Annotated in this window: 363 protein-coding genes, 2 tRNA genes and 2 pseudogenes (1 of these 367 cut by a window edge); 195 read left to right on the top strand and 172 right to left on the bottom strand. The window is 59.8% G+C overall.

The window, feature by feature from the left end:
• From SH292x_RS05255 to SH292x_RS05205, 11 genes are all read left to right on the top strand, one after another.
• A protein-coding gene (locus SH292x_RS05255; protein WP_442484536.1) for a PSD1 and planctomycete cytochrome C domain-containing protein crosses the window boundary here: on the top strand, nucleotides 1–1518 show its end. Its footprint begins 1521 nt before the window's first position; 1518 of the gene's 3039 nt are visible here — the last part of the coding sequence; the start codon falls outside the window, past its left edge; its stop codon occupies nucleotides 1516–1518.
• A 66-nt stretch (nucleotides 1519–1584) separates the two neighbouring features.
• Complete coding sequence (locus SH292x_RS05250; protein ID WP_442484535.1) at nucleotides 1585–2961, top strand: DUF1501 domain-containing protein; 1377 nt, start codon at nucleotides 1585–1587, stop codon at nucleotides 2959–2961.
• A gap of 696 nt (nucleotides 2962–3657) precedes the next feature.
• Nucleotides 3658–7542 (top strand): beta strand repeat-containing protein, encoded by a 3885-nt coding sequence (locus SH292x_RS05245; RefSeq protein WP_442484534.1) that lies wholly within the window; start codon nucleotides 3658–3660, stop codon nucleotides 7540–7542.
• 196 nt (nucleotides 7543–7738) lie between these two features.
• Nucleotides 7739–8773 (top strand): DUF1559 family PulG-like putative transporter, encoded by a 1035-nt coding sequence (locus SH292x_RS05240; protein WP_442484533.1) that lies wholly within the window; start codon nucleotides 7739–7741, stop codon nucleotides 8771–8773.
• Nucleotides 8757–9206: a carboxypeptidase-like regulatory domain-containing protein gene (locus SH292x_RS05235; protein WP_442484532.1), complete on the top strand. Its 450-nt coding sequence runs from the start codon at nucleotides 8757–8759 to the stop codon at nucleotides 9204–9206. The genes SH292x_RS05240 and SH292x_RS05235 overlap by 17 nt, the downstream gene beginning before the upstream one ends.
• Before the next feature lie 115 nt (nucleotides 9207–9321).
• Nucleotides 9322–10602 (top strand): Gfo/Idh/MocA family protein, encoded by a 1281-nt coding sequence (locus SH292x_RS05230; protein WP_442484531.1) that lies wholly within the window; start codon nucleotides 9322–9324, stop codon nucleotides 10600–10602.
• Nucleotides 10603–10702: 100 nt separating this feature from the next.
• Nucleotides 10703–11683, top strand: coding sequence for a dihydrodipicolinate synthase family protein (locus SH292x_RS05225; RefSeq protein ID WP_442484530.1), 981 nt, complete (start codon nucleotides 10703–10705; stop codon nucleotides 11681–11683).
• A 71-nt stretch (nucleotides 11684–11754) separates the two neighbouring features.
• Nucleotides 11755–12771: an amidohydrolase family protein gene (locus tag SH292x_RS05220; protein WP_442484529.1), complete on the top strand. Its 1017-nt coding sequence runs from the start codon at nucleotides 11755–11757 to the stop codon at nucleotides 12769–12771.
• Nucleotides 12771–13949, top strand: a complete 1179-nt coding sequence (locus SH292x_RS05215; protein ID WP_442484528.1) for an oligogalacturonate lyase family protein — start codon at nucleotides 12771–12773, stop codon at nucleotides 13947–13949. The genes SH292x_RS05220 and SH292x_RS05215 overlap by 1 nt, the downstream gene beginning before the upstream one ends.
• Complete coding sequence (locus SH292x_RS05210) at nucleotides 13937–15670, top strand: sodium:solute symporter family protein (protein ID WP_442484527.1); 1734 nt, start codon at nucleotides 13937–13939, stop codon at nucleotides 15668–15670. The genes SH292x_RS05215 and SH292x_RS05210 overlap by 13 nt, the downstream gene beginning before the upstream one ends.
• Before the next feature lie 191 nt (nucleotides 15671–15861).
• Nucleotides 15862–16854 carry a DUF6807 family protein gene (locus tag SH292x_RS05205; RefSeq protein WP_442484526.1) on the top strand — a complete coding sequence of 331 codons (993 nt, stop codon included), beginning with the start codon at nucleotides 15862–15864 and terminating at the stop codon, nucleotides 16852–16854.
• Between the two features lie 310 nt (nucleotides 16855–17164).
• Here SH292x_RS05205 and SH292x_RS05200 read toward each other — a convergent pair.
• The 6 genes from SH292x_RS05200 to SH292x_RS05175 all read right to left on the bottom strand — a co-directional run bounded on the left by SH292x_RS05200 (nucleotide 17165) and on the right by SH292x_RS05175 (nucleotide 23973).
• Nucleotides 17165–17238: transfer RNA gene (locus SH292x_RS05200), tRNA-His, on the bottom strand.
• 360 nt (nucleotides 17239–17598) lie between these two features.
• Complete coding sequence (locus SH292x_RS05195) at nucleotides 17599–18954, bottom strand: DUF1570 domain-containing protein (RefSeq protein WP_442484525.1); 1356 nt, start codon at nucleotides 18952–18954, stop codon at nucleotides 17599–17601.
• A gap of 81 nt (nucleotides 18955–19035) precedes the next feature.
• The gene (locus tag SH292x_RS05190; RefSeq protein WP_442484524.1) at nucleotides 19036–20034 is read right to left on the bottom strand and encodes a sugar phosphate isomerase/epimerase family protein; all 999 of its coding nucleotides are present in this window, start codon (nucleotides 20032–20034) and stop codon (nucleotides 19036–19038) included.
• Nucleotides 20035–20558: 524 nt separating this feature from the next.
• Entirely contained in the window at nucleotides 20559–22523 is a 1965-nt protein-coding gene (locus tag SH292x_RS05185; protein ID WP_442484523.1) for a hypothetical protein, read from the bottom strand.
• Nucleotides 22504–23292, bottom strand: coding sequence for a PP2C family serine/threonine-protein phosphatase (locus SH292x_RS05180; protein WP_442484522.1), 789 nt, complete (start codon nucleotides 23290–23292; stop codon nucleotides 22504–22506). Before SH292x_RS05180 ends, SH292x_RS05185 begins: the two co-directional genes overlap by 20 nt.
• Before the next feature lie 9 nt (nucleotides 23293–23301).
• Nucleotides 23302–23973, bottom strand: coding sequence for a vWA domain-containing protein (locus SH292x_RS05175; RefSeq protein WP_442484521.1), 672 nt, complete (start codon nucleotides 23971–23973; stop codon nucleotides 23302–23304).
• Nucleotides 23974–24257: 284 nt separating this feature from the next.
• Between SH292x_RS05175 and SH292x_RS05170 the strand changes: the two genes are divergently transcribed.
• The 4 genes from SH292x_RS05170 (at nucleotide 24258) to SH292x_RS05155 (ending at nucleotide 28572) form a co-directional block, all read left to right on the top strand.
• On the top strand, nucleotides 24258–25289 hold the full coding sequence (locus SH292x_RS05170) for a hypothetical protein (RefSeq protein WP_442484520.1): 1032 nt from the start codon (nucleotides 24258–24260) through the stop codon (nucleotides 25287–25289).
• A gap of 1400 nt (nucleotides 25290–26689) precedes the next feature.
• Nucleotides 26690–27115, top strand: a complete 426-nt coding sequence (locus SH292x_RS05165) for a hypothetical protein (RefSeq protein WP_442484519.1) — start codon at nucleotides 26690–26692, stop codon at nucleotides 27113–27115.
• Nucleotides 27116–27260: 145 nt separating this feature from the next.
• Nucleotides 27261–27668 (top strand): hypothetical protein, encoded by a 408-nt coding sequence (locus SH292x_RS05160; RefSeq protein WP_442484518.1) that lies wholly within the window; start codon nucleotides 27261–27263, stop codon nucleotides 27666–27668.
• Between the two features lie 106 nt (nucleotides 27669–27774).
• Nucleotides 27775–28572, top strand: a complete 798-nt coding sequence (locus SH292x_RS05155) for a CorA family divalent cation transporter (RefSeq protein WP_442484517.1) — start codon at nucleotides 27775–27777, stop codon at nucleotides 28570–28572.
• A 314-nt stretch (nucleotides 28573–28886) separates the two neighbouring features.
• Here SH292x_RS05155 and pepF read toward each other — a convergent pair whose 3' ends face one another.
• Entirely contained in the window at nucleotides 28887–30689 is a 1803-nt protein-coding gene (pepF, locus tag SH292x_RS05150; RefSeq protein ID WP_442484516.1) for an oligoendopeptidase F, read from the bottom strand.
• 194 nt (nucleotides 30690–30883) lie between these two features.
• Between pepF and SH292x_RS05145 the strand changes: the two genes are divergently transcribed.
• Complete coding sequence (locus SH292x_RS05145) at nucleotides 30884–31456, top strand: tetratricopeptide repeat protein (protein ID WP_442484515.1); 573 nt, start codon at nucleotides 30884–30886, stop codon at nucleotides 31454–31456.
• A 48-nt stretch (nucleotides 31457–31504) separates the two neighbouring features.
• Here SH292x_RS05145 and SH292x_RS05140 read toward each other — a convergent pair whose 3' ends face one another.
• The 4 genes from SH292x_RS05140 to SH292x_RS05125 form a co-directional block, all read right to left on the bottom strand.
• Nucleotides 31505–32479: a beta-ketoacyl-ACP synthase III gene (locus SH292x_RS05140; protein WP_442484514.1), complete on the bottom strand. Its 975-nt coding sequence runs from the start codon at nucleotides 32477–32479 to the stop codon at nucleotides 31505–31507.
• Nucleotides 32480–32629: 150 nt separating this feature from the next.
• Entirely contained in the window at nucleotides 32630–33313 is a 684-nt protein-coding gene (locus tag SH292x_RS05135; protein ID WP_442484513.1) for a hypothetical protein, read from the bottom strand.
• A gap of 176 nt (nucleotides 33314–33489) precedes the next feature.
• Nucleotides 33490–34041 carry an orotate phosphoribosyltransferase gene (pyrE, locus tag SH292x_RS05130; protein ID WP_442484512.1) on the bottom strand — a complete coding sequence of 184 codons (552 nt, stop codon included), beginning with the start codon at nucleotides 34039–34041 and terminating at the stop codon, nucleotides 33490–33492.
• A 117-nt stretch (nucleotides 34042–34158) separates the two neighbouring features.
• The gene (locus tag SH292x_RS05125; protein WP_442484511.1) at nucleotides 34159–35457 is read right to left on the bottom strand and encodes a LysM peptidoglycan-binding domain-containing protein; all 1299 of its coding nucleotides are present in this window, start codon (nucleotides 35455–35457) and stop codon (nucleotides 34159–34161) included.
• A gap of 161 nt (nucleotides 35458–35618) precedes the next feature.
• Here SH292x_RS05125 and SH292x_RS05120 point away from each other — a divergent pair, with 161 nt between their 5' ends.
• Complete coding sequence (locus SH292x_RS05120) at nucleotides 35619–35897, top strand: hypothetical protein (RefSeq protein WP_442484510.1); 279 nt, start codon at nucleotides 35619–35621, stop codon at nucleotides 35895–35897.
• Between the two features lie 402 nt (nucleotides 35898–36299).
• Entirely contained in the window at nucleotides 36300–36515 is a 216-nt protein-coding gene (locus SH292x_RS05115) for an antitoxin AF2212-like protein (RefSeq protein WP_442484509.1), read from the top strand.
• 68 nt (nucleotides 36516–36583) lie between these two features.
• Here the strand turns inward: SH292x_RS05115 and SH292x_RS05110 are convergent, their stop codons facing one another.
• Together SH292x_RS05110 and SH292x_RS05105 are read right to left on the bottom strand one after the other, a co-directional pair.
• Nucleotides 36584–37921, bottom strand: coding sequence for a replication-associated recombination protein A (locus tag SH292x_RS05110; RefSeq protein WP_442484508.1), 1338 nt, complete (start codon nucleotides 37919–37921; stop codon nucleotides 36584–36586).
• 17 nt (nucleotides 37922–37938) lie between these two features.
• Complete coding sequence (locus SH292x_RS05105) at nucleotides 37939–38568, bottom strand: endonuclease III domain-containing protein (RefSeq protein ID WP_442484507.1); 630 nt, start codon at nucleotides 38566–38568, stop codon at nucleotides 37939–37941.
• Between the two features lie 260 nt (nucleotides 38569–38828).
• Here SH292x_RS05105 and SH292x_RS05100 point away from each other — a divergent pair, with 260 nt between their 5' ends.
• On the top strand, nucleotides 38829–39380 hold the full coding sequence (locus tag SH292x_RS05100; RefSeq protein WP_442484506.1) for a DUF2617 family protein: 552 nt from the start codon (nucleotides 38829–38831) through the stop codon (nucleotides 39378–39380).
• Nucleotides 39381–39420: 40 nt separating this feature from the next.
• Here SH292x_RS05100 and SH292x_RS05095 read toward each other — a convergent pair whose 3' ends face one another.
• The 5 genes from SH292x_RS05095 to SH292x_RS05075 all read right to left on the bottom strand — a co-directional run bounded on the left by SH292x_RS05095 (nucleotide 39421) and on the right by SH292x_RS05075 (nucleotide 46105).
• Nucleotides 39421–40215 (bottom strand): alpha/beta fold hydrolase, encoded by a 795-nt coding sequence (locus SH292x_RS05095; RefSeq protein WP_442484505.1) that lies wholly within the window; start codon nucleotides 40213–40215, stop codon nucleotides 39421–39423.
• A 60-nt stretch (nucleotides 40216–40275) separates the two neighbouring features.
• Nucleotides 40276–42195 (bottom strand): hypothetical protein, encoded by a 1920-nt coding sequence (locus tag SH292x_RS05090; RefSeq protein WP_442484504.1) that lies wholly within the window; start codon nucleotides 42193–42195, stop codon nucleotides 40276–40278.
• Nucleotides 42196–42244: 49 nt separating this feature from the next.
• A complete protein-coding gene (locus tag SH292x_RS05085) occupies nucleotides 42245–42691 on the bottom strand; it encodes a response regulator (protein WP_442484503.1) in 447 nt (148 codons plus the stop codon).
• Nucleotides 42692–42748: 57 nt separating this feature from the next.
• Nucleotides 42749–44005 (bottom strand): serine hydroxymethyltransferase, encoded by a 1257-nt coding sequence (glyA, locus tag SH292x_RS05080; RefSeq protein ID WP_442484502.1) that lies wholly within the window; start codon nucleotides 44003–44005, stop codon nucleotides 42749–42751.
• Nucleotides 44006–44926: 921 nt separating this feature from the next.
• Nucleotides 44927–46105: a DUF6268 family outer membrane beta-barrel protein gene (locus SH292x_RS05075; protein ID WP_442484501.1), complete on the bottom strand. Its 1179-nt coding sequence runs from the start codon at nucleotides 46103–46105 to the stop codon at nucleotides 44927–44929.
• A 173-nt stretch (nucleotides 46106–46278) separates the two neighbouring features.
• Here SH292x_RS05075 and SH292x_RS05070 point away from each other — a divergent pair, with 173 nt between their 5' ends.
• Nucleotides 46279–46803: a hypothetical protein gene (locus SH292x_RS05070; RefSeq protein WP_442484500.1), complete on the top strand. Its 525-nt coding sequence runs from the start codon at nucleotides 46279–46281 to the stop codon at nucleotides 46801–46803.
• 121 nt (nucleotides 46804–46924) lie between these two features.
• Here the strand turns inward: SH292x_RS05070 and SH292x_RS05065 are convergent, their stop codons facing one another.
• The 5 genes from SH292x_RS05065 to SH292x_RS05045 form a co-directional block, all read right to left on the bottom strand.
• Nucleotides 46925–48352, bottom strand: a complete 1428-nt coding sequence (locus SH292x_RS05065; RefSeq protein ID WP_442484499.1) for a hypothetical protein — start codon at nucleotides 48350–48352, stop codon at nucleotides 46925–46927.
• Nucleotides 48312–51917 carry a hypothetical protein gene (locus tag SH292x_RS05060; protein ID WP_442484498.1) on the bottom strand — a complete coding sequence of 1202 codons (3606 nt, stop codon included), beginning with the start codon at nucleotides 51915–51917 and terminating at the stop codon, nucleotides 48312–48314. The genes SH292x_RS05065 and SH292x_RS05060 overlap by 41 nt, the downstream gene beginning before the upstream one ends.
• Before the next feature lie 271 nt (nucleotides 51918–52188).
• Nucleotides 52189–54453, bottom strand: coding sequence for a hemolysin D (locus SH292x_RS05055; RefSeq protein ID WP_442484497.1), 2265 nt, complete (start codon nucleotides 54451–54453; stop codon nucleotides 52189–52191).
• A gap of 100 nt (nucleotides 54454–54553) precedes the next feature.
• Nucleotides 54554–55495, bottom strand: coding sequence for an efflux RND transporter periplasmic adaptor subunit (locus SH292x_RS05050; RefSeq protein ID WP_442484496.1), 942 nt, complete (start codon nucleotides 55493–55495; stop codon nucleotides 54554–54556).
• Nucleotides 55496–55560: 65 nt separating this feature from the next.
• Entirely contained in the window at nucleotides 55561–57627 is a 2067-nt protein-coding gene (locus SH292x_RS05045) for a GAF domain-containing protein (protein ID WP_442484495.1), read from the bottom strand.
• A 329-nt stretch (nucleotides 57628–57956) separates the two neighbouring features.
• Between SH292x_RS05045 and infA the strand changes: the two genes are divergently transcribed.
• The 6 genes from infA to SH292x_RS05015 all read left to right on the top strand — a co-directional run bounded on the left by infA (nucleotide 57957) and on the right by SH292x_RS05015 (nucleotide 64911).
• Nucleotides 57957–58181: a translation initiation factor IF-1 gene (infA, locus tag SH292x_RS05040; protein ID WP_442484494.1), complete on the top strand. Its 225-nt coding sequence runs from the start codon at nucleotides 57957–57959 to the stop codon at nucleotides 58179–58181.
• A 418-nt stretch (nucleotides 58182–58599) separates the two neighbouring features.
• Nucleotides 58600–60318, top strand: a complete 1719-nt coding sequence (locus tag SH292x_RS05035; protein ID WP_442484493.1) for a hypothetical protein — start codon at nucleotides 58600–58602, stop codon at nucleotides 60316–60318.
• Between the two features lie 178 nt (nucleotides 60319–60496).
• A complete protein-coding gene (gene lysA, locus SH292x_RS05030; protein WP_442484492.1) occupies nucleotides 60497–61747 on the top strand; it encodes a diaminopimelate decarboxylase in 1251 nt (416 codons plus the stop codon).
• A gap of 16 nt (nucleotides 61748–61763) precedes the next feature.
• Nucleotides 61764–61934, top strand: coding sequence for a hypothetical protein (locus tag SH292x_RS05025; RefSeq protein WP_442484491.1), 171 nt, complete (start codon nucleotides 61764–61766; stop codon nucleotides 61932–61934).
• Nucleotides 61935–62095: 161 nt separating this feature from the next.
• Nucleotides 62096–63952 (top strand): DNA-methyltransferase, encoded by a 1857-nt coding sequence (locus SH292x_RS05020; RefSeq protein WP_442484490.1) that lies wholly within the window; start codon nucleotides 62096–62098, stop codon nucleotides 63950–63952.
• Nucleotides 63953–64065: 113 nt separating this feature from the next.
• On the top strand, nucleotides 64066–64911 hold the full coding sequence (locus SH292x_RS05015; RefSeq protein ID WP_442484489.1) for a leucine-rich repeat domain-containing protein: 846 nt from the start codon (nucleotides 64066–64068) through the stop codon (nucleotides 64909–64911).
• Between the two features lie 181 nt (nucleotides 64912–65092).
• Here SH292x_RS05015 and rlmN read toward each other — a convergent pair whose 3' ends face one another.
• Both rlmN and epmB read right to left on the bottom strand, forming a co-directional pair.
• Nucleotides 65093–66169: a 23S rRNA (adenine(2503)-C(2))-methyltransferase RlmN gene (rlmN, locus tag SH292x_RS05010; protein ID WP_442484488.1), complete on the bottom strand. Its 1077-nt coding sequence runs from the start codon at nucleotides 66167–66169 to the stop codon at nucleotides 65093–65095.
• Entirely contained in the window at nucleotides 66166–67173 is a 1008-nt protein-coding gene (gene epmB / locus SH292x_RS05005; RefSeq protein ID WP_442484487.1) for an EF-P beta-lysylation protein EpmB, read from the bottom strand. Before epmB ends, rlmN begins: the two co-directional genes overlap by 4 nt.
• Nucleotides 67174–67321: 148 nt before the next feature.
• Between epmB and efp the strand changes: the two genes are divergently transcribed.
• From efp to epmA, 4 genes are all read left to right on the top strand, one after another.
• Complete coding sequence (gene efp / locus SH292x_RS05000) at nucleotides 67322–67900, top strand: elongation factor P (RefSeq protein WP_442484486.1); 579 nt, start codon at nucleotides 67322–67324, stop codon at nucleotides 67898–67900.
• 104 nt (nucleotides 67901–68004) lie between these two features.
• Entirely contained in the window at nucleotides 68005–68610 is a 606-nt protein-coding gene (locus tag SH292x_RS04995) for a LemA family protein (RefSeq protein ID WP_442484485.1), read from the top strand.
• Between the two features lie 41 nt (nucleotides 68611–68651).
• Entirely contained in the window at nucleotides 68652–70661 is a 2010-nt protein-coding gene (locus SH292x_RS04990) for a M48 family metallopeptidase (protein WP_442484484.1), read from the top strand.
• A complete protein-coding gene (gene epmA / locus SH292x_RS04985) occupies nucleotides 70658–71539 on the top strand; it encodes an EF-P lysine aminoacylase EpmA (RefSeq protein ID WP_442484483.1) in 882 nt (293 codons plus the stop codon). Before SH292x_RS04990 ends, epmA begins: the two co-directional genes overlap by 4 nt.
• A gap of 53 nt (nucleotides 71540–71592) precedes the next feature.
• Here the strand turns inward: epmA and SH292x_RS04980 are convergent, their stop codons facing one another.
• On the bottom strand, nucleotides 71593–72876 hold the full coding sequence (locus SH292x_RS04980) for a phenylacetate--CoA ligase family protein (RefSeq protein WP_442484482.1): 1284 nt from the start codon (nucleotides 72874–72876) through the stop codon (nucleotides 71593–71595).
• On the bottom strand, nucleotides 72873–74714 hold the full coding sequence (locus tag SH292x_RS04975) for a sigma 54-interacting transcriptional regulator (RefSeq protein ID WP_442484481.1): 1842 nt from the start codon (nucleotides 74712–74714) through the stop codon (nucleotides 72873–72875). The genes SH292x_RS04980 and SH292x_RS04975 overlap by 4 nt, the downstream gene beginning before the upstream one ends.
• A 252-nt stretch (nucleotides 74715–74966) precedes the next feature.
• On the opposite strand from SH292x_RS04975, the gene SH292x_RS04970 reads away from it, so the two are divergent.
• Nucleotides 74967–76478, top strand: coding sequence for a S10 family peptidase (locus SH292x_RS04970; protein WP_442484480.1), 1512 nt, complete (start codon nucleotides 74967–74969; stop codon nucleotides 76476–76478).
• 12 nt (nucleotides 76479–76490) lie between these two features.
• Here SH292x_RS04970 and SH292x_RS04965 read toward each other — a convergent pair whose 3' ends face one another.
• From SH292x_RS04965 to SH292x_RS04940, 6 genes are all read right to left on the bottom strand, one after another.
• Entirely contained in the window at nucleotides 76491–77456 is a 966-nt protein-coding gene (locus tag SH292x_RS04965; RefSeq protein WP_442484479.1) for an outer membrane protein assembly factor BamB family protein, read from the bottom strand.
• 41 nt (nucleotides 77457–77497) lie between these two features.
• Nucleotides 77498–78286 (bottom strand): hypothetical protein, encoded by a 789-nt coding sequence (locus SH292x_RS04960; protein WP_442484478.1) that lies wholly within the window; start codon nucleotides 78284–78286, stop codon nucleotides 77498–77500.
• A gap of 245 nt (nucleotides 78287–78531) precedes the next feature.
• Complete coding sequence (locus tag SH292x_RS04955; RefSeq protein ID WP_442484477.1) at nucleotides 78532–78936, bottom strand: hypothetical protein; 405 nt, start codon at nucleotides 78934–78936, stop codon at nucleotides 78532–78534.
• Between the two features lie 35 nt (nucleotides 78937–78971).
• Nucleotides 78972–80102, bottom strand: a complete 1131-nt coding sequence (locus tag SH292x_RS04950) for a DUF1559 domain-containing protein (protein ID WP_442484476.1) — start codon at nucleotides 80100–80102, stop codon at nucleotides 78972–78974.
• 36 nt (nucleotides 80103–80138) lie between these two features.
• Nucleotides 80139–81860 (bottom strand): PQQ-dependent sugar dehydrogenase, encoded by a 1722-nt coding sequence (locus tag SH292x_RS04945; protein WP_442484475.1) that lies wholly within the window; start codon nucleotides 81858–81860, stop codon nucleotides 80139–80141.
• Nucleotides 81861–81928: 68 nt separating this feature from the next.
• Entirely contained in the window at nucleotides 81929–84811 is a 2883-nt protein-coding gene (locus SH292x_RS04940; protein ID WP_442484474.1) for a LamG-like jellyroll fold domain-containing protein, read from the bottom strand.
• A gap of 648 nt (nucleotides 84812–85459) precedes the next feature.
• On the opposite strand from SH292x_RS04940, the gene SH292x_RS04935 reads away from it, so the two are divergent.
• From SH292x_RS04935 to SH292x_RS04910, 6 genes are all read left to right on the top strand, one after another.
• Nucleotides 85460–86011: a sigma-70 family RNA polymerase sigma factor gene (locus SH292x_RS04935; RefSeq protein ID WP_442484473.1), complete on the top strand. Its 552-nt coding sequence runs from the start codon at nucleotides 85460–85462 to the stop codon at nucleotides 86009–86011.
• Nucleotides 86008–87777 (top strand): LamG-like jellyroll fold domain-containing protein, encoded by a 1770-nt coding sequence (locus SH292x_RS04930; protein ID WP_442484472.1) that lies wholly within the window; start codon nucleotides 86008–86010, stop codon nucleotides 87775–87777. Before SH292x_RS04935 ends, SH292x_RS04930 begins: the two co-directional genes overlap by 4 nt.
• 91 nt (nucleotides 87778–87868) lie before the next feature.
• Nucleotides 87869–91051 (top strand): DUF1553 domain-containing protein, encoded by a 3183-nt coding sequence (locus tag SH292x_RS04925; RefSeq protein ID WP_442484471.1) that lies wholly within the window; start codon nucleotides 87869–87871, stop codon nucleotides 91049–91051.
• Nucleotides 91052–91171: 120 nt separating this feature from the next.
• Nucleotides 91172–92545, top strand: a complete 1374-nt coding sequence (locus tag SH292x_RS04920; protein ID WP_442484470.1) for a DUF1501 domain-containing protein — start codon at nucleotides 91172–91174, stop codon at nucleotides 92543–92545.
• A 64-nt stretch (nucleotides 92546–92609) separates the two neighbouring features.
• Nucleotides 92610–95762, top strand: a complete 3153-nt coding sequence (locus SH292x_RS04915; RefSeq protein ID WP_442484469.1) for a DUF1553 domain-containing protein — start codon at nucleotides 92610–92612, stop codon at nucleotides 95760–95762.
• 20 nt (nucleotides 95763–95782) lie between these two features.
• Entirely contained in the window at nucleotides 95783–97318 is a 1536-nt protein-coding gene (locus SH292x_RS04910; protein ID WP_442484468.1) for a DUF1501 domain-containing protein, read from the top strand.
• Nucleotides 97319–97333: 15 nt separating this feature from the next.
• Here the strand turns inward: SH292x_RS04910 and SH292x_RS04905 are convergent, their stop codons facing one another.
• The 11 genes from SH292x_RS04905 to SH292x_RS04855 form a co-directional block, all read right to left on the bottom strand.
• A complete protein-coding gene (locus SH292x_RS04905; RefSeq protein ID WP_442484467.1) occupies nucleotides 97334–98767 on the bottom strand; it encodes a DUF1501 domain-containing protein in 1434 nt (477 codons plus the stop codon).
• 6 nt (nucleotides 98768–98773) lie between these two features.
• Nucleotides 98774–101899: a DUF1553 domain-containing protein gene (locus SH292x_RS04900; protein WP_442484466.1), complete on the bottom strand. Its 3126-nt coding sequence runs from the start codon at nucleotides 101897–101899 to the stop codon at nucleotides 98774–98776.
• 492 nt (nucleotides 101900–102391) lie between these two features.
• Nucleotides 102392–104995 (bottom strand): polynucleotide kinase-phosphatase, encoded by a 2604-nt coding sequence (locus SH292x_RS04895; RefSeq protein WP_442484465.1) that lies wholly within the window; start codon nucleotides 104993–104995, stop codon nucleotides 102392–102394.
• A gap of 6 nt (nucleotides 104996–105001) precedes the next feature.
• A complete protein-coding gene (locus tag SH292x_RS04890; protein WP_442484464.1) occupies nucleotides 105002–105757 on the bottom strand; it encodes a tRNA(His) guanylyltransferase Thg1 family protein in 756 nt (251 codons plus the stop codon).
• A complete protein-coding gene (locus SH292x_RS04885) occupies nucleotides 105747–106196 on the bottom strand; it encodes an AAA family ATPase (protein ID WP_442484463.1) in 450 nt (149 codons plus the stop codon). Before SH292x_RS04885 ends, SH292x_RS04890 begins: the two co-directional genes overlap by 11 nt.
• Before the next feature lie 9 nt (nucleotides 106197–106205).
• On the bottom strand, nucleotides 106206–106973 hold the full coding sequence (locus tag SH292x_RS04880; RefSeq protein WP_442484462.1) for a nucleotidyltransferase domain-containing protein: 768 nt from the start codon (nucleotides 106971–106973) through the stop codon (nucleotides 106206–106208).
• On the bottom strand, nucleotides 106970–107932 hold the full coding sequence (locus SH292x_RS04875; protein WP_442484461.1) for a nucleotidyltransferase domain-containing protein: 963 nt from the start codon (nucleotides 107930–107932) through the stop codon (nucleotides 106970–106972). Before SH292x_RS04875 ends, SH292x_RS04880 begins: the two co-directional genes overlap by 4 nt.
• Before the next feature lie 7 nt (nucleotides 107933–107939).
• Nucleotides 107940–108590, bottom strand: coding sequence for a hypothetical protein (locus tag SH292x_RS04870; protein ID WP_442484460.1), 651 nt, complete (start codon nucleotides 108588–108590; stop codon nucleotides 107940–107942).
• The gene (locus SH292x_RS04865; RefSeq protein WP_442484459.1) at nucleotides 108583–109995 is read right to left on the bottom strand and encodes a 3' terminal RNA ribose 2'-O-methyltransferase Hen1; all 1413 of its coding nucleotides are present in this window, start codon (nucleotides 109993–109995) and stop codon (nucleotides 108583–108585) included. The genes SH292x_RS04870 and SH292x_RS04865 overlap by 8 nt, the downstream gene beginning before the upstream one ends.
• Before the next feature lie 106 nt (nucleotides 109996–110101).
• Nucleotides 110102–110269 carry an SEC-C metal-binding domain-containing protein gene (locus SH292x_RS04860; RefSeq protein WP_442484458.1) on the bottom strand — a complete coding sequence of 56 codons (168 nt, stop codon included), beginning with the start codon at nucleotides 110267–110269 and terminating at the stop codon, nucleotides 110102–110104.
• Between the two features lie 251 nt (nucleotides 110270–110520).
• Entirely contained in the window at nucleotides 110521–111126 is a 606-nt protein-coding gene (locus tag SH292x_RS04855) for a hypothetical protein (protein ID WP_442484457.1), read from the bottom strand.
• Between the two features lie 401 nt (nucleotides 111127–111527).
• On the opposite strand from SH292x_RS04855, the gene SH292x_RS04850 reads away from it, so the two are divergent.
• The 3 genes from SH292x_RS04850 (at nucleotide 111528) to SH292x_RS04840 (ending at nucleotide 114005) form a co-directional block, all read left to right on the top strand.
• Complete coding sequence (locus SH292x_RS04850; protein WP_442484456.1) at nucleotides 111528–112385, top strand: DnaJ domain-containing protein; 858 nt, start codon at nucleotides 111528–111530, stop codon at nucleotides 112383–112385.
• A 237-nt stretch (nucleotides 112386–112622) separates the two neighbouring features.
• On the top strand, nucleotides 112623–113192 hold the full coding sequence (locus tag SH292x_RS04845; RefSeq protein ID WP_442484455.1) for a DUF1643 domain-containing protein: 570 nt from the start codon (nucleotides 112623–112625) through the stop codon (nucleotides 113190–113192).
• A gap of 147 nt (nucleotides 113193–113339) precedes the next feature.
• Nucleotides 113340–114005, top strand: a complete 666-nt coding sequence (locus SH292x_RS04840; protein WP_442484454.1) for a hypothetical protein — start codon at nucleotides 113340–113342, stop codon at nucleotides 114003–114005.
• A 276-nt stretch (nucleotides 114006–114281) separates the two neighbouring features.
• Here the strand turns inward: SH292x_RS04840 and SH292x_RS04835 are convergent, their stop codons facing one another.
• The 7 genes from SH292x_RS04835 to SH292x_RS04805 all read right to left on the bottom strand — a co-directional run bounded on the left by SH292x_RS04835 (nucleotide 114282) and on the right by SH292x_RS04805 (nucleotide 118114).
• Nucleotides 114282–114629 (bottom strand): helix-turn-helix domain-containing protein, encoded by a 348-nt coding sequence (locus tag SH292x_RS04835; protein WP_442484453.1) that lies wholly within the window; start codon nucleotides 114627–114629, stop codon nucleotides 114282–114284.
• Nucleotides 114630–114676: 47 nt separating this feature from the next.
• Entirely contained in the window at nucleotides 114677–115240 is a 564-nt protein-coding gene (locus SH292x_RS04830; protein WP_442484452.1) for a hypothetical protein, read from the bottom strand.
• A gap of 131 nt (nucleotides 115241–115371) precedes the next feature.
• Nucleotides 115372–115737 carry a hypothetical protein gene (locus SH292x_RS04825; RefSeq protein ID WP_442484451.1) on the bottom strand — a complete coding sequence of 122 codons (366 nt, stop codon included), beginning with the start codon at nucleotides 115735–115737 and terminating at the stop codon, nucleotides 115372–115374.
• A gap of 10 nt (nucleotides 115738–115747) precedes the next feature.
• Complete coding sequence (locus SH292x_RS04820) at nucleotides 115748–116191, bottom strand: hypothetical protein (protein WP_442484450.1); 444 nt, start codon at nucleotides 116189–116191, stop codon at nucleotides 115748–115750.
• A 31-nt stretch (nucleotides 116192–116222) separates the two neighbouring features.
• On the bottom strand, nucleotides 116223–116924 hold the full coding sequence (locus tag SH292x_RS04815) for an HNH endonuclease (protein WP_442484449.1): 702 nt from the start codon (nucleotides 116922–116924) through the stop codon (nucleotides 116223–116225).
• 67 nt (nucleotides 116925–116991) lie between these two features.
• Nucleotides 116992–117582, bottom strand: coding sequence for a hypothetical protein (locus SH292x_RS04810; protein ID WP_442484448.1), 591 nt, complete (start codon nucleotides 117580–117582; stop codon nucleotides 116992–116994).
• Nucleotides 117583–117586: 4 nt separating this feature from the next.
• Nucleotides 117587–118114 carry a hypothetical protein gene (locus SH292x_RS04805; protein WP_442484447.1) on the bottom strand — a complete coding sequence of 176 codons (528 nt, stop codon included), beginning with the start codon at nucleotides 118112–118114 and terminating at the stop codon, nucleotides 117587–117589.
• A gap of 584 nt (nucleotides 118115–118698) precedes the next feature.
• Between SH292x_RS04805 and SH292x_RS04800 the strand changes: the two genes are divergently transcribed.
• Together SH292x_RS04800 and SH292x_RS04795 are read left to right on the top strand one after the other, a co-directional pair.
• Nucleotides 118699–118998, top strand: a complete 300-nt coding sequence (locus tag SH292x_RS04800) for a hypothetical protein (RefSeq protein WP_442484446.1) — start codon at nucleotides 118699–118701, stop codon at nucleotides 118996–118998.
• Nucleotides 118998–119933 carry an exonuclease domain-containing protein gene (locus SH292x_RS04795; protein ID WP_442484445.1) on the top strand — a complete coding sequence of 312 codons (936 nt, stop codon included), beginning with the start codon at nucleotides 118998–119000 and terminating at the stop codon, nucleotides 119931–119933. The genes SH292x_RS04800 and SH292x_RS04795 overlap by 1 nt, the downstream gene beginning before the upstream one ends.
• Nucleotides 119934–120198: 265 nt before the next feature.
• On the opposite strand, the gene SH292x_RS04790 is transcribed toward SH292x_RS04795, so the two are convergent.
• From SH292x_RS04790 to SH292x_RS04780, 3 genes are all read right to left on the bottom strand, one after another.
• Entirely contained in the window at nucleotides 120199–122538 is a 2340-nt protein-coding gene (locus SH292x_RS04790; RefSeq protein ID WP_442484444.1) for a tetratricopeptide repeat protein, read from the bottom strand.
• A 503-nt stretch (nucleotides 122539–123041) separates the two neighbouring features.
• A complete protein-coding gene (locus SH292x_RS04785) occupies nucleotides 123042–124904 on the bottom strand; it encodes a S8 family serine peptidase (protein WP_442484443.1) in 1863 nt (620 codons plus the stop codon).
• A 62-nt stretch (nucleotides 124905–124966) separates the two neighbouring features.
• Nucleotides 124967–125608 (bottom strand): hypothetical protein, encoded by a 642-nt coding sequence (locus SH292x_RS04780; protein WP_442484442.1) that lies wholly within the window; start codon nucleotides 125606–125608, stop codon nucleotides 124967–124969.
• Between the two features lie 264 nt (nucleotides 125609–125872).
• Between SH292x_RS04780 and SH292x_RS04775 the strand changes: the two genes are divergently transcribed.
• The gene (locus SH292x_RS04775; protein ID WP_442484441.1) at nucleotides 125873–126391 is read left to right on the top strand and encodes a hypothetical protein; all 519 of its coding nucleotides are present in this window, start codon (nucleotides 125873–125875) and stop codon (nucleotides 126389–126391) included.
• A gap of 520 nt (nucleotides 126392–126911) precedes the next feature.
• Nucleotides 126912–127706 (top strand): zinc ribbon domain-containing protein, encoded by a 795-nt coding sequence (locus SH292x_RS04770; protein WP_442484440.1) that lies wholly within the window; start codon nucleotides 126912–126914, stop codon nucleotides 127704–127706.
• Here SH292x_RS04770 and SH292x_RS04765 read toward each other — a convergent pair.
• From SH292x_RS04765 to SH292x_RS04755, 3 genes are all read right to left on the bottom strand, one after another.
• A tRNA-Pro gene (locus SH292x_RS04765) sits at nucleotides 127688–127762 on the bottom strand. The two genes, SH292x_RS04770 and SH292x_RS04765, sit on opposite strands and share 19 nt — an antisense overlap.
• Nucleotides 127763–127940: 178 nt before the next feature.
• Nucleotides 127941–129422: a hypothetical protein gene (locus SH292x_RS04760; RefSeq protein ID WP_442484439.1), complete on the bottom strand. Its 1482-nt coding sequence runs from the start codon at nucleotides 129420–129422 to the stop codon at nucleotides 127941–127943.
• A 61-nt stretch (nucleotides 129423–129483) separates the two neighbouring features.
• Nucleotides 129484–130074 (bottom strand): sigma-70 family RNA polymerase sigma factor, encoded by a 591-nt coding sequence (locus SH292x_RS04755; protein ID WP_442484438.1) that lies wholly within the window; start codon nucleotides 130072–130074, stop codon nucleotides 129484–129486.
• Between the two features lie 629 nt (nucleotides 130075–130703).
• On the opposite strand from SH292x_RS04755, the gene SH292x_RS04750 reads away from it, so the two are divergent.
• The 4 genes from SH292x_RS04750 (at nucleotide 130704) to SH292x_RS04735 (ending at nucleotide 140317) form a co-directional block, all read left to right on the top strand.
• Nucleotides 130704–131837: a DUF1559 family PulG-like putative transporter gene (locus tag SH292x_RS04750; RefSeq protein ID WP_442484437.1), complete on the top strand. Its 1134-nt coding sequence runs from the start codon at nucleotides 130704–130706 to the stop codon at nucleotides 131835–131837.
• Between the two features lie 126 nt (nucleotides 131838–131963).
• Nucleotides 131964–134633 carry a PEP-CTERM sorting domain-containing protein gene (locus SH292x_RS04745; RefSeq protein WP_442484436.1) on the top strand — a complete coding sequence of 890 codons (2670 nt, stop codon included), beginning with the start codon at nucleotides 131964–131966 and terminating at the stop codon, nucleotides 134631–134633.
• A 217-nt stretch (nucleotides 134634–134850) separates the two neighbouring features.
• On the top strand, nucleotides 134851–135588 hold the full coding sequence (locus tag SH292x_RS04740) for a PEP-CTERM sorting domain-containing protein (RefSeq protein ID WP_442484435.1): 738 nt from the start codon (nucleotides 134851–134853) through the stop codon (nucleotides 135586–135588).
• Between the two features lie 322 nt (nucleotides 135589–135910).
• Nucleotides 135911–140317, top strand: coding sequence for a CotH kinase family protein (locus tag SH292x_RS04735; protein ID WP_442484434.1), 4407 nt, complete (start codon nucleotides 135911–135913; stop codon nucleotides 140315–140317).
• A 12-nt stretch (nucleotides 140318–140329) separates the two neighbouring features.
• On the opposite strand, the gene SH292x_RS04730 is transcribed toward SH292x_RS04735, so the two are convergent.
• From SH292x_RS04730 to SH292x_RS04720, 3 genes are all read right to left on the bottom strand, one after another.
• Nucleotides 140330–141454, bottom strand: a complete 1125-nt coding sequence (locus tag SH292x_RS04730) for a sialidase family protein (RefSeq protein ID WP_442484433.1) — start codon at nucleotides 141452–141454, stop codon at nucleotides 140330–140332.
• A 65-nt stretch (nucleotides 141455–141519) separates the two neighbouring features.
• On the bottom strand, nucleotides 141520–142845 hold the full coding sequence (locus SH292x_RS04725) for a hypothetical protein (RefSeq protein ID WP_442484432.1): 1326 nt from the start codon (nucleotides 142843–142845) through the stop codon (nucleotides 141520–141522).
• A gap of 41 nt (nucleotides 142846–142886) precedes the next feature.
• The gene (locus SH292x_RS04720; protein WP_442484431.1) at nucleotides 142887–143900 is read right to left on the bottom strand and encodes a dihydrodipicolinate synthase family protein; all 1014 of its coding nucleotides are present in this window, start codon (nucleotides 143898–143900) and stop codon (nucleotides 142887–142889) included.
• Between the two features lie 349 nt (nucleotides 143901–144249).
• Here SH292x_RS04720 and SH292x_RS04715 point away from each other — a divergent pair, with 349 nt between their 5' ends.
• The 3 genes from SH292x_RS04715 to SH292x_RS04705 all read left to right on the top strand — a co-directional run bounded on the left by SH292x_RS04715 (nucleotide 144250) and on the right by SH292x_RS04705 (nucleotide 148715).
• Entirely contained in the window at nucleotides 144250–145422 is a 1173-nt protein-coding gene (locus tag SH292x_RS04715; RefSeq protein WP_442484430.1) for a sialidase family protein, read from the top strand.
• 156 nt (nucleotides 145423–145578) lie between these two features.
• Complete coding sequence (locus SH292x_RS04710) at nucleotides 145579–146316, top strand: 3-keto-disaccharide hydrolase (RefSeq protein WP_442484429.1); 738 nt, start codon at nucleotides 145579–145581, stop codon at nucleotides 146314–146316.
• Nucleotides 146317–147659: 1343 nt separating this feature from the next.
• Nucleotides 147660–148715 (top strand): BBP7 family outer membrane beta-barrel protein, encoded by a 1056-nt coding sequence (locus SH292x_RS04705; RefSeq protein ID WP_442484428.1) that lies wholly within the window; start codon nucleotides 147660–147662, stop codon nucleotides 148713–148715.
• A 28-nt stretch (nucleotides 148716–148743) separates the two neighbouring features.
• Here the strand turns inward: SH292x_RS04705 and SH292x_RS04700 are convergent, their stop codons facing one another.
• The 11 genes from SH292x_RS04700 to SH292x_RS04650 form a co-directional block, all read right to left on the bottom strand.
• Nucleotides 148744–149919, bottom strand: a complete 1176-nt coding sequence (locus tag SH292x_RS04700) for an HD domain-containing phosphohydrolase (protein WP_442484427.1) — start codon at nucleotides 149917–149919, stop codon at nucleotides 148744–148746.
• Nucleotides 149920–149973: 54 nt separating this feature from the next.
• Nucleotides 149974–152127 carry a response regulator gene (locus SH292x_RS04695; RefSeq protein ID WP_442484426.1) on the bottom strand — a complete coding sequence of 718 codons (2154 nt, stop codon included), beginning with the start codon at nucleotides 152125–152127 and terminating at the stop codon, nucleotides 149974–149976.
• Nucleotides 152124–152807 (bottom strand): hypothetical protein, encoded by a 684-nt coding sequence (locus tag SH292x_RS04690; RefSeq protein WP_442484425.1) that lies wholly within the window; start codon nucleotides 152805–152807, stop codon nucleotides 152124–152126. The genes SH292x_RS04695 and SH292x_RS04690 overlap by 4 nt, the downstream gene beginning before the upstream one ends.
• A gap of 211 nt (nucleotides 152808–153018) precedes the next feature.
• A complete protein-coding gene (locus tag SH292x_RS04685) occupies nucleotides 153019–154194 on the bottom strand; it encodes an FG-GAP repeat domain-containing protein (protein WP_442484424.1) in 1176 nt (391 codons plus the stop codon).
• A 3-nt stretch (nucleotides 154195–154197) separates the two neighbouring features.
• On the bottom strand, nucleotides 154198–156135 hold the full coding sequence (locus SH292x_RS04680; protein WP_442484423.1) for a HEAT repeat domain-containing protein: 1938 nt from the start codon (nucleotides 156133–156135) through the stop codon (nucleotides 154198–154200).
• A gap of 63 nt (nucleotides 156136–156198) precedes the next feature.
• On the bottom strand, nucleotides 156199–157482 hold the full coding sequence (locus SH292x_RS04675) for a Gfo/Idh/MocA family protein (RefSeq protein WP_442484422.1): 1284 nt from the start codon (nucleotides 157480–157482) through the stop codon (nucleotides 156199–156201).
• A gap of 52 nt (nucleotides 157483–157534) precedes the next feature.
• A complete protein-coding gene (locus SH292x_RS04670; protein WP_442484421.1) occupies nucleotides 157535–158818 on the bottom strand; it encodes a Gfo/Idh/MocA family protein in 1284 nt (427 codons plus the stop codon).
• A 44-nt stretch (nucleotides 158819–158862) separates the two neighbouring features.
• A complete protein-coding gene (locus tag SH292x_RS04665) occupies nucleotides 158863–159636 on the bottom strand; it encodes a 3-keto-disaccharide hydrolase (protein ID WP_442484420.1) in 774 nt (257 codons plus the stop codon).
• A 26-nt stretch (nucleotides 159637–159662) separates the two neighbouring features.
• The gene (locus SH292x_RS04660; RefSeq protein ID WP_442484419.1) at nucleotides 159663–160826 is read right to left on the bottom strand and encodes a Gfo/Idh/MocA family protein; all 1164 of its coding nucleotides are present in this window, start codon (nucleotides 160824–160826) and stop codon (nucleotides 159663–159665) included.
• Nucleotides 160813–161844 (bottom strand): sugar phosphate isomerase/epimerase family protein, encoded by a 1032-nt coding sequence (locus tag SH292x_RS04655; RefSeq protein ID WP_442484418.1) that lies wholly within the window; start codon nucleotides 161842–161844, stop codon nucleotides 160813–160815. The genes SH292x_RS04660 and SH292x_RS04655 overlap by 14 nt, the downstream gene beginning before the upstream one ends.
• Before the next feature lie 116 nt (nucleotides 161845–161960).
• Entirely contained in the window at nucleotides 161961–163193 is a 1233-nt protein-coding gene (locus SH292x_RS04650) for a hypothetical protein (protein WP_442484417.1), read from the bottom strand.
• 147 nt (nucleotides 163194–163340) lie between these two features.
• Between SH292x_RS04650 and SH292x_RS04645 the strand changes: the two genes are divergently transcribed.
• The 5 genes from SH292x_RS04645 to SH292x_RS04625 all read left to right on the top strand — a co-directional run bounded on the left by SH292x_RS04645 (nucleotide 163341) and on the right by SH292x_RS04625 (nucleotide 168719).
• Complete coding sequence (locus tag SH292x_RS04645) at nucleotides 163341–164189, top strand: helix-turn-helix domain-containing protein (RefSeq protein WP_442484416.1); 849 nt, start codon at nucleotides 163341–163343, stop codon at nucleotides 164187–164189.
• A 136-nt stretch (nucleotides 164190–164325) separates the two neighbouring features.
• Nucleotides 164326–164982 carry a helix-turn-helix domain-containing protein gene (locus tag SH292x_RS04640; RefSeq protein WP_442484415.1) on the top strand — a complete coding sequence of 219 codons (657 nt, stop codon included), beginning with the start codon at nucleotides 164326–164328 and terminating at the stop codon, nucleotides 164980–164982.
• 430 nt (nucleotides 164983–165412) lie between these two features.
• Nucleotides 165413–166483, top strand: a complete 1071-nt coding sequence (locus SH292x_RS04635; protein ID WP_442484414.1) for a DUF1611 domain-containing protein — start codon at nucleotides 165413–165415, stop codon at nucleotides 166481–166483.
• Between the two features lie 26 nt (nucleotides 166484–166509).
• Nucleotides 166510–167544, top strand: coding sequence for a dipeptide epimerase (locus SH292x_RS04630; protein ID WP_442484413.1), 1035 nt, complete (start codon nucleotides 166510–166512; stop codon nucleotides 167542–167544).
• Nucleotides 167545–167633: 89 nt separating this feature from the next.
• On the top strand, nucleotides 167634–168719 hold the full coding sequence (locus tag SH292x_RS04625; RefSeq protein ID WP_442484412.1) for a DUF2817 domain-containing protein: 1086 nt from the start codon (nucleotides 167634–167636) through the stop codon (nucleotides 168717–168719).
• 123 nt (nucleotides 168720–168842) lie between these two features.
• On the opposite strand, the gene SH292x_RS04620 is transcribed toward SH292x_RS04625, so the two are convergent.
• Together SH292x_RS04620 and SH292x_RS04615 are read right to left on the bottom strand one after the other, a co-directional pair.
• On the bottom strand, nucleotides 168843–170240 hold the full coding sequence (locus tag SH292x_RS04620) for a phenylacetate--CoA ligase family protein (RefSeq protein WP_442484411.1): 1398 nt from the start codon (nucleotides 170238–170240) through the stop codon (nucleotides 168843–168845).
• 329 nt (nucleotides 170241–170569) lie between these two features.
• The gene (locus SH292x_RS04615; RefSeq protein ID WP_442484410.1) at nucleotides 170570–171436 is read right to left on the bottom strand and encodes a helix-turn-helix domain-containing protein; all 867 of its coding nucleotides are present in this window, start codon (nucleotides 171434–171436) and stop codon (nucleotides 170570–170572) included.
• A gap of 170 nt (nucleotides 171437–171606) precedes the next feature.
• Here SH292x_RS04615 and SH292x_RS04610 point away from each other — a divergent pair, with 170 nt between their 5' ends.
• The 9 genes from SH292x_RS04610 (at nucleotide 171607) to SH292x_RS04570 (ending at nucleotide 182534) form a co-directional block, all read left to right on the top strand.
• A complete protein-coding gene (locus SH292x_RS04610) occupies nucleotides 171607–172866 on the top strand; it encodes an L-rhamnose isomerase (protein WP_442484409.1) in 1260 nt (419 codons plus the stop codon).
• Between the two features lie 37 nt (nucleotides 172867–172903).
• Entirely contained in the window at nucleotides 172904–174322 is a 1419-nt protein-coding gene (locus tag SH292x_RS04605) for a hypothetical protein (RefSeq protein WP_442484408.1), read from the top strand.
• A gap of 15 nt (nucleotides 174323–174337) precedes the next feature.
• Nucleotides 174338–174529: a hypothetical protein gene (locus SH292x_RS04600; protein WP_442484407.1), complete on the top strand. Its 192-nt coding sequence runs from the start codon at nucleotides 174338–174340 to the stop codon at nucleotides 174527–174529.
• A 12-nt stretch (nucleotides 174530–174541) separates the two neighbouring features.
• Complete coding sequence (locus SH292x_RS04595) at nucleotides 174542–176023, top strand: rhamnulokinase (RefSeq protein ID WP_442484406.1); 1482 nt, start codon at nucleotides 174542–174544, stop codon at nucleotides 176021–176023.
• Nucleotides 176020–178218 (top strand): bifunctional rhamnulose-1-phosphate aldolase/short-chain dehydrogenase, encoded by a 2199-nt coding sequence (locus tag SH292x_RS04590; protein ID WP_442484405.1) that lies wholly within the window; start codon nucleotides 176020–176022, stop codon nucleotides 178216–178218. Before SH292x_RS04595 ends, SH292x_RS04590 begins: the two co-directional genes overlap by 4 nt.
• Before the next feature lie 36 nt (nucleotides 178219–178254).
• Nucleotides 178255–179037, top strand: coding sequence for a biotin--[acetyl-CoA-carboxylase] ligase (locus SH292x_RS04585; protein WP_442484404.1), 783 nt, complete (start codon nucleotides 178255–178257; stop codon nucleotides 179035–179037).
• Between the two features lie 113 nt (nucleotides 179038–179150).
• Entirely contained in the window at nucleotides 179151–179468 is a 318-nt protein-coding gene (locus tag SH292x_RS04580; protein WP_442484403.1) for an OadG family protein, read from the top strand.
• A gap of 54 nt (nucleotides 179469–179522) precedes the next feature.
• Nucleotides 179523–180653, top strand: coding sequence for a sodium ion-translocating decarboxylase subunit beta (locus SH292x_RS04575; protein WP_442484402.1), 1131 nt, complete (start codon nucleotides 179523–179525; stop codon nucleotides 180651–180653).
• Between the two features lie 51 nt (nucleotides 180654–180704).
• Entirely contained in the window at nucleotides 180705–182534 is a 1830-nt protein-coding gene (locus SH292x_RS04570) for a biotin/lipoyl-containing protein (protein WP_442484401.1), read from the top strand.
• Between the two features lie 15 nt (nucleotides 182535–182549).
• Here the strand turns inward: SH292x_RS04570 and SH292x_RS04565 are convergent, their stop codons facing one another.
• The 7 genes from SH292x_RS04565 to SH292x_RS04535 form a co-directional block, all read right to left on the bottom strand.
• Nucleotides 182550–182747 (bottom strand): ParE family toxin-like protein, encoded by a 198-nt coding sequence (locus SH292x_RS04565; protein WP_442485847.1) that lies wholly within the window; start codon nucleotides 182745–182747, stop codon nucleotides 182550–182552.
• 54 nt (nucleotides 182748–182801) lie between these two features.
• Nucleotides 182802–183002 (bottom strand): hypothetical protein, encoded by a 201-nt coding sequence (locus tag SH292x_RS04560; RefSeq protein ID WP_442484400.1) that lies wholly within the window; start codon nucleotides 183000–183002, stop codon nucleotides 182802–182804.
• 92 nt (nucleotides 183003–183094) lie between these two features.
• Nucleotides 183095–183586, bottom strand: coding sequence for a DinB family protein (locus tag SH292x_RS04555; RefSeq protein WP_442484399.1), 492 nt, complete (start codon nucleotides 183584–183586; stop codon nucleotides 183095–183097).
• A 33-nt stretch (nucleotides 183587–183619) separates the two neighbouring features.
• Entirely contained in the window at nucleotides 183620–184720 is a 1101-nt protein-coding gene (locus tag SH292x_RS04550; RefSeq protein ID WP_442484398.1) for a PfkB family carbohydrate kinase, read from the bottom strand.
• 67 nt (nucleotides 184721–184787) lie between these two features.
• Nucleotides 184788–185414, bottom strand: coding sequence for a bifunctional 4-hydroxy-2-oxoglutarate aldolase/2-dehydro-3-deoxy-phosphogluconate aldolase (gene eda / locus SH292x_RS04545; protein WP_442484397.1), 627 nt, complete (start codon nucleotides 185412–185414; stop codon nucleotides 184788–184790).
• 15 nt (nucleotides 185415–185429) lie between these two features.
• Nucleotides 185430–186215 (bottom strand): 3-ketoacyl-ACP reductase, encoded by a 786-nt coding sequence (locus SH292x_RS04540; protein ID WP_442484396.1) that lies wholly within the window; start codon nucleotides 186213–186215, stop codon nucleotides 185430–185432.
• Between the two features lie 18 nt (nucleotides 186216–186233).
• Nucleotides 186234–187622, bottom strand: coding sequence for a glycosyl hydrolase (locus SH292x_RS04535; protein WP_442484395.1), 1389 nt, complete (start codon nucleotides 187620–187622; stop codon nucleotides 186234–186236).
• A 293-nt stretch (nucleotides 187623–187915) separates the two neighbouring features.
• On the opposite strand from SH292x_RS04535, the gene SH292x_RS04530 reads away from it, so the two are divergent.
• Nucleotides 187916–189220 (top strand): hypothetical protein, encoded by a 1305-nt coding sequence (locus SH292x_RS04530; protein WP_442484394.1) that lies wholly within the window; start codon nucleotides 187916–187918, stop codon nucleotides 189218–189220.
• 36 nt (nucleotides 189221–189256) lie between these two features.
• Nucleotides 189257–190258: a PmoA family protein gene (locus SH292x_RS04525; RefSeq protein ID WP_442484393.1), complete on the top strand. Its 1002-nt coding sequence runs from the start codon at nucleotides 189257–189259 to the stop codon at nucleotides 190256–190258.
• Between the two features lies 1 nt (nucleotide 190259).
• Here SH292x_RS04525 and SH292x_RS04520 read toward each other — a convergent pair whose 3' ends face one another.
• Nucleotides 190260–192233, bottom strand: a complete 1974-nt coding sequence (locus SH292x_RS04520) for a RecQ family ATP-dependent DNA helicase (protein WP_442484392.1) — start codon at nucleotides 192231–192233, stop codon at nucleotides 190260–190262.
• Nucleotides 192234–192398: 165 nt separating this feature from the next.
• Here SH292x_RS04520 and SH292x_RS04515 point away from each other — a divergent pair, with 165 nt between their 5' ends.
• The 4 genes from SH292x_RS04515 to SH292x_RS04500 all read left to right on the top strand — a co-directional run bounded on the left by SH292x_RS04515 (nucleotide 192399) and on the right by SH292x_RS04500 (nucleotide 197260).
• Nucleotides 192399–193268, top strand: coding sequence for a UbiA family prenyltransferase (locus tag SH292x_RS04515; RefSeq protein ID WP_442484391.1), 870 nt, complete (start codon nucleotides 192399–192401; stop codon nucleotides 193266–193268).
• A 109-nt stretch (nucleotides 193269–193377) separates the two neighbouring features.
• Nucleotides 193378–193638, top strand: a complete 261-nt coding sequence (locus SH292x_RS04510; protein WP_442484390.1) for a hypothetical protein — start codon at nucleotides 193378–193380, stop codon at nucleotides 193636–193638.
• Between the two features lie 509 nt (nucleotides 193639–194147).
• The gene (locus SH292x_RS04505) at nucleotides 194148–196373 is read left to right on the top strand and encodes an HAD-IIB family hydrolase (protein WP_442484389.1); all 2226 of its coding nucleotides are present in this window, start codon (nucleotides 194148–194150) and stop codon (nucleotides 196371–196373) included.
• Complete coding sequence (locus SH292x_RS04500; protein WP_442484388.1) at nucleotides 196370–197260, top strand: ROK family protein; 891 nt, start codon at nucleotides 196370–196372, stop codon at nucleotides 197258–197260. The genes SH292x_RS04505 and SH292x_RS04500 overlap by 4 nt, the downstream gene beginning before the upstream one ends.
• Nucleotides 197261–197269: 9 nt before the next feature.
• On the opposite strand, the gene SH292x_RS04495 is transcribed toward SH292x_RS04500, so the two are convergent.
• Together SH292x_RS04495 and SH292x_RS04490 are read right to left on the bottom strand one after the other, a co-directional pair.
• Nucleotides 197270–198538: an NAD(P)/FAD-dependent oxidoreductase gene (locus SH292x_RS04495; RefSeq protein ID WP_442484387.1), complete on the bottom strand. Its 1269-nt coding sequence runs from the start codon at nucleotides 198536–198538 to the stop codon at nucleotides 197270–197272.
• Nucleotides 198539–198881: 343 nt separating this feature from the next.
• On the bottom strand, nucleotides 198882–200414 hold the full coding sequence (locus SH292x_RS04490; protein WP_442484386.1) for a sigma 54-interacting transcriptional regulator: 1533 nt from the start codon (nucleotides 200412–200414) through the stop codon (nucleotides 198882–198884).
• Between the two features lie 238 nt (nucleotides 200415–200652).
• On the opposite strand from SH292x_RS04490, the gene SH292x_RS04485 reads away from it, so the two are divergent.
• Together SH292x_RS04485 and SH292x_RS04480 are read left to right on the top strand one after the other, a co-directional pair.
• Nucleotides 200653–203472 carry a hypothetical protein gene (locus SH292x_RS04485; RefSeq protein ID WP_442484385.1) on the top strand — a complete coding sequence of 940 codons (2820 nt, stop codon included), beginning with the start codon at nucleotides 200653–200655 and terminating at the stop codon, nucleotides 203470–203472.
• Nucleotides 203473–203686: 214 nt separating this feature from the next.
• Nucleotides 203687–204784, top strand: coding sequence for an endonuclease/exonuclease/phosphatase family protein (locus tag SH292x_RS04480; RefSeq protein ID WP_442484384.1), 1098 nt, complete (start codon nucleotides 203687–203689; stop codon nucleotides 204782–204784).
• A 104-nt stretch (nucleotides 204785–204888) separates the two neighbouring features.
• Here the strand turns inward: SH292x_RS04480 and SH292x_RS04475 are convergent, their stop codons facing one another.
• The 3 genes from SH292x_RS04475 to SH292x_RS04465 form a co-directional block, all read right to left on the bottom strand.
• The gene (locus SH292x_RS04475) at nucleotides 204889–205710 is read right to left on the bottom strand and encodes a PilZ domain-containing protein (RefSeq protein WP_442484383.1); all 822 of its coding nucleotides are present in this window, start codon (nucleotides 205708–205710) and stop codon (nucleotides 204889–204891) included.
• A 453-nt stretch (nucleotides 205711–206163) separates the two neighbouring features.
• Nucleotides 206164–206667: a hypothetical protein gene (locus SH292x_RS04470; RefSeq protein ID WP_442484382.1), complete on the bottom strand. Its 504-nt coding sequence runs from the start codon at nucleotides 206665–206667 to the stop codon at nucleotides 206164–206166.
• 97 nt (nucleotides 206668–206764) lie between these two features.
• Complete coding sequence (locus tag SH292x_RS04465) at nucleotides 206765–207100, bottom strand: hypothetical protein (RefSeq protein WP_442484381.1); 336 nt, start codon at nucleotides 207098–207100, stop codon at nucleotides 206765–206767.
• A gap of 457 nt (nucleotides 207101–207557) precedes the next feature.
• On the opposite strand from SH292x_RS04465, the gene pgsB reads away from it, so the two are divergent.
• From pgsB to SH292x_RS04430, 7 genes are all read left to right on the top strand, one after another.
• Nucleotides 207558–208754: a poly-gamma-glutamate synthase PgsB gene (gene pgsB / locus SH292x_RS04460; RefSeq protein WP_442484380.1), complete on the top strand. Its 1197-nt coding sequence runs from the start codon at nucleotides 207558–207560 to the stop codon at nucleotides 208752–208754.
• Between the two features lie 36 nt (nucleotides 208755–208790).
• Nucleotides 208791–209270: a poly-gamma-glutamate biosynthesis protein PgsC gene (gene pgsC, locus SH292x_RS04455; RefSeq protein WP_442484379.1), complete on the top strand. Its 480-nt coding sequence runs from the start codon at nucleotides 208791–208793 to the stop codon at nucleotides 209268–209270.
• Nucleotides 209271–209358: 88 nt separating this feature from the next.
• A complete protein-coding gene (gene pgsW / locus SH292x_RS04450) occupies nucleotides 209359–210531 on the top strand; it encodes a poly-gamma-glutamate system protein (RefSeq protein WP_442484378.1) in 1173 nt (390 codons plus the stop codon).
• A gap of 103 nt (nucleotides 210532–210634) precedes the next feature.
• Nucleotides 210635–211939 (top strand): serine/threonine protein kinase, encoded by a 1305-nt coding sequence (locus tag SH292x_RS04445; protein ID WP_442484377.1) that lies wholly within the window; start codon nucleotides 210635–210637, stop codon nucleotides 211937–211939.
• Nucleotides 211906–212763 carry a PP2C family protein-serine/threonine phosphatase gene (locus SH292x_RS04440; protein WP_442484376.1) on the top strand — a complete coding sequence of 286 codons (858 nt, stop codon included), beginning with the start codon at nucleotides 211906–211908 and terminating at the stop codon, nucleotides 212761–212763. The genes SH292x_RS04445 and SH292x_RS04440 overlap by 34 nt, the downstream gene beginning before the upstream one ends.
• Nucleotides 212764–212986: 223 nt before the next feature.
• Nucleotides 212987–213295 carry a hypothetical protein gene (locus tag SH292x_RS04435; protein WP_442484375.1) on the top strand — a complete coding sequence of 103 codons (309 nt, stop codon included), beginning with the start codon at nucleotides 212987–212989 and terminating at the stop codon, nucleotides 213293–213295.
• A gap of 75 nt (nucleotides 213296–213370) precedes the next feature.
• Nucleotides 213371–213802: a helix-turn-helix domain-containing protein gene (locus SH292x_RS04430; protein WP_442484374.1), complete on the top strand. Its 432-nt coding sequence runs from the start codon at nucleotides 213371–213373 to the stop codon at nucleotides 213800–213802.
• A gap of 1010 nt (nucleotides 213803–214812) precedes the next feature.
• Here the strand turns inward: SH292x_RS04430 and SH292x_RS04425 are convergent.
• Nucleotides 214813–215358: a hypothetical protein gene (locus tag SH292x_RS04425; protein ID WP_442484373.1), complete on the bottom strand. Its 546-nt coding sequence runs from the start codon at nucleotides 215356–215358 to the stop codon at nucleotides 214813–214815.
• A 132-nt stretch (nucleotides 215359–215490) separates the two neighbouring features.
• Nucleotides 215491–216219, bottom strand: coding sequence for a DUF899 domain-containing protein (locus tag SH292x_RS04420; RefSeq protein WP_442484372.1), 729 nt, complete (start codon nucleotides 216217–216219; stop codon nucleotides 215491–215493).
• Nucleotides 216220–217150: 931 nt separating this feature from the next.
• Here SH292x_RS04420 and SH292x_RS04415 point away from each other — a divergent pair.
• The 5 genes from SH292x_RS04415 (at nucleotide 217151) to SH292x_RS04395 (ending at nucleotide 225560) form a co-directional block, all read left to right on the top strand.
• Nucleotides 217151–219511, top strand: coding sequence for a DUF1553 domain-containing protein (locus SH292x_RS04415; RefSeq protein WP_442484371.1), 2361 nt, complete (start codon nucleotides 217151–217153; stop codon nucleotides 219509–219511).
• Nucleotides 219512–219982: 471 nt separating this feature from the next.
• The gene (locus SH292x_RS04410) at nucleotides 219983–221311 is read left to right on the top strand and encodes a PEP-CTERM sorting domain-containing protein (RefSeq protein WP_442484370.1); all 1329 of its coding nucleotides are present in this window, start codon (nucleotides 219983–219985) and stop codon (nucleotides 221309–221311) included.
• Nucleotides 221312–221397: 86 nt separating this feature from the next.
• Nucleotides 221398–223875 (top strand): PEP-CTERM sorting domain-containing protein, encoded by a 2478-nt coding sequence (locus SH292x_RS04405; protein WP_442484369.1) that lies wholly within the window; start codon nucleotides 221398–221400, stop codon nucleotides 223873–223875.
• A 164-nt stretch (nucleotides 223876–224039) separates the two neighbouring features.
• Nucleotides 224040–225056 (top strand): DUF1559 family PulG-like putative transporter, encoded by a 1017-nt coding sequence (locus SH292x_RS04400; protein WP_442484368.1) that lies wholly within the window; start codon nucleotides 224040–224042, stop codon nucleotides 225054–225056.
• Nucleotides 225057–225119: 63 nt separating this feature from the next.
• Complete coding sequence (locus tag SH292x_RS04395; RefSeq protein WP_442484367.1) at nucleotides 225120–225560, top strand: carboxypeptidase-like regulatory domain-containing protein; 441 nt, start codon at nucleotides 225120–225122, stop codon at nucleotides 225558–225560.
• On the opposite strand, the gene SH292x_RS04390 is transcribed toward SH292x_RS04395, so the two are convergent.
• Entirely contained in the window at nucleotides 225555–226970 is a 1416-nt protein-coding gene (locus SH292x_RS04390; protein ID WP_442484366.1) for a cytochrome P450, read from the bottom strand. The two genes, SH292x_RS04395 and SH292x_RS04390, sit on opposite strands and share 6 nt — an antisense overlap.
• Before the next feature lie 153 nt (nucleotides 226971–227123).
• Between SH292x_RS04390 and SH292x_RS04385 the strand changes: the two genes are divergently transcribed.
• On the top strand, nucleotides 227124–227714 hold the full coding sequence (locus tag SH292x_RS04385) for a hypothetical protein (RefSeq protein ID WP_442484365.1): 591 nt from the start codon (nucleotides 227124–227126) through the stop codon (nucleotides 227712–227714).
• A 79-nt stretch (nucleotides 227715–227793) separates the two neighbouring features.
• Here SH292x_RS04385 and sthA read toward each other — a convergent pair whose 3' ends face one another.
• A complete protein-coding gene (gene sthA, locus SH292x_RS04380; RefSeq protein WP_442484364.1) occupies nucleotides 227794–229212 on the bottom strand; it encodes a Si-specific NAD(P)(+) transhydrogenase in 1419 nt (472 codons plus the stop codon).
• Between the two features lie 299 nt (nucleotides 229213–229511).
• Here sthA and SH292x_RS04375 point away from each other — a divergent pair, with 299 nt between their 5' ends.
• Nucleotides 229512–230135, top strand: coding sequence for a hypothetical protein (locus SH292x_RS04375; protein ID WP_442484363.1), 624 nt, complete (start codon nucleotides 229512–229514; stop codon nucleotides 230133–230135).
• Here the strand turns inward: SH292x_RS04375 and SH292x_RS04370 are convergent.
• Together SH292x_RS04370 and SH292x_RS04365 are read right to left on the bottom strand one after the other, a co-directional pair.
• A complete protein-coding gene (locus SH292x_RS04370; protein WP_442484362.1) occupies nucleotides 230132–231604 on the bottom strand; it encodes a DUF1501 domain-containing protein in 1473 nt (490 codons plus the stop codon). The two genes, SH292x_RS04375 and SH292x_RS04370, sit on opposite strands and share 4 nt — an antisense overlap.
• Before the next feature lie 60 nt (nucleotides 231605–231664).
• Complete coding sequence (locus SH292x_RS04365) at nucleotides 231665–234631, bottom strand: PSD1 and planctomycete cytochrome C domain-containing protein (protein WP_442484361.1); 2967 nt, start codon at nucleotides 234629–234631, stop codon at nucleotides 231665–231667.
• 285 nt (nucleotides 234632–234916) lie between these two features.
• On the opposite strand from SH292x_RS04365, the gene SH292x_RS04360 reads away from it, so the two are divergent.
• Nucleotides 234917–239593 carry an Lhr family helicase gene (locus SH292x_RS04360; RefSeq protein WP_442484360.1) on the top strand — a complete coding sequence of 1559 codons (4677 nt, stop codon included), beginning with the start codon at nucleotides 234917–234919 and terminating at the stop codon, nucleotides 239591–239593.
• 159 nt (nucleotides 239594–239752) lie between these two features.
• Here the strand turns inward: SH292x_RS04360 and SH292x_RS04355 are convergent, their stop codons facing one another.
• Nucleotides 239753–240484, bottom strand: coding sequence for a nuclear transport factor 2 family protein (locus SH292x_RS04355; protein WP_442484359.1), 732 nt, complete (start codon nucleotides 240482–240484; stop codon nucleotides 239753–239755).
• 649 nt (nucleotides 240485–241133) lie between these two features.
• Here SH292x_RS04355 and SH292x_RS04350 point away from each other — a divergent pair.
• On the top strand, nucleotides 241134–241946 hold the full coding sequence (locus SH292x_RS04350; protein ID WP_442484358.1) for an Fpg/Nei family DNA glycosylase: 813 nt from the start codon (nucleotides 241134–241136) through the stop codon (nucleotides 241944–241946).
• Nucleotides 241947–242008: 62 nt separating this feature from the next.
• Here the strand turns inward: SH292x_RS04350 and SH292x_RS04345 are convergent, their stop codons facing one another.
• The 9 genes from SH292x_RS04345 to SH292x_RS04305 all read right to left on the bottom strand — a co-directional run bounded on the left by SH292x_RS04345 (nucleotide 242009) and on the right by SH292x_RS04305 (nucleotide 251736).
• Nucleotides 242009–242716, bottom strand: coding sequence for a response regulator (locus SH292x_RS04345; protein ID WP_442484357.1), 708 nt, complete (start codon nucleotides 242714–242716; stop codon nucleotides 242009–242011).
• A gap of 15 nt (nucleotides 242717–242731) precedes the next feature.
• Complete coding sequence (phoU, locus tag SH292x_RS04340) at nucleotides 242732–243415, bottom strand: phosphate signaling complex protein PhoU (protein ID WP_442484356.1); 684 nt, start codon at nucleotides 243413–243415, stop codon at nucleotides 242732–242734.
• A gap of 37 nt (nucleotides 243416–243452) precedes the next feature.
• Nucleotides 243453–244328 (bottom strand): phosphate ABC transporter ATP-binding protein PstB, encoded by an 876-nt coding sequence (gene pstB, locus SH292x_RS04335; RefSeq protein WP_442484355.1) that lies wholly within the window; start codon nucleotides 244326–244328, stop codon nucleotides 243453–243455.
• Nucleotides 244329–244377: 49 nt separating this feature from the next.
• Nucleotides 244378–245268, bottom strand: a complete 891-nt coding sequence (gene pstA, locus SH292x_RS04330) for a phosphate ABC transporter permease PstA (RefSeq protein ID WP_442484354.1) — start codon at nucleotides 245266–245268, stop codon at nucleotides 244378–244380.
• Nucleotides 245265–246206 carry a phosphate ABC transporter permease subunit PstC gene (gene pstC, locus SH292x_RS04325; RefSeq protein WP_442484353.1) on the bottom strand — a complete coding sequence of 314 codons (942 nt, stop codon included), beginning with the start codon at nucleotides 246204–246206 and terminating at the stop codon, nucleotides 245265–245267. Before pstC ends, pstA begins: the two co-directional genes overlap by 4 nt.
• A gap of 57 nt (nucleotides 246207–246263) precedes the next feature.
• On the bottom strand, nucleotides 246264–247205 hold the full coding sequence (locus tag SH292x_RS04320; protein WP_442484352.1) for a PstS family phosphate ABC transporter substrate-binding protein: 942 nt from the start codon (nucleotides 247203–247205) through the stop codon (nucleotides 246264–246266).
• A 267-nt stretch (nucleotides 247206–247472) separates the two neighbouring features.
• The gene (locus tag SH292x_RS04315) at nucleotides 247473–249329 is read right to left on the bottom strand and encodes a patatin-like phospholipase family protein (protein WP_442484351.1); all 1857 of its coding nucleotides are present in this window, start codon (nucleotides 249327–249329) and stop codon (nucleotides 247473–247475) included.
• Between the two features lie 762 nt (nucleotides 249330–250091).
• A complete protein-coding gene (locus SH292x_RS04310; protein WP_442484350.1) occupies nucleotides 250092–250526 on the bottom strand; it encodes a hypothetical protein in 435 nt (144 codons plus the stop codon).
• A gap of 169 nt (nucleotides 250527–250695) precedes the next feature.
• Nucleotides 250696–251736, bottom strand: a complete 1041-nt coding sequence (locus SH292x_RS04305) for an ankyrin repeat domain-containing protein (protein WP_442484349.1) — start codon at nucleotides 251734–251736, stop codon at nucleotides 250696–250698.
• A gap of 540 nt (nucleotides 251737–252276) precedes the next feature.
• Between SH292x_RS04305 and SH292x_RS04300 the strand changes: the two genes are divergently transcribed.
• A protein-coding gene (locus SH292x_RS04300) for an IS5 family transposase (protein WP_442483781.1) occupies nucleotides 252277–253010 on the top strand; the annotation gives its coding sequence in 2 pieces (ribosomal slippage) (nucleotides 252277–252595 and nucleotides 252595–253010; 735 coding nt in all).
• Nucleotides 253011–253369: 359 nt separating this feature from the next.
• Here SH292x_RS04300 and SH292x_RS04295 read toward each other — a convergent pair.
• Complete coding sequence (locus SH292x_RS04295) at nucleotides 253370–253828, bottom strand: gamma-glutamylcyclotransferase family protein (RefSeq protein WP_442484348.1); 459 nt, start codon at nucleotides 253826–253828, stop codon at nucleotides 253370–253372.
• 14 nt (nucleotides 253829–253842) lie between these two features.
• Nucleotides 253843–255747 (bottom strand): ABC transporter permease subunit, encoded by a 1905-nt coding sequence (locus SH292x_RS04290; protein ID WP_442484347.1) that lies wholly within the window; start codon nucleotides 255745–255747, stop codon nucleotides 253843–253845.
• A gap of 271 nt (nucleotides 255748–256018) precedes the next feature.
• Between SH292x_RS04290 and SH292x_RS04285 the strand changes: the two genes are divergently transcribed.
• Nucleotides 256019–257434 carry a DUF2225 domain-containing protein gene (locus SH292x_RS04285; protein ID WP_442484346.1) on the top strand — a complete coding sequence of 472 codons (1416 nt, stop codon included), beginning with the start codon at nucleotides 256019–256021 and terminating at the stop codon, nucleotides 257432–257434.
• A gap of 233 nt (nucleotides 257435–257667) precedes the next feature.
• Here the strand turns inward: SH292x_RS04285 and SH292x_RS04280 are convergent, their stop codons facing one another.
• Together SH292x_RS04280 and SH292x_RS04275 are read right to left on the bottom strand one after the other, a co-directional pair.
• Entirely contained in the window at nucleotides 257668–258168 is a 501-nt protein-coding gene (locus SH292x_RS04280; RefSeq protein WP_442484345.1) for a hypothetical protein, read from the bottom strand.
• 147 nt (nucleotides 258169–258315) lie between these two features.
• Nucleotides 258316–259587 carry an MDR family MFS transporter gene (locus tag SH292x_RS04275; RefSeq protein WP_442484344.1) on the bottom strand — a complete coding sequence of 424 codons (1272 nt, stop codon included), beginning with the start codon at nucleotides 259585–259587 and terminating at the stop codon, nucleotides 258316–258318.
• A gap of 262 nt (nucleotides 259588–259849) precedes the next feature.
• Between SH292x_RS04275 and SH292x_RS04270 the strand changes: the two genes are divergently transcribed.
• The 4 genes from SH292x_RS04270 to SH292x_RS04255 all read left to right on the top strand — a co-directional run bounded on the left by SH292x_RS04270 (nucleotide 259850) and on the right by SH292x_RS04255 (nucleotide 263397).
• Nucleotides 259850–260626: an SGNH/GDSL hydrolase family protein gene (locus SH292x_RS04270; RefSeq protein WP_442484343.1), complete on the top strand. Its 777-nt coding sequence runs from the start codon at nucleotides 259850–259852 to the stop codon at nucleotides 260624–260626.
• Between the two features lie 184 nt (nucleotides 260627–260810).
• On the top strand, nucleotides 260811–262103 hold the full coding sequence (locus SH292x_RS04265) for a CNNM domain-containing protein (protein WP_442484342.1): 1293 nt from the start codon (nucleotides 260811–260813) through the stop codon (nucleotides 262101–262103).
• A complete protein-coding gene (locus tag SH292x_RS04260) occupies nucleotides 262100–263059 on the top strand; it encodes a CNNM domain-containing protein (protein WP_442484341.1) in 960 nt (319 codons plus the stop codon). Before SH292x_RS04265 ends, SH292x_RS04260 begins: the two co-directional genes overlap by 4 nt.
• Before the next feature lie 80 nt (nucleotides 263060–263139).
• Nucleotides 263140–263397 carry a hypothetical protein gene (locus SH292x_RS04255; protein WP_442484340.1) on the top strand — a complete coding sequence of 86 codons (258 nt, stop codon included), beginning with the start codon at nucleotides 263140–263142 and terminating at the stop codon, nucleotides 263395–263397.
• A gap of 99 nt (nucleotides 263398–263496) precedes the next feature.
• Here the strand turns inward: SH292x_RS04255 and proB are convergent, their stop codons facing one another.
• The 4 genes from proB to SH292x_RS04235 all read right to left on the bottom strand — a co-directional run bounded on the left by proB (nucleotide 263497) and on the right by SH292x_RS04235 (nucleotide 267736).
• On the bottom strand, nucleotides 263497–264651 hold the full coding sequence (gene proB, locus SH292x_RS04250; protein WP_442484339.1) for a glutamate 5-kinase: 1155 nt from the start codon (nucleotides 264649–264651) through the stop codon (nucleotides 263497–263499).
• A 46-nt stretch (nucleotides 264652–264697) separates the two neighbouring features.
• The gene (locus SH292x_RS04245) at nucleotides 264698–265009 is read right to left on the bottom strand and encodes a putative quinol monooxygenase (protein WP_442484338.1); all 312 of its coding nucleotides are present in this window, start codon (nucleotides 265007–265009) and stop codon (nucleotides 264698–264700) included.
• Between the two features lie 166 nt (nucleotides 265010–265175).
• Nucleotides 265176–266330, bottom strand: coding sequence for a PDZ domain-containing protein (locus SH292x_RS04240; RefSeq protein ID WP_442484337.1), 1155 nt, complete (start codon nucleotides 266328–266330; stop codon nucleotides 265176–265178).
• Complete coding sequence (locus SH292x_RS04235) at nucleotides 266327–267736, bottom strand: trypsin-like peptidase domain-containing protein (protein WP_442484336.1); 1410 nt, start codon at nucleotides 267734–267736, stop codon at nucleotides 266327–266329. Before SH292x_RS04235 ends, SH292x_RS04240 begins: the two co-directional genes overlap by 4 nt.
• Nucleotides 267737–268032: 296 nt before the next feature.
• Here SH292x_RS04235 and lexA point away from each other — a divergent pair, with 296 nt between their 5' ends.
• On the top strand, nucleotides 268033–268632 hold the full coding sequence (gene lexA / locus SH292x_RS04230; RefSeq protein ID WP_442484335.1) for a transcriptional repressor LexA: 600 nt from the start codon (nucleotides 268033–268035) through the stop codon (nucleotides 268630–268632).
• 404 nt (nucleotides 268633–269036) lie between these two features.
• Here the strand turns inward: lexA and SH292x_RS04225 are convergent, their stop codons facing one another.
• The 4 genes from SH292x_RS04225 to SH292x_RS04210 all read right to left on the bottom strand — a co-directional run bounded on the left by SH292x_RS04225 (nucleotide 269037) and on the right by SH292x_RS04210 (nucleotide 274855).
• Nucleotides 269037–270392 carry a sigma-54-dependent transcriptional regulator gene (locus SH292x_RS04225; RefSeq protein ID WP_442485846.1) on the bottom strand — a complete coding sequence of 452 codons (1356 nt, stop codon included), beginning with the start codon at nucleotides 270390–270392 and terminating at the stop codon, nucleotides 269037–269039.
• 102 nt (nucleotides 270393–270494) lie between these two features.
• A complete protein-coding gene (locus SH292x_RS04220) occupies nucleotides 270495–272129 on the bottom strand; it encodes an ATP-binding protein (protein ID WP_442484334.1) in 1635 nt (544 codons plus the stop codon).
• A 233-nt stretch (nucleotides 272130–272362) separates the two neighbouring features.
• A complete protein-coding gene (locus SH292x_RS04215; RefSeq protein ID WP_442484333.1) occupies nucleotides 272363–273544 on the bottom strand; it encodes an LptF/LptG family permease in 1182 nt (393 codons plus the stop codon).
• 114 nt (nucleotides 273545–273658) lie between these two features.
• On the bottom strand, nucleotides 273659–274855 hold the full coding sequence (locus SH292x_RS04210) for a PP2C family protein-serine/threonine phosphatase (RefSeq protein ID WP_442484332.1): 1197 nt from the start codon (nucleotides 274853–274855) through the stop codon (nucleotides 273659–273661).
• Between the two features lie 235 nt (nucleotides 274856–275090).
• Between SH292x_RS04210 and SH292x_RS04205 the strand changes: the two genes are divergently transcribed.
• Nucleotides 275091–275699: a PEGA domain-containing protein gene (locus SH292x_RS04205; protein WP_442484331.1), complete on the top strand. Its 609-nt coding sequence runs from the start codon at nucleotides 275091–275093 to the stop codon at nucleotides 275697–275699.
• An 84-nt stretch (nucleotides 275700–275783) separates the two neighbouring features.
• Here the strand turns inward: SH292x_RS04205 and SH292x_RS04200 are convergent, their stop codons facing one another.
• The 9 genes from SH292x_RS04200 to SH292x_RS04160 all read right to left on the bottom strand — a co-directional run bounded on the left by SH292x_RS04200 (nucleotide 275784) and on the right by SH292x_RS04160 (nucleotide 286761).
• The gene (locus tag SH292x_RS04200; protein WP_442484330.1) at nucleotides 275784–276944 is read right to left on the bottom strand and encodes an MlaD family protein; all 1161 of its coding nucleotides are present in this window, start codon (nucleotides 276942–276944) and stop codon (nucleotides 275784–275786) included.
• A 134-nt stretch (nucleotides 276945–277078) separates the two neighbouring features.
• The gene (locus SH292x_RS04195; protein WP_442484329.1) at nucleotides 277079–277936 is read right to left on the bottom strand and encodes an ABC transporter ATP-binding protein; all 858 of its coding nucleotides are present in this window, start codon (nucleotides 277934–277936) and stop codon (nucleotides 277079–277081) included.
• On the bottom strand, nucleotides 277933–278793 hold the full coding sequence (locus SH292x_RS04190) for an MlaE family ABC transporter permease (protein WP_442484328.1): 861 nt from the start codon (nucleotides 278791–278793) through the stop codon (nucleotides 277933–277935). The genes SH292x_RS04195 and SH292x_RS04190 overlap by 4 nt, the downstream gene beginning before the upstream one ends.
• 904 nt (nucleotides 278794–279697) lie before the next feature.
• A complete protein-coding gene (locus SH292x_RS04185) occupies nucleotides 279698–280309 on the bottom strand; it encodes a DUF4394 domain-containing protein (RefSeq protein ID WP_442484327.1) in 612 nt (203 codons plus the stop codon).
• 847 nt (nucleotides 280310–281156) lie between these two features.
• Nucleotides 281157–282482 carry a class I SAM-dependent methyltransferase gene (locus SH292x_RS04180; protein ID WP_442484326.1) on the bottom strand — a complete coding sequence of 442 codons (1326 nt, stop codon included), beginning with the start codon at nucleotides 282480–282482 and terminating at the stop codon, nucleotides 281157–281159.
• Between the two features lie 316 nt (nucleotides 282483–282798).
• Entirely contained in the window at nucleotides 282799–283227 is a 429-nt protein-coding gene (locus SH292x_RS04175) for a type II toxin-antitoxin system VapC family toxin (RefSeq protein WP_442484325.1), read from the bottom strand.
• Complete coding sequence (locus tag SH292x_RS04170) at nucleotides 283214–283435, bottom strand: hypothetical protein (protein WP_442484324.1); 222 nt, start codon at nucleotides 283433–283435, stop codon at nucleotides 283214–283216. Before SH292x_RS04170 ends, SH292x_RS04175 begins: the two co-directional genes overlap by 14 nt.
• 25 nt (nucleotides 283436–283460) lie before the next feature.
• The gene (locus SH292x_RS04165; RefSeq protein ID WP_442484323.1) at nucleotides 283461–286055 is read right to left on the bottom strand and encodes an ATP-dependent Clp protease ATP-binding subunit; all 2595 of its coding nucleotides are present in this window, start codon (nucleotides 286053–286055) and stop codon (nucleotides 283461–283463) included.
• A 193-nt stretch (nucleotides 286056–286248) separates the two neighbouring features.
• Complete coding sequence (locus SH292x_RS04160; protein WP_442484322.1) at nucleotides 286249–286761, bottom strand: hypothetical protein; 513 nt, start codon at nucleotides 286759–286761, stop codon at nucleotides 286249–286251.
• An 805-nt stretch (nucleotides 286762–287566) separates the two neighbouring features.
• On the opposite strand from SH292x_RS04160, the gene SH292x_RS04155 reads away from it, so the two are divergent.
• From SH292x_RS04155 to SH292x_RS04110, 10 genes are all read left to right on the top strand, one after another.
• Nucleotides 287567–288646 carry a thiamine phosphate synthase gene (locus SH292x_RS04155; protein WP_442484321.1) on the top strand — a complete coding sequence of 360 codons (1080 nt, stop codon included), beginning with the start codon at nucleotides 287567–287569 and terminating at the stop codon, nucleotides 288644–288646.
• Between the two features lie 123 nt (nucleotides 288647–288769).
• The gene (locus SH292x_RS04150; RefSeq protein WP_442484320.1) at nucleotides 288770–289864 is read left to right on the top strand and encodes a mannose-1-phosphate guanylyltransferase; all 1095 of its coding nucleotides are present in this window, start codon (nucleotides 288770–288772) and stop codon (nucleotides 289862–289864) included.
• Nucleotides 289865–290027: 163 nt separating this feature from the next.
• On the top strand, nucleotides 290028–291032 hold the full coding sequence (locus tag SH292x_RS04145; protein WP_442484319.1) for an esterase/lipase family protein: 1005 nt from the start codon (nucleotides 290028–290030) through the stop codon (nucleotides 291030–291032).
• A 322-nt stretch (nucleotides 291033–291354) separates the two neighbouring features.
• Entirely contained in the window at nucleotides 291355–291801 is a 447-nt protein-coding gene (gene ruvX / locus SH292x_RS04140) for a Holliday junction resolvase RuvX (RefSeq protein ID WP_442484318.1), read from the top strand.
• A gap of 492 nt (nucleotides 291802–292293) precedes the next feature.
• Nucleotides 292294–293166 carry a DUF72 domain-containing protein gene (locus tag SH292x_RS04135; protein ID WP_442484317.1) on the top strand — a complete coding sequence of 291 codons (873 nt, stop codon included), beginning with the start codon at nucleotides 292294–292296 and terminating at the stop codon, nucleotides 293164–293166.
• Between the two features lie 148 nt (nucleotides 293167–293314).
• On the top strand, nucleotides 293315–293767 hold the full coding sequence (locus SH292x_RS04130; RefSeq protein WP_442484316.1) for a hypothetical protein: 453 nt from the start codon (nucleotides 293315–293317) through the stop codon (nucleotides 293765–293767).
• A 332-nt stretch (nucleotides 293768–294099) separates the two neighbouring features.
• Entirely contained in the window at nucleotides 294100–294957 is an 858-nt protein-coding gene (locus SH292x_RS04125; RefSeq protein WP_442484315.1) for an ImuA family protein, read from the top strand.
• A complete protein-coding gene (locus tag SH292x_RS04120) occupies nucleotides 294869–296494 on the top strand; it encodes a Y-family DNA polymerase (protein WP_442484314.1) in 1626 nt (541 codons plus the stop codon). Before SH292x_RS04125 ends, SH292x_RS04120 begins: the two co-directional genes overlap by 89 nt.
• A gap of 77 nt (nucleotides 296495–296571) precedes the next feature.
• Nucleotides 296572–296952 (top strand): GxxExxY protein, encoded by a 381-nt coding sequence (locus SH292x_RS04115; RefSeq protein WP_442484313.1) that lies wholly within the window; start codon nucleotides 296572–296574, stop codon nucleotides 296950–296952.
• An 82-nt stretch (nucleotides 296953–297034) separates the two neighbouring features.
• Nucleotides 297035–300283 (top strand): error-prone DNA polymerase, encoded by a 3249-nt coding sequence (locus tag SH292x_RS04110; RefSeq protein WP_442484312.1) that lies wholly within the window; start codon nucleotides 297035–297037, stop codon nucleotides 300281–300283.
• 9 nt (nucleotides 300284–300292) lie between these two features.
• On the opposite strand, the gene SH292x_RS04105 is transcribed toward SH292x_RS04110, so the two are convergent.
• On the bottom strand, nucleotides 300293–300631 hold the full coding sequence (locus SH292x_RS04105) for a DUF5615 family PIN-like protein (protein ID WP_442484311.1): 339 nt from the start codon (nucleotides 300629–300631) through the stop codon (nucleotides 300293–300295).
• Entirely contained in the window at nucleotides 300606–300935 is a 330-nt protein-coding gene (locus SH292x_RS04100) for a DUF433 domain-containing protein (RefSeq protein WP_442484310.1), read from the bottom strand. Before SH292x_RS04100 ends, SH292x_RS04105 begins: the two co-directional genes overlap by 26 nt.
• A gap of 114 nt (nucleotides 300936–301049) precedes the next feature.
• On the opposite strand from SH292x_RS04100, the gene SH292x_RS04095 reads away from it, so the two are divergent.
• The 8 genes from SH292x_RS04095 (at nucleotide 301050) to SH292x_RS04060 (ending at nucleotide 308807) form a co-directional block, all read left to right on the top strand.
• Nucleotides 301050–301934: an SDR family oxidoreductase gene (locus SH292x_RS04095; protein WP_442484309.1), complete on the top strand. Its 885-nt coding sequence runs from the start codon at nucleotides 301050–301052 to the stop codon at nucleotides 301932–301934.
• 128 nt (nucleotides 301935–302062) lie between these two features.
• On the top strand, nucleotides 302063–302848 hold the full coding sequence (locus SH292x_RS04090; RefSeq protein WP_442484308.1) for an MBL fold metallo-hydrolase: 786 nt from the start codon (nucleotides 302063–302065) through the stop codon (nucleotides 302846–302848).
• A gap of 119 nt (nucleotides 302849–302967) precedes the next feature.
• Nucleotides 302968–303984: a TlpA disulfide reductase family protein gene (locus tag SH292x_RS04085; RefSeq protein WP_442484307.1), complete on the top strand. Its 1017-nt coding sequence runs from the start codon at nucleotides 302968–302970 to the stop codon at nucleotides 303982–303984.
• A 165-nt stretch (nucleotides 303985–304149) separates the two neighbouring features.
• Nucleotides 304150–305217, top strand: a complete 1068-nt coding sequence (locus SH292x_RS04080; protein WP_442484306.1) for a TlpA family protein disulfide reductase — start codon at nucleotides 304150–304152, stop codon at nucleotides 305215–305217.
• 295 nt (nucleotides 305218–305512) lie between these two features.
• Complete coding sequence (locus SH292x_RS04075) at nucleotides 305513–305800, top strand: calmodulin-binding protein (protein WP_442485845.1); 288 nt, start codon at nucleotides 305513–305515, stop codon at nucleotides 305798–305800.
• Between the two features lie 241 nt (nucleotides 305801–306041).
• Nucleotides 306042–307106, top strand: a complete 1065-nt coding sequence (locus SH292x_RS04070; RefSeq protein ID WP_442484305.1) for a helix-turn-helix domain-containing protein — start codon at nucleotides 306042–306044, stop codon at nucleotides 307104–307106.
• Nucleotides 307103–307633, top strand: a complete 531-nt coding sequence (locus SH292x_RS04065) for a hypothetical protein (RefSeq protein ID WP_442484304.1) — start codon at nucleotides 307103–307105, stop codon at nucleotides 307631–307633. Before SH292x_RS04070 ends, SH292x_RS04065 begins: the two co-directional genes overlap by 4 nt.
• 91 nt (nucleotides 307634–307724) lie before the next feature.
• A complete protein-coding gene (locus SH292x_RS04060; protein ID WP_442484303.1) occupies nucleotides 307725–308807 on the top strand; it encodes an Mrp/NBP35 family ATP-binding protein in 1083 nt (360 codons plus the stop codon).
• A 255-nt stretch (nucleotides 308808–309062) separates the two neighbouring features.
• Here SH292x_RS04060 and SH292x_RS04055 read toward each other — a convergent pair whose 3' ends face one another.
• The 6 genes from SH292x_RS04055 to SH292x_RS04030 all read right to left on the bottom strand — a co-directional run bounded on the left by SH292x_RS04055 (nucleotide 309063) and on the right by SH292x_RS04030 (nucleotide 314670).
• On the bottom strand, nucleotides 309063–309299 hold the full coding sequence (locus SH292x_RS04055) for a hypothetical protein (RefSeq protein WP_442485893.1): 237 nt from the start codon (nucleotides 309297–309299) through the stop codon (nucleotides 309063–309065).
• A 379-nt stretch (nucleotides 309300–309678) separates the two neighbouring features.
• Nucleotides 309679–310374, bottom strand: a complete 696-nt coding sequence (locus tag SH292x_RS04050) for a hypothetical protein (protein ID WP_442484302.1) — start codon at nucleotides 310372–310374, stop codon at nucleotides 309679–309681.
• Nucleotides 310375–310475: 101 nt separating this feature from the next.
• The gene (locus tag SH292x_RS04045; protein WP_442484301.1) at nucleotides 310476–311282 is read right to left on the bottom strand and encodes a site-2 protease family protein; all 807 of its coding nucleotides are present in this window, start codon (nucleotides 311280–311282) and stop codon (nucleotides 310476–310478) included.
• A 46-nt stretch (nucleotides 311283–311328) separates the two neighbouring features.
• A complete protein-coding gene (lpxB, locus tag SH292x_RS04040) occupies nucleotides 311329–312534 on the bottom strand; it encodes a lipid-A-disaccharide synthase (protein WP_442484300.1) in 1206 nt (401 codons plus the stop codon).
• A 102-nt stretch (nucleotides 312535–312636) separates the two neighbouring features.
• Nucleotides 312637–313182, bottom strand: a complete 546-nt coding sequence (gene cyaB, locus SH292x_RS04035; RefSeq protein WP_442484299.1) for a class IV adenylate cyclase — start codon at nucleotides 313180–313182, stop codon at nucleotides 312637–312639.
• Between the two features lie 66 nt (nucleotides 313183–313248).
• Nucleotides 313249–314670 carry a UTP--glucose-1-phosphate uridylyltransferase gene (locus SH292x_RS04030; RefSeq protein WP_442484298.1) on the bottom strand — a complete coding sequence of 474 codons (1422 nt, stop codon included), beginning with the start codon at nucleotides 314668–314670 and terminating at the stop codon, nucleotides 313249–313251.
• A gap of 176 nt (nucleotides 314671–314846) precedes the next feature.
• Between SH292x_RS04030 and SH292x_RS04025 the strand changes: the two genes are divergently transcribed.
• Nucleotides 314847–315026, top strand: a complete 180-nt coding sequence (locus SH292x_RS04025; RefSeq protein WP_442484297.1) for a DUF1328 domain-containing protein — start codon at nucleotides 314847–314849, stop codon at nucleotides 315024–315026.
• Nucleotides 315027–315037: 11 nt separating this feature from the next.
• Here the strand turns inward: SH292x_RS04025 and SH292x_RS04020 are convergent, their stop codons facing one another.
• The 4 genes from SH292x_RS04020 to SH292x_RS04005 all read right to left on the bottom strand — a co-directional run bounded on the left by SH292x_RS04020 (nucleotide 315038) and on the right by SH292x_RS04005 (nucleotide 324491).
• Nucleotides 315038–316297: a dipeptidase gene (locus SH292x_RS04020; RefSeq protein WP_442484296.1), complete on the bottom strand. Its 1260-nt coding sequence runs from the start codon at nucleotides 316295–316297 to the stop codon at nucleotides 315038–315040.
• A gap of 140 nt (nucleotides 316298–316437) precedes the next feature.
• Nucleotides 316438–320283 (bottom strand): CotH kinase family protein, encoded by a 3846-nt coding sequence (locus SH292x_RS04015; protein ID WP_442484295.1) that lies wholly within the window; start codon nucleotides 320281–320283, stop codon nucleotides 316438–316440.
• A 354-nt stretch (nucleotides 320284–320637) separates the two neighbouring features.
• The gene (locus tag SH292x_RS04010) at nucleotides 320638–322620 is read right to left on the bottom strand and encodes a choice-of-anchor Q domain-containing protein (RefSeq protein ID WP_442484294.1); all 1983 of its coding nucleotides are present in this window, start codon (nucleotides 322618–322620) and stop codon (nucleotides 320638–320640) included.
• A 179-nt stretch (nucleotides 322621–322799) separates the two neighbouring features.
• The gene (locus tag SH292x_RS04005) at nucleotides 322800–324491 is read right to left on the bottom strand and encodes an alkaline phosphatase (protein ID WP_442484293.1); all 1692 of its coding nucleotides are present in this window, start codon (nucleotides 324489–324491) and stop codon (nucleotides 322800–322802) included.
• Between the two features lie 362 nt (nucleotides 324492–324853).
• Between SH292x_RS04005 and motA the strand changes: the two genes are divergently transcribed.
• From motA to SH292x_RS03985, 4 genes are all read left to right on the top strand, one after another.
• Nucleotides 324854–325714, top strand: a complete 861-nt coding sequence (gene motA / locus SH292x_RS04000) for a flagellar motor stator protein MotA (RefSeq protein WP_442484292.1) — start codon at nucleotides 324854–324856, stop codon at nucleotides 325712–325714.
• A gap of 69 nt (nucleotides 325715–325783) precedes the next feature.
• On the top strand, nucleotides 325784–326479 hold the full coding sequence (locus SH292x_RS03995) for an OmpA/MotB family protein (protein ID WP_442484291.1): 696 nt from the start codon (nucleotides 325784–325786) through the stop codon (nucleotides 326477–326479).
• A gap of 138 nt (nucleotides 326480–326617) precedes the next feature.
• Entirely contained in the window at nucleotides 326618–326806 is a 189-nt protein-coding gene (locus SH292x_RS03990) for a hypothetical protein (RefSeq protein ID WP_442484290.1), read from the top strand.
• Nucleotides 326807–327146: 340 nt separating this feature from the next.
• Complete coding sequence (locus SH292x_RS03985) at nucleotides 327147–328430, top strand: dicarboxylate/amino acid:cation symporter (RefSeq protein ID WP_442484289.1); 1284 nt, start codon at nucleotides 327147–327149, stop codon at nucleotides 328428–328430.
• 175 nt (nucleotides 328431–328605) lie between these two features.
• Here the strand turns inward: SH292x_RS03985 and SH292x_RS03980 are convergent, their stop codons facing one another.
• On the bottom strand, nucleotides 328606–330492 hold the full coding sequence (locus tag SH292x_RS03980; RefSeq protein WP_442484288.1) for a glycoside hydrolase family 127 protein: 1887 nt from the start codon (nucleotides 330490–330492) through the stop codon (nucleotides 328606–328608).
• 828 nt (nucleotides 330493–331320) lie between these two features.
• Here SH292x_RS03980 and SH292x_RS03975 point away from each other — a divergent pair.
• The 4 genes and pseudogenes from SH292x_RS03975 to SH292x_RS03960 all read left to right on the top strand — a co-directional run.
• A pseudogene (locus SH292x_RS03975) lies at nucleotides 331321–331896 on the top strand (hypothetical protein); the annotation flags it as partial.
• Between the two features lie 66 nt (nucleotides 331897–331962).
• A complete protein-coding gene (locus SH292x_RS03970) occupies nucleotides 331963–332613 on the top strand; it encodes an FG-GAP repeat protein (RefSeq protein ID WP_442485844.1) in 651 nt (216 codons plus the stop codon).
• Nucleotides 332614–332793: 180 nt separating this feature from the next.
• Nucleotides 332794–333711, top strand: a complete 918-nt coding sequence (locus tag SH292x_RS03965; RefSeq protein WP_442484287.1) for an endonuclease/exonuclease/phosphatase family protein — start codon at nucleotides 332794–332796, stop codon at nucleotides 333709–333711.
• A 561-nt stretch (nucleotides 333712–334272) separates the two neighbouring features.
• Nucleotides 334273–336732, top strand: coding sequence for a hypothetical protein (locus tag SH292x_RS03960; protein WP_442484286.1), 2460 nt, complete (start codon nucleotides 334273–334275; stop codon nucleotides 336730–336732).
• Nucleotides 336733–336737: 5 nt separating this feature from the next.
• Here the strand turns inward: SH292x_RS03960 and SH292x_RS03955 are convergent, their stop codons facing one another.
• Together SH292x_RS03955 and SH292x_RS03950 are read right to left on the bottom strand one after the other, a co-directional pair.
• The gene (locus SH292x_RS03955) at nucleotides 336738–336938 is read right to left on the bottom strand and encodes a carbon storage regulator (protein ID WP_442484285.1); all 201 of its coding nucleotides are present in this window, start codon (nucleotides 336936–336938) and stop codon (nucleotides 336738–336740) included.
• Between the two features lie 71 nt (nucleotides 336939–337009).
• Entirely contained in the window at nucleotides 337010–337273 is a 264-nt protein-coding gene (locus tag SH292x_RS03950; protein WP_442484284.1) for a hypothetical protein, read from the bottom strand.
• 1577 nt (nucleotides 337274–338850) lie between these two features.
• Here SH292x_RS03950 and metK point away from each other — a divergent pair.
• The 13 genes from metK to SH292x_RS03885 all read left to right on the top strand — a co-directional run bounded on the left by metK (nucleotide 338851) and on the right by SH292x_RS03885 (nucleotide 350061).
• Entirely contained in the window at nucleotides 338851–340011 is a 1161-nt protein-coding gene (gene metK, locus SH292x_RS03945) for a methionine adenosyltransferase (RefSeq protein ID WP_442485843.1), read from the top strand.
• 172 nt (nucleotides 340012–340183) lie between these two features.
• A complete protein-coding gene (locus tag SH292x_RS03940; RefSeq protein WP_442484283.1) occupies nucleotides 340184–340897 on the top strand; it encodes a hypothetical protein in 714 nt (237 codons plus the stop codon).
• Nucleotides 340898–340900: 3 nt separating this feature from the next.
• Nucleotides 340901–341389, top strand: coding sequence for a 2-C-methyl-D-erythritol 2,4-cyclodiphosphate synthase (gene ispF / locus SH292x_RS03935; protein ID WP_442485842.1), 489 nt, complete (start codon nucleotides 340901–340903; stop codon nucleotides 341387–341389).
• A 126-nt stretch (nucleotides 341390–341515) separates the two neighbouring features.
• Nucleotides 341516–343240 (top strand): cysteine--tRNA ligase, encoded by a 1725-nt coding sequence (gene cysS, locus SH292x_RS03930; protein WP_442484282.1) that lies wholly within the window; start codon nucleotides 341516–341518, stop codon nucleotides 343238–343240.
• A 79-nt stretch (nucleotides 343241–343319) separates the two neighbouring features.
• Entirely contained in the window at nucleotides 343320–343748 is a 429-nt protein-coding gene (locus tag SH292x_RS03925; protein WP_442484281.1) for a hypothetical protein, read from the top strand.
• A 6-nt stretch (nucleotides 343749–343754) separates the two neighbouring features.
• A complete protein-coding gene (locus SH292x_RS03920; RefSeq protein ID WP_442484280.1) occupies nucleotides 343755–344309 on the top strand; it encodes a hypothetical protein in 555 nt (184 codons plus the stop codon).
• 69 nt (nucleotides 344310–344378) lie between these two features.
• Nucleotides 344379–344876 (top strand): crossover junction endodeoxyribonuclease RuvC, encoded by a 498-nt coding sequence (gene ruvC / locus SH292x_RS03915; RefSeq protein WP_442484279.1) that lies wholly within the window; start codon nucleotides 344379–344381, stop codon nucleotides 344874–344876.
• Nucleotides 344877–345071: 195 nt separating this feature from the next.
• Complete coding sequence (locus SH292x_RS03910) at nucleotides 345072–345311, top strand: DUF433 domain-containing protein (RefSeq protein ID WP_442484278.1); 240 nt, start codon at nucleotides 345072–345074, stop codon at nucleotides 345309–345311.
• A 170-nt stretch (nucleotides 345312–345481) separates the two neighbouring features.
• Entirely contained in the window at nucleotides 345482–345775 is a 294-nt protein-coding gene (locus tag SH292x_RS03905) for a hypothetical protein (RefSeq protein ID WP_442484277.1), read from the top strand.
• A gap of 106 nt (nucleotides 345776–345881) precedes the next feature.
• The gene (gene ruvA / locus SH292x_RS03900) at nucleotides 345882–346499 is read left to right on the top strand and encodes a Holliday junction branch migration protein RuvA (RefSeq protein ID WP_442484276.1); all 618 of its coding nucleotides are present in this window, start codon (nucleotides 345882–345884) and stop codon (nucleotides 346497–346499) included.
• Between the two features lie 255 nt (nucleotides 346500–346754).
• Nucleotides 346755–348041, top strand: coding sequence for a hypothetical protein (locus SH292x_RS03895; RefSeq protein ID WP_442484275.1), 1287 nt, complete (start codon nucleotides 346755–346757; stop codon nucleotides 348039–348041).
• Nucleotides 348042–348174: 133 nt separating this feature from the next.
• On the top strand, nucleotides 348175–349065 hold the full coding sequence (locus SH292x_RS03890) for an alpha/beta hydrolase (protein ID WP_442484274.1): 891 nt from the start codon (nucleotides 348175–348177) through the stop codon (nucleotides 349063–349065).
• Nucleotides 349066–349188: 123 nt separating this feature from the next.
• Complete coding sequence (locus SH292x_RS03885) at nucleotides 349189–350061, top strand: alpha/beta hydrolase (protein WP_442484273.1); 873 nt, start codon at nucleotides 349189–349191, stop codon at nucleotides 350059–350061.
• Nucleotides 350062–350135: 74 nt separating this feature from the next.
• Here the strand turns inward: SH292x_RS03885 and SH292x_RS03880 are convergent, their stop codons facing one another.
• Nucleotides 350136–351254 carry a PrsW family glutamic-type intramembrane protease gene (locus tag SH292x_RS03880; protein ID WP_442484272.1) on the bottom strand — a complete coding sequence of 373 codons (1119 nt, stop codon included), beginning with the start codon at nucleotides 351252–351254 and terminating at the stop codon, nucleotides 350136–350138.
• A 150-nt stretch (nucleotides 351255–351404) separates the two neighbouring features.
• On the opposite strand from SH292x_RS03880, the gene ruvB reads away from it, so the two are divergent.
• From ruvB to SH292x_RS03860, 4 genes are all read left to right on the top strand, one after another.
• Nucleotides 351405–352472, top strand: coding sequence for a Holliday junction branch migration DNA helicase RuvB (ruvB, locus tag SH292x_RS03875; protein ID WP_442484271.1), 1068 nt, complete (start codon nucleotides 351405–351407; stop codon nucleotides 352470–352472).
• Between the two features lie 566 nt (nucleotides 352473–353038).
• A complete protein-coding gene (locus tag SH292x_RS03870; RefSeq protein WP_442484270.1) occupies nucleotides 353039–353422 on the top strand; it encodes a BlaI/MecI/CopY family transcriptional regulator in 384 nt (127 codons plus the stop codon).
• Nucleotides 353419–356235, top strand: a complete 2817-nt coding sequence (locus tag SH292x_RS03865; RefSeq protein ID WP_442484269.1) for a M56 family metallopeptidase — start codon at nucleotides 353419–353421, stop codon at nucleotides 356233–356235. Before SH292x_RS03870 ends, SH292x_RS03865 begins: the two co-directional genes overlap by 4 nt.
• Before the next feature lie 173 nt (nucleotides 356236–356408).
• Complete coding sequence (locus SH292x_RS03860; protein ID WP_442484268.1) at nucleotides 356409–357317, top strand: TerC family protein; 909 nt, start codon at nucleotides 356409–356411, stop codon at nucleotides 357315–357317.
• On the opposite strand, the gene SH292x_RS03855 is transcribed toward SH292x_RS03860, so the two are convergent.
• The 5 genes from SH292x_RS03855 to SH292x_RS03835 all read right to left on the bottom strand — a co-directional run bounded on the left by SH292x_RS03855 (nucleotide 357314) and on the right by SH292x_RS03835 (nucleotide 361850).
• Nucleotides 357314–358018: a prolipoprotein diacylglyceryl transferase gene (locus SH292x_RS03855; RefSeq protein WP_442484267.1), complete on the bottom strand. Its 705-nt coding sequence runs from the start codon at nucleotides 358016–358018 to the stop codon at nucleotides 357314–357316. The genes SH292x_RS03860 and SH292x_RS03855 overlap by 4 nt on opposite strands.
• A 534-nt stretch (nucleotides 358019–358552) precedes the next feature.
• Entirely contained in the window at nucleotides 358553–360109 is a 1557-nt protein-coding gene (locus tag SH292x_RS03850) for a radical SAM protein (RefSeq protein ID WP_442484266.1), read from the bottom strand.
• Between the two features lie 363 nt (nucleotides 360110–360472).
• Nucleotides 360473–360781 carry a hypothetical protein gene (locus SH292x_RS03845; RefSeq protein WP_442484265.1) on the bottom strand — a complete coding sequence of 103 codons (309 nt, stop codon included), beginning with the start codon at nucleotides 360779–360781 and terminating at the stop codon, nucleotides 360473–360475.
• Nucleotides 360782–360824: 43 nt separating this feature from the next.
• The gene (locus SH292x_RS03840) at nucleotides 360825–361151 is read right to left on the bottom strand and encodes a hypothetical protein (RefSeq protein ID WP_442484264.1); all 327 of its coding nucleotides are present in this window, start codon (nucleotides 361149–361151) and stop codon (nucleotides 360825–360827) included.
• A 210-nt stretch (nucleotides 361152–361361) separates the two neighbouring features.
• Nucleotides 361362–361850 carry a GNAT family N-acetyltransferase gene (locus tag SH292x_RS03835; RefSeq protein WP_442484263.1) on the bottom strand — a complete coding sequence of 163 codons (489 nt, stop codon included), beginning with the start codon at nucleotides 361848–361850 and terminating at the stop codon, nucleotides 361362–361364.
• Nucleotides 361851–362133: 283 nt separating this feature from the next.
• Between SH292x_RS03835 and SH292x_RS03830 the strand changes: the two genes are divergently transcribed.
• The 13 genes and pseudogenes from SH292x_RS03830 (at nucleotide 362134) to SH292x_RS03770 (ending at nucleotide 375128) form a co-directional block, all read left to right on the top strand.
• On the top strand, nucleotides 362134–362907 hold the full coding sequence (locus SH292x_RS03830; RefSeq protein WP_442484262.1) for a PEP-CTERM sorting domain-containing protein: 774 nt from the start codon (nucleotides 362134–362136) through the stop codon (nucleotides 362905–362907).
• 236 nt (nucleotides 362908–363143) lie between these two features.
• Nucleotides 363144–363329, top strand: coding sequence for a 50S ribosomal protein L32 (gene rpmF / locus SH292x_RS03825; RefSeq protein WP_442484261.1), 186 nt, complete (start codon nucleotides 363144–363146; stop codon nucleotides 363327–363329).
• 52 nt (nucleotides 363330–363381) lie between these two features.
• The gene (fabD, locus tag SH292x_RS03820; RefSeq protein WP_442484260.1) at nucleotides 363382–364296 is read left to right on the top strand and encodes an ACP S-malonyltransferase; all 915 of its coding nucleotides are present in this window, start codon (nucleotides 363382–363384) and stop codon (nucleotides 364294–364296) included.
• 226 nt (nucleotides 364297–364522) lie between these two features.
• Nucleotides 364523–365284 (top strand): 3-oxoacyl-[acyl-carrier-protein] reductase, encoded by a 762-nt coding sequence (fabG, locus tag SH292x_RS03815; RefSeq protein WP_442484259.1) that lies wholly within the window; start codon nucleotides 364523–364525, stop codon nucleotides 365282–365284.
• A gap of 241 nt (nucleotides 365285–365525) precedes the next feature.
• Entirely contained in the window at nucleotides 365526–365765 is a 240-nt protein-coding gene (acpP, locus tag SH292x_RS03810; protein ID WP_252854891.1) for an acyl carrier protein, read from the top strand.
• Between the two features lie 211 nt (nucleotides 365766–365976).
• Complete coding sequence (gene fabF / locus SH292x_RS03805) at nucleotides 365977–367212, top strand: beta-ketoacyl-ACP synthase II (RefSeq protein WP_442484258.1); 1236 nt, start codon at nucleotides 365977–365979, stop codon at nucleotides 367210–367212.
• A gap of 120 nt (nucleotides 367213–367332) precedes the next feature.
• The gene (locus SH292x_RS03800; RefSeq protein WP_442484257.1) at nucleotides 367333–368250 is read left to right on the top strand and encodes an SGNH/GDSL hydrolase family protein; all 918 of its coding nucleotides are present in this window, start codon (nucleotides 367333–367335) and stop codon (nucleotides 368248–368250) included.
• 111 nt (nucleotides 368251–368361) lie between these two features.
• Entirely contained in the window at nucleotides 368362–368898 is a 537-nt protein-coding gene (locus tag SH292x_RS03795) for a hypothetical protein (protein WP_442484256.1), read from the top strand.
• A gap of 142 nt (nucleotides 368899–369040) precedes the next feature.
• On the top strand, nucleotides 369041–369853 hold the full coding sequence (locus tag SH292x_RS03790) for a hypothetical protein (protein WP_442484255.1): 813 nt from the start codon (nucleotides 369041–369043) through the stop codon (nucleotides 369851–369853).
• Between the two features lie 3 nt (nucleotides 369854–369856).
• Nucleotides 369857–370093: pseudogene (locus SH292x_RS03785) on the top strand (type II secretion system protein); the annotation flags it as partial.
• 416 nt (nucleotides 370094–370509) lie between these two features.
• Nucleotides 370510–371598 (top strand): hypothetical protein, encoded by a 1089-nt coding sequence (locus SH292x_RS03780; protein ID WP_442484254.1) that lies wholly within the window; start codon nucleotides 370510–370512, stop codon nucleotides 371596–371598.
• Nucleotides 371522–372694 carry an alpha/beta hydrolase-fold protein gene (locus SH292x_RS03775; RefSeq protein ID WP_442484253.1) on the top strand — a complete coding sequence of 391 codons (1173 nt, stop codon included), beginning with the start codon at nucleotides 371522–371524 and terminating at the stop codon, nucleotides 372692–372694. The genes SH292x_RS03780 and SH292x_RS03775 overlap by 77 nt, the downstream gene beginning before the upstream one ends.
• Before the next feature lie 115 nt (nucleotides 372695–372809).
• Nucleotides 372810–375128 carry a glycosyl hydrolase family 18 protein gene (locus SH292x_RS03770; protein ID WP_442484252.1) on the top strand — a complete coding sequence of 773 codons (2319 nt, stop codon included), beginning with the start codon at nucleotides 372810–372812 and terminating at the stop codon, nucleotides 375126–375128.
• A gap of 12 nt (nucleotides 375129–375140) precedes the next feature.
• On the opposite strand, the gene SH292x_RS03765 is transcribed toward SH292x_RS03770, so the two are convergent.
• Nucleotides 375141–376151, bottom strand: coding sequence for an aldo/keto reductase (locus SH292x_RS03765; RefSeq protein WP_442484251.1), 1011 nt, complete (start codon nucleotides 376149–376151; stop codon nucleotides 375141–375143).
• Nucleotides 376152–376526: 375 nt separating this feature from the next.
• Between SH292x_RS03765 and SH292x_RS03760 the strand changes: the two genes are divergently transcribed.
• Nucleotides 376527–377375 (top strand): TIGR01457 family HAD-type hydrolase, encoded by an 849-nt coding sequence (locus SH292x_RS03760; protein ID WP_442484250.1) that lies wholly within the window; start codon nucleotides 376527–376529, stop codon nucleotides 377373–377375.
• An 87-nt stretch (nucleotides 377376–377462) separates the two neighbouring features.
• Here the strand turns inward: SH292x_RS03760 and SH292x_RS03755 are convergent, their stop codons facing one another.
• Entirely contained in the window at nucleotides 377463–378830 is a 1368-nt protein-coding gene (locus tag SH292x_RS03755; RefSeq protein WP_442484249.1) for an AAA family ATPase, read from the bottom strand.
• A 213-nt stretch (nucleotides 378831–379043) separates the two neighbouring features.
• On the opposite strand from SH292x_RS03755, the gene SH292x_RS03750 reads away from it, so the two are divergent.
• Together SH292x_RS03750 and SH292x_RS03745 are read left to right on the top strand one after the other, a co-directional pair.
• Nucleotides 379044–380306 (top strand): hypothetical protein, encoded by a 1263-nt coding sequence (locus SH292x_RS03750; protein WP_442484248.1) that lies wholly within the window; start codon nucleotides 379044–379046, stop codon nucleotides 380304–380306.
• Nucleotides 380307–380375: 69 nt separating this feature from the next.
• Nucleotides 380376–381698 (top strand): beta-ketoacyl-[acyl-carrier-protein] synthase family protein, encoded by a 1323-nt coding sequence (locus SH292x_RS03745; RefSeq protein WP_442484247.1) that lies wholly within the window; start codon nucleotides 380376–380378, stop codon nucleotides 381696–381698.
• A 209-nt stretch (nucleotides 381699–381907) separates the two neighbouring features.
• Here the strand turns inward: SH292x_RS03745 and SH292x_RS03740 are convergent, their stop codons facing one another.
• A complete protein-coding gene (locus tag SH292x_RS03740; RefSeq protein WP_442485892.1) occupies nucleotides 381908–382165 on the bottom strand; it encodes a hypothetical protein in 258 nt (85 codons plus the stop codon).
• Between SH292x_RS03740 and SH292x_RS03735 the strand changes: the two genes are divergently transcribed.
• Nucleotides 382051–382311, top strand: a complete 261-nt coding sequence (locus SH292x_RS03735) for a type II toxin-antitoxin system RelE family toxin (RefSeq protein ID WP_442484246.1) — start codon at nucleotides 382051–382053, stop codon at nucleotides 382309–382311. The genes SH292x_RS03740 and SH292x_RS03735 overlap by 115 nt on opposite strands.
• A 1307-nt stretch (nucleotides 382312–383618) precedes the next feature.
• Here the strand turns inward: SH292x_RS03735 and SH292x_RS03730 are convergent.
• Entirely contained in the window at nucleotides 383619–384908 is a 1290-nt protein-coding gene (locus tag SH292x_RS03730; protein WP_442484245.1) for an aminotransferase class V-fold PLP-dependent enzyme, read from the bottom strand.
• Nucleotides 384909–385213: 305 nt separating this feature from the next.
• Between SH292x_RS03730 and SH292x_RS03725 the strand changes: the two genes are divergently transcribed.
• Both SH292x_RS03725 and SH292x_RS03720 read left to right on the top strand, forming a co-directional pair.
• Nucleotides 385214–387157: a hypothetical protein gene (locus SH292x_RS03725; RefSeq protein WP_442484244.1), complete on the top strand. Its 1944-nt coding sequence runs from the start codon at nucleotides 385214–385216 to the stop codon at nucleotides 387155–387157.
• Between the two features lie 38 nt (nucleotides 387158–387195).
• Nucleotides 387196–388134: a sialate O-acetylesterase gene (locus tag SH292x_RS03720; protein WP_442484243.1), complete on the top strand. Its 939-nt coding sequence runs from the start codon at nucleotides 387196–387198 to the stop codon at nucleotides 388132–388134.
• Nucleotides 388135–388144: 10 nt separating this feature from the next.
• On the opposite strand, the gene SH292x_RS03715 is transcribed toward SH292x_RS03720, so the two are convergent.
• Nucleotides 388145–388525 (bottom strand): type II toxin-antitoxin system VapC family toxin, encoded by a 381-nt coding sequence (locus tag SH292x_RS03715; protein ID WP_442484242.1) that lies wholly within the window; start codon nucleotides 388523–388525, stop codon nucleotides 388145–388147.
• The gene (locus SH292x_RS03710; RefSeq protein WP_442484241.1) at nucleotides 388522–388755 is read right to left on the bottom strand and encodes a hypothetical protein; all 234 of its coding nucleotides are present in this window, start codon (nucleotides 388753–388755) and stop codon (nucleotides 388522–388524) included. The genes SH292x_RS03715 and SH292x_RS03710 overlap by 4 nt, the downstream gene beginning before the upstream one ends.
• Nucleotides 388756–389043: 288 nt before the next feature.
• Between SH292x_RS03710 and nusA the strand changes: the two genes are divergently transcribed.
• The 7 genes from nusA (at nucleotide 389044) to SH292x_RS03675 (ending at nucleotide 398252) form a co-directional block, all read left to right on the top strand.
• The gene (gene nusA / locus SH292x_RS03705; RefSeq protein ID WP_442484240.1) at nucleotides 389044–390402 is read left to right on the top strand and encodes a transcription termination factor NusA; all 1359 of its coding nucleotides are present in this window, start codon (nucleotides 389044–389046) and stop codon (nucleotides 390400–390402) included.
• A 272-nt stretch (nucleotides 390403–390674) separates the two neighbouring features.
• Nucleotides 390675–393518 (top strand): translation initiation factor IF-2, encoded by a 2844-nt coding sequence (infB, locus tag SH292x_RS03700; RefSeq protein WP_442484239.1) that lies wholly within the window; start codon nucleotides 390675–390677, stop codon nucleotides 393516–393518.
• Between the two features lie 70 nt (nucleotides 393519–393588).
• Nucleotides 393589–394035 (top strand): 30S ribosome-binding factor RbfA, encoded by a 447-nt coding sequence (gene rbfA / locus SH292x_RS03695; protein ID WP_442484238.1) that lies wholly within the window; start codon nucleotides 393589–393591, stop codon nucleotides 394033–394035.
• Nucleotides 394036–394108: 73 nt separating this feature from the next.
• Entirely contained in the window at nucleotides 394109–395131 is a 1023-nt protein-coding gene (locus tag SH292x_RS03690) for a hypothetical protein (protein WP_442484237.1), read from the top strand.
• An 85-nt stretch (nucleotides 395132–395216) separates the two neighbouring features.
• Complete coding sequence (locus tag SH292x_RS03685; RefSeq protein ID WP_442484236.1) at nucleotides 395217–395972, top strand: YebC/PmpR family DNA-binding transcriptional regulator; 756 nt, start codon at nucleotides 395217–395219, stop codon at nucleotides 395970–395972.
• Nucleotides 395973–396036: 64 nt separating this feature from the next.
• A complete protein-coding gene (locus SH292x_RS03680; RefSeq protein WP_442484235.1) occupies nucleotides 396037–397476 on the top strand; it encodes a sulfatase family protein in 1440 nt (479 codons plus the stop codon).
• Nucleotides 397477–397559: 83 nt separating this feature from the next.
• Complete coding sequence (locus SH292x_RS03675; RefSeq protein ID WP_442484234.1) at nucleotides 397560–398252, top strand: 3-keto-disaccharide hydrolase; 693 nt, start codon at nucleotides 397560–397562, stop codon at nucleotides 398250–398252.
• A gap of 71 nt (nucleotides 398253–398323) precedes the next feature.
• On the opposite strand, the gene SH292x_RS03670 is transcribed toward SH292x_RS03675, so the two are convergent.
• From SH292x_RS03670 to proS, 8 genes are all read right to left on the bottom strand, one after another.
• Nucleotides 398324–399697, bottom strand: a complete 1374-nt coding sequence (locus SH292x_RS03670) for an MFS transporter (RefSeq protein ID WP_442484233.1) — start codon at nucleotides 399695–399697, stop codon at nucleotides 398324–398326.
• Nucleotides 399698–399742: 45 nt separating this feature from the next.
• Complete coding sequence (locus SH292x_RS03665; protein WP_442484232.1) at nucleotides 399743–400552, bottom strand: MIP/aquaporin family protein; 810 nt, start codon at nucleotides 400550–400552, stop codon at nucleotides 399743–399745.
• Nucleotides 400553–400613: 61 nt separating this feature from the next.
• Entirely contained in the window at nucleotides 400614–401873 is a 1260-nt protein-coding gene (locus SH292x_RS03660) for a hypothetical protein (RefSeq protein WP_442484231.1), read from the bottom strand.
• Between the two features lie 182 nt (nucleotides 401874–402055).
• Nucleotides 402056–402574, bottom strand: a complete 519-nt coding sequence (locus SH292x_RS03655) for an RNA polymerase sigma factor (RefSeq protein WP_442484230.1) — start codon at nucleotides 402572–402574, stop codon at nucleotides 402056–402058.
• A 173-nt stretch (nucleotides 402575–402747) separates the two neighbouring features.
• Entirely contained in the window at nucleotides 402748–404409 is a 1662-nt protein-coding gene (locus SH292x_RS03650) for a multiheme c-type cytochrome (protein ID WP_442484229.1), read from the bottom strand.
• A 135-nt stretch (nucleotides 404410–404544) separates the two neighbouring features.
• Nucleotides 404545–405714 carry a DUF1573 domain-containing protein gene (locus SH292x_RS03645; protein WP_442484228.1) on the bottom strand — a complete coding sequence of 390 codons (1170 nt, stop codon included), beginning with the start codon at nucleotides 405712–405714 and terminating at the stop codon, nucleotides 404545–404547.
• A 75-nt stretch (nucleotides 405715–405789) separates the two neighbouring features.
• Nucleotides 405790–406332, bottom strand: coding sequence for a DUF4416 family protein (locus SH292x_RS03640; protein ID WP_442484227.1), 543 nt, complete (start codon nucleotides 406330–406332; stop codon nucleotides 405790–405792).
• A gap of 157 nt (nucleotides 406333–406489) precedes the next feature.
• Complete coding sequence (gene proS / locus SH292x_RS03635; RefSeq protein ID WP_442484226.1) at nucleotides 406490–407980, bottom strand: proline--tRNA ligase; 1491 nt, start codon at nucleotides 407978–407980, stop codon at nucleotides 406490–406492.
• Between the two features lie 215 nt (nucleotides 407981–408195).
• Between proS and SH292x_RS03630 the strand changes: the two genes are divergently transcribed.
• From SH292x_RS03630 to SH292x_RS03545, 18 genes are all read left to right on the top strand, one after another.
• Nucleotides 408196–409167 (top strand): 3'-5' exoribonuclease YhaM family protein, encoded by a 972-nt coding sequence (locus tag SH292x_RS03630; RefSeq protein WP_442484225.1) that lies wholly within the window; start codon nucleotides 408196–408198, stop codon nucleotides 409165–409167.
• Nucleotides 409168–409395: 228 nt separating this feature from the next.
• Nucleotides 409396–410334: a hypothetical protein gene (locus SH292x_RS03625; protein ID WP_442484224.1), complete on the top strand. Its 939-nt coding sequence runs from the start codon at nucleotides 409396–409398 to the stop codon at nucleotides 410332–410334.
• Nucleotides 410335–410627: 293 nt separating this feature from the next.
• Nucleotides 410628–412955, top strand: coding sequence for a ribonuclease R (gene rnr / locus SH292x_RS03620; RefSeq protein WP_442484223.1), 2328 nt, complete (start codon nucleotides 410628–410630; stop codon nucleotides 412953–412955).
• Between the two features lie 261 nt (nucleotides 412956–413216).
• Nucleotides 413217–414344, top strand: coding sequence for a glycine cleavage system aminomethyltransferase GcvT (gene gcvT / locus SH292x_RS03615; RefSeq protein ID WP_442484222.1), 1128 nt, complete (start codon nucleotides 413217–413219; stop codon nucleotides 414342–414344).
• A gap of 117 nt (nucleotides 414345–414461) precedes the next feature.
• Nucleotides 414462–414860 carry a glycine cleavage system protein GcvH gene (gcvH, locus tag SH292x_RS03610; RefSeq protein ID WP_442484221.1) on the top strand — a complete coding sequence of 133 codons (399 nt, stop codon included), beginning with the start codon at nucleotides 414462–414464 and terminating at the stop codon, nucleotides 414858–414860.
• Between the two features lie 116 nt (nucleotides 414861–414976).
• Nucleotides 414977–416362, top strand: a complete 1386-nt coding sequence (gcvPA, locus tag SH292x_RS03605) for an aminomethyl-transferring glycine dehydrogenase subunit GcvPA (RefSeq protein ID WP_442484220.1) — start codon at nucleotides 414977–414979, stop codon at nucleotides 416360–416362.
• A 729-nt stretch (nucleotides 416363–417091) separates the two neighbouring features.
• Entirely contained in the window at nucleotides 417092–418564 is a 1473-nt protein-coding gene (gcvPB, locus tag SH292x_RS03600) for an aminomethyl-transferring glycine dehydrogenase subunit GcvPB (RefSeq protein WP_442484219.1), read from the top strand.
• Between the two features lie 218 nt (nucleotides 418565–418782).
• Complete coding sequence (locus SH292x_RS03595; RefSeq protein WP_442484218.1) at nucleotides 418783–419262, top strand: hypothetical protein; 480 nt, start codon at nucleotides 418783–418785, stop codon at nucleotides 419260–419262.
• A 615-nt stretch (nucleotides 419263–419877) separates the two neighbouring features.
• The gene (locus tag SH292x_RS03590; protein WP_442484217.1) at nucleotides 419878–420669 is read left to right on the top strand and encodes a lipoate--protein ligase family protein; all 792 of its coding nucleotides are present in this window, start codon (nucleotides 419878–419880) and stop codon (nucleotides 420667–420669) included.
• Between the two features lie 402 nt (nucleotides 420670–421071).
• Nucleotides 421072–421749 carry an FHA domain-containing protein gene (locus SH292x_RS03585; protein WP_442484216.1) on the top strand — a complete coding sequence of 226 codons (678 nt, stop codon included), beginning with the start codon at nucleotides 421072–421074 and terminating at the stop codon, nucleotides 421747–421749.
• A 131-nt stretch (nucleotides 421750–421880) separates the two neighbouring features.
• Complete coding sequence (locus SH292x_RS03580) at nucleotides 421881–422147, top strand: hypothetical protein (protein ID WP_442484215.1); 267 nt, start codon at nucleotides 421881–421883, stop codon at nucleotides 422145–422147.
• 134 nt (nucleotides 422148–422281) lie between these two features.
• Entirely contained in the window at nucleotides 422282–423565 is a 1284-nt protein-coding gene (locus tag SH292x_RS03575; protein ID WP_442484214.1) for a hypothetical protein, read from the top strand.
• A 209-nt stretch (nucleotides 423566–423774) separates the two neighbouring features.
• Nucleotides 423775–424446 (top strand): SOS response-associated peptidase, encoded by a 672-nt coding sequence (locus SH292x_RS03570; RefSeq protein WP_442484213.1) that lies wholly within the window; start codon nucleotides 423775–423777, stop codon nucleotides 424444–424446.
• Nucleotides 424447–424576: 130 nt separating this feature from the next.
• Entirely contained in the window at nucleotides 424577–426136 is a 1560-nt protein-coding gene (locus SH292x_RS03565; protein ID WP_442484212.1) for an amino acid permease, read from the top strand.
• A 250-nt stretch (nucleotides 426137–426386) separates the two neighbouring features.
• A complete protein-coding gene (locus SH292x_RS03560; protein WP_442484211.1) occupies nucleotides 426387–428291 on the top strand; it encodes a heavy metal translocating P-type ATPase in 1905 nt (634 codons plus the stop codon).
• A gap of 154 nt (nucleotides 428292–428445) precedes the next feature.
• Nucleotides 428446–428946 carry a DUF1269 domain-containing protein gene (locus SH292x_RS03555; protein WP_442484210.1) on the top strand — a complete coding sequence of 167 codons (501 nt, stop codon included), beginning with the start codon at nucleotides 428446–428448 and terminating at the stop codon, nucleotides 428944–428946.
• Between the two features lie 758 nt (nucleotides 428947–429704).
• Nucleotides 429705–430778 carry a cobalamin B12-binding domain-containing protein gene (locus SH292x_RS03550; RefSeq protein ID WP_442484209.1) on the top strand — a complete coding sequence of 358 codons (1074 nt, stop codon included), beginning with the start codon at nucleotides 429705–429707 and terminating at the stop codon, nucleotides 430776–430778.
• Nucleotides 430775–431884 carry a GGDEF domain-containing protein gene (locus SH292x_RS03545; RefSeq protein ID WP_442484208.1) on the top strand — a complete coding sequence of 370 codons (1110 nt, stop codon included), beginning with the start codon at nucleotides 430775–430777 and terminating at the stop codon, nucleotides 431882–431884. Before SH292x_RS03550 ends, SH292x_RS03545 begins: the two co-directional genes overlap by 4 nt.
• Before the next feature lie 38 nt (nucleotides 431885–431922).
• Here the strand turns inward: SH292x_RS03545 and SH292x_RS03540 are convergent, their stop codons facing one another.
• Nucleotides 431923–432705, bottom strand: a complete 783-nt coding sequence (locus SH292x_RS03540; RefSeq protein ID WP_442484207.1) for an MBL fold metallo-hydrolase — start codon at nucleotides 432703–432705, stop codon at nucleotides 431923–431925.
• Nucleotides 432706–433311: 606 nt separating this feature from the next.
• Between SH292x_RS03540 and SH292x_RS03535 the strand changes: the two genes are divergently transcribed.
• Nucleotides 433312–434157: a hypothetical protein gene (locus SH292x_RS03535; protein WP_442484206.1), complete on the top strand. Its 846-nt coding sequence runs from the start codon at nucleotides 433312–433314 to the stop codon at nucleotides 434155–434157.
• 398 nt (nucleotides 434158–434555) lie between these two features.
• Here SH292x_RS03535 and SH292x_RS03530 read toward each other — a convergent pair whose 3' ends face one another.
• Complete coding sequence (locus SH292x_RS03530) at nucleotides 434556–435023, bottom strand: low molecular weight protein tyrosine phosphatase family protein (protein WP_442484205.1); 468 nt, start codon at nucleotides 435021–435023, stop codon at nucleotides 434556–434558.
• Nucleotides 435024–435846: 823 nt separating this feature from the next.
• On the opposite strand from SH292x_RS03530, the gene SH292x_RS03525 reads away from it, so the two are divergent.
• Nucleotides 435847–436500 (top strand): RNA polymerase sigma factor, encoded by a 654-nt coding sequence (locus SH292x_RS03525; protein ID WP_442484204.1) that lies wholly within the window; start codon nucleotides 435847–435849, stop codon nucleotides 436498–436500.
• Nucleotides 436454–437095: an anti-sigma factor family protein gene (locus SH292x_RS03520; RefSeq protein ID WP_442484203.1), complete on the top strand. Its 642-nt coding sequence runs from the start codon at nucleotides 436454–436456 to the stop codon at nucleotides 437093–437095. Before SH292x_RS03525 ends, SH292x_RS03520 begins: the two co-directional genes overlap by 47 nt.
• Before the next feature lie 112 nt (nucleotides 437096–437207).
• Here the strand turns inward: SH292x_RS03520 and SH292x_RS03515 are convergent, their stop codons facing one another.
• On the bottom strand, nucleotides 437208–437714 hold the full coding sequence (locus tag SH292x_RS03515) for a hypothetical protein (RefSeq protein ID WP_442484202.1): 507 nt from the start codon (nucleotides 437712–437714) through the stop codon (nucleotides 437208–437210).
• A gap of 297 nt (nucleotides 437715–438011) precedes the next feature.
• Between SH292x_RS03515 and SH292x_RS03510 the strand changes: the two genes are divergently transcribed.
• Nucleotides 438012–438818, top strand: coding sequence for a tetratricopeptide repeat protein (locus tag SH292x_RS03510; RefSeq protein ID WP_442484201.1), 807 nt, complete (start codon nucleotides 438012–438014; stop codon nucleotides 438816–438818).
• 9 nt (nucleotides 438819–438827) lie between these two features.
• Here the strand turns inward: SH292x_RS03510 and SH292x_RS03505 are convergent, their stop codons facing one another.
• Entirely contained in the window at nucleotides 438828–440072 is a 1245-nt protein-coding gene (locus SH292x_RS03505; protein ID WP_442484200.1) for a glycosyltransferase, read from the bottom strand.
• A 113-nt stretch (nucleotides 440073–440185) separates the two neighbouring features.
• Between SH292x_RS03505 and SH292x_RS03500 the strand changes: the two genes are divergently transcribed.
• Nucleotides 440186–440668 (top strand): hypothetical protein, encoded by a 483-nt coding sequence (locus SH292x_RS03500; protein ID WP_442484199.1) that lies wholly within the window; start codon nucleotides 440186–440188, stop codon nucleotides 440666–440668.
• 84 nt (nucleotides 440669–440752) lie between these two features.
• On the opposite strand, the gene SH292x_RS03495 is transcribed toward SH292x_RS03500, so the two are convergent.
• Together SH292x_RS03495 and SH292x_RS03490 are read right to left on the bottom strand one after the other, a co-directional pair.
• A complete protein-coding gene (locus SH292x_RS03495; RefSeq protein WP_442484198.1) occupies nucleotides 440753–441187 on the bottom strand; it encodes a type II toxin-antitoxin system VapC family toxin in 435 nt (144 codons plus the stop codon).
• Between the two features lie 3 nt (nucleotides 441188–441190).
• On the bottom strand, nucleotides 441191–441403 hold the full coding sequence (locus SH292x_RS03490) for a hypothetical protein (RefSeq protein WP_442484197.1): 213 nt from the start codon (nucleotides 441401–441403) through the stop codon (nucleotides 441191–441193).
• A gap of 176 nt (nucleotides 441404–441579) precedes the next feature.
• Between SH292x_RS03490 and SH292x_RS03485 the strand changes: the two genes are divergently transcribed.
• Together SH292x_RS03485 and SH292x_RS03480 are read left to right on the top strand one after the other, a co-directional pair.
• Nucleotides 441580–442320 (top strand): TSUP family transporter, encoded by a 741-nt coding sequence (locus tag SH292x_RS03485; protein WP_442484196.1) that lies wholly within the window; start codon nucleotides 441580–441582, stop codon nucleotides 442318–442320.
• Between the two features lie 310 nt (nucleotides 442321–442630).
• Complete coding sequence (locus SH292x_RS03480; RefSeq protein WP_442484195.1) at nucleotides 442631–443245, top strand: Uma2 family endonuclease; 615 nt, start codon at nucleotides 442631–442633, stop codon at nucleotides 443243–443245.
• A gap of 268 nt (nucleotides 443246–443513) precedes the next feature.
• Here SH292x_RS03480 and SH292x_RS03475 read toward each other — a convergent pair whose 3' ends face one another.
• Entirely contained in the window at nucleotides 443514–445304 is a 1791-nt protein-coding gene (locus tag SH292x_RS03475) for a DUF885 domain-containing protein (RefSeq protein ID WP_442484194.1), read from the bottom strand.
• 163 nt (nucleotides 445305–445467) lie between these two features.
• On the opposite strand from SH292x_RS03475, the gene SH292x_RS03470 reads away from it, so the two are divergent.
• From SH292x_RS03470 to SH292x_RS03460, 3 genes are all read left to right on the top strand, one after another.
• Nucleotides 445468–446607 carry a c-type cytochrome domain-containing protein gene (locus SH292x_RS03470; protein WP_442484193.1) on the top strand — a complete coding sequence of 380 codons (1140 nt, stop codon included), beginning with the start codon at nucleotides 445468–445470 and terminating at the stop codon, nucleotides 446605–446607.
• A gap of 10 nt (nucleotides 446608–446617) precedes the next feature.
• On the top strand, nucleotides 446618–447106 hold the full coding sequence (locus SH292x_RS03465) for a DUF1569 domain-containing protein (RefSeq protein WP_442484192.1): 489 nt from the start codon (nucleotides 446618–446620) through the stop codon (nucleotides 447104–447106).
• A 64-nt stretch (nucleotides 447107–447170) separates the two neighbouring features.
• Nucleotides 447171–448322, top strand: coding sequence for a glycosyltransferase (locus SH292x_RS03460; RefSeq protein ID WP_442484191.1), 1152 nt, complete (start codon nucleotides 447171–447173; stop codon nucleotides 448320–448322).
• Between the two features lie 83 nt (nucleotides 448323–448405).
• On the opposite strand, the gene SH292x_RS03455 is transcribed toward SH292x_RS03460, so the two are convergent.
• From SH292x_RS03455 to SH292x_RS03425, 7 genes are all read right to left on the bottom strand, one after another.
• Complete coding sequence (locus SH292x_RS03455; RefSeq protein WP_442484190.1) at nucleotides 448406–449992, bottom strand: TolC family protein; 1587 nt, start codon at nucleotides 449990–449992, stop codon at nucleotides 448406–448408.
• Nucleotides 449949–453398, bottom strand: a complete 3450-nt coding sequence (locus SH292x_RS03450; RefSeq protein ID WP_442484189.1) for an efflux RND transporter permease subunit — start codon at nucleotides 453396–453398, stop codon at nucleotides 449949–449951. Before SH292x_RS03450 ends, SH292x_RS03455 begins: the two co-directional genes overlap by 44 nt.
• Before the next feature lie 12 nt (nucleotides 453399–453410).
• Entirely contained in the window at nucleotides 453411–454526 is a 1116-nt protein-coding gene (locus tag SH292x_RS03445) for an efflux RND transporter periplasmic adaptor subunit (protein WP_442484188.1), read from the bottom strand.
• Nucleotides 454527–455014: 488 nt separating this feature from the next.
• Nucleotides 455015–456385, bottom strand: a complete 1371-nt coding sequence (locus SH292x_RS03440; protein WP_442484187.1) for a DUF1552 domain-containing protein — start codon at nucleotides 456383–456385, stop codon at nucleotides 455015–455017.
• Nucleotides 456386–456412: 27 nt separating this feature from the next.
• A complete protein-coding gene (locus SH292x_RS03435) occupies nucleotides 456413–457405 on the bottom strand; it encodes a family 43 glycosylhydrolase (protein WP_442484186.1) in 993 nt (330 codons plus the stop codon).
• A gap of 42 nt (nucleotides 457406–457447) precedes the next feature.
• Nucleotides 457448–459787, bottom strand: a complete 2340-nt coding sequence (locus tag SH292x_RS03430) for a DUF1592 domain-containing protein (protein WP_442484185.1) — start codon at nucleotides 459785–459787, stop codon at nucleotides 457448–457450.
• 274 nt (nucleotides 459788–460061) lie between these two features.
• Entirely contained in the window at nucleotides 460062–461078 is a 1017-nt protein-coding gene (locus SH292x_RS03425; RefSeq protein ID WP_442484184.1) for a GGDEF domain-containing protein, read from the bottom strand.
• Nucleotides 461079–461373 lie beyond the last annotated feature (295 nt).

The following is a 461373-nucleotide window of genomic DNA, read 5'->3' as shown; positions in this document are numbered from 1 at the left end:
GACCTTAGGATTGAGGTCAACCGCTCTGCGGTCACCGTTTCCAAGGCAACGGAAAGTTACGCAAAAAACAAGTACCAACATGAGGTGTCTGCTCAGTTAGCAGTGGACGACGACCCCCATACCGGCTGGTCCATCGAAGGGGGATCGGGCAAACGCCACACCGCAATATTCCACCTAGCCGAACCGATTCAAGGTCCCACTACGGTCGAAGTTACGCTTAGCTTCGGGCGGCATTTTGCCAGTACGTTGGGCCGCTTTCGTTTCTCTTACACTTCCGCGCCTAATCCCGGTAAGGCGCTCGCTCAACCACCCGAAGTCGAACAAGCTCTTGCAGTCTCGCCTGACAAAACAACTCCTGAGCAGATGCGCGCTCTTTGGGAATACTTCCTTCTGACAGCTCCCGAACTAAAGGACTCTGCGGCTGAAGTGCTCGAGCTACGCGAACCGCCAGAAAGGGCAACCTCCCTAGTGATGCAGGAACGTCCCGCAAATGCTCCGCGCACAACTTTTATCCATAATCGAGGAGAATTCCTACAGCCAACGGATCCTGTCACACCAGGAGTTCCCCGTGTTCTGCACAAGTTCAATCAACATTGGCCACGCACCCGTTTGGGGTTTGCGTATTGGCTGGTGTCTCCCGAGAACGCGATCACGCCTCGGGTGGTGGTAAATCGACAGTGGGCCGCGCTGTTTGGTGCCGGCGTGGTTCGAACTGTCGATGACTTCGGAGTCCTTGCGGATCCTCCATCGCATCCCGAGTTGCTTGACTGGCTCGCAGTGGAGTTTGTCGATAGCGGTTGGTCGCTCAAACATATGCACAAGCTTATGGTCATGAGTGCTACCTATCGTCAATCGAGCGCGGTCTCCGTTGAGCATCTGGAGCGCGATCCGGAGAATCGCTGGCTTGCGCGAGCCGCGCGGCCACGGCTAGCAGGCGAATTGGTTCGTGACGCGGCGCTGCATGCTTCAGGTATCCTATCGAGCAAAATGGGAGGACCGGGGGTACGACCACCGCAACCGTCAGGTGTGACCGAAGTGGTCTTCGGAAATCTTACGTGGGAGGCAAGCAGTGGCGAGGACAGGTATCGACGTAGCCTTTACACCTTCAAGAAGCGCGTTGCACCCTTTGCCATGTATGAGATATTTGACTCACCGAGTGGAGAGTTTTGTACTGCGCGCCGGCAGATTTCGAATACACCGATGCAAGCCCTGACTCTGCTCAATGACGCAATGATATTGGAAGCAGCTCAGCACTTAGGTCGGCGAGTAGCAAACCGAAGTGGCGACGATCCTGAACGAGCCAACTACGCGTTCCGCCGAGTCCTTGTTCGCCCCCCTAGTGATGCGGAATTGCGAGATATCTGCGAGTTTATCGAGGCCCAGAGGCGGCGCATCAGCGAAGAAACATTGAATACCGCGGCGATAGCGGGTGCACCTGCGAACGCATCTGAAGTCGCTGTGTGGACCACTCTTGCTCGTGCTCTGCTAAGCCTAGATGAGTTTCTAACGAGGAACTAAAGTATGCGTGATCCCCGAAACCCAGGCTTGCAGTTGTGCAGGCGGCAGTTTCTAACCAACGCCGGTTTGGGCTTTGGTAGCACAGCGCTCGCCGGTTTGCTTGCAGGCGGAAACCCGTCGAAAGCTACGGCCCATCCACAAACAACGGCAGTGCGACCCCTTCCGCACTTTTCAGGAAAAGCTAAACGCGTAATTCATCTCTTCATGGCCGGGGCACCGAGCCAATTCGAGTTATTCGACTACAAACCGGAACTAGCTCGCTTAGAAGGCACGTCGCTGCCGCCGTCGGTAATTGGCGACCAGCGCTATGCCTTCATTCGGCCGGATGCTGCGGTGCTAGGACCACGATTCAAGTTTGCGAAAAATGGGAAGTCAGGAGGCGAGCTTTCCTCTGCCCTCCCCCATCTGGCAGAAGTCGTCGATGACATCTGTATATTGCGAGCAGTACACACTGACCAATTCAATCACGCCCCCGCCCAGATCTTTCTCAGCACCGGATTCGCGCAGCCCGGTAGGCCATCGTTAGGATCGTGGGTGCTCTACGGCTTGGGTACCGAAACAAACCAGCTGCCCTCTTACGTCGTCATGAGCACGGCTGGAGGCGTTACTGGAGGAGCCTCCCTGTGGTCCAGCGGCTTTATGCCCACGAGCCTGTCGGGCGTCCAACTGAGAGCCAATGGCGATCCGATTCTCAATCTCTCGAATCCGGCGGGTGTGGACGAGCGTCTACAGGCGGATACGTACCATCTCATTGAGTCGCTGAATCGGCACCGTCTTCGAGAGACTGGCGATCCTGAAATTGCGACACGAATTGCCTCGTTCGAAATGGCGGCTCAACTCCAGGTATCCGCGCCGAACTTAACAAACTTGGCCAATGAGAGCGCTGCCACACTTGAGATGTATGGCTGCGATCCCAGTAAGCCCTCATTCGCCCGCGCCTGTCTACTAGCGAGGCGAATGGTAGAACGAGGCGTTCGCTTCGTTAGCATTTTCCATGAAGGATGGGATGCCCATTCGGATGTCGAAGGCAATGTGAGAGACAATGCAGAGCAAACCGACCGGGCGAGCGCGGCTCTGATCAAGGACTTAAAGGCACGCGGGCTACTCGACGAGACGCTTGTGATCTGGGGTGGCGAGTTCGGTCGGACACCAATGGTTGAAGCGAATCTCGCACTCGGAAGAAAACTTGGCCGCGACCATCACCCCCAGGCCTTCTCCATGTGGATGGCAGGCGGGGGAATTCGTCCCGGGATCACTTTTGGTGCTACCGATGAGTTTGGATTCCATCCCGTGGAGTCATCCGTGCACATTCACGACGTCTTGGCCACGGCGTTGCATTGCCTCGGTATTAACCACGAGCAACTGACCTTCTCCCGTCAGGGGCTCGATTTCCGTCTCACAGGCGTCGAACCGCGGCGGGTAATCCGCGAAATCCTCGCTTGAACTGTGCTCCTCATTCAGCGAGTGCGTCAAGAACGGCCACGCATTCCGCGATGGACTTCGATTCATCAGCGGGGCTACTCCAACCGCGTTGCCACATGCTCTTGGCTAACTAAGCGGCACGCGACGCTCACCCGCACAGCGGCTTGCCGCATTGAGTTCGGCATCGCGTTCCGAGTCGGAGGCAATAGCTAGTGGAAATGAAACACTATTGCTTCCAGGATCGGCCAACGTGCAGTGGCACTCCGCGGAACGGCCTGTGTACCAGTCGGTCTAAGCAAGAGTCTTAACTCAAGCAACGGCGGGCGATCACTTCGGCGATATTGAACCCTCAATTCCAGGGAAAAAGATCCAAAGCCGGGTCTAGAGCGTGTCTCAACACGTGGCATGCGGCCTCCATGAAGTTGCTTACTATACCCTATACGCACTTCTAGCGCCTCGAGCGAATGAAACGTGTTGTTCAATCGCTGATGCATTCTCGATGAGCCGTCTTAGCTAGCGAGCTTGGCAACCACGTGTCTCAACCCTGGGCATCTTAATCTTTGGAATTGCATTGCAACACAAGTAGAATGCGACTTACGGTTCATGACACTAGCGACCCAGTTCGCCAAGGCGGCGACTCCTCCTGTTTTCGATTCCGAACGCGGGATAGTGTGTCGATCTCTTCTTCTCTTTGATCTACTCATGAGGACTAAGCGGATGAATGATCTGCGTGGCACTAGGCGTGGTCTCGTCTTAATGGCATTTTGCTCCGTTGTTGTCGGATGCCTGCTAGGCAATCCCGCAAGGGCGTTGCTTATCTCATCCAACGAAATCTGGGATGGTGTCAATAACCCACATCCCGGAATCGTCACACTAGCTAACAACACCTACACGATCCCCGAAGAGTTAATCATCGGAAGTGGAGCAACTTTGTTTCTCCGCGATACGGCGATGGGTGCTGGGCCGAGCAACTCCATCACGTTCAACTTTACTGGAACCGGCGGCCTGACTTTCGCGGACAGCACAAGCATCATCGACACCGGCGTGGGCGGACGGAATCTGCCGACACGTGAATTTAGGCTCAACATGAATGCCAACCCCATTTCGGGGCCAGGCCAAGTGATGCATGGCGCAACGGTAAACGACGGTTTATCAGGTGACACCATGGCTCTCATCGTTAGAAGCCAAGGCGATGTGACCATCGGAAATGTCGATGTGCGTCGATCAGACGCACAGAGTTCCAAAATCGATATCGTGGCGGCCGGACACGTTAACATCGGTAGCATGAACACTACGGACTATTCAGCCGGCGGTGGTTCGGCAGGTGCGATCACCATAACCGCCGGTTCGATTGAGGTGGGCAACGTCGACGCCCGCTCGTTCCGCCCAGATGGCTCAGGAGATAGCGGCGAAATTCTCTTAACAGCTCTTGGTGCTCCTGCTTATTCGCCAGGCGAGTTCAATTCCAACTTTGTGGCAGTCAATTCGATAACGCTCAAGGGCGCGATCAACAACAATTCTCCGGCAGCATCGAATCCCGGTGGAAATTTGAGCCTCACCGCCGCAAAGGTGGTTCTTGCCAACACCTTTGACCTCGACCTCTCAGAGAATGGTGAGTTCACCGTCAATACGGGTCGCGAGCAGCCGGGCTTCACTCAAGCTGACACGTTCATGAACATGTCATCAGAGACGCCCGACCAAGTGCTGTTCAATGTGTTTCATGACGGCGTGGGCCCCCCCGTGCTCGAATGGGCGAATAATGCTTCGGGTAACTGGCGAGTCGATGGTAACTGGACGCCAGCCTCCACTCCTGGCTCATCGACACAAACGGCGGTCTTCGGATCGGCCATTACGGAATCCCAAACCATCTACATGAACTCAGCAACGACGGTGAAGAAGGTTCAGTTCAACACCTCCAGCACAGTAGCTATCGGTGGCGTCGATACTCTGACGCTCGAAGCAGCTACAGGCAATGCCGAGATTGAGGCTCTCCAAGGAAGCCATCAAATCCAACTTCCCCTCTCTGTCCAGTCCAATGCTGTGTTCACAGCTGCTAGCGGCGCCCAGCTCGATGTCAACAATGTTGTGGACCTAAACGGCAACACGCTCACCATCGCCGGCGATGGGACAGTGAATCTCAACAATGCCGTCATAAACGGAAACGTCCTTGTTACAGGATCGCTATCGACCTTGAGTGCCACAGACTTTGGCGGCGACTTGGTAAGCGTCGGCTCGTTGGTCGCTGAAATCTCTGGTAACGACCAAGCTCCAAGTTTTGCAATCGCGGGACTGGCCGATATCGGTGGCGGCTCGCTGATCGTGGACCTGGCGGATGGGTTCATGCCGGCAATTGGGCAAGAGTTCGTCTTGCTGACTGCGGACACACTGTCCGCTGAAGGTCTAACGCTCTCAGGCTCGGCGGCGAGCATGTTCCGGCTAGTTGCCAGCTCTACGCAGCTTACGCTCGTAACAGTGCCGGAACCCTCCTCGGTCGCCGTGCTGCTAGCCGGAATCCTGGGTTACTTCGGTTGGCGAAATCGTCGCTTCACACTCTGTCAGACTGGCCCGCGGCGGGCATCGGCCCTGGTCCTTTACGCGGTGGCTACGTGGTCGATCGCAGCCTCCACAAGCCACGCACAGATTGTTGTCAGCGGCCTGGAAGTGTGGGACGGCATCAACAATCCCCATGCGGCGCAGGGTGTCACCCTTTCGAACAATGTTTATACCATCCCGCAGGAGCTGATAATCGGTTCCAACTCGCAGCTGTTCTTGAGCGATCCGTTTGGCTCCTCTGTGAGCAATAACATCACCTTTAATTTTACTGGAAACGGCGGACTGACGTTTACAGACGAAACGAGCTTAATCGATACCTACGTCGGTAGTCGAAACCAATCTCGCAGGTTTTTCACCTTGGAGATGAATGATAACGATGTCAGCGTTTTGAATCCGAACGCCGGCCGAATCCTCAACGGTATCACCGTCTTAGGCGAGCAAAGCGGTGACAGCATGACGCTGGTTGTCAACTCGCAAGGCAATTTCACTGTGGGCGAGATCGATTTAACTCGCGACGACGCTCAGCAGGCAACCATCGATATCACCGCCTTCGGCCACGTCGACATCGGAAAGATTATTTCCAGCGATAAATCAGGTAGTGCCGGTGGCGGTCTCCCGATGTATATCACGGCCAAAAGTATGACTCTCGGTGACATCGATACACTTAACAACCGAGTGGATGGAGCGGGTGCCAATGGCGATATCAACCTCGTAGCCTTGGGCCCCCCTGACTTCTTGCCCGGTGATTTCTCTGCCAATACGGCCGCCCAAAACGTAATCACGCTTAACGGCTCGATTCTTACCAACGGGCAATCGGCCATTAATCAGGGTGGCAGCTTGAATGTAACTGCAGTCAAGGTGGTACTCGGAAGTGACTTCTCCATGGATCTCTCCGAGTCTGCCGACTTCAATGTCAATGCCGGCACCATTCAGTCTGGATTCACGGCTGGCGACTTGTTCATGAATATGTCAGGCGAATCGCCCGACACCTTGGAATACACGGTGTTCCATGATGGCAGTGGCCCATCGGAGCTGGTATGGGCAAACGGCAACTCCGGCAATTGGCATGTGGGCGCCAATTGGAATCTGAATGCCATCCCCAATGCCAACACTCAAACTGCCGTCTTTGGCAACAACCTGACGGCTAGTAACACCATCTTCACCAACCAAGCGACGACGGTAAAAGGCATCCGCTTTGACGCTTCCGGAGGACTTGCCCTCGCGGGTCCAGGGACCGTTACTTTGGACGCCGACACAGGAAGTGCATCTGTGGAGATTATGCAAGGAGTGGCGCAGGTCCAGGTCGCCGTACAGCTAGCCGACGACGCCGTGTTCTCGGCCGCCGCGGATTCGGAGTTGAGCTTTAACAACACGATCGCCCAGAACGGCAATGACATCACCGTCACCGGCGGAGGTCTGGTAAACATCAACCACAATACTTCGGGTGGCGGTATCATCAACAATGGGACCTTGGGTACTGCCGGATCCACGACCGTTGGAGGTAGTCTCACCAGCACGGGCACCCTCCACTTCGATATTGCCGGCACCGGAAATCTCGCTTTTGACTCCTGGCTGGTTACAGGTGCCGCAGATATCGACGGTACTGTCATTGATGTGCAACTGGCCGAAGGCTTTACGCTCACCGGCTCTGAATCCTTCACGCTGCTCACGGCGTCCTCGCTGAGTGCTGTCGGAATTACCCTGAGTGAAGCAACGGCAAGCATGTTCAGCCTGTCCATGTCGGCCACCCAACTGATTCTGCAAGCCACTAACTCCGGCTCCCTGGTTGGCGACTACAACAATGACGGGCTCGTAAACCTTGCAGACTATACCGTTTGGCGTGATTCCTTAGGTGGCAATACTGCACTCCCCAATCGCGACCCGTCGCTCACGGGCCCCATTGGTGCCGCCGACTACACAATCTGGAAGTCTAATTTTGGCAACACCGGCAGCTTGTCCGCTGTAGCGAACACCTCCGTTCCGGAGCCGAGCACGATGCTCATGTCCCTTCTAGCTTTCTCGCTCACAGCCATCTCGCTACGCCGGTGACAGTGAGTTGCTAGTCGCAACAAAATGGCGACTGCTGTTCTGTAGCAACCAGTGGCGCGACATAGTGTCACGATCGCTGGGCGCGCAGCAGCAATAGAACGGCAGTCGCCACCATTAACTCCTTCGCCTGTTTCGTACGCGTAGTCTAGTCCCCACACCTCTCATCTCTACTAACGCTTAATCTAGGAGGCGCACGGTGTCAAAACAGAAACGCATCGAGACTAGAAGTCTCACAGTTTCTGCAGGCTTCACACTTGTGGAATTGCTTGTAGTTATCGCCATCATCGGAATATTAGTAGCGTTACTACTTCCTGCGGTCCAAGCAGCACGCGAAGCTGCTAGACGTACTCAGTGCACTAACAACCTTAAGCAGATTGGACTCGCTGGCCAAAACTATCACGATACGTTTAAGGCCCTCCCACCTGGAAGATACTACGACAAGCATCCATCATGGTTTGCGCTGATCATGCCGTTCCTTGAACAGGGAAGCGCGCACGACCTCTGGAATTTCGGCGAGTGGTACACCCACGCTACCAACCGGCAGGCTCGGGCTGTCGCCGTGGGCGGATTTTACTGCCCCAGTCGCCGATCCGCAGAGGGCGAGGGAGGCATGGCACGTGTGGGAGTAGGCGTCTATGCCATCGAAGGCCGGACTGGTGACTACGCTGGCTGCACCGGCGGTATTAATCCTGATGGACCTGCAGTTAGCCTGGGTGCAGAAGACCCAGCACGTTATCCCGACTTTCGCGGCGCAATTGTAACTCCACACCTTAACAAGTGGCGGAGGGATGCGAATGGTAAAGCTGTGGTGGTTCACGAAGTCAGTTTCAAGCGGATCACCGATGGGCTCAGCAATACCTTTTTGGCGGGTGAGAAGCAGGTGCCGCGGTCTGAGTTTGGCTCCGAGGGGAGAGACGATTCGATCTATAACGGCGACTACCCTAGCTGTTTCATCCGCGCAGCTGGCACTGCCAACTTGAACTTGCTGACAAGCAATCCCAGCATGCCGAGCTATCCCCCTGCCCCCTCCGCCGAATACGGCGGAGCCGGTTCACCAGACGACGGCGTGAACCGATGGAACGACTTGTTCGGCAGCGAACACCCAGGCACCACACTTTTCGTGCTGTGTGATGGCAGTGTTCAGAGCATTCAGAGCGATATTAACCTAGTCGCGTACTATCGCTACGCAGCACGTGATGACGGAGAAATCATTAATGATCCTGCACGCTAGACACTTGGTCGTTGTGCTGGCCGTCGGAGCAGTCGCACTGGTCATGTGCGGCTGCAGCGATGGGCCTAAGACTTATCCCATCCAGGTCAAGGTGTTAGATGGGACCGGGAATCCCATTCCACATGCCGTTGTCACGCTGAAATCGGAGGACACCAACCTGATCGCTCGCGGAGAAGCGGGGGACGATGGTGTGGCTGAAGTTCGCACGGCCACCGAAGGACAGGCGGCCATTGACTCCAAGTCCCCCTTAGGTGCGGTCGCGGGGGTCCATAAGGTCGCGGTCGCCAGTCCGCCAAACCGCGGCGATCCCGACGAGCCCAGCAAGCTGCCCGTGGTTTTCCCAAAGTACTCAGCGTTTGACACTTCGGGACTGCAAATAACCGTTGAGACGGGCAGCAACCCACCTTTTGAAGTTAAGGTTGAAGCGCGTTGAGCACTCGCTAGATATTCCAACTCTCCTCCCAATCCTATCTGTTCCCATGCATGAGTCAAACACCCAATCCGGCCCGGTTGCTTTTACCCGACGCTCTTTCGTACAAGCAGTCGCGATGGGTGCCGCTGGTAGTTTGGTCGCCGTTCCTGCCTTCGCTAAGACTCCTAATGCCAACAATCGAGTTCGCATCGCGATTATCGGCTGCGGCAATCAAGGCAAGACTCATCTGAGCGAACTCAGCAAGCTAGACAACTGCGAACTGGTCTACCTATGCGATATCGATGAAAACCGCCTAAGCGAGACGGCGGCTCTTGCAGCCGAGCTTAAGCTCAAGCCAAAGACGGCGAGCGATCCTCGTACCGTGTTCGACGACGGTACGGTTGATGGGGTAATCATTGCCTTACCCGACCACTGGCACGTGCCGGCCGCGCTGCTGGCGCTTAAGGCCGGCAAGCACGTCTACGTCGAGAAGCCCTTCAGCCACAATATCCATGAAGGGGAATGGCTCCGTGAGGCCGCTGATCGCAGTGGCCTCGTCTTGGCCCATGGCACGCAGAGCCGTGCGTCGGCCGGGATCCAGCAAGCTATTGGCCTACTGAAGGATGGGCTAATTGGTGACGTACTAGTCGCCAAGTGCTGGAACTGGCAACTACGCAGCAATATCGGGCACGCCGAGCCAGGCCCCCTGCCATCCGGAATCGACTACGACACCTGGGTGGGTCCAGCCGAGTGGCTGCCGTACCAGGAAAATCGATTCCACTACTCATGGCATTGGTGGCGAAACTTTGGGTGCGGCGGGATGGGAAACGACGGTATTCACGAAATCGATTACGCCCTCTGGGGACTCGGTGTCGAGGGCCATCCGTCCAAAATCGCGGGGTTAGGCGGAAAGTACTTCTTCGACGATCAACAGCAATTCCCCGACACGCAGCAGGTAACGATGGAATTCGACAACCCCACCGATAGCCGCAAGAAGATGTTCATTTACGAACAAAGGCTCTGGTCGACCAACCATCCCTACAACGTCGACTCGGGAGCAGAGTTCTGGGGGCCTGGCGGGACCATCTTCCTCAGCAAGCGGGGGAAGATCGAAGTGCGAGATGAGAGCAAGCAGCGCGTGGACGTAAAAATTGATGCACCCTTAAAGGCCGTGGTCGGCGATAACCAACGCAATTGGGTCGACTGCATCAGGTCGGGCAACGAACCGGAGGCGAACGCGAAGGTTGCCCAACTGACGTCCGATGTGGTTCATCTCGGAAATATCTCCACCTTCCTTGGGCAGACGTTGCACTTCGATACAAAGACTAGGCAATTTGTGAACTGCAACGAAGGGAATCAGATGCTCGGTCGGAAGTACCGCGAAGGCGGGCATTGGAGTATCCCCGAACTGGCGTAACTAGCTTCGGCCCTTAGAAGGTGTCGGAAGCGACTCGGCACGATCCAACTCATTAAACAGGCGACTTACCCTACGTCTTCCGTATTGGAGAATTAGATACATGGCATGGAACGATCATCCCTGGGCCGGCGTATTCCCCGCTCTTCTTTGTCCCTTTAACGACGACGAATCCATAGACGAGCAAGGACTGCACGAATATGCGCTGGAGGTCGCTTCGTATGATGGCATCAAGGGAGTGACATGCAATGGTCACACCGGCGAGATCATGGGGCTTCGTCCCGATGAGCGCGCCGAAGTCACGCAGATCGTTGCCCGCGCCGTCGCTCAGTGCGATCGCGATGTCAAAGTGATTACCGGCGTTTCTGCCGAAGGAAGCCTCGAAGGCATCGATCACGCGCTCGCAGCGAAAGATGCGGGGGCCGATGCAATCCTGTTGATGCCCCCGCACCACTGGCTGCGATTCGGCCGGACCTTCCGTGAGGCGGTAGGTTATATCGCCGATGTGGCGAATGGCGCGGATATGCCCATCGTCATCCATCAGTACCCGGCTTGGACGAATGCGGGCTACAGCCTTGACGAAATGCTCGAGATGGTAAAAATTCCACAGGTCAAAATGATCAAAATGGGCACTCGGGATATGGCTCGCTGGCTGTATGACTACGAGCAACTCAAAGCGGCTGCACCTCACGTTCCCATTGTCACTTGCCACGATGAGTTCCTCCTACCAACACTGCTAGAAGCTGCCGACGGTGCCCTGATCGGTTTCGCAGGGTTTGCTCCCGAGTTGATGGTCGACCTCGTCACCGCGGCACTCGATGGTGACTTGCCACGCGCCAAGATGGCCCAGCAAACGGTGGCTCCGCTAGCGCGCATCATTTACGACTTTGGCGAGCCAGGATGTGGTGCACACCAACGCATGAAGGTGGCCCGATGGCTCATGGGTCGTTTTCCTAGCCCGCATTGCCGACGCCCGGTTCGGCCTCTGGATTACTCGGATATTGAGAACATTCGAACCCAGCTTGAGGGAATTGGCTACGTGTGTCCAACCCAGGTCACCGAGGCCGATATCAGCCGGGTTTAAGTATCCGTCCGCGCAGACACCACCGCTTCAGATTGACCGTCCGGATACGCTAAGCACGAGAAGCTTCGTCCATGCCCCTGGGCCCTATCGATATTTTCTGCCACTGCCTGCCCACCACTTTCTGCGAGGCAGTAGAACGTTTGAGCGAGAATGTGCCCTGGATGTTTAGCCGGGCACTGCGAAACCGCGCGCTGGTAGACATCGATGCTCGCTTGCGTGTATTGGACGAGTTTCCCGGATACCGTCAGGTTCTGAGCCTAGCATCCCCGTCGGTCGATCAACTGGCTAGCGGCGCACAGGCCGCGGAGCTCGCTCGCATTGGCAATACGGCGATGGCACACTGGGTTCATCGCCATCCCGAACGCTTTGTGGGCTTTGTGGCCGCGGTTCCACTGCTGGACCACGGCCGAGCGGTGATTGAGTCGGAGTATGCCCTGCAAGAGTTGGGTGCCGTGGGGTTTCAGATTTACAGTAACGTTAACGGCAGACCTCTCGACGATCCAATAGTCTATCCAATCGTCGAGCATCTGCTGTCTCTGGGTCGCCCCCTTTGGTTGCATCCCATCCGGACAATGAAGGACTCCGACTATCGCACCGAGCCCTACTCCAAATTCGACTTGTGGTGGGCGCTCGGATGGCCTTACGAAACTTCATTGGCAATGGCTCGGCTCGCATTCACCGACATGTTCGATCAACATCCGGACGCCATTATCATCGCACATCATGTCGGCGGCGTCCTGCCGATGATGCAAGGCAGACTGGATTCGGGCCTTCGAATGATGGGTACTCGCAATCCGCCCGAACTCTCTGAACTCGTGGGCGTGGATCGCGCAGTCCCCCCCATCGATAGGTTCAGTAGGTTTTACGCCGACTCGGCGTCTTTCGGATCACAAGGTGCCATTGAATGTGGCTTGTCCTTCTTTGGCGAGCAACGACTGCTTTTCGCTAGCGACATGCCTTTTGATCCCGAGGGTGGACCGGGCTACATTAGATCGACACTTGCGGCGATCGAGGCAATGACAATCGCTCCCGCCACCCGAGACGCCATCTTGTTCGGAAATGCGCAACGAATTCTTGGTCTCCAATAATGGCACTAGGCGAACTATTCCCGAGCGAAGCAACGACGTTTCGAGATTCGCACTCTGGTGCGACCGTACGTCGCGTGACCAGCCATCCGTCCATCCATCATCACCCTTTCTACTACTTACCAGCATATGACGACGCGATGCGAAGGCTGTACTTCGTTTCGCACCGCACCGGCACGCCGCAAGTATTCGCCGAGCTTCGCGAGAACGGCAAGTTGGTCCAAATGACCGACCGACCTGACCTGAATGAATGGTCGCTACACCCTTCGCACGACGGCCGCTACATCTACTACACAGCCGGTGCCGAGGCGTGTCGGACCGACACAGAATCATTACGCGAAGAAGTACTAGCGGACTGGGGAGCTACGACAATTCGCGAGCGCGGCATGGTCGGTGCCGCAATGGGGACTACAACCGTTAGCCGCGACGACGCATGGTGGGCCCTAGCAGTCAAACAACAAGACCGGGCGAGTTTGATCGTCATTAACACACTGAACGGCGATCAAAAGACGATTACCGAGCACGAAAGCATCGGACACCCGCAGTTCCACCCCGACGACAGCGGCTGGCTTCGATTCGCAGGTCCTCACACCGAGAGGATTTGGGTGATCCGTCGCGACGGGGCGCGTGAAAAGCTAGTGTATCAAAGAGACGTCGCGGCCAAGGAGTGGGTTGTCCACGAGACATGGCGGCCTCTTAGCCGCGAGATCCTCACCGTCATCTGGCCACACGGGGTGATGGGAGTCGACGCCGACACCGGTCACACGCGATGGATTTCGCGCTTCAACGCGTGGCATCCCATGATCAGCCGATGCGGTACGATGATGATTACAGACACCCGAAATCCCGATGCCGGAATAAGTCTTTTCGATCCGCGAGAGGTAGATGGTACACGCCAGCTTATTTGTTACCCCGGAGCAAGCAACAAGGGCGACCACTGGGACACCCCCCATTGCCCGTACGATGACGGAATTACGAATGTGTACGCGCCGCAACACACCCATCCACACCCACAGTTCTCTCCCGATGGTCGACAAATTGTTTACACGTCCGATAGCTCGGGCATCGCTCAAGTGCATGAAGTGGAATTGAGTCTCGAGTCGCGTGGCGGCGATCAGTTAGTCGGTGCCGAGGCCATCCTAGCCAAATCATTAAACGGAGAATCCGTATGTCAGGGTTGAGTGCAATTGATGCGATCGTGCTAGTGGTGTATCTGATCGGCATTACCGCGCTAGGGGCTTGGATGGGCCGCCGAATTCAAAGCACCAATGACTACTTCATGCCACGAAAGTTCGGCATCACCGCGATGGTACTCCATGCCTTCGGGACAGGCACTGCGTCCGACCAGGCGGTGAGTGTCGCTGCCGCGACCGTCAAATTCGGGCTCTCGGGCATCTGGTATCAATGGATGTTCCTCTTCGTGACACCGTTCTATTGGATCATCGCACCGATCATGCGCCGCTTCCGAGCCGTCACCACCGCCGATGTGTACGCTCTGCGCTACGATCGAAGTGTCGCCGCCTTGTTCGCAGTGGTAGGCGTAGCCGGTATGGCGGTGAAGATTGGGCTGATGCTGGTTGGGGCTGGTGCCCTGATCGAATCCGGAACCGGCGGCCTTGTTGACGCAGGCTGGGCGATACCAATTGTCACGGTGCTTTTCGTCTTCTACGGCATGGCCGGTGGCCTCGCCGGTGCCATCGTTACTGACGTCGTCCAAGGACTTATGACGATGTTCTTTTCGTTCATGCTGATACCCGTTGTGCTTAGCGAAGTCGGAGGTTGGGGCGGGGCTCTCGATACAATCCGTGGTGCCGATCTTGGCAGCAGCATGCTATCTCTGATCGCACCCGGAGAGATCGGCGTGTTCTACATCACCGCGTTATCGATAAACACGCTCTTCCTGATCGTCGCCCTGCCGAGCGTGATGGGAAACTGTGCCGCGGGTAAAACGGAGTGGGAGGGTCGAGTCGGATTCGTTGCCGGCAACTTCCTCAAACGAATCTGCACCGTAGCGTGGTCCGTGACGGCGCTGGCCGCAGTCGCATGGTATTTGCAAAGCGGAGTCGAACTTTCGCAAGTGGACCCAGACGCTGTCTACGGCGACATCGCCTATCGATTCCTTCCCGGTTTAATGCCAGGTATGCTCGGCGTGTTCATTGCTTGCCTGCTGGCCGGCATCATGAGTTCTTGTGACTCCTTCATGATCTCCTCATCGGCGTTGTTTACCGAGAACATCTACAAGCAGATAATCACCGATCGCTCGCAAGCGCACTATATCGGAGTCGGCCGCCTAGCAGCGATGGGAGTCGTCGCCGTTGGAGTCGCCTTTGCGTACTACGTCGAAGGTGTCGTACCCGCTCTCCAGATCTGGTACAAGGTGGTCCCGATGATGGGAATCGCGTTCTGGTTAGGCCTGCTATGGCGCCGAGCAACCGTAGCCGGTGCTTGGGCCAGCGTTATCGCCGGATTTGCTGGCTGGTGGGTTGGAACACGTCCGAGCTTCGTCGCTTGGGCGGCAGAACTGCCAATGGCCGAGTCCTTGAATTTCGTAACTGGCACCGGCGAGAGCGCTGCGCTCTACGAGCCCTGGCTCATCACTGGCTATCTCGGCGCTGGGCTCATTTCTGGCATCCTAGTGAGTCTCGTCACTCCACGTGTCAATTCAGAGCAGCTCGATCTGTATTACAACCTGACGAAGACGCCCATCCATCCCGGTGAGGTTATCGACTTGCCTTGCCAACTTCCTGATGGCGTCGCCCCGAATCAGCGCCCCATGCTTGTAACAGCATTTGACCTTGAAGTCCCCCAACCTTCGGTCACCACCGTCGTCGGCTTCGCCCTGTCCTGGGTGGGAGTCGTAGTACTAATCGGCGGCTGCGTACTCCTCGTAACTATCTGGTAAACGGAATCTCCGAGCCGATGCAGATCTAATTACCGTTTAGCCTTTCTCAAGGGGAGAAACCGGGCTGGGGCGAATTCCACTACGGTGCAATCATCCAGGCCGTCCAGATCGGTCCAAGCAATGAGGCAGAATCCCCCGCTTACTACTTGTTCTCACCAACCGATCCGTACACGATACCGAGAAAAGCTCCTATGTCCATCGCCTTCTCAACACCATGTCGTATCGAGATTCTTGTTATCGGCATACTCTTAGCCGGCAGCGGTATCGCTAGCGCCACCGAGCCGATCGTAGATTTCCCCGGAGCCACACCGGGGCGCATTCCGGTGTTTATCGCCGGCAAGCAAGTCGCGCTCTACGAGTACAACGGAAATAAAATTCCACGCCCTTTTTTGAGCAACGTGCGTGCTTTAAATGGCGTACAGGTCACCCGCAATCATCCTCCCGTCGCCGATCAAGATTTGGCAGACCATCCAGAGTATCATCCGGGCATTTGGATGTCGTTCGGCGATTTGAGTGGTGCGGATTACTGGCGCAACCAGGCTACCGTTCGTACTGAATTGCTTTGTACGCCGAAGGGTGGAGAGAAAGAAGGGTCATTTGCGGTTCGTAACCATTACCTTGATCCACATGACTTGCAGAAAGAATTAGCTGTCGAACTGTGCCAGATTCGATTCCTCTTAGTTGAATCAGGCTACATCATCTTGTGGGATTCAACTTTCTCCTCGGACCAGGATATGTGGTTCGGCGATCAGGAGGAAATGGGTATTGCTTTCCGCACGGCGACCGCATTGCGAGCCGATCCTTCGACCGACAAAGGGCTAGTCTCGGGCACTGGGCACATTCTCGACGCGACGAAGCGAAAGGGATCGCAAGAGATTTGGGGAACCACCGCACCTTGGTGTGATTACTCGGGCCAGGTGGATGGCGAGCCGGTGGGCATTGCCTTCCTATGCCACCCGGAGAACTTTCGCCCAAGTTGGTTTCACGCGCGCGATTATGGGCTATTGGCCGCAAATCCTTTCGGCCGAGCTGCGTTCGGCAAGGGAGAACCTAGCAAGGTGGTAGTCGCCGCGGGAGAGACCTTGCGATTAAGGTACGGCATTCTCATTCACAACGGCGCGGGAGACAACGGCGCCGACGTTGCAAGGGCCTGTAAGAGATACGTTTCACACGCGGGCGACTAGAGCCGGATCGCGCGAAGGCGTGGCGCGTCTGCAGTGTGAGCGAGTTCAAATGCGATTCGCCACCCAAGAAAGTTCTCGACAGGACCGGCAGATCCTCATCTGAGGGAAAAAGGATCGCAAAATAAATCGCCTCGATTGGTTTTCCGCCCCGAGCAAAGTAACCGGCTTCCAACCAGTCTTGACCTGCCCTGTTCAACTGGGTGCATCCTGCGATACGACGCCCCGCAAGCCCCTGAGGCGTATCAGATTAGGTGTCAATTACGCTGGGGAAAGTGGAGCCCAGATGACGTAAGTCTTCCCCAACAGAGAGGGTGGCTGAGGGGTCTCGAACCCCCGACCTTCGGAATCACAATCCGACGCTCTAACCAACTGAGCTACAGCCACCATGCGGGGGCGTTTTGCGCACCCTTTGCGGGACGCGTCGCGGGAGCGACGGCGTTCCCAAATCGTACCTCGAAATAGGCCGCTTGGGCAAGCGGCGGAAATCGCCTAGATTTCCCCGCACCCGGCGTCCTCCCGCTATCGCACCCACAGGCGGGAAGCGATCAACGTCCCTACGACGCCCAAGGCCAGTCCCAGCAGGAACATCGCGGTTAGCGTGGGGGTTTCGACTTGGGTAATGTGTGCCAGGAAGTTCATATTAGGACCCTCGCGGGTGGGTAAGGTTCAGGGAATTCGTACTCTACAGTCATACCCAATCTAGGCCCCGTTGGCTAGGCAACATGAGGCCCGACCGCCCCCGCGCTACTCAGGCAACTGCTCCATAAACTCGCGAAACTCGGCATCCAAGGCGGCATAAGCCTTGCCGGACAGAGCCGCTAGCGAGGCGGGCTCGGCGTCGCCGGCGTAGACCTTGGCAAGGTACTCGACGAACTCCTGCTGAGTCTCGGGAGTCTGCATCCACCAAGTGGCCAGCGCCGCCATCTGACCATAGAGCGGCGCGAGGTCGGGACGTGTTTGGAGGTCGGTTTTCCCCAGCGTCACGAGGTCGGCGAGCGGCACGCGGTAGCCCTCGTCCAGCAGTCGCCTGCGAGCGGCCGGCAGTCTACCAGCTTCGGGCGTGCCGATCGTGTAGTAAACATCTCCATCGTCACTCCGCTGCTCGGAGAGCGACTCGAACATGGTGGCCACGCCCTCAATCGCCCAAAAGTTGTCCCGCAAACCTGGATCGCGCCGTGCGGTGCCCGACTCCTGAAACAACTGATGGACCGACTCGTGGAACAACGTGGGGTCGGTTTCGAACTCTTCGCTGAAGAAGAAGTGCGCCTCGCGCTGGTGATCAAAGTAAATGCCAATCGTCTCGGCGATGCGTGGTTGACGGGAGACGAGGTGCTTGTTGTAGTCATCCTGATTCTGATGGTAAACCACCTGAAACGGCCGCGAGCGAACGCCCGGCACGCGGTGGCGTTCGAAGCGATCGCGGAGTTCTGCGTCGTCGATCGCGAAGTCCGCGAACAACGACAGCCACACTTGGTAAAGCTGCTCCAGCTTCCCTGCGAGCGCCACGCCCGCTTCCAGACTATGGTTCGTCGTCACGTTGAAGTGATCGGTGCGAACCGTCCAGCCCTTGGCAATGTCCGCGTGCTCCGCCGCGTCGATCCCCTGGGAAACCCAGCGGCGATTGCGGCGACGTTCTCCCGCGTCGTAGCGTGCAACGTCCGCGGGGTCGATCCACCCGTACTTCGAGTTCCACACTTGTCCACGTTTCGCCATCCGGATGCCGTACGCAGTGAGCCAGCGACCGTCGTGCTTCTCGTACCCTAGTGCGAGTCTTGCAGGTTCGCAGTTGGGATCCGCGGCGACTGCTTCGGTGGCGAGCCGAATCGCGAGGGCCGCTTCGCCCAGCTTCGCGGCTTCGTGCGCGAGAGCGGATAGCTTTGCGGCTCGTTCGGGTTCGGCGGGCTTGGTGGATTCGGTGCCCGAGTAGTCATCCGGAGCAACCAGCACGAATTGCCCGCAGGCGAGCGTGTCGTAGCTCCGCAGCGACTTCCACTCCGTGCGAATCTCTTCCACCGTTTTCGCGTGGGCAGCACTCGCGAACACTGCACCAAGTGCAGCGAAGAGCGAGAGCAGACACGAAATGTGGCGGGGGCGTTTCATCTCCTTCATTTTACTATGGGCACGATGGAAACGGCGCGCCCGACTAATCGGCATAATCGGACCCGCGACGTTCGCCTGTACTTACTCCTTCTCGAACGCCGCGTCGAACTGCACGTTCGACGGAGCAAAGTCCATGCGGCGAACGAACTCCGCCGCCTCGCGGGCACCGTGGTCCCGCTGCATGCCGCAGTCTTCCCACTCGACACTTAGCGGTCCCGCGTAGCCCGCCAGGTTCAGGGCACGCATGATTTCCTCGAAGTTCACACCGCCGCGGCCCGGCGAGCGGAAGTCCCAACCGCGGCGAGGATCGCCGAAGTTCAGGTGGCTCGCCAGGATGCCGCTCTTGCCGTTGAGCGTGACAATCGCGTCCTTGATGTGCACGTGGAAAATGCGATCGGGGAACGCCCGAATGAACTCCACGGGATCGACACCTTGCCAGTGCAGGTGACTGGGGTCGAAGTTAAAACCGAACTCGGGACGATGATCCACCGCTGCGAGCGCTCTCTCCGCCGTGTAGATGTCGAAGGCAATTTCCGTAGGATGAACTTCGAGCGCGAACTTCACACCGCACTCGGCGAACACGTCGAGGATCGGATTAAAGCGATCGGCGAACTGCTGAAAGCCCGCTTCGATCATCGATTCGGGCACGGGGGGGAACGAGTACAGCAGGTGCCAGATGCTCGATCCCGTGAAACCATTCACGACCGACACGCCGAACTTCTGTGCCGCGCGAGCCGTGTTCATCAGCTCTTCGGCAGCTCGCTTGTTGACGCCCTCGGGATTGCCATCGCCCCACACGTGCGGCGGCAGGATGCTCTTGTGGCGCTGGTCGACGATGTCGCACACCGCTTGACCAACCAAGTGAGCGCTGATCGCGTGGCACTCGACGTCGTACTTGTCGAGTAGCTCGCGCTTGGCAGGAATGTAGCCAGAATCGCTCAGCGCCTTGTCGACCTCAAAGTGATCGCCCCAGCACGCCAGCTCCAGCCCGCTGTAACCAAAGTCGCGAGCCTTCTGGCACATCGTCTCACAAGACAAATCGGCCCACTGGCCCGTGAAAAGCGTAACCGGTCGAGACATTCGTGATCCTTCGCCTTGGTAGTTGAGTTGGTGGTTAGTTCTTCAAGAAATCTGGCAAACCGAGCTCTTTCAAGAGGAGCGACACTCCCCGAACTAGTCTGCGATCGAGCATGCGCCCTTGTGGGCAGTTGTCTCGTTTTCGCGCCGAGTAAAGTCGCCCTTTTTGGAAATCTCAATGGGTGCGACTTTATTCTGTGGTTGCCTGGATCCCCTTTTGCGATAAGTGCTTATTAGTCCATTACTTACGAAACGTTCTCTTCTCTCATTCGCGTGGGTAATGTCGCAGGGGTTCACCGCAGGTGCGACTTTACTCTCGCCTCGCCTCTCCGAAGGCTTTAGAGAGGCGGGGATTCGAGCCCCCTGCCGACCCTAAAGCGGCCTTCAGAATCCGTAATTAGAACGACTCGGCGAGTACTTTCTACTCACATTTTCGGAAGTTTTCAAAATAGTTTGGGGGCGAAAAACCGCGGCAAAATGGGCAAGAGAACGTACCATGGCCGCCGCGGTCGTGGCCCCTGCTTGCCTCACTGTAGGTGGCGGAGTGCACGCTCATTCGCCTCTGCTTGAAGTAGCTCAACCATTGCATCGTGGGCTGCTGAGTAAGCTTGGTCCAGTGGCGCACGGGCTGACTGGACCACTCGCTGAAGCTCCTTAGGGCCACGCTGCAACTGCTGGTGAAGCCTCTGGCGCCGCCTCACGTATTTCGCCGCAATCGCTTGACGCGTTGCTCTTGGTATACCGCGTGCTGGATCATATCGAAACCCATTCTCCACTCGAATTCGCCACGCGCAGAGCCGCTTCGCCAACTTGCGGCCGAACCCAGGCACATTGCGCACTTTGGTTTCAGTCACGTCGAGCGCCGTTTCGATCCCATAGGATTCGAGGACCGCCAATCTACCGTCCCCCAAGCCATCAATCTGTGCATGCGCGACGAAGTGCTGGGACAAATAAGAATTCCTCTGCTGATGTTCAGTCTGTTTGGATATACTGTCAACCTCTTTCTGCTCTTCGCTGTCTAACTGATCCCATTCACATCGAATCGAGTCAAACCCTTGGCGGGCTTCCGTCAAAGCGTGAAGGTGCTGCTGGTAAAGTTCTTCGTATCTTGCCGCCGCGGTAGCAAATTCTCTGGTAACAATATCTAACTCATGACGTACAAGCGTCTCTGGACTGTGTGAACGGCGTTGTAGCAGCAGGACATACCACCAGACTGAAAACACTGCCACAAGCCCAAGGCCGGGATAAAGTAACGGTGCCGCCAGGGAAGATAGCGCCGACAATATTGCACCTCCTATGGCAGCTGCACCAGTCAAGCGCCTTAAGAGTCCAAAGGGATCTTCACAACTCAACAGCTGCGGCTGGGGACGCGGAAGCAGTGCCCGCAGATCGGCGATGGACGAATGTGAAATGGGAGAAATGGCGTTAATTTCTCTCCAAGCCTGTGAAATATCGAATTGTTTCGACTCATAGCCAGCACTAGAGACAGCCACTGTGTCGAAGAAGTCCGGTCCTCCTTTCTGAAATATCGCGCACCAAGGGCACACGCGCTGGCCCCTCACAAAGAGGTGCCCCCAATCGTCACTGCATGTTGCCAACAAACTTTCGAGTTGGCCTAGTGCACTGACCCACTCTTTCGCGGAAGGGCGATTCGATTGCGTAAATGCCTTAGTAAATAAATCTGCTACTGGACGAGGTAAATCGGCTAGCGTCAAAGCATGCGGTGGAGGCTGCATTAGTGACGTTGCGTGAGATATAGCGTAGGCAAATCGACCTTCCCGTATTGCTCGCTCAATAGGCATATCACCATGACCACGATATCGCCCTACAAACGGATGTCGTCCCATGAAGAGCAAATGAAATATGAGGATCGCAAGTCCGAAAGAATCATGGTTCGGACTACGTACGACTTTCGTGAAATCACATCCATGTAGTTCAGGAGGAGTGAAGTGCGGTACTCCAACTTCGCAATGATATACATCACCCGACGACAGGATCTGAAACGAATCACAGTCAATGAAGTAAACGAGGGCGTTGCTATCGACAAATAGATTTCCCTGGTTTACATCCCCGACTACAACTCCCGCTTCATGGAGCTTGGCAAAAGCGGCTGCACAGTTTCTGGCTGTCCGTACCAAGAAGCCCCACGTTGCCTGCGGAAAATGCTCCTTGCGACTCGCAGGGTTGTAAAGTTCATGAATAAGCTGCACGGATCCGCTTATCCGTGGCATCAATGTACCACTCACGGAATTGCTGTTCGCGTCGTACAATGGAGATTCGGGCCAAGCACTGAACTTGATAAGCTGACTGGAAGATAGTGAAGGTATGACCTCCAACTTCCTTGCTTTCCGCATACTTACAGGATCGTGGTAGATCTTGGCCAGATGCGAAGCAGAATTTTTCACGGTGTAGACATTCGCTTCTCCCCCTTTGCCGAGAAGTGCGTCGAGCCGTATCTGATTACCTCTTGCATCACGGTATAAACGGCTCATCTGGCATTACATATTTCTGACTAGCTAAAATCAGAGTCTTGTCGTCGGTAGTTCGCTCGTTGATGGCGACGGACTCCAAGTAGATCCGCATGGGATCAAATAGATCCTCATAATTTTCCGCGGACTCGAGCTGATCGAATACTTGATCAAAAAAAGGACGGTGTGGTGCTTGGCTTGCGAAATCGAGAAACAACCGTTCGAGTCCATCTGTGAGCAATGCAACACGGTTCAGCCGCGACTGACTGGTCACAAAGTCGATCCGCTCCTCAAAGTCGTCATCCGTGATGAAGTGCGTTTGATTGACATACTCTCCGGACTGAGGCCAAAACACCACTCCACATACACCTTCGCTGTAGGCAACGATTGCTCCATCGCCAATCTGGGCGAATACTGCATTGTTTTGGCTAACTACACTCAACAGCGCCGTGCATGCAAACTCGCGACAACCGACTCCCTTCAATTCCGCTGCGTGGAGAATTCGTTCACGTACTACGCGCAACCAACCAACCACAGTATCGCGAGTAACTTCTGCGAGGTCACCTATCTTGAACTCATGTGCCGCAACAAGCTCAACTAAGGAATTGCAACACAAATCCGCGCCTTCCTCCGCATAGGTGGCACTTCCAGCCCCATCAGCGCACACAGCAACTAGCATGGACTCGGACGCAGTTGTCAGCTCAAGGACCCGATGGCTGTCCTGGCATGGCAGTCCGAGCTCTTTGTGCAATTCTCCCACCACACTGTCGTGAAGGATTTTCCACTTCGACATCGACTTCCCCTAAACCTTGGCCCATCCGGTCGGTCCGGATGTAGGATCACTTAAGGGAACATCCTCGCCAACGGTAGACTGCGAGACGGATCGCAGGGAACTCGACAACCATAGAAACAAGTTGCGAAACTTGAGGCCGTCGAGGGTAAGAGGTTCTCGGCTGGTAAACTTAGCCAGTATGTCTTTGTTGGCTTCGGGGGTCCCAACGCAGAAGAAAGCGAATGAGCTAGTGCCATCTCCCGCTTTCGCCCGCGATGCGGCATCTTCCCACTCGTCAGTCGGTGCTCCGTCAGTAATCAGGAATATCCACGGTCGGTAGTAGCCAATCCCGTGCTGCTTGTAGGATTGCTTGCGGATTTCTAAGGTGTCAATTGCAAGGTGGACAGCTTCACCCATTGGGGTACTACCGTTAGCGGTAAGCAAAGGAGGAACGAAAGTGGAAGCAGTCTGAAAATCAGACAGTAACGTGACACTCTCGCCAAAAGTGATGATTGCGGGTTCGACACGTTTGCTCGCCAGGGCATCGGCGACCAACTCATCCTTGAATCCAACGATTCCATCATTAAGCGAATCAATCGGCTGGCCACTCATCGAATAGCTTGTATCGAGCAGAAGAACGCAAGGCACTCGCGGCTCTGGATTCTCACTGAAAGAATTTGCCCCGAAAGGAATCTGGTCCATACTTTGCCCCTAGTAGGAAGACTTGCAAGAGTACACATGACAGTGATGCCAGCCACAACATGATAGCGACACGTCTCCAACTTTGCCACACTTCGCTCCAAGCCGACCCAGCATTCTGCGATTGCCGACGAAAGTTGTCGACTTACCATCACTTCAGACCCACTCGATTTTCCCATCAACTGTATTAAAGCCACCCACCATATTTCCCTCCCCGGCCGTGTACCGTCCGACCCTCCCAAGGGAGGGTGCAAAGAACGACTTCTCCCATGTGCTATACTTTCACCATGAAACGCTCCCTACTCACTATCGTCGTTACGGCCGTTACGTTCGTGCTGCTGAAGGCTCCGCTGCTGGCGGCGGAGGCTTGGATTACGGTCGAAGTGGTGACCGAACCGGGGTCGCAGCCGACCGGGCAGCGGGAGTGGATTGAGATGCTCACCGCGGCGGGGGCGGATGATGTTCGCATTCGCGGCGCGCACGCGGGCGACAAGCCCGAGCTTCGCGATAGCGGCTCGCCCGAGCGGCCTCGTTACACGCTCGTTGGCATGCTCGACGGGCGCGGTCAGCTCGTGCTTCCCGGTGGTCGGTTCGATCGCGGGAGTCGCGACAAGCTGAAGGACTACCTCGATCGCTTGGGGTCCGATGGTGCCGAGGGAGTGACCGCTCCGCGCGGGGCGTTTGGGCTCACCGAGAAGCAGACCAAGTTGATGCACGACGACCTCGCGCTCGTGCTCGATACCGAAACCAAGGGCCAGTCGCTCGCCGACGTTCTTAAGGCCGCCGACGCGCGGACTAAGCTCGACCTGCGCATGGACGACACGGCTTGGCGGGTGGTCAGCAAAGCCGAGCCCGTTTCCGACGAAGTGGGTGAGCTGACCGTGGGAACGGCACTCGCTATTCTCCTGAAGCGCGACGGGCTGGTGCTGGTGCCGACCAAAGAGCGCGGCGAAGAAGTGGTGCACCGTGTCGCGCTCGCTTCGGACATTAAAAGCGAAGTGTGGCCAATCGGTTGGAAGCCGAACCAACCGCCGACCAAACTTGCGCCGAAGATGATGGAGAGGCTCAACGCCGAGGTCGAAGGTTTTTCATTGGCCGAGGCGATGGACTCGATCGCACCACGCGCCGAAGTGCCGATCCTATGGGACCACGCCACGCTCCGCGAACGAAAGATCGTGCCCGCGGAGATCCAAGTCAAACTCGCCCGGCAAAACACAAGCCTCATCCGCGTGATCGACCGCCTACTGTTCCAAGCCCGCCTGCGCGGCGAGCTGAAGATGGACGAAGCGGGGACGGTGTTCTACTGGATTTCGCGGTAGGTGCAACTCGCGAAATCAGGAGCGAGTTTTTGTCGAAGGGAAGGAAGAGGTGCGAGTATGGCTGCTTTCCAGAAAGCCCCGCCTTGGTTGCTCGCAATCTTGTTCGTAGCTGTCCTGATTCTCTCGAGTTGGAGTGGACTACTCGGTGTGGCTGCCGGATTAGGTGAGTCACCGTCCGAGCTCTCGCTCAGCAATCGATGGCTTGCCGTCATAGCGGGGAGCGTACTGGGTGTAGTTACTACAGTTGCCTGCAGCCTAGTGACTCATCATTGGTTGAAACAGTGGTATGCCGCCTTGTTCGGTGCTCCATTGATTGGATGCGTGTTGCCCGGAACGCTCTTATACCTCTTTACGCTCTATGTTGCTGGTGCGTAGGGGAGTTTCGTAGTCCCGTAGGGTACGGTGCTTGCACCTACCTTTAACTGGGTGCCCTTCCGAATCCCGGCTTAATCCTGGGTGCCACTGCTGGCTTGTCGGCATCGCCACTTCGTGAAGCCACGATGAGTGGCAATCACCATTCTTCAGCCGCCGGCTTGCACGAGACCAGCAGTGCTGGCCTCAGGGTAATGCAGGACCTTGGATGATTGGTGGATCGCGCGGCCCGACGCGGATATACTCCCAGAATGAGCCTAGTGCCGCGGACCGAGCTTGCAGCCTTAACCGATTAGTACTGCCGAAATGCACTGCTGGTGTAGCTCCAAGCCGGCGAACTTATTGATAGCTTGTCGTTTGATAAGGGTGCCGACGTGGCGATGCTCGACAAGCCAGCAGTGGCACCCGTGCGAACGTGTTAGGGAGTTGTCATAGAACAGATGTGGTGGCACGATCTAGAAGATCGACGAGGCGGCAAAATGCTCTCTCAGATGTTGAGAGAGGAGCAACATTGCCACGTCATCATTGCCGGATCGCCGAAGTTCAAGAAGTCGACGGCACGGGCACTGCAATTGGCTCGGGGTTGCACTTTTGGAAAACGGCTCTGTGAAGCAAAGGTCGTTCTGTGCGAAAGCTGGTTGTACGGCTGCCGATTTCTTTTTGGGTACCACGTCGAAGTGATTCCCAAGAGCACTTGGTTGCTAAGTGACATTGAATATGCCGGCATCCTCGCGAGAATCTTGACACTTCGGCTCTTGTACCAACTGAGAACCAGCTCTCGTTTTAATTCGTTAGTTGAATCGACGGCCGAGGCAGTTGAAGCTGTAACACTAAATGACCTTAAGGCCGACGATCGCTCGAAGAGAGCGTCGATCGGGCGATTTCGGAGCTTTATTGGCCCTCGTCTAGCCACTGCTGGAGAACAAGAACGGCGTAGGCGGTGGCTTCATCGTCTCCGCCGCAGACTTCCGGTTGCCTGTGCACGGCGGGATGCCCGAGTACTTGCGGGCATAAAGCGCCAGGCGACTATGTTCTCAGTGAACATCGAAGGCTCGCCCTATTTCGTGGCGAGAACCAAGCGTGCACTAGAGACACTTGCGCGCACGGCGTCCGTATTTATTACCGACGTGACAACAAGGGTTCGAACAATTTGGGAAGTATCATCCTATTGGGATACGCCCGGCTTTGCACTCACCGGCCGCAATAACGAAGTGCTGCTCGTGAATTGGAGCGAACTCCGAAATAGTTACCATCCAATTCAGTACGCGGCCCTGTTGGCATGGCACTCGCGAGATTCTGCTGAACATAGCCGTTTGGCCGGCGATGCTGAAGACGGCGCATCGATAGCAGAACTTCGCTTCATGCGCGAAGTGTGTGAGGAGGCTGGAGCCTCCGCGCACTTACTCGACCATATCGATTATCAACTGCGGCGCTATTACGATCAGGAACCGTAATGCAATTCCAGAGTCTACCATCGTGCGATGGGCAAGGATCTCCGAGCCGATGTTCCGGGAGATTAAAGATTTCTCCCAATCTCATTTAGCCAACAGCGAATATACTGTTTTACGCAAGAGCTTCTCTATCGACACAGGAACCGTCATGCATAAGATCGTCCCCCTCGTTCTGCTGGTGATCGCCGGGTGCACCAAAACTTCCGCGCCCGCACTTCCTCCCACCGCTGGTGACTTTGTAAAGAACAACGATGGTGTTGGGACCGCGCAGGTTTTTGGGATCGACTTTAGCGTCCGCGCCAACTCGAGCGGCGTGAGTACCGACGATACAATTAACGCCGATTTCACCGATCCTAAGCAGTCTCGCGCTAGCAAGCGATTCACTTTGGGGGACGATGTCGCGATTCAACTCGAAAGCGTGAATGCATCGGAGGTCCGATTCCAGTTCAATGACCAGGACTTCGGAATCCTCAAGGTCGGCGACAAGGTCGTGATCGATGACGAGCGAAACGTCGAGGTCAACGGAACGCCACGTTCGCCACAGCCCGCCGAATAAAGCTAGAGTCCGGTAGGGTACGGTGCCGTTCTACTGGATTTCTCGGCCAGGATGGGCTAAAAGTTTGTTGCCAAGACTCCACCCCGGGCAACGAATAGATTCGCAAATGGACATCAAAAATTCTGGAACGCACCCTGCCCTGCTCCCTGCCACGTGGCAGGTGCCGCAAGTCTTCCGCCACCGCCTTGGTCATAAGGCGGGTCGCCAGCGAATCATGCAGGCCGATGGGCATCTGCTGATCATCTTGCACGCCCCGCCCGACTCCGAGGATCAGGAGCGTGCGGGCCGTATCTTCTGGCGTGACCCCGAGGGGAATTGGATGCCGAAGGGGTTGCGGCATGGCGACAGCGCGCTGGCGGAGCTCATCGCCGAATACGACAAGGTGATCGACGACCTCGACGAGCGCGAGAACGACGCGACGTCGGCCGAGGAGTACTTTGAAATCCTGAAGGACCTCAACCCTCTCACGCGATCGGCGAACAACTTGCACGACACGCTGCAAAAGGCCCGCGAGGCGGTGCCCGACGATCGGCAACTGCTGGTGCTTCGCGACGCGGCGTACGCGATGGCTAGACGTGTGGAAATCCTGGCAGCCGACACGCGGCATGGTCTCGACTACCAAATCGCCTTGCGTGCCGAGCATCAAGCCGAGCACGCCGAACAGATGGCGATCGCATCGCATCGATTGAATTTGCTGGTGGCGTTCTTCTTCCCCATCGCAACGCTCGCGGGGATCTTCGGCATGAACCTCTACAACCCACTCGAAGAGTGGTCGGAAAAGAGCGGTGCCTTCTACCTGATCCTGGTGCTCGTGGTCGGCCTGGCGATGGGCTTCGTACTCACGGGCTTCGTAACCCGCCCGGTTCCCGAAGGTCAGAAGCGAAAGAACAGGAACAAGAAGTAGTTAGAGAGGTAACGTGTTGGGTGGCTGTGGACGAGTTCCACGAGCCCAAAGAAGTTGTCGAGCTAATCGCCGCTACTGGGAAAGAAGAATTAGTCGCGGATGAACGCGGATTTGGCAGGATTTGCGCGGATCGGAGGCAAGTTCACTTCAAGATCGAACGCAACTTCTCAGACCGATGTTGGCCTTCGAGCAACAAATCCGCGACCATCCTGCACGATCCGCGTTCATCCGCGACCTATTCTTCTTGACTTAGAGTCTGCAATCTCTGGGGGCTCGTGGAACTCGTCCCCAGCCACCCTTGTACTGCGAGAACGCTACAGCAGTTCGTCGAGTTGATCCACTAGCGACTCGAAGTGTTCGAGGGCGGTGCGGACGGGTTCGGGTTTCTCCATGTCGACGCCGGCGTCGCGCAAGAGATCGAGTGGGTACTTCGAGCAGCCACCTTTGAGGAACGAGAGGTAGGCGTCGAGTTCCGGCTTGCCCCCTTCGAGCACGCGCTTCGACAGGGCGATGGCGGCCGACATGCCGGTGGCGTACTTGTAGACGTAGAACGCCGAGTAGAAGTGCGGAATGCGCAGGCATTCGAGATCCAGCTCGGGGTCGAGCGTGAAGTCGGGGCCGAAGTACATCGCGAGCAGCTTGTGGTACTCGGTCTTGAGGCACTCAAGCGTCAGCGGCTCGCCCGACTCGGCGAGTTGGTGCGTGATCTTCTCGAACTCGGCGAACATCGTCTGGCGAATGATGGTGCCACGAATGTCGTCGATCGCGCGGTTAACGAGGTACGCCTTTTCCTTGTCGCTCTTCGCGCGGTCCAAGAGGTACTTGCCGAGCAGTTCTTCGTTGAACGTGCTCGCCACTTCGGCGACGAAAATGGTGTAGTTGTAGTACTCGTACGACTGGTGTTTCGACGAGTAGTAGCTGTGCATCGAGTGCCCCGCCTCGTGCGTGAGCGTGAACACATGGTTCAGCACGTCGGGCTGATAGTTCATCAGGATGTACGGCGCCCCGGCGAAACTGCCCGAGCTGAACGCGCCGCTTCGCTTCCCCTTGTTCGGGTAACGATCGCACCAACGAGCCTTAGACAAACCATCGGCCAGCACCCGGCAGTACTCGTCGCCGAGTGGTTCGAGCGACTCGACGACCTTCTTCACCGCTTGATCCCAAGTGTGGGTGACGTTCAGCTCGCTGAGAATCGGCACGTAGGTGTCGTAGTGATGAATGTCCTTGAGCTTCATCTTCCGCCGACGAACGTCGAGGTACTTGTGCACCGCCGGGAGCTTGCTGTGCACCGCGTCGATCAGGCTGTCGTACACGGCGACCGGTACGTTGTCGGCAAACAGCGACGCCTCGCGGGCACTCGGGAAGTTCCGCGCACGGGCATAATAGACATCACGCTGAATCGAACCCGAGAGCGTGGCAGCTAGGGTGTTCTGATGATCGACGAACTCGGAGTAGTACTGGTGGAATGCTTTTTTGCGGACCTCGCGCTTCGGCGAGTTGAGGAACGCCGAGAACGACGAGTGGCCGAGCTCGATGGTCTCGCCCTTCTCGTTCTCCAGGTCGCCGAACTTCATGTCGGCGTCGGTGAGTTGGCGGAAGGCCTGATTCGCAGCACCGGCCATCTCGGTCTGCATCGCCAGCAGCTTCTCTTCATTGTCGGTGAGCGTGTGCGGCTTGAACCGCACGAGCCGCTCGAGCATCAGCTTGTAGTGCGCGAGTTCCTTCGAGCCGAGGTACTGCTTGAGCTTCGCCGCCGACAGGGCGAGGATCTCGGGGCGAATGTAGCTGGCGGCCTGACCGGCTTGGCTCGCGGCGTTGGTGTAGCGACCGACCATCCGCTGGTAGGTGCTGTTCGAAGTGTCTTCGGCCGTCTTGAGGAACGCGTAGGTGCCGAGCCGTTCGCCCTCTTGATCGAACGTGCTATCGAACTTCAGCAGCTTGGCGAGCGCGTCGGGCCCATCGCCCAGCGTGCCGCGAAACGACTCGTACTTCTTGATCTGCTTCTGCCACTTGGTGAAGGCGGCTTCCCAATCGTCGTCCGAGGCAAACAAACTGCCAAGGTCCCAGGTGTCGGCGACTTTGACTTTCGAACGAGGCGGGAGCTTCTTAGTGGCCATATCTTCGGTATTGAGCGTGAGGCGTTAGGAACTGGATCGAGCCCCGCAGCGTAAGCTCGGGGAGATGCGCAGGATAGCACCAGCGGGAGCGTGGGGCTAGATCATGGTGTGGGCATTCTTGTTATGTGATGCGTTCAGGGAGGCCTTGTGCTAGAATCTCTCGCAGAGACGCGAAGACAGCAGAGACTATTTTGATGACGGCCGAAGAACACTTTGATGCTGCCCTTCCTTGTGAGCTGCACGGAGAGTATGCGGCAGCGATCGAACATCTTACCAAGGCAATCGAACTCGAGCCACATTTTCCCGAAGCCTTCTTCAACCGCGCCGGTGCGTGGGAACTCCAAGGTCAAATCGATGCGGCCATTCGTGACTACGAGATGGCAATTGAGCAGGATCCGACCACATCAGACTCGTACCTGTGTTTGGCTAGGCTCTACCTAAACGAAGAAGACGCGAAGCACTTCTGCGCACAAGAGGCCGCTTTCCTCGCCGAACATGCTTGCCACCTCACCAATCATCAGTCCTTTGAGGCTCTGGCGACCGCAGCCAAGGCCTATGCGGCCATGGGACGATATCGTGCCGCAGCCAACCGGCTTCGCTCGGCGATAGCCATTCTCAGCGGGAGCGTAAAGGTTGACTCCCCCTACCTGCCACCCGTCGATGGCGAAGTGTGGCTTGATGAGATGCGAGCAGACTTAAAGACCTACCGTGCTTTTGCCAACAACGCCTGGTGGCGTCGGCTAGTCGGCATGTTCAGGGATTGCTAGGCTTCCCTCTGCCGTCTCCGAGTCTCTGCGTGACATCTGTACGACACCCTACCACCGCACCAGCGCCGTTCCCCACGACAGTCCCGCGCCGAAGCCGCAGAACATCAATAGGTCGCCGCGGCTGATTTGGCCGGCGGTCATCGCTTCGTCGAGGGCGATTGGGATGCTGCCACCCGAGGTGTTGCCGTAGCGGTCGAGATGCACGGGGACCCGGGCGGGGTCGATGTTAAATCCACCGGTGGCGGCGTCGATGATTCGCTGGTTCGCTTGGTGCAGGATCCAGAGCTTCACCTCTTCGCGCTCGTGGCCCCCACCTTCGAGCACCTGGGCGAAGGTGTCTTCGAGTAGCCGCACCGCCCACTTGAACACGGGGCGGCCGTCCATTTCCAGCAGCCATGGGTTTCCCGTAGAGCACTTCGCCGGGTCGAACGGCGTTTTCGCGCCACCCATCCGCCGCAGCAGCACTTCGGTCCCCGCGCCGTCGGCACCGAGCGTGTAAGCGAGCATGCCTTGTTCGGGCGAGCCCTGGGTCAGGATCACCGCGCCGGCGCCATCGCCGAACAGCGGGTAGGTCTTCACGTCGCTAGGATTGAGCGCACGGCTGTTGCAGTCAGCACCAATCACGAGGGCACACTTGCTAGTGCCATTGGCGACGAACTGTGCGGCGGTGATGAACGAGTACATGAAGCCCGCGCACGCGGCGGCGAGGTCCATCGCCGGGCAGTTGAGGCCCAGGCGATGCTGCACGGTCGTCGCGGTTTGCGGCAACAAGTAGTCGGGCGTGAACGTGCCGAGAATCACGAGATCGACGTCGGCGGCCGTGACGCCAGCGGCTTTCATCGCTCGCTCGGCGGCGGCGATGGCCATGTCGCTGGTGGTCATCTCGGGGGGGGCGTGGCGGCGTTCACGGATACCCGTGCGCTGAATGATCCACTCGCTATCGCATCCTAGTGAGGCGAGATCGTCGTTGGTGACCACGTTGTCGGGCACGAAGCTGCCCGTACCCACGACCTGAACGCCCATAAGCCGATGGAGCGGCGGACGGCGTATTTCGATTTTTGTTTCGGTCGTGTCTCCCAATGAAATCGCCTTTCCAACGGTGCTAACCCCCAACGTCTCTAGTCCCCGCAAGGTACGGTGTTGCGCGAAAAGGGGCAACCCCGGCAGGCTAGTTCAAGCCGACTTCCGCCGGCGAACGGCCGCCTCATACAGGTGCGCGTTGCCCTGCTTACCCACTTGCCGAACCGCGCCGATCTCGCGAAAGCAGTACGCCATCCGCTGGGCCACCCAGCGGTCGACCCCCATCCGCTCGGCAAGATGACCAGTGTGGAAAGCTCGCGGTAAACCGGTGGGGACCAGCCCCCAGAGGTCGCCAGCGGTGCGGAACGTGTGCTTCGACCGCACGGCCACCAAGTGCTGATCCTCGCATTGGTGGTCGCCACGCCGCCAACGACGCCGCCGACCATGCCCGGGGAAGCGGTACTCCTCGATATCCACCAGCAGCACTTCGAGCGACAACCGGCGATGCGGGAAGACGTTCGAAAAGTGAACCAAGTCGTCGAAGATGTCGAGCAACTGCCCCCGCTTGGGACTCTGCCGCCGCGAGACGATCTTGCCACCCAAAGCATCCCGCTTGATGAGGACCTTCGAGGCGACGATCGGCTTCACGACGCGAACCGTGTGCCCCGCGAGCAGCGTGCGGATCTTATCGCGAATCGCCCCCAGTCCTGCGTGCTGGATCTCGATGAGTTCCTTCCCCACCACCGCGTCAATGCGATAGTCGCCAAGGCGAACCTCCACCTGCCCGGTGTCGCCCGCGTAGAGGGCCTTCAGTTGTTGGTGGAGAGAGGTTTCCATACGCGATGTTCCGAACTCCTGACATCCTGAAGGAGCCTAAGCGACTGAAGGATCTCCTTCGCCATTTGTTCAGACGTTAATCAACTGGGGGCTCGCAGGACTCGTCCCCAGGCACCCGGAGTTTCCTTCAGGGGCGAGATTCTTCGGGGAGCTCCACTCCCATCAGAATGACAATGTCATGCGCCCACTTTAATTCCAAAGTCTTCCACCGTGAACAACGTTTCCAGCTTGTAACCCTTCGCCTCGAACGCTTCGCGGCCACCTTCCAGGCGGTCGACGATCGCCAGTACGCGTTCGACCTTCAGGCCCACCGCTTCGCAATGTTCGATGGCGGCAAGGCTTGAACCGCCGGTGGTCACCACGTCCTCGACGATCACCACGCGCTCGCCCTCTTTGTACGGACCTTCGACGAACTTCTTCGTGCCGTGACCTTTGGCTTCTTTGCGAACCATGATGCCACGCAGCGGCTTTTGCTGGACACCGGCGAGCGTGAGGATCGAGGCCGTGATCGGATCGGCACCAATCGCCATGCCACCCACCAGCTCGGGCATGTCGTGCTCGATGAACTCGAGCATCCCCGCCGCGACCGATGGCAGCGCCTCGGCCAGCAGTGTCACTTGGCGGCAATCGAGGTAGTAGGTCGCCTTCTTCCCACTCGCGAGCGTGAAGTCACCGAACTTCAGGGCGTGCTGGCGGACGAGGCTCTTCAGGTGTTCGCGGTCGTACATGGTCGGGCTCCCAAGTGGATCGAAGTAGATTGCCTGCTAACTTCGTCCATCCAGCCACGTGTGGCAAGGGCCGCTTTGCCGGCGAAAGACTGGCGACGTCCGACTGCCTGGGACTGACTACCGGCGAATAATCACCCGCGAACCAATCGACAGGATGTCGAACAGGTCCTCTTGGTCGGTTGGGGCCACAAGAATCGCACCGGCGGTTACGGGGCTGCTGTCCGACGGAGGTCCGATGACGAGCTGCGGTCCACCGACCTGCCCGCCGACGGTTTCGAGCACCAGTTGCTTCGAAGTCGCACCAGGGGCAGAGGGCATTTGCTTCTGCGTGATCACCCATTCCCCTTCGGTCGTGGCTTGGCCTTCGGTCTTCACGCTAAACCGGCCGGCGTAGCGTTCGGCAACCATCAAAGCAAGCTGCTGACGTTCGACATCAACCACGGCGAAGAATGGACCGCGGAGCACCTTGAGTTCCTGCCCCGGCGTGACCGCCGACGGCTCGGCGACCCCATTGATCTTCGCGAGCAACTGCCAAGGTACATTGTACTTCTGCGCGATGGTCTCGAGCGTTTCGCCCGGTGCCACGCGATGCGGGGCTTCGAGGCGGTGTTCGTTGCTGTAAATCACCGAACCGGCGAGCTGTCCAAGCAGAGCATCGACTTCCTGCTGCTCCTGGCTCGTGAGCGAACGATCGCCATACCACTGAGTGAGCAGTCGATGCGCCTCTTCGATCTTGCCGGCGCCGAGTGCCGCATCAATCTCGGGAAGCGCCGCAGCAAACGCCGAACCTTGCGGCGAGAACTCACGGGCCGCACTCGCGGCCATTTCGGAATCGGTCGACTCGGGACTGACTGGCTCGGTGGCGGGCAATTCATCTATCGGTGGCAAAGCGTTGATCGATGCCGCTGGCGGTGCGCCCGCCAAAGCCGCGTCGGCGATTTCGCTCGACGGATCAGCAACGGGAGCGGGTGGAGGAATCACAGCCGGCACCGGAGGAACCTGCGTCCCGAGCGACGGCACATTGCCCGAAATGGTGCCGGTCGAAGGAGCATTGTTCATTGCATCTGCCGCCGGAACAGTCGTCGGCAGCGGAGGCAACTCGGGCATCGCGCTCGAACCATCCGCGCTAAGCGGCGCAGCGGGGATCGCGGCGACGGGATCGGTCTTGCCGTTCGCCTTCGCTTCACTCTTCTCCGTCGCGTTCGTTCCAGTCGGCGGCGTCGGCAGGAACGCCGGGGGCGCGCTCTCGCTCGCTACGGCATCGTCACCTAAATCGAGGTCGAGTGGAGGCACGCCTTCGAGCGCGAGTTCCGACTCGCTCGTTTGTTCCAGCGTCGGCGCGTTAATGCGGGTCCACAAGAAGTACCCCAGCACCATCAACATCGCAATGGTGGCGAGCGGACGAATGGCACTCATCGATTCGGTCCTCCATGACCTGTAGCAGCCATCCGATACGGCTGCCGAAATTTGATGATAGGTTCGTTGGCCTCTGCCGAGGCGTCAACTTGTTTTATGGGTTACGATAGGAGCTGACGCGTGAGTTCTTCGTTTCAGCTTTTGGTGGGCAACAATCTGCAATGTACGATTACGACTCGGACGACGACCTGCTGAACGAGAATCCCGACGACGACTGGCAAGCCGACGAGGCGTATGACGACGACGAACCGGACGAACTGCCCTGTCCGAACTGCGACGCATTGATCGCCGAGGACTCGGTGCGGTGCCCGATCTGCGGCGAGTACGTCACGTGGGACACCCGCGCGTGGACCGGCAAACCCTGGTGGTGGATCGTGCTGGGACTCGCGGGAATCATGGCCTTCATCGCATCCGTCATGGCAACTATAGGACTACTCTAAGCGCAGCGCTACCTGAGCTTTGGCGCGGGATGGTACGAGAAACCCAAACGAGACGCCATGCCAATCACGCGGCGGGGTGCCATCGGTGCTAGCAAGGAACTGATCGTGTGAGCCGGGGCGTCCCCGCCCCCGGAAAACGAACTGTTGCGATTCGGAACACATCCGGGGCCAGGGACGGCCCGGCTCGCTGGGCTGAAAGTAGAAGGAACGATGCCTCCCACCAATTCCCCGAAGGGGAAACACATCCTAGCCCAGGGCAAGCAAAGGCGAGGTACGAGCCAATGCGTCGCCCTGGGTAACGGTCCAATAGTCGGATGCGGTCGAGTAGAATGCACGACATCGGCCGGAGCGTTGACGAGACCGCTATGAAGCCCGCGACCGAATCCTTGTGGGAGCACACCGATGACCATCAATCTCGAAGCAATCTACGAAGATGGCATCTTCCGGCCATTGTACGCCCAGCGTATTCCACTTGCAGATGGCACGAAGGTGCGGATGACGGTTGCCACGGCGGTGGAGAATGCACTGCCAACCGAACTTCATCTAGCTGCGAAGGTGTACGAAGGTCTGAGTAAAGACGAGGTTCATCAGATCGAACAGATCGCGACTGGAGCCTAAGTTGTTTGCCGTATGGACTCGAAGAAGTGCGGAAATGAAGCGCCGGAGGACGGCCCGGCTCGCTCAACTCACTCCCCACTCCCCTTCGCCCCGCGCAACTTCTCGCGAATCACTTCTAGCCGTTCCGCTAGCTCCCGTTCAAATCCTCGGTCCGTCGGATGATAGTACTCGCGGTCGACTCCCAGGTAGTCTTGCGCCGCGACACCACCTTCCGCGTCGTGGCTGTACTCGTAGTCGACCGCGTTGCCTAGCTGTTTGGCACCGGCGTAATGACCATCTCGCAAATGCCGCGGCACCGGCACCGTGCGGCCTTGCTGGATGTCGGCTCGCGCGGCGGCAATGGCCGTGGTTGCGGCGTTCGACTTCGGCGCGCACGCCAGATAAGTCACCGCTTGCGACAAAGTGAGCTGGCACTCGGGGAGGCCGATGAACTCGGTGGCCTGCATCGCCGACACCGCCACGTGCAGTGCCCGCGGGTCGGCGTTGCCGATGTCCTCGCTCGCCAGAATCACGAGCCGCCGGCAGATGAACCGCACGTCCTCGCCCCCTTCGAGCATTCGCGCGAGCCAGTAAACGGCCGCGTCAGGATCGCTGCCGCGGATGCTCTTGATCAAGGCACTCGCGCAGTCGTAATGCTCGTCGCCACGCACGTCGTAGTTCACCGCCCGACGCTGCACGGCCGACGCAATTAAGTCCTTCGTCAGCTTAACTGGTCCCGCCTGGGGGTTGCTCGACATCACGGCAATCTCCAGCGTCGAAAGTGCCTGCCGAGCATCCCCATCGCAGATCTCGGCCAGGAACTCGATGGCAGCGGGATCGACATCGATCTTGTATCGGCCCAGTCCGCGATCGCGATCGGCAATCGCTGTGTGAAGCAGCTGCGAAATGTCGTCCGTCGTGAGCGGTTGAAATTCAAACACCCGGCTGCGACTAATGAGCGCCGAGTTCACCGCGAAGAACGGATTGGAAGTCGTCGCCCCCACCAGGATCACCACACCATCTTCCACGTCGGGTAAGAGTGCGTCTTGCTGCGAGCGATTGAAGCGATGGATCTCGTCGAGAAACAGCAGCGTCGGCTGCCCACCCGTCGCCACGTTGTCGCGGGCCTCGACCAGCACTTCGCGAACTTCCTTCACACCGCTGGTCACGGCACTCAGTTGCCTGTAGCGATACGAAAGATGCGATGCGAGCAGCTTGGCGAGCGTTGTCTTGCCGGTACCTGGTGGTCCGTAGAAAATCACCGAGCCGAGTTTCCGCGCCTGGAGCAATCGCCAGAGCAGTTGCCCTTCGCCGACCAAGTGCTGCTGACCCGCAAACTCCGCAAGCGTTCGTGGTCGCATCCGCGCAGCCAGGGGTGCCACGCGGTTAAGGTTACTGGCTTCGGCACTGGCGAATAGATCGGACATGGGACACTCGAGGCGAACTACAACTCAATCGGGCCGCCGCGTGGCAATCGATGGCGGAGCGGGCACTCCTCGCACTTGGGGCGGCTCCGGCAGAACTCGTTCCCTACGCGGACGATTAGGGCGTGGTATTCATTGTACAACTGCGAGTCGACTGGCAACCGGCGTTCGAACAACTGCTGCATCTCTGGGTACGCGGCCGGCGGCGCAAGCCAACCATGCCGCAGCAAAATCCGCCGGGTGTAAGCGTCGACAACGAACTTTGGCATCTCGCCTGCGTACAACAGGATCGAGTCGGCCGTTTCAGGTCCGACACCGTTCACTTCCAGCAGCTGCCGTCGGGCCTCCTCAAGCGGCAGCGCAAACAACCCGTCGAGTTCGCCATCGTGATTCGTGATCAAGTATTCCAGCACGTTGCGAAGTCGCTGTGTCTTGACGCGAAAGTAACCGGCCGGCTGCAACAACTGCTCGAGCTTGGGAACCTTCACCGCGTACAGTCGCTTGATGTCCATCAAGTCGTGCTGCTTGAGATTGGCAATCGCCCGCTCAACATTCCGCCACGCGGTGTTCTGGACAAGCACGGCGCCCACTACCACTTCGAACGGCGACTCGCCAGGCCACCAATTCTGGGGGCCCAATGCTGAGTACATGTCGTTATACAATTCGATGGGTGGTGGTAAACGGCGCGGCATGGGCAAGTAGTAGTTGCGAGACCAAATTCGTCAATAGCGAATCGAATAGATTTTCACCGATGTAGAAGCGACCTTTGTAGCCTTTTGCGCGGCAAGGTATAATTCACTCAGTGGCATCGCGAGGCAAACGAAAACATCGTTCGATCTCAAGGCGTTGCCATCCTTGCCAGCACTCCGTTATACCCCGCCCTACCCTTCCTTTTAACTGCTGCCGACCCGTGATATCCGCCCGCCCCAAAATCGCCGACTTGGTGTTTCAGTTTTACGGGCGGTCGCTCCATCCCGAGTTGTTCGAGGTGCAGCGCGAACGCAAGGTCGAGCGGACCGCCTACACGGCGACCATCAAAATCACCAGCACCGGTCACGCCATCTGCTGGCAACAGCCTGAAGGACTGCTGCTAACCGAAGTCGCCACTTCGGCACTCCACGACCTGCCGATCAAGCGTCGGCTGATGTCGCAGCGTGTCCGTGGCGAGCACGACGACCGCATCGAGTGTGCTGGTGGGCTCGTGTACCAGACCGAACTCTCGCTCGAACACGCCGATCACTCGACCATTCGCAGCTACCAGCAGGAACTCCAACTGGCCGGTGAGAAGCACAGCGTGCTCTACCAGTTCGAGTCGGGTGGCCGCGTCGGCCTGGGGGCCTTCAGCTACATCCACTTCGAATCCCGCGCCCGGACGCTTCGCATCCAAGCCCTGCACACGTTCCCCGAAGATGGCGTGATCCTCAAGAGCCAATCGCTCTTCACCCTGCCCGCCACCGTGTAATACCACAAATCTTTGTGGGAGGGCTCTCCGAGCCCGATGTTTAGGTGGGCAGCCCCTCGACGAACTCCTCAATCGCGCGATTCACCGCCGCTGGGTTCTCCATCGGACTCATGTGCCCGGCGTCTTGGATCTCGACGAACTTCGAATTCGGTGTCGCCGCGGCCATCGACTTCATCTCATCGCGCGTGCTAATCACGTCGTCCACGCCTACCACGTATAATATGGGAACGTCGATCGTCGGCAACAGCGGCGTGCTATCGTCGCGGTGAGCCATGCCACGCTGCGCCGCGGCGATCGCGACGGGATCGGTTCGACCGATGACGCTCACAATCTCCTCGACCAACTTCGACGAGCCCGCCATGGTCGCCGGACCGAAGAGTTTGCCTGTCATCAAATGCGCCACGTGCGCCGAGCCCCAGCCCTCCACGCTCTCGGCCATCTTAAATCGCGTTTCCTGCGTTTGCGGCGTGTCGGCCGCGGCCCGGGTGTCGCACATCACCATCGCCCGCACGCGATCACGATGCCGCCGGTAAAGCTGCCACAAAATGTAGCCCCCCATCGAAAACCCCACGAACGTCACCGGTCCCGCGATCTCCTTCTCGTCGAGCAGCGCGGCCACGTCGTCCGCGTAGTCGCCGAGTGGAACGCCTGTCTTCGCTGCGATGGGCTCAATCGAAGACTGCCCGAAACCACGCAGGTCGGGGGCAATCACGCGATAGTGCTGCGAAAGGGCCTCGGTTTGAAACCGCCACATCGTGTGATCGAGCGGAAACCCGTGAAGCAGAACTAGCGTCTCCCCTTTCCCTCGATCAATCGCGTGCAGCGGAACCGTCATGGCAAATGAATCCTAATGCGGAGATGAGGGAAAGAAGTCGGCCGCTCACTTGGCAGCGTGCTAACTCTTCTTGGCGGCGCGGGCGGCTAGAAACTCGTCGAGTTGCCGCTGCAAGACGCGGAGGTGAGGTTCGTACTTCACTGCCAGTTCCTGCGTCTTGATCGCCGCGTCGAGATCGCCCGCGGCAAAGTAGCAACGCCCCAAGGTGTCGAGCAGCCCCGCGGTGTCCTCTTCGGTGAAGCTCGGATTGCCCGCGATTTGCTCGCGGAACAGGTCGATCGACTTCTGCGAATACCGCACGGCCTTTTCGAAGTCCCCCTCGGTGTTCCCAACCAGCCACGCCCATTCGTTGTACCAATTGGTCACTTCGTCGTAACTTGGGTAGTCGCTGATCGACTGCTCGAGCGTGCGGCAGCGCTGGGCGATGATTTCCATCGCTTCCTTGCGTTTCGCCTCGTCTCCTTCGCTCGCGCGGTACATCCCGATGATGATGTCGGCGTTAGTGTTGTCCGCTTTCAGAGCCCGCTGCAGTGCCTTCCACTGCTTCTCCTTGTCGCCCGTGGTCTGCAAGTGGCACGCTTCGTAGTAGGCTTGGCTTGAGTCGATTTCGTCGAGCGGCGTGAGCTGACGGCGTATTCCATTGATGCGCACGCCGTTTTGGGCCTGGTTGTTGTAACGCTTCAGGAGCTCGCCATCCGCACGAATCGCCTTGGTCAAATCGCCTAGCACCTTGGCGGCTTCTTCGTCCTGCTGCCAATCGTGTAGCGATGTCGCAAGCAGCAGCGCGGCGGTCGAATGCAGCTCGCTTCCTACCGGAACCTCTTCAATGGTCGCTCGCAACTCGCGGCGGCCCCAATCGACTTGACCTTCAGAAATCAGCACCTGCCCCAGCGTTAGGCGATCCTCGGGCATTCCGTCACTACCGGGCGTGGCCTTGATCTCAAACGCCTGCTCGGCCAACTCTTCGGCAAGTTCCGTTTGTCCCTGCTCGGCACGTATCTGGGCAATCATGTAGAGCCCCGCCTTCGAGGCGTTGAGTTCTTCCCCGTGCCGAGCCAAGAGCAAATCGACGAGCTTGGCGTCCTTTGCAAGACGTTCCCACGCCAGGAGCCGCTGTAACTCGTCCACCACCACGATACCCGGTGTCGTGGACATGCGATCGACGACGGCGAGGAAGGCTTCCGAGTCGTCCGTTTGCAAGGCGAGCCTTGCTTGGTTGCGTAACAAATCCGCGAGTTGCAGCGTGGCGGTCGTTTCGTCGATGGCGACGGCGACTGCGGCTGCCGCTTGATCAATTACCGCCGGCCACTCGGCAGAGGCCGCCTGTGGATCTTCCATTTGCAACGCCAGCAGCCGTACCCATTCGGCCGCCGGACGAACGCTGGTGCCCATCTCTTCGCGGAGAATCGCTGGTGTCTCGGACCCGTAGCCAAGGTCGTATTTGGTGGTCCGCATTAACCCAATCGCCGCCTCGCGCGATACCTGAGGCGAAGCATCGTAGCGGCAGATTCGGCACAACGGCGAAATCGCCCACGGTTCGCTGCGGCTGGCGAGAGCTTGCACCACAGCAAGTCGCTTCTCGTCGTCACTGCTCGCGAAGTCTTCCAGTGCCAGCTTCACTTGCGGCGAGTCGTCCCGGCGAGTCCACCGCACCGTGAGTTCGCTCACTAAGTAGCGACAGGTTGCCGCGATTTCGGGATCGGGATCGTTCACCGCGGCGTCGATCTGATCGAACGCCTTCATGCCGATTTCCATCAGCCGCTGCTGCGCTTCGCGGCGCGTAACGTAGTGGCGGCTGCCAAGGTCTTCGATCCACTTCCCGACTTGCTCGCCATCGACGAACTCCGGCTTCGCGTCGATCTCCGAGGCGGAAGTTGCAACCGCGTCGCCGCTCGCCCCCGTGTCGGCAGTGGCGGGCGATGCGATGAGAAGTATCGCGAGAGATAACCACCTGGCGGCGGCGAGCATTTCGTTCGGCATCTCCGGCAACCCTCAGGCTCTCTCTTGGACGCAATTGATAGCAGCCGGCTTACACAGTGGCCGACCGCTGCTCCATCTGCTCGATGTATCGCCGCAGCCGCTCGACTTCGTCGCTCACCGAGTGGAGCTTTAGCATGTTCTCCACCCGTTTAGTCAACTCTACCTTATTGACGGGCTTCGAGAGGAAGTCGTCGGTCCCCGCATCGACCGCCCGCTCGATGTCGCCCAGCTCGTTGAGCGCGGTGACCATCAGCACCATGATACCACGGGTCGCAGGGTCGCTTTTCAGTTTCTTGCAGACCTCAAAACCGCTCATTTTCGGCATCATCACGTCGAGCAGGATGACGTGCGGCTTGAAACTCGCCACTTTGTCCAGCGTGTCCTGACCGTCCACCGCGATCTCGATCTCGGCGTCGACGTTCGCCAAGTAGGCTTCGAGCAACTCGACGTTCGGCTCGTTATCGTCGGCAATCAGGATGCGGCTTTTTTCGGACATCGTGTTCGTTGGGCAAAGCTTATGGAGGACTAAAGGAGCGGAATCAGTTCCACTCGACTAAACGCGGGCTTCCATCGCGGCGGCGGGAACGGGGAAGTCGATGCACATCTCGCGAATCTGACCGCGGATGCGCTGGTGCACCGCTTCGTCGTCGGCCGAGCGAAGGGCTTCGAGCATCCAGTGGCCGATGGTCTGCATCTCTTCGACACCCATGCCACGCGTGGTTAGCGCGGGCGTGCCAACGCGAATACCCGACGGATCGACCGGCTTGCGCTCGTCGTAGGGAATCATGTTCTTGTTCACCGTGATACCGCAGCGGTCGAGCACTTCCTCGGCGGTCTTGCCACCTATGCCCAGCGGCGTAACGTCGACCAACATCAAGTGATTGTCGGTGCCACCGCTCACTAGGTTTAGCTTGCCGTTAAGCAACACCTCGGCCAGGGCCTTGGCGTTGTCGATCACGCGCTGACCGTATTTCTTGAACTCGGGCTGCAAAGCTTCCTGGAAGCAGACCGCCTTGCCCGCGATCACGTGCATGAGCGGACCACCCTGGGTGCCAGGAAACACGCGGCTATTGATGATCTTGGCGTATTCTTGCTTCGCCAGGATCAAACCCGATCGCGGACCGCGGAGCGTCTTGTGAGTGGTCGTGGTGACGACGTCCGCGTACGGCACGGGGCTGTTGTGCAGTCCCGCGGCGACCAGGCCCGCGTAGTGGGCCATGTCGACCATCAGCTTCGCGCCGACTTCTTGTGCAATTTCCGCGAACTTGTCGTGCGGAATCTCACGCGGGTAGGCACTCGCACCGGCTACGATCAGCTTCGGCTTGTGCTCGCGGGCGAGCTTGGCGATTTGATCGAAATCGAGCCGGTGGTCTTCCTTCCGCACGCCGTAGCTGATGAAGTTGTAGAGCATGCCCGAAATGTTCAGGTGCATGCCGTGCGTCAGGTGACCACCATGGGCCAGGTCGAGCCCCAGCACCGTGTCGCCCGGTTCCAATAGCGCCAGGTACACCGCGGCGTTGGCCTGCGAGCCCGAGTGCGGCTGGACGTTAGCGAACTCCGCCCCGAACAGCTCCTTCGCCCGATCGCGAGCCAGGTCCTCTACGACGTCGACGTACTCGCAACCGCCGTAGTACCGGCGGCCGGGATAACCTTCGGCGTATTTGTTGGTCAGCACGCTACCGGCCGCCTGCATCACGGCGGGGCTGGTGTAGTTCTCGCTGGCGATCATTTCCAGGCCATCCTGCTGGCGTTCGATTTCGCCGGCAATAGCGGCCCACAACTGAGGATCTTGTTCTTCGATAAAATTCATGCTTAAAACGCCGCAAAGACGGGAAAAAACGGGAGGGCCTTTCATTGTCGAGCCCTAGGGTCAAAGTGTCAATTAGGTAGAAAAAGCAGCCCAAGTTACTACGAAATTCAATCGCCGGGCCTCGCGAGTTTTGTCGCACTTTCGCGACTATTTCGTTGACTGCGACATTACCCCTTTAGCGTTCGGTGCCACCCTCGCCCCAAGTCCCACGCTGGACACACTTTACAAAGCCGGTGGCCGGACTCGCCCAGGAATAAAGTCGCAGGGGGTCGCCGCAGGTGCGACTTTACTCTAGTTGGGGACGGTGCGATTGCCTGTCATCGTGAGGGAGCCTCAGCGACAGAAGGATCTCGACCCTTCGCTCGGCAATCGATTTGAGGCACGTGACCACGACATCGACCACGGCCCTAACGGGCCCCGCTCGCGATACGAGCGCAGGCTTAGAACCCCCACCAAGCTTTTGCTTGTAGATTCGCCCTCCCCGTATACGCTGCCCCACTACCATCGCCACTGCGGCGACAACATGTGATCATTAGAACATACCGGCGCGCGATTTCAAGCCCCATCGGCGAAGAAAGTGAAAAAAAGTTCAGTCCCCGTACGACGGTCGTCTCTGCCGTCGAGGGACAGCACCGCCCAGGATGCGCCTCGGCTCGTCCCTCACCTTGCCCACCCTTCGCTCGGATGTGGTTCCACTCCGTGGAGCGGATGGGAGTCTTCGCTCTGTTCCCTCCGTTTCCTCCTGTTCTTCTTCCTTCCATTCGCGACCATCGGCGTGATTGGCGGGCAACTCTCTGGGGGCTCGTGGAACTCGTCCCCAGCCACCCGGAGCCCAATCAGATTCTGCGAAGTCGAAGGCGATGTTGTGCCGAAGTGTTGAGCGTCATGCGCCGGGTCGGCGCGGAGCTTGATCGCGGCCTACTAGAACATCAGTTGGAATTTTGCACCGACGAACGGGCCGGGGTCGACGTTGACTTGGTCGAACAGCGTGTCCCATTGGCTGTCGCCTTGGCCGAATTTGCGGCCGAAGGAGTAGCCGCCGAGCAACTGCAATTGGCCACGCTTGCCAACGTCCCAGCGGAGGCCGGTGATGAGGCGCTGTTCGAGGACGAAGAAGCGGTCCTCATGGTCGATGCGGTCGGCGAGGAAGTACGACTCGTTGAGGTATTCGTAACCACCGAACACGGCGAACGTCGGTGTGAACGCGTACGTCGCGCGGGCATTGATGTTGTAGAGGGGGAAGTAAGAAAGATTGAAGGTAAGTTGCTCGGTGGGTTGCCACTCGACCGACAGTGGCAGGCCGATGTTCACGCGGAGCTCGTCGTTGGGGTTCCAACTGTACGAGATCATTGGGAGCGGGAAGTTCACGGGGCCACCGTACATATACATCAGCATGTACTGCCACGAGTCGCGGCCGTTGCTTGCCGGCACCTTGACGAAGCCGCCGAGGTTGGCGGTGAACTCGTCGATGGAGTGGAAGGGTTCGTCGCTCGCCGAGCCGAAGCCCGACATCAGGCCGCCCGACCAGCCGTTGTCGAACTGGTGCATGTAGTTGAGGCCGAAGTTGACGTTCCACAAGTTCTCGGGAAACGCCGTGAGGCTATCGGGCAAGATCGCGTCGGTGGAGAACAGTGTGTTGCGAACACCGACACTAGCGAGCACGACGCGTCCCGATTTGAAGTCGCCCCACACCGGCGCTGCGATATTCATCCCCTGGCGAACAAAACCCATGTCGGCATTCTGCCCCGAGACCGCTTGGGTGGGATACCAAGTGGCGTCGTAACCAGGCGGACCACCCATCGGCCCACCACCCCCGCCACGACGTTTCAATGGCCTGGGAGCTTCGGCTTCCTCGATTCCAATCGCCACGTCGGCGGGGAGCATCGCGTCAGGCAGAAGGGGTTCGTGAAACAGCGGCTCGCTGTCGAGTTCCAACTGATAAGACAAATCACCGGAGGTTTCTTCAGCCCCTGGTTCAATCGGCTCAGCTTCTCTCGGCTCCGCGGCGAACGGTTCGACGCCGATCGCTGGCAATGCTTGCGCTGGGGCCACGCCTGAGATCGCGCACAACAGAAAGATGGCAAGCAGGTAACGCAACATGCCAAGCTTCCGAGAGCAGTGAATATCAAAGGGTGTGGGCGGACGGAGGAGAAATGGGGTGGTGTAGCGGAGGTTCGAGGGGTGCGTCAACGGCAGTTGGGATGCGGATTTATTAAACATTGGCAGCCAAGCGTTCCGTTATAATGTCGATTCAACCGATAGAAGTGCGGGGTATGCAGATGGACACAAGAATCCGAAGATTCACAATTGCGCCATTCGCAATAGATGGTGAACTCATGGGCGTCGGCGCATGGGATGAAAACTTGAAATCGGACCTGATAGTGCACCTGTGTTCCGAATTGCTGGATGACGAAGGACCCGTGTTTCAGAAATCGCTGGACGGCGAGTTCGGCGGAATCGAGCTTCAGTTCGCGTCCTGCAATGGAGCAGCAATCGCGACTTTTTGCGTGGGAAGCACTGTGGCGTCATCAGCTATGTTTCTAAGTGGGCAATCGAATGAAGTAGATCGCCAAGTCACCACCCTTTTTACCAATTCAATTCGCTCGAGTAGCCAGAGAATAGTAGGTAGTCTACGTTCAGATGCGTTTGAGGCCATTTCCGAACTTTCAGAGTTCCCGCTATTGATTGTTGTTCCGTGGGGCAATGAATTGATAGATGATGCGCAATATGCACATATACAAGAACTTTGTCTGCATCTAGCAGCTGTGTACTTTTCACGCCAACTAGGCGTGTCGTAGGCCGGATCAAGCGGAGCGCCGATCCGGCGATTGACGGTTTAGGGGTTGCGACAAACATTGCCTCAATTGCAGCGAACTTCACACAGCCAAGCGCCGGATCGGCGCGGAGCTTGATCGCGGCCTACGGGAGTTTTCTGACGCTCAGCGTTACTTCGCCGCGGTTATCTTTTAGGCTCCCGGGGGAGTCGTTGAGGCGCAGGTAGAGCACGCCCGTTAGTTTCGGCGTGAGCTTGGCGTCGGTGCCGAGGGGGGTGGGCTCTAGGAACGCGCTGGTCGCGGGGGGTTGGGACTTGGTGCGAGTGAGGGGGCGCTCGTCGACGGCGGCGAGGAGTTGGCCGAGGGGTTGGCCGTTACGGTATTCCAGCGTGATGCCGTTGGGCTCGGAGACCCATGGGGTGCCATCGGGGTCAGTGCCTACGACGAAGCGGCCGCTGGCTTTGAGTTCGTAGGTGCTTCCTTTGTCGAGCACGAGTCCTGTGGATTGCCAACCGCGATTGGCGAGAACTTTGACGCGCGCGGGAGTGGTCACGCGGCGGACTTCGGACATCGACTGGGGGAAGTCGATTGCCTCGGCTTCGATGTCGTGATCGTAGTCGAGGTTTGCGGCGAACAGTCGCCACTCGGTTTCGAGGTTCGACCAATCGTCGGCGTAGAGTTTTCGCATCTGCTGTTCGAACGCGGGATCGAGCGTCATGCCCTGCAAGCTGCGAAACCGCTGCTGGTAGCGCGGGTGGGTGTCGAGCCACTTCGCAAACGCCCAGGTCCACGCGTAGGAGTCGACGTCGAGGATCTGGCGGTTGTCGATCTTCATCACCGCAGCGATGGGGAGCATTGCGTCCTTCGCGATCGCATCGCGAACGGCTTTGGTGCGTCCCCACATTTCGAAGCCATCGCGGCTCTCGGGCATGACGGCGAGTTCGAGCTTCGCCGTGCGCGGGTCCCAGGTGTGCGTGCCTAAGAGCTCGGCCATGCCTTCCATGTACCAACCAGGGCCGCAGCCGCCGAGCTGCGTGGCCATGAAGCTGTGCGTCAGCTCGTGGAGCAACAGATGCCGGCGGTAGTAATCGCTCGGCTGATTGGCAACCCAAAGCTCGTAGCCAATCGCCAAACCGTTGGGAAACTCTTCGTTCCGATCCGGCATCAGACCAGCGGCGGCAAACTTCTGGCGATCGTCAAGCACCATCGTCAGGACGCGCCAGTCGCGGACGGCACTGGGGTCGATGTTAAAGCGCTCGGCCAACAGTGGCACCGCGGCGTCGATCACTTTAGGGAGTTCGTCGACTTCGGGCGAGGGCGCGAGATCGGTGACGATCGTGGCGTGGCGACCTTCGAGCACGCGGAAACCTTGCCGGGCGAGCTTGGCCTTGTCGATGGATCGTGGCGGAGCCCATTGGGCTATCGCCTGCGCGCGAGCGGCGGGCGTTGCTTGCGCGGACGCGTGGGTCGCAACGAGCAGCAGAGCGCACGCAGCGACTAGCCATGCGAAGACGGGGCCACAAGTGGCAAAGTTAGCGGCCGCCGCCGAGTAGTTTGTTGATTGCGTTGCCAATGTTTTCGTCGTTCAGCAGGTTACCGCCGGCTTGTTGCAGCAGCCCTTGCAGGGCCGCCGAGGTGTCGATCTTCATACTACCAAGCGTACCGCTGACCGGCACCTCGATCTTGGTAATTCCGACGTTTCGCAGGCGTCCCTCGGCGGGGAGCTGGACTTCGAGCATCGCCGAAATGGTTTGGTCGAGCCCCACGGAACCCCGCGAGCGAAACACGAGGTTCCCTACCTGAAACTCTAGCCCTTGGTGGTACACGCGGCCGTCGACCACGCGGAAATCGATGCTTCGCTGCGACATCGAGAGCAGCGTAATCGGCTGGGCTGGAGCCCCGCCGAGCAGTGGCTTGCCTTTGACGATCCCCTCAATCTGGCTGGCGAGGCTAGCGAGTTCGCCCAGGGATGGCCCAGGAGCAACGCGAAGCGTGTGGACATCCAAGCGGCCTGCAACATCGCACTGCGTCGGGGCACCCAGTGGCACGCGGCCACCCGACAGGGTCATGGAGAAAGTGCCATCGGTCTGCGTGGAGCTCGCGACGTAGGGGACGATGTACTTGAGCATTCGCTCGCTGACGTCCGGCGTGACCGTGACGTTCGTCAGCAGCGGGCCGGCGGGGAGGGTGAGCTCGCCCGGCGCGGGAGTGAGACGTATCGCGGGGGCGGCGGTGAGTCGTCCGCCACCGACGGCGAAGTCGAGCGGCTCGATGAGCACGCGGCCTTGCGTGAGCTCGGCGGAGAGTCGTCCTTGGCCAATTGGCAAGCCATAGAACGACGCGCTCTGCCACGGCGCGAGCACCCTTCCGTACCACGAGGCGATACCACCGGCGGCATTCGAGGCGTTCGTGACGCTCGACACGCTGGTGATGTTGCCGCCAGCGCTCGGGCTAAAAGTATTCGACGCGAGCTGAGCCGGGGCGACGGTCGAAGCGAGGGCTTGGCCGCTGGCGAGAGCGGCGAGCGCGCCGCGGAACTCGAACCGAGCTTGCTCGCGGCCCACCATTTGCAGGCCTTCGCCAATATACTGGGCGATGATCGGCGAGAGGCTGGCCAAGTCGTAGTCGATCGTGCCGGCGAGGTTTGTCATCTGATTCGTACGGAGCCCTTCGATGCTGCCACTCGCGGCGAGCGCGAACGTCGACGATTGCGTTTGCAGTCCATCGAACCTCACGCTGTCGGTGTCCGGGGCGTAGCTCACTGTGCCGACAAGGCGAAGCGAGGGCTCACGCCAGATGGCTTTCATGGTTGGCGGTGCACCGGGGAGCGCGGGCTGCGGCTTCTGGATCTCGATGTTCTGGCCCGCGAGGTCCACGGCGGCGACGACTTGGCCACCCTGCGCGGCGAGCTTCACGGTGCCATTCATTTGGCCGACCGGCTGCATGCCTGGCGGCTGGCCGGTGGTTGGTCGCTGGGCGCGAGCCAGGCGTCCGAGGTCCATTCGCACCGCGGCGAGTCCACCCACGCGGCTGGTTTGTTTGGGGTCGGCGGTCCAGTACCAATCGCGGAAGCTAGCCGCCACGGTGCTGGATACAAGCTGCCCCGCGCGGCTCACCAGCGTGCTGGTGGTGCTGTCCCAGGCGATGTCGCCGGACCACTGCACACGCGGCTCTTCGATCTGGTACTTGGCAGAAACCGCGCGGAGTTGGTCGATGGTAAGCTGCGACTCGGCGATCGTCGCAACGAGCGGCGTCGCGCGCACGCGTCCACGGGCGTCGAGCTTGAGCTGCCCGGCGGTGTTCCACTGCGAAAGATCCACCCAAGGCCGGAGGCGGCGGGTCCAACCGGTGAGGTTGCCCGTCGTGGCGATGTGCACGGGCCAATCGGTGGCCGACCACGTCGCGCCGAGCACGGTGGGCTGCGTGAGCTGAAGCTCGAGGTTGTCCCCCGCCGCGTGCAGCGTCACTTCCGCGGACATCAAACGGTCGGGCCAGATGCTGGTGGCGGGTGATGCACCGATGGTTTCGATGCTCCAATTGAGCTGTGGCTCGGTGACCATCTGCGCGCCGTGGTGAGCAATGACGAAGTCGCTGAGCGTACCGGTCGCGCTGGCGACGAACTGTCCGGTGCCATCGCGGCGGCAGTTGCCATTGATCTCGCCACGTCCGGCGAGTTGCCAGTCGGTGAGGTCGACGAACTGATCGAGCCGGCTGGTGAGTTCATCGAGGTCGACGCGGCCGGCGAGTTGCATCTGCCTTGCGTCGCCCGAGCCGGTGACTTCGAGGAACTTCGAGCGGCAGGAGACGTTGTCGAACCGCCAATCGGTCGCCGTGTGGCGAGCAACGACGTCGATGTCGAGCGGGGCGTCCCAGCGAATGGCCTGCCCGCGCGTGGTGCCGGCGAGGGGCGTGGTGTTGAGCGACGCGGTGATTTGGTGGCCATCGGCCTGTGGCATGCTCCGCGCGGCGAACTTCACTTGGCCCGACGTGATGGAGGTCCCTTCGCGAATCTTGAATAGCTGGGGTAGCCGCTGCGCGAGGCGGGCGAGGTTCACTTTGCCCTCGGCTTCGAGGTCGCCACGCGTGGCGAGATCATGCCAGTGCGTGGTGCCAGCCATCACCGAGCGAACCACGCGTTCGTCGAGCACGCCGCGCAGGTCGAACATCGCCACATCGCTTGCGAGCGACAAGTTCTCGACCGACACGCGGCCGCCACTCGCGGTGCATTTCCACGCGAGGTTGGTTTCTTCGACGTTGAGTTGTTCGCCAGCCAGCGTGGTGCCGGTGACGGCGAACTTGGCGAGCGAGATGCGTCCCGCCGTGTCGCCAGACAGTGAATCGTACTGCGTGGTGGGATAGCTGGCAGAAAGCTCGCCACTGAGCACGCCCGCCATCGCGATCTGCGGATCGAACCGCCGAAACCACGGCACGCACGACGCCACGGGCAGGTCCTGGCAGATCATGCGGAAGCCATCCGTTTGCTTGGCGGGGTCTTCGCCCCACACGAGTTCGAATCGGCCGGCGCTCGTCGCCGGTTGACCGCCTGGCAGGCCACCGGCCTCGACCGGAGCGGGGCGAACGATGCCCGCGGCGTTGACGCGCAGGGGGCCGTTCGCTGGGTGATCGATCGTCGCGGCGAGTTGCTCGAACGACCAAGTCTGTCCCGTCACGGCGTCGCGCGACAGTAAGCGGCCATTCACGATTTGCAATTGATACTGGGGCCCACCGGTGTCGACGCCGAGGTCACCATTGTTCGGTTTGCTCGCCGCCGCTGCGCGGGCGAGGGCATCTTCGATGTTGCTGCCATCGGGTCGCGCGAGGGCGTAGACCGTGGCGTTCTCGAGGCGAATCACTCCGAGGTCCGACGCGCCGCCCAGGAAGCCAAGCACGGTGCGGTCGATCGATAGTTGCCCAATGTCCGCGAGGCGGTTGCCATCAACGTCGAAAAGCGTGACGTTCGTTGCGGTGAGCGGCGTGAGCCAGCCGATGCTCATTCGGCCGACCGTGATGGTCCCAACTTCCGGCGGCACGACTTTGGTGAGCAGGCTGTCGCGCAGCGGGCTGTAGAGCACGATCGACGGCGCAACGAGCAGAAGTGCCAGCACGACCACCAGCCCTACGATCAACTTACGCTTCACCGCGCCCACGCGCAAGCGCGCGCCACGCCACCTGTTAGCCATTGCTAACCACATTATTGGCCTCACCACTCAGAGAACTCATTCCGGAACCCGCGACCTACGCGGGGGTGGCGAGTTTAACGGCGGAGGGGCGCATTGGCCAGACGTAATGTATGCGACGTGCTAGCGGTGGTAGCGGAGACACGAACGTGCCAGCGCAAGTCACGTCCCCTCTCCCAGTCCCTCACCCGGGACGGGGAGAGGGGACTCTACACGTGACGAGACTTAGTTGCTACAGATCGAAGTTGAACGTCCGCGCGGCGTAGCGGTACAGCCGCTCGGCGATCGTGCGATCGGGAATCGAAATCTTCGCGGTGCCGATGAGGCCGACTCGCAGAGCGACTTGGTCTTGCGAGAGCGGGGCGTAGGCGTAGTAGTGTGGGGTCAGCGGGCGCGGGACGCCTTGCGAATCCATCTGCGTCGGAAGCGGACCGCCGTTGAGGCTCGACAAGCGACTGGGGGCGACGGGTACCTCCTTACCTTTCTCGATATCGTCGATGGCCGTCGAATAGGTGTATTGGGCCGATTGATTCAGCAGCAGCTTCACGGGCTGTCCGACGGCAACATCGCTCGAGTAGTCCTGTTCGATTAGTAGTCGCGCCTCGAGCTTCGAGGGATCGCCGATGCTGCAGAACTTGGTCCCCAGCTCCAGCGTTGCACCGACGTTCTTCGCTTCGAGCGGCGTGCCCCACCAGCCGGGGAGCTGGTCTTCCACGTCCTTGGGCTCGGGCACGATATCCGGCGGGATGACCACGCCTGCGCGCGGGGCACGCAGCGTCAGTCGCTCGATGTCTTGGCGCTGGACCGCGAGTTGCGAGTCGATCGACTCCATGCTCTTGCGCAGCGAGGCAATTTCTCCCCGCGCTGCCGCACGCTCGCGGTCGTCGCTCGTGCGACTCATGATCTCCAGCGACTTGAGCCGCTCGGCGTAGAGCAGCTTCTCGCCCTCGAGTTCGATGATGGCTGCTTCGAGTTCGTGGTTCGAGAGCGTCGCGAGAACTTGGCCTTTCTCCACCCAGGCGCCTGCTCGCACACCTTCGCCGAGAGATTCGAGCGTGCCGGTGACCTTGACCACCACGCCCTCCACATCACGAGGCTGGACCACCAGGTTCGAATAGACGTAGGTCGGCAGGGGAATGCTCACGAGGCCCGCGATTGCCGCGAGCACCATCGCCGTCGAGACTGCCAGTCGCCAGCGTTTCACCTTGCCTAACCTCCCAGGGACCTTGAAGTACTTATACAGTTTCCACAGCGGCTGCACCAACAAACCGTAGACGCTCGCCAGCGCTAGGGCTTGTCCAAGCACCTTGAGTCCGTAGGGTTCAAACACCTCGTTCAGAAAGAACAAGATCGAGAACACCACCACCCAGCGATAGAGCGCGGCGGCTACGCTGTAAAGCGCGAACAAACCTTGGTGCCTTTGCGGCAGGAAGGGATCCTCGGGGGGATCGATGCCCAGGCACCACTTGCCGAGCTTGCGGCTAAGGATGCTCGAAGCCTTCTGGCGAAGATTGGGAATCTCAAGCACGTCGCTCAGAATGTAGTAGCCGTCGTAACGCAGCAGCGGGTTGGCGTTGAACAACAGCGTGCTGACCGAGCTGACGAACATGATGTTCAGGCAAAGGTAGTTCAGCATGCCGGGCTCGCTGAACCACCAGATGAACGTGCAGATCGAGGCGAGCACGAGCTCGACGTACATGCCCGCCGCGCCAATCGCCGCGCGATGCCAGCGATTAGGCAGCATCCACGAGTCGGACACGTTGCAGTACAAACACGGCGTGAGCACCAGGAACATCACGCCCATCTCGTGGCACTCGCCACCGAAGTACTTACACGAAAGCCCGTGGCCAAACTCGTGCAGGATCTTGGTCACCGCGAGCACACTGCCGATCAATAGCCAGTTCTGGGCGGCGAAGAAGCTGTCGAACGACGGCAACTTCGACTGAAAAACGTCGAACTGCACCAGGATCAAGAGCGCGGCGGACGCCATCAACATCAGGTTCACGACCAGCATTTGCTTGGTCCAGAACCACCACACGTAACTGTTGATGAAGTCGAGGATTTTGTCGGGGTCGATTCCCTTGAACCGCACGGCGAGGATGTTGCTCATCGCAGCCAGGCGCTGCTTGTTTACTTTCTCGTCCCGAAGCTTCTTGAGCTGCTCGCCCTGCCCACCAGCGCCGGTGATCACCAGACCGCTACGGTGCAGCATGCCGATGAACTGCTGGAGTTCTTCGGTGCGGATGGTCTGCGGCGGAAACATCGCCTCGAACTGCTCGGCGATCTGGTCGAGGCTCGCCACTCCATCGAGCATCTGCAAGATGGCGAATTCTTCTTCCTCGAAGCGGAAGTACTGGAGGCCCACCGGATCCTTCACCACCCAGTAGACGCGACCCTGATACCGCTGCTTGCGCGCGGCGAGGTCGGGCCTTACCCGAATGGGGAGCGGCCGCGACGAGCTCGAAACCAGGCTATCGGCGAGAGTAGTTTGAGCCAACGGAGGTTAATGACCAAACAATGAATAAAGAAGAATTCCGACGAGGCGTAGCTCGTCGGCTAGGGTTGGACACTGCCGCCTGCTGCCCACTGCCCACCTTTTACCGTCCCTCGATGCGGCTACTCATGTTTTGGTTGGCGGTGCCGAGGTGGATGTTCATCTTCACCCGCAGGCCGGGGTAGAGGGCCCAGCGATCGCGATCCACGCGGTTGGGTACCTCGGCGACGACGCGGTAGGTGTAGTTGCCGTCGTACATCACCTGCTGCTCGACGTAGGTGATGCGTCCCTTGGCGACTTCCTTGCGACCGCCTCCGACGGTGGCCTCGATGGTGACTTCGCACCCTTCGATATCACGCGGGTCGTACTGCGCGAGATTCACGTTACCATCGCACTGCAGCACGTCGTAGCGAGCCATCTGCAAGATCGACTCCCCCGGATCGACCCATTCGCCTTGCTTCCGGAACAGCTTGACCACTTGTCCGGCGAGAGGCGACTTGACGACACGGCGATTGATCTCCAAGTTGGCGGCATCTTCTTCGACCTTGGCGACCAAATAATCGTACTTCGCCAGCTCGCGATCCTTCTGAGCCTTGAGAATTTGCAGTTGGGCGCGGACCCATTCGAGCTTCTTGGCTCGCAACTCTGTCTCGGGAACCACACGGTCGATGCCCGATTTGTTGGCCGCGTCGAGCGACTCGTAATCCGCCTGCGCCGCGTCCGACGCGGCTTGGGCATACTGCTCTTCGATTTTGTCGAGTGCCTTGGCCTTGGCCGCAAGTAGCTTCTGCGCTGCCACCTTGAGTTGCATCTGGGGTTCGGCGTCGTCGATCTGGCCGATCACATCTCCCTCGCGAACAATCGTGCCTTCGCGAACCGACAATTTCTGTAGGATGCCTTCTTTGTCCGCCGAGATTTCGATGTAGTTCTCAGGGAGCAGCGACAACTGGCAGTCTTCGAGCACCGGATTACCGCTCGGGGCCGTCTGAGCCCACACGGTCGAACTCGATAGCACCATCATGGCGAGCGTGAGGAAGAGTCGCATGAGTTTGGTCGCCTTCGCGAAAAGTTGGGGACGGCGAGCAGTTGCGCGCCGCAGTAAAGTCTCGTTTACCAGATGCGGAACCAACCCCGCACCAAGAAGTCCCACAGGTCGTGCAGGTACACGTAGCCGATCGGCTCTTCGCCGCAGTGGACCTTGGCAATCGCCTCGGTTCCCACCTTGGGGTCTTCGCCATGGATAACTCCGCGAAGCCGCTCGAGCTCGCCCGGTTCGAAAGCCACCCGCAGCAGCACGGTGTTGCCCTCTTCGCCGCGAGCTTCGGCGGTGGTCTCAATCATCTGTACGTAGCCCGTGAACAAAACGGCGGGCTGCGTTGCCAAGTAAAAAGTGACTTTGAGTTTCTCGCCGGCCTTTTGACTCGCTTCCCACGCCTCCGCCACGTGCCGCATCCGCGTTTCGGGCATCAGCACTTCGAGGTACCAGTCGCCCGATAGCTCGGCGATTTCGAGCATCTGCTGTCCGCGCGAGATGGGCCGATTGGGAAGCTGCTCGATCTGACTTTTGCCCGTAATCACCCGGCCCGAAATGGGACTGGTGACCTGTAGCATTTTGATTTGCTCCTCGCGTTTGGCGATCAGCGCCTCGGCGTTCGTGCGCTGAATGCGCAGTTCGCTCCGCTTGAGCGATAGTTCGTTCTGCTCGGCGGTGGTTAGCTGCTCACCCGCCTTGCGGAACGAGGCAGTGATCTGTTCGTCGATCTCCGACAGTTGGCCCCGCAGGCGAACGAGTTCCTGATCGAGGTCCAGGCTTTTCATCTCGACCAGCAGGTCGCCGGCGTTGACCGCCTGGTTGTAGCCAACGTGAATGTCGCTGATTTCGCCATCGATGCGGGCGTAAACGCCCTTGAGCGTCACCGGTTTGAGGCTGCCATCGCCTTCGAGATTGAATGGCACGCGGTAATACACCGCGGCGACGATCGCCGCCGCCACGGCCGAAGTGATCGCCAGCGTCTTCCATTTGGTCCGGCCGCGAAACAGCGAAGTCGCCTTGCCCAGCGTTTTCCACACGGGCATCAGGAACAGGCTGTTGTGCTCCAGGGCGTTGGCGATGGCCGTCGCGCTGTGCGTCCGAACCACTTCCACGCGCTGGGTGAAACCTTCGGACGGCGTGGTGTCGACCATCTGCTCGACAATCAGCGCGCCGATCACTTCGCGGCGCTTCCGCTCGTTCGGTACGCCCTCCTGAGCATCGCGGTCGGGCTTGAACAGGGGCAGGATCGCCATGCTCTTGGTGTGCGACTCGTCGACGTACGCGTCGAGCGTCTTCTCGACCTGGGGCGCCAGGTTCGAAGTGTCGCCCGTGTACCACACGTCCTCGGCGGTCTTGGTCACGGCGCGGGCAACGCGATTGAGCAGCGAGACGACGTTCGAGCGTTTGTCGAACGTATCCTGGCCACTCACCGCTTCGACCGTGCAGCGCGAACCACGCTGGATGGCCACGCTCACGCGGTCGCAACCGATGAGCCGGCGACCTTCGTTCGCAATGGTGTAGGCCGCTTCCCGAACGTCGAGCGTCTCGTGGGCGGTGCGGGTGAACGATTCGAGCTGTTCCCACAGGCCCTGCTTCTCCGCCAAGTGGCGAAGGCGACGACCACGGAGGAACTCGCCGGCGAGGTCGCAGGTCTGTTGCAAAAACCGCAGGTAGCCCCGCTGCGTGGCGGGACGCGAACCCGGGCGCTGGAACACCTCGACCACGCCCTGGGGGCCTTGGTCGTTGTGCACGGGCACCATCACTAATAAGTAGTCCGTGGCGTTGGCCGCGGCGTGCTCGTCGCCATCGCTGGTGCCAGCAGACGATCCCGAATGCGGCGCGACCAACAGGCCTTCGTCGGATGCTAGCGTCCGTTGCAGCAGCCGGCCGTGCTGTTCCTGGCCAATCGGGTTGTCGACCAGGCCGGTGCTGCGGAGATTGATTTGATAGGTGAGCTGCATGCCCCCCGAGGTCACGGTCCACACCGCCCCGCCGACGGCGGCCAGAGCGGCGACTACTTTATTGAGGAACTCCTCGTAGAACTGCTCGATCGTGGTGTCGGTCCGCGACAGCTCGGCGATCTGCTGGACGATGGTCTGGATTTCGCGCTTGGCGCGTTGAACATCTTCCGGATCGACCGACACGGACGACTCGCTGGAACGGGGCGCGTTGGAATATTCAGTGCTCACAGACTTCTTAATGTACTCGCCCGGTGCGGATTTAGGCGTGTTTAGGTAGCGCGGAGGAGGCGGATTTTTGCTGGCACCCGCTGGCAATCGTCAGGACCGGCAGCCTCGTTACGTCCGATTCGAACGAAAGCGTGGTAACTGACTGGACTCGCCGGGTCCATAGGTGATATTATTACGGATTGTATTTTTTCTGGCGGCAGCGGTAGAGGCCAATTGTGGGCCGACGCCAGCACGCCACCACTTTGCGGAGGTCCTCCCGACAGCGGAGGAAACCAAAGGCGTTTATGTCGAAGCAAAAAGAAGAGGCCCTGGAAGTCGAGGGCACCGTCACCCAAGCTCTCGCCAACACGCGTTTTCGCGTGGAAATCGAGGGTGGACACCTGGTGACCGCTCACGTGGCTGGTCGCATGCGGAAGCACTTTATTCGTATCGTGCCTGGCGACAAAGTCCGCGTCGAGCTTTCTCCCTATGACCTGACCAAGGGTCGCATTACCTACCGCGAACGCTAAGAGTCGTTCGCTCCGCGTCGGTTGCCCTGAAAAGTATAGGGCTAGGTTGCTCAGCGGTTCGCCGCCGGTTGCTCGATCGGAGTGCTGCGCCTTGGGGTACCCCGCTAGCCCCTTTTCCAAGCCTCCTTTTCTACTAAGCCGAGCGATATGCCTGCCCCCCTCTGCGGCGGGTGGCATTGGCCAGGCCCCCACTGGCAGATTGTGCTATCGCTAGAATTCGGCCAAATTGTCAAAACCCCAACCCGCCCGAGCGGGTAGTAAGGGTTAGTGGCAGCCGACCCGTTCGGCTTGCCGACCCGTAACCGCAACCGTGGCGTACACTTAGGGACGTCGTCAGGCGGGCCGTGGAATACCACGCGCCAGCTTCGACCCCGCTAGTTCGCCATCTTTCCATTTCTCAGCGATACAGGAGCACACCGTGCAAAAGTTTGTCCGCTTCCGGCCTTTCAGCGCGCTAGCCTGCGGCCTCGTGGCCTTGGCCGCCGGCGCCATGGGCAGCACCGCCTCGGCCCAAGAAGCCCCCTCGGGCGAAATGAAGCCCGTGGCCATCATTGCCGCCACGAACTACGACGAGATCCTGGCCGACGTCGACTACCTGGGCCAGTTTGGTGGCCAGGTGAAGGCCGGCCAGCAGCTCAACAACATGCTGATGCTGTTCACCCAGAACAAGGGCCTCGAAGGGCTCGACAAGAGCAAGCCTTGGGGTGCCATCATTCAGACCGACGGCTTCCAGTTCGTGCCGCTGGTTTGCCTGCCCGTCACCGACCTCGAGCCGCTGCTCGGCCTGATGGAAGTGTTCGGCATGAGCACCTCGGACGCCGGCGATGGCGTCACCGAAATCGAAATCCCCAACCAGAGCTTGTTCGTTAAGCAGTCGGGCAACTGGGCATACGTGGCTCAGGCCGCCGAGATGCTCGAGAACCTGCCTGCCGATCCAGGCGCAACGTTCGCCAAGATGACCACCGACCACGACGTGGCTGTGACCGTCATGGTGGAAAACGTCCCCGAGATGTACCGCTCGATCGCGATTGAGCAGCTCCGTGCCGGCGCCGAGCAGGAACTGCAGCAGAAAGAAGACGAGACGGACGAAGCGTTCGCCGCTCGCAAGGAAATGACCGAGGCGAGCATTGAGCAGATTGCCCAGTTCATCAACGAATTGGACGAAATGTTCATCGGCTTCAACACCGACACCGAGGGTGGCAACGTCCTGCTCGACCTCGCCTACAGCGCCCAGCCCGGCACCGAGTTGGCCAAGGGCATCGACGTTTACAAGAGCGCCAGCACTCAGTTCGCAGGGTTCCTGAAGGACGGGGCTGCCATGCAGTTCAACCTGTCGGTCACTTCGCCTCCCGAGTTGTTGGAGAAGTACCGTAAGCAGACCGAGGGCCAGCTCAAGTCGCTGCGTCAGCAGATGATGACCGCCATCGACCAAGAAGCCGACCTGCCCAATGAGGAAGCTCGCGAAACGGTGAAGGCCGCCGCGAACGACCTGATGGACGTGTTCGAAGCCACTGCCCTGGGCGGAAAGATGGACACCGCCGGTTACGCCAACTTTGCCGACGGCAAAGCGGTGGCCGTCGCTGGTGGCTACGCCAAGGACACCGCCAAGGTCGAGGCAGCCTTGAAGAAGCTGGCCGCTTTGGTCGAAGACGATCCCGAGTTCCCCGGTGTGAAGTGGAACGCCGATAAGCACGGCGGTGCCGCAATTCACACGATGGCGATCCCCGTTCCCGACCACGAAGAAGAAGCTCGCGAACTGTTCGGCGAGACGCTCGACGTGGCCGTTGGTCTGGCTGCCGACAAGCTTTACGTGGCGGCTGGTGCCGACTGCGTGAGCGCCATGAAGCAGGCCATCGACGCCTCGGGCAGCTCGCCCTCGGCCGTGAAGCCAATGCAGCTATCGTTCGCCCTGACCCCGATCCTGAAGATGGCCGTGGCGACCGATCCCAAGCCTGAAAGCGAAGCCATGCTGGAAGCCCTGACGACCAAGGGCGAAGGAATGGATTCAGCCCACATGACCATCGAGGCGGTGGACGGCCAGCTCCGCACCCGCATCGAAATCGAGAAGGGTGTGCTCGAGGCCATTGGTGCTGCAGCGATGGAAGCCCGTCGCCAAGGTGCCGCGGCCGGTTTCTAGCCCGCTAGAACCGACGCCACTGTGAACCTTCCGAGCGGTGCCGGGCTCTCCTCCAGGAGTCCGGCACCGCTTTTTTGTTGCGCGGGCCCTGGTTTCCCGCTCGCCGTTGGTTTACGGTTGGCGATTGCCGGGCCAGCTGGCTCGGCAGCTTCCTTCACCGATACGAATGCCAAGTTCGATGACTCCCCTGCTCCACCAAATCGCCGACCTGTCTATCCCCAAACTCGCCAGCCAGTTCGGCACGCCGCTTTACGTGTACGATGCGAAGGTGATCGTCGAACGGATCGGCCACCTGGCGTCGTTCGACGTGACGCGGTACGCCCAGAAGGCTTGCTCGAACATCGCCATCCTCGACCTCGCGCGACGTAACAATGTGGTTGTCGATGCGGTGAGTGCCGGCGAGATTCATCGCGCGCTGGCGGCAGGTTACAAGCCGGGCTTCGACGATCCCCCACAGATCGTTTACACGGCTGATATCTTCGACCGCGAGACGCTCGACATGGTGGTCGACCTCGACATCCCGGTGAACTGCGGTTCGCCCGACATGATTTCGCAATATGGCGAGCGGGCCCCGGGCAAAACCATCACGCTGCGAATCAATCCAGGCTTTGGTCATGGGCACAGCCAGAAGACCAACACAGGTGGCGAGCAATCGAAGCACGGCATCTGGCACCAGCAGATCGAAGAATGCATCGAGCGGACCGCGGAGCATAAGGTGACGATTGCTGGTTTGCACATGCACATCGGCTCGGGAACCGACATGGAACATCTGAGCCAAGTGAGCGCGGCGATGGAACGCGCGGCGCTTGCCGTTGGTTCGAGCATCACGAGCATCAGCGCCGGCGGTGGTTTGCCAACGCCTTATCGCGATGGCGACGACCTGGTGGACATCGCCGCGTACTTCGAACAATGGGACGCCACCCGCGGACGACTGGCCCAGCAGTTCGGTCACCACGTGTCGCTGGAGATCGAGCCTGGGCGTTACTTGGCGGCCGAGAGTGGTTATTTGATCGCCGAGGTGCGTGCGGTCAAGCAGATGGGTGGCAACGTTTATTACTTGCTCGACGCGGGCTTTAACAACCTCGCTCGACCGATCATGTACGGCTCGTACCACCCGATGTCCGTGTGCCCCGCGAATGGCGACACCGAGCGGCCCGACCGCCAAGTGGTGGTGGGTGGTCCGCTATGCGAGTCGGGCGACATCTTCACGCAGGAAGACGGCGGCTTCGTCAGCAGCCGCTCGCTGCCCGACGCCAAGATTGGCGACTTCGTCGTGATCGGCTGCGCCGGAGCGTACGGCTACACGATGTCGAGCAATTACAACTCGAAGCCGCTATGTGCCGAGGTGCTGATCCAAGACGGCCAAGCCCAACTGATTCGCGAACGGCAATCGCTGGAGGATTTGACGCGGCTGGAGCGGATACCCTAAGCGAAAGGCAAGTTGTATGCAGAGTGAGCCCGTCAACGAAAGCGAACGTGAGGCAATTCTCCGAGGCCTGGCAGAACTCGATGCCGGCTTGGCACGGCCGTTAGAAGAGTTCGATGCTGAGTTCGGCAAGCGTCACGGTATCTTGATCGACCAGGATGTCGATGGCCCTCAAAGCTCCGATTCCTGAGCAGACCCTCGCATATCTGGGCAAACTGTAAGCATCGTGCGGGTAAGGCATCACTCGCAGGGGATTTAGCGGGGGCGAAAGGCTTGAAGCGCGCTTAGGCCTCGGTTAGGTTGGATGAGTTAAGTTCACCCTACTTCTCCATTCCCCGTAGTACCCCTTTCATGCCCGCTCTCGATACCGCGATTCGTCAGGGTGATTGCATCGAGCTGATGCGCGAGATGCCGACTGGGTCGATTGATCTGGCGTTCGCCGATCCGCCGTTCAACATTGGGTACGAGTACGACACCTACCACGACGAGCACGCCGACGAGGACTACCTGGAATGGTCGCGGGGTTGGATGGAAGAGATTCATCGCATCCTCAAACCCAATGGCACCTTCTGGCTGGCGATTGGCGACGAGTACGCGGCGGACCTCAAGGTGATCGCCGATCGGCAGATTGGTTTCACGACGCGTAGCTGGGTGATCTGGTACTACACGTTCGGCGTGAACTGCAAACGCAAGTTCAGCCGGTCGCACGTCCATCTGTTCCACTTCGTCAAAGACCCCGACCAGTTCACGTTCAACGCCGACGACCCGGCCGTGCGCATTCCGTCGGCGCGGGCGCTCGTGTATGGCGATAAGCGGGCGAATCCCAAGGGACGCCTGCCGGACGACACTTGGATCTTGCGTCCGCAAGACTTCCAATCCGACCGTTATGGCTTCGACGCGATCGACGACACGTGGTACTTCGCACGCGTCGCCGGGACGTTCAAGGAACGCCAAGGCTTCCACGGCTGCCAGATGCCCGAACAACTGCTCGGCCGCATTCTGCGCGTGAGTTCGAATCCGGGTGACACGGTGTTCGATCCCTTCACGGGGAGTGGAACGACGCTCGCCGTTGCGAAGAAGCTGGGACGCAAGTTCCTGGGCACCGAACTGTCCGAAGAATACGTTCGCTACGCTAGCGAGCGACTCGACTCGGTGAAGGAGCATGACACGCTCGATGGCCCCGCCGACGCGATCGCCAGCGCACCAACGACCGCGAATGGTCGCCGGCTGAAAGACCAACCGCTGCTGCCGACGTTCGACATTGCCGATTTCGTCGCGCCCGAACCGGTCGACGAACCGCTGACGGAAGAGATCGTTGACGAAATCGTGGTCGATGAAGACGTGGTCGATCAGGACACGATCGACACCGAAATCGACGCCGCCGAGTCGGTCACACAAGCCCCTGCCGCCCCCGAGGCGAAGCCCCTGGGACCGGTGAAGATCAACCTTCGAAAGCTGCAGCGCGTCGCGGTTGGCAAGGCGTTTCTCGCGGCGTCGGGTGGCCAGTCGGTCGACCGATTGCTCGCCAACCCCGAGTTGCAAACCGCGTTTCACGCAGAGTGCGAAGCAGCGGGCCTGTTGGGCAATGGCGAGATTTGGAACCACGAGCTCGTACGGCTTCGCAAGTCGGGCAAACTCCCCAAGCAGCCCAAGACGAAGCTCGCAGCCGTAACCGCGGCTGAACTCGACCAGTATCAGTTCGCTGCTGAGATTGCGTGGCAGCTGACGAGTGAGAAGTTCGGCATCGAGTCGATCGACGAGCTGTTCATCTCGCCCGAAAAGGGAGCGTTCTTCGACCGCCTCGCCGAACGCTACGCACCCGGCTTCACCGCCGCCCAGTACCGCTGGGCCGCCATCGACTTTCGCAAGAGTCGCCACACGTTGGCAGAAGAAGCCAAGGCGTACGACTACGTGTTCCGCACCCGCAACTTCGGCAGTCCCAAGAAGCTGTCGGTTCGCGGTGCGGCAAAGCTTAATGGCGTAGCAGGCGTGTACTTGCTCACCGGCGCGGGGAAAGCACCGCTGTTCGTTGGCGAAGCGATGGACCTCGGCGCCCGCTTGGCAACGCACGCCACCGCACCGGCGACGAAGTCCAAAATCGTCGGCTACGCGGTGATTCTTGAAGAGGACTTGCCGAGCGCGGAGTACCGAGCCCCGCTGAAGGTCGATCTCACGCGGCGGCATTCGCCGGCGTGGAATTTGAAGTAGGTGCTAGACCTTCCGCACCGGCTTCAAGGGACATGCTACCAACAAGCAGAATGCCCCCTTATTCTTTCAATGAAACCGGTTTCACATCCACACTTCATACGTCGGAGTGAGCAATGGCGATAGCACTAAGTTGGAAAGCGGGATTCGCTGTAGTTGCAACGCTATTCGCCGGCTGGACAGTGACTCACTTGGCCGCGCGCAACGAAGCAATGCAACTTGCAAAGGAATATGGACATGTCCGAAAGGGGGCAATCAATGCTCCAGAGGTGCGGATAATGACTGCCGAAGGGGCCGAGTACCTAGTTCCGGCTCTCGCTCACGTTCCAGATTTGTACAAAGTCAGCATTTATTCGGTCCCGTTAACACCAGACCAGCTTGCCGAGATTAGCAAACTCCGTCACGTAGATACCCTAACCATCGGAGCCGAACTAACGGATGACGATGTCGCTCTGCTATCTAAGATGACGTGGGTCGAAGACCTTGATCTGAGCTACAATCCTCTCACCGACAAGTCCTTGGAGTACATCGGAAAAATGAAGGATTTGAAGGCGCTACGTTTGGCACAAACTAAAATTGATGGAAATGGGCTCGGGCAGTTGCAGGACCTACCACACCTTCGCAAGCTTCACCTTTCCGGCACCAAGATAGATGACAAAGCACTGGACGAGTTAGCCAAGATCACTTCCATCGAAGAAATCTCTTTAACGAATACTGCGGTCAGCGCTGAAGGGTTGATGAAACTAACCTCCCTGCATCGACTGAGACTGCTTGCTTTCCCCGAAGAACAAGTATTTGGCGACTCTTCTCATGATAATTTAACTCAGTTCAAGGAGGCTAAGTGGAAGTTCATTGCTGAATTCAATGAACTTAAGCGTCAACGATATGACGCAGCGGTTGCCGATGGTTTAGACGTACCAGATCAGTTTGTGAGCCCCTTTCCAGAAAAGCGATTGGAGTAGTTGGCTAATTGAGTTAGCTCAACACTTTCGGACAGTGCCGCCAGCATGAATGTTAGATAGACCAGTTGGCTGCCGGGCTTTAGGTGACCCATCTCGTTACGCCAGCGTCCGCTTCGCGCTGTCCACGCAGCTTGCCAGCCCGTCTAAGAATCGATCAACTGACGCCCTCTCGTTCTGATCCTCACGAGGTTCGGGATGAGGAAACTTGCTTGCGCTGCCGTTCCAGTTTCTGCACCAACTGCCCACATGCGGCTTCGATATCGGCGCCCATCGAGTAGCGGATGGTCGTGGTGAGGCCGGCGGACTTCAACGAGTTGGCGAACGCGTCGCGGACTTCGCGTGAGCTGCCGGTGAGGTGGGGGGCTCCCTCGATCGCGTTATACGGAATCAAGTTGACGTGAACGCGGAGGCCATCGAGGAACTCGGCCAGCTCGGCTGCGTCTTCGAGCGAGTCGTTCACGCTGGCGAGCATTAGGTACTCGACCATCACGGTCGATGGCTGGATGGAATTGAGCTCGACGATCGTTCGGCGGAGCTCGCCCAAAGGGTATTTGCGGGCGAGGGGGATGATCTGCTCGCGGACCTCTTGGCGTACCGAGTGCAAGCTGATGGCGATGTTCACGCTGGGGTACCGCCGGCCGCAGCGGAGCATGGCCTCGGGGATGCCAACGGTGGAGATGAGAATGCGACTCGCCGGATGGTTGAAACCGCGGCCCGAGATGAGCGTGTCGATCACCTCGTACACGGTCGCCTCGTTGTGGAACGGCTCGCCCATCCCCATGAGGACGATGTTGCGGACCGAGCGATCTTCGCCGCGAATCTGCTCGTTGGCCTGGACGACCTGATCGAGGATCTCACCGGTGGTGAGGTTAGCGTGAAAGCCCATTTTCCCGGTCGCGCAGAAGTCGCAGTTCGCCGCGCAGCCAACTTGGCTCGAAATGCAGAGTGCCGTGCGGCCGGTCCCTGCCCGGAGCAGCACCGATTCGATGCGCTGGTTGTTCTTGGTGACGAACACCAGCTTCGTGGCACCGTCTTCTTGCGAGTCGAGCCGCACGTCGAGCGTGAGGGGGTGAAACTCCACTCGGTCGGCAACTGTGGCCTGAGCCATCGCAGGTAGCTCAGCGATCGCGGCTTCGGCGCCGGCCGACTTCTTCCAGAACGCCGTCCGCAAGCGATGTAGTTGGTGTGGATCGAGAGCCAATTCGCGCCGCAATGAATCAATGCCGGCGGTGTCGTACAGGGAAATCTTCTCACTCATGCCAGCACCCTCTTGTTCGGCTCGCCGGCGATCTCCTGAACGTATCGCGGCACCATGTACCCTGGTAGCTGCGACCGCAGCTCGCGAATGATCTCCAGCCCCTCGGCCACGGAGACTTCGAAATGCTGCGCCCCCGCTACGCGATCGAGCTGGTGCAAATAATAAGGCAGCACGCCCAGCTCGATGAGTCGTTCGCATAGCGCACGCTGCGAGGCGGTGGAGTCGTTCACGCCACGCAGGAGCACGGCTTGGTTGAGAAGCAGCGTGCCTGATGCTTTGAGACGTAGGAGCGCGCCCGCCACTTCGTGGTTGAGTTCGTTCGCGTGGTTGGCATGAACGACCACCACGGTGTTAAGTCGCGTCGAAGCGAGAACCTCGGCGAACCGCGCGGTGACGCGTTCGGGGACGACGATCGGAAGTCGCGTGTGAATGCGAAGACGGCGGACGTGCGGTATCGACTCGATGCCCTGCGTAAGATCGGCGAGCAGCTCGTCGTCGAGCACCAAGGGGTCGCCACCGCTCAGCAGGACTTCTTCGATCGTGGTGTCGGCCGTGATGGCAGCCAGCGCCGACTGCCACTCGCGGGGGCTGGCTGAAGCGGTGCTATACGGATAGTGGCGGCGGAAGCAGTACCGGCAGTTCACGGCGCACGCCCCGGTGAGCACCAGCAGCACCCGGCCCTGGTACTTGTGCAGCACGCCCCGACCGGTCTCGGCGGCCAGGTCGCCGACGGGATCAGAAGTGAATCCGGCGGCCGGTTGATGCTCGTCGGCCACGGGTAGGACTTGCCGGAGCAGCGGGTCGGCGGGGTCGCCCGGGACCATCCGCGAGGCGTAGCTGCGAGGTACCAGCATCGGAAAATCGCCCGCTGCGGCCCCAAGCGACGTGGGAAGCCCCAAATAGTCGCACAGCTCGGCGGGCGACCGAAAGGCAGTGCGCAGTGCATTCCGCCAATCCCCGGTTGCCGAAATCTCGGTTACCAAGACTTCGGGGGGCGGGGTCATGGGAGTGGGGCGGACAGACTGGCGGGGGGAAGTTAGAATGTTGGGCTCTCTTGGGCTGACCGCGACTCGCGGACCGCGTGGCGGTCGGGCGGGACCGAAGCCTCCCAGAATACACCATTTGTTCCCCCACTGAAAACGGAACCCAGCAGTGCCCAGCACGTACAACACGAGCGATTTTCGCAAAGGATTGAAGGTTCAGATCGACGGCACCCCGTACCTGATGGTGGAAATGAACTTCCGCAAGCCGGGCAAAGGGACCGCGCTGTATGAGTGCAAGCTCAAGAACCTGATCCGCAACACCGTGGTAGACCGGACCTACCGAGCTGGCCAGACGCTCGAAGCGGCGGACGTGGTCGAGTTCACGGCCCAGTTCCTGTACAAGCAGATGGACGCCTACGTGTTCATGAACAATATCGACTACGAGCAATACGAGCTGACCGAAGAGCAGGTGGGCGATTACGCCAAGTTCATGAAGGAAGGGCTGGACTGCCAGCTGATCACGTTCAACAACCTGCCGATCGCGGTGACGCCCCCCAATCACGTGGTGCTGAAGGTCGAATACGCCGAGCCAGGTGCCAAGGGCAACACGGCCACCAACGTGCAGAAGCCGGTGAAGCTCGAGACCGGTGGCGAGATCCTAGCCCCCGCATTTATCAACGCGGGCGACTGGATTCGGGTCGACACTCGCACCAGCGAGTACATCGAACGGACGAGCGCCCCCGAGTAGGTTTCGACCCTTGGAGTAACCTTCTTGGAATTGGTGCCAAGATTCTGTTGCGGCTTGCGAATACTAACTCGTAATAACGACTGTCCTCCCCGAAAGGTCGACGCATGGAAACTTGGCTCATTCCGGTATTGGTGATTGGTGGTTTGGTTGCCGTGGTCCTGATTTGGGGCGTGGGCATCTACAACCGGCTGGTGTCGCTTGAGAACCGCTTCGAGAATGCGTTTTCGCAGATCGAGGTGCAGTTGCAGCGGCGGTACGACCTAATCCCCAATCTGGTTGAGATCGCCAAAGGGTACATGTCGCACGAGCGCGAAACGCTCGAGGCGGTGATCACCGCACGCAATCAGGCGGTTGGTAGCTTGAAGGCGGCCGCGGCTCATCCCGGTGCCGCGGGAGCGATGGCCGACTTGGCCGGTGCCGAGCAAGGCCTTTCAGGCGTGCTGGGGCGGCTGTTTGCCGTGGCCGAGGCCTATCCGGACCTCAAGGCCAACCAGAACATGATGCAACTGACCGAGGAGCTCACCGCGACCGAGAACAAGGTGAGCTTCGCAAGGCAGCATTACAACGACGCCGTGATGGAGTACAACACCTACCGCGAATCGTTCCCGCCGATCGTGTTCGCCGGTGTTTTTGGTCATTCGCAGAACGCGGAACTGCTGCGGTTCGATTCGGCAGCCATTGCCACCGCGCCCAAGGTTTCCTTCAACTAGCCACGTAGGACGGGCGCACCCTGCCCTTCCATCGGTGTCGCATGGCCACGAACTTCTTTGAGCGGCAGACCTCCGCGCGCCGCAACACGGTGTGGCTGATTGCCATGTTCGTGGTGGCGACGATCGGCATCGTGGCGACCACGTTTATCGTTGCCGCGATTGCCGTAACTCAGCTCGACAACGGCCACTCGTCCCTCAGCGGCGGAGGTGAGCCTTACCCGTGGGAAATCCCAGTCCTAGCGGCGGGGGGATCGCTCGCCCTGGTGGTAGGCGGCTCGCTGTTCAAGGTCACTGCCCTGCGAATGGGGGGCGGTGCGAGCGTAGCCGATCAGCTTGGTGGTAAACTCGTGCTGTCGAGCGCGACCGGACGCGACGAGCAAAGACTCTTGAACGTGGTCGAAGAAATGGCCATCGCTTCAGGGGTTCCCGTGCCTCCGGTGTACATGATGGAGGAGCCCGGCATCAATGCTTTCGCTGCAGGGTATTCCTCGGGTGACGCGGTGCTGGGTGTCACGCGCGGAGCGGTGCAGCAACTGTCTCGGGAAGAACTTCAAGGCGTTATCGCCCATGAATTCAGCCACGTGCTGAACGGCGACATGCGAATGAGCATTCGCATGATGGGGATCCTCTACGGCATTTTGCTCTTGGGGCTGATGGGGCAGATGCTGTTCCGGAGCATCGCGTTCAGCGGGCGGAGCAGCAACCGCGATCGCAATCAAGGGATATTGGTGATCCTTGCGATTGGCGTCGCGCTGATCGTCATCGGATACTTAGGTACCTTTATCGGCGGGCTGATCAAGGCGGCCATCTCGCGGCAGCGTGAGTACTTGGCCGATGCTTCGGCCGTGCAGTTCACGCGCAACCCTGGTGGCATTGGGGGGGCACTCAAGCGAATTGGCGGAACCGTCTCGGGATCGCGGCTCAAAGCTCCGGCGGCCGGCGAAGCGAGTCATATGTTCTTTGCCCAAGGGGTGTTCGAGGGCTTCAGCGGATTGATGGCAACCCATCCGCCGCTCGCCAAACGCATCCTGGCAATCGAACCGACCTGGGACGGCCAGTATCCGCAAGGCCCCGCCGAGACGACGGGGTACAAAGGTCGCGCGGGCATGTCGGGGCTCGTCGGAGCCACCGACCCCCTGCGTGCCGCGGCGTTGTCTCCAGCCGCAATGATGGTCGACCCCGCCGTCGTCGACGAAGCCATCGAGCAAGTCGGTGCACCGGAGAAAGCACATCGCGACTACGCGGCGCAGTTGCTAGCCGACTTGCCGCCGCAGATCCGCGACGCCGTACGCGAGCCATTCGGTGCCCGAGCGGTGATCTACTGCCTGCTGCTCGATCCTCGAAGCGAAATTCGCCAGAAGCAGATCGCCGCGCTGCGGCAGACAGCCGATCCCGCAGTGCTGAGCGTCGCCAGCCAACTGCAAGCGGCCATTGCCGAGCTCGACCCGCGTGTTCGCGTGCCGGTGGTCGAACTCGCCATGCCCGCGCTGCGGACGCTATCGCGGAGTCAATTCGACGTTTTCTCCAAGTGCCTGAACGCGCTGATCGCTGCGGATAATAGCCTGGGGCTCTTTGAATGGACGCTTGGCCGGATGGTCGATCGGCACCTAGCACCACAATACGAAGGCCACCGCCGTGTGGCGACGCGGTACTATGGGCTGCAGCGGCTTGGCGGTGAGTGTTCGATGCTACTGTCGACCATCGCTCATGTGGGACACAATCCCGAAGCCGCCGAGCTGGCCTTCGCGGCCGCCAAGCCACTGCTGCCCGAGGTGCAACTTCAGTTCCTGAGCCGCGAGGAGTGCGGGCTCCATCAACTGCGTGGGACGCTCGACACCATTGCAACGGCCACCGCGCCGCTGCGTGGTCGTGTGCTCGACGCGTGTGCCGAGGTGATCTGTGCGGACGGCACCGTAAAGCTCGCCGAAGCCGAGCTGCTGCGAGGCATCGCCGACCTGCTCGATTGTCCGATGCCACCGCTGCTCGCCGGCCAATCGGTGGCACCATCGGGAGCGTTTCGGAAGGACCCTTTTCCAGAGAGCCAGTCGTGAGGTTCCTCAAAGAGAGAGCCGAGTTGCTCGCGAAGCTCCGCGCGTTCTTTGTCGCCCGCGGATTCACGGAAGTCTCGACCCCGAGTGTCGACGCCGAGATTATCCCCGAAGCCCACATCGACCCCTACGACGTGCCCGGCTTGGGATTTCTGCAAGCTTCGCCCGAGATGCACCTGAAGCGACTGTTATGCGGTGGAAGCGGGCCGATTTTTGAGGTGGCCAAGTGCTTTCGACGCGGGGAGCGCGGTAGGCTTCACCGCCCCGAGTTCACGATGGTCGAATGGTACCGGCCGGGCGACGACATGCAGACGGGAATGACACTGCTGGATGAACTGCTGCAGCACCTACTTGGTAGCCTTCCGGCACGGCGAACGAGCTATCGCGAAGCGTTCGAGCGAGCATTAGGTATTGATCCTCATACGGCGAAGATTACAGAACTACAGAAGCTCGTCGGCGAAGCGATCGAGGACCGCGACGAACTTCTCAATTGGCTGATCGCGAAGCACGTGGAACCATCGCTAGGCGTTGACGTTCCGGAAATGCTCTACCACTATCCCGCCAGCCAGTCGGCCCTTGCCGCGATCACGACCGACGAACAAGGGACGCGCGTCGCCGAGCGGTTCGAGCTATACTATCAAGGTATGGAACTCGCGAACGGCTACCACGAGCTCACCGATCCGGTAGAGCTTCGCGAGCGGCTTGAAACGGCGAATGCGATTCGAACTGCCGATGGCCGCCCTGCCCTCCCTTTGCCTGAGCAACTGCTCGCTGCGATGACAAGTCCGGGGCTACCTCCGAGTGCGGGGGTCGCGCTGGGGTTTGATCGCGTGGTTATGCTGGCGGTGGGAGCGGAATCGATTGACGAGGTCGTGGTGTAGAGCTAACCACGGAGAGCACAGAGGGCACGGAGTCCGGCTACGAGACGCAACTCCTACCGCTCGTCTACGAAACGTCGACCTTTTCCCTCGAACCGCGGTAGCGTCATTGCCGGCACAAGGTGCACTTCGATGGACAGTCCCAATCGCTTCTGTAGTTCTGCGGCGATGCGATCGGTACGTTCGAGATGATCTTCCACCTCGATCACCACGGTATCCATCTGGCCGCGCTTACGAGCGGTGAGGCGGTACTCGACGACTTCAGGGAAGCTCCTCAAAATCTGTTCGATGCTCGTCGGATAGATATTCACGCCGCGAATCACCAGCATGTCGTCCGCGCGGCCGAGGACACCCCCTTCGAGCAGCACGAATCGGCACGGGCCATCCGTATTCCAGCGCGGTCTAACGAGGTCACCGGTGCGATAGCGCAATAGTGGCGCCCCCGCTCGGCCGAGAGTGGTGATCACGAGGTGCGCCAGCTCTCCCTCTTCGGCTGGTTCGCCCGTTTCGACACCGATGAATTCGGCGAGGAACTCACATTCCATCACGTGCAGCCCGCGAGCCGCCGAATCGCCGTATCCCCATGGTCCGATTTCGCTTGCACCCGAGTGATCGAATAGTTTCGCATTCCAGGTGCTTTCGATCCGTTCGCGAATCGCGGGCACTGAACCGCCCGGTTCGCCGGCGACGAAGATCTTCTTAACCGGCAAGTGATGCAGATCAATTTGGTTCTCGCGGGCGACCTCAGCCAGATGCAGTGCGTAGGTCGGCGTGCAGAAGAGCACCGTGGTGGCGAGCCGTTCCATCAGATCGAGCCGCGCGAGTGAGCTCATTCCGCCCCCGGGTGCGACAAGCACGCCACGCTCGACGAGGGCATCGAACGCGCTCCAGAACCCGATGAACGGTCCAAACGAAAATGCCAGCATCGCGCGATCGGCGGGCGTGATGCCAGCCGCGTCGAGCACGAACTGCCAGCAGTTCATCCACCACCGCCAGTCGTCGGCGGTATCGAACACCGGGAGAGGTCGACCCCGCGTGCCCGATGTTTGATGGAATCGGACATACTGTTCGAGCGGGTGCGTCAGATTCGCCGGAACGATGGGCGGCCCGCCGGTGGGGAGTAGTTCGTCCTTCGTTGTGAAAGGTAACTCCTTCAGCGACTCGAAAGACTCGAGCTGCTTGGGACTTCCGACGAGCTTCTCGGCGTAGAACTTATTGCTTGGAAGTATCTCGGCGAGCAGCGTGTTGAGCCGCCCCAACTGATACGCTTCGAGCGCACCGCGGTCGAGCGCTTCGAGCTGGCGCCGCTGTTCGTAAGTGGTTATGGGGCGTGCGCTCATCGTTCGATCTTGTACTGCTCGATTTTGCGATAGAGCGTCGCGCGGCCGATGCCAAGTAGTTTCGCCGCGTCAGGAACGCTTCCCGCGGTGCGGTGGAGTGCTTCGACGATGAGCTTCTGCTCCCACTTGTCGATGGCTAGGGTGTCGAGATTGTCGCTACCGGTATCGCGTAGCGCGAGGTCCGACGGTTCGATCTCGTCGCCATCGGCCATCACGACGGCGCTGTCCATCACATTGCGAAGCTGCCGGACATTGCCAGGCCATCGGTACGCGAGCAGCTTGTTGCGTGCGGCGCCGCTCAGCTCGAGACCAGGCCGACCATGCACCCGGCGGAAATGGGCCAGGAAGTGATCGACTAAAAGCTCGATATCCCCTTCGCGCTCGCGGAGCGGCGGCAGAAAGAGTTCAAAGACACTAAGCCGATAGAACAAGTCCTCGCGGAATTTACCCTCACCAACGTAGGTTTGCAGGTCGCGGTTCGTGGCCGCGATGACACGGACGTCGACGGTTATTTCTTTCGTGGCTCCGACCGGCAGGAACGGATGTCCTTCGAGAATGCGAAGCAGCTTGGCCTGGCCCTCGAGAGTGAGCTCACCGACTTCGTCGAGAAACAGCGTCCCTAGATCAGCTTGCTGGAAGAAACCTTGATGGTCGCGATCGGCACCCGTAAACGCGCCCGCTTTGTGGCCAAACAGCTGGCTCTCCATCAAGTCGGCCGGAATCGCGGCGCAGTTGACGCTGACCATTGGCTGGTCGGCCCGCCCACTGGCGCGGTGGATGGCGCGGGCGACGAGTTCTTTGCCAGCACCGCTTTCGCCACGGACCAATACGCAACCTGCCGCGCGGCTAACGCGTTGGATCTTGCTCTTGAGCGCCAGCATTGGTTTGCTGTCGCCCAATAGCTCGTCGGTGCCAGCCGTGCTTTCGAGCAATCGCTGGTAGTCCTTCTGCAAACTGGTAATCTCGCGAGCGCGCACCAGAGCAATGGCTACCAGGTTGGCAACCGTAATAATGAAGTCGAAATCGGATTGCCGGAACCGGCCATCTTCGAGATATACGTGGATTGCCCCTAAAGTGTTTCGCTCTTTTGCTTCGCCTCTCCGCACCAAGGGAGCACAGATAGCATCGGCGAAGTGGTCGACGTTCGACCCCTCTTCGGTCTGATTGGCGACCCATACGGCGTGGCCTCGCTGGCTGACCAGCTTCGTCAAGTTGGGACTTAACGTCACCCGCTGCGCAGCGTCGGCGGGTAGTACGGATTTGGGTTTGAGCGTCCCATCGTCCGTGACCCACAAGAACCCGACAATCGACGCCTTGGTTCGCGTTCTTAGAAGTTCGAGCGAAATGTCGACCACCTTGTTGGGGTCACTGCAACCCAAGAGCTTGATGCAGAGCTGATACAGCAGCATCAGCTCTTTCACCTGCTCGGCATCAGGTAGACCCGAAATCGAATCGCTGGTGGGTGCTTGGAGAGCGATCGACTGGTCTTTAACAATGGTCTGCTTCAGGAACGTGCCGGTTTCGGCACCGGCGGTCGGCGGTTGGTCGGTGACTTGGAATTCCATCTCCGAATCGCCCACGCGAACGATGTGGCCGGGAGAGAGGATTGCCTCGTCGATCTTCTGGCCGTTCACGTAGGTACCGTTACGGCTATGGGCATCGCGAAGCAGCCAACCGTCTTCGCACATGGCAAGCCGCGCGTGAACTCGCGAGCAGAGCGCGTCGGCGAGCGCAATCTGGCAATTAGTGCCACGGCCCATCAGCGTTTCGTTCGCGGGGTCGAGGGCAAAACTCGTGCCGGCCTTCTCGCCGGACAACAGCGTCAAATATGCGTACACCTTGATTCCAGTTCCACGCTCGATTGCGATCCGAATATCCCATTATCGCCCGAAACTCGCCGGAAAGCTACACCGCGAGGGGGGAGTGAGATGGCCACGCTTAAGTCTACTGCGCACCATCGTGAGGGCTGCCAGATAGCGGAAATAGTGGTTTCGTTTGTGCGGGGCGATTACAATCAAGGCCCACCTGCCTGGGCCGACTTGAGGCCCGTCCATCTTTCCTCTCGGCTCCTAACCCCAGTGATTCACACCATGAAGTTGCCGCTCGACTTGCGAACCTTGCTGGCGCTGGCCCTAGTTTGTATCGGTTCTCTAGCCCATGCCGAAGAGGAGAAGAAGGACGCGAAGGAGGAAAAGCCCACGCCTCCCGTGGTAACCGAACACGAGATCAACCTCGCCGGCGATACGTTTAAGTACACGGCGACCGCCGGCAAGCTGCCGATGAAGGACGACGCGGGTAAGACAAAGTCCGAGATTTTTTTCATTGCTTACACTCGCAACGACGCCGACCTTACAAAGCGGCCGGTCACGTTCTGCTTCAATGGTGGCCCTGGCTCGGCGAGCGTTTGGCTTCACATGGGCATGCTCGGGCCTCAGCGCGTTCGCGTGCCGGACGACGCGACGACCCCCGCCCCGCCCTACACCACCGAGCACAACCCTCACTCGCTGCTCGACGTCACCGACCTCGTGTTCATCGATCCGGTGAGCACGGGCTACAGCCGTCCGAGCGAGGGCGAGGACACAAAGCAGTTTCACGGCTACGAAGAGGATTTGGCGAGCGTCGGCCAGTTCATTCACGACTACACCACCAAGCACGAGCGCTGGACCTCGCCGAAGTTCGTACTTGGCGAGAGTTACGGTGGTGTTCGCTCGGCTGGTCTCAGCGGAGTGCTGCAAGATCGCTACCGAATGTATCTCAATGGTATTGTAATGATCTCGCCGGTAGTCGATTTCGCGACGATTCGCTTCGCTGAGAACAACGAGCTGCCTTATATCTGCTTTCTGCCAAGCTATACCGCGACGGCGTGGTACCACCGGAAGCTGGGCGGAAAGCTCCAAGAGAAATCGCTAGAGGAAGTGGTGGAGATGGCCGAGGAGTTCGCTTACGGCCCTTACGCTCACGCCTTGCTGCTAGGCACCTCGCTTCCCGAAAAGGAGATGGACAAGGTGGTATCGCGGTACGCGGACCTCACTGGCCTCGACGAAGAGTACGTCCGCCGGGCCAACCTGCGGGTCGACATGAGCCGCTTCGGCCGCGAGCTGTTACGTGAGGAGGGCTTCACGGTGGGCCGCTTTGATGGCCGGTTTAAGGGCATCGACCGCGACAACGCAAGCGATCGCTACGGCTACGACGCCAGCAACTCGGCAATCACCGGCGTGTTCGGTGCCGGCATGAACGACTACCTGCGCCGGGTGCTGAACTACGAAGACGACCGCGTGTACGAAATGGGTGGCGCGGTCCGCCGGTGGAACTATGGATCGTTCGAGAACAGCTACGTCGACGCGAGCGAAACATTGCGGGATGCGATGAGCAAGAATCCCCACCTCGAGCTCTTCGTCGCTTGCGGGTATTACGATCTCGCGACGCCCCAGTTTGCGTTCCGCTACACCAAAGACCATTTGATGCTGGTGCCCGAGTACCTCGATCGCGTGACGGTCGATCACTACGAGGGTGGCCACATGATGTACATCTACGAGCCATCGGCAAAGAAGCTTCGCGACGACTTGGTGGCATGGTACAAGAAAGCCATTCCGGGCAACTAGACATCGCGGCGACTAGCGACTGACACCCTCAGCATCCAGCAGCAGCGTGTTCGACACGTCGTTGCCGAGGAGCCCGTGCGCGTCGAGTTGCCAGACGACCTTCTTGGTAGCCGGATCGACTTCGATTAGCACCGGATTGTCGGGTCCGGCGTGGCAATTGCCGATGACGTAGTGGCCATTGGGCAGGACCTCGAGGGTCGTCACCCACGCTAACGTCATACCATCGAGATCGCGCTGCGCAAGTTTCCAAACGACCTCGCCGGTCGGCGTTACTTCGAGCACGCTGTGTCCATTGCCGGTGGCAACCAGAGTGTTGCCACTATCAAGACGCACGGCTCCGAACACCGCATTCCCAAAGGCGTGAGGTCCGTGGCCATCGCGCGGCTGGCGGCCAAACAGAGGAACCTTGTACTCCCAGACTACCTCACCGGTATTGTCGCTCTCGGGGCCGGCGTATTCACGAACGGCACCATCTCCTTCGTGGCACACCAAGTAGTTGCCCGAGTCGAGCTTGCGTACTAAGCGTGTATCGCGATGGGGGTGGGGATGATCCACCTTTAGCTTGGTCTCATGGACGATTTCGCCGTCGCGATTGACTTCAATGATTCGCCCCACGCCACTTTCGGCAATCATTACCCGTCCATCCTCCGCTGGCCAACCTGCAACGGGCTGGAAGGAATGGACCTCGACTGGCTTGCCATCGTTGCCATTTGCCGTCGCCGAGTTGTACTCCCAGATCACTTCCTTGGTCTCGGGGTCTAGCTCGACGACGGCGGCACCGCCGCGCTGCACCATCAGGTGGCCATTCTCGAGGGCATGGATATCGTGGATACCTCCCCACGGCATCTCCCACTCGATTTCGCCTTGATCGTCAAGCATGACGAGCTTGCCGGCGCCCTGAGTTGCCACTCGATGCTGAGCGAGCGTATAGGATGCAAGCGTCAGCAACGAGACGAGAACGAGTAGGCCGATGCGCATGGGGGAGCGGTCCTGATGGTGCAGCTTCGAGGATCTACGACTTACTTGCTTTGCCGACGAGCCTGATTTCGCCGGGTTTGAGCCGAAACATGGCCCCGCAATCGCGATGTGAGGCCGCTCTTATCGAGGCGATTCTGCGTGGCAGCCGCCTGGACTTCGAGTTGCGACGTATGGTCGACATGCAACGCAGCCGATCCTTTTGCCTTCCGCTTGCTAGTAACCGCAATGTTGGGGTTCTTGGAGGTTGTCTTTTTGGCCACCTTCTTCTTGGCCACTTTTTTCTTCTTGACGCCCTTTGTCGCTACTTTCTTCTTGGCCGCCTTTTTGCCCTTCGTCGTCTCCGGCGCCAGGGTGCTAACGTCCGCCGGAGCTGGTGCCTTTGCGGTCTTTTTCTTAGCAACCTTCTTCTTGGCGACCTTCTTCTTGTTGATTGTCCGTTTCTCTTCGGTCAACTCGCTGCGAACGGCTGCCCGATCGGCACGATGACCAACGGCACGCTTCGCCTTGGTGGCCCGCTTGGGTGCCTTCGACGAAGCTCCCGCCGCTTCGAGCTTCTCGGCCTGTGCTTCAAAGGCCGCTAGCGCGTCACGGAATATCTCTTCCTTCAGCTTGGTCCGATCGGGCGTGGCTCCCACGCTGATCTTGGCATTGGGACGAGCCTGGGTGCGACCCAGTTTTTGGGACTTCTCGAGCAAGTTGCGAGCCCGCTTCGCCTGTTGCCGCGCTTCGGCAAGCGTTAACTTCTTCAACTCTGCACCGCGGCTGGCCTTCACCAATTCCACTTCGGCGGCCGTGCAGACACTCTTCACCTTCGCATGGGGGACACTCATATCATTTCCTCGGATAGGGTGATCGCTGGCGGAGAGACAAGATAGAATTCGCATCCGTCTCTTCGAGTTTACCCCCATCGCGCGGTTTGCGGCTAGCCTTGCCCAGCGCAATTCCTAGAAACATCGTCCCTGCGGCGAGGGCGATGTGGTGAGTGGTAGAGGAGTATCGAAATGAAGAGTGGTGGAACCCCACTCCGCGTGGCGTTATGGGTGGTGATTCCACCGAATGCAGACAGGAGCGTAGTTTACTTCGATTTGAGGTCGAATTTCAATTCTTCGGTGGCAGAGCCGGTACCCACTTCTAAAGCCAAGTCACTGTCGTAGCCATACTTGTCGGGCAAGATGTTGTCGAATGGATTCTGAACGTCCGAGGGACCGAGTCGCGGGTTGGGTTTGCTCGGACGAAGCGCAAAGAATCGAACGATCTTTTTGCCGGTTTTCACTTCGCCGTTGAATTGGCCTTGAGTCACCAGGAGAGTGGTAGGAGGGGTGCCATCGCCGTGGTCGAACTCGACACGGGCGTCGTCCAGTGGTTTGCCATCGAGCGAAACCGCGCCGGCGACCATTGCCGTCTCGGGACCACGACTACAACCTACTGAAACTGCCAATGCCAGCAGAACGAGGAGAGGGGAAAGAAGGTTAGCGCGCATGATCGAATCCATCGAGCGATATTAGTCGAACTAGTTTAGAGGCCCTCTTTAATCACTTGCCCTTCGTCTCGGGTTGCCAGCGCTGCGAGGGTTGGCAGCGAAATGTCGTCTTTCAGGAACAAGACAGACCCGTCGGCTAGCAGTGCGTTGACCCCGCCGGGATGAGCCGAGTTGAGCGGAATGTTCGACCCGATGACGCCGACGCCGGTTAGGCGGCTGTCAGAACTGGGTTGCCCAAATTCCTCGCGATAGGTCCAGCCGGTCTTTTGGTTGATACCGTAGCGTACAGTGGTGCATTGATGGGCCCGCCAATCGCCACTGGCATCGGGGTGATCCAATCGCGGGGTAGTCTTTTTGTTAGCCCCCAGCAGCCAGCCGTAGGCCAGCCCCGAGCCAATCGGTAGCTCACGCCCATCGGTGGAGAAAAGCATGTCGTTCTGCTCGCTCGCCATTAGCGTGTTGGTGGTGCCATCTGTGATCTTGCTGATCTTGGTTTTGCCACCTGCGAACAGAACGCCACCGCCGCCAGACATACCGAATTGAGCTCGGGTTTTGCGAGTTTCGTTGAAGCCGATTAAGTTCACTTCGGCGGCCCCCGTTTGCGGCACCGCGAAGCCAGAGATTCCCACAAAATGATTCAGCATCACGTCGCGTGGCAGCCAGGGATCGCCGAAGCTGCCGCCGGTTGTGGTTCGCTGGGTGATGGTGGAAGACGGGCACTGGTAGATGGGAATCTGCGCGTTGCCCGCGACGTTGTAGTTATGAGGATCGGTCCAGCCGGAGCCATTGTTGTTAACCGCGCCGTTGGCCGTCTCGCCGAACAGCATCTTGTCGTAGATCGCGTCCTGTTCGGCGAACGGAAGCAACCACACCGTCCAGGCGCTGCCCCAGTTGTCAACGGTCGATTTGCCTACGGGTGGTTCGTCCGAATGACCTCCGTAGGGGAAGTGGTTGCGTGTGCTGTGAAAGTTGTGCATGCCGATGCCCACCTGTTTGAGAGCATTCAGGCATTGCGTACGGCGTGCGGCTTCGCGAGCTGCCTGGACGGCGGGCAGCAACAGCGCCACGAGAATACCAATAATGGCAATGACCACCAGCAGCTCGACCAGCGTAAAGGCCTCGCGGTACAAATGGCTGAGGCGAATGCGATTCTTTTTGGATGGCATAACCTGATGCTCCGTGTGAGAAGTAATTCTTCGAATCTATCCCCTGCCGAATGCACGCGGAGCAGTCCGGCATGCAAGGCGAATCGATTGCAACCGCCACGTGCCGGCAAACGCAACGCCCGCCAACAGCAAATACCAGGCGTCGGGCTCTGGCACTGGGCGTCCTTCAACGAGTTGCCCCGCGGCAATCATCGCTTTGTGCAGTTCATACAAGTCGCGCATATCAGTGATACCATCGAAGTTCAGATCGCCATGCGTCACGCGTGCTAAATCGGTGGCGTGCCCCGTGGTGTACCAGCCGAGCTTCATCGCATCCAGATCGGCGGAATTTACCAAGCCATCTTGGTTGACATCGCCGAGGACACCGTTCGGAATTCCCGGCGGCGCGACGATGCGTAGCAGCACGCTGTCCGTTCCGTTGTTAAAGTCGAAGCGATCGGGTCCGCCAATGAGAACTAGCTCGTTGTTCTCGTCCTGGGCGATGCTCCAGATCCGTTCGGGAAGCGACTCTCCACCCGCCGCAATGCGCAAGCGGTAGAAGTTGTCACGGCTCGAAGCCATCGTCGTACTCGGGTCGCCGTAGTAGAGGTCAACCACGTTCGTCGACTGCGTGTAGTCCTCGCCGAAATCCGCGAAGACGTACTTTCCAATGAGTTGCGGAATCTGCGTTCCGCGATACACGAATCCGCCGACCACCAAGTTCGATTCGCTAGTGGTGCCATCGTTGTGGAAGAGCTCGAACACGGGGTCGATGCTGCCACCGATGGGTTGCCCACCGTTAGTCCCCTCACGGTTGGGCCAGCCGTAATTTCCACCATTGGTCACGCGGTTGATCTCCTCGCGTCCCGCCGCTCCGACGTCTCCCAGCCACACCTCGTCCGTCTCGATATCGACAGTGATGCGGTAGTTGCTGCGGAAGCCATAGGCGAATATCTCGCGCAGGGTTGCCGGATTGGCGTCCGCGGCAAAAGCATTCCCAGGATGAATACGATAGGCGCCATTGGTGCTTGTCGGATCGGTGCTAGATGGATTCGAGCTCGGGTGCACTGGATCGATCCGCGACACCGTGCCGTAGATGCTCGTGTTATCCTGGGCGAAATTGGGGTTGCCACCCCCATCACCGGATGCGACGTACATGTACCCCTGAGAGTCGAAAGCCAGATCGGCCAGATTGTGAATCGAGCCTTCTTGCTGCACCCGCATCACCTGCCGACGGATCGCGTTATCCCCGGGTTCAAGTACGCTGGGGTTCGCTCCCAAGGTAAGCGAGGTGGCGTTTAGATTCGTGAGTCCCCACTCGTAGATCACGTTTTGGTGGTTGATGCCAGTACCAAAGTCGGCGGCGGCGGTGCCGGTAAGTTCGTGGGTGATGGTGTAGAACTTGCCATAGCCGGGCGAGCCGGCCACGAGGAAGTCGGGATGCACTTCAATGCTCGTAGGCCCGTTACCCGCGTCCGCACCAATGGAGTTAGGGTTCGCCGTGTTGAGATAAGCTCCGGGAGCGACCGAACCATCCGCGTCCACCAGGCGTACGAGTCCGCCGAGTGTCATCACCAAGTGCCGACCGTCGCCCAGCGGAGACATGTCGAGTGCCGAGAGTTGGTCGACACCGGCCACGTTGCCGGCGAAGCCGGTGGCGAACGTCTCAAGCTGCACGGTAACATCGCCCAGCGGAACGGCAGCCAAGGAACCCGATGCCGCGAAGCCGAAACCCAGTAGTACCAAGATCGGGATGCTGTGCTGAAGTAGTCTCTGCATTTCGCCTTCGTTCTCTCTGTCGCTTCCGGGGATACGTACGGTGCCGCAACTTGCTCTCGAACCCTTCATCACTCGCTTCGACGTCTGTTCGACCGGCGGCTTCTCCAGCCCGCGATGGCTAATAGAGTTAGCAAGTTCACGTAGCTTGCCGGCTCGGGAATTGCCACGCTCACCTGACCGATCGCGCCTGAGCCTCCATTGCCGAACGCCGACTTCCACACTTGGTAGTCGGCGGCATCCACTCCGTTCAATCCATTTCCCGCGTTGTTGATTGCCTCTTCGGTCGCGGCCCCGAGGTTGTCACGCCAGACGGTGTAATCCGCCAGATTCACGATGCCATCGTTGTTGAAGTCGCCATTGAGCGAGGCGTACTCGCCAATGTACGTGACGAGGCTCGTGATGACTCCGCTTGGCGTTGCGAATCGGAACGTCAGATCTTCATGACCGGCCGACGCTCCGTCGTAGATGAATCCCAAGGAGGTCTCGCCGGTGTTAAACGTCGAGGCGCCGCCAAAGAATCCCTCAATGATCTGGCTTGAATCGTTCGCACCGTCAAGCTCCCACCCATCTCCGAAACCGGTCCCGGTGGGGAAGCCCGCGTTTCCAGCTAGCGGATCGAGGCCACCAGCATTGAGGTGATCACCAAGACTGACCACCTCGTAGGCATTGAGATTCACCGAGCCGGCTGTGTTGTTCTGTAGCTTGACTTCGCCAGTGGCTCGGTTCACTTCGATCTCAACATACGGATTCGTAGTGCCGTTAAGCTGGATGCCTTGCTGAGCATTCGTAATGATCTCAGCGATGTCGCTAGTCGAAAGGGCTTCGGCGTAGAGACCTACCTCGTCGATCTGTCCTCGCCAGAATCCGAAGCCACCCGCCGCAGCCGAGCCATCGTCGTTGGGCTTTCCACCGATCCCAAGCCCCGTGGCGAAACCCGCGTCGGTGGGTTGCATCAAGCTGCCTCCATACGCACCTGTGGCAACTACGGTGCCATTGATATAGAGGCGGTGCTGACCTGCTGCCGCGTCCAAGACGAAGGCCGTATGCACCCATTGGCCCACGGGAATATCGGTTGGCGAAACGTCGTTCGGAAACTCTGCGCCACCGGCGGTGCCATAGTAGTTGTTCAGGGTATTCGCGTCGTTCACTCCAAGGCCGAAGTGAAACTGGCCGGCAACGGCTTCGCCCCAGTTTTTGACGATGGTCTCCCAGGTAGTGTGATCAGTAGATTCGGCGTACACCCATGCTACTGCCGTCATATTGCTGCCGGTCACCTTTACAAAATTTTGACCAACGGCCGCATCATCGACACCATCGCCGCTGAACGCTGTCCCCAACCCGGGGTGCATACTACCGCCAAACAGCGCGCCACCGACCATATTGAGGTCGATATTATTACCCGATGCGTCGTTCGCGCTGCCGTTGAGCGGATAGTAGCCATGAAGCTGTGCGGTTGCTTCGCTACCGGCAAAGCACGTCGCGACGAGTATCGCCAGGGCATACCCTCGATACTTTCGAAGCATCGTGATGGCGGCAAGCGGAACGAAAAGCCATAGAGTTGCCGGCTCTGGCACGGATGCAGAAGCATGGATCGCGGCAAAGGTGCCAGTGCCATTCGCGGCTTCAAACAGCCCCGCGAAGATGGCGTAGTCGGTGAGGTTCTTGCGGCCGTCGCCATTCAGGTCACCGCCCAGATAGGCCTCGACCGGCAACATCCCAGCGGTATTGGAAGCCGACGCGGTACGCAGATGGACGTAGTCATTCACATCAATATCGCCATCGGCGTCGAAGTCGCCGGCACCGAAGCTTTCGCCACCATTGCCCGCGAACGAGGCAGATAGCGTCTTTAAGGTACCTTCTCCGTCGTTGAGCAGCAGGTCGATCTCAATGTCTTCGTTGGGATTGGCAATCCAGGCACCTAAGCCGAAGCTGACCACCTTTCCAATATCGATCGTGCCGCCATCGGTGCCAGGGACACCTTCGCTGAACTCGATGCTGAACTCATTCGCGGTATTGGTTAGTACTGTCCAATCGTCGTTGGCGTCAATCGAACCATCTCCACCCGGCGGAGCGTCAAAGCGCCCGGCGATGGTATCCCAGGCCGAAGGATCGAGTGCTCCGGAGGCGGAACGTACCGTGTAGCCTAGCAGGTCGATCTCGAAGCTGGAGTCGTTGGTGAGGACAATCTCGCCCGTGTCGCGATTCACTACCAGCGAAGGATCGAGCGTGACATTCTGTGTGTGATCGTTGAAGAAGTAGAGTCCGCCGATCTGAGGCTCACTCAGCGAACCGTTGAAGATTGTGAACTCGTCCAGACTACCCGCGAACCCTTCGCTCCAAAAAGACGGATTGCCCACCTGAACCTGCGGAAACGTATCGACGAGGGCCGCGGTGCCCGTTGTTAACAACGACCCATCCTTGTACAAGCTGATGGCGGTGGCAGTCGCGTCGTAGGTCACGGTATACATGTGCCAGGCGCTATCGACAGAGAAAGCGGTGCCTGCGTTAACGTCGACGCTCGCACCCCAGAAGTGCATACCGCCGAAGTTCAATAGTGCGCGCCCGCGGCCGGTATCTCCTCCACCGCTGTAGTCGTCGTTGATTCCAAAGCCCATCACGTGAACCAAATCAGGCGGAGCAGTTGTCAGATTCGCCCAAATATTCATCGACCAACTATCGGTAGCCAAGGTCGGAACAGCCTCGGCGAAAGTGTTTTCCACCCCGTCACCAGGTGTTGCGCCTCCATCGGGAGAAGGATCAAACGCGGCCGCTTGGCCAAACTTACCTGTGACGAACGTCGGGGTGCCGGTAGCTGTTCCATCGTGACCGCTGCCGGATGTGTCGTTGTAGTTACCTTCGAAGCTCCAGCGATGAACCAGGGTTTGCCCCATCGTGCTGCAAGAACTTAAGAGAAGAACTGTCGCAGCCAACACGAGTCTCTGTAGCATCATCGGGACTTCTCCTGGCTAGTCAAAGCAATTGGAACTCATTGAATGCGCAGGGGCACGACGAACGCTGCCCTACCTATCGTCGTCACCCCTGCGCAATGCCACCTTAGCCGGCCGAGCGGATGCTCGGACCGAGCTCTATTAAAAGTTGCACTTCTGCGAAACGCCGCGAACCCCACGGTTTCGGCACTGCGTGACGAGGGACCTACCGCCTCGCGCCGAAACCGGCCGAGTCACAGCACCAGGACGAACGAGATCAGCACGCCTATCCGAACAGGACAAGAAGTTGATTTGCGGACAAACGTGTTTCTAACGGATATATACCGATTTCTCTTGGAGTGTCCCACGGTCTCAGAAATTTTTGCGAATGGTGCAGCCCGCCGCGTTTGGTGATATCCACCACAGAATTCTCCTTCCTTTTTTGTCCTCTTAGGGGCAATTTGGCTTCGCCGCGGTATAAGAAATGGGTGAATGTTGCTGGCAAGCCGGCGACGGCGGGTTATGCTACGACGGTTTGTGAAGGTTTCGCGATTTTCGAATGCTCGTCATGGCGTTGTTGGCCTCCATCGCGCTGCGATTTACAAGTGGCCCCCAACACCATCCCACAGCCCTCGGGCCGCGTTAACGACTTTTATGGGGAACGACGCCGAAATGCCAAGTAGCCACGCCGACCCCAAATCCACGCCCGAACTGCCTAGTGAATTACTTGGTGAGTTTGTCCAATTGCTGGCGGCGCATCAGACTGCCATGTTTGCCTACGCAGCCAAGTTGTTGGGCGATCCGCACGAGGCGAACAACGTCGTGCAGGAATCCAATCTCGCGATCTGGCAAAAGGCCAACGAATTCGAGCCAGGCACTGAGTTTGGAGCCTGGGCTTCACGAATTGTCTATTACCAAGTGCTGGCCAACCTTCGCGACCGCAAGCGACAGCGACTTGTGTTTGACGAAGAACTGGTGACCAAGCTAGCGGACCTGCGCACTCCCAAAGACGTGGATGAACGCCGCGTGGCCCTCAGGTCATGCTTGCAAGAGCTTCGCAACGACCAGAGAGAGTTGATACGTCGCCGGTATTTTCAAAGTCAATCGGTAAAGACGATGGCGTCCGACGTGGGGAAGTCGCCTGGGGCGGTTCGCAAGTCGTTAATGCGGATTCGACTAGTGCTGCTTCAATGCATGGAGATGAAGTCGGGAGATATCTCGTGAGCCATTCGTCCTACCAACCATCGTCTGAACTAGCGCAACTCGTCTCCGCACACATGGATGGGTTGGCGGATGCCTCGACGCATCGTCGGCTTCAGGAAATCCTGTTAGCAGATGACGAAGCGTGCGAATGGTTCGACCGCGTATCGCTCGTGCATTCGCTGCTTCACCTGGATGGGCATCACGACACGCTAGAGTTGCCTCCCAGTGTGTTTCCGGACCGTGCACTGGAGGTCGCGCTCGGCGGCAGCGACCGCGACTCGCACTTCCTCCAGCTTTCGACCAAGACTTCAGCATCTCCCGCTCCGCGCTCCATTACCGCACGTTTGAGTGGAGGCGGTGGCCTAGGTGGGCGTTACCGACTCCTTATGGCGATCGCCGCCTCGCTGCTCGTCGTGGCAACAGGGGCTGGCAGTCTGCTGTATGCGACCCATTCCGCCCGCCCGTTCCGCGGAGATGAGGTAGCGACTGTCCGCGCGGCCGTGGGTGCCCGCTTTGCTTATGGCAGCGATGGCGAAACTCGTCCCAAGCCGGGGAGTTCCCTTCGCCAGGGAAGTTACGAACTGCTCGATGGCTTACTGGAGATCGAGTACCCCTCTGGTGCCAATCTCGTCATCATGTCGCCCGCTGAGTTCCGATTGGCGGACGCCATGCGGGTGGAACTTGTTGATGGTAAACTTTCTGCAGACATCCCTGAGGCCGCCATTGGCTTCACGGTCGACACCGTGGGAGGGAGCGTCGTAGATTTAGGAACCTCGTTCGGAGTCGAGGCCCGGCGCGGCGAGAGTGCCGATGTGCACGTGTTCGAGGGAGAGGTCCGCGTCGAAACGGCGGAGGAGACGGGCGAAGCTGTGCAGCCTCTGCAGTTGTTTGCGGGCCATGCATCACGCATCAATCCTTTCTCGTCCATACCGTCGGGGATCGACGTCGACCATCTCCGCTTCGTCCGGCACTTAGGAGTGGCTCAGAATCGTTACGCCGACGCAGTCCTCGCCCTCAAGCCGGCTGTCTACTACCGGATGGAACCGGTGGGAGACGGCGACTGGCTGGAAGATTGTTCGCCGTCGGGTGCCCATGCAAAGATTCACACGTCGAGCTCAGGGGGATCCCCCTGGACTGGTGGGAAGGTGGGGGCAGCTTTCGCCCTTGGTGGACCTTCGCAACAGACGTTTGCCGTCGCCGCCGACTACCCCAAGGCCGAAGGAGATGAGCTGACTGTCGTTTGCTGGGTGTATGCGGAGTCGCGTCCGTTCTGGGCGAGCATTGCCAAGAACTGGGGCAACCCGGTAACTCGCGGGCAGTTCCATTTCGGGCTATTGGATTTCTCTGGCGAGCTAGCAGCACACATCTTCGACCCCGACAATCCGTGCGATGAAGAAGGGTACATCCGCGACGTTTGCGCTCAGGACTCGGTTCCGCTACCTTTACACGAATGGCACCACGTGGCGATGGTGGCCGATGGCTCGATGCTAAGGCTCTATCGAAACGGCGTCGAGGTTGGCAGCGCTCCCTATGAGTCGCTTCACATGGAACCCAATCTGCGAGCTCTGGCCATTGGAACCAAGCTCGAGGACAGTGGCGACTCGCCAGCCGACATGCCCAACCGCAGTATGTGGGACGGGCGATTAGATGAATTGGCTATTTTCAATCACGCTCTCTCTCCGGATGAGATTCGGGGCTTGTACGAACTGTCGCGCGATTCTACAGAAGTCGTAGAGCTCGTGGTTCAAGAACCTCAGCTAACTATCGCGCTGGACGAAGGTAGGTAATCACACCTGCTGCCCACGACATGCTCCTTCGTCGGCCCTCCAGGTTATGGACGGCTATTCGGCGGGTGCATGCACCCATAAGAGGTTTTCCATGCAAACCAACTTTCACTACCGAACTCTGTTGCTAGTCGGCCTTGCTATCGCGAGCTTTCAGTCGCGAGCGTCCAGCGCAACGGCAAATGCGCCCGTGCAGTTCACTCGCGACATACGGCCGATACTTTCGGATAAGTGCTTTGCTTGCCATGGACCCGATCGACGCAGCGAAGTGAGCGAACTCACCGATTTGCGGCTCGACGATCGCGAGTCGGCTACTTCGGCCGACGCCATCGTGCCGGGTGATAGTGGGGCGAGCGAGTTGCTCGCGCGGATCGTTTCCACGGATCCGGACTTATTGATGCCCCCCGCGGATTCACACAAGGCGAAGTTGACCGAGGCCGAAGTTGCTCTCATTCGCCGCTGGATCGACCAAGGGGCTGCCTATGAAAAGCTATGGTCCTTAGTGCCTCCTCGTCGGACTGAGCTGCCGGCCGTGCGGCAGAAGTCCTGGGCCCAGGCTCCATGGGATCACTTTGTGCTGGCTCGATTGGAAGCCGAAGGCTTCGAACCCTCTCCGATTGCCGACCGGCGCACTTTGCTGCGCCGAGTCACGTTCGACCTCACCGGTCTGCCTCCCACACCGAGCGAAATCCAAGCGTTTGTTGACGATCCCACCGACACTCAGCAGGCACTCGAGAAGGTTGTCGAACGGCTGCTAGCATCCCCTGCCTACGGCGAGCACATGGCAGCCGAGTGGCTGCAATTGGCGCGGTTCGCGGATAGCAACGGTTACCAAAACGACTTCCGCCGCGAGATGTGGATCTGGCGTGACTGGGTAATTGACGCCTTCAACTCCAACATGCCGTACGACCAGTTCGCTTTGGAGCAGATGGCGGGGGATTTGATCCCTTCGCCCACCCAGTCGCAGCTCATCGCCACGGGCTTTCATCGCAACAACCGCACCGTGACCGAGAATGGGTCCGTCGACGAGGAGTGGCGAGTGGAGAACAACATCGATCGAGTGGAGACGACAGCGACGGCGTTCCTCGGCCTCACGATGGGTTGCGCGCGATGCCATGACCATAAGTACGACGCGATCAGCCAGGAGGAGTTCTATCAGTTCTATGCCTTTTTCAACAGCATCGACGAGAAAGGCGTTTATGTCGAACAGCGTGGCAACGTTCCTCCTCTACTCAAGGTGCCCACGCCCGAACAGCAAGCTCGACTCGCTGAACTAGATACTCGTATCGAACAGGCGCGGGAAAAGATCGCGAAGGTCGCGGGATCCCAATCCAAAACGCTGATTGACTGGGCAAAAGAATCGCTTGATCACGGTGCATCCACCCCCGTCGTGTGGTCCCTTCCGCTGAATGGATCACTTGAACCTCTGGTGGCTTCCGAAGACCTGCCACCTTTATGTGTGACGTACCGCGGGGGGACGCCCGAATGGGACGACTCCATCACGGGGGAAGCCCTAAAGTTCTCGGGTGAGCCCGACTCGCACCTGGAGTTTTCGCAACACAACAGCCCCGGCCGAGACACCCCGTTTGCAAGCGCGATTTGGATTCGTCACGACGGAGGTGAGGGAGCCATCCTCAGCCAAATGAACGACGCCGAACGTTACCGCGGCTGGGATCTGATCGTGCTGCCGAACCAACGGGTTAAGTTTCACCTAATCCATCACTGGAACGACGATGCAATTGCCGTCATCAGTCGTGCCACGATTCCCGAAGGTGAGTGGTCGCACGTAGCGGTCAGCTACGACGGTAGCGGGCGGGCGGCGGGTGTGCGGATCTTCGTCAATGGCAAGCCAAGCGAGCTTGAGGTGGAACAAGATTGCCTGGAAGGCACGACCGTGTCGGATCAACCACTTCGAGTCGGCCGCCGGTCGTCGGGACTGTACTTCAAAGGTGCAATGGCCTCACTACACTGGTGCCCGCAGGCCCTCGACGAAGGGGGTGTAGCCAGTCTGACAGCCCATGATCTTGCGCGAGCAGAGGGGTTAGAAATCAAGCAATGGCCAAAGGGTCGGCAAGAACTCCTGCAACGATTCGCCGCACGTGACCAACCGGGAGGCGCGACTCCTGAGCATGCCGAACTCGCCAAGCTCGAAGGGGAACGCAAGAAGGTGGATGACGAACTGGCAACGGTGATGATCCTTCGCGACCGGGCGACGCCGCGGCCAACGTACGTTCTCGAGCGCGGAGTCTACGATGCGCCGGATGAATCGAAGGCTCTTTCGCCCGACGTACCCGCGATGCTTCCGCCGCTACCCAAGGATGCACCGCGCGATCGCTTGGCGCTTGCAAACTGGCTGGTGGATCGATCGCACCCGCTCTTCGCCCGCGTTCAGGTGAATCGCGTTTGGCAGCGACTTTTTGGGCGAGGAATTGTTGCCACCCCCGATAATTTTGGTGTGCAAGGCGACTCTCCCTCGCATCCCGAACTACTCGACTGGTTGGCGGTCGAGTTCGTAGAGTCGGGTTGGGACTTAAAGGCGCTGCAGAAGCAGATTGTGCTTAGCGCGACCTATCAACAGTCCTCCAACGCCTCACCCACTGCTTACGAACAAGATCCGAACAACATTCACTTGGCGCGTGGTGCACGATTTCGGTTGCCCGCCGAAATGCTCCGCGACAACGCCTTGGCAGTCAGCGGACTTCTCACCCACAAGGTTGGTGGCCCTTCGGTGAAGCCGTACCAACCCGAAGGACTGTGGGACGAACTGGCCGGCGGGGCTGGCGAAGGCCCCTATGTGCTGAGTGAAGGTGCGGACCTGTTTCGACGAAGCCTTTACACCAATCGCAAGCGAACGGTCCCCCAACCGACGCTCAGCACGTTCGACGCCCCGAGTTTCGAGATTTGCCAAGCGGGGCGCATGGCGACTAACACACCGCTCCAGGCGTTAGCCTTGCTGAATGACAAGACTTATGTCGCCGCTGCTCGAGCGTTCGCGGTTCGACTGCTGAACGAAGCTGTCGACGAGCCTGGTGCTCGCATACGTTACGGGTTTGAACTTGCGACAGGCCGACAACCTGACGATCAGGAACTCGCCGTGCTTCGTGCAGCGCTCGACCGCCACCTAGCCCACTACCGCGAGCAACGCCAAGACGCCGAACTACTGCAGGCAGTCGCCGACTTGAATTCTAGCAATTCACACGATCCCTCCGAGGTGGCTGCTTATACGATCATCGCGAGCGTTATCCTCAATCTCGACGAAACAATTACCCATCAGTAATTGCCTACGAACATGTTTCAGAAGGTGAACAACTTGGTTAGCTCAAGCGAATCCCACCATCGCCGAATTTTCTTACGTCGCTCTGGCGTTGGATTGGGCGCAGCGGCGCTAGGTGCCCTGATGCAAGGCACCACAGCCGACGCGAGCGCCACGAGTCGCACCACGACGGAAGCTGGGCTGGCCGGTCTGCCCCATCATCCGCCGACCGCGAAGCGAGTGATCTACCTGTTTCAGTCGGGTGCGCCGTCCCAATTCGAAACGCTCGACTACAAACCCAGCTTGGAGAAGTACGCCAAGACCGAGCTACCCGAGTCCATCCGCATGGGTCAGCGTCTCACCGGTATGACATCGGGGCAGGCCAGTTTCCCCATCGCCCCCTCGGTATTCAAGTTTGTTCCTTGCGGCAAATCGGGGACGATGATCAGCGAGTTGCTTCCCCATACAGGAGGGATTGTCGACGACCTCTGCATCATCAAATCGGTCCACACCGAGGCCATCAATCACGACCCAGCGATTACCTTCTGCCAAACCGGATCGCAGCTGGCGGGTCGCCCCAGCATCGGCGCTTGGGCTGCCTATGGGCTCGGAACCATGAACCGCGATCTGCCAACCTTCGTCGCGCTGGTGTCGCGGGGCACAGGGCGTGCGGCTGGCCAGCCCTTGTACAGCCGATTGTGGGGAAGTGGATTTCTTCCTTCGCGCTATCAGGGCGTGAAATTCCGTAGTGGCAAAGACCCTGTACTGTACCTCCCCACGCCGGAGGGGATTAGTGACTCCACTCGTCGGCGGATGCTTGACGACATCGCCGAGCTCAACAAGCACAACTACGCCAAGGTAGGCGATCCAGAGATCCTCACACGGATCGAACAATACGAACTAGCGTTTCGCATGCAAACCACCGTGCCAGATCTCACCGACATCTCGGACGAGACCGAAGACACGCTCGCCATGTATGGCCCCGACGTCCATGTGCCAGGCACTTATGCGAGAAACTGCCTTCTTGCCCGTCGCATGATCGAGCGCGATGTCCGCTTCGTGCAGCTCTACCATATGGGTTGGGATCAACACGACAACCTGCCCGACCACCTGTCGAAGCAGTGCAAGGATACCGACCAGGCTTCGGCGGCCCTTGTCCGAGATCTGAAGCAGCGGGGGTTGCTGAAAGATACGCTGGTGGTCTGGGGTGGCGAATTCGGTCGCACGGTTTACTGCCAGGGAAAGTTGGCACCAGAGAATTACGGCCGCGATCATCACCCGCGTTGCTTCAGCGTCTGGATGGCAGGGGGTGGCGTGAAGCCGGGCATCACTTATGGTGCCACCGACGAGTTTGGGTATAACATCGTAGAGAGTCCGGTGAACGTCCACGACCTGAACGCCACCATTATGCACTGCCTTGGTATCGATCACGAGCGACTGACTTACAAGCATCAGGGCCTCGACATGCGACTGACCGGTGTTGAAAAACAACACCCCGTAACGGATGTCTTGCTTTAGTTGGGCGCATTACGAATTAGCACCTTGGAAAGCGGGCCTTCGCATGGAGTTCTTGGGGAGATCAATGTCGGACGCCTCGGTTCGCACACAGGTTGTTGCAATCGCCGTGATGTTGGTCGGCTGTGCCACCACCGTCCGTGCCGAGCCCGTCGACTTTCAACGGGATATCTTGCCTCTGCTCGCGGATCGCTGCTTTACCTGTCATGGTCCCGATGCCGGAAGTCGCGAGGCCGACTTGCGACTCGACACGGAAGCTGGCGCACTCGCCGAGCTGGGAGGTGGCGGCCAGGCAATCGTTCCAAAGGAGCCTGCTGCGAGCATGCTACTTGAACGCATTCGTAGCACTGACGACTCGATGCGCATGCCGCCCGTTGAGTCGAATTTGAAGGTTACTGCTGCCGAAGCTGAGCTACTTGAGCGGTGGATCGCGGAAGGTGGCAAATACGCCGCGCATTGGTCGTTTGTTCCCCTCCCTGGAAAGGTCACGCCGCCCGCACTCAAGAATCCATCTTGGCCCACTTCGCCGATCGACCATTTCGTACTTGCTCGACTGGAAGCCGAAGGTCTGCGACCATCGCCACCTGCGGAGAAGCTCACGTGGTTTCGGCGGGTAACGTTCGATCTAACGGGACTCCCGCCAACGCCAGCACAGATAGCCGACTTTACGGCGGACTCTACGCCAGATGCCTATGAAAAGGTCGTCGATCGGCTACTCGCTTCCCCACATTATGGCGAACACATGGCGGTGGCTTGGCTCGACGCCGCACGCTACGCCGATTCGTACGGGTATCAGTCGGATTTGCTTTGCACCACCTGGCCCTGGCGTGACTGGGTGGTTCGCTCGCTGAACGAGAACTTGCCGTTCGATCAGTTTCTCACTTGGCAACTGGCTGGCGACCTCTTGCCGAATCCAACCCGAGACCAGCGATTGGCAACCGCCTTCAATCGTCTGCATCGCATGACGAACGAAGGGGGATCGATCGCCGAGGAATTCCGTCTGGAATGCGCTGCCGACCGCGCGCAAACACTGGGGACGACGGTGCTCGGTTTAACGGTTGAGTGCGCGCGCTGCCATGACCACAAGTTCGACCCCGTTTCGCAGCGCGAGTTCTACCAACTCACCGCTTTCTTCGACAACATCGACGAGTGGGGCACCTATGGCGACATGGAGCGTACTCCTACGCCCACGATATTGCTCCCGACACCCGAGCAGGAACAAAAGTGGCGACAACTTCAAGAAGCCCTGGCGAACTCGGAGCAAGCCTTGCACGACGCCCTCCCTACAGGCGAAGAGCGGTTTCGAGACTGGCTCACCATGGCGAAGCCGAGCGAGTGTATATCCCAGGGCCTCGTAGGCTACTACTCGTTGGACGATATCGGTCCCAATCACCAACTAACTAACTTGGTGGATCCAGCTGCCCACGGTTCGACCTCCGCGGCGAATAGTGTCGTCCCTGGCAAAGTTGGAAATGCCCTGCAACTGGCCGGCGATGAAGCGGTACACTTTCCGAAGGTCTGCGGCTCGCTGAGACCCGACGAGTCGTTTACGGTGGCTATGTGGTTGCAGGTGCCCGAGAGCGCCGGTGATGGCCTGATTTTTCACCGATCGGGCGGTACCGATATGGGTTATCACGGCACCGAACTAAAGCTTCGCGATGGCCGGTTGTTTTTCGGCATGATACGGTTCTGGCCCGGTAACGCGATTGCCGTGGAGTCGAAGGATTCATTCCCTAAAGGCAAGTGGGTCCACGTCGCTATTACCCACGACGCCAGCATATCGGCCGATGGGATGCACCTCTATATCGATGGCACAAGAGTCGATCGCGTCGTCCGCGACAAACTGACGAAGTTCCCTGGCCAGGATGGAGAGGGCCTCACGTTTGGCGAACGATTCCGCGACCAGACGCTTCGGCAGATGAAGCTCGACGAACTACGAACCTTTGACCGCCCCCTCGCGTCCATCGAGATCGTCGAGCTCCACGACGGGAACTCGCTCACCGAAGCGCTCGAGCATCAAGACGCCTCCTTGCTCCGAGATTACTATCTAGAAACCATCGACGCCGAAGTGAAGGACGCCAAGCAGCAGCGAAATAAGCGAGCGGCGGAGCTGCTAAGTTTCCAGACTGGGCTTTTGGAAATGATGGTGATGGAAGAGCTACCTGAGCCTCGCGACACGCACCTGCTCGCCCGTGGCGACTATGACGCGCCAACGAGTAACGATACACTCGTCCAACCCGCGGTGCCGGCGGCTCTCGGTACCTTGCCGGAGGGAGCAAGCGGAAGTCGCTTGGATCTAGCACGCTGGCTCACCGCGCCCGATCATCCACTTACCGCCCGCGTGGCAGTTAATCGGTACTGGCAGATGTTCTTTGGCCGGGGGCTCGTAGAAACGTCCGAAGACTTTGGAACGCAGGGCAAAGGTCCTTCCCATCCCGAGCTGCTCGACTGGCTGGCGCGAGACTTCATCGACAGCGGCTGGGACGTGAAGCGGTTCTGCAAACAAGTCGTTCTCTCCTCGACCTACCGTCAGTCTTCCGCTACTACTTCGTGGGAGGTGGACCCTCAGAACACTTTGCTCGCTCGTGGCCCATCGGGACGGATGTCGGCTGAGGTGCTTCGAGATGGAGCGCTTGCCGCATCAGGGCTTCTCGATCCACGCCTTGGTGGCCCCCCGGTGAGTCCCTATCAACCGGGCGACCTGTGGACGGAATCCAACTCCATGAGCCCCGCTTATCGGCAAAGCGTTGGCAGGGATCTTCATCGACGGAGCCTTTACACCGTCATCAAGCGAACTGCGCCCGCACCCAACATGACGGCGTTCGATTCGTCGTCGCGCGAAGTCTGCACCGCACGCCGAACCACCACCAACACGCCGATCCAAGCCCTCGTACTGCTCAACGACGTGCAGTTCGTCGAGGCAGCACGCGTACTGGCAGAGGAATTGCTCCAGCTCGCGGGCTCCAGCGACCAAGAACGCGTGGCTCACGCTTTCGTTCGCCTAACTGGGAGACCGGCAAGCGAACAAGAACTCCTATTGCTCGTCGATCTGCTTCACAAGCAGCGCACGCACTTCGAGCAGCATCCCGATTTAGCCAAGGAGCTAGTGTCGCTGGGGGATAGAAAGCCGGACGCACGATTGTCCGTTGCCGACCTTGCAGCGACCACCATCGTCGTTCAGACCATTCAGAATCTCGACGCCACGGTGTGGAAGCGGTAGATAGTGGAAAAGGTAAAGTAATGAGCAGCACACTTGAGCGTCAGCTAGGCACCATCCACGCGGATTCGTTACATCCACTTGCCGGCACGCGCCGGCACTTTTTCGGTCGTTCGGCTGTAGGGCTTGGCAGCATCGCGTTTACCACAGCGCTCATGGGCGATAACGCAACAAGCGCCGCGCCTTCCGCAACGCCATCTGTAGGTGGTGCGATTGAGACCCTGCATGTCCCCGCCCGTGCGAAGCGGGTGATCTACCTGTTCCAATCGGGTGCCCCGTCGCAGCTCGATTTATTCGACTACAAACCCTTGCTCAACACCAAACATGGCGAAGAGTTGCCTGAGGCGATTCGGCGAGGGCAGCGGCTTACGACGATGACGGCAAGCCAAGCCTCAATCCCGCTGGCTGGCTCTGCCTTTAAGTTCGCGCAGCATGGCGAGTCGCGGGCCTGGGTCAGCGACCTCATGCCGTACACCGCCAAGATGGTGGATGGACTGTGTTTCGTGAAGTCGATGTATACCGATGCGATCAATCACGATCCGGCGATTACGTTCTTTCAGACGGGCTCACAAATCGCCGGCCGACCTTCGATGGGGGCGTGGGTTTCCTATGGTCTCGGCACGCTCAACGCCAACTTGCCTAGCTTTGTGGTTCTCGTGAGCGCCGGCCCACGCGGGCAACCCCTCTACTCCCGTTTGTGGGGCAACGGTTTTCTCGACTCAAGGTACCAAGGAGTACGACTTCGTGCTGGAAAAGAAGCTGTGCTGTATCTCACGAACCCAAGCGGCGTAACCGGCAGCAATCGTCGTGAGATGCTCGACACGCTCGCTGCACTCAATCACCTACAGTATCAGAAAGAGCTCGACCCCGAGATCGAATCGCGCATTGCCCAGTACGAGATGGCCTATCGCATGCAGACAAGCGTGCCCGAGGTCACCGACATGTCCGACGAATCCGAGTCGACGTTCAAACTCTATGGCGAGGACTCAAAGCAGCCAGGAACGTACGCCGCGAACTGCCTACTGGCCCGCCGACTGGCGGAGCGCGGCGTGCGCTTCATCCAACTCTACCACCAAGGCTGGGATCAACACGGTAACCTTCCCAACGAGATACGGGTCCAAGCTCGCGAGACCGACCAAGCTTCCTCAGCACTACTCACCGACCTTAAGCAACGAGGGCTGCTCGACGACACCTTGGTGATCTGGGGGGGCGAGTTCGGGCGGACCCCCTACTCGCAGGGCAAGCTTACCCGCACCGACTATGGCCGCGATCACCATCCGCGATGCTTTACCGTTTGGCTCGCAGGAGCAGGAATTCAGCAAGGCTTAACCTACGGGCAGACGGACGAGTATGGCTACAACATCGTCAACGCCGACGGCGCGCCGATGAATCCCACGAAAGACCGATTCCAGACCGGTGCCGTGCACGTCCATGATCTACAAGCCACCATGCTCCATCTTCTCGGCATCGATCATCGTCAACTGAACTACAAGTTTCAGGGACGGCGTTTCCGACTGACCGATGTCCATGGCGAAGTGGTTCACGATCTGATTACCTAAGTACCCAGGACTTACTCAGGATATCAACTCAGGGACGACCCGCGCGGGCAGCACGCCTGTGAGTTTCTGATCCAGACCTTGGAAGCGATACGTGAACCGCTCGTGATCGAAGCCCATCAGATGCAGGATGGTGGCGTGGAAGTCACGAATGTGTACCGGGTCGCTGACAATATTGTACGAGAAGTCGTCGGTCTCTCCGTAAACGACCCCTCCCTTCGCTCCGCCCCCCGCCATCCACATGCTGAAGCAGCGGGGATGATGATCGCGGCCATAGTTGGTGGGTGACAGTTGTCCTTGCGAGTAAATAGTGCGTCCAAACTCGCCCCCCCAGATCACCAAGGTGTCGTCGAGCAGCCCTCGCTGCTCAAGATCTTCCAGCAACGCCGCGCAGGGTTGGTCAACGTCCTTGCATTGATGCGGCATCCGTCCTGCAAGATTGCCATGATGGTCCCAGTTATTGTGGTAGACCTGAACGAATCGCACGCCGCGCTCCACCAACCGCCGCGCCATGAGCGCTGTGTAGGCGAACGAGCCATGTTTGCGAGCCTCTTCGCCGTACAGTTTGAAGGTACTTTCGGGTTCGCTCTCGATGTCCGTAAGTTCGGGCACGCTCGCCTGCATGCGAAATGCCATTTCGTACTGCTGAATGCGCGTGTGCGTCTCGGGATCTGCCAGCCGCTGGTAGTTCAATTGATTCAGGGCGTTAATACCGTCGATAGAGTTCCGGCGGATTGCATTCGGCACCCCCGGCGGATTGTTGATGTAGAGGATGGGATCGCCGCCGCTGCGGAACGATACGCCCGCGTGCTCGCCCGATAGGTATCCGGCACTCCAGATGCGCGACGAAATGGACTGCTCCTGTTCCCGATTCGTAGGCTTCGCGACCAGGACCACGAAGGCCGGCAGGTTGTCGTTCATGGTTCCCAGCCCGTACGACGCCCACGCTCCGAGGCACGGCCTGCCCGTTACTTGGTTGCCGGTCTGGATCGCCGTAATGGCCGGCTCGTGATTGATTGCTTCGGTGTGCAGGCTGCGAATCCAGCAGATCTTGTCGGCCTTCTTGCTTAGGTGCGGCAAAAGCTCGGTGTTCATCCACAGTCCGCAGTCGCCAACCGGCTCGAACTTGTATCGCGACGGGGCGATGGGGAATCGCGTCTGGCCGCTGGTCATCGTTGTAAGTCGTTGGCCTTTGCGAATCGACTCGGGAAGATCTTTGTCGTACCACTTTGCCATCGCCGGCTTGTAGTCGAATAGGTCCATTTGCGACGGACCGCCGACCATGTGCAAGTAGATCACTTGCCGTGCCCGCGGCGCAAAGTGCGGAAGCACCGCTCCGCGTGATGCTGCCTGCGCAGCCGAATCGCCGACGAGCGAAGTCAATGCGGCCCCGCCGAGCAAGCTGCCGCCGGTGGTAAAGAACTGCCGCCTTGATTGGGGAAAGCTAAACATGAGGTCTCACTTACTCAGGACTTCGTCCAGGTTGAGGAGCTGACTAGCGACCATCGTCCAGGTCGCCAGCTCGGCCGGAGTGTATCTGGTATCTGCGATGGTATCGCCTACTTCGATCAGAGCTTTCGCATCCTCCGCATCATTCGCGTAGTGAGTGCTGTATTGCTGCTGCGAGGTGAGCACGATCTTTAACTCGTCGTCCGACAACGGACGACACAACGCGCGCTGGGCGATGAACTGCGCCGTCTCGCTCGGCGATCGCTCCGCGCCTAGCGCCGACTCCGCAAGTCTCCGGGCTGCTTCTACGAACTGCGGGTCGTTGAGCGTCACGAGCGCCTGTAGAGGCGTGTTGGTTCGCTCCCGGCGAACGGCGCACACTTCGCGCGTGGGTGCATTGAATGCTTCGAGGTTTGGCGCCGGGGCCATCCGTTTCCAGAAATGGTACAGCGTGCGTCGATGCAGGTTAACGCCTTTGTCCTGCACGTAATCGCGAGTATTGCTTCCCGGTACGCCTACGACGCTCCAGATGTCGTCTGGTTGGTAGGGCTTCGTTCCCGGCCCAAAGGGCATGGGGGACAATAGACCGGAGGCGGCAAGCGCGTAGTCACGGACCATTTCGGCATCCATCCGAAACCGGGGGCCGCGGGAGAGTAACTTGTTTGCGGGATCGCGTTCCAATTTCTCGGGCGTCGTGAGTGCCGACTGCCGATAGGTGGCGCTAGTCAACATTAGACGATACATGTGCTGAACATCCCAATTGCTCTCAACGAATTCAACCGCGAGCCAGTCGAGCAACTCTGGATGACTTGGCACCTCGCCAGAGACGCCGAAGTCTTCCGCTGTTGCGACCAATCCCTGACCAAAAAGCTCCTGCCAAAAGCGGTTAACCGTGACGCGACTGGTCAGTGGATTCTTCGGGTCGACCACCCATTGCGCAAGCCCGAGCCGATTGTTGGGAACGCCTTTTGGCATAGCGTGCAGCGCAGCGGGAGTGCTTGCACTTACTTGCTCTCCAGGCTGATCGTACTCGCCACGCATGAGGACATGTGCCGTGGGCATCGTGTCCATGCGTTCCTGCTGGATGTGCGAAATGACTCCCCGCTTGCGCATCGAGGCGAACTCCGTCTCCAGTGCCACCAGCTTCGCAATCGCAGCCGGATAGTCGGCATCCACTACTGCAAGGTACCCATCGAGAGCCGCCACACGAGACTCAGCGGAGTGTTCCGCCTGCGGCGCAGCAAGGTACTCAGCAAGCAGTGGCGCCTTAGCGATTACTTCCACTTCGTCAGCACCCAACGAGCGATCGTAGATTCGCACGTCCTGCACGCTCGCTTGCTGCAAATTGTCACCGCCACTTCGCTGACCTACGAAGAAGGGAGCTTTCGAGCGAATCGACGACTCAGCGGCGAGCGTGTTATGGAACGTTTGGTGAGGCACCGCTTTGCCATCGACGTAGATCTTCACACTCTCTGGCGAGGCTCCCCCGTAAGTCACCATAACGTGTTGCCAGTGGTCGGCAGCGATCACCGGCTTATCCGTCGTCACTTTGAATACTTTGTTCGGCCAAACGTCGATTGCATGGAACGACAGCGTGCCGTTGGATAGCCAGATGTCCCAGCCACGGTGCCCCGACGCAACGTCCATCCTCGCCACAATGCTGGCCGATTGATTGGGATCGCCCGTCTTGACCCATGCACCTACGCTAAACGGCTGCTGTTTCTCGAAGTCACCGGCAGCTTCGATACCAACGCCCTGTGCACCTTTAAACGTAGGAGCGGCACCGAACCGGCCCTCGGTCTCCCAAGCAAGTTCTCCCGCGAGCTTCGCCTTGCTGGCGACCGCTGATCGGTCGGTAATTCGCTCGCTAACTCCTTCGTTCAGTGGAAGGTGCAGCACCAGCCCTTCGGTGGAGGCCATGTTCCCAAGCGAATCGCTCGATCCCGTGACAAGCCACGCATCGAAGTTCTGCTCTGCCCGGTCGCGAATCTCAGCGAGATTGCGCTGCGATTGAGCGATCTCCACCTTCACTTCTTCCCATCGCTTGCGATCCTCTTCGCTAGGGAGCTCAATAACCGGTCCCTTTCCATCCTTCGAGTTGCCATCCAGGCCCGGTGCCGTGGTGTTGCGGAAGAAGGCTGCCAGAGAATAGTAGTCGCGCATCGAAATGGGGTCGAACTTGTGATCGTGGCACTGCGCGCAATTGACCGTTAGCCCAAGAAACACCCAGCCGAATGTCTGCACATGATCGGATGCGTAGTTCGCCAGATTCTCTGCTTCGATCGTCCCTCCTTCGTTTGTCGTAGGATTGCAGCGCTGAAAGCCCGTGGCAATTAGCTGTTCTTCCGTCGGATTAGTACGCAGATCACCCGCCAGCTGATCGATGGTGAACTCGTCGAAAGGTTGATTCTTATTAAAGGCGCGAATCGCCCAATCGCGGTACGGCCACATCTCGCGGTAGTTGTCGAAGTGCATGCCATGCGTATCGGCATAACGCGCCGCGTCGAGCCAGTAGCGAGCTCGATGCTCGCCCCAAGCGGGCGAAGCCATTAGGCGATCCACCAATTCGGCAACCGCCGCATCCTCATCGGCTTCGTACGCAAGAACAAACGCGGTCACCGCCTCGGGCGTTGGTGGCAATCCCGTGAGGTCCAAGTGCAACCGCCGGCAGAGCGTACGAGCATCCGCCGCCGGAGCGGGTTCAAGTCCGGCCTCCGATAGTTGCGCAGCGACGAAGTGGTCGATGGGGTTCTTCGCCCACTTTTTGGAATCGGCATCTGGCGGTGCTGGGCGCGTCGGCGGAAGGTACGACCAATGGGCTTGGTACTCGGCCCCTTCGTCAATCCACTGCCGAAGCGCAGCAATCTGCGCAGCGCTCAACTTCTTCTTTGTTTCCGGCGGAGGCATCAAGAGGTCGGCATCGTGCGTTTCGATCCGCTCCACTAACGAGCTCGCATCGGCGTCGCCAGGCACGATCGCGCCAAAATCCACGGCCGGGTCTTTCAAGTCCAATCGAAGATCCGCTTCGCGAGCCGCACTATCCACCCCGTGACACGCGAAGCAATGCTCGGCAAGTATCGGACGGATGTCGCGGTTGTACTCTAGTGACGCGGCAGCAGCGGACTCGCTCGCCATGGAAAACACTAAGGCGACTGCCCACAAATAAAGAGATAACGGCGACCGCGAGTCTTTGCACCAGCAGAACCAATTCATCAGTTTGCCTACCAGGGATTCTACGATACGCAATTCCATGAAACAGCGCTTCGAGTGGTGCGAAACCGCCGGCCTGCGCGGCCCACCGCCATTCTCCGAGGACATGATGATCCCCCGCTCGACTCACTTAGACCATTATATCCGATGACCGCCAAAACCGACGCCGTTTTTCGAGCACTCGCTTTCGCATTTTCGTCGTCCGCGTGCGCTTCAGCGCGTCAAGTCGCGTTAAGCTGCCCAGTAATGGTTGCCGAAGTCTCCCAGTCAAACATTCGCCCCGCGATCAGGCCCGTCCAAACCTTTTTGGAGTTCGGACTCCCAAATCACCACGTGCGATAAGTGTCCCTGCATCCCACTACTCAGTAGATAGGATTTCGCTCGCCCAGGTATTGGCAGCCTCACTACGCGATTCGTCTACAACCTCGGGTCGACGGGCTCGCTCTCCAGTGCCAGAACGCCGAACACGCATTCGTGCACTCGCCGGAGCGGTTCGCGGCGGACGAAGCGTTCTAATGCTTCCACCCCCAGTGCGAACTCGCGTAGCGCGAGCGAACGCTTGGCACCCAGGCCGCGTTGTCGAAGTCGCGCGAGGTTCGCGTCGCTTGTGTAGTCGGGGCCGTAGATGATCCGCAGGTACTCACGGCCCCGGCATTTCACCGCGGGTTGCACTAGCCCATGCTTGCCTTTGGCGATGAAGTCGAGTGGCTTCACGACCATTCCCTCACCGCCACGCCCGGTTAACTCCGACCACCAATGCGTGGCCTCTGCCACTTGGTCGGGGCAAGTCACATCGACGGTTCGACAGGGCGTCGCGAGCAGCACCTGTGGGTCCGTCGCGCACACCTTAGCTAGCGTCTGCATGTGCCACTCGTGGTTCTGCTGCACGCGAACTCGTCCTTCGGTGGCAAGAACATGAAACGGTGCGATCTTGTAGTCGTCGATCGATTCCACTGACCAGCAATACTGACGGTAGGCAGCGACGAATCGATTGGCAGACTCCGACCGTTCGGCGAAACGCTCCGTGAGCCTTTCCACTAACTCGGCCTCACTGCCCTGTAGCCGGCCGTGGGTCACACGCAGCGACTCCAGCACGCGCGGCAGTGCGCCACTCGCGGCGGAACCCACCGCGGCGTATTGCGACTTCAGCAATTCGACGGCCTTCGCCGACCAAGGCATTAGTTCGCAGTCGAGTACTACCCAGTCAGTGGCGAACTCCTCCCAGAAGCCGCTCGCCGAGAGCGCACCGCGAACTCGGCCGAGCAGCGCTAGCTCGACATCCATTTCGCCAAAGAACCGGCGACCCGTACGGGTGGTAATGATGCCCGCTTCGCCCTCGACGCCAAACCGCTTCTGGGCCGCGAGTTCGTCGCGGCACACGATCACCACTGCCCGCGAACCCATGTGCTTCTTTTCGCATACCACGGTGGGCACCCCCTGGCTGCGGAAGTAGGCGAACGCCTCGTCGGGATGTTCGAGGTAGCCGTCCTTGCTACTCGTTTCCGAAGGTGACATCGTCGGCGGCAAGTACACCAGCCACTTGGGGTTCGCAGCGAACCGGCTCATGACCTCCAGCGCCGCGGTGCCATTCTCTTCGCGAATAGTGACGTTGTGCCGCAGCCGAGTCGAGACGATGCGCTTACCGGTTACGTCCGCAATGTCGAGTAGGTCGTCGTGTGCGTGCTGCGTCGAGAGCGTAGGGGACTTCTGCGCATCGGCGAGGAACGGACGCGATGGCTCGCAATAGGTTTCACGCGCCTTGATCGATACCGTCTCCAGTTCCGGATAGCGCAGCGCCGTTAGCGCGCCGCCAAACACACAGCCCGTGTCGATGTTGATCGTCTTGTTTAGCCACGCGGCTTCGGGCACCGGTGTGTGGCCGTAGACGACCATCGCGTTACCGCGATAGTCGCTCGCCCACGGATAGCGCACAGGCAGACCGAACTCGTCGGTCTCGCCGGTGGTCTCGCCGTACAAAGCGAACTCGCGCACTCCGCCCGAGCCACGCCCCTGCATCGACTCCTTCATGCCGGCATGCGCAACCACGATCTTGCCGCGGTCAAGCACGTAGTGGCTCACCAACCCATCAAGGAAGTCCGCCAGCTCCTTGCAGAAAGGCAGACGAACCTCCTCAGGCATCGCTTCGATCTCCGCCAAGGTTTGCGCCAGGCCGTGCGTGGGCTGGACGTTCTTGCCGCGCAGCTTCCGCAGCAACTTCATGTCGTGATTCCCTGGCACGCAAAGAGCGCTCCCCGCCGCCATCATGTTGCGCACCACGCGGAGCGTATCGAGCACGCGTGGTCCGCGGTCCACTAAGTCGCCCACGAACACCGCCTTACGGCCTTCAGGATGCGCGTAACTCACGCCGCCCCACACCGAATCGCCGTTGCGGACAATGGTCGCTTCGTAGCCAATCGCTTCAAGCAACTCTTCGAGTTCGTCGCAGCACCCATGCACGTCGCCGATGAAATCGAACGGCCCATGGTCGTCCCGCTTATCGTTCCACAGCGGCACGCGCTCGACAACGGCTTGCTCGACGTCCTCCACCGAGTTCAGCACGCACACATGGCGGAACCCTTCTCGCTTCAGACCCTTGATCGAACGCCGCAACTGCGACCGCTGCTGCCGAACGACGTGCAGCCCGAACGAGCGGTCTGCCCGCCCGCGATTCCGCTCGTGGCACACGTCCTCGGGCAGGTTGAACACAATCGCCACCGGCAGCACGTGGTACTTGCGGGCGAGCGCGACTAGCGGCTGCCGGGCTTCGCGCTGCACGTTGGTCGCATCGACCACAGTGAGCCGCCCCGCCGCGAGCCGCTTGGCCGCGATGTAATGTAGCACCTCGAACGCATCGCCGGTTGCCGCTTGGTTATTCTCGTCGTCACTGACGAGCCCCCGGCAATAATCACTCGACAGCACCTCGGTTGCCAAGAAATGCTGGCGCGCGAAGGTACTCTTCCCGGACCCACTGGGGCCGATGAGGAGGATGAGGGACAGGTTGGGGAGGGAAAAACTCGGCATATCAGGTCACTCAAGCAGCGCGGCGACAAACTCGCTATATTCGTCTCGCATAGGTAAATCCAAAACGCTTCTGAGCCGCCGGCGGGGTGTGCTGACCGGTTGCCCAGTCAAACTATTGGTAGAGTGCTTTTCATGGTTGCTCCAGACTACTCCGACGCCACGCTTCTGCCAGCTAGGAACTAGATTGAAGTTGACTCCCCGCTGGAAAAGCAGTTCGTTCTTAGCAGCATTGGTAAGGTGTGCCAATTCTTTCGTGGCGTCCATTGCATCTTTTCCCTCCTTACGAAGGGCCCAATAGCAGTGGGCATTTAGGGCGTTCCGGTGTGCGTCTTCGTTTCGCCAGCGGAAGTAATCCACGACGTCGGACTTACGCGGTAGCTGCGAGATTCGGCAATCGAAACAGGCGGGAACGCCCAAATACAGGGAAAAGTGGGAACTAGCTTCGCCAGCAAGTATGGAAATTAACTTCCGTGTCTTCCTTCCGAAAGTAGTTTCGTCGCGGTCAAGCAACAACGATATCTCATCGCTTTCAGTGTAGCCGTAAGTTACCCGAAACCCGCACTGCATCAGGTGCTCAACGGTTCGTACCATTGCGTCTCGAAATCGCTCGTCAAATGGCGCTTCGAAAGCTTGCACCTCCTTGGTTAGTCGCGTGAAGCTGCGACCATCCAGCCGGGCAACCATATAAATCCCAGGGAGAACGCAGCGGTCATCAGAAGTCTCAAAGACCCGCATCCGACTGTCTAGATCGTCAAACTTCATCGATCCACTCGCATGTTATGAATTTGCCCTCCGAATCGATGGATACGTAGAACAACTGGTCGAACCCCTCGCCTCGATTGGGGATTTGTAGCTTATTGTAAGTTCCTAAGAGACCAGGGATGGGAATCACTTGCCTGGTAGGCCGCTGGCTATTCCGCTCGATACACTCTTCCACACTTGAAGCAAAGTAGTATCCGACTGTACGAAAGCCAGCAGCTTTCGCCGCCTGGAGATAACCGACACGCTCATCGCAAGTGGGGTTCGTGTTATCGATGACATAAGGCTGCTTCGACTGATGACATGCTTCAATCAGAGACCTTTCGCGGTGGCGAGTTCGAAGCATGTCGAGATTGATGCGGACGTGTGTGTCGAACAGATTCTCTTTGCAGAAAGTCGACTTTCCAGAAGCCTGTATGCCAACTAATAGTATCGCTTCCACTTAATTCCTCTACCTCTTTCTTAGCCGAATCCGCACCAGCAAATCATTCAACGCCCCCTTCCCCGTCGCCTGCTCCGGCAGCGTCGACTTCTCCATCGCGGTTTCTAACTCGCTCACCAGCCGCGTGAACTCTCGCTCGTGAAACGCCAAGTCCGCCGCTTCGAGCCGGCCTTTCTCGGGGCCGGCAAGTTTTCGTTCGACCAGTTCATTGATGTAAGTTAGCCTCGCTGTCTCATTAAGTACCAGCAGGTTCGCCTCGACTGCGCCGGTTCGCATCAGGTGGATGCCAGTGAGCAGCACGCGGTAGACGTACAGCAGCGGCTTGACCCGTGGTGGGGCTTCCTTGGTGAATAGCTTCCACTGCGTCGCCGCGAAGCCGAGGTAGTGGTGTCCGTGGTGGCGCGTGATGCAATCCGCAGCGATCTCCTTCAGCTCTTCGTGCTCCGGTGTCGTGTGGACTACCAGCGGCGAGAGTAACTGCTCCAGCACGTAGCCATTCTTCTTCAGCATCAACCCAAAGAACTTCTTAGCGTCGTGCGTCACCAGATCCATTTCAAGCCCATCATGCACGCCCGACTTCTCGACTGTCTCATCCCCCGCGTCGAGTCCAAGAATTTGCTCCAGTGGCAAGAGATGCACGCCGCGCAGGTCGAAGTCGGAATCGGGCGACGGAAAACCATACAGATGCGCCCCGCTAATCGTTGCGAAGACGAGCGGGTACGGATGGGCGTCGACTTGAAGCTGCAGCTTGTCGAAGTCTATTGTTTGAGCATTCATGGCAATTCATCCTCCACGGCCAAACGCCGCGCTTTCAGCAGGAACTCATTTACTCGCTCGTAGTCGGGCCGTTCGGGGAGCGAAGTCTCAGCAAATGCCTTGTCGAACTCCAGGTGCAGTCGCTTCCGCCACGCTTCGACTTCGTCCCATGGCATTTCGCTCGTCTTGATAGCTAGTAACTTCTTACGATGATCGCCGACGTCGACGGGCACGAAGCCACGTTGCAAGACGTGGATGCCAGAGAGCAGCAACCGAATGAGGTGCATCACGTGCTTAGGCTTCACCCGGCCTTGGTTCCGCAGGTCGGCTTGCATTCGCTTGAACTGCGAGATCACGTAGCCGTTGTACGTTTGGTACACCAGCCGCGAGAGGAAGCACTCGCGCATCGCCAGCAGCTCCTCGGCCAGTGGCGTCGCATGCTCGACCAACGGCGTGTAGAGGCACTCCAGGATGTTGGGGTTTCCTTTCAGCGCCATGATCAGGAACTTCTGCAGTTCCCAATAGCATTCCTCGCTTCGATCGTTCTCCAACTGCTCAGGCACACCGTAGAGCGACCAATGCAGCTCGGCCGGTGGCAGGTAGATGCCGCGGCGGTCGGTGTCCGAGTCGTCGGTGTCGAGACCAAAGGCCCGCGAACCAACCACGCACCGATAAATCACGCGGTCGAATAGTCCGTTCGTTGTGAGTGCCGGATTTGCCCGGCTAGCATCTTCTCCGACGGGCATCTCTTTCCACTCCGCAAGCTGCATCAACTGATGATGTGCCAGCGGGGTTTCGAATCCATCCGGGAATCGCACCCGATACGAGTGCGATCCGTCGGCTGGAGAGCGAACGACCACGCCCACCGCCCCCGCCGGATGCACGACACCCCCGTCGGTCCCCTGCACTGCTTTCAGTGCAACGACCTGCGTTCCCACCGAGTAGATGAGGTTCGGGCTGTTATGGGTGCGTGAAATCATTTGGACTCTAACCTTCGACAAAGTTATCGCAGATTCGCTTCAGCACATCTGCAATACCTTCACGATATACCTCGACCGAGTAGGACTTCGCGAGACATTCAACACTTGAATCGTGAAACCAAAAGGCAAAATGCCGCACATCGCTGTAGCTTGTCGGCGAGTACTGTGAGTGGACGCTGTTGATCCTTTTAATCTCCTTCAGCCACTCGGAGTTATGAACCTCCTGAGCTCGGTAGCCTTCCAGTCCCCTGCCATGCAAGGGATGCCCTTCAAATACCTCGTCATTGGGGCTTCCCAATTTCGCTGCAAGGCATGGGAAAAACTCAACCACCACGGTGAGGTAAGTCCACTGCCAGTCAGGCACGTCTTCTGGCATTAAGTATGCAAGGAAGGCTCTGTCTTCGCTTTGCAGCAAGTGGGGATAGGGTGCACCAAGGTCCCATTGATAGGGATAGTCGATTGTCTCTGCATACTGCTCTCCTTTTGCTTTAGAGAGCGCACGCTCGGCGGCCAGAAGACCCGACCACGCGGCCTTAAACTCCCTTTTCACATCGTCCCCATGTGCTTGCTCGATTGCCTCTTGCGATTTCTGGAATCGAGATCTTGCCGATCGAAGATGGCCTTCAAGCTCTTCAACGGATTGTTTGGGTTCATTCATTTCTTGTTGCTTCCTCAAACACCCCCATCTGCGAAGGCGCTCCCACCTCCGCATCCACCGGACCGACCGGCAGGAATCGCACCGCGTATCCGAAACGCTCCGCGACACCGTTCGCCCAGGCTTCGAACTCTGCGCGGGTCCATTCGAAGCGGTGGTCGCTGTGTCGCATTTCGCCGGCGGGGAGGGTTTCCCACACTACGTTGTACTCCCGGTTTGGCGTGGTGACGACTACCGTGCCGGGACGGGCGTGTTCGAACACCACGCGTTCGAACGACGCTAGCCGCGCGGGGTCGAGGTGCTCGATCACTTCGACAATCGCCGCGGCATCGAAGTTCGCCAACCGCTCGTCGCGGTAGGTCAGCGCTCCGTGAATGATCTGGATCCGCTCGCGCTGCCGCTCGGGCACGCGATCAAGCTTGAGCCGGCGATGGGCAATCTCCAGCGAACGGACCGACACGTCCATCCCGAGAATTTCGGTGAACTGCTTGTCAGCCAGCAGTTCGCGAAGCAGCTTCCCTTCGCCACAACCAAGATCGACCACTCGCGTCGCACCCGAAGCACGAATCGCGGCGAGTACCGCGCCGATGCGCTGCTCGTGCAAACTCAGTTCGCGTTCAGCTTGCGGCGATGAAGATTCCTCGGCCGCTACACTATCGTCCTCATGCTCGACCAACTCTTCTTCTACCAGCCGCGCAAGCGCCTGGCGGACCAGGCTGTTCCGCTGAGGTAAGTAGCGCCGGGTGATGGTTTCCCGCTCGGGATGCTCGGCGAGCCATGCCGCACCCTTTGCTAGCAGCTTCTCGACTTCGTCGGGCCCGATGTAGTAGTGCTTCTTGCCGTCGAAAACGGGAATCAGCACGTACAAGTGTTGTAACAATCGAGAGATCGTCGTGGTGTGAGATAGCTCCACCGAAAAGTACGGCCCCTCTCCCCATTCCGCAAACTGCGAATCGAGCGGATGGCGCGTGGCAATAACGTGGTAGCCAAGCGGACCGAACATCCGCTGGAGCAACTCCTCGCCTCCACGTACCGGCAGCACATCGATCCGCGCGGTGAGTGGCAGTTCTACATCGACCAGCTCGGCCCGATCCTTACATCGCCCGGCCAGAGCCGACCCAAACACTCCGGCAATCGCCACACTCATGAGCGACGACGCTACGTAAGGACGATCGTTGACGTACTGGTCGAGCAGACCTTCCTTCCAATTCCCCTTGCCACGCACTAGCCCCACTGGATCGACATCGAGCAGCAGGCAGCACGTGCACTGGCGGTCACTCGCCTCCGGGTAGAACACATGAGCCTGGCCGAACGTCAGCTCGAACGTCTGGCACCGCGCAGGATTCTTGTGCAGCAGGTAGCCGAGATCGGTGGCCGGCTGGTGGGTTGTTGAGATGGTGAGGAGCATGCCATTGCCCCCTATTTATGGAATGACCTCCCGCCTCTTAGGGAGGGAGATCATCGGAAAGAGATGGATTAGGTGTCCCTAAAAATAGTCGTCGCGGTTCGACCCGTCAAAACCGGCCTCGGCGGAGGCAGCAGTGTTTGAACCGTTTGCCGCTGCCGCACGGGCAGAGGTCGCGACGGCCAAGCTTCTCGACGAGCAGCTTATCGCCGTGCACCACGCGGACGCCGACCTTCACCTGCGTTTCGGAGGGGAAACCTCGTCGACGTTTGCTCATCGGCTCGAAAGGAGTGGTTTTCGTTGATATTCTGTCGCATGGCACACCTCCTTCGGTCGTTGCATCCAATCAATGAGAGATGAGCAGGACCGAGAAGAGGGGCCGCAGGTTCGCGCGGATCTTGTCTAACTGTCAGCACCACAATTGGGATGATGGTTGCAAGTTGCAAGCCTGAGAGGATGCTCGACAGCACCCTCAGTAGAAACAGCAGTCACCCCGAACGATTGAGGGCTAACTTCCCTAATGCCTTCTTAGTAGCACGCTACCTCAAATAATGCCGCCGGCACCAAGTTCGAGGAGTGACTTGCTTCGATGTGGAGTTCGCGAACTTTGCGGGGCGTATCGAAGTTGATCGTTCGCTTGGTTTCGTAGTTGTTGGTGATTTCGGCGAGCACTGTTCCTTGTTCGTCTAGCAGCCGCAAGTCGCGAACGCAGTGGGGCATTACGCTCTCGGGGTGCAGCATCAGCACTGTTTCCATCGCATGATCCCAGTCGGTGTCGAACGTGATCTCGACCTGGTTCAAGGCTTGCGGAGTGTCCCAACTCAGGGTAAGCCGAGGGGCAGGGTCCTCTGGGTCGGCAGCCCACGCGTTGGCGTGGTCGACAGGGCGTGACAGACCATTTACGACGTTCGCTGGTGCGTAGGCCTCGATGGAGGGCGATACTGAGAACGCCAGGTTCTTGCCGTGGGGCCGGCGTTGGGGGCACCAGAATTCGAAGGCATCGATACCTATGCCCTCATCAGGAATCTGCGAGTCGTCCTCCGCCACGCGACGGTCGCCACCATGCTGGATGGAAACTACGCCGGTGCAAAGGTGATCGCTGACGGCCACCGAGACTTCGGAGTTCTCTCTCAAGCACAACAGCGCGTATTGATCGCGTGAAAGCGAGCAGTCGAACTCCACTTCAATCTGTTGCGGATGCGAGTTCGCATCGAGCGTCTCGCCCGAGTGATGTGATATTTGGATTTACCCCCTTATAAAGAGAAATAACATGAACGATTTCAAGCATTCGGAGATAATTAAGCGTGCAGTAAGGCACGTTCAAAGGAGAGATGAAACTGCAAGGCCATTGATTGAGAAGTCATTCGTAGTACACGAGCGACACAACGTACTCGTCTTCGTCTGTGATAGCGAACGGCGAATACTAAGTATTGTAAAAACGGAGCCACGCATATTTGCGTTCAAAGGTAAGAGATGGGCCCGGATGTGATCGGCGTGAAGGATTAACGTCCTGATCGCTTCGGACAATGCCATCGATGATTTGTTCGGACTCGATAACGAATGATGCATTAACCCCGCTCCCCTTGGGGAGCGGGGTGTTTCTTAACAGTAGTTCGAATGACAACAAGGAGCAATTTGACACAATCCAACCGCTCTCATTGAACGTCAAATCAACCGTTATCGAAGAAAGCGACCATTACACGGCTATCCCAAGCCACTCAGGCAACGGAGCCAAGCTCTCGGTGACATGTGACATTGAAGGTCGAGAAGCTGTCCGACTGGCACAAGGGATCGCTGATTCGGCAGATGCAGCTTACGAGCAGGCAGTACAGTCCGTTGGCCCTGTGGTCCTAGTCGGAAACCATCACGCTAAATATACCTGGGCCAAGGAGCGTGCAACTGCTCGAAGCAGGGCGGCCTCTAGTGGTACGAACGAAGCTCGACCGATTGAATTTGTCTACGAGCCCGACTCGGTTTGGGACACCTTCATGATGTACAGGATCGTGAAAAAGACGAAGAAGCGGATATATGTCGATTGGAACTTGTACAGCGACATGCCCAAGAGCCCAACTGGCAAGTGGTATGACTACCATACTCGTACATTCATTTTGGATCGTGAAGAGTTCGAAAAGACTGGGCGGGCAAAGTCCAAGAGCAGGGGCTACGATGTATTTTACGCCGATCCATCAATTTACCTTGCTGAACTGAAAAGGTCGAATCGACCTGAGTGCTTTGAAAGGCTTGGGGTGCCTGGAGGTGCTACGGTGGAAGAAATCAAAGCCGCCTACCGGATTCTTGCCAAGGATACCCACCCAGATCGAGGTGGTGATGCGAAGGAGTTCGTGGCGATCAAAGAATGGTTTGACCAGGCAATGGCATACGTGGGGGGCTGAAGCACTTGATCGCTTCACCGAAGGGTGCGGCTTTACTCAGTCCATGTACTCGCTGATACTGCAACACTCCACGCATTAGACCTAAGTCCAAACATACGAATGGAGAACCGACCATTCATCCCCGCCGAGGAACTCAAGCAACGCTACAGCGTTTTCGGACACTTCTACTCGTTAGAACTTCCAACAAGAGAAGTGATAGCGTGCCGGAGCGTTTTGGAGCTTGCGGAGCATGGACTAGTGGACGACTGCAATAGACTTTCAAAGAAAGTTCCAGATGCCGTATTCATCATGATGAATCCTGGTTCCTCGAAACCGCTTATTGGCGTCAATCAACAAATCAACAGTGGGGCTATCAACAAGCTCAAAGTTTCGCTTGTACCCTCCATGCCTGATACCACGCAGTATCAAGTGATGCGAATCATGCACTTCAAAGGATGGCGACATGTGCGGGTGCTGAACTTGTCCGACATTCGTAGCCCTAAGAGTCCCGAGTTTATCAAGATGTTTCAGCGTTTGGAGAATGACTTTGGGTTCGAGTCTCACTCCGTGTTTTCCGAGCAGCGGAACGACGAGCTACGGGCGAAACTACCAAGACGTAGACATTTATCGATAGTCTTGGCATGGGGAGTCAGTGATCGATTGGCCCCTTTGATAGAACGTTGCATGAAGCAGCTTCCCAAGGAAAAGAAGTTCTTCGGGCTGATGCAGCCGGGGACAACCAATCGGTATCGGCACCCACTGCCTTCACTTATAAAAGATCAGAGAAGCTGGGTGGACGAAATGATGGAGCAGTTTGATAATGCATAGGTGCCCCAAGTTAGTTTGAATTCTACAGCTAGAGCATCCAGAGCCAGGCACACGTATTAGATAACGTTCGCCTTGATGGACTTTCCTTCTAATGTCCACTTGGTAGTACATGCACGCCAATCCACCACAGAGTGATTTGGAGCTTGAATGAATTCCGTGCCACTTTACCGTCAGGCAATCTGGAAAAGGAGCGAACAACTCCGGGGATATGCGAGCACCATCAACACTGCCTTGTTAGCAGAATCTAAGCGGTTCTCAAATGAGCTAGGCATGCTGACGGAAGGTTTCGACGACTACACCGCCCAGGATGTCCGAGAACTCTTTGAAGATGAGGATTGGAATGTGTCCGAATATTTCCCAACACTATTTCGCAATTCTACCTTCTGTAACGTGTATCTCTGGTTTGAAACAACACTCGTTTCAATTTGTAAGCACGATAGGATCAGAAGTGGGCGACGCTTCAATGGGAGGGAGCATAGCAAGATGCTTGCGTGTCAAAGGTATTTGAACGCATGCTTTGGCTCCGAATTTTCCGACCAACATCCAGACTGGGAAGTCGCAGGTGACTATTACAAAACGATCCGCAATTGCATAACGCATAGCGATGCTCTGCTAACCATGGCCGCCCCCAGTGTAAATCAATTCCTTATCCGCAAAGGCTGCATGGATACATCTGGCAAGGTCAAGAGAATTAAACTAACTCACGAGTTTTGCCTGGAATCGCTGGAGACTGTTCAAAGGCTTCTTAACTCTGTGTTGGATAAAATCGATTCCCCGTCTGAGAGTAGTCCAATAGCTGCTTTTCGGGCATGAGGGTTGTCCAGCAGATGTCTTCCTTCCAGCTATCGTCGAAGGCGTGATCTAAACCAACAATGAATCGGATATCTGTATTGGCTTGTACTATCAGCCACTCGGCGATCTCTTTGCGACACCAGTTCTTAAACTTCTTATCGGGTGACGATGAGGACTCGATTCTCCGAGGGTCTTCGTCGCCGAAGGCGGCGTAGACCTAGAAGGCAGAGGTTAGGGTTACGGGTGTCCCTCGACCTGAGTAGTCGATGCCGATGTAGAGGTCAAACATATTCGCTGCTAGAAAAAGAGTATTACCCCATCCCAGACTCGATAATACTTGCCGTTGACCTTTACTGCTTGCTTCTTCTTCATCAATTGCTCGCCCAACTCAGGATCAAGAGGCCCTCCCTCCGGTGGCTGACGTTTTCGGCGAACACGGGGAGGCGGTGGTTGAACTTCACGACTTTCTAAGAATTCGTCCAGGCTTTGCTGACTAACTCGATAACGAGGACGAAAGCCTGTATCGCTAACGTTCACGGCTCTTAGTTCACCACGTCGAATCCAACCAAGAACCTTGTGCGAAGACACTCGCAGTTGCTTGCATATCTCTGGGGGCGTCAGGTAGGACTTTGGGTTATCTGTCATCTGAGCGATCCTTGAAAACCGAGGCATGCGAGCGATAGCCAGCATGCTTACCTTCCGCCCCAGAACAACGCATCTAAATGCACTCGGCAGATATTCCTCTGTTTGGCAATGTCGGCGGCGAGTTCCTGATACCGGTGACTCACGTCTGGCGTGACATATTTAACGCCACGCCATCTAGGCGTATTTTCCCAATCAGAATTCAGTTTGATTGCTTTTGCTGAAATAGAGTCCAGCGGGATTTCGAAAAGGTGCTCTGCTTTGGACAACTTGAAATGCTGATTGAGATAGATGTTGTAGAGGCATCCTCGGAGGAAGATGTTGAGCACCTTGCGAGCGACTCCCCAATGTCTGGCAGTGGACGGTATCGCTCGCTTAATGCGGGCAGTCTCAATGTCTAAACACTCTTGAAAGCGAGCTTCGCTGGATGTGGCAAACTTGCGAAGGTCGGTCTGCTTCAAAGCCTTGCGGCAAGCATCCACAACCCCCTTGGTGCGAAGACCTCGGACAGTAGAGGCTCCAACACTTCCGTAGGCAATATAGCTCTGAATGTCGGTGATTAGTGTCATGAGCCAATAAAGAGCGAAGCGACAGAAGATGTTTGAGAGCGACATGGCCTAAAGCCTAGCCTACAACTCACAGTGATACTGACTGGGCGGGTGGAGGCTACGCGGCAATTTCGCGTATATGTCAAGACAACTTATTCCTTGACGAGAGTCTCCGCGGGGATTGTTAGCAGGTGAATCTACCCCACGCTGAGGACGGCGAGAGCAGCACGCCGAGAAGGTTTCCGGCTTCTAGGAATACTGGCAATCGCGTCCAGCATCTCCGCAAGGTCTTCCGCTTCCTCTACCAATACTTGGGTAATGTGGAAGTAGAACCCGTTGCCGATCACCTTTGACCGGGGAGTTCGATATTGGTCGAATAGGTCAAAGACCTTCTTGGACGCTTCAGGCGTCAGCACCGTATCGGTACTAATCATATCGAGAGATACGTCGGCAAACTTCCGTGCGGGTTTGATCGTGATGTAGGCTTGGTTGCTCTTCTCACACAGCCGGTAGAACTCGTTAGCCTTGTTTACGTCGCGGTTATCTGACAGCCAACCTTGCATGACACGTTCCTTATGAGTAAAGGCCCCAGTCGGCGTTAAAGGATGTGACCCCGGTTCCGGGCGGAAGATCGTACCAGTCGTAGTCTGGTTTAGGCTTGCTGTCGTCATCGGGGAGGATGAACGCATACGAATTGGCAGGTTGATCCAAATGCTCTTGAGCGAGCGTCACAATGCTTTTAACGGAATCATGAGTAAACACAGCTACTCTTAAAGCGTACTCCAATCCTGAACAAACCGAACCAAATAGGGCGATTGCGACCACCGGCCCGTGTAATTTTCGTTTCAACACTACAAACCAATCACCAACTGGTCCGAGGATTTGCAACCACGCCCCCTCCGGCTGCATTTCGGCTGGCGAAGGCGGCGATTCTGCCACCAGCACTTCAAATTCTTCCTCCGCGATAACGTCTCGATACTTTGCCAGAATCTCTTCGCGTGTAGGTGGTGTTCGCATGGTAAAATTTGCACCTTGAGATTTTACTCAGTTACTTGTCTAATATCGTCCTCAATTGCTCAATTGTCCGCGGCGTATCCGTGTTCCAATGAAGCATAGCGTGGCAGTTGGGGCACACCGGACTCAAGTCTTTATCCGGGTCCACCTCATACTCACCGGACTTGCTTGCAATTTCTGTCTTGTGGTGGACGTGCATAAACCCTTCGCCTAGTCCTGCATACTGCTCCGGGAATGTCATCCCGCAGGCAGAGCATCGGCAACCATGAATACCTAAACACTTCTCGCGGGCTTCTCGGCTTCGTTGGCGTGAGGTAACCAACCGGCTAAACGCCTTGCCTTCATACAGGGGCGACCATGAAGGAATGTCGATATCGTGGAGCGTTGGGCACTCCAGGATTTCATTATCCTTCAAATGCTGGTCCCAACGAATCGCATTCGTCCACGCGACAACCAGCGTGTCTTCCAATGGACTGAAGCCGGGAATGCACTCAAGTTCGTAGAGATAGTGTGCTCTATCTTCCTTCCAATACCACGGTACATTCTTCGGTAGATCATCGAATTCAACTAGTTTACTCCCGAGCACACGATAAACGCCTCTGAATCGAGCACGCCCCGGAGCATTGCCAATCATCGAAACAACATAGTCCACATCGCGGAATATGGGTCTACTTTGCCAGCTTTGATACTCTTCAAAGCGGGGCGACGATACCAGCTCGTCCCATTGAGCACCCATGCGGGTATCTCTGTGACGGACCATCTTTGCCCGCCACTTAGGGTCAAAACCGAACTCAGTAAGAATACTAAGTAGTCCCATAGTGGTCCTTTGTGCGAATATATTCGCGGGCAATGTCCGCTCTGATGGCGTAGCCCGTTTGCGAGAACGGGTCGAGATATAAAACTTGCTGATAGCTACTTAGGTCTACGCAGATTATTGAGTGCTGCTCACGACGTATTCCGGCAAGATGCTCTTGCCACCAACAAGCATCCTCGAAGGTCGCAGACACGTAGACATTCCCGATGGTGTCGTGCCTATCCGTTGCGTCACTCGCGGTCTTAGCACGTAGCCCTTGCTCTTTAATTCTTTCGACTTTGTCGGATGGCGTTGCATGGTATCCAACCAACACGGGTTCGGTCGGCTTACCAATAATCGCACAACTGTAAGCCGTTGTTTTCTGGTAGGTGAATAAGTACCCCTGATCCTGAAACCAAGTTGATACGTCCGCCAGATGTTCATCTCTAATAGAATCGAGCTGGCCTACACGTCGCAATCTGGCCCCGAATGTTCCCTGCCGTCCATCCTTCAGACACGGTATGGGGATGAACTTTAGAGAGAATCTATTAGACGCCTCAAGAATCAATAGTTCTATTGCGTCGGTTGCTAGTTCGTTCATCACTTTAACGCCTCTTTAGATCAAGCCACTTGATCGGAGCTAACTCTAACGCGGGGTATTGCTCTACCAACGCTCGAATACCGCCTAACGCGATGAATTGAGTAATCTCGTTGTGGGTGTCATCCCTATCGAATGACAACCAGAACTCCAACCGGAAGTATACGGCATGCAGGTGCTCCCAAGCGACCCGAACACCTTTAGGAATCTCTTTGCGGTCCGGATGCTTCCACCAACAACCATGATTAAAGAGATAGTTGCCCTCCGCGAATAGCCGCTTGATCCATACTTGCTCTTGCTGTTTTGCCCACGTCTCCGCCTCCGCATCACTACCAAACGTCGCTTCCTCAAGAATTATCAAATTGGGCTGTAGCTTTGCTATCTTTAGATACTTGTTCCAAATACCCTTTGGTGAAAAGTCGCTAGGCGTGATACCGTGCCACCGTCGCCGCTCGATTGCGTCCTTACTCCGACCGACGTAGAGCGGGATATCGGTTTCGGGTTCGCATAGCCCGTATATGAACTGCTGAGCCATCGTAGAAACTACCGCCGTTTGGTCACACGGTAAGTTAGATCGGTGCCCGGTGGATAAACAACCGTTGCCGTGTAGTATTCGCCTACGGATTGCACGTCGAGAACCATAACCCCGGTATTCTCTTGTATCAAGTTGGTCACAAATTGAAAAACGTCGTCAGTGACCAGAAACCTAACTGTGATGCACTCTGACGTATCTACGCGACTCAGGATACAAAACCCGACGCCCTTGGACCCGTGGGGCTGCCTACTTCGGCGGTACTTCCGAATCGTATCTGGCAAGGTCAACAAACCGCCAACTATCCCAAGAGTGCTGACGACAATCGCAACCAAAGTGGCAAGGGATTGCAGGTCATTCATCGCACGATATCCGTTGTCGGCCTTCCATTGGTTGGGACCAATTGGCAATTGTACCGGAACCCGGCGTCTGGCTGCAATTCATTGCGATTACGCTTTCGGGTAGTTAGAATCTAGGGCGTTCTAACCAACGGGGGTTCCACGATTCCAAACTTATCAATACCGGCTGCTACCTCAATCCGTGAAGGGCTTAGCACGGACGAACTGTGGTCGGGTGAGGATAGAGGTTTGATTCTCTGTTGGGAAAAGGGTCGCCAACGTGCGGCGGAGAATCCCTCCCTCGCTGCTCGTGCGGTTGCGGGCGAGCTTGTCGAAACCTGCTGGTGCCGCAATAGCTTCCACTATCTGGCCTACTGGCAAGGTCTGCGGGGCGAGAATCTATCTATTGTCGCGTTGGAAGGCAGCTTCCAAACCATCACTTGCTCGGTTACTGGCAGGAGCTTTGCCGTTGGTCCTTACTCAAAGGAACGCGACCGGGCACAAGCGAAGTTTGATCGTCAACTACTCGCGAGCAAGAAAGCACAATAATGGTCGACTTTGTTGCTATTGATTTCGAGACAGCAAACAAGAAACTTGATAGTGCTTGTGCTATTGGACTCGCCTCGGTTGTTGATGGGCAGATAGTCCACTCAGAGAAGCACCTAATCCGTCCGCATGAGCTTAGGTTCGAGTGGCAGAACACTCAAATTCATGGTATACGCAGTCGCGACGTAGTAGACGCTCCCACACTAAAGGAGCTTTGGCCTAGTATTTGGGAAGTGTGTCAGGGACGTTTGATCGTCGCACACCAAACGTCAACTGATATCAACGTACTACGTGACTCGCTTCTCGCCAATCAGATTCCGCACCCTCAATTTGACTATCTTTGCACACTTCAGTTAGCCAGATTGATATTGCGACATTTAGACAAGCATGGACTTGACTATCTGGCGGCTCAGTTCGGTATTCCGCTGGTACACCATTGCCCACAAAGTGACGCTGAAGCAACGGCGAGGGTACTTTTGAAGGCATTGCAGGAGCATTCACACTCTTGCCCCCGCGAGTTGGCCAAATCGTTTGGTGCGAGTGTTTGTGCTTACAGTGAAGTAAAGACACCGGCGTCTTCGTCGTCCTCTACCAAGAAATCGTCTGACGGGAATGCTAGGTTCAAGGTGCCGGAAGGATTTGATATCACTAGCCACCCGTTATACGGAAAAGCAATCGTAATAACTGGGAATCTAGGTTTCTGCAAGCAACCAGACGCGGAGGCATTGATTGAAAAATTAGGCGGTCAAATCAAAACCACGGTTGGTAAGAAGATTGACATTGTGGTATCGGGACCGGTGGACCTTAGCAGCCTTCGCAATGGGGAAACCGAGTCCAGCAAGTTGAAGACAGCTAAACAACGGATTGCTGAAGGTTGTCCAATTACGATTCTGACGCCAGAGGAGTTTCGCGTATACATCAGGGAATTTGAGGCTTGATCCGTAAGATACACTTCGGGTATGAACGTCTCCCAATTCAAACGCTGGCTGGCCGAGCAAGTCGCATTTCTACGCGGGCTCGACCAGTACTAGAATTCGGAAGACTCGCCTGCGGCGATTCTGGGGGATAGGCAGATAGCTATGGATCTCCAGCTGCCGGGGTGCGTAGCGGCGTGCAAACCGCCATCTACGGTCGGTCTATTGGCGTCCTAGAACGCAATACCGTCGCCACTACGCGGCAATGGTCTTACGCAGCGGATGGTTCCTATTTGCCCCGCACTGATACATCAAGTTGCCGCACCATTTGCTTTGCTCCGGGATGCTCGGGCCACAACGCCATTGCGGCTTCGGCATGCTTTCGTGCGTCGTCATGGAGTCCTACGGTCGTTTCCCAGCGGGCTACATCGGCCAAGATGTCTGGATCGTGCCTATTGCTACCAGCGGCTTGCTGCATCGATCTAACAGCGGACTCTCTGTCGCCAGCTTGCTCATACAACAGCCCTAATACCAGCCCAGGGTGAGGCAGGCAACGCTCAGCGACGTGCCGTCGATAAAGGATCGAACGTGCTTCGCTGGCGTCGTGTGGTTTGAAGGCGTCAATAGCATCGTGGTACTCGGGCGGCAGAAGCCTATTACCGAAGAAGTCAAGCGATTCAATCGGCCTCCACCCCATTAACCTATGCTCCTGCGTTACCCACTCTGGCGAGAGCACGTTTGATGGCAACTGAGCAATTGGGAACTCGATTGGCTTTGCCGAGAACGTGAGTCGTCCCGTGGTGCGGTTGCAGCTAAAGCTGAACTGGTGGAAGTCCCATCCTCCACCGCCATAGGTGCTGGAACCGACCCCCTCGCCGAAAAATCTTGGATTGTGGGCACGAAATAATGCAAATTGCCCGGTCCATACCAAGGTGTCGGGTGACTCGACGATCTCACGGTCGATTACTATTTGCGAATGGTGCGTCAGGAAGTACGCGAAAAAGTCGCACGTCGTCGTGAACGCAACCCTGTTGTTTCGTGCGAGATTGCCCAGCACTACTTCTGAGTTTTCATTCGGATGATAGGTGGTATTCTGCTGCCTACCTGCTCTTGCATCCTCCACTGGGTAGGCTTCACGCTTGAACCAGTAGTACGGCAGGCTACTCGCCTTCGCTAGCATTGCCGGGCGTGGCAGTAAGTAGATCAAATCCGAGGAGGGCTTCGTATCAGTCCGCTTTGCAAACACTATGAAGTAGAGTTCCTGTCCGTTAGTGTCGGTTGATGCGATTTCCCAAAATGGCCACGGCGATTTTGTCTGTCCACGGTAGCGTTCGTAGGTCGCAACAAAGTAATTATTAACTATTTGTTCGGCATCCGTTGGCGAATCGGTTATTGGCAACGTAGTCTCAGTTGCCACGGGTAGTAAATAAATCGTACTGCTGGCTGTATCGTAGATCGAACGCAAATCTACGAGGTTCCTGATGGCGTTTGGCTGCTCTGCAAACTCGCGTCCGAGTGCCAAAGTTTCGGTTGCCAACGCCTCTAGCTCGGCAGATTCGGCGAGGTATTGCCTGCGAATCCGTTGCGATTCATAGGCGACTCTTTGCCAACGCCAGCTTTTCAGGACGCTTCGGGCGAACTGGCTTATCTCGCCATCCTTGTCTTCGCATGATTCCACCATAGCTTGTCGAATCTCTGGCATGATTCTGAGTTGCCGATGCGTACCCATCGTTATGGGGGCGGTGTTCGCCAATTGGCTTAATGCCGCAAGTCGCAACTCCGTGTCACTGCTCTTGAATGCTTCCAGGAATATCGGCAGAGTAAGGTTATACAACTCGGCTTTACCTCTTGGAGATTCAGCCCCAGTTTCTTGGACGGCAACTGCGGTCCAGAATCTAACCTCTCTGTCGGAGTCAGAAAGGTTGGGCAATAGGGCTGCAAGCCTTGCACTACGGCTGGGGTTGGCAAGCCGAGCGATAGCGTACGCAGCGGCCATGCGGACACTTGGCTCATCGCTGCCTATCTCCTGAGTGAGTGCGTCAAATGCCAATGCGGCGTCATTCGCGTTCGCGGCAAGTCGAGCATCTACATCTGCAATTAAAGCCTTGCGTAGACTCTGCTGAGTCTCGCTCACTAGCTCTCGCTCGACTTCCGCGAAGTGCTTTCGCAGACGTGCAATCTCGTCTTGCCAAGGTTGTCCACGTCGATAGTCTTCAATGGTTGCGTAACTGGGCTGGATCAAGGCACACTCCTCCTTGGTCAAGCCGCTATTGCCAATCCACTCAATCAATGGCCCTTGGTCAACATCTGCAATCCGAACATGGTTCGTAGTTGAAGCGATGCTGGCGACCAACGGTGCTTCGCCATCAAGCCGCATCAAATGCCCAACGGCACAAGCGATCCCAGCTTCATCAACAAAATACGGCACGAGTTGTCCGGGGAAATCCTTGTTCAAGGGAAAGTCTCCCCGTGCCGCGTATTCATGCAAGCGGGCAATGTGCGTTGCTCGACGATTTGCTAGTTCGTCGTACAACCGTTTGAGAGTGCCGGATGCGAGTGACGTACCGGGCACGCATACCGGTGCAATCAAGAACACCCAGAACAAGAGAGCTGTTCGTGGAATAGACATAGCCGTACCGTCCCTTTTCTCCTAATGGAGAGATCCTAATCTCCCCCCGGTGTGTGTCGGATCGCTGCTCTCATGCATTGCCGACGAGTTCATCGGCGTGAGCGTTCGTGTTCATATCTTTAGCCCAGTCTAAGGTAATCGCGATTTAATCTGTCTTTTACGCGTTCAGGCTCAAGGCTACCATTTCAGACTTACCGCCTCCTAGTCGGTCGGCCATCCTGAAGCCCAGGCTCGTCGTCTTCCACGATGAATGCTGAAAAGCACTCCTCTCGATGGCCAAATTCCTTAAGTAGCTGTTACTCTGTCGCGAAACCTTGCAGCATGGCTTGCGATAACTGCAAATGCCCTAGGGTTCTCCGCGGCTCTCATAAACTTCGCTCCGGCAATCAACTGTGCCTGACGCGAAGGCATTTAGAAATGCGACACTCCCAGGGAACCGCTTGTTTTGGTGGTTCGCGGATTCAAGATGCAGGGCGAGTACAGAGAAAAGCAGCTTGAGGCAACTAATGAACCCGAGTTTCATCGTTATATTGATGAAGTAATTGCCGAGTTGTTCGGGCAGGAAGTTTGACGGCACGCCCACTAGAAACTAGCCGCCGCCGGTTTCTGTTGTCGATCATCTTACGTTGACCAGGAATCCAGAATCCTAAGACGACGGCTAGTATGAGTAGTGTTGAAGGCTCGGGCACCGATTGTGTGCTGAGTGCTGAAGTAGCACCAAGATTGTCACGCCATACCGTGTAGTCTGCTAGGTTGACGATACCATCCCCGTTGCCATCGGCACCGGTTCCAGGTGTGACGCTTCCACCGAAAGCATTCTTCCATAGGGTGTAGTCGTCAGCGTCTACCGTGCCACTTCCATCGTAGTCGCCGGTAACCGGGGTCACTGGATTGCCATACCACCAAGTAACCGCGAAATCGGTGAGGGCGTCGAGTCCGCCGTTGTGCTCAACAACAATCTTATACTGACCGGCTTCAAACTCGCCAAACTGGAAGAAAATAAGTTCGACGTTATCTTCAAGCGTCTCGGAACTCCATAGCGATAGATTGACGTTGGTCTCGTTCACGTCCATTAAGTGAAGGTCGAGATTCGCCATCACGTCGTTAATGTCGTTATAGCCAAAGAACTGGTCACCCGAGGTGTAGTTGCCGGGCGAAGTCTTCTCTACAACACGATCCCAAGTCAACGTGATAGCGATGTACTGACCGGCGGCAACCGGGTGATCTAGGATGTACTCAAACCGATCCCCATTGCCACCAGTACGCCCAACGTCCCATCCAATCATAGGGACGTTGCCCGGACCATATTCACCCGATTCAATTTGTTGAACCGCCCGGGCGGCATTCAGGTGCCCCGCTCCAATTGTTTCATCTAACGATTGAAACTGGCTGGTATAGGCAATAGAGTCGGTCCAGTCTCTACCAACAGAGTCGATGATTATGGTTCGGGTCGACCCGTGTACGCCTGAAAGTTTGTCTGCGGAGTTGAGCATTACTGCTTTCATCAACTCATGGCGTCGGGCTCGGCTCTCGACAAATCTCGGGTTAGAGGCTGCTAGTTGTTGTCCAACGTACTGGTGCAGCAAAGCAGTAGTACCAGTAACGTGTGGTGCGGCATAGCTGGTCCCATTACGAACACCTACCGCCCCTCCGAATTCCAACAACGTTATCTCTTCACCAGGGGCGAGTATGTCGATACTCGTTCGCGGTCCAACAGCGTCCCCAAATTCATTGTTTATGTCGGCAAACTTCGTGTAGACGTTATTCAGACCAACAACCATCTGACTGGACGCCGCGACCGTTATGCCATTGAAGTTGTCGGTGGGTGGGCGTTCGTTGAGGTTCGCATCATTACCCCAGGCGACCACATACAAAACGTCATGTTGTTTTGCGGACCAATCGACGAACTCAGTCCAATGGGTGGTTCCGTCAAGAGCTTCGCCGAAACTCGGCTCGGGTCCGAAGTAACTGAGATTGATTGCCCGAACCGTACCGCCTGATAGTGTCGCAAGTCGATTCATCGCCAACGCGGAGGTATCGGGGGAATTCGTTCCGGCACCAATTGTGTGTAATTCGGCATTTGGGGCTACGCCGATGTAGTTGCCGAAGTTGCCATCGACAATCTTACCTATCATCACTTGGGCTACGTTAGTGGCGTGTGGATCGGAGTTTCCCGAGTTGGCAGGGTCCATGCCGCCACCAGTGCCGAAATAGACGCCAGTTGGTATCGTGTTGGCCGAAAAGTTAGGCGGGTCGTCGCCAGTCTCGTAACCAGCCTTGGCAGACCTAAGAAAATCGAAGGCTCCGATCAAGACTCCCGAGCCATCCAGGCCGGTGACCTCTGAGTTGATGCCCAAGTCACTCACGGTGGTGCTATCAGCAAGAGCCTGACCGCAACACAGACACAACACACAAACAATCCCTACTCTCACTTTTCCACCCCAAAAGAGAACGAATCGGACACAATCCGAAGTGGGTCGACAACGGGTTCAACGGGTTTGCCCTCCCTGTCGATTGGTGGCAGTTGTTCCACCTTCACCCGTCCTACGCCTTCCTCAAATTGCCCGATAGGAATGATGGCAAAATGGTCGGTAGCATCGGCTGTGTTGTGAGCAACAAACCGATACTTGATTGTCACTTGGTTGCCTTCACGCTCCACGGACTCAATCCGGACATAACGCCCCGTGTAGTGCGAGAAGAACACCAGGGACAAATCCGTCTCTGGTGAAACGATTACGCCGGGTTCACGCTTTGGGCGACGTTCCTTGCTGGCCCTCATAACGAATACTTCGTGGGCTTTCTGCAAGGCGTCCTTATCGACACCTTCAACGACAAACGCGGTGCCAGCTTTCCGGCCTTCAGGTAGCCGAGTGCAAAGGAACTCCCGAATCTTTTGGATGGTGGAGAGTTTGAAGATATCGTCGCGGGGAGTGTCAACCGGAAGTTTGGGTTCCAACTCCCTAACGTCTTTGGTGTCGGGCATGTCATATGCCCAAATGTCACCTAGTGGGATTTCTTCAGCTTGGCAGGTGGCGGTTAAGAAAACCGCAAGAATCATTAGACGGAACATAGTCAACTCCTCCAGGACGCATCCTACCCCCGGTCGGTGGAGCGTCAACCGATTATTCCGATAGAAGTGGCAAATTACTGGTTTTCATGGATGTCTTGCTTGTTCGTTCGTTCGTTCGGGGTATCTGATAACATCATATCGACCGACAACCTATCGCGACAATCTCCAGGGGCGGATGTGCCTATTCTACTGACTAGGGAGACAAGAAACCCAGTGCTAGGGTTGCGTAAGCTATGTTTGCGTATTTGCGTTGGAGGACCACTCATGGCCATCGCTACACCTGAAGAACTCGGGCAAGCACTTGCAGCTAGCTGCCTTGCCTTCCTGAATGAGCACAATGAGAATCCTCCCTCAGATGAATCGGTTTACTTGGAGGGAGTGGCCTTCATCTTTGTGCTACACAGAATCGCGATTGAATTTCTAGGGCCGGAAGACAGAGAGACCCGAGTGTGTGTTTACACTGGGTTTGACCGTGCTCTCCGCGGCGTCTTCCGTCCGGACTTTCTTGAGTGGACTAACCAGCGTGGCCCGTACTACGGCAAGTGCATACGAGAGAATTGGGGAGGTGGTACGCTCGGGTTAAGTTTGTCACTCATATTCAACCAATTCTGTAGAGGCTCAGAACATCCGGGTGTGGAACCCATACGTCTCAATGATGGCTTTGACGTATACGCGAGCTACATATTCGCTTCCCAAACTTTCAAAGCAGTGTTCGGCGTGTGCTCTGGTATCATCGACGGCGTAGAACTACAAGAGTCTGATTATGAAGCTATCAGAGTATAAACGATGGTTATCCGAGCAAGTCAAGTTTCTACGCGGGCTCGACCAATACCAGAATCCTGATGATTCCCCCACCGCCATTCTGGAGGAAGCTAGGCAGGTAGCTATTAACCTCCAGTTGCCGAACATGTCACGGCTTGCAAACCATTCGCAGCTGTCGATCTCCCCGCGTGCTGGGATTCTCTGCCATTGCCACTACGCATACTCGCACTGCGGTACGACACGCGACTTGCTGGCTCTCCGCGAGACACCCAGCGGGAAGGCCGCCTTCTAACGCGTGAAAAGGTCTTCGGTAGAATGAGGGCACTATGGCTAACAGCAAACGCAGCTCCCGATTCTGCATCGACGAAGGCGAGTCGGGCTGTAGCCCAACAGTTGCGACAAACAATTTGAAGGCGGGAACGCTAAGTCGGAAACTCCACCGACTTCTCAACGCACAAGGGGTCGAAGTTACTCAGAACGAGCTTAACCGCTTCGTTGATTTCTTGGTCCGTAGCGTCCGTCAGCGAGAACTGGTCTTGCAATGGTGGACAAGGCTAAGGGTCATTGGTACGAAGGCGTGCATGAGCCACTTGTCGAGCGAGACGTATGGGACAGAGTTGCAGTCTTGCTCGGACAAAAGATTTATCGATCCCATGAACTCACTTACGCCGGTGAGATGGTGACCTGCGGTTACTGTGGTCAGACCATCACGGGCGAGCGGAAGATCAAGAAGACCAAGAAGGGTGAGCGTGAGTACGTCTATTATCGATGTGCGAAGTACAATCGCCCAGGGCATCCGAGAATTAGGTTGAAGGAGAGTGATCTCGACGCCCAAATGGTTCATCACTTTGAGCGGATGCGAATCGATGATGATGAAGTGCGGACTTGGGTCACCGACCAGCTTCGGAAGAGCAACAACCTTGAAGAAACTGAAAGCAAGAATCGGATCAAGGAACTGAACCGGCAGATTTCACTTCTTCACAGCCAGCAGAGCCGCTTAGTCAACATGCGGATGTTGGATGAGATTGATGCGGAAACCTTTGCTTCCACGAAGACGGAGCTTCGAGATCGAGAAGCGAAGTTGGAACTGCAACTTGCTTCTCTGAAACGTGCTCGCCATGAAGTGGCTGACCTAGCTATGAAAGCGTTTGAACTTTCGCAAAGCCTTAGCCGCAGATGGTTTACGGCGGACCACGCCGAGAAACGGCGAATCATGGAGATTGTCTGTTTGAACTTTTTGCTCGATGACGTAAGTCTAATCCCTGTATGGAGAAAGCCCTTCGAAATCTTGTCCGAAGGGCTTCTTATCTCATCAAGTCGGGCTGAGAGGATTTGAACCTCCGACCTCTGCGTCCCGAACGCAGCGCTCTAGCCAAGCTGAGCTACAGCCCGATGGGGTGCGGCACGGAGGCCGCGCAAAAGGTTAGACTATCCGAGCTATGCGAAATTCGCAAGGTCGGGGCGGACGCAGCGTTTTTGGCCGAGAAATGTCGATATCGGGGCCTGTTGCGGTACGATTGCCGGTTCGAAGGTGAGATGAACGCCGGCCCGGGGCCTACGGCCCTACTTCCTACTGCAGAACGTCCGAGACCGAGTTGGGTGCCGATTCGATGAGCAGGTTCACACGGAGGTCGTTGAAGTCGTCGTCGTTGCGAGAGTCTTCAAAACCTAGGATGAAGAAGTTGGGTTGCTCGTACAGGGTGCGCAGCTTCGATGCGTGCCACACTTCATCGGTTGCGGTCGGCACCTTATGGATGGCCAGCAGGCACAGCTTTCGCGCGGCTTGCGTCGGATTGCTGATGCTGATAGTCCCCAGATAGACTCCCTCGGCGGGTTGCTTAGTGCCCGACCACACAACTTCCTTGGTTTGGCAATCCATGATCACCAGGGCATTGGGATCGCGTGCTTCACAAATCGCCTTCACCAGGGCGATGCTTCCAGGTGGCAACTCAAACTCAAAAGCCGAATCGATCACTTCCGGCACGTTGATCGGCGTCGGGTCGTGGCTTGCTAGCACGCGCAGGGAACTACTCGCGGGCAACTCATCAGAAGAGTTAGACGTGTAGAATAGCGTGGCTGCCAGATCGTCGTAGTCGCCATCCGGACGATAGGGGTGCCCTTCGGACGGAGGAGGTCCGCTGTCGTCCCAGCCAATGTGGACCGCATTCTCGTGCTCGATTAGCACCTTCATGTCGCTCATCCGCCAGTCCTCGACGGCGGTGGGTATCGCCAGCTTGTGGACGCCCGTCAGCAGGAAGTAACGCGGGTGGGGACCGAAGTTGGCCTCGGACCAGTGTCCAAGAACGCCGTATCGCCGGTTCTTCGCGATCGGATTAGCATGTAACGGCATGGGACCTTCGCCTGCATTATGGAACGTCAACTTCTTCGCGGCAGGTCGATCTCCTCCGGTAAGTTCGACGATCGAAAGACTGTTCTCACCGGTTGCGTCGAACGTCGATACTAAATCGACGGACATGCCCGGCTGCAAACAAATCACGTAGCCATCGGCGGTCTTCCCCTTGCCGAGCCGAAGACTAATCGCGCCGGCGAAGATAGCGGCTGTCGGAATCGCATCGCGCGGCGCAGGTTGGTACGACGGTCCTTCCCACGAGACGTGCTTGATCTCCGGTAGTGCTGGGTAGCTCGGCGCCATGTTGGCGAGAGACGAACTCTCTACCTTCAGGGCACTGTCCTCGGCGGATTGCAAAGCAAATAGGCCTAGCGCGAGCGCGACGGCAGCCGCCAGTGCCCAAGGCAAGAGGTGTGTCACCGGGCGAGCCGCGGGAGCCTTCGAGACGGGGGTTCGTTCATTTCGTGAAGCAAGGAGCAGTCCTTCTGTACCGCGAACATCGCTAGGTGCCGCCGTGTCCGAGCCACCACTGGCAACGCTTAGAGCGATGTGAATGCCGACGAGTTCTTTGTACCGAAGTTGGGCAAGTGGATCGTCGATCAGCAACTCTTCCAGTCGCTGCATATCGCGCACGGAGAGGCTGTCGTCGTACATCTCGGAGACGAGCTTTTCCAATTCTTCGAACTTGCTACTGCTCAACATACTCTCCTAGCTTGCAGTGGCCTCAGCCGACAACGCCCAACAAAGACAAGTGGGATGGCGCTTAACTCGAGCGTGCCTGCGCCATTTTTGATTCAATACAAACTCTTAACGCCCGCCGGGACCGCAGAAGCGCTCCCTTGATGGCCGATGGCGACTTTCCAAACTGCGAGGAAAGTTGCTGGATCGACAAACCGCTGTTGTAACGCTTCGTGAGTAGCTCGCGATCGCCACCACGCATCCGCTGCAAGCAAGACCTCAGCAACTGGATCGTTAGGTCCATGTCCTTCAGATCGTCGGAGTCCTCGGCCAGTTGGCTGGATAGCGACTCGCTGAAGACATGTCGATCGCGGCCTCGATCGCGACCATAGGCCTTCACTTGCCAGTAAGCGATCTTGGTGGCCCAGGCGTCGAAGTTGGTTCCCATCTCGAACTCACCCGCCTTCTGCCATAGCAACAGGTTGGTGTTTTGCAGAATATTGCTTGCCGCCTCGGGATCGCCGACCAGCGTGGTGATGTAGCGCATAAGTCCAAGCTGCGACTTGGTCAGCAGTTGGACAAAGGCATCGCGGTTCACCGCGGGGCCTGTCGATTCCACTTCACGAATATCTTCCACGCCTACCTCTAAATCAAAGCTCACAAGCGACTGAGACATGGGTCGATCTCTGCGATGGGATCCCCCGCTCGCTCGATCCATATCCCCCCTGCCCTCGACCGCCAATCCACGCTCAGCGAATCTTCATCGAACGTTCATTCAAGACTCATCCGTATAGTTATACCACGTCGGCCGGACAGGTTGCGCAGTAAATGAATTCTACGTGAAGACATCGGTTCGCCCCTCCCTCTGATGGTTGCTAGAGGTCTACAAATGCAGGTGTTTTTGGGCACAGACGCGGGACAGCCTCTTGGTCAAAAGACTTGCTGTTTTAAAAAACTTTTCGGACCGCGCAACCCCTCCTAGCAAACCGGTATGTCTAGGGTGAGGTTTCCCCACACGGGCAGAGAGATACCCCATCGAATGCCGTGACGGGAGGCAGCAGACAGAGGCGTGGTGCGGAAAACCCGAACCACCTGGATTGCCGCAAACCTCGCAGGACAGGCGAGTTGATTCTCGACGAAGTACGGCTCGGCATCGCGATGATCGCGACTTGACGAGAACGAACCGTCTTCGGCGAAGCGTCCACTAGGACAGAACTCTTCTCGCGGAATGAACAAACGGATGGCCGAGAGGCCTGCCCTCGTGCGGCAGAGCCAAACTACCGGCGAACAGAGGAAAGGGATCTCATGATTTGCCTCGACAGGCAGAATCTCCGCGCATCGATGCAACCTTCCACTTCGCAGAGGACCCGACTTGTTCGTGGCTTCACTCTCGTAGAGCTACTAGTTGTCATTGCCATCATCGGCATCTTGGTGGCCTTGCTGCTGCCCGCGGTGCAAGCCGCCCGCGAAGCCGCTCGACGTTCGCAGTGCACCTCCCAGCTCAAGAACCTGACGCTCGGGATGATCAATCACGAGAGTACCTTCAAGGCGTGGCCCGCCTCGGGTTGGCCCGGCGCGTGGAACTCCGACCCCGATCGGGGCAGCGGAGCGGAGCAACCCGGTTCTTGGTTGTTCGTCACCCTCCCGTTCATCGAACAGCAAGCGTTGCACGACATGGGGCAAGGCGTCACCGGACCGACGCGCACAACGTTGCTGCAACAAAGAGACGCCACACCCGTGGATGTGGTTAACTGCCCTTCGCGTCGCAAAGGAGGTCCTTATCCATTCCCTCACAACCAGCCCGGCATCACCGGCAATGGAAGTGGCGGAGTGATGAACTACACCTACACCCAAGCGGCTCGCTCGGACTACGCCGTCAGCGTCGGCGACGAGACGGACTACGATATCTCGGGCGCCAGCCGGTGTCGAAACGTGACACCCGACAACTACGTTCGCGAAACGTTTCCGGCGGGATTTCCGCCCCCGTTGAAGGATTTCTCCGGCATCTCTTTTTGCGGCAACGCGGTGAAGTCGAAGTCGATCACCGACGGACTGAGCAACACGATCGCCTTGGGCGAGAAGTGGATACCGGCAGAAGAGTTTGAATCGGGTAGCTACAAAGGGGACGATTGGTCGATGTTCGTCGGCTTTCAGGACGACATGGTCCGTTCGACGTTCTTCACTGGTAATTCGCCCACCGGAGCGGCCCGCAAGGCGACTCACATCCCACGATCTTCCAGCGAAACACTCGCCGAGGTGCAAGCCGACATCGGCGTGTCTGCCACGCGCGAGATCTTCGGCAGCAGCCATCCGGCGGTCTGCCTGTTCTCGAATTGCGATGGCTCGGTCACCAGCGTCGGATTTGATGTTGATGCCGAAGTGTTCCGCCAGATGGGAGCTCGCAACGATGGCGGCATCCCGAAAGTCGCCATTCGGTAACCCAACCCCCTCGCGACGACGCGGTAATTCACTCGTGAGTCGCCTTCAAACGAAACACTCGATCAATTCGCCGTCTCCGGCAAACCAACAACGAACATAGACGATTCCAACTTGGGAGTATCATTGATGAAATACCGAGCTCTACTTCTGGCAGCCGCCCTTACTGCGTGCAGCAATAGTCAAGCCACGATCCTTGGCTTCGGCCAACTGGGCGGCAACAACACCACCATCCCCAAGAACTTCGGATCGCGAGCCACAGCCGATGGAAATGGCGTCGTTGTATCCAATGGATCGACTCCCAACATCGAAATCGCCTGGGACGTGAATGGCCAGACCAACAACGGCAATCCCGCAAGCAACGGCTGGGACATTCACACCTCCACTAACTTTACAACACTCGAAGGCCTCACCGCTGGTGGTGGTGCTTGGGACGACGAAGGTGCTATCCCGCGTGTTGGGCAGCTTGATTTTGGTATTCACACCATCGGCTTTGCCGTCGATCCCGGCGCGCAACTCGTGCTCAACTCGTTCGACTTCGCCCACACTGCCGAGACGGCCGGTAACACCGCGTGGGACCTGAAACTCACCGACTCGGCGACCAACACCGTGTGGAGCCAGGCGATCAATTTCACCAACGGTATGGCCGTAACCGTGTCGCCCAGCTTCATCGGCCTGGAAGGTGAGGACTACACTCTTACCTTCACCCGCACCAGCGAGTCTTATGCCTCGAATGGGCGCCATGGCATCGACAATTTGAGCTTCAATCAACTTCCCGACTTGTCGAATCCCATCGGCTCGCTCGTCATCAACCGCAGTGGAACCAACGCTGGCACCGCGTCGATTCAAGCGACGCAGGCCTTCTCGTTCTCCGAGTACGAAATTCGCTCGACTGTCGGCGCACTGAATCCCGAGGAATGGAATTCGATCACCGAATCGGGTGCCGATCCCACCGATGGTTGGTCGATTTTGAACTCGACGCCGAACTCTCTCCGCGAGCAAGATGGCCCAACCGGTCCGAACAACGGCCTCGCTTTGACCGCCGGCGGTCAGTTCGACCTGGGCCAAGCATTTAGCATCCTGCCCACATTCCGCCGCGACGGCACAACGCCGACCAACTGGGAAGACGCCGGCTTCACGATCTACGACCCGAGCGGTTCGCTGCTCGCTGTCACCCCGACTTACACCGGCACGCCCGTTCCTTGGGGCGATTATAACGGCGACCTCTCCATCGACATTCTCGACTGGCCCCTGTTCCGCGCGGGGTACAGCGGCAACTACACCGGCATGTCGGCAATCGAGGCCTACCTAGGCGGCGACCTTGATGGCGACTTCGATAGCGACATTCACGACTTCAACATCTTCGTCGACCTCGCCGGCGGCATGGGGGCGCTCTTCGGCACGCAAGTTCCCGAGCCATCGTCGGTGGCGCTGATTGCCCTAGCCGGCGTCGTGGTCTGGGCAGGTCGGCGCGTCCGTGGTGCCGCGGCACTCGCCGTCCTTGCGACGGTGGCCTTGGGTTCGACGGCTGAGGCGCAATCGCAATTGCACTTCACCGTGGCCGGTTCGACCCCCGTCACGTCGATACCTGCAACGCAGCAGAACGAGAACGCCAACACCGGCCCCGAAAAGATGTTCGACGACGCCATTGTCGACGAAGCCGGTCACGTGGACTACGACCTGTTCTTCACCAACTACACTAGCGCCCAGCAGTTCCCGACTGGGTTTCTCGGACAATACGCTATGGGGGCCGAGACGCCCGGCCAGCCCGATTCCGCCGTCGTGTTCATGGACTACGGCAGCCCCATCTCGGCCAACTGGTTTGCCTACTCGCAGCGGACCGGCAACAACCCGGTGGCCGACAAGGTCGGCAAGTTCGAGTTCTGGTTCAGCAACACCGACTTTGCTGGCACCGCGCCGACCACGACTCCTGATGCCGTGTTCCAACTCCAGCCAGGCGACAACCGAATCAATGACAGCCTATTCCGTCCCTACACCCTGAGTGGCGATCACTCCGGTCGATACGTTGCCATGCGAATCACGGAGACTGCCGCCTCGGGAGCCCTCAATACCACCAGCCGTATAGGCGGGCACGAGTTCCGTTTGCTCCAAGGTCCGAGCGATGTGGTACTGACGGTCGATCGCTCCAATGGCGCGATGACGCTTCGCAATAATCTGTCGGGTGCGGCAAACATCGACATGAACTCTTACACCATCGAAAGTGTCGGCGGAGCGCTCAACACCAGTGCCTTCAACGGCCTGCGTGGCGACGCCATGTTTTCCCTCGGCAACGGAAGTGGCAATGGCTGGGAGCTAGCGGACAACCTCAATCCCAACCGTCTCGCCGAAGCCTACTTCACCAGCGAGACGACCCTCAACGCCGGCACGGGCCCAATTAGCCTCGGCAATGCCTACAACAATCTCAGTGGCATCGAAGACCTCGTCTTTCTGTGGAGCAACACGGCTGGCGAAGTGTACAACGCCCGCGTCGAGTACATCGGCACCGCCCCCGGGCAGATTGGCGACTACAACGACGACGGAATCGTCAACCTCGCCGACTACACCGTATGGCGCGACAACTTGGGGGCAAGCATCACCCTCCCCAACGACTCGACGCCTGGCACCGTGACCGCGGCCGACTACACCGTGTGGAAGAGCAACTTCGGCGCTGGCTCGCCGCTGGTTGGTGCAGTAGCGAGTGCGACGGTTCCCGAGCCGAGCTCGCTGCTGGTCGCGATTTCCGCGATTGTCGGCTTGATTGCCGGCGTACGTCACAGGTCGAAGATCACCAAGGCTTAGTAAGGCATGTGCGCGGTGGGTGGATTGCCTTGTTGGGCAGACAACTTTGTCTTCGGGCGAAGTAAAGGGCGATTCCACCCACTGCACATCCTTCGCCAAGTACAGTCCGATTGCTCGCTTGGCACTCGGAGAAGCAGCAACAAAGAAGAGAAGCATTACAAAGAAGAAGCAACGCGTCCGATCTAGTCTGTTACATCTTTTGGAGGTACTGAGTCTCATGAAGCGACAACTAGCAACTCTTTCACTGGCGGGAATGTTCCTCGCCACCGCCAGCATCTCGCAGGCGACCATCATTGGCTTTGGCCAACTTGGGGGAAACAACACCACGGTTCCCAAAACGCTGGCTTCGGCAGCGACCGCTGACGGAAGCGGATACGTTGTTTCCAACGGCACCACGCCCAACATCGCCTTAACCTGGGATGTGAATGGGGAAAACAACAACGGCAACCTCGCCACCAACGGCTGGGACATCCACACATCTAACTTTTTCCTTCCTGCCGAGAACCTGACGGCCGGCGGGGGAGCGTGGGACAATGAGGGCAACATCGCCCGCATCGGTCAGCTCGATTTTGGGATCCACACCATTGGCTTTGCCGCAGACCCTGGTTACGCGTTGGTGCTGAACTCCTTTGATTTCGGCCACACAGCAGAGACGGCTGGCACGACGGTGTGGGATCTCACTCTTGCCGACTCCAGCGCGGCGGTCGTCTGGAGCCAAGTGGTCACCTTTCTGAACGGCCAGGCGTTTACGATCTCGCCCAACTTTACCGGCCTCGACGGCGAGAGCTACACCCTGACCTTCAACCGAACTTCGTCCACCTATGGTTCGAACGGTCGCCATGCCCTCGACAACCTGAGCTTCAACCAGGTCGCCGTCCCCGAGCCGTCGACCTTCGTCGCCGCGGCATTCGGACTCCTAGGTCTGGTAGCCGCTGCACGCCGCCGACTGGTCTAAGTTCGGCCAAGCGACTAACAACCTTTCGGACATCATCAGCAGGCCGTTTGCCCACCGGGGCAAACGGCCTGCTTTCGTTGGGGAGGTCTCCAAGGCAGTTTAGCCACCTTAGGAGGACCTTCGAGAGCAACTATTTTGGGAATTCTTTTCTCCACGAAGCATTTTTCTTGTAACCACCGGTTACATCGTTTCGCCTCGGAAATTATGCGGTGAAAACCGTTTTCAAAACTCTTTCCTTTACATTAATCTCAGGTTAAGAGAGCGTTAATGCGCGCCTCTTCTAGGTGCAACTCTTCCTCGGAACTCAACACGGCGTGGATCAATGCAGAAGCGTTTGAAGATGGAGCGTTTGGAGTCGCGTGAACTTCTTGCCGCCGACCTGATTATCACCGAGTTCATGGCCTCCAATGGCAACTCGCTTGAAGACGGCAACGGAGCCGCCTCGGACTGGATCGAGATCTACAACGCCGGCGATCAGAGTGCCGACCTCGTAGGCTACAGCCTCACCGACAATGCCGACGACCTCAACAAGTGGGTCTTCCCCACTTCGACCGTACTCGCGCCTGGTCACTACCTCGTGGTATTCGCCAGCGGCAACAACACGCCCGATTCCGCCGGCAACCTGCACACCAACTTCTCGCTCTCCGCGGGTGGCGAGTACTTAGCCCTCGTCGATCCGCTGGACAACGTGCTCAGCGAGTACGGCCCTGGCGGTACCGACTATCCACAACAGTTCTCCGACATCTCCTACGGTCTAGGTTTCAATCTCAACACACAAACCGTCGTCACCCCGGCGAGCAGTGTGACCTACCTCCGACCCACCAACTCGTCGGTCGACGCGACCTGGATGCAGCCGAGTTTTAATGACGCCACCTGGAGCACCGGCGTAGCTAGCCTGGGTTACGAGACCTTCGGCAACGACTTCGCCGGGCTGATTAGCACGGCGATTCCCTCCGGTACGAGCACCGCTTACGTCCGCATTCCGTTTAATATCAGCGAACTGGGCACCATGCTCGGCAAGCTGCAGATGAAGTACGATGACGGGTTCGTCGCCTACCTCAATGGGCAAGTCATCGCTAGCGCAAATGCTCCTGGCACGCTTGCTTGGAACTCCATCGCCACCAGCGACCATCCTGATGGACTCGCGGTGAACTTCGTCGACTTCCCGGTATCGGAGTACTCGAATCTACTCGTGCAGGGCGAGAACATCCTGGCGATTCACATGCTGAATCGTTTCAGCAGCAGCTCCGACATGCTTGCCTCGATCCAGCTCACCACCACCACCGGTGGCTCGACCTCCGTCGGACCGCTGCAGGCCCCGACTCCTGGCGCCCCCAACAGCAATCTGCGAGCGTCGGACGTTGTCTTCTCGCACGTCGGTGGAGCCTATCTCAACCCGTTCAGCTTGGTGCTCAGCACCTCGGATCCCACCGAGCAGATTCGCTACACCACCAACGGCACGGTCCCGACGGCATCATCGCCGCTTTACACGGGTCCCATTTCCGTCAGCACCAACGTTCAGATCCGCGCTCGCGCATTCGGACCGCAGGGTCAGGTTGGCACTCCGCACACCGAAACTTTCACTCGCACCACCTCGACGACGGCTGCCTTCACGTCGGACCTCCCCATCATCGTGCTCGAGAACTTCGGTGCTGGTACTCCCGGCACCCTCGACTTCGAAGACGCCGTGATGTCGCTGTACGAGATCGACGAAAGTACGGGCCGCGCGTCGCTGGCAAACGGTGCCGACCTCAGCACGCTCATTGGACAGCATCGTCGTGGTCGCAGCACGGCTAACAATCCGAAAACGAACCTGCGCATCGAAATCCGCGACGAAGCCGGCGAAGACAAGGCGGTCGAGCTTCTCGGCATGCCGTCCGAATCGGACTGGGTGCTTTACGCCCCTTACAGCTTCGACCGCGCGATGATTCGCGATACGACCTTCTTCGAACTCAGCCGCCAGATGGGCAACTGGGCACCGCGTACGCGGTTCGTCGAGGTCTACGCCAACTACGATGGCGACACCCTTCACGAAGACGACTACATGGGCGTCTACGTCCTGATGGAGAACATCAAGCGTGATTCCAACCGCGTCGATATTGCCGAACTCACCCCCACGCAAAACACCGCGCCCGACATTACCGGTGGCTACATCTTCGCGCTGGACGGCATCGACGGAGAAACTCCCGCCGGCTCCGCCTGGAAGACCGAACGGAACATCCCGACACTTGGCGACTCATGGCTGGTGTTCGACGACCCCGACTACCAAGTCCTCACCGAAGCGCAGATTCAGTACCTACGCAACTACGTGCAGGATTTTGAAGACGCGCTGTACGGCCCCAACTCCACGGACCCGCTACTGGGCTACCAGGCTTACTTCGATGTCGACGCGTCGATCGACCATCACATGATTCGTCTCCTGTCGAAGGAGCCCGACTCGCTACGCCTCAGTACTTACCTGACGAAAGATCGGGACGGCAAGATGGCCTTTGGTCCGCTGTGGGATTTCGATCGCTCGGCCGGAGGGGAAGACGGACGCTCTGCGAGTCCCGAAGGATGGACGCTGCCCGACGTCAACTTCTTCGAATCCGATTGGTGGGGTCCGCTGTTTGACGACCCCAACTTTGCACAAAGGTGGGTCGATCGCTGGCAAGAGCTCCGGCAAGGAGTACTGAGCGACGCTAGCCTCGAGGCCACCATGGATGGAATGTCGTCCCAGCTCACCGAGGCTCAAGTCCGCAACTTCGCTCGCTGGTCGAACGTCGCACCCAACGGCGGTGCTTACGCCGACCCCGGCACCACCGGTTGGGACGCCGAAGTCAGTCATTTCAAGAACTGGATGCTGATTCGCGCTAACTGGATCGACGAACAATTGGTGCTGATGCCCTCGCTCTCGCCGCCTCCCGGAAGCACGACCTTAGGACAGCAGATCGTCCTTTCGGCGGCCCCCGGTAGCATCATCTACTACACACTGGACGGCAGCGATCCTCGCGAGTCGGGCGGCGGCATCTCGCCGAATGCCATCCAGTACACAGGTCCCATCACCACCACCGGCACCACGCTGATCAATGCTCGGGCGTTCGGTTCGGCCGGTTCCAGCGTGGTGAGCAATAGCAGCTTCCCCAACAACGAGGAACCCTTCCGCGCGGTCGACCAAAACCCCAACACCAAGTACCTTAACTTCGCCGGTGCCAACTCGGGCATCATCATCACCCCCAACTTTGGCTCGTCAACCGTTCGCAGCTTCCAACTCACCACGGCCAACGACGCCGAAGGTCGCGATCCCTCCTCTTGGGTTCTGTACGGCACGAACGACGCCATCACAAGCGCAAACAATAGCACGGGGCTCGCCGAAAACTGGGTCGAGATCGACTCGGGAACGGTTTCGCTGCCCAGTGCTCGCTTTACAGATGGGCCTGTCGTGACCGTCGACAACGCGACGGCTTACACTTCCTATAAGCTGGTGTTCCCGACGGTTAAGAACGCCAACAACATGCAGGTAGCGGACATCAAGTTCTTCCAGTCCACCAACGGGACTGGCACGCAGATTCTCGCGGCCGGCGATGCGGCGCTGGCAGTGCACACGCAGTTGAGCAATCCCGTTGCAGCGATGACGGAATGGAGCGCCCTCGTCACGGGCCTCTACTCCGTCGAAGTCCCCGCCGATGCGTCCAACTTCCGCATCAGCGAACTCCACTTCCACCCCGCCGATCCTTCGCCTTCGGAACTCGCCGCGCGACCTGACCTCGTCGCCGACGACTACGAATTCATCGAGTTCATCAACATCGGCACCGAAGCCATTAGCCTTAATGGCGTATCCTTCGGCACTGGCATCGTATTCGACTTCACCACCTCGTCGGTCACCACGGTGCAGCCCGGCGAGACGGTGCTGGTCGTCAAGAACATCGACGCCTTTACGCTTCGTTACGGCACCGGCTTCAACATCGCGGGTAGCTATACCTCGGGCAATCTGAGCAACAGTGGCGAAGCGCTCTCGTTGTTCGATTCGCTGGGCAACCCCATTCACGAATTCACTTACGACGACGCAGCACCATGGCCGACTACTGCGGACGGCGATGGTCCTTCGATGGAAGTGATTGACCTGCTCGGGAACTACGCCGACGGCAATAACTGGCGAGCGAGCGCCGTTGCCGGCGGGACGCCCGGCGTCCACATCACGCTGGCGGGCGACTACGACTTCAGCGGCACGGTCGATGCCGGCGACTACGCGGTGTGGAAGTCCACTTATGGCTCCACCACCCAGCTCGCCGCCGATGGCAATGGCAACGGCCGCGTCGATCTCGGCGACTACACCATTTGGCGCGACAACCTGGGTGCCACGTTCACGCCACCCCCCGTCGTCGCCCCCATCGTTTCGCCCGTGGTCGTCGCCAACGAGACCGCGGACCAACCCATCGCTGTCGTTGCTCCGATGTCCGACGAAGTCACTGCGGTTGCCGATCCAGCGCCGAGCGCTTTCTCGACACCAAGCTACCCGCTCGATGGCTCTTCGACGGGTTCTAAGCACACCACCTCGACGACTGCTTCGACCAGCTCTGCAGGCTCGTCGAGCAACTCCGCCAACGAGCTCCTGCTCCTCGACTTGGCGTTCAGCCGGTTGGACGACGCCGAGGGGATCACCGTCGACTTCGCGGTGCTTGAGTCCGACGCGGACGACCAGATCGGTGATTTCGAAATGCTAAGCGACGAGCTGCTGAGCACGCTCTAGCAGCCGTCGCAACTATTCCACCTTGGCGGAAAGAAGAGCCGCCACGGGTATCCGCGCGAGCACGATTCGGCCGTAGTCGTCCGCTTCGTAAAGACAGCCGACCGTTCCATCCGGAAGTTTGGCGAGGGACGAGTACGCGCTCGACTCCTGGTAAATCGGCAGCACGTAGGGCCACGTCTTGCCATCGTCGAGACTCGTCCGCACGGTCATGTTCCGACGCTTCTCCTTGTCCGCAGGATTGGAAAAGCACAACATGCCGGGTTCGCCATTCGCCGGCCAAGCGATGCGACGGATGCTTGCTTGGCACACCGGCTCGACGAGCACGGGGTCGGAGTGCTGATTCTCCCAAGTCGCCCCGCCATCGTTACTAAACGCCACTTGGCGGTGGTCGCTGCTCCGCTCCTTGTTTCGCATGTTTAACATCAACTGACCATCGCTCAGCTCGACAACCTCGCACTCATTCTCCTGCCCCCCTGGAGACGAACCACCACGTTTCCAGGTGGCACCATGGTCGTCCGAGTAGATCACGTGCGAGAACCAGTCGTTCGGCGCTTCGTTCGGCACTTTGTGATCGCAGGCAAACACCATCCGCCCACGGTGAGCTCCATGCTGTATCTGTATGCCTGCACCTGGCCCGGTCGCGTACCACGTCCACTCCTTCTGCTTTACTTCCGAAGTAATCTCCCTTGGCTCGCTCCATGTGACCCCGTCGTCGTTCGAAGAAGCGATGAACACGCGGCGGGAGTCCACGCCAAAGCCCGGCTTGATGTCCTTCTCGGTCAAATTGCCACTGTTCCACGTCATCGCCATCCAGATGGTGCCGGTCGAGGCGTCGACCACCGGGCAAGGATTGCCGCACGTGTTCGGCCCTTCGTCCCACACAACAGTGGCATCCGACCACTTGGTACCGCCATCGGTCGATCGACGCACGAGTAGGTCGATGTCGCCCGAGTCCGCACGCCCATTCCTTCGACCTTCGCAGAACGCCAGCAGCGTACCGTCGTTTGTGGTGATGAGCGACGGGATGCGATAGGTGGCGTAACCTCCCTGGCCGCTGACGAACAGGTCTTGCTGCGTGACACCAGACTGTGGAGCCGCGGCGTCTGCTGACTGCACTTGCATGTGCAGAAGGGTCAACAAGAGTATTCCACAACACTTTAGTTCCATCGGTATCGCCTCGATAGAAGGAAAGGAGAATTCGCTCAATCCCCGAAGTCCAACTGACTTAGGGGAAACGTGAGGGCCCAAACTTGGTTAGTGCGAATTCCTGGACGAATCTCCCCCGTAGGGAGGAGGAAACAATTGGCCCATCGGACGGCCGTGGTGGTCACCGGAGTTGGAAAGGGCAATTCGCCAGCAGCACGCCATGCGTTCTGCTCGAGATCGAACTCTAGTACTTGCCGACTGAATCCCACGTGGTCCTCAAATCTCGCTTGGATCTCCGCTTGTAGTGTCGCAGCGAGCAGATCGTCTCCGCTCTTTCTGGCTTGCTGCAATCGGCGGGGTAGCGTTTGTTCGCGCTCCACCAACTCGGTTCCCGAGTCGCCACCGAACACGACTACCTTTCCCTCGGCAGTGGCTGCCGCCGTCGCCCCCATCACGCAGGTCGGCGATTCGCCCGGGCGACCGACATCCGCCAACCGCTTCCATCCGCTGCACTTGGAACTCTGAAAGTCGAGTGCAGGGTCGAAGCAGTACGCGTCCGCGAGCAGCTCGAAACCTCGCTCTGCGTTCTTGTTGCGGCCGCTCAGCAACAGGAACTTGCCCGACACCTCAATTCCAATAGCGTGCGAACGCGGCGGCCCTGGCCAGGTCGGCAATTCCTCCCAGTGCCAATTGTCCTGCGGAGCTCCGAGGTCGAGTCGCAAGAATTGGCCGCTCCCCCCTTCCCCACAATCGCCACCCGCAAGGTACACCACGTCACCGATCGTTGCCCCGCAGGCGGATGACACACCGCACGGAAGCGAGGGCAACGGGTACTCGCGTTCGCCCTGGCTCCAGGTAGTGACTCGTGTGACCGTCTGAGTTTCACGGCTCCATTTCAGTAAGAAGAGCTCGTTGGATCGCTGTAGTGTGGCAGGCTGTGCGCCGTACTCGTCCGTGTGGTGCTCGAGCCATTCACCACCGATGCAAAGAACACCCTGCTCGGTGTTGATCGATACTCCATAGCCCATCGGCCGCGCGAGGCCGTCGGACGAGGTTTGCCAGAGGGGAACCCGGCACAGGTTATCGCCGCTCAGGTCCAGGCCGTAGATTCGATCGTGGTACGTTTTTGGCGACCTCTTGCCACTCGCCGTAGGTCGCCACGGAACACCTTCCGGAAAGTTCGCGCCGCCGGCAACAATCAGCACCTCCTCATGCACACCCACGAACGGTCCGGCGACGCCGAGGGGATCGGGCAAGTCCGGTAACCGAGACCAGGTTGGTGGCTGACCCTGGGCGAAAGGCGAGAGTGCACACCAAACCGCGAGCGACAGCCATCCCTGCAGGACGAATCGCATGACGGCGCTGATGCTGCGGGCTCTCACTTTCCCCACTCCTTGCAAACCGAACGCGTTTCGCCACCGATCTAGAGCGAGCTAGTCCGAGCCGATGGATCGAGCTTGGGACGACTGAAAGGAGCCCGCCGCATGCTAGTACCCGTTTCATGCGTGCGGCTCGCTTGCTTCAACAACCACTCGCCCACCACCGACTCTTCGAGCCGCCTGTGGAGCTGCGACTCTTCCGCCGTCGACAGGTTCTCAATCGGCAATCGGCATGGTCCGCACTCGATCCCCATCCGTGTAAGCAGTGACTTCACTGCGGCATGGAACGGATAGGCGAGCAAAATGTCGATGAACTCCACGGCACGCAATTGCATCTCCGCCGCCGCTTCCATCTCGCCAGCTTCGTAGGCCGCAATAATACGCTGGTCCCACATCGCCTTGACGTTGTAGGTACTGCCAATCGCACCGGTAGACCCCACGACTAGCGCACTCAGCAGCATCTCGTCCGTGCCCCAAAGCACGTCGAATCGACTTTCGCCCATACTCTTGCACGCTTGAAACTCGTGAATCAGCGGTGCCGTATACTTCAGACCCACTAGGTTCGGAATCTTGCGGCCTGCGAGCTCCATGAACCGGGTGATGTTGATACTGGAGCCTGTGAGCGACGGAATGTGGTAGTAGTAAAATGGAGCCTCGGGGGCACCGCTCGCGATGTGCGCTATCGTGTCGACAAGGACTTCAACTCGATTGATCTTGTAGTAGCTGGGGGCGGTAGCCGAGATCACGTCCACGCCCGCTTTCCAAGCGTGCTGAGCAAGTCGACGAGCTTCTTCCACCGAGTTGTGCCCGACCTGCGCCACCACCTTCAATTCGCCAGCAGTGGCTTGGACGAAGACCTCCGTGAGTTCCATTCGCTCGGCGGTGGTCAGCGACATGCCTTCGCCAGTGCTGCCGCAGACATACAGCCCCGAAACGCCAGTTCGCTTGAGGTGCTCGACCATGGGGGGAATCTGATCCACGTTGATCGATCCGTCGCCCCGCATTGGCGTGAAGGTGGCGGCCAAGAGGCCGGTAAGTCGCTCGTTGTCAGGGTTCAAAGGTCATCCTCTCTTTGCCGGCCTGAACTTCCAGGCCCTCTCTATGGGAGTCTTGGAGGCTATTAAGTTCGAAGGAGAGCCCGTATTTTCCGGGCCTCTTAAAATTCCTATCTAACTAGCAATATTCTGTGGACACGGGTTATTATAATTCTTAGGATTTCGGAAGTCGAGCCGCGTGCGGGAATATTATTCCGCACCGGTACACTTTTTCCTGACTCGCCAATGCCACCACCATGGGGACTGCGTCATGAAGGTTGCGAATAGTAACGCCCCCTTGCTCCTGCCTCGCGCCCGCCCGGGAATACTCGCGGTCGCGGCACTTCTACTCACGGCGGCCCCCCTCCGAACGTTGCATGCCGACACTCCGGGGGCACTCGATTACACAACGAAGGTCACTCGGCACTTTGCCTGCCCAGAGGATGCCTTTTGGTTCCAGGCCCGCGCGACGGCGATCCCCAACCAGCGATCCGACTCGGGTCGACAGCCCTCGATCCTGCTGACCATGCAGCCTCACGGCTTCGAGGGAACTCACAATTACAAAGGAATCGTCTCGTCGCTCACCAACGACTTCGGTCGAAATTGGCAATTCCCTACGGCGCACAAGGAGCTCGATATCCGCACGCGACCGCGTGAGGAAAATGGGCGATCGATTTACGAAGTGCCAGTCGATGCCACGCCCATGTACCATCCGCAGACCGGCAAAGTGATCCTGACGGGTGCCACTTTTCAGGTGGACACGAAGACCAACAAAGACGTGCCCGGCGGTACCAGCGATGTGTTCTACGCCGCGTACGATCCGAAGACCCACGCGTGGAGCCAGTGGACCACCCTCGAGTTTCCTGCGTCTTTCCCTTGGCCATATAAGCGTACGGGATGCTGCCAAGCTCTGGTAGAACCGAATGGTGACGTGCTCCTTCCTATCTATTTTGGCGAGCACAATAACAGCATCCACTACGCGACAATTGCTCGCTGCAAGTTCGATGGCGAGAAGCTCTCTTACGTCGAGCATGGCAGCGAGCACAAGCTCGACTTTGGCCGTGGAATGAGCGAACCATCGCTTGCCAAGTTCGAGGGACAGTACTTCATGACCATGCGGAACGACCAAGGGGCGTACGTCAGCACGAGCTCGGATGGCTTGCGTTTTAGCGAAGCCGAGCCCTGGCGATTCGATGATGGCGAGGAACTGGGTAGCTACAACACCCAGCAGCATTTCCTCACGCATTCCGACGGGCTGTTTCTGGTCTACACGCGACGGGGCCTCGATAACGACGATGTCATGCGGCACCGCGCGCCGCTTGTGATGGCCCAGATCGATCCGCAAACAAGGCGCGTACTGCGCGACACCGAGCGAATCGTCGTACCCAAGGAAGGATCCGAAGCCCTGGGCAACTTCGGTGTTTGCAACATCACGCCGAACATCAGTTGGATTGTGGTGGCAAAGCGAGTCACCACTCCGGGCGAGAAGAACGTGCTTGTTGCCCAAATCGAATGGAATCGCCCCAACCTGCTGGTAAACGATTGAGCCACGCGGAGATGCTGGGTACGCTATTAGTTCAACTCGACGAGTAGCCGGAGTGCTTTCCGCCGTCGCTTCTCGCCCCCATAGCCCACCGCCCACGTTTCGATCATGCACGCTCCCCGTCTCCGATCGCGCTCCGCAAGTTGCCTCGCGCAATCCATGCTCATGCTCCTTGGCACGCTGCTGCCGACGATCACCTTTGCCGATGTCCCCGAAGTCGCCACGCCAGCCGACGCTCCCCCCTCCGATGCCGTAATGATTTTCGATGGCACGACCACCGAACAATTGGTGAAAACCGATGGCTCGCCGTGCGATTGGAAGATCGAAGACGCCGCGCTCGTGGTCCCCGGGACGCAGAATGCGAACCGCGGCGTGTGGTCGACCTATCATTTTCGGGATGCTCAGATTCATTTAGAGTTCCTCCAACCAAAAGTGGATAAGGCCCACGGCAACAGCGGCCTCTACTTGCATGGCATTTGCGAGTTGCAGATATATGGTGCCAAGGAGAAAGTCGAAGAAGACGATCTCATCATGGGAGCCATCTACCGCATCAATCCTCCGCTGGTGAATGCGGGTCGACCGGCCGGCGAGTGGCAGACGTACGACCTGCTGTTCACCGCGCCGCGGCGCGACGAGGAGGGCAAGGTGGTGAAGCCGGGGAAGGTTACGGCGCTGCTTAACGGCGTGCTGGTGCAGCACGAGACCGAGTTCGACGAACCGCTGTCGCAGTACGCGCCAATGACGTTTCGAGTTTCTCCTTATACGAAAAAGGTGAACGAGCACATTCGCAAATCCGAAGCCGGCCCGTTGTACCTGCAGGATCACGATTCCAAAGTCCGCTTCCGCAATGTCTGGGTCCGTCCGCTCGACGACAAAGCAGGTTGGTTCACTCCCTAAGGCGCGAGTAAAGTCCCACGTTTGTGACTTTTTCACTGGGTGCGACTTTACTCTTTGGCCGCATCGGGGCGGGCATCTAAAAGTGCCGTGTTTTCTCGGTTGAAGTCATCGTTTGCTCCTGGGGTGGAATTTAATAATGTCGCAGGGGCAACCCGCAGGTGCGACTTTACTTAAGGGGAAGGCGCGTAGGCCGTATCAAGCTCCGCGCCGCGTGCGGCGCTTCGCGAGGCGCTATAGTAGCGCGTCCCTTCGGGACTAAGGTCGTTATTGGTTACGAGTTCCCAGGACTTCGTCCTGGGCTGTCGAAGCGCGCCACTTCGTGGCTACGGGATTAGAGGTGCGAGTGGTTGAGTATTCGCGATTGGATTCAGCGTGAAGCGCCGTATCGGCGCAGGCTTGATACGACCTACGGCCAACGGCTTACAGCTCTTTAAAAAAGTGACGGGATCCCGTCGGGCGGTTGGGCGGGGTGAAACTTGGATGGGGTAACCGGTGTTCGTGTTTGCCGGCAGGCACCGTCTATTTCACCTCGCCCTACGGGCGCGCAGTTCGAGACAGCCTTACATGAACTGGTAAGGTCCAAGGTGCTGATCGGCCAAACCACCCCGCCCGCGATACGTATCGCGTCCGGTTGGGTCCCCTCGACTAAGGTGGTCCGCTGTTTCGAAGCACAACTGTCACTCACCGCACGCCCAGCGCGTACGACGAACGGGGTGCATTGTAGCGTCTGTACACTTCGCCGTCAAGAGCTAATGTGTACGCGTGGACATTTTGTGGGGAATAGTTGTGGGCCGCTTTAAATGCCGATAAAGAAGGCGAGCCGGTGAGCGTAAGCGACCGGAGACTTTCGAGTGAATGCCCCACTCGGAAGAATGTCTCTCGAAAAGGCACAAAGACGCAAAGTGAAGGCTTAGGAACCACTGATCGACGCTGATGTTCGCTGATTTCTATTAGCGAGTATTAGCGTCGATTAGTGTTCCCGAAAAAGTCCTTTGCGACTTGGCGTCTTTGCGTGAGATGAATAGAACCGTTTTGCCATTCGGACTCACTGGGGGCTCGCCGGGCTCGTCCTCAGGCACCCGTGAGTTTCTCTGATTTAACGCCAGGAGGATGCTTGCCACGCTTGTCAATTGTTAGACTTTGCCGGTGTTAAGATTTGCGGGTGCGGTAAGGAGATTGCAATCTTCCTCACTTCATCGTCGCAGGGGTCGCGACGCAAGCGCATGAATTGCCGCGGGTGCACCCCCCCGGATGTCGAGATTGTATTCCGATCGTAAGGTTCTTGCCGCGGGCATGGATACCAAAGGCGTCTTGCGAGCTCTTGTGGCAGGGAGGCGGTAGTGATGCGTAAGTTCTGGCATTATGTGGGCGTCATAGGTTTGTGTTCGGTTGCCAGCGTGGGTGCGGCGGGCGAGCCACTGTCCACCGAGGGACCTGCACGCGAAGCTAGCACTGGCGACGCCGTGTCCGGGTTTGGCGGTTTGTTTGACGAAGAGGTAACGGCGACCTCGTACTCTCAAGGTTGCGACCTGTGCAACGTGAGCTGCCAGCCGCAGTGGACGGTTCGTGCAGGAGCCATCTTGCTCCAACGCGATCAACCCGACGCGCTGGTACTCGCCCGGCCACTGGGTGGACTCATTCAAGTGTCGGGGGGCGAAGACTTCGACTTTGGTGTGGCGGGTGGCCCGGACATCTCGGTCGAGCGTCGGATGGGCAATAGCTGCAACAGCATCGAAGTGCGGTACTTCGGTGCCCTCGACTGGTCCTCGCGAGTCGACTACGGGGCGACGGGGGACATCGAAATTGGTCCGATTGATATTCCGCTGGCCATCGACGTGATCAGCCAATACGACTCGAAGCTCGACAACGTCGAAATCAACTGGCGTCATCAGCACTCGGATCGCCTGACGGTGCTTGCCGGTTTCCGCTACTTGCGCCTCGACGAATCGCTGAGCTACGACGTCGACTTCCTGGTGCCGAACCTTTCGGGCGTGAACTGGGACACGGACAACGACCTGTACGGCGCGCAGATGGGTGCGGACCTGAAGCTATGGCGAGTTGGCGGCCCGTTGTCGATCAATGGCATCTTCAAGGCTGGCATTTTCGGCAACAGCGCTGACAACAACTTCAACTACGACGTGCTGGGAACCCCCATCGTCGAAGGAAGTGCTTCGGATACGTCGGTCGCGTTCGTTGGCGAAATGGGCATCAACGCTGCCTACCAAGTCACTCGGCACTTTGCCATTCGTGGCGGTTATCAAGTGCTGTGGGTGAACGAGGTCGCGCTAGCTAGCGACCAGGCGAACGTACAGCTGCAGACTTCGGATATCGACGCAATCACTACCTCGGGCGACGTGTTCTATCACGGTGCCTTGGTGGGTGGCGAGTTCACTTGGTAAGCCCGAGTGCCGTTTGAAAGTTTGGGCTTTAGACTTCGTCGGCGTAGCGCATCTGCACTTCGAGGATCTCAGCCCGTTTGGTGAAGAAGGCATCGAGGAGCGCGGGATCGAAATGGGTCCCGCGCTCCGCTTCCATGATCTCGAAGCACTTGCTGATCGGGAACGCTTCCTTGTAACAGCGGCGGGTGCTGAGGGCGTCGAACACGTCGGCGACCGCCGTAATGCGGCCCTCGATCGGGATGTCCTCGCCTTCGAGCCCTAGTGGATAGCCGCGGCCATTCCACCACTCGTGGTGCGTCAGCGCGATGCGGGTGGCCATGTCGAGTACCGGCGAATTGCTCACTCCCAGCACCTTGGCACCAATGTCGGCGTGGTGACGCAGGGCGATTTCTTCTTGCGGCGACATCCGTTGGAGCACGCGTTTGCCGAGACTGCTGTGGCGTCGCATGCACTCGAACTCGTCCTCGGTGAGTCGACCGGGCTTCTTGAGAATGTCGTCGCCGATGCCAATCTTGCCCACGTCGTGTAGCTGGGCGGCCTGTTCGATCAAATCGAGGTACTCCTCGTCATAACCGAGCGCGTCGGCGAGCAAACGCGCGTAACGCCCGACGCGGAGCACGTGGTGGCCGGTATCGTCGTCGCGAAACTCTGCGGCGCGGGCCAGGCAGTGGAGGATGTCACGCCGCGAGGCTTCGAGCTCGGCCGTCCGCTCGCGAACGGCGACTTCCAATTGGCGCGAGTAGTCCTCCAGGATATCTTGCTGGCGTTTGAGGGCGAGCAAATTCGCCACGCGAGGGACGAGTTCGCTGGGGTCGATCGGCTTGTTCAAGAAGTCATTGGCACCGGTGCTGAGGGCCTCGATGCGCGTTTCGCGGTCGGTGGACGCCGTGAGCACGATCACCGGCGTGTGCAAAGTGTTGATGTCAGCGCGAAGTGCAGCGAGGATTTCGAGGCCGCTGATGTGAGGCATCATCAAGTCCAGCAGCACCAAGTCGGGCGACTCGCCGCGGACAAGGGCCAATGCCTCGCGCGCGTCGGAGGTCGAGACAAAGTTCTCGTAGCCCTCGATCTGGAGCAGTCGCTGAACGACTTTGATGTTCACCGGCTCGTCGTCGATCACCACGATCCGGGCGTAGGGCATGGCGCAGTTACCAATCGATTGGAGGTAGGCGGCAGTCGTGCTGGTGGCGGTTGCGGTGGACATGTTCGTTTCGACGATGGACACAAGTTGGATGGTGGTCGACTCGCGTGGTGCGTGTTACAGGACGACCCGCTCGCGGAGCTCGCAGATGGTTTGCAGGGGTGCGGAGGCGTTGGCTCGGTGGCCCTGCTTCGCGCAGTCTTCCAGTTCGCTTGCCGGGTTCGAGAAGCAGGCGAATCCGACGGTCCCCCCTGCCCCGCGCAGCCAGTGCGCGAGGTCGGCAAGCGCATCGAGATCGCCTGCGTCCCACGCCTGTTGCATCTCGATGGTTTTCACTTCGAGCGTATCGAGGAACTCTTCGACGATCTCACGGATCTCGGTATCGTCCGTCGGCAGCATCGATCGAATCTCGGTCGGCAGGTTGGTCGTGGTACCCGCCTGGGTGGCGATGTACTTGCTAAGCAGTGCGTACAGCTCGCCCGCTTCGACGGGCTTCGACAAGTAGTCGGTGCAGCCGGCCAGTTCGCACTTCTCGCGGTCGCCCTTCATGGCGTGGGCGGTGAGGGCGACGACGGGACCGGTGAAGCCACGCTCGCGAATGCGTGCGGTGGCCGAGTAGCCATCGAGCACCGGCATCTGCATGTCCATCAGCACCACGTCGAACGAAGCCTGCGTGGCGAGGTCGACCGCCACTTGGCCATTCTCGGCAAGTCGGACCTTGGCCCCCGCGCGTTCGAGTAGCAGGCGAATCAGTTTGCGGTTGGTATCGCCATCGTCGACCACCAGGACGTTCATGCCGGTGAGGTCGCACGCGGTGGGGTTCGACTCGCGAACGTCGCCCCCCACGAGTTGTGGTGGTTGGTCGTAGGTGGCCACGCCATCGAGGCTGCCCGTCGCAATGCGGGCGACGAACGTGCTGCCTTTGCCAACCGTGCTCGTGACGGTAAGGCTTCCCCCAAGGGCCTCGGCAATCTGGCGGCCAATGGCGAGCCCGAGACCGGTGCCGCCGAACTTTCGCGTGACCGAGTCGTCGGCCTGAACGAAGGGGCGGAAGATTTCTTCGAGCTTCGCGGCGGGAATGCCAATGCCAGTGTCGCGAACCTCGACGGCGAGCAGTGGTTGAGCGTGCTTCCGTTCGACGCGGGCAACGACCACGATGGAGCCCTGCTGGGTGAACTTGATGGCGTTGCCAATCAGGTTGAGTAGCAATTGCTTCAACCGGTAAGGGTCGGTGTGGATGGTCTCGGGGATGTGACCGTCCCAGCGATAGTGGAGACCGACGCCCTTCTCGGTCGCTCCCACGCGGAGCACCGACACGGCATCGGAGATGATTTGATGGGGCGAGCAGGCAATCGACTCGACTTGCAGTTTGTCCGCCTCGATCTTGGACAGATCGAGCACGTCGTTGATCAGCGAGAGCAAGTGATGCCCGCTGCGGCGAATGATGTTCAGGTTCTCGTCGACCTCCTGCGGTGAGATGCTGTCGCGATCGCGAAGCAGCACATCGGTGAAGCCGAGAATGCCGTTAAGCGGCGTGCGGATCTCGTGGCTCATGTTCGCGAGAAACTTGCTCTTCGTGCGATTCGCTTGCTCGGCGGCGTCGATGGCGAGTTCCAGTTCGTCCTCGCGCTCTTCGAGCTGCACGGTGTGCCGAGCGAGTTCGAGCATCTCGCGGCGGCTTTCGAGGATGATGATCAACAGGACGATGTCTTCGAAAATGACCCAGCCTGCGTGCTCGAGCCATCGCCATTCGGTGGCCGTGGTGACGCCGAACACCGACTCGGGCCAAAACACGCCGCGGATCAAGTGGTCGGCCGCGACGATCAGCGTGGCGGGGAGCAGTACGAGTGGATCGCGGTACGCGGCGAGGAACGCGAGCGAGCCGAATACGTGGAAGTGCGTTTCGATCCGTCCGCCGGCGAGGTGTATGAGCAGCGAGGAGAACAGCACTTGACTGCACGCGATCACGACGCGGGTGGGGAGTTGCCCCGAATGGAAAATGGCCATCGCGATGGGCAGCGCGGCGAGCACACCGCCGCCGACGATTGCCATCCACAGGTGGGGATGCACCTGGCTGGTCGCGCCGATCCAGGTGTGGGGCGAAACGTAGTAGGCAATGACGATGCCACCGATCCATTGCAGCGCCATTAGGACCGCGAACATGCGGTCCGTGCGGCGATAGATCCGCTGGTAGTGGTCGGTGAGTCGCTGCTGGACCGCCGGCGACGGGTCTTGGTTCGCGGGCGAACGAAGTAGTAGTGGCCAGGTCATGGAGTCCCCCCCGTCGAGTCGATCGCACATGCCCCGGTCGTCTCGTCGCACACGGCGGTCGCTGCGTTTGCAGAATCGCCCAAGCACAGCCGGCAGCCGAACGCGGGAAGCGAAGCGGTGGCGATGGATGTCTCGCGTGTAAGCAATTGGGTGAGGGTGTCGCTGCCGGCGTTGTCTCCTTGGTGGCCGCGCGAGGGCGTGATGCCACCCGCGTAGAGCAACTCGCCATCGGGCTGATAAAGCTGAACCGTTCCGCTGGTGGTTGCGCCGAACTTGTTAGCCAAAACGCCATCGGTGTCCCACACCACGGACGAGTGCGGCAGCTTCAACAGGTTACGCACCGTGTCCGTTTCGCGCCAGTCGGGCGTGGCATCTGGCGGAAGCGTGGCGACAATCGTCAAACGCGGGCGGTCGGCGTCGGGCAGATGGTCAATGACGCGGGTGAGTTCGTGCACCGTCGCCCGCGAACAAGGGCAACGCGGGTGCAGGAACAGTAGTAGCGAAGGGCGACCCGCCGCGAGTTCGAGGGTCGTGCCCGCGGGCCATCGCGTGGCTACCGGTGCCGAATTGGCGTAGGTGGTGAACTCGTACGAGGTGGCCCAGCACCAGACGGCCGTCGCGGCAAGGCACCACCCGACGATGGCGGCGCACCACAGGTGGTTTCGATAGCGGGCGATCATCGGCGAGGCACCAGAGCAAAGGTCGGTGTTGGCGTACCGCGAGACAGGGCCCGCGGCGGCTGGCAGAAAAGCGTAGACCGAGGCCCGCTAAGGGAACCCCAAACGAGACCTTGATGTCGGATATCCGAACCGGAGATCCTCGCGGTGATGCTGGGGGTACCAGTTGGACCGCCTGTAGCGCCTGCGGGGAGCGGGCTTCGGAGAGGGCCGATTACTCGCGATTAAGGAGCAAGAACGTGCCGCTCTTGCCGGCGACCGCGATGTCGGTGCGGCCGTCGCCGTCAAGGTCGCCGGTGCGGATCTGCAACCCAATGCCAACGACGCCACTTTGAAGCACCTGCTTATCGAACTGCTGGCTCTCTGGATTCCATGAGTAGGCATGGACGCAGGGGGGCATCTCGGCACCGGGGTCGCCATCGTTGTGCGCCCGATAACGTTTGCCGGTGATCAGTTCGTCCTTGCCATCGCCATTGAGGTCGGCAAGCGCTAGCGCGTGCGCCTGCGAGAAGGTCTCGTCGATCGTGCGAGGTTCCCACTGCGTCTTCCCCTCGGCCGTGGGCGAGAGCTGTCGCCACCACTGCAGCCCAAATCCATGCCCCGTGCCCCAGACGATATCGGCACGGCCATCGCTGTCGACGTCGTAGACGAGCACCGGCAAGCTGAAGTCGGTGGCGGGCCAATCGGGGTGGAACGTCCACTCTTTCGTGAAACGCTCCTCGGCGCTGGGACACTCGTACCAGCCGGTGCTACAGACAATATCGAGCAGGCCGTCGCCGTTCACGTCGCCCACGCCCATGCCGTGACCATTTCCCTGTTGGTTTACGATGAACCGGGTCATGGCGGGGGCGGGGTTGTCGTCGGATGCCTTGAAACGCCACACACTAACTGACGAGGGAGTGATCCACGAGTTGCCGATCCACTCCGGCACGCCATCGCCATCGATATCGGTCATCAAATTACCTTCGTTCGACTCGCACTCGGAGTCGAATAGCAGTCGGCGCTCCCACAGAAGCCCGGCCGCGAGGCCGGCGGCTCCAGGATTGCGGAACCAATAGACTTCGCGTGTGGTGAACCCACCGGCGATGACGTCGGTCCAGCCGTCGCCGTCCACGTCGTAGGCGAAGTCGCCGTTGCTTTGGACGTAGCCATTCCAGTCGTCGATCTCACGCAGCGGCCGGCCGACGAACGCTGGCGCGGCGTACCAGTTGCGACCCGCGGCGACATCGAGCTTGCCGTCGTTGTTGAAGTCGGCGAGCGCGATCCCCTCGTTGGCGTCGACCGCCAGGGGTTTCACCTCGAAGCGTGGGAAGGTTGGTTCTTCGGCGCGCGAGGCGAGAGTCGCGGTGAATAGGCAAGCAGAGATGGTGGCGAACTTAAGGGATCGCATTGGTTATTGCCCCGCTAGGGCGCGGGCCTTTGCGAGCACTTCGTCGCTGCCGCCGGCGTCGAGTACCTGCCTGGCGGCATCGGCCGCGGCGTCCGGATACTCAGCGGCAATCTGCTCGGCGATGGCGATCACGGATTCGCTGGCCTTCGCGCCGAGCTTATCGGAGTCCAACTGTGCGGCGGCGTCGCGTAGTGAACGAGGGTGGGGAGAGCGAGTTAGCGTTTCGAGGGCGAGCAAGCGTTCCTCGTCGCGATCGGCGAGCTCGAGGGCTTTCTCACAGATTTCCAGACGCTGAGCACGGGGAATCCGAAACTGGCGTGCCACGCGGAGGTAACCCCGAAGGGCGCGAACGCGGTACTTTCCGGCGGGGAGTTCCTGTGTGAGATCAAGCAGCACCGGGGCGACATCGGGAGTCATCCATGCGCCAAGCAGGCGGGTGGCGACCTCCTGGAGCGCGATGTTGTTCTCCTTGGCCGCTTGGTGAAGCGCCCGGAGTGCGTTCTCGCCTCCCATCGCACCTAGCGTCTCGAGCATTGCGATCTTGATCTCGGTCGACTCGGCTTGGGCCATAGCCTCGGTGAGCTCGGCGGCGGCCGCTTCGCGGTCGGGCATGCGGACGCTAGCGGCTCGCAGGGCTTGGTAAGCCACGGGGGTGTCCTCGGCGTGCTTCGTCTCGAGGACAGGCGCGATGAGGAGGTCGAGTTCGTCTTGGTCGATCGTCTCGCCCAGCGCGAGCAGAGCCGCGTGGCGGACCTGGGGCTGCTCGTGAGTCAGGTAGGGCGTGAGGGTATCGGTAGCTGGCAAGCGACGGCGGGCGATGGTGTCGAGCAGGATGAGCCGCGAGGCTTCGTCGGCTTTAGGGAGCATCGCCAGCACTTGCACTTCTACCTCATCGCCCGGGAGCGCTGCGATCGTCTGTCGAACCAGTGGTGCGAGTTCGCTCTGTTCGTCGGCGGCGAGTGCGAGCAAGGGCTCCAGGCAACTGGCGTCGCCCGCTTGGCTTAGCCCGCGAATAGCGGCCGCTTGAACCTGCGGTTCGCCTTCTTCCAATGCGGTTAGCAGAGCGGGCAAGTGGACCGTGTCGGGACGATCGGCCATTGCACCAATGACGAGCGCCGCGACTTCGGGCTTCAGCTTAGGCAGCGCGTCGGCGAGGGCACGATCGATGTCGCTGCCGGGGAGTTCGCGTGCGGTGATGAGGGCGATGTTTCGCATCTCGTTGCTCGGCGATTCCAGCAGCTCGACGAGCAACTGAACCCCATGCGGCCCGCCCGTAATGATGGCACCGCGAGTCGCGGCGACCTGGCGAGGTTCGGCTACGGGAGCATTACGGACCATTTCGTAGATCTCCAGCGCCTGAGCGGTATCGCCCTTGGCGAGCGCTTGCTCCGCTAGGAGGATGCAACCTTCGGCGACGAAGTTGATGTTGGAGGAGTTCGGTGCTTTCAAAGCTGCGAGAAGCGATTCGGTGCCGATGTCCCCACCGATCTTGCCTAGCGCCACCGCCGCGGCCTCGGCAACTTGTGGGTCTTCGTTGTGGAGCTGCTCGACGAGAAAACCGACCGCTTCGGCGTCACGCCGCACGGCGATGGAGTTGATCATGCCAACGCGCAATAGGCCATCGAGCTTGCCCGCCGCTTCGCGAAGCGCCTCGTCGGCCTCGGAACCCGGAATCACTTCCAGCGGAATTCGAGCCCATGAGGAGAGCCGCGGGTTGGGAAGCAGCTTGGCAAGTTCGGGCACCGCGGCGTTCGAACCGTAGATCGCGAGCTTCTTACAGGCGAGGGCTTTATCCCCCTCGGGAGCATCCGAAGCGAGTACAGCGATCAGGTCGGCCTCGTTTTCGTCCGCTCGTGCCGTCGCGGGTGCGGTGAAGGCAACACACGATACTAGGAGATAGGTGAGCGTCTTCACGGCGATGGCGGGGGTGTGAGCTCGCATGATATCGTTTCGGGTAGGTTAAGTTGGTGGGATCGACTCTTGGGAAGGCAGGATTGCAGCGACTCAGAATCGCCACGGTTCGCGAACCGCTTCGCAGCGGAGCCGGTTGGCGTGAACGTCGTCGATAAACACGTTGTTCACGTTGTCGTATTTCACTTGGCGATTGAGTGCGAGCGCGATGTTCGCAGCGTGGCAGGCGATGTGAGCGCGGCAGGCGGCGTCGGCGTTGCTCTTGGTCTTGCCGCGTGTCTTCACGCAGTCGAGAAATTCACGAACGTGGAACGTTGCGGGGTAGCCAGCAACCTCCTCCACCTCGTGCCCCGTGATGAGCTCGGGGGAGCTTAGCACCATCTTGCCGCTATCGCCGGCCTCGACCCAGCCGGTCTCGCCCTCGAAGCGAACGGGGCAAGAACCAAGCGGAAGCCAACCGGTCTCGCGAAGGACCAACTCGACGCCATTGTCATAGCGCGCGACCAATTGGCCATCCTTCGGTGCGTCGTAGACCACGGGTGGCTGGCAGTCGCCGACGGCCCACTGGCAGAGGTCGACGCAGTGCGAACCCCACTCAAGGACGCCACCACCGACAAGGCCGCCACCCTTTTCGAAATCGTCGCCTTTGAGGTACGCCTTGTTAAACGGACGCCACGCCGCGGGACCTAGATACATGTTCCAGTCGAGCGTCTGCATGTCGGGCTGGTCATCGGCGGGAAGCCATCCGCTCATCATCGCCTGCATACCAAAGGGGTGAGCGTGGACTCGCTTGAGTTTCCCCAGTCGGCCCGTACGAGCCAGTTCGCAGGCGAACGCGAAGTGCGGAACATTACGTCGCTGCGTGCCGGCCTGGAACACACGACCTGTACGGCGCATGACCTCAGCGAGCTCCAGACTCTGTGCGATCGTTTTGGTAACTGGTTTCTCGCAATACATGTCCTTGCCGGCATTCGCTGCGTAGGCGGACATCGTCGCGTGCCAGTTCGGGCCGGTGGCAATCAGCACGGCATCGATGTCGCGGCGATCCAGCAACTCGCGAAAATCGGCGATCATGTCGCATTTCGTGTCGCCATAATTCTCGTCGGCCATCTTCTTCACGGCTTCGCGACGATCCTGCTTCACGTCGCAGATGGCCGCGAATCGGACATCGGGCTGCGTCAGAAAGCAACTGAGGTCGTAGGTGCCGCGCAGACCAATGCCGATGCCACCCACCACGATCTGCTCGCTAGGGGGCGTGGCTCCTTCTCGGCCCAGCACACTGGCGGGAACGATCATCGGCGCGCCGACCGCCACGCTAGCGCCGGCAACCGTCTTGAGGAAGCTACGTCGGCTCGAGGTGTTTACTTTGCTGGACATATTTCGGTGCGATAACAATGGGAACAACGCAGGGCAGTCACACAACGGGGCGTTAGATTCGCCACGGTTCGCGGAGCGATTCGGAGCGGAGGCGGTTCGCCTGCGCGTCGCCGATGAACTCGTGCTTCACGGTGTCGTACTTCACTTGGCGATTCAGCGCCAGCGCGATGTTCGCGGCGTGGCAGGCGATGTGGGCGTTGCAGGCTCCGTCGGCGTTGCCCTTGGTCTTGCCACGCGACTTCACGCAGTCGAGGAACTCGCGAACGTGGAACGTCGCAGGGTAGCCACCGATCTCGGCGACCTCGTGTCCGGCGATGAGATCGGGCGAACTCAACACCATCTTGCCGCTGTCGCCGGCCTCGACCCAACCGGTTTCGCCCTCGAAGCGAACGGGGCACGAACCCAACGGAATCCAGCCCGTCTCGCGGAGGATGAGCTCGACGCCATCGGCGTAACGGGCGACCATCTGGCCATCCTTCGGGGCGTCGTATTCCACCGGGGGCGGACCATCGCCGACGGCCCACTGGCAGAGGTCGACGCAGTGCGAACCCCATTCGAGCACGCCGCCACCCACGAGTCCGCCACCCTTCTCGAAGTTGAACCCATCCAACAGCGCGGCATTGAACGGACGCCACGCCGCGGGGCCGAGGTACATGTTCCAGTCGACCACATCGGGGTTGGGATCGGGTGCGGCGGGGAGCCAGCCGCTCATCATCGCCTGCATACCGGCGGGGTGAGCGTAGACACGCTTAAGTTTTCCAAGCCGCCCGGTGCGGGCGAGTTCGCAAGCGAATGCGAAGTGCGGGATGTTCCGCCGCTGCGTGCCCGCCTGGAACACACGACCGGTGCGGCGCATGAGATCGGCGATCTCGAGACTCTGGTCGATGTTTTTGGTAACCGGCTTCTCGCAGTACATGTCCTTGCCAGCGTTCGCCGCGTAGGCCGCGGCAGTCGCATGCCAATTCGGACCCGTGGCGATCAGCACGGCGTCAATGTCACGGCGGTCGAGCAGTTCGCGGAAGTCGCGAATGGTGTCGCACTTGGTGTTGCCATACCTCTGGTCGGCCATCTGCTTCACGGCGTCGCGGCGTTCCTGCTTGATATCGCAGACAGCCGCGAACCGGACGTCGGGCTGATCGAGGAAACAGCCGAGGTCGTAGGTACCACGATTACCAATGCCGATACCACCCAGGACGATCTGCTCGCTGGGAGGCGTAGCACCTTCGCGGCCCAGCACGCTGGCGGGGACGATCATGGGCGCACCAATGGCCACGCTCGCACCGGCGACGGTCTTCAGAAAGCTTCGGCGGCTTGGAGTCTTTGCTTGGTTTTTCATAACGATATGGGGAGGTAGAGGTAGGATCGCAAGACGCGAGTCGATCACTCGGCGGTATTGTCGGCGGGAAGTTTCTTGAGGCGAATGTTGCGAAAGTCGATCGCCATCGCGGGACCGCTATGCAACTGCAAGGCGATGATGCCGTCCTTCGCGGCGTGGCGGGTGTCGTTGTCGGTGACGATGGCGGTTGTACGGCCGTTGATTTTGTGTTCCAGACGATTGCCTTTGGCGATGATTTCGAGCGTCTGCCACTCACCCGCCTTCACGCCCTCGACGATTTCCTTGGGGTCGCCCACCGAGCCGACCACTTCTTTCTTGAATCCATCGGGCTTCTCGCTGAGCACCACTTCTTCGCCACGCATCGCCAGGATGCCGCGGCCACGCTCCTCGTAGCCGATGCCCATGTACTGGTTGGTCCGTTCGATGTCGGCCTGGTAGCCGCCGGCGACCCATTTGCCCGCGTCTTCGAATCGCTTGGAACGATACTGCACACCCGAGTTGCCAACGCCATGGTCGGCGACGCGGAACTCGACGATCAAATGAAGGTCGGATGCCGTGCCGTCCCAGATAAGAAACTCGTTGGTCCCGATCGGCGCGTCGTCGGAGGTCTCGCCGTGAATCACTCCATCGACCACGCTCCATAGTTTGGGATTACCGTCCCAGCCTTGGAGAGTTTGGCCGTCGAAGAGGACTTCGAAACCGTCGTCGTTCTTTTCGGTGGTCTTCTCTGTGTTCTTCTCGGCGGCGAAGAGGCAAGCAGCGGGGAGCGCCGTTAGAAATGCACAGATGGAAGCGACTCGTCGAAGGTTGTGGATCATGATTGGTACTTTGCGAGGATGCTCGTTTACTTGGCGACTTGAACCCAGCTCTTTGACTCAGCGCTTTGAAGGACCGACTCACAGACCTTCTGCGTTTCGAGGGCGTCGCGGAACGTGGGGGCGGCGGGTTTGCCCGTGGCGAGGCCTTCGATGAAGTCGGCGACCTGATGCACGAAGCTATGCTCGTAACCAATCTGCAGGCCCGGCACCCACCACTTATCCATGTAGGGCTGGCTGCCGTCATGATCGGTGACGTGGATCGAACGCCAACCACGCAGACGGCCTTCGTCGTCGTGGCTGAAGTACTCCAGACGATGCAGGTCGTGCAGGTCCCAGCGGAGTGAGGCGTGCTGGCCGTTAATCTCGAAGGTGTAAAGTGCCTTGTGTCCGCGGGCGTAACGGGTCGACTCGAACACACCGAGCGAGCCATTCTCGAAGTGACACAAGAACGCACACGCATCGTCGATGCCCACAGGCGTGACGTCGCCCGTCTGTTGATGGACGCGCTGTTTGACGAACGTTTCGGTCATTGCGGTGACATCGGTCACCGAGCCATTGAGCCAAATCGCGGTGTCGATGCAGTGAGCCAAGAGGTCACCGGTGACGCCCGAGCCGGCTTCTTTGGCGTCCAGTCGCCAGAGCGCGCGACCACCTTGCGGCAGGTCCTCGGCGATGGTCCAGTCTTGCAGGAAGTTCGCGCGGTAGTGGAACACACGGCCAAGCTTGCCTTCGTCAATCAGTTGCTTAGCGAGCATCACGGCCGGCACACGGCGGTAGTTGTACCACACCATGTTGGCCACGCCGGCCACTTCGACAGCGCGGCACATGGCCTCACCCTCTTCGACGTTCATCGCCAGAGGCTTCTCGCAGAGGATCATCTTGCCGGCGGCCGCGGCGGCCGTAGCGATTTCGTAGTGCAAGTTGTTGGGGACACAGATATCGACCAAGTCGATGTCCGTGCGGGCGACCAGCGCTCGCCAATCGGTTTCGAATGTTTCGTAACCCCACGTCTCGGCGAACTTCTGCGTGTCGGCGGGATTGCGTGAACACACGGCCTTGAGTTCGGGGACCAATGGCAAATCGAAGAAGTTCGCTACGCGGTTGTAGGCGTTCGAGTGCGCGCGGCCCATGAAGCCACACCCGATGAGGCCAATCCGCAGTGGTTCTTTGCCCGAGTTAGTTCCAGCCATCAGAGTCTCGCACCTCGATCATCGTGGATAGAACCGCGTTCCAAGTCTGGCCGTCTTCGAGCACGCGGTTGGGGAACATGCAGCCGTCCCAGCAAATGTGTTCGATGCCGCGCTCGCGTGCCCCTTCGAGCCAATAAGAAGCACAGCGGACAATGTCGAGCTTGCCGTTCGGATCGTCCGGCGGGCAGTGTTTGCCAGTCTTGTCGTGCGAGCCAGCACCCATCACCTCGCCATCGTTCTGAGCGATGTGCAGGTCGGTGGTCCAGGGCCGCAGTTTCGAAACCATCTCTCCGTACGCAGCGTAGAACTCGTCGGTTGTGTGACCGGGCGAGATTAGTGCGTGCTCAGGACTATTGTAACCGAGCAGGTAGAGGTAGGTGTGCGCTAAATCGGCTTGAAAACCGAGAGTATTGGGCATGTCGACCTCTTCGAGCAGGTCGAGCATGTCCCGCCAGCTATGCATGCCAGCCCAGCAGATCTCGCCCTCGGCGGCCAGTCGCTGCCCTGCCCCGGCGGCAATGCGGGCCGCCTCGCGGAACGTGTCGGCGATGCGGGTTGTATTAGCTTTGGGGTTTTCTCGCCACTTGGCGACGCCAAACTCGGCCGAGTCGATCCGAATCACGCCGCAATTCCGTACGCCCGTGGCGTCGAGCACCCCCGCGATGCGGCAGGCCGAGCGAATGGCGTCGAGGAACTTCTCGCGCGCGTCGGCATCGCCCATCGCCGAATCGCCCACCGTGCCCGGCCAAACCGGCGCAACGAGCGATCCAATCCCCAAACCGCGGCCGGCGATGTCGTCCGCGAGTTGGTTCAGATCGTCGTCGCTGGCGTCGGCGTCGAGATGGGGCAGAAACAAGAACAAATCGACGCCATCAAACCGCTGACCATCGACTTCGGCCGCAGTGGTGAGGTCGAGCATTCGGTCGAGCGACAGCGGTGGTTCCTGGTCCGCACCATCCCCCTTCCCGACCAGCCCCGGCCACATGGCGTTGTGCAATTTGGGAAGTGGGTAGCTCATGAGATTAAATGAAGAGGTTGTTTAGCCATGGAGGAAAGTAGTAGCCGGACTCGCAAGAGTTCGGGCCGCGAATGGATGGCACCCGGCCTCTTGCGAGTCCAGCTACGAAAAAGGGACTACCCCGCGTCGCCGACGTTGGGGACACTCGTGAACGTGTCGGGGCCGAAGTAGCGGAGGCTTTCGAGCGGTTCGCTGCCGGTGTTCTCGACCTCGATGCCTCGCTGGGCCGCTTCGTGGGTGATGAATACTTCGTCGTCCGTGAGTTCGCCGAAGCGAATCATCGTCGGCGTTTGTAGTTTCAGCTTGCCCAGACGACCTTCGCCCTGCACGGTGATCCATCCACTCGCCCCGGGATCGCGGAGCGTGCACTTGGCACCGGGCTGAAGCGTCAAACGCTTCGCGCTGAAAAGCTGGGCGCCGTCGACTCGGCCGTAAACGATCCAGTCGTCCCGCCAACCGTCGCCCGAGTCGGCGGTGATGGGTTCCAGATAATTGTTGGCTTTGAAGTTGGGATCGACGTTCCGATCCCAATCGAGCTGCTCGACGATGAAGTCGAGGTCGTGGTGCTTGTCGACCGGCATGTCTTTCACCAATAGCGACCATGGCACGTAACGGCCTTCGACAATGTTCTGGTACATGCCGAACACATCGCTGCCCCACTGTGGCTCATAAGTACAGAGCGAACCGGGGGCATGAAGCACGCCGGGGGGAATCAACCAACCGCTGCCGCGCTTGAGTCGATACGCCTTCGACAGATCGAGGATGCCATTCTCACCGCGGTCCCAATTCTCGAGGCAGGCGCGAACCTGATCCTTGGTAGTGCCGGGCTCAAGGCCCATGAACGTGTAGGGGAAGTTGTTGTCGCAGTTGTTGTACTGCGGCGGGAAGTAGTAGCTCTCGGGCTTGCCTTCCTGGTTGACGAGCTTGGCGTCGTCGAAGCCCTGGTGCATGTGATGCGGAATGGGCCCCATGTTGTCGAAGAATTTCGAGTACACCGGCCACCGGCGATAGCGATCCCACATCGCGGCACCAATCATGCGCGATCCGTATTCCTCGACGGCGTCCTTCAGCAAGAACTGCTCGCCGCCGAACACGACAAAGCTCTGCCCCTCGTGCCACACGCGACCTTCGTTGGCGGCGTCGGTGGTGCTGGCGAACCAGCGTTCGTCGATGCCACCCCGCTCGGCGCCGTAGGCATAGTAGTCCTCGGGGCGAAGGCGAATTCGCTTGCCGGGATGCAGAAAGCTCCGCGGAACCCAAGTCGGTGCGAGCCTCAACAGGCCCTCGCCTGCATCCAGGGCGTTATCCAGAACTTTGCCGATGCTCTCGGCCAACGACGCACTCGCCATGGCAATGCCGCCTTTCCGCGAGACACCGGCTCACGCCTGTCCCGCCATTAGAAGTCCAATGACCGCCAATTGGTCTTCCTGTAGTTTGCAGCGGGGCTGGGGTTAAACACAAGGTAAAAACGACGCGACTTGTGGTATAATCGGCTCATGAGCCAGAATTCCCCCGCCGCCGAAACGAACTTCCTCGATCAGAGCGACACCACGGCCCTGACGGGCCCCGCTCGCCTTGGGGATGCTGGGGCGTCTGTTGGCTTTTTCGATCAGCTGGAGAGCCCTGCGCAGCTCCTTAGCCTGCTGAACAACCTTCCGGCGACTTATTTCTTCTCCAAAGATCTGGCGGGGCGATTCGTCCACGTGAACCCGGCACTCGCCGAAGTGCTTGGCTTCGCGGATCCCGCGGAAGTGATCGGCCGGACCGACTACGACTTGTTTCCGCCCGAGATCGCCTCGCAGTACCGCGAGCAGGATCAGGTGGTGATCGACAGCGGGCACGCTCAGAACAATCACGTCTGCGCGGTCCCCAATGCGGCGGGGGTGCTTCGCTGGTACGTGGAGACCAAGATTCCGCTCGTGGATTCGAGTGGTAAAACGATCGGCATCGCCGGCGTGATGTACGATCTGGAGAAGGCCGGGGCGATGCTCGAACCGTACGAGCGACTGAACGCCGCGATCACGCACATCACCAACCACTTCGCCGACAAGATCACGCTCGAGGTGCTCGCCGAGCTGTCGCACTTGTCGGTAAGCCAGTTCAAGCGGGTGTTCAAGCAACACTTTCGCGTGACGCCCAGTCAGTACCTGTTTCGCGTCCGCATCAACGCGTCGTGCCTGCTGCTGCGCGAAAGTTCGGCGAGCGTTGAGTCGATCGCTGACCAGACGGGCTTCTACGACGCGAGCCACTTCGTCAAACAGTTTCGGACGGCCATGGGGAAAACGCCGCGAGAATTCCGCGAGCAGAGTCGGCAGGCTATCGCCGAAAGTGGGGTAAATCCTTGAGTTTTCAAGCCGAAGTCCGCCGTAAAGTTGACACCCCACTTGTGGGGGACTACGATCCGAAGTACGAGCTTTCTCGAAAGCAGCTTGTCTTTACTCTCATCTCAGGCTCCACCCGGAACGCAAAGGGCATCGCTGCATGGGCTGGAAGCAACAGCCACTGAAACGGGCGTATGCGTGCAATCGCGAAACACTGATCTACCTGCGCGAGCGGCGCGGTTGGACCCAGAGGCAGTTGGCTGAGAAGGCCGGGTACACGGACCGATTAATTGGCAAAGCCGAGTCGGGCGGTTCGATCGCCGTGGAGACGCTAGCCGACATCGCCGACGCCCTGACCACGCCCGAACATCCGGTCTATCCCGAAGACCTGATCTGCGATCCCGTGAGCTTGGCGAAGAAGTACATCGCCGCGCAGTACGAGCAACCTGGCCGAGTGGTCGAGCACGTCAGGCACTTCCTGGATGACGATGTGGTGCTGCACGTCGTCGGCGACGCCAGCGCCATCCCCTTCGCGGGCGAGCATCGTGGAGTCGATGCGATGCAACGCGGGTTCGCCATCTTCTACTCGGTGATCGAGGTGCCGGCGAATCACGACCATCGACCTTGGTACCGCTTTCTCTGCCAGGGAAACGAAGTGGTGGTGTGGGGCCAGTCGTGGATGCATCCCATCGGTCAGCCAATGGAACAGCCGATGAACCTGGTGCAGCGACTTCGCTTCCAACGCGGCAAACTGGTACGCGTCGAGGTGGTGTTCGACACGCTCGAAGGCTCGCGGCTACTCAACGGCGATTCGTAACGGTCGCCCCTCGTGGTTGCCCCGACCGCTGCATGCCGCTTCGCGGTGGTGCCTGATTTCATCTTGCCACGGTTCAAAATCACGCATTCGCGCAAAGCAATCGCGTACGCTGCGCAAAATTGATGGCACTTCGGTACAGCAACGTATCGCCTAGACGATTCCACTTGCGAGAATGAGGGCAACCGCTATTCTGACTCGGCAAACACCGCAGTTTGAGTCACTAAGGTGGAGTGACAAAGCACCGTCGGATGAGTAGTTTGGTTGCTGCTCGCTCGATGACCCAGGTGCGATTTGTCAGGGCAAATTGGCCGAGCAGGTCCTATGAATTTACGCAAGCCGATCGAAGGGGGAGCTTCCGGCTGCCGACCTTACGTAGTGCCCTTGCTTGTTTACTAAATTGACTTCCTTACTTACCAATCGGCACACTTCCATGTCCCTGCGTCGCATTGTAGTCCTCACCGAAGGCAGCACGAATCCGGTCACTGCCAAGACAGCCACTAGCGTGGTCCGCTACCAGCCCGACGAATTCGTGGCCCTGTACGACACCACCCAGGCCGGCAAGACTGCCGGCGAACTGCTGGGCGTGGGTGGCAATAAACCGGTGGTGGCGTCGTTCGACGAAGTCGACTCGCCCGACACGTTGCTGATCGGTATCGCCCCTCCCGGCGGCAAGCTACCAACGGCATGGAAGTCGATCGTGCTCGATGCGATTGATCGTGGCATGAACATCGTCTCGGGACTACACGATTTTCTGTCGAACGATCCGGAACTCGCCAAGCGCGCTGCCGAGCGTGGCGTCACGATCCACGACGTCCGCAAGAACGACGAGCGCGACGTCTCGAACCGTAAGGGCATCCGCGAGGATTGCCTTCGCATTCACACGGTGGGTCACGACTGCTCGATTGGCAAGATGGTTGCGTCGGTCGAGGTGGCTCGTGAATTAGAACGCCAGGGTTACGACGCCAAGTTCGTTGCCACTGGCCAAACCGGCATCATGATCGAAGGCGATGGCTGCCCGGTGGATTGTGTGGTGAGCGACTTCCTGAACGGGGCGGTCGAGAAATTGATTCTCGCCAACCAGCACCACGACTTCCTGCTGTTCGAAGGCCAGGGCTCGATCGCCCATCCACGTTACTCCGCCGTGAGCGCGGGCCTGTTGCATGGCTGTATTCCTCACGGCCTGATCATGGTGTACGAGGCCGGTCGCAAGGAAGTGAATGGTATGCCGGGCGTGCCACTGGTATCGCTCCCGCGTTTGATCGACGCCTACGAGAACCTCGCCTCGCTGCACTTCCCGACCAAGACCATTGGCGTCGCGATGAACAGCCGCCTGCTGACGCCCGACCAAGCCGAAGAAGAGCGCGAGAAAGTATCGCGCGAGCTTGGCCTAGTGGTGTGCGACGTTTATCGTCACGGTGCTGGCCCGCTGGTTGACGCGGTGCTCGATTTGCGCCGCGAGCTATTTGGTGAGCTTCCCGCTAAGAACCTGGTTGCTGTCTAACCCCACCTTGGAATTGAGTTTCTGCCTTGGACGTTTCCTACCGCGAGTACGATCTTCCCCTCCGCCACGTCTTCACCATCGCCCGCGGTTCGACCACCGTGCAGCAAACCATCGTTGTGCAGTTGTCGGAGGACGGCATGCACGGCTATGGCGAAGCGACGACCAACGACTACTACGGTGCCACGCTCGAAGCGATGGCCGCCGCGTTCGATCGCGTGACCCCGCTGCTCAAGGCGTCGAGTGCTCGTGAGCCCGAGGCCGTGCTCGCGCAGTTGGCCCAAGAGCTCGAAGGACAAAGCTTCCCGCTGTCGGCGCTCGATGCGGCGGTGCATGACCTGTGGGGCAAGCTCCACGGCAAGCCGGTGTACGCGATGTGGGGGTTGTCCACCGACAAAGTTCCCTCGTCCAACTACACCATCGGTATCGACTCGGTCGAAAAGATGGTCGCCAAGATGGAAGAAATGCCCGGCTGGCCGGTCTACAAGATCAAGCTGGGCACCGATCGCGATACGGAGATCGTCCGCGCGCTTCGCGAGCACACTTCGGCCACGCTTCGCGTCGATGCCAACTGTGGCTGGACCGCTGACCAGACGATCGAGTATTCCAAGGAACTGGCCACGCTGGGGGTCGAGTTCATCGAACAACCGCTCGCCGCCGGCGACATCGACGGTGCTAAAAAAGTGTTCGAGCACTCGGCGCTTCCCATCATGGCCGACGAAAGCTGCATCACCGAGGCCGATGTCGCAAAGTGTGCCGGCATGTTCCACGGCATCAACATCAAGCTGTCCAAGTGCGGCGGCCTTGCTCCCGCGCGTCGCATGATTGCCGAGGCGCGCGAGCGAAAGCTCCGCGTAATGGTGGGCTGCATGACCGAGTCGACGGTCGGCATCTCGGCGATTGCCCAGTTGCTACCACTCTTGGACTACGTTGATATGGACGGTGCGGTGCTGATTGCCAAGGACGTGGCAACCGGCGCACGCGTGGAAAAGGGCGTCTGCCACTATCCGCACGCAAACGGCTCGGGCATTGCGCTCATTGATGGACCTCTGCCACCGCGATAGCACTCGAGAGATGCGGAGGGGGTGGTTCGGCTTCGCGGACAATCGGCGCATAATGGAACCGGTGCGTTCCTTCAACTGCCTTTAGTGCCTTGGTCCAGCCAGCCGCCCAGCTTTCGTATTACTCCGCCGACTATTTCGAAGCCCGCGAGCGTTTTCGCAGCGCGGCGAGCGACGCCGGTGCGGTGTCCCGCGCCCTCGAAGTCGTACCGGCTTGCGAGTCGCACGATTCGCTCACCATCGATGTGGCCTTGGTAGGCGATCCAGCCGCCAAACGGACTTTGATCGTGTCGAGCGGCGTCCATGGCGTCGAAACCCCGCTCGGCTCGGCACTGCAGCTAGCGATGCTCGAACAGTGGAAGCGACAACCGGGCGAAGGCTATTCGATTGCGCTACTCCACGCGGTGAATCCGTATGGTTTCGCGATGCGGCGGCGCTTCAATGAGGACAACGTCGACCTGAACCGCAACTTCTTGCTGGCGGACGACGAGTACGTGGGTGCCCCGCGACTAGCGAATGTGTTCCGACAGGTTCTCGGCCCGCCCACACGACCCTTCCGCATTGCGACATCCACGCTTCGCATGGGCTACCTCGCCGCGCGGCACGGGAAGCGATCGTTCTGGGAAACGCTTCCCGTCGGTCAGTACGAGCACGCCGACTGGTTGTTCTACGGGGGCAGCCAGCTTTCGCGGTCGGGCGAACTGCTAGGTGACCTGCTGCCCAACCTGCTGGGCCATGCGAACGAAGTTGTTCATCTCGACTTTCACACAGGCCTTGGCCGCTGGGCGAATCTAGAGTTGCTACTCTCCGAGCGCGAGTCTACCGCTGGTGCTCAGTGGTGGCGAGAGCACTTCGCGCCACACCCCGTCGTCGAGTCGAATCAGGTGAGTCGCTACACGGTCCGCGGCAGCTTTGGCCCTTGGATGGCCGAACGATTGCCAGGGACTAACTACCACTACGCGGCCGCCGAATTCGGCACCTACAAACCTTTGCAAGTAGTGCGCTCGCTGGCGGACGAAAACCGCTGGACACGCGCGGTGCCAAATCTACCCAATACACACTGGTCGCGACGCCGACTGGCCGAGGCGTTCGCGCCACGGGACTCGCCGTGGCGACTCAAGTGTTTGGCGATGGGGTTGGAGGTCGTTGAGCGCGCGGCTGGTGTGCTTGCCGATTGAATCTCAGGCTGTAGGAGGGCTCTCCGAGCCCGATGGCGATGCGTACTCGGGGCATAAGTCCCCTCTCCCCGTCCCTCACCCGCGACGGGGAGAGGGGACTAAAGGTCGGGGAGAGGTGACTTATCAACTTGGCGGCTCGACGTTGGTCACGATGCGTTTGAACTTGCTGCCGTCGTCGTCGGGGACCAGTTTGTCGGCCACTTCCACGGTGACCTCAATCGAATCGAGGCCATCCTCGCGGAGAGTCGCCAAGATTGCCTCGCGGACCTCGTCCGTGTTGATGCTGGCCGACTCGATTGGTTCGACGCGGACGACCAGCTTCTCCGGTACGTCTTGCTGAATCTGGTATTCGCGGACGCTGGAGACCCCGCCCAGCGCCGTTTCGACGACCGCCGGATGAAACGGCTTCAGTTCGCCATCGCGGATTGCATACAGGATGTCCGAGCTGCGGCCTTCGATCTCTGCAATCAAAGGCAATGACACGCCGCACTCGCAAGGTTCGGTGGCCATCACGACGATGTCGTTTACTTCGTAGCGAATGAACGGCTGAATGTGGTTCGCGAGATTCGTGAGCAACACCTTAGTGCCTCGCTCGCCCGGCGCGACGGGCTGGTAGTCGTCGTCAACGACTTCAAGAATCGCCCAATCGGCGTTCACGTGCATGCCGCCGGTGGTCATGCAGGCACACGTGAGAAATAGGCACTCCCCCATTCCGTAGTCATCGAGCACCGGCGCGCCAAACAACTTCTCGTAGTGCTTGCGAGGCTCGGACATTAGCTTTTCGCTGATGTTCACCACCTGCTCCAGCTCGCCACCCAGATCAAGCTCACCCGCTTCAATGCCCCGCGCGAGTTGATGCAAAATGCTTGCATAGGTGGTCAGATGCGTTGGCTTGAACTCGGCGAGTTGAGCGAAAAGGTCGTCGTCGGTCAGGCTGAGCTGCTTGACGTCGATGAAGTTTCGGACGCCCGCCGGCATGTAAGTGAACGCCGTGCCCGAGGGATAAAAGCCCGGCTTGAGCGTCACCGCCGCGAGTCTCACTCGCTCGGTGAAGCGCGTCACGATCTCTTTCAGGTCGAGCGACGCCGCGTGCCCGCGAGCTGCCTGCAGGGCGAAGTTGAGCTCGAAGTCGTCGGGCGACTTCACGAGCAAGAGCGACTGCCCGGTGCTGCCGGAAGTGTGGCTCACCACGTACTTGTCGAGGAATAGCTTGCCGAGGTTCGATTCGTCTTCAAAGAACTTCTCGACCTCGTCACGCTTCACGTCGCCCACGGTCAGCCAGCGGTCGAAGTTCTCCATGACCTCGCCTTTGTTCGACGTGGGCAAGTCTGCGAGCGTCACGGTTTCGGGGTCGATGTCAGCATACTTCTCGGCCAGATAGGGCGAGCTCTGCTTGGCGTTGCGGACAAGCCGCCGTAAGCGAATCTGCTGCCGTCGCTCGATTGTCTCCTGCGACGCCGACGACATCGCCTTGAGCGCGAGCGCCCGAGCTCCAAACCGCAACGATCCGATAAGTGCCATTGATTGAGGCTCCGTGTCCAAGAGATTCGCATCCGAGCCCAGCACCACGGGCCTCCCCATTCTCCCGTAATCCAGCGCCGAGACTAGATGCTGACCAGGATTTTATTAGTCACGGATCGAACACGGATACCAAGGCCGAGAAAGAGAACACTAATACTCGCTAATCTTCACTAATCCCGAAAAATGGCCAACTGCACCACTCCTCCGACGTGAGCCTTCTTGATTCTTATTAGCGGAGATTAGCGCAGATTAGTGTTCCAAGAACTGGGCAACAGCGCCTGCATCGCACATCCGTGTTGCATCCGTGCGTATCCGGCGCTAGACAACCCTCAGCCGAGTTGGCGTTGCCGATAGAGGCGAGGCGAGGTGCCGAAGTGTTGGCGGAACTGCCGTGCGAAATAATTGCTGTCGTTAAAGCCCACCGAGTAGGCGATGTCGGTCACGCTGCCGGGCGATTCGCGGAGCAACTGGGCGGCGTGCTTCACGCGAAGCTGGATGAGATAGGCAATCGGTGTGCATCCCATCGCCGACTCAAACGCTCGCAGGAAACTCCGCCGCGACATCTTGGAGATCGCGACGAGCTCTTCGAGTTGAATCGGCTCGGCGAAGTGCGTTTCGAGATGCGTGATGCACTTGGCAATCCGTAAGAGTGCGCGCGAGTTCGAGCCCTTCGACCGCCCATAGCATCGCGACAAGTAGCCGACGAGCTGAACGAACGATGCCATCGCTAGGCAGCGAAACCCTGGGGCACGGCGGCGAAGTTCGTCGTCGAGCGCGTCGACGTAGCCCATCGCCACAGCTAGCTCGGTCGGCGACAGCCGCAGCCGACTTTGGAACTGATGCCGGCGTCGCCAAGCGGGCTCTAGACGAAATAGCGCGTGGTATCCTGGCAGCGAGGCCAGGTCCATCTGCTCGAACGCCACGCTGTTTTGGTCGAAGAGAATATTTACTAGCCGCAGGCGGTCCATGTTGAGATAATCGTGCGGCCGGTCACCCCCGATGGCGAAGACATCGCCGGCGGCGAGCTGCCAGGAATCTTCGCCCGTCACGTGAAGACCCTGCCCCCCCGTAATCAGCACCATCTCCATAAAATCGTGAGCGTGCAGGCCAAAGGGCTCCTGCGGATCGCGCCGCTCCACGACTATGGGAAACCCATCGGCATGAAACCAATCGTCCTTTGTCAGCGTGCGAATCACGCGAGCCACCTGAGGAAAAGTCCGCCTGCGAAGTCCTCGCAAGCCTGGCACTATTGTGCTAACGGGAGACACAATCGTCAAGGTTTCCCGGACGCTCGATAGGGTATGATCGGTACGCGACGGGCGGTAACTCTCTCTTCTATAGCATCTCCAAGCGGCGGGCGGACAGTATGAATACCGGTGGCGGTTCAGCGTACCAGAGTGCTTGTGAGCAGTACGCGGCCTACGGAGTGGATGTCGAAGCGGCCCTCAAGCGGCTCGCGACCATCCCCATTTCGCTCCATTGTTGGCAGGGGGACGATGTCTCCGGCTTCGAAAAGTCGGGCGACGAACTCGGTGGCGGGCTGGCCGTTACGGGAAGCTATCCCGGTAAAGCAACCAATGTCCACGAGCTTCGCGATGATCTCGATCTCGCCTACTCGCTTCTACCAGGCCGACATCGGTTGAATCTGCACGCCATCTATGGTGAGTTCGGCGACAAGGTACCTGCGCGGAATGAGATTGGCGTCGAACACTTTCAGGGCTGGATCGACTGGGCACACGAGCGTGGCCTGGGGCTCGATTTCAACCCTACGTTCTTCGCGCATCCACTCGCTGCGGATGGTTTAACGCTCTCGCATCCCAAAGCCGACGTGCGAAACTACTGGATGGAGCACGGCATCGCCTGCCGGCACATTGGAGCCGCGATGGGGGCAGGACTCGGCACACCAGCGGTTACCAACTTCTGGATGCCTGACGGCTATAAAGACACGCCGGCTGATCGGAAAGGCCCTCGCGAGCGACTGGCCGAGTCGCTGGACACCATCTTCGCCGTACCCATCAATCCCGCTTACAATCTCGACGCGGTCGAATGCAAGCTGTTTGGCATTGGGTCGGAGAGCTACGTCGTCGGCTCGCACGAGTTCTACCTTGGCTACGCGATCACCCGCGAGAAACTGCTGTGCCTCGACGCGGGCCACTTCCATCCCACGGAGATGATCAGCGACAAGATCTCGTCGGTGCTGGAGTATGTGCCCGAATTACTTCTGCACGTCAGTCGCGGCGTACGTTGGGATAGCGATCACGTGGTGACGCTTGGCGACGAGCTCTTCGCCATCGCGGGCGAGCTCGTTCGCGGCGATTACCTTGAGCGCACGCACATCGGCCTCGACTTCTTCGACGCCAGCATCAATCGCATCGCCGCCTGGGTGATTGGCACGCGCAACATGATTAAGGCGCTACTCGCCGCCCTGCTAGAACCTTCGACTAAACTACGACAGTACGAGGCTGAAGGCGATCTCACCGCGCGACTGGCGCTGATGGAAGAGATCAAGACGCTACCACTTGGCGTGGTGTGGGATCACTACTGCGAGCAGATGGAAGTTCCGGTCGGCATGGGCTGGCTGGAGAAGGTTCGACAGTACGAGGCGAACACACTCGCGAAGCGATAGGCGAACTGGCGGCACGACCTTTTGGGCGGAGATTTCTATGGCGGAAATGGATGCGACAATCGAAACGTCCTCGGGGGGCGAGTACGAGCGCGAGCCCGTGCCTAAGTCCGCCCTGATGGGCCCCGGCAAGTTCTGGGGCATGTACGCCGGCGAACACGCGGCGGGGACCGAGTTCATGATTGGTCCGCTGTTTCTTGGCGCGGGAGCAAGTCTGCAAGACTTGATCCTGGGACTACTGCTCGGAAATATTCTCGCGGTACTCACTTGGCGGTATCTCGTGGTACCCATCGCGATGGCGAAGCGAATGACCCTGTACTACCAGCTGGAGCGCATCGCCGGTGGTTCGATGGTCAAGATCTATAACGTGGTCAACGGCGTGCTATTCTGCTTCCTTGCCGGAGCGATGGTCACTGTGTCGGCGAGCGCGGTGGGGGTGCCGTTTAATATCAACTACACGGTTCCCGACAACCTGTTCGCCCTGGGCGAAGTTTCGTTCACGATGCTGGTGGTCATGGTGGGCGTGGTGATGGCCATCGTGGCCGCGGCGGGTTACGAAACGGTCGCGCGAGTTGCCAACCTCGCGGCACCCTGGATGATCGCCATCTTCGCCGCGTGCGGCATTGTTTCGCTGGGCCAGATGGAGGTAACCAGCTACGCTTCGCTCACCGAAAACTGGAACAATGCCATCGAGTTCGTGCAGGGGAAGAATCCTAACGCCATGCAGCTCAACTTCTGGCAAATCGTGCTCTTTGCGTGGCTGTGCAACGGCGCGATGCACTTCGGCATGGCCGACCTTACCATCTTTCGCTTCGCTCGCGATAAGTCGTCGGGCTGGGCACCAGCGATCGGTATGTTCCTGGGGCACTACATGGCCTGGATCGCCGCCGCGCTGTTGCTCGCCGTGCAGATCAAGCTTTCGCAGGACGCAACGCCAAACCCCGGTCGGCTCGCATGGATGTCGCTCGGCTGGACGGGCATCCTATGCGTGATCATCGCCGGATGGACAACCGCCAATCCCACCATCTATCGCGCCGGCCTCGCCTTTCAGGGGCTCTTCCCACGCAGTTCGCGGGTGTCGATGACACTGCTCGCTGGAGCGGTGGCCACGATCGCTGGTGCGTTCCCCAACCTTTCCGGCAAGCTGCTCGATTTCGTCGGCACCTACGGCACCGTGCTGGGGGCCATGGGCGCGGTGATCGTCGTCGATTTCTATTTAATGCGAAAATTTGGTTTGACGGATGAATACGCGGCCAAGAGTGGCATTACTTTCAATAGCGCCGTGCTCTTAGCCTGGGTACTCCCCGTGGCGGTTGGACTGTGGTTGATCTTCTGGCAAGGGGTGTTTGCCGCCTACTTGGTCATCCCGTGCTGGTTTGCGTGTGGCATCCTTTACCTGATATTGTCGAAGTTCGTGCAGCACCCGGTGCCTGAGTACGACCAACTAGCGAGCAAATAAGAAAGGCGAAGCATCATGGCACTCCGAACCGTTTCGTTCGCTGCTCTGGCAGCCACCGTCGCTCCAAGTCTGCTGTATTTAAACGGCACACTTACGCTCGAAGGAGTGATGTGGGTGGCGCTCGTGGGCACCATCGTTTGGTTTGGCGTCACACCGTTGTGGATGGACCGCAAGCGAGAGGTCGACGACACACAGGTTCAGATTTAGACTGGTAACGTCATGCCCTCACCCCATCACTACATCGCCTGCGACCTCGGAGCCGAGAGTGGCCGCGTCATTCTTGGCACGCTCGATGGCGAACGACTTGCGCTCGAGGAGGTTCATCGCTTCGCCAACCATGCCGTGCGAATCGGCGGCTCGATGCGATGGAACACCATCGGCATCTACGAGAACCTGCTCGAAGGGCTCCGCAAGATTGGTCGCAGAGGGGTTGCCGCGTCCGGCGTGAGCGTCGATTCGTGGGGCGTTGACTACGTCTTCATTGCGGCGGGGCAACCGATGCTCGCCCTGCCACACCATTACCGCGATCCTCGCACCGAGCCAATGCTTGCCGAGGCGCTTGCGCGGGTTGGCCGTGAGACGATCTTCGCCGAGACCGGCATCCAGTTCATGGCCCTCAATACGCTGTACCAGTTGATGGCCGATACGAAAGACAGTCGCGGAGTGCTTGCCTTAGCCGAGCAATTTCTTCCGACGGCCGACTACATGAATTTTCTGCTGAGCGGTGTCGCGCGGTGCGAGGCGAGCCTCGCGAGCACCACGCAGATCTACAACCCTGTCGTGAAAGACTGGTCGGTCAAGTTGATTGACGAGTGCGAACTTCCGCAGGCGATCTTTCCTATCATCGTTCCCTCGGGAACGGTGCTGGGACCACTGGCGTCTGACATCGAAGAGCATACGAGTCTCAAAGAAGTTCAGGTGATCGCCACTTGCTCGCATGACACGGGGGCGGCGGTCGCCGCGGTGCCTGCCGAGGGCGATGACTGGGCTTACTTAAGCTCTGGTACGTGGTCGCTGATTGGCGTCGAACTTCCCGAGCCGCTGCTTTCGGACGGCGCACGCGAAGAGAACTTCACCAATGAGATCGGATACGGCAATAGTGTTCGGTTCCTGAAGAACATCATCGGCCTGTGGCTATTGCAGGAATGCCGGCGAGCGTGGGAGCGCGACGGCGAATCGTACGACTACGCCGAACTCACGCAGCTTGCCCACGAGGCCCCGGCGTTCGTCTCGGTGGTGGACCCCAACGCATCCCAGTTCATGCATCCCGCGCACATGCCGACGGCGATCGCCGACTATTGCCGTTCCACAGGTCAGCAAGCTCCCGAAACTCCAGGCCAGTTCGCGCGGTGCATCTTCGAGAGTCTCGCGCTGATGTACGCCGACAAGCTCGATGTCATCGAGTCGCTCACCGGTCGTACGATTCGCAAGCTGCACATCGTTGGCGGTGGCAGCCAGAACCGGCTGCTCAATCAATTCGCCGCCGACGCCACGGGGCGCACGGTACTCGCCGGCCCCGTCGAAGCGACGGCCATCGGTAACTTGCTTATCCAAGCGATCGCGCTCGGCGAGCTCGACGACCTTGCGTCGCTTCGCAAGGTGGTCCGCCAATCTTTCCCCATCGACACCTACCAACCTACGAATGCCGATGCCTGGGCCGAAGCCCGCCGGCGATTCGCCAGCCTGGAGTTAACCCAATGAGTTCGCACCACTACCGCTACGTCAATTACCTGTGGGACGACGAGAAGGCCGCCGCACTCGATCCGGTCGAACGACTCGTCTACCGGTCGAACCTGCTGGGTTCCGATCAGCGCATCACCAATACGGGCGGTGGAAACACCTCGTCGAAAACGCTGGAGGTCGACCCGCTGACTGGCGACGACACCGAAGTGCTGTGGGTGAAAGGCTCGGGCGGTGACTTGCGGACATCGAAGCGCGAGAACTTTTCGTCGCTCTACCAGTCGAAGCTGCTCGGCCTGCAGCATGCGTACAACGCCGATCCCAACCGAGGGCCAAAGTCCGACGCCGAAGATCGCATGGTCGGCATGTACTCACACGCGACTTTCAACCTGAACCCTCGGCCTTCGTCCATCGATACGCCGCTGCACTCGTTTATTCCGTTCAAGCATGTCGATCACATGCACCCGAATGCGGCGATCTCGGTCGCGGCGTCGCGGAACTCCGTCGAACTGACGCGAGAGATCTACGGTCACACGGTCATTCACACGCCTTGGCTTCGGCCGGGCTTCGAACTCGGTCTCGAAATGCAGCGCATCGTTTCCGAGCATCCCGAAGCGGTCGGCATCATCATGGGCCAGCACGGGCTCATCAACTGGGACGATGACGACAAGCGGTGTTACGAGCTGACGTTGTCCTTGATCGAGAAGGCAGCTGCCTATATCGAGGAGAAATACCTAGCGAAGGGTGGCGATGCAAAGGCGTTCGGGGGTGAGAAGTACGCCTCGCTCGACGAGTCGACCCGCCGGGCGACGTTCGCCACGATTCTTCCTTGGCTCCGCGGACGTGTATCGCAAGAGAAGCGATTCATCGGCACCGTGCAGGATGACGAGACGATTCGTCGGTTTGTCAATTCGCACGACGCGCCGCGACTAGCCGAGCTCGGCACCAGCTGCCCCGATCACTTCCTTCGCACGAAGATCAAGCCGCTTTACGTGGCGTGGGATCCGGCGTCGGGTGACATTGAGGAGCTGAAGCGATTGCTCGACGAAGGACTTGCGCAGTACCGCGAGGACTACGCCGCTTACTACCAGTCGTGCAAACGGCCCAACTCGCCGGCGATGCGCGACCCCAACCCAACGGTCATTCTGATCCCGGGCCTGGGCATGATTGCATGGGGTAAGAGCAAAAGCGAGTCGCGCGTGACTGCCGAGTTCTACAACTGCGCGGTGGAAGTGATGCGTGGTGCCGAGGCGATCGACGAGTACATTGCCCTGCCGCTTCAGGAAGCGTTCGACATCGAGTACTGGCTGCTCGAAGAAGCCAAGCTCCAGCGAATGCCGCCCGAGAAGGAACTCGAGCGACAAGTCCACATCGTCATTGGCGCTGGCTCGGGGATCGGAAAAGAGACCGCTCACCGTTTGAGCAAAGAGGGAGCTCACATTGTCGCAGTCGACTTAAATCGCGAAGCGGCCGAGGCGACCGCCGCGGAGATCACCGCGAAATTGGGCGCGGGGATCGGCGTGGCTGGCTCGGGCATCAGTGGCTGCGGTCCCGCGATTGGTTTGATGACCGACATCACCAGCCGCCAGAGCATTCGCATGATGCTCGACGAAGTCGCGCTAGCATATGGCGGCTTCGACGCGATCGAAGTGACGGCCGGCATCTTTGTCCCCAGCGACACGACGGGCCACATTCCCGACGACAAGTGGGCGCTCACGTACAACATCAATGTTACCGGAAGTTACCTAGTGGCCGACGAGGCCTCCAAGACTTGGCGCGATCAAGGCCTGCGGGGCGCACTCGTGCTAACCACTAGCGCGAACGCTGCTGTCGCGAAGAAAGGTAGCCTGGCCTACGACACGTCGAAGGCCGCGGCGAATCACTTGGTTCGCGAGTTGGCGATGGAACTCGCGCCGCTAGTTCGCGTTAACGGCGTCGCGCCGGCCACGGTGGTGAAGGGATCGGCCATGTTCCCTCGCGATCGGGTGATTGGTTCGCTCGCCAAGTACGACATCCCCTACACCGACGACGAGCCCACCGAGTCGCTGGTCGACAAACTGGCTCAATTCTACGCCAACCGCACGCTGACCAAGTCGCCAATTACGCCCGCCGACCAAGCCGAAGCGTACTTTCTGCTGGTGAGCCAGCGTTTGAGCAAGACCACCGGGCAGATCATCACGGTCGATGGCGGATTGCACGAGGCGTTCCTTCGCTAGACAATCGGGGCTTTTGCCCTCATCGTAGTTTGCAATATGGACGACCCCCTCGACCTCGCCCGCGTGACGCAGGAAACGTGGATCGAACGTGTCCATTTCTACAACGAAACCGATTCGACGAACACTCGCGCGCTGGAGCACGCGGCGACGGCGAGCGAAGGGCTCACCGAGCTGTTTGTCGCCCAGCAGCAGACGGCCGGTCGCGGACGCGGAAACAATCGCTGGTGGTCCGACCATGGTTCACTAACTTGGTCAGTGCTCACCCGGGCGATTGACACACCACCCGCAAGTTTGCCGAAAGCGTCTTTGACGATCGGGCTGTCTCTCTGCGAAGCTGTCGAGCAGTTCACACGTGGTGACGTCGCCCTCAAATGGCCCAACGACGTGTATCTCGACGGCAAAAAGCTCGCAGGCATCCTGATCGAGCTTGCGGGAAGCGATCGTCGCCGGCTGGTGATTGGCGTTGGACTGAATGTGAATAACTCGGTCCTGAATGCTCCGCCGGAAGTTCGCGATCGTGCCACCAGTCTTATCGACAACCAATCTGTTCCGGGCACCACCCTCGACCGCACGGCGGTGCTCGTGGCATGCCTGACGGAGATCGAGAGGCACTTGTCGCGATTCGAGAACGAAGATGCTCAGCTATCCGACGAATGGCGATCAAGGTCATTGCTCACCGGTCGCACGGTCACGCTCGCCACGCCGAAGCAGGAGATTCGCGGCGTATGCGAAGGCCTCGCCGACGACGGGGCACTCCTCCTACGCACTGCCGCAGGTGTAGAAGCTTGCTACGGCGGGGTGGTTGTGGGGTTTGAGTGAACGAATAGCGACCAGGATTCAAATTCGGCGCAACTCCCACTATCCTGAGTGGGCACGAGGTTCGTGACACAACCCTTCAGGTCGGCCCCCTACCCTCTTCGCAGGATACGCCGGTGGAAGTATTTTTCGTAATTGCTCAGGCAGTACCGCCATCGAACGCCGATGGATGGGCAGGCGTTGTCGAAGGCCGCGGGATCGAACTGACGATCGTTGGCATGGCGATCGTGTTTTCCGCGCTCGTGATTATCTCGCTGTTCATCGCGGCACTCCCCAAAGTGCTCGAATGGCTCGATCCCTATCTACCGAAAGGGCACGGCCCGGACGCTCCAACACGGGATGAGCAGACAACGCTGGAGGAGGAAAAGGTAGTGGCTGCGATTGGACTTGTGCTGCATACCGAATTGCAAAAGGTGCTCCAGAAGCCGGACTGAACCGAATAGTTGACGGCCCTCTTCTCCCGCGTCGCCACGCCGAGCCTCGATCCGATGGATATCTTTCACCAGTTTCTCGACACCACCGGATTCGCCAACCTCACGGTCGGAAATCTGGTGATGATATTGGTGGGCCTCGTGTTCATCGCCCTGGCGATCATCAAGGACTACGAACCGTTGCTGCTTGTGCCGATTGGGTTTGGTATCTTGATCGGCAACATCCCAGCAAGCGACGACATGCAGCTCGGCGTGTACGATTCCGGCAGCGTGTTGTCGTACATCTATTTCGGGGTGAGTCAGGGCATCTTCCCTCCCCTCATCTTTCTGGGCATCGGGGCAATGACCGACTTCTCCACGATGCTCTCGAACCCTAAGCTTATTCTTCTTGGCGCCGCGGCGCAGATGGGGATCTTTCTCACGCTCATCGGCGCGATGTACCTCGGCTTCTCTCCCAAAGAGTCGGCCGCTATTGGAATCATCGGGGGCGCGGATGGTCCTACGGCCATCTTCCTCGCGTCGAAACTTGCCCCCTCACTCATCGGCCCCATTGCTATCGCGGCGTACTCTTACATGGCTCTCGTGCCAGTGATTCAGCCGCCGATCATGCGACTTCTCACCACCCGGGAAGAGCGGCTCATCCGGATGAAGCCTCCTCGCCATGTCACGCGTCGTGAAAAGATCATCTTTCCAATTGCTGCATTTCTCATCTGCACAATGATTGCCCCTGGTTCGTTGGTGCTAGTGGGCATGTTGTTTCTCGGGAATTTGCTGAAGGAAAGCACCGTTACCGAGCGACTCGCGAACAGTGCTCGCAACGCGATGATTGACATCGTCACGATCTTGCTGGGCTTCTCGGTGGGGGCCAGCACCGACGCCGACAATTTCCTTACCAAACAGTCGCTAATGATCTTTGGGCTGGGGGCTCTGAGTTTCGCCGTTGCCACAGCATCGGGGATACTCTTTGCAAAGTTGATGAACTTATTTCTTACCCACAAGATCAATCCTCTGATTGGCGCAGCGGGCGTATCGGCGGTGCCCGACTCCGCTCGAGTTGCTCAAATGGTGGGTCAAAGCGAAGACCCGCACAACTTCCTGCTGATGCACGCTATGGCTCCCAACGTCGCTGGCGTGATTGGTTCCGCAGTCGCCGCGGGTGTGTTGTGGAGCGTCCTTGCGGGTCAATAACCAAGTCCCTATTGCAGTCACGCCTCGGATCTTTTCGACAAGAGTATCACCGTGCCGAAGAAAAAAGTCGACTTCATGTGCACCGCGTTTCGCGACGGCTTTCAGTCCGTCTACGGAGCTCGTGTGCTGACCAAGGACTTCCTACCTGCTCTTGAAGCTGCTCGGCATGCGGGCATCGACTATTTCGAGGCCGGCGGCGGGGCGCGCTTCCAGTCGCTTTACTTCTACTGCCAGGAAGACGCGTTCGACATGATGGACGCCTTCCGCGCGACGGTCGGCCCCGATGCCAACCTGCAGACGCTCTCGCGCGGCGTCAACGTCGTCGGGCTCGACTCGCAGTCGAGCGATGTCATCAAGCTACATGCCGAGCTCTTCAAGAAGCACGGTATGACCACCATCCGCAACTTCGACGCCCTGAACGATGTCAACAACTTAATCTACAGCGGCCAGTGCATTGTCGATGCGGGCCTGCTGCACCAAGTTGTCGTCACGATGATGGAGCTGCCACCAGGCTGTGAAGGCGCGCACGACGCCGACTTCTACGCGAAGACCCTTCAGCAAATTCTCGACGCTGATATTCCCTATGACGCGGTTTGCTTCAAGGACGCCTCGGGCACCGCCGTACCTTCGAAGGTGTATGAGACCATCAAACGGGCGCGGAAGATGCTGCCCGCGAATACCTACATCCATTTTCATACTCATGAAACGGCCGGCGTCAGTGTGCTGGCGAACAAGGCGGCACTCGACGCCGGTGCCGACGCCATCGACTTGTCGCTCGCCCCCTGCTCCGGCGGCACCTGTCAGCCCGATATTTTGGTGATGTGGCACGCCCTGCGTGGCAGCGAGTATGAGCTCGATATCGACATCGATAAGGTTCGTGAAGCGGAAGAAGTCTTCAAGGAATGCATGAAGGACTACTTCCTTCCCCCCGAGGCGGTCGCTGTCGAACCGCTGATCCCGTGGAGCCCCATGCCTGGTGGCGCGCTCACCGCCAACACGCAGATGCTCCGCGACAATGGCATCATGGACAAGTATCCGGAGATGATCCGAGCGATGGGCGATGTCGTTCGCCTCGGTGGCTACGGCACCTCGGTCACGCCTGTGTCGCAGTTCTACTTTCAGCAGGCCTTTAACAACGTCATGTTTGGTCCGTGGGAGAAGATCGCCGAACCTTATGGCCAGATGGTCCTCGGTTACTTCGGTAAAACACCGGTGCCGCCAGACCCCAAGATTGTCGAACTTGCATCCACTCAGCTAGGCCTCGAGCCAACCCTTCGCGCGCCGCTGGAGATGAACGACGAAGACCCAAAGAAGGGACTCGAAGCTGCGCGTAAGACGCTGAAAGAGCACAGCCTTCCCGAGAGCGACGAGAACCTATTCATTGTCGCAACGTGCGGGGCCAAAGGCATTGCTTTTCTCGAAGGCAAAGCGGAACTCGGGGTTCGCAAAGTCGAAAAGACGTCCAAGTCCGACACCGTCCCCGCCGCGACGCCACCGGCGCCGAATCAACCGGCCGAGTACACGGTAACCGTCAACGGCAAGGACTATTTCCTGGCGTTCAACGGCAACAACGTCGTGGTGGATGGCAACACCTACCAGGTAGCACTCACCCCGCGATCTGGCAGTCGTGCGCCTGGAAATTCCGACCCTAGCCCTCCGTCCGCCGCCACGACGGTCGTCCAGTCGCAGATGCCAGGACTACTGCTTCGAGTGAACGTCAAACCGGGCGAGCGCGTGAGATCCGGCCAACCGCTGTTCGTACTTGAAGCGATGAAGATGGAAGTGCCAGTACCGGCCCCCGTGGATGGCGTCGTCAAGGAACTGCTGGTCCAAGCAGGGCAGCAGATTGCAAATCACCAGGACATGGCGGTGCTGGGGTAAGAGGGATGTCGCGTCTTATTTAATGATGCGGTCGTATTCGCTATGGTGGCCGATCCAGACCCAGACGTAGCCCGACTCGTCCTCTATAGCCAAAGCCCTATACGATCTCCCCACGCGGGCTGACCAAAAGTGTCCCAGTTTCTTGAAGCGAATTGATGGATGCTTGCAATCCTGCTTGAGCAACTCAAAGCTCTTCCTAGCTAGTTGCTGCACTTCTGGGTCAAGACATCGGAACCGCGCCCAGAACTGTGGAGTTGTGCGATGCACTTACAGCTCTCCCAGCTCATTTCGCGCCGCAGCTTGCTTTGCCTCATCGATCAGAAAATCCAACCTTCCGGAATCGGAGTCTCTTTCGATGTCACGATCCCAGCGTTCCCAGTCTCGTTCCTCAAACCACGAACGAAGGATCGCCAGATCATGCGGCGTGAGTGCGTCTATAGCCGATTGAATTGCTTCTACTTCAGTCATCAATAAGTCTCCTGCGTCCCCTTACACTCCATTGAAGCAAGCAGGTTCTTTAGAGTCAATCCAAGTTGTGGAGAGCAAACCTACTACGGAAATCATCCCGGCACGTACGCCTCCGGTACCTCGACGCCATTCAGCCGCAAGTACACCCGGAGAATCGCTCGGTGGTGCACCATGTGGCTGAGGCCGAAGTTTCGTAGCACGGAGTTACGCGACATCGTGAAGAGTGGCACGCCACCGCGAGCGAGGGTCCACGGGTCGTCGATCGTTTCGTCTTTGGCTTTGGAGAACGCGGATCGGGCTCGTTCGACGTTGGAGTCGAAAAGCTCAACGATCTCGCTCGCCTTCGTCAGCTTCGGCGACACATACTCTTCCTCGCCGGGGGGCGCAATGTCCCACACGTCGTAGTCAAAGATGCCGGCGATCCAGTCGGCGATCTCCGCCAGGTGATTGGCGTTCCAACCAATAGTCATCATGCCTTCGCGAGCTTTCCAGTCCAGCAGTTCGTCGGGCACCAGCAGCAGAACCTCGCGGGTGCGGGCTACTTCATGTTCAAACTCCGCCAACAATCGATCGACGTAACGCATCTGCACTCCTCTGGTCCAAATTAAACGTTTGCCTTAGCGATCCACGCGGGCCGACCCGCCAGCGGCGAGCTTCTCGACTTCTTTCAGCGTTGCCATCGTGGTGTCACCCGGCGTCGTCATCGCCAGGGCACCGTGTGCCGCGCCGTACTCCACCGCCATCTGGGCGTCGCCGGTCGTCATCATTCCGTAGATGAAGCCGGACGCAAAGCTATCGCCGCCACCAACACGGTCCAATATTTCGAGGTTCTCTCGATGCGTGGCCTCGTAGAACTTGCCGTCGTACCAAGCTAGCGCCCCCCAATCGTTGGTGCTCGCCGATCGAACGGTGCGGAGCGTGGTGGCCGTTGCTCGGAAGTTGGGATACTCTTCGACCGCCCGTTCGATCATCCGTTTGTAGCCCTCAAGCGGCAGCTCTTGGTGTTGTTCGTCGAGGCCCGGTACTTCTAGTCCCAGGCAGGCGGTGAAGTCTTCTTCGTTGCCAATCATCACGTCCACCAGCTTCGCGATGCGGCGATTCACTTCTTGCGCTCGCGTCTGACCGCCGATCGACTTCCAGAGCGATGGCCGATAGTTGAGATCGTAAGACGTGACGACACCATGCTGCTTTGCAATCGTAAGGGCTTCTTCCACAACATCGGGCGTGGTGTCCGACAGGGCGGCGAAGATACCACCAGTGTGGAACCAGCGAACTCCTTGCTTGCCGAAGAGTGTAGGCCAGTCGATGTCGCCGACCTTCAGTTGCGATGCGGCGGTTAGCCCTCGATCGGAGCAACCGACCGCCCCACGAACCCCGAAGCCTCGTTCGGTGAAGTTCAAACCATTCCGCACCGTTCGGCCGATGCCATCGTATGGAACCCAGCGAAGGTACGAGAGATCGACGCCCCCTTGGAGCATCAGATCCTCAACCAGCCGTCCGACTTCGTTGTCGGCAAGTGCCGTGACGATCGCGGTGCGCATGCCAAAACAACGCCGCAGTCCGCGGGCGACGTTGTACTCCCCCCCGCCCTCCCAGGCTTGAAACTGCCGCGTAGTGCGAACGCGTCCCTCGCCAGGGTCGAGGCGAAGCATCACCTCGCCTAGCGACACTTGATCGAAAACACAGGAGCCGGAAGGTTTGATCTGAAGAGATGCCATGGAGAGCTTCGGTTGGCTATCCGACGAGGCGTAGCTCATCGGCTGTTTCATTTGGAGACGGATTGCGTTATTGCCTGACCAGCGCCACCGCTTCGGCGACCGCCTGCCGAACGGGGTCGAAGTCGCCAGTTGCGTAAAGCGATGGGCTTACCATCCAACTTCCCCCACACGCCACGACGCGATCGAAGGCTAAGTAGTCCCGCACATTCTGCGGACCAATTCCGCCCGTGGGCAGGAACCGAAGAGTACGATAGGGCCCGGCGAGTGCCTTGATCGTCGCCAACCCACCGAAAGCCTCGGCGGGGAAAAACTTGACGACTTCGATCTCGTGCTCCAGCGCCTGCTCGATCTCCGTCGGCGTGCACACACCCGGGAAGATGGGCATGCCGATCGACACCGCGTGGCTGACCACTTTTGGATTGAAACCGGGCGACACTAAGAAACTGGCACCCGCCGCTTGCGCTTGATTGGCTTGTTCGATGTTGAGCACCGTGCCCGCTCCCACTAGCAGGTCGCCGCGTTTGGCCATTCGCTCGATGACCTGTAGCGCCGCTGGCGTGCGAAACGTGACCTCCGCCACAGGCAGTCCACCCGCCACGAGCGCCTCGGCGAGCGGTTCGGCACGCGAAGCGTCGTCTAGTGCAATGACCGGCACCAAGCGATGGAGTTCAAGCTGTTCACAAATCTTGTTCATGTTGGATTTATTCTTTTATAGACGCCGCAGCGTTAGCCCACCATCGATCGGCAAAACGGCACCGGTCGCGTAGCTCAGCGCACCACTGGCCAGCACCGCCACCGCTCGGCCAATATCTTCCGGCGTTCCCCAGCGTGGTTCGACGGTTAATCCCTCAGCAAGCAACTTGTCATATTTCTCGGTGACGCCGGCCGTCATGTCGGTACGAATCACGCCGGGCCGAACTTCATAGACGGGAATGCCGAACTCGCCGAGCCGCGCGGCCCAAAGCTGCGTCGCCATCGCTACGCCGGCTTTCGAGATGCAGTAGTCCCCGCGATTCACCGACGCCACGGTTGCACTGATGCTCGATACGTTGATAACGGCCCCTTGGAATTGAGCGTCTGCCCTTCGTTGCTCAATAATCCACTTGGCGACGGCTTGCGTGAGAAAGTACGGGCCGCGAAGGTTGATTCGAATCAAACGATCGAAACTTTCGGGCGTGGCGTCGAGCAAGTCGGCTCGAACCTCCGGTGCGACACCCGCGTTGTTCACCAGCACATCGAGACGCCCAAACCGCGCGCGAATCTCCGACAGCATTGTGCCGTGATCGGCGAGTTCTCCAATGTCGGCTTGGCAATAGAGCGTCGCCGCGCCCCGCGATTCGATATCGGCAATTGCTTCGGCAACTTCACCCAAGGGGCGGCGGCCATTGATCACCACATCAAACCCTGCCCCGGCCAACGCGCATGCAACGCCGTGACCAATGCCTCGGCTGCCGCCAGTAACTAACGCAACTCGCTTGTGTGATGCTGTAGACATAGAGGGCTGCATTCAAACTTACTTAGTGCGGGGAGGACCATAGAAGGTGTAGTACGGCTCGCCCTTCGCCAAGCGGCCAACGTAAAGCGCCGCCTCGCGAAGGTGGTAATCGCCCCACATGCACGACTCGCCCACGGGAACTTTGCGGCCGAGCGGCACATGGTCCCAGCCGTTGGGTTGATGGTAAACCGTGTGAAGCAACAGTCCTTCATGGCGATCGTCGGTCGAAAGGTACGGCTCGTCGAGCAACGTGTGAAGAACGGTGAGCCCCGCCTGCGTGTACCTTGCGGCCGCTGCGGGATCACTAGACTCAAGATAATGCCCCAACCGCAACAACCCCTGGCACGCGATCGCGGCGGCGGAGCTATCGACGGGCTCGACGTCGTTGAAGGGGTTCGCAGGTTTATCGAGGTAATCGCCAAGTTGGGGGAGCCCTGGCGCGCCGGTGTCCCAGTAAGGCACGCCGCACGTTGGGGTGTACTCGATGTAGAAGTCGCAAGTTGCTCGGGCGGCTTTCAGGAACAACTGCTCGATGGCTTCTCTTCCGCCATGCGGCTCTAGCTCCGCATCCTCACGCGTCGCCAGCCACTCTAGCTGTTCTGGGAAACCAACCATCGCCCACGCCAAACCGCGAGTCCAGGTACTGAACGGCGAATAGCCTTGCTGCGACGACGGCGCGCGATAGTCGCCATTGTTGGTGTTGAACAGCGACTCGTGTGCTGTTCGCCCGCGAACGTCGTAGGTGTCGCGATCCTCGCCGTACCAAATATTGTACTTCGCGGTGGCGCTACCATGGTCGATGATCCGCTCCAGCAAACTAATTCGCTCGTCGCGTTCGCCCATGAACGAGTGGCCCAACTGGTGCGACCAAGCGATCGCTCGACAGGAACGGATGGTGTCGACAAATAACGACTGCGGGCCATTGAACGAGTAGATGTAGCCCCCCTTCTCGCGCGTCGTCGACCACCGCGAGGCTTGCACCGCTCCGGTTGCCTTGAGAGCGAGCTCGTAGAAGTTTCGCTCCCATTCGTTATCGGGGATGCGACCTTCGTTCATCAACCGTAACAGCGTGCCATAGGTGCTCACGTTGTTGAAGCCGTGATCATGGACGCCGATGTGGGTGATGTGCGGCGCCATCGCGGCCACCGTACGGTCGCGGCCGAGTTCGAGATATCGCTCGTCACCCGTCGCGTCGAACTGCAGCAGCAGGCTGCCGTACTGAAAGCCTTGCGTCCATTCGGTCCAGCCTTGGGCTTGGTAGAGCCCGTCGATCGTAAAAACCGGAGTTGGGCTGCCGATTTTCCAGCGTCCTTCAATGCGATCGAGGCGGTCTGCTGAGGCCGACCACATCTTAGCGATTCGGGGCAGAAGATCGCTGGGCGTCAGCTCTTGTTGGACGTAAATCATCGGAGAAAAAGCAAAATAGGGAGTTACTAAGAAATCGGCGTTGGTGACGTTCGTCGATTCTACACCACGCGTTCGCGCCGAGTCAGGGGAATGGCTGGTCGGGACTCTGTGGGTCGCTCGGCACCACGGCTTGGTTTAAAATACACCCGGCGTCTCCCCGCCAATTCGCCGAGCTCGCAACTACGGTCGCGAATTGACTTATAAAGGATGCACCTCACCTCCGATTGAAGGCGTTTAAGGGCTATGGGGCCTACGACTTCCTCCTCTCTCCATTCTCCAACAAATTGATAAGCGTGGATCGCACTGAACTTCATCATCAAGTCCGCCAGGTCGTAGACACCACTCCCGTGTGGGACCTGCACACCCATTTGTATCCCCCGACCTTTGGCACTCCGATGGCGGGCGGCGGACGGCACGGGGCGGACCCGAGGGGGCTCATGCTGTGGGGCATCGACGAACTTTTGACCTACCATTACTTGGTGGCGGAAGTCTTTCGAGTGGTGCCATCGCGGAAGTTGCCCTACGACACTTTCTGGAAGATGACGAAAGAGGATCAAGCCGATCACATTTGGCAGCACCTGTTCGTCGAGCGTTCGCCCGTCAGCGAAGCGTGCCGCGGTGTGCTGACAACTCTTGCAAGGTTGGGATTGGATCCGTCGGACAAGAACCTCGCTGGTTATCGCCGGTGGTTCGCTGAACAAGACCCTGACAAACACATCGACCGTGTGATGGAAGTGTCGGGCGTTTCGCGAATCACTATGACCAACGACGTGTTTGACGACAACGAGCGCGAGCGGTGGTTGGCTGATGGCCGAGTTGGCAGCGACCCGCGGTTTGCACCGGTGCTGCGATTCGACCCGCTGGTGTGCGACTGGCCGACCGCCGCAAAGAAAATGTCCGCGTGGGGATACGAGACGACCGAAGAGATCTCGCCTCGGTGTATCGCCGAGGTGCAGCGATTCCTTGGCGACTGGATCAATCGCATCGGTGCCCTTTACTGCGCGGTGAGTTTGCCCCCGACTTTCCGCTACTTGGGTCCTGACGACCGACAGGCAAGCAGCGTGATATTCCGCGAGGCGATCCTGCCGGCACTCGAAGAACGCAACCTGACGATGGCCTTGATGATCGGCGTCACACGGGGCGTGAATCCGCGGCTGACCCTCGCGGGCGACGCCTTGGAGAAGGCCGACGTGATGAGCGTTTCGCGCCTTTGTGCCGACTTCCCCAACAACCGTTTTCTGGTGACTCTGTTGTCTCGCGAAAACCAGCACGAGCTCGCCGTCGCGGCTCGGAAGTTTGACAATTTGATGCTGTTTGGCTGCTGGTGGTTCTTGAACAATCCCTCGCTCATCGAAGAGATGACGCGGATGCGAATGGAGTTGCTGGGCCTGTCGTTCGCGCCCCAACACTCCGATGCCCGGGTGCTCGAGCAAATCGTCTACAAATGGGCTCACAGCCGCGAAATCATCGCCAAGGTGCTGGCCGACAAGTACGCCGACATCGCTGCGACCGGCTGGCCAATCACCGAAGCGGACATGCGGCGCGATGTTCAGCTGTTGCTGTGCGACAACTTCGCTCGATTCGTCGCTGGCGAGTAGTTCTTTAACTCCAATGCTTTTGAAAGATTTCTGAAGATGAATACTAGGCTGGGCCTGAGAATGTCGCGTGCCACGAAGGCGTTGGTAGCTGTAGCCATACTCGTAAGCATTTTGTGCTGCTCCCCGTCCCAAGCGGCGGAACTCGCATACACTCAAGAAGAAGATGGCGTAACCATCACGGTCGATGGAGATCTCTTCACTCGCTACGTGTTCTCTTCCGGCACGAAGCCCATTCTCTACCCAGTCGTTAGCCCCAGCGGAGTGCCGGTTACGCGAAGCTACCCCATCGAGGACGCCCGGCCGCACGAGAGCAAGGACCACCCTCACCATCGCTCGCTTTGGTTCGGGTACCAGGGGATCAATGGCGTCGACTTCTGGCTGGAGCCTTCGGACCCGAAGAAGCCCAAGCCCACCGATGGCCGGCAAATCCATCGCGGCATCAAGAAGCTCGAGAAGGATGGCGATACGATTCTCTTGATCACGGAAAACGACTACGTCGACGCCGCGGACAAGCTGGTAGCCAAGGACGAACGCACCATTCGTTTCGGCACGGATGACAATGGCGCCCGATGGATCGACTACACGATTAAGCTCTGGTCGCCCAACGGCCCGCTGAAGTTGAGCGATACTAAGGAGGGTGCCTTCGCGGTCCGCGTGGCCGGATCGATGGACGTCGCGAAGAAGCTTGGAGGCACGTTCGTCAACAGCCACGGCGACGTGGATCAACGCGGAGCGTGGGGCAAACCGGCTGCGTGGGTTGACTACCAAGGTCCGGTAGAAGGCGAAGAAGTTGGCATCGCCATTCTCGCCCATCCCTCGAGCCTGCAGGCCGAACCTCGCTGGCATGTCCGTGACTACGGGCTGTTCACCGCGAACCCCATTGGTGCTCACGACTACTCGGGTGGCAAAGTGAAAGGTGGCCTGGAGCGTCCGGAGGGCGAGCCAATCGTGCTGCGTCATCGCGTGATAGTTCATAAGGGAGATCACCTCGACGCCGACATTGCCGGCAGCTACGCCCGCTACGCCGAATCGGAATAGTCTAGTCGGGAAGCCCCAGTTCTTCGCACGCTCCCATTACTTCGGCGAACGGGACGTGAATCAACTCGCCGAAGCTCTTGTGGGTACGAAGCTTGGCCCGGCTTGAGGCCGGCGACGTGACGCCGCACAGAAAACGGGTCATCTGCCTGGCGGTCGCCAGAGCCTTATGCCGTTCGGAGGCAACAGCGCGGATCGTTTGCCGATCGCTATCCGTGAGCGATGCGGGCGTACCCCCCAGCGGTTTGCCTGCAACGCCGGCACAGCGATCGCAATGACCACACGGCTCTCGTTGCTCACCAAAGTACTCCAGCAGCGTCTGGGTCAGGCAGCCCGTGGATTCGGCGAGGTCGATTACATTGTGGATGCGAGCGATGTCGTTTTGCTCGCGTGTCACGAAGCGATCAAACAGCGAATCCACCACCGCTGGCAGATCTTCAACTCTTTTGGTGATGCGATAACCGTTGCGAACACCAGTAGTCTCCAACACCAGATCGCCTTGCTGATCGAGGTAGTCGAGCGCTGCCACGATGCGGTCGCGCGGCTCGCGGAGCGCATCGGAGGCCTTCGCCACGTCGATTGAAAACCACACGCTCGCCTGCTTGGCTTGCTTAAAGATGCTACCGATAAACTTTGCCCGGTCGGCGTCAAAACGAGCAAGGATTTCGGCCGAACGCCGCAGCGGTTTGAAGCGGTACTGCGTAAAAATCGCGCCGGTCGGCTGGACGATGCCTTCTAATTCCAGATAGGTCATCAGCGTTCGGACGACGATATCGCGGACATCGTGGTTGTTGGAAAGATCGTAGAGCGACAACTCGACCTCGTCACCACGGGTGCCGAGTACCTCTTCCACGAGGCTCGCAATGGCAGAGCGGGTGGGAGTATCGCCGTAGCTGAAATTTTCGAGTGTGATGACATCGTCGGCCGAGCCCAATAGTTCGCAGTGCGCTGGCTCGCCATCGCGGCCGGCGCGGCCGATTTCCTGCATGTAGCTTTCAATGCCCTTGGGCAAATTGTAATGGTAGACCGATCGGATATTCGCCTTGTCGATTCCCATCCCGAAAGCGATCGTCGCGACCACCACCATGTCGTCTGCCGCCATGAAGGCATCCTGGATTTCGTTCCGCTTATCGGTACCTAGCCCTGCGTGATAGGCCCGAGCGCTGATCCCCTGCCCCGCGAGAAACGCCGCGACTTGTTCGGCAGTCTTCTGCAACGTGACGTACACAATGGCCGGGCCGACGGGACGCTCCTTGATTCGCTTGAGCAACACGTCGCGGCGTTCCTGATCGGTCGCGCAAGGCGTGGCGTGAAGGTGTAGGTTGGGGCGGTAGAAGCCGGTCTGCACCACCTCCCCGGGCTCGATGCTGAACGCCTCGGCAATATCCCCGGCGACCTCGGGCGTCGCAGTGGCAGTGAGGGCTAACACTCGTGGAATCTCAAGCTTCGCCGCAAGCGACGCAATCCGCAGGTAGTCGGGCCGAAAGTTGTGTCCCCATTGGCTAATGCAGTGCGCCTCGTCGACGGCAAGCATCGCAATTTTGAGCCGTTCCAGGGTTTTGAGGAACCGCTCGTTCCCCAATCGTTCGGGCGAAACGTACAGCAACCGCGTTCGCCCCGCATGCAGGTCGTCGTAGACCTGAAGATTTTCCTCCCGCGTTAGACTCGAATCGAGCCGCGCGGCGGCGACACCGCGGCGGATGAGAAAATCGAGCTGGTCTTTCATCAGGGCGATAAGTGGCGAGACAACGATCGTGACGCCATCTAGCAGTAGCGCCGGGAGCTGATAACACAGGCTTTTTCCGCCGCCGGTCGGAAAAATCGCGAGAGACGACCTTCCCTGCAGCAAACACCGGATGACGTCCGCCTGCCCCGGCCTGAGAGATTCGAACCCGTACACTTCGCGGAGCTTCGCCGCCGCTTCGCGTGGAATACCGTTAGCGTTATCTTGATTGGCTGGAGCGATGGTGGCTGTCATGTTGCAATCTCCCCCGAGAATTTCAGTTCACTACCTACAATGTACGCCCGTTCAATCCACCTATACTACCGATCTTCCGACCCGGTGCAAGCACTTTTTTGAACATCTGCACAGTTTTCCGAAATTTGCGTTTTTGCCTGGGAGCTTTCCATTACTACCCGCGAAGTGCTGCAGGTTGCCCGCCCCGGGCTGTGGTCCACGCACCTTTGGTTTTACCTGCTGCCACTCGGTGGGTATCGGGTGCTCGACACGCTGGGGTTTTGGCTGGGGGCGGTGTACGTCACGTTTCCACTGGGGCTTTTGCTCTATGGCTGGAACGACTGGGCCGACTATGAAACCGACTCGCGCAATCCGCGAAAAGGCAATGTCCTTTTTGGTGCGCGGCTTTCGAAGCCTTCGCTCGCCAAGTTGCCGTGGTGGATCGCGGTGGTGCAGGTGCCGTTCTTCATCGCCTTCATTTGGCTAGTCGGCGCGAAGTTCCTTCTATGGATCGCAGCGGCGGTGGTCGTCAATACGCTCTACAATTCGCCGCGATTGGATTTCAAAGGCCGCCCGCTGCTTGACGTGCTGTGCCAAAGTGGCTACCTGCTGGTGTTCGTGCTGGCAAGTTGGGTGAACGACGTGCCGCAGTTGCCCTGGCCCGTGTTTATTTTCGGAATGCTGTTCGCCATGCACTCGCATCTGCTCGGCGAGACGGCCGACGTTGGGCCCGATCGCGCGGCGGGGCGTCGCACGACGGCCGTGGTGATTGGCGTCAGATGGACGAAGCTCGTGGTTGCGGCTCTTCTCTTTATCGAGGCGGGCGTCTTGGCGAACTGGGTGGGCGACGTGTCGACCTCGTACGAGGCGGAACTAGCTCGCCGGTGGGTGGTGGGGTTCCTCGCCCTCGCGGGACTGGGGTTTCTGATAGATGCCGCGGTGCATGGCAACCGGGCCATCCCGGCACGACACTTGGCGATTGTGCTGATTGTGTGGAATTTAGTGGCCATCGCGAGCATGTATGCAGTCTGGCGAGCCGGGTTCTTCGTGCAATAGATAGTACGTGTGCAATAGTTACCGAGAACCCCTGTAAGGTTGGTTTGTAATTCCGTCTTCGCTTGAGGACGGGTGGGGTGTAAAGAATATGTTTCCAGGAGTTGATGCAATGCGTATGTTTGGACTTTGCCTGGCTTTGGCCGGCGTGATGCTGTGCGGCGTTGGTTGCTCGAAGACGACTGTCGACAAGGCGGGTGATGCCGTTGAAGCGACTGGCGATGCGATCGGTAGCGCTGCCAAGGACACGGCTGAGAACGTCGAGAAGATGGGAGACGAGGTGAAGGAAGCTGTCACTGGCGAACCAGAGGTCGAAGCTCCCGCCACCGACACGCCTGCTGCCGAGGCCCCCGCGACCGAAGCTCCTAAGTAAGGTCTCGCGAATCACTAAAGGCAGCGGAGCGACGTGCGAAAGCATGCTCACTCCGCTGCCTTTTTTTATTTTTATTTTCTCTTCTCGGCGCGAATCAATCTGGGGCAGCGTGCGACACATTTGGTCACTCGCTGATCGACGTGGTCACCCTGAGTCCACCTTCTTCGCTATTCAGCAAACACGCTATTCGAGTGCTCGTCACGACTTACGTCGAATCTTGGCAGCTTAGGTCAATTGTGACGTTCATGGCGCGCTAGTTGCTCTCTCGCATCACCACTCCCGGGCTCGCACCCTCTTGCGGGTGTCTAGCATTGAGATCGGTGCGAACTCGATGACAATCATCCGTTACACTGAGGTGCACGAAGGTCTTCGACTCTGCCTCCAAACGCGACGGAGTGTTCCGCGTGGAGTCGAATCGTCCCACCTCTGGAAACATGGCTTGTCCAACTTCCATTGAAGCCACACGCTACTACTTCTAAAACTGAAGACACGAGACCCGCAACAACATCATGTACATTCAACTCGTCAGCATTCATGGCCTGGTTCGTGGTCGGAATGTGGAGATGGGAGCCGATGCCGATACCGGCGGTCAAATTCGCTACGTCCTCGAACTCGCTCAAACGCTCGCCAAACATCCCGCCGTCGACGCCGTGGATCTCTTTACGCGCCGCATCCGCGACAAACGCGTGTCGCCCGACTACGGCCAGGACATCGAAGAGCTCTCAGAAAACTGCCGCATCGTTCGCCTGCCATGCGGGCCAGGTCGATATCTGCGGAAGGAACGACTCTGGCCTTATCTCGAGGACTTCGTTGACGCGATGATTTCATTCACCGCGCGCGAGGGTCGCAGCCCTGCGGTTGTTCATGGCCACTACGCCGACGCAGGCTACGTTGCCAAGGAAGTTGCCTCGGCGTATGGGGTGCCGTTCGTGTTCACGGGGCACTCGCTCGGCAAGCCGAAGCTCGACTATTTGCTTGAAGAGGGCTGGTCTCTCGAACAAGCGAACAAAGAGCTAGCCATCGAGCACCGCATCAACATCGAGCAAGAGTGCCTCGCTGCAGCGGACGCAGTGATCACCAGCACGCGTCACGAGCGCGACCAGCAGTACGGAAAGTATCACAAGAGTGATGAACTCGAGTTTCATGTCATCCCACCAGGCACCGACCTCCAGCGTTTTTTTCCGTATTACGATTACGACTTTGCCGGTACGGAGATCGACGAGCGGTTCAAACAAGCTCGCGTTCGTCTGCACGCCGATCTCAATCGCTTCTACACATCGCCCGAGAAGCCACTGATCCTGGCGCTCTGCCGCCCCGATCGGCGCAAGAATATCGGCGCGCTCATCGAAGCCTACGGCAACAGCCGAGAGCTGCAGGCGATCGCCAACCTGGCTATCTTCGCCGGTATTCGCAACGACATCGAGTCGATGCCTGAGAACGAGCAGCGTGTGCTCACCGACATGCTGCTGGCGATGGATCGTTACAACCTGTACGGCAAGCTGGCGATTCCGAAACACCATGACTCGGAGTACGAGGTGCCGGAGCTCTATCGAATGGCAGCGGCGAGTCGTGGAATCTTCGTCAACACGGCGTTCGTCGAGCTGTTTGGCCTGACGTCGATTGAGTCGTCGGCGGTCGGCCTTCCTTTCGTCGTTACCGAGAATGGTGGCCCCCAGGACATCGCCGAGAACTGCGAAAGTGGTCTACTGGTGAACGTGAACGACCAATGCCAGCTCACCAGTTCGATGCTCGAACTGTTAACGGACGATCAGAAATGGAACGTCTGCTCGTCGAACGGCGTCAATCGCGTCCGCGAGCACTACACATGGGAGACGCATGTCGAGCACTTTGTTGACGCACTGAACCACCTAAAAACTGGGCCCACTTTGTCCGTCACCAGTACAACCGGCGCGCCCGTGAAGCAGCGGCTGGCGTCGCTCGACCGTCTGCTAATCACCGACATCGACAACACGCTGATCGGTGACGACGCTGCGCTGATGCAGCTCAAGGAGCTGCTCGCCGATCATCGCGGTACACTCGGCTTTGGCATCGCTTCGGGGCGTTCGCTCGAACTCGTCCAGCAGGTGCTCGACGAGTACGGCATCCACGACATCGACGTGGTGATCTCGTCCGTGGGTGCGGAGATCTACTATGGCGCTGAATTCTCCCCCGACCGCGGCTGGGCGACGCAGCTTCGTTCAAAGTGGAAACCCGACCGCATCCGCGACGCCCTCGACAAACTCGATTTCTTGCACCTGCAAGATCGTGATCACGCCCAGCGCGAGTTCAAGATCAGCTACGACCTTGCGGCGGATATCACCATGGAAGAAGCCGAACCACTACTGCACGCGGCGCTCGATAGCACCGAGTCGGCTTACTCGCTCATTATGTCGCATGGGGCGTACGTGGACGTGCTTCCCCATCGGGCTTCAAAGGGCAAGGCGGTGCGATACCTTTCGCGAAAATGGGACATTCCCATCGAGCAAGTTGCCACCGCCGGAGACTCGGGCAACGATCGCGACATGCTGCAAGGGCGTACGGCGGGCATCGTGGTTGGCAACCACGACCGCGAACTGGCATCGCTCAAGACCCATGCCCGAAGCCATCGCATCCACTTCTCGAAAGGTTGCTACGCACACGGTATCATCGAAGGTCTGAAGCACTACGGCCTCCTGGACGAGAACGTGGCGAACTTTGATATCGGGCAACTGGAAGAACTGGAGAAAGCTGTATGAGTGGCCCCCTTTATGGTGCGGTGGAGGCGGGTGGCACGAAGTTCCTTTGCATGGTGGCGAGCGGGCCCCAGCACATTGTCGCCCAAGAGCGATTCGACACCGCCACGCCAAGTGTGGTGCTCCCGCAAGTCATTGAGTTCTTTCGCCAAACAATCGAGCAGCATGGCAAGCTGTCGGGTATTGGCGTGGGCTCATTTGGGCCAATTGACCTCAACCGCAACTCGCCCAGCTATGGCTACATCACCGCAACGCCCAAGGCCCATTGGTCGAACATCGATCTCGTCGGCCCTCTGCGTAAAGCGTTTGGCGTCCCCGTGGCGTTCGATACCGATGTCAACGCGGCGGCAGTGGGCGAGCATCGCTGGGGAGCCGCGCAAGGACTCGACACCTTCATTTACCTGACCATCGGCACCGGAATTGGCGGCGGCGGTATGGTCGCGGGTCGCGTGATGCATGGCTTGGTGCACCCCGAGATGGGCCACATGCGCGTGCCGCGCGATGCCGAAGTCGACCCTTTCACCGGCGCGTGCCCCTTTCATGGCGACTGCCTCGAAGGCCTCGCGAGCGGCCCGGCGATCGAGGCCCGTTGGGGAAAGCCGGCTACCGCGTTTGACGCAAACCATCCAGCTTGGAAGCTCGAAGCCGATTATCTCGCGCAGGCCATCGTGAACCTCGTATGCACGGTCTCGCCCCAACGAGTGATCTTGGGGGGTGGCGTGATGCAGCAGGCGTTCCTTCTGCCGATGATTCGCGAACGCGTGCTGAGCTTGCTCAACAATTACGTCCAGTCGCCCGCGATTCTCAGCGAAATCGACTCCTACGTCGTCGCTCCGGGACTGGGACCGCAGGCCGGGATTCTCGGATCCCTTGCAATGGCGATGGAATAAGCCGAACTCTTACGTCGGTTTGTGGGGCCGCACTGTGATCAGTCGAGCCGAGCGGCCACGGGTCACGTAGCTCCAGGTCCATTGCATCAGCACAAGAATTCGATTCTCGAATTCCACGAGCTGCATCAGGTGGATTAGCAGCCACAGCCACCACGCAAATATGCCAGTGAACTTCAGCCGCCCCAACTTCGCGACGGCCGCCGCTCGCCCAATCGTCGCGAGCGAACCCAAATCGCGATAGTGGAACACCGGCGTTTCCTTACCCGCGATGCGATTGCGAAGCAACTTGGCGACGTACTTGCCTTCCTGAATCGCGGCCGGAGCCACGCCGGGAATCGGCTTGCCGTTGCCATTCACCAAACTCGCTAGATCACCAACCACGAACACGTTCGGGTGATTCTTGATCGACAGATCAGGTTCGACCATCACACGGCCACCCCGATCGACTTCGGCGCCCGTGGCAGCGGCTAGCTTTGCGCCCAGCGGCGATGCCTTCACGCCGGCAGCCCACAGCACGGTGCCTGCTTCGATGCGTTGCTCCCAGTCGTCCGTCGTGAGCGTAACACCATCCGTATCGATTGCCGACACCTTCAGGCCAGTGTGGACCTCAACGCCAAGTTTCTCCAGCGCTTCGCGAGCCTTCACCGACAAGTCTTCCGGAAAAGCGGCTAGCACGTGCGGTGCCGCGTCAACCAGCACCACGCGGGTCGACGCCGTGTCGATATTGCGAAACTCTTTGGGAAGTGTGTGCCTAGCGAGGTCGGCGAGCGTGCCGGCGAGCTCCACTCCGGTCGGCCCTCCGCCAACGACAACGAACGTCAGCATCTTCTTTCGCTTCTCGTCGTCGGTCTCCCATTCGGCAAGCTCGAAAGCGCTCAAAATGCGAGCACGGATCTCGGTCGCCTCGGCGATCGACTTTAGACCAGGGGCGACCTGTGCCCACGCGTCCTTGCCGAAGTAGCTGTGCGTCATCCCCGCCGCCACGATCAGCGTGTCGAACGGTACTCGCCGGTCTTCAAGAACGAGTTCCTTATTGGCGACGTCGAAGTCGACCACCTCGCCTTGCAGCACCGTAGCGTTCTTCTGTCGCTTAAGCACGCTCCGCAGCGGGGCACAGATGTTGGCAGGCGACAAACTGCCCGTCGCCACTTGATACAGCAGCGGCTGGAACAGGTGGTAGTTTTCGCGATCCACCAGCGTCACTTCGCAATCGGCGCGACGCAATCCGAGAGCGGCATTCAAGCCACCAAAACCACCACCAACAATTACAACTTTCATGGTACCAGCGGCAGGATATAGGCGGGGTAGAGGAAGGATAAATCCGGACGGCACCCTTCAGGGTGCACACCCGACCGCCTCCTACAAACGCGTCCCACACTACCAACGCCGCCCAAGAGTTACTAGCGCCCAAAAGGCGAGCTTTCCGAAACTTAATGCTAGCTTACCGCGGCGCGCCAGGCGGTACGGCCGGCCGTGAATTTTTCGCGGGGGAGTCGGGAAATCGTGAGGATTCTAATCCATGAGCCCCCACGGGCGTCGTGGGTTGTAAGAAGTCTTGCCGATGTCGAACCCAAGACTCCCGTCATGGGCTGGCATGCTATTCCGACCGCTGCGGGGTAACTCACCCTCCCCGACGAATGGCTGCCAACAGCTTCTGGTCGATCTTACTCTTCACCGTTCGTCGATCGAGGCCGAGTTTCGTGGCAGTGGCTTCGTAGGTGCCAAGCTGGGCGTAGAGCCACGTGGCATACGAGCATAACAACTCGTCGGCGGTCAGCTTGCCGGCCTCCGCGTCGGCAAGCCAGCCGGTTCGCTGGACGGTCTCTTTGGATCGCGGCGTGTACTCGCGCCGGACGAGGATGTTGCGGACGCACTGTTCGAGCTCGCGGATGTTGCCAGGCCACGCGTAGCCCGCCGGCATGTTCGAGGCGATGCACTCCTGGGCCTCTGCGGCGACCGCGTTGGCCTCGCCTGGCGCGACACGCTCGGCAATGAAGTGAATCAAACCTTCGAGCGCCTGCGGGCGATCGGCGAGTTGCTCGCGGAGACTAGGTGTCTCAATGCGATCGGCGCAGAGTCGGTAGTACAAGTCATGTCGGAACCGGCCGGCGTCGATCTCCTCGGCCAAGTCGCGATTCGTGGCGGCAATGATTTTGCCAGCGAACGTCCGCTCGGCCGAATCGCCCAGTCGCGTGTAAGTCCGCTGCTGAACTACCCGAAGCAATTTCACCTGGATGGCAAGGTCTAGCTCGCCAATCTCGTCAAGAAACACCGCCCCGTGTGGCCGGCACGCTTCGAGCCAACCGACGCGATCCTCCGCCGCCCCCGTGAACGCACCACGACGATGACCGAACAACTCGGATTCGATCAGCGTCGGCGATAGCGCGGACAAGTTGAGCGGCGTGAACGCGATGGCAGGATCGTCGACAAACTGCTCTCGCTCGGCGTCGAAGTCGAGGAACTGCGAGCACGCGATGGCGCGGGCCACCAGTTCTTTACCCGTTCCCGATGGACCCGTGATCAGCGTAGGGAGCTCGCGCATCGTGCGGTAAAGCGATCGGCGATACCGCCGCATGTCGTGCGTGAAGATCGACTGCCACACGGCTTCACGAAGTCGACCCGCAGGTGCCGACTCGCCCAAAATGCAATCGAAGATATGCTTGAACGCCCTCCGCACTTGGCAGAGGCAAGCGAACAAATGCGCGGCAGCGTGTGCATTGTGCCCTTCGAAGCTCCCTACCGCGAACATTCGCTCGTAGTCCGCTAGAAACTCGCGCCATACCCGCTGCCCATTCTTCCCACGCGGCGGGGCGTACAGCTCGTCGATGGTGTGCGACGCGATGTGGCGGTAGTAGAGTACGTAGGTCACCAGCCCGTCGTAGAGCTCGCGACTGCGGGCATCTACGGACCGACGCTTTGCTAAACGCTCGCGGCACTCTTCAGCAAGCGAGTCGGCCCGCACCGTGACAGCGCGGACGGTCGCCCGCTCCTCGTGCTCGGTGGTTTGCGTGCGGCTCCACACGAGGGCGTTCTCCTCGGAGTCGGCCGCACCAAGGGCCTGTTGTTCGAGTTCCATTCGCCTGCGGCTGAACGGATTCGAGTAGACCATCTCGGCCAAAGCTTCGAGAAACGGCAAATCCTGAGTGTCAAACAAGGCCTACCCCGCGCGCATTCAATGAACTTCACTACCTACATCCAGTGTACCACACCCACGCTTCCCAGCGGTTGCGTGTTCGCCGCGAATAATCGCAAACCATTCTCCACAAGCAACTTGCGACTTTTCTTAGAACGCTGGCATCCCTCTTGCTTTAGCGAGGTGACGAACGGGACACCTCCACGCGTCCCACCACGCACCGCCCGCTCAGCAGGGCTTCGATTGAAAGGGAAAAAAGATGAGCCGCACCTACCACGAGTTGATCGCCGCGATCGACCACTTCCGTACTCAATTAACCGCCTGGCAGGAAACCGGGCTAGTCACCCCGACGCAGCGGGAACGGATCACGGATGTCTACAACAAGTGGGCCGCCGAACTTGTCCCCGACGTCGACTACACGAGCGTCCTCCCCCCCGCGCGCCTCTGTGCCCCTGAGCACCAAGTATTGGAAACCGAGCGGCGGAACTTGGTTTTTGCCGAGCAAGAAGTCCGCCGACAAGCGAGCCAAGAGCGTTTGACCATGGTGCAGGCTCAATCGTTAGTCGCCGACGTACGCCGTAAGTTGGCAGAAGTGGAGAAGACTCTCAACTACACCGCCGCGCCAGTTGAGGGCACGCCGCCAAGCGAAGCACCGCCGGGGCGTAGCCTCATGGAGTACTTGCTCGATCCCCGAAGCCTGCAAGCGCTGATGATCACGGGCGGCGCGCTCCTGATGCTCGGCCTCGTGATCTGGTTGTGGTCGGTGGGCGTGTTTGAGAATCCGATAGTGGTAGCGTGTTCGATGGCCGCCGTGAACCTCGGCGTCCTCGCCGGCGGTGCGGCGCTGGTCCGCTACACGCGTTACCAAACCGCCGGGCGAGCCATGACGCTCCTCGCCTGCCTTGCGCTACCACTTAACCTTTGGTTCTACGACGCTCAGGACCTTATTTCGATCCGCAAAGGCGAGCCCCTCTGGGTTCCAGCGCTAGTCTGCTGCGCCATCTACGCGGGCATCGCGAGACTACTCAAGGACGCGAAGTTCGTCTACGCACTAGTCGCGGGTGTTGCGATGACAGGGCTACTGTTTCTCGCCGATGACGCGGTCGATCGCTTCTGGTCCGTGCTTGGCCCCTCGACGTTCCTCGTTTTGCTGGGCGCGATCTGCATCCATGTCGAGAGGCTGTTCCACACGGGCGAGGGTCCCTTTAATCGCGCCAACTTCGGCCGGGCGTTCTTCATCGCGGGGCATGTTGCCATGGGAGCGGGCCTTGCGGTGCTACTGGGTGGCCGTCTGGTGGGCGATTTCTACGAAACGGTCTTCGCGCAGTATCTCGAACACGCTCCGAAGGTCTCGACCGTCATCGGTTCGAAGCTCACCGCCCTGCTACTCGCACTCTTGGGCACCTACACCTACGCCTACTCGCAGATCGTGGTGAGCCCCACCAGTCGCCGGTACGCTTGGTCGTCGGTTCTGGCGCTCGTGTGGAGCGAAGTCATACTACTCGACCTGCTGAACGTGCCGGCGACTGAAAGTTTGTGGCTGATCGTGATGGCTAGCACGGGGCTGTTGGCCTACATCGCTACGTCGTTTTGGAGTCGCACGACCGAGGAAGTCGATCCGATGGGCACGGCTCTCGGCAGCGTCGGGGCGCTCTGCACCGCGATTGCCTCGCTGTGGGGCACGGTCGCTTTGGTGCGTGGCCTGTTGGTGCCGGTGAGCAGCGAAGCGGGCTTTCTGCTCGATCCCCTGTACGCCATCGCGATGACGATGACCGCCGGCGCGGCGATGATGGCCGCACGGGTGGCTCGCCAGCGGGGTCTTGGCGATCACGCCAAGGTGTGGATGCAGGCCGCCGCGATCCCCGCGATGGCGGTTGTCGCTACGGGGGCCACCATGGCCGGCGTCGAGTCGCTCGCCTTGCTGCTCCCGATCTTGCTGCTTGTTCCGATAGCGATGGAAGTTGCCGGGCGCTTTGGTCGCGGCGATGGCCCGCTCGCCGATCTGTCGTACGCTGGCTACGCGGCCACAATGTTCCTGCTTACCGTTTCGATCGCCGCGGTGACCGGAATAACTGGCGAGGTGATGGTTGCCGACAATTACACCCTCGCTGCGTTCTACGCTGCTGCGGCTGGCTTACTGATGGCAGGCTCGCTGCGACAGAAGACGTTGCTCCCCGCCGTGGCGGCGGGACTCAGCGGATGCGCCGCCGTGTGGCAATTGCTCACCGCCGTGGGTCTAGCCGAGTACTCGGCTATCGTGGCGGCGTCGGTCGTGGGCCTCGGTGTTATGGCCATCGGACGCCGCAAGCAGGAAGCCGACCAACCGACGCACCTGCTGACCACGCTCGGCGCAAGCTTGGTAACGCTTGGCGCTGGAGGCGGTTTGTTAATGACGCTCGGCCGTGTGCTGGGCGACAATGCAGAGTGGGGGTTGGTAACCCTCGCGGCGGGCCAAGCCATCGCCGCGGTGATCGCCTCGGTGCTCACTAAGTCGAAGGACTGGAAGACCACATCGCGAACCTTGGCTGGGCTGCATGTGCTCGCCGGGGTGCTGGTCGCTAACATGATGCTGGGACTCAGCATGTGGGAACGTGGCGAGTTGATCCTGGTTGCCGCGGGTACCTTGCTACTGGCTGCGGGCCACATTCGCTGGAAGCGAGAAGGCGAGATTCGCGACCCAGCCGTGGACCTGCACATCTTCGCGGGTAGCTTGCTGGTCGCCATCCCGCTGACAATCGGCATGCTCGCCCAACGCATCGGCGACTACCATCCCGTATGGACTGTTGTGCCAAACGAAGTAGGTGCGTTGCTGGCAGGACTTGCGCTGCTAGGTGCCGGCGTTGTATGCCGGATGCGGGCCACAACGTTCGTCGGTGCGACCGTGACGACCGTTTGGGTGTTGAGTCTGGTCACGCTCGTAAACCTCCAACTGCAGAATGCCTCGGTCTACATGATGATCGGTGGTGGAGCGTTCTTCGCCGTGGCGGTGATGCTGAGCATCTACCGCGACCGCTTGCTAGCCCTGCCGGAGAAGGTCCGCAACCGCGAAGGCCTGTTCGGAGTGCTCGATTGGAGATGAGTGGCAGAGTGAGTAGGTGAGTAGGTTGCGGTCTCCCAACTTCCGACTGCCAACTCCCAACTGCACTGCGTGGAAGCCCGTCGGTGGGTGCGTTTTCCCTTCGCACTCACTGGCGGGCTGTTTTATGCGCTCAAGGCGGTAGCTTGGTGATTGGGCGAACGTCACTCGCCTGCTACAATCGCAGGGTCCCGATTACCCCGAGTAACCTCGCCCTATGTTCGTGGTTTCTATTGTTGCCCGTGTTCTCCTCGCGCTGATGGTCGTGGCCTCGGTGCTACCACTGTTTCCGGTGGGAGCGTGGACGGTGCGACTGTTCGACTTCCCGCGTCTGCAAGTGGTGGGGATCACGCTGCTCGCCTTGCTGGCGTTTTGGGGAGCTTACACTGCCCTTCCTAGCACCACGGCCGTCGCGATCTGGAGCGTGCTGGGCCTCGCGGTTCTTGGTTGGCAACTGAGCCACGTTGCGTGGTACACGCCACTGTGGCCGCGCGAGGTTCCCGACGCCACGGACACCGACGACCCGTCGATCACGGTGGCGGTGATTAACTTGCAATTCGACAACGCCGAAAAGCAACCAACGCTCGAAGCCCTCCGCAAGCTCGACGCTCAGTTGCTGCTACTCATGGAATACGACGAGGCGTGGGCGAAAGGGCTTGCGCCGCTCACCGACGACTATCCCTATCGCGAGGACGTGGTGCGTGACAAAGGGCTCGGCATCGCGCTTTGGAGCAAGTTTCCTCTACACGACACCGAGGTGCGTCATTTGGTTTCCGAGGATCGGGCGTCGATCTTCGCCGACTTCGAATACGCCGAGGGTCGCCGCGCGCACTTCATTGGACTACATCCGACGCCACCCGGACTGGAGCAGCGTCACGCCGATGGCCGGCACGATAGCCGCATCCGCGATGCCGAGCTGATGCTCGTCGCCAAGCACATTGCCGAGCACAAAGCCGACGACTGGATCGTCACCGGCGACTTCAACGACGTGGCGTGGAGCCACACCACGCGGTTGTTTCAAAGAATGAGTGGCCTCAAAGATCCACGAGTTGGTCGCGGGCTTTATAACACGTACCACGCCCACCATCCGCTGTTTCGCTTTCCGATCGACCACGTCTTTCTTCCGGCAAGTGCCCGCGTCGTCCGGCTGGAACGCCTCGATACGCCGGGGTCCGATCACTTTGGGTTTCTCGCCGAATTTACGCTCGAAGGTTACGAGGCGACTCGGCCGCAGCCGGAAGGGGACGACCGCAAGCAAGCCGCCGAGATGGTGAAAGAGGGGAAGAAGGACGCGGCGGAGGCCAACGAGCGGTAAGGGGTGATACCGCTGACCTCCGGTTCGCTTCGCATCCTCTCCCCCTCTTTCCACCGTCGATCCACCGCGTAAATATTGTTGACCTCGCCACCCGCTTGGCACCTCTAAACCATCGGTCGCATCACAAATCGCCCGGCGATTTCGTACAGCGATTCGATTGGTTTGCACCGCAGCACTTCGACCACTAGCTGCAGCGGCACATGAGGATGCACCGCCGGTAGTTCGACCACCATGTACTTCGGACGCCACGGTTCGTCGTGCAGTAGCGCGATGCCGGTCACCGAGATGTCGCGGGTGATCAGCATGCCGGGCTGGCCAACGGGATGCAGAAACTCGTCGAGCGGCACAGCCGCCACCGGCATCGTGATACGCATTCGCGTGTTCTCGCGGCGCTCGGGCCCCGCGTAGGGCTTGGGGACCATTGTATTGATAGCCTGCGTGATCGCGACGGGGGGATGGATCAGGTGGTCCTTTCGAATCGGGAAGCGCAAGATGCCCACGTTCTGACCACACTTCTGCGCTAGCTGTGGATCCAAGTGCCCGCGAAACTGCGTGTTGCACTTCTTGCACAACCACGTGGCCGACCACTCGTCGTTGGCCGCCTCGCGGAGCGGCAAACTGTTCATGCAGTTGGGGCACGCAAAGCCAGACGTGGAACTCGGCGGTGTTAGCTGCGGCACCACCTTGTCGAATGCCGACTCGGAAACCAACACCTTCTTGATGTTGCGTGCCTTGAGGCGATTGAGGAAAGCATCCGTGATCTGAATGCCGGCGGCAATCAGTTTGACCCCATCGGGACCATGCACCGCACAAGGCAGGGTGCTATTGAGGGGGAGCGCCGAGATGGGAATCTGACGATAGACGGTCGTCGCATTGCGATCTTCGGTTGCCGGGGCAGCGGAATCAAATATCGCTTCGTTAGCCATGGTGATCTCCTCAAGCGGGGGCAGACAGAAACACACCAAAAGACCTCTAAGGGATCTATAACATCGAAGAGGTGTCGAAGACGTGCTGATCTTGAATCTTCGGAAAGCCACCATGCTCAAATGGGGGGTACCCTACAACCTTTACCTGAGGAAAGTTGCGCCACGGTAAGCTCGATCTGTTCGATTCGCACGGCAAACTAAGTGCGGACGAAATGCCAGTCGGCAGGTGATCGAATGCCCCAGAATGGCCCCATGGTACTTGCCGCAGAGTGCCCGAAAAAAAGCCGGCCGGCGAGCGACCATGCCCCGGACGCCATCTGACTGCTCGAGGGGCTGGTAGCCTCCCAACCGGCGGCCCTCCCGGGGGTCCATGGTAAATCCCGCGCACGAAAAACCCCTCGCAAACCAATTTGGCTTGCGAGGGGCTGTAGGTTACTCAACTAGCAAGAGCGTCTAGCTGCGGGTGGTGGGCTGCGCGGCTACCTCAGTAGCTTCGCCGCACTTGCAGTCGGTGCAATCGCACTTCTCGCAAGGGCAGGCTTCCGTGCACTTGCCGCAGTCGCAGCTCGGGCACTGGCAGTCGGTGCACTGGCAATCAGCGCACTCTTTCTCGCCACAGTTTGGGCACGGGCAAGTCGCCAAGGCTACCGCCTCGGTCTTCGGGCACTTGCATGGGTCGCACTTGCAATCCTCACCGCACTTGCACGCGGCCAAGGCAACGGCCTCGGTCTTCGGGCACTTGCACGGGTCGCACTTGCAATCCTCACCGCACTTGCACGCAGCCAAGGCAACGGCCTCGGTCTTCGGGCATTCACACGGATCGCACTTGCAGTTGTCGCCACACTTGCACTTGGCCGAGGCCCCGGTGGCCGCCGAGTCGGCGGTATCACCTTGCAGTGCGTAGGCACCGGTGGAAATCGCGGCAGCAATCACCGCGAACAGAATCATCGATTTCATGGTAGAAGTCTTTCTGCGCTTGAGAAGAAATTGGAAACACTTGAAACGCATCGCAGGAGCGCACCAATTCCATGAAGGAACTGTCGCTCCGAGCAAATCAAATGATCCAGCGGCAGAGACGTTCGAGCCGCGGTGCTTCGTGTAGCACCAATTGCCGTTCTCGCCAACCTCGGGTGGCGAAGCTAGCGTGCAATGCTGGTAGAGAATAGTCGGCCGTGTCGACAAACAGCGCCAGGTCAGCACCGACTGGCAGCAGAACCGTCGCCGCGGTCACGACGAGTGGCTGATCGGCGGGGGAGCTATCGCAGCAGGGGCATTCACAGTCGTTCTTAACGCCGTGCTTGCCCTGACAGCAGTTGTCTGCCGCGGTGCTGGCGGATTCGATCTTGGCGCAATGCGGGCAGGCGGGGGTGCTAGCGACGGCTTCCTTCATCGCACACGCACAGGGCGGGCGATTTGCAAACACCGACAACGACAGCCCCAGCGCGCTCAAAAGAGCGAGGCAGGCCGTCCAGCGTCGATATCGCTTTGAGAACATACTTATTAGTACGCAAGCCGCGGAAATAAGTTTCGCCGACTTTTTATTGGACCACGCAGTATCCCGCGGGTCCACTGGCAGGTCGGCTGCCACTTCTACTCTATTGTAGAGTCTTTTGCCCCGCCGGTCGATAACTGTTGCGACAGCTACGACCTCGACAGCCGGTAAGGTTCGCCCTACCCTGCCTAACCTCCGCTTGTCATGGCACTTAGTTGCCGATACATTTTGCGCAAAGTCGCTCACCGGCGTACGTTGCCGCCGAGCCGCTAGCAACTTTCCATCCCATCCAGAGCCTGCCGATCGCCCACCATGGCCGGTCGACCTGGCCCCCAATTAGGGTTATACGACCTCGATGTCCGCCGCTGCCATTTTGTTGGCCACCACCGGTTTGCTCGCGGCCGGAGGTCTGGTGGAATCGTATTCCCACCGACGCCGACTCGCACAAATCAAAACCCGTGTGCACGTTAACGGCACCCGTGGCAAGTCGAGCGTCGCCCGACTCATCGCCGCGGGCATGCGCGCCGGCGGTGTCCGCACCTGCTGCAAGACCACCGGCACACTGCCGCGGATGATCCTGCCCGACGGCACCGAGTACCCGGTGTTCCGTCCCTCGCGTGCCAACGTCATCGAGCAGCTTCGCATCGTCGAAGCTACCGTCGAAGCCGGTGCCGATGGTCTGGTGATCGAGTGCATGGCGCTCATCCCTTATTTGCAGTGGCTGTGCGAGAACCGCATCGTCCGCGCCACGCACGCCGTGATCACCAACGCCCGCGAAGACCACCTCGACGTGATGGGCCCCACCGAGCGCGATGTCGCCAAGGCGCTCGCCGGCATGATTCCCATCAAGGGAAAGCTGTTCACCGCTGAGCGCGACCACCTCGACATCTTTCAAGAAGTCTGCGCCCAGCGTGGCACCGAGTGCATCGGCGTGACGCTGGAAGAAGTCAACCGCATTACGCCGCTCGAACTCGTCAACTTCCCGTACGTCGAACACGCCGAGAACGTCGCCCTCGCCCTGCGAGTGTGTGCCGACATGGGCATCGAACGTGGCGTCGCCCTCCAAGGCATGTGGAAAGCCAAGCCCGATCCGGGGGCGATGACCGCTCACGAGATGGACTTCTTCGGCCGGCGGATCAACTTCGTCAACGGCTTTGCGGCCAACGACCCGGAGTCGACCGAACGTATCTGGGATATGGCCCTCGAACGCTACGCCGACGTCGAACGACGCATCGCCGTGTTTAATTGCCGCGCCGACCGCCCCGACCGCTCGCAGCAGCTCGGTCGCATCGTGGTTGATTGGGCACCGGCCGACTATTACGTGCTGATCGGCTCGGGTACCTACATCTTCGGCAAAGCAGCCACCGACGCTGGTCTCGATCCGTTGAAGCTCGTGTTCGCCGAGAATCGCCGCGTCGAAGAAATCTTTGAAACCATCATCGAACTCTCCGGCCGGTCGTCGCTGGCGATGGGCATGGCGAACATCGGTGGCATTGGCCTCGAAGTCGTTCGCTACTTCGCCAACCGCAGCACCGAGACCGTTTTCAAGTAAACCAACTCCCGCAGATAAACTCTCGTTTAGATAATCATGGTCGAATTACTTAGCGTCGCGATCGGCATCGGACTCGCCGTCAGCCTGCTGTTCTCCGAGCTCTTTGGCTTGGCGGCCGGTGGTATGGTCGTGCCGGGCTACTTTGCCGTGGCCCTCAATCGCCCGATCGACGTGATCCTGACCATCCTGGCGGCGCTCGCCACCTACCTGATCGTCTACCTGATGAGCACGTTCATCATTGTCTACGGTCGCCGCCGTACGGTGCTGATGATCCTGGTGGGCTATCTGGTCCGGATGCTGTTTAACTACATCCCGATGGAACTGATCACCACCGTCGAGCCGCTGGCCAACGAGATGACGCAGTTCCAAGTGATCGGCTACATTATCCCCGGCCTGATCGCCATCTGGTTCGATCGCCAAGGCTGGATCGAGACGCTGTGCGCCCTGCTCACCGCCGCCGTGGCGATTCGCCTAGTGCTGATCCTGATCTTCGGCATCGAACTAAACCTCCTGTAAACGTACAGGCGAGCCGGGAGCGTAAGCGACCGGAGGCACACCAAAAAACTCTCGATCACTTCCCAACTATCAACGCCTCCCCAATCGCATGAAAAAAGTAATCTGGCGTCCCAAGGCTGTCTCGCGTCCGGCGCTCATGCTCATTGCGCTGCTCTCGGGCGTTGGCATGTTGATGGTCGAGCGGCTCCGCGTGGATCGCGAGCAGCCCTACTTCGACCTAAAGATCGCCGCCACCGAAACGGCCGATCGGGCATTCAACGAGATCAAGAAGCAGCGGATGAAGGTCAAGGAAATCGATCCGGCCTACGATCCGCTCGAGACCGGGCTGATCGGCATCAACATGTCGGTCATCACCAGCGTCAACGGCGTGCTCCCGAGCAAGCAAACCTCCGCCAACCCCAACTTCGCCGCCGTGCTGGTCGACATGCTCATGCGGGCCGGCGTCAAGGAAGGCGATATGGTCGGCGTGGGACTCTCCGGCTCGTTCCCAGCCCTCAACGTCTGCACGATCACGGCCATCGAGACCATCGGTGCGACGCCGCTCATCATCTCTAGCGGTGCCGCCTCGCAATGGGGCGCGAACCTGCCCGAGTTCATGTGGATCGACATGGAGAAACTCCTCTACGACCAAGGCATCATCGAACACCGTTCGCTCGCCGCCTCGATCGGTGGTGACGAGGACAGCGGCAAGAACCTCTCGCCCGAGGGAATCGTCGCCATTCAGGCCGCTATCGAACGCTGTGACCTGCCCATGATCATCGCCAACGACTTCACCGGCGCCGTCGACGAACGCATGAGACTGATGCGCGAGGAGGCCGGACTTCAAGCCATTAGGGCCTACATCAACGTCGGCGGTGGTGCCGTCTCCGCAGGTACCAGCCTCGGCAAAAAGCTGTTCGACGCTGGCCTCAACATGCGGCCTCCCATGCGCATGCCACCGGAGCTGGACGGCGTAATGCCTCGCTTCAGCAAGCTGGGTGTCCCGGTGATCAACGTCATCGACATCGTCAGCTTGGCCGAGCGCTACGGCCTGCCGACTGCTCCTCCGCTCCCCGAGGAACTCACCGCCATCCGAGACCAGTTCGAGCCTGGCCAAGGGGCCGTTTTTGTCGCCGTTGACTATAATAGGGCCCTCACCGTGGGTGTCCTGGTAGCCATCGTGGCCAGCTTGTTCGGATTTATCCGGTCGGACATTGGTTTCCGCCTATTGCAAGGCGGACACACACGGAAACAGGTTGGACATCCCGAACCGATGGTATAATTGAAGGCGGGAGTAGAAAGGCGGAACGGGGGGAGGTTCTCCCCGCTGGCCCTGCGTACTTTCATTTCCCCTTCCTCCTTCAAACTTCCGCCTTCTCCTCCGTATGTTTCGCGCTCGCCAGCGATTTGGTAAGTACATCATCGAGCGCAAGATCGCCGAAGGCGGCTTTGCGGTGGTGTACCAGGCGCGCGATACCATCGAGGGCATACGCGTGGCCCTCAAGATGCCTTACGCGCATCTGCTGAACTCCGAGACGCTCGAAGAGTTCCGCCAGGAAGTCCGCCTCGTCGCCCGGCTCGATCACCCCAATATCCTGCCGCTCAAGTACGCCGATTACATCGATGGCAAGTTCGTCATCATCACGGCCCTGGGCGAAGAGAGTCTCGACGACCGGCTACAGCGGCGGCTCTCCCCCAAGCTCGCGCTCGACTACGCCGACCAGATGCTCGCCGCCGTGAGCTACGCCCATAGCGAGCGGATCATTCACTGCGACATCAAGCCCGACAATTTCGTCATGTTCCCGGGCGATCGCATTCGCCTCACGGACTTTGGCATCGCCCGGGTCGCGCTCCACACGCTGCAAGGCTCGGGCGCGGGGACGTTAGGGTACGTCGCCCCCGAGCAAGCGATGGGGCACGTCTCGCCGCGGGCCGATGTCTTCTCGCTCGGCATCACCTTCTACCGCATGCTCACCGGCAAGCTGCCAAAGTTCCCGTACGAGTGGCCCCCTATTGGGTACGATCGGCTTCGCACCAAGGTGCACCCCGACATGATCTCGCTGCTCCGCCGCGCGATGGAGCCCGACGCCCGCAAGCGTTTCCGCGACGCCGTGCAAATGGAAGCCGCCTACGACGCCATCCGCACCCGGGCGCTCAAGGTCGGTGGCAAGACCACCAGCACCGGCTCGACCACCAAGCGCGCCAAAGACTGGCGGGCCGTCCAGCGCAAGCAATTCCTGAAGCTGTTCGGTGCGGAGCTCGAGACCAACTACGAGTGCCACCACTGCGCGGGCCCCGTGTCCGAGGCAATGCACGGTTGCCCCTGGTGCGGCAAGAAGCGCCCCCGGCACAACGACACGACCAAATTCCCCCAATGTTGCCCACGTTGCCACCGCGGCATGAAACTCGACTGGGTTTACTGTCCCTGGTGCTACGGTCCTGGCTTCGAACCCGAATCCGAGCGACAATACCCCGACAAGCGATACACGGCCAAGTGCGGCAACCTCAAATGCTCGCGCAAGGTCCTGATGCCCTTCATGCGTTACTGCCCCTGGTGCCAAACGAAAGTGCGACGCCGTTGGCAACTCAGCGGTTCGAAACACAGTTGCCAGCGTTGTGGCTGGGGCGTGGCGGGGGATTACTGGAGTTACTGCCCATGGTGCACCAAGGCGCTCAAGACGGTCCGCTAGTCGCGGGAGCACCGGACGACAAGGTGCTAGAACGCGCGAAGCTCTACACCGCCTCCAACATGGAGTCGCCGGACGTGCACGCCGTTGCCGGTAGGCGTATCGCCGTGCTCTCACAGCGCTCGCCCGGCAAAGACACTCCCAACGAAGACTCCGCCGCCATCATTCCCTGGGGCGAAAACAGCGCCGTGCTGGTCGTCGCCGACGGACTCGGCGGCCAAGCCCTCGGCGAAGAAGCCTCAGCACTCGCGGTCCGCCGGCTCAAACTCGCCGTCCAGCAGTGCGACCCCGAGCTCTCCGAACTACGCACGGCGATCCTCAACGGCATCGAAGCCGCCAATCGCGACGTGTTGGAACTTGGCCGCGGCGCGGCAACCACGCTCGCCGTCATCGAACTCACCGGCAGCACCATCCGCCCCTACCACGTCGGCGACTCGGCGATCCTGGCTTTCGGCCAGCGAGGCAAAGTCAAACTGCAAACCACCGCCCACTCGCCGGTAGGCTACGGCGTCGAAGCCGGCCTGATCGACGCCGCCGACGCCATCCACCACGAACACCGCCACGTGGTATCGAACGTCGTAGGAACCCCTGACATCCGCATCGAGATCGGATCCGAACGCCAACTCTCCGACCTCGACACCGTGCTCATCGCCAGCGACGGCCTGTTCGACAACTTGCATTTGCCCGAGATCATCGAACTCGCCCGCAAAGGCCCCGTCCAAAAAGCCTGCCAAGCCCTACAGGTCCTCGCCCGCCAACGCATGAACGAAGCCGCGGACGGCCAGCCATCGAAAGCGGATGATTTGACGATCATTGTGTGTAGGTAGCTTATCCTTCGCTCTCCCCCACTAACTTCACCCTCCCTCCGGGAGGGTCGCGCTGTAAGCGTGGGGAGGGTAAGTGCTCCAAGTTCTTAAAGCTCCCAGTGAGCCGGGTCGTCCCCGACCCCGGACAGCCACAAGGTTTTCATCTCGTGTATACTGACGAGTGTCGTCACGCAGGGTCGTGCGGTTGCGGACTTCTTGTTGGCTAGGAATAGATGGGTAGCGCATGCGTTGGATCATCAGCTTCTCGATTCTAATGGTAGTTGCCAACCTATTTGCCTACTTCGTGGTGCTCGGAGTAGGCTTCAGCATGGGTATCGCGCGAACGCCGTTTGAGAGATTCATGAAGAGCTGCTATCCGATGGCAGATACTCTTCTGGGACCGCAATATTACGCGATGGCACACTGGCCAATGAAGGTCGACTACACCTGGTGGATCCCGGCGATAGTGGTGATCGTTTTGGAAGCGACTCTGCTGTCGCTGCCGTTTCTCTTGCTGGAGTGGAGAAAGCCGCCGAAGCAGACGGAGGAATGAATTTCTAATGACAGCCGAAGATGCGACTACGGGCATGCGACCCCACTCACTTCTCACGCTAAAGGAACCTAGATCATGCCCGTCGCTTACGCATTCCGCTTCCAAGGCAAGGCCCGCGATTCGTACTTGAACTGCATCCTCGAGTTCCCACTCACGACCATCGTCTCCGACGCGCATCTGGCGGCGGCGCAGAAGGTCATCGACCGATTGCTTGCTGCTCGCAAGTTGGACCGTGGGCAGGAAGCCTACCTCGATGCCTTAAGCAATCTGACCGCGTCGTACGAAGACGAGCACGTGCAGATCGGCCCCGCCTCGGACGCCGATATGCTCCGCCACCTGCTCGACGCCAAGGGTGTCACACAAGCCGAACTGCACCGCGAAACCGGCATCTCGAAGTCGTCCCTCTCCGAAGTTCTAGCCGGCAAAAAACCCCTCAGCCGTCAGATGATCCGCCGCCTAGCGGAGTACTTCGGCGTCGACGTGAGCGTGCTGGCGGGGAACTTGTAGGGCAGAAGTGTTGCCCCACGACGCCCTGCACCCTCCCTCCGGGAGGGTCGCGCTGTAAGCGCGGGGAGGGCAAATGCTCTACCTGCTGAAGCCCTCCAGTGAGCCGGGTCGTCCCCGACCCCGGACAGCGATCCAAGAACTGCGACTGTAGTATATATACTACAGTCGCAGAGGTAGTATGGCAGAATTGACAGAACTATCGTCGAGCGTCAGTGGCTCATCACGGTACCTCCACCCGCTCATCTGCTGCCTGCAGTGCACCGTCCTGCCAATCAATGCACCTCGACGATTCGTTACTCTACATTCCAACGTCTGCGGCGTGCAAACTGAACTCTTAACAACTGCGAATGAACTCTCGCATCCAACGATTCTGCTTGAATGGCTACACTCGGTGGCCAACACTCGGGGCACGATTTGCCTTTTCGTCATTGGCCACAATGACGGTACTTCTTTGCGTTGGCGTTATTCCAACAACTATCGAGAAGTTACAGCAGGGCCAACCTTGGGGCCTCTACTTGCTATTCTGGGTGCCAATAATGGCGTTGGCCTCAGGCGCGCTAGCCGGACTCCATGGGTTGGTAGATGCTTGGCGACTGGGAGGAGATCGTGCGACGCTCTATCTCTGCCGTCGAGGATTGATACTTGCACAGCGTGGGCGTCACCCGCAACGCTTTCCTTCGAGAATCGTTTCGGCGATGGAGATAGAGGCGAAACCGCGTAGGCTGCTGAGGGTTCCTCCCAGACTTTCCATCACGACCGCCGGTGCCTCGTCCGAAGTACCTAGAGTCGTCACCATTTGGCTATCGGAATCGGGGCAAACGCTCACGGCCACATACGACTCACTAGCCGCCCTCGCATCTCGACCGGATTTCGAGTTCCATCGTTCAATCGATGATCGCGGATCGAAGTGACTAACGATTTGATCGCCGGCCGAGCGGCAACGTCTATCCCCACTTTTTTGACGTGCCACTCGCTAGCCCACGTACTTACGTAGCCTCGTGCATCAGGAATTAGTCAAGATTTGAGGCTGCGCTCTCGGCAGTCTCGATACCCGTGCAGGTGGCTATTTCATCCAGAACTTCCTCGGCCTTTACGCGTGAACTGGTTGAAAACAGATGGACGATAATGCCGTCCCTCTCGCCAATTGTCAGCAGCACTCGATGCCAGAGTTCGCTCGCCGGAGCTATATCCACTTCAACGATTGAGAGTGAGCATTGGCTAGTTTTCACCTCACCACCAGTCCGCTTGAAAAGCGAAGTGTGCCTATAGCGCACGCGATGACCACGCACCACGAGGAGCATCCTCGTCGTCAGCAACTTCAGGCCGGCGTAAGTGGCTGACAGGGCCATCAAGCCCACCGACACCCCTGCACTAACTACAATCGTATAGATATTCGGGTAGTACTCTGCGAAGACTATCGTCGCGACCGACAGGGCGACAAATAGCACACTCACTGCCAGCCCTATCGCCACCGCCCAATTCGCACCCGAGTAGGCGGCTCGAAGCCTCCGCTTCTCTAGGCGATCTATGTGCAGAACTGAATCCACCACGATCATGGGCAAACGCGACTAAAAAACAAGCAGGGCGACGGTTGCAAGTACGAGGCTTCTCATGAATAGCATCATAAGCTAAGTACCTCGTTCGTGCACCTCACTCAGCCGTCACTTAGTGTTCGGACTCAACACGCATCACCCATAAGTCTTCCTCTGCGGCCACCCCTCGGGCGAGTCCTCAAAATCCTCCTGCCGGCCATACGTGGTTCTATCCAGCAGCGTGTACGAGTTCGTGAGGTTCTCGCAGCCGCGGGCGTAGGTGGAGTACGTGTGGTAGATCTCGCCGTCGAGTTCGAAGAACACGCTCAGGCCGTGCGATTCGCCGGAGGTGAAGTAGGGTTCCGCTTCTTCGCGCGCTTCGAGTTCGGCGCGGTCGCGGTAGTTGTATTCGAGCTGGACGATGTTGTTGTCGAGCGTCACGTGGAAGTCGTAGTTGAAGTCGCTGCCGAACGACGAGTACCAGGGCCATGCCCAACCTTGCTCGTTCTTGTATTTCTCGAGCTTCGCGAGCGGTGCGCGAGAGACGAGCGCGAACGACGTGTTGCGGTCGCCGAGCATCGACAGGTCGCCGATCGCGTTGACAAGCCCAGTGCAGCCCGAGCAGCCCTCCTCCCACTCAGGGTCGAACATGAAGTGGTAGACGATCAGTTGCCGGCGGCCTTCGAACAGATCGACGAGCTTCACGCGGCCACCGGGTCCATCGAACTCGTACTCTTTATCAAGCCGCACCATCGGCAGTCGCCGCCGCTCGGCGTTCACGGCGTCGTAGTGCTTGGTCAGTTCCTTCTCGCGGGCGAGCAGCGTTTTGCGGGCCGCGGTCCACTCGTCGCGCGAGACAATCGGGGGATGGGGTACGGTGCTCATGGCAAGCTCCTTGATGGATTCGTGGCGGAAGTGGATAGGTACAAGTTAGCCGACCAGAGGGGCGAAGAATCGACAGCTTGTTTTGCAATTTCCGAGTGAAATCAGGGAGACAACTTTTTTCACTTTTTTCGAGAATCCGACTAGAAAGCTGCGCGTTGGGTGTGTTCTACTGTGCACATCCACAGAATAAGTGGACGTATGTTCTTTGACAACCTGAAAAACGAGATAAAAACGTCAGCCCATCTGCCTAGCCCGCAGTTCGTGGCACACGACCGTGTCATCCTGAGGGAGCCCCAGCGACCGAAGGATCTCGCTCGCCATTCTTTCAGCTATCACAGGGGCGAGATTCTCCCGGGAGCACTACTCCCGTCAGAATGACACTCGGGTACCACCCCGTGGGCAAGTAATGTCGCACCTGCGGGTTGCCCCTGCGACTTTACTCCATGGCGACCGCTGCTAAGTCTCGGCATAAACCATGGAAGCACAACACTTTACGCCACAACTCCCTGTGGAGGAAAAATTCGTTTTGTCGCAGTGAATGCGTTTTCGCCAACGTGCGACTTGTCGGACGGAAACTGGGAACTTTGTGCAAAAGAGTGGAGGGCTCCGCTCGCTGCTAAGAATCCAATTCCCAACTCCGGAAAACGTCCAAGGACGCGAAATTGGCGGGATTTCGGGATTAATTCGCAAAAAACCGTGATTAGTTACGTCTAATATAGAGAGGATGCCCCTTTGCTTAAGAAGTAGAGGACCGCTGCTCACAACGACAGCCGCATGCCTTGCGCAAAGCCTTTTAGGAAAAGCACTTAGCCCCACCATGCAGTTAGAGATGGATTGCTCTCCCTCCACCGAGTCGCCCGCGCGGAGTTCGAGTTCTGCTCGAAACCGCCTCGCTTGGCTCGCCGCACTTGCCCCGCTTCTGCCTCGCCTTATGCCCGCCCGCCTCGCCTACCTCGCCACCGTCGTTCTGCTCGCCACCTCCGCCTCAGCTGAGGAGAAGATCGAGTTCAACCGCGACATCCGGCCGATCCTTTCCGATCGTTGCTTCAGCTGCCACGGTCCGGACAGCGGATCCCGTGAAGCGGACCTGCGACTCGACACGTTCGAAGGAGCCACCGACTGGGCGATCGTCCCCGGAGCCCCCGACGACAGCGAGGTAATCGCCCGCATCGTGACGGACGACCCCGACCTGATGATGCCGCCTCCCTCGGCAGAAAAGCCCGCGCTGACGAAGAAAGAGGTCGAGCTGCTGAAGAAGTGGGTCGAGCAAGGAGCCGAGTACGAGAAGCTATGGTCGTACTTGCCGGTGGAGCGCGTGGAGCCCGCGAAGGACAAAGAAGATAAGTGGTCGCGGACGCCGATCGACCGTTTCTTGTACGAGCGCTACCAGCGCGAAGGAGTGTCACCGAGCCCCGAAGCCGACCGCCGCACGCTCGCCCGCCGTTTGTATTTCGACCTCACCGGCTTGCCGCCGACGGCAGCGGAAGTGGCGGAGTTTGAAGCGGACAATCGCCCCGATGCTTACGAGCGACTGGTCGACAAGCTGCTGGCATCGCCCCACTACGGCGAGCGGATGGCGCAGTGGTGGTTCGACCTTGTTCGATTCGCCAACACCGTCGGCTATCACGGCGATCAGATGCACGCCGCGATTCCTTACCGCGACTACGTGATCAATGCGTTCAACGAGAACCTGCCTTTCGACCAGTTCACCATCGATCAACTCGCGGGCGACTTGGTTGAGAATCCCACAATGTGGCAAAAGGTCGCGACCGGCTATAACCGGTTGCTGCAAACGACGCACGAGGGGGGAGCCCAGAACAAAGAGTACTTGGCGATTCACTTGGCCGATCGCGTGCGGAATGTGGGCGAAGTATGGCTCGCGGCGAGCACGGGCTGTGCCCAGTGCCACGACCACAAGTTCGACCCGATTTCGCTCCGCGATTTCTATAGCCTCGGGGCGTTCTTCGCGGACGTGGATCATCATGGGTCATTTGAGTCGGTGTCGCGTAACGCCGAGTTCACCGAGCGTCCGCCCGAAATCATGGCGTGGACCATTCCGACTTACACGAAGATGAAGGAACTCGACGTGCAGATTGCTGCACTCGAGAAGAAGCTCCATGGCCGCATTGCAGCAGATTGGGAGAAGCTGCGCAATCAACTGGCGGAGCTGAAGTCGCAGCGCGCCAAGCTTGAGGGCGAGTACTTGCGAGCGATGGTGACCGAAGCGATCAAGAAGCCGCACACGGTTCGCGTACTTAATCGCGGAAGCTGGATGGACGAAACGGGCGAAATCGTGGAGCCCGCGGTGCCGCACTTCCTCGACCAGATCGACACGGGCGGTCGCCGTGCGACGCGTCTGGACCTCGCGAATTGGCTGGTCGATGGCAAGAACCCGCTGGTGGCGCGGACGGTGACCAATCGCCTGTGGGCGATATTCTATGGCCGTGGGATCGCGGAGAGCCTGATTGACCTCGGCTCGCAGGCCTCGCCCCCCGACCACCCCGAGTTGCTCGACTGGCTCGCCAGCGAATACGTTCGCACGGGCTGGAACACCAAGAGGATGATTCGGTTGCTGGTGACTTCGAGCGCCTACCGCCAGAGTTCGATTCCCACTGACGAGTCGATGGAGCTCGATCCGAAGAACGTGCTGGTCGCGCGGCAAGGTCGTTGGCGACTCGACGCGGAGTACATCCGAGACAACTCGCTAGCCGCGAGTGGGCTGTTGAACCTTGCCGTGGGTGGCGAGTCGGGCCGACCTTACCAGCCCACGGGCTACTACGCCCAGCTCAACTTCCCCGAGCGCGAGTACAAGCCGGCGACCGACGAGCTGCAGTATCGCCGGGGTGTGTATACGCACTGGCAGCGGCAGTTCTTGCACCCGGCGATGGTGGCGTTTGACGCTCCTTCGCGTGAGGAGTGCACGGCGAAGCGGGCCACTTCGAACACCCCGAGCGCGGCACTTGTGCTCTTGAACGATCCGTCGTACGTCGAGTCGAGCCGCGTGCTCGCCCAGCGGGCACTGGGCGAATCGAAGGGAAGCGACCGCGAGCGGATCGACTGGTTGTGGCATCACGTGCTCAACCGCGACGCCTCGCCCGACGAAGCGGACGCCGTGCTCGCACTCGTCGAGAAACATCGACAAGAGTACGAAGCCAACCCCGCAGCTGCTGAGCAGATCACCAGCATCGGGCTCAGCAAATCGGTGGGCGACGAACAAGTGATCGAAGTCGCCGCGTGGACCAGCGCGTGCCGCGTGCTGATGAACTTGAGTGAGACGATCACTCGGAACTAGGCTTAGTCGCGCATCTCATGTGTTGCGCGATGACGAATCGAGAAGTCACTCTCTCATGACTTCCACCTGCGGCAATCCCCTTCGCACTTCGCGGAGGCTTGCGGGATGCTGAAGCCGCGTAAACGCCCAAGTTTACGTGGCTTGAATCCTTCACAATAGTTTCGCCCGAACTTCACACAACTCTAACGCTGTCTTCGCGCGCGAGGAGAGTCGATTGTGTATTCTTCAACCACATCGATTGCGATTGGATTCTAGAACCAATTGCAGCAGGCGAGCCCGCGGTGCCGGGCCTCTCTGATAGACGGCGGAGCTCCGCATTCGGAGCTATCGCTCAAGGAACGCTATGGACGTGCTTCGCATCTCGGAGCTCGCGGTTAGCGGTACTAATACGACCATTGTTTTCTACTTCAACGATCGGCTGGAGGCTTGAGGCAAATGCGAATCACGCACGTTAAAAACGCCAGATGCGGGATGTTTGTAGTCCCGTTGATGCTGCTGGGTGTGCAGCAAGCGGCGGGTGTTGAGTTGGCTAACTTCAATGTGGTTCAGAATGACTTCGGCAACAACGCCACGAGCGTGAACTTCACGATTCCGACCGGCCAATCCACTGCGGGCGCCGCAGTTCGCGAAGGTTCGAACGCGGGCGATTACAATCTCGACTTCAGCGCTTCGCAAGGTGGGTCGAAAGACGACGTAGCAAACGGCGTGATGTTCCCCTTCGTAACGCAGAATTTCTCGAAGCATTTCGACAAAGCTGGCATTCCATTGTACGGCGTCGGTACCGCTTCGGCGGCGAAGTCGCTGCTCAACAACGGCACTCCGGAAGACACGGCGGACGACTACGAGCAGTACTTCATCGCCACTGCGGCGAGCAACTCAGGGATCGAACTCAACACCAACGTCTCCGCGGCTTATTTTCCGTTTAGCGAAGGCTGGATCACTGGCGCTGCGAACAACACGGCGAACGGCGGCGTGTTTACCAGCATCAACGCCGGCATCATCAGCTCCACCGGCAACAACATTGTCACACTAAACGGATCGCCAACCTCGACGACGGGCACCTTGTTCGGCGGCACCAACGGACAGCATCAACTGTTCTTGCCAACGAACCTCAACGCCGACACTCGTACGGATGGCCTGTTGTTCGTCGCTCACGCAAAGAACGAAGACAACTACGCCCTGTCGCATCCGAGTGCGTCGGGCGATTCATTCCACATCATCACCCGCGACAACGGAAGCAACGGCACTAGTACCGAGCAGGACCCCGTGGCTTTTGTCTACGTTCCCTTCGGACAAACCAATGCTGTTGGGACCCCGATCGCCATGGGCAAAGTCAATGGAGATGGTACCTTCGCCACCGTGAATGACGGGATTTCTGACACTACGTTGGTTCAAGGTGGAGCGACCGTTTCGACTTCAATTGATGGGCTCTACTCGCTAACGATTCCGGGCCAGGACCCTTCGACCGGCGTGCTGATGGTTTCGCCGGAGAGCTCGCTCGACAATACTGCGGCGTCCTTCGACAACTTCGTGACGTACCAACCGAATCAGAGCGGTGGTTGGGACATCGCGGTTCGCGACATCGGTCTTCGTCAGGCTCAACTGGAGTCGGTGGGTGCGATTCCCGCGTTCAGCTTCGCCTTCATGCCATTCGCGAATGCCCCAACGGGCCCCACCTACGGCAACTTCAGCGGCAGCATTGGTTCGATCTCGACAAGCGTTCCCGAGCCCACTTCGCTCATGCTCCTGGGAGTCCCTGTGGCGCTCGCACTATGGGCGCGACGTCGTTCGTGCGTGTGATCCAACCCGACTTCGCGCTTGCGAATCGCGCTGTCCGAGTTGAACTAACACCGTCTTTACCGAAATTCACATAGAGATTTAGTACGATGCACCGAAAGAAGTTTCTACTGGTTGGGGCACTCGCCGTGTCCTTCTGCGGGACCGCACCGCGTGCCCAAGCGATCGATCACATTACGATCAAAGTCGTCGAGAACACGACCGCCAACAACGCGGCTGCTGTAACTCTGACTGCGGCAAATGTTTCGACGGTTGGCGGAGCACCCACCGTAAGTGTCTTCAGCGCCGACCGTGGCGATTACTTCCTGCAGTTCGGCGAGACTCGCGACGACGATCAGACGAGCGGCATCATGCTGGCAAGTGTCGCGCAGAATTCCAGCGCATCGGTCATCGTAGATGCCTTGGGCGTTGAAGATCGCCGATATGCTATCGCCTCCGCCGCGCGTACGGGTACCGCTGGTTACTTTGTGGCCACCCACGACACCTTCCAGGGCGTCGAGTGGAACGTCGACGTCTCGGCCGTGTACTTTCCCTTTGCCGATGGTTGGATCGCTGGACATACGGCGGGTGCTGTCGACACGGCGTTTACGTCTATCAATGCGACCGCGGGTTTGCAGCTTGGCAATCAGTTCATCGATGGCGGCAACGGCAAGCACACGCTCAATCTCTCGAGCCTCGGCGTAACGGATCACGCACGACAAGGCTTGCTGTTCGTCAGCGGTGGCGCGAATGCCGACAACTTCGCCCTCTCGGGCGTCTCGGCCGATGGCACGAGCCTGGGTATCTACACTCGCCACATCACCGAAGAAGTGCTGGAGACTTATCAGCAACAGCCTGTCGCGTTCGCCTACATTCCCGCCGGAGTGGAAGGCATCACCATGGGCAAGGTCAACGGTCAAGGCAACGCGATCTTTCGGCAGGGCAACTTCACCGTTACTCGTACACCGGGTGCTTCGCCTAACGATCCGGGCAACGATGGCGTGTACACGCTGACGATCGCCGGGCAGACTCCTGAAACGGGCACGCTGCTGTTCAGCGCCGAGAGCACTGGCAGCGGTGCGAGTGGCGACAACATGGTCACCGCCGAGCCGAACGGCCAAGGAGGCTGGACGCTGACTTCGCGTGACACGCCCGTGTCGGAAAACCAACCCGGTCTCCAGAACGTGGGCAATACGGTCCCTTCGTTCAACTTTGCCTTCATTCCCAACGACATCAACGAGGGCGGAACCGTCAATGGCGGAATTCGCGCAATTGAGAACTGGGACGCTTCGCTGCAATCGGCCTACGGCGGCAACGTCAAGGTCACGGAGAACGGCCCCGGCAACGAGAACGACGACACGGATGCCGAGGTCGCCTCGGGATCGCCGGGCGTTGACATTCCCTACATCAACCGGGGCGATTACGCGATCTCGGTCGCCAATACGTACGCTCGTGGAACCGAAGGCGTTCTGTTCGCCACGCCCACGCAGATCAATCGCGACAATAGCGGTACCGGCGGTGCCTCTGGCTCGGGAGTCGTCGCAACCAGCGTGATCAACGGCAAGTGGGAGATCGCCACGGGCACAGCCAATGGCAATGCGGACGCCGAGTTGAATATTGACTTCGCCGTGATGTACGTGCAGTCGAATGCCAAGTACGCTCCCGTGGCAAACGCCGCGACACCGTTCACGCCTGGCGTGCTCACCTCGGGAGTCGATAGCACCTCGGAACTGACGTTTACTCCCACCAATCCGAACGACGTGAATAACGGCGTCCTCCTGGCAACCGCATCTGGCAACAACGACAACTACGCCACCGTTGGTATCTCGGGCAATTCGTGGAAGGTCGAGCGATTCGACAACTCGGGTCTCGCCGAAGACAGCACCGATGGCGTGAATCATCTGTACGTTCCCTACTCCGACGCTGATACCGTTGCTGCTCGCATTGCCGCGAATGGTTCGGTGTTGGCGGGCGATGCGGGCGACTTCAGCCTGACGAACCCCAGCCCGGGCATCTACCATCTGACCATCGATGGCGTTACGCCTAATGATGGTATGCTGCTCTTGAATTCGGCCCTGTCGTCCGGCGTGATCGATAACGAGACCCGCAGTTCGGGTGCTCAAATGTCGTACGAAGCGGGCACAGGCAGCCTGGACGGCACGTTCATCATCCAGGCACTCGGTGTCCAAATTGATAACGATATCGCCATCGATGCCGAGATGGGCTCGCTCTACGCGCAAGTGAATACGCCCTTCAGCTTCGCCTACTTCTCCTACGGCGTCGAAACGCCCGAAGGTCTCGTGGGCGACTACAACGGCGATGGCACCGTGAACCTCGCCGATTACACCGTGTGGCGTGACAACCTGGGTGGCGATGCCTCGGCGCTGGCCGAAGGCTCTCGCGACCTCGCGAGCACGGGCGTTATCGGTGCGGCGGACTACCAAGCATGGAAGGCCAACTTCGGCAGCTCGCTCGGTGGTCTCACTGGCGGCCTTGAAGCCAACAATGTTCCCGAGCCCGCGACTTACCTTGTGCTGGCGGCAGGACTCGCCGGTGCCTGGTTCGTTCGCCTGCGCTCGGCGAAGTAGTAACTACCACTCCCTATAACTGCGTAGGCAGCAGCGGCACCGCGGTGCTTGTTGGTCCGAGACGTCGGATGGCGAACACACGCGGTGCCGCTTTATCAATCGAACGATGTGCCGACTTTCCCCCCCGTCGGCAAACAAAAACCCTGTATTTGAGGCCACGCGCAATGGAACGCACGCCCCGCCGTCTGACGGCAATCCTGTCCCGCCCCACTTCCCTACCCCACCCGGGCTTCACGCTCGTCGAGTTGCTGGTCGTGATCGCTATCATAGGCATCCTGGTCGCGCTCTTGCTGCCGGCCGTGCAATCGGCTCGCGAAGCAGCCCGACGAACGAGCTGCGTGAACAACATGAAGCAATTGGGCCTCGCCGTGCTGAACTACGAGGACACGCAGAAGGAGCTTCCGCCGTCGCACTCCGATGGCAGCAATCACAACGTCATCGCCTACATCATGCCGTTCATGGAGCAACAGGCAGTCGCCGATCAGTACGACTGGAGCGTACCTGGTTATGAAACGGTCGGCGATCGATTCAATCCAAGTTCTCGCAACAACCTGAAGCTGGCACTTACCACCGTGATCGACGTGTTTCGTTGCCCCACGACGCCCCCGCCCGCCGCAAGTTCCGGCCCCACCGATTTGCCATCGACCAGTGCCACGGCCGGTCTGTGCGACTACGCCATTTGCGATTCGATCACCGACAACGCGAACATCGATAACTTGCTAGCCACCAAGAAGATCAAGATGCGCGCCGATTGGAACAGCATGCTGGCGTCGAACGTCCGTTCGGGCACTTACACTCCCGGGGCGACCTCGCTAACCCACAGCAGCGGTAAGTTTCAGATCCCCAAGCTGCGGTACGTGAAGGACGGACAGTCGAACTCGATCATGTGGTTCGAAGACGCAGGCCGGCCCGATCTCTACGAAAACGGCGCCCCAAAAGGTAGCACGACTCGCGGGGCACTGTGGGTCGATGGCCAGGCTTGGTACGACGTCCACGAGGTGTGCGGTAACGCCATGCACAACTGCACCAACAACCACGAGACCTACAGTTTTCACACCGGCGGCTGCAACTACACGATGGGCGATGCGTCCGTGCGATTCATTAGCGACTCGGTGGATCCCGAAACCTACGTCTCGCTCTTCACCCGTGCTGGCGAGGACGTGGCTCCTACCACGGAGTGATATCGCCTAGTCGAACGCAGTCTGATTTAATCTGCTAGCTCTTTCGAGGATACTCACGACGTTATGATGGTTTTACGTTTCGCTGCTTGTGTTGGTTACATGCTGGTCTTGGCGGCAGTCGTGGGATGTGGCCCGCCCGATGGTCAGATGGCGGTTTATCCCGTGAGTGGTTCGGTCACCGTCGCGGGGCAGCCCGCCGCGGGGGCGAAGGTAACGCTGATTGGGCTCGATGAGAAGTTCAGCGACCCGAAGTCGCCGATTCCCTCGGCCACTGTCGCAGAGGATGGGTCGTTTGAGATCACTTCTTACACGTCCGGCGACGGTGCCCCGGACGGGAACTATCGTGTGGTTATTCTGTGGGAAGAAGCGATTCCTGAGAACGCCGACCCCGAGTCGGCTCCTGCGCCCAAGGACAAGCTCGGCGGCAAGTACAACCACGACAAGAGCGAACTCAAGGTGACGATTCCGGCCGAGTCGACGACACTCCCGCCGTTCGAGCTATGACGATCTGCACTCGATGACGAACCGATCCTGCGGCAGCGCAGGGAGCTTTGTCATCTCGAGTTTCAAGTCTTGCGGCGGGACTCGGTAGTTGAGGTCCTTCACCAAGTTGGCGACGGCCCATTTCATAATCTCGATGGTGGCTCCTTCGCCGGGACAGCGGTGCGTGACACGAGCGTCGCCACCCCCTTGGGGAATGAAGCCAAACGGGCTGTTGTCGCCGCTGGCGAATCGCTCGGGGCGGAACGCCTCGGCGTTGTCCCAAATCGAGGGGTCGCGGTTCGTGCCGTAGAGGTCGAGCAGCACCCGGCGTCCCTCCTTGAACTCGTAGCCGCGCCAGGTGAAGTTCTTCCGCACGATTCCTGAGGTGAACGGGAAGAACGGATAGAGTCTTCGCACTTCCTGGACGAACCACTCGCGGTACTCGTCGTTATTGGCAACTCGATCGCGGCACTCGGGATGCTCGTGCAGGGCGTGCGCCGTGAAGACGATGAACACGGCGATGGCGACGATCGGCCTTAGCAAATTGATCAGTTCGATTGCGGCGTCGTGCTCGCAGAGCAGCTTTCCATTGAGATCGCGATGCTGGGCGACCACGTAAGCAGGGCTGTTGTGAGGCACTTGGAGCTCGCCCGCACGGATCTGGCGAATGATGCCCTTGATCCACGCGTTGCCTCGATTGCGCATCCATCGCGCCCACCAGTACTTCGGCCCCATCGAGCCGGCGAACTGGAACATGGCGACCAGCTCGCGAGTCCGCTGCTGCACCTCGTCGGCCTTAAGCGGAACAGCCGCCCAGTCGCAGGCGGCTTGGCAGAGCAGTTCGCAGACTTCGTCGTAGAGAACTACACGCTCGGTCGTCTTGCATCGCTCGCGATAGGCTGGCCAGATGCGTTCGCACGCCGCGACTAGTCGCTCTACTTCGGTGGGACTTAGTAACTCGACGAACATCGCTTTGCGATGCTTGTGGGCCGCATCGTCGAGGCCTTGCACGCCCCCTTTGCCGAAGAGCACCTTCTGCACCCGACCGGGCGTGGCGCCTTTGCGCGTGATCCGCGTTTCGTCATAAAACATCTGCGCCGCATCCGCCCCCAGCATGCAAACCGATTTACTCAGTAGCAGCCGCGTCTCGAACAGCGGTGTCTGGTGCTTGCGGCACGTCTCGCCAATGAACCCGTAGGGATTGCTGATCACCGAGAGCGAGCTATCGGCTAGCACCGGCACTTTAAGCTGATCTCGCGGCTCCACAGGTGCTGGCGGCGGAACGACCGGATTGCTCGGCGGAGGATCAATCATGGGATCCGGAGTTCCCGGCGGTTCGCCTGGTTGCGGCGGACCTGGATGGGGCGGCCGGGGCGGATCGATCTCGGGCTCGGGCGAATTATCGGACGGAGTAACAAGCTGCACCGGCATGTTGGCATCCTTGGACAGGAAATGGAGTTGTGGAAGTGGGCCGGGAGAATGCAGTTTGCGTGCCGGACGGAGGAAGTTGAGCGTGTTAGGTTAGGCAGACTGGATATGATGCATGCGTGAGTTTTTTGTGGAACGGTGTGAGTGACCACTTCGATGCTGGACATTGCTAAACTTGCGGACGCATTCTTCATGGGCACCTCCCCTATTCACGAAGCGATGGCGCGGCTCACCAAGACACTCCGTGAAATGAACATCCCCTTCGCCATCGCCGGAGCCATGGCCGCCAACGCCCACGGCTACCACCGCACGACGGCGGACATCAATATCCTCATCTCGCGCGAGAACCTTCAGCGGTTCAAAGAGGCCCATCTGGGTCGCGGTTGGGTGGATAAGTTCGAAGGGTCGAAGAATTTCCGCGACGCGGTCGCCGAGGTGAGTATTGTCACGCTTTTGGTCGGCGACTATCCGGGCGATGGGTTACCGAAACCAATCGCGTTTCCCGATCCCGAATCCATTGACAACACAACGATCGACGGGATTCCCTACATCACGCTGCCGACGCGTCTAGAGCTGAAGCTCACGAGCGGCATGACCGCCCCGCACCGCATGCAGGATTTGGCGGACGTGACAAGGCTCATCAGCGCCAACAGCTTAGCGGAGGACTACGCGGACCAGTTCAATCCCTGTGTCGCCGAAAAGTATCGGGAGCTGTGGAAGTTGGCGCAGGTGGATGACGATTATTGAACGTCGCCGTTCACCGCGAAGAGGCTAGCCGTTGGCGAGTCTCTTGGCGGGGCGGAGGTTTGCGGTTTTGCTTTGGCGCTTACGCGTAGACCAGATTCAACTTATTGAGGCCGTTGTAGGCTGCGACTTTGTAGCACTCGGCGAGCGTCGGGAAGTTGAACACGTTATTGATGAAGAACTCCGCGTCGCCGTCGAGGGCCATCACGGCCTGGCCGATGTGGATCAACTCCGTGGCGCCCGCGCCGATGACGTGGACGCCCAGGATTTTGTGCGTGTCCTGGTGGATCAGCAGCTTGAGCATGCCGAGTGTGTCGCCGAGCAGTTGAGCGCGGGCGATTTCGCGGTAGTGGGCGATGCCCGCTTCGTAGGGAATGCCCGCTTCGGTAAGTTGCTCTTCGGTCTTGCCGACCATCGAAATCTCAGGCACCGCGTAGATGCCGAACGGGAAGAGCTCGGTGTTGTAGTTGCCAACGTCGCACTGGCCGAAGGCGTGGCAGACCGCGCGGCGGCCTTGTTCCATGGCAGTCGAGGCGAGTGCCGGAAAGCCGATGACGTCGCCCGCGGCGTAAACGTGCGGCACATTGGTTTGATACTGCTCGTTGACGTGCAATCGCTCGCGGTCGTCGTACTCGATGCCCGCGTTGTCGAGTCCGAGCGTGCCGCACACGCCCTGACGCCCGACGGCGTACAGCAGCGTCTGCGCGCGGAGGGTCTTGCCGCTTTCGAGTTGAGCTTCGACGAGTTTGCGCGTGGTACCGTTGAGGATTTCGATTTCTTTGATCGACTCGACCTTTTCGCCGAGCCGGAGCGTGATGCCGCGCTGCCGCATGAAGTAGTGGAACGCGTCGCCGATTTCGCGATCGAGGAACCCGAGCGCCTGACGACGTCCTTCCACCAGCGTGACTTTCACGCCCAGCGTCGCCATGATGCAGGCGTACTCGGTGCCGATGACGCCGCCGCCGACGACGATCATGCTTTTGGGCAAGCTATTGAGCTTTAGCAGTTCGTCGCTAGTGAGAATCGTGTGCTCATTGAACGGGATATCCGCGGGACGAGCGGGCTTGGTGCCAACGGCGATCAGGAACTTGTCGGCCGAGATCTTCTCAACCGACTCGGGCCCTTCGACGAACAGTTCGTGCTCACTCGCAAATCGCGCCGAACCCCACAGCAGCTCTATGCCATTGCGCTCGAACTGATTGAGGATCAGGTCCCACTCGTGACGGATGACGGTTTGCGACACCGAAACGAGGTCGGCGATGGTAATGTTTCGCTTGACGCGGTAGCTGGAACCGAAGAGCCCCCGCTGCGCGGCACCGGTGAGGTGCAGCACGGCTTCGCGGAGCGCCTTCGACGGGATAGTGCCCGTGTTGATCTGTGCCCCACCCAGCACGCGCGTCTTCTCGATGATTGCGACCCGCTTGCCGAGCTTGGCGGCTTGGATGGCACCCTTCTGGCCAGCAGGACCAGTGCCGATGACGACGCAATCGAAATGTTTCATGGCGGGAAGAATCGTGGGTCAGAGGTCGAGTGTTCGGGGAGCTTGCAAGTGGCAGAACATGCGTCCGCACCGCTAGCCCGGATGAATCTGTACCGCCTCCATCGACGCATCGTATCGGAAAACTCGATTCGAAGCGAGTCTACCGATGTGGAAATTCAGTGAACCCAGGCGAAATATTCCTTGCGTAACGACTGTTACACGTGCGGCAAATTTTCATTTGCTACGCACCAACTGTGGGGTAGGTTTCCGCTGGAATTCAGACACCTTTAGCTTCGTTTCCTCCCCAACGCTATCAGAACATGAATCGCCGTCAGTTCGCATACTGGATTGGTGCCGGGCTCTTCACGCTGAGCGAACGCCTGCACGCCGAGGCATTCGACACGCTTGCCGCGGTGGTGATGCAATGCACCGAGAAGCTCGTCGATGGCAAAGTCTGTGTCGAAGAAGAGCGTTGGAGCTATCACGAAGACGACCGCTGGCGGTGGTTCGAACGCGAGACGCTTGTCGATGGCCAGTGGGAACTCACCGGCCGCACCACGCCGATCGATCGACGGACGGGTGAAGCACTGGCGGGAGTCGAAGGCTATCTCGATGAGAGCCTGGTGCCGGCGAAGATTCGCTTTGGCAAAAGCAGCGAGGCGAAGGAGCACGAGTTCGCCGACGAGGACGATGAAGACTATGGCGAAGCAGCCGCGCATCGCAAGGCCCGCGACGGTCGCCCGCCAAGCAAGTGGCTCCGCAGTCTGTACGCCGAAGAGCTGCGTCTATGGCTGCCGAATGTCAAAGTCCCCGAAGCGGGCGTGAGCGGCATGACGGTTTGGACGCATCTGACGCGCGACCACCTGTTCGATGAGAATCGCATCCAAGGTCTCAACGACATGGAACTCGCCAAGCTGCACGCGGTGGCACACTACGGCTACTAAGCCAAAATATCCTTGATCACCCGCGCGGGTTTCACGCCGGTGAGTTTCTGATTGAGCCCCTGGTGGGGATAAATGAGCCGTTGGTGGTCGATGCCCAATAGATGCCACAGCGTGGCGTGCAGGTCGCGGACCTCGACGGGGTTCTCGGTCACGTGATAGCCGATGGGGTCGCTTTGCCCGTAGCTGAAACCCTGCTTCACACCGCCGCCGGCCATCCAAATGGTAAAGGCGTGCGGGTGATGATCGCGGCCGATGAACGCCATCTCCTGCCCGCCGCGATTCTCGCGCATCGGCGTGCGGCCGAACTCGGTTGTAAACACCACGAGTGTGTCTTCGAGTAAACCACGTTGCTCGAGGTCGGTGAGCAGCGCCGCCATCGCTTGGTCGATGCTCGTGCATTTGTTCTTGAAGCCCAGGTTGATGCCCTCGGCCTCCGAAGCACCGTGCGAGTCCCAACCCCAGTCGAAGAGCTGAACGAACCGCACACCTCGCTCGACGAGTCGTCGGGCGAGGACGCAGTTGTTCGCGAAGCTCTCGCGGCCGGGCTCGGTGCCGTAGAGTTTGTGGATGTGCTCGGGCTCGGCAGTGAGGTCCATTGCATCGGACGCCGTGAGTTGCATGTTCGCCGCCATCTCGTACTGGGCGATGCGCGTGACGGTCTCGGGGTCACCGAACTGCTCGTACGTCTCCTGGTTCACGTCGTTGATGGCCGATAGGATTCGCTCGCGCATCGGCCGATCGATTCCCGTAGGGTTCGACAGGAACAACACGGGGTCGCCCTCGCTGCGGCACTGCACCCCTTGGTACACCGACGGGAGGAAGCCGGAGCCCCACACGCTCTTGCCTGCGTCGGGCGTGCGGCCACCGGACACCAGCACCACAAAGCCGGGGAGGTTCTGGTTCTCACTGCCTAGCCCGTAACCAATCCACGAACCCATCGACGCGTAACCGAGGTTCTGGTTACCCGTGTGCATCAAAAGCTGCCCGGGAGCGTGATTGAATTGGTCGGTCTTCATCGAGCGGATGAACGTCACCTTGTCGACCACTTGCTCGAAGTGCGGCAAGCGATCCGAAAGCCACTGCCCCGACTGCCCGGCTTGATGGAACGGGTAGTACGACCCCAGCAACTGAGGGACGCCGCGGATGAACGCGAATCGCTGGCCTTCGAGAAACTCTTGAGGGCAGTCCTTGCCACTGAGTCGTGTGAGCTCCGGCTTGTGCTCGAAGAGCTCCAACTGGCTTGGCGCACCCGCCATGTGCAGGCAAATCACCCGCTTCGCCCGCGGCGAAAACTGTGGGTCACGCGGCAGAAGTGGTCGCGCGGGATCGTGAGTCACGGCGCTCGACGAACCGTTCGCTGCCTGCGAAGCCAGCCAAAACGCCCCGAGCCCCGCCATCCCATCGCGCAGGAAATGCCGCCGCGTCTGATTTTGAAGCGTCGCGTGCTGAAGGTGTTGGAAAAGGTTCATATCAGCCCTAAGCGAGCGGGGCCCGTCAGGGCCGTGGTGAGGAGGGGGAGGGAACTTACGCTACCGCGTCATCACGTCGTCCAAATTCAAAATCGCACTCGCAACAATGGTCCGTGCGTACGACTCTCGATTATCCGCTAGTGTTTTCATCTGCTCGTCACTCGCGTCGAACTGCGCAATCGCGTCGTCGTACAGCGAAACGAGTACGGCGATCGCTCGCTCTGTTGGTTCGTCGCAAGTCGCTTGTTCAAGAGCCCAGGCGATCTGTTCGTTCGTCGTCCCGCCCCCTTCGCTCGCCATACGCGCAGCAAAGGCTTGAGCACACTCGACGAACGCCGGATCGTTCATCGTTACCAAGGGCTGTAGCGGTGTGTTGGTTTGAATTCGGCGGACGCTGCACACCTCGCGGCTCGGAGTATCGAACATCATCATCGCCGGGTAGGGACTTGTTCGCTTCCAGTACGTGTAGATCGCCCGGCGATAGCGGTCGACTCCCTCAGCGTTCTCCCAGCGGGCGCCATTGTAGGCGCTCCGCCATATTCCGTCGGGTTGAGGCGGCATCACGGGTGGGCCGAACATCTTGTCGACGTACTTGCCACTCAGCGCGAGCGCTTGATCGCGTACCATCTCGGCGGTGAGTCGCAGCCGAGGCCCGCGAGCGAGCCAGCGATTGTCGCGATCGGCTTCGATCAATTCTTTGGATGCACGCGATGCTTGGCGATAGGTATCCGACAGTACCAGCTCTTTCAGCAGTGTCTTCGTGCTCCAGTTCATCTCCGTCGCAAATCGTGTCGATAGATCGTCGAGCAACTCTTGGTGCGTCGGCAATATGCCGCTGGTGCCGAAATCGCCCGAAGTCTCGACGATTCCGCGGCCGAACAGTTGCTCCCACACGCGGTTAACCTGCACTCGTGAAGTAAGCGGATGCTCGGCCGACGCGAACCACTCGGCCACGGCGAGGCGGTTGACCTTCGTCCCCTCGGCGATCGCCGGAAACACCGCGGGCACGCCGGGGGCGACTTCGTCGGTCTTGCTGAGCCAGTTGCCACGGTCGAACACGTAGCTGTGGCGGCGGAACTCGTCGTCGAGCTCGGCGATCACCGGAATCGATACGGCCGGAATCGCGTCGCGCTCGGCTCGCGCCTTCGCCAGATCGTCTTCTAGTTTCTGGAACTCGGCATTCGTTACCAACTCCGCCCAGCGGGCGTCGCTCGATACCGCCAGTCGTCCGCGATTGACGACTGTCGGATGCGCACCCGTTGCCGCGCGGCTTTGTTTTAGCTCGAGTCTTAAGCGGGACCCATCGGCAACCTTCAAAGGGTCCAATGGCACGAACACCGCCCAGCGTGGTCGATCGATTTTCGAGAAGCTCGCCCACCCATCATTATTATCGATCAAGCTGTCCGACGGATCGAGCACCGGCTCGGCTTCGTCGCACATCGCAAAGCGGAACATCACCTCTTCCGGCGTTTCGCTTCCCGGCGTGATGATCCACGCCCGCAGTCGTGTGACTGCGAAACCCAGCTCTGGAATCTTCATCGCGGCCTGAACGTCCTTGGGGAGCGCATCGAGGCGAATCGCGGTGAGCTCCGACATGCCCTGGGGCAGCGGTGCTTCGAGCGTGTAGAGCGACCCAATCGTGACCGTCCCAACGGTGACGTACTCGGCTAGCCCGGTGTCGGCATCCTTCTGAACGGCCAGCTTCGTCTGCCCGGTGGACGTGGCAACGTCCGGCGTCAGCGGCTGCCACGGCTGATTGTCACTCGCCACCTTCATTTCTTCAGCGTGCAGCGCACGGCGAAGCTCGCCAATGCGGCGATCGAGTTCATTGGCTCGCGCGTCGTCCTCGCGGTTCATCGGTACGCGGAGCCTGGGCGATTCTTCGTCGAGATCGTGGTCGCGCGTCGAGTTGAACACCGCGGCGAACGCGTAGTACTCATGGTGCTCGATGGGGTCGTACGGGTGCGAGTGGCACTGCGTGCAGCCATACGTCAGCCCGCCGAATACCTGCCACGTCGTGTTCACGCGATCGAGCACGGTCGCGGTGCGAAACTCTTCGTCGTCCGTACCACCTTCGGTGTTAGTCTGGGTGTTGGCATGGAACGCCGCCGCAATACGGTCGTCCATGGTGCACTCGGGGATCAAGTCGCCAGCAAGTTGCTTGATCACGAACTGGTTGTAAGGCACATCGGCGTTCAGCGCGCGGATCAACCAGTCGCGGTAGGGCCAGATGTCGCGATGCGGGTCCTTCTCGTAACCCATCGTGTCGGCGTAGCGAGCCAAGTCGAGCCACATCGCCGCCCAGTGTTCGCCATAGCGTGGCGATGCGAGCAACCGATCAACGACTCGCTCATAAGCCTCTGGCGATTCATCAGCGAGGAACTCGGCACGCTCCATCGCCGTGGGTGGCATGCCCGTCAGGTCGAACGTCACCCGACGGAGCCATTCGCTCTTCGAAGCCGGGGGTGATGGCGACAGCCCATGCGACTCCATCCCCGCGAGCACGAAAGGATCGATGCGGCCATGTCCCCACGTTAGTTTTGATTCAGGCAACGGATGCTGGTGCGGAGCAACGAACGACCAATGCTCCTCCCAGTTCGCACCTTCGGTAATCCATTGTTTCACCAGCGCGATCTCGTCCGCGCTCAGCGCCGGTCCATGTTCGGCCGGTGGCATTCGCAAGTCGTCGTCGGGCTCGGCGATGCGCTCGACCAAGTAACTCGCGGCAACGTCGCCCGGCACAATGGCCGGCATGCCCGAGTCCCCTTCGGCCAGAGCCTTGTCGCGGTAGATCAACGACACGCCACTCGCCTGCTTCACGCCGCCATGACAACCCACGCAATGCTTGGCGAACAGCGGGCGAATGTGCTCGTTGAAACTCACCTTCGCGGGGGGCGACTGCGGCGATTCCGAACCACCATCGCCCAGCGCACTCCAAGACGGCATCATCGCTGCTACGAGCAACAAAGCACCTAAGAGTCGCGCGGTAAGCGGGCGGAATCGCGGCATGGGGCGGAAGGTGGGCATGAGGCCTGAAAATGGCGGGCGGGGCTGCTCCTTCTATCTTACCAACTGCCGTGTGTCGGGGATACAAACGCGCGGGCACGCCTTCGCCTATTCCGCAATTCTTCGACGATAGCGACCGTCAAAGGGGTCGCGCGACAGCCTACCACTAGGCAAGGGCGCTGCGACTCCGAAAACCGACATAATCGGACCGGAAGCTCGCCATTGGGCAACGACTGGCATACCATACACTGCCCGTCGGTTCTCCCGGTCGGGTCCGCTCGCTCGGCTGGCAACACGTAGACCCGCATGGCAATCGCCACCACCAATTCGCATCCCGCCCTCAAGGCGTTTCACCCAATCACTCAGGCGTGGTTCACGCAGGCCTTCGAGTCGCCAACCCGCGCACAGACACTCGCGTGGCAGCCGATCGCGGCGGGGAAGAGCACGCTGCTGCTCGCACCCACGGGCTCGGGCAAGACGCTTGCCGCGTTCCTGGCGGCGCTCGACAAGATGATGTTCCCCAGGGAACAGATACAGGCCGATAGTTCGAACGCGAAGCCCACGCGCTCCAAAGTCCGCGTGCTCTACATCTCGCCCCTCAAGGCGCTGGGCGTGGACGTCGATCGCAATCTCCGCGCGCCGATCGCCGGTCTTCGCGCCGTGGCGGAGCGCGAGGGTGCCCATTACCACATGCCGAGTGTTGCGGTGCGAAGTGGCGACACGCCTGCTCCCGAGCGAGCGAGGATCAACCGCGAGCCGCCCGAGATCCTCATCACTACGCCCGAGTCGCTGTACTTGATGCTCACGTCGAAGGCCCGCGAAGCGCTCGCCGAAGTCGAGACCGTGATTGTCGACGAAATCCATGTGATGGTGGCAGGCAAGCGCGGCTCGCATTTGTTCGTGTCGCTGGAGCGACTGGAGCGACTGCGCCGTCAAGCGAATCCCGATGCCCCGCCGCTCCAACGCGTGGGGCTCAGTGCGACGCAAAGGCCACTCGAAGAAATCGCGCGGCTACTCGGCGGTGCCGAGGCCACGGCCGACCCCAACCATCCCGTCCGACCTCGCCCTGTCGAAATCGTCGACGCCAGCGAGCCGAAGAAGTTTGATTTGACCGTCGAAGTCCCGGTGGAGGACATGGCGCGACTCGGGACTATGTCATTTGGATCTGGGGACTTGGGGCTTGGGGCTGGGGAAGAAACGGAAGAAGAGGGGTCGCTTGAATCGAATTCCGTAGCCCCTAGCCTCCAGCCCCTAGGCCCTATTCCTTCGGGCCCCGCTGCGGGTGCCGCGGTAGCTTCGATTTGGCCGGCGATTCATCCGCGGCTGGTGAAGCTGATTCGCGAGCACCGTTCGACGATGATCTTCGTCAACAGTCGGCGCCTCGCCGAGCGACTCGCCGCGGCGATCAACGAACTTGCCGAAGAAGAAATCGCGCTAGCGCATCATGGTTCGATCGCCAAGGACCAGCGCGCCGACATCGAGGATCGACTGAAGCGCGGCGTGCTGCCGGCCATCGTCGCGACCAGTTCGCTGGAGCTTGGCATCGACATGGGCGCGGTCGATTTGGTGATCCAAATCGAAGCCCCGCCATCCATCGCGTCGGGACTGCAGCGCATCGGCCGCGCAGGGCATCAGATCGGCGCGACCAGCAAGGGCATTATCTTCCCCAAGTACCGTGGCGACCTGGTGGCGTGCGCAGGAGCCACCGGGCGGATGCTCGCCGGGCACGTCGAAGAGACTTACTACCCGCGCAATCCGCTCGATGTGGTCGCTCAGCAGATCGTGGCGATCGTCGCGATGGAGACACTCACGGTCGACGAGCTGTACGCGATGCTCCGCGGTGCCGCGCCGCTGGCCGACTTGCCGCGCTCTAGCTTCGAAGGGGTGCTCGACCTGCTCGCGGGGCGTTACCCGTCGGAAGAGTTCGCCGAGCTCCGTCCTCGCCTCAATTGGGATCGCATCGCCGGCACGCTGTCGAAGCGAAAGAGCTCGCAGCGTATCGCCGTACTCAACGCGGGGACGATTCCCGACCGCGGGCTGTACGGAGTGTTTCTCGCCAGCGACGAAGGGAGCACCGGTAGTCGTGTTGGTGAGCTCGACGAGGAGATGGTGTTCGAAACCAACCCGGGCGACGTGTTCTTGCTCGGCGCGTCGAGCTGGCGGGTGCTTGATATCACGCGTGACAAAGTAATCGTCGTCCCCGCACCCGGCGAGCCGGGAAAGATGCCGTTTTGGCGTGGCGAAGGTCCGGGGCGTCCCCTGGAGTTCGGCCGCGCGATCGGGCGGCTTGCTCGCGAGCTCCGGCATCAGGATGAAGACGACGCGATTGAGAAGCTCGAAGGCCAACATGGGCTCGATCGCCGCGCGGCGGTGAACCTGATTCGTTACCTGGCCGACCAAGCCGCCGCGACCGGCGAAGTGCCCAACGACCGCACGGTGGTCATCGAGTCGTTCCTCGACGAGATTGGCGACTGGCGCGTGGCGGTGATGACGCCGTTTGGATCGCGAGTGCATGCGCCATGGGCAATGGCCGCCGCCGCACGGTTGCGAGCCGAGTCGATTGGCGAAGTCGACTTCAGCTGGACCGACGACGGCATGGTATTTCGTCTGCCCGAATCCGATCGTCCGCCCCCTGCGGATTGGTTCTTGCCACGAAGCGATGAGATCGAGGACGAAGTCGCAAGGCAAATTGGCTCCACGGCAATGTTTGCCGCGCGGTTTCGCGAGAACGCTGCGCGGAGCTTGCTCTTGCCCCGCCGACATCCACAGCGCCGCACACCCTTGTGGCAACAGCGTCGCCGCTCGGCCGACTTGCTGACCGTGGCGTCGCGCTACCCGGCGTTTCCGCTGATTCTCGAAACGTACCGCGAAGTGCTCCGCGACGTTTTCGACTTGCCGGGCGTGGTGTCGATCCTCCAGCAGATCGAACGCCGCGAGATCGCGGTGCGGAGCGTCGAGACGCCCATCGCCTCGCCGTTCGCGGGGTCGCTGCTGTTTTCGTACACAGGCAACTTCATGTACGAGGGGGACGTGCCCCTCGCCGAGCGCCGTGCCCAGGCCCTAACGCTCGACCACGCGCAGCTCCGCGAACTTCTCGGCTCGGCGGACCTTCGCGAGCTGTTCGATGTTGAAGTGATGGCGGAGCTGGAGCGCGAGCTACAGCAGCTTAGCCGACCGCCGGTAAAGCATCCCGACGATTTGCACGATCTTCTTCTGCGGCTCGGGCCCCTCAGCGAAGAAGCGATTACCTTACGAACCGACGAAGCTCATCGCGGTGATGTCATCGCTTGGCTCGACGAACTCACCACAGCCCGGCGAATCGTCCGCGTGCGATTGGCGTCGGGGGATCACTTCGCGGCCGCCGAGGACGCGGGGCGACTCCGCGACGCGCTGGGAGTGATTCCGCCGCAAGGATTGCCTTATGCTTTCCTCGAAGAGGTCGCCGACCCGCTAGGTGATCTCGTTGGCCGACACGCGCGGACGCACGCGCCGTTCACCGCCGCGAGCGTCGCCGCGCGGTTTGGGCTCGGCGAGGCACCAATCGTTATCATACTGCGGAAGCTGGTCGATCAAGGTCGGCTAGTCGAGGGGGAGTTCCTGCCCGGCGGTCGTGGCCGCGAGTGGTGCGACGCCGAAGTGCTCCGCACGCTCAAGCGCCGCAGCCTCGCGCGACTTCGAAAGCAAGTCGAAGCGGTTCCGCCAGCGGCGCTCGGACGTTTCCTGCCGGTGTGGCAAGGACTCGACGAGCCACGTTCGGGGCTCGATGGTTTGCTCGACGCCATCGAGCAACTGCAAGGAGCCCCACTGCCAGCGAGTACGCTGGAGAGTGAGATTCTACCCGCCCGAGTGCGAGACTACTCTCAAGGCGACCTCGACGAGTTGTTCCTCGCGGGCGAAGTCGTGTGGCGGGGCATCGAATCGATTGGTACTAGCGATGGGCGTATCGCGCTCTATCTCGCCGACGAGTACCCGTTGCTCGCACCGCTTCCCGCGAGTATCGAATCGGGGGAAGAGGATCCATTGCTCGCTCAGGTACGCAGCCTGCTCGCTTCTCGCGGCGCGTTGTTCTTCGACCAACTGACGCGCGAGACGGGGGCGTTTCCGCCCGACGTGCTCGACGTACTTTGGCAACTAGTGTGGCGTGGCGAGGTGACCAACGACACGCTCGCGCCGCTCCGCTCGCTCGGTCGAGGGCGGACGAGCGAGGCGGGAAGCTCGAATCGCCGTCGCCGGGCGTTTCGCTCACGCCGTGCCACTCGCGTACCGGGGAGCGAAGGACGTTGGTCGCTACTTCCCAGTGCCGATGCCGTCTGGCCGTCGTCGACCGAGCGTACCGTGGCGCTTGTGTCCCAGCTCGTGGCACGCCACGGCGTGCTGACGAAAAACGCCGTGGCGAAGGAACTAGTGCCGGGCGGTTTCGCGGCCATTTATCCAGTGCTCAAGCAGATGGAAGAGTCGGGCAAGCTTCGGCGTGGATACTTCGTGGCGGGCCTTGGAGGCGCGCAATTCGCCGCCCCTGGAGCCGACGACCTGCTTCGCCGAGGCCCAATGACCGCGGACGACGCGGACACACCGTCGGCAACGCTACTCGCGGCGACGGATCCTGCGAACCCCTACGGCGCCGCCCTCCCCTGGCCCACGCGCGAAGAACAAACCGGACGACTTGCTCGGGCAGTTGGAGCAAGTGTTCTATTGCATCACGGCGAACTCGTCGGCTTCGTGAGCGCGAGTGGCGGCCAACTCACCACCCTGCTTCCCGCCGGCGAACCCGACCGGACGCAAGCGATCGGTGCAATCGCAAATGCGCTCATTCAGTCGGCCATCGGCCGCGCACCCATCGTGCTCACGAAAGTCGACGACCAACCGGTGGCAAACAGCGAGTTAGCCCCCGCGCTCCGCGCGGCAGGCTTCGAACCCACCAGCCGCGGCTTCCTCTACCGCGACTCCCCGCGAGAGAACCTACCCAAACGGAGAAGGTGGTAGGTAAGAAGTTATTTTCGCCACAGATGCACACGGATGAAACACGGATGACAGTCTTCCCGAAAGTTCAGCCACCTTCTAGGCCTCGCATCTGATTCGATAGCATCGGTACGGATTACTATGTCCTACTACTCAACATTATCCGTGTCTAAAAATACCCACTTACTTTTCACCTCTAAAACCGTCCTTCGTCTCCTGCGCCGCTCGCAAGGCTTCGCGAGCTTTGGTTGATTCGCTCAGGAGCTGCAACACACGGTTCTCGGCTGCTGAGGTATTGAAATGGTCTTCCAGTCGCTTGAGCTTGCCTCGCTCGAACTCGAAGATGAACGCCAGCGGCGAGGACGGGTAGGGCCCAGGCTGGCCGATGAATGCCGCGTTGTCGCTGGTTAGTACGATAACGTGATTCCCTTCGGCGAACACACGCATACTTCGGACGATCAAGTCTTTATCGTGCCGCTGCATGACGGCGAAGAAGTTACGCCAGAACTGCGCGAAGCCTTCTTTGCCTTCGTAGACTCCACAGAATGGCAACACGGCGGGATCGCCCGGAACGACGAGTTGCGCGTCGTCCGCTAAGAACTCTGCCCAGTACTCGCCACACCTTTCTTCGTAGCGGGCGTAGTATTCGATAAACTTCCGCGCAATTCGCTTCGGTGCGAAGATCAAATCTTCGGGATAGACGGGGCGATCGGGCTGGCTCAGCGCATCGGCCAGATGTTCGATCGTCGCAGGACTTAAGCTACCATCGGCCTCGGCCTTGGCGATGACGCGCGACGAGTAACCCGCCCGATCGGCGAGCTGCTGCTGCGTCCAACCCAAATGATTACGATGAAAGCGAATGGTCTCACCGTTGCAGGCAAGCGATCGACCTTCTGGCTGTTGAGTCCACCCCATTCTGCCGAGTTCCCCTCCCAGCTTTTCGCAATCGGTAAATCGCTCCCCAGGCGATGCATTTTCGTTCGAACCATCTGCGTGCGTTCATACTGCGTTCATTGACCGAGGCACGCAAGTAGACGACAAAGATAACCTGGGCCCCCCGCTTGGAGGAGTCCCACTACAGGTTCTCACGTAGCGTTGTGGTTTATTCGCGACGCGAGCGCGAATCTTGCGAGTCCCTCAAAAACCGGAACTTTGGGGGCTGGCGTTCGGATCAAACTGGTTTGGGTTGTCCTGGAGGGGGCCCTCAGGGGGGGCCGGGACACTCAGCCAGGAATAAATTCCGCCAGAATAATGAAACTTTAGGCACCCGGGGGCTGTCTTATTGAGTGACGGCACTCGTTTCGGATGCTTGTTTCATGGTTTTACCCCAATCCTCGCCCCAATCCTTCACTGCCCAACGACCTAGCGATCCCCTGCGGCCTACGGCGTTCCGCCGAAGTTCACCGCTACGTCCGGCTTAGCCGAAGCCGCCGGGGGTCGTTGGGCCTTTTTTATTTTGCCGACGCGACGCCCTTGCCGGCGGCTCTTCGCGGGTAATCATGACAGGACCGACGCCGCCTCTGATTGGCGGCTACTTCCCTGCTGCCCGAACCCGCATTCTGACGTGCCCGAAGGCGATACGATCCACCGAACCGCCAACACGCTCCGCCCCTGGCTGGTGGGCGAGCCGATTGTCGCCGCGCGAGGTTGGGACGACTGGATCGACTCGGCATCGCTCGTCGGCCATCACGTCATCGAGGTCGAGGCCCGCGGGAAGCACCTGCTGCTGCACCTCGACGACGAACGAGTGGTGCATGGGCACTCGGGCATGACTGGCTCTTGGCACATCTATCCCCTAGGCGAGCCCTGGCAAAAGCCCGAACGCCGCGCTGCCCTGGTCATGGAAACGGCCAGGCTTGTCGTGATCTTTTTCAGCCCCAAGACACTCGAACTGCTCACCCCCACGCAGTTCCGCAGGCATCCGTACCTTCCGAAAGTTGGCCCCGACCTCCTTGGCAAGGAGCTCGATGTCCGCGAGGTGATTGCACGCTTCCGCACTCAAAACCACAAGCCGGTGGGCGAAGCGGTGATGAACCAGACACTCACCGCCGGCATTGGCAACATCTATAAGTCGGAGCTATTGTTCCTGGAGCACATCGACCCGTTCGCCCCCGTCGCGAATCTCGACGACGCACGGCTCGCCGATCTGTTTGACCTCGCACGCCAGTTGATGCAGCACAACCTCGAAGGGCCAGCACGCACCACCCGCTTCGCCGGCGACGGGGGCCGCATGTGGGTCTACGGTCGTAGCGGCGCGCCGTGCTACCTTTGCAGCACGCCGATTCGCGTCCGCCGGCAGGGAGACTTGGGGCGCACCACCTACTGGTGTCCTACTTGCCAACCACCGGCGGCGGGGTCGACGCAACCCAAGAGCTAGTCGAGATCTGCTTCCAGCTCACGGACCGCCTAGCGGTCCGGCTAGGGAGAATCGCGCAGACTCTACGCCATGCTGAAGCTCGACGCAGGATCGCGAAAGCGGTAGCCAACGCCGCGGACCGTTTCGATCAAGTCGGCATGCCGTTCGAGTTTCTTCCGCAGCGCGCGGACGTGGACGTCGATCGTCCGCTCCAGCACCAGCGAATCGCCACCGAGTGCCGAGTCAATGAGCTCCGCGCGACTGAACACTCGACCGGGATGGCGGATCAGCGACTCTAGCAAGCTGAACTCGCTGGGCGTCAGGTCGAGCAGTTGCTCGCCTGCCGTGACGCGATGCCGCTGGCGATCGACCATAATGCCCTGGCTCACCAAGGTGTCGCCGTTCATGGCGTTGCCTTGACGACGACGCAAGAGCGCTCGAATGCGTTCGAGCAGCACTTTGACGCTGAACGGTTTGGTAACGTAATCGTCCGCGCCGACGCTGAAGCCAGCGACCTGATCGGTTTCTTCTGCCTTGGCGGTGAGCATCAGGATGACCATCTCGCGGGTCGCCGGATCGCTCCGCAGCCGACGGCATATCTCAAGTCCATCTACGAGCGGCAGCATCAGATCGAGCACGATCAATTGCGGGCCGCGAAGTCGTGCTTGCGAAAGGCCATCTTGCCCATCGCGAGCTACCAAGGTGTCGTAACCATCCTGACGCAGGTTGTAATCCAGTACGTCGGCCAACGACCGATCGTCCTCGACAATCAACACTAGTGGTTTAGCCATGTCTCTTTAGCGCTCTCATCGTGCCGACTTATCCTGCCGAATTTCTTCATGGCGGTGACGAGCAATCTCGCCCTCCACCAGATAGATAACGTCTTCGGCAATGTTGGTAGCATGGTCCGCAATGCGCTCGATGTGCCTGGTGGCAGAGAAGAAATAGAGCGCCGCTTCGACCAGATCGCTGCGCGTCCGCATGACCTCGTGCAATTCATCAATTAATTTCAAGTTGAGGTCGTCGACCTCGTTGTCCCGCCGGCAAACCTTCTCGGCCGCATCGGCATCGAACTCAACAAACGCATCGAGGGCCCCGCGGACCATCTCGACGGTGATCGTCGCCATCTTCTCGAGGTTATCCGAAAGATGGATCTCTGGTTGTTCGGCCAGTGACCGGACGCGTTCGCCCAGGTTCACGGCGAGGTCCGCAATACGCTCTAAGTCGCCATTGATCTTCAGCACCGCGGCGGTGCGACGAAGGTCGATGGCCACCGGTTGGTGGAGCGCCAGAATCTTCAGGCACTCTTCTTCGATCAGCACCTCGCGAGCGTTGACCTGCTGTTCCTGCTTGATCACTTCCCACACCAGGTCGGCTTGGCGCTGACAAAGCGCGCGGCTGGCGGTGCGGATCATTCCTTCGACCACCGACGCCTGGGTGAGCAACTGCCGCTCCAGGTTCTGCAGATCACGCTCTAAATGCTTGCTCATATTCAAACTACCAGCGAATAAAGAAAACCAGGCGGCATCAACCAAAACGGCCCGTGATGTAGTCTTCGGTTTCCTGCTTGGTGGGATTGGTGAACACCTCGTTCGTCGGGCCCGACTCCACGAGCCGGCCTTCGTAGAAAAACGCGGTGCGATCCGACACCCGTGCCGCCTGTTGCATGTTGTGCGTGACAATGGCAATGGTGTAGGTGTCTTTCAGTTCGAAGATCAAATCTTCGATGCGGAGCGTGCTGGTGGGGTCGAGCGCCGAAGCCGGTTCGTCCATCAGCAGCACGTCGGGGTCGGTCGCCAGCGCGCGGGCGATACAAAGCCGCTGCTGCTGACCACCGGAGAGCGCGAGCGCCGAGTCGTTCAGGCGGTCCTTTACCTCTTCCCATAGCGCCGACTGGCGGAGCGACTTCTCGACGATCTCTTCGAGCCTGGCCCGCGACCGCATGCCCGACACGCGCGGGCCGTAGGCGATGTTCTCAAAAATCGACTTCGGGAACGGGTTCGACTTCTGAAATACCATGCCGACACGCTTGCGAAGCTCGACCACATCGACTCGCGGGCCGCGAATCTCTTGCCCGTCGAGCAGAATGTCCCCCTCGACTCGGGTGTGCTCAATCATGTCGTTCATGCGATTCAAACAACGCAGGAACGTACTCTTGCCGCAGCCCGAGGGACCGATGAGCGCGGTGACGCAGTGCTCGGGGATGTCGAGCGTGATGTTGTGCAGCGCGTGATGCGAGCCATACCAGAAGTTCACGTTACTCGCAGTGAACTTGCTCTTCTTGTCGGCAACCTCGCTCGGTGTGCGAGCGGGCTTGACGGTGGCCGATGGACGGCGGATGGCAAGGGGCGAATCTTCCACGGCCGAGGAACTCCCGGGGCGAGTTGTTGCGGTTCTGCTCATGGTCATTCTATCGCTCGCATCGCTTGCTGGCATCGACCCCAAAAGGTCCTTACCATCGGATTGCCTTGCCAAATCGATAACGGACGTACGCGGCCCCCATATTCATCGTCACCAGCACCATCAGCAGCAGCAAAATCGCCGTCGCCGACAGGTCGTGAAACTCTTGCTGAGGACGCCCCGCCCACTCGAAAATAGCGAGCGGTAGTGCGGTAAACGGGTCCCACACACTCTGCGGGGCGTAGTCGATGTACTGCATGGCACCCATGGCCACCAGGGGAGCCGCTTCACCGAGCGCGCGGGCAATCGCCAGGATCACGCCGGTCATGATGCCGGGCGTGGCGGCGGGAAGCACTTGTCGCCAGATGGTTTGCCAACGGGTCGCCCCCAGAGCGAACGACGCCTGTCGAATCGTCCCGGGCACCGCGCGAAGGGCTTCCTGCGCCGAGAGAATCACGATCGGCAGCACCACCAGCGACAGAGTCAACGCCCCCGAAAGTACGCTGTGGCCGAAGTCGAGTGCCCACACGAAGATGCCTAGTCCCAACAGGCCGTACACAATCGAGGGCACGCCGGCGAGGTTCGCGATATTGAGTTGCACGAGTCGCTTCCAACGCGTGTCGGCCGCGTACTCTTCGAGATAAATCGCCGCTCCGACACCCACGGGCACCGAGAACAAAGTGGTAAGCCCGATCAACCACACGCTACCAACCAAATAGACCCACACACCGGCGTCGTGCGGATCGGGCGAGATCAAGCCCGTGATGAAGTTCCAGTTCAGGTACTTAAACCCACGCGACGCCACGCTGACCAGCAGTAGCACAAGCACTAGCACGCAGCTAATTGTCGCCGCCAAGCAGAGCGCGCTGAACACCTTCGAAACCAAGCGTTTCCGTCGGCGATAACGCACCATCGCCTCTTGTTCGGTTGCGGTGAGATTCATTCGTACTTCTCCCGCATCCGAGCCAAAATCCACTGCGCGACGATGTTCAGCACCATCGTCGACACGAACAGAGCCAGAGCCACCGCAAAGATGGTGCGGTACTCAATGGTGCCATAGGAATTCTCACCCCCCGACTTCTCGACGATGTAAGCGGTCATCGTCTGCACGCTTTCAAACATGTTGAGCGTCATCCGCGGCGTCCCACCCGCCGCTAGCGTCACGGCCATCGTCTCGCCAATCGCCCGCGACACGGCCAAGAGGAACGAAGCCACGATGCCTGACAGCGCGGCAGGAATCACTACCTTCACCGTGACATCGTACTTGGTCGCCCCGAGGGCGTAGGCACCCTCGCGGAGGCTCCGCGGCACCGAGCGCAGCACGTCTTCGGACAGCGAAATGATGGTCGGCAATATCATGAAGCCCACCACAATCGCAGCGGCGGCGGCGTTGGCAGGATCGGCACTAGGAATCCACGACTTGATGAACGGCGAGATCGCGACGATCGCCAAGTATCCAAACACGACCGAAGGTATACCGGCAAGCACCTCAAGCGCGGGCTTCACCGTTTCGCGTACCCATGGCGTCGCGTACTCGGCCAAGTAAATCGCACACCCAAGCCCCAGTGGCAACGCGACCATCATCGCCCCGACGGTCACCAGCATCGTGCCGCAGAAAAGTGGCAAAATACCGAACTGTTCATTCGTGGGAGCCCACTTCGTACCGGTAAGAAACTCAACTACCGATACTTCGGCAAAGAACGGCAGCGACTCAAACAACAGCAGCACCACGATGCCCACCGTGGTCGCGACCGAAACGCCCGCGCAGATCAAAAGCAGCGTCCGAATCACCGCTTCGCTCCGCGTCCGCCATAGGCGTGCCGACGTCTCGGCATCGATGCCGGGCGCGGAAGTCTCGTTGGTGGTGGAAACAGTGCTCATAAATCTTTAATTAGTACCGTAGCCGGACTCGCAAGAGTTCGGGGAATGGACAATCGCTTAAACCTCGTCCGCCGAGGGCTTCGCTGCGGACTTCAGCTTCTCAAACTTCTCCGCGTTCTCGACGCCAATCTCTTCCGCCACCGGCACGTACTTCACCTTGGCCGCCATCTCGTTGGCGTTGTCGAGATAGAACTTCACGAACTCCGCCACCTTGGGGCGATCGAACGACTCGAGGTTCACGTACAGCATCAGCGGACGAGAAAGCGGGGTGTAAGTCTTATCGCGGATGCTCTCAATGCTGGGGGCGACCGGCTTTCCGTCGCCCGGATCAATCGCCAGCACCTTTAGCGCCGCGGTGTTTTCGGCGTAGTAGGCATAACCAAAGTAACCCAGGGCGTACTTGTCTTGCTTGACGCCGTTCACCAGCACGTTGTCTTCTTCGCTCTGCGTGTAACCAGTACGGACCTTTGCGTCCTTGCCCAGCACTTGCTCTTTGAACGTATCGAACGTCCCCGAGTCGGCACCGGGGCCAAACAGCTTGATCTCCTCGGCAGGCCAGGCTTCGTTCAAATCCTTCCACGTCTTGATGGGGCTATCGAGCGAATACAACTGCTTGAGCTGATCGACGGTGAGACTGGTGCACCAGTCATTCTCAGGATGCACGCACACTGCGATGCCATCGTAGGCCACCGTGAAATGGTCGTATCGAATGCCAGCCTTCTCGCACGCGGCAGCTTCTTCTTCCTTCATCTCGCGCGACGCGTCGCAGATGTCGATCTCGCCCTTGCCGAACTTCTTCATGCCGCCACCGGTGCCACTCTTGGCCACCGTCACGCGGATGCCAGGCTGCTCGCGACGAATCTGTACCGCCACCGCTTCGGTGATCGGATAAACGGTGCTCGAGCCATCGACGCGGACATCGATGGAGCTCTTCGTGCATCCGGTAGCAGCGGCCAACAGTCCAATAGCGAGTGCGAAACTGGGAAGGTTGCGGTACATCGAGACCTACTCGGCGAAAGGAATGCAGAGCGACCCCAAACCTTCGGGGAACTCCCCCCACCGCTTGGCGGCAAAAGGTCGCTCAGGAGTCCAAATAGTAGGCGACGAGTGTGAAGAAAATATGAAGACTTTATGAGGAAGCCGCGCCAGCTGGGCGGAAACCCGCAGAAAACCGCCCGTTTCGGCCACTGCTCTTAGCCGCACGGCGCTAGCCGCGGTTTCTTAGGGAACAACCGCGGCTAGCGCCGTGCGGCTAATCGGCCAACTTTACGCCACCCGCCGAACCACCACACCACCGGCGGAACCTTGGTCCCAGCTCTCCACCCGAGCGAGCGATTCCTTCAATCTTGGCAGCTCGGCCTCGGCCGCTCGGCGACCGACTTCGACCAATTCCGCGGCTCGCGAGAAATCGCCAAACGGAAATCCCGCCGTCTCGGGGGCGATCAAGAAGTCGCACTGCGCACCATGCAGCCGCGCGAGATTCGTCAGCTCGACGTCCGTCACACGCAGCAACGTACTCAAGTAGCCCGGCCGTCGCATCTTCGCGGTTGGCGTGTCGGGCGTGTTGCCGGCGAAGTCGCGCGACAGTTGCTTACTGACATCAATCGCCAGTGTGTAGTCGACTTGTTTCTGACGCAGCGCGGTAACCGGCACGTTCATCAGCACGCCACCATCCACCAGCGCCTCGCCATTGCGCAGAATCGGCGCGCCGAATACGGGATGGTTCACGCTCTCCAGCACCGCCGAAGTGACGTCGCCCGATTCACGCAAGCGGTGCTCGCCACTAATAAGATCAACGGTCACTGTTTGCGCTGGCATGAGCAATTGGTCGAACGAGTACCGCTTCAGGTACCGGCGGAACTTCAGCTCCGCGAGCCCTAATCGATAAACGCCCAGCAGGTACCACTGCGACGCCTTGGGCAACCACGCGATGCTTCGCGGTGGAGTCAGTTCTTTGGAGAACACATCGCGAATCGTCGGCAGCGGAATGCCCGCCGCGTACGCCGTCGCGACAATCGCTCCGGCGCTGGTGCCGGCAACGCGATCGAAGTAAATCCCTTCGCGCTCCAGCACTTCAAGCACACCCAGGTGCGCAATGCCCCGCGCACCGCCACCACCGAGCGCCAGGCCAATCTGAATTCCGCGCAACGTGCGAACCAGCCGCGCGAGATCGCGAGGATGGAACGTCCCGTCGCAATAGTACTGCACCCGCATCGGCGCAAGACGCAGCGAATGACGCGCAAGGGCCCGGGGAATTTCCAACGCCGCCGGCAACAACTCGGCGTCGCGCACCGCTTCGACGATCTGAATCCGCTCGGCGAGTTCTTCGGGGGCCTTGTCGAGAAGCCTGGCTAGGCGCGTTAGCGACTGATCGCGCTCCACGTCGTCCCCGTTGTCCACCACCCACAGCACCAGCTCGTGCTGCATCAGCATCGACATCGCCGCGTGGTCGCCATCCACATCCACCAGCGTCCGCCGATTGGCGCTCGCCGCGTTCGATAAGTAACCGAGCAACTGCTGCTCGCATCGGGCATCACCAGCAACCACCCGCCAATTTGTCTTGCAGTTGGGCAGCGATTGATCGCTCAGTACATCAAGCGATCCCCCCTGCCCTTCGACGGTCGCCAGCATCTGCGCCGCAAGCGTGCGTGCCGCCGCGCCGCCGCGCACTAAGGCAACTTGCATCCGCTCTTGCCGCTCGCCACCACTGATTTGTCCGCGCAGCCAACTCCCCAGCGAACGACAAAGGTTGGCCGCAAAGCCCGGCACGCGCGATAGCGTCCGCTCGAAGTCCGCGCGGGTAAGTTCTAAGAGTTCGGTGTCCATCACTGCCGTGACGTTGGCCGACCGCGATCCACCCACCAGCAGCGACATCTCGCCAAAGTGATCGCCGGGCCGAAGATGATTGAGCACCCGCTCGTCGCCATCGGGCTCGTCGACGTTAATGCTCACCCGTCCGCTGACGATCACGAACATACTCTCACCCGGCTCGCCCTGGCGAACCGCATGCTGACCACTCGCAAGCGTCACGCGACGACACGAAGCGAGGATGTCATGCACCTCGTCGTCGGCGAGCGAACCAAACAAATGGCTACGGCGAATATGAATAGGTACGGTCGTCACAGCGTGCTTCCAAAGGGAACCCACTAGCCAGGAGATTCCGGCTCGGGAGATTACTCGGTTTACAGACCTAAGCCAACACGAGTTCCCCTAGTGGCGTAAGCTTCCAGCTTGCGAAAATCACCTAGAGCTGGCAACTTTCAATAAAAGCCCCGGGTGCCTGGGGACGAGCCCCACGAGCCCCCAGCGTTCGACGCTCAGCATTGAAAGCACTGATGGCACAGAGCGCGTCATCAGCTCCAAAGTCACCACGGCCCTAACGGGCCCCGCTCGCCTGGGTTTCTTACTGCCCACCGCCCCCTGCCCACTTCTCACTACCAAAAGCAAAGAACCCGGTTGGCCCTGCGAGGATGCCAACCGGGTTCTTTCGGTGCCGCGTGTTGCAGATTCCCGTGGCGGGCATTGGCCACCGTACTTTGGTGGCGATTTCTGCGAGGCTAGCGGCGTTGGTTTTGCGAACGAAGTTTTGCGAACTTTTCTACATCCCGTTTCCCAGAGTCTCCGTGTATCCCGCGACCCCCTGATGTCCCAGTCAGGAGGCCAGTCGTACTAGGCATGCCCTCGCTGGCCGGCCGCGTTTGGAGGCCACGGCCGGCCATGCGTGGCATTGGAGGCTGACACGACACTAATGCACAGACCGTGCCAAACCGCGCCGAAGTACTCGCGATTTTCACTTCCCTCGCTTTTCCAGGCGATTCGCGAAGCTAGCTCCCCGGAGTGCCAGCAGTAAGCTTTGCAAAACACTCCAAACTCGGTTTGTAACTCCTACAAACCTTCGAGATCCGGAAGCTCCCGCGTCAGGCTCATCGTCATCGCCGCGAACACCTGCTCGGCCATCGGCAACTCGTGATCCTCGGCCTGGCACAGCACGACGTAAGTATTGCCGGCATGGTAAAACGCGCGGATGCTAGCGGTATTAAGGAGGTCGACGTACGAGAAACTCACGTCGTACCCCACCCCCTGCGCGTCGTCGATCTCGTCGACTTCCACTTGCGCGTATTCCGACTTGATGGCGTCGAGTATCGCCTTGGTCAAAGGCTCCATCTCCCGCTCGCCGCGATACAGCATCACCGACCAAAACCCCGTCTGCGGACTGGCCACCGTGACCGCCACATCCGCCGTCCCCGGCTCGTCCTCTTCAACAACCCAGTTGTCGGGGTAGATAAATCGCAAATCGTGTTGATCGTAAACTTTTGGCATGGGGGCAATTATTGTGAATCACACGCCGACTACCAAGCCCCAAAAGTCCCCTCTCCCCCGACCCGGTGAGGGTCGAGGGAGAGGGGACGTGACCCCCGTACAACGGAATTCATTCCGTTACCTAACGCCCAAGAAACTCCCCACCTTCCCCCCCGTCGAGCCGTGCCCGTCAGGGCCCGGAGTGTTTGGCGCCGTCCGAACGTTCTCCACGCCGATCGCTCGTGTACCCAGGGACGACCCTCACGCGTTGACTATTACCCTCCCGCGGCTCTTCGATTTCCTGTCCACCTTTCGCCGCAGCTTCTTTCTCTGCCAGCCGTTTCTCCCTCGCTACCCGTTGCTTGCGCTCAGCAATTTCACGGTTTAGCTTGGTACGATATTGGGTAAGATCTCCTGCCCAGGATTCCCAGCGTTTGAAATCCGCACGAGCTTCATCGAAGGATTCGCCGTGGTCTTCTAGCCACTGGATTAGCTTTACGTAGCTCGCTTTTTGTTCGGGCGTCATCACGGATAGCCTTCGCTCTTCGGCGATGACGGTGTGGACAAGGCGCGAATTATTGTTTTCCAGGTAGACGCGATGGTCCGCCCCTGCCTCTAGCAGCGCCAAGGCGATATCGTATTGCCCTCCCCAAGTAGTTGCCTGCATGGCAGCGGTTGCTCCGCGTACCTGAAGATCCAGATTGGCTCCAAGCTCGGCTAGTCGCTTTATCTTGTCCATCTTGTCACCAGCAGGTCCGGTAATCACAGCAAAGAGGGGAGTGTTTTCGAAGTCCCCCTCATTAACCAAGTTCGGATCCCCCCCATGGTCGAACACCAAATCGAAGTACTTCGGGAAGTGGGTTCGACAGGCCAAGTGCGTCACCGAATCTCCAGGAACGATGCCCGACATCTTCGTGTTGAAGTCACTGGTTACGACGACATTCGGATCGGCACCATGCTCCAGCAACTTTTCGAATCGCTCGGGCTTGTTATCGGGAAATGCCCACAGCAGTGGCGTCATGTTCCCCTTACCCTTGGCGTTGACATCGGCACCCGCGTTAATCAGTCGCTCCATTTCTTCAAGATTCTCCGCTTCGATGGCTTCGCAGAGCGCGATCACTTGGGGATCGTCGAAGAAATCTTCCGCCTTCCAGCCCATCTTCTGCTGGAGTGATTGGTCGATAAGTCGACCACAGCCCACCGAAATGACAAACAGCACGATCAGCCACACGCACCGCATAGCAACTCGATGATTCGTCATTGCGTCCGCCCCGAGAAGAGTTTGTAAACGCGCGCCATTCGCTCCGCCAGCAACAGCCTTTCACTTACATGTTATACCCGAGATGTCCGTCCCCATGTGGACCACTGTTCTGATTCGGACTGGACCTGACCACGCGCGCCTCCAAACGTGGTCGGGCCGTCCCTCGTCGGCCGGGACGACCGACCTACCCCGAAGGGGTTTCGGATGTCAGCCCAGGGTTGTCCCCACGCGAGTTCCACGAGCGCGGGGGCTACCCTGGGTAAACGTACCAAAACCACCTAGCGGTCGAGCAGCAGGCTCGCCACAGGCCGGAGCGTTGCCGAGACCGCAACGGGGCCGCGGGGCGTGGATGACGGAAAAACGGAATGAATTCCGTTGTACGATTATTTCCACATTTTTCCAGAAAGTGACTAGGCCGTGTTGACATACCTATGTTGCATCTAGGTGGATCGGGTAAAGTAGGCGAGTAACCGTTACCTCATGGAGGAGGATTAGATGCGACGTTTTTAATTGACGGACGATCAGTGGGAGCGTGTGGAGAAGCTGTTGCCGGGTCGGGTGGGGTGTCCGGGGCGTAGTGCGGAGGACAACCGGTTGTTCCTAGATGCTGTGCTGTGGATCGTTCGTACTGGCGCTCCGTGGCGTGATCTTCCAGAGCGTTTTGGGCCGTGGAACAGCGTCTTTCAACGGTTCAACCGCTGGGCGAAGAAGGGGGTCTGGCAGCAGGTGTTCGCCGCTCTTCAAGAGGCGGATTGGGAGTGGGTGATGCTGGACGCCACCATCATTCGGGCCCACGTTCACGCGGCGGGGGCTCGAAAAAAAGGGGAGATCAGCAACTTGGGCGATCGCGTGGTGGATTCGGAACGAAGGTCCATGCGGTCTGCGATGGACTCGGCAATCCCGTAAAGCTCCTCCTGACACCCGGGCAGACTCACGATGTTACTCAAGCTGTGCCGCTCTTGGAGGGACTCACGGCGGAACACGTGATCGCCGACAAGGGTTATGACAGCGAGCAAGTACGAGAGACCATTGAGCGCCAAGGCGCGACGGCCGTCATCCCTTCGCGAAGTAATCGCAAAGTGCAGCGGGCTTACGACCAGCATCTGTATCGAGAACGCAACCAAGTCGAACGACTGTTTGCCAAGCTGAAGCAATGCCGACGCATTGCCACTCGATACGACAAAACAGCACGAAACTACCTCGCGTTGCTGCATCTGGCAGCCACAATGATCCTCTTGGCCTGAATGTCAACACGGCCTAGAAAGCGCGCCTCGGGTATGTTCTGATGATCACGTTCGCCGAAGTGGTGGACGGGTGTTCTTTGGCAACTGAAAAACTAGAGAAAAACGGCTGGCTGGGAGCTTGGCGTGGGGATCGCGCTGTGCGCGGGGGCATAGCGTAAAGCGCCGGATCGGCGCGGAGCTTGATCCGGCCTACGAGAGAGTAATGTCGCACCTGCGGGTTGCCCCTGCGACTTTACTCTTCGGGGCGAACAGCCAGCTCGCTCCGCAAGGCGTTGCAGCAAATCAACTTGCAACGAAACTCCTCCAGGGAGCAAAAGGAGTAATGTCGCAGTCAATGAAATAGTCGCGAATATGGGACTTTATTCGCGACCCCGAACTCTGGCGAATCCGGCAACCGACGGATACGTCCGCATGCAATCGTGGGCGACTTGGAGGAAGCCGGCGAGGTCGGAGGTTTGGAACGTCGCGAGGTCCCAGGCGGTATCGGTCATCAAGTGATGCTGGGCTGCGGGGACAACATAGGAGTCGGCGGCGAGTGTGGTGCCATCGGCGAGCGTGACGAGCAACGATTCGCGGACGTACTCGTCGCCTTCGAAGTAATCGAGGCGGCGGATCGACTCGGGGTCGACGTCGCGGTAGATGGCTCCTTCAACTTGATCGCGCTCTGTGCTCGCTGCGATGCCGGGGTACACGCGGCCTGCGAGGTACGCTCGGTGGAAACCATGAGCGGTGGCGGGCGTCAGTTCGAAGTGCTTGCCGGTCACCGCGTGCATCATCTCGGGGACTAGCAGTGTTCCGTACACAAAGACGTGGGGCATCGGAAGGGTCTCGGTCAGTCGTCGCGTTCGCCGGTGCGTCCGGTGGCTACGTCGAACTCGGAGACCGCGGGGACCAGCATCGCGGCGGTCGCGAATCCATACGCGAGCACTGTAACGAGGAACACGGAACCATAATGATGTTCGAGGAAGCTGGTGATCACGAAGAACGTCGCGAAAGGCGTCAGCATGCACGCCCACTTGAGCGCTGCCGAGTCGAGTCGCCAGCCGAGCACGGCGTAGAGAGCCAGCCCACCACCCAGGATGAACCCGAGGAACGTCGGCAGTTGCGACATGAAACTATCACCCACGGCGACCATCATTCGCATGCACACCAGCACGCCCACGAACAGGTAAATCAGCGTCCCCATGCTCACGCCCGCGGCTTGGCGGGAATTGAGGTAAGTCATGCCGCAGTGCAGACCAAGCACCGCGGCGAACAACACCATCACCAGGTAGCCAATGATGAGAAACACGAGGCTTTCGGTCGAAGCATATCCTTGCCACCAGACATAGCCGCACAGTACCAAAGGCAACAGCAGCATTTCCTTGCTGTTGTAAAGCACGCCGCCGAGCTTGCCGAAGACGATTTCGGACGGAGTCAGATCGGTGACGAGCAAGAGGTCGAGTGCACGGCTATCGCGTTCGCTGGTGAGCGAAGTCACAGCGAGCGCGTTGACGAGCACGACGCTCAATGCCATCAGCGGCACCAGTGCTCGCGAAGCGGGGGGGATGGTGGCACCGAGCTGGGCGAGCCCCTCGTCGCTGCCGAGCAAGGAATAAAGTGCGAGGGCCGAAAGGGCCACCACGACCAAGTACGCGGCACGGATGACCAGGATCTTCTTGCCGTAGGCGTAGGTGCAGACTTCGCGCCAGAGAATGGGATTGTCCCACACCTCGCGAAGTTTGCCGGGGGCACGGTGAGCAGCGGCTCGAGCAGCTTCATCCGTCGTGGTATCGCTCTTGGCGGGAACGGCGTGGGGCTGACTCCAGATGGCGCGGGATTCGTCCTCGCGTTCTTCGGTGCGAGCCTCGCGTGATGGATTCCACACGCGGACCATCGCGATCGCAATGCCGTTGAGCAGAACGATCGAAGCAGCAGAGACAACGAGGAACGCCGTGACAGGCTCCACACCAAAGATGGTGGCGCGATCCGCAGCCGTTGCAAACAAGTCGGACTCGGCCGCGGCAAGCACGGCTCGCCAGGGACTCATCGCCGTGGCGAGCGCTTCGGCGGCGATGCCAAAAGGAGTGGGACCGAGTGCGCCGCCGGCAACGGCTTCCCAACCAAGGAGCCACAGCACGAGGACCAGGAAGGTCATGGCGATGGCTTGGAACGTTTTGTCACGCCACAGGGCGAGCGTCGAGCCAAGACTGCCGGCCGCGAGCGCGCTCATCACAGTAACCGCGAGGACGCGGGCCACTTGTCCGTAACTAATACCACCGAGCAGAACAATGATGAAGAAGAATGGAGCCGAGGCAGCGACGACCATCAACACCACGAGCAAACTGGCGAGCCATCGCCCGAGGACGAGTTCACAATTGGTTAGCCGGGTGAGGAGCAGGAGAATAAGCGTTTTGCGGTCTTTCTCCTGCGCAACGGCAGCGGCGGTGAGCACCGCGGCCATGAGCGTGGCGACGGCCATTTCCAGAGGAGCGAGCAGTTGAAAGACCTCGGAGCCGAAGCGTGCAGACGTCCCCGCGGTCTGGAAGGGCTGGTTCCCGGTGACGATCTGCCAGTAGGTCCAGAGGAGGCCCAGCAGGGTGCCAACGGCCACGGCGGGGACGACGTAGAACCGCGCAGCTCGTGGCGCAGTGGTCGCCTCGCGTGTGAAAACCGGCCCAATAAACAACGGTTGGCCTCGCTGCTCGTCGCGGGGAAGTGGCGTAAAACAAAGGCTGCTCAGCCACGAGCAAGCCAAGGGAAAGCAGTGCTAACCCCAAATATAGGCACCCTTGGGCGGAGGGTCGAGCGGCTGAGCGAACCTATGACCGGTGTAATCCGTATATCCTACCCTAGAGTCGCAGATTCGTGCGGTAGTTGCCCCCCGGCCGGTGCAGTTGAGGTAGTTTTTGCTTAGAATCGCAGTCAGGCCGGCGTCATTGTGCGCCCGACTTTTCGCGCCCAAAGGCTTTGGGCCAATGCTTGTAACTTTCACCAGTAGTTTAACGAACTCAAAGGACTTACCTTCCATGGCGACTCATCCAGTTCGCTTGCCCGCTGTTTCGCAGAATGCTGGTCGCTTGAGTGCACTCGCACTCGCGATCGTGGCTCTGCTCTTCGCGAGTGCTGACGCCAACGCTCAAGCCCAGATCACGGCGGAAGCGCTCATAGGCGATTCGGTGACCGAGCCCGACGCCCAGCGTTACTCGGACATCGCCGAGGCGATTAAGCGTTACAACAACAACGACGCCCTGGGTGCCAAGCAGTTTCTCGAAGCGGCGAAGCGTAAGGACGACCGGCTGCCTCCCGTCAATTTGATGATGGCGAAGCTGTACTTCCTGAGCAACCAGGCCCCCGCTGGTCTGCAGGCGCTCGAGGCAACCGCCCGCGACGACGCGAGCGATCCAGAGCCCTACTTGCTACTCGCGGATCAAGCGATTCAGCAGGCTCAAGCTGTTCAGGCCAGCGCGCTGTACGACAAGGGTATCGAGCTCACCGAGAAGTACGACACGAATCCTCGCCGCAAGCGGAAGTTCCAGATCCGAGGCTACGCGGGCCGGGCTGCTGTGCTGCAGCGTTGGCTCGATTGGAAGGGCGCAGAGGCCGACCTGCGGAAGTGGATCGAAGCCGACCCCGAGGAGTCGAACGCCTACAATCGCTTGGGCTTCGTGTTATTCATGCAAGGTCGCGAGAAGGAAGGCTACGAAGCCTTCACCAAGTCGAAGGAGTTGAACAAGGACCTTCCCTCGCCGTATGTTTCGGCCGCCAGCATGTACCAGCGGCTTGCGAACGTGCCGGAGAACTCGGAGAAGAAGAGCGAGTTCGAGTCGAAGGCTCGTCAGTCGTTCGAACGTGCTTACGCCGAGGACAAGACCAACGAAACCACGCTGATCGCCTACGCCGAGTGGCTGATTCGCACCGGACAGTTGGAACAAGCGGCCACCGTGCTCGAAGGAGCTCGCCAGGCTCAGGCCGATTCGCACGAGATCATGCTTCTGAGTGGCGTGCTCGCTCAGATGACTGGTAAGAACGACGAAGCGGCGAAGTTCTACAACAACACGCTGGCTCTCGCTCCAGGAAATCGCGACGCCAATAATCAGCTTGCTCTCTTGCTGATTGGTAACACGAGCGACGAGGACAAGGCCCGTGCCGAGCAAATCGCCCGCATCAATCAGCAGCTCAATCAAAACAACGCCGACGTGAACATCACGCTGGCATGGGTGCTGCGTCAGCGTGGTCGCGGTGCCGAAGCAAATCAGGCGTTCCAGAACGGCCTGCGCCTGGGTACGTTGAGCGCCGACTCGACCTTGATCGTTGCCAAGTTGCTCGCCGAGCAGAACCGAAAGGACATGGCCCTGCAGTTGCTCGAAAACTCGCTGAAGGAAGAGCAAGGCATCTTCGTCAATCGCACCGAAGCCGAAGCCCTGATTGAGTCCCTGAAGTAAAGGGTCCCTGAAGTAACTCGATTCGTGAGCCTTCGCTTGAGCGCATAAAAAAAGGTCATGGCAGGTCGATCCGTCGTCCTGCCATGACCTCTATCCTGAAGCAAAACACAGCTGTGTTTCGCCCTCCCGTATCGTTACGCTAATAATATCGGGCGGGCGTTTGGAGCCTCTTTAGCCGAATCGGCCGAATGTTCGGCCTGTGCTATCTGCTATCGAGGAGCTGGGTGACAGACTCAGTTGCCTGTGAAGCCCATCGGCGAGACGCGCGGCGATTCGGGTCCAAGGCCGCGTCCCATGCCAGAAGCCGCGCCAGGGGTCATGTAGTTGTTGGGGACGGCACCGAGGGTCGTCATGCCAACAGGCTCGAATCCATCCATGCCCACCGCCGCTTCGCCGGGGGGGCAGACGGTTCCGATGAAGGTCTTGTACCCACGGAGCTGCACTGGCGTGTAACACCCGTGGTAGGCGTCGAGCATCGGCCCGCAGCGGACCGAATCGCAGCAGGGCCAGTAGTACTTGCCACCGCAGTAGCCGAGCTTGTCGGGATTGCAGGTCCAGGTGACGGACGAGTTCCGCCGGGGCTCGCTGCTAGCGATCGGCATGCCGTTGGTATGACGGATCGCTGGGTCTAAGAGGCAGCACCCACGGCAGGGCTGTTGGGCGAAGGTGCTTGAGCTCGCCGCGAGCAGCGCCAACGTGGCAACGGTTCCGAGGCAAATTGAACGGACTGACATGGTCGTTCCGATTGCGTGAAGACGAACGGGGAGCGCGGGCGCCAAACGGGGCGCACCAGTATTAGCTTCGGAACACCGCGCTCGCGGCGGCGAAGCAATTTCCACGGGGCGGCACGATCGCTACCGCCGCGTGGGTCCGCTTGTGCTTCAACTGCCCACTGACTCGGCGATCAGATCGCCGGGATCGGGCACCGGGTTTAGCGATTGAAGGGCGGGAAGTTCGCCGCTCGATAAGGTTGCAACTTCAGGGAGCAAGTGAAACCCGACGAGGACAATCACTCCGACGGCGAGCGAGAGGTACCAGATCCAATTGGGGTCGTACTGGTACAACGCCCCACCCGCCATCGGTCCGATGACAAACGCGACCGCGATGCCCATCGACCACCAGCCCATGTAGCGACCCTCGGCGCCGGCGGGGGCACGGTTCGCCACGAAGCCCGCGGCGAGCGACATCGACAGCATCTCGCCGAGCGTCATCACCAGGATCGCGAAGATGGCGAACGGGAACGTCGAGCCAAATGGCAACAGCGCGAAGCCCAGGCAGGAGAAGAAGCATCCCCACCCAATGGTCCGCAAGAGCGGCCAGCGTTTCACGTAGTCGATCAGCAACATCTCGGTAGCGACAATCACCAGCGTGTTGACGGCGAACAGAACACCGATCTGGACCGACGACAGGTGATAGTAGTCTCGCAGGTAGAGCGTGTAGGTGGATACGAACTGGAAGAACACCATGGTGCTGAGCACGAACAGCGCGAGGAACACGACGAACACCACGTCGTGAATCGGTCGGGCGAGCTGCGTTTGGTCGGCGGGTGGCGCTTCGCCGGGGAGTCGCTGCAACCGAAAGTACATCAAGAGGATGCACGCCGCCGCGAGTGTCGTGGTGGCGTCGACGACGAACAGCAAACGAAAGTCAATGGCGGCGAGGAAACCACCAATCGCGCCGCCCATGGCGAAACCCAAGTTGGCCGCGAGCCTTTGCAGCGCGAACCCTCGCGTGCGATCCTCGGGCTTCGCCACCTTGGCGATCACGGTGCCGTTCGCGGGCCTGACGGCTTCGGTGGCAAGGCTCAGTAAAAAGATGTTGAGCGCGATGGCCCACGGCTCACGCCACACGGGGAGCAACAAGTAACCTGGCACCGCGGCGAGCAGGCAAAACGTTTGCACGCGTACCGCACCGATGGCCTCGACGAGTCTGCCACCCAAGAGCGCGCCGGCGATCGAGCCGATGCCGAACACGCCGATCATCGAGCCCGCCGAGGCGTCGCTGAACCCAACCTGGCTAGTGAGGTAGAGCGTCAGGTAAGCCAGCACCATCGCGCCGCTGCGATTCACCAGCATCACCAGTGCCAGCACCCACAGTTGGGCGGGGAGGCCCTCGAAACTGGACCAATAGCGGCGATAGAGGCGGTGCAACATCGGACGGTGGGAATTACATGGGTCGGCCCGGTGCAAGATGGCCGGGTAGGAAAGGAAGTGCTTAGTTTCGGCGAAGCACCCAACGCTGAGAAGTGGAGGTGGCTTGCCACGCCCTGCTAGACCACAAAGGCGTCGGCTGGGTTCACCGGCGATGTGTGGAAATTGCCGAGTTCTGTCGCCAATAGCTGGTAACTCGCCCTTTCGGCTGCCTGCTATACTTAGCCCTTCCCTATCGCACGCCTCGACCAGGAACCGCCACACCATGAAGCCCATTTCACTATCCTTGCTGATTGTTCTCGCCGCGATGTTCCCAGGTGTGGTTCGCGGTGATGCGGCCGAGGAGGCTTGGCGGGGACTGCTCAATAGTGTGGACCGGAAGAGTCCAGCCTTCGCGTTTCCCGAGTACGACCCGAAACTCCCTTCGGTACTGATCTACGGTGATTCGATCTCCATGGGTTACCAGCCCTATGTGCGAGAAGGACTCGCTGGCCGGGCGAACGTCTACCGCCTGCACACGAATGGTAGCCATTCAGGTGCCGTGGTTCGCCTGTTGGAGAAGCTGCAAAGCACGATGGCCCCCTTCGAGAGTGAGCAGCGGTGGCCAAGCAAATGGGACGTGATTCACATCAACGTCGGCCTGCACGATCTGAAGTACGTCAAGGACGGCGAGATGGTAGCCAATGGTGGGACTCAGGTTCACACGGCCGCCGAGTACGAAAAGCACCTTCGCGAAGACTTTGACTACCTTCGGAAGACTTTTCCAGACGCCAAGATTATTTTTGCCACCACGACGCCTGTGCCGGAAGGTTCGCAAGGTCGCAAGGCGGACGATGCAGCGCGGTACAACGAAGTGGCGATCCAGGTGCTGAATGACTACCCAGACATCGTGATCAACGATCTGCACTCTTTTACGGCTCCTCACCAATCCAAATGGTGGACGAAGCCCGGGAACGTCCACTACAACCGCACAGGTCAGCGGGCACAAGGCGAAGAAGTAACGCGAGCGATACTGAAAGAGCTGGATCCACCGGCCAAGTAATTGGGCGGAACGGAGGAATCTCGCGGCCGGTGTTCCCTTTCCCGCTGGAATTGAGGCTACGGGGTTCATCGGTGACGGATCGACGCTCGCGTCTGGGCGCGGGCGTCGCTGGGAGAAAGCCTCGGTGGGGGTTATACTGGTGACTTCTTGCCTTCGATAGCCAAAACCTCCGCCTCGGCACGCCGTGAGTTTGCTGCTTCCATTCGTCCCGCTCTTGATCGCCATGCTGGTGCTGATGGCGGGGTCGGCGTTTTGCTCGGCGAGCGAGGCGGCACTCTTCTACCTGTCACGCGACGATCGCAAGCGATTCGCCCAGGGCACCCGTGCCCAGAAGCGCGTGGAGCAGTTGCTCTCCGAGCCCGAACGGCTGCTCACGAGCATCTTGTTCTGGAATCTGATGATCAACATTTTGTACTTCGCCATCGCGTCGCGAATTGATGCGGTGCTGCGGACGCAGAATCATAGTGACGTCGCATCGAGCTTCACGCTCGCCACGTTGTTCGGCCTCATTCTATTTGGCGAGATGCTGCCGAAGAACCTCGCCGTGCTATGGCCGCAGTCGCTTTCGGCGATGGTCAGTCTTCCCATAACGGCGGCCATGAACGTGTTGCGGCCGATACTGCCGACGTTCCTCATGGTGAATCGCATTTCGCTGCGAACACTGTTGCCTAACTTCGAACGCGAGCCCTACCTCGAACTTCGCGACATCGAACGGGCTATCTCGATCAGCACACCCGACAAGACGCTGGCTCAGCAAGAGGAACTAGTCCTGCATCAGATCGTGTGGCTTAGCGAGATGGAGGCCGAAGAGCTGATGCGTCCGCGGATGGGTTTGACGCTTTACTCAGCCCCGGTGACGCTCGACGATCTTCGTGCGAATCCCCCGAACTGCGACTACCTGCTGGTGACCGAGTCGGACAGCGAAGAGATCGAACGCGCGATGCCGCTAGCGCAGTTACCCAATGTCAGCAGCACCCATTTAGAGTCGGCTTGCGAGCGCGTGCCGTACGTGCCGTGGTGTGCCTCGGGAGCGGCAACGCTCGATTTGCTCCGGAGCACTCGCAGCGGGCTTGCCGTGGTGATCAACGAACTGGGCGAGACGATTGGCATCGTGACGCTGGACGACGTGATGCACGCGCTGTTCGCGAACCCTGCGGTCCGCCAGACATCGCGAGCCGCCGCCCAATCGATCGAGCCTCTGGGGGACGATGTTTATAAGGTCAATGGTGCGATCACGCTCCGCCGACTTTCGAAGCAGCTCAAGTTCGAGCTGCCACTGGTGAAAAGCGTGACCATCGCGGGCATGCTGCAGGAGTACCTCGAACGCATCCCCGAGCCGGGCGACGAAGTGCTGTGGGGCAATTGTCGCTTCACGGTGATCGATTCCCCACGGCCCGGCGTGCTCACGGCGACCGTCGAGCGACTTCGCGATGAACAATTGCCTGGCGACACCGCTGCGAATGGAGGTGCGATATGATGATCGCCATCCTCATGTTCTGCGTGGGTCTGATGCTCAGCTCGTTCTTTAGCGGTACCGAGACCGGCTTCTATCGACAGAACCGTGCGAGGCTGCTCATCAATGCCCTGGAAGGCGATTGGATCAGCCGTGGTCTGCTATGGGCTTCCAACAACCCCGCGGTGTTTGTGGCCACGGCACTGGTCGGAAACAACGTCGCCAACTTCATCGTGGCCAGTTCGCTTGGCATGGCGGCTCGACTTGGTTTTCCGCATTGGAACACAGCCGACGTGGTGCTGCCCGCGCTTTTGTCACCGATACTCTTCGTGTACGGTGAACTACTGCCGAAGAACGTTTTCCTCGCCGCTCCAAATCGACTGCTACGCCGCTGTGGCATTCCCTTCGCCATCGCGGCGGTGTTGTTTGCTCCTATCAGCATCGTGCTGTGGCTTACCAACAAGCTGCTGGAAGTGGTCGGACGAAAGTCGCCGGAGCTACTGCAGATGACCATCGCAAGGCGCGAACTGGGCGAGTTGCTCGACGAGGGGCAGGCCGTTGGATTGCTTCAGCCCACGCAGCAGGCCCTGGCGCAGGCGACCATCTCGCTGGGCCCGCAGTCAATCGCGGCGTTCATCGAACCGGTGTCGCGATTCCCGAGGCTAGTAGCCTCGCAGTCGCCTACCGAGGCGTTGGCGCTCGCCCGGCGGAGCGGGCAATCGTTGCTGCCTGTTGAAGAGTTGGTGGGAACCTCGCGCGAAGTGACCTGCTACGTCCGCGCGGTGGACTGCGCCTTGGCGAACGACTCGAAACTGCCGGTCCGCCCCATCGTCGCGGTGGGCGAGAAGAAGCCCTACCTCGCGACGCTGTCGCTGATGCTCGCCGCCGACGCCCCCATCGCCCGCGTCACTAACCGCAAAAAGCAGACGGTCGGCTACGTGACCCTAGCCGGCCTCCAGGCGGCGCTGATGGCCGAGTAGTCCAGCCGGTGTGGGTAGGGAAAAGCACGATTATCCCCCAGCGTGGCGGCGTGATAAGATAGTGCAAAAGGATCCAAACCATGGTTTACCTTTCACCGCGGAACGAACAACGGCTTCGTGACCTCGTCGCGACGGGCCGCTATCGGTCCGAAGACGAAGTGGTAACTGCGGCGCTCCAGGCGCTGCGAGTCAAGCTATTGATCGAACACGAAGCGAATTTAGCGGCAGGCTCGCGCAACCTCTCCCTTGAGAAGTGCCTGAAAGCATTTGATGCGTGGTCGCCTTGTACTCGTTCGAACAATCGACTCATGGATGACAGTCGCGAGTCGATCTGCTGACCTTCAACACAGCCGACTTCGCACGGTATGACGAAATTCGGGCCGTGCATCCCTACGAAGTGATCGCCGGGCGGGCGTTGGAGTCGGCCGAGTAACCGCCTAACCCACCAGCGCCAAGTTGTCGCGATGCACCACCTCGGTGTAGGGGCGATGCCCTAACAGCTCGGCGATTTGCTCCGCCTTCGCGCCGGCGATTTTTAAGAGCTCGGTCGACGAGTAGTTCGTCAGCCCGCGAGCAATTTCGCGCCCTTCGGAGTTGTCGATCGCGACGGCGTCTCCTTTGACGAACTCGCCCACGACTTGCGTCACGCCGACCGCCAACAGGCTGCTGCCACGTTCGCATACCGCCTTGGCGGCACCGGCGTCGACCACCAAGCGACCCGCGCAGCGGGCTGCCGCGCCGATCCACCGCTTGCGTGACGTCGTGCCGGCACCGGAGCCAACGACCAGCGTCCCCACGTCCTTGCCGGCGAGGATGTCGAGCAGCACTCCGGCACGGCGACCGCTGGCGATCACCACGCTCTCGCCGGCTGAAGCCACTAGCTTCGCGGCTTCGAGCTTGCTCTGCATGCCACCGACGCTCAGTTGCGGGCCGGTTTGATGCGCGGCGACGCCAGGACGTACGAGGCTGCCGGTCGTGGTAGTCGACAGGTCGATCTCGGGGATCACTACCTTCTCGGTGTCGGTCGAAGCCGCCGCGTCGTACACGCCTTCGACGTCCGACAATAGGATCAACAAGTTGGCGCGGAGCAAGTTGGCGACCATCGCCGCGAGCCGGTCGTTGTCGCCAAAGCTCCGCTGCAACTCGTCGACCCGCACCGCGTCGTTTTCGTTGACGATTGGCACCGCGCCGAGTTGAAACAATGCGAACAAGGTGTTGCGGACGTTCAGGTATCGCGCGCGGTCGTTGAAGTCGTCGGCCGTCAGCAATACCTGCGCGGCGTGGCGGCCGTGCTTCTCCAGCGCGCGGTTGTAGGCCTCGATCAGACAGCTCTGCCCCACGCTTGCCACGGCCTGGAGTTCGGCGAGGTCCTTGGGCCGCTCGGTGAGCTTCAGCCGCCCGATGCCTGCACCCACCGCGCCGCTACTCACGAGCAGCACGCGGCGCCCACTACTGGTGATCTGCGCGAGTTGATCGGCGAGCGACGCCACACGGTCGAGGTCCAGGTTGCCGGTGGGACCAGTGAGCACGCGCGTGCCCACTTTCACCACCACGGTGTCGGCAGCATCGGCGATCGATTGACGCGAAGGCATGGGCAAGGTCGTCCCTGAACCAAGAAGTGGCGGCTACTGTGGCGAACTAAACGTTCGGTTCAAGCACTTGAATCGAAATGCCAGTGATCACGTCCCCCATCGAGTTACGGAACGCTTCCATGTGCGGAGCGGCGAGGTGCGCCTCGAGCGCCGGGATGCTCTCCCACTTTTCGACCACCGTCACCACGTCGTCGCGAAGGGAGACTTGCGCCGCAATCGGCGTGGCGATGTCGACCGCCGTGCCGTACTCGATGCAACCGTCCTCGGCATGCACCTCGGGGGCGAGCTTCTTGAAAGCCGCGATCAATTCGTCGCGTTTGCCGGGCTGGGTCGTAATCGTGGCGATGACGTGGATCAACGTAAGGTCCTCCGGCCGGGATGAAACGGGATCGTTTCGCGGCGTACTGGGTGCAGACGGATTTCGCAGTGCTCCCCCGCTGGCGGCACTGGACACGCAATTAGAACCGATGCAGCCCCGTGATCAATGGGCCGCCGGGTGAGTGGGATCTAGCGGGCGAAAGCGCTTACTCGGCCGCTTCTTGACGTACTTCTTGAGCCTCGGGCTGCGGCTCGGGCTTTGGCTGGTCCTCGGGCACCTCGGCAGGGGCCAGATTTCCCGACATCAGATCGTAGAACCGCGTGATCGCGACGTTCGCGGGGATCGCGTAGCTCTCGGTTCGGCCGCTGCGTGCGATGTTGAAGCCAACGACGCGGCCTTCGAGATCCACCAGGGGACCCCCGCAATCATTCGGCCGCAGCACGGTGTCGTGCTGGAACGCGGCGTCGAACCCGAAGCGCCGCTTGCTCAGTTCACTCCCCAGATTGTTCTGCATCTCGCTACGATCGTTGGGCATACCTGCGACTTGCGGCGTGAGTACGGCCTGCAGTGTCAGCCGCTCGCCATCACGCTCGACCTCGAAGCCGATCACATCGCCAGCGGTGTACTTACCGAGCAGGCGGAACAATCCTTCGCGTGTCTTCACTTTCTCTTCGTTGATCTCCACGATCACGTCGTTCACTTGCAAGCCGCACGTCTCCGCGGCCGACCCCTCGTACACGAGGGCCACGCGTGGTTCATTGACGTTCATGTCGAGTTGGATCCCAAGCCAACCGCGCTGCGGACGAATCTTCCGCGTATCGACCGCCACGATGCCCACCGCCACGGGATCGCGTGCGGGTGCAACGGTTGCAACCCACTCGCCTACCGCGGCGTCGTCGTCGCGCTTGAGGCTCAGCACCGGTAGCTCCTTGGCTTCCATCTTCAGCATCGCCATGTCGTACGCCTTATCGATGCCCACCACGCGGGCATCGAACTCACGGCCGTCCTTGAGCTTGCATGAAACGGGGCCTTTCAACTCGTCAGCCTTCGTGATCACCCAACCATCGGTGCCGACAATGCCGCCGAGCGCCACCTGCTTGCCACCGACGCGAACAGAAACCGTTGCTTCGGCCGCTTCGTCCACCGTGTCGCGGAACGCCGAGCGGACTTGCGGGCCATCGCTGAGGCTCGACGTGGGGATCATCACCCGCTGCATCGCGTTGCGAAACGCATCGCGGGCCTGATCGAGTGGATCGGGAGTGTTCGGCTCCTGCGCCATCGCCACGGGCATAGCGAACAGTGTCGCGATCACCGCCAAAAGTTGCCAACACCATTTATAGTTGCTTGCGGGCATGCTCATGACCGTTGTTCCTTCTCGTTCGATCCCTTTTTGGGCAGGTCGGCGCTTCCGGGCAGGGGCTGCTGAATCTGTGCGAGCTGCACTTCGACCTCCAGCTTCTCGTCGCCACGCTCGACCTCTAGTTTGATCGACTTACGTGCTTCGTTGGAGTAAACCAAGTCCACCAGGGCGTCAAAATTCTTCACCGGTTTGCCGTTGAACGAGCGGATCACGTCGCCTACTTTCAACCCGGCCCGATCGGCTGGCATGCCGGGGAACACTTGCGACAGGCGGCAATCGGCCGCCTTGGGATTGCCGGTGACGCCGAGCAGCGGTCGGGCTTCGACTTCGGCCTGCCCACCCAGCGGCGAGCCCCACGACTCGCCAGCAACCAAGCGGTCCCAGGTGTCGTGGTAGGTGCCAATAGGGACATGGAAGTTGTCGGTGATGCGGCGGCCAATACGGCTATTGATGCCAACCACTTCGCCATGCATGTTGAACAGCGGCCCGCCCGAGTCGCCACCCACCAGGGTGCAATCGGTGCAGATGACGTCGTCGTTCGAGAACAGCACGCGGCCCAGTCGTACAGGCGGAGTTCGGTCCGGATCGAAACCACCAGGGTGGCTCATCACAACGACCCATTCGCCGGTTTCGAGTTCGTTCTTCTTCGCGAGCTTCACGTAAGGCCAAGGACCGGGATCGGTGATCTGCATCATGCCACTATCGATCTCGCGGAACATGCCGAGCGTCTTGCCACGGGCCATCTTGCCATCGGCGAAGATGAACACCACGTCTTCGCCAGGCTTCCCGACCACATGCCCGGCGGTTAGCACCAAACCATCGGGGCTCACGATCACCGCGCTACCAAACGCCTGCCCCACGCGAACCGACACTACCGCGGGGTCCACGTGCTTGATGACACGCTGCGTTTGTTCTTGAATGACTTTCAGGTCCGCGACGTTCCGCGGATAACGCCGCTCGAGCACCTTCTCGATTTCGTCGTTCCATTCGACGGGCGTGAACTCAGGCTCCGCGGGCTTCTTATCCGAGTCGTCGCCCTTCGTGTCTTCTTTTGCGTCGGCGTCCTTGCTGCTTTTGGCTCCCTCTTCGGCCTCTTCGTCGGCCTTGGGCTCCGGATTCTCTTGAGGCTCGCCGTCTTTCTGAGGCTCCTCGCCCTTCTGGGGCTTCGCCGTGGCCTTCGGCTCTTCGCGGTCCTTCTTCTCCTGCTCGGACTTACTGTCCTGTTGAGGCTCGGAAGATTCTTCCGCGGATTCCTTCTCAGGTTCTCCGGTTTCCTCCGGTTGTACCGCCGGCGGCTCAGGCGAACCCTCGGGTGGCGATTCCTGCGCCCAGCCGGTGGGGGCAAGCTGGAGTGAACTCCAGAGCAAAACAACTACGGCAACCGCGGGGCACAGGCTCCATCTCATCGCTTCGAACTCCAACAGAATCGCGTGCGGGGCGGGGTAAGATGCGGGAATTTTAGCGCCCCGCAGTGTGCGGGACAAACCGTGGTGGCAAGAAAAATTACGGAGAAATTTCGCGGCAGTACTTGTTATGTACACCCGTATATAGTAAACTAACTGACAGACGAAAGTCCGTGGCGGGCCGCCTCCCCACCCTCGGGGGGCTCCCCGGAACCCTAAGTTTAATCGGTTGGCCCCCAGAATCCTACACACGGCCGCTGAAATTTCATTCACCCCTAGTCCCAAAGGACCGCCTCACCATGGTGTTCGATCGCCTCACTTCCCGTCAGAAGGAAATTTTCGATTTTATCGAGGACAAGATCCGCAACCGCGGGTACGGGCCTACCGTCCGGGAAATTGGCGAGCATTTTGAGATCGCCTCGCCCAACGGCGTTATGTGCCACCTCAAGGCCCTGGAAAAGAAGGGCATTATCCACCGCGAACCTGGCATGTCGCGGGCCATCCAGCTCTCGGCCGAAGTGATTGCCCACCGTGGCATCCCGCTGGTGGGCCAAATTGCCGCCGGTAGCCTGGCCGAAGCCATCGAGCAGGCCGAGCGTTTTGAGTTCGAGGACTGGTTCCCCGCCAAGAAGACCCAGTTCGCCCTCAAAGTGAAGGGCGACTCGATGATCGAGGCCCAGATCGCCGATGGCGACATCGTCCTGTGCCGCAAGGCCCGCACCGCCCACAAGGGCGACATCGTGGTCGCGATGACCGACGAAGGCGAAGCCACCCTGAAGTACTGGTTCCCCGAAGCGAACCGCGTTCGCCTGCAACCAGCCAACAGCAGCATGAAGCCGATCTACGTCAAGGACGCTCAGGTCCTCGGCATCGTCACCGGCGTCATTCGCCGCCTGTAAAAGCGCGAGTTCGTTGCTGTGACAAATTCAAACTCGCCGCTGGTCTCCTCCGTTGAGACCAGCGGCGAGCTTTTTGTAGGTAGGTCAACTTCGCAGCACTGGCGTGACAGTCAACTGGAAGTCAGCCATCTTGCCGCAAGTCAGTGGTGGGACGCGGATAGACAAAGACGGAAGGAATGAAATCGGTAGGGCCACGATTGGATGAACAGAAGGGAACGAAGACAATGAAGAAGAGAAGGAATGATAGTCATCGCCGATGTTCTATTAGCGAAGATTAGCGTGGATTCGTGTTCCAAGGAACCTTCTCCCTTTTCTCCTTTCCACTATCCGTGTTTCATCCGTGCCCATCCGTGGCTAAAAATTCGCTCTCAATGACTCAGCGACGGATCGTTCGCAAATCGCGGCTACGCCGACTTATCCAGCGCGCTTTCCTGGTTCAGCTTGTTGTAAAGCGTCTTTAGGCTCACGCCCAACTCTTCTGCGGCCTTCGGCTTGTTGCCGGCGTGGCGTTCGAGGGCTTGGTGGATGGCTTCCATTTCTAAGTCCCGAAGCGTCATCGGGGCCAGCTGTGGCTTCGCACCGCCCGTGAGCTGGCGGCGATTGAAGTGCTGCGGCAGATGCTCGGCACCAATCGGCCCCGCGTCGCACAAGATCGTGGCGTGTTCGATCACGTTCGCGAGCTCCCGAACATTCCCCGGCCACACGTGTGCCTTGAGGGCATCGATCGCGCCAGCCGACAGTTCGTGATCGAACGCCTTGCCACCTGGCCGAAACCGACGCAGCAGGTGCGCGGCCAGTTGCGGAATGTCGTCGATGCGTTCGCGGAGCGAGGGCAGGTGGATTTCGAACGTGTTGATGCGGTACATCAGGTCTTCGCGGAACTCTTCCTCGGCGACCATCTCTTCCAGGTTGCGATGCGTCGCGCAGACGACGCGGACATCGACCTTCACCGTCTTGTTTTCACCCACGCGGCGAATCTCGCGGCTTTCCAGCACTCGCAGGAGTTTCGCCTGCATGCTCTTGGGAAGTTCGCCAATCTCGTCGAGGAAGATCGTCCCGCCGGTCGCCACTTCGAACAGGCCCACCCGATGATCGTCGGCACCGGTGAACGCACCCTTGGTGTGGCCGAACAGTTCGCTCTCGATCAAACTCTCGGGGAGCGCGCCGCAGTTAATCGCCACGAACGGCTTTCCAGCCCGCGTGCTGTTGTCGTGCACGGCGCGGGCGACAAGCTCTTTGCCCGTACCCGTTTCGCCAAGAATCAGCACCGTCGAATCGGTCGGTGCCACCTTCGTAATCATCGACTGCACCTGCCGCATGGCCCCCGTTTCGCCAATCAGCTTAGGCGATCCTTCCAGGCTATTGAGGCGATGGGCCAGGGCGTAGTACTTGTTCGTCAGCTCGCGTTTGTCCTGAACACGTTTGAGCAAGGCCTCGATCTCGACCAACTTGCACGGCTTCGTCAGGTAATCGAACGCGCCGTGACGCAGCGCGGCAATCGCGGTGTCGGTCGAGCTCTTGCCGGTCAGCACCACCGCTTCGGTGCTCGGCGAAAGTTCCTTCGCCCTTGCGATCACCTGGATGCCATTGAGTCCCGGCATGTCGAGGTCGACCAGGATGCAATCGAAATTATCCTTCTCCAGCGCCGCGACGGCCGTCAAACCATCGGGGCAGACCGTCACGCGATGGCCCATCCGCGGCAGTTCCAACTTCATCAGCTCCTGCAGCGACCGTTCGTCGTCCGCAAACAGCATCGACAACCCTTGAGGTGCATCCGAAGTGATCTTCATGGTCTCGTTCTCTGTATCGATATCCAACTCGCGCGGCATGCAAAATGCCGCCGCGTTTAACTCGTACGACTTCTACGCCGCTTTCCTTCGACCAGCGAGCGTCGACAACGGCAGGGTCACGACGAACTGCGAACCGTGTCCGACGCCCTGGCTCGTGGCCTGAATGTTCCCGCCGTGCTCGTTGACGATGCGGTACGTGATTGACAGTCCGAGTCCGGTTCCTTGCCCACCACGTCGGCGAGTAAAGAATGGCTCGAAAAGATGCTGAATCACTTCGTCGGTCATGCCACAACCATTATCCCGGACGACAATGCGTGCTTCCCCGCCAGCGCGTTCGACCGCCACACACACCTCGCCACCTGCATCCAGGCTGTCGAGGCCGTTGGTGATCAAGTTCAATACAACCTGCTTCATCTCCTGAGGATTGAGGTCGGCGATCACCGGCTCACCCTCTTCCAGCCGCACGTGCTTGTCGTTGTACTTACCAAGGTGCTGCAGCATTTCAATGACGTCGGCCACCAAATCACGCAGTTCGGTCGCGTGCCTTTGCGAGTCGCCCATTCGCGAGAAGTCGAGCAGCTTTTCGGTGATCTGCTTACAGCGGAACGCCTCGCGCTGGATCATGTCGAGATAGCTCAGCACCACCTCGCGCTCAGGAGTGATCTCCAGTTCGCCACTCTCGAACATTTGCTTGACGCGGCTCTCGAGCGACTCGCTACAAAGTGCGATCGACGCCAGTGGATTGTTGATTTCGTGCGCGACGCCCGCAGCCAGGAAGCCGACGCTCGCGAGTTGTTCGCTCCGGACCACTTCGCGAGTTCGCTGTTGGACCTGGCGATCGAGGTCGTCGCGAGTTTCCTGAAAGCGGGTGGTCATGTCGTTCATGGCGACGGCGAGTTCGCCGATTTCGTCGCGACTGTTGATCTCAATGCGATGGGTGAAGTCGCCGGCGGCGACGCGGCGTGACCCTTCCACGAGAATTCCGAGCGGCCGCGAAATGGTTCGGCGGAACACCACCACCGCGAGGATGATCACCATTCCCGACAGCAGAAACGTTACCCAGGCGAGCGGAATCGCCAGGCGGTATTGCGAGCGAACTTCACCCGCCAAATGCTGCAAACGCTCGTGCAAGTGGCTCGGCAGTTCGCCGGCAAGATCGCGGAGCTTGTCGACGTTCATTTCCAGCGAATTAAGATCGTCGTACACCCAGTCTTCAAGAGGCTGCACTTGTTCCATCTGGCTGATCACTTCGACGATCTCGGCAAGCGTGGCCCGCTCGCGCTGATCGTCGCCAATCCGACCTCCCGCGTGCAGGCTGCTTACGTCGAGTCGCTCGCGATACTCGGCGAGCACCAGCGTGAACTCCTCGAACTCTCGTCGGTACTGCTCGCGCAGTAAAGCGAGTTCGGTCCGATCCTCGTCGGTGAGCGAGTCGGGATTCATCAGATTCGTAAGGCCGTCGAACGCAATTTGACCGTTACTGCCGAGACTCTGCCGAGCTTCAGCCAGGATGACCTTGAGATCGCCGACGTGGGCGCTGAGTTGATCGGCAAGAGGCAACTCTTGCGAGCGTGCGTTGAGGCTTTTGACCAAACCCCGATACGCGTACAGGCCGTACAGCGCGGCGCCGAACAGCAAACAAATGCTGACCGCCATCGAGCCCAAGCCGACGCGAAGTTTCAGGCGAATTGGCCAATTCGAAATCAACCGCGACCTCCTTGTCGCTCATTCGTGCGATATAAGCCGCGCACCAGTGCGCTCCAGACGCGACACGCAGGACCCTTCCGTGGGCCCCGCCTTGGGGGGCGAGTCTAACAACCTCCGATGGCCGGGGGCAAGTACAGAATGGCAAAATGCTAGCACCGGCAAGGACCAATTCAGCAATGACCAATGTAAGCTCACTCCTGGGTCATTGGTCCTTCGGTATTGGTCATTTCCACTTAGTGTTTGACCTCTTTGCGCATCAGATAGATGCCAATCAAGAGGAGCACGGCGTTGGCGATCCACAGGCATTGCGGCGCGGCGGAGCCTTTCTTCGCGAGCACCATGCAGCTGTAGAACATCGGGTAATAGATCAGCAGGATCGGCGCGAAGCATGCAAAGAAGCTTGCTAGCATTTCGCCTTTGCGCAGCATCACCGCCACCGGGATTCCCACCGCGGCGAACGCGAGACAGCTAAAGCCATTCGACCAACGGCGATACGGCTCGGAGTAGAACCGATTGAGTCGCCCCTCGGCATTCTGAATCACCTTTTCTTGAGACCGCCACGCGCCATCCGATAGCTCGTCGAAGTCGCCGGTGAGCATCGCAAATGCTGCCTCGGTGCTCATGTCCTGCCGCACCTTGTGGATCGTGTCGAGTTCTTTTGCCTTAGCAGGTCCGATCTCGCCGAGCGAGTAATCGGACGGACTGCGACTTTTGTTTCGCGAGCCGAGCAACTCTTCGAGCGGAAAGACGTACTCCTCCACCCCCGGCGCAACAATGTCGAGCTGCCCCGTAGCATCGGTATCCTGCATGCGAAGTACGAGTTGCCCCGTTTCGACGTTCGCGGCAAACTGCGCCGCACGAGCCGAGACGATGTTGGCGAACTCCTTGCCCTTCTCGCGAATCACGAGCGTGGGCTCGATGAGCGTACGACCTTCGACGCCCTGCACGTGAACGGTGAGATTGCCGTGCTCGAAACTTCCTTTGACGCGAAGCTGCCCGTAGGCGATGGCTTCCATCGACTCGAGGATCACGCGTTCCTGGCCTTGGCGGCCCCAAGAAACCGCGAGGTCGTTGAACCACACCGCGCTGAAGCTAACGAACACCGACAGAATCAGCGTTGGCCAGACCATCACCATCGGCGAGATGCCCATCGACTTGATGGCCACCAGTTCGTTCGACGCCGCCATCCGCCCGTAAATGCCAGTGACCGTGAGCAACAGCGCGCCGGGTAACGTGAACTGCAGCGCCTCGGGCAGGACGTAGGGCGTCAACTGCAACAGTCCGCCCAGCCCCAGGCCAAGGTCCACGGCTTTCTTGCCCAACAGGCCTACGAACATCATCAGTGTCATCACGCCGAGCGTGAGTAGGAACACCTTGAGTAGTTCGCTGAGGACGTATTTCGTGAAGATGCGCACGTCGAGACTCGAAGCGCCAATTGCCGAGAGACCAATTCCGGCGGAAATGTAGCAGGCACGCGGGCAGAGGAAAACGACAGTTCCGCGCGAATGCTAGCAGTCCCCCGGGTGCAGCTAGAACACGCGATGCACGCCCGACTCGTCGGGCTGCGTGCTCCGCACCTGCGCCATCAACGTACGGACGGCTGCGGCGTAGTGTTCGATTGCCTTCGCGGCATCGCCGGCGCTCGCTGCTTGCTGGCAACGCTCGTGAAACGCGGGCCAGTCGATCCCTTTGTACTCGGCGAGCGGCGAGTCCTCTTCCTGCTCGAGCGCCGCGAGTTCCCGGCAAAGCCCCGCCATTTCGACCGCCGACGCGTCAGGATGACTGCGATAGTGGCGATACGGGCCGTTGCCATAAGGTCCGCCGAGTTCCTGCTCCACGGGGGCCGTCGAACCGCCTCCAAACATGCTGCCGAACAGTTTACCCAGCCAACCTTTTTCGCTTGTTCCGCAACAACTATTCGCGTCGCCATTGACCGCACATACGGCGGAATCGTCGCCAGCTACTTGGACCACGATCACCGAAATATTGTCAGGGCCTCCACGGAGGTTCGCCACGTCGACGAGCGTCGCCACTACTTCACTCGGCGACAAACAATCGAGCAGCCCTGCTAGCAAATCGTTATCCACGACGCCCGTCAGCCCATCACTGCAGAGCAGGAACTTGTCGCCGGGGCAAACTTCGTAGGGGCCTTCAAGGTCGACGTTCACCATCACGTGCGGACCGAGCGAACGGGTGATGACGTTCTTCGGAATGCATGCCGGGATGTTCTCGTCCGGCGTGTCGTTCGCCGCCGCCATCTCCCACACCAAGCTGTGGTCGAACGTAAGCTGCTCAAGCTGCCCGCACCGCAAACGATAGACGCGGCTGTCGCCCACGTGTGCTATCAGCGCGGCACGAGGGAGCAGCACCAGGCAACTGCACGTAGTCCCCATGCCGTTGAACTCGGCGGACGACTGCCCTTTGTCGTGGATCAGCTTGTTCGCTTTATGGACCGCTTGGCGGAGCGCCGCGGGTGCTTGGAGCGAACGAAGTTTGTGGTAGGTGTGCGGCACGTTATCCACGGCCAGCTTGCTGGCGAGCTCGCCAGCCGCGTGTGCCCCCATGCCATCGGCGACCATGAAGAAGTGGCCGCGAGACCGCCACTGCTGCTCGTCGCTCACGGCGACGGCGATCGAGTCCTGATTGTTCGCCCGACGCATCCCCACGTCCGACAGCGCAGCCTGCACCACCTCGAAGGTGACGTTATCGCCTGTGGGGTTGGGCATGGGAGAAATCCGACAAAAAGGCGGGTGGGCGTGCTCTTCACTATTCTAGCCAGCCGGCCGGCAAAGTGATAGCGAACTGGTTTGGGACTTCCCGAGGTTCTCGCGAATCCGCCGCGTAGCGCTCGTTTTCGCTGCTAGCAGCAGGGCATTCGCTCTGGAGGACACGCCGCGGCGTCGCTATACTTCGCCGCCCGCTGCGGAAGCCGCAGCCCGCCGCTCGTCCCTTGGCATCGCCATGCAACTCGCTCCTCCCCCAGCTCGCCCGATCCTCTTCCAGCCGTGGCTCGCCAAGCTACTGCTCGTGATGCTCGTTCTGGCATCGGCTTCGGGTTGTGTACGGCGAAGACTCAACGTTCGAAGCAATCCCCCCGGCGCGATGGTGTTTGTCGACAATCAAATGATCGGCACGACTCCTTGCTCGATGGACTTCACCTACTACGGCACGCGCGAGATTCGCCTCGTGAAGTCCGGTTACGAGACTCTCACCGTCAATCAACCCATTCCCACCCCATGGTGGCAAGTTCCGCCGCTCGACTTCTTCAGCGACAACTTTGCCCTCCATAAGATTCGAGACGACCGCACGGTCAGCTTCAATCTCGAACAACAAATGATGCTCCCAGCCGAGGAGATCATTCGACGCGGCGAAGAGCTTCGTAGTCGCACGATGTCGGGCACCGTGCTTCCGACGTCGGGCGAAGTCCCAGTGCCGCCCCTTCCCGTGCAAAGCACGCCGGGTGTGATCACCACCAGCCCCACGATTCCAATGTCTCCGCCCGGTGGTTTTGTCTCACCACCACCAGCGACGTTGCCTCCTCCACCGCCCCCTCAAACTCCGTGGCCCTAGTCTTGTAGCCGATGTCGCCAGACTTCGGGGGCATTCGCTAACGGCCCGCACTCTTGCGAGTCCGGCTACGTGGACTCGTACTCCTTACTTGGTGATGCTCGGATTCAGCGCCCCGCCAATGATGCGGCCTGGCTCGCGGGCAATCTTGTCGGTGAAGATCTTCAGGTTCTCCACAATCTGGTCGACCATCACGCTCCTCACTCGTTCGTTGATGTTGAAGATCAGCACATTGGCGTTCTTCACAAGCAGGTCGACGTCGTCGCTCATCTTTTTGTCACGCACCAATCGGCCCAAGAGGCCTTCGCCCGTGTTCAGCGAGCCGGCGAAGCGTGACATGTCCTTCATCACGATGTCCAGGTTGTCGATCGACGAGATCAGCAGATCCGCGAGTTCCTCGCCCCGCTCGCCAAGGGGCTTGGTGATTCCCTCGATGTTCCGCATGTTGCGATCGGCCGAGGCGATGACGGTGTCGAAGTTCGCCAGCGTCTGCCCTGCTCGCTGAAGCGTGGCCCGCGCGTCCGTGATCAGCTTGGGGAACTCCTCCATCGAGGTTCGCATCTGCTGACGCAATTGTTCGTCGCCAAGCATCTGATCGATGTTGTTCGTCGTGCGGCGGAAGTCCTGCATGGTCAGCGTCGTCTCGTCGATCAACCGGTGCAGGCGATTGTTACCAATGTCGTCGCCAAGGATGACGTTCACTTTCTCGGCAAGCACCGAGATCTTCTCGCCCGCCTCGCCGAGCTTCTCGATGGACGGCCCAATCTTCTGATTGAGTTCTGTAATGGCGGCGAGGGGATCCTCCATCACCGTGCCATCGACCACCGCCCCCGCCAGGATCGGCACTCGCGAATCTGCCGGTGTTTGTGTCTGCGGTGGGTAGCTGGTGCTTCGCGTCACGGGCTTACGAGTGAACGTCACCACCGCGTCGCCCAACAGGCTCGACGGTTCGATCTTCGCCTCGTCGTTCTCGTAAATCCGCACGTCTTCGCGGTCGATGCGAATCCGCAAACGCACGCCATCGTCGGTCCACTCCAGCCCCGCGACGCGACCCACCAGCACGCCGTCCTTGCGAACGGGCGTGTTGACCGCGATGCCGGGAGCGCTTGGCACGTCGAGGAAGATCTCATACCCGCGCGAGCCCCACGGCGACGAAGTCGGATTGTTGGCGATCAATAGCACGCCGAGGAACGTGATGGTGAATAACACCACCATGCCCACCAGCCGTTGCATTCTGCGTTCGTCCATGATCGTTCTCGTATTTTCGTGGTGCAGGTTTGTAGGAGGCCTCTCCGAGGCCGATTTATTACCAAAGCTTTCCAGCAAGTCATCGGGCTCGGAGAGCCCTCCCACAATTCTTCTCTACACCAATCCTTAGCAAGTTATTTTAGGGCCGCGTGCATCCGCGACGATTCGAACTGATCGCGGAGCTCTTGCAGTCGCTCGCCCGCTTCGCCGCGAAGGAACTGTGCCACGCGCTTGTCCGTCGACTTCTTGATGTCGGCGGGCGTCCCATCGAAAATCATCTGCGACTCGCCCTTCGGCAGACGCGGCAGCGGGTACAGCATCACGATGCGGTCCGCCAGCTTAAGAGCGCTCGTCATGTCGTGCGTCACCACGATGCTGGTCACCTTCGACTGCTCGCGCGTGCGGATGATGAGCTCGTTGATCACGTCGCTCATAATCGGGTCGAGTCCCGTGGTCGGTTCGTCGTACAGCACGATCTCGGGCTGCATGATGATCGCCCGAGCGAGTCCTACACGCTTCCGCATACCGCCAGAGAGCTCTGCCGGTCGTTTGACCATCACGCTCGAAGGCAAACCAACGATGGCCAAGGCTTCGCGAACCTGATGGTACGCTTCCTCTTGCCCGATGCTTTGGTGCTCGCGAAGCGGGAACGCCACGTTGTCGGCGATCGTCAGGCTGTCAAAAAGCGCCGCGTTTTGGAACACAAACCCGAATCGCGTGCGGAGCTTCGTCAGCTGTTTGTCGTTCAAACTGTCGAGCGTCTGGCCATCGTAAACCACGTGTCCCGAGGTCGGCGCCACCAGTCCGATGAGCGACTTGAGCAGCACCGTTTTCCCGCAACCGCTCTCACCAATGATCGCCAGCGTTTGGCCACGCGGAACTTCGAGCGTGACGTCGCGGAGCACCGTCTGGCGGCCGAAGCGCACCGTGAGCTGCCGAGCCGTGATCAACGGTTCGTCCTTCGGTTCGCGAGTTTCTTCGAGTTCGCTCACAGTGTTTGTTCCGGCCAGATGAAGTAGTAAAGGTCGTCCAGTGCGATACTCAGCAGTAGGTCGAGAATCAGAATGACGACAAACGACTGCACGAACGCCGCGGTCGAAGCACGCCCCACGCCCTCGGCACCCGGCATGCAGTGGAACCCGCGGTAACAGCTGAGAATCGCAATCGCGGCACCAAAGAACACGCTCTTAAAGATGCCATAACAGAGGTCCCAGTTCGCGTCGGCGTACCGGGCGTTGTTGACGTAATAGAACGAGTCGACACCCAGGATATAAGTGCAATAAAACGCACCACCCACCACGCCCATGAACACCGCCATGATCGTCAGCGAGGGAATCATGAACAAACAAGCCAGGAACCGCGGCACCACCAGGTAGCGTATCGGGTTCGAGCCCATCGCCACGAGGGCGTCGATTTGCTCGGTGACACGCATGGTTCCGAGCTCCGCGGCGATGGAACTTCCCACACGCCCCGCCAGCATGGTCGCCGCTAGCACGGGACCGAGTTCGCGAAACATGGAGCGATTGATCACCGCGCCGAGCTGCGTCTCGAGTCCGAACGCACGGAACTGCGAGTACGATTGCACGGCGAGCACCATGCCGATGAACGTGCCCGTCAGCGCCACCACGGGCAAACTGCGGACGCCGATTTGGTAGAACGCGAACACCAGCGTGTCGCGACGCGGCAAGCGAGTGACCATCCAGAGGAAGGTCTGCCACGCGAACAGCGTGATATCGCCAATCGCCTCGACCCACGCGATGGTAATCTCACCAATGTCGGCAATTCCGTCGGACAACCGACGGAAGAACCCGGGCGTGGAGCGGTCGATGCTAGCAGTACCAGTAGCCATGAAAAGGATTCGCGTTGGGGGGATTAGCGCGAGGCGAAACCACCGCGCAAGCGCGGGACTTCATCTTCCACATCGACCTCCATTACGCTGCCGCTTGAGTAAAGTTTAACGATTAGGCAAGCCGTGCGAGCTAGCATCCCGCTCGCAAATAAAGTCGCACTCGTGCGACTATTTCATTGACTGCGACATTACTCCTTTTGCTCCCTGGAGGAGTTTCGTTGCAAGTTGATTTGCTGCAACGCCTTGCGGAGCGAGCTGGCTGTTCGCCCCGAAGAGTAAAGTCGCAGGGGCAACCCGCAGGTGCGACATTACTCCCCTAGTAGGCCGGATCAAGCTCCGCGCCGATCCGGCGCTTCACGCTGTGCCCCAGCGCGCACCGCGATCCTCCGCCAAACTCCCCGCCTGCCGTTATCCTCTAGTTTTTCAGTTGCCAAAGAACACCCGTCCACTACTTTAGTGAATATGCACATCAGAACACACCCGCAGCGCGCTTTCTAGTCGCTTTCTGGAAAAAAATGTAAATAGTCGCACAACGGAATTAATTCCGTTTTTCCGACATCCACGCCCCGCGGCCCCGTTGCGGTCTCGGCAACGCTCCGGCCTGTGGCGAGCCTGCTGCTCGACCGCTAGGTGGTTTTGGCACGTTTACCCAGGGTAGCCCCCGCGCTCGTGGAACTCGCGTGGGGACAACCCTGGGCTGACATCCGGAACCCCTTCGGGGTAAGTGGGTCGGTCGCGCGAGGCCGACGAGGGACACCGTCGCCACGTTTGGAGGCCAGTATGGTCCGGTGCCGTCCGACCATGAGGAGTTGGCGAAGGTGGGGATGTCGAGGCCTAAAGCCGGACGCGAAACCGCAAGCGGCCGATAGAAAATCGCACGCAGCCATCCACCAGCTGAAGGGCGCTAGCCACCAGTGCCGATCGGAACGGGGCATGCAGAGTGCGCCATCCGGCGAAGGGCCAATCCCAGCATGCCAACGGCAAGCAGTCCGCACGTCGATGGCTCTGGCACGACCGAGAAGGCGAGTGAACTCCCCCGAAAGATCGATGCTCCGACTTGCGTCAGGGCTCCGCTTTGCAAATCGACCTTATAAAGGATGCCATTCCTCCCCAAGCCGTACATCACCCCGTCCTCCGGCCGAGCGGCGAGGTCCACCAGTGGCGTCGTCGTCAATCCGAGGAGCGAGCTACTGGCCAGTTGCTTATCTACCGCGACAAGCTCCCCTCCAGGCGACGTGCCGTAGAGGTTTCCGGCAAGGTCAAACGCCAATCCGAAACTAACGTCATGCGACAATGCACCAACAGGCGTCACTCCTCCCAGCACGGGGTCGATGGTGAAGAGCGTGGTGCTGGACGCCCCGTAGAAAGTCCCATCCGTTGGATCGAGGGCCAGGGTTTCAATCGTGGTACCGCCAATTAATTTCGTCGATGAGATCACCACTTCGCGGTAAGGATCCATCGCCACCAAACTCTTCTCCCCTTCAATGCGATTCGTTAGCTGAACCCCCCATACCATCGAACGCGCGTGCAGCGGGTCGGAGGCCAAATCGAGTACATCGGATGTAATTGTGCCCCCGTGAGGGATGCGAGAGATCAAGCCCCTTGCGCCTGTCGAAACACTGAGCTGATTCAACTCAATCGGATTTCGATTGCCGGAGTCAGTAGCCCACAGTTCCGACGCGCGGGCGGCCTGAGCCAAGCAGAGCGGACTCACGGAAGCGATCGCCCAAACGAGAATCCATCGCAATCGTTCAGTTCGAAAGAACGAGAATGGAAATGGTCCCATGAAGATACCCCCGAATGAAGAGCAAGAGGGCCCGTCCAGTCGAACCCCCAAGGAATCTCGGTTCCCCACCGAAAACTAGAAGAGTACCGCCTGAACCGCAGTTTAACGGAGGAGAAACCGAGATACAAGAAAATCAGGAACTTACGGTAGAAGCCACCTGATCGATGAGCTGTGGGTAGTTCTGGCCTACTCCCCTCCAAGGGGGCCACGCCTCGTCAGGCCACCGTAGCCGGCCGGGTGGCACTCTGCGTCGCTAACCCTTTTCTCAAGTTCTCTGTGATCCGGCTTGCTCGTTGGCTTTGCTTGGTGGATGTCGAAGACGATCAACTGGAATGGTTGGTGCTCGGCTTACCACTGAAGTGAGTGGGGGGAGGCCGTACGCCACTGGAGTGTGTAGAAGACTCCGGGCCCTGACGGGCACGGCTCGATTTGCGGAAGGTGGGGAGTTTTTTGGGGCGCTAGGTAACGGAATGAATTCCATTGTACGGGGTTCACGCCCCCTCTCCCTCGACCCTCACCGGGTCGGGGGAGAGGGGACTTGAGGATACGTAACGGAATGAATTCCGTTGTACGGGGCTCACGCGGCGCGGTAGAGGTCGTCGCGCGTCGGGGGCATGCCGGAGAGGCCTTTGGCCTTGTGTTTGGAGGCGAGTACCTGGAACAGTTTGATCGAACCGGCTTCGAAGCCGCCCGCGGCGCCGGCGAGATACGCGACCCATAGGCGATAGCGTTCGACACCGACGAGCCGGATCGCTTCTTCTTTATTCGCCGACAGGCGTTGGCACCACATGCGAGTCGTGAGGGCGTAGTGCTCGCGCCACGATTCGACGTCTTGGATTTCGAAGCCGGTCTTCTCCAGGAAGTCGGTGGTCATTCCGACCGGCGTGAGTTCGGAGCCGGGGAAGATGTACTTTAGCAGTAGTCGGCGCTCGGGGCGGATGCGCTGCATCGAACGGCGGGAGACTTTCGCTCGCCGGGCGATGGCGTGATTGAGCACGAGGCCTCGGTCGCGGAGCAGCGAGTTGATCTTCTTGAAGTACCGCGGGTAGTTGGCGACGCCGATGTGCTCGGACATGCCGACGCTACAGACTTTGTCGTACGTGCCAACATGATCGGCGTAGTCGCAGATCTGGACACTCACGCGATCTTCGAGCCCAAGTCGCTTGATCTTCGCCACCGTGTAGTCGTGCTGTTCCTGCGAGAGCGTGATGCCGTGGGCGATGGCTCCGTAGTGCTGCGCGGCATGGCAGAGGAGCGCGCCCCAGCCGCAGCCGATGTCGAGCAGTCGGTCGCCCGGCACAAGCCTGAGCTTGCGGCAGATCATGTCGAGTTTGTCGCGCTGCGCCTGGTCGAGTGAGTTGTTGGGGTCTTTAAAGTAGGCACACGTGTAGACCATCTCTTCGCCTAGAAACAGCTCGTAGAACTCGTTGCTGACGTCGTAGTGGAACTGCACGTAGTCCTTGTTATTTCGCCGCTTTTCAACGCGTCCGACCATGTCGTCGCGGAAGTCCTTGCTGACCTCGGAATCTTTGGTTCTGGCAAACAGGAACGGCAGCGCCGCTTTGGCGAGCATCCACTTGCTGATTTTCTTGAGTCGCTCGCGATTGGATCGCGAGGCGCGGAGGGCGGAGGAGATCTCAATGAGATCGCCCCCTTCGAAGGAGACGTGCCCCGTCGCGTACAGGCGGACCAGCGTCTCGAGCGACGGGCGGCGGAGTAGCGAACCGATGACGCCGGGCCCGGAGAACTGAATGAGGTACTTGCCGTCGACGTTGTTGCCGAGCGGGATCACGCTGCCATCCCATAGCTGCACCGACACGTTCATATCCAGCGGCTCGCGGAGTTCGTCGAGCACGCGGCGAATCGACGTCAGTTGCGCGGCGGCAGAAAAAGGGTGTCCCATCCGTGGTCTCTCCAACTTCAAGGGGCAGAAGTATCAAGGGGCAATGGCATCAAGGTGCAAACAACATGGCGTGAGGGTGCGGGCCATGGGCGTTGAAAACGGCTCCGCATCACGAAATCAACGCGGGCACGGCGGACCCGAACCGCCGATCCTAGCAGGTCCACCGCTCAGGGCTCATAGCAATATGGGGGAGAATTGCTGGAAGGAGGGGGCGAAAGAGGCCAATTCTAGGAGAAGTAGCTGAATTTTGGAGAAGTGGCCACTCACGGACCGCGTGGCGGTCCGGCTAGGGTCGCACGGCAGCACGCGGAGAGAACTATGCGTGCAACCAGTCCTCGACCTTTAGTCCGGGAACTTTTTCGAAGTCGCGGAGGTTGGCCGATAGCAGCGTGGCGTTGTGGACTAGGGTAATGGACGCAATTTTGAGGTCCATGGTGCTGATGCGGACCCCAGCGATACGCAGCGATTCGAATTGATCGGCCGCGGGCTCGTCGAAGGGCAGCAGCTCCCATCGACTGAAGAACTGAACGAGACCGGCCAGACGCTTGTAATAGAGCGGCTGGTCGTGGAGGCGTTTGGTACGGGCAATTGCCGCGAGCCAACCACGCATTTGCTCTTCCATAGAGACGACTGTGGTGACTAGAGGTTCGTCGGTAACGAACGACAGCTTCGATTCCAGTAGCTGCGAGAGCTGGTTATCGGGCTGCTCTAAGAATGACAGATGGTCGCTGTCAAGAATGATCATTCTCGCGTGCGATCCTTCTGTCTTCCTCTCGAATCTTGCGTCCTTCTTCGATGATCTCGGCCATGATGGGGTCGCCGGCGAACATGCCGATAGTCGAGCGCCAGTCCTTCTCCGGGGGGAGTTTCTCCCCCGGGAGAAGGCGGCGGGTTAGCTTCGCTACGGCTTCTTCTAGCGCCGCGAGGCGATCTTCTACGGTATTCTCGGCCATGACAGATAGCCTCGCAGGGCGCGGTTTACTCTTCGTCGCTGTCGTCGGTCGACTCGCTCGTCTCGGCGGCAACGCCGGCGGGGACGGGCTTCGGTTCGTCGGTGGACTTGAGGGTTTTGCCTTCAAACACCAACTGCTTCTTGTCGCCGACTTTCTTGATCTCGACCTCGACGGTGTCCTTGCCGGCGAACTCGCCCTTGAGCAGTTCTTCGGCCAGCGGGTCTTCGACGAAGGTTTCGATGGCGCGACGTAGCGGGCGGGCACCGAAGTCGGTGTTGGAGCCCTTCTTGATCAGGAACTGCTTCGACTCTTCGGTGAGCACTAGCTTCAGGCCCTTCTCGGCCAGACGCTTGGTGATCTTCGAAAGTTCGAGATCGACGATCTGTTGCAGGTCCTTGTTCTGGAGGTGGCGGAACACGATCACGTCGTTGCACCGGCCGATGAACTCGGGACGGAACACCTTCTCGATCTCGTCGTGCACGCGCGACTTCATCGAATCGTACGACGCATCGCCGTCGGGCTTTTGGAACCCGAACGCCGATTCGTTCTTGATCGCTTCGGCACCAGCGTTGGTGGTCATGATCAAGATCACGTTGCGGAAGTCGACGTTCCGGCCGAACGAGTCGGTCAGTCGGCCTTCTTCCATGATCTGCAGAAGCATGTTGAAGACTTCGGGGTGGGCCTTCTCGATTTCGTCGAGCAGCACCACGGCGTAAGGCCGACGGCGAATCTGCTCGGTGAGCTGACCACCTTCTTCGTAACCAACGTAGCCAGGAGGGGCACCAATCAGTCGGCTGACGTTGTGCTTCTCCATGTACTCGCTCATGTCGATCTGCACGAGCGCGTCGTCGTCGCCGAACATGAACTCGGCGAGGGCCTTGGCCAACAGCGTCTTACCAACACCGGTGGGACCGGCGAAGATGAACGCACCCGTCGGACGCTTGGGATCTTGCAATCCACTGCGGCTGCGGCGGACGGCCTTGCTGATGGCCTTGATCGCTTCGTCCTGGCTGATGACTCGCTTGTGCAGTTCCTCTTCCATGTGCATGAGGCGAAGGCTGTCCTCAGTGCTCATGCGGGTAAGCGGAATGCCGGTCATCTTCGAGACGACTTCGGCGATGACTTCTTCGTCAACGACGCCGCCGTTCTCGCGCGACTTCTCACGCCATTCCTTATGGATCTGCTGCTTCTTTTTCTTCAGCTTGTCGGCCTGGTCGCGAAGCGCGGCAGCCTTCTCGAAGTCCTGGCTGGCAACCGCTTCTTCTTTCTGGTTGTTCAGGCTCTCGACTTCTTCGTCGATTTCCTTGAGATTTGGCGGCTTCGACATGCTCTTGAGCCGTACCCGTGCACCGGCTTCGTCGATCACGTCGATCGCCTTGTCCGGCAGGCAACGACCTGTGATGTACCGATCGGAGAAATCCACCGCCGACTGAATGGCGTCGTCGGTGATTTGCACGCGATGGTGCTCCTCGTAGCGATCGCGAAGACCCTTGAGGATCTCGACGGTGTCGGCAGGATTGGTCGGCTCGACCAGCACTTCCTGGAACCGGCGGGCGAGGGCCGAGTCTTTTTCGATGTACTTGCGGTACTCGTCGAGCGTTGTGGCACCGATGCACTGGATCTCGCCACGGGCGAGGGCCGGCTTCAGCACGTTCGAAGCGTCGATGGCACCTTCGGCACCACCGGCACCCACGAGGGTGTGGAGCTCGTCGATGAACAGGATGGTGTTCTTCGCGCGGCGAACTTCGTTCATCACCGCCTTGATGCGTTCTTCGAACTGACCGCGGTACTTGGTACCGGCGACCATCATCGCGAGGTCCAAGACGACAATGCGTTTGTCGAGCAGGATCTCAGGCACATCGCCATCGACCACGCGTTGGGCGAACCCTTCGACGATTGCGGTCTTGCCGACGCCCGCTTCACCCAAGAGCACTGGATTGTTCTTCGTGCGGCGGCAGAGGACCTGCACGGCACGTTCGATTTCCTTGGCACGACCAATGACGGGGTCGAGCTTGCCTTGGCGGGCGAGTTCGGTGAGGTCGCGGCCGAAGCTGTCGAGGGCGGGGGTGCGACTGCGGCTCCCCTTCTTGCCACCTTCGCGGCCTTCGCCTTCTTCTTCGCCACCACCACCGCCACCACCCGACGGGGTGCGGCCGCCGCGTTCGCCTTCGCCACCTTCGAGGCCATGGCCCAGCAGGTTGAGGACTTCGTCGCGGACTTCTTCGAGCTTGAGGCCCAGGTTCATAAGCACCTGCGCGGCGACACCTTCCTGCTCGCGCAGGAGGCCGAGCAGGATATGCTCGGTGCCGACGTAGTTATGGTTGAGGTTGCGAGCCTCTTCCATCGAGTACTCGATGACCTTCTTGGCGCGGGGCGTCTGGGGCAGGCGACCCATGGTGACCATGTCGGGGCCGCTCTGGACCAGCTTTTCGACTTCGAGGCGGATCTTGCGCAGATCGACGTCGAGGTTCTTGAGGACGTTGGCGGCGACGCCACTGCCCTCTTTGATCAGTCCCAAAAGGACGTGCTCGGTGCCGATGTATTCGTGGTTGAACCGTTGGGCTTCCTGGTTCGCCAGTTGCATCACCTTGCGAGCGCGGTCGGTGAATCGTTCGTACATTGCCTATCTCCGTTGCTGGAGATCGCTGGGGCGGGAATGCCCCATTCGATCTGGGTCTTCAGCCGTGTGTTGTATTGTCTCGGTGATCAGTGGAGTTGGTGTGGATGGCGATTTGGGAGAACCTGCGGAATTCTAGGCATAAGCCTCGCGATAATCCAATCGCAGTAGGGTTTGCCCCCGCTCTATCCCTTTACTAGGCCGCTTCGGCGGATAAATGGCCCTCGTCGCTATCCATTGGTACGTCCGCTTGCGCGGACAGTTCTAATTCTCTCTCGATCTCGTAGCGCCACGCTCTGGCTGCGTCCAGTCGCGCGATTCGTTTTAATCGTCGCGAGGCGTATCGCGACCGGCCCAAGTGTCGCCACAGCGTGGCGAGCAGCAGATGGGCCTCGATGTCTTCGTTGTGTGTTTTGGTTAGTTCGAGCAGCAGTCGTTCGGCCCCGGCCCAGTCGCCCGCCAGGTAGGCCCGTTGGGCGGCTACTAGTTGTCGGTCGGCGTCGGCCTGTCGGTCGGCAAGCCGCTCGGTTTCGGGGTCGGGTCGCTCCTCGCGTTCCGCCCGCCGCCGCTCCGCTTGCCGTCGCAACTCGCCATGCGTCTCCCAGAGCGCGGCGAGCCACAGCACGAGCAAAGCTGCCCCGCCTACCCATTTTGCCCTTGGCTCCAAGAGCTCAGGCCATATAAATAGGTTGACGATGGCCAGATTCACTAGTGCAGTAAATCCTATCGCGAGGGCCAACCCCGCCCAAGACCCCTCGACCCACAAGTGGGGTAGTCCTGGCCACAAATAGGCCAGCCAGGGGACTCGTTTTTTAGGCGATGGATGGGGCAAGGAAACAGCTTTCACGCGATTCCCGCGCACCACCCGCTTGGCTCTCGACAACGCCAAGCCTTTGGCGATGCGAGCAAGTCTAGGTTTGCGCGAGGACGATTCAAGGCAACTCGGGTACTCGTCACGACTTAGGACCCCAGCGGTCAGCCGCTCGGCATCCCCCCGCCCGACCATCGCGCACAATCGCACGCTGCCGGGGGGGACGCTGGGGACGTATTATGGGGAACATACCGCCTGTAACGCCTGGCGGCGAGATCGATTGGTGCTAGCGAGAAGGTAGGGACTAGGGGCTGGAGGCTAGGGACTAGGGAAAAGTTCTGCGAGCCCGCAGATGGATGGGACAAAGTAGCAAGAAGAATAGGACGCGGATGAACGCGGATTGGGCAGGATCGACGCGGATAAGAATACGAAGCATTGATTTAGGTAGGGCACAGTTTGGATGAACAGGAGGAAACGGAGGGAACAGAGGAAGTAAAGAAGGAACACTAATCATCGCCAATCTGCACTAATCGTTCATTAGCGAAGATTAGCGTGGATTAGTGTTCCAAAAATCCATTCTTCGTTCCCTCCGTTGCCTTCTGTTCAAATCCGTGTTTCATCGGTGTTCATCCGTGGCTAATGTCCCGATGCGATTGAGGCGGAGAATTCCGAAGTTGAGAACTTGCCTTCGAACTGCTAACTGATGAACGACAACGCTGACCCCTCCACCCTCCGTATCCTGGACGCCGCGCTTAACCGCGCGAGCGAGGGGTTGCGCGTGGTCGAGGACTATTTGCGAATGGTGCTGGAGGATGGGCATCTGGCGGGGCGGGTGAAGCAGTTGCGACACGATTTGGCGGACGCTTCGAAGTCCCTCGCCACCGCGGATCGCCTCGCCGCGCGGGATACGCTCGGTGACGTCGGCACAACGAACACCACGGCGAGCGAGCAACTACGAGCATCCGCTGCGGACGTGGCGGTCGCCAGTTCGCGGAGAGTCGCCGAATCGCTGCGAACGATCGAAGAATACGGAAAAGTGATCGACACCTCGCTCGCCGCGAAGTGCGAGCAACTTCGCTACCAGTGGTACACGCTGGAGAAGGCGATTGGCATTGCGACGGACGCTCGCGAGCGGCTCGCCGGTGCGCGGCTGTACGTGCTAGCGGATGGGCGGAGTTCGCTGGTGGAGTTCGAGGAGCTCGTAAGTCGCCTGGTTGAGGCGGGCGTAGGGGTGGTTCAGCTTCGCGACAAAGAACTTTCCGATGCCGAGCTGCTTGCGCGTGCCGAGCGAATGGTCGCGCTCACGCGCGGCACCGAGACGCTCGCCATCCTCAACGACCGGTCCGACATCGCCGTCGCCGCGCGGGCCGATGGGGTGCATCTGGGGCAGGACGACCTGGGCGTCGCCGCTGCGCGGCGGGTGGTGGGGACGCGGATGCTGGTCGGCGTATCGACGCACGCCATCGAGCAGGCCCGGCAAGCGGTGCTCGACGGGGCCAATTACCTGGGTGCCGGGCCGACGTTTGTGTCGACCACCAAGAGCTTCGACGACTTTCCGGGGCTCGATTACCTACGGCAGGTGGCGAGCGAAGTGTCGCTCCCCGTTTACGCGATCGGTGGCATCACCGCCGAGAACCTGCCAAGCGTGCTGGCGACGGGCATCGAGCGCGTGGCGGTCGCTGGAGCCGTGACCGGGGCCGCGGACCCCGGAAAAGCGGCCCGCGAACTGCTCCGCGTGCTTGGACATTCGTCTCCAGCGAAATCGGCATCTGGGGTAGAATGAGGGGCACGAACTGTGGGAGGCCTCTCCGAGTTCGATGGCTATCGAAGATCGGGCTCGGAGAGCCCTCCCACAAATAATCTATCCCTTGGTCATTCTTAATTCGTCATTGGTCATTCGCCCCTCATGCTTCATCCTGTCATCATGGCCGGCGGTTCCGGCACTCGATTCTGGCCCGCGAGCCGCAACGCGACTCCCAAGCAATTGCTCTCGCTGGTGCCAGGCGGGACGATGATCGCGCAGACGGTCGAGCGGCTGGGCGACCTAGCTCCGCCCGAGCGATGTCTGGTGATCACGAACGCCCGACTGGTTGAGGCGATCCGCGAGCAGTTGCCGCAACTTCCCGCGGCGTCGATCGTGGGCGAACCTTGCAAGCGCGACACCGCGCCATGCATTGGCTTGGCCGCACTGCTGGTGACTCGCGTCGCCGGCGATCCCGATGCGGTGATGGTGGTGATGCCGGCCGATCATGTGATCGCGCCCGAGGAAGCGTTCCAGACCGCGATTCGTCAAGCCGAGCGGCTCATCGAATCGAACCCGCACACCATCGTCACGTTCGGCATCAAGCCAACGTATCCCGCGGAGATCTTCGGCTACATCCATCGCGACGTCCCGATGAGCTTGTCGACCGTCGAGGAGCTCGCGACGACGTATCGCGTCAAGGGATTCCGCGAGAAACCGGACGCCGCGACGGCGGCGAAGTACGTCGAGTCGGGCGAGTACTATTGGAACAGTGGTATCTTCGTGTGGCGGGCTTCGACCATTCTCGAAGCCATTGCCGAACGTCAGCCCACGATGCTCGCGCGCCTCGAAAAGATCGCGGGCGCCTGGGGCACTGACCAGCAGCAAGAAGTGTTCGACCGCGAGTTTGCCGCAATCGAAGGCATCTCGATCGACTACGCCGTGATGGAGCACGCCGAGGACGTGGTGGTGATCGAGGCTCCGTTCGAATGGGACGACCTCGGCGGTTGGCAGTCGCTCGCCCGCCGCCTCGGCACCGACGACGACGACAACACCATCGTCGGCCGGCACATCGGTCTCAATACCACGGGGACCATCGTCCGCACTTCGGACGATCACCTAGTGGTGACGCTGGGCCTCGAAGACTGCATCGTGGTCCACACCCCGGACGCCACACTGGTAGCCAGCAAACACGACGAAGAGTCGATCCGTAAGATAGTGAAAGAACTCGAATCCCGCGGCTGGACCGAACACCTTTAGGACGAAGCAACACAAACCGCCCCGAAGGGGCCCAACATGTCAGCCTAGGGGAAGCGAAGGCGAGGAACGAGCCGCAGCGCAGCCCTAGGCGAGAGAAAACGGCGGCCCGAATTCTTGCGAATCCGGCTACCAATGCGTTTGACGAGCGACGAGGATAAATGGAATGAACCGACGGGAATTTCAACTTGGCATCGCTGGCCTCCTCGCCGGAGGTTGGGCTTCGCTTGCGCGTGGCGATGAGTCGCTGGAGTGGTCGCTTCCCAACTTGCCAACCGGTACCAATGGCGGGCAGCAGTTCTGGGCCGACGTTCGCTACCACGCGGGTTGGCGAATTCAGGAGCAGGCGCTGACTGGTCATTTCCGACTGCTCAATCCCGAGTACCAGCGCGTGGCATGGGGTTCGCTCGAAGCATGCGAGGCCAAACTCGCGGAAGTTCGCGTCGAGAATCCGTCGCTGAAGAACTCGAAGACCGCCGTCGTCTGTTTGCATGGGCTGTTTCGTACTCGCTGGTGCATGGGAGGCATCTCCGAACACGTCGCCAAGCAGACCGGTTGGCAGCCGATCGTGCTAGGCTATCCGTCGACTCGAGGTAAAGTGGGCGATCATGCCGACAAGCTCAATCAAGTAATTGACAATCTCGATGGCGTCGAGAAGGTTTACTTCGTCGCCCACAGCCTTGGCAACTTGGTGATTCGTCACTGGATCAAAGACCTCGATAAGCATAAGACGCTCGAGAATCGCAAGATCGAACTCGGCCGCGTGGTGATGATCGGCCCGCCGAATCATCGCCCGTCGCTCGCCCAGACGCTGGTGCCGATTGATTACAACCAAGTGATCGCGGGCGAAGCGGGACAGCAACTCTGCGGCGACTGGGGCAACCTCGCGCCGTGCCTGGCGACACCCACCTGTGAGTTCGGCATCCTCGCCGGCGGCCTGGGCGATGACCAAGGTCACAACCCGCTGATCCCCGGCGACGACGACATGATCGTCGGCGTCGACGAAACCCGCCTCCCCGGCGCGCGAGACTTCCGCGTGCTGAACGTGATCCACGCTACGATGATGGACGACCCCCACGTGCAGAAGCTAACCGCCAACTTCCTCCAGCACGGCTATTTCGAATCCCCAGAAGCCCGCACGCCTCTGGAAGTGAAGCCGGACAAGAACTAGCCACGGATGGACACGGACGAAACACGGATTGGGGAAGGATTTTGAACAGAAGGGAACGAAGGAAACGAAGAAATTTTTGGGAACACTAATCCGCGCTAATCTTCGCTAATAGACGAAGAGACATTAGTGCAGATTAGCGACAATTACCGAAGATTACCGTTCCTCCTTTCCTTCCTTCGTTCCCTTCGTTTCCTTCTGTTAGTTCTTGTTCTGAACCGTAAGGGAACTTCATCTGTCCCCTCCGTTGCCTCCTGTTCGTCCCCAACGTAGCCTTTAGTTCCATCCGTGTTTCCTCCGTGTTCATCCGTGGCTGAAGAACTGAATGTCCCAACGCATTGCTGGCATTGATTACGGCACGGTTCGCGTGGGGATTGCCATCGCCGATCTGTCGGTGCGGATTGCTTCGCCGCTGGAGATTTATCAACGGCAGAACAAAGAAGTCGACGCCCGCTACTTCCGCCGGCTCGCCACCGACGAGGCCCTGCTCCGCTGGGTGGTCGGTCTCCCCGTGCACCTCTCGGGCGAGGAAAGCCCTAAGTCGTACGAGGCCCGGCAGTTCGGCAATTGGTTGACCGAGATCACGGGCCTGCCCGTCGACTACTTCGACGAGCGCTACTCGTCGTCCCAAGCCGAGGAACTGCTCCAAGGCGCGAACCTCACGAAGAAACGCCGCAAAGCAAGGCTCGACGCCCTGGCCGCCCAAATCATGCTCGCGGCGTACTTGGAAGCGGGAGCGAAGAGCAATGACGATCCGGGATCGATTGGGTAAGTGGTTAGCACTGCAGGTGTCATTCCGAAGGAGTCGCACGACTGAGGAATCTAGCTTGCTGACCTGAGTTCATCGATACTTCTATAAGCTTGAAGTCCTAACGTTCAGACATGGCGTTGCACCATCAACTCCACGCCAGATTCCTCGGTCGTGAACCTCCCGTCGGAATGACACCGAGCTGGACGACTTTCTCCGTTTTTCTTCCTCTGTTCTCTCCGTTTCCTTGTGTTAGTTTGTTTTTTTACAGAAGGCAACAAAGAGAACGAAGAAGTGTAACAGAGAACCATCTTGGGGCACGCAAATCTTCGCTCCCGATTAGTGCCGATTAGCGAAGATTAGTGTTCCTCACTTTATCCCTCCGCTGCCTTCCCTCTGTTCTCTCCGTTGCCTCCTGTTATAAATCCTTAACAACGTGGAAAAGTTCCCTCTCCCAGACCCTCACCCGGGTCGGGGAGAGGGATACAACACTGACTCCTTCTGTTCCGTTACAACATGCCCGCCCTGCCCTACTATCTTGGTTGCCCTGTGTGGGTGTGCGATGCTTGGGTGGGATCGGTCTACGCGGGCAAGTCGCGGACGCGGTGGCTTGCCGATTACACGCAGGCCTTCAACTCGGTCGAGGGGAATAGTACGTTCTACGCGCTGCCGAAGGGGGAAACGGTGGAGCGCTGGGCGGAAGAGGCGGCCGAGGGGTTTCGGTTTGTGCTCAAGTTTCCTCGCACCGTGACGCACGACAAGATGTTGTTTGCGGCCGAGCACGAGACCGAGGCGTTTCTGTCGCTGCTCGCCATCTTGCGCCGCGCCGATAAGCTTGGCCCGTCGATGATTCAGTTGCCGCCCTATTTCGACGCGGCGAAGCTCGTGAACCTCGAGGCGTTCTTGGCTCGTCTGCCGCGCGAGTTTCCTTACGCGGTCGAGGTTCGGCACGACGACTTCTTCGACAGTGGTCCTGCGGAGCACGCGCTCGATGCGTTGCTGGCCGAGTACCGTGTGGACCGCGTGCTGTTCGATAGCCGGCCGCTGTTCTCCGCTCCGCCGACCGACGATTTCGAAGTCGAGTCGCAAGGCCGCAAGCCGCAGGTGCCGGTGCGATTCACCGTCACCAGTGGCTCGCCCATCGTGAGGTTCATCGCCCGCAACGACGTACCCTCGGTCGAGTCATGGATCAACGAGTGGGTGAGAGTTGTCGCCGATTGGCTCGCGCGGGGGCTGACGCCCTACTTCTTCACCCACGCTCCGAACAACGCCTTCGCCCCCGCCGTCGCGGCGCTATTCCACACGCGGCTTATGGAGCACATGCCGAATTTGCCGCCTCTCCCTGCGTGGCCGGGGCAAGTGGTGCAAAAGCAGCAGTCGCTGTTTTAGCGGCGAAAACGGGCAAAAAAGTCGGTGAGCTATACTTGAGAGAAGCTGTTGGGGAACCGGGAGCTAGCGCTCTTGGTGAACCCGGAGCTCGCGCTCTGTGGCTGATCCGATTCGATTCTATTCAGTGCTTCTTCTTATTGCGTGCCGCATGTCCGACACTTACGTCCCCAGCCGGTTCATGTTCTGGTGCCTCGCGCCGTTTCTTCTGGCGTTCCTCGCGATGCCCTTATTGCTCGAACCACCCAAGACGCTGTTCGCTGGTGTCGGCATCGTTGTGCTGGAAGTGATGGCGGCGTGCGCACTACTAGGCTTCTACGACTCGGTGCGATTCCATTGGTGCTGGCGCGTGGTGGGAGCACTCGTGTTTTTAGTCTACGTCGCGTACGTAGTGATGATGGTGGCAGAAGGAGCGTGGATTGTGGGCGAACGCGGCTCGGCGACTTGCGCGGTCAACGCCGTGCTCGGACTATTGGCGTTCGGCCTTCCCGGATTGTGGTACGCGATGATGGGGCGTCTCACGTGGCACTCCGATTCCTGCGACGCGGCATGGGATGGCTGGGAAGACGATGACGAAGAGTTGGAAGAGGACGAAGACCACTAAGTTATCTGTGTCGATCCGTCGCTTCCTAATCCGCGACCATCCTGCTAGATCCGCGCCATCCGCCTTTTATTCTGTCGCGGATGAGCAATACAACGTGTGGGCTACTGGCTCTGCCGTCCTTCTGCCCAATTGTCCAGTAAGTACAACTCCTTTCTTGCACCCCTCTGGGCCTGACTCCAGCTAGCACTGCTAGCGTGTTTTTCGGCTGCGAGCCCAACCTGAGGGTGGCTAGCAGCCTTTTTCCCGGGTTATTTTGTGGGTTGCAAGTTAAATGTACGGTCATATACTGCGTGTGTTATGAACAAAAAGCCACACAAGGCAGTATGAACACCATGACGACCACCACACCCCCACTGCGCCCTGCCGAACTTTCCCGACTCAAGGGACTGGTCGAGCGGTTCGAACACCCAGGTCACCGCGAGGCGAGGCCCACGCTGTCCACGGGCGTCGCGGCAGTCGATCGACTGCTGCCCCATCGCGGGCTTCGCGGCGGGATGCTGGTGGAATGGGTGGCCGATGGGCCGGGGAGCGGGGCGAGCCTGCTGCCAACCGTGGCGCTGAAGAACTTGCAGCGCGGCGGCGGGGCCATCGTGGTGGTCGACCGACGAGGCAACTTTTATCCACCAGCCGCTTCGGCGTGGGGCATCGATCTCGCACAAACGATTGTCCTCCGCCCCACGTCCGAAGCCGACGAACTGTGGGCCATCGACCAAACGCTTCGCTGCCCGGATGTGGCGGCCGTGTTGGCGTGGCCTCACGAGATCGATGGGTTCACGTTCCGCCGGTGGCAACTGGCCGCCGAGGCAAGCGGCGCGATTGGTCTCTTCGTCCGTCCTGCCAGCGCCGAACGCGAACCAACCTGGGCCGCCGCGCGATTGTTGGTCTCGCCCCGACCGGCGATGGAGATGCCCGCGATGGAAATAAAAGAGGAAGAGGACGAACTGCCGAGTAGCTGGAAGCTGTGCGTCACCGTGCTGCGAAGTCGCGGCGGGCGAGCACATCAAAGCGTGGAACTGGAAGTCGACGAACAAACGGGGAACATCCATGAAGCCGCACCACACGAAACCACTCACCCTCGCCCCACCCACTATCAAATGCTCGATGGGCAAACGCTCCACAAGCACCAAGCGGGTGATCGCCGTCTGGCTGCCTCACTGGCCCATCGAACGCATCACGAGCAAACGGCCTGAACTGCGTGGGCGACCATTGGTGCTCGAAAGCACGTCGGCGCGCGGCCAGCGAGTGATCGCCTGTTCGGCCGAAGCTCGCGAAGCCGGGGTCGAGCCAGGCATGCTGGTCGCTGAGGCGACGGCGCTGTCGACCCTCAATGCGGTCCGCCTGCCCCACGACGCGCTGGCCGATCGCCGGAGCCTGGAGAAACTAGCGAGCTGGTGCCATCGCTTTAGTCCCTCGGTGGGTGTCGAAGGGCTCGACACGCTGGTGCTCGACGCCACGAACCTCGCCCCGCTGTACGGCGGCGAAGAACCGCTGGTGGAACAAATCGCCCAGGGCCTCGCGCGCTTGGGGCTCACCACGCGCATCGCGCTGGCAGACAACATCGCCACGGCGTGGGGGGTGGCGCATTATCAGCTGCCGCCCCCTCACCCTAACCCTCTCCCCCAAACGATTGCGGGCGAAGTAGCAACATTACGGAACGCTACTTCTCGCAACCGTTCGGGGGAGAGGGGACAAATAGTTCCATCGGGTGAGAACGTTGCCGCGCTCGCGGCACTTCCGGCGGCGGCGCTAAGGCTGGATGGCGCGACGCTCGAAACGCTCGCGCGGCTAGGAATCGAGACCGTGGGTGAGGTGCTCGCACTGCCACGTTCGGGCCTGGCGTCGCGGTTTGGGCACGAATTGCTCACGCGGATTCACCAAGTGCTGGGCGATCAAGACGAAGTGATCCGCGGGGCACCTCATACGCAGCACCTCACCACCCAGTGGCTGCTCGAACCGCCGCTTACCAAGTGGACGCACATCAACAAAGTGCTGGAACGACTCTTGGGGCAACTGTCGCACCTGCTCTCGGCACGCGACGCGGGGGCGCTCGAAATCGCTTGCCAACTCGAGTGCCAGTCGGGGCCTGATGTGACGTTCGACACGCGATTGTTCCGCCCCACGAGCGACGCCGTGCACCTGATGGAGATTGTTGCCCTCAAGACAGAGCGACTGCCACTCACCAATCCGGTAACCGCGGTGCGGGTACACGTGGTCCGCCACGCCCCGCTCGCGCGGCAGCAACGCGTGCTGTTCGAGCGCGAAACCAATTGGCAACACTCAACGCAGCTCGCGGGCCTCGTGAATCGACTCGCGGGGCGACTGGGTGCCGAGGCGGTGGTTCGCTGCCGAGTGCAGCACGAAGCGCAGGCCGAGTTTGCTTACACCGAGGAGTCGCTGGTGGGAAATCTATCGATGCGTAAGAAGCCGCCGAGCCCGGTGGTGACGAAACTCGCACCGCTTGATCGACCATTGCGATTTTACAGCAAGCCCGAGCGGATCGAGACGCTGTCGTTCCTGCACGAAGGCCCGCCGATCCGCTTCACGCTCGCCGGCCAGCAGCACACGGTCGCCCATTATCGCGGCCCGGAGCGAATCGAAACCGGCTGGTGGCGCCACCAAGGCGTCCGCCGCGACTACTACCGCGTCGAAACCACCGAAGGCCGCCGCTTCTGGCTCTTCCGATGCCTAAGGCGACAGAAATGGTTTTTACACGGGGCGTATGAGTGACAAGACAAAGAAAAGAATTCGTCGCGGATAGACACGGATTTTAGCGGATTAACTCGGATTTTCAGGGGGAGAACAGAATGTCAGATAAGTTGCTACATCGAGAACTCAGTGAAAAGATCATTTCGACGTTCTATGAGGTTTACAACACCTTGGGGCATGGGTTCTTGGAAAAGGTATATGAGAACGCGTTGGTGATCGCACTTCGCAAACGAGGCGTCGTCGTTCACCAACAATGGCCAATCACGGTCCGATTCGATGGGACCATAGTCGGCGAGTATTTTGCCGATCTTTGTATCGATGAACTGGTTATCGTCGAAATTAAGATTTGCGACGCCATTTGCGATGCCCACAAAAGCCAACTTCTGAACTATCTGACTGCTACAGAAACCGAACTCGGCATGATTCTTAATTTTGGTCCCGAGCCAAGCTTCACTCGCAAAGTAATGTCCAAGAAGTAGCAAGTCTTGCGTCTTAGATCCGCGAACATCCGCCTGAATCTGCGTTTATCCGCGACTGATTCTGCTTGTCGCCGATCGTTCTATGCCCGAGCCGCCGCCATTTCTGAAACGCACACCACTGCACGTCGAGCAGCGAGTGGGCTCCACTGCTTCTCAAGTTCGCTACGCCGAGCTGCATTGCCTCACGAATTTTTCGTTCCTCGAAGGGGCGTCGCATGCGGATGAGCTCGTGCTGACGGCGGCGGAGTTGGGTTACGCGGCGCTCGCGGTGACCGATCGTAATAGTCTCGCCGGTGTGGTGCGGGCGCACACGGCGGCGAAGGACTGCGGGCTGCGGCTTCTCGTTGGTGCCGAGGTCACGCCCGACGACGCGGCGTGGGTGGTGCTGCTGCCAACCGATCGCCGGGCGTATGGCAATCTCGCGCGGCTACTCACCGTGGGTCGACGGCGTGCGGAGAAGGGGGAATGCCGACTCACGTTCGACGACATTGCACAGCATCACGAAGGTTTGATTTCCTTAGTGCTTCCGACGAGACGCAATGCGTCGGCGGAGTCCGAAATAGCCGACGAGCTACGTCTCGTCGGAGAAAACTCGGACAATCGATCGTCGCTTGATTTCACGGACGAGCTTCATCGCTACCACGAGTTATTCGGTGACCGCTGTTATCTGCTTGCCGAGCTCCACTATGGCACCAACGACCACCAGTGGCTCGGGCAACTCAAGGAGTGGAGTAAAACGACTCGCGTGCCACTCGTCGCGGGGGGCGACGTGCATTACCACGTTCGCGAGCGAATGCCATTGCAGCACGTGCTCACCGCGATTCGGCATGGCAAGACCGTGGCGCAGTTGGGCGACGCGTGCTTGCCGAACGCCGAGCGGCACCTGCGTCCGCTCGATGAGATTGCCACGATCTTTGCCGACGTGCCTCACGCCGTGCGGCGGACGATGGAGATCGCCCAGCGGTGCCCGTTCTCGCTCGACGATTTGCGGTACGAGTACCCTGAGGAACTCGCCCCGCGCGGCCAGACGCCGATTGAATATTTGCGGCAGCTCGCGTGGCAGGGAGCGAAGCAGCGCTATCCGACCATCGTGCCCGAGAAGGTATGCCGACTGCTGGAGCACGAGCTGACGCTGATCGCCCAATTGCATTACGAGGCATTTTTCCTCACCGTGTACGACATCGTCCGCTTCGCCCGCTCGCGGAACATCCTGTGCCAGGGTCGCGGCTCGGCGGCCAACTCGGTGGTGTGCTATTGCCTGGGGGTGACGGCGGTCGATCCGGCGGAGCACGAGCTGTTGTTCGAGCGTTTCATCTCCGCCGAGCGAAACGAAGCCCCCGACATCGACGTCGACTTCGAGCACGAACGCCGCGAGGAAGTGCTGCAGTACATCTACAACAAGTACGGCCGCGAACGAGCGGGGCTCGCGGCGACGGTGATTACCTATCGCCCGCGAAGTGCGATTCGCGATGTTGGCAAGGCGCTGGGGCTGTCGGTCGATCGCGTTGACGTGCTGGCGAAGAACTACGATTACCGTGGCGAGAGCGTGCTGCTCCCCGCGCGGTGCGAGCAAAGTGGCATCGACCCCGAGTCGCGACTGGGGCAGCAACTCATGCTGCTGGTCAATGAACTCCTGGGCTTTCCTCGGCATCTGTCGCAGCACGTCGGTGGCATGGTGATCACGCGCGGACCGCTGTGCGAGTTGGTGCCGATCGAGAACGCGGCGATGCAGGACCGCACCGTCATCGAGTGGGACAAAGACGACCTCGATGAGCTTGGCATCCTCAAAGTCGACTGCCTGTGCCTCGGCATGTTAACGGCGATTCGCAAGTGTTTTGATCTCATCAGCCAGCACACGTGCCGGCAGCTCTCCATCGCCACGGTGCCGGAAGAAGACCCGGCGGTGTACGACATGATCTGCCGGGCGGACACGGTGGGTGTGTTTCAAATCGAAAGCCGGGCACAGATGAGCATGCTGCCAAGGCTCAAGCCGCGGAAGTTCTACGACCTGGTGATCGAAGTGGCGATCGTCCGCCCGGGACCGATCCAAGGCAACATGGTGCATCCCTATCTTCGGCGGCGCAACAAAGAAGAAGACGTGGTGTATCCCAGTCGCGAGGTCGAGCAAGTGCTGGAGCGTACGCTCGGTGTGCCACTGTTTCAGGAGCAAGCGATGCAACTGGCGGTCGTAGCCGCGGGGTTCACGCCGGGTGAGGCCGATCAACTGCGGCGGGCGATGGGGGCGTGGCGGCGGCTGGGGCTGATCGATACTTATCGCAAGAAGCTGATCGACGGCATGCTGGCCAAGGGTTACACGCCCGAGTTCGCCGAGGCGTTGTTCAACCAAATTCGTGGCTTCGGCGAGTATGGCTTTCCTGAGTCGCACGCGGCGAGCTTCGCCAAACTGGTTTATGTATCGTCGTGGCTCAAGCACTATTACCCCGCGGCGTTCGCAGCGGCGATCATCAACAGCCAACCGATGGGTTTCTATGCTCCCGCACAACTGGTCCGCGACGCCCGCGATCACAAGGTCGAAGTCCGACCGATTGACATCAACCAAAGCGATTGGGATTGCACGCTCGAACCACAAGGCGATGGTCGCGAGGGAGCGGTGCGACTCGGTATGCGGCTCGTTCGCGGGCTAAGGCAAGCGGATGTCGAGCGAATAATTCGCGAGCGGCGCGTTGATGAGGAAGTAGTACCTTATAACTCGGCGGCCGAACTCGCCACGCGTGCGCGGATTGGCCGGGCGACTTTGGAGAAACTCGCCGACGCCGGAGCGCTCGATTCGCTGGAACAAGATCGCCGCGCCGCGTTGTGGCAGGCACTCGACGAACCGCTGTCGGCCGAGCGGATGCCGCTGTTCGCTGATGCCGACGACGAAGAAGAGGCACCGTTGCTCCCCACGCTCACGCGGCAACAACAGGTGTTCGCCGACTACGCCTCGGCGGGGCTGTCGCTCCGCGATCATCCGGTGGCGTTCTACCGCGACCGGCTCACCACGCTTGGCATCACCACCGCGGCGGGGCTCGGCAAGCTTCGACATGGCAGCCGCGTAAAGGTCGCCGGCCTAGTGCTGATGCGACAACGCCCTGGCACCGCGGGGGGCATCACGTTCGTCACACTCGAAGACGAAACGGGCACCATCAACCTGGTGGTTCACCTGCGAACCTGGCAGCGGTACGAACTGGTCGCCCGCCGCACCAATGCTATGACGGTCACCGGCCGGCTCGAACGCCAAGGCATCGTGGTCCACGTGATCGCGCGAGAGATTCAGGACTTACAAACCGAGATGGATGTGTTGGAACATCGGTCGCGGGATTTTCGGTAGAAAGTTGCGTCAAAGATATTCGACGTGGCCTTGCATCTCCTCGGCCGAAAGACAAGCGTAAACCAGATAGATCGACTGCAGCAAATCACTAGCGCGGCGTTGATACTTGACCTGCGGACAATAACAGATGCCCGCGTGAACCTCGCCGTTAAGATGACGATCGACGAAATCCCGGTCGTGCGTCACGAGGACGCGACCCTCGGCAAGTGCAAATGCCAAATGGTCAGCATCATCTGCATCTTGCAACCCAGCTTGCTGAGTGGTCGTGACATCGACACCGAACTGACGCAGCCCGTGAGCGACCGCATTAGGCACATGCTGGTCAAGATGAAATCGAATCGCTGCCATCTTTAGTCCGAAGTTTCATCGCGACTTTTGAGACAGCGTTACGCTTCAATTGGTCGAACGCCACATTCTCTTCGGCAATCTCTCGCTCAATCTCCTCTCGATGGTCAAGCACGTAGCTAATCGCAGCATGAATCGAGGACAGAGAGAGTTCCGGATAACTGGCCAGGATATCGACAGGAGACTGGCCTCCTAAGAAATGCCAAGCAAAGATGTCGTGGACACGAATACGAGTCCCCTGAATGCAGGGCTTACCACCGCATTTCTCATCGCGTGCTTCGATGTACGACGTGGCGACAGGCGACATGGCGTAAATAATACCTTGAACCAAGTGGGGGAGCGGAAAGCGTACTATTTAGTATACTCCTGAGACGTAGGCCAGGAAACGTCGTTACCAGAAAATCCCATCCCGCCCCAGCCCATGCCCCAATCTCTCCTCCTCTTCGGCTGCGGCTACCTTGGCGAGCGTGTCGCCAAAATTTCAAGCGAGCAAGGCGACACGGTGCACGCCGTGACGCGATCAAACGCGAATGCGGACGAGTTTCGCACGCGTGGTTGGCAGCCGATCGTCGCCGATGTCACCGATCCCGCGTCGCTCACCAACTTGCCAACCGTTGACACGGTGCTCATCGCGGTGGGTTACGATCGCAACTCGGGCAAGTCGATTGACAAAGTCTATGTCGACGGAGTGAAGAACATCCTAGCGGCACTGCCTGATGACATTGGCCGGCTGATCTACATCAGCACCACCGGCGTGTATGGCAATGCGGATGGCGAATGGATCGATGAAGACACTCCCCCCTGCCCCACCCGCCCGGGCGGGATCGCTTCGCTGGCGGCCGAACAGCTCATTCGAGAAAGCCAATTCGCCGATCGCGCAATTCTGTTGCGACTTGCTGGCATTTACGGCCCCCACCGTTTGCCCTACCTCGCGCAACTCAAGGCGGGTGAGCCGATCGAGGCGCCGCAGGAGGGTTACCTAAACCTCATTCACGTTTATGACGGTGCGCGAATTGTGGTGGCCCTGGCTGCCCCCGCGCGACAAGTTCGCGGCCCCGTAACCTACTGCGTGAGCGACGGGCATCCCGTGGTGCGGGGCGAGTACTATCGTGAGGTCGCCCGCCAATTGGGCACGCCGGAGCCAACGTTCACCGAACCCGAAGAGGGGAGCCCCCGCGCGGCGAGGGCCGCTGCCGACAAGCGGGTTAGCAATCGGCGCCTGATGGCGGATCTGCCGATCGAGCTTTCGTGCGAGGATTATAAACAGGGCATTGCGAAGACAATTCAGTGGGAATCTCCGAGCTAAACACCTATTGCGACTGGGTTGCATTAGCGTCTGAAACGGTCCGCACGTTGCTCATTGGAGCCATTCGCTCTATCATCTAGGGCCCCGAGAATTTTCCCGTCGACCCTACTACGCCCCCACGCCGCGTCATGCTTCAGCGCAATCCACTGTTCCCGCACGTCATCGAACTCAATCACCAGGCCCGGCAGCGGATCACCTGCAGTGTCTACTTGATTTATGACGACCAGAACAACTGGGCCCTGCTCGACATCGGGTTCGAGGACGCGGTGGACGAGGTGCTTGAGCTGATTCGCCAGCTCGACTTCCCCTACAGCAAGTGCGTGACACTGATCGCTTCGCACGCCGACGTCGATCACATCCAGGGGCTCGCCAAGGCGAAGCAGATTCTCAAGACCACGGTTGCTTGTCATCCTGCTGCCGCCATTCCTCTGGAGTCAGGCGATCGGCTGTCGACCTTTGCAGCCATTGAAGCCCAGGGCATTGATCTCGACATGCCCAAGGTGGAAATCGAGCGCCGACTCAACGAGGGCGATAAGATCCAGATTGGCGACGTCGAACTCGAAGTCTGGCACACGCCCGGGCACACCGACGGACAGCTTTCGTTCCGCCTGGGCAACCTGCTGCTCTCGGGCGACAATATCTTCCGCGATGGCTCGGTCGGCGCAATCGACGCTCATCATGGCAGCAGCATCCCGGGCTTCATTTCGTCCCTCAAGCGAATCCAGGAGAGCGACGTGGAGTGGCTGCTCCCCAGCCATGGCCCCGCGTTCCGCAAGGACAACGCGATGCTGCAGAAAACCATCGACCGGCTGGAAACCTACCTGCACATGGCCGATTTCGGCACTTGCGCTATCGACTGGCCGTTGATGGACGAGTGGGAACAGGAATTGCTCGAAGGCAAAACTCCTGAATAAGCCTGACTTGCGGAACTCGCCGAGTTTTTGCGGTTTTGGTGGTCCGGTCTCCCGGCGGTAGTTACGATAGAGGGCCCGGCCTTTCGTCGGCCAGTTGCTCTCATCGGGGACTTCAGATCATGCGCATCGTGAATGCCGCAACCTTGGCGATACTTTTCTCGTTCACAGCCAGCGTCGCACTGGCTCAGGAAGAAACAGCGCTCGTCGACTACACGCTCCCCACAGCGCCCGAAGCGTGGATGAACTACGCGCCGTTGTCACTCGATCGACTCGAAGGCAAGGGGATCATTCTCTACTACTTCGAAGAGGACTGCCCCAAGTGCGCAGCTCGGTGGCCCAAGTTGCTGGAAGAGTCGCGGCAGCGGTCGCTCGACCCTATCGTGTTCATTGCCGTGAACTCGGGCACACCGCCGGCGAAGCTCGCCGCGTACCTTCGCGAGCATCAAATCAACTGGCCGGTGATTGCCGACACCGATCGCTCGTTCGAGCGGCAATCGATTCGCGACCCCATCACCTTGCAGAACACCACGCAAGTCCGCATGCGCCCGAACAAGGGGAAGTGGGAGATTCGCAGTTCGTCGCGCATGTCGGCAGCCGCGACGGCGGCGGGCAAGGAAGGCCGATTCAAAGTTTTGCCGGCCACCGTTCCGCTAGAGCTTCGGCCCGCCTGGGGACTAATCGAACTTGGAAACTTCTCGCAGGCGCTACCGCTGCTCAACCAAGCGACGCGGCGAGGTAGCGAAGAAGTGAAAGCCTCGGCCGATGTCCTGAAGGCGACCGTCGACATCGAGATGCAGAAGGAGCTCAAGGCAATCGACGAACTCCTCGAGGCTGACGACGAGTGGCACGCGTACCAGGCGATTGGCTCGCTGCTCGAGACCTACAAGGGGTACGAGATTCCCGAAACGATGATCGAGAAGCACGACGAACTAGCAGCACTCGACAGTATTCGCGATCAACTCGTGGCGGCCAAGAAGTACGACCTCGCACTTCGGGCGGGCTCCGCGGGCACGCCGGCGGCCATCAAGCGAGCAACCGCGATGCTACAGCGGCTAGTGGACGCGTATCCCGAATCGGAAGCGGCAGACGATGCCCGGAAGCTTCTCGGGCAGCTGCCGCTATCGTCCCGCAATTGATTTCCTGGCAGTTGCAGCCCATTTCCGCCCTTTTGAGGTGAAACCACCACGCCGATCTGCGCGATTTTCGTGGTTCAATGTTGAGCCGCCAAAGGTTATGATCGGCGGACTAGAGGACCTGGTGGTCCGACCTACAGAGAACTTTCGCGGGGAATGGGGAACAAGATGAATCGCCTAACTGCTTTTCGCTCATGGATCGTGCTTTGCTCAATGCTCGTGGCGTCCGGCGCGTTTGGTGCCGACGAAGCGGCACCGACGGATTCGGCGCCGAAGATTCAGTGGTACGGTGCGGACGGCAAGCTCGCCGCCCTTCCGGCATCGCCCGACAAATGGATGAACTGCTCGCCGCTCGATTTGGCGAAGCTCGAGAACAAGGCGCTGGTGTTTTACTTCTTCGAAGAGCAATGTCCAACTTGCGAGAAGAAGTGGGAAGGCCTTCTCGCTGCGGCAGAGCAGAATAGCGACAAGCCGGTGGTGTTTATCGCCGTGAACTCGGGCAACACGCCCGAACAGATTCGCGGCTACCTGTCGCGGAACAACATCAAGTGGCCCGTGATTGTCGACCCCGATCGGTCGTTTGAGAAGGAAGCCCTTGCCGCAGAAATCAGCCTGAACAATATCTACCAAGTTCGCGTGCTTACCCCCGATGGCAAATGGCGTGGCGTTTCGCCCGACCAGTTCGGCCTCGCCGCCGAGACCGCGGCCGAGACCGGAAGTTGGAACGTCGATCCCACGACGATGCCCGAAGAACTACTCCCCGTGTGGCAGCGCGTCGAAATCGGCGACTACGGCACCGCGTCCAAGGCGCTGATGCGTGCTGGCAAGCAAGGCAACGCCGAGACTAAGGAAGCCGCCAAGCAGCTTTACTCGGTGGTCAAAGCGTCGATGGACGCTGACCTCGAGGCAATCAAAGAACAACTCCAAGCCGGCGAAGAATGGGCGGCCTTCCAGGCAATCGAAAGCTTTCAAAAGCAGTACGATGGTTACCCCGTCCCCGCCGCGGTCGCCAAGAAGTACGACGAGCTCAAGAAGTCGGACGGTGTCCAGCAACAGCACAAGGCCGCCAAGAAACTAGCCGCCGCCATCCGCGCTGGCTCGAAGAACACGCCCGCGGCCATCGAACGCGCGGTGGCGCAGCTTGAGACGCTGATCGAAGAGTTTCCAGGAACCGAAGCGGCCGACGAAGCTCAGAAGTTGATTGAGCAGGTGAAGTCGGCGGGGGGAGCGAGTTAACACATTGCTGTTTACTTACTCCTTATGCTCCCCGTGCTCACGCACGGGGCTCGATGGATACGGAGTTCCAGCCAATCTTCTCTCCCACGCAAACCCGCACGAGAATGCCGCCTGTAACGGTCCTGCCGGATTTTCTCTCAATTCCGGTCCTGCCGTCCGCCGATGGTATAGGCACCGGGAGTCAGGTGGCACCAGCAACCACCTTGGCTCGCGGAACTTGACCCGCACTGCCATCGTTTGATTTCCGGGGGGAAACATGCATCGCCGCTTTGCTATCATCGTTGCTTCGGCAGCGATGCTGCTCGCCGGTCTGTCCGCGTCGTCGGCAGAGGCTCAGCAGGCCTACGGGCGGGCTTGGGGCCACACTTACACGACCCAAGACTGGGACCGCTTTTACCACTATCCCTACGTCTATTATCCCCAGAACTTCTGGGGTAACGAATACTACCGCAGCGCTGACAGCCTGTATTACCGCTATCCGCCAGAAATGCGGATCCCGGTCTACAACAAGCGTTGGCACAACTACTATCCGTCGCCACGCAAGTACCACTCCGGACACCACTTCATCCTCGACGTCTTTTGATCGAGGGGCCTTCGGGCTCCTCAGCCTCGGGTCGCGTCATTTCGGGGGGACTGACGCCCCGCGTGCCTCAATCGACTTAGAGAATGAAGCTCTGTGATAACCGCGGCGCCAGCCATCAGGCCGGCGTCGCGGTTTCGCTTTTTGGTGCGTACAACTGGCGACATGCCCGCGTCTCGCGGAGTGGGTTATACTGGTGCGAGTATGTCAGTTCCCCCTGATCGCGCCATCGAGTCCGCCCGTCGTGAGTAAACCTTCGCCCGCCGACGCCCTGATTCAGTTCCGGCAGCAGCAGGCGAGTCGGTTCGCGGAAGGCCGGTGCGAGTCGCTGGTGGGTGACAGCCCCGCGATGAAGCGGATCCGCAATCAAGTCGCGGCAGCGGCCGCCAGCGGCGCGAACGTGCTGGTTCGCGGACGCGATGCCGCACAGCTTGCCGACATCGCCCAGGCGATCCATTACCGCCGCTATGCGGAGGGGCAAGGATCGCTGTGGACGCTCGATGCCGCTGAGGCGCTGCCCAACGAACTGAGCCGCGTCCTGCAATCGATCGCTCGCGCCGAAGAGCACGGTACGCTGGTCATCGAGTCGATCGATCGCCTGCTCGCCGAGCAACAGGCCGAGCTACTCACGCACGCCAGCCGAGGTGAGTGGCGAACACCGATGGTCGCGACGCTGGAGGTGGGCGACGACTCGCCCGAACCCAACGAGTCGACGCTATCCGACGAGTTGATGGCGCTACTTACCACGCTGGCCATCGAAGTGCCTCCGCTCGCCTCGCGGCCTGAAGATATTCCGGCGCTCGCCCCGTGGTTTCTCGACGAGCTCAATCGTGACGAACCAAAGCAAGTCACTATAAGCACCGACTCGCTCGACCTGCTGATGCTTTATCCGTGGCCGGGCGAACTGACCGAGCTTCGCGATGTGGTTGCCAAAGCCCACGTCCGCGCGCGAGGCCGGGCGATCACGCCCCGCGATTTACCACGCGTCATGCTCCACGCGGTCGAAGGAGCTGCGCTCGCCACGGATCGTCCGCAGCCGATTGATCTTGATGCGTACTTGAGCCGCGTGGAGTCGACGCTGGTGCTGCGAGCCTTAGAGCTTGCGGGCGGTAACAAGGCCGAAGCAGCGAGGCTACTCGGTGTTTCGCGACCACGGCTCTACCGCAAGCTGGAGCAGATGGGCCTCGTCGAACCAGCGACATTGAAGGAAAGAGATGCCGCAAAGACTCCACTCTCGACGCCCCCCGCGATCGAATCGCCGGTCGACGAAGATGAAGGCATCGAATTCCTGCCGGTGGAGGGAGAATGATCACCCCAAGCTGGGAACTCGTGGATGGCTCGGTACGCTATCCTTGGCCGCTCGCCGCGGATCACCGTGGGCCCGCCATTCGTGTCATCGCTGACGATCCCGTCTGGCAGGCAGCCATTCGGCGGGGCGTTGATCGATGGCGTGCGGAACAGGATGCACCCTTGGGGCTTTTACATTTCGAGAACATCGCCGCTCTGAACAACGCCGCAACCGGGCCGGAACTACTGGACGTGGTGCTAGTGGCGCTTGAAACGCTCGTCACTCTGGCCGCTTGGATCGCCCAGCGACCGGCCGGCACTTCGACCGTGGCGCTTTTATGTCGGCGATCGCTCGGGGAACCCGAAGCCCACGTGGCGGCCGAGCGGTTGCTCTTGGAAGCAGGTTCCCGCGAGGTGATTCCGACGCTCGCCGCCTTGCCGCGACTCGAACCCCTCATTTCGCACCTTAAATCTCGGCAGACTAGCCACGATCCGCTAACAGAGCTGCCCCTGCCGTGCTGGGGCCCCGCTTGGCAACATCGACGCTGAAGCCTACGGTTGTGGGTGACGCAGGGCGTTGGCATCGGGTAGTTTCCGGGCCGTTTCGAAGCAATGTTTAGCAGCAAGATGGGAGTTCAGCATGGCGGGCGATGCCGTCCAACGAGAAGACGTAGAGCGGGCACTAAGCGATTTCAACGACCCGGAAACCGGTCGTAGCGTCGTGCGGATGGAGCAAGTCCGCGCGATCCATGTTTCGGACGGAGCCGTTGATGTCGAACTAGGCCTCACGTCCTGGGTCGGTCCGCTCCGCGAAGCGATTCGCACCGAGTGCGAAGAGCACCTCCGCCAGCGTCTTCCGTCCGCCACAAGCATTAAAGTCAGCATCGTCCCCCACAATCGCCACGCAGAGCGCATCGGCCAGATTGGCCTCGCGGCAAAGAGTGTTATTGCCGTCGGCTCGGGCAAAGGGGGCGTTGGTAAGAGCACCGTGGCAGTATCGCTAGCCTACGCGCTTCGCAACAGCGGTGCGAAGGTCGGGCTAATGGACGCGGACGTCTATGGCCCTAGTGTTCCGCACTTGGTTGGCGTGAACGAGCGGCCTCACATCATCGAGAAGCGATTGCAGCCCATCGAGAAAGACGACCTCAAGATCATGAGCATGGGCTTTTTGGTCGCCGAGGGCGAAGCCGTGGTGTGGCGTGGCCCCATGCTACACGGAGCGATTACGCAGTTTTTGCGTGACACCGAGTGGGGCGAACTCGACTACTTGATCATCGACATGCCACCCGGCACAGGCGACATCGCGCTCACCCTATCGCAACTCCTACCCCTCACCGGCGCGGTCGTGGTTTGCACTCCGCAGGACGTAGCGCTGCTCGACGCGGTGAAGGCGATCGCCATGTTCCACAAGGTCAACATCCCGATGCTGGGCATGGTGGAGAACATGAGTTACTTCCTCTGCCCCGACAATGGCAAGCGGTATGACATCTTTGGCTCGGGTGGGGCGCGCGACAAAGCGATTGAGCTGGGCGTGCCGTTCCTCGGCGAGGTGCCGATCAACATCGCGATCCGCGAACGCGGAGACGCAGGCGAAACGTCCGGCAACTTGACCGACGAAGAAACGAGCCGGTATTTCCAGGCCATCGCCGCCCAAACGGTGCGAAGCATCCTCCGCGAACGGGCGAACCAACCCGCCGCGGGCATGGGCCTGCCGGTTCTCTAAGACGGTTGGGAGATACCCAGCGCAGGAGAGAAGAGTTCCCGCGCATAACGCGCATCTGCGCGAATAAAGGTCTGGCGAAGGACTGCCCCGTAGGGGCCGCACATGTCAGCCGCAGCGCAGCCCTGGGTACTTACGGCACGGCAGATCAGCGCAAAAAAAGAGAGCCGGGCAGCCCCTGCACTAGGTGCGTCGGCTGAACGGCTCTTTCTCGTTACTGCAAAATGAGGCTGACGCGGGTCGAAACCCGCGATCGAGCTACATCTTCTTCGCGGTCTTCTTCTTGGCAGCCTTCTTCTTGGTCGCCTTCTTCTTGGCTACCTTCTTCTTGGTTGCCTTCTTCTTGGTTGCCTTCTTCTTGGCGGTCTTCTTCTTGGCGGCCTTCTTCTTCGGCGCCTTCTTGGCGGCCTTCTTGGCTACCTTCTTCTTAGCGGCCTTCTTCTTGGTCGCTTTCTTGGCAACCTTCTTCTTGGCTACCTTCTTCTTCTTGGCCACGGTTAATCCTCCATTAATGGAAAGTGGCATCAAGGCTCGACAGACGCGAAGGACCTGCCTTCGACATTCGCCCACCGAACCCGTCAGCGAAAAACTTGACCGTCCTTCCGCGACGGCCAAAGGCATCTTGCGAAGGGTGAGCAAGTGAGTGTTTGAAACACACAGTTTGCAACCTATCGCAAGCTACCATAGTTCCTTAGTCGGTAGTTGTACGAATTCTTACGAGTTATGCAACACGTGTTAAGCAAAAATTTTGCGTAGCGTGCGCTGAAGAGGAACTCAACGATGCCTTTTGGCCATGCTGTGAAGCGCGACGAGAGACTCTTACGCGCGCTGCTCAACAACTTCACGAAAAACGATTGTTAACTCGCGATCGTACTTAGTAGATGGCGACCACCGAACCATCGCTAAGCGTTACCGAAGGCTGCGTGCGTCGTTGATGACGACCAAGAAACCACCGCTCGTGAGGGTACGCCATATGAAGCAACATGCTATTTTTCCGGCGAAATACACGTTCTCTTGGCGACGTGGTCGATACGCGCCATGCTTCAACGATCTTATTCCACGCCGCGGTGCGGTACTGCATTCGAATGTGAATGGGATCGATGCCGTACCACTTTGGGTCCATGCGAACAACGCTCGAAGCAAGTTCATGCGACAGATTCTTGAGCCCTTCATTGGTCTCGTGTGCCAGTTCGCACGCGCGCTCGAACGTCAGTCGCGACGGTGGAAAAAAAATTGTGCGAAATACTTGAAAGCGTAGTCTGGTGGTGGCCAGAATCGCGTCGAGCGGTAGTTCTGTTGTCACGATGTTGGCGTCCATCGCGCGTAGTTCAGCGCCACACTCACCTACCCATTCGATGATCTGGTTGGGCGAAGCACCATACAACAGGTCGTTACCAACGTCGGTGATGAGTGCGAAAGTGGGTAAACTTGGTCGACTTCGCAAGTCATCCCACAGAGCACATTGCTTGATGCCAGGAAGCGCGCGATACGGAATGGCCGACCTCCGACCATACGAACGCCCAAAACCATGCGCGACAAAGACTTCAATAGGGCCCGCGAAGCGTGGCAAGGCCTGTCTTAAGAGCGAATTGAGCCCCAGGCGAAGGTTACTTGCCCCCAAGAGCACCAACCTTGCGACAGGTGGTGGCGCCGAGTTGGGTTCCACCGTGCTCATCCCCAACCGTAGCCAGGGCCACGCCCCGTGTAAGCCTGAAGCGCGCGATAACTATCGTACGCGAGGAATCCAAACAACAGCGCGGTGAAAAGTGACTGCAGCCACACCATTCCGAGGACAGCCGCCACGGCGGCCACGCCAACCGATACTTGCAGCGATCGAACCATTCCGTCGCTTGCGGAGCGATGCCCCATCATGAACACCTCGCGGGAGATCTGTCCGCCGTCGAGCGGATAGACGGGCAGCAAGTTGATGAGGCCCCAAAAGATATTAATCCAAAGAAGCATCTGCACCACCATGTTGACCGCTTCGGACTGGAAACGCTCGAACAGCAAAGTACCCACAACGAGCCATGATTCTTCAAGGCGCGTTGCCCCCATCTCGAATGCTTCCCGCGATGGTTCTCCCCAAGCAGGTACGAATTCAACGAATCTGGTGGCCCCCAGCACCACAATTACCAGTGCCGCGAGCAAGAATCCCGCCACGGGACCGGCAATCGAAATGATGATTTGACTACGTGACGACCGATCGCAATCGTCGCAGATCGCAAGACCACCCATGCCGTAAAGAACGATTCGAGGCCAGCCGCCGTACTTGCGCTGCATCACGGCGTGCCCTAGTTCGTGAACTAGGATCGACACGAACACGACGACCACTGACAACAGCGTGCCGACAGGCTCGCCGTTCCACGAATTGAGACCCAGCACCAGGGCGATCACCCAGAAGAAAGGATGGACGCGAACCGGAAAGCCCGCCACACGAAAGTGAACGTCGCCGGGTGTGGGTGCGGGTTCGCCGAGCATGAGTGGTCTTCGGGGTATTCAGAGGCGGGCAGTCAATCGACGCACCTCACGCCGCCTCGCGGCCCAGGTGCTCTAGTTCTCTCACAATATAATCGGCGGCCCGCTCGCTGGCACCTCCGTGGGCGACGCGGTCCTTCAGCTCCGACATTCTGTCGACCAGAGACTGCCGCGATTGGTCGTCGGTGAGCCACTCGACCACATGCCCCGCGAGGTCTTCGGTGCGATCTTCCGAAGTTAGATACTCGGGCATAAGAACATGGGCGTCCTCGGGGCTCGCGGGATCGTAGATTGCCGGCTTGCGTGGAAACAGGTCGGTCGCGGTGAGCAAATTCACCAGCGTAATGTATCGTACGAGCCGAAACCGCTTCTGAACCGCGTAGGCGAAGCGCGACACACGGTAAAGAATGACGCTCGGCTTGGTGTGGTACAAAAGTTCGAGCGACACGGAGCCCGAGACGGCCATCGTCGCCGACGCCGCGTCGATCAGCTCGGGCGTCTTACCGACATGCACGTCGCAGTCGAGCCCCGACTCGGCGACTCGCGCCTTAGCCATTGCGGCTTGGCTCTCTTTGAACGACGCAATCGCGAAACGCGTGCCAGGAACCTGCTGCCGGACGAGTTTCGCCGCCTTCAGCAAATCGGCCAAGTTGCTTTTCACTTCCTGTGTCCGCGAACCTGGCAGGATGGTGACCAGGGGCGACTTCTCCGTCGAGCGAAGTGCGTCGACGAACGGGGTGTCGAGCTTTCGCTCGCGAAGCTCGTCGAAGTACGGATGCCCGATGTAGGTCGCGTTCACCCCGCGTTCGCGGAACCATTGCTCTTCGAACGGCAGTTTGCAGAGCGCGTGGTCGACGTTGCGGCGCATCTTCTTGATTCGCCACGGAGCCCAGCCCCACAGTTGAGGCGTGCCGTAATAGAACACCGGAATGCCACGGTCGTGGGCCTTGCGGGCGACGTGCCAATTGAACCCTGGATAGTCGATCAACACCACGGCGTCGGGCCGCTCCCGCTCGAAGTACTCGTCGGCTTGGCGAAGATATCCAAAGAACTTCGGCAAGTGCAGCAGCGCGCGGCCGATCCACATGATGGCGAGTTGCGTCAGGTCCTGATGCAATTCGCACCCGGCGGCCGCCATGCGTGGTCCGCCAAAGCCAACGCACTGGATGTCGCTTTTGCGTGACCTGAGTGCGCGGACCAGATTGGCACCGTGCAAATCGCCACTGGGTTCGCCAACGGAGAAGAAGATTTTCATGCTAGCCGCGGAGGGTCGGGGGAGCTGGGCAACTTGAGGGCCGCGAGTATCCCAGAATCGCCACGCCAAGCAAACCGCAGTTCGGCCCGAGAAAATGGGGCGTTATTCGCCCCGCTGGGCCATCAGCATCGACAGATAACTCCGCTTCTCGGCCTCGCCGAGGGCGAGCTCGCGGGCAAGCGAGCGAATCACTTCTTGCGCGTCGGCGCCCTGAGCCTCATCCGCGACGATCTCGATCTCGGCAAACTGCCCCAAGTCGGTCACGTTGTCGAGCGTCAGCTCCACCTCGAACCCATCGCGACGAACGCGAAACCGACGGCGCCGCTTGGCAACGGTCGCCACTTCGCGAAAACCGAGTGCCTCGAACAACTCGGGCCAAGCTTCGGGTTCCGCGAGCACCAGTTCGATCTCACGACGCGTTTTCACTTCCGACTGCTGCTTGGGGCCTTTGTACGTAACAACTGCCCCCTCGTGGGTACGGCGGATGCGCATGGCTTCGTCCGTCAATCGAAAGTCACGCTCCGGGTGATTGTAGTAGGTATCGCTTTGCTCAACTTCGCTCAGTTCTTCCGCGGTAAGCGCCGCCACCCGCGCGAGAAACTCGCCGGCGTCGTCAATCGGAAACTTCTGTTCAATTTCAAGCGACATAAAACGTTCCTTCTTAGACAATACGAATGGGCCCTAGCCGGACCGCCACGCGGTCCGCGACCGAACTCACTTCGCGTCCGAGAACAACGTCTCTTCACTAAACGCGGTCCCCGCCTTCACCCGCTTCGCCACTTCCTCGGCATCGACGGCCCAAACCGGATCGATCTCCACGGCAACTCCCTCAGCGACCTTCGCACCAGCCGCTTCGAGCCATTCGCGGTGCTGAGCGATCATGAATCGCTGGACGTACTCGGGAGTGTCCTTCGGCTCGCCCGGCGCGTTCTTGAGCGGCGCAAAGCATTCCTCTTCGGTGTACTCGACCACAATCGGCCGGGCGGCTTGGGGCAGCAGGTCGAAGATGAACCGCTCGAACTTCAAAGCGTTGGGCTCGGTTGGTTCGACGAGCTTACCCTCGTCGTTAAGATGCGGCACTTTCTTGTGGGCGATATGGAATGGCAGAGCGTCCTTGAACGACAACATCCGCTCAAGGAACGCGACGTCGAACACATGAATCGCAATGCTACCGGCCCAAAACCGAAGCGAGCCATCGTCGTTGAGCTTGGCAGCCACGTCGGCGGGGAAATCGCTGTACTCGATCACATGAAGTCGATCACCGAGCATGACGAAGTTGCCAAGTTTCTCGGCTGGCGTTTGTTTGGCGACGGCGATGCTAGTGAGTTCCGACTTGCTGAGCAGATGATAGCCCACCAGTTCGGCGTCGCAGATCGGGACAATCGGATTGTCGACTTGGAAATAGAAGAGTTGCTCGATGCCCCGCTGGCGCATCTGGGCAATCGCCCCGCTACGTTCCAGCGCTGCCACCGTGCCACCATGCCCATCGGGACTGAGGAACAGCTGGTCTTTGCCCGCGAGCAGCAGCTTGCCGGTCTTATCATCGACCGCCGGCATGGTGCCTTGGCAGAAGACGAGCAGGTCGCCGGCGGGTAATCCAAAGTTCTTATGCTCGGCGAGGAACGCGACGGTCTCGTCGTGCGTCACGGGGCTGGTCATTAAATAGACCGGCACCGGCTTGCCATACTTCTTCGCCAGGCCAACAGCCTTCTTCAGATGAATCTCAAACAGCGTCGCGTGCGACAGTGGCGCGATGGGGTACATCCCCTTGGGGTGCTCGAAACCCAGTCGACTCCCCTGCCCTCCCGCGACGAGCAGGATGCCAACCTTGCCGGCAGCCATCGCCGCGGCCCCGGTTTGCTTTGCTTCGGCCGGCGAGAGACCAAGTGACGAAGTCCCTTCACCCCGCCGGTCCGCGAGCCGCATAGCGGGGGGTGGCGTCGCGCGGCGAGCTTCCGCCGCCCAGTCCGGTTGATCGACGTCCCCTTTGAACAACGAATCGATCAATTCCAGATCAATCGCCGCGAGCTGCGAGGCGAGATGCGACTGCTCGTCGGGCGACAGTTCGTCCCAAAATGCCAGGGCGTGCTGCTGGCCAAACGACTGAAAACGGTTCGCAAGTTCTTGTGGAGGCATTACTTACGCGGGGCAGAAGAGTTCGAGAAACGGGCCATCGGAAAGCCCGATTATCGACCACCCCGCGGTCGATTTCTAGCCTACGCGTTTTCGAAGGAAACCAGTTAGCGAGGCGTGGGCACGCGTTTTGCTTATTCGACCTCGCGTAAATCACACCCCCATTCAAGGAGCTTGAAATGGACCTGCTAACCTGGGCGATTATCGCTGCTGTGGTGGCGCTCATTGCTGGTGCGCTAGGTTTCACCAACGTCGCCGCCGGCGCTGCCGCGATTGCGAAGATCTTTTTTGGGATCTTCCTCGTGATCGCGATCGTGCTGTTCTTGATGGTGCTGTTAGGAGTAAGCCTCGTTACGTGAAGGGTAAGGAGCTACTTCGAACCTTCGGCGGCGACTTTCTCCGCTGCGCGAAGCACTCGCATCAAGTTACCACCTAGGATTGCGCGGATATCGTCGTCTGAATAACCGCGGTCGATGAGCCCCTGCGTGATGTAGGGATAGAAGCTCACGTCGTCGAGCTGCGTGGGGAGCGATCCGACGCCATCGAAGTCGGAGCCAATGCCCACGTGCTCGACCCCCGCGGTCTTGGCGATGTGATCGATGTGATCGAGCAAGTGATGAATCGTGCCACGCGGCATCGGGTTTTCGCTTCGCCAGCGATCCATCGCCAGTTTCTCATCCCCCTCCGACATGTCCTTGGGCAACGTCCGGCGATACTCGATGCTGCCGCGATAAACGGCCACCGCCTCGGGAACTAAGAAGCCGGAATAAAAATTCACCATCACAACACCACCGTTCTCCGGCATCCGTTTCAGCACGTCGTCGGGCACATTCCGTACTGCGTCCGCAACGCCGCGTGCGGAAGAGTGCGAGAAGATCACTGGTGCGCGGCTGGCGTCCAAGGCAGCGTGCATGGTGGCGTCGGAGACATGCGACAGGTCGACTAGCATGCCCAGGTCATTCATCGCCTCGATTACGCGAACACCGAACTCGTTGAGCCCGTCGGCCTTCGCATCGTCCGACGCCGAGTCTGCCCACGCGAGCGAGTCGTTGTGTGTGAGCGTCATGTAGCGGGCCCCCATGCCGTACAGGTTCTTAAGGTTGGACAGCGAGTCTTCGATCGAGTGTCCTCCCTCGACTCCGATGAGCGACGCGATGCGCCCGTCTTCCCGAATACGGTCAATGTCGTCGGCCGTTAGCGCGAGCTCAAACTCGTTGGGATATCGGGTGATCATCTCTTTGACGAGGTTGATCTGCTCGATGGTGTCACCGAGGGCAGTGCCGCGATAACCGGCGCTCACCGGGACGTAGACACTCCAGAACTGTGCCCCCACGCCGCCGGCCTTCAGACGCGGAATGTCGGTGTTAAGCTTGGGCTCGCCCTTCGCAATGTCGAGGGCCGATAGGCTGCCGCCGAAGTCGTCACGAATCGCCCACGGCAAATCATTGTGTCCATCGATCAGCAAGCTCGACGCGTGCAATTGCTTGGCGCGCTCGGTGAGGACGATCGGCTTGCCGTAGTTCATGGTCTCGTCGGCACGGGAGGAGGTGCCGGAGGAAGTTATCAACGCGCACGCCAAAGTCATGAGCAGGAAGCAAGCACGCGACAACTCAAGGCGAGAACAGCTCATAACGACGTCGCATCTCGAAAGGTAAAGGAATGCTGCCGGCACACACGCCGGCAACCTCACGGCACCATGATAGCGCGACGCAGAGGCCGGCGAAAGCAAACCACCGCAGAAACGAGATAGAATTGCGCAGCGACGGGGGATTACTCCCCAATTAGGTCCCAGTCCAGGGCCAGCGCGAGTTCCAGCGCTTCGTCCTGCTCGACCGCGGACTTCCCAGGCGCGTAGTCGTACGCGGGTGCGTCGACTTCCGATACTTCGGCAATGGCGAGCAGCAGTTCGGCGCCAATGCCACTACCAGAATCCACAGTCTTATCGCTTTCACTTCGTGACGCTAACGATGTCGCTGGGGAAATTTCGCTTTCAGGAGAGAGGAACAGGGCGAGTGCTGCGTCGGCCGCTGCCGCTGCGTGCGGTACAGGTTCGATCTCCGATACCGGCGATTCGGTGGCCTGCGAGCGCTGCGGTGGAGTGACCACGGGAGCGGGTGCGACGACTAAGGAGACGGGCGGAGCGGTGTTGCCGAAGTTCTGCTTCCAGACTAGGTAGTCTGCGGCGTCGACGACGCCATTGCCACTGGCATCGAGCACGAAGTTGCCCGTGGCCCCGAGCGCATCACGCCAGACCGTATAGTCGCCCAGGTTGACGATGCCATCAAGATTGTAGTCACCCCAAAGCGGCAGGTTGTCGACGACCCCGGGCGTGCCATGGTCGGCGCTGCTTGCTCGCCAGGACTGACCAAGATTCGGATCGGAGGTGTAGCTTATGAGCTCCAGCGAGGGCCCATCGCCATCGGCCGCTTCGGGCCAGGGGGAGTCGTCACTGTAATCGACGGCATCGATGATCGAATCGTCGCCAGCCTCTAACTCAATTTCCTCACCACTACCATTCAAGTTGCCCGAGTACTCGCCTGCCACCAGCAAGTTGTTGCCGTACCGCGCGGCGAAAGCGGCCACGTCATTCACAACCAGGACAACCTCACCGGGAGCCAATATCTGCACATTGCTTGTGCTGAAATCAAAAGTAATCCCTTCGTCGAAGTGGACCCCGCTTAGATCGATGTAGCTCGCGCTAGTATTGACGAGTTCGATGAACTCGAAGCTGTTATTGTCGGCTCCAGGCACCAAGGCAAGCTCGCCCGGAGTAGGGTCGAGCGGATTGTAATGCAGTTCTGAAATTCGCAGGTTGGCCGAGCTTGCGGGGATAGCTTCGACAGCCCGCTGCGATACCGGCGCGCTCCACGTCCAGTACGACACGCTGCCGGTGGTTCGCACGGTGACCTCATCGGCAGTGCCAACGGTAAATGGCCCGGTGTACAAGATCGCGTTGGGAGCCGCTCCATTGCCCGCTGCGCGGGGATCCGATCCGTCGAGCGTGTAGTAGATCGGACCTCCCAAGGGTGCCTGGAGGGTAACGAGTCTCTCTTGTGAGTTTTCGGTATCGGCAAAGCTGATGGTGGGAGCCGTGACCATCTGGCTGTCCATCCAGGCGGCGCGCTCCAGCAGCCAGTTCTTCAGATTACTAATCTCCGCATCCCAACCCGTGGTCCCTGGATCCGAGTAAGCACCACCCGTCGGCGCTCCTGCCGGCCAACGAGCGACATCGCGAACCTGCGACTCGCGAACGGTGTCGGCGTGCTTCAATACCGTGTTCGTTAAGTTCTCGTCCGACAGCACGGTTTGACGGAGCTCGGCCCATCGATCCGCCCAGCCATGCCGGAAATCGAGGTCCGTCCAAAGTCGGCCCCACCAACCGTAGCCGAACACATTGGCAACGTTCCCGTTCCATCCTTCCGCGGACTTGTTGCCTGCACCAGAACTTCCGGTAGACCGATCGAAGTCCCAAGCGGGCCCGTAGGTCAACTGGCCTTCCCCCGCCAAGTACATGTGTTCGCTCAAGACGATGTTGTCGGTCTCTCGGGAGAACACTCTAAACAAATGGTGATCGATCCACCCATCGACGTCGATGTAGCTTGCGTAGCCTGTCAACGGGTCTCGGTAGTTGGGACCCGATAGCGCGGTCACGAACTCATCAATGTAGCCCCGCAAGTGATCGACTTGAGATTGCGTAAGGTCCGATCGCTCGGGATCGACGTGGGCATGGACGGAAACGTTGGGCGTTCCTCCAGAATCCCATGACGAATCCTCTTCACCCTCGTTTCGATCAATTTTGAATAGGTATCCGCCCCCCGTGATGTCCGACTCCGAAACGTCCGATCGATCGACTCCGTCAATACCGACGCGATTCTCGTCGATCTTGATCTTCTCCATGAGCACGTAGACGCCTCGATAGTCGAAGTTATCGAGCTCGCCTCCGTAGATGTTATAGAAGAGTTCAACGAACCGGGTACGAACGGCGTAACCAGTCTGCTGCTGGCTCAGGTCGTACATTACCGCATTGCGAATCAGCGAGCGATCCGTTCCGTAGGGGGCATAGAGCACCCAGTCCGATTCCTCGGGCATTCCCAAGATCGACACGCTCTTATCGAATCCGTGTTCATCTCGAAACTCTAGCGCCAAGTTAGGCTTCGGGTGATTGTAGGTGCTGGCACCCCGGCGATGTTGTCCCGTAAGAGAGGTCAACGTGGGCGTGCTGTCCAGCGATGTGCGGCCCGTTTCCGCAGACGGCTCGTAGAGCGCTAGCGAGCCACTTTGAAACTCGCGATCTGGCAGTCCTTGACCAAAGTTCTCCAGCACGATGATCGGCAGGTCGGACGTGAATCCGTCGTGCACAGTGCCGAGCAGCGAGAACGACTCGGTTTTCGTATCCCCGACACTACCATCCACCGCGTAGGTCCGGGCCCTCACCTGCACCGACGCGCTGACGGAAATCGGGGCGGTGTAGAGAGGTGAGCTGCTGGTAGGCATGGTGCCATCCAGCGTGTAGCGAATCGGTTCGCCCCCGGGCGAAGACAGTACTAACTCAAACGTGGTCGTGAATACGCCCGTAGTCCGCGAGAACTCCACTTCCGACGAAGCCGCCAACGTGTTGGGCATGCCGGGCGTCGCCTGCATGAGTTTCGCAGGCGACTCGCTGGCGACCATCACCCCGCTGCCAATGGTCAGCGTCGGAGCCATGAGTGCGTCGATGCTCTCGCCCTCAGGAGAGTTGAGCAGATGGATCGCCAGGACATTCTCGCCCAACTCCAACAGGTGCGAGAAGCGGCTCACATCGAACACGACGCTCTCGATGGCAGCTTCACGCGGGCGAAACTCAGTGGCTAGCGAATCAAATGCTGTGGACCCCGGGGCCGAGAAGCTGGCAATTCGCTCACCATTCAGGTAGGCGACGAATCCATCGTCGAACTTGGCCGATAGCGTTCCCAGTACCGCACTCGGGTCTGAGACTTCGAAGGGAATTCGAAGATAAGCGGAGGTCGTGCCGGCCGGTAAACTTGTCGTGATATGCGGTGTGTAAAGGTTGGTGCTGTCCGTTAAGCCCACCGCCGCCATGCTGCTTGTCCACGAACTATCGTCGAAAGACAGCTCGGTCCAAGCATGACCGTGCGCATTGGAAGTCGGCACGTGATAGCTGGCAGGACTCGTCGGCGTTACGACCTGCGTGTACACCGATTCGAACGGCAGCCCATACGATTGGTTCTTCACGAGCGAAGGGAAGTCCTGACTAGGAGAGCCGAACGCCGACACAACGCTCCCCCCCGGGCTTACGAGCGCGAGGTACTCGCCACTAGCGCTCAGGCTGAAGTTCGTGTGCAACCCACCGCTTGGGTCGACACGATCGAGTCCCGAAGCGAACACGACCAGGTACTCGCCAGGTCCGAGCACGACCGAGGGAAACTCCCACTTGTCGAGTTCGTCGGGATCGTCGGTAAGTGCGTAGCTGCCCAGATTGACGCTGTGGTCACCGGCGTTGAATATTTCGATCCAGTCTTGCGCTAGGCCATAACCATCGTGAACGGAATTCTCGTTGGAAGCCACGATCTCGCTGAGAAGGGGATGCCCTGAGAAGGCATGGCGAGGCTCAAGCACTTCGACTTGCAGCGAAGACGACCGATGGGACTGCTGCGAGCGCGCACGAGTTGACCAGGGCACCATAATCCGAGGCTGCAAGGCCCCCCCATTCTTCGATTCCATACCTTGCCTTATCCCTAGAACGCTTACCCGTCAGCACAAGCGCTAAGGATGCGCACCACCGGACCGGCGTGCCGGCCGAATTATCAATATGTGTTGCTGTGCACTTTGAGACTTCTCCTCCAGCAAACGCCAATAAGCTGGTGGACCAAATGCACAATACGCCCAAGAAAAGGACGGCCTGACCATCAAGGTCAGCCCAGCCCTTCACCAAAACCCAGAGTACTTGTCTACCCCGAGGGTGTCAATCAATCAGTCGCGGTACAGCAGGCTTTCGAGCCCCGCGGCGAGACTTCGCCCCCTCCTTGTTTTACCCCACTCGCTCTGGGTATCACCTGCGGATCTCAGCGAATTGCCACCTAAGTGTTCCCCTCTATCCGCACTCCCGCGGACGGCGAGCAGCAACTCCTCGCCGGTATTCCCGGTCCCACTATTTGCGTTACCAGAGGTTGGAAGAGCCGCCGGGGTCGATTCGGGTTGCTCGTTCTCCGGTGACACGAACATCGCCAGCGCGGCGTCGAGGGCCGCTTCGGTCGGCGGGACACTGGTCAATGGAATCGTGGTGTTGCCGAAGTGCTGTTTCCAGATCGCGTAGTCGTCCGCGTCGACCACGTTGTTGCCGCTGGCATCGGCCGCGAGCTGCGTGTTGCTGCCGAGCGTGTCGCGCCACACGGTGTAGTCGGCGAGGTTGGCGATGCCATCGTGATTAAAGTCGCCGACGGGGTAGTCGGGGATGCCTTGCGACTCATAAGCGCCGATGTCGAGCCGTAAGCCCAACCCGCCGTTGGCGACACGTGCGAAGCCGCGCTGATCGAACTCTGCTGGATCGAAGGCAATCGACGAATCGCCCGCATCAATGGCGGGACTGCCGGGGAGTAAGGCGTGCGTGTATGTGGGTCCGCCGTGATCGGCGAGGGGGCCGAGGCGGGGGTCGGCATGCATCGTGTCACTCAATCCCATAACGTTCGTACCGTCTTGTATGAGATTGTGGGAACCGGCTAGCACAAAAGATTCGTTGGCAAGGTCGATGTCTCCATGCCCGTTTCCCGCAATTATTGAACCTTGAATAGTCACCTGCTGCGACTGAGTGAGCAGTCCTCCGGTAACTCTCCCCGCGTCGTTTTGTGCAATGGTCGATCTGCGAACCGTTAACTTCGCAACGTTCATTATTCCACCGCCATCTAAAGTAGCGAAGTTATTAGAAATGGTAGAATCTTCGATTGTTAGAGTCCCCATTGCCCCATTGAAAATGGCTCCTCCATATAGACGCACACTGTTCATCGACAGGGTCGAACGCGAAATCATCATTTCGCCGAGATTGTAAACACCGCCACCTGTTCCATCGGTGCGATTGTCCGAAATAGTTGTGTCTATGATCGTGGCATTCCCTTGATTTAAAACCCCAAGGCCCCTTGGAGCAAATGGACTGCTATTAGGTTCCCAGCCATTCTCAATTACTCGCGAAGAACGAATCACCGCCACTCCCGATCCGGCGTTAATGATTCCTCCTCCCCAATAGAAGGACGCATTGTTGCTCACAATACATTCATCCACTTCCAGCACGCCTCGGTTAATGATTCCGCCCCCATCTGCACCGAAGTGGCCTGAGAAAGTGGAGCCCTGTACCGAGGCAGTGCCGTCCACTTCGTTTACTAGACCACTCATTCCGTTCTCGGCGACGTGCGAGCCGAGAACGAGCAGCTTCCCACGATTCAGGATCCCACCTGCGCCACCCCCACTATTTTGCGTCAACCAGACGTTCTTAAGCGTTAGATCACCGCGATTATCAATCCCGCCGGCACCGTCGATCCAGGCATTTGCCAGCCCCTTAGTAACAGCCACTCCCGTAATAGATACCACGGCATCGGCTTCAATACTTAAAACAGCACTTTGCCGATCGGCATCCAGCGTCAGCAATTCCGCCCCCGCTCCCGTGATCGACAGTGAATCGGTTACCAGAAGTTCCCCGAGCGTCAGCCGAATCACCTCCGGACCATCATGCCCGAAATCGAACGTGATCTCGTCCGCGCCCGGCGTGTTGTTCGCCGCTTCGATCGCTTCGCGAATGCTGATGCCGTCGAGGCCTGGCGTTGCAAGGAGCGCGGCGATGCTGGTGGTGTCGCCGTCGATCGTGTCGACGTTGTTGGTCACCACGAGCCCCGCCAGCACGCGGCGGTCTTCGAGAGGCTCGATGCAGAGCGGACGAGAGTGGCAGGGAAACCGGCGGCGGGGCATGGCGGGAGTGCTCGAAACTTGAAGGCTCACGCGGACGCCTCGGCCGCGCGGAGTTTCGAGTATAACCGCAAGTCGCAGAAGGGGGCCACCAACATAGAGTCCCCTCTCCCGGACCCTCACCTGGGTGAGGGTCCGGGAGAGGGGACTTTCGGAACTGGCTCCTAGTTTTACCCCACCGGCTACTTCTTATCGGTCGTTTTCGCGTCCTTTTTCGAAGCGACTTCTTTGGGCCCCGCGAGCAGCTCGGGGTCGTCGATCACCAGGTAGTGCCCATGGTCGGCGGTGACAATCACCACGGTCTCATCCCAATTGCTGTGCTCCTCGACCCAATCGGTGACGGCCTTGAACGCCGCGTCGCCGCTGATCACGGCGCCGGCCGAGGCATCGAGATTGTTGTTGTGGTTCGCCCAGTCGACGTCGCCCGCTTCGAGCAGCATCCAGAAAGGCTTGTCCCCAGCCGATAGCACTGTGAGCGCGGCCTTGGTCATGTCTTCGAGCGTGGGATTCTCGTTGAGATCGGCCTCGGTGTAGTTGAACTCCTTGCCATCGACTCCTGGGGCGGGCTTGAAGTCGCCGTCGGCCGAGGCGAAGGGCAAGTGCCCCGCGGCGTGCGAGTCGTCGCCGCCGATGCCGTAGTAACCCAACAGGCGATGGTTCTCCTTCGCGGCACGCTCGGCGGCGGCCGCGAGGGCCTTGGCACCGTTTACGCCCGGCGTGCGAACCGAAGTGAGGTACTTGCCGCCGCGGTCGATGCTTACTTTTTCCAGATCTTGATCGGCGAGGTATTTGTTGCCCGGCTTGAAGTTCTTTCCCTGAGCATCGTCCTTATCCTTCTCGACCCCGTGCCCCGAGCCAATCACCACGTCGAGACCCGGCAGTGGCGTGTCGGGGTGACTCACCGAGGGCAGCCCCAGCAGATCGCGGCTGATGTCCTGATAGTCATCGCGATGCACGTTCGCCGCGTACGCCGAGCCGGGCGTCGCGTGGCAAATGGGTACGCTAGTTACTACGCCGACCTTATAGCCTTCGGCCTGCGCACGCAGCGCGATCGAGGGACGCAGTTCGCCCAGCGGTCCGACGCCAATCGCCGCGTTGTAGGTCTTCACGCCGCACATCATGCTGGTCGCGGTGCTCGCCGAGTCGGGATAAGCGTGCCGCACAAGCCCCTCGCCCGAGTCGGCGATCAAGTAACCAGCGTCGGTCGCGCACGACCACGGGAACTCACCCGCGATCAGCGGACAGTATCCCCCCGGCAGTCCGCCGCTCGGCTGCACTTTCTGCTTGTCGACGTCGACTTGGGCTTTGCTGCGTTGGGGACTGGGGACATGATAGCCGTACTGCGAAGTGCCATCGGCTTCGTACTCCTGAAAGTGAAATCCTTCGCCGCGTCCTTCCGTGTAGGCGACGCGGCCGAGCTTCGCAATCGACGCGGCTTGCGTGGTCTGCCAGTCCATGCCGTCGAACACCACCAAGATGATGTGCTTCTTTTTTTCCTGGAGCGCGGCGAGCTGCAGATCGAACACGTTGGTCTGATCCATGTAGTCGGCGCTGGGGTTCACCGAGTCCTGCATGTTCCCTTGGTACAGCCGGTCGAGCGCCGACGGGTTGCGATAGACGCTCCGCTCGCCCGTGTAGCTATCGAGGTCGATGCCCTCGCCCTTGCCGAGCGTTCCGAACGTGTAGACCGGAATGAGGCGATTGCTGTGCGTGGTCCACGAGCTGTATTTGGTGGGCTTAGGTCCCCAGTGGGCCGCCTTGCTTTCCTTCTTCTCGATGGCCTCGCTTTGGAGATCGCGCAGCCAATCGGCCGCCGCCGCCTGAAGGCCCATCGACAACACCAGCACGCCCAACAAACACCTGACACGCATCATCGTTTCCATCGACTCCCGCGAAGAACGTCCTGCCAGCCCCAACGTGGCGGGCGAGCGACAAACTCTCAATTTACCCACACACGGGCTGACCGGCCAGCTTTCCGCCGGCAACCCGCCGGAAAGCTGGCACATTACGAACGAGCAATGCGCAAAACTGCCTGCCCGCCCCCTCTCTGGCACTATCCCTACAACCGGCCCTACAGCCCCACCCACGCTCCCCGCCGACCTGAAACCCCGCTAGCGGGGCGCGAATTCCGTTCCCCGCAACCCCGCGCACACCCACACGACTTATATTTCTGCGTCCTTCCTACCCCTAGGTTTCGACGGCCCTGTGTTTCGACAACTTTTGGCGGACGCCTTAGATGATTGTCATTGTTGGATGTATCGTGGTCATTGGCTGCGTGCTGCTTGGTTTCAGCATGGCGGGTGGGCACATGGGTGCGCTGATCCATCCCTCCGAAATCGTCACGATCGGTGGGGCGTCTCTCGGCGCGCTCATCGTCATGTCGCCCAAGAAAGTACTGGTCGACATGGTCCATGGCGTGATCAAGACGCTCAAAGGTTCGCCCTTTAACAAAGACTCCTACAAAGAACTCTTGCAGTGCCACTACGACCTGATGCGCGTCGGTCGTCGCGAAGGCCTCTTAGCGCTCGAAGGCCATCTGGTCGATCCAACCCAAAGCGCCATTTTTACCCGCTATCCCAAGATCGTTGGCAACTCGCACGTGCTGCACTTCATTTGCGATGGCTTCGGCCCATTGGTGGATGGTAGTGCTCGTGGCGAGGACCTGCCCGACATGTTCGAGGCCGAGATCCACGCGATGGAAGCCGAGCACCACGCCCCAGCCGCTGCGCTGTCGAAGACCGCCGACGCCCTGCCGGGCTTCGGCATCGTCGCCGCGGTGCTAGGTATCGTGGTGACGATGGGTCACATCGACGGCCCCGTCGAGGAAATCGGCCACAAGGTGGGTGCCGCCTTGGTGGGAACGTTCCTCGGCATCTTGCTGTCCTACGGGTTCTTCGCGCCACTTGCGGCCCGCATGGAGTCGCAGAGCCACACCGAGATCACTTACTTCCGCACCATCGCCAATATGATCATGTCGTTCGCCTCGGACGTGCCGCCAAAGGTGGTCATCGAACGAACGCGCCGCAGCATGCCGTCGGACCTCCGCCTGTCGCGCGAGGAACTCGAACAACTGCTGGCCGAAGTCGACGCGAAGTAAGTTCGTCCATGCCCACCGCTTTCCTTTCCTCAACCTACCCGCAATCACCGCTCCTTTGGAACTTGAATCATGGCTGGTAGTGGTGGTGCGTGGAAAGTGGCGTACGCCGACTTCGTGACGGCGATGATGGCCTTCTTCATGGTCATGTGGCTCACGTCACAGAAGCCCGATGTCAAAGAAGCCATCGCCGAGTACTTCCGCGATCCCTTCGCCTCTGAGCCCGGCGTTGCCGCACATCCCAAGCAATCGTCGCTCCCTAGCAAGCTGCCGAAGGGCAAAGTCGCCAAGGGAAAAATCGGGTTCGAGCAATCGGGCCCCGGCGATGGCAGCACCCCGGGTCTCGACGAAAACATCGGCCAAGTCAGCGTCACCAGTCAGTACCCCGATGTGATCCGCATCGCCGTGCTGTTCACGCCCACTAGCGCCGAACTGACCGACGAGGAGCGCGAGAAGATCGATTCAAACCTTCACCTGCTGCTCGGCAAGACGCACCGCATCGAAATCCGCTCGCACTGCATCTTGCAACCACTCGGCCGTGGCTCGGATCACACCGACCACTGGCAGCTCTGTTACGAGCGGTGCCTTGCCGTGAAGGACGAGCTCGAAAAGCACGGCATCGACCCCCGCCGCTTCCGCCTCAGCCAAGCCGAAAGCAACGAACCCGCCTCGCGTGGCCTCACGCAGGATGAGCTCAAGAAGAACTCCCGCGTCGAAATCATCATGCTCCCCGAACTCTCCCACCACGCGCAAAGCAATACGCTATAAGTAGCAGGTAGGCCGGATCACGCTCCGCGCCGCGTCCGGCGCTTAACGCTCCGCCACTTCGCAAATCCTTATCGTCATCAACGTCATCCGGGGTCGAGGACGACCCGGCTCACACGTCACGCCATTCACACTAATCTCATGTCCAAGCACGACCACACCCACGACCATCACCACTCCAAACCCAAGTCGCAGTTCCACAAAGACTGGAAAACCTGGGTCGTCGTCGGCTTGATGCTCGCCGCGATGGCCATGTACGTCCTGTCCGACGACGAATCAATCCAACTCAGCTCCGACACATTGGGCCCCGCCGTGCCAGCGGCGGAATAACGAAGTAGGCCGGATCAAGCCCCTCGCCGATCCGGCAATTCACGCGTTGCGATTTCCTAGCGTGCCTCCATCGTGTCATTCCGAAGGGAGTGACACGACCGAGGAATCTGGTGTGCCTTGGCAGTCGCTAAGCCATTGATTTAAGCAAGGCTGCGCAATCTCACCAAATCACGACGTGGCCCTCATAAGCCACGTAGATTCCTCAGTCGCGGAGATCCTGTCGGAATGACACGCTAGGTGCGTCGTTGCAATTCTTGCCCACTTCGAATCCCCCGCAGGTGTCCCTCACTCTCCCCATCGACTAAACTCCTACCAACGCCTGAAACGTAGGAGCCACGCGATGCCGATGGACAACGAGCCGAACCCGGAGCCCCAACCCGCGCCTCCCACTCCGCCATCCCTCTCGTGGCTCACCCGCTGGAATCGCATTCCGCTCTACACCCGTATCGTCGTCGCGATGATCCTGGGCATCGTCGTCGGTCTTGTGCTTGGCGAGCGGGCCATCATGTTCGCGCTACCGAGTGAGATCATCCTGCGGCTACTGGGGGCGCTCGCGCCGCCTCTCATTCTCGTCGCGGTCGCCCACGTCATGATCACCACCGACATCCCCGGCCGCAAAGCCGCGCGGCTCGCGTGGCTGCTGGTGCTCAACACCACGGTCGCCGTGGTCATCGGCTTGACCGTCGCCAACGTCATGAGTCCCGGCACGTGGTCGAAACTCGACGCCCCCGCCGAAGAAAACGTCGAAGAGAAAGGGGAAGGCGCTGGTCAGAAAACTCCCCTCGAAGTGCTGGTCGAGAATGTCCCCCACAGCATCATAGGTCCTCTGGGCGACCAGCAGAACATCATCGGCGTGATCCTCATCGCCGTGGCGTTTGGCATCGCCATGCGCGGGGTCAAAGATCGCCCCGTCGCAACCGTCACCGATCTGGTCGAAATCGCGTATCAAACCCTGCTCACTGTTCTGCACTGGATCATCCAGCTCGTCCCGATCGGCGTGTTCTGCATCGTTGCCAAGGTCGTCGGCACCGAAGGCTTCGAGCCGTTCAAGGCCATGGCGGCGTTCGTCCTGGCCGTGCTCGTCGCCCTCGCGCTTCAAGCCACTTGGTACCTCGTTCGCATTCGCCTCTTCTCCTGGCCTCGCCCTTGGTACGTGCTGGTGGGCGTGCGCGACGCCCTGGTGATGGCCTTCTCCACGGCCAGCTCCACCGCCACCATGCCGGTCACCTACGCGTGCCTCAAGGACAACGTCAAACTTCGCGAGCAATCCGCCAGCCTCGGCTCACTCGTCGGCGCGAACTTCAACAACGACGGCACCGCACTCTACGAAGCGATGGCCGCGCTGTTCGTCGCCCAGCTACTGGGTCAGGATCTTTCGTTCGTCCAGCAGTTGATGGTCGTCTTCACCGCGATCATCGCCTCGGTCGGAGCCGCTGGTATCCCCGAAGCCGGCCTAGTGACCATGACCCTGGTCTTCAATGCCGTTGGCTTACCGCCGCAGTACATCATCCTGCTGTTCACCGTCGACTGGTTCCTCGACCGCTGCCGCACGACGATCAACGTCCTCGGCGACGTCAATGTAAGTTGCCTATTGGATGGCCGGACGCAAGCGAGTGCGACGTGAGTTAAGGGATACTCCCTTCGGCAAAATGCAGCGGTCTTCGCAATGTTCCACGACGTGGAAGCACATCAGAGCGAAGGGTCGCGTGAGAGTGACGAACGATCCGTAGCGCACCCTGGGCAAACTCTGCTTGCCACAAGCCGCGGACCCAAAATCGGGAATTGGAAGCTCACGCCACTTAATCCCGCCCACCCCGATCACTAAGGGGCACCCAAACTTTGTAGTGCGATCCCGTGCTGCCGACATCGGCGAAGGGGAGGAACTGCACTTGGCTCGTCGCATTCTCTTTTTGATTCACGACGTTCACGCGAAATGCTTGCGCGCTGGGCCAGTACTTGCGCGCTTTCGCCGCGGGTTCGGGAGTGATCTCAAGAGCCTCCAACTCGGTGCCTGCGAGCGCCAGAGACTCCAGCGGTATCTTCTGTTCTTTCGACAGCGCCTCCTCAGCAGCGAGCACGAGTGGGCCGTACATTAGCGCGGCCTTGCCCTTATTCATGTGGTCGCCAACCAGCACGCGAGGTTCCAGCTTAAGATCAACGTCAATCGAGTCGCCCGCGTGCCATACTTTCCGGAACGTCGCGTAACCACGCACGTCCTCTCGACCCTCGGCGGGTGTAAACTCCACGCTGTTGCACCACCCCGGAACTCGCACCTTCACCGCAAATTCACTCTGGACTTTCGGCGCGACAACAATGCGTACGTGGCCATCCGTTGGAAACACCGTCTCGATGGTCACCGTCACCGCCGTACCATCGCGGAGTATCAGGTCGATACTTCCCGGCTCAAAGAGATTGACCACCACGCCTTCGTCATCGGTCGTGACTGCCAACGTTGGCAGCAACGCCACGCCACGCGGGCCGCTCGACAAACAGCAATGCCCATCAAGCGTCGCGCTGTACGGCTTCTTCCCTTCCATCTCGACGTAATAGCCCCAGCCGGCACCATCGGGCTGCTGCGCGCCGAACAACTGATTGAGCGTGACGTGCTCAATTTGATCCGCAAAGCGTGCTTCGCCTGTTAGCCGCAGCAGTTGGAGATTGAACTGCAACCAAGTAACGGTCACACACGTTTCACCAACTTTTTCCACATTAGGCAGCACATACTCGTCTTGGAACAGCTCGTGGTGACTCGCGCCGCCAGTGGGATAGAGCCGATTGTCCACAATGTCCTGCCACGCCAGCAAACTGGCATCCAGTAGCTTGCGATCGCCGGTGGTCCGATAGAGTTCCAGCGCTCCATTGAGGCACGAGAGCATCTCATACGCCTTGGCATTCCCCACCTGGTGAACGCCCTTGCCCGCGAGCAATCGCGATACAATCTGCGGTCCGTTCTCTTGCTCCCACGCTCGCGTCAGGTAGTGGCAAAACTCCAGATAGCGAGGTTCCCCCGTCAGGCGATGCAGCAGCACCATCGGCTCCAGCACGCTGGTGGCCGCCATGCCCATGTGGCTGCCCGACGTGATGATGTCGCGTTGCCCAGGGCCATCGCCAAACTCGCGGCACAGCAGGTCAGCCATCCGGCGACACGTTGGCAACGGAGCCATGTTGCCCGTGTAACACATGTAAGTGATCAGACCAATCAAATTGTACTTGTGCGCCCACACGTCCCACTCGGTCCACCGCTCCGCCGGCAGATAGGTCCCCAAGTAGCCATCGTCCAACTGACACAAGCAGAGGGCCGCGGCGGCTTCGTCAAGCTTCGCGCGCAGCGCGGGGTCGCCCGTTTGAGCCCACGCCAGCGTGGCCGCGTGCAGCCACTTGCCGATGTGCTCGCCATCCCAAGCCTGGCGACCCGGACGCTTCTGATAACCCTCGAGCAGCCGCGCAATATCCATGGCCGCCAGACGATTACGTGCGTTCGCCTCCACCCGATGGCCCACCCAACCCGTCAGTTCCACTCGGTCGGGTATCACCATCTCTTGCTGATCGGCAACCTCGCAAGGGACCACTTCGGGTACCAGGGTGATGAACTCCGCCCCCTTCGCCCCGGCCATCCCTCCAAGGCACGCGGCAAATGCAAAGACCGGCAAGCTCCAATCCGACAAACGGCCATAAGTATTTTGCATGAGTAATGACGTCCCGGAATGAAGGTTCACCACCAGCAAGAACTGGGAACGAGACGGAACTCCAATTGCCCTCGAGCCCCTTCGCACCCCCCGCGGGCGTATTCTAGCAAGAGCCACGTACCGTTTCCACCAACACGAACCACACGCCACTCGCGAACGAACTGGGGAAGAGGACTAGGGTGAGCCAGCCCCGCGAGTGTGGGTCATTTCGACCGGAACCCTGCGACCGAGAAATCTCGCTAGGAGCTGAAAACACTGCGTCACTTCTCAAAGCTCGAACTACGAACTTCCAATAGTGGCTTAGTGCCCCTCCCACGCAAACCAGATTCCTCAGTCGCTCCACTCCTGTCGGAATGACACGCAAACGCGAGCCGGGGCGTCCCCGCCCCCGGAAACGCAAGCCCTGGCCACGTCCCGCCAACTAGTGTCATTTCGACAGGAGCTCCGTCGCGAGCGGGAGAGCATAAAGCAACTAAAGGCGGACGAGGGGTTGGTAGACTACTCGGGCTGAAGGCTTCACCCGCGCGAGCCGCCCGCGCATCGCCGAAATCCTCGCAACACTTGAGTCCATCGGCAAAGTCCGCCCGCTGGCCACGAGTAAGTACGTCGCGATCTAACTTCCTAGTGAGTGCCACTGCTGGCTTGTCGAGTGTTGCCTCGGTTTGGGACGACAACTACGGATACCTGCTTTCAGCAACTCGTCAGCTTGGAGCGGACCAGCAGTGTGACCGGGCATTCGCCACGGCACCTCCGGTAGTAGATTCACCCCATGATGGCGCATGTTCCATCACGCCCGTGTGGTGGCTACACTGGTGCGTTGACAGCAGCATGATCTCCAAACGAAGTTTAGGGCCAATGAATCGTCACCGACACCTTGTCGCGCTCGCGGGAATCGTTCTGCTCCCAACTCTTGCGCACGGCCTAGACCCTACGCCGCGATTCCGACTGACAGACCCCACGGCGTCTAGGGTTGGCGACGAATTTGGACAGTCTGCCGAAATCCAAGGAAACCGAATACTTGTCGGCGCTGGAGAAGATCCAAGTCATGCTCCAAGTGGCGGCCAGGCCTACCTCTTTGACTTAAAGGAAGGTCGCTACGTCCAAACCTTTCGGGATCCGACTCCCACGAATCACGACCGATTTGGTTTTGATGTCAGTCTGGATGGAGACGTCGTCTTAGTTGGGGCACCACAAGACATTTCGAAGGGGCTGAGCGTGGGGCAAGCGCACTTGTTTGAAGCATCCACAGGCAAATTGCTGCACACGCTAAACGATCCAACTCCAACCTCGTACGACGTTTTCGGAGTGTCCGTGTCCGTGCGGGGAGGGCACGCGTTGGTAGGCGCGCCTGGTGACGACACCTTCGGCACCATTGACGGCCCATTTGGTCCCGACGCCGGGCAGGCTCATCTGTTTGATGTAGCCTCAGGAACCCTCCTCCACACGTTCAACATACCATCGCCTACGGTAGTGGACCGTTTTGGTCAATCGGTTGCTCTGAGCGGCGGATACGCATTGATTAGCGCCGGTGGTTACGATGGAGACGGCTTTCTAAATTCAGGAGAGGCCTATCTGTTCGACACAACCAGCGGCATGCTTGTGCATACCTTTGAGAATCCAACGCCCGAAAACAATGCTGGGTTTGGAGGGGTTGTAGCGATGCACGGCGATTACGCCCTGATTGCAGACTTTGAGGGTCGTGGAAAAGCACACTTGTTCGACATAACTACCCGCGAATTAGTTCGAACCTTCGTCAATCCCGGCCGATCGACCTCTTACTTTGGACAGGCAATGGCGATGAACGATCACTTCGCACTGATCGGCGCGCCGATTGGAGGGGGAAGTGCGTACCTATTCGATCTGGCGAGTGGCGAACTTCTTCACACTTTCGCGAATCCAAGTCCCGAACAGTACGATAGGTATGCTATCGGTGTGGCGCTGGGGCCCCACCACGCTTTCGTAGGGCAGGTTCCGCATGCAGTGACGAGTCCTGTCTCAGGTGAGGCCTTTGTTTACTACGTTGTACCTGAACCCCCAGCCGCCACTCCTTTGATGCTAGCGATGGTACTCAGCTGCTGCCTGTTCCGCAGGATCGGCCCACGGTTCTCCACGGAGAGCTAGTCTCCAAACTCTGGCTCTGGATCCCCGCATCCACGGGGATGACGACTGCGTGCCAGCCAGTGCGGTAGGCAAGCCGACACCTATTACTTCGGCTGCCCGCGGGCGATAATAGGCAGGCTTCGTGGCACACGTAACTGGCAAGTCTCACACCGATGCGCAGCAAGGCCCCCGCAGATGCAAATGCACCGATTTCTCCTGGCGTTTCCGCTGCTGGTTGCCTCAGTAGGCTGTCAGAAAACAACGGGCGACGAGAGCCCCCCAGCGGGGCCAACCTCTCTATCCACCCCGGCCTCCCAGCCTCAGAATCCTCAATCCCAGACCTCCAAGCCCGAAGACTCCCTTACTATTCTGGCGTGGAATGTCGAGTCAGGCGGAGCCGACCCCAAGCTAAACGCTAAGCAGCTAGCCGCCTTCGACCAAAGCGACATTTACTGCCTCAGCGAAGTGCACCCATCCGATTTTGCAACGTACCGCGAGGCCCGTGGTAGTTCTTTTGCTTCGTTCGATTCGAAGTCGGGTGATGAAGATCGACTTCAGATTATCTACAACACCGACCGTTTCGAGATGCTGGAAGAACGGGAGTTGGAACGCTATCGCGACTACGTGCTCAACGACGGCCGTCACCGCTCGCCGATCTACGTCCGACTCAAAGATCGCAAGTCCGGAATAGAGTTCGTCGTGATGACCAACCACTTGGCTCGTGGCAACGAGAAGTTCAGAAATCAGCAGGCCATTGGACTGCGAGAGTGGGCGCGGGACCTGGCCCAGAGCGTTGGCGTCATCAGCATCGGCGACTTCAACATGGATTACAACTTCCAAGACCAACGTGGCAACGCTGCGCTTGCCGAAATGCTTCGGGACAACGTCTGGGTGTGGGCAAAGCCGAACCCATTGGTCGACACGAATTGGGACGACCGAGACAGGGATGGCAAGGACAACTATCCCGACTCCATGCTCGACTTCGCCTTCGTGGCCGGTCCCGCCAGTGAGTGGTCGCCAGAGTGTGAAGTCATTGTCCGCGACGGCGACTTCCCCGACGACAACACGACCAGCGATCATCGGCCCATCGAGTTGACTCTCTCACCCTTCTCGAATTAAAGAGCATCGGCCCGCTCGAAATATATCAAGGCATCGTCGATCCCGGCGAACGGAGGACGTTCCTTGATTCCCATGAGAGGCAGCGCAACATGTGGCTTCCCTTCGCTCCCACGCTCACGCGTGTGAACAAAGCATGGTGCCCTATCCTCAGCCGCGGAGCGGCGACAGCGCATAGCCTGTGGCGCAAGCCACAGGACAACGCCCCTCGCGTGCCCCAGAAGCCACGGAGTGGCGACAGCAAACGCACCATCGAGTGTGGCACCGACTTTCGGCCGATTCCTCTTTGTTACTTCGCAAACTCACGCCGGCCGCGTGTCCGTGTGCGCAGCACAAGAGGTCGCGCGGTGGTCTTCCGTGGCTGGTGCCTGCGGACGAGTTCTACGAGCCCCCAGTGAGTGGCGAATGGCAAGGCGCGTTCTATTTGGTCGCGCGCAACACAACACTTACTGGTTTTACCCCACCCAGCTAGCGTCCGAGCAAACATCGACGCCCGACACTCGATCGGCTATCATAGAACCGGTGCGGCCCCACCCCCAACCTCTGCCCCTTCCCCTCGGCGCCATGCCCCGCTTCGCTACGCTACTCATCGCCCTACTCGCCCTCGCGTCCTCCGCTAGCACCCACGCGCAGAGCGATCCCTCGAACTTCGAAACGGTGATCAATGTTCCCGGCGACGCGGTGCCAAGCACGATTGGGTCGAATACGCAGTTGAACTTGAGCGAAGATGGCACCGTTCCCTACTCCTTCACCGCCGGAGGTACCGCGGGAACGACTTCCAACATCGAGATCAACGTTACTGGAGGAACCATCGCGAGCGGCCCTCGATTCTTTTCGGGAACCACCGTCAACGTGAGTGGCGGCACGATTGGGGTCGATGCCATCTTTGCCGATGGATCCCAAGTCCACATGACAGGGGGCCGAATCGACAGACGGATGCGAATTGCCCAACAGTCCACCGTATACTTACAGGGCGGGACGATCGCGGACGAACTTGGCTTACAGGGTGGTGGCCGGCTCGTCGTCAGCGGCGGGGCCATCGGAGAGCGCGTCGCCTTCTACAGCCTCGGCGATGTAGAAATCCTCGGAGGCGAGTTTCAGCTCAACGGCACTCCCCACACCGCCAGCAGCATTACGTTGGGCCCTACTGATATTTTCACCGGTACCCTCGCCGATGGATCGTCGTTTTTGTTCACTCCTATCGTTGACGATGTCTTTCAAGAGGTACAGCTAGTCACCGTCCCCATGCCAACGCTCGACACGACGCCCATCGTCGTTGGCCCCGAGACTACGGGTCAACCTAGCGGACTTCGAGCTGGTCAGACACTCACGGTTATCGAGGGAGGGATTCTGGGTGATTACAGCGCGGTAGCGGGCGGCACACTTAACATCGAAGGGGGACACATAGGCGATGGTATCGAGGTGGCCTATGGGACGATGAATCTGCGGAGTGGTATTGCAGGTCGAATGGCGATCTTCGAAGGAGGCGTGGTCAACATCTCGGGCGGAACCGCCGAGGAAGGAATCAATACTTATGCCGGAAGTAAGCTGAATATCTCGGGCGGAACGATAGGCATCACGGGAACCAACGCAAGAGGTGTCCACCTTCGCACGGGAAGCGAAGTCACTGTAACCGGCGGCCATGTCGTCGGTCCGGTCGTGGTCGAAACGGATGCCGTGCTAAACGTGAGCGGCGGCAGCGTGAACCTTCGCCATCTGTCCGCCTGGAGCGCGCTCAATGTGTCTGGAGGGGAGGTCAGCCTTTACGAAGCGAACTTCGGAGTTAGAGTGAGCCTTACTGGAGGAACCTTGGGACGGAACTCTAATTTCGGTGGCATCCTCGAAATGACGGGGGGCGAGTTAGGACCAGGCTTTGGTTTTGGCCATGGAGCAGAAGGTAGAATTAGCGGCGGAACGCTCGGCCGCGCATTCACAGCCACCGCCGGATCTGTAGTGGAACTGGTTGGAGGTGACTTTCAACTAAACGGAGTTGAAATCGTTGATCCCACTGTATTGTTCGATCGCACGCTAAACATCGGCGACGTGTTCACGGGCACCTTGGCAGATGGATCGCCCTTTATCTTCACTCGACGGGATCAAGACACCCTCCACAATGTCACACTCACCCGTGTGACGCTACCCGCCATCGACACCACGCCACTTGTCATCGACTCTCCTTCGGCTATCGCTCCCAAAGGATTACGAGCGGGCCAGACGTTAACCCTTCATGAAGGCGGCGCGCTGGGCAACAGTTTTGCAATGCTAGATGCATCACTCCGTATCGAAGGGGGAAGCGTCGGTGAAGGGCTCGAATTTTCAAACAGCCAACTGGACGTGCGCGGCGGTCAAGTTGGCCACTACCTTCGTGCCACGCAAACCAGTCAAGTGTATATCAGCGGCGGCGCGATTGGCCGCGCACAGATCGACCTCGCATCCACGTTGAACATGTCGGGCGGCACGATCTCCGAACTAGCAGCCAGCAGCCAGAGCATCATCAATCTGTCGGGGGGAACCATACAGTATGATCTGGTTGTTCTCGACAGTACCCTCAATCTCTACGGTTCTAACTTCCAGATCAATGGAGTTCCAATAGGTGGCCTGGAGCTCGGCGAGACCGAGACAATCGAGGTCACCCACGGCATGCAGCTCACCGGCACCTTGGCGGATGGCTCGCCTTTCGACCGTCGATTGACCACTGATTCGCGGGCCAACTTTCTTGGTACCCTCACCGTCACCCTGACCCTCCCCGGCGACTTCAATACGGATGGCGTTGTCGACCTCGCCGACTACACCGTGTGGCGAGACCACCTCGGTAGCGACATCACCCTGCCCGGCGACCTCACCCCCGGCGCCGTCACCCAGGACGACTACGATCTGTGGAAGTCGCACTTCGGCGAAGTCTTCACTCCAAGCGCGCCCATTAGCTCCACTCAGGTCCCCGAGCCATCGGCAACACTCCTGCTACTCGGCGGAATTGCGAGTTACTTGCTTTTCGCGAGAGCCAATCCCGCAGCAGCTAACTGAACTGGCTAACGAGAGTCTCGCTCCATCGTTTCCGCCTCTTCGTCGAGTCGCGGAAATCCATAGAGCACCTCCCCACGCTGAACCGAGTCCTTGGGGCCAGCTTCGATCGCCAACACCACTCGGTCGCCCATCACTTGTTCCACACGAACAAGTGCATGCTCTCCCAGGCGAATGGATTCCCCGATGGAACGGCTGATCACAATCATGGCGACCCCCTTTTGAGCAACATGCCTGCAACGCGGTGTTCCAGCATTATCACTCCCCCCTCCAGCGACGGCTAGGAACCGAGCACGGCGAAGATCGATGCTAGCAACCAAAGCACCCACACCGTGAACCAGATCGCCACCATGATGTAGATGCACCCGACGTTCTTGGAGATTTGCTCCAACTGCTGGCCCTGACGTTGCATCTCGGTGAACATCTCGCCCTGCAGCTCCATCCACTCTCTGGCCGCCTCTACGAGCAAGTGGATCTCCGGCGCCTCCTGGGCATCTTCCATCGCCGTGGCCGTTGGCGGTGCGATGGGATGCGTAGGAAACATCGGCGCCGGCTTTGTCCCTACAGGAAGCCGGATTGATGCCGAGCATCCTGGGCATCGAATCCCCTTGCCGGCCAGATGCCCCAGCGCTTGCCCCGTACGACCACACCGCGGACATTGATAGTTGATTAACATGAGCGGTAGTGTAGCACACTTCCTACCCTCGTTCCCACGCTCCGCGTGGGAATGCATGCCCCGCCGCTCCGCGGCCCGAAGCAAACCCGGTGGCACGGACACTCGGCCGCAAGTTGCGTTGCTACTTCCCGGTTTACAGCCGCCGAGCGGCGATGGCGCATAGCCTGTGGCGCAAGCCACAGGACTCGGTGCCCTCAGCACCACGAAAGCCCTGGAGGGGCGACAGCGGACGCACCCTAGGGATTGCGGCGCCCTGATGTCTGCCGAACTCACGGGCGGGTTCCGACGAATACTCCGTGGCGATCCTCGCTGCCGCCGCTCCGCGGCTTACGATGACGCGTTGCACCCCCAACTAGGCTCGCGCCCCTGGCTATGCGCTGTCGCCGCTCCGCGGCTAGTTGCGTCGCTGGCGATCGCAAGCTGGAAGCTTACGCGACCTGATTTTCGCGCCCCGCCAAACATTTCCCACAAAATGGCCACACGTACACATTGCCCCTTGATAGACGCGTGTACATCTGCTACAATACACCCTGTTCGTCCCACTCGTGGGGCGTACAGCGGCCGTTGGCCGGATCAAGCCTGCGGCGATTCACGCTTAACCTTCTCCTCCCCCCTAACCACTCGCCAAACACACCGTAGCCACGAAGTGGCGCGCTTCGACAGCCCAGGACAAAATCCTGGGGCCTCCTCCATAACCCCAACCCTAGTCCCTAAGGGACGCGCTATCGGTGCGCAAGTAGGTGAGTTATCGCGCTCTTTCGGAGCTAATCGCTTCGCGTCTTTGCGCCTTGGCGTGAGAAAACATTTAACCTACACACCCCAAGAAGACATGGTGCGTGCTAACAACTTCTACACGTTTAGCGCTGGGTCGGCGCGGAGCTTGACCCGGCCTACGCGCCTTGGCGTGAGCAGCGAAATGGAACGCCCACTCGCAAACTCCGCCCCCACCCCAGCCCTCCCCCGATGGCGTCGTTGCGACTCATGCGTCATCGATCACAGCGCTATTTGCGCAACGACTTGGGGGAGGGGGTAAGAAACGAGTAAAGTCGCACCTGCGGTTTACCCCTGCGACATTACTCCGTTCCATCCCACGAGCAAACAACGACTTCATCCGAGAAAACACGACACTTTTTGACGCCCGCCCGAATGCCTGCGAAGAGTAAAGTCGCACCCAATGAAAAAGTCGCCAAAGTGGGACTTTATTCGCGCGCGAGGGAGGTTGCTCAGGGGCGTGGGCGACCACGGCCCTTATGGGCCCCGCTCGCCTGGGAGCTTACTTGAAAAGGTGCTGGATTGCCTGAAAACCTTGCGATTCCGATGCTTGTAAATACCCCGTCCCCATCCTTATACTGTGGTGCTACCTGTTTCAGGGCAATGTTTACCTTTTGAGTGGAGATTTTCTCGTGGCTTCAGGCAAGTACCTATTCACCAGCGAAGCGGTGAGCATGGGCCATCCCGACAAGTTGGCCGATCAGATTTCCGACGGCGTTTTGGACGCCCTGTTCGCTCAGGACCCGATGAGTCGCGTTGCCTGCGAAACCATGGTGACGACAGGCGTGGTCGTGATCGCTGGCGAAATCTCCACCGAAGCCACGGTCGACATGCAAAAGATCGTCCGCGAAGTGATCAAGGACGTCGGCTACACCGACTCGGCCATGGGCATCTCCGCCGACCACTGTGCGGTGATGGTCGCGATCGACGAGCAATCGCCTGACATCGCGATGGGCGTGAACGACGACGCCGCGGCTGGCAAGGACATCGGCGCGGGCGACCAAGGCCTGATGTTCGGCTACGCGTGCAACGACACTCCCGAACTGATGCCGCTGCCGATTGCCCTGTCGCACCGCATCCTCAACCGCCTGACCGAAGCCCGCAAGTCGGGCGAAATGGCTTGGTTGCGTCCGGACAGCAAGAGCCAAGTGACGGTGGAGTACGAGGAGAACACCCCCCTGCGTATCGACACCGTGGTCGTCAGCACCCAGCACGACGAGAGCGTGCTGACCAAAGATGGCAAGCTGATGGACGAAGCCTCGAAGCAGGAAATCATCAAGAAGATCATCAATCCGACGCTCGGCGAATGGCTGAACGACGACATCACCTACCACATCAACCCGACCGGCAAGTTCGTGGTCGGTGGTCCTCACGGCGACTGCGGTCTCACCGGTCGTAAGATCATCGTCGACACCTACGGCGGCTGGGGCCGTCACGGCGGTGGTGCATTCAGCGGCAAGGACCCCACAAAGGTCGACCGCTCGGCCGCTTACATGGCCCGCTACGTGGCGAAGAACATCGTCGCCTCGGGTCTCGCCGACCGCTGCGAAGTGCAGCTGGCCTACGCCATCGGCGTTTCGGAGCCCGTCAGCGTGTACGTGGACACCGAAGGGACTGGCCGCATCGACGATGCGTTGATCTGCGAGCTGGTGAAGGAGCACTTCCCGCTCACGCCGGCTGGCATTATCAAGCATCTGGAACTCCGCCGCCCGATCTATCGTAAGACGGCCGCTGGTGGGCACTTCGGTCGCTCGGAACCCGAGTTCACTTGGGAAAAGACCGACAAAGCCAAGGTGCTGGCTGAGGCCGCCGAAGGCGCTGCCGCGGCAACCTAGTGAAACAGGGCGGGCTGTTTTTTGTCCGAATCGGCAGAAAACGGTTGAAAGCTAGTCCTCGCCCTGCGACATTGTGAGCATATCGAGTACGAAAGGCCGACCATGGCGTGCCCGCACGCCGCTGCCCATTGCTAGGCGTCGTGCTCGAGTACCTTATACTGCTGCCTGCTTGATGAAAGTTGCCCAGCGAGAATCTGCTGGCCAAACGCTGGTGCCGCGCTTCAGGCCCGTTCGGGTTCCAGTTGCGACCATCGCGCTTGGTCTGGTGAGTGGCATGGGTTTGGGGGTCGCTGCGTTCCATGCAGGCTACCCAGACCTCCAGTCACTTGCCCTGTCGTCCACCCTTGCCACGGCGGTGGTGCTCCTGCTGCTGGTTTCGATCAGCCGCAACCCCGCCGCCTGGCAGATTTTTGGACCTTGGTTCCAGGCTGCGAGTTGTTCCGGGCTGTTGCTCGCAAGCGTCCCAGCCCGCCGTAACTCGCCCAGTCACGGGAAGGGCGCTTTGGGCAAGGAATCGATCCCCGCTCCGCACTTGGAGTCGTTCGATCCCGAGGACGAACCAGAGCTCGAACCCGAAGAGGACGGCGAAGTCGTGCTTCAGCACGTGGTCCGCGTTCGCGACGCCAGCGGCCGCGAGTACGTGCACGCCACGCTTCGCGGCGAGATGGAAGCGGGTGCTCGGCGAACCACGCTGCACTTGGGCTTTTGCCCTCCGCTGGCAACGCGGCCTGAAGTCGAGGCCGAGATCATGGAAGGTCCTGCGGGAATCGCCAAAGTGGTCCAGGCGCTCCACAATGGAGTGCAGATTGAGGTGGAACTGGACGAAGCTTCGCTCGAAGCAACCGTCATCACCGTCGAGGTAGCCGCGTCGGAGACGCAGGAGTAAGGAATCAGTCAGCATCGCATAGGATTAGGCGAAGACACGCACCGCACGGCGGCGGGAGGTCCCTTGGTGCTCGGCGGAATCGAGATTCCGCACGACCACCATCTGGCGGGGCATAGCGACGCCGACGTGCTGCTACACGCTCTGACGGATGCTCTGCTCGGTGCGCTCGCCCTGCCCGACATTGGCGCGCTGTTCCCCAACACGGTCGAGGAAAACCGCGGCCGGGCGTCGGTCGATTTCTTGAAGGCGGCGTACGCGAAGGTCCAGGAGCTCGGCTACGAACTGGTGAACGCCGACTGCGTGATCGCGGCTCAGGTGCCGAAACTAAGTCCCTACAAAGACGCCATGCGGCACTCGATTGCTGGCATGCTCGGCGTCAGCCCCCTGTCGATTGGCATCAAGGCCAAAACAGGCGAGGAAGTCGGCCCCGTGGGGCGGTGCGAGGCGATCGAAGCCCGGGCCGTCGTGCTGCTCGAAAAGACCTCGAAGTAACCGAACTTCGTACTTGCAACCGGGTGTTGCCCTTTTCCTCGACCCGCCTGAGGCTTTACCTTAGACGGCTCTCAACTTGACTACTTCGTTTACTCACCCCGGCCCTTACGGGCCCGGCTCGCAATTATGTCCACGACTGCCCATCCTACGCTGCAGGTTTACAACACGCTCACCAAGAAGAAGTCGCCCTTCGAAACCGTCGAGCCGGGCAAGGTGGGCATCTACCTTTGCGGACCCACCGTCTACGCCGAGGCCCACATTGGTCACATGGTCGGGCCCGTGATTTTCGACTGCATCAAGCGCTATCTCGTGTACTGCGGTTACGACGTGACCTGGGTCGTGAACATCACCGACGTCGACGACAAGCTGATTCACAAAGCCAACGAGCGCGGCATCACGATGCTCGAGGTGGCGGAAGAGAACATCGCCGACTACCAGAAGAACCTCGCATCGCTGGGCGTCGATCAGATCGACGTGTTCCCGCGCGCGACCGAGTGCATGCCCGAAATCATTTCGATTGTCGAAGAGCTAGTCGCCAAGGGCTTCGCCTACGCCTCCGAAGGCGATGTGTATTTCGACGTTGGCAAGGATCGCGAGTACGGCAAGCTATCGAATCGTTCGGTCGAAGCGATGCAAGGCGAAGGTGGTGGCACGGCGGATCGCAAGAAGAACCCCGCCGACTTCGCGCTCTGGAAATCGGCGAAACCGGGCGAACCGAGTTGGGACAGTCCGTGGGGCAAAGGTCGCCCCGGCTGGCACATCGAGTGCTCGGCGATGAGCAAAAAGATTCTCGGCGAGACGTTCGACATCCACGGCGGCGGACTCGACCTCGTGTTTCCCCACCATGAGAACGAAATCGCCCAGAGCGAGTGCTGCCACGGCAAGCCGATGGTGAAGTACTGGGCACACAACGGATTGCTGCGTAAGGACAACGCTGCCGGCAAGATCGGCGGCAAGAGCGATCGCGGCGCAAACGAAGCCCCCCCTGCGGACGAAGCGGGTGGCAAGATGAGCCGCAGCGCGGGAGCAGGTGGACTTCAAAAGCTGATCGACCGCCAAGGTGGCGAACGGATTCGGTTCTTCCTGCTTCGCACGCACTACCGCAGCACCGTGCTGTTCAGCGAGCCCGCCATCGAAGAAGCGGCAATTGGGCTTGAGTCGTTCTATCGTCTCATCAAGCGTTACAAGCGAATCACGGGTGCCGACTTCTATTCGATCTCGGCACCGACCAGGCGTGGCGCGCCGGCGATGGACCTGGGGGACAACCCTGCGCTCGCCGCGGCGACGGAGTGCAAGCGAAAGTTCCTTGCCTCGATGGACGACGACTTCAACACCGGTGGCGCGATTGGCGAGCTGTTTGAACTCGCCAAGCTGACTAACAAGTACTGCGACGACGCTCAGCTCGAAGGCGCCGGGGCGAGCGATGCCGCGAGCATCGCGACGCTCGGGCTATTGATGGAGACGATCAAAGAGTTGTCGAACGTGCTAGGGTTGTTTTTGGAACCGCCGGCTTCCGCCGGTGGCTCGGATGAGTTGCTCGGTCAGGTGATGCAGCTGGTGATCGACCTACGCGCGAAAGCCCGCACGGCAAAGAATTTTGGGATGGCCGACGCGATTCGCGACGGCCTGGTGCCTACTGCGATCACGCTCGAAGACCGAGGCGGCGGCACCGAGTGGACGGGCGGCAACGAGGGTTCGCTCGAAGGGGTGATGAAGATGCTGATCGAACTGCGTCAGTCGTCCCGTGCCAACAAAGACTTCGCGACGGGTGACGCGATTCGCGATCGACTCAAGGACCTGGGCGTGGTGCTCGAAGACCGCGCGGGCGGAACCGAGTGGACGCGAGGGTAGATGTGTTTGTAGCCGGATTCGCAAGAATTCGGGCGGAGCTAGGCTGCACATCACAACGGGACTACGGAAGGGAGCAAGGATGACGGACACATCCAAAAGACGATGGCGACCTTTTCGGTTCTCGATCCGTGGGCTGCTTTTGCTGACGTTGGTTCTCTGCTGCGTACTTGCCTACCGGTTGCAGCCGCTACTGGAAGCCCGCCAGTTCGCGGCGGACGCCAGATCGGCGAACGTCGATACGGTCGTCGCTCGCCTGCCATCGGATAGGCAGGACGAAGTTCGGTTGTGGTTATGCAAGGGCAATCGCAGCACTTGGCACGCAGAGATCGTTGACAGCCCGTGGCAAGTGATCGTGACGGGAAAATGCACCGTCATCGTTCACGTTCGATGGAGTCAGTTCTCGGCCTCCGGAAGCGACGACGTGGTAGCAACCTTCACTCCTCGCGATGTCCCCACACTGGAACTGCGCGAAACAAGCCGCGAGTTGACGGCCATCACGATTATTTGAGCCCCTATGAAAATCCTCCGCATCGATCCTGGCCTCAACACTACGGGCTACGGCCTGATTGAAGCGTCGGGCAAGCGGGCGCGATTGGTCGAGGCGGTGCTTAAATTAACAAGGAGCGCCTCCGTGGATTTACATCCGCTAACGAACTGGCTGCCAAGACGATTCTCGATTGGCGGAATGTTGCTTTTGACGCTAGCTCTCAGTTGCTTGCTGGCCTGGCGACTGCAACCACTTTACGACGCGCGTCGATTCGAGCGCGAGAGAAATGCAATGACAACGGAGGAGGTGCTGGCATTACTTCAGCCTGACGAGCGCGGCAAGAACGCTCGCCACCAATTCGAGATTGGCCCTGGGAGAGTCACCGATAGCCCTTGGCAGGTGCTGTGGGCGGGGAAATGCCATGTGGAATATGACGCGAATTGGTCGGAGCACATCCCCCAACATCCACTGCTGGAGGGCAAGTGCAGTGGACCTCTCCTCGTCGAATTCTCTACGTCCCGGGATCCGGCAGCGCGACTCATGCCGTACGTGTGGGGTGCCAGTATTAGCTTTTTTCGCTAGCATCGATCGTCAGAAGTATTGGGTGCTAAATTCACTAACGGCATTTGCATCGTCAACCTTTTTGTCTCTATGAAAATCCTCGGCATCGATCCTGGCCTCAACACCACGGGCTACGGCGTGATTGAAGCGTCGGGCCGGCGGGTGCGGCTGGTCGAGGCGGGTGTCGTGCGCGGTGGGAGTTCGGCGAATCGGACGCTGGCGGAACGTGTGGCGGAAGTTTATCGCGGGGTGACCGAGGTGATTGAGTCGCACTCGCCCGCGGTGATGGCGATTGAAGAGCTTTACTCGCACTACGAACGCCCAAAGACGGCCATTCTGATGGGCCACGCGCGAGGTGCCATTATCTTGGCTGGCCAACTTGGCGGCCTACAAGTAAATCATTACGCGGCGACGCAGATCAAGAAAACGCTCACCGGCAATGGCCGCGCGCCGAAGGTACAGATGCAGGCCGCTGTGACGCGCGAGCTGGGCCTGAAAGAAACCCCCGAGCCCCCCGACGTGGCCGACGCGCTGGCGATCGCGATGACGCACTGGTTCCTGAGCCGGCTGGTGATGAACCGGGAGTAGAGAGGTGTTGGTCTAGCCACGGATGGGCACGGATGAAACACGGATTGTGAGCTAGCTGGCGAAGTCGGGATGAACAGGAGGGAACGGAGGGAACAGAGAATGCGAAGGGCACGGGTTTTTGTGGACTGGATAGGTGCAGATCGGGTCAATCGGCTATAAGGAAGTTAGCCATCAACTTCTCTTGTGAAATTGACCATGAACGCCTTCGACCGAATCACAATCGACCCCGCAGTACTGTCCGGCCAGCCTTGCATCCGAGGCATGAGGCTAACAGTCCGCCGTGTTCTCGAAGCGGTAGCCCTCTATCCCAATCGCGAAGAACTCGCGCGTGAGTATCCCGAGTTAGAGGAAGAGGACATTCGCCAAGCTCTGGCGTTCGATGTCGCAGCAACTGAAGATGGCGACAATCAAAAGTCTCGCGAGATAGCTCAATAGGTTTACGTTTACTCTATGCGAACCTTTGTCACCTTCACTCATGCAACTTTCGATACGGAGGGGGAGCTGTTGACCTAGATAATCCCAACTGCCTCGGCGACGAACCAGCTCGGATGGTGCTGGATGGTTTGCGCTCCACACCAACGATTCGAGTTCGATTAGAGCCAGTAATGGAAGACTGGGGATGGGCATCATTGATCAAGCTGCAGAACCGACCTTTCTTGTTGGGGTTCGGCGGTTACGAAGTGGACGGCGAAGACGTTTGGCTCATTTTTGTTCAGTCGCAATTGCCGTTCTACAAACGTTGGATCGGAACTCGCGACGACAGCGAACTAGCTGCACTATGCGTCGCGATTCACAAAGTGCTTGCATCGAACACCGAAGTCTCAGACATTCGTTGGTATCGCGACGATGACTTCTTCAAGGGGAAGGAGGGAGACTGGACCGCTACCCCTGATGGCTAACATACCGACTCGATCGAAGGGGGTGCTCCCGGACCGCGTGGCGGTCCGGCTAGGGAGTTGCTAAGATTGCACGCTTCCAACTTCCCTACCTGAGCCCTCCCCCGCGATGATCACCAAAATCACTGGACGATTGGTTGCCCTGGCGGGCGATGCGTTGACGCTGGCTGTGGGGGCGTTTGAGTACGAGGTGCTCATCCCCGAGTTCACCCGCCGGCAGTTGCAGGACTCGATCGGCAAAGAGACCATGCTCCACACCATCGAGTACATGGATGGAGACCCCTCGCGCGGGCGAATGACGCCGCGGATGGTGGGGTTTGCGCTCAGCATCGAGCGCGAGTTCTTCGAGCTCTTCTGCCAGGTCGATGGCGTCGGCGTGAAGAAGGCGCTGCGGGCGATGGTTCGGCCGGTGCAAGAAGTCGCCGCGCTGATCGAAGATCAGGACGCCAAGGGTCTCGCCGCTCTGCCGGGCATTGGCCCCGCGACGGCCGAGCGGGTGATTGCCAAGCTGCGGCGGAAGGTGCCGAAGTTCGCGCTCCTCATTGGCCGCGACTCACCCGACGTTGCACCCCGCGAACTCGATCTGGCGAGCGAGGCGTTCGAGACCTTGCGAGCCCTGGGGCACAGCGAGTCGGACGCTCGGCGACTGCTGGACGACGCGTTCGGCCGGAAGAAGAAGTACAAGGATGTCGAGGAATTGCTGCGGAGTGTGTACGAGAACCGGTGAGGTGGCTGGCAGGAAGCGAAACAGGGTGGTACCAGGGGCTGGCCGGGGGGCTTGCGCCCCGCCGCTATTAGGCTGGTACTAGGGCGAATACCCCATTCTGGGGCCGGCGGGCGATGAATTTCTGACTTTTCAGACAGATTGTCTGTCGGCAACCCGCGGGCCGGACGGTAGGATGAAAGTCCGGCCGTTGTGCAGCCGGAGGGACACTTTTCCTAACATTTAAGATGTGGCTTCCTTACGGGGAGGAAGGTCGGGATGCGACTTGTATCCGCTACCATCATGGTGCTCGCGGCGCTGGTGTGCGCGCCGAGCTGGGCCGTCGAGTACTCCGAACGATCGTGGACCGACGACGAGGGGAAGTCGGTGAGCGCCAAGCTGCTGCGGCTCTCGGGCAGCACCGCCATTCTCGATCAGGACGGCAAGATCGTCCGCGCGCCGGTTGGTCGACTGAGTGACGCGGACCAGGAGTGGATCAAGAAGGTCCGCGAGCTAAACCGTTGGCGCGAATGGACGATGATCGATGGCACGAAGCGTCGGTTGAAGTTCGAGAACAAAGAGGGAGACGAAGTAACGCTCAAAGAAGGAAGCGCGTCTGTCGAGTTGACCATCGACCAATTGAGCGATGTCGACCGCCAGTTGCTCGCCACGGTGTTCGACACGGCTACCGCCACGGCACCGGGGTTTGAGAGCCCCATGGCAGGTGGAACAGGAGCCACCGAATCGCGCGAGTGGACCAACTCGAATGGTAAGAAGATCGACGCGGAGTATCGTGGCGTCGAGGGCGAGAAGGTCGTGTTGTTCTTTCAGAACCGCGAGTGGCGAGTGCCGCTTGCGCAGTTCTCGCAAACCGATCAGGATTGGGTGGCGCAGCAGAATGCACCGCCGAGTTCGGGAACGCCCAATTCAGGAAATGGTTACGGTGCCCCTTCACCTCCTCCTCCTCAAGTAGCGGCCGCGCCGGCCACGTTGTTTGAAGCCGCGCAGCACCAGATCCGGGGTCGAACCAATCCGGGGTTCGATTCGAGCGCGGCCAGCCCGATAGAGTCCACACCTCCAGACCCGATGGCGGCCCACAACGCGGCGATGGAACGTATGGAGCAGAATCGGCTGGAGAACGAGCGACGCGCCGAGGAGCAATGGGCTGCGATGCGTGGGCAGCAAGACGAGATGGATAGCATGGCCTCGGCACCATCGACGCCATCGCACTCAGCGCCCAGTCCCCCCGAGTCGTTCTCTCCCGGCCCGTCGATGCACGAGCCCACCTTCCCAGCGAGCGCCCCTGCCGATCCCGGATCGGGAGGGGTGATGATGAACGAGTACACTTGCTCTTCTTGCAATCACACTTGGCACACGGCGAGGGAAATGGGCGCTGGCGATAAATGTCCCAAGTGCGGCATCACCTTTGACTTCATGGAAGACGAAAACGGCAAGATTGTCGAAGAGACATCCACCGGCAAAGCGAAACGCTACGGCGGCATCGTGAAGCTGGTGATTTTCGCCGTGATGGCGGTGGGTGGCCTGCTAGCGAAGTTCAGCCGATAGGGCGAGCGTTCGTTCCAGGCGTTTGCTGGTCATCTGCACTTCCCTCTAAGCAGCTTGGCCTCGATAATTGCTGCACCTCGGCTTCGCGGCCGAATCGGTCGTGACTTGGTCGGAACTGGTGCAGGAGTGTAACATGGCCAAAGTGCTGGGCTGGGGCTGGTGGTTCGCCAAGCCCTTCTTGATTGCCTACCTCGTGGTGCTGCTGGTCATGACGTTTCTCGAAACCTGGCTCGTCTATCCCGCGCCCGAACCGACGTTGGGCGACTGGGTGTCCAGCGTGTTCGACCATGAGGATGTTGAGTTTCAGTCGGCGGATGGGACGCGGCTGCATGGCTGGTTGTTCGAGCATCCCGATCCGAAGCAAATCGTGCTCTATTTTCACGGCAATGGCGAGCACGTGGCGTTCAACGCCGATCTGATGGACGAACTTCGCGACGAGCTCGACGCCACGGTGATGGTGTTCGACTATCGCGGCTACGGCAAAAGCGAGGGCAAGCCGAACGAAGCTGGGGTTATCGCCGATGGCATGGCGGCGCAGCAGTGGCTCGCCGAACGGGCTGGCGTACCCACGAGCGAGATCGTGCTGGTGGGTCGCTCGCTGGGTGGTGGTGTGGCAATCGCTGCGGCGGAGAAGCTAGGTGCCAAGGCGCTGGTGCTGCAAAGTACCTTCGCCACGATGGTTGATGCGGCGGCGGTGCACTACCCGTGGCTCCCCGTGAAGCTACTCATGCGAAACCGTTACGACTCGATTGGCAGGATCGCGGCGTACGATGGCCCCGTGCTGCAAAGTCATGGTACGAGCGACGAGGTGATTCCTTACAGCGAAGCGCGGCGATTATTCGAAGCGGTGCTGTCCAAGCAAAAACAGTGGGTCGACGTTCCGGGTGGATATCACAACACGCCGCAGCCAGCGAGCTACTACCCGGTGCTGCGGGAGTTTCTCGAAGGCTTGCCAAGTGTCGAACCTGCGGATGGTAGTGGGCGGTTGCCCGCACAGCTGTTGAAGGGGGAGAAATCGCCCTGAAATAGGCCAAACACCCGGACCAGGCCGCAAATTCCCCGCATTTTACCCGATCGACAGACAAGGACCTTTGAGCTACTCTGTTGTGTCGCGACTCGGCCTTCCGATAGTGTGAAGGAGGTCGTGATGCCCCGCCTCCCTCCCCCATCGGGCCCCGCCTCGGCCAGTATGCCAGCTTTCAGTCTCAATCCGATCCGCGCCGTCGAGCGTCTGCTGGTTTACCCCGCCCCCGCGAAGAGCAAAGGCGACTGGGATCCCAAGTGGATTGAGCAGGAGGATGTCTGGTTCGAATCGGCCGACGGCACGCCGCTGCACGGTTGGTTTGTGCCACACCCCAAGCCCAAGCAAATCGTGCTCTACTCGCACGGCAACAGCGAGCACGTGGGCAACCAAGTTAATTTACTCTTGCGTTTGCAGTCGATGCTCGACGCCACGGTGTTGGTGTACGACTATCGCGGCTACGGCAAGAGCAAAGGCCGACCCACGGAAAAGGGTTTGGTGGCCGACGGTTTGGCGGCCCACAAGTGGCTGCTCGATCGCACCGGTGCAAGCGCGGACGACGTGCTGGTGGTGGGTCGGTCGCTGGGTGGTGGCGTGAGCGTTGCGGTTGCTGCCGAGCGTGGCGCGAAGGCGCTGATTCTCGATGCAACGTTCCCCCGTATGGTCGACGCCGCGAGCTACCACTACCCGTGGCTGCCGGTGAAGACGCTGATGCTCGACCGATACGATTCGCTAGCGCGGATCGAAGCGTACGAAGGCCCGCTGTTCCAGTCGCATCGCACGACCGACGAGGTGGTGCCGGTGAAGCTCGCGCGGAAACTCGCCGAGCGTGCACCCAGCGCGACGAAACAATTCTTCGAGATCCCCTACGGCACGCACAACGAACCGCTGCCGCCGGAATACTACACGGCCCTCGAAGGCTTCTTAGAGCTCGTCGAGCAAAATCGTTCGTACGGCGACGCCTCGCGCGCCGAGGACGAGTTGCTGCAAGCGAACTAGGGCTCTCGTGGCGTAAGCTTCCAGCTTGCGGTCTTCTCGGCAAATCGGGCTCAGAGAGCCCTCCCACAATTTTCTTACACGTCGATGATCGACTCGGGGACTTCGCGGAGGAACATGTAGATGGTCACGCCGAGGCCGATGGCTTGTCCGAAGGATCCAGCAACGGCCATTTCGATTCCCATCTCGGCCGACAGATAGACGAGCGTCACCGAGACGATCACCGCCATCGAGAACAGGAACGTCCCGGTGAGGCTCACCGTTTCGCCCGGGGATTGCCACCAAGTTCGCATCTCGTGGAAGAATCGGTACGCGAGCAGGATGTAAAGCACGCTATTGAACAGGGCATATTGCTGCAGTGCCGGGAGCACGATGAACGCGTCGTACAGCCCGTGTAGCACGACAGCCAGCAGGAACGTGGCGACCGCTTCGCCGGCTCGCTCACGCGGGTTCCAGATGCCGCGGCAAAGGGCGAGGCCTACCAAGCCGGTAACGGAAAGGTGAAAGAAGTTGGCGGTGAGGTAGCGCCCTGGCGCGGCGAAGGCGCTGCCGTAGAAGTAGCTGACGTTCTCTTCCATCGCGAACCCCAGTCCCACGCACGCCGCGACGAGCAGGGCTTCGCGTTCGCTCCGTCGCCAGATGATCCACGGCACGAGCGGCAAGAAGAGGAGTAGCTTGGAAAGTTCCTCTCGGAGTCCGACTCCGAGGATAAAGAAACGAAGCCCCGGGATGAGCTCGGTGGATTCTTCGAGCCCCATGCCTGCTTCTTGCCACCAAATCAGAAACAGCGTGGGCCAGACACTCGCGATGCCGAGCACGACGCCGATGGCCGCGAGGTACCAGCGGATGCCGGTGGGGCGATAGGGCTGGCCGGCCTGCAAGAGGAACGTGAACCAGCAGATGCCGGTGATGGCCGCCAACACTGTGGCACCGGGCGAGACACTGAGCCACATCGCCGTCGGAATGCTCCACCACAGTTCGGCCCATCGCTCTTCGGATGCTAGCAACTGCTGCTGGCTGAAGTGCTCGCCGAACTGCTCGTGTTGTTGCTCTTGGTTCGGGGTAATCTCCACCTCGGGCTCGGGTGCTTGCACCGCGAGGGCCACCATGACGCCAATGGCCAGGATCGCCACGACGACTTTCCAAAGGAACTCCGGCTGGCGGGTGTGACGGCGGAGGTAGGGCTGGAGCTGCATACCGGGAAAAGTTTTGCAGGAATTGATTCGGGAAAGCGGCGAGTATAGCACGATTCGCTCGGTATTCCGCCCCGAACCACGTTTCACGCCGGGGGGACGATTTGGTATGATCGGGCGAACACCAGACGCCACCACCGCACGGACGCCCCCATGCCCCGCGAAACCATTCTCTCCGCCGACGACTCCTGGGACGACGATTTGCCAGAGGAATCGTTGCACTTTAAGCCGCTCGAAAAGGGGGGCGAAGAGGATGTAGCGCTCCGCCCCAAGCGGATGAACGAGATGGTCGGCCAGCGCCAGGTCGCCGAGCGGCTTCGCATTGCCGTCGACGCCGCGGCGAAGCGGGGCGAGCCGCTGGGGCACATCCTGCTCGACGGTCCGCCGGGGCTCGGCAAGACCACGTTCGCCACGTGCATACCCCGCGAGCTGGGCGTACCGCTGCAGATTGCTAGCGGTGCGGCGCTCGCTGCGCCGAAGGACCTGCTCCCCTACCTGACCAACGCCGAGGAAGGCTCGGTGCTGTTCATCGACGAGATCCATCGCCTGCCCAAAGCGGTCGAGGAGTTCATGTACCCGGCGATGGAAGACTTTCGCATCGACATCACGCTCGGCGAAGGAGTCAACGCTCGGACCGTGAACATGAACCTGAGGCCGTTCACGCTGATCGGCGCGACGACGCGAACGGGTTTGCTCTCGGCACCGCTGCGGGATCGCTTCCAGATTCGCGAGCACCTCGACTTCTATTCGCTCGACGAATTGATGGAAATCGTCCGCCGCAACGCCGCGAAGCTTCGCACCGTGCTCGACGACGACGCCGCCCACCAAATTGCCCGCGCCAGTCGCGGCACGCCACGCATCGCGAACAACCGCCTCCGCTGGGTTCGCGACTACGCCACCAGCAAAGCCACCGGCGACATGACCGGCGAGGTAGCCACCGCCGCACTCCAGATGCTCGGCGTCGATCATTTGGGGCTCGACCCCCAGGACCGCAAGTACCTGGAGACGATCCTCCGCGTGTTCCACGGCGGTCCGGTCGGCGTGGAAGCCGTCGCCCACACGCTCAACACAGCGTGCGACACGCTGACCGACGAGGTTGAACCATTCCTGCTGCGAACCGAGCTAGTAGTCCGCACCCCCCGCGGTCGCAAGCTAACGACCAAGGGTTATGAGCACCTGGGCCAATCGCCCCCCGCAGCGTCGACTTTATTCGCGAGTTGACGGACGTGGGGAACAGGAGCAAACGGAGAGAACAGAGAGAAGAAAGATTTTTGAACAGAAGGGAACGAAGAGAACGAAGAAGAAAATGAAGATTGATTCTACCTGAATATTTATCTCCTCCGTGCCCTCTGTTGCCTCCTGTTCTTCTAACTCTTCCTTCGTTTCCTTTGTTTCCTTCTGATCGTATCCGGACGCCATTTTTTTAAGCCGGGGAACAGGAGGCAACAGAGAGAACAGAGAAGAGGGATTATGAACAGAAGGGAACGAAGAGAACGAAGAAGAAAATAAGGATTGGATTCTTACTGAGTCTCTTCTTTTTTCCTCCGTGCCCTCCGTTGCCTCCTGTTCTCCAAACTCTTCCTTCGTTCTCTTCGTTCCCTTCTGTTCATAACTCTTTTCTCAATTCGCGAACATCTGCGTGATTCGCGGGCCGTCGCTTTTCCTGATGGCTCCCGAGCTCTTGGGAGACCGGCTACAAGATTTCCGAGAATCTTCTTGACTCTCACCCGTGAAATCTATAAAACCAAATCTAACGAAACAAACTTCACGCCGCGGAGACTCTTCTTATGGCGCGACCTAAGGCTACCGAGCTTACCGAGCGTGAGCTCGAGCTCATGCATTTGTTCTGGGACCAGGGGGCGATGACCGCCATGGATGCCCGGGATCGACTCGAGACTTCGGGGCGGGACTTAGCGTACACGACGGTGGCGACGCTCCTCAAGATCCTGGTCGACAAGGGCTTCTTGGCCCAGACCGGCGACCAGCGGCCGTTCCTCTACGAGCCCCTCAAGACGTTCGACGACGTGTCGCAGCGGCTGGTGACCGACATGGTGCAGCGGGTGTTTCAAGGTTCGCGCGAGGCGATGCTCGTGCGGCTGCTCGATGGGCGGAAGCTCACCAAGAAAGAGCGCGAGGTGCTCGAACAGATTCTCGAAGGGGGTGCGAAATGAACATGGCAACCATCGTGTCGTGCATCGTGCAAGTGACGTTGTTCGCAGCCGCCGCGGGGGTGGTGTACCTCGTCGCTCGCCGGCTGCATGCGTCGCTTGGTTCGATCACCGCGGCGCTCAGCCTCGCGCTGGTGCTGGTGCTAACGGTGCTCGCCGCGAGTCCTTGGCCTCGGTGGGACTTCTCGGCGCGCACCGCGAACATGCAAGCGGAGGTTCGTGCGGTTCCGATATCCCCAATGGAAATAGCGGACGTGGACGACGGTGCTGCGCCAATTGTGAACGCCGTGGAAGCTCCTCCGCTTGAATCTCCCCTCGCAGCAGCGTGGAGTGCTTTCGCGACGGCGATTGCGGAGCCTTCCCCCGAAGTCGCGCCGGCCGAAACGACGCCAGCCGCATTCTCGTGGCGAACGGCCGTGCGGTGGTTGCTCATGGCCTGTATCGGCGTGGGCCTCGTTCGCTTCGTGTGGGGTGTGTGGGTAGTGCGTAGTTTGGTAGGCAGCAGTAAGCCTCTTGGAGATGACGACCACGCGGCGGCCGAACTTTTGGACATCCTGCAAGCCAAATTGAGCCTCACGCGAATCGTCTCGCTTCGCGAGTCCACGACCATCGCAACGCCGGCGACCGTCGGTTGGCGGCGGCCGACGATTTTATTGCCGGCGTCGTGGCGTGATTGGACTCCGGACGAACTCGAAGCCGCGCTCGCGCACGAGCTGGCCCACATCGCGGCCCGCGACTATCGCTCGTGGCTGGTGGCCCGCCTCGCGGTGGCGGTGCACTTCTACCATCCGCTGGTCCACTGGCTCGCGCGGCGATTGCAGCTCGAACAGGAACTGGCCGCCGACGCGATGGCGGCCCAAGTGATTGGCGACCGGCAAACTTACTTGCGTTCGCTGGCATCGTTGGCCTTGGCAACGCCCCACCACCGCCTGGCAGGCCCCGCCCAGACGCTTATCCCCGGCCGATCGTTACTCATGAGGAGAGTCGAAATGCTCCGCGAATCGAGAAGATCCACCGCGTCCGCCACTTCACGCCCCGCCGCGAGACTGGCGACGATGTTCGCCGTGGCGTTGCTCGCCGTTGGCGTGGCGGGTGTGAGACAAGTGGCGAGTGGACAGAGTGGGCCTGGCGCTGCTGTGGCTGAATCATCCGAGCAGCAGTTGGAGAAGGTGCCACGGATTGGCTTGGAAGTGGTGCCGGACAATAGCTTGGCGGTAGTTTCGATACGGCCCGCCGAGGTTTTCACTCAACCCGCCTACCGCGAATTGGCTACGAAGATCAACGACGTGATGCCACCTTTCTTCAAGCAGCGAGGCATAACCATCGCCCAGATCAGTGAGGTGCTGATCGTCTTCTACGGTCAGAATAATGCTCCACCACGTTTCGTCCTCCGATTCACTCAGCCTAAGGCGTGCGAGGCGTATATTGCCGGCACTGTTGAGGAGATGAAGAGTTCATCTGGCTTCAACGCCTCCAATCCACCCCTTACCTGGGCTACCGATGATCAGAGACTCACGAAGATCGACGAGCGTACGGCGGTACTCGATCAAATTGTCCGCCAAGGCTCCAGCCCCCAGTCCTTCCCCCCTGTGCTGAAGCCCGAACGAGGATGGGAAGCGGCGTGGAACGCGGCCGCGGATTCACAGGTCACTGCGGCTCTGGATGTCGAAACGCTCTACAGGGTCGTCCTGCGCGACGAGCCGGATGAGATGATGAACATGCCGTTAACTATGTTCGCTCCCGTGATAAAGGGTACCAACTGGTGCGTGGCGTCAGTCAACATGAAGGAATCGCTCTCGATCAACGCCATCGCCGAGTGCAAGGACGAGGCGAGCGCCAAGTCGGTCGCGGCGACCAGTCAAGCGGCGAAAGTACTGCTGGGTAACTTGGCCGAGCAGCAGCGTGCGGCGGCCAAGCAGCAGATGCTGCCGGGCATGGCGGCGTACCAAGGGACGATTGACTCGCTTTTCGACTTGGTAGCCGAATTCTCTGCGGACGCTCAGATCGTCGCTGAAGGGGATGAAGTAAAGCTAGGCTTCACCAGCAAGAAGATGGACGCCGACAAAGTGGCGATCGCCACCGGACTATTGATGCCGGCCGTCGAAGCCGCTCGTGAAGCAGCACGGCGCTCGCAGAGCATGAACAACATGAAGCAAATCCTGCTGGCCATGCACATGTACTATTCAGCGTACAATCACTTTCCACCGGCGGTGATCTACGAGACTCTGCCCGACGGCAAGAAGGTCGCGCGGAGTTGGCGAGTAGAGTTACTCCCTTATTTCGGCGACGAAGCCCTTTACCAGCAGTATCGCAAGGACGAACCGTGGGATAGCGAGGCCAACAAGCAAGTGCTCGCCAAGATTCCGGCGATCTACCGCGCTCCGTCGGACGATCTCACGTCGACTGACGCCGGGTACTTTGTGCTCACCGGTCCGACGACAGCGTTCTCCACCGAAGGCGAAGGAACTCGCATGGAAGACATCACCGATGGTACGTCAAACACCATCGCCCTGGTCGACGCCAAGCGTGACATTCCGTGGACCAATCCCGAAGACATTGCCTACGATGCTGCGAAGCCTCTGCCAGAGTTTGGTGGTCGACATCCGGGTATTTTCCTAGCCGGTTTCACCGATGGAAGTGTGCAAGCAATCGCCAATGAGATCGACCAACAAATGCTCCGATGGATGATCGAGAAGGCCGATGGAAATCCCATCAACCGCGCCGAACAAGGCATACCGGCTGCCGAAGCAACGGCGGAGCTGGTTCCAGAAGAATACCGCGAGCCCACTCCACAAATCATTCCTTCACCACAGTGATTGGCGGTCGGATGGATGCTTGCAATAGCCCCGCCCAGGCTTGGGCGGGGCTATTGGCCTTCCACTTGCCGCGGAAATCCGCGGGCGGTGGGGGGATTGTCGAAATCGGGCGGGTGCGCTTTATACTTGACGTTCCTTCCTTCGGAACGCGCACCTTCCCTTGAGCCCCCGCCGTGCTAGATCCCTGCCAGTTGCTTGCTTACACGCTTTACGGTCAAGAGATTCAGTGGGGCGATCTTTCCGTCATTGGCCTCTTGATCGTGCTCGAAGGGGTGTTGTCGATCGACAACGCGCTAGTGCTCGGCTTGTTGGCAAAGCGGTTGCCGCCGGAGTATCGTACGCGGGCGCTGACGTATGGACTCGTCGGTGCGTTTGTATTTCGATTCCTTGCAGTCGCTACGGCTACTTATCTTTTGCAATGGCGATGGGTGAAGTTGATCGGCGGTGGCTACTTGGTGTTCATCGCGGTGAAGCATTTGTTCTTCGAGTCGCAAGAAACCGGCGATGAGCAGATGGCCGTCGACGAGTCGGGCCAATTGACGATGGTCGACTCGCAGACGCACCAGCCGCTTAGCGACGAACAAGAGATTACGGAGATCAAAGAACGCGTACCAATGCCGATGCCCGAGAGTGTGGTGCACTCTTCTACGAAGGGCTACGCGAAATTCTGGCCCACGGTGCTGGTGATCGAGTTCACCGACATCGCGTTCGCGGTCGACTCGATCCTGGCGGCCATCGCGCTGGTGGGCGCGCCGCCGGCCGATCATCCCGCTGAGTCGCTGCACCCCAAGCTGTGGGTGGTGATCTCGGGTGGCCTGATGGGGGTGGTGCTGATGCGTTTCGCGGCGGCGATGTTCATTCGCCTCTTGGAACGCTTCCCTCGGTTCGAAACCGCGGCGTACCTCTTGGTGATTGTGATTGGCAGCAAGCTGCTGGTCGACTGGGGCTTTAACTCCGCCGAGCATCCGCACGTCGTCGACTTCCACGACTGGCAGCACCCCGCGTTCTGGGTGTTCTGGGGTCTGATGCTGGTGAGCTTCTGCGTGGGGTTCTTGCCCTCGCGGAAGAAGAGCCACGCTTAGCCAGCGACAGCCACTTCGCCGTCTCGTAGCGCGCGGCGATCGTGCCACCACAAGAAACCGAAGACTACGACGATGGCGAGTGACGCCCATTGGTAGGCGGTGAGTTGCCCCCACATCTCGGGCTCGGGACGGATTTGCTCGCTCGCGAAGCGATAGATCGCGTAGCTGATGATGTAGAGCTTCATGAGCTGCCCGCGAAACATGCCGCGCCGCTGCAAGACAAGTAGCACGATCGCCATCGCAAAATGAAACGCCGATTCGTAAAGCTGCGTCGGGTGGCGTGGCAGCGAGTCGATCGCCGGGAACACGACGCCCCATGGCAACGTGGTCGGCGTGCCAAAGCAGCACCCGCCCACGAAACACGCGAGCCGCCCCACCGCAACCGAGAGCGCGACCGGCGCGGCGAACGTGTCACCCGTCTTGGTGCGGATGCCAAGAACCCATTTCACGAACTCCACGCCCGCGTAGCCACCGACGAGCCCCGCGAGGATCGTCTTGCCATTGGAAAGCCACGCCGCGGCGGTCCAGAACTCGGCCTCGCCAAACAGCGCGAACGGCAACTTCGCCCCCAGCATCGCCCCGCAAAACGCACCCACGCCAATCGCGAGCTTATCCTCCCACGGCATGGGAAGCGACCGCTGCGAGAGTTTCAATAGCGCCGCCCCCGAAGCGACGGCGAGGAACATGATGAGCGTGTACATGGAGTGAATGACGAAGCACGAATGACGAATTACCAGTTGCAACTACACGCGTTCTCATCCTAAGGGAGCTAAGACCATCGTGTCATCCTGAGGGAGCCTAGGCGACTGAAGGATCTCCTTCGCCATTTCTTAGCCACGGATAAACACGGATGAAACACGGATAGGAAGTAGGGTGACACGGGTCAGGGTCGGAACGGAAATAGGAACAGGAGGCAACGGAGAGAACAGAGAGGCACAACAAGTCAGTTATTTCTTACTTCGTTCTCTTTGTTTCCTTCTGTTCAAAAAATAGCCGAGGATATTTAACAGAAGGGAACGAAGGAAACGAAGAAGAGTAGGGAATACGAATCCGCGCCAATCTCCACAAATGCTTTATTAGCGAAGATTAGTGTTCCCAAATGCTCTTATGAATCATCTCTGTTCTCTCCGTTTCCTCCTGTCAACAATCCGTGTTTCATCGGTGTTTATCCGTGGCTAAGAAATGGCCGGCAAGATTCTTCGGTCGCTGACGCTCCCTCAGAATGACACGGACTTCTAGCTTTCTTTCGAGTGGCACATTCTTTCGTCCCTTAACTCAGGCAGCTTCACGTGCCCTTCGCGATACAGCACGTTGTAGGCGCTGAAGGGGATGATGTGGCCGCTGGGGAGGACGAAGTGGACGCAGGACTTCATCAATTGGCGGATGTCGAAGTTGTAGGCGTCCATGAAGCTGGTGGTCGTGATGCGGAACATGTCGCGAGGGTCGAGGTCTTCGGTGAGCGCACGCGAGATGAACTCCGCACCGATCTCTTCGAGGGTTTGTTCCTTAGCCGACGACCTACGTGTCGTCGGAATGTCCGCGAGCAAAGGCAAACCATTCCCTGAATTTTGTCCGACGACACGTAGGTCGTCGGCTATGGGTTTCTCGTCGCTCGGGTCGCAGCAACCTCCTGCGCCGCAGCATTGGCGGTTCATCACTTCTTGGATCAAGTCTCGCGCACGGGGGCGGGTGTAAGTGATGCGACCTGAGAGCAAGTCGATGTGTTCGGAGATGTCGATCAACCGAGCGAGCGGCGTCACTCGGCCATTCGCGCGGTACGCGTACGCCACGGTGTGAGCGTTCGGATGCGCACACGGCAGCGGCGTGAAGTCGCTTTCGGCCCACCGCCCCGCGGTTTCGCGATCGATCGCGTGAATGATGTCCGGAAACGTCACGCGGTCTTCCAACTCCTCCGGCAAGAAGTGCCGACCCGTGTAACACGCGGGCTGGAAGCTGACGCCCGTGATCCAGGGCCTTTCGGCGGCGAAGTCGAGCAACTGCGCGAGCCATGGATCGTCGTTTCCGAAGTTCACTCCTGCTTGCAGCGTGGCGACGAGCGTGACGTTGACGCCCAGTTCGCCACACGCTTCGATGCACTGGAGCTTGGTGTCGAGCAATGGCTCGCCGCGGAGCGATTGGTAAATGCCGTCGTCGAAGCCATCGAACTGCAGGTAGACTTCGGCCCGTTTGCGGTACTCGGCGACGCGCTCCAAAAACTTTCGGTCACGGGCGAGCCGCACGCCATTGGTGTTGATCATCACCATGTCGATGGGCTGCCCGCAGGCGTAGTCGAGGATGTCAAGGAACCGTGGGTGGATGGTTGGCTCGCCGCCAGAGAGTTGGAGCAGCTCGGGCTGCCCCTCAGCGGCGACCAAATGGTCAATCGCGCGCAGGCAGTCGTCGTAGCTCAAGTGCTTGAGTCCCGGCGCGCTCGACGCGAAGCACATGGGGCATTCGAGATTGCAGTTGGCGGTGATCTCCAAGAGGCCCAGGCACGTGTGCTGCTCGTGCTCGGTGCACAAACCGCAGTCGTAGGGGCAGCCGCGGTTCGGTTCGATGGCCATTTCGAGCGGCACCTTTCCGGGCGCGCTGCCAACGTGCCGATCGAACCACGATGCGTCGCTACAAATAAAGTCCTCGCGCATGCCATGCACTTCGCACCGCTTGCGAAAGTAAACCCGCCCCCCACGGTTGATGATCTTCGCGGGGACCACGGCAAGGCACTCGGGGCAGAGACTTTGCGTGGTGCCGAGGAATTGGTAGTCGCGGAAGTTCATTTGTTGGCCCACCATCTATTAAGTGCCCACACGGGAAGGAAGCCAACGAGGAGAAATACGATTGTCCCGACGAAACCACCGGTCACAAAGTTCCCATTGGTGCCTTCGATCGCAACGACAAGGCAAGTATATCCGCCCGCTATCAATCCCGCCGGCACCAGCAGCACGGCTGCCAACGCCCACACCGCCAACCGCCCGTGCGATTGTGGGCGAACTTTCCGAACTTTGGCAATCGGGGTTTGCGGGGCCTTGTAAGGATTTTCGTCAGGCGTCGGCGAACTATCAGAAGGTTTGTTCATGAATGTGCCGAGCCCTTACAACAAGGCGCAGGTAGCAACGCGACCACGATCTCAATTGCAATGGTCATCATATTGCTCCTCACCGGTCCATCCACTTTCTCAAGAACCGGACAACTACCCATCCCGCCACGATGGCTCCGACAACAAATCCGAAGAAGGCCGCCAACATGATCACCAGATAGTTGTCTTGCGGTGCCATCATCGCAGCGGGGACCATAGCTCCCCAACAAGTGATGTACCCACCAATGATCGCGGCGACCGGAACCAAGAAGACCCCAAGGGCGAAGAGCATAACGCGCCGCTTTTCGCCGCGGCGATCAACCGACGTTTGCGGTGCGTCGTAGGGGTTGGGCTCTGGGGGTGGCGGATGATCTGGTGATTGGTTCACGATTCGATCTCGCGATTGCGAACAAGGGAAAGCTGCTGCCAAGTCATCGGCGAGTACCGATCAAGACGAGCAAAAAGATCGTAACCCCGGCCGCTACGATCGCTCCCAGACCGACTGCAATAAAGAAGAGCACCACACCTGCCTCTTCGTTTCCCACGGCCGACAAGGCCCCCAGTCCGGCGAAGCAGCCGACAAAACCACCGATCGCGGCCGCGATGGGCACTAGCACTAGCCCCAAGAGGATCAGCAATACCCTCCGGCGACGCTGACGCATGGGATCATCCCGCTCCATAGGGCCCGAGTATCGCACCGGTTGCTGCGGCGGTTGGAACGGGTTCTCGTCGGGACGCGGTAGTTCAGGGGAGGACATGAGTACGGTCCGTCGTGGAGCAGCTTGTGCTTTTACGTTGGTCCGACGAGGTGTAGCTCGTCGGCTATTGGGTTCCTTTTCCAGCATTAGATCAGAACTAGTCGACGCGCAGCAATTGGAATCGCCAACGTAGCCGGATTCGCAAGAATTCGGGTGCATCTCGGTGCGCCCCGGACTCTTGCGAGTCCGGCTACCTAATCTCCACACACTTCAGTCCAGCGTCTTCTTCCAAAACGCCATTGTCTCGGGCGGTGACCATTCTGTTGGGCCGCGGAAACCTTGCGACCAGTACAAGTGTCGGCCGCGAGGGTTGTCGTAGCGTACTTCGAGCGTTATCGCGTGGCAGTTGGTCGCGCGGGCGTGGGCTTCCACGGCTTCGAGCAGTCGGCGACCGATGCCTTGGTCGCGATAGCCTTCGACGACGGACAGGTCGTGGATGTTGATCCGAGGTCGTGCGGCGAACGTGCCGTACATCCAGAACGCCGTGGCGCCGCCGACCGGTGTGTCGCCGAGCCACGCGACCCAGCCAAGTGCCCCGGGGTGCTGGGCGAGTCCGAGGGCCATCTGATTGCAGATCTCGACGCCCAAGGTGCCGCCACTCCCCATCTCGTCGCACGCGTAGGCGTCGACCATCGCGACGAGCGCGGCGACCTCGGCGGGCTTTCGAAAATCGACTTGGCGAACGGTGATTTCGGGCATGGCGATATCGGGATATTGAGATCGGTGGCAGCCGAGGAGTGCGGAAATGGCTGCCAAATCGGGCGATTCTGGCGGAATCAGGACCTTTTACGGACTTCTTACCATAGAAAACGGCCTCGGGGGCTATGGCCACTTAGGGCCAGCACCCTCCTCTCATCTTACGCGATTCCGCCACCCGGCGTGCAAATTCGCAGGCGGTCCACCGACCTTCGGTGAGGCTCTCGATGAGGGCAGCCCCACAGCTTGTTATTTCTCTGAAACACATCTGGGAAAGGTACGTCTCATGAAGCGAACAATTGCGGTCATGGCCAGTGCATTGGCGATGACTCTCTTTGGTCACGTCGCCAGCGGCGCGATCATCACGACCTTGAATGAAGGCAACGACTGGGCGTTGCAACGAAACAACAACGTGGTAGACAACCGAATTCTCGTGAAGAATTCCAGCAACAACGGTGGAGACCGCGTCGGCATCATGACGTTCGACTCGTCCGCGCTGGGACCGGTGACCGCGGCTTCGGTTCGTGTCGACCTCGAGCGGTTTGCGACGGCCACTGGAAACATCGCGGCTGGTGCCACCAACCAGTTTCTCGCAGGAGAAACGCTCGAACTCTGGGGCGTTCCCAACGGCCACGCCAGCGAAGCCCTCACCCAGCCCGCCAATAACACCGCCGGCTCCTGGGCCACCAATCCCTTCATCACCGACGCCGACGCGACCAACAACAACGTCGCCGACGCCGCGCTGACGTTCCTGGGATCGATCACGTTTGGCGTCAACACGAACGGCGACGTACTCGACTTCGCCGGTCCGGCGATCACCTCGTTTGTCCAGGCGGATGACAACAACGTTCTCACGTTCCTGCTCACCGCAGTGGGCAACACGGCCGACGCCCAGACGCCGCTGTTTTACAACGACAACTCGTCGGCTACGCTCGACCCCGTGCAGTTCTATCCCTCGGTGATGACCAACGGCGACGCCGTGGTGCCCGAACCTTCGACGATCGCCCTCGCCGGCCTGGCAAGTATCGCCCTGGTGGCGGTGGGCCGCCGCAAGGCCTAAACCCGCCTGAAAATTCGACGATTCGCCCAAGAAGCCCGTGGCGAGCGCCGCGGGCTTCTTGCATTTCCGGAAGAGCGTCTGCCCGGCCGGTGAAAGCTCGAAAAACTGCCGTTTTTTCGCTGGTTTCGAGGGATCGGGCACTGGCCGGGGCCATTGACACTTCGCGGCTATTTGCGGTATCCTCCTTGGTTTCGCCCCGACCTACCAGCTCCCGTATTGATACCTGAGGCCCGACGATGGCTGTCCCCAAGCGTAAGCATTCGAATTCGCGTTCCGGCATGCGTCGTTCGCACGACCAGATCAAAGGCAAGCAACTGCACGCCTGCCCCAAGTGCGGCACGCTCATCCCGAGCCACGTGATTTGCCCCAACGAAAACTGCGGCCACTACATGGGTCGCCAGATGGTTCAGTCGGCCTCGTAGTCCACTCAAAGTCTGATTTCTAGTTTAGCGATCAGACAGAAGGAGCTCTCACTTGGCGGCTAGAACGGCATTCTTGTTTCCCGGCCAGGGGGCACAGTCGGTCGGCATGGCCGCCGAGCTTTGCGCCGAGTTCCCTCAAGCACGCGAGCGATTCGCCGAGGCGAGCGAGATCCTTGGCTACGACCTGCTGGGCATGTGCACGGGCGGGCCAGCCGAGCAACTCGACTCCACCGCACACAGCCAGCCGGCGATCTACGTTGCGAGCCTAGCGGCCCTCGAGCGTCTCGACGCCGAATCGCCCGACGTGGTGGACAACTGCGTCGCCACCGCCGGATTGAGCCTGGGTGAGTACACGGCCCTCGCATTCGCCGGAGCACTGTCGTTCGCCGATGGCCTGCGCGTCGTCGCCGAGCGAGGTGCCGCAATGCAGGACGCGGCCGAAGCGGTTCCGAGCGGCATGGTAAGCATCCTCGGCATGGAACTCGCCGACATCGAGACGATTGTCCGCGAAGCCGCACAGGGCGAAGTGCTCGCTGTGGCCAATCACCTCTGCCCCGGCAACATCGTTATTTCGGGCACCACCAGTGCCTGCGAACGTGCCGCGGAACTCGCCGAGCATGGTGGTGCGATGCGTGTGGTGCCGCTGGCCGTTGCGGGGGCGTTCCACACCGAACTGATGAAGCCCGCCGTCGCGCGACTCGAAGCGGTGCTCGAAACCGTCGACCTCCGCCCGCCACGTATCCCCGTGATTTCCAACGTCGACGCCCAGCCGCACGACGATCCCGTCGAAATCCGCCGCCTACTCGGCGAGCAAGTCGTCAGCCCCGTTCGCTGGGAAGATTCGATGCGGCATCTGCTCGCGGATTACGGCATTGAAACCTGCTGGGAGATCGGCCCGGGGCGCGTGCTGCGAGGCCTGATGAAGCGCATCGACCGCAAGTTCCCCTGCGAAGGCGTGACGGCGTAGCAAAGGGGTCAATACTAAACTTCCAGCCGTTGTGCCATTCTGAAGGAGCCTAGGCGACTGAAGAATCTACTCAACCATGGCAACCAATTTTCTTCGCGAGCAACTTTCTGAGGAGTGCTGATTAGATGGCAAACCGAGATCCTTCGGTCGCTCAGGCTCCCTCAGGATGACATGCCACTACTGAACCGAAGAACTATCTCCAACTATTCAATAAGTAACGAACGCAATGCCCAATCTCACCGTCGATCTCACCGGACAAACTGCCCTCGTGACGGGCGCCTCGCAGGGCATTGGCAAGGCGATTGCCCTGGCGCTCGGCAAGTCCGGGGCGAAGGTCGCGTGCCTCGCTCGTAATGCTGAGAAGCTTGCCGGCACGGTCGACGAGATCAAAGCCGCGGGTGGCGATGCGATGGTGATCGCCGCCGACGCCACGGACAGCGCCGCAGCGGAAGCCGCGGTTGAGAAGGTGGTCGCCGAGTGGGGACAGCTCGACATCCTGGTGAACAACGCGGGCATCACGCGTGACACGCTGCTCCCCCGCATGAGCGACGACGACTGGGACGCCGTGATCGCCACGAATCTTCGCAGCGTGTTCCTCTACACGCGTGCGGGTGCGGGGGCCATGATGCGGACCAAGCGCGGGCGAATCATCAACATTTCGAGCGTCTCGGGCCTGATGGGCAATCCGGGCCAAGCGAACTACTCGGCGTCGAAGGCCGGCATCATCGGCTTTACTCAAACCGTGGCTCGTGAGCTCGGCAGCAAGCGTCGGCAGATCACCGTGAACGCTATTTGCCCCGGGTTTATCGCCTCGGACATGACCGACGCCCTGGGCCCCGCGCTCGAAGAAATGGTGAAGCAAAAGATCCCGCTAGGTCGGTTGGGCGAAGCGGACGAAATCGCCCAGGGCGTGCTGTACCTCGCCAGCGATGCCGGTAGTTATATCACGGGCCAGGTGCTGGTGATCGACGGCGGCTTAACCGCCTAGCGGATAGCGACTTACGACCCGATGCCAGCAAACCCAAGCCGGCTAGACTTTACGGGCGAAACGCGGTATATCTTGACCACTCTTGTGCAGACGCTCTATCTTGAGGAGCTACGCACAATTACCCCACTGCCAATTTACCGAGGCCGGTGACCCACCGGAACGCAACAGAAACCAGGGCGAACCCCGACTTTCTGGACCTCGCCTTCGACAACATCCAGCGGAAGATTAAGGAGGACCTGACGTGGCCTCAGTTTTGGAGCGCGTTGCAGACATCGTCGCCGAGCAACTCGGTGTCGACAAAGATAAGATTACCCCCGAGACCTCGTTCGTGAACGACCTCGGCGCCGACTCGCTCGACACCGTCGAGCTAGTGATGGAGCTGGAAGAAGAGTTCGACATTAACATCCCCGACGACGCGGCTGAGAAGATTCAGACCGTTGGTCAGGCGGTGGATTACATCGAGGCCAACGGCAACGGTTAATCAAAACCATGCCGGAAACCAACACCGCGCCGACAATTTCGCCCGCGGTGCGCGAAACAACCGAGGCGCACGCTTCAGCAACGTGCGCCTTTTCTATTGAATAAGGTTCTGAGGTGAGGAGGCGAGTTGGTCGAACTTCGAATTCCGACTTCCTGCCCAGTAACTTACTAACCTACTCACTTACTCACCTAGTTCCGGAAAGCGACAGAAGATGAAACGGCGCGTGGTAGTTACCGGCATGGGAGCAGTGACATCGCTGAGCCTCAAAGTCGGCGATTTGTGGGAGAAGGTTATCGCCGGCAAGAGCGGTATCCACGAACTCAAGATCTTTGACACCACCAACCACAAGGTGAAGTTCGGCGGCGACATCCACGACTGGAGCCCCGACGAATACATCGACCGCAAGGAAATCAAGCGGCTCGATCGCTTCACCCAGTTCGCGCTGGTCTGTGCTGTCGACGCGGTGAACGACTCGGGCCTCGACTTCTCGAAGGAAGATCCGTTCCGCTGCGGCGTGATCATCGGCTCGGGCATCGGCGGCCTCAACGAAATCGAAGAGCAAGTCGGTCGACTGATCACCAAAGGCCCCGACAAAGTCTCGGCGTTCACCATTCCCAAGCTCATGGTCAACGCGGCCGCCGGTCACGTGTCGATTCGCTATGGCCTCAAGGGCATCAACTTCGCCGTCGCCACGGCGTGCGCGAGTGCCACCAACGCGATGGGTTCGGCGTTTCAGTCGATCCGCTCGGGCGAAACCGACATCGTCATCACCGGCGGCACCGAAGCGGCCTGCACGCCGATGGGCCTCGCCGGCTTTGCGAACATGAAGGCCCTCAGCGAAAGACATGACGACCCGCAAGGTGCCAGCCGTCCGTTCGATGCCCAGCGCGATGGCTTCGTGCTCTCCGAAGGCGCGGGCCTCGTGATCTTCGAAGAGTACGAACACGCCAAGGCACGCGGCGCGCACATCTACGCCGAGATCCTTGGCTACGGTGCGAGCGCCGATGGTGGCCACATCACTTCGCCCGACGCCAACGGCACCGGCGCTGGCCGCGCGATGAGCGAAGCCCTGAAGGACGCCGAACTCAGCCCCGAGCGCGTCGACTACATCAACGCCCACGGCACCAGTACCCCGCTGGGGGACAAGGCCGAAACAACGGCGATCAAGAACGTGTTCGGCGACCACGCCTACAAGCTCAGCGTGTCGAGCACCAAGAGCCAACTCGGACATCTGCTCGGTGCGAGTGGTGGTGTCGAGATCATCCTCAGTATCTTGGCACTTCAGCACAATCTCTGCCCGCCAACGATCAACCTGCAGAACCCCGACCCCGACTGCGACCTCGACTACACGCCGAACGAGCCCAAAGAGAAGCCGCTCAGCGTCGTGATGAGCAATAGCTTCGGCTTCGGCGGCCACAACGCATCGCTCGTCGCCGGCCGGGTATAGCCGGGTCGATCGCGAAATCTGGGATTCGTCGACCGTGTTTGCGGAGCGGCTGTCGGACACACTCGATATACAATAACGAGGGTGTACCGTCCCTTCCGCTCGCCTACGAATCTCGACGTCATGCGTGCCCCATCGTCGTTCCTTGGGATCATTGCGATCTTATTCAGCGCGATGCCCTGTCTCGCGCAGCCTTACACGGGCCTTGTCGTGTTCGGCGATAGCCTTTCCGACGCGGGCAATTCGACCTGCGTCTCGCTCGGCATCGCGCCGGGCTCCGCATACTGGCAAGGACGATATTCGAATGGCCCCGTGTACGTCGAGCGACTCTCCAGCCTGCTGGGCCTTGGCGAAGTGAAGTGCAGCGCCTCGGGCGGCACCAACTTCGCCTCGGGTGGAGCGCAGACCACCGGCACGCGGGGCAATCGCGAGGCGTTTGTGGACGATCTCGACGAGCAACTCGCTCGCTATTTGAAACGCGACAAAGTCGATCCAGGCGCGCTGTATATCGTGTGGGTCGGGGCGAACGACTTTCTCGAAGGCCAGCGCGACGTGAAGGTGCCGATTAAGAACATCATCACAACCATGGAGAAACTTTACGATGTCGGCGCGCGACGATTCCTGGTGATGAACTTGCCGATGCTCGGAAGCTCACCGCGTTACCTTCGCCGGCCCGATCGCGGCAAGATGATGAATCGGCTGACCAAGGAGTTCAACAAGAAGTACAGCCCCGCGCTCGACAAGCTGGAGAAGAACCTCGCAGAGATCGAGCTCGTCCGCTTCGATGTCGAAGCCTACTTCGACGATGTCGTGGCGCACCCCGAGAAGTACGGGCTCGAAGACGTGAAGCTCTCCGCCGCGCCGGGGCTCGATGTGGGGACGTTGTTCTATAACAAACAAGTCATCTCCGCGACACCCGAGAAGTTCCTGTACTGGGACATCGTCCACCCCACGACCACCATGCACGCCCAGCTCGCCGACGCGTTATTCGAGCGTCTTCAAGAACACTACGAGTCGGTGAGTCTCCCCGCTGCGCAGTAGTTGCGACGTGACAATTCGTCGCACCCGTGGAACTGGCAATCGAGCGAGCCTACACTGGGCCTCATGTTTCGGTTTCGGCGGATTCTCAGAACAGCTTGGCCTCGACGCGGAGTGGCGTTGCTACTCGCGTTCGCGTACGGCTACCTCGTGGCCGGTGTTCCGCTGCCGAGCGTGGTGAAGCGGACGACCGAGCGCTACCCGTGCGAGAATTGCTCGTGTGGCTGCGGGTCGGCCGACGAGTGCTGGTCGCATTGCTGCTGCCACACGCTCGCCGAGCGACTCGCGTGGGCCGAGCGCGAGGGCGTGACGCCTCCAGCCTACGTGCTGGCACAAGTCGAATCCGAGCTCGCCAAACCGGCCTGCTGCCAGGCGCAAAGCAGTTGCTGCAGCACGAAGGGGACGCAAGCTTGCTGTGCCAGTAAGAAGGCGAAGGACTCCCAGGATTCGGGCGTTATCGGTTGGCGAGCGCTCGCTTGCCAGGGACATAAAATGGGATGGCTGGTTGCTACGCCGACCGTTGTGTTCGGCGTCGATCAGTTGATTGTCACTCTGCCACGCGTCACGTGGCTCGGCCCGCATGGGTCAGACACGGCTCCTTCTCTCTCCTACCCGCCCGCCGAGCCACCGCCTCGACTTCTTGTGGGCTGATCGTACTACGCGCTCCCCTGCCCTGCTGCGATTGTCTTGTGCATCGCAGTGACAGGAACTCTCTGCGCCGCAACTTGTCTTGCATCTTTGCAAGTCAACGTGGCAACGCATTCTCTACGATTTACCTCCAAGGAGTTTTTCCATGAAGTGGTTTACCACAACTTTCGCGATTGCGCTATTCGCTTCCACGCCGGTGCTCGCGCACGGCCCGCAAATTCAGATCACCAATACCGATGACAAGATCGTCACTCGTGATCTGTTTGGCGATGGCTCGTATACAAGTCCCACGCCGGCGCGTTCGGTCTACGTCATGCCGGTGCTCGAAGACCTTGGCATCTGGTACACGCGGCCGAACACCGCCGAGCGCCCCGTCATTGGCGGTCCGCAGTACTACTCGGGCCCTGGGCTAGCGTACGGTTCGCAAGTCGGTACCACCGACGCGTTCGCTGCCGGAGGCGTCTTCACGCTTTCGCTCACCGATGGTCTCTTGGCCTGGAATGGCATCGCGTTCGACGATCCCGGCACCGAACAGGTGCGGGCGTTTCGTGGTTCGCCGACATCGATGTCCGCGACGGCCACGACATCGGACAGTGGCCCGTTCGAGTCGTTGGCGTTCGCCGCGATTGCCACTGGTTACAACAGCGAGGCTCACGCCACAGCGCGGTATCAGTTTCTCGGCGATGGCGTTGATGCCACCACCGAGCCCGACGATGGCGTTTACCTGTTGAGCCTGAAACTGTCGACCAGCGAAGAGAACATCGCCGACTCGGACGAGTTCTACTTCGTAATGCACAAGAACGCCCCGCACGCCGACATCCGCGCGGCGATCGAGTCGCTCGGCGTTTCGCCCGCATCGGTGCAGGTCGTCGGCCAACTGATCCCCGAGCCATCAGCGCTCGTGATCGCGGCCGCGGCCATCGGTGGTGTCGCTTTGTGGCGTAAGCGAAAGGCCTAAACGATGCTTCGCAAACCAGGCTTTACGCTGGTAGAGCTGCTGGTTGTGATTGCCATCATTGCCGTGCTCGTTGGTTTGCTTTTGCCTGCAGTGCAGAGCGCGCGGTCGTCCGCGCGCTCTGCCTCGTGCAAGAACAACCTGCGGCAAATTGGCATCGCGATCCATCAGTTCGGCAACCTGCACGATGGCGAGTTCCCCGAGCTCGATCATGCCGGCTCAGGGGGCGTGTACGCCGAGGATTCACCATCGTGGATCTTCACGCTGGCGCCGCACCTAGAGAGCGTCGACGAGATCCGCGTCTGTCCGAGCGATTTGTTCGGCGGCGACCGGCTACGTCATCGACTCACTAGCTACGTGATCAACGACTACCTCGCCGGCAAGGTGCAGGGACGAGTGCGAAACATCAACAAGCTCTCGAGCACCTCGCAAACCATCGCGGTGTTTGAGATCGCCGATCCCAGCACGTCGCACAACGACGTCCGCAACCAGTACGACCACGCCCACGCGAGTGGCTGGTTCACCCCGTCGGCCATTTCTTTCGGACTGGTCGAATCGCTCGTTCACCGAGATATCTCGACCGAGCGACACGCGAACACTTCCCACTATCTCTACGTCGACGGACACGTCGACGCTATCTCCGATCAGCAGGTACAAGTATGGATCGAACAACCTTTCAACTTTGCCAAGCCGCAATAGCTTTGCTTCTGCTCGCCAACCTACTCCCCAACATCGCGTGGGGACATGGCTCACCGGCGCACGTCGATGGCTCCACCGGAAAGCTAGTCGTCACCGGTAACGTCACGAACCCCATTGGCTTCGCTGGCGAAGTGTTCGCCGACGCGCATCCCGACGCCGCGCTGTTCGCAATCACCAGCAACCGCCTCTTTACCGATCTCCCCGGGTTCGATGTCACGAACGTCACACCGGGTTCGGGACTGTGGATCGAACCGATCTCGCGTCCCGATCGATCGCTCGAGGGTTCTCCTGAGCGATGGCTCTGGTACTGGTCGGCATCGACGAGTGCGATTGCGAGCGTCCCCACGGGCCAGCAACTGCAACTCGTATCGGCGCGTGGCTTCGGCGATCGGACCGTCACTGAGTTTGGCGATGCCCCCGGTTCTCTCCAGTTCATGGAGCCATTCGCCGACGACCTGGGCGAGCACGTTCATTCGCTTTACTACATCGTTCAGAACGCCTCGGCGTCCGCCGGTCAGAGCGGTGCCTACGCCTTCTTCGCCCGCCTCACTTCGCCGGCCTACGAACCGTCGGACCCGTTTCTCGTGGTCCTGCCAAACAGCTTAACATCGGACCAACTACTCGAAGCCGCGACGGAGATCAACGAGGCCGCCCTTTCGATTCAGCCCGGCGACTTCAATGGCGATGGCATTGTGAGCCTGGCCGACTACACGGTGTGGCGTGACAACCTTGGCGCGGCGGATGAGTCGCTTATCGGTAGCGCAGGCGATGGACAGAACGGTGTGGACAGCGGGGATTACGATCTTTGGAGGGCAAATTTCGGCTCGCCAAAAGGCATACCTGTGTATACAATGAAGATCCCAGAGCCCCGTTCGGCGATCAGTCTCGCCGCGTTGCTCCTCTTGTTTGGAACCCGAGCCAACCGTAGACGAACCCCAATCCCCGGTCCCGGCCAACCTAAACGAGCCTGCAATGAGGCCTTCAGTTATTACCGCCCTCCTCATCGCCAAGCTGTTGGTGGCTGCGTTGTTCGCGTGCGCCCCCAGTAAACGGAGCTTCGCCGACGATCCGGTTGTTCAGACTTTGTACAACCGTGTGCAAATGGTGACGTTTCGCAGTACGGTGCTGGAGCAAGACAAAAGCTTCACCGTGGTCCTTCCCCAGAATTACGATGCGGCTATCGATGACTGGCCCGTCTTGTTTTTTCTTCACGGCAGTGGGCGTCATGAGCGTTCGCTAGTGGATGTGCAAAGCAAGCGTGATGCTCTCAAGGCGGGCAACTACGTCACGATCCTTCCCGACGGCGATAGAAGCTGGTGGATAGACTCGCCCTATGGGGACTACGGCACCTACCTTGAAGAAACGTTTGCCGTGGCCGAGAACCTCTACAAGTTGTCCAGCAATCCGAAACATCGGGCGATTACGGGCTGGTCGATGGGAGGTTACGGTGCAGTTCGCTACGCGCAAACTCACGCCGATGAGTTCTCCGCGGTCTCGCCCATCATCGGGGTGATCGATTACCCGCGCGATCAAAGCTCTTTCCCCGAGGATCAAAGGTACGACATCCGAACGGAAATCTTCACGAGCAATCCGAGTAACTGGCCAGCCCACAATCCGATGAACTTCGTACAGGATCTTTCCGGCATGTCCGTTCAGTTGATCACTGGGACCACTGCTTTTGACCGGACGATGAATCAAAACTTCTCGGCCCAACTTACCGCGGCCGACATCGACCACACCCTTACCATTCTTGAAGGAGGGCATTCGTTTGACGTGACGTTGGAGAACGCCATACCACTGGTGGTGGCACACACCAATGCAGTCTTCGCCGAAACTCTCCTAGGCGACTTCAATGGCGATAACATCGTCAACCTCGCCGACTATACCGTATGGCGTGACAACCTCGGCGCGACGGACGAGTCGCTGATCTTTAGCGCCGGCGATGGACTGAACGGCGTCGATAGTGCGGATTACGAATTGTGGAAAACGAACTTCGGAGCGGTAAGCGCCAACGCAAGTTCCTTGCCGACAGGTTCGCTGGTCCCCGAACCCGGCAGTTTGATGGTTTTCGCGATAGCCGCTATCGCGTTGTTTCGCACGACGAAGTGCTCGGGTTTGCGCAGAACATTCTCGCCTCCGCGCTGAAGTGAATTGCAGGGCCAAATCTAGCCCGGCGACGGCTACCTAGCGTTTGCACCGTCTGCAATTCATGGGCAGAATACGAGGTACTCACCCGCCCCCTCCACCTCGATTGGCCTACATGTCGTTCGCACGTTTTGCCCTTTCGGCGTTCGTTCTTCTGGCCTGTTCGACGAACACCTCGGCGGTCACCACCGCGGTTTCGGCCTGGGACGCGGCCGAGTTTCGTATCTGGGGTTTTGTGCCGGACTGGACCACTCAATCCCAAGTCACCTCGTTCTCGACCGACGGCGTTTACGACCACGTGTCGGACGTGATTTACTTCGGAGGTGTCCGCCCAACCGCCAATGGGAACCTCGTCACCACCTCGGCCGGGGCGCAACACCTCAGTAAGCTCAAAGCGCACGCGGCGACGCACGATTTCCGCCTTCACATGAGCATGTTCACCGTCTCGGGTGGCACGGTGGACGACGTGTGGAACTCGATTGTCGGCAACAGCGCCAACCGCGCCAACTTCGTCTCGAACGTCGTCAACTTGATGAACGCCAATAACATGTCGGGGTTCAATCTCGACTGGGAACGGCCGAGCACCGACACCGAGTGGGCGAACTACACCCAACTGGCCAAGGACCTCAAGGCCGCTCTAGGTCCGTCGCGGGAAGTCTCGGTGGACGACTTCGGTTACGCCGACTCCGACTGGGACGACACGCCAACGTTCGACGCGCGGACCTACGACCAGCTCTTCCTCATGGGATACCACTACCCGGCCGATGACGGCACCAATCTCGACTACGAGACGTTTGCCGCTTCGCACCGCAACCTCACCGGCCAAGGGGCAGAAAAGGCGTTCGTCAATGAACAGATTGTGCCCGGCATCGGCACCTGGGGAACCAACGGACCTGGGGTGGTGAGCCTCAAGAACATCGTCGCCGCTGCCCCGAACCTGCCGAGCGATGCCGGCACGTACACGGGCACCGTGGGCGATATCAACGGCGCCACCCGCACCGGCACGTGGACTATCGAGAGTCGTGACCAAGTTCGCGACAAGGTGCAGTTTGCCCTCGATCACAATATGCCGGGCATCATGTCCTGGACACTCCATTACGACGCCACCAACCAGATGAGCTTGCACCGCGTGGCGCACCACTACGCGATGTTCGCCCAGGACGTTCCCGATTTGAATCTCGATGGCGTTGTCGACGCCGATGACGCGACCGGATTGTCCGACCGCATGGGCACCGTGCCGGGCTGGACCGGTACGAACACGGCGGCTCGATTCGAGAATTTCTACATCCGCGGCAACTGGGAAAAAGGTGATCACGATGGCAATGGCTTTGTGCGTCAAGACGATGCCGACTGGCTGGCCGATCGATTCACGGCACTCGGCGTTGCGCTCCCCGATCGCCTGAGCTACACGGGCGAGTTCGAGCGATTCACCGACAGTCGTGGGGTCGCCGGGCGATGGCTCGTGGGCCGTGACTCCGAGGACAAGCTTGAAGAGACAGGCAACTTCACGCAGCACGCTGCCAACTACTTGCCCTTTAGCGCCAGCGGTGTCGGGGCGGCGATGCATAGCAATTCGGCGATCACCCTCCGCAATCAAAACGCGGCCGAACGGTACGACACGCTCAACACCGCCCCCCGCACGTTGAACGTGCCGCTCGAATCGCCCATCGACCTCGGCGGCCACGACGAGCGTTATTTCACCATGCTCGTTCGGCAGAACACGTCCTCGCTGTTAAGCACTCAACTGACGTCCCCTAATCGAGTACTAGCGATTGAATTCGTGGACGCCGCAGGCAGCAACCAGTTCGATGTTGCTTTCCTGGGACAGCAGCAACAGGTTTCGATTCGCAGCCAAGCCGATACCACAGGAGGGGATGTCACCGCAGCAGGCTTCGCCCCCAACACAACGTACCTGCTAATTGGCCGAATCCAGGGCAACGGCGCTGGAGCGAACACCCTCTCCGTATCGCTGCTGCCAGCGGGAGCCAGCATTGGCAACTTCGCCGCTGAGGACTTTCAGTGGAACCTCACCACCACAAGCAGCAATGGATTCAATCCGCTCATCGCCGACGTTCGTTTGCAGAGTTTGTACGAGGGGAGCTTTACGGTCAGCAACCTGTGGCTGGGTACCGCGGCCGATTTCTTCGCGTCCCCTTCGGCAGCTGCAGGCGACTTCAATGGCGATGGGCTGGTAAACCTGTCCGACTACTCCGTGTGGCGAGATGCGCTCGGCACATCCGGCGACTTCCCACCCGCGGATGCGAATGGGAATGGCGTCGTCGACGCGGGAGACTATCAAGTGTGGAAGCAGAACTTCGGCACGGTGATCGCAAACACATCGGTCGCGACCGCGAGGGTGCCCGAGCCTTCTGCCATGTTGCTCGTAGCCGGTGCGTGCCTGCTACTTGCAACGCGACAGATTCGCCGGTCGTAATTCTGCAAACCTCTAAGTCGCAAACCCATGCTGCTTCCGATGGTACGGACCATCGAAGTCCTTGGCCGTCTTGAACAACTCCAGCCGTCCATCGCCCGCGACTTCTTCAACCTTGGCTAGCAGCGTGGAGAGCTCGGCCTCCGACAGTGGCTTAAAGTTCCGCGCGATGTCCAGGGCTTGATCGAGATCCCGGTCGCTCGTCATGCCGGTGACTACCGTACTCACCGGTTGCGACAGCGCGAACCGCAGGCACTCGGCGTGAGTTGCTTCGGTCTTGCTTGGAATGTTTCCGGTGCCACCTCCCATCACTTTCATACCAATCACGCCGACTCCTTGCCCCACGCACTGGGGAACCACGTCGTGCAGGAAGCTACGGAAAAAATAGTCGCAAACATTGATTGGCATTTGCGACGATGTCCACGGCTGGGGCTTGCCGAGCATTTTCAGGTGGATGCTCGGATCTTTGTGACCGGTGAAGCCGATGTAGCGCACCTTGCCAGCCTTCACCGCTTCGCGTGCTGCGCGAATGCCACCACGCTCGAATACCCAGTCAGGATCGTTGTCGTAAACCATCTCGTGGAACTGCCACAGGTCGATCACGTCGGTCTGCAGGCGTTTGAGACTTTCGTCGAGGTGCTTCTTCGCACCCTCATAGTCGCGATCGCACACCTTGGTCATCAAAAATACTTTGTCGCGACGATCGTGAATCGCCTTGCCCATCAGCTCTTCGCTATAGCCATCGTGGTAGTCCCAGGCGTTGTCAAAGAAATTTAGACCTTCGTCGAGCGCCCGGTGCATCAAGCCAATCGCTGCGGGCTCGCCATCGCGTTTCGCCATCTGGCCAATGTGATGCCCGCCGAGTCCGACGATCGACACCTGCGGCCCCGTCTTACCGAGCGGCCGACGCGGCATGCCACTGGCATCGTCGCGCTGCTGAGCGAACACTTCGCTCGCGAGCGCCACGAGCGCAGCAGAAGTGACGCCGGTGCGAAGGAACTGGCGACGGTCGGAGGTTGCGGGCATGGGTTGCTCCTTTGCAAAAAGAAGTGGTCAATTCGATCTTATCGTTCTGCCTTATAATTCTGCAAACTGCGGAGCAAACGCGACGCCAAATGCCAGCACGCCGCGAAGAAATCTCAGCATTTCTGCCCAACAACTAGGCAGCCGATTTGTCGACCCAATGCGGACAAGTTTCCCTGTTGCCTAGAAACGCTTGGTTTTCACGAACTTCCGAGCTTTTTCGGTTAAGTTTCGCCCGGTAATCCGCGAAGGCGTGCGACTTGGCACATCGATTGCGTTGGTCGCCATTCCCACCAACAACCTGCCGGCACAACGTCCACCGCGCTCTTTGAGCGCGCGTGATGCCGGTCCCACCTATACCCTCTGCGGAATGCGACGATGAAAAAAGGATTCTTGATTGACATGGACGGCGTGATCTACCGTTCGAGTGAACTCATTCCCGGTGCGCGCGAGTTCATCGCGACGCTCGAGCGGTGCGAAATCCCGTTCATGTTCTTGACGAACAACAGCCAGCGCACCCGACGTGATGTGGCGATGAAGCTCGAGCGAATGGGCATCCCGGTTACTGAGAGACACATCTTCACGTGCGCGATGGCCACCGCGCGGTTCCTGGCGCGGCAGCAGCCAGGAGGCACCGCGTACGTGATAGGGGAAGGTGGCTTGCAAACCGCTTTGCATAAGAATGGTTACGCCGTGGTCGATCGCAATCCCGACTACGTGGTGGTCGGCGAAGGTCGCACACTTAGTTTCGAAATGCTCGAAGCGGCCGTGCAAATGGTGCTCGACGGCGCGAAACTGATCGCCACGAATCTCGACCCCAACTGCCCAACGAAGAATGGCACTCGCCCTGGTTGCGGCGCCATTGTGAAACTCATTGAAGAGGCCACCGGCGTCAAAGCCTTCAGCGTCGGCAAGCCCAGCCCCGTAATGATGCGGCAAGCTCGCAAGGAACTCGGCATGGCCACCAGCGAGACCATCATGGTCGGCGACACCATGGAAACCGACATCCTCGGCGGCGTGCAAATGGGTTACCGCACCGTGCTCGTTCTGTCGGGCGGCACCAAGCGTGAAGACCTGGAGCGTTACGCCTACCAGCCCGACTTGGTCGTCGACTCGGTCGCCGACCTGTGCGACACCTCGGTGCTCATTAACCAAGTGCTACCCACCATGAACCGCGAAGACGACACGCCGCTGGATATCGACGCGTGGAGCCGGGCGCACGCGTAGCGAATGACGAATGACCAAGTACCCAATGACCAGGGAAGGGAAATGGACGCCCCTCCTTTGGTCATTGATCTTAGTTCGCGGCTCAATTCACTCCACCAAACACTCCGCCAGCTTCTCACGATCGCCGAACTCCAGTGCCAGTGCGAGCTGAGCACAGCGGTCTTGGAACTGCGCGCCGGTGTCGCCTTGGCCTTGCTCCACCAGCAGGTCCCAGAGTTCTGGGGCGTCTGGCAAGACGCTTGCTGCCAGGTGGCGGCGACCTTCGTCATTGAGCGACGAAAACTCGACCACGCGGTCCACTCGACCTGGTCGGCTCGATCGGCCGTTAACCGGAACGCCGAGCGCGGGATCGATTCGTTCCAAGTGATTCGTAGTAATCACCAGCAGCAATCCATCCGCACGCTGGACACCGTCCAGGCAGTTCAGCAGGCAGTCGAACGTGAGCCCGCCCTTCTCGCCGGCGACGACGTTCTCGCGGCCGTGAAACACCGCGTCGATGTCTTCGAGGAGTGCCATGCAAGGGACTTCGGTCAGCATGCTCGACCACTCAGTTTGCAGCTCGTCGTTGTACAAGCTGGCGAGGTCGAACGAGAAGACCGGCAGGTCCAGGTCCTCGGCAATCGCTCGCGCGAACGCGGTCTTGCCGGTGCCTGGCTCGCCATACAGCAGCCAACCTCGTCGCCAAGGAAGGTCGCGCTCGCGGTGCCACTCTTCGCTCGCGAGCCAGCGCTCGGCATCGATCACAAGCTCCTGACCGCTTTCATCGAGTGCCAGCCGATCGACCGCGCGGCGGCCCTTGCGTCGGGGTGTGCCGAGTTGATGGAACTCGTACCCCAGTGGACGGTACTGCAAGCATCGCCGGAGGTCGCCGTGCGCGGCGTTCATGCTAGGATGTCCCTGCTGCTGGCCCGGAAACCGCATCCGCCCCGCCGAACCGAAGACGTGTTTCACGTAGTGTCGACCTTCCGCCTCGCAGTTCTCGTGCACTTGGCGATTGAAATACTCGGTGGCGTCAATCACTAGTCGTTCGGGATCGAACATGCCGCGAAGGTAGGTGACCGACAGGCTGCGCTGGTCGTAGTCGCTCGAGTTCACGCCATCTTCGAGCGATATCTCGGAGCTTCGTCCGGAGGTAACCCACAGCGCTCGCCAACCTTGCCAATAAATACGACCGGCTGGCGGAGTGACTTCCATCGAGACAATCTGCACGCGACGTTTCGGCTGGACGTACAACATCCAACCCACGTACGCGCGTGGCCCCCAGGTCGACGCCGTGAACTGGCTACGCAGGTAACACAGCATCGCCTCGGCCTGATAGCCGTCGAGCGTCACCGACATCAACACGCGGCTTGCCAGCACTTGGTACGCACTGCGAACGTGCGTCCAGAACGCGGCAAGCAGCGAACCAATTGCGGCGCCGGAGGCAAACAGCCATGGTGAGTATTCAGAAAACATCGGATCACTTTCTAGTTCTATTCGGTTGGCGATGAGGACAACCGAAGACGCACCGAAGTTCGCACCACCGCAAAGGTTTTTGCTAGCACTGGGTGTAAACTCCACGCGGACGCCCCACAGCCTTCGGGGTTGTGCCATCACCGGGGCACTTCTATACTCGCCCGCCGCGCGGGTTGCACGCCGTGCGCATTTCCATGGATGGAGAACGACACGATGGGCGCGCGAATTTCCCTGCTCTCGCTGGCAATACTCACGTTGGCGTTGGTCACCGCTGCACCAACGTGTGCTCAGGACAACGGTAGCTGGCAGACGGCTGGCGCGAGTCGCTATGGCGATGCCACGCTCCCCGCCGCTGCGCCGATCACTCCCATTCCAGCCAGTGCGCCCGCTTCGATTCCGAACACCCAGCCTGCTGCCGCGGCGCCGCTGACTCCGATCACGGGACCGGCGCCCTCGCGGGCGAGAGTTTCGAAGGGTGCGGGGACGCTTCCCAACGATCAGGGCCAGGTGTGGCGGGAGTACGACATTCGCCCTTTCACGGCCCGCGCCGCGGGCGTCGAAAAGCCCGAGCAATCGCTGGTGGACTGGATCCTTCGCGAGACCGGTTACGAAGCGTGGCACTCCGAGCCGCTGGGCATTCTCAGCGCTAACCATGACACGCTCCGCGTGTACCACACGCCCGAGATGCAGGCCATGGTCGCCGACATCGTCGATCGTTATGTGAATCAACAGTCGGAAGCCGAAGCGTTCTCGCTCCGCGTGGCGACGGTCACCAGCCCTAACTGGCGGGCCAAGGCGCTGCCGCTGATGACGCCACTGCCGGTGCAGTCGCCAGGCGTGCAAGGCTGGATCATGGCGAAGGAAAACGTCGCCCAACTGCTCGCCGACCTCACGCGTCGAAGCGACTACCGCGAGTTCAATTCGCCAACGCAGCTTGTCGGCAACGGTCAATCGATCCTGATCAGCACCATGCGTCCGCGATCGTACATTAAAGGCGTGCTTCCCACGCCCAACGTGTGGCCTGGCTTCCAACCCGAACAAGGTCAGCTCGAAGAAGGTTTCTCGCTCGAGTTCAGTCCGCTGCTCTCGCTCGACAAGTCGACGTGCGACGCGGTGCTCAAACTGCGGCTGCACCAGGTGGAGAAGTTGGTGCCGGTGGTGCTCGACATTCCGACCCCCGTGGCACAGAACCAGCGAATGGAGGTTCAGGTGCCACAGGTGAGCATGGCGAATCTGCACGAGCGATTCCGCTGGCCGACCGACCAAGTACTTCTGTTGTCGATGGGCGTGATTGGTACGCCCGGACCGACGAAGGAAAACGCCCTGACCTCGGCGATTCCTATGCTGAAGTCGGCGGCCCGCGCGGACGCGCTGGTGTTTATCGAGGCCAAGGGAAGCGTCCTGCCGCCGGCCGCCCCGAATGCCCCCGTCTCGACCGCTAACCGCAATCCCGCGAGCTTCCACGGGCGGTATTAGATCGGCCCGGTTGCTAGCGGCTGGTGGACCCTCACCTAAGACTTTGCGATTTGGTATTCTGCCAAGACTATGAGTGATCCCACCGCCCAGCCCCGTCGTGTTGTCGTTACCGGTATTGGTGTCGTGTGCCCGCTGGGCAGTCGAGTGGACGACGTCTGGTCGGCACTCTCTTCCGGCACCAGCGGCATCACCAACTGCGATACGCTGCCTGTGGAGTCGGCAGGATTGCCGATGAAATTCGCGGGCGAGTGCCGGCAGTTTACGGGCGACATCTCCAATTTTGGCGAGCTCGAAAAGGACAAGCAAAAGTCGATCCGCAAGGCGCTCAAGGTCATGTGCCGCGAGACGCAGATGGCAGTGGCCGCTGCGGAACTTGCTCTGGCGGATGCGGGCATCACTGCGGGCTCGATCGATCCCGAGCGTGCGGGCGTCGTGCTCGGCAGCGACTACATGCTGACCGTGCCTGAAGACTACGTCGATGGCATTCGCAAGTGCACCGAAGAGGGTCAGTTCGACTACACGGATTGGGGCACCGAAGGCCTCGACCAGATGACGCCGCTGTGGATGCTGAAGTACTTGCCAAACATGCCGGCGAGCCACATCGCTATTCTCAACGACTTCCGCGGCCCGAACAACTCGCTCACCATGCGCGAGACCTCGAGCAACATGGCAGTGGGCGAAGCCTTCACCACCATCTCGCGCGGGCACGCCGATGTGATGGTAGCCGGGGCAACCGGCACACGCATTTTGCCGATGCAGGCAATCCACGCCATGCAGTCGGGCGAACTCGCCGATCAAAGCTGCGAGCCAAGTGCCGCATGCCGACCGTTCGACAAGAACCGCACCGGTATGGTGGCGGGCGAAGGTGCGGGGACCGTGGTGCTCGAAGAGTACGAACACGCCAAGGCCCGCGGCGCGAAGATCTATGGCGAAGTGGTGGGCGTCGGTTCGAGCCTGGTCGCCGATCGACAACTTCGCGGCGACACCGAGAAGGCGCTGGCCAATGCGATTGCCGCTGCCCTGCGCGACGCAAAGCTCGCCCCCGAGAACGTCGGCCACATCAACGCCCACGGCCTGGGCACCAAGTCTGGCGATCAGCACGAAGCGGCCGCCATCCGCACCGCGCTCGGTGACGCTGGCAAAACCGTGCCGGTGACTTCGCTGAAGAGTTACTTCGGCAACCTCGGCGCCGCGAGTGGTGTGGTGGAACTCGCGGGCAGTCTGCTCGCCCTCAAGAACGGCCAGCTTCCCAAGACGCTGAACTACGAAACCCCCGACCCCGAGTGCGGCATCACCGTCGCCACGGGCGAGCAATCGCCCGGCAAAAGCTTCCTGAAGCTGAGCGTCACCCCCCAAGGCCAAGCCTCGGTGCTGGCGGTCGTCGCGGGGTAGTTGGCGCGGGGTGGGGTTTGCCCGGCGGGCGCGCTTAGCGTGCGATGGGAGGAATTCGCACGCAGTCTCTTCTGCAACGGCGTAACGACTTCGCTGTTTGGTTCGTGGATATCGGCGAGGTATAATGGTGGTGTCCAACTCTAATGGAGCCCATGATGAGCACGGTTCAAGAAATCGAAGCAGCGATTCGCCAACTACCTCCCAATGACCTAAGCGCCTTTCGAAATTGGTTCGCCGAGTTCGATGCCGCCCAGTGGGATCAACAGTTCGAAGAGGACGTATTGGCCGGAAGGTTGGATGATCTGGCGAACGAAGCCATCGCGGACCTCCAGGCTGGACGGACGACGGAGCTGTGAAGCATCGAGCCAACCCCAGGTTCTGGCAGGATTTTCGGCGGCTTCCGCATGATATTCAGCAGTTGGCGAGAGAGTGCTATCGGCTTCTTCGAGACGATCCTCGCCATCCATCCCTACACCTCAAGAAGGTAGGGCGCATGTGGTCGGTGCGGGTCGGGATTCATTACCGTGCTGTGGCGGTCGAAGAAGAGGGAGCTCTGGTTGGGTTCTGGATTGGCACCCACGCCGAATACGACCAACTACTCAGGCGGATGTAATTGCTGTGACGCCCTCACAAGGGTGCGAAGTCCCTCGGCACACGTGGCCGTATTATGCCTGCGGCGCGTGTGGCGCTTCACCTGTCGACTTTTTTCTACCTGCCCATGGTGTGATTGATTGGCCAGGCGTTTATCATTTTCTCACGCCAAGTCGCAAAGACGCGAAGCGTTTAGCTCCAAAGGAGCGCGCTTTGATAGGCCAGGGCGCACGCCTGGTTAGGGATGGGTAGTTTTAATTGTTGGCTCTGAAAGAGCACGCTATCTCACGCAGGCGCGTAGGGGTAGCGCGTCCCTTCGGGACTAGGGTCGTTGTTGGCAACGGGTTCCCAGGACTTCGTCCTGGGCTGTCGAAGCGCGCCACTTCGTGGCTACGAGACTGGGTGCGTGAGTGGAGGAGTATTTGCGATAAGGTTAAGCGTCAAGCGCCGTATCGGCGCGGAGCTTGATACGGCCTACGGCCAATGGCATACGGCTCTTAAAAAAAGTGACGGGATCCCGTCGGGCGGTTGGGCGGGGTGGAACTTGGATGGGGTAACCGGTGTTCGTGTTTGCCGGCAGGCATCGTCAGTATCACCTCGCCCCACGGGCGCGCAGTTCGAGACAGCCTGGCGTAAACCTATAACGCAGGTCCAAGGTGCTGATCGGCCAAACCACCCGTCTCGATACGTATCGGTGGGGTCCCCGCGACGAAGGTGGTCCGCTATCTCGAAGCACAACTGCCACTCCCCGTGCGCTTTCGCGTACGACGAACGGTTGCATTGTAGCGGATGTACACGCTTTTATCAAGTGCTGATGTGTACGCGTGGACATTTTGTGGGAAATAGTTGTGGACCGCGAAATCTGCGAGCTACAGGCCCCTGTGTCATCCTGAGGGAGCCCTAGCGACTGAAGGATCTCCTCCGCCATTGGGAAAGTACTCACAGGGGCGAGATTCTTCGGGTCGTGCTACTCCCCTCAGAATGACACGCGCTTAAGGCTCCCTGCATGTATGGGTTCGCTGTCGCCCCTCCGGGGCTTTTGGGGCGCGGGGGGTCAGTGGTCCCGGGGCTCGCGCCCCGGGCTAGGCGCTGTCGCCGCTCCGCGGCTGTGAAGAGGAGAATGCGCGAGCTCGTGCAAGTCGCGCAACGCACTGGGGGCTCGCGGAACTCGCCCCCAGGCACCCATGACGAAAGGACAACGCGCCACCTCTTGTGCTGCGCACACGGACAATCGGCCGGGGTGGATCTTCGAAGTGACGGGGCGTGAGTCGGCCGAAAGTCCGTGCCAACCGGGGAAGATGGAAGATGGCAAGCAGGATGCTTACCCCACTATTCGCGTTCTAGCTCTTCCACCAGCCCGCCCGCCAAGTACTCGTACTGTTCTACGCTGTTGTAGAGCTGCGCGCTGATGCGGAAGTAGCGGCGGCCGTCGGCTAGGTCGCTCTTGTTGCGCCACACGGGGACTTGGATGCCGTGGTTCGTAAGCAAGGCATCTTGCAATGCGTCGGCGAAGTAGGTGGGGCGGGCGGCTAGCGACTGGCGGCGTGATTCTTCGACGATGGGAAGCGGCAGCGTGGCCATGGGGCCGATGAGTTCGTCGGCGTAGGGTGGTTCGACGCCAAGGCGTTGACACAACAGATCGCGACCTTCGAGCACTAGCTGGTGGTTGCGGGCGATGATGCCTCGCCAATCGGTGTCGGCGATTTGGGGCAGGATCTCCAAGGCATCGGCCACCGCACCCGCGGCGGTGTAGTCGTCGGTGCCGGTGTAGTCGAACTCCATTTGGTACTTGCTTCGCTCCCCTGCCCCGAGGGGGAACGCGTTGGCCTCGGCGTGGTTACTGAGTACCAGTGGGCGAAAACCGTCCTGCAAGTCGGGGCGGACCCACAACAGCGCGGCACCCTTGGGCGAGCAGAGCCACTTGTGGCAGTTCGACGTGTAGAACGCACAGCCGAGCGCGGCGATGTCGACCATCACAGCGCCAGGACCGTGCGCGGCGTCGACCACCGTCGTCACTCCACGATGTTCAAGCTCGCGAACGATTCGCGCCACGGGCAGCACGGCTCCGCTGGCGCTAGTGATGTGACTGAGCAGGCAGATGCGAGTGCGCGGGGTGACGGCAGCGAGCAGTGACTCGACGATTTCGTCGACACCGATTGGCCAGAGTTCTTCTCGCTCCAAGGGCATTGGTACGTGGACCACGCGAGCACCAGTTCGCGCGGCGAGGCGATTCAGGTTATTGAGGCACGCGCGGTACTCGTGGTCGAACGCCAGGAGTTCGTCGCCGGGACCGAGTGGACGACCATCCGCAAGCCCATGACCTCGCGCGACGTTTTCGAGGATCGTTTCGACGGCGGTGGTGGCGTTGCGACAGAAGACGTAGTCCCCTGCCTCGCCACCGAACTCAGCGGCTAGCGCGCGGCGCGAGCGGTCGAGCATGTCGAACAGTCCTCGCGCGAAGAACGAGACGGCGTCGGCCTCCATTTGATCGCGCCACTTAGCCTGTGCGTCGAGCACGGCCGTGGGACACGCACCGTAGGAGCCGTGGTTTAGATAGGTGACGCGTGGGTCGAGTCGCCAGTGGCGAGCGGCGGGGGGCGGGGTGGGTAGCGTTGGCATGCGTTGGAGCATACACGGGGAGTTGGCCGTCGCCAACGCTGGGGGTGGCTGCAGTTAGCCGTAGAGCGGTGATGGCCTCGTGGCATCTCCTGTGGGGGGAGTACTGCGGTGGGCAACCGGGCTCGGAGAGCCCTCCCACAATGGATCGAATCGGTGCTCAATTGTTGGAACTCGTCTGCTCTATTCTCATGTACGTTTCGCGGGAACTGGCTCGTAAAATGGAGTTGGCGAGTAAACTCGCTTCCCACCCCACTCCCGCGGCCCCCGGCCGTCCCGCCTCGCATCCGAACGCTCGGAGATTCGTCGTGTACCACACCCACTGGATGATTGCGCACACGCTACTATTGATCGCGACGGTCTCGCCGGTTTGTGCCGAGCCGATTGAGTCGCCGCTCGCCGAGGTCTGCGCCAAGTTCTCGAAATACGACTGGAAGTCGGATGGGCGGGGCGAGATTGAATCGCTCGAACTGCTGGCGAGCCACACTGCCAAGCGGCCGGCAGGGCGGATCGTGATGTTCGTCGAGAAGCGACTGCTGGAGATCGATGCGGACGGCGAGCTTCGCACATCGGTCGATCAATGGGCGAAGGATCTCGCGAACGAGGGTTACGCGGCGGACGTGCTGGCGATCGAATTCGCGACCGACAACCTGCACCGCGATGGCGAGCACCTGCTCGCGCTGCGCGAAGTGCTACGGGTACTGCATCGCGACCACGCACTTGCCGGCGTGGTGCTGGTGGGGCGGTTTCCGGACGCGTACTTGGTTCGCTCGTGCAACTGGCACAAGCAGGGAGACGTGACGCTTCGCAAGAACAAGTCCGACGAGAAGAAGTACAAGAAGGTGCATTACCTGGCCCGAGTGCCGGAGCCAATCGCGCCGCGTGCGGACATCGTGTTGGCGGACCTCGATGGGAATTGGGAGGACTTATACGTCCGCGAGTCGACCGAACTGCCGAGCACCATTGCGGTGTTCGAGGAGCCGATGGGAGAGAACTACAGTGCTCGCTCGCTCGACGGGGAAGTGAAGTCGAAACGCTACGAGGACTTTTTTCACATCGCCGATGGAGAGCTGAGAGTCGTTGAATCGCGCACCAAGAGCACTCGCCCGCCGATGATTCGCGTGGGAGCGCATAAGATGGATTCCGAGTGCACCGCTGAGGACAAAAAACTACCCAACGCGATCGCGCACCCGGAGATTCTGGTGTCGCGGATCAATGCGGCGGGGATTGCGTGGAAACCGCGGGAGGACATTCGCGGCGAAGAGGGCAAGCAACTGCTGGACGATAAGGGCCGGCCTCAGTCCGTGACGTTTGCGAGTGAGAAGCAGGTGCCTGATTGGCGGAATGGTATCTGGGACGCCGATGCGGAGATGGAACTCGGGCTATTGGTCGACTACTTCGCCCGCAACCATGCCTATCGCACCGGCGCTAGTTCGATCGCGTGGCGGCCCTCGGCCATCTCGTGCGATTTGCCTTCAGGCTATCGGGTGATGCGTCACGCGGCGGACGACTGGCAGTCGCACGACGATCGCCGAATGGCCGATGTTCGGAACCGCCCGCAGCTCACGGACTTCGCGGCGTGGATGGCCTATCCGTCGGTGCTGCGGACGATCCGTGCGCATAGCTTTCCGCAGGGAAGTCAGTTTCGCAATGGCGACGCTGAGGTGCTCGACGAGTTGATTGGCGAGGCGGGTGCATGCTGGTCGTGGACGCCGCGCGGTGATCGATTGGAACCGTCGCTCGCGGCTTCGTCCGGGCGTGGAATGTTTAATTGGTTCTTGATGCGAACGCTGTGGGAGAATGGTCAGGTGGCGGCGGAGCCCGCGTTCTACCATCACACCGGCTGCAACAGCGTCACGCCGGCCAGTGCGAGTAAGCTTCCGTTTACTCATCGCGATTACGGCCGGTACCAGAGCGCCGAGGCGCTGCTGTTGATGGGGAACGGATTGTCGCTGGTCGGGCGCGCGAAGGTGTACTACGACGAGCCGCGAGGGTTTGTTGAGTCGCTGCGGCGAGGAGAGACCTTCGGCGAGGCCTGGGCCGACTACTTTGCCTACGAGTCGGGGACGAAGGGGGACAAGCACAACCGTGGCGAGATCGATCGCAAGCGATCTTATTTTTGGAGCGTGCTGGGTGACGCCACGCTGACGCTCAAGAAGCCAGAGGACAACTCGGCGGACGACCGCACGGCGAACGGCCGTCATCTCGGTCAGGCGACTGCTGATACAATGGGTGGGCCGGCGCGATCGTAGGGCTGGCCTTCGCCTGTGTCCCCTGCCGAGGTTTTCCCATGATCCGGTCGCGCATTCTGTCGCTCGCCGTGTTGCTGGCGTTCGTTCCGCTGGCGAGTTCGCGGGCCGATGAGGTTGACGTCTACTTGCTCTCTGGGCAATCGAACATGCAGGGAGCGGGGAAGATCGCGCAACTGCCTGAGGACGTGCCACGAGAGATTCCGCACGCATGGTTCTTCAACGGCGAGAAGTTCGAGCCGATGGCGATTGGCAAGACGCCGATCTCGAAGCAGGCGACGAACTTTGGACCCGAGGTTGGCTTTGCACTCGAAATGGCGACCGCGGAGAAGCCGGTGTACCTGATTAAGTACGCGGCGAGTGGCATGCCGCTCCATCACGGTTTGCACGGCGGCGAGTGGCAAGGCAACGAGCCGGCACCCCGGCGGCGGAACTTCTACCCGGGGCATTCGCCTGACGATCCCAACCAGGGGACGCTCTACCGGCAGATGCTGAGGACGTTTGAAGCGGGCATCCAGTCTCTCAAGGACGAAGGCCACACTCCGCGGGTGCGTGGGTTCGTATGGATGCAGGGCGAGCAGGACGCGAAGCACGAAATCCCGGCCAACGGGTACGCGAAGAGTTTGAAGCAACTTCGCAATCGCTTGGCGAGTGACCTCGAAGTCGAGAAGCTGCCGATGGCGTTCGGCCAAGTGCTGCCCTTCGAGCCGGCTCCCGAGCGTTTTGTGTATCGGCAAGTGGTGCGTGAACAGATGGAGAAAGCCGACGGCAAGTCGGGCGACCCGCTGGCGATCGCCGATGCCGTGATGGTGTCGACCGACCACTGCACGCTGAACGGCGACCACGTGCATTACGACACGCCGGGGCAGTTGGTGTTGGGGAGGAACTTGGCGGAGGGGATGCGGGGGGTGGTGGAGGGGACCTCGAGAGGTTCCGATGCGCCGATAGTGCCTCGCAAGTCACAATCGTCAGCTCGTTGATCCAACGAAGTTAGGCAGAGATGATTTGAATTGAGTAGCGTTGCAATGAAGGATCTCGAGTGATCAGCGTTGCCTGCTCGCAAATCGATTGCGCAATTAACATACGATCGAAAGGGTCGCGGTGGTGCGACGGAAGATTGGCAGTCGCAAAGGCGTGCTGTGCCGTTATCGGTAAGTGGGTAAAGCCGGAACGTTGCACTCCTTGCTCGATCGACGCCAAGGAAACATCCAATTTGCCTATAGCTCGTTTGATGGCAATTTCCCACAAGACAGCGGCGCTAACCTGTATCTCATTGTGGAGGTCCGAGATTGCCTCTCTAGCTTCCTCTTTCAATAACTCCGGGTCATCGAGCCACCACAACAAGGCGTGCGTGTCTAGTAGCAGCTTCATGAGTTCATCCCAAACGCGTCGGCGATATCGCTCGGCAATTCGTCGAAGTCCTCGGCGATGTGAATCTGCCCTTTGAGCCACCCTCCCTGCCTGCGTTTCGGCGAACTTGCTTCTTGACGGGTGGCCTCACACGAGTTTGCGAGCACAAACTCCACGCGGGCCCCCTCGGGTAGTCCGAGCGGAATGTCGGGGACGATGGCACCTTGATGGATGTGGCCGGTGACGGACATGGGGCTGAGTTCGATGAAGTTAGTGGGCGTGTAGAAGAAGTATACCGCCCTTGCAGGCCTAATTCGAACTGAAAAGTCCAGTCCCCCACGCCCGGCTCGCCCGGTTGACACCCCCTGTTAAGCGAGGTAGGCTAGCGGATTACGGCCCGCCTTAAGTCTTGACCCTATAATGGGTTTCGTCGCCACAACAAGACTTTTGGGCGCGGCCGGCACTACAATCCGACTCACAATCCGACAACTTGAATTGCCTCGCGCGGTAGGCGAATGTGCCGCGGGAATGGGACTTACATGAACGCCACCGAAGTGCTGAGAATCGTTGACGCGATCCATCGCGACAAGAACATCGATAAAGAGATCGTGTTCGAAGGGATCGAGGCTGCTTTGGTCTCGGCCGCGAAGAAGCACTACGGGGAAGATTCGGATATCACGGTCACCATCGATCGCAAGGACGGAACTATCCGCGCCAGCATCGATGGCGAAGAACTCGACAGCGAAGAAGCCGTCGGCCGCATTGGCGCTCAGACCGCCAAGCAGGTGATGATTCAGAAGATCCGCGAAGCCGAGCGGGACGCCCTGTACGACGAGTACGAAGACCTGCTGAACCACATGGTCAGCGGCATCATTCAGCGGTACGAGGGTGGGGCCGCGACGGTCGCGTTGGCCAACGTCGAGGCGATTCTGCCTCGCAGCGAGCAAATCCCCGGCGAGACGCATCACGCCAACGAGCGGGTCCGTGCCACGGTGTACGAAGTTCGCAAGGCCGGCAGCCGGATCAAGGTGATCCTGAGCCGCCGCTCGCCGAGCTTGGTGCAACGGCTATTCGAGCAGGAAATCCCCGAAATCGCCGACGGCGTGATCGAAGTCCGCGGCATTTCCCGCGAGCCGGGCTACCGCTCGAAGGTGGCCGTGTCGAGCAGTGATGCCCGGGTGGACTGCGTGGGCGCCTGTGTTGGCGTGCGTGGCAACCGCATCAAGAACATCGTCGACGAGCTCGCCGGCGAGCGGATCGACATCGTCCGTTGGGACGAGAACCTCGAAGTGCTGATCCCCAACGCCCTGTCCCCCGCGACCGTCGAGCAGGTGATCCTGTGCCGGATGCTGGGCCGGGCCATTGTGCTGGTAAGCGAGGACCAACTGTCGCTGGCCATCGGCCGCCGCGGTCAAAACGTCCGCCTGGCGAGCAAGCTGTCGGGCTGGGACATCGAAATCATGACCCAGGAAGAACTGGCCGAATCGATCGACCGCGCCGTCCAGGGCTTCAGCCAGCTCGACGGGATGAGTGTCGAACTCGCCGAGAAACTGGTGGAAGAAGGCTTCCTGAGCTACGACGACCTGTCGATCATCGAACCGGACGACCTGATGGAAATGGGTGGGTTGAGCGAAGATCAGGTCAATGTGATCGTCGAGCAGGCCGAAGAGCGTGCCGAGGCCGCCGAGGCCGCCGCTGCCGAGGCTCGCCGGAACAAACGCGAACAAGAGCGGCTGACCGCCGAGGTCGCCGAGGCGGAAGCCGCAGCGGCTGAAGCCCGTCGCAACAAAGGGGAGCCTGAGGGGGGCGACGAGGTAGATGGCGTAGCCGAGGAGCTTTTGAGCGGCGAACCGGGCGAATTGGACGCCGTGGACGCTGGACAAGAGCCCCCCGCTTAGCCGATAGTACAGGGCTTGACGGCGGCGAAAACGCCGGTCGAGTTTCGGCTTTCACCCTCCTGTCGCGAGAGAGTTTTCTAACGCGGCTGGAGTGCCGATACCATGGCCGACGTTGGGTGATGGGCGTACATTTGAGTTTACTATTTTTATCCGCAATCATCACGGGAGACGTGGCTATGATTCGGTAACCGAAGGACGGCTGTCGACCCCCGCGAGGTGCATGCTCGGTGAAGCATCGCCACCCGGAATCGAAGCCACATGGAGAACGCATTTTGGCGGTTCGTATTTACGCTCTGGCTAAAGAGCTACAACTTGACAGCAAAGACCTAGTCGATATCTGCACGCGCATTGGTATCCCAGGCAAGGGTTCTGCGCTGGCTAGTTTGACCGAAGCTGAAGTTGAGAAGGTCAAACAGCACCTCTCTGGAGGAACCAAGGCCGCCAAGCCGAAGGCAGCGAGTGGTCCTGCTCCGATGGAGCGCCCCCGCCCTGCCGGTCCTTCGGGCGATCGCCTAAAGGTGATTACCACTGCCAGGACCGCCTCGCCGCTTGAGGCCGTCAAAGCCGCTCGCCAGGCCAAGGCCGCTGAGGCGGAAGCCGCCGAGTACGAGGCGCAGTTCGAGGGCGAGCCCGTTGCCGAGACTCCTGCTACAGACGAAGGGTCGGCCGCCTCTACTGCTTCTTCTACGCCCTCGACGCCAGAGAGTGCCGCGCCAGAGAGCGCCGCTCCACGTCCGACGGCTCCTAGCGAACCGTCTGGTCCGCTTGCCGGGATGTTGCGCCGCGAAGATTACATTGGTCCCGGTGGCGCCATGGCGGGTAAGCCCCGCGTGATGGGCCAGCCGGCAAAGCCGAAGCCCAAGACTGGCCAAGGTGGTTCCGGCAATCGCGCTCGCCCGGCCATCAAGTTCGCGCCGATTCCAGCGCCGAGTGAGGCCAACCGTCCGCGCCCCCGCGTTGACGATGCTCCCGCGCAGAAGCCTGATATGCGTCTGCCAGCCGAGATCCTCGGTGGCAAGGCAGGCGACAAGCCGCTGGCCGCGCACCTCCGTCGCGCCGAACGAACCCTCGAAGCCGAAAAAGCCCGCAAGGCGGGTGGTCCTGCACCCGCGACTACCGAAACGGACGATTCCAAGGGGCGTGGACGGGGCGTTAAAGGTCGCAGCGGAAAGCCCGGCGAAGAAGATCGCACGATGCTGGGTGGCCGCGAACAGCGGCAGGCCAGCCGACGTCGCAGTCCGCGCTCGGAGGACGACGACTCGGGTCGCGGCGGTCGCCGTTCGATCCGCCGCACCGCTCGACGCAGCGGTGCCAGCACGGCCGCGCCGCGTAAAGAACGCGTGACCCTTGAACTCCCCTGCACGGTTCGCGACTTGAGCGAAGCGGCGGGTATTCCTGCGATGCAGATCCAACGGATCCTGATGCAGGAAGGGGTGATGGCAAAGATTAACGACGTGATGGACGAGGAACTGACCGAATTCGTGGCGGCAGAGCTCGGTATCAACGTTGACTTCGTCCTGCCGATGACGCTTGAGGACGAGGTCCTGACCGCGATCCGCGAAACGGCCGATCCCGAGGACCAACTCGAACTGCGTCCGCCAGTTATCACCGTGTTAGGTCATGTCGACCACGGCAAGACCTCGCTGCTGGATCGCCTGATTGGCATCAACGTGGTGAAGGGCGAGAGCGGCGGCATTACCCAGCACATCCGTGCCTACCAAATCGAGAAGGACGGAGCCGGCATTTCGTTCGTCGATACGCCGGGCCACGAAGCGTTCACCGAGATGCGTGCCCGCGGTGCGAACGTCACGGACATCGCAGTGCTGGTAGTGGCGGCCGACGACGGCGTGATGCCCCAGACCGAAGAAGCCATCAGCCACGCCAAGGCGGCCGGTGTGCCGATCGTCGTGGCACTGAACAAGATCGACCTGCCCGGCATCGACCCGATGAAGGCCCTGGCCGACCTGTCGGCCAATGGGCTGCAACCGGCCGAATGGGGTGGTGAAATCGAAGTGGTTCGGACCAGCGCCCTCACCGGCGAAGGCATGGACGAACTGCTCGAAACGCTGCTCACCGTTGCCGAACTCAACGAGTACAAGGCCAACCCGCACCGCCCCGCCATGGGTACCTCGCTCGAAGCCCACCAGGAGTCGGGCCGAGGCGTGGTCGCCACGGTCATGGTGCAAAACGGTACGCTTCGCGTTGGCGATGCTATCGTCTGCGGCGACGCGTTCGGAACGGTGCGGGCGATGTTCGATACGCTCAATCCTCACCTAGCGGTGGCCGAAGCCGGGCCTAGCACGCCAGTCAATGTGCTTGGCCTCGACGTGGCTCCTGGTGCCGGACAGCACTTTTATGTGCTCGACGATATCGCGACTGCACGCGAAATTGCCGAGTCGCGACGCGATCAGAATCGCTCCGACACGCTCGGCAGCCATGGCCCTGTGCACGTCACGCTGGAGAACCTGTTTGATCGCCTTGATCACACGGGCGAAGTGCAAACGCTCAATCTCATCCTGCGTGCCGACGTACGCGGATCGATCGAAGCTATCCAGAAGGAACTCACCAAGCTCGACCATCCCGAGGTCAAGCTCCGCACGCTGCTGGCCACGGTCGGCGGCGTGACCGAGGGTGACATCCAGCTCGCCAATGCCTCGGACGCCGTGGTCATTGCGTTCAACGTGGTGCCCGACGAGAAGGCCCGCAGCCTTGCGGACAAGCTGAACGTTCAGATTCGCCGGTACGACGTGATCTACAAGATCACTGACGACTTGAAGCTGTCGCTCGAAGGCATGCTCAAGCCCGAAGAGCGCGAAGTGGAACTTGGTCGGGCGCTGGTGCAGCAGGTGTTCAAAATCAGCCGCCTGGGTGCCGTTGCCGGTTGCCGGGTGCTGGGTGGCACCATCGAGCGGAATGCCCGCGCACGCGTCATCCGCGACAGCACGGTGATTGGCGACTACTCCATCGACACGCTACGCCGCGAGAAGGACGACGCCAAGGAGGTTCGCGAAGGATACGAGTGCGGCATCAAGCTGTCTGGCTTCAACGACGTGAAGGAAGGCGATCTGTTCGAAGTGTATAAGGTGGTGGAGATCGGCCGTACGTTCGATTCCTAAACCATCGACCTCCCGGTCCATCCCTGCAACACCACGCACTTAGCAACTACGCCTCCAGCAACAGCCCCTCATGTCCTCCCGCCGCGTTCTCAAAGCCGCCGAAGCCATCCGCGAGGTCGTCAGCATGTCGATCCTGACGGACCTCCACGACCCTCGCATCGAGGGGGTGACCGTCACGTACGTCGAGGTCGCTCCCGACATGCGGACTGCCAAGGTGCACGTTTCGGTCATGGGGTCCGAGGCCAAACAGAAGACATGCCTCAAGGGACTGGAAAGCTCGGCTGGTTTCTTGCAGTCGAAGATCGCCCAGCGAATCGATACCCGCTACACCCCGCGATTGACCTTTTCGCTCGATCAGGGCGTGAAACAGTCCATTGCTATCGCCAAAATGCTCCGCGAAGTGCTGCCCGAGGAGCCCCCGACGGACGAGGATGTCCCGGAAGATGAAAATGTCATGGAACAGGACGATATCGATGAAGACGACATCGAAGAGCCGCCTCGCGAGGCGGACAACTAACTGCCATCCCGGTGGCGGATAGTGACCTAAGTTTACATGATCGCAAGCTAGAGACGGCCCTGAGGCAGACCGCATGACCACCCCCAACCGTGGCACCCGCATTACCAAAGTGCTGGGGCAAATCAAGAAGCACTTTAAGCCGGCAAACGTCGCGAAGAACCGCACGCTCATCGAGCACCTGCTGTTCGCGTGCCTGCTCGAAAACTCTTCGTACGAGGCGGCCGAAACGGCGTTCGATCGTCTGGTGAAGGACTACTTCGACTGGAACGAAGTCCGCGTCAGCACTAAGCGTGAACTGGCCGAGACACTCAAGGAATTGAACGACCCCGAGCAAGCGGCCGAGCGTCTCAAGCGGACGCTGCACAGCGTGTTCGAATCGGTCTACGTCTACGACCTCGAACATCTGAAGAAGCAGAACCTCGGCCAGGCCACCAAGACCATCGAGAAGTACGAAGGGACCTCGCCCTTCACCGTGGCGTACGTGACGCAGAACGCGCTGGGTGGCCATGCTATTCCGGCGAACCAGGGGTTGTTGATTGCCTTCGTGGCGTTCGATCTGATCACGGAGAAGGAAGCGTCGCAGTGGCACATCCCCGGTCTTGAGCGAGCCGTGCCTAAGAGCAAGGGGACCGAGATGTCAACCATCTTGCACCAGCTTGGTGTCGAGGTCGGTAAGAGCCCTTACGGTCCCAACACCAAGAAACTGCTGCTCGCGATTGACCCCGAGTGCAAGATGCGGCTTCCGAAGAAGCCCGAGCCCAAACAGGCTCCCGCACCGGTGGCACCCCCCGCGCCTGCACCGCCGCAAAAGCCGGTGACCAAGCAACCGACGAAGCCGGCCGCCGAGGCACCCGCACCAGTCGCCGCGCCCGACAAGAAAAAGAAGGTCGCCGCGCCGCCGGCAAAGCCGATCACGAAGTCGCCGAGCACCAAGGCACCAGCGCCCGCGCCGGCCCCGAAGAAGAAAGTCAAAAAGAAGGTCGTGAAGACCGTCAAGAAGAAGGTCGCCAAAAAGACCTCCGGGGGAAGCCCAAGCGTGAAGAAGAAGTCCACCGGCAAACCGACCAAAAAGATCACCAAGCGCAAACCGAAGTAGGAGCCTTGCCCAAGAACCAATTGCCACTGACCACTTCGATTTCGAATCTGGTCATTGGTCATTGCAAATTGGACATTGATTTACCATGGCTGGACATTCGCACTGGGCGAACATCGCCCACAAAAAATCGGTCATCGACGCCAAGCGTGGCAAAGTCTGGAGCAAGCTCTCTAAGGCCATTATTGTGGCTGCCAAGATGGGTGGCCCCGACCCCGACTCCAACCTTCGACTTCGCTACGCCATCAACGATGCCAAAGCGATCTCGATGCCGAAGGACAACATCGAACGGGCCATCAAGAAGGGCTCCGGTGAAATCGACGGCAGCAATTACGAGGAAGTGCTGTACGAGGGCATTGGCCCGGCGGGCGTTGCCATCATGTGCGACATCCTGACCGACAACCGCAATCGCACCGCCCCCGAGATTCGCAAGCTGTTCGAAGTATGCGGCGGAAAGCTTGGCGCGACGGGGTGCGCGGCGTGGACCTTCGACCGAAAAGGGCTGATTCTCATCGCCGCCGACAAAGCGGATGAAGAGGCACTCATGGACTTGGCCCTCGAAGCGGGTGCCGACGATGTCCGCCGTGAGGGCGAGGTGTTCGAAGTGATCTGCGAGCCCGATAGCTACCGCGGCGTGTGCGACGCGCTCGCAGCGGCCGAAATTGAAACGTCGAGCCGCGAGCTCACGTGGATTCCCCGCGACACCATCGAGGTCTCCGGCGACGACGCTCGCAACGTGCTCAAGTTAATGGAACGCCTCGACGATCACGACGACGTTCAAAGCGTCTCGGCGAACTTCGATATCTCCGACGAAGTGCTGGCCGAGATCTCCGCAGGCAACTGAGACCAGTGATTCGCACGCTCCGCGCATCACCTTCTAGACGAACTTACACCACGGGAGAAGTTGGATGACAACTCGCCTCGCCGGATTGTTGCTCGCGTTGGTGTTGAGTTCAGCGACCACGGCCGCGGACCGGCCCAACATTCTGTTCTGCTTGGCCGACGATTGGGGTTGGCCCCACGCCGCCGCGTATGCCGACGAAACGGCCGAGACACCGGCGTTCGACCGCATCGCTAGTGAAGGGGTACTCTTTCAGCGGGCGTACGTTTCGAGCCCGTCGTGCACCCCAAGCCGCAACTCCATCCTGACGGGGCAGCAGTTTTACCGATTGGACGAGGGAGCGAACCTCCACAGCTCGCTCGATCCGCGGCACCCCAACTTCATGTTCCTGCTTCGTGACGCGGGCTACCAAATCGGGCACTGGCGCAAGGTGTGGGGGCCGGGCGATCCGTTGGCCTTAGGGTACAAAAAACATCCGTGCGGCCCTCCCAAATCGTTCGCCAAGTTCTTCCGCGAACGCGACAAGAGCAAGCCGTTCTGCTTCTGGTTCGGCACAGCCGACCCACATCGCCCCTACGAAAAGGGAGCTGGAATAAAGTCGGGCATCGACCCCGCGAAGATTCGCGTCCCCGACTTCTATCCCGACACGCCCGAGATACGTAGCGACTTGGCCGACTACTACTTCGAGGTGGCCCGATGGGATCGCGATGTTGCGGCGGCCATGCAGCAACTGGAAGAAGCGGGCGAGCTCGAGAACACGCTGATCGTGATAACCGGCGATCACGGCATGCCCTTCCCGCGCTGCAAAGGCAATTTGTACGACTGGGGTTCGCGCGTGCCGCTGGCGATGCGATGGGGCGCGCGGATTGAGCCAGGCCAAGTAGTAGACGACTTCGTGTCGCTTACGGATCTCGCGCCGACATTCCTCGAAGCCGCGGGCGTCGCGGTGCCTGACGAGATGACGGGGCGGTCTCTGCTGCCGATGGTGACTTCCGAAACACAGAGCGCAGAGCAAGACCGCGACTTCGTGGTTTATGGTCGCGAACGCCACACTCCCGCTCAGGCGATGCCTTCGATGGATGGCTATCCGTCGCGAGCGATTCGCACCGATCGCTGGCTGCTCATTCAGAACTTCGAGCCCGATCGCTGGCCGACCGGCGTGGCGTCGGGGGCAACCCACCCGATCGACAAGTTCGCGGACACCGACGATGGACCCACGAAACAGTTCTTCATCGAGCACCAAAACGACCCGCAAATCGCGCCGTTCTTCGAACTGAGTTTCGGCAAGCGGCCGGCGGTCGAACTTTACGACTGCCAGGCCGATCCCGATCAAGTGAAGAACTTGGCGTCCGACCCCGCGCACGCGGCGACCGTGGCGGAGCTACGAACTAAGCTCATGGAGTACCTTGAGCAAACGGGCGACCCGCGGCCTGAGAATGCCCCCTTCGACGAGTATCCGTACCGCGCGAAGTACCTCGAAACGTATCTCAAAGAACACGGACACTAATACTTTAGCAGTACCAACCCTCTCGGACGGGCTGCTACAATAACAACTACTTCGCTTAATCTCTCCATCACAGGCAACCACCGATGACTCGCACACAGACCACCCTCGCCTCGCTAATCGCACTTAGCATGCTGACCACCATCGCACACGCCGAAGAGGGTTGGACGAAGATGTTCAACGGCAAAACGCTGGAAGGCTGGACGCAGAAGAATGGCACCGCGACGTACCACGTCGAGGATGGCGTGATTGTGGGCAAAACATCCAAGGGTAGCCCCAACTCGTTCCTCGCTTCGACTAACGACTATGGCGACTTCGAGATGGAGTTCGAAACCAAGGTCGACGACAAGCTCAACTCGGGCGTGCAGATTCGTTCGAAGACCGACGACAAGCCGGGCGAGCACTCGGTGTACAATACGGGCCGCGTGAATGGTCCGCAGGTGGAGATCGAAGCCAGCGGCGACGCGGGTGCTGAGGCTGGTTACGTGTACGGCGAGGGAACGTCTCGCGGATGGCTGACGCCGCAGGACAAACTCGTCCCGCACAAGCACTTCAAGGACGGCGACTGGAATCACTACCGCATTGTCGCCGAAGGCCCGCGCATTCAAACGTGGATCAATGGCGAGCAGGTGTCGGACCTGACCGATGAAGAAATCTTTAAGTCGCATCCCAAAGGCTTCATCGGCCTGCAGGTCCACGGCATCGGCGCGAACGAAGGGCCGTACGAAGTGCGGTGGCGGAATCTGAAGATTCGCGAGTTGGGCAAGAACGGGCGCTAGAACCGTCGACCCAATCACCAACGGCGGCGAGCTCTGCCCCGAGAATCGGGGTCGGAGACCCCTCCCACAATTTATTCGCGGGACTTGTGCGGTTCGTCGGTAGGTTTCACGTCCAAATGCTTCGGCATGTCGAACGTCTTGGCGCTGCGTAGTTCTGGGAACAGTCGCATCCAGGCGAGCGTGACGGCGATCGCTCCGATGCCGCCGAAGATCACCGCGGCAACCGGTCCAATCAGCGCGGCGAGAAAACCACTCTCGGCGTCCCCCAGTTCGTTCGACGCCGAGATGGTGAGCATCGATACCGAGCTCACGCGGCCCCGCATGGTGTCGGGCGTGTGGATCTGAATGAGCGACTGCCGGACGAACACCGAGAACATGTCGGCGCTGCCCCAGATCATCATCGATAAAAAGGCCACGATGAAACCGATGTGCTGCGGCATGAATGCCGTGGTGCCGAAGGCGATCGTGGCGAGGCCGAACACGATCACCGAACCCATCATCTTCATGCCGACGTTCCGCTGAAGCGGCAGGAACGAAAACCAGAGCGCCGTAATCCCCGCCCCGATGCCGGGCGCGGCGGCGAGCTTGCCGAGCCCAGCCGAGCCGACGTCGAGAATATCTCGTGCATACACGGGTAAGAGCGCCGTGGTGCCGGCCAGCAGCACGGCGAATAAATCGAGCGTGATCGCACCGAACACCAACCGGTTCGTGCGGACGTAGTCAAACCCATCGATCACCTGACGCAGCGGATGGCGATCACGCTGCGGGGGCGCTTGCGGCACATGGCCAACGAAGAACGTCAGGCAGAAGAGCGAAACGCCGAACAGCGCTGCGCTCAAGATGTAAGCGTAATGTGGCTTGAACGCATAGGCGTATCCGGCGACGGCGGGACCGACAATGCTGCCGGCCTGCCAGACGATGGAACTAGACGCGATCGCCCGCGGCAAGAGCGGCGTGGGGACAATGTTCGGTGCGAGCGACCCGATCGCGGGCGCTTGGAACGCGCGAGCAGCGCCTAGCACCGCGGCCAGCGAAAAGATGAGCGGCAAGCCGATCCACCCTTCGTAGCTCGATACGGCCAGCGTCACCGCGACACCCGTGGTCATCGTGAGCGTCACCTTGGCGACCCGGGTCCTCTTGTAGTTGTCGGCCGCGAGGCCTGCGAAGGGGGTGAGCAAGAAGAGCGCGACAAACTGAATCAGCCCAATGAGCCCAAGCTGCGACGCGGCACCGGCCGGCGACATCCCGTAAGTATCGCGGGCAATGTTGTAGGCCTGCCACGCGATGATCAGCCCCATGCCCGAGGCGCTGGTGATGGTGCAGAACCGCACCAACAGGTACGCACGAAACGCCGGGATGAAAATCGGGTGCGTGGGCGAGAGGGGAAGCGGCGCTTCGGTAGTCTCTGGTGGCTTGAAGGGATTGCTTGGGTCCGCGGGTTCCATGAGGCTCTCTGCGCTGCAACTCTTCGCTTCAGTTAGTCAGGATGACTACGTTAGCATACGCACTGCAAGTGCTGCGAGCACAGCCCCGGCTAGCGGGGCGACTACGGGTATCCACGCGTAGCCCCAGTTGCTGTCGCCTTTACCGCGAATGGGCAGCACCGCATGGGCCAGGCGCGGTCCGAGATCCCGAGCCGGATTGATGGCGTAGCCCGTCGTGCCGCCCAGGCTCACGCCGATCGCCAGCACGAGCAATCCCGTGGGCAACGCACCGAGGGCACCGAGGCCCAGCTTCGCGGGCAGAGGTGCTTCGGACTCGCCGCTCAAGGGCGACGTGAACTCGACGGTGGGTTCGACGGCCATGAGCAGCGCGAACACCAATACGAACGTGCCGATCAGCTCCGAGATGAAATTGCTCGTGGGGTTGGCAATCGCAGGGCCCGTCGAAAACACGCCGAGCTTCGTGCCGGGATCCTTCGTGGCCGCGAATTGATCGCGGTAGTAGACCCACACCAGTACGCCACCCACAAAGCCTCCCGCAAGCTGCGCTGCGATGAACAGCGGGACGTCGGCCCACGGGAACTTCCCCGCCATCGCAAGGCCCACGCTCACCGCCGGGTTGATGTGCGCGCTCACCGCGCCGAAACACCACACGGACACGAACACCGCGAGCGCCCAACCCGTCGCAATAACGATCCAGCCACTGGCGTGACCATAGGACTTGTCGAGCGCGACGTTCGCACAAACGCCGCCCCCGAGGAGCACTAAAAGAGCTGTCCCTAGAAACTCGCTTTGATACGCCTCCATCGCCTTACGCCCTCGCTCGTAACCCGACGTCCGCCTGGTGGAGCGTTCCACCGAGATGGTGTTGGTTATAGCGACAAACGATGGCACTGGGGAGCCGTGCGGTGGGTCCAGATCAGGGTTTGTCGAGTTTGGATGGTGACTTTCTTTCTTTGAGATTGCCTTCCTCGTCCAGCATCGCATCGATATCGACGCCCGGAGCTGCTTGAATAACCGTGCCATCTTTGAGGACGCGCGATTGAATGCCGTTAGCATCCCGCGGAGGAGTCGGCCTAAAAGTCGAGAACCCCGCCACGCGTCCTTTACTTATTCCAAAGTGCCACCCCTTGCGAATGTACTGCAGGGTATCGCGTGTCTCCGCATCGGGCTGGCCGTATAGTTCAATCACCTGGTCGCGAGAGTCACCAATTCGGACTCCCTCTTTGGACCTACCCGCGAAGTCTCGAACCAAAGGACCCTGTGTCGACTGCGACTGCGCGTGGACGGTTAGCGTTGCGTTGGGCATCAGCGTCAGGCTGAAGCCACGCGACGGGTACTCTAGGGTCACCATTTCACCTCCCGCACGCCCTCCGCGAACTCCTGGCTGCGGCATGGGACCAGGCAGTACCTCTCTAGACAAAAAATCGGGAGGTCCGAGCAGTCGAATGACCTCCTCTGAAGACATTCCTGCCGTCACCGGCCCGAAACCCTCGTGCGACACCACGAGTTGCTCAGCGTCTTGATCGGGATAGGTCGAATTGTTGGGATCGGCCTTCCACTCCTCGACGGTATATCCTTCGGGGATGTCGATCTCGAACTCAGACTCGTCCATCGGCCCGTCGAAAACGAAATCGCTGTAGACTTCTCGGATGTGCTTGCCACCAATTTTTCCGTGATCGATGGTCATGGTAATTGGCAGTTTCGTCTCGGCGTCCGCAACCACCAGGAACTCGTCGTCGCCACGGGACCAGCGAAACTCCACGACCTGCCGACCATCCGCCTCCGTTCGATTCACCTGTTCTTTGGCGCCCGTTGCGAGGGCGCGCAGTTCGTGCGAGAAGGTGTTTACCGTCTGCTTCTTGGTGTTGTCCGATCGATATATCGGACGGACGGCGACCTTCTTTTCTTTCTTCAGTAGGCGGATGTACCGCCCTTTCTGGTCGTCCATTACGCTCACTTCGTACTCGTCCTCGGTGCGAGATCGCCCTGGCTCGAGTATTTGTACTTCACGCACGTAGGGGTCAGGCCAAGGCTGTCCTTTCCAGCCGGTGTTCGTCAACTTGTACCGCACCGAACGAACTCGGTCCACCGCCTCACCTACTTGCCCCAAGGCGAACGACTCTTCCCCTGCCAGTGGCCCCCCGTGCCACAGCACCACGCCAACGACCAGTCCCACAAGTGCAGCGATGGCAACACGGGTCGAAAGTCTGGCCAGTTGCCGGCCACCGCGTGAAAGGCGACCTCCAGTCCTGGCCCTTGATTGAATTGCATGTAGGGCGATTGCGTCGCGCGGAAATGCCGGAACGGGTTGCCGCCTCAGTTCCGCTATCGCATCATCCAGCAGTTGTTCGGAATCGTTCATCTCTTGTCCTTCGTCGCGCAGCGATCCACCCACTTTGCAAGCTTCGATTGCAATTGCTTCCGCGCCCGGTGAACCAGCACGTGGACGGCGTTCACTTCGATACTCAACTGCAACGCAATTTCGTCGTAGGAAAGTTCATCGATTGTGCGGAGCCAAAACGCTTCGGCCTGTCGTGGCGGGAGCTCGGCGACCACTCGTCGCAGTGCATTGGTCAGTTCGTGGTAGGCCGCCTCCGACTCAGGCGATGGCGCCCCGCTGATAACTGCACCAGCATCGACTTCTTGATCCATCCGACCGCGGTGCCGCCGGACGCGACGTAGGAGATCGATGGCGCGGCGCGTGGCTAACCAGCGAATACGCGGCGGGTTCCACTGTTCGTCGGGACCTCGCTGCCACATTTCGTACAGAACTTCTTGGCAGCAATCGAGCGCGTCGGCTTCGTTTCCGAGCACACGATAAGCGCATTGCCAGACCAGCGGCCCGTGCCGGTCGCAGAATGCTTTGCTTTCTTCCATGTCGGCTGGCCCCGAGGCATCGGCAATTCGATAAGTTAACGAACGCCGCGCGGGACATCTTACATGAATCTACACAAATAGCTGAAGAAATATCCCATCAAGCTGAAGGCCAGCAGCCTTCTAGGCCTAAGTCCGCCGACGCGTAGGTCGGCGGCTAGTGGGAAGATGAAGGCTCAGTCCTTGCCCTCGTGCTTCACCGGCTTTTCTTCGCGGTTCCAGTACTCTTGGAAGTCGAAGTCGGGGGAGTTGTCGAGGTCGTGGCACTCAAGGCAGTTCTTGACCACGCGGCCCATGTCCTGGCCTTCCTTATTGCCTTCGTTCGGTATCACTTCCATACGCAGGGCGGCGCGGAACTTTTCGATCTCCTCTTCCGTGGCGTCGATATTGCCACTCTCGGCGTCGTAATGATCTTTGCCAGGGCCGTGGCAGTTCTCGCAGCCCTGTGTGGTGAGCTGCGGTGTTTCTTCGAGGCTCAGGTAGCCCGTGGCGTACGGAGCGAAACCCTGAGGGTTCCAGCCAGTGACGTGGCAGCTCAGGCATTCGGGGTCGAAGTGCCGGGGCGGGTCGAGCTTCACCAGCGTCTCGGTCGCGTGAGCATGGGGGCTGTTCATGAAGATTTCGCACGCCGTGCTGTGGCAATCGGCACACGCTTCGCTGCCAATGAAACCGCCACCGCCGCCGGGAGGCGGTAAAGGATCGCCACCGATGAGCGGCTTGAAACTGCCGGCCGCCGTGACCAATGTCTTCAGTTCGTCCTGATAACGCACGAGGAGCTGCTGCATTTCGGGCGCGTCCTCGAAGCGATGATCCATCGGAACTTTTTGGTAGCGATACTTGGGTTCGCCCTGCCGGTAGATGCCCACCACCACGGCGTACATCCCCTTGTGCCCCACTTCGATCAGGTAAGCACCCGATTCGGGGATGGGCGTAGCGGTCTTGGGTGGTTCGTCGCCCCCCTTGCCTGCCACTACCCAGCGGAACTGCGGGAACTTCTCGGACAGCGCCCGCGCCTCGGCCACTTCACCGTAGACGAGCAGCACCATCTCGTCGCACTTCTCGGACATGAGCTGCGGCAGGACCTGGGCGATCGCCTCTTCGGGAGGAAGCGTGACCAGATCACGCATCACCTCGGCGGCAGCCGTTTCTTGCTTCCCCAGCACTGAAGTCATGCCGACACGGAAGCCATTCTTCTCCACCACGCGATAGCGCTGGGTGAATCCCGAATCGAAATCCACGAGGCCGATGTTGGCCGACACCAGCGGGTTGGGATCGAGGTTCGCCGCTTCGGAAAGCATGTCGAGTTTTAGTTCCTTATCGCCGAAACCGACGGCCTGGTAGTCCATCATATTGAGGCCTTCCAGGATCTTTGCGAGTTTATTCTGCTCCTGTGGGCCGTAGCGACGCACCAGACCACCGGTGTCCATCGCGACGACAGGCCAGCCTTGATCTTGAAGCTGCCGGAGCATCGTCATGCGGCGTTTGAAGCCACCTTTCTGGTTCTCAAGACCCGCGCAGCCGCACGGTTCGAGGAAGCCCATTTGCTCGCCGGTGAACACCAGGGCGAGGTCGGGTTTGGGCCAGTCGACGAAGATCTCGCCGTTGGCTTGGATGGGATCGACCTTGCTCGTGCCACCCGCTGCGATACGCACAACGGGCTTGCCCACGAAGTGGGCTTCGTAGCTGGAGCCGAGGCGGATCGGTTTGGGCTGCTTCTTCCGCGGCGATTCGCTGGCCGCGCCGTTCGTCAGGGCGAACGTCGCCCACATGGGGACGGCCAGCAGCACGAGGATCAACAGGAAGGGTCGTGAGTGCCGGAGGGCGGGATGCTTCGTCATAGAGAGCGTAGGGGGCATTGGTAAGTCGTGGGCGAACTACACCGTACTCGGATTGTCGGCGCTCGGGCTAAACTTCTCCACCCCCTCCACCGCTAGCTGGAATAACCGGCACGCTTGGGGGCCATTTCGGCGGCACTACTTCGTGACGCCCGCACCTTTCACCACAAACCGTACGTCCAGGCTGATTTCGGGGTTCGTGGGGTGATTGGTCTTTAGGACGATCCGACCGGCGTCCCCCTGCCCCGACCCGTTGCGGATCGCCGGCGGGGCTCCTTTGGGAATCCGTACCACGAGCGGCACGTGGGCCAGATCGTCGCGAAGCAGCTTTCGTTCACCGAGTTCCACTTCCATGAACTCGGGATCGAGCTTCTCGATTTCGAACTCAATGTCCTTGGCATGCTCGCCACTGACGTTAAGGAACAGCTTCACCTCCGCCCCGGCGCCATTTTGGACGTCGCCAAAATGGATGGCACCGGTCACGTCGTTCCACTGCGAGGGACCTCGGACTTCGATGTCACCCACCACGGTTCCCATGATCGGCACGCGAAGCTCTTCCGCCCCAGCAATGTTCGTCTTCAGGACGATCCAGTCGTTCAAGGGACCAAGTGGCAAGCTGTCGGGCGGAGTCACGTCGAGGCGGTAGCCCGAGATTGCCTTGGGGTCGGGCAGTTCGTCCTTGGCGACTTCGACGACCTCGACCTTGTAACCCGTGTTGGTCGTTTCGGGGGCGGGCTCGGCGGATTCAATCTTCAGTGGCTCGTCCTGGAACGACATGACGTAGATCGATTCTTTACGCCCTTCGCCAACGCGAAGCTTATCGAAGAACCACTCCTTGGGCTCCATCGCGCTCACATCGGTCACTTGGCCTTCGACAGTGAGCTCGACACGGCGAGCGCGGGGGTCGCTGGTCTCGAGCGTGGCGGTCTGGCGAAACGTCCCCGGCACGGTCTTCGCTTGCCACGTGAGCGTCAGCTCGGTGGACTCGCCCGGCGGGATTGGATTGTTCTTCATTTCACCGGCGGTGCACTTGCAGGTGGTGCTCACGACGGCGACCGACAGCGGCGCGGTCCCTCGATTAGAAACGACGAACGAGTGCTTGCGCTCCGTGCCGCGCTGCATGGTGCCGAAGTTGTACTCGCGCGAATCGATCTCGAACTTCGGAAAGCCCATAGGCGCGCCCGAGTCGGCACGCAGGATGGCGATGTCCTCGGCCGAGTGCTGCTCGCCGACGGTTCGCACCGCGGCCCACCACCCCAGCACGCTCCCCAGGAGCACCGACACCACGACCACCGGAAGCACACGCATGACGATATCACTCGGGACACAAGGAGAAAGACGACTGGCAACTCCTTCTATCTTAGGGCGACCGCGGCGGGCGGGTCAATCAATCGCGATTTCCACGCCGGGTGGGCGGCGGCGCAGCTCGGCCCGCAAATACTCGCGGCAAGCCGTGAAGAACTGCTGAAAATCGGCCCGCTGGTAGTCGGGGTAGGTCCACGGCATCTTCGTCCAGCCGGCCGAACGTGAGTACCCGAGCGTGATCTCAGCAAAGATGCCCCGGGCGAGGTAAATGCGGTGCGAGTGGTTCTTCGTCGACGCCAGCACCAGCTTCGACTCGGCGATGTAGCCGGGGTCGAGATTCAGCGGCCGGGGTTCGTCGTGCCCGGCAAGTTGGGCGTACTCGGTTTCCCAGTGGTTGGTCAGTCGCTTCACATCAGGAAGCGTGCCTGGGTCCATCAGCGCCGTGGACACAACAAACTGCTTCTTGAGCCCCGCGCCCATTTCGGCTTGATAGTAGTCGGTGTCGTCGAACACAAACGCATCGCTCACCAGAGCATGTGGCCCCCAAGTCGCTTCGATCTGCTCGCGCGCCCACGCGAGCGCCTCGTCATACCGACTGACAATCGGGACGAGTCGAAGCACGGGTTGGGGGGATTGGATGGAACCCATAAGAACCAACTAAGGGTTGAATTCGTCGCGGATCGACACGGATACAGCGAATGTTCGCGGACACGTTTAAAACTGCGCTATCTTTAGTCCGCGAAGCTCCGCTCCAGTCCGCGCAAATCCGCGACTGATTCTAATACGCCCGCGCGAACACTCCTCGCTGCTCGCTCTCGCCGCCGCTGAAGATGCACTTGCCCTTCTCCGGCTTGCCGTCGAGTGGAATACAGCGAGCGGTCAGCTTCATCTCTTTAAGCTTCGCTTCCATCTCGGGGCCGTCGACGAAGTGGCAGTAGGCCAGGCCGCCGGGCGAGTCTTCGGCGAAGAACTTCTCGAACTCGGCCATTGAGTTCAACTCGACCGAGGCTTCGTCGCGGAGCTTCGCCGCGCGGTCGAATAGGTTCTTCTGCATCTCGTCGAGGGTCTTCGCAATGTTCGCCACCAACTCGGCGCGGGGCGTTCCGACGCCCTTGCCATCGACGTCACGCCGCGAGACAAAGGCGCCGTCGCCCTTCACGTCACGAGGTCCGATCTCCACGCGTAGGGGCACGCCGCGCTTCACCCATTGCCATTTCTTGTCGCCGCCGCGGATGTCGCGGTCGTCCAGCTTCACCCGGACTGGCGCGCCGCTGTAGGTCTGGGCTTCGAGTTCGGCCTTGAGCGACTGGCAGTAGGGAAGCACTTCGGCCCGCTCGGCGTCGTTCTTGTAAATTGGCAGGATCGCGACGTGGGCCGGCGCGAGCTTCGGCGGCACCACCATGCCATCGTCGTCGGCGTGGGTCATGATCATGCCCCCGATGAGTCGCGTCGACACGCCCCAGCTCGTGGTCCAGGCGTGGGTCAACTCGCCCGCCTCGTTCTGGAACTTGATGTCTTGCGCCTTGGCGAAGTTTTGCCCCAGGAAGTGACTCGTCCCAGCTTGCAGCGCCTTGCGGTCTTGCATCATCGCCTCGATCGACAGCGTGTCGACCGCGCCGGGAAAACGCTCGCCGGCGGTCTTGCGACCCTTGATCACTGGCATCGCCATGTAGTTCTCGGCGAACTCGGCGTACACGTCGAGCATCTGCCGCGTCTCGGCCTGGGCTTCTTCGCTCGTCGCGTGGACGGTGTGCCCCTCCTGCCATAGGAACTCCGTTGTGCGGAGGAACATTCGCGTCCGCAGTTCCCAACGCACCACGTTGGCCCATTGATTAATGAGGATCGGCAAGTCGCGGTAACTCTGCACCCAGCGCGCGAATGTCGCGCCGATGATCGTCTCGCTCGTAGGCCGCACGATAAGTGGCTCTTCCAGCTTCGCCGCGGGATCGGGCATCAGTCCGCCGGAGCCGTTATCGACCAGCCGGTGATGCGTGACCACCGCACACTCCTTGGCGAAGCCTTCGACGTGCTCGGCTTCCTTTTCCAGGAAGCTCATCGGGATGAACAGCGGGAAGTAGGCGTTCTCGTGCCCCGTGGCCTTGAACATCGTGTCGAACTGCCGCTCGATGTTCTCCCAAATGGCGTAGCCCCATGGCTTAATGACCATGCACCCGCGGACATCCGACGTCTCAGCCAGCTCCGCCGCTTTGATGACCTGCTGGTACCATTCGGGATAGTCTTCGGTACGGGTGGGGGAAATCGCGGCCATATGCAAGATCTGGATTAAGGGTCGAGAGGTCAGGAATTCGAGCTCGCCATTCTAAGGCAGTTGGATGTTCTGTTAAATCCGAGGCTCGGGGCGCGACGCGAACCCCGAATTGGCCGGTTTTTCCGACCAAGCGTAGATCGTCGGCTAGTTTCGATCCGCGATACCGTGTTAACATTCGTCGCTTACCCCTCGCCCCCGACCCACGAAACCGAACGATGTCCCGACGCCACGCTACGCAACTTGCCCACAACGAACAGGTTCGGCAGGTTTTCCTCGCCAGCGACAAGAACCTCCGCCCCAACCGCAACGGCAACTACTATTTGCAATTGCAGCTTGGAGATCGTAGCGGCGTGATCGATGCGCGGCTGTGGAACGCCAGCGAGAAGGACTACAAGGACTTCGACAACGGCGACTACGTGCTGGTGGATGGCAGCACGCAGTTGTTCCAGGGGACCATGCAGCTGATCATCAACTCGATCCGCCGCGCCCGTCCCGACGAAGTGGACGAGGGGGACTTCCTGGTCCGTGCGCCGGCCGAGATCGATCAGTACGCCCGCCGCCTCGCCGAGATCCTGCGTGGCATCAAGACCCCCGAGCTGAAGAACCTGGCCGAGTGCTTTCTGATGGACGACACGTTCATGCAGAAATTCACCACCGCCCCGGCCGGCATGAAGAACCACCACGCCTACAAAGGTGGCCTCGTAGAACATGTGGTGAGCGTGATGGAACTGGTACTGCTGGTCGCCCCGCGATATCCGCAGCTCGACCAGGACAAACTACTGATCGGTGCGTTTCTGCACGATGCTTCGAAGGTCGACGAGCTGATGTACGACCGCGAAATCGGCTACACCGACGAAGGACAACTACTAGGTCACATGGTGATGGCCATGTCGCTACTCGATTCCAAAGTGATCGAAGCCGAACGACTCAGCGGCGAACCAATCCCGCGGTCGCTAGTGACCGAGATCAAGCACATGATCATCAGCCACCACGGCGAGTACGAGTACGGCAGCGCGAAGCTGCCCATGACCCTGGAAGCGGTCGCCCTGCACCACCTCGATAACCTCGACGCCAAGATCGCCAGCTTCAGCAGCCTGATCGCCGACTGCCCCAACAGCGACAGCAACTGGACGCAGTACTATCCGAACTTGGGTCGAAAGTTGTACAAGAGCGCGCCGGCGGAGTGAGCGCTTCGTGTCATCCTGAGGGAGCCCTAGCGACGGAAGGATCTCGCGTTTCGCAGTGCAACAAGTTCGGCGAGAAGAACCTCGGGTGGCTGGGGACGAGTTCTACGAGCCCCCAGATGTTAGCGTGCTGGGGGATCGCAGGACTCTTCCCTAGGCACCCCGTGCTAATCCTTCGTCTGCTCCAAGAATTGCTCGCTCCCGGCGAATAGGGTGGGGAGACTCACCACGATGCAACGCACTTTTCGACTTGGCCGACACATTCTGACAACAGCCATTTGGTGTGGACTGATTTTTGGTTTGATAGTCATCGGCTGCTTAGTGGTTAGCTTGCTGGATCCCGAACGTCCTTTCGCGTGGCTGGTAATGGCCGCATTCTGGTTTATGTGGGTTCTGCTGGCGGGCTATGAGATCATGACTTACTATCGAACACGGCTCGTAATCGATGGTCCGCGACTCATGGAACGGGGTGTGTTCTCTTCGCGAGAGCTGCTGCTCGATGATCCAACACGCCTTGATTGGCGAAGCGCTGCGCCGAGGGGAACGGTGGTCGCCCGTTCGTCCACGACACGAATTTCGATTCCCTTCCAAGCTCTCGATAGTCAAGATCGTGTCCCATTGATTGAACACTTGCGAAGCAAGCTCCCCGAGGCGCAGCAAACTGGGTGGGATTTATTCTGCGTGCGTTGTGCGATTCCGCTCCTGAAACCGGGTGTTGAGTCCTGCAGATCGCGCACAACTCGACGCGACATCGATCGAATATTTGCATGGATGTTCGTGCCAAGCTTATGCGTGACGGCCTTCCTAATCTGGATGGACGGTTGGAAGTATTGGCCCAGCGTATTCGTGCTGGCCCCGCTCTGGCTGGTGTTGCGGTTTATGGTCCCGAGCAAGGGCATGCGAGGCACGCCCATTTCAGAGCAGCCCGGCACGGTGTCGTGGGCGGTATCTTTCGCGGGATTTTTTGTCGGAATAGTCGTTAGCAGTTGGAGCCTGCCAGTTGCAGTTCTGATTTGGATCGTTGCCGTTATCTTCTTCGTGCGATTCTGTCGCGCAGCGCAGGGAGAAAACCTTCGCAAACGCAAAGAACAAGAAGAACAATCTAAAACCGCCGACGCCCGGTGGCAGGTAGCCCTCGCCGAGTACAAGCTCTCGGCATGTGATACCTAAGAGCTTCTGGGGGCTCGCTCCGCTCGTCCCCAGCCACCCACCAAGTCCTCAAAAAAGCCGATGTTGGGGTGCGGTGTAGCGAGAATTCGGGCGAGATCCTTCAGTCGCTAAGGCTCCCTCAGGATGACATGAGCCTGCGTTCTTCGAGCCCGGCGCACTAACAATCACTCTGCGGGCAGAGTAATATGGAGGTTCTGTCCGACGAGGCGTAGCTCGTCGGCTATTGGGAATACGCATGCCTTCGCTCGCCAATTCTCCCAACTCCCAACTTCCAACTCTGAACTGCCCCCGCCATGGACGCTGACCTTCGCGTTGCCATTTACACCTACACCCGGCAGCCGGCTTACACGCCAGTGAAGCCCGTGGTGATTGCTGAGCGGTTGGGGCTGATCGAAGAAGATCGCGTGCTCGCCGTGCGGCGGGTGATCAAGAAGATGGTGAAGGCCGGCGAGCTGGAGTACGGCCCCAATCACCTCGTGATGCCGACCGACGAGGACCATCCCTCGCGTGAGAATCTTGCCCCCAAGAAGAAGCCGAAGCCCGCGGACACCGCCAACCAGGTGCTTGGCACGTTCCGCCGCGTCTCGACGGGCGAGGGTTTCGTCCGTCCCGAAGGGACCATGGCCAGCGCTGGTCGTGATGAGGATGTGCATATCGCCAAAAACGCCGCGCTCGATGCCCACACGGGCGACAAGGTGCGCATCAAGGTCGACAAGCAGCCCGGCTACAAAGGCAAATCCGAAGGCCGAGTGATCGACGTGGTCGAGCGCGCCACCAGTCGGTTCGTCGGTACGTACTTCGAGCGCGACGACATGGGCCTCGTGGACGTCGACGGCAAGGTCTTCACGCAGCCCATCTACGTCGGCGACCCGGGCGCGAAGGGCGTGAAGCCGGACGACAAGGTGGTGATCGACATGGTCCGCTTTCCGTCGCACACCCGCGATGGCGAGGCGGTGATCGTCCAGGTGCTCGGCGGTAAGGGCGAGCCCGGCGTCGACACGATGAGCATCGTCTACGAGTTCGGACTGCCCGGCGAGTTCGGCGACGAAGTGATCGCCGACGCGCATCAGCAAGCCGATGAGTTCGACGAGTCGATCGGACCCGATCGTCGGGACCTGACGGGCGACACCATCATCACGATCGACCCCGCGACGGCCCGCGACTTCGACGACGCCATTTCGCTCAAGCGAATCGAAAGCCGGTACGGCACGGGGCACCACTGGCTGCTCGGCGTGCACATCGCCGACGTGTCGCACTTCGTTCCCGAGAAGACCGCGCTCGACAACGAAGCGTACAACCGCGCGACGAGCGTCTATCTGCCCGACACCGTCATCCCGATGCTGCCCGAGATCATCTCGAACAACCTGGCGAGCTTGCAGCCCGGCAAAGTGCGCTACGCGATGACCTGCGTGATCGAACTGTCCGCCGAAGGCGTACCCGTGGCGGTCGAGGTCTACAAGAGCGCGATCAAGAGTTGCCGACGATTCACCTACGAAGAGGTCGACGAGTACCTCTCCGCCAAAAACTTGGTGGAGCGAGGCGATCACGGATCCATCGACCACCTGAAGCTCGCCCCCGAAGTCGACAAGCTGCTTGGCGACATGTTCGAGCTCGCGATGATCCTTCGCAAGCGACGGTTCAACGCCGGGGCGCTAGAGCTCTCGATGCCGGAAGTGGAGATCGACCTGGACGATGACGGCCGGATGTCGGGCGCGCACGTCGAGACGAATACCGAAAGCCACCAGATGATCGAGGAGTTCATGCTCGCGGCGAACATCGCCGTGGCGACGAAGCTCCGCGACGCCGGCCTCATTTTCCTCCGCCGGGTGCATGGCGACCCCGACTCGCGAAAGCTCAAGACACTTACCGGCTTTGTCCGCGAACTGGGCTTTAAGGTCGAGAGCCTTGAGAGTCGGTTCGAATTGCAGAAGCTGCTCGACCAAGTGCAAAGCGACCCACGCCGCCACGCGGTGAACTACGCCGTGCTGCGGTCGATGCAGCGTGCCATCTACAGCCCCGAGGACGAAGGCCACTACGCCCTGGCGGCCGATTGCTACTGCCACTTCACGTCGCCGATTCGTCGTTACCCCGACCTGATGGTTCACCGACTGCTGAACCAGTTGAACCTGGGCAAGAAGCCGCCGCAAAAGATCGAAGAGTACTTCGCGTGGGGCGACCACTGCAGTGAGCGCGAGCAACGGGCCACCAATGCCGAGCGCGAACTGACGAAGGTCAAGCTGCTGACCTACCTGACCGACAAGATCGGGCTGGAGATGGAAGGCATCATCACCGGAGTGGAACGGTTTGGGCTGTTCGTCGTCGGGCGGGAGATACCGGCCGAGGGATTCATCCACATCTCGGCCCTCGGCGACGACTACTACAAGTTCGACCGCGACACCCACTCGATCACCGGCTTCCAGGCTGGCAACGCCTACCGCCTGGGCGACATTGTCCGCGTGGCGGTGGCGACGGTGGACGTCGATGCCCGCACGCTGGACTTCAAAATGCTGGGCCACATCTCCGGCGGCCACGCCCCACGCCCCAAGGAAGACGCGACCTCCCACAAGGACCGCAAGCCAAAGGGTAAGAACAAAGACCGGCGGAAGAAGCGGAAGCGGTAGCCTCCGCTGCTCCCTCTCCCTCACGCCTTCGCGACTAAGTTTACCAAGGTGGTCGGCTTGCTCGCGCGTAGCCGAGAGGGAGAGGGGACCAAAACGTTCACCGCTCGCTTCCGATCTTGCGACTCGCGATTCCGCAAATTCGATGGCAATTCGCGCTCCTGGCGGGGGCTACCGTGACGGGGGGTAACGACTAGAATGCCATATTGCCCGCCGGGCCCAATTTCTCTGGGCAAACCGCCCCGTTCGCGTGAGAGCTATCGCATGGCGACTACCGCTACTTTGGCCAAGACCCCGCTTCATGACTGGCACGCGTCGCACGGCGGGCGGATGGTCGACTTCGCCGGCTGGAGCATGCCGGTGCAGTACGCGTCGATCGTCGACGAGCACAACGCCACCCGAAACGCCGCCGGGCTGTTCGACATCTCGCACATGGGTCGCCTCGCGATCCGCGGCCCCGACTCGGCCAAGTTCCTCGACGCCATGGTCACCCGCCGCATCACCGACATGAAGCCGGGGCAGATTCGCTACGGCCTGGTGTGCAACGCCGAGGGTGGCATTCTCGACGACGTGCTGGTTTACCGCTGGGACGGGCATCTCAACAGCATGCCGACGCCCCCCGAATTCCACATGGTCGTCAACGCTAGCAATCGGCAGAAGATCGTCGAGTGGCTGGCCGATCGCCAAAACGAGTTCGCCGTACGCGTCGAGGACCTCACCCCCTCAACCGCGATGATCGCCCTGCAAGGTCCGATGGCGATTCAGATCGCCGACCCGCTGTGCGCCGAGGAACTCACCTCGCTGCGTTACTATCGCGGCATTGCGTCCCCCGTGCTGAACTACGACTGCTACGTGAGCCGCACCGGTTATACGGGCGAGGATGGCTGCGAGATCATTTGCGGCGCGGAGCACGCGCTAGAGATCTGGGAGACGCTGTACGACGCCATCCAAGAGTGCGGCGGCTCGGCCGTCGGACTGGGGGCGCGCGACACCCTTCGGCTCGAAGCGGGCATGCCGCTGTACGGGCACGAGCTTTCGGAGAACATCACGCCGCTACAAGCGGGGCTCGACTTCGCCGTGAACCTGGCCGACCGCGACTTCATCGGCCGCGACGCATTGGCGAACTCCATCGACGGAGCCCGCCCCGTGCGAGTCGGTTTGCAAATGGATGGCCGCCGCGCGGCTCGCGAAGGCTGCCCCGTGCTCGAAGGCGATAACCCCGTCGGCACGGTGACCAGCGGCACTTACTCCCCCACGTTCGAGCGCCCGCTCGCGATGGCGTTTGTGAAACCAGCCGTCGCCGCGATTGGAACGCCCCTGACCGTCGACATCCGCGGCACCCACCTCCCCGCGACCGTGGTCCCGCTGCCGTTTTACGAACGCGGTAAGTAATACAAACTCAACCTCCTCCGTAGCCGGACTCGCCAGAGTTCGGGCCTCGCCGAGGTCCACCCGAAGTCTTGCGACTCCGGCTACCAAGTTAAGCCTGCCCCATTTGGAGACACCAAGATGAATCCCGAAACATTGCTGTACGCGAAGACGCACGAGTGGGTATCGCTGGCCGACGAGGGTGGCTCGAAGGTCGCCACGGTTGGCATTTCGGCGTTTGCCGTCGAAGCGCTCACCGACTTGGTGTTCATGGAACTCCCCAAAATGGGCCAGCAGGTGAAGCCCGGCGACTCGATTTGCGAAATCGAGTCGGTCAAAGCGGTGAGTGATCTCTATAGTCCGGTCGAAGGCGAAGTCGTCGCGGTGAACGATCCCCTGCCCGACAACCTCGAAACCCTCAGCACCGACCCCTTCGGCGCGGGCTGGGTCTGCAAGATCAAGCTCACCGGCGAAACTGGCCTCGATAAACTGATGGACCACGCCGCCTACCAAGCCGTCTGCGCGGAAGAAGCACACTAGGGGAAATGTCCAATGACCAAATACCCAATGACCAATTAAAACTCATTGGTCATTGGTCATTCGAAATTGGTCATTGTCTCTAGTTAACATTTGAACCTCCAACGACCCACACGCCTGTGCCTTACATCTACAACACTCCCGACGATCAGGCCGAGATGCTTTCGGCGATCGGGGCTTCCAGTATCGAAGAGCTGTTTGCGCCGATTCCTTCGGACCTGCGCCTCAAGCGCCCGCTGGACATTCCGCCGGCCTTGGGCGAGCTCGCTCTTGAGCAGCACGTCCGCGAGCTGGGTGGCCGCAACATGCACGCCAGCAACTCGGTTTGCTTTCTGGGTGGCGGTAGCTACGACCACTTCGTCCCCGCGGCGGTGGACACCATCGCGGGCCGCAGCGAGTTCTACACCAGCTACACGCCCTACCAGGCCGAAGTGTCGCAAGGCAACTTGCAGGCGATGTTCGAGTACCAGTCGATGATCACCCGCCTGACGGGCCTCGCGGTCTCGAACAGCAGCTTGTACGACGGTGGCAGCAGCGTGGCCGAGGCGGTGCTGATGGCCGTCGACGTCACCAAGCGAATGGGCCGCGTCGTGGTGCCGGCGAGCGTTCATCCTGAGTATCGCCAAGTGATCGCGACGTACCTCGCCAACTTGGGCGTGGAGGTGGTGACCGTGGGCACGCCCGATGGCGTGGTGGACGTGGCGGAACTCGCCGCCGAGGTGAACGACCAGACCTCGTGCGTGGTGGTGCAGACGCCGAACTTCTTCGGCTGCCTGGAAGACGCCGAGGCGATTGCCAAGGTGGCTCACGATGCCGGCGCGCTCTGCATCGGGGTGTTCGATCCGATCAGTCTGGGCCTACTCAAGCGCCCCGGCGACTGGGGAGCCGACATCGCCGTGGCCGAGGGTCAATCGCTGGGCACCGCCATGAGCTACGGCGGACCGGTGCTTGGCATCCTGGCGTGCAAGGAAGAACTGATCCGCCGCCTGCCGGGCCGCGTGGTGGGCCTGACGACCGATCGTCGTGGCAACCCCTGCTACACGCTCACCATGCAAACCCGCGAGCAGCACATCCGCCGCGAGAAATCGACGAGCAATGTCTGCACCAACCAGGCGCTGTTCGCGCTGCGGGCCACGGTCTACCTGACGCTCGTCGGCCCCGAAGGCCTGCGTGATGTGGCGAACCTCTGCCTGCAGAAGAGCCGGTACCTGGCCGAGAAGCTCGACGCCACGAGCCGGTTCGAGGTGGTGTTCTCCGCGCCGACGTTCAAAGAGTTCGTGGTGCGTGACAAAGAGAACGCGGTGGAAGCCCTGGTGGCCGACGCCGCGAAGGAAGGCTACCTCGCCGGCATCCCGCTGGGCCGTTGGTACCCGGACCTCGCCGACTGCATGCTCGTGTGCGTGACCGAAAAACGAACCAAAGCCCAAATGGACGCCCTGGTCGAAGTGCTCCAAACCGGCGCCGCGAAGGCGGCAGCGGATGAGTTGATTCAAGCCGGGATCTAAGGCGAGCGTAAACTAAGGCGAGCCGGGAGCGCCCCTTCCCAGAAAAGCAGCGACCGGAGTAAAGGAACCACAACGAAACGACGGACACGACGAGAACAGCCCCGAAGGGGCGAAATAGGATAGCCCAGGGTAAGCGAAGGCGAGGTACGAGCCGCCGCGCCACCCTGGGTTGGAAGCAAGCAAGAGATAGCGGTCGAGGAGAACACGTTCCACTAGCCGGAGCAACGCCGAGACCGCAACCAAGCCGCACTCAGCCACCTTTCTTCAACGGATTGAACCACAGAGAGCACAGAGAGACACGGAGGAGAAGCCTCGGTTTCAAAATCCCCCACTTTCATCGCGAGGACTCAGGCATGCTCGGTAAACAACGAATTTTTTTGGGCGGTTGCCCTCCTCGTCGGCCTCGGCATTGTGAGTTATCAAACGAGCCGCGCTGAGGAGCAACAAGCAGTCGCACCAGTGGTGACGCAGTGGGAGTATGAAGTAATTAGTCAAGCTGCCGGCACTCTTGATTACAGGGAAGCAAACAGGCTAGGGAAGAAGGGTTGGGAACTCACCGCCGTTGCTCCGACCCAAGATGGGTCCCACTTCTTGTACTTCACACGCCCCAAATCCTCTCCGTGACCTCCGTGCCCTCTGTGGTAAACAAAAACTAAAACACACTCCGGTCGCCGCTTTCCTGCGAAGGGGCGCTCCCGGCTCGCCTAAAACACTCAAACCCCCGCTGCAATGAGAAACACTCGCGATACCAAGTTGATTTTCGATCTCTCGCGTCCTGGTTGCCGGGGGGCGGTGCTGCCGGAGTGCGATGTGCCGGCGTCCGACGCTTCGGTGCTGCTGCCCGCGGGGATGCTCGCGACCGCGCCGCCGGCGCTGCCGGAAGTGACCGAGCCCCAGGTGGTGCGGCACTTTGTGAATCTGTCGCAGCTCAACATGAGCGTCGACACGCACTTCTACCCGCTCGGTAGTTGCACGATGAAGTACAACCCCAAGCGGAACGAGCGGGCGGCTGCTATGCCGGGCTTCGCCGAAGTGCATCCCTACCAGCCCGACGAAACCAAGCAGGGCATGCTCGAGATGCTGTTCGAGATGCAGGAGATCCTCAAGGAGATCTCGGGCCTCGAAGCGTGCAGCCTCCAACCCGCGGCCGGCGCGCATGGCGAGCTGGCGGCGCTCTTGGTGGCCGCGGCCTACTTCAAGGACATGGGCGAGGACCATCGCCGCAAGGTGCTGGTGCCCGACAACGCCCACGGCACCAACCCGGCGAGCGCGGCGATGGCCGGGTTTGACACGGTGACCGTGAAGACCAACCTCGACGGCGGCGTCGACATGGACGACTTCCACGCGAAGCTCGATGACGACATTGCCGTGTTCATGATCACCAACCCCAACACGGTCGGCATCTTCGAGTCGCACATGCGCAAGCTCGCCGACGAGGTGCACGCTCGCGGTGGCTTGATCTATCTCGACGGCGCGAACATGAACGCCATCCTCGGCATCACCCGCCCCGGCGACTTTGGCGCCGACATGCAGCACTACAACCCGCACAAGACCTTCAGCGGCCCCCACGGCGGTGGTGGCCCCGGCGCGGGTCCCATCTGCGTGGTGGAGAAGCTCGCCCCCTACCTGCCCGGCCCGGTGGTGGCGAAGTCGGAAACGACCCACGACGGCGAAACCGATGCCTATTACTCGCTGGTAACCCCCGAGAAGTCCATCGGCAAGATGCGGGCGTTCTTCGGCAACACGGGCGTGTTGCTGCGGGCGTACTGCTACATTCGCACCCATGGTCCGCAGGGCCTGCGCGAGGTGAGCGAGAACGCCGTATTGAACGCCAACTACCTGCTCGCCCGCGTGAAGCACTTCCTGCCGGTGCCGCAGGGGGACCGCTGCATGCACGAGTTCGTCGCCACGGCTTCGAAGCTCAAGAGCGAGCGGGGCATCTCCGCGATGGACATCGCCAAGCGGCTACTCGACTTTGGCTTCCACGCCCCGACGGTTTACTTCCCGCTGACGGTCAAGGAATCGATCATGATCGAGCCGACCGAAACCGAAAGCAAAGACACGCTCGACGCCTTCGCCGAAGTGCTGTTCCGCATCACGGAAGAAGACCCCGGCATCCTGCAAGACGCCCCCCACACGACCCGCGTCAGCCGGCCGAACGAAGTGGCGGCGGCGCGGAATCCTTGCTTGGCTTGTATGTAATCAAACAACTTGTTCCCACGCTCCGCGTGGGAACACAATGGATGACCGCTCCGCGGTCCCGAAGTTGTTGAAAGCTAGTGTTAGGTCATTGGCCGCAGAGCGGCCGGGCATGCATTCCCACGCGGAGCGTGGGAACGAGGAGGGAAGGACGACAACGCAGTTAAAAGCTGCGGACTAGCCCGACGGCTATTTTCGTCATAACTGCTGAGGTTGCGGATTTGGCTGAAATCTCAATTCCTGAGCAACGTGTTTGCGAAAGACTTGGGCCGCTTCTCCGAGAGCATTCCGTTGGCGAATCCCTCGGCGACCAGCTCACCGCCGGCGACTTGATGGTGTCTTTCGAGTGGTTTCTTCCAGAAGTGTTGCGCGAAGTTCACGCCGAATGGAGGGGTGAGGCCTTGGATGGCATCTATCCTCGATTCTTCCGCAAGATTGGAGACCGCGAAGCCGAACTGCTAGGGCTGGCGATTTTCATTTCCGACCAAACGCTAACGCCCATTCACTTCTGCATCCAGCTGTCTCCAAATTTTGACTTCGTTAGTTGGATTGAATTGCGACTCGGTGAGCACACGGGTACCGGATGCAGACGTGAACCTTACGGTAGCTCCAAAGCTCAGGGCACAATGCTGCACGTTGCCGAGCGATTCGACTCAATCGACTGGTTCTATCACGTCGGCTATGGTGAACGCGATGCATAACTCGGATGTGTTTCCACCTCATCCACGTACGTTCTGTCCAATCCACGTTCGCATTCCCGCCGCCGTCTCTGCGTCTCTGCGTGAGAAAACAGGCCCGCTGGAAGATATGGCCAAGTGCCGCGAAGACGCAACTGGATTCGCTACAATGCCCGTACGTTCAAATTAGTTGATGGGCACACAACGGATCTTTGTTTTCGGAGATGGCGATGTCTTGGAGAACGGGTAGCGCGCTCTTTCTAGAGATTTGGCCGCTGATTGTGAAGCACATCCCTGACTCCGAAGAGAGGATTGAATTCACTGCTCGCATTTTGGAGAGCTTTGCCGCCGAGGATATGGACACTTGGGATGTCGAAGACGTTCATCCAGACATCAGAGCTGCTCTGGAGTTGAGCGGACTGGGTGTTTCCGAACCCGAACGCTGGCCCGAGGAACATTCCCAGTGGCCTAAGCCAAGAGAGACACCATGCCCCAACTGCGGCAAAGCATTGCGTTCCGCCTTCGCCAAGCAGTGCCTCCATTGTGGTTCTGACTGGCATTAGGCATTCTACACTCTCTCGCCTGTAGCCAACCTCCATCCGCGTCCCCATTCCCTCCGCGTCTCTGCGTGACATCCCCATGACCGACTGCCAACTCATGATCGACCCGCCGCAGACGGGGTCCTGGAACATGGCGGTGGATGAGTGGCTGTTGGGGCGGGCGCTGAGGGATGGGGTGATGACGCTGCGGTTCTATCAGTGGGACACGCCGACGCTGTCGCTGGGGTACTTTCAGAAGCTGGGCGATCGTGGCTTGCACGCCGGTAGCAGCGACTGCCCCGTGGTCCGGCGGGCTTCGGGGGGTGGGGCTTTGGTGCACGATCGCGAGCTGACCTACACGCTCGCCGTCCCGGCCAGCCATCCGCTGGCCCGCGATACCCAGGCGCTCTACGACGCGGCGCATGAGACGCTGGTGGACCTGTTGGGCCAAATTGTCCCGCCCGGCGAGGGGCGATTCTCGCTCAATGCCGAGACCCAGGGGCGTGGCGTGGGGGAGCCGTTCCTTTGCTTTCTCCGCCGGGCTAAGGGGGATGTGATCTTCATCGATCCCGCGCAGCCACAGCCCCTCACCGGCGATGGCTCCCACAAGATTTGCGGGAGCGCTCAGCGGAAGCATCACGGAGCCGTCGTCCAGCATGGCGGTGTGCTCTTGGGCCAGTCATTACGGGCGCCCGAACTGCCGGGTCTGGCGGAGCTAACCGGTTTGGGAATAACCCCCGAAAAGCTCGGCGAATTATGGGTTAGCTCCCTCGGCGGCCGGTTGGCCCTGCGGTTAACCCCCGCCGAACCCTTATCCCCGAAGGCGTACCGGGCCGTCGCCGACATCGCGGCGGCCAAGTTCGCCTCGCCGGCTTGGACCGCCCGGCGCTAAGGCACACGGTTTGCCCGCTTGTGACCAACTGGGTCCGAGGCGGTACCAATAAGCGTGCTTTAGCGCAAAAGAGTTGTGTGTTGGCGCAAAGTGCCGGCTGCCGCAACCCATTGAGTTCGTACAGTCGTAGAAAAGTTGGAATTTTCCTCTCAACTCTCTTTACGAGTTCCAGTTAAGATTTACAGTATTGGCTAGCTCGGTGGTTCGTACTTATACCTCAATCATCATCAACCACCTGGCGAAGCTGTGCCGATGAAACTCCACAGGGACCCACCGTGGTCACCCTTATCCGTGTGGACATCCATGGGAATCGACTTTCTGTAAATCCGTACGTGCACCCCATTCGGACTATTTTGCTGTAGTCATTCATAACAGCAGGTGCGGAGGAGGCAGGAGAAGACGATGAAGTTAGTTGTCTTGGCAGGAGCCAAATCGGGGACGGAAATCCCGCTGAAAAAGGAAAAGTTCGTCATCGGTCGGGCGAGTGATTGCACACTACGCGCCGGCAGCGAGGCGATCAGCCGGCATCACTGCGCCATCGTGCGCGGCGAGGAGGGGCTCAAGGTTCGCGATCTCGGTAGCCGCAATGGCACCTGGGTGAACGACAATCGCATCGAAGCCGAAACGCTGCTCAAGAGTGGCGATAAACTGCGCGTGGGCTCGCTCGAGTTCCGTATCGACCTCGGGCAGGACATCAACCGCACGAAGAAGCCGAAGGTCGCCAGCATTGGCGAAGCGGTCTCTCGCACCGCGGCGGCGAACCCCGACGACTCGGCGGTGATGGAAGACGACATCAGCCGCTGGCTGATCGGACCCGACCCCGCCACCTCGGCGGCATCGCGCGACACGCAGTCGTTCCGCATGGACGAGACGCGTACCATCTCCGACATCCCTAAACTTCCCGTAGCCGCTACGACCGAATCCGACGAGACTGCCGAGACGACCGAAGAGGTGGCCGAGGAGTCGAAGGACAAGTCCAAGAAGTCCTACGGCAAGCTTCCTCCGGTGCCGAAGAAGACGACCAAGGACAGTCGCGAAGCGGCGGCCGATATTCTTCGCGAGATGACCCGCCGGCGTTAACAGTGCCAGGCGGAATCGATGCCAATCGGGGTGGTCTTTGCGCCACCGCTGCGTACGATATTGGTGCAGGTCGCCGCTGGTGCGCGGCGACCTATCGTACTGATTTCTTTCTGACCAGCGTCCCCACCATCATGTCCAAGAATCGCCTTCCCCAATCCCAGTCTCAACCTGGCCAGGGCCCCGCACTGTTGGGGCTAGCGCTCGATGGCAGCGATGGCCACACCCGGCTCACTCGGTCGAAGGACTTTGTGCTCGCTGGGGGCTCGGAGGAAACGCATAGTGTCATGCGTGAGACGGTAATTCGCGTGACCGAGAAGCTCGACAGACGAGGCAAGTCGCTCCGCGATGTCTCCTCGGAAGAGCTGCGCGATACGTTCAACGACGTGCTCTCTAAGTAGTTGTTCTGGCACCTCGCCCTGCTCGGGACCTCCCGAGTTTCTTCGTTCTGGCATAGCGTTTGCTTTTCTGGTTTCTCAGACAACTGAGTGTGACACGCACTCAGTCACTCGTCAACGAAACAAGGAACAACGTCATGCGTCGGGCAAAACTTATCTCTGGATTTGCAGCGACCAGCTTGCTGATCGCTCTGCCAACCACGTCCCTCGCACAAGGCTCGCCCGATCTCGATAAGGGGTCAGGTGTTGGCCACTCGGCATCCCCCACGGGCCGCGCGGAAGCACGCCAACAGGAGCGAATCACGCCGCGTTCGTGGAGCAACGAACCCCAAGAGAAGCCTTGGTTCCTCGAAGACTCGGTGCGCGCCGAGCTTGGCATTCAAGAGCGGGAAGTTGGTCCGCTTTACGACAACTATGCCCTTGTGTGGCAACGCTACAAAGAGAACCAGGCGAAGCTCGAAGCGGGTCGCACCGCGGAGGAGCAAGCCGCCGAAGAGCAGGCCGAACTCGCAAAGGATCTTCGCGCCAACTACAACCGCGACATGGAAGAGTACGCGTCGCGTTATATGAACGACACGCAGCGGCAGCGTTATCAGCAACTCAATACGCAGTACCAAGGGATCAACGCATTCAGCGATCCGGGTTACGTCGAGTACTTCGGGTTTGACGATCGTCAGCTTGGATACATCGACCGCTTGCAAGGCAACTACAACGCACGGATGGACGAGCTCAGTCGCTTTACGGGCGATCCCGAGGAGCGACGCCGAGCGTTCAACGACCTGCGTCAACAAACGCAAGCCGACCTCGATCGCATCCTGACCGATCGCCAGCGGCAGCAGTTGCAAGAGATGCAGGGCAACCCATTTGAGTTCAACGACAACGACTTCCTTCGCTCGGCGGAAGATATCGATACGGGTGCACAACAAGCCGCGAACCCGACGGGCCCCAATACCGGTACTCCCGGAAGCCCCAATCCTGGTTCGGGTGTGGGACTGCCACAGGGTGCGGGACAAGGTAGTGGAGTTGGTCTACCCCAACCCACTGCTCCCGGGTCGGGGACCAGTGGCCCGCCCAACAACGGCCCGGGTGGCACCTCGGGTGACCTCGACGACAACACCAACCCCAATATGAACAACAACAATAACAACGGCAGTGCCGCGCCCGGGAACAACAATACTGGCAACCGCCGTGGCAATAGCAACACAGGCACCCAGCCCCGCAATCCAAATCCAAGAGCGGGGGCGCCGAGAGATCCGAGTACGGTACCCGTGCCGTTCCCGGGTAATTCACCCGGGAACGGCGGTGGAGTTGCCCCCGCGGGTGGCGGAACCGGAGGAGCGGGCACGGGTGGTGCCGGAGGTGGTGCTGGTGGAAGTGGCGGGGCTGGTGGCGCGGGTGGCGGTGGTGGCTCGGGCAGCTAAGAACGCACATCGATAAATACCGCGAAAGCGGTATCAGGCAGCCTGGACAGGTGGATTCCGCACCAAGCCCCTGTTCCAGGCTGCCGTTTTTATTCACGGAGTTCGAGGCATTGAGTCCCCTCTCCCCGTCCCTCACCCGGGACGGGGAGAGGGGACTCTTCTTTTGCTATACTCATTTGCTTTCCACTCCCCCTGCCCTCTCCTGCATCATGTGCGGACGCTACGTCTTCGGTCCCGCTACGCGCGACTATTGGGTCGAGCTGCAAGGCTTTCTCGACACGCTTGGTCCGCGCTACAACGTCGCAGTCACCAGCACGGTACCGATTCTCAAAGCGGGTCGCGAACCGGCCGCGGTGCGCTGGGGACTGATCCCTTCGTGGTCGAAAGACAATTCAAGTGCCGTGCGGTGCTTCAACGCTCGCGCCGATTCGGTAGCGGACAAGCCTTCGTTCCGCGCCGCGTTTAAGAAGCGGCGGTGCATCGTCCTCGCCGATGGCTACTACGAATGGACGGGGCCGAAGAACGACAAGCGGGCGCACTACATCCATATGCCCGATGGTCGCCCCATGGTGTTCTACGGCTTGTGGGAATCGTGGTCGGGGCCGAAGGACGCCCCGCTCGCCGAGCCGCTCGAAACCTGCGCCATCATCACGACCGACGCCGCCCCCAGCATCGAGCACATTCACAACCGCATGCCGGCGCTCACCGATCCCGACGACGAAGCGATTGACCTATGGCTCGATCCCGCGTTCGAGGATTACAAGCATCTCGAATCGCTGCTGGTTCCCTACGAGGGGGAGCTGCTGGAAGAACCGAAGAGCAAGTATGTCAATAACGTAAGGAATCAAGGCCCCGAGTGCCTGGAGAACGCCGAAGAGTAGTAACCCGGCTCCCAACTTCCAACTTTCTCGCGCATCTTCCGCATGTGCCCTTTTCATGCCGCCCGCCAGTGGTCAGACTGGGCAGTCCCAAACCGTTCACGGAACTTGCAGGCGAGATCGAGGGACGTCTATGTGGCGACGCCAAGCGTTTACGAGTAAGCCTCTACAGGTTCTGCTGGATGAGGCCTCGGGCGAGCACCGACTTCACCGCGTCCTCGGTCCTTGGGCCCTCTCGGCGCTCGGCATTGGTGCCATCATCGGTACCGGCATCTTTGTGCTGGTGGGCGAAGCGGCGCACGACTACACCGGGCCCTCGTTGATGCTCTCGTTCGTCGTTGCGGGCACGGCGTGTATCTTCGCCGCGCTCTGCTACGCCGAGTTCGCCTCAATGGCCCCCGTGGCCGGCTCTGCCTACACCTACGGCTACGCCACGATGGGCGAGCTCTTCGCCTGGATCATCGGCTGGGACCTCGTGCTCGAGTACGCGGTCTCGTCAGCCGCCGTCGCGCACGGGTGGTCCAAGTACTTTCAGAACTTACTAGGCATGGTGGACCTGCAAGTTCCACTCGCATGGCGCGACGCGCCGTTTGACTACAACCTGCACACCGGCGAGTTCCACAGCACCGGCAGTTACTTCGACCTCCCCGCGTTTCTCATCTCGCTGGCGGTGACGGTCATTCTGGTGATTGGCATTCGCCAAAGCACCTGGGCCAATGGCATCATGGTGATCATCAAGGTCGCTGTCGTGCTGTTCGCGATCCTGGTTGGGGCGTTCTACATCAACCCCGATAATTGGACCCCGTTCGCCCCCTACGGGTACACCGGCGTTAGCTTCTTCGGCCACACCGTGCTCGGTCAGGAGAGTGCCGGCGGAAAGCCGGTCGGCATGCTCGCCGGTGCCGCAATTATCTTCTTCGCCTACATCGGTTTCGATGCGGTCTCGACGCACGCTGAAGAAGCCAAGAAGCCCGAACGCGATGTCCCCATCGGCATCATCGTCAGCTTGGTGGTTTGCACGCTGCTCTACATCGCCATGGCCGCCGTGATCACCGGCATGGTTCCTTACAACCAGCTCGACAAAGGTGCCCCCGTCGCCGACGCGTTCGAACAGATCGGCATGCCCGGCGCGCAGCTGCTAATCAACATCGGCGCGATCGCGGGCATGACCTCGGTGATGCTGGTGACCATGCTCAGCCAGCCCCGCGTGCTGCTCGCAATGGCGCGAGATGGACTGCTCCCCGAAAAGTTCTTCGGCGCGGTGCACGAGACATTCAAGACTCCGTGGAAGTCGACTATCGTCACTGGCTTCGCGGTGGCGGGCCTTAGTTCGCTGCTACCCCTCTCGGTGCTCGCCGACCTGGTGAACATTGGCACGCTCTTGGCCTTTGCCATGGTCTGCCTGGCGGTGCTCATCATGCGCCGCACCCACCCCGACGCTCATCGACCATTCCGAGTGCCGTTTTCTCCCTTGCTGCCGATGCTGGGTATCGGGTTCTGCTTGCTGCTGATGTTCAGCCTGCCGATCGAAAACTGGTTGCGACTCGCCGGCTGGTTGCTCGTTGGCTTCGCGATTTACTTTTTCTACGGTCGCCGCCACAGCAAGATGGGCATCGCCCTGCTGCGTGAAGAAGCCGAGCATGGCCTCTCCCCCGCGGGCGCGAACATCGATCCAGTACAAGATGACAAGTAGCGTCACAATTCGCAAGCCGCATCCGACGCCCGCGATGCAACAGCACCAGCGTCCTGCGATTGTGAGTAGGTTCGGTTGGGCCGCAGGTGTCTCGGTACCAGCTTCGTGGGCGCGGTATACTTCAAGAGGAGTTCGGATGTGGGCTGACGGCGGCAAGCTCGCCTGAGTGCTGCCTGCGAACGATTGCCTGCAAGAGCACTGCCGGCAAAGCGGGAGTCGCGCCCGTGCTCGAAGAAAGGGTAGTTGCCCGATGTCCTCGCTCGTAGGCTTTGCTGGTAGAGTTTGGAATCGCAAGTCGATTCTCATCGCGGGCGTGGCGATCGCCGCCATCGTGCTGCACTTGTTGCTTCGGTTCGTTTTTCATGCGAGCCCCGAGGCGTACCAACTGCCGCTCCTCGTCTCGCTGGTGATCGGTGGTGTGCCACTCGTTTTCGAGCTACTTCAGAAGCTCTTCCGCCGCGAGTTCGGTTCCGACCTGCTCGGCGGTATCTCGATCGTCACTTCGGTGCTGCTGGGCGAGTTCCTGGCCGGCACCATCATCGTGCTGATGCTCTCGGGGGGCGAAGCCCTCGAAAGTTACGCGTTGCGACGCGCCTCGTCGGTGCTCGCCGCCCTGGCGAAACGCATGCCCTCGGTTGCCCACCGCAAACAGGGTAGCGCCATCGTCGACGTGGCCCTCGACCAAGTTGCGATCGGCGATTCGCTGGTAATCTACCCCCACGACATTTGCCCCGTCGATGGAGAGGTGCTAGAAGGCCACGGCTCGATGGACGAGTCGTACCTGACCGGCGAGCCCTTTCAAATCACCAAGACTTCGGGCTCGATGGTCATCTCCGGGGCGATCAACGGCGAAGCCGCGCTCACGATCCGCGCGACCAAACTCGCCAGCGATTCGCGCTACGCCAAGATCATGGAAGTGATGCGCGAGTCCGAGAGCAAGCGCCCGCAACTCAGGCGACTGGGCGATCAACTCGGAGCCATCTACACCCCCATCGCGCTTGCCGTCGCCTTCGCCGCATGGTGGATGAGCGGCGAAGCCATTCGCTTTCTGGCCGTCCTCGTCATTGCGACCCCCTGCCCGCTGCTTCTCGCGATCCCCATCGCGATTATCGGCTCGGTCTCGCTTTCGGCCAGCCGCGCGATCATCGTCAAAAGCCCTGTCGTGCTCGAACAGATCACCGGGTGCCGCACCGCCATCTTCGACAAGACCGGCACGCTAACCTATGGCGAACCCAAACTCACGCAGCAATTGGTTGCCCCCAGCCTGGATCCACGCGAAGTCCTCACCCTGGTGGCGAGCCTCGAACGCTATTCCAAGCATCCTCTCGCGCGGGCCATCCTCGCTGCTGCCCGCGATGCACGCCTCTCGCTCCCCGAAGCCACCAACGTCGGCGAAGCCCCCGGCCAAGGCCTGCGGGGCACCATCGCCGGGCGTCAACTGCTCATCACCAGTCGCAAGAAGGTGGTGGACCTCGGCATGGCGACAGCGGAGCAGCTCCCGCCGACAGCCGGCGGACTGGAGTGCGTCGTCGCGATCGACGACCGCTACGCCGCGACCTACCAGTTTCGCGATGCGCCGCGTGCCGAGAGCCGGTCGTTCATTGGCCACCTCGGCCCCAAGCATCAGTTCACGCGCCTGATGCTGCTCTCCGGCGATCGCGAGTCGGAAGTGCGCTATCTGGCCGAGCAAGTGGGCATCACCGAGATCTTCGCGCAGAAAACGCCCGAGGAAAAACTCGCCATCGTGCGTCAAGAAACGGCGAAAGCCAAAACGCTGTACCTGGGCGACGGCATCAACGACGCCCCCGCCATGATGGCCGCGACCGTCGGCATGGCCATCGGCCAGAACAGTGACGTCACCGCCGAAGCCGCGGGCGTCGTGATCATGGACAACTCGCTCACCAAGGTCGACGAGTTCCTGCACATCAGTCGGCGGATGCGAACCATAGCGCTCGAAAGCGCGGTCGGCGGCATGCTGCTGAGCATCATCGGCATGGCCTTCGCCGCCACTGGATACTTAAGCCCCGTCACCGGCGCAATCATCCAAGAAGTGATCGACGTGCTAGCCGTGCTCAACGCCTTACGAGCAGCGTTCCCGCCAAGAGTTCTTCACGACATCGCGCCCGCGGATTCCGAAACCCAGGATCCCATTTGACGGACATGAAATTCAAAGAGTCGTGAACTCTGCGTCAGTCCATTCAAGACACACGCTCCACTCCCATTGGATTGCCAGCGGCGCGAACCAGTGTTAGCATGACGACAAGTTGGCCCCACTTCCGAGGGCCCTTTTGCAAATAAGGGAGAGCAACATGGCAACATTGGTCATCATCGGCTACGAGAGCGAAGTCAAAGCCGAGGAAGTTCGCCTCGCACTCATCAAGCTGCAAAAGGATTACCTCATCGACCTCGCCGATGCCGTGGTGGTCGTTCGCGACGCCGATGGCAAGGTAAAGCTCCGCCAAATGTACAACCTCACGGCAGCCGGTGCCGTGGGAGGTGGCTTCTGGGGAACGCTGGTTGGCATCTTGTTCCTCAACCCGCTGTTCGGACTCGCTGTGGGTGCGGGTGCTGGCGCCATTTCCGGGGCGCTGCAAGACATTGGCATCAACGACGACATGATGCGCAAGATGGCCGAAACGCTAAAGCCAGGCACCGCCGCCCTGTGCGTGCTCGTCCGCCAGATGACCGAAGACAAGGTGCTGGACGAGATCAAACCGTTCGGCGGCACCGTCATCCGAACCAGCCTGTCGCACGAAGACGAAGACAAACTTCGCGCCGCGCTCGCTGCTACTCAAACGCCGACCGCCTAAGCAATAGAGCCGATACCCCGGCTTCGTAGGGTGGGTGGTTCTGCCGCCAGTCAACTTCAATCCACTAGCACGCTGACCGGCAGGTTCACCCACCTTTTCCGCAGACTGCTTCATGGTGGGTAAACCTGTCGGCCTTCACTCGTGTACGACGCGCGAATCGTGTCGCGCCGACGGAACCACTCACCCTACGTTACTTGCCCCGCATCGCGAAGCTTCAGCAGCGGATAGCAGAATACGAATTGGAACTCGGACGTCTGAATCCGGCTCCGGAACCCAACGCCAATGGTTGAGTTCATTCGACTGACTTTGCGAGTGCAAATTTTGCACGTCAACTCTTTGGGATCTGGCACGCCCGCAAAGTCTCGGAAACCCGCCAAGCGCTAACGCGCGATGGTCGGCTCCACCCTCTGCACGAGCGGTACAAGCGGCATAATGGCCGCCCGGACTCTAGGGATTGCCACAGCTTATTTGCTACCAGGAATGGCACCGTATATTTCATTAGCCGAGCGTATGACCTATCCGGTCGACACCGCGCTCGCTTCCAAGTGCACCACACGTTCCTGCCCTTGCGATTCACGTCACGGTACATGGTTGATGACATTCTGGACAGCACGGTCCAGTTTCCGAGCATAGCACTCCCGCCCTCTTTATTTTATTAGGAATCTCACCCGGAAATTCCCTAACGATATAGGCTTAGTTCCGAAGCGCGTGTCGATTCATTCCCTTGGGCATTTTGGCCCCACAGCGAGAGAAGCACGATGCAATCCGAGAATCTTATAACCGGCCAGTCGATCGACAGTCTACGAGAATTACTCGCCGATCGAGTTGTCGACCGGCAGGACGCGCTGCGGCCAGCCCTCGCCCTCCGCCGTGAGGATCCTATTCGGGCCAAGCGTGTCGAGGATGTGAAGTGTTACTTGGACTGCCTGGCGGAGGCGATTGCCGCGGGGCGGTCGCAACTCTTTGCGGACTACATCGCGTGGGCAAAGGTCACGCTTCATGCGCAAGGAGCTCCTGAGCAAGATCTGGCAGAATCTCTAGAGCTATGCCGCGAAACTATTGAAGGGGCTCTGCCACACTCCCAATCTGCTATCGCCGATCAGTATATCTCCGACAGCCTCGTACGCCTTCCTGCACTACCGACCGCCATGCCAAGCTACTTCGACTCCGACCGGCCGCTGGCGGATCTCGCTAGAGAGTACCTGAGTGCCTTGCTCGAGGCCGATCGTCGCAAGGCGAGCGAACTTATCATGGACGCCGTGGAGCAGGGAACTTCGGTGCAAGATATCTACTTGCACGTGTTTCAACAAACGCAGTACGAAATCGGACGACTATGGCAGGCCAACCAGATTAGCATCGCGCAGGAGCATCTCTGCACGGCGGCAACGCAGCTAATCATGTCGCAACTCTACCCACTTATCTTCGCCAGCGAGCGGAAGAATCGGCGAGTTGTTGCGGCATGCGTGGGGGGTGACCTGCATGAAATCGGCATCCGCATGGTTGCCGACTTCTTTGAGATGGCGGGATGGGATTCCTTCTACCTCGGTGCCGACGTGCCCAACGACGGAATTGTGCAAACCGTGATCGATCGCGATGCCCATGTGCTGGCAGTGTCGACAACGCTCACAACCAACATATCTTCCGTCACCACACTAATCTCGGAGGTTCGTTCGCATCATCAATGCAACGACACGATCATTCTCGTGGGCGGCCACCCATTTCAAGTGGCACCCGATCTCTGGCGCGAAGTGGGGGCAGATGCACAAGCGGCCGACGCCGCCGAAGCAATCGAACTGGCTGAACTCTTTCTACCTGAGGAAGTGGTCACATGAACCATTGCGATGATCACGCGGGTATCGTCCTGCAATGCGATCCGTCAGGCCAGATCATCCGGGTCATTCGCGATGACATCGGGATCACCACAGGCCTTGAATCCCAAGCTACGCTCATTGGCATCTTCGACCACGATAGTCGTGAGAAGGCCCAGCAGTTCCTTCGCGCAGCCTTCGAATCGCATGCCGCGTTCGGTTGGGAGCTTAACGTTCGCTGCGACAATCAGATAACCGGGCTGGTCCTCACCGGCGGGCTTACCGGCGAAGGGATCATCGTGTGTGGCTCCCCTTCGGGGGCCAGCATTCACAAGCTGCTCAGCGAAATGACGGAGATTCATAACGAGCAGCTGAACTCTCTTAGAACGATCATGAAGAACGAACAGATCGAGGCGACTCGATCTGGGCAACATGACCAGGAAATGCTGGCGGAGTTCACCCGCCTCAACAACGAGCTGGTGAATACGCAACGCGAATTGGCTCGGAAGAATGCCGAGATCGAGGATGCGAACGTCCGGCTTCAGGCCCTTGCAACGACCGACGGATTGACCGGCCTCAACAACCATCGAGAGTTTCAGAACGCCCTCGACGCCGAGTACACCCGAGCAGCTCGCTACGGCACCCCACTCTCCCTGCTGCTGATTGACGTCGACCGCTTCAAGCAGTTCAACGATCGGTTTGGACATCCGGCAGGCGACAAGGTCTTAATCCAAGTTGCCCAAATCCTTACTCGCGAAAGCCGCTCCGAAGCAGTGGTCGCGCGTTATGGAGGCGAGGAGTTTGCGATCATCTTGCCCAACTGCAGAGGACACGAGGCCGCGGTGGCCGCCGAACGAATTCGCCGAGCCATCGAAATGCACCCGTGGGAGCTGCGCCCCGTCACCGTGAGCATCGGTGTGGCAGCCACCACAGGTGGTAACCTAAGTCGCGCCGATCTAATCGCCCACGCGGACGCTCACATGTATAAGGCAAAAGCGGGGGGCCGAAACCGGGTTTGCGGCAAGGCAGCCTATTGGGATCCGGCGCCCGACGTGTCCGAGACGGGACCTTGGCATGAGATGTCGGCGCGCGACGAAGTCCCGGCATCCGATACCTCAACGGTAGCTTAGTCCCGAAGGAACACGCTACCAATTCCCCGCGCGATAAATCACCGTACTTCATCGATCATCGAAATTCCCTCGGGGAGCTCCGAGACGTCGTGATAGCCGAAGTAAGTCAGGGCGTTCTCCTGCTCTTTGGTCACGCGCCTCAGTAGCGCGAGCGACGCCAGCCGCTGGTCGTTGTCGTCCGCCCGCATGGTCGCGAGCGCGCCAATCGGGTGCGCTTCGTTCGCGAGTTCGCCGCGCAGGTAGTACGCATCCCCCACGTGCAACACCCACGCGTCGCCGTCCTGCACCGCGACGCCGCAGTGCCCGAGCGTGTGCCCGAACAGCGGAACCAAGCGAATGTCAGCTTCGCCAGCCGTCGCCACACGTCGCGATTGCATGCCAAGCGTCTCGCAATCGTTCTCGGCGTACGTCACCCACTGCGGACCATGCGCGAACTGTGCCTCGCGATACCGTGGATTGCCCGATTCGAGGTTCTCACGCTCTTCGATTGAGAGATGAATGCGCGCGTGAGGAAAATCGGCGAGGCCACCCGCGTGATCAGGATCGGCATGCGTCAACACGATGTCGGTCACATCGGCCGCCGTGATGCCGAGCGCCTCGAGTTGACGCACCGCGGTGACCTGGGGCAGGAACTGAAACCCCGCGGACTCGATCGCCTCGAGGCCCACGCGTTCAACAGGACGGAAAACGTCCTGCATCCCGATGCCCGGATCCACCAGCACCACGCCCCCAGCCGAGCGAACCACGAGCCCATGACAACAAGCCGGCGGCAACCCGGGTGCCTGAAGCCAACCAAAATTTAGGTGAGTAATGTCGATCATGCACCGAGTATGGCAAGCAAACACGCGACGAGGCAAGAGTGAGGCATGGCCCGCGAATCACGCGGATGTTCGCGAAGGAGAATGCTGCCTCTCATTCATCCGACGACGCGTAGGTCGTCGGCTAGGGAGTTGAGCGCGCGACGCGATTCATTTCTTACCTCAGCGTCGCTGACGGAATGAATTCCCCTCTACGACTCGCCTACCCCAACGGGGTTTCGGATGTCAGCCCAGGGTTGCTCGTCGCGAGTGAAACGAGCGCACGGGCTACCCTGGGTTAGCGAGATATTCGGTGAGGCGGTCGAGGAACGGGTACGCCATTAGCCGGAATGTGGACGAGACCGCATTGGGAGCCGCGATCGGGAATAATTTAGCTCTAGGCGTTACATCTCTTGGCGCAACCTACTGACAGGCACATCCCCATTCTCGTAAAATAGCCAGATAAATTGGGAGCATAGTCAATTCACTTAAGTCGAATCACACTTCAGACTCGTAATGCCTACAAACATCTTCTCCACCTACTCAACCGGTGAGAATCGGGTAACAGCTTCTCTGCTCGCGGTTCTGCAATCGCTTAGTTTAAGCCGCATAGACCGAATCCTACAGGCAATGCTTGAATCCACCGACTTTACCCTTGTGCAGTTTGAGAACCAAATCGCACGAGAGGGACACGGGGTTCCCGATGCAAGGATTCTGTGCAGCACGTGCCTTCTGATCGAAACGAAAACGGAGCGGAATGCAGTTCGTGTCGATCAGCTCGAGCGACACCTAAAGCGATTGGATCAGGCGCGAGAGGCAGAGCAAAAGCTCATCGTCATCACACCGGATGATCGTGCTCCAGTCGCAATGGAGAAGATTCGAGACCCACGGCTCGTTTGGACATCATTCGCTATTGTCGACCAAGTCATCGAAGAGTTACTTTCCGATCCAAGAGAAGTAATCTCAGAGCGAGAAGCATTTCTACTTCGGGAGTTGCAAGCGATGCTCCTGCGAGAGAAGCTAATTGGATCCGTGAACGATGTTGTCGTCGTGGCCGCTCGGGAAGCTTGGCCCGAATATCAAAACTACCATGCCTACGTCTGCCAACCAAATAGGACCTTTCAACAGGTCCAACGAATGGGCTTCTATACCCATGGAGCGATCCAAACACTGATACCTCGGATTCTTGAAGCTCACGTAGACGTGGAGTTTGACCCGACCAAGCTCAAGGGAGATCTTAAGAAACTGGCAGTTCAGCTCTTGGAGCACTCGACTCGGCAGAAAGGCTCGCACTTTGACGTGATGTTTCTATCTGCCCCCGATTCGGACGACACGGTGAAACTAGCAAGGCCCATCTTAAACGATATTCGCGCCGCATCGGGAAGGCCGTGGGCTTACACAATGAGTCAACGCTATGTAACGCTGCAAGCCTTGGCAAAAGCCAGCACGACGTCGGATCTCGTAGAGGGCGACTGAAGCTCCGTAGAGTGGCTAGTTCTGCCGTCAGTCATGTTTTAACACCTCGCACGATCACCCGGCAGGTTCACCAACCTCTTGCGCAGACCGCTCGATGGCGGGTGAACCCGGCGGCGGTTACAGGAGTACGCTCGTCACGTTCTCTCTCGGCGACGGAACCACCCTCCCTACGGCTCCCTACTAGGTAACGGAATGAATTCCGTTGTACGACGCGACTACCCCGAAGGGGTTTCGGATGTCAGCCCAGGGTTGCTCGTCGCGAGTGAAACGAGCGCACGGGCTACCCTGGGTTAGTGAGATATGCGGAGAGGCGGTCGAGGAGCGGGTATGCCATTAGCCCGCGCGCTGCCGAGACCGCAATGGGAGCGGCGAGGTGCCATACCGGGGGCTGACGCGAGTCACGCGTTCTGCGTAAGGATTGGATCAACCACTGCCACAAGCTCGTCAACCAATTCGGTGTCCATGAACTTGTAGTTGTCGGGGATGTCCAGTACGTACACTTCCTTGAATCGCAGTTCGCCTGGAAACGCTGCCAACAATCGCTGCTTGTGTTTCTGTTCCATGACCAGAATGATATCGGCCCACTGCAAGTCGTCGGAGCTCATCTTTTTGCGTGCACCGGTATTGGTCCCACAAGATCTCGTGAGAACAAGTGGTCGGTCCCCAAAAACCTTCTCCGCTGTCGGACTTCGCCATTGGTTCATCGAACAAACGAACAAGACCTTGAGCAACTGGCGATTCACCATCTCGAACTCGCTGATGCGCGGGTATTCGAATCCAAGCTGTTTCGCGCGGTGTAGCTTGTTCGACCTAGTATAAACCAGCTTCCAATTCTTGGTGCGTGGGTAGTTATCTCTGGTCATCATGGAGTGGGACACATAGGCGGCAACTAGTTTGGGTATCGGGCGGTTATGAGGGGAGGACGGCAATCAACAGCGGATGGTTCACGGGAGATCCACTTCTGATTTCCTCTCCGCGTGAGGTAGGTAAAGCTCGTCTCCATGCCCTCGGATTCCCCTAAAACCCCTGATATCCCCCCCCCAAACTATTTTCACTTTTTTCCAAAATCCGACTAGAAAGCGCGCTTCGGTTGTGTTCACATGCACACATACCGGACTCGTCAGTGAGGCTGGGAGATTGGAACGTGTTGAAAGGGAGGAAAGGAAGTTCGCAGGGCGTGGGGCCTGGCGCGAGGTTGGGGTGTGTACTTAGGCAAAGCGTGGAGCGCCGGGTTGGCGTGGAGCTTGATCGCGGCCTACGGACGATTCGCCTCTTCCCTTTCCGGTTTCCCCCTTCCCACTTTTTAATGTCGCACCTGCGGGTTGCCCCTGCGACAAAACCCCATTTGCCAATCGTTCGAAGCCGTTTGTAAAGCGTTTGGCCTCAATGATTTAAGACGAGATGATCGATGAGCGCCACAGGAATAAAGTCGCACCCAATGAAATAGCCCCAATTTGCGACATTACCGGCGAGCGGGGCCCGTAAGGGCCGTGGTAAGTAACCTGGTTAAGTTCCCTCAAAATCGATGTAGAACGCCCCGCCGTGGGGTGGTCTAATGGGGCCTCAGAGATCCCGCAAAATACGTACTTTGCCGCTCGCGGGAATTTTGAAATTCCCGCCAACATTTTGAAACTCGGAGCGAACTCTCCGAGTATCCCCTACTGCAACCAAAGCAACCGGTATAGCACCTTGCCTGAAAGCGACCCACAACGCCGTGAAGCCGACGACGTCGACCGAGCGCTCGCGCTGCGGGCTCGCGGTGGCGATCAACTGGCGATGCGCGAGTTGGTCCATACGCACGAGGGTTTGGTGCTGCGGCTCTGCCAGCGGATGCTCGGCAATCGGCATGATGCTGAAGACGTGGTGCAGGAGGCGTTTGTCCGTGCGTTCCGCGGCCTAGCCGGATGGGACAGCACGCGGGCGTTTCGTCCGTGGCTGCTAGCGATTGCTGCCAATCGGTGCCGCACGGCACTGACTCGGCGGCGACCCGTTCCGTCCGACACCCAAGTGCTCGCCGAGGAGGTGCCCGGAAGGGACGACGGCGGTCACGGGCTGCGTCACTTGAACGAGGAAGTTCAGTTGGCGCTGGGCGAACTGCGAGCCGAGTATCGTCAGGCGTTCGAGCTGTTTCATTTCGAGCAGTTCGCCTACGCCGACATTGCCAACGTGCTGGAAGTGCCTGTGGGAACGGTGAAAACATGGATTCACCGCGCCCGACAGGAAATGGCCGCCCGGCTGATTAGCCGCGGCGTGGTGGAGCAAGTTTCGGAGAGATTCGACAGCAACGAGGTCCGCAATGCATTGCCAGCAATTCGAGTCGCGGCTGCAAGCGTTACTGGATAGCCGCCAGGACATCGATACCGACCATGAAGTGTGTCGGCACATCGAAGTTTGCCCCGACTGCCAGGTGCTCGCCAGCGCGTACGCCGCGATGGCCGGTGCGCGTCTGCCTTTGCGCACGGATACAGTCGATGGCCTTGCCGACCGCGTGCTCGCCGAACTGAATACTACCGTCGCCCAAATCGCCAAACCACGCATGGCGTCGACTCCTACGTGGACTCGCGTCGCGATCGCCCTGGCTGCTTCGGTGCTGGTGGTCGTGAGCTTGGTCCGCCTTCGCGAAGCGACAACTTCCGCCCCACCCTACACGAGCGCCCCTAATACCGGATCGCTCGCAGGCGATCCTGCAAGCACGAGGCAAAGCATCCCCGGCGGCGAGGTGTTCTATCGCACCGGCCAAGGACTGGCTTCGATTTCTCTTGTGGGGATGCGTTCGAGTTCCTCGCAAACGGAAACTCAACCGAAGAACAACGAGAACCAGCGCACCCCGCTGTTCGATACCTTCCGCATCTGGTGGCCCGCCGGCAGCGAATCCGCCACTCCCGCCCAAGGCGAAACCGGCTGGATCAATCAGCTGGACGTGACCCTGGTGGCTTAATCGGCCTCGGAGAGGCCTCCTACAGTTTTTTCCTCCTCCCCAAACGCAACAAGGGCAGCGAGCACAAAATGCTCACCACCCCTGTCGCGCTTCCCACGATGAATTGGGCGAACTAGACCAGTTCGGCTTCGAGTTCCGCGTCTTCGTAAGATGCGGAGTCGACGTAAACGGCCGGTTCGGTCTCGGCACTGCGAGCGGTGAGCTCGACACCCGAGAGCTGTACGTAGCCCAGGCTGCGAATCACTTCCAGCACTTCGCTGCAAGTGGGGAACATCCGCCCGTTCTTCCGCTTGTACTCATCCAGGGCGTTCATGAACTCCACTTCTTGATCGCTGTAGTCACGTTCGCAAGTGGTCGGATCAATTTGACGACGACGAGCCACCTTCTGACGACGTTCGAGCTTCGGCTCCACCGCGGCGACTTCGGCGTCACGGCGTTCGTTGCGGCGGCGGTCGATGGTCACTTCTTCCTCACCAGCGGGCGAAGCAGCACGCTTCTTCGTCGCGGCGGGCTTTGCTTTGGTCGCGGGACGCTTGGTGGCGGTAGCGGTGGTCGACGACCGCTTGGGGGTGGCTTTTTTGACGGTCTTGGCGGTGGTGGTGGTCTTGCGGGTAGGCACGACGGAGGTCTCCTGTCGAAGCGGTGGTCGGGGAACGCGTGGCCTGCCGTGGACCGATTGCTGCCTGCGAGCGGCAGCCACCTCCGTGTGCAATGGAGGATCGGTAAGCTAGCACTGAAAAATATACCACTTAGAAAAGGACTGCGATTTGAGCAAAATTGCCCGTTTTTCCGTGTTTGCCGGCCGGGGCAAGCTCTGCCGTCTGGGACGCCCGCGGAGGTTCGTATTGCGTGGGATTGGGGAGGTTGGTACGGTTTTCGCGCCCTCAGCCCGATCCAGGCGCCCGCGCATGTATGGATGCATCGCTCGCCTGCCCGCACCCCCGTGGCGGCTGGCTGTGACTCGTCCCAGAAGCATGAGGCTCACGACGTGTACGCCCCAAACTCCCGAACCACCGCTCCTGCCGTTGCAGCCCTGCTGCTCCTGGCGGCCGGCTGTAACAATCTCAACAGCCAGGCACTCAACTCCGAGGGGGTGCGGTTGTATCAGCAAGGGAACTATCAGCAGGCGTCGGTCCGTTTCCAAGAAGCCATCGCTCACGATCCCGCTTCTGCGAACGGCTACTACAACCTGGCCGCGTCGCTGCACAAGTCGGGCACCATGTACAACCGCCCCAACGATCTGCAGCAAGCCGAAGTGCTCTACAACCAGTGCCTGGAGCGCGACCCGAATCACGCCGAGTGCTACCGTGGACTCGCCGTGCTGCTCACCGAGACGAATCGCCAGGAAGAATCGTTCCGACTGCTCTCGGCGTGGGTGCAACAATCGCCCGACTCGCCCGACGCACGGATCGAGCTCGCCCGTCTGTACGAAGAAACTGGCCGACCTGAAGACGCCAAGGCGACGCTGGTTCAAGCCATCACGATCGACCCCAACAACGCCCGAGCGCTCACAGCACTCGGACGACTGCGGGATCAATCGGGCGACTACGTGCAAGCGATGGCCAACTACCAGCGGTCGCTCGAACTCAATCGCTTCCAACCCGATGTCGTGGCACGTGTGGCGTCGCTCAATGCGGCGGGTGGTCCTGCGGTGGCTCCGATGAGCACCAGCAACGATACCACGCGAATGGGCCAGAACCGCCAGCCTTCGGTGAAGTACTAAACCAAGCGGCTACTTCGTCACGCGTTCGAGCAAGTCGCACGCACGATCAAGGGCGTTGGTCTCCGTGCGAGCGGCGAATTCTTCGCACTTGGCGGCAAACGCTTCGCTCGCGAGAAGTTTCTCCAGGACCCGCGAAGCTCGCGACGTGCGGAACTGTCGCGGGGTAAGCTGCTCGGCCACGCCAAGTCGCTTGAGGCGTGCGGCGTTGTCGAACTGATCGAACGCCAGCGGACGAACAAGCTGAGGAATTCCCGCGGCGAGGGCCTGCGAACTCGACCCGATGCCGCCGTGATGCACGAACGCCGCGCTCAGCGGCAAGAGTCGTGTGAGCGGTACGAACTCGAAGTGTCGCACGCTGTCGGGAAGGTGTTTAGGGACTTGCTCCGCGAACTTCGTGAGCAGGATGCCACGGTGCCCAATGCGCTGGCACACGTCGGTCGCTGTTTCGAAGAACACCTTTGCTTGTTTGTTCGCGGAGCCGGGCGTGAAGACGATCGGCTTCGAGCCCTCGCTGAGGAACTGCAGAGCTTCGTCAGGCAGCGGCGTGCGATCGCCGGCATCCCAGAGCGGAAAGCCCACCGCTTCGATCGGCCGGGGCCAGTCGGGTTGCAACGGAGCGAACCACTCCGGGAACAGGCAGACGTTCATGTCGCTCACGTACCACCAATCGGGAAACAGTCGCCGCACGCGAGGCAGGCCAAGCTCGCGTCGCCACGCGTTGACGGGGCGAGCAAGCGCTGGATCGAGCATCACGCGATTACCCACCCAGAACGCCGCCTCGTTCCACCACCGGGGTAAATGCGGACCACTCGGCACGCCACCCAGCACCGGAGGTGAGAACCGACTCCACATCGCTTGAGGCGAGAACGTCACCAGGGCCACGCGAGCCCCGGTCTCTTCGCGAAACACGCGGCTCGCCACGTCGAGGGTGTGAGCCGCGACAATCGACTCGCCCTCGACGTAGAGTTCGCCGAGCGCGCGGCGAAGGTCGCGCATGATGTTTACCACCCCTTCGCGAAAGACGAACGGAACGCTACGGGTCGGGTGCCAGATGTGGGGGTGATTGATGAGCCTCAGGTAGTCGTCGGTGGTACGGAGCGGGTAGAGTTCGAGCCCCGCCCCCGTGACCACGTCGGCAAAATAGGGGTTGGTGACGACGGTGACGCGATGCCCCCGCCCCGCCAAACGAGCCCCCAAGCCCACCATGGGATGAACGTCGCCGTAGCTTCCGATGGCGGTTACAATGAAATGCATGGCGAAGAGCTGTCGCAGAAGGCAGTTGCAGGAAAGCCAATACTGCGAATCGTTCTACGAATACTCTTCGGCACAAGCAATCCCCAAGCGAATTACTTCCGCGAATCGAAGAGATGAGCAAGAAACCACTGGACGACACGCCCCTCGACGACGAGTTCGACCGGCAAACGTTCTACCGCGGCCAAGACCCCGAGGCCGACGACGAGGATGAGTACGAGCTTGAGCCCCCCGACGAAGAGATCATCGCCGGAGCGAAACGCCGCGCCGACGAAGCCATCGCCGAGGCGTCCAATACGGTGGACATCAACGAGCTCTACCGCGATCACGACGACACGGCGATCAACGACCTGCAGGATTATCTAAAGGACTTCAAGTTCCAATTCGGCACCAAGCACCTGCTATGGGCGATGACAGCGCTCGCGGTGGTGTTCGTGCTTGGGCAATTCGTGTTTGGCTACGGAGCGCTATTCGTCATCCTAACCTTCCTCGCGCTCGCGGGCGCGTACGGCTGGATCACTTGGAAAGAGAAGATTCGCTACCAAGAATGGGAAGCGAAGCGGGACGAGTTGTATCGGAGGCACAACGAACGAGGCTAGAAGTTATGAAGACGAAAGTTGAATCCAGCAACATGTCCCGATGCCACAAGCGTACTGTTCCGAACTTCTCACTCCCATCCCCAGCTAACTTGCGGTGAATCTCGTCCAGTCTTCGATGGCTAGGTGAGGAACCTGCGAAAAGTCGACGGTGTTTCGAGTGAGCAAAGTCAAACCATTGGCGAGTGCGATCGAAGCGATGCGAAGGTCCATGGTGCCGACACGTAAGGAGTTGCGTAACTCGCTAAACACGTCGGCAGCCGCCTCATCGAATGGCAGAACCTGAAATCGCTGGTAATCACGTAAACTCGCTTCGATCATTCGATAGCCTTTAATTACGCCAGCGATATTGCGCGCCCGACTTATATAGGCGTTGGCTCCCAGGATTTGCTCATGGACCGTAGGAATTGATAGATAGAAATCAGTGGCCGCGTATTGCGACATGCTGGCCGCGACCTTTCCAAAGTCCGGCTGGCTTCGCCGCTGAAGAAGGATCAAATAATCCGTATCGAGAAGGTACATTGGCTAGTTTTGCTGATCTATTTCATTCATTCTCTGCCGCCACTCTCGCCCTAACTCGGCCACCTCGTCGAACTCTGGAAACTCTACCATCGAGCCAGATATCTCCTCCACCCAATTCTTCCCGGTCGGGAGTGAAGTCGCTATTACCTGCTTAATCTGGGCGACCTCTCGCTCAAGTGCGCCCAGTCGTTGGTCAACTAATTCTTGTTCGGACATATAGGATCTCCGCTTGATAACAGGACAACCATAGCCATTATCGTCCCAAAACCTCGGAGAGGCAAGAAATCAAATTACCATACTTCATTTGTAATCTCGTCCCCCTTTTGACGCACGGCTTCGCTCGGCGGACAATTAGAGTTCCCTCCCCTGCCCCGCACCCTCGGCATCCTTCCGTGCAACTGCTTGGTCTTCCTATTGAGAGCGTTGTGCTGGCGATCGTGGTCACGACGCTCGGCGCGGTGGTACAGGGTTCGGTAGGTTTTGGGCTCGCCATGGTTTCGGCGCCGGTGCTGCTAATCATCGCACCGACGATGGTGCCGGGCTCGCTCATGCTGTCAGCGACGGCGCTCTCGCTAATGGTGCTATGCCGCGAACGGCACGCGGTGGTGGGAAGTGAGGTGGTGATCTCGTCATTGGCGAGATTCGCGACGACTCTGCCTACCGCTTACTTGGTGAGCATGATCGACCAGCGGCTGTTCAACATTCTGTTCGCTATTGTCATTTTGGTAGCAGTCGGGATCGGTTTTGGTGGTTGGTCGCTACCGTTCACTCGTACGAACTTGTTTCTCGTGAGCCTTGTTTCTGGCATCTCCAACACACTCGCGGCAACAGGTGGGCCCCCGATGGCGCTGGTGTATCAGTCGCAGCGTGGCGAGCACATCCGCGCGACGCTATCGGCCATCTTCGCCATCGGGTCGACGTTTGCGATTCTATGCTTGGCATGGGTCGGCAAGTTCACGGTGGACGACGCGTGGCTCGGACTGCTGCTACTTCCGGGCATTATCCTGGGCTTCTGGATCTCGACGTTCGCCACGCGTTATCTCGATCAACGCGCGATGCGCCCGGCGGTGCTCGGAGTGTCGGCGGCTTCGGCGATGGCGATCTTGGTGCGGGCGATGTGGACGACCGGTTGAAGGCTCGTGATCGTAGCCGGACTCGCCAGAGTTCGGGAATCTAGCCACGGATGCACACCGATCTCCACGGATGTATGCGCCTCTGCACTTTTCACTTATTAGCGAAGATCAGCGCCGATTCGTGTTCCTAAACTTCTTCCATCCGTGCGTATCTGTGTTGATCCGTGGCTAAACGATCTGGTTCTGAACGACGGGCAGCCCGAACCTTTGCAAATCCGGCTACTATGCAGGTTCGACTTGCTCAACCTCTCCAAAGCGTCGATAATAAGGAAATTAACCCATTCAATGACACCGCCACCACAAAGTAGCCATGGCTAGCGCACTTCCTCAAAAGCGTCTCTCGCCCGAAGAGTATTTGGCGATCGAGCGTGATTGCGAGACTCGCCACCAGTACTATCGTGGCGAGATGTTCGCCATGAGCGGTGCTTCGCGCGAGCACAATTTGCTCGCCACCTCCCTCAGTGCGGAGATTTACAACGCGCTGCGTGGGAAGCCGTGCGAGGTGTACTCAAGCGACATGCGAGTCAAAGTACCCACCACCGGTCTCTACACCTACCCAGACGTGGTGGTGACTTGTGAGAAGCCTCGGTTTGAGGACGATCACTTCGACACCTTGCTCAACCCGCAAGTAGTGATCGAAGTGCTGAGTGACAGTACCGAATCGTACGATCGAGGTCGCAAGTTCGAGCAGTATCGCGAAATCGAATCGTTTCGCGACTACCTTCTCGTGTCGCAGAAACGCCCTCACATCGAACATTACACGCGTCAGGAGGATGGCTGGCTGTTGACCGAGGCGCGTGACTTGAGTGGTTCGATTTCGATCGCGTCGATTGGTTGCACGCTGAAGCTCGCCGATGTTTATGCGAAGATCGAATTCCCCGAAGACACGGGACCCGAGGAAGGATCGGGAATCTTCCGATCTTGATGCTCAGTCCAGCTGGAGTCCGAAGAATAGGACGCGGATGAACGCGGATTGGGCAGGATGGTCGCGGATTTCTTAGCCACGGATGCACACCGATGTTCACGGATGTAAGCGCCTCTGCACTTTTCACTTTGTAGCGAAGATCAGCGCCGATTTGTGTTCCTAATTTCTTCCATCCGCGCGTATTGGTGTCGATCCGTGGCCAGAGGATTGTGCCGGTCTATTGAGGGCAGCCCGAACTCTTGCGAGTCCGGCTACGAATTGCGCCTGGCTACGAGGTAGCTTGCTTGACGGCGGTGACCCAGGCGCGGACGTTTTCTTCGAGGACATCGAGCGGGACCGCGCCGCTTTCGAGCACCACGGCGTGGAAGCCGCGGATGTCGAACTTTTCGCCTAGCTCTGCTTCGGCCATCGCGCGGAGTTCGCGGATGCGGAGCTCGCCAATCTTGTAAGCCACGGCTTGACCAGGCCAGCCGATGTAGCGATCGACTTCCGAGCGGATGTCGAGCATCGAGAGCGCGGTGTTCTCGGCCATGTAGTCGATGGCTTGCTGCCGGGTCCAGCCGAGGTAGTGCATGCCGGGATCGACAACAAGTCGACACGCCCGCCAGATCTCCATCGACAATCGCCCAAAGTCGCTGTAAGGGTCTTCGTAGAAGCCCACTTCAAGCCCAAGTCGCTCGGAGTAGAGCGCCCAGCCTTCGACGAACACCGTGAAGTCGGCGAACTTGCGGAACTCGGGCAGGTCGTCGAGCTCGTACTGCAGCGCGATCTGCAAATGATGGCCCGGCACCGCTTCGTGGAACGACAACGCTTCGAGCATGTAGAGCGGGCGGCTCGGCAGGTCGTAGGTGTTGATGCAGTAGAAGCCCGCGCGGGTGCCATCGCCGGCCGGTGGTTGGTAGTAGGCGGCGGTCGTCTTGGGGGCGATGTAGTCGGGGATCGGCCGGATGCCATAGGGAGTTCGCGGGAGCAGCGAGAACAACTTCGGCAGTTCGCCATCCATCCGTTTACAAATAAGGGCACACTCCTTCTCAAGTCCCTCGGGCGTGGTGGCGTAGAACTTGGGCTCGTTGCGCAGGTACTCGACGAACTCTTTGAAGTCGCCCTGGAAGCCGACGCGTTTGATGATCGCGTCCATCTCGCCACGGATTCGTTTTACTTCGGAGAGCCCTTGCTGGTGAATGGCCTCGGGGGTGATGTCGTCAAGCGTCGTAAACTTTGCGGCACGGAAGCGGTAGAAGTCGCGGCCGTCAGGTAGCGCGCGGGCGGCGATCGTGTCGCGGCAGTTCGGCAGGTACTCGTCACGCATGAACTTCTGAAACTTCTGGTAAGCCGGCACCAAGCTCTTCGCGATCGCGTCGCGGGCTGCCGCTTTCAGTCGCTCGTGTTCGCTCGCCGGCACGGTGGTGGGAAGCGACTTGAGTGGCTCGTAGAGTAAACTCTGCTCGGGATTCTTCACCACATGGGCGTCAACCGACTCGAGGCTTCCTTCCATGATCACCGAGGGGACGGTGTACCCAAGCCGGACGCCCTCGCGCATCAGCGCGATGTGTTCGTCGGTGTAACGGGCGAAGTCGTTGAGCCGGGCGATGTAGTTCTCGTAGTCCTTGGTAGTGACCAACGGAACTTCGCGGCGAAGCTCCGGGAACTCGATGTGAAAGCCCGATCGATTGTTGATCGGCGTCAGGTACGATTTGAAACGATGCTCGGCCAGATCGCCTTCGAGTTCGCGCTTCATTACGGCGTAGTGAATCGGATCGGCACCTTCGAGTTCGCTGCGGTCGATCGCGTTTAGTCGGTCAAGGAACTTCTGCGTGTCACGGGCGCGGCGGTCAATGTCCTCGATCGTGAGCGAGTCGAGGCGATCGTTCGCCCGATGGTCGCCGACCCGCGTCGCGAAGAGCGGCGACTGGGCGAGGCGATACTCCCACGTGTCGTCGATGAGCGAGCGGAGCTGGTCGCCGGCGGTTTGGTTGCCAGCGGTTTGGGCGTACGTCTTGGACGTGGCGTGCGAAAAAACGATGGCAAATAGTGCGGCAATCGCGAGGGGGCGGAGCATGGTCGGGGGCGTCCGTGGGGGCCAAAGTCGAAAATCTGGAAGTGCGATCATCATAACAGGTGCGGGATTGCCGGGCAGCGGGCAATGCTGGAGCCGGGCTCGCCGCTGAGCTAAAATAGAAAGTCCTGCCCCGAAGTCCCTCCTAGTTCTCTGGAGTTCAATCATGCGGTCCCTCCCTGTGCTGTTTGCTTCGCTGGCTCTCGCGTCAACGGCTTCCACGAGTCTCGCGGTCGACTTCAACACCGAGATCGCACCGATCTTCGCCGCTCACTGCGCTGGGTGCCACGGAGCCGACAAAGGTTTGGGCCGTCTTCGGCTGCACTCGCCCGAGGCGATTGAGCAAGGGATGAAGGACCACAGCGATCTGTTGATTGCCAAGGATCCCGACAAGAGCGAACTGTACGCGCGGCTGGTATTGCCGAAGGACGACTCGAAGCGGATGCCCAAGGGTGCCGACCCGCTGAGCGAGAAGGACGTGAACCTGATCAAGCAGTGGATCGCCGAGGGAGGCACGCTGGTGACGGCCGACGCCCCTGCCGCCGAGGCACCGATGGAAGAAGCCGCGCCGGCGAAGAAGGACGTGCCCGAACGTCCGAAGCTCGAAGCGGCTTCGCCCGAAGCGATGAAGGCCGTCGAGGCGACCGGTGCCTTGGTGATTCCGTTGTACTCGGGTAGCAACGAACTGCGGGTGAGCTTTCCCTCGTCGCGCGAGCAGGTGACGGACGAGACGGTGGCGGCGCTCGTTCCGCTTGCCGGTCAGATTGTGGAGCTCGATTTGTCGGGTACCAAGATCACCGACGCGTGCGGCGAATCGCTCAAGCAGTTGGTAAACCTCGACACGCTGCACTTGGAGAAGACTGGCGTGGGCGATGCGACCGTATCGTGGCTAGTTGAGATGCCCTATCTTGCCTACTTGAACTTGCATAGCACCAAGGTGACGGACGCGTCGCTCGAAGCCTTGAAAAGCGTTGCGGCTCTTGAGAAGTTGTATCTCTGGCAGACCGCGGCGAGCTACGATGCGGCGAAGGCTTTAGAAAAGCACACGCCGGGTCTTGAAGTGAACTTGGGTTGGGATCACCCGGGCGTGGTACGCGAGCGACTGACCGAGGAACTTGCACGAGTCGAAGCCGAAAACGCCGCTGCTGCCACCGCGCTCGAAGAAGCGAAGAAGGCGATGGAATCAGCCGAGGCCACGCAAAAGGCTTCCGCCGATCGTTTGGGCGAAATCAAGAAGCAATTGGAAGAGCTCAACAAGCCAGCCGAGGAAGCGAAGCCGGCGGAGGGAGAGCAGAAGGAAGCTTAGGACTCCAATCATGTCGACGACGATCAACACAAAACGTGCCACCGGAAGGCGGAAACTGCGGTTCGAGTCGCTCGACGAAGTTTGGGCCGACGTCGAGCAGCTAGCGAGTGGGCCTTACACGCGGCTGGGGAACTGGTCGCTGGGCGAAATCGCCGATCACTTGGCCAACGCGCTGGACAGCGCGACGGACAACAACCAGTATCAGCCAGGATGGTTCATCGGACTCATCGGCCCGCTATTGAAGTCCCGCGCGCTTCGCGAAACGCTTCCCGCCGGATTCCGGATGCCGGCAGGCATGCGGCCAATCTTCATGCCGAAAGACGGAGCGACGGACGACGAAGGGGTCGCGCACCTTAAGAAATCCATTGAGCGCTTCAAGACGGCGGACCTGCCGCCGCGATCTCCAACGTTGGGGCCGATGACGCCGGACGAATGGCTCCAGTTCCACTGCCGTCACGCTGAGTTGCACTTGAGCTTCCTGATCCCCGAGCCCCGCTGAACAACTCCCCTTCCCGCACCGCCGCCAATCGGTCACCATGCCGTAAACCCTTGTCACCACGGCCATGACTGATTCTGCGAACCCACCCGTGCGAGTGCTCCACTACATCGACGCCGTCCGCGAAGAAGCGGGGGGCGTGGTGCGGTGCGTGATCGATCTGTGCGCGGCGCTCGCGCACCAGGGGTGCGAGGTGACGCTCGCGTCCTATGACACGAAAGACGTTCCCACGAAGTGGCAAAGCGAGCCGGTCGCGCCGCGGGTGATTGATCTCTCAAGCAGTTCGGAGGCTTGGCCGAGCGCCGTTCGTGAGTCGAACGTGGTGCATTTGCACACGCCTTGGGATCGCCGGAACGCTGGTTTTGCAAAGGTCGCCTGCGATGCTCACAAACCCTACGTCGTGAGCATCCACGGCATGCTCGACGATTGGAGCATGGATCAGAAGCCGTTCAAAAAGCGAGTTTACCTGTGGCTGGCGGGTAAGAAGATGCTCGAGCGTGCCTTTAGAGTCCATGCGACTGCCGAAGGAGAAGTGCAGCAAGCACGCAAATGGTATCCGCGGGGCGAGTCGGTGGTGCTGCCGCTGGTGGTCGACATTCCCGTGCCCGATGAGTTGCCTGGTGCGGAGCTTGCGCGGCAAACGTTTCCAGCGATGGCCACGGACAAGCCGACCGTGTTGTTTCTCAGCCGGCTGCATCCTAAGAAAGGCGTCGACCTTCTAATCGAGGCGGCCGCGCTACTGCACCACGATTCACACGCGTTCGAACTAATTATCGCCGGCTCGGGCGAACCCGCATACGTCGAGGCACTCGAAGAACTTGCCAAAGTGCGTGGCATTGCCAACCACACGCACTTCGTCGGTCTGGTGACGGGCGACTTGAAGCTCTCGCTCTACCAGGCGTGCGACTTGTTCGTGCTGCCAACACACCAAGAGAACTTCGGACTCGTGCTGCCCGAGGCAATGGCTTGCGGTACGCCCGTGGTGACCACGCGCGGTGTCGACATTTGGCCGGAACTCGAAGCCGGTGGTGGCGTGATTACCGAGAACACGCCGGAAGTGCTCGCCAAAGAGATCGCCACGCTGCTGGGCGATCGTGAAGCTCTCGTCGAGCGAGGAAGGCGCGGGCAGGAGTACGTTCGCACATGGCTCGATTCGCACCGCGTGACGCAAGGGTACGTTGAACTGTATCGCGAGACGATTGCGCACGCCAAGTGGTGACGCCAGTCTGCGATCGCCAATCGGGCTCGGAGAGCCCTCCCACAGGTTTGCGCCGCCCACAGGTTTGCGTTCTCTGCCTATGCTCAGAGTTCTTCGGTAGCCTCTGGCGCGGGGACGGGCTCGGCGGGGTTTTGGTTGGGAGGAAGGATGATCTCCTCGCCGGGAGCAATCATTTCGACGTCGGTCAGGATATCGAAGCCCGCACGACCACCACCGCCGAGAGCCTGGTAGGCGTTTACCATGGCAGAGAGCTGCTCCTGTTTCGTTTCGATCAGCACCATGCGGGCTTCCATCATGTCGCGTTGGGCGAGAAGCACTTCCATGTATTCGGCGCGGGCGTTCTGGAAGAGCTTGGTCGCGCTGTCGACCGAGGCCTCGAGTGCGGCCAGTTGCTGCTTCTTCAGCGCGATGCTTTTGCTGTAGTTGTCGACCTTCGCCAAGCGGTTGATCACCTCGGTGTAGGCGGTCAGCACGGTTTGCTGGTAGTCGTACACGGCTTGGAGCTGCCGGGCGTTGGCCGATTGGTAGTCGGCCTTGATTGCCGCGCGGTTGATGACCGGCGCGACGATATCGCCCATCGCGTTGTAAATGAGCGACTCGGGGCTTTGAAAAAGATAGTTGGTGTTGAACGCTTCGTAGCCAACGCCCGCTCGCAGGGTGACCGACGGGTAGAACCGAGCGCGGGCGACACGCACATCGAGACCCGACGCCGCGACTTCCCGCTCGGCCTGCCGGATGTCGGCCCGGTTGGCGAGCAACTGTGAGGGCATGCCCATGCTGAGCGCGCGAAGCTCGAAGTCGAGGAAGTCGAGTGACGAACGTTGAACCAATTGTGGGTAGCGACCTAGGTTGAAGTTGATGCGGTTCTCGACTTCGACGATGCGCTGCTGCACCAAGAACTTCTCGCTCTGATTCTTACGCACTTCGGCCTCGAAACGTTGTACGGCCAGTTCGGTGTCGCGGGCGGCCTCCTTACGGGCCTTGGCGATGTCGAGGCTTTGTTCCTGGATCGCGATGGTCTGGTCGAGCGTCAGCAAACTGTTGTCGAGCGCGATGAGCTCGTAGTAGTCTTCGGCGACTTCCGCGACGAGGCGCGTCACGATGTAGTTCTGACCATCGCGGGTGCCGAGATAACGCAAGGCCGCGGCGTCGCGGGAGTTGCGGAGCTTCTTCCAGATGTCGATTTCCCAGGCGACATTCGCGGCGAGCAGGAAGTTGGGCAGCGGCTCGGGGAATGGCTTGCCAGGGGCAATCTGCAGTTGATCTTCTACCGCACCATCTCGCGTGAACTCGCCCGGCTTGTCGATGCCCGCCGAGGCCGCCAAGTTAAAGAACGGGAAGATGTCGCCCCGGCGTGCGCGGATTTCGTTTTGGGCAATACGAATGTCCTGGGCGAGGATTTTTAGTTCCTGGTTGCCTACGAGCGCTTGGTCGATCAGTCCGACAAGCGTGGGGTCCTCGAAGTACTCGCGGTACCCTAGCTGCGCGCTGCTATCGAGCGAGGTATCGCCGTTGTAGGTGCTGGGCATCTCGGGGCCCTGCTCCGGCCGGCATATTTTGGGTATGCAGCAAGACGGCAGCACCAGGAGGGCGCCAGCAACGATCAATACCGATAGCGATTGCTTCTTACGACGCCGACGTTCGTTCGAAGAGCTCACTGAGTGGTTCATCGTGTTCATCCCTGATTAATTGGCGCCCGTCGGCCATCCTGGCAAACAGGTAGTAGAGGCCGGGGATAACCAGTACCCCGACCAAGGTACCCATCAGCATGCCACCTACCGCGGTGGTGCCGATGGTACGATTTCCGATAGCACCGGGACCCGTGGCTCGCACCAACGGAATCATGCCGGCGATAAATGCAAACGATGTCATCATAATCGGTCGGAAGCGTAGCTTGCCTCCTTCGATTGCTGCGTCGCGAATGCTAGCACCCTCGTGTCGACGCTGGACGGCGAACTCGATGATCAGAATGGCGTTCTTACCCAACAGACCAACGAGCATTACCAAACCAATCTGCGCGTAAACGTCATTCGACAGCCCCATGGCCTGAAGCAAGGCAAATGAACCGAAGAGTCCAATCGGCAGCGATATGATCACGGCCAGCGGCAGCAGGAAGCTCTCGTACTGCCCCACCAGCACCAGGTAAACGAAGATGATGACGATCAGGAAGATGTAGATCGCCATATTCCCCTCGTGGGCTTCATCGTAGGAAAGACCCTGCCAGTCAATGTCGTAGTCATTCGGCAATACTTCTTCCGCGACCTGCTTGATGGCCTTGATCGCCTCGCCGCTGCTGAATCCAGCGGCGGGGGCCCCTTGGATGGGTGCGGTTGGATAGAGGTTATAGCGGCTGATCTCGTTGAGGCCCTGCTTAGGAACCAACTTCATGAACGCCGAGTAAGGAACCATTTCGCCGCGGTCGTTCTTGACGAACATGTTCTCCAAGTCTTCGGGGAACCGGCGAAACTCCGGAGCGGCCTGGACGTAAACCTTGAAGAATTGGCCGAACCGCACGAAGCCCTGTTCCCAGGTGCTGCCAATCACGATCGATAGATTATCGAGGGCGTCCTTAATGGAGACTCCCTTCTGCATTGCCACGTCGTTATCAATCACCAGTTCGAACTGGGGATAGTTGCCCGCGAAGAACGTGAAGAGACCCTTCAGTTCCTTTCGCTCGCCCAGGGCCTTCATGAAAGTGTCGGTCACCTCGCCGAGCGCCTTGTAGTCGCCCGAGTTGGTCTTATCGAGCAGGTTGACTGAGAAGCCACCCGCTGCACCGAAGCCAGGCACCGCGGGGGGCTCGAAGAATTCGAGTTTCACGTCGGCGATCGTTTGGCATTTCTCTTCGAGTTCCTCGATCACCTGCTTGGAAGTCAGTTCTCGCTCGGCCCAAGGTTTGAGGTTGATGATGCACGTACCGGCGTTCGATCCGCGGCCTTCGGTCAGCACTTCGTAGCCGGCGATGGACGACACCGATGTAACCGCCTCGATCTCCTCGCACACCTTCTGCAACTCGTGCGACTTGGCGTTGGTGTATTCGAGCGTCGAGCCCGGCGGAGTTTGGATGACGCCGTAGATGATTCCTTGATCTTCGAGCGGAATGAATCCCGACGGTAGGATCTTACTTACCAAGAAGATGCCGGCGACGAATCCACCGATGATTAGCAACGTCAACACGCGCCAAGTCACAATCCATGAAACGAAGCCCGTATACGCACGCGTGACCCCTTCGACACCGCGGTCGAACACGTGCAGGAACCACGCCAACGGTCCGCGGCTTTGATGCTCTCGCGGCGCAAGGCGGGCGCGGAATGTCAGGATAAAGAACAACGCGACCGCCCCGGCGAGGACCATCGCCCCGGTTTCGGTCATGCCGAACTTCTCGTGGAGCAAATGAACCACCATCGACTGGCGGAGTAACCACAGCACTCCGGCACCTACGGCGACGCCGAGCACTACGGCGAGAAGCAAGCGAATAATCGGAGCCACGGGGCCGGCCACGCGGCCAATGAAATCGCCCATCGCGCCGAACACCTTCGCTATGATTCCGCGTCGCTCGCCCGCCTTGGCGTGCGGTTTGAGCAGCATCGCGCAAAGCACCGGGGTGAGCGTCAGCGCGACCACGCCCGACAGCACGATTGACATCGCCATCGTGAGGCCGAACTCGCGATAGAACACACCCACCGGCCCTGTCATGAACGTGACCGGGATGAACACCGCGGTCATCACCAACGTGATGGCGATGATCGCGCCGCTGATTTCATGCACCACTTCCTGTGTTGCGCGGTAGGGTGATAAATGCTTTTCGTGCATCTTGGCGTGCACGGCCTCGACCACCACAATGGCGTCGTCGACCACCACGCCGATCGCCAGCACCAGCGCGAAGAGCGTGATGAGGTTGATCGAGAGCCCGAACATTAGCATGAAGAAAAAGCTACCGACCAGCGACACTGGCACGGCAAGCGTTGGTATGAGCGTAGAGCGGAAGTCGCCAAGAAACAGGAACACTACCAGCGACACCAGCACGAACGCTTCGAATAGCGTGTGCAGCACCTGCTCAATGGACGCGTCGAGGAAGCTCGAAACGTCGTAGCTGATCTCGTAATCCATTCCCGGAGGAAACGAATCGGCCTTGATCTCGGCGATCTTCTCTTTGACCTTCTCGATCACCTCGGTGGCGTTCGAACCGGGCGTTTGCTTCAGCACGATGGCGGCCGAAGGGTGGCCATCGATATCGGAATAAAGGTCGTAGAACGAAGACCCCAGCCACACGTGCGCGACGTCGCTTAGCCGGAGGATTTCGCCCTCGGGGGTCGCCCGCAAGATAATATTCCCGTATTGCTCGGGTTTGTCGTACCGCCCGATCCAGGTCAGCACGTATTCGATGGTCTGCGAAGTCTGACCGGTTGCTTGGCCGAGTCGTCCGGGCGAGCCAATCATGCTTTGATCGGCGATCGCCTTCATCACGTCTTCGGACGAAATGTTGTACGCCCGCATCCGTTCGAGATCGAGGTCGACACGCATGGCGTACGCGCGATTGCCCAGAATATCCGCGCGACCCACGCCGGGTATGCGGCGAATCTCCTGCAGCACGTTGACCGTTGTGTAGTTGTACAGAAAGTTCTGGTCGACATGCTCGTCGGTGCTGAATACGTTGACGTACATCAGCATGCTCGTCATGTTCTGCATGACGATGACGCCTTCGCGCTGCACGATCTCCGGCAGATTGCTTTTGACCATCTGCACGCGGTTCGTGACGTTCAGCACCGCGACGTTGGGATCGGTGCCGGGCTCGAAGATGATCTGAATGGTCCCTTCGCCCGCACTCGTGGCATCACCAATCATGTACCGCATGTCCTGGACGCCATTGATGGCTTGCTCCAGGATGACGAGCGTCGAGTTGATGAGAATCTCGGCGCTCGCGCCGGGGTACGAGACGGCAACGCGAACGCTTGGCGGCGCGACCGACGGAAACTGCGACGTCGGCAGCATGTTGATCGCCAGCCCACCCATGAACAGGATGAGCAGGGAGATAACGATGGCCAGCGCGGGCCGATGGAGGAACTTCGCGAACATGGAAGAACTGACCTATTCTGCCTTGTACTTCAGGTTGGCCAGAACTTCTTCCGGATTGCGATACTCGAACTCCACGTGCTCGCCGTCGCGAACCTGGCGGATGCCTTCCAGGACGATCTTGTCGTTCACGGCGAGGCCCGACTCGATCAGGTACACGTCGTCCATTTCGTTAAGGATTTTGATCTCGCGCTGGTGAACCACGTGGTCGTCGCCAATGACGAACACGTACTTCTTGGCGAGGATCTCGAACGTGGCCCGCTGCGGAATGACGATGGCATTCTCCACCAAGCGATTGATCAGCACGGTGCCGGTCTGCCCATGTCGCAGCAGTCCCTCGGGATTCGGAAAATCGGCTCGGAAGGCGATGTTGCCTGTCTCGTTGTTGAAGTCGGCTTCAATGGCACCGATCACACCGGGCTGGTTGAAGGTCGAACCATCGGCGAGTTCTAACTGCACTTGCAAACCATTATTGGATCCGCCGGGCTCGCTGAGTTGACGCTGGTACTCCAGGTAGCGAGCTTCGGGGACATTGAAGTACACCCACATCACGCTGTTGTCCGACAGCGTCGTGAGGATATCCCCCTCTTCGATTAGGCTCCCTTGTTGGTTCATCAACCGATCAATGATGCCGCTGAACGGAGCCTTCACTTGAGTAAAGTTGAACTCAGCCTGAGCCAGCGATAGCTGTGCGTGCGCCCGAGCGAGCTTGGCCTTCGCCAGTGCCACTTCTTTGTCCGAAACCACGCCATCGTCAAATAGCTTCTGGGTGTTGCCAAGTTCGATCTCCGCTAGCTGCATCTCGGCTTGTTCCGCCTCGAGGCGAGCCTGGTAGAGCGTCGGCAGGATGCTGAACATCAATTCGCCCTGGCGAACCACCTGGCCTTCCTTCATCGGAATCGATTCGAGATAGCCACTCTCCAGCGCCTTCACTTCGATGTGCCGGCACGAGTGGATCTGGCAGACGTACTGCTGCTTCGTGTTGACGTTCTTGGCGACTGGATTGGTTGCTGTCACCTTCCGCGCCTCGTGGTGTGCATGCTCCTCCGCCACGGAGTGGTCGCACCCCGGCAGGGCCAGGCAGCAAACTGCAAGCAGGACGGCAGGGATTAGCTTCGCGGACGCGTTCATAGGTTTGGTGGGAATATTTGCGGGGGGATGGGTGCGATCGGCGGCCTGGAACGCCTCGCGGTAGTTTGAATGGCTCGTTCTTTATGGTACGAAACGCGGCGCCTACGTCTTGCTAGCTGTCGGACTCGTAACGCTGCGCGCAGGGGCGAATCGATTCGACCGTTGCAACCTCTACGCGCGGCGCAACCCGTCCTTTTGGCATTTTCGGCATTTTGCCTGAATTGAAATAGGAGCAAATTCCGACTCTTGCCGCTTTGTAATTCTTTCCTGCGGGGAAGGGGCTGCGAGAAAAGGCAGCAAAAATGACAGGAAAGTAATGGGGATTCGCCCTCCGAGCATGACAACGCATGCACACTCCCGAACAAGTCGGCTCGTGGTGAAGCGTGTGAAGCAGCCCCACGGGATCACCATTGCCAGACGGAGACTAGGGCTGGCGCGGGAGCGTGGGAGATCCGATGCGCGTGGTCCGACGACGCGTAGGTCTTCGCCTACTTGGCGAATGTCGCGGAGCGGGGCGGCGTCGAAGCTACACCAACGTAAGCGTTCCGGTGCTGTCGCCAGCGGAGTGCACCGTGCGCGCCGGCGGCTTGGAGCATCGTGACGAACAGGTTCATCAGCGGCGTGTCGCCGGGGAAGATCTGGTGCCGGCCCGTGGGGAGTTTGCCGCCAAGATTGCCGGCCATCAGGATCGGTACATCGTGATGGTCGTGGCGATTGCCGTCGCGAATGGCGCTGCCGTAGACGATGCCCGAGTTGGCAAGCAGCGTGGAGTCGCCCTCCTTGATCTCGTTCATTCGCTTCAGGATGTAAGCGAACTGTTCGATGTGGTAGCGATTGATCCGCCCTAGCGCGTCGTGCTTCTCGGCGTCGTTGTCGTGGTGCGACAACTGATGGTGACCACCCTTGATGCCAAGCTCGCGGTAGCGGTAGTTGCTTCCCTCGTTGGAGAGCATCAGCGTCGCGACCCGCGTCAGGTCGGCTTGGAACGCCAGCACCATCAAGTCGCCCATCACCCGCACACGCTGACCATGATCCTCGGGCACACCATCGGGCCGCGCGAACGTCTCGCCCGAAAGCCGGCTCGCAGGATCCTGAAGTTGCCGTTCCACGCCACGGATGCTTTCGAGGTACTGGTCGAGCTTGTGACGATCGGCGATGCTGACGCGTCGCTCTAGGCGCTTCGCGTCGTCGGACACAAAGTCGAGCACACTCTGCTGCCGTTGCTGACGGCGATAGCGCGACTCAGGGATGTCGGCCGCGGTGCCTCCGCCAAACAAACGATCGAACAGCAGCTGCGGATTGACTTCTTTGCCCGCCGGTTGCGTCGGCGAACGCCACGAGATGCTGTTGGAATAGGCGCAGCTATACCCGCTGTCGCAGTTGCCCGCGAGTCGCCCCGCTTCGCAGCCGAGTTCGAGCGTTGGAAACGGTGTGTCGCCCGCGATGTACTTTGCAGCGACGTGATCGACCGAAATGCCCGCCTTGATATCCCGGCCTTCGGTCTTCACCGGGTGCATGCCGGTGAGGAACGCCGCGGCGCTGCGGGCGTGGTCGCCGGGACCATCGCCGTGGCTGCGGGCGTTGTCGACCGCCAAACCGCTGAGTACCGAGAAGTGCTGCCGCAGATCGGCGAGCGGTTCGAGCGTCTTGGGCAGCACAAAGTCGGTGCCCACCTTCTCCGGTGCCCAGTTCGGCATGTGGACGCCGTTGGGTACGTAGAAGAACGCCAGCCGCTGCGGCGAGGCGGTCGACTTCGACGCCGCAGACGCCAAGGGTGTCATCGCCTCGAGCGCCGGAAGCGCAATGGCAGCACCCAGACCACGCAGGAACGTGCGACGTGCAACAGGCTGGAAGGGCATCGTGACCTCTTCGGGGCAAACGTGAAGTTACTTAATTTCGTCAATTGGCGAGGGCTCGGGGCTCGCAGCAGACGGATCAACTCGCTCAATGCGGCCATCGGGCGTGAACGTTACCTTCTGCACGTTGCACTGACGCTGACCGGTGAGCGGTGGCTCGTTCTTGGTCGAAGGCCAGTAGTGGTACGAGATGAACCACTCGCCCGTCGTGGGATTCTGGAAGAACGAGTGATGTCCGGGACCCTTGTGGGTGTCGTCCGAGTTGAGAATGGCACCCTTGTAGTCCCAAGGACCCGTTGGCGACTTGCTGGTGGCGTAGTGCACCGAGTAGTTCGGGTTGTTCCAACCACCATGGCTATACGACAGGTAGTAGGTACCATCGATCTCGTGCATGAACGCCCCCTCGGTGAACTCGGGAGGAGTATCGACGGGGATCTCTTCGTCGAGCTCGATGTAGTTGGGCTTCAGCTTCCAAACGCGGAGCTTCGCCCCCGCGCTACCACCGGCGTAGAGGTAGGCGGTGCCATCCTTGTCGCGGAACACCATTGGATCGATCGCTTCGAAGCCATCGCCGCCGGTGATGAGGGGCTTGCCGCTATCTTTGAACGGACCCTCGGGACGATCGCCGACCGCCACGCCAATGCGGCTGGGCGAGGGAGTCTGCGGCCCGACGCTGAAGTAGAAGTAGTACTTGCCATCTTTCTCGATGATGCCCGGCGCCCACAGCCAATGCTCAGGGGCACCATCGTCCTTAATCCACGCGATGTCGTCCATCTTGAGGATTGGTTCGCTCGGCTTCCACTCCTGCAGGTCCTTCGACGAGTAGGCGACGAAGTCGAACGAATGGAACTGGGCGTCGGGGTTTTGAGCGTGCGTCGGGTAGGCCCAGTACGTATCGCCAAACACGGCGACGTGTGGATCGGCACCGGGGAACGCGGGATTCTCGCCGCGCGCGTCGGCGTGCAGCAGTCCGGCGGAAGCGACAGCAAGGGCGTAACTTACAGAGTGAGCAATTCGGAGCATGATCAAGGACAAGCTGGCTAGCGGGAACGGACGAAGAGACGACTAGTCGGCGGCCGCGGTGTCGAACCGCCTTTGTTGGAACGGAGAACTTTCGATGACGGCCAGAAGCAAGGTTCGCATCTTGTCGCCATCGTCACGGGTGCGGCGGACGATTTCACGAACCGCACACTCGTCGTAATATTCTAACCCCCGGCCGAGGCCGTAGGTCAGCAATTTCTCGGCCAGGCACTTGCGAAACGCGGCACTGCGGGCGAGGAGAACGGTTTTAAGGCCTTCTACGCCTTCGAGCTGCTCGCCCGATGGCAGCGTGCTCGATGCATCGACCTTGCCCACCCCATCTTCGGTCCGCCATCTGCCGACCAGATCGTAGTTCTCCAGGGCGAGACCAAACGCGTCCATCTGCTCATGGCACACCGCGCAGGAAGGGTCGGCTCGATGCCGAGCCATCTGCTCGCGGACCGAAAGTTTCTCGGCGCTGTGCTTTTGAATCTCTTCGAGGCTGTCGATGCCAGGGGGTGGTGCGGGAGGTTCGGCGGCGAGCAGTTCGCCAAGCACCCACTTGCCACGCTTCACCGGCGATGTGCGGTCGGGGTTCGACGTGGCGGCAAGCACACCGGCCATCGTCAGCACACCACCTCGCATCGCTGCCAGAGGACCAAGCTCGGCAAGCTCCACGCGGCGGAAGTGATTGCCGTCGACGCCCTCGATGCCATAGTGCTGGGCCAGTCGACCATTGAGGTACGTGAAATCGGCGTCGAGCAGCGTGGTGATGGGCAGGTTGCTCCGCACCACATCCGCCATCACCATCTCGGCCTCGCGAGCCATCGCCGCACGAAGCGGCTGGTCGAACGAATCGAACTGACTCTCGTCCGGCACCAAATCCGCAAGCAACCGTGTGCCGAGCCATTGACCGGTGAAGTGCTTGCTAAACTGCTCGGCACGGCGATCGCGGAGCATGCGGTCGAGTTGCTGCGGCAGCTGACTACGAAGCTGATTCGCACTGGCCAGTCGCAATAGCGTGGCGTCGGGCATCGAGCTCCACAAAAAGTAGCTCAGCCGTGAGGCGAGTTCGTACTCGTCCACGTCGTAACCAAGCTGCTCGCCCGCTTTCGCTTGCAACGGCTCGTCGACGTTGCCGATGAACAAGAAACGAGGGGAAACGAGCGTGGCCTCAATGGCAATCTCCATCGCCCGCTCGTAGGTGTCGCCGGCGCCACGGCGGGAGTCGACTAGCTCCATCAATCGATCGAGCTGCTTCGATGGTACCGGACGGCGATAGGCGGCGCTGACGAACTTGTTGAGCGATTTGCGAACCGTCGGCTTCCACTTCTTCTCGTCACGCCAGTCCTCGGCCGAAGGGGCGCCCGCAAACCATCGCTGATGAGCTCGCGGCGCGGCGGACATGAGGTCTTCGGCGGGACCAATGACTTCCAGGCGTTCGACGAACAGATTGCGATCGCCGATGCCTTCTTCGTACCAATCGTTGAGAAACGCCACGCCAAGTCGCTGTCGACCTTTCTGGACATCCAGTGCGAATGCGAACTGCTCCGATTCATCGCCATCAGCATGCACGTCGACGGTTTGCACCAAGTGGCTATCATCGAGCACCCCCATGCGTACCGGCTCGGCACCACCTTGATCCGCACCGACGCTCACACGAAGCCAGTAGCGACCTGGCTTGGCGAACTCGTACAGGAACTCGATGGCTCCGTTCGAAGTCAGGTCGCGGCGATGCTCGTAGTCATACTGCCCCCCCTTCCACGACTTCTTCGGCACGTCGAACACCTTGTCGGTAATCGACTCGGGCACCAACATCGACTGACGGCTGATGGTCCGCGAAGCGGCTAGATACTTGTCGATCAAACCCGGCGTGAGCGACAACGCGTCGGCGTTGTTGTCGAAGCCATACGCCAAGTCGTCGGGCGGAAAAGTTTTACTGGGTTGAAAGTCTACGTACAGCAGATCGCGAATCGTGTTGCGGTACTGATCGCGATTCAGCCGGCGGAGCGTTACCCAGCCCGGATCTTGCGGCACCGAGCAATCGAACTGCTCAAGTCGCGTCTCGATCCATTGGACGAGCGCCGATCGTTCGTCATCCGTTGGCGTGTCGTAATCCTTGGGGGGCATGTCGCCGGCGCGAAGCCGTTGAACCACTTTCTTCCACTTCGCCCGATCGCGCTGAAACCCGTCGCCCGCCTCAATGGAATGCAGAGCGAGTCCTGCGTCCGGAGCGTCGCCCGAATGGCAGTCGAGGCAGTACTGCTCGACCAGCGGCCCCGCCATCGCCGAGTACTCGGCAATGGGCTCGAGAGTCTCCTCGGCGCGCGCTACCCCACCAACGAGGGCTAAGAGCACGCAGTACGCGATAGAGAGTCGGAACATCGATGGTCGCTCGAGGCAGGTGGGAACGAAAGCGACGCGGGGCGGGAGTGCCCGGATTATAGCCGACTGAGCCGAAAACTGCACCTACGGAAAGGCGCGGAAATGGGGCGATTGGCAAGCCAGTGAGCCGGGTCGTCCCCGACCCCGGAAAGAAGGCCTCAAATTCAACACTCTGTGTACTGCACAGACCGGGGTCGGGGACGACCCGGCTCACTAAGATAAAGTAGGTGAGGTGTACGGCCCAGCCTCTTGCGAGGCTAGCTACCAGGGAAGTTTACTCCGCCGTCAGCGTCGCCAGCATGGCGCTACGCAGCTCGTCGCAGGCTTCGGCGAGTGTGGCGGGTTGATTGGCCAAGGGCTCCAGATCGGTCAGCGCACCCGCCGCGAGGCGACCCGTCCAGAACTCGGCCAGCGGCAAGCACTCGTGACCGTCGTGGACGTACGTGCGATTGCGGCCGTGGTCCTTGGCCATGTAGAGCGCGGCGTCGGCGCGGCGGAGCAGCGACTCGATGCTCTCGCCCGGCTGGATGCTGGCAAGTCCCGCGCTCGCGGTGATGTCGCGTCCCAGGTGGGCGAACGTGTCGCTGAGGGTCTCCACCGCCTCGCGGGCTTTACTGGTGGCACGCTCGGCTTCTTCCACCGTGGTGTGCGGCAGGACGCACGCAAACTCCTCGCCACCGTAGCGAGCAACAAAGTCATGTTTCCGCAGTGCGGCACGCAGCACGGTGGCCATGCCAATCAGCACTTCGTCGCCCACCGGATGGCCGTAGGTGTCGTTGATCGTCTTAAAGTGATCGGCGTCGAGCATCACCAGCGAGAACGGCGCGCCGAATTTGCGGTACTCTTCCATCCGCGCAACGAGCTGCTCGTCGAGCGCCCGGCGATTGGGTAGCCTAGTAAGTGGATCGGTGAGCGAGGTGGTCAGGTGCGACTCGATCTCGCGGGCTTGCTCGGCGATCTGCGTCTCGGCGGCGTTGAGTTCGGTTTGCAGCTTGCGATTGGCGGCAAGGATCTCCGCCACGACGCCTACGACCAAGTCCGTCGTCGGACCGTCGTGGTCGGTGTCTACGTTCGCAAGTTTGGCCTCCGCGGCTTCAAACTGGGTGCGATGGTCGGAAACATGGTCACCAATTCGCTGCGTCATGCCGTGCAGTTCGAGGGCGAGTAGCCTTGCCCGCCGAAGATCGCCATCGCGAGCGCCTGGCGCGGGGCGGCGAAGCCAGCAGCCGATGGCAATGCCAGCCGCGAGCTGGAAAATGCCGAGCGCGCAACCCGCCGAAACTAGTAACACCGTGGAGTTCATGAGAGTAAGTGCCCCGACAAACGCAGTAAAAGCTTGCCCAAGCGTAGGCCATGGTCGAGTGTCGACCAACCTCCACGTCGGTGAACTTGGCGGGCCAAATCTTGTCAATTGAGCGGGTGGTGCCGAATAGGACGATTTTGCGCACGCCCACCCTACGCCTGCGGGGCCGCGGTTTGGTAGAATTCCACGCTCAGAGGTCGCCACGCCGCGAACTGTGGGAGGGCTCTCCGAGCCCGATCTCCGGCGTCGGAGACGCCGTTCGCAAGGATTGATGGCAGCACAA

Origin of the sequence: Aeoliella fuhlenseeensis, assembly GCF_052161615.1 — a bacterium.
GTDB lineage: Bacteria > Planctomycetota > Planctomycetia > Pirellulales > Lacipirellulaceae > Aeoliella.
The sequence above is the reverse complement of the archived record's forward strand: the minus strand, read 5'-3'. Positions and strand labels throughout refer to the sequence as shown.

Excerpts from the sequence above, each read along its gene's own strand:
- SH292x_RS05245 (WP_442484534.1), top strand. The coding sequence starts at position 3,658 with ATGAATGATCTGCGTGGCACTAGGCGTGGTCTCGTCTTAATGGCATTT.
- SH292x_RS05235 (WP_442484532.1), top strand. The coding sequence starts at position 8,757 with ATGATCCTGCACGCTAGACACTTGGTCGTTGTGCTGGCCGTCGGAGCA.
- SH292x_RS05230 (WP_442484531.1), top strand. The coding sequence starts at position 9,322 with ATGGGTGCCGCTGGTAGTTTGGTCGCCGTTCCTGCCTTCGCTAAGACT.
- SH292x_RS05225 (WP_442484530.1), top strand. The coding sequence starts at position 10,703 with ATGGCATGGAACGATCATCCCTGGGCCGGCGTATTCCCCGCTCTTCTT.
- SH292x_RS05220 (WP_442484529.1), top strand. The coding sequence starts at position 11,755 with ATGCCCCTGGGCCCTATCGATATTTTCTGCCACTGCCTGCCCACCACT.
- SH292x_RS05215 (WP_442484528.1), top strand. The coding sequence starts at position 12,771 with ATGGCACTAGGCGAACTATTCCCGAGCGAAGCAACGACGTTTCGAGAT.
- SH292x_RS05210 (WP_442484527.1), top strand. The coding sequence starts at position 13,937 with ATGTCAGGGTTGAGTGCAATTGATGCGATCGTGCTAGTGGTGTATCTG.
- SH292x_RS05205 (WP_442484526.1), top strand. The coding sequence starts at position 15,862 with ATGTCCATCGCCTTCTCAACACCATGTCGTATCGAGATTCTTGTTATC.
- SH292x_RS05195 (WP_442484525.1), bottom strand. The coding sequence starts at position 18,954 with ATGAAACGCCCCCGCCACATTTCGTGTCTGCTCTCGCTCTTCGCTGCA.
- SH292x_RS05190 (WP_442484524.1), bottom strand. The coding sequence starts at position 20,034 with ATGTCTCGACCGGTTACGCTTTTCACGGGCCAGTGGGCCGATTTGTCT.
- SH292x_RS05185 (WP_442484523.1), bottom strand. The coding sequence starts at position 22,523 with ATGAGCCGTTTATACCGTGATGCAAGAGGTAATCAGATACGGCTCGAC.
- SH292x_RS05180 (WP_442484522.1), bottom strand. The coding sequence starts at position 23,292 with ATGTCGAAGTGGAAAATCCTTCACGACAGTGTGGTGGGAGAATTGCAC.
- SH292x_RS05175 (WP_442484521.1), bottom strand. The coding sequence starts at position 23,973 with ATGGACCAGATTCCTTTCGGGGCAAATTCTTTCAGTGAGAATCCAGAG.
- SH292x_RS05170 (WP_442484520.1), top strand. The coding sequence starts at position 24,258 with ATGAAACGCTCCCTACTCACTATCGTCGTTACGGCCGTTACGTTCGTG.
- SH292x_RS05165 (WP_442484519.1), top strand. The coding sequence starts at position 26,690 with ATGTTCTCAGTGAACATCGAAGGCTCGCCCTATTTCGTGGCGAGAACC.
- SH292x_RS05160 (WP_442484518.1), top strand. The coding sequence starts at position 27,261 with ATGCATAAGATCGTCCCCCTCGTTCTGCTGGTGATCGCCGGGTGCACC.
- SH292x_RS05155 (WP_442484517.1), top strand. The coding sequence starts at position 27,775 with ATGGACATCAAAAATTCTGGAACGCACCCTGCCCTGCTCCCTGCCACG.
- pepF (WP_442484516.1), bottom strand. The coding sequence starts at position 30,689 with ATGGCCACTAAGAAGCTCCCGCCTCGTTCGAAAGTCAAAGTCGCCGAC.
- SH292x_RS05145 (WP_442484515.1), top strand. The coding sequence starts at position 30,884 with ATGACGGCCGAAGAACACTTTGATGCTGCCCTTCCTTGTGAGCTGCAC.
- SH292x_RS05140 (WP_442484514.1), bottom strand. The coding sequence starts at position 32,479 with ATGGGCGTTCAGGTCGTGGGTACGGGCAGCTTCGTGCCCGACAACGTG.
- SH292x_RS05135 (WP_442484513.1), bottom strand. The coding sequence starts at position 33,313 with ATGGAAACCTCTCTCCACCAACAACTGAAGGCCCTCTACGCGGGCGAC.
- pyrE (WP_442484512.1), bottom strand. The coding sequence starts at position 34,041 with ATGTACGACCGCGAACACCTGAAGAGCCTCGTCCGCCAGCACGCCCTG.
- SH292x_RS05125 (WP_442484511.1), bottom strand. The coding sequence starts at position 35,457 with ATGAGTGCCATTCGTCCGCTCGCCACCATTGCGATGTTGATGGTGCTG.
- SH292x_RS05120 (WP_442484510.1), top strand. The coding sequence starts at position 35,619 with ATGTACGATTACGACTCGGACGACGACCTGCTGAACGAGAATCCCGAC.
- SH292x_RS05115 (WP_442484509.1), top strand. The coding sequence starts at position 36,300 with ATGACCATCAATCTCGAAGCAATCTACGAAGATGGCATCTTCCGGCCA.
- SH292x_RS05110 (WP_442484508.1), bottom strand. The coding sequence starts at position 37,921 with ATGTCCGATCTATTCGCCAGTGCCGAAGCCAGTAACCTTAACCGCGTG.
- SH292x_RS05105 (WP_442484507.1), bottom strand. The coding sequence starts at position 38,568 with ATGTACTCAGCATTGGGCCCCCAGAATTGGTGGCCTGGCGAGTCGCCG.
- SH292x_RS05095 (WP_442484505.1), bottom strand. The coding sequence starts at position 40,215 with ATGACGGTTCCGCTGCACGCGATTGATCGAGGGAAAGGGGAGACGCTA.
- SH292x_RS05090 (WP_442484504.1), bottom strand. The coding sequence starts at position 42,195 with ATGCCGAACGAAATGCTCGCCGCCGCCAGGTGGTTATCTCTCGCGATA.
- SH292x_RS05085 (WP_442484503.1), bottom strand. The coding sequence starts at position 42,691 with ATGTCCGAAAAAAGCCGCATCCTGATTGCCGACGATAACGAGCCGAAC.
- glyA (WP_442484502.1), bottom strand. The coding sequence starts at position 44,005 with ATGAATTTTATCGAAGAACAAGATCCTCAGTTGTGGGCCGCTATTGCC.
- SH292x_RS05075 (WP_442484501.1), bottom strand. The coding sequence starts at position 46,105 with ATGTTGCGTTACCTGCTTGCCATCTTTCTGTTGTGCGCGATCTCAGGC.
- SH292x_RS05070 (WP_442484500.1), top strand. The coding sequence starts at position 46,279 with ATGCAGATGGACACAAGAATCCGAAGATTCACAATTGCGCCATTCGCA.
- SH292x_RS05050 (WP_442484496.1), bottom strand. The coding sequence starts at position 55,495 with ATGCGACTCTTCCTCACGCTCGCCATGATGGTGCTATCGAGTTCGACC.
- infA (WP_442484494.1), top strand. The coding sequence starts at position 57,957 with ATGTCGAAGCAAAAAGAAGAGGCCCTGGAAGTCGAGGGCACCGTCACC.
- lysA (WP_442484492.1), top strand. The coding sequence starts at position 60,497 with ATGACTCCCCTGCTCCACCAAATCGCCGACCTGTCTATCCCCAAACTC.
- SH292x_RS05025 (WP_442484491.1), top strand. The coding sequence starts at position 61,764 with ATGCAGAGTGAGCCCGTCAACGAAAGCGAACGTGAGGCAATTCTCCGA.
- SH292x_RS05020 (WP_442484490.1), top strand. The coding sequence starts at position 62,096 with ATGCCCGCTCTCGATACCGCGATTCGTCAGGGTGATTGCATCGAGCTG.
- SH292x_RS05015 (WP_442484489.1), top strand. The coding sequence starts at position 64,066 with ATGGCGATAGCACTAAGTTGGAAAGCGGGATTCGCTGTAGTTGCAACG.
- rlmN (WP_442484488.1), bottom strand. The coding sequence starts at position 66,169 with ATGAGTGAGAAGATTTCCCTGTACGACACCGCCGGCATTGATTCATTG.
- epmB (WP_442484487.1), bottom strand. The coding sequence starts at position 67,173 with ATGACCCCGCCCCCCGAAGTCTTGGTAACCGAGATTTCGGCAACCGGG.
- SH292x_RS04995 (WP_442484485.1), top strand. The coding sequence starts at position 68,005 with ATGGAAACTTGGCTCATTCCGGTATTGGTGATTGGTGGTTTGGTTGCC.
- SH292x_RS04990 (WP_442484484.1), top strand. The coding sequence starts at position 68,652 with ATGGCCACGAACTTCTTTGAGCGGCAGACCTCCGCGCGCCGCAACACG.
- SH292x_RS04980 (WP_442484482.1), bottom strand. The coding sequence starts at position 72,876 with ATGAGCGCACGCCCCATAACCACTTACGAACAGCGGCGCCAGCTCGAA.
- SH292x_RS04970 (WP_442484480.1), top strand. The coding sequence starts at position 74,967 with ATGAAGTTGCCGCTCGACTTGCGAACCTTGCTGGCGCTGGCCCTAGTT.
- SH292x_RS04965 (WP_442484479.1), bottom strand. The coding sequence starts at position 77,456 with ATGCGCATCGGCCTACTCGTTCTCGTCTCGTTGCTGACGCTTGCATCC.
- SH292x_RS04960 (WP_442484478.1), bottom strand. The coding sequence starts at position 78,286 with ATGAGTGTCCCCCATGCGAAGGTGAAGAGTGTCTGCACGGCCGCCGAA.
- SH292x_RS04955 (WP_442484477.1), bottom strand. The coding sequence starts at position 78,936 with ATGCGCGCTAACCTTCTTTCCCCTCTCCTCGTTCTGCTGGCATTGGCA.
- SH292x_RS04950 (WP_442484476.1), bottom strand. The coding sequence starts at position 80,102 with ATGCCATCCAAAAAGAATCGCATTCGCCTCAGCCATTTGTACCGCGAG.
- SH292x_RS04945 (WP_442484475.1), bottom strand. The coding sequence starts at position 81,860 with ATGCAGAGACTACTTCAGCACAGCATCCCGATCTTGGTACTACTGGGT.
- SH292x_RS04940 (WP_442484474.1), bottom strand. The coding sequence starts at position 84,811 with ATGATGCTACAGAGACTCGTGTTGGCTGCGACAGTTCTTCTCTTAAGT.
- SH292x_RS04935 (WP_442484473.1), top strand. The coding sequence starts at position 85,460 with ATGCCAAGTAGCCACGCCGACCCCAAATCCACGCCCGAACTGCCTAGT.
- SH292x_RS04925 (WP_442484471.1), top strand. The coding sequence starts at position 87,869 with ATGCAAACCAACTTTCACTACCGAACTCTGTTGCTAGTCGGCCTTGCT.
- SH292x_RS04920 (WP_442484470.1), top strand. The coding sequence starts at position 91,172 with ATGCAAGGCACCACAGCCGACGCGAGCGCCACGAGTCGCACCACGACG.
- SH292x_RS04915 (WP_442484469.1), top strand. The coding sequence starts at position 92,610 with ATGTCGGACGCCTCGGTTCGCACACAGGTTGTTGCAATCGCCGTGATG.
- SH292x_RS04910 (WP_442484468.1), top strand. The coding sequence starts at position 95,783 with ATGAGCAGCACACTTGAGCGTCAGCTAGGCACCATCCACGCGGATTCG.
- SH292x_RS04905 (WP_442484467.1), bottom strand. The coding sequence starts at position 98,767 with ATGTTTAGCTTTCCCCAATCAAGGCGGCAGTTCTTTACCACCGGCGGC.
- SH292x_RS04900 (WP_442484466.1), bottom strand. The coding sequence starts at position 101,899 with ATGGCGAGCGAGTCCGCTGCTGCCGCGTCACTAGAGTACAACCGCGAC.
- SH292x_RS04895 (WP_442484465.1), bottom strand. The coding sequence starts at position 104,995 with ATGCCGAGTTTTTCCCTCCCCAACCTGTCCCTCATCCTCCTCATCGGC.
- SH292x_RS04890 (WP_442484464.1), bottom strand. The coding sequence starts at position 105,757 with ATGAAGTTTGACGATCTAGACAGTCGGATGCGGGTCTTTGAGACTTCT.
- SH292x_RS04880 (WP_442484462.1), bottom strand. The coding sequence starts at position 106,973 with ATGAATGCTCAAACAATAGACTTCGACAAGCTGCAGCTTCAAGTCGAC.
- SH292x_RS04875 (WP_442484461.1), bottom strand. The coding sequence starts at position 107,932 with ATGATTTCACGCACCCATAACAGCCCGAACCTCATCTACTCGGTGGGA.
- SH292x_RS04870 (WP_442484460.1), bottom strand. The coding sequence starts at position 108,590 with ATGAATGAACCCAAACAATCCGTTGAAGAGCTTGAAGGCCATCTTCGA.
- SH292x_RS04865 (WP_442484459.1), bottom strand. The coding sequence starts at position 109,995 with ATGCTCCTCACCATCTCAACAACCCACCAGCCGGCCACCGATCTCGGC.
- SH292x_RS04860 (WP_442484458.1), bottom strand. The coding sequence starts at position 110,269 with ATGAGCAAACGTCGACGAGGTTTCCCCTCCGAAACGCAGGTGAAGGTC.
- SH292x_RS04850 (WP_442484456.1), top strand. The coding sequence starts at position 111,528 with ATGATTTGTTCGGACTCGATAACGAATGATGCATTAACCCCGCTCCCC.
- SH292x_RS04840 (WP_442484454.1), top strand. The coding sequence starts at position 113,340 with ATGAATTCCGTGCCACTTTACCGTCAGGCAATCTGGAAAAGGAGCGAA.
- SH292x_RS04835 (WP_442484453.1), bottom strand. The coding sequence starts at position 114,629 with ATGACAGATAACCCAAAGTCCTACCTGACGCCCCCAGAGATATGCAAG.
- SH292x_RS04830 (WP_442484452.1), bottom strand. The coding sequence starts at position 115,240 with ATGTCGCTCTCAAACATCTTCTGTCGCTTCGCTCTTTATTGGCTCATG.
- SH292x_RS04825 (WP_442484451.1), bottom strand. The coding sequence starts at position 115,737 with ATGCAAGGTTGGCTGTCAGATAACCGCGACGTAAACAAGGCTAACGAG.
- SH292x_RS04820 (WP_442484450.1), bottom strand. The coding sequence starts at position 116,191 with ATGCGAACACCACCTACACGCGAAGAGATTCTGGCAAAGTATCGAGAC.
- SH292x_RS04815 (WP_442484449.1), bottom strand. The coding sequence starts at position 116,924 with ATGGGTGCTCAATGGGACGAGCTGGTATCGTCGCCCCGCTTTGAAGAG.
- SH292x_RS04810 (WP_442484448.1), bottom strand. The coding sequence starts at position 117,582 with ATGAACGAACTAGCAACCGACGCAATAGAACTATTGATTCTTGAGGCG.
- SH292x_RS04805 (WP_442484447.1), bottom strand. The coding sequence starts at position 118,114 with ATGGCTCAGCAGTTCATATACGGGCTATGCGAACCCGAAACCGATATC.
- SH292x_RS04795 (WP_442484445.1), top strand. The coding sequence starts at position 118,998 with ATGGTCGACTTTGTTGCTATTGATTTCGAGACAGCAAACAAGAAACTT.
- SH292x_RS04790 (WP_442484444.1), bottom strand. The coding sequence starts at position 122,538 with ATGTCTATTCCACGAACAGCTCTCTTGTTCTGGGTGTTCTTGATTGCA.
- SH292x_RS04780 (WP_442484442.1), bottom strand. The coding sequence starts at position 125,608 with ATGTTCCGTCTAATGATTCTTGCGGTTTTCTTAACCGCCACCTGCCAA.
- SH292x_RS04775 (WP_442484441.1), top strand. The coding sequence starts at position 125,873 with ATGGCCATCGCTACACCTGAAGAACTCGGGCAAGCACTTGCAGCTAGC.
- SH292x_RS04770 (WP_442484440.1), top strand. The coding sequence starts at position 126,912 with ATGGTGGACAAGGCTAAGGGTCATTGGTACGAAGGCGTGCATGAGCCA.
- SH292x_RS04760 (WP_442484439.1), bottom strand. The coding sequence starts at position 129,422 with ATGTTGAGCAGTAGCAAGTTCGAAGAATTGGAAAAGCTCGTCTCCGAG.
- SH292x_RS04755 (WP_442484438.1), bottom strand. The coding sequence starts at position 130,074 with ATGTCTCAGTCGCTTGTGAGCTTTGATTTAGAGGTAGGCGTGGAAGAT.
- SH292x_RS04750 (WP_442484437.1), top strand. The coding sequence starts at position 130,704 with ATGATTTGCCTCGACAGGCAGAATCTCCGCGCATCGATGCAACCTTCC.
- SH292x_RS04745 (WP_442484436.1), top strand. The coding sequence starts at position 131,964 with ATGAAATACCGAGCTCTACTTCTGGCAGCCGCCCTTACTGCGTGCAGC.
- SH292x_RS04740 (WP_442484435.1), top strand. The coding sequence starts at position 134,851 with ATGAAGCGACAACTAGCAACTCTTTCACTGGCGGGAATGTTCCTCGCC.
- SH292x_RS04735 (WP_442484434.1), top strand. The coding sequence starts at position 135,911 with ATGCAGAAGCGTTTGAAGATGGAGCGTTTGGAGTCGCGTGAACTTCTT.
- SH292x_RS04710 (WP_442484429.1), top strand. The coding sequence starts at position 145,579 with ATGCTCATGCTCCTTGGCACGCTGCTGCCGACGATCACCTTTGCCGAT.
- SH292x_RS04705 (WP_442484428.1), top strand. The coding sequence starts at position 147,660 with ATGCGTAAGTTCTGGCATTATGTGGGCGTCATAGGTTTGTGTTCGGTT.
- SH292x_RS04700 (WP_442484427.1), bottom strand. The coding sequence starts at position 149,919 with ATGTCCACCGCAACCGCCACCAGCACGACTGCCGCCTACCTCCAATCG.
- SH292x_RS04695 (WP_442484426.1), bottom strand. The coding sequence starts at position 152,127 with ATGACCTGGCCACTACTACTTCGTTCGCCCGCGAACCAAGACCCGTCG.
- SH292x_RS04690 (WP_442484425.1), bottom strand. The coding sequence starts at position 152,807 with ATGATCGCCCGCTATCGAAACCACCTGTGGTGCGCCGCCATCGTCGGG.
- SH292x_RS04685 (WP_442484424.1), bottom strand. The coding sequence starts at position 154,194 with ATGCGATCCCTTAAGTTCGCCACCATCTCTGCTTGCCTATTCACCGCG.
- SH292x_RS04680 (WP_442484423.1), bottom strand. The coding sequence starts at position 156,135 with ATGCGAGCTCACACCCCCGCCATCGCCGTGAAGACGCTCACCTATCTC.
- SH292x_RS04675 (WP_442484422.1), bottom strand. The coding sequence starts at position 157,482 with ATGTCCAGCAAAGTAAACACCTCGAGCCGACGTAGCTTCCTCAAGACG.
- SH292x_RS04670 (WP_442484421.1), bottom strand. The coding sequence starts at position 158,818 with ATGAAAAACCAAGCAAAGACTCCAAGCCGCCGAAGCTTTCTGAAGACC.
- SH292x_RS04665 (WP_442484420.1), bottom strand. The coding sequence starts at position 159,636 with ATGATCCACAACCTTCGACGAGTCGCTTCCATCTGTGCATTTCTAACG.
- SH292x_RS04660 (WP_442484419.1), bottom strand. The coding sequence starts at position 160,826 with ATGGCTGGAACTAACTCGGGCAAAGAACCACTGCGGATTGGCCTCATC.
- SH292x_RS04655 (WP_442484418.1), bottom strand. The coding sequence starts at position 161,844 with ATGAGCTACCCACTTCCCAAATTGCACAACGCCATGTGGCCGGGGCTG.
- SH292x_RS04650 (WP_442484417.1), bottom strand. The coding sequence starts at position 163,193 with ATGGCGAGTGCGTCGTTGGCCGAGAGCATCGGCAAAGTTCTGGATAAC.
- SH292x_RS04645 (WP_442484416.1), top strand. The coding sequence starts at position 163,341 with ATGAGCCAGAATTCCCCCGCCGCCGAAACGAACTTCCTCGATCAGAGC.
- SH292x_RS04640 (WP_442484415.1), top strand. The coding sequence starts at position 164,326 with ATGGGCTGGAAGCAACAGCCACTGAAACGGGCGTATGCGTGCAATCGC.
- SH292x_RS04635 (WP_442484414.1), top strand. The coding sequence starts at position 165,413 with ATGTCCCTGCGTCGCATTGTAGTCCTCACCGAAGGCAGCACGAATCCG.
- SH292x_RS04620 (WP_442484411.1), bottom strand. The coding sequence starts at position 170,240 with ATGGCACTTATCGGATCGTTGCGGTTTGGAGCTCGGGCGCTCGCGCTC.
- SH292x_RS04610 (WP_442484409.1), top strand. The coding sequence starts at position 171,607 with ATGAATACCGGTGGCGGTTCAGCGTACCAGAGTGCTTGTGAGCAGTAC.
- SH292x_RS04605 (WP_442484408.1), top strand. The coding sequence starts at position 172,904 with ATGGCGGAAATGGATGCGACAATCGAAACGTCCTCGGGGGGCGAGTAC.
- SH292x_RS04600 (WP_442484407.1), top strand. The coding sequence starts at position 174,338 with ATGGCACTCCGAACCGTTTCGTTCGCTGCTCTGGCAGCCACCGTCGCT.
- SH292x_RS04595 (WP_442484406.1), top strand. The coding sequence starts at position 174,542 with ATGCCCTCACCCCATCACTACATCGCCTGCGACCTCGGAGCCGAGAGT.
- SH292x_RS04590 (WP_442484405.1), top strand. The coding sequence starts at position 176,020 with ATGAGTTCGCACCACTACCGCTACGTCAATTACCTGTGGGACGACGAG.
- SH292x_RS04585 (WP_442484404.1), top strand. The coding sequence starts at position 178,255 with ATGGACGACCCCCTCGACCTCGCCCGCGTGACGCAGGAAACGTGGATC.
- SH292x_RS04575 (WP_442484402.1), top strand. The coding sequence starts at position 179,523 with ATGGATATCTTTCACCAGTTTCTCGACACCACCGGATTCGCCAACCTC.
- SH292x_RS04560 (WP_442484400.1), bottom strand. The coding sequence starts at position 183,002 with ATGACTGAAGTAGAAGCAATTCAATCGGCTATAGACGCACTCACGCCG.
- SH292x_RS04555 (WP_442484399.1), bottom strand. The coding sequence starts at position 183,586 with ATGCGTTACGTCGATCGATTGTTGGCGGAGTTTGAACATGAAGTAGCC.
- SH292x_RS04550 (WP_442484398.1), bottom strand. The coding sequence starts at position 184,720 with ATGGCATCTCTTCAGATCAAACCTTCCGGCTCCTGTGTTTTCGATCAA.
- eda (WP_442484397.1), bottom strand. The coding sequence starts at position 185,414 with ATGAACAAGATTTGTGAACAGCTTGAACTCCATCGCTTGGTGCCGGTC.
- SH292x_RS04540 (WP_442484396.1), bottom strand. The coding sequence starts at position 186,215 with ATGTCTACAGCATCACACAAGCGAGTTGCGTTAGTTACTGGCGGCAGC.
- SH292x_RS04535 (WP_442484395.1), bottom strand. The coding sequence starts at position 187,622 with ATGATTTACGTCCAACAAGAGCTGACGCCCAGCGATCTTCTGCCCCGA.
- SH292x_RS04525 (WP_442484393.1), top strand. The coding sequence starts at position 189,257 with ATGAATACTAGGCTGGGCCTGAGAATGTCGCGTGCCACGAAGGCGTTG.
- SH292x_RS04520 (WP_442484392.1), bottom strand. The coding sequence starts at position 192,233 with ATGACAGCCACCATCGCTCCAGCCAATCAAGATAACGCTAACGGTATT.
- SH292x_RS04510 (WP_442484390.1), top strand. The coding sequence starts at position 193,378 with ATGCGTATGTTTGGACTTTGCCTGGCTTTGGCCGGCGTGATGCTGTGC.
- SH292x_RS04505 (WP_442484389.1), top strand. The coding sequence starts at position 194,148 with ATGTACATTCAACTCGTCAGCATTCATGGCCTGGTTCGTGGTCGGAAT.
- SH292x_RS04500 (WP_442484388.1), top strand. The coding sequence starts at position 196,370 with ATGAGTGGCCCCCTTTATGGTGCGGTGGAGGCGGGTGGCACGAAGTTC.
- SH292x_RS04495 (WP_442484387.1), bottom strand. The coding sequence starts at position 198,538 with ATGAAAGTTGTAATTGTTGGTGGTGGTTTTGGTGGCTTGAATGCCGCT.
- SH292x_RS04485 (WP_442484385.1), top strand. The coding sequence starts at position 200,653 with ATGAGCCGCACCTACCACGAGTTGATCGCCGCGATCGACCACTTCCGT.
- SH292x_RS04480 (WP_442484384.1), top strand. The coding sequence starts at position 203,687 with ATGTTCGTGGTTTCTATTGTTGCCCGTGTTCTCCTCGCGCTGATGGTC.
- SH292x_RS04475 (WP_442484383.1), bottom strand. The coding sequence starts at position 205,710 with ATGGCTAACGAAGCGATATTTGATTCCGCTGCCCCGGCAACCGAAGAT.
- SH292x_RS04470 (WP_442484382.1), bottom strand. The coding sequence starts at position 206,667 with ATGAAATCGATGATTCTGTTCGCGGTGATTGCTGCCGCGATTTCCACC.
- SH292x_RS04465 (WP_442484381.1), bottom strand. The coding sequence starts at position 207,100 with ATGAAGGAAGCCGTCGCTAGCACCCCCGCCTGCCCGCATTGCGCCAAG.
- pgsB (WP_442484380.1), top strand. The coding sequence starts at position 207,558 with ATGTCCGCCGCTGCCATTTTGTTGGCCACCACCGGTTTGCTCGCGGCC.
- pgsC (WP_442484379.1), top strand. The coding sequence starts at position 208,791 with ATGGTCGAATTACTTAGCGTCGCGATCGGCATCGGACTCGCCGTCAGC.
- pgsW (WP_442484378.1), top strand. The coding sequence starts at position 209,359 with ATGAAAAAAGTAATCTGGCGTCCCAAGGCTGTCTCGCGTCCGGCGCTC.
- SH292x_RS04445 (WP_442484377.1), top strand. The coding sequence starts at position 210,635 with ATGTTTCGCGCTCGCCAGCGATTTGGTAAGTACATCATCGAGCGCAAG.
- SH292x_RS04440 (WP_442484376.1), top strand. The coding sequence starts at position 211,906 with ATGGTGCACCAAGGCGCTCAAGACGGTCCGCTAGTCGCGGGAGCACCG.
- SH292x_RS04435 (WP_442484375.1), top strand. The coding sequence starts at position 212,987 with ATGCGTTGGATCATCAGCTTCTCGATTCTAATGGTAGTTGCCAACCTA.
- SH292x_RS04430 (WP_442484374.1), top strand. The coding sequence starts at position 213,371 with ATGCCCGTCGCTTACGCATTCCGCTTCCAAGGCAAGGCCCGCGATTCG.
- SH292x_RS04425 (WP_442484373.1), bottom strand. The coding sequence starts at position 215,358 with ATGATCGTGGTGGATTCAGTTCTGCACATAGATCGCCTAGAGAAGCGG.
- SH292x_RS04420 (WP_442484372.1), bottom strand. The coding sequence starts at position 216,219 with ATGAGCACCGTACCCCATCCCCCGATTGTCTCGCGCGACGAGTGGACC.
- SH292x_RS04415 (WP_442484371.1), top strand. The coding sequence starts at position 217,151 with ATGCCCGCCCGCCTCGCCTACCTCGCCACCGTCGTTCTGCTCGCCACC.
- SH292x_RS04410 (WP_442484370.1), top strand. The coding sequence starts at position 219,983 with ATGTTTGTAGTCCCGTTGATGCTGCTGGGTGTGCAGCAAGCGGCGGGT.
- SH292x_RS04405 (WP_442484369.1), top strand. The coding sequence starts at position 221,398 with ATGCACCGAAAGAAGTTTCTACTGGTTGGGGCACTCGCCGTGTCCTTC.
- SH292x_RS04400 (WP_442484368.1), top strand. The coding sequence starts at position 224,040 with ATGGAACGCACGCCCCGCCGTCTGACGGCAATCCTGTCCCGCCCCACT.
- SH292x_RS04395 (WP_442484367.1), top strand. The coding sequence starts at position 225,120 with ATGATGGTTTTACGTTTCGCTGCTTGTGTTGGTTACATGCTGGTCTTG.
- SH292x_RS04390 (WP_442484366.1), bottom strand. The coding sequence starts at position 226,970 with ATGCCGGTGCAGCTTGTTACTCCGTCCGATAATTCGCCCGAGCCCGAG.
- SH292x_RS04385 (WP_442484365.1), top strand. The coding sequence starts at position 227,124 with ATGCTGGACATTGCTAAACTTGCGGACGCATTCTTCATGGGCACCTCC.
- sthA (WP_442484364.1), bottom strand. The coding sequence starts at position 229,212 with ATGAAACATTTCGATTGCGTCGTCATCGGCACTGGTCCTGCTGGCCAG.
- SH292x_RS04375 (WP_442484363.1), top strand. The coding sequence starts at position 229,512 with ATGAATCGCCGTCAGTTCGCATACTGGATTGGTGCCGGGCTCTTCACG.
- SH292x_RS04370 (WP_442484362.1), bottom strand. The coding sequence starts at position 231,604 with ATGAACCTTTTCCAACACCTTCAGCACGCGACGCTTCAAAATCAGACG.
- SH292x_RS04365 (WP_442484361.1), bottom strand. The coding sequence starts at position 234,631 with ATGCCCACCTTCCGCCCCATGCCGCGATTCCGCCCGCTTACCGCGCGA.
- SH292x_RS04360 (WP_442484360.1), top strand. The coding sequence starts at position 234,917 with ATGGCAATCGCCACCACCAATTCGCATCCCGCCCTCAAGGCGTTTCAC.
- SH292x_RS04355 (WP_442484359.1), bottom strand. The coding sequence starts at position 240,484 with ATGGGGTGGACTCAACAGCCAGAAGGTCGATCGCTTGCCTGCAACGGT.
- SH292x_RS04345 (WP_442484357.1), bottom strand. The coding sequence starts at position 242,716 with ATGGCTAAACCACTAGTGTTGATTGTCGAGGACGATCGGTCGTTGGCC.
- phoU (WP_442484356.1), bottom strand. The coding sequence starts at position 243,415 with ATGAGCAAGCATTTAGAGCGTGATCTGCAGAACCTGGAGCGGCAGTTG.
- pstB (WP_442484355.1), bottom strand. The coding sequence starts at position 244,328 with ATGAGCAGAACCGCAACAACTCGCCCCGGGAGTTCCTCGGCCGTGGAA.
- pstA (WP_442484354.1), bottom strand. The coding sequence starts at position 245,268 with ATGAATCTCACCGCAACCGAACAAGAGGCGATGGTGCGTTATCGCCGA.
- pstC (WP_442484353.1), bottom strand. The coding sequence starts at position 246,206 with ATGAGCACTGTTTCCACCACCAACGAGACTTCCGCGCCCGGCATCGAT.
- SH292x_RS04320 (WP_442484352.1), bottom strand. The coding sequence starts at position 247,205 with ATGTACCGCAACCTTCCCAGTTTCGCACTCGCTATTGGACTGTTGGCC.
- SH292x_RS04310 (WP_442484350.1), bottom strand. The coding sequence starts at position 250,526 with ATGCCAAAAGTTTACGATCAACACGATTTGCGATTTATCTACCCCGAC.
- SH292x_RS04295 (WP_442484348.1), bottom strand. The coding sequence starts at position 253,828 with ATGCCCCACGTCTTTGTGTACGGAACACTGCTAGTCCCCGAGATGATG.
- SH292x_RS04285 (WP_442484346.1), top strand. The coding sequence starts at position 256,019 with ATGGCGACTCATCCAGTTCGCTTGCCCGCTGTTTCGCAGAATGCTGGT.
- SH292x_RS04280 (WP_442484345.1), bottom strand. The coding sequence starts at position 258,168 with ATGTCAGTCCGTTCAATTTGCCTCGGAACCGTTGCCACGTTGGCGCTG.
- SH292x_RS04275 (WP_442484344.1), bottom strand. The coding sequence starts at position 259,587 with ATGTTGCACCGCCTCTATCGCCGCTATTGGTCCAGTTTCGAGGGCCTC.
- SH292x_RS04270 (WP_442484343.1), top strand. The coding sequence starts at position 259,850 with ATGAAGCCCATTTCACTATCCTTGCTGATTGTTCTCGCCGCGATGTTC.
- SH292x_RS04260 (WP_442484341.1), top strand. The coding sequence starts at position 262,100 with ATGATGATCGCCATCCTCATGTTCTGCGTGGGTCTGATGCTCAGCTCG.
- SH292x_RS04255 (WP_442484340.1), top strand. The coding sequence starts at position 263,140 with ATGGTTTACCTTTCACCGCGGAACGAACAACGGCTTCGTGACCTCGTC.
- proB (WP_442484339.1), bottom strand. The coding sequence starts at position 264,651 with ATGCCTTCGCGTCAATCGATCGCCGATGCTGCCGACACCGTGGTGGTG.
- SH292x_RS04240 (WP_442484337.1), bottom strand. The coding sequence starts at position 266,330 with ATGAGCATGCCCGCAAGCAACTATAAATGGTGTTGGCAACTTTTGGCG.
- SH292x_RS04235 (WP_442484336.1), bottom strand. The coding sequence starts at position 267,736 with ATGAGATGGAGCCTGTGCCCCGCGGTTGCCGTAGTTGTTTTGCTCTGG.
- lexA (WP_442484335.1), top strand. The coding sequence starts at position 268,033 with ATGGTGTTCGATCGCCTCACTTCCCGTCAGAAGGAAATTTTCGATTTT.
- SH292x_RS04210 (WP_442484332.1), bottom strand. The coding sequence starts at position 274,855 with ATGCCCAACCCCACAGGCGATAACGTCACCTTCGAGGTGGTGCAGGCT.
- SH292x_RS04205 (WP_442484331.1), top strand. The coding sequence starts at position 275,091 with ATGCAACTCGCTCCTCCCCCAGCTCGCCCGATCCTCTTCCAGCCGTGG.
- SH292x_RS04200 (WP_442484330.1), bottom strand. The coding sequence starts at position 276,944 with ATGGACGAACGCAGAATGCAACGGCTGGTGGGCATGGTGGTGTTATTC.
- SH292x_RS04190 (WP_442484328.1), bottom strand. The coding sequence starts at position 278,793 with ATGGCTACTGGTACTGCTAGCATCGACCGCTCCACGCCCGGGTTCTTC.
- SH292x_RS04185 (WP_442484327.1), bottom strand. The coding sequence starts at position 280,309 with ATGGTATGGGGGGTTCAGCTAACGAATCGCATTGAAGGGGAGAAGAGT.
- SH292x_RS04180 (WP_442484326.1), bottom strand. The coding sequence starts at position 282,482 with ATGGGACACCCTTTTTCTGCCGCCGCGCAACTGACGTCGATTCGCCGC.
- SH292x_RS04175 (WP_442484325.1), bottom strand. The coding sequence starts at position 283,227 with ATGATCATTCTTGACAGCGACCATCTGTCATTCTTAGAGCAGCCCGAT.
- SH292x_RS04170 (WP_442484324.1), bottom strand. The coding sequence starts at position 283,435 with ATGGCCGAGAATACCGTAGAAGATCGCCTCGCGGCGCTAGAAGAAGCC.
- SH292x_RS04165 (WP_442484323.1), bottom strand. The coding sequence starts at position 286,055 with ATGTACGAACGATTCACCGACCGCGCTCGCAAGGTGATGCAACTGGCG.
- SH292x_RS04155 (WP_442484321.1), top strand. The coding sequence starts at position 287,567 with ATGAACGACAACGCTGACCCCTCCACCCTCCGTATCCTGGACGCCGCG.
- SH292x_RS04150 (WP_442484320.1), top strand. The coding sequence starts at position 288,770 with ATGCTTCATCCTGTCATCATGGCCGGCGGTTCCGGCACTCGATTCTGG.
- SH292x_RS04145 (WP_442484319.1), top strand. The coding sequence starts at position 290,028 with ATGAACCGACGGGAATTTCAACTTGGCATCGCTGGCCTCCTCGCCGGA.
- ruvX (WP_442484318.1), top strand. The coding sequence starts at position 291,355 with ATGTCCCAACGCATTGCTGGCATTGATTACGGCACGGTTCGCGTGGGG.
- SH292x_RS04135 (WP_442484317.1), top strand. The coding sequence starts at position 292,294 with ATGCCCGCCCTGCCCTACTATCTTGGTTGCCCTGTGTGGGTGTGCGAT.
- SH292x_RS04130 (WP_442484316.1), top strand. The coding sequence starts at position 293,315 with ATGTCCGACACTTACGTCCCCAGCCGGTTCATGTTCTGGTGCCTCGCG.
- SH292x_RS04125 (WP_442484315.1), top strand. The coding sequence starts at position 294,100 with ATGACGACCACCACACCCCCACTGCGCCCTGCCGAACTTTCCCGACTC.
- SH292x_RS04120 (WP_442484314.1), top strand. The coding sequence starts at position 294,869 with ATGGGCAAACGCTCCACAAGCACCAAGCGGGTGATCGCCGTCTGGCTG.
- SH292x_RS04115 (WP_442484313.1), top strand. The coding sequence starts at position 296,572 with ATGTCAGATAAGTTGCTACATCGAGAACTCAGTGAAAAGATCATTTCG.
- SH292x_RS04110 (WP_442484312.1), top strand. The coding sequence starts at position 297,035 with ATGCCCGAGCCGCCGCCATTTCTGAAACGCACACCACTGCACGTCGAG.
- SH292x_RS04105 (WP_442484311.1), bottom strand. The coding sequence starts at position 300,631 with ATGGCAGCGATTCGATTTCATCTTGACCAGCATGTGCCTAATGCGGTC.
- SH292x_RS04100 (WP_442484310.1), bottom strand. The coding sequence starts at position 300,935 with ATGTCGCCTGTCGCCACGTCGTACATCGAAGCACGCGATGAGAAATGC.
- SH292x_RS04095 (WP_442484309.1), top strand. The coding sequence starts at position 301,050 with ATGCCCCAATCTCTCCTCCTCTTCGGCTGCGGCTACCTTGGCGAGCGT.
- SH292x_RS04090 (WP_442484308.1), top strand. The coding sequence starts at position 302,063 with ATGCTTCAGCGCAATCCACTGTTCCCGCACGTCATCGAACTCAATCAC.
- SH292x_RS04085 (WP_442484307.1), top strand. The coding sequence starts at position 302,968 with ATGCGCATCGTGAATGCCGCAACCTTGGCGATACTTTTCTCGTTCACA.
- SH292x_RS04080 (WP_442484306.1), top strand. The coding sequence starts at position 304,150 with ATGAATCGCCTAACTGCTTTTCGCTCATGGATCGTGCTTTGCTCAATG.
- SH292x_RS04075 (WP_442485845.1), top strand. The coding sequence starts at position 305,513 with ATGCTGCTCGCCGGTCTGTCCGCGTCGTCGGCAGAGGCTCAGCAGGCC.
- SH292x_RS04065 (WP_442484304.1), top strand. The coding sequence starts at position 307,103 with ATGATCACCCCAAGCTGGGAACTCGTGGATGGCTCGGTACGCTATCCT.
- SH292x_RS04060 (WP_442484303.1), top strand. The coding sequence starts at position 307,725 with ATGGCGGGCGATGCCGTCCAACGAGAAGACGTAGAGCGGGCACTAAGC.
- SH292x_RS04045 (WP_442484301.1), bottom strand. The coding sequence starts at position 311,282 with ATGCTCGGCGAACCCGCACCCACACCCGGCGACGTTCACTTTCGTGTG.
- lpxB (WP_442484300.1), bottom strand. The coding sequence starts at position 312,534 with ATGAAAATCTTCTTCTCCGTTGGCGAACCCAGTGGCGATTTGCACGGT.
- cyaB (WP_442484299.1), bottom strand. The coding sequence starts at position 313,182 with ATGTCGCTTGAAATTGAACAGAAGTTTCCGATTGACGACGCCGGCGAG.
- SH292x_RS04030 (WP_442484298.1), bottom strand. The coding sequence starts at position 314,670 with ATGCCTCCACAAGAACTTGCGAACCGTTTTCAGTCGTTTGGCCAGCAG.
- SH292x_RS04025 (WP_442484297.1), top strand. The coding sequence starts at position 314,847 with ATGGACCTGCTAACCTGGGCGATTATCGCTGCTGTGGTGGCGCTCATT.
- SH292x_RS04020 (WP_442484296.1), bottom strand. The coding sequence starts at position 316,297 with ATGAGCTGTTCTCGCCTTGAGTTGTCGCGTGCTTGCTTCCTGCTCATG.
- SH292x_RS04010 (WP_442484294.1), bottom strand. The coding sequence starts at position 322,620 with ATGCCCCGCCGCCGGTTTCCCTGCCACTCTCGTCCGCTCTGCATCGAG.
- SH292x_RS04005 (WP_442484293.1), bottom strand. The coding sequence starts at position 324,491 with ATGATGCGTGTCAGGTGTTTGTTGGGCGTGCTGGTGTTGTCGATGGGC.
- motA (WP_442484292.1), top strand. The coding sequence starts at position 324,854 with ATGATTGTCATTGTTGGATGTATCGTGGTCATTGGCTGCGTGCTGCTT.
- SH292x_RS03995 (WP_442484291.1), top strand. The coding sequence starts at position 325,784 with ATGGCTGGTAGTGGTGGTGCGTGGAAAGTGGCGTACGCCGACTTCGTG.
- SH292x_RS03990 (WP_442484290.1), top strand. The coding sequence starts at position 326,618 with ATGTCCAAGCACGACCACACCCACGACCATCACCACTCCAAACCCAAG.
- SH292x_RS03985 (WP_442484289.1), top strand. The coding sequence starts at position 327,147 with ATGCCGATGGACAACGAGCCGAACCCGGAGCCCCAACCCGCGCCTCCC.
- SH292x_RS03980 (WP_442484288.1), bottom strand. The coding sequence starts at position 330,492 with ATGCAAAATACTTATGGCCGTTTGTCGGATTGGAGCTTGCCGGTCTTT.
- SH292x_RS03965 (WP_442484287.1), top strand. The coding sequence starts at position 332,794 with ATGCACCGATTTCTCCTGGCGTTTCCGCTGCTGGTTGCCTCAGTAGGC.
- SH292x_RS03960 (WP_442484286.1), top strand. The coding sequence starts at position 334,273 with ATGCCCCGCTTCGCTACGCTACTCATCGCCCTACTCGCCCTCGCGTCC.
- SH292x_RS03955 (WP_442484285.1), bottom strand. The coding sequence starts at position 336,938 with ATGATTGTGATCAGCCGTTCCATCGGGGAATCCATTCGCCTGGGAGAG.
- SH292x_RS03950 (WP_442484284.1), bottom strand. The coding sequence starts at position 337,273 with ATGTTTCCTACGCATCCCATCGCACCGCCAACGGCCACGGCGATGGAA.
- metK (WP_442485843.1), top strand. The coding sequence starts at position 338,851 with ATGGGCCATCCCGACAAGTTGGCCGATCAGATTTCCGACGGCGTTTTG.
- SH292x_RS03940 (WP_442484283.1), top strand. The coding sequence starts at position 340,184 with ATGAAAGTTGCCCAGCGAGAATCTGCTGGCCAAACGCTGGTGCCGCGC.
- cysS (WP_442484282.1), top strand. The coding sequence starts at position 341,516 with ATGTCCACGACTGCCCATCCTACGCTGCAGGTTTACAACACGCTCACC.
- SH292x_RS03925 (WP_442484281.1), top strand. The coding sequence starts at position 343,320 with ATGACGGACACATCCAAAAGACGATGGCGACCTTTTCGGTTCTCGATC.
- SH292x_RS03920 (WP_442484280.1), top strand. The coding sequence starts at position 343,755 with ATGAAAATCCTCCGCATCGATCCTGGCCTCAACACTACGGGCTACGGC.
- ruvC (WP_442484279.1), top strand. The coding sequence starts at position 344,379 with ATGAAAATCCTCGGCATCGATCCTGGCCTCAACACCACGGGCTACGGC.
- SH292x_RS03910 (WP_442484278.1), top strand. The coding sequence starts at position 345,072 with ATGAACGCCTTCGACCGAATCACAATCGACCCCGCAGTACTGTCCGGC.
- SH292x_RS03905 (WP_442484277.1), top strand. The coding sequence starts at position 345,482 with ATGGAAGACTGGGGATGGGCATCATTGATCAAGCTGCAGAACCGACCT.
- ruvA (WP_442484276.1), top strand. The coding sequence starts at position 345,882 with ATGATCACCAAAATCACTGGACGATTGGTTGCCCTGGCGGGCGATGCG.
- SH292x_RS03895 (WP_442484275.1), top strand. The coding sequence starts at position 346,755 with ATGCGACTTGTATCCGCTACCATCATGGTGCTCGCGGCGCTGGTGTGC.
- SH292x_RS03890 (WP_442484274.1), top strand. The coding sequence starts at position 348,175 with ATGGCCAAAGTGCTGGGCTGGGGCTGGTGGTTCGCCAAGCCCTTCTTG.
- SH292x_RS03885 (WP_442484273.1), top strand. The coding sequence starts at position 349,189 with ATGCCCCGCCTCCCTCCCCCATCGGGCCCCGCCTCGGCCAGTATGCCA.
- SH292x_RS03880 (WP_442484272.1), bottom strand. The coding sequence starts at position 351,254 with ATGCAGCTCCAGCCCTACCTCCGCCGTCACACCCGCCAGCCGGAGTTC.
- ruvB (WP_442484271.1), top strand. The coding sequence starts at position 351,405 with ATGCCCCGCGAAACCATTCTCTCCGCCGACGACTCCTGGGACGACGAT.
- SH292x_RS03870 (WP_442484270.1), top strand. The coding sequence starts at position 353,039 with ATGGCGCGACCTAAGGCTACCGAGCTTACCGAGCGTGAGCTCGAGCTC.
- SH292x_RS03865 (WP_442484269.1), top strand. The coding sequence starts at position 353,419 with ATGAACATGGCAACCATCGTGTCGTGCATCGTGCAAGTGACGTTGTTC.
- SH292x_RS03855 (WP_442484267.1), bottom strand. The coding sequence starts at position 358,018 with ATGTACACGCTCATCATGTTCCTCGCCGTCGCTTCGGGGGCGGCGCTA.
- SH292x_RS03850 (WP_442484266.1), bottom strand. The coding sequence starts at position 360,109 with ATGGTGGGCCAACAAATGAACTTCCGCGACTACCAATTCCTCGGCACC.
- SH292x_RS03840 (WP_442484264.1), bottom strand. The coding sequence starts at position 361,151 with ATGTCCTCCCCTGAACTACCGCGTCCCGACGAGAACCCGTTCCAACCG.
- SH292x_RS03835 (WP_442484263.1), bottom strand. The coding sequence starts at position 361,850 with ATGCCCGAAATCACCGTTCGCCAAGTCGATTTTCGAAAGCCCGCCGAG.
- SH292x_RS03830 (WP_442484262.1), top strand. The coding sequence starts at position 362,134 with ATGAAGCGAACAATTGCGGTCATGGCCAGTGCATTGGCGATGACTCTC.
- rpmF (WP_442484261.1), top strand. The coding sequence starts at position 363,144 with ATGGCTGTCCCCAAGCGTAAGCATTCGAATTCGCGTTCCGGCATGCGT.
- fabG (WP_442484259.1), top strand. The coding sequence starts at position 364,523 with ATGCCCAATCTCACCGTCGATCTCACCGGACAAACTGCCCTCGTGACG.
- fabF (WP_442484258.1), top strand. The coding sequence starts at position 365,977 with ATGAAACGGCGCGTGGTAGTTACCGGCATGGGAGCAGTGACATCGCTG.
- SH292x_RS03800 (WP_442484257.1), top strand. The coding sequence starts at position 367,333 with ATGCGTGCCCCATCGTCGTTCCTTGGGATCATTGCGATCTTATTCAGC.
- SH292x_RS03790 (WP_442484255.1), top strand. The coding sequence starts at position 369,041 with ATGAAGTGGTTTACCACAACTTTCGCGATTGCGCTATTCGCTTCCACG.
- SH292x_RS03780 (WP_442484254.1), top strand. The coding sequence starts at position 370,510 with ATGGATCGAACAACCTTTCAACTTTGCCAAGCCGCAATAGCTTTGCTT.
- SH292x_RS03775 (WP_442484253.1), top strand. The coding sequence starts at position 371,522 with ATGAGGCCTTCAGTTATTACCGCCCTCCTCATCGCCAAGCTGTTGGTG.
- SH292x_RS03770 (WP_442484252.1), top strand. The coding sequence starts at position 372,810 with ATGTCGTTCGCACGTTTTGCCCTTTCGGCGTTCGTTCTTCTGGCCTGT.
- SH292x_RS03765 (WP_442484251.1), bottom strand. The coding sequence starts at position 376,151 with ATGCCCGCAACCTCCGACCGTCGCCAGTTCCTTCGCACCGGCGTCACT.
- SH292x_RS03760 (WP_442484250.1), top strand. The coding sequence starts at position 376,527 with ATGAAAAAAGGATTCTTGATTGACATGGACGGCGTGATCTACCGTTCG.
- SH292x_RS03755 (WP_442484249.1), bottom strand. The coding sequence starts at position 378,830 with ATGTTTTCTGAATACTCACCATGGCTGTTTGCCTCCGGCGCCGCAATT.
- SH292x_RS03750 (WP_442484248.1), top strand. The coding sequence starts at position 379,044 with ATGGGCGCGCGAATTTCCCTGCTCTCGCTGGCAATACTCACGTTGGCG.
- SH292x_RS03745 (WP_442484247.1), top strand. The coding sequence starts at position 380,376 with ATGAGTGATCCCACCGCCCAGCCCCGTCGTGTTGTCGTTACCGGTATT.
- SH292x_RS03740 (WP_442485892.1), bottom strand. The coding sequence starts at position 382,165 with ATGGATGGCGAGGATCGTCTCGAAGAAGCCGATAGCACTCTCTCGCCA.
- SH292x_RS03730 (WP_442484245.1), bottom strand. The coding sequence starts at position 384,908 with ATGCCAACGCTACCCACCCCGCCCCCCGCCGCTCGCCACTGGCGACTC.
- SH292x_RS03720 (WP_442484243.1), top strand. The coding sequence starts at position 387,196 with ATGATCCGGTCGCGCATTCTGTCGCTCGCCGTGTTGCTGGCGTTCGTT.
- SH292x_RS03715 (WP_442484242.1), bottom strand. The coding sequence starts at position 388,525 with ATGAAGCTGCTACTAGACACGCACGCCTTGTTGTGGTGGCTCGATGAC.
- SH292x_RS03710 (WP_442484241.1), bottom strand. The coding sequence starts at position 388,755 with ATGTCCGTCACCGGCCACATCCATCAAGGTGCCATCGTCCCCGACATT.
- nusA (WP_442484240.1), top strand. The coding sequence starts at position 389,044 with ATGAACGCCACCGAAGTGCTGAGAATCGTTGACGCGATCCATCGCGAC.
- rbfA (WP_442484238.1), top strand. The coding sequence starts at position 393,589 with ATGTCCTCCCGCCGCGTTCTCAAAGCCGCCGAAGCCATCCGCGAGGTC.
- SH292x_RS03690 (WP_442484237.1), top strand. The coding sequence starts at position 394,109 with ATGACCACCCCCAACCGTGGCACCCGCATTACCAAAGTGCTGGGGCAA.
- SH292x_RS03685 (WP_442484236.1), top strand. The coding sequence starts at position 395,217 with ATGGCTGGACATTCGCACTGGGCGAACATCGCCCACAAAAAATCGGTC.
- SH292x_RS03680 (WP_442484235.1), top strand. The coding sequence starts at position 396,037 with ATGACAACTCGCCTCGCCGGATTGTTGCTCGCGTTGGTGTTGAGTTCA.
- SH292x_RS03675 (WP_442484234.1), top strand. The coding sequence starts at position 397,560 with ATGACTCGCACACAGACCACCCTCGCCTCGCTAATCGCACTTAGCATG.
- SH292x_RS03670 (WP_442484233.1), bottom strand. The coding sequence starts at position 399,697 with ATGGAACCCGCGGACCCAAGCAATCCCTTCAAGCCACCAGAGACTACC.
- SH292x_RS03655 (WP_442484230.1), bottom strand. The coding sequence starts at position 402,574 with ATGGAAGAAAGCAAAGCATTCTGCGACCGGCACGGGCCGCTGGTCTGG.
- SH292x_RS03650 (WP_442484229.1), bottom strand. The coding sequence starts at position 404,409 with ATGACGAAGCATCCCGCCCTCCGGCACTCACGACCCTTCCTGTTGATC.
- SH292x_RS03645 (WP_442484228.1), bottom strand. The coding sequence starts at position 405,714 with ATGCGTGTGCTTCCGGTGGTCGTGGTGTCGGTGCTCCTGGGGAGCGTG.
- proS (WP_442484226.1), bottom strand. The coding sequence starts at position 407,980 with ATGGCCGCGATTTCCCCCACCCGTACCGAAGACTATCCCGAATGGTAC.
- SH292x_RS03630 (WP_442484225.1), top strand. The coding sequence starts at position 408,196 with ATGTCCCGACGCCACGCTACGCAACTTGCCCACAACGAACAGGTTCGG.
- SH292x_RS03625 (WP_442484224.1), top strand. The coding sequence starts at position 409,396 with ATGCAACGCACTTTTCGACTTGGCCGACACATTCTGACAACAGCCATT.
- rnr (WP_442484223.1), top strand. The coding sequence starts at position 410,628 with ATGGACGCTGACCTTCGCGTTGCCATTTACACCTACACCCGGCAGCCG.
- gcvT (WP_442484222.1), top strand. The coding sequence starts at position 413,217 with ATGGCGACTACCGCTACTTTGGCCAAGACCCCGCTTCATGACTGGCAC.
- gcvH (WP_442484221.1), top strand. The coding sequence starts at position 414,462 with ATGAATCCCGAAACATTGCTGTACGCGAAGACGCACGAGTGGGTATCG.
- gcvPB (WP_442484219.1), top strand. The coding sequence starts at position 417,092 with ATGAGAAACACTCGCGATACCAAGTTGATTTTCGATCTCTCGCGTCCT.
- SH292x_RS03590 (WP_442484217.1), top strand. The coding sequence starts at position 419,878 with ATGACCGACTGCCAACTCATGATCGACCCGCCGCAGACGGGGTCCTGG.
- SH292x_RS03585 (WP_442484216.1), top strand. The coding sequence starts at position 421,072 with ATGAAGTTAGTTGTCTTGGCAGGAGCCAAATCGGGGACGGAAATCCCG.
- SH292x_RS03580 (WP_442484215.1), top strand. The coding sequence starts at position 421,881 with ATGTCCAAGAATCGCCTTCCCCAATCCCAGTCTCAACCTGGCCAGGGC.
- SH292x_RS03575 (WP_442484214.1), top strand. The coding sequence starts at position 422,282 with ATGCGTCGGGCAAAACTTATCTCTGGATTTGCAGCGACCAGCTTGCTG.
- SH292x_RS03570 (WP_442484213.1), top strand. The coding sequence starts at position 423,775 with ATGTGCGGACGCTACGTCTTCGGTCCCGCTACGCGCGACTATTGGGTC.
- SH292x_RS03565 (WP_442484212.1), top strand. The coding sequence starts at position 424,577 with ATGTGGCGACGCCAAGCGTTTACGAGTAAGCCTCTACAGGTTCTGCTG.
- SH292x_RS03560 (WP_442484211.1), top strand. The coding sequence starts at position 426,387 with ATGTCCTCGCTCGTAGGCTTTGCTGGTAGAGTTTGGAATCGCAAGTCG.
- SH292x_RS03555 (WP_442484210.1), top strand. The coding sequence starts at position 428,446 with ATGGCAACATTGGTCATCATCGGCTACGAGAGCGAAGTCAAAGCCGAG.
- SH292x_RS03550 (WP_442484209.1), top strand. The coding sequence starts at position 429,705 with ATGCAATCCGAGAATCTTATAACCGGCCAGTCGATCGACAGTCTACGA.
- SH292x_RS03545 (WP_442484208.1), top strand. The coding sequence starts at position 430,775 with ATGAACCATTGCGATGATCACGCGGGTATCGTCCTGCAATGCGATCCG.
- SH292x_RS03540 (WP_442484207.1), bottom strand. The coding sequence starts at position 432,705 with ATGATCGACATTACTCACCTAAATTTTGGTTGGCTTCAGGCACCCGGG.
- SH292x_RS03535 (WP_442484206.1), top strand. The coding sequence starts at position 433,312 with ATGCTTGAATCCACCGACTTTACCCTTGTGCAGTTTGAGAACCAAATC.
- SH292x_RS03530 (WP_442484205.1), bottom strand. The coding sequence starts at position 435,023 with ATGATGACCAGAGATAACTACCCACGCACCAAGAATTGGAAGCTGGTT.
- SH292x_RS03520 (WP_442484203.1), top strand. The coding sequence starts at position 436,454 with ATGCATTGCCAGCAATTCGAGTCGCGGCTGCAAGCGTTACTGGATAGC.
- SH292x_RS03510 (WP_442484201.1), top strand. The coding sequence starts at position 438,012 with ATGCATCGCTCGCCTGCCCGCACCCCCGTGGCGGCTGGCTGTGACTCG.
- SH292x_RS03505 (WP_442484200.1), bottom strand. The coding sequence starts at position 440,072 with ATGCATTTCATTGTAACCGCCATCGGAAGCTACGGCGACGTTCATCCC.
- SH292x_RS03500 (WP_442484199.1), top strand. The coding sequence starts at position 440,186 with ATGAGCAAGAAACCACTGGACGACACGCCCCTCGACGACGAGTTCGAC.
- SH292x_RS03495 (WP_442484198.1), bottom strand. The coding sequence starts at position 441,187 with ATGTACCTTCTCGATACGGATTATTTGATCCTTCTTCAGCGGCGAAGC.
- SH292x_RS03490 (WP_442484197.1), bottom strand. The coding sequence starts at position 441,403 with ATGTCCGAACAAGAATTAGTTGACCAACGACTGGGCGCACTTGAGCGA.
- SH292x_RS03480 (WP_442484195.1), top strand. The coding sequence starts at position 442,631 with ATGGCTAGCGCACTTCCTCAAAAGCGTCTCTCGCCCGAAGAGTATTTG.
- SH292x_RS03475 (WP_442484194.1), bottom strand. The coding sequence starts at position 445,304 with ATGCTCCGCCCCCTCGCGATTGCCGCACTATTTGCCATCGTTTTTTCG.
- SH292x_RS03470 (WP_442484193.1), top strand. The coding sequence starts at position 445,468 with ATGCGGTCCCTCCCTGTGCTGTTTGCTTCGCTGGCTCTCGCGTCAACG.
- SH292x_RS03465 (WP_442484192.1), top strand. The coding sequence starts at position 446,618 with ATGTCGACGACGATCAACACAAAACGTGCCACCGGAAGGCGGAAACTG.
- SH292x_RS03460 (WP_442484191.1), top strand. The coding sequence starts at position 447,171 with ATGACTGATTCTGCGAACCCACCCGTGCGAGTGCTCCACTACATCGAC.
- SH292x_RS03455 (WP_442484190.1), bottom strand. The coding sequence starts at position 449,992 with ATGAACCACTCAGTGAGCTCTTCGAACGAACGTCGGCGTCGTAAGAAG.
- SH292x_RS03450 (WP_442484189.1), bottom strand. The coding sequence starts at position 453,398 with ATGTTCGCGAAGTTCCTCCATCGGCCCGCGCTGGCCATCGTTATCTCC.
- SH292x_RS03445 (WP_442484188.1), bottom strand. The coding sequence starts at position 454,526 with ATGAACGCGTCCGCGAAGCTAATCCCTGCCGTCCTGCTTGCAGTTTGC.
- SH292x_RS03440 (WP_442484187.1), bottom strand. The coding sequence starts at position 456,385 with ATGCCCTTCCAGCCTGTTGCACGTCGCACGTTCCTGCGTGGTCTGGGT.
- SH292x_RS03435 (WP_442484186.1), bottom strand. The coding sequence starts at position 457,405 with ATGCTCCGAATTGCTCACTCTGTAAGTTACGCCCTTGCTGTCGCTTCC.
- SH292x_RS03430 (WP_442484185.1), bottom strand. The coding sequence starts at position 459,787 with ATGTTCCGACTCTCTATCGCGTACTGCGTGCTCTTAGCCCTCGTTGGT.